This is a genomic window from Gymnodinialimonas phycosphaerae (assembly GCF_019195455.1).
GTDB classification, from domain to species: Bacteria; Pseudomonadota; Alphaproteobacteria; order Rhodobacterales; family Rhodobacteraceae; genus Gymnodinialimonas; species Gymnodinialimonas phycosphaerae.
This window is the reverse complement of record NZ_JAIMBW010000001.1, coordinates 1,244,633-1,698,921: the sequence shown is the minus strand read 5'-3', so window position 1 is coordinate 1,698,921 and position 454,289 is coordinate 1,244,633. Positions and strand designations below refer to the sequence as shown.

At 63.3% G+C, this 454,289-nt stretch carries 424 protein-coding genes, 11 tRNA genes and 3 pseudogenes (2 of these 438 running past the window's edge); 244 read left to right on the top strand and 194 right to left on the bottom strand.

Translation table 11 applies throughout. The annotated features are described in order from the left end of the window. Together KUL25_RS08300 and KUL25_RS08295 are read left to right on the top strand one after the other, a co-directional pair. Window positions 1-2,173, top strand: the 3' portion of a protein-coding gene (locus KUL25_RS08300; protein WP_257892517.1) for a GcvT family protein. Its footprint begins 263 nt before the window's first position; 2,173 of the gene's 2,436 nt are visible here — the last part of the coding sequence; its start codon lies beyond the left edge, outside the window; it ends in the stop codon at window positions 2,171-2,173. Window positions 2,174-2,294: 121 nt separating this feature from the next. Further along, window positions 2,295-2,368, top strand: a tRNA-Gly gene (locus tag KUL25_RS08295). Window positions 2,369-2,457: 89 nt separating this feature from the next. On the opposite strand, the gene KUL25_RS08290 is transcribed toward KUL25_RS08295, so the two are convergent. Both KUL25_RS08290 and KUL25_RS08285 read right to left on the bottom strand, forming a co-directional pair. Further along, window positions 2,458-4,599, bottom strand: a complete 2,142-nt coding sequence (locus tag KUL25_RS08290) for a M10 family metallopeptidase C-terminal domain-containing protein (RefSeq protein ID WP_257892516.1) — start codon at window positions 4,597-4,599, stop codon at window positions 2,458-2,460. 22 nt (window positions 4,600-4,621) lie between these two features. After that, entirely contained in the window at window positions 4,622-4,969 is a 348-nt protein-coding gene (locus tag KUL25_RS08285) for a hypothetical protein (protein ID WP_257892515.1), read from the bottom strand. Between the two features lie 251 nt (window positions 4,970-5,220). Between KUL25_RS08285 and KUL25_RS08280 the strand changes: the two genes are divergently transcribed. From KUL25_RS08280 to KUL25_RS08260, 5 genes are all read left to right on the top strand, one after another. Continuing rightward, window positions 5,221-7,065, top strand: coding sequence for an ABC transporter transmembrane domain-containing protein (locus KUL25_RS08280; RefSeq protein ID WP_257892514.1), 1,845 nt, complete (start codon window positions 5,221-5,223; stop codon window positions 7,063-7,065). A 168-nt stretch (window positions 7,066-7,233) separates the two neighbouring features. Continuing rightward, a complete protein-coding gene (locus tag KUL25_RS08275; protein WP_257892513.1) occupies window positions 7,234-9,129 on the top strand; it encodes an acyl-CoA synthetase in 1,896 nt (631 codons plus the stop codon). Between the two features lie 4 nt (window positions 9,130-9,133). Next, on the top strand, window positions 9,134-10,339 hold the full coding sequence (locus KUL25_RS08270; RefSeq protein WP_257892512.1) for a winged helix-turn-helix domain-containing protein: 1,206 nt from the start codon (window positions 9,134-9,136) through the stop codon (window positions 10,337-10,339). A gap of 59 nt (window positions 10,340-10,398) precedes the next feature. Then, window positions 10,399-11,544 (top strand): CapA family protein, encoded by a 1,146-nt coding sequence (locus KUL25_RS08265; RefSeq protein WP_257892511.1) that lies wholly within the window; start codon window positions 10,399-10,401, stop codon window positions 11,542-11,544. Window positions 11,545-11,606: 62 nt separating this feature from the next. Continuing rightward, window positions 11,607-12,269, top strand: a complete 663-nt coding sequence (locus tag KUL25_RS08260; protein WP_257892510.1) for a hypothetical protein — start codon at window positions 11,607-11,609, stop codon at window positions 12,267-12,269. A gap of 48 nt (window positions 12,270-12,317) precedes the next feature. On the opposite strand, the gene KUL25_RS08255 is transcribed toward KUL25_RS08260, so the two are convergent. The 12 genes from KUL25_RS08255 to KUL25_RS08200 form a co-directional block, all read right to left on the bottom strand. Then, a complete protein-coding gene (locus KUL25_RS08255; RefSeq protein ID WP_257892509.1) occupies window positions 12,318-12,866 on the bottom strand; it encodes a DinB family protein in 549 nt (182 codons plus the stop codon). Further along, entirely contained in the window at window positions 12,850-13,947 is a 1,098-nt protein-coding gene (locus tag KUL25_RS08250; protein WP_257892508.1) for a cupin domain-containing protein, read from the bottom strand. Before KUL25_RS08250 ends, KUL25_RS08255 begins: the two co-directional genes overlap by 17 nt. Then, window positions 13,944-14,636: a fumarylacetoacetate hydrolase family protein gene (locus KUL25_RS08245; protein WP_257892507.1), complete on the bottom strand. Its 693-nt coding sequence runs from the start codon at window positions 14,634-14,636 to the stop codon at window positions 13,944-13,946. The genes KUL25_RS08250 and KUL25_RS08245 overlap by 4 nt, the downstream gene beginning before the upstream one ends. Beyond that, window positions 14,637-15,827, bottom strand: coding sequence for a 3-hydroxybenzoate 6-monooxygenase (locus KUL25_RS08240; protein ID WP_257892506.1), 1,191 nt, complete (start codon window positions 15,825-15,827; stop codon window positions 14,637-14,639). Window positions 15,828-15,916: 89 nt separating this feature from the next. Continuing rightward, window positions 15,917-17,392, bottom strand: a complete 1,476-nt coding sequence (locus tag KUL25_RS08235; protein WP_427854481.1) for a mannitol dehydrogenase family protein — start codon at window positions 17,390-17,392, stop codon at window positions 15,917-15,919. 35 nt (window positions 17,393-17,427) lie between these two features. Then, window positions 17,428-18,195 carry an L-iditol 2-dehydrogenase gene (locus KUL25_RS08230; protein ID WP_257892504.1) on the bottom strand — a complete coding sequence of 256 codons (768 nt, stop codon included), beginning with the start codon at window positions 18,193-18,195 and terminating at the stop codon, window positions 17,428-17,430. Beyond that, on the bottom strand, window positions 18,192-19,196 hold the full coding sequence (locus KUL25_RS08225; RefSeq protein ID WP_257892503.1) for an ABC transporter ATP-binding protein: 1,005 nt from the start codon (window positions 19,194-19,196) through the stop codon (window positions 18,192-18,194). Before KUL25_RS08225 ends, KUL25_RS08230 begins: the two co-directional genes overlap by 4 nt. A gap of 46 nt (window positions 19,197-19,242) precedes the next feature. Next, complete coding sequence (locus KUL25_RS08220) at window positions 19,243-20,073, bottom strand: carbohydrate ABC transporter permease (RefSeq protein ID WP_068355413.1); 831 nt, start codon at window positions 20,071-20,073, stop codon at window positions 19,243-19,245. A gap of 10 nt (window positions 20,074-20,083) precedes the next feature. Continuing rightward, entirely contained in the window at window positions 20,084-20,950 is an 867-nt protein-coding gene (locus tag KUL25_RS08215) for a carbohydrate ABC transporter permease (protein ID WP_257892502.1), read from the bottom strand. A 126-nt stretch (window positions 20,951-21,076) separates the two neighbouring features. Then, window positions 21,077-22,396: an ABC transporter substrate-binding protein gene (locus KUL25_RS08210; protein ID WP_257892501.1), complete on the bottom strand. Its 1,320-nt coding sequence runs from the start codon at window positions 22,394-22,396 to the stop codon at window positions 21,077-21,079. A gap of 120 nt (window positions 22,397-22,516) precedes the next feature. Continuing rightward, complete coding sequence (locus KUL25_RS08205; RefSeq protein ID WP_257892500.1) at window positions 22,517-23,548, bottom strand: LacI family DNA-binding transcriptional regulator; 1,032 nt, start codon at window positions 23,546-23,548, stop codon at window positions 22,517-22,519. A 229-nt stretch (window positions 23,549-23,777) separates the two neighbouring features. Continuing rightward, a tRNA-Thr gene (locus KUL25_RS08200) sits at window positions 23,778-23,852 on the bottom strand. Window positions 23,853-24,032: 180 nt separating this feature from the next. On the opposite strand from KUL25_RS08200, the gene KUL25_RS08195 reads away from it, so the two are divergent. From KUL25_RS08195 to KUL25_RS08165, 7 genes are read left to right on the top strand one after another with little or no spacing between them, the layout of a single operon-like run. Continuing rightward, complete coding sequence (locus KUL25_RS08195) at window positions 24,033-24,302, top strand: hypothetical protein (RefSeq protein WP_257894923.1); 270 nt, start codon at window positions 24,033-24,035, stop codon at window positions 24,300-24,302. 18 nt (window positions 24,303-24,320) lie between these two features. Then, window positions 24,321-25,583 carry a UDP-N-acetylglucosamine 1-carboxyvinyltransferase gene (murA, locus tag KUL25_RS08190; protein ID WP_257892499.1) on the top strand — a complete coding sequence of 421 codons (1,263 nt, stop codon included), beginning with the start codon at window positions 24,321-24,323 and terminating at the stop codon, window positions 25,581-25,583. Continuing rightward, entirely contained in the window at window positions 25,576-26,046 is a 471-nt protein-coding gene (locus KUL25_RS08185) for a DUF2948 family protein (RefSeq protein WP_257892498.1), read from the top strand. Before murA ends, KUL25_RS08185 begins: the two co-directional genes overlap by 8 nt. Next, window positions 26,043-27,050: a GNAT family N-acetyltransferase gene (locus KUL25_RS08180; protein ID WP_257892497.1), complete on the top strand. Its 1,008-nt coding sequence runs from the start codon at window positions 26,043-26,045 to the stop codon at window positions 27,048-27,050. The genes KUL25_RS08185 and KUL25_RS08180 overlap by 4 nt, the downstream gene beginning before the upstream one ends. 47 nt (window positions 27,051-27,097) lie before the next feature. After that, window positions 27,098-28,408: a histidinol dehydrogenase gene (gene hisD / locus KUL25_RS08175; protein WP_257892496.1), complete on the top strand. Its 1,311-nt coding sequence runs from the start codon at window positions 27,098-27,100 to the stop codon at window positions 28,406-28,408. Further along, the gene (locus KUL25_RS08170) at window positions 28,408-28,881 is read left to right on the top strand and encodes a UPF0262 family protein (protein WP_068355399.1); all 474 of its coding nucleotides are present in this window, start codon (window positions 28,408-28,410) and stop codon (window positions 28,879-28,881) included. Before hisD ends, KUL25_RS08170 begins: the two co-directional genes overlap by 1 nt. 5 nt (window positions 28,882-28,886) lie before the next feature. Further along, window positions 28,887-29,390, top strand: a complete 504-nt coding sequence (locus tag KUL25_RS08165; protein ID WP_257892495.1) for an arsenate-mycothiol transferase ArsC — start codon at window positions 28,887-28,889, stop codon at window positions 29,388-29,390. 217 nt (window positions 29,391-29,607) lie between these two features. On the opposite strand, the gene KUL25_RS08160 is transcribed toward KUL25_RS08165, so the two are convergent. Beyond that, window positions 29,608-32,760, bottom strand: a complete 3,153-nt coding sequence (locus tag KUL25_RS08160; protein ID WP_257892494.1) for an efflux RND transporter permease subunit — start codon at window positions 32,758-32,760, stop codon at window positions 29,608-29,610. Then, window positions 32,760-34,037, bottom strand: a complete 1,278-nt coding sequence (locus KUL25_RS08155) for an efflux RND transporter periplasmic adaptor subunit (RefSeq protein WP_257892493.1) — start codon at window positions 34,035-34,037, stop codon at window positions 32,760-32,762. The genes KUL25_RS08160 and KUL25_RS08155 overlap by 1 nt, the downstream gene beginning before the upstream one ends. Before the next feature lie 753 nt (window positions 34,038-34,790). Here KUL25_RS08155 and KUL25_RS08150 point away from each other — a divergent pair. From KUL25_RS08150 to KUL25_RS08110, 9 genes are all read left to right on the top strand, one after another. Then, on the top strand, window positions 34,791-36,977 hold the full coding sequence (locus KUL25_RS08150) for an efflux RND transporter permease subunit (RefSeq protein WP_257892492.1): 2,187 nt from the start codon (window positions 34,791-34,793) through the stop codon (window positions 36,975-36,977). A gap of 83 nt (window positions 36,978-37,060) precedes the next feature. After that, entirely contained in the window at window positions 37,061-38,167 is a 1,107-nt protein-coding gene (locus KUL25_RS08145) for a fatty acid desaturase (RefSeq protein WP_257892491.1), read from the top strand. 98 nt (window positions 38,168-38,265) lie between these two features. Then, window positions 38,266-38,667, top strand: a complete 402-nt coding sequence (locus KUL25_RS08140) for a ketosteroid isomerase-related protein (RefSeq protein ID WP_257892490.1) — start codon at window positions 38,266-38,268, stop codon at window positions 38,665-38,667. A gap of 10 nt (window positions 38,668-38,677) precedes the next feature. Then, a complete protein-coding gene (locus tag KUL25_RS08135) occupies window positions 38,678-39,253 on the top strand; it encodes a GNAT family N-acetyltransferase (RefSeq protein ID WP_257892489.1) in 576 nt (191 codons plus the stop codon). Next, window positions 39,250-40,137, top strand: a complete 888-nt coding sequence (locus KUL25_RS08130; RefSeq protein WP_257892488.1) for a carbon-nitrogen hydrolase family protein — start codon at window positions 39,250-39,252, stop codon at window positions 40,135-40,137. The genes KUL25_RS08135 and KUL25_RS08130 overlap by 4 nt, the downstream gene beginning before the upstream one ends. A gap of 69 nt (window positions 40,138-40,206) precedes the next feature. Continuing rightward, entirely contained in the window at window positions 40,207-40,425 is a 219-nt protein-coding gene (gene infA / locus KUL25_RS08125) for a translation initiation factor IF-1 (protein ID WP_011455993.1), read from the top strand. 6 nt (window positions 40,426-40,431) lie between these two features. Next, complete coding sequence (locus KUL25_RS08120; protein ID WP_257892487.1) at window positions 40,432-40,995, top strand: hypothetical protein; 564 nt, start codon at window positions 40,432-40,434, stop codon at window positions 40,993-40,995. Further along, window positions 40,992-41,564: a Maf family protein gene (locus KUL25_RS08115; RefSeq protein WP_257892486.1), complete on the top strand. Its 573-nt coding sequence runs from the start codon at window positions 40,992-40,994 to the stop codon at window positions 41,562-41,564. The genes KUL25_RS08120 and KUL25_RS08115 overlap by 4 nt, the downstream gene beginning before the upstream one ends. Continuing rightward, window positions 41,561-42,595 (top strand): ribonuclease E/G, encoded by a 1,035-nt coding sequence (locus KUL25_RS08110; protein WP_257892485.1) that lies wholly within the window; start codon window positions 41,561-41,563, stop codon window positions 42,593-42,595. Before KUL25_RS08115 ends, KUL25_RS08110 begins: the two co-directional genes overlap by 4 nt. A gap of 79 nt (window positions 42,596-42,674) precedes the next feature. Here KUL25_RS08110 and KUL25_RS08105 read toward each other — a convergent pair whose 3' ends face one another. Next, window positions 42,675-43,946 carry a lytic murein transglycosylase gene (locus KUL25_RS08105; protein ID WP_257894828.1) on the bottom strand — a complete coding sequence of 424 codons (1,272 nt, stop codon included), beginning with the start codon at window positions 43,944-43,946 and terminating at the stop codon, window positions 42,675-42,677. A 140-nt stretch (window positions 43,947-44,086) separates the two neighbouring features. Here KUL25_RS08105 and KUL25_RS08100 point away from each other — a divergent pair, with 140 nt between their 5' ends. Together KUL25_RS08100 and KUL25_RS08095 are read left to right on the top strand one after the other, a co-directional pair. Then, window positions 44,087-44,269: a DNA gyrase inhibitor YacG gene (locus KUL25_RS08100; RefSeq protein WP_257892484.1), complete on the top strand. Its 183-nt coding sequence runs from the start codon at window positions 44,087-44,089 to the stop codon at window positions 44,267-44,269. A gap of 103 nt (window positions 44,270-44,372) precedes the next feature. Then, window positions 44,373-44,447, top strand: a tRNA-Phe gene (locus KUL25_RS08095). Window positions 44,448-44,678: 231 nt separating this feature from the next. Here the strand turns inward: KUL25_RS08095 and KUL25_RS08090 are convergent. Then, window positions 44,679-45,605: an aminotransferase class IV gene (locus tag KUL25_RS08090; protein WP_257892483.1), complete on the bottom strand. Its 927-nt coding sequence runs from the start codon at window positions 45,603-45,605 to the stop codon at window positions 44,679-44,681. A gap of 123 nt (window positions 45,606-45,728) precedes the next feature. Here KUL25_RS08090 and KUL25_RS08085 point away from each other — a divergent pair, with 123 nt between their 5' ends. After that, entirely contained in the window at window positions 45,729-45,989 is a 261-nt protein-coding gene (locus tag KUL25_RS08085) for a hypothetical protein (RefSeq protein ID WP_257892482.1), read from the top strand. On the opposite strand, the gene ltaE is transcribed toward KUL25_RS08085, so the two are convergent. After that, entirely contained in the window at window positions 45,975-47,006 is a 1,032-nt protein-coding gene (gene ltaE / locus KUL25_RS08080; RefSeq protein ID WP_257892481.1) for a low-specificity L-threonine aldolase, read from the bottom strand. The genes KUL25_RS08085 and ltaE overlap by 15 nt on opposite strands. Before the next feature lie 129 nt (window positions 47,007-47,135). Between ltaE and pdxR the strand changes: the two genes are divergently transcribed. After that, window positions 47,136-48,611: a MocR-like pyridoxine biosynthesis transcription factor PdxR gene (pdxR, locus tag KUL25_RS08075; RefSeq protein ID WP_257892480.1), complete on the top strand. Its 1,476-nt coding sequence runs from the start codon at window positions 47,136-47,138 to the stop codon at window positions 48,609-48,611. 107 nt (window positions 48,612-48,718) lie between these two features. Here the strand turns inward: pdxR and KUL25_RS08070 are convergent, their stop codons facing one another. From KUL25_RS08070 to KUL25_RS08045, 6 genes are all read right to left on the bottom strand, one after another. After that, window positions 48,719-51,157, bottom strand: a complete 2,439-nt coding sequence (locus tag KUL25_RS08070) for a GcvT family protein (RefSeq protein ID WP_257892479.1) — start codon at window positions 51,155-51,157, stop codon at window positions 48,719-48,721. Window positions 51,158-51,217: 60 nt separating this feature from the next. Next, window positions 51,218-52,549: an omega-aminotransferase AptA gene (gene aptA / locus KUL25_RS08065; protein ID WP_257892478.1), complete on the bottom strand. Its 1,332-nt coding sequence runs from the start codon at window positions 52,547-52,549 to the stop codon at window positions 51,218-51,220. A 222-nt stretch (window positions 52,550-52,771) separates the two neighbouring features. After that, window positions 52,772-53,764, bottom strand: coding sequence for a phosphate acetyltransferase (pta, locus tag KUL25_RS08060; protein ID WP_427854408.1), 993 nt, complete (start codon window positions 53,762-53,764; stop codon window positions 52,772-52,774). Window position 53,765: 1 nt separating this feature from the next. Further along, window positions 53,766-55,547, bottom strand: a complete 1,782-nt coding sequence (gene xsc, locus KUL25_RS08055; protein ID WP_257892477.1) for a sulfoacetaldehyde acetyltransferase — start codon at window positions 55,545-55,547, stop codon at window positions 53,766-53,768. Window positions 55,548-55,773: 226 nt separating this feature from the next. Continuing rightward, window positions 55,774-56,259, bottom strand: coding sequence for a chemotaxis protein CheD (locus KUL25_RS08050; protein ID WP_257892476.1), 486 nt, complete (start codon window positions 56,257-56,259; stop codon window positions 55,774-55,776). 32 nt (window positions 56,260-56,291) lie between these two features. Next, the gene (locus KUL25_RS08045) at window positions 56,292-57,233 is read right to left on the bottom strand and encodes a chemotaxis protein CheB (protein ID WP_257892475.1); all 942 of its coding nucleotides are present in this window, start codon (window positions 57,231-57,233) and stop codon (window positions 56,292-56,294) included. 313 nt (window positions 57,234-57,546) lie between these two features. On the opposite strand from KUL25_RS08045, the gene KUL25_RS08040 reads away from it, so the two are divergent. The 7 genes from KUL25_RS08040 to KUL25_RS08010 are packed head-to-tail and all read left to right on the top strand — an operon-like array spanning window position 57,547 to window position 62,541. Next, window positions 57,547-57,849: an STAS domain-containing protein gene (locus KUL25_RS08040; RefSeq protein WP_068355314.1), complete on the top strand. Its 303-nt coding sequence runs from the start codon at window positions 57,547-57,549 to the stop codon at window positions 57,847-57,849. Then, window positions 57,846-58,226 (top strand): response regulator, encoded by a 381-nt coding sequence (locus KUL25_RS08035; protein ID WP_068355312.1) that lies wholly within the window; start codon window positions 57,846-57,848, stop codon window positions 58,224-58,226. The genes KUL25_RS08040 and KUL25_RS08035 overlap by 4 nt, the downstream gene beginning before the upstream one ends. After that, entirely contained in the window at window positions 58,223-60,430 is a 2,208-nt protein-coding gene (locus KUL25_RS08030) for a chemotaxis protein CheA (RefSeq protein ID WP_257892474.1), read from the top strand. Before KUL25_RS08035 ends, KUL25_RS08030 begins: the two co-directional genes overlap by 4 nt. Next, window positions 60,417-60,884 (top strand): chemotaxis protein CheW, encoded by a 468-nt coding sequence (locus KUL25_RS08025; RefSeq protein WP_257892473.1) that lies wholly within the window; start codon window positions 60,417-60,419, stop codon window positions 60,882-60,884. The genes KUL25_RS08030 and KUL25_RS08025 overlap by 14 nt, the downstream gene beginning before the upstream one ends. Further along, window positions 60,881-61,762 carry a CheR family methyltransferase gene (locus KUL25_RS08020; RefSeq protein WP_257892472.1) on the top strand — a complete coding sequence of 294 codons (882 nt, stop codon included), beginning with the start codon at window positions 60,881-60,883 and terminating at the stop codon, window positions 61,760-61,762. The genes KUL25_RS08025 and KUL25_RS08020 overlap by 4 nt, the downstream gene beginning before the upstream one ends. After that, window positions 61,759-62,145 (top strand): response regulator, encoded by a 387-nt coding sequence (locus KUL25_RS08015; protein WP_257892471.1) that lies wholly within the window; start codon window positions 61,759-61,761, stop codon window positions 62,143-62,145. The genes KUL25_RS08020 and KUL25_RS08015 overlap by 4 nt, the downstream gene beginning before the upstream one ends. After that, window positions 62,146-62,541 (top strand): hypothetical protein, encoded by a 396-nt coding sequence (locus KUL25_RS08010; RefSeq protein ID WP_257892470.1) that lies wholly within the window; start codon window positions 62,146-62,148, stop codon window positions 62,539-62,541. It begins immediately after the preceding gene. A gap of 61 nt (window positions 62,542-62,602) precedes the next feature. Here the strand turns inward: KUL25_RS08010 and KUL25_RS08005 are convergent, their stop codons facing one another. Further along, entirely contained in the window at window positions 62,603-63,130 is a 528-nt protein-coding gene (locus KUL25_RS08005; protein WP_257892469.1) for a tetratricopeptide repeat protein, read from the bottom strand. Window positions 63,131-63,457: 327 nt separating this feature from the next. Between KUL25_RS08005 and KUL25_RS08000 the strand changes: the two genes are divergently transcribed. Next, window positions 63,458-65,194 (top strand): hypothetical protein, encoded by a 1,737-nt coding sequence (locus KUL25_RS08000; protein ID WP_257892468.1) that lies wholly within the window; start codon window positions 63,458-63,460, stop codon window positions 65,192-65,194. Window positions 65,195-65,197: 3 nt separating this feature from the next. After that, window positions 65,198-66,220 carry a hypothetical protein gene (locus tag KUL25_RS07995; RefSeq protein WP_068355300.1) on the top strand — a complete coding sequence of 341 codons (1,023 nt, stop codon included), beginning with the start codon at window positions 65,198-65,200 and terminating at the stop codon, window positions 66,218-66,220. Window positions 66,221-66,283: 63 nt separating this feature from the next. Here the strand turns inward: KUL25_RS07995 and KUL25_RS07990 are convergent, their stop codons facing one another. The 5 genes from KUL25_RS07990 to KUL25_RS07970 all read right to left on the bottom strand — a co-directional run bounded on the left by KUL25_RS07990 (window position 66,284) and on the right by KUL25_RS07970 (window position 71,989). Beyond that, the gene (locus KUL25_RS07990) at window positions 66,284-67,807 is read right to left on the bottom strand and encodes a hypothetical protein (RefSeq protein WP_257892467.1); all 1,524 of its coding nucleotides are present in this window, start codon (window positions 67,805-67,807) and stop codon (window positions 66,284-66,286) included. Between the two features lie 162 nt (window positions 67,808-67,969). Next, the gene (locus KUL25_RS07985; RefSeq protein WP_257892466.1) at window positions 67,970-68,704 is read right to left on the bottom strand and encodes an SDR family oxidoreductase; all 735 of its coding nucleotides are present in this window, start codon (window positions 68,702-68,704) and stop codon (window positions 67,970-67,972) included. After that, window positions 68,701-70,002, bottom strand: coding sequence for an FAD-binding oxidoreductase (locus KUL25_RS07980; RefSeq protein ID WP_257892465.1), 1,302 nt, complete (start codon window positions 70,000-70,002; stop codon window positions 68,701-68,703). Before KUL25_RS07980 ends, KUL25_RS07985 begins: the two co-directional genes overlap by 4 nt. Next, window positions 69,999-70,409 (bottom strand): GtrA family protein, encoded by a 411-nt coding sequence (locus KUL25_RS07975; RefSeq protein WP_257892464.1) that lies wholly within the window; start codon window positions 70,407-70,409, stop codon window positions 69,999-70,001. Before KUL25_RS07975 ends, KUL25_RS07980 begins: the two co-directional genes overlap by 4 nt. Continuing rightward, the gene (locus tag KUL25_RS07970) at window positions 70,406-71,989 is read right to left on the bottom strand and encodes a UbiA family prenyltransferase (protein ID WP_257892463.1); all 1,584 of its coding nucleotides are present in this window, start codon (window positions 71,987-71,989) and stop codon (window positions 70,406-70,408) included. The genes KUL25_RS07975 and KUL25_RS07970 overlap by 4 nt, the downstream gene beginning before the upstream one ends. An 80-nt stretch (window positions 71,990-72,069) precedes the next feature. Between KUL25_RS07970 and KUL25_RS07965 the strand changes: the two genes are divergently transcribed. Continuing rightward, complete coding sequence (locus KUL25_RS07965) at window positions 72,070-73,683, top strand: tetratricopeptide repeat protein (protein WP_257892462.1); 1,614 nt, start codon at window positions 72,070-72,072, stop codon at window positions 73,681-73,683. A 10-nt stretch (window positions 73,684-73,693) separates the two neighbouring features. Here the strand turns inward: KUL25_RS07965 and KUL25_RS07960 are convergent, their stop codons facing one another. Genes KUL25_RS07960 through KUL25_RS07945 form a run of 4 tightly spaced genes read right to left on the bottom strand, consistent with a single transcriptional unit; the run spans window position 73,694 to window position 77,978 of the window. Further along, entirely contained in the window at window positions 73,694-74,269 is a 576-nt protein-coding gene (locus tag KUL25_RS07960; RefSeq protein ID WP_257892461.1) for a peroxidase-related enzyme, read from the bottom strand. 57 nt (window positions 74,270-74,326) lie between these two features. Further along, window positions 74,327-76,030, bottom strand: a complete 1,704-nt coding sequence (locus KUL25_RS07955) for a dipeptide ABC transporter ATP-binding protein (protein WP_257892460.1) — start codon at window positions 76,028-76,030, stop codon at window positions 74,327-74,329. Next, window positions 76,030-76,965, bottom strand: coding sequence for an ABC transporter permease (locus KUL25_RS07950; RefSeq protein WP_257892459.1), 936 nt, complete (start codon window positions 76,963-76,965; stop codon window positions 76,030-76,032). The genes KUL25_RS07955 and KUL25_RS07950 overlap by 1 nt, the downstream gene beginning before the upstream one ends. Beyond that, window positions 76,962-77,978: an ABC transporter permease gene (locus KUL25_RS07945; protein WP_068355566.1), complete on the bottom strand. Its 1,017-nt coding sequence runs from the start codon at window positions 77,976-77,978 to the stop codon at window positions 76,962-76,964. Before KUL25_RS07945 ends, KUL25_RS07950 begins: the two co-directional genes overlap by 4 nt. Window positions 77,979-78,161: 183 nt before the next feature. Between KUL25_RS07945 and KUL25_RS07940 the strand changes: the two genes are divergently transcribed. Continuing rightward, on the top strand, window positions 78,162-78,950 hold the full coding sequence (locus tag KUL25_RS07940; protein WP_257892458.1) for a MipA/OmpV family protein: 789 nt from the start codon (window positions 78,162-78,164) through the stop codon (window positions 78,948-78,950). 103 nt (window positions 78,951-79,053) lie between these two features. On the opposite strand, the gene KUL25_RS07935 is transcribed toward KUL25_RS07940, so the two are convergent. Further along, a complete protein-coding gene (locus tag KUL25_RS07935) occupies window positions 79,054-80,607 on the bottom strand; it encodes an ABC transporter substrate-binding protein (protein ID WP_257892457.1) in 1,554 nt (517 codons plus the stop codon). A 174-nt stretch (window positions 80,608-80,781) separates the two neighbouring features. Between KUL25_RS07935 and KUL25_RS07930 the strand changes: the two genes are divergently transcribed. After that, a complete protein-coding gene (locus KUL25_RS07930; protein WP_257892456.1) occupies window positions 80,782-81,186 on the top strand; it encodes a GFA family protein in 405 nt (134 codons plus the stop codon). 69 nt (window positions 81,187-81,255) lie between these two features. Here the strand turns inward: KUL25_RS07930 and KUL25_RS07925 are convergent, their stop codons facing one another. The 3 genes from KUL25_RS07925 to xth all read right to left on the bottom strand — a co-directional run bounded on the left by KUL25_RS07925 (window position 81,256) and on the right by xth (window position 84,493). After that, window positions 81,256-81,690 (bottom strand): universal stress protein, encoded by a 435-nt coding sequence (locus KUL25_RS07925; RefSeq protein WP_068355279.1) that lies wholly within the window; start codon window positions 81,688-81,690, stop codon window positions 81,256-81,258. A gap of 220 nt (window positions 81,691-81,910) precedes the next feature. Further along, window positions 81,911-83,500 (bottom strand): ABC transporter substrate-binding protein, encoded by a 1,590-nt coding sequence (locus tag KUL25_RS07920; RefSeq protein ID WP_257892455.1) that lies wholly within the window; start codon window positions 83,498-83,500, stop codon window positions 81,911-81,913. Window positions 83,501-83,710: 210 nt separating this feature from the next. After that, complete coding sequence (gene xth, locus KUL25_RS07915) at window positions 83,711-84,493, bottom strand: exodeoxyribonuclease III (RefSeq protein ID WP_257892454.1); 783 nt, start codon at window positions 84,491-84,493, stop codon at window positions 83,711-83,713. 157 nt (window positions 84,494-84,650) lie between these two features. On the opposite strand from xth, the gene KUL25_RS07910 reads away from it, so the two are divergent. After that, complete coding sequence (locus KUL25_RS07910; RefSeq protein ID WP_257892453.1) at window positions 84,651-84,965, top strand: hypothetical protein; 315 nt, start codon at window positions 84,651-84,653, stop codon at window positions 84,963-84,965. Here KUL25_RS07910 and KUL25_RS07905 read toward each other — a convergent pair. Together KUL25_RS07905 and KUL25_RS07900 are read right to left on the bottom strand one after the other, a co-directional pair. After that, on the bottom strand, window positions 84,962-85,348 hold the full coding sequence (locus tag KUL25_RS07905; RefSeq protein WP_257892452.1) for a SpoIIAA family protein: 387 nt from the start codon (window positions 85,346-85,348) through the stop codon (window positions 84,962-84,964). The genes KUL25_RS07910 and KUL25_RS07905 overlap by 4 nt on opposite strands. A gap of 78 nt (window positions 85,349-85,426) precedes the next feature. Continuing rightward, on the bottom strand, window positions 85,427-86,641 hold the full coding sequence (locus KUL25_RS07900) for an acyl-CoA dehydrogenase (RefSeq protein ID WP_257892451.1): 1,215 nt from the start codon (window positions 86,639-86,641) through the stop codon (window positions 85,427-85,429). Window positions 86,642-86,771: 130 nt separating this feature from the next. Between KUL25_RS07900 and KUL25_RS07895 the strand changes: the two genes are divergently transcribed. The 3 genes from KUL25_RS07895 to KUL25_RS07885 are packed head-to-tail and all read left to right on the top strand — an operon-like array spanning window position 86,772 to window position 90,006. Continuing rightward, window positions 86,772-87,749 (top strand): NAD(P)H-dependent flavin oxidoreductase, encoded by a 978-nt coding sequence (locus KUL25_RS07895; protein WP_257892450.1) that lies wholly within the window; start codon window positions 86,772-86,774, stop codon window positions 87,747-87,749. Next, window positions 87,749-88,984, top strand: a complete 1,236-nt coding sequence (locus KUL25_RS07890) for an acyl-CoA dehydrogenase family protein (RefSeq protein WP_257892449.1) — start codon at window positions 87,749-87,751, stop codon at window positions 88,982-88,984. The genes KUL25_RS07895 and KUL25_RS07890 overlap by 1 nt, the downstream gene beginning before the upstream one ends. Beyond that, window positions 88,981-90,006, top strand: coding sequence for a phosphotransferase family protein (locus tag KUL25_RS07885; protein WP_257892448.1), 1,026 nt, complete (start codon window positions 88,981-88,983; stop codon window positions 90,004-90,006). The genes KUL25_RS07890 and KUL25_RS07885 overlap by 4 nt, the downstream gene beginning before the upstream one ends. Window positions 90,007-90,080: 74 nt before the next feature. Here KUL25_RS07885 and KUL25_RS07880 read toward each other — a convergent pair whose 3' ends face one another. After that, a complete protein-coding gene (locus tag KUL25_RS07880; protein WP_257892447.1) occupies window positions 90,081-91,286 on the bottom strand; it encodes an FAD-binding domain-containing protein in 1,206 nt (401 codons plus the stop codon). 125 nt (window positions 91,287-91,411) lie between these two features. Here KUL25_RS07880 and KUL25_RS07875 point away from each other — a divergent pair, with 125 nt between their 5' ends. Both KUL25_RS07875 and clpX read left to right on the top strand, forming a co-directional pair. Beyond that, window positions 91,412-92,038 (top strand): ATP-dependent Clp protease proteolytic subunit, encoded by a 627-nt coding sequence (locus KUL25_RS07875; RefSeq protein ID WP_257892446.1) that lies wholly within the window; start codon window positions 91,412-91,414, stop codon window positions 92,036-92,038. A gap of 203 nt (window positions 92,039-92,241) precedes the next feature. Beyond that, window positions 92,242-93,507 (top strand): ATP-dependent Clp protease ATP-binding subunit ClpX, encoded by a 1,266-nt coding sequence (clpX, locus tag KUL25_RS07870; protein ID WP_068355563.1) that lies wholly within the window; start codon window positions 92,242-92,244, stop codon window positions 93,505-93,507. 95 nt (window positions 93,508-93,602) lie between these two features. Here clpX and KUL25_RS07865 read toward each other — a convergent pair whose 3' ends face one another. The 6 genes from KUL25_RS07865 to KUL25_RS07840 all read right to left on the bottom strand — a co-directional run bounded on the left by KUL25_RS07865 (window position 93,603) and on the right by KUL25_RS07840 (window position 100,938). Beyond that, complete coding sequence (locus KUL25_RS07865) at window positions 93,603-94,598, bottom strand: hypothetical protein (RefSeq protein ID WP_257892445.1); 996 nt, start codon at window positions 94,596-94,598, stop codon at window positions 93,603-93,605. A gap of 90 nt (window positions 94,599-94,688) precedes the next feature. Next, a complete protein-coding gene (locus tag KUL25_RS07860) occupies window positions 94,689-97,103 on the bottom strand; it encodes a GcvT family protein (protein ID WP_257892444.1) in 2,415 nt (804 codons plus the stop codon). Window positions 97,104-97,199: 96 nt separating this feature from the next. Next, window positions 97,200-98,192: a 5-oxoprolinase subunit C family protein gene (locus tag KUL25_RS07855; RefSeq protein ID WP_257892443.1), complete on the bottom strand. Its 993-nt coding sequence runs from the start codon at window positions 98,190-98,192 to the stop codon at window positions 97,200-97,202. Continuing rightward, the gene (locus KUL25_RS07850; protein WP_257892442.1) at window positions 98,189-98,863 is read right to left on the bottom strand and encodes a 5-oxoprolinase subunit B family protein; all 675 of its coding nucleotides are present in this window, start codon (window positions 98,861-98,863) and stop codon (window positions 98,189-98,191) included. The genes KUL25_RS07855 and KUL25_RS07850 overlap by 4 nt, the downstream gene beginning before the upstream one ends. Beyond that, the gene (locus KUL25_RS07845) at window positions 98,860-99,627 is read right to left on the bottom strand and encodes a LamB/YcsF family protein (protein ID WP_257892441.1); all 768 of its coding nucleotides are present in this window, start codon (window positions 99,625-99,627) and stop codon (window positions 98,860-98,862) included. The genes KUL25_RS07850 and KUL25_RS07845 overlap by 4 nt, the downstream gene beginning before the upstream one ends. 63 nt (window positions 99,628-99,690) lie before the next feature. After that, window positions 99,691-100,938 (bottom strand): urate hydroxylase PuuD, encoded by a 1,248-nt coding sequence (locus KUL25_RS07840; RefSeq protein ID WP_257892440.1) that lies wholly within the window; start codon window positions 100,936-100,938, stop codon window positions 99,691-99,693. 101 nt (window positions 100,939-101,039) lie between these two features. On the opposite strand from KUL25_RS07840, the gene KUL25_RS07835 reads away from it, so the two are divergent. After that, window positions 101,040-101,942 (top strand): LysR family transcriptional regulator, encoded by a 903-nt coding sequence (locus KUL25_RS07835; RefSeq protein ID WP_257892439.1) that lies wholly within the window; start codon window positions 101,040-101,042, stop codon window positions 101,940-101,942. A 5-nt stretch (window positions 101,943-101,947) separates the two neighbouring features. Here the strand turns inward: KUL25_RS07835 and uraH are convergent, their stop codons facing one another. Further along, complete coding sequence (uraH, locus tag KUL25_RS07830; protein WP_257892438.1) at window positions 101,948-102,304, bottom strand: hydroxyisourate hydrolase; 357 nt, start codon at window positions 102,302-102,304, stop codon at window positions 101,948-101,950. Window positions 102,305-102,448: 144 nt separating this feature from the next. Between uraH and puuE the strand changes: the two genes are divergently transcribed. The 5 genes from puuE (at window position 102,449) to KUL25_RS07805 (ending at window position 107,442) form a co-directional block, all read left to right on the top strand. After that, window positions 102,449-103,861 carry an allantoinase PuuE gene (gene puuE, locus KUL25_RS07825; protein WP_257892437.1) on the top strand — a complete coding sequence of 471 codons (1,413 nt, stop codon included), beginning with the start codon at window positions 102,449-102,451 and terminating at the stop codon, window positions 103,859-103,861. Next, the gene (locus KUL25_RS07820) at window positions 103,858-104,682 is read left to right on the top strand and encodes a bifunctional allantoicase/(S)-ureidoglycine aminohydrolase (protein ID WP_257892436.1); all 825 of its coding nucleotides are present in this window, start codon (window positions 103,858-103,860) and stop codon (window positions 104,680-104,682) included. Before puuE ends, KUL25_RS07820 begins: the two co-directional genes overlap by 4 nt. Continuing rightward, window positions 104,679-105,152 carry an ureidoglycolate lyase gene (locus tag KUL25_RS07815; protein ID WP_257892435.1) on the top strand — a complete coding sequence of 158 codons (474 nt, stop codon included), beginning with the start codon at window positions 104,679-104,681 and terminating at the stop codon, window positions 105,150-105,152. Before KUL25_RS07820 ends, KUL25_RS07815 begins: the two co-directional genes overlap by 4 nt. A gap of 31 nt (window positions 105,153-105,183) precedes the next feature. After that, window positions 105,184-106,617, top strand: a complete 1,434-nt coding sequence (locus KUL25_RS07810) for a uracil-xanthine permease family protein (RefSeq protein WP_257892434.1) — start codon at window positions 105,184-105,186, stop codon at window positions 106,615-106,617. A 69-nt stretch (window positions 106,618-106,686) separates the two neighbouring features. Next, window positions 106,687-107,442: a sulfite exporter TauE/SafE family protein gene (locus tag KUL25_RS07805; protein WP_068355234.1), complete on the top strand. Its 756-nt coding sequence runs from the start codon at window positions 106,687-106,689 to the stop codon at window positions 107,440-107,442. Window positions 107,443-107,697: 255 nt separating this feature from the next. Here the strand turns inward: KUL25_RS07805 and KUL25_RS07800 are convergent, their stop codons facing one another. Together KUL25_RS07800 and KUL25_RS21905 are read right to left on the bottom strand one after the other, a co-directional pair. Beyond that, window positions 107,698-107,820: a transposase gene (locus tag KUL25_RS07800; protein WP_257892433.1), complete on the bottom strand. Its 123-nt coding sequence runs from the start codon at window positions 107,818-107,820 to the stop codon at window positions 107,698-107,700. Between the two features lie 10 nt (window positions 107,821-107,830). Further along, window positions 107,831-107,941, bottom strand: a pseudogene (locus KUL25_RS21905) (IS3 family transposase); the annotation flags it as partial. A gap of 215 nt (window positions 107,942-108,156) precedes the next feature. On the opposite strand from KUL25_RS21905, the gene KUL25_RS07795 reads away from it, so the two are divergent. The 4 genes from KUL25_RS07795 (at window position 108,157) to KUL25_RS07780 (ending at window position 112,402) form a co-directional block, all read left to right on the top strand. Then, window positions 108,157-109,005: a CPBP family intramembrane glutamic endopeptidase gene (locus KUL25_RS07795; RefSeq protein WP_257892432.1), complete on the top strand. Its 849-nt coding sequence runs from the start codon at window positions 108,157-108,159 to the stop codon at window positions 109,003-109,005. Further along, window positions 109,002-110,177 carry a serine hydrolase domain-containing protein gene (locus tag KUL25_RS07790; RefSeq protein WP_257892431.1) on the top strand — a complete coding sequence of 392 codons (1,176 nt, stop codon included), beginning with the start codon at window positions 109,002-109,004 and terminating at the stop codon, window positions 110,175-110,177. The genes KUL25_RS07795 and KUL25_RS07790 overlap by 4 nt, the downstream gene beginning before the upstream one ends. A 96-nt stretch (window positions 110,178-110,273) precedes the next feature. After that, complete coding sequence (locus KUL25_RS07785; RefSeq protein WP_257892430.1) at window positions 110,274-111,674, top strand: amidohydrolase family protein; 1,401 nt, start codon at window positions 110,274-110,276, stop codon at window positions 111,672-111,674. A gap of 215 nt (window positions 111,675-111,889) precedes the next feature. Beyond that, window positions 111,890-112,402: an alpha/beta fold hydrolase gene (locus tag KUL25_RS07780; protein ID WP_257892429.1), complete on the top strand. Its 513-nt coding sequence runs from the start codon at window positions 111,890-111,892 to the stop codon at window positions 112,400-112,402. A gap of 670 nt (window positions 112,403-113,072) precedes the next feature. Here the strand turns inward: KUL25_RS07780 and KUL25_RS07775 are convergent. Beyond that, window positions 113,073-113,156, bottom strand: a tRNA-Tyr gene (locus KUL25_RS07775). Between the two features lie 130 nt (window positions 113,157-113,286). Here KUL25_RS07775 and rlmB point away from each other — a divergent pair. From rlmB to KUL25_RS07760, 3 genes are all read left to right on the top strand, one after another. Beyond that, the gene (gene rlmB / locus KUL25_RS07770) at window positions 113,287-114,069 is read left to right on the top strand and encodes a 23S rRNA (guanosine(2251)-2'-O)-methyltransferase RlmB (protein WP_068362883.1); all 783 of its coding nucleotides are present in this window, start codon (window positions 113,287-113,289) and stop codon (window positions 114,067-114,069) included. Between the two features lie 54 nt (window positions 114,070-114,123). Next, window positions 114,124-114,387 (top strand): eL34 family ribosomal protein, encoded by a 264-nt coding sequence (locus tag KUL25_RS07765; RefSeq protein WP_345790958.1) that lies wholly within the window; start codon window positions 114,124-114,126, stop codon window positions 114,385-114,387. Window positions 114,388-114,623: 236 nt separating this feature from the next. Then, window positions 114,624-115,094: a CoA-binding protein gene (locus KUL25_RS07760; protein WP_257892427.1), complete on the top strand. Its 471-nt coding sequence runs from the start codon at window positions 114,624-114,626 to the stop codon at window positions 115,092-115,094. Window positions 115,095-115,180: 86 nt separating this feature from the next. Here the strand turns inward: KUL25_RS07760 and KUL25_RS07755 are convergent, their stop codons facing one another. The 4 genes from KUL25_RS07755 to hisA form a co-directional block, all read right to left on the bottom strand. Continuing rightward, window positions 115,181-115,495 (bottom strand): phosphoribosyl-ATP diphosphatase, encoded by a 315-nt coding sequence (locus KUL25_RS07755; protein ID WP_257892426.1) that lies wholly within the window; start codon window positions 115,493-115,495, stop codon window positions 115,181-115,183. Continuing rightward, window positions 115,492-116,277 carry an imidazole glycerol phosphate synthase subunit HisF gene (hisF, locus tag KUL25_RS07750; RefSeq protein WP_257892425.1) on the bottom strand — a complete coding sequence of 262 codons (786 nt, stop codon included), beginning with the start codon at window positions 116,275-116,277 and terminating at the stop codon, window positions 115,492-115,494. Before hisF ends, KUL25_RS07755 begins: the two co-directional genes overlap by 4 nt. A 46-nt stretch (window positions 116,278-116,323) precedes the next feature. Beyond that, entirely contained in the window at window positions 116,324-116,554 is a 231-nt protein-coding gene (locus KUL25_RS07745) for a hypothetical protein (protein ID WP_257892424.1), read from the bottom strand. A 400-nt stretch (window positions 116,555-116,954) separates the two neighbouring features. Then, window positions 116,955-117,671, bottom strand: a complete 717-nt coding sequence (gene hisA / locus KUL25_RS07740) for a 1-(5-phosphoribosyl)-5-[(5-phosphoribosylamino)methylideneamino]imidazole-4-carboxamide isomerase (protein WP_257892423.1) — start codon at window positions 117,669-117,671, stop codon at window positions 116,955-116,957. A gap of 148 nt (window positions 117,672-117,819) precedes the next feature. On the opposite strand from hisA, the gene KUL25_RS07735 reads away from it, so the two are divergent. Further along, window positions 117,820-118,209, top strand: coding sequence for a DUF2147 domain-containing protein (locus KUL25_RS07735; RefSeq protein WP_257892422.1), 390 nt, complete (start codon window positions 117,820-117,822; stop codon window positions 118,207-118,209). A 69-nt stretch (window positions 118,210-118,278) separates the two neighbouring features. On the opposite strand, the gene KUL25_RS07730 is transcribed toward KUL25_RS07735, so the two are convergent. The 5 genes and pseudogenes from KUL25_RS07730 to KUL25_RS07710 all read right to left on the bottom strand — a co-directional run bounded on the left by KUL25_RS07730 (window position 118,279) and on the right by KUL25_RS07710 (window position 121,534). Beyond that, window positions 118,279-118,719: a hypothetical protein gene (locus KUL25_RS07730; RefSeq protein ID WP_257892421.1), complete on the bottom strand. Its 441-nt coding sequence runs from the start codon at window positions 118,717-118,719 to the stop codon at window positions 118,279-118,281. Between the two features lie 146 nt (window positions 118,720-118,865). After that, window positions 118,866-119,504: an imidazole glycerol phosphate synthase subunit HisH gene (gene hisH, locus KUL25_RS07725; RefSeq protein WP_257892420.1), complete on the bottom strand. Its 639-nt coding sequence runs from the start codon at window positions 119,502-119,504 to the stop codon at window positions 118,866-118,868. Window positions 119,505-119,546: 42 nt separating this feature from the next. After that, entirely contained in the window at window positions 119,547-120,134 is a 588-nt protein-coding gene (hisB, locus tag KUL25_RS07720; protein ID WP_257892419.1) for an imidazoleglycerol-phosphate dehydratase HisB, read from the bottom strand. A gap of 93 nt (window positions 120,135-120,227) precedes the next feature. Then, the gene (locus tag KUL25_RS07715) at window positions 120,228-120,464 is read right to left on the bottom strand and encodes a thioredoxin family protein (protein ID WP_257892418.1); all 237 of its coding nucleotides are present in this window, start codon (window positions 120,462-120,464) and stop codon (window positions 120,228-120,230) included. Window positions 120,465-120,475: 11 nt separating this feature from the next. Further along, a pseudogene (locus KUL25_RS07710) lies at window positions 120,476-121,534 on the bottom strand (permease). Window positions 121,535-121,996: 462 nt separating this feature from the next. Here KUL25_RS07710 and KUL25_RS07705 point away from each other — a divergent pair. Next, window positions 121,997-122,944, top strand: a complete 948-nt coding sequence (locus tag KUL25_RS07705) for a hypothetical protein (protein ID WP_257892417.1) — start codon at window positions 121,997-121,999, stop codon at window positions 122,942-122,944. Window positions 122,945-123,012: 68 nt separating this feature from the next. On the opposite strand, the gene KUL25_RS07700 is transcribed toward KUL25_RS07705, so the two are convergent. The 6 genes from KUL25_RS07700 to KUL25_RS07675 all read right to left on the bottom strand — a co-directional run bounded on the left by KUL25_RS07700 (window position 123,013) and on the right by KUL25_RS07675 (window position 128,586). After that, window positions 123,013-123,087 (bottom strand) — tRNA-Gly (locus KUL25_RS07700). A 101-nt stretch (window positions 123,088-123,188) separates the two neighbouring features. Continuing rightward, window positions 123,189-124,022 (bottom strand): metallophosphoesterase, encoded by an 834-nt coding sequence (locus KUL25_RS07695; RefSeq protein WP_257892416.1) that lies wholly within the window; start codon window positions 124,020-124,022, stop codon window positions 123,189-123,191. Window positions 124,023-124,065: 43 nt separating this feature from the next. Further along, on the bottom strand, window positions 124,066-124,611 hold the full coding sequence (locus tag KUL25_RS07690; RefSeq protein ID WP_257892415.1) for a DUF2314 domain-containing protein: 546 nt from the start codon (window positions 124,609-124,611) through the stop codon (window positions 124,066-124,068). 3 nt (window positions 124,612-124,614) lie between these two features. After that, window positions 124,615-124,830 carry a hypothetical protein gene (locus tag KUL25_RS07685; protein WP_257892414.1) on the bottom strand — a complete coding sequence of 72 codons (216 nt, stop codon included), beginning with the start codon at window positions 124,828-124,830 and terminating at the stop codon, window positions 124,615-124,617. A gap of 3 nt (window positions 124,831-124,833) precedes the next feature. Next, window positions 124,834-125,103 carry a hypothetical protein gene (locus KUL25_RS07680; protein WP_257892413.1) on the bottom strand — a complete coding sequence of 90 codons (270 nt, stop codon included), beginning with the start codon at window positions 125,101-125,103 and terminating at the stop codon, window positions 124,834-124,836. A 42-nt stretch (window positions 125,104-125,145) separates the two neighbouring features. Then, complete coding sequence (locus KUL25_RS07675; RefSeq protein ID WP_257892412.1) at window positions 125,146-128,586, bottom strand: pyruvate carboxylase; 3,441 nt, start codon at window positions 128,584-128,586, stop codon at window positions 125,146-125,148. A 179-nt stretch (window positions 128,587-128,765) separates the two neighbouring features. Here KUL25_RS07675 and KUL25_RS07670 point away from each other — a divergent pair, with 179 nt between their 5' ends. Then, window positions 128,766-129,206 carry a BLUF domain-containing protein gene (locus KUL25_RS07670; RefSeq protein ID WP_257892411.1) on the top strand — a complete coding sequence of 147 codons (441 nt, stop codon included), beginning with the start codon at window positions 128,766-128,768 and terminating at the stop codon, window positions 129,204-129,206. Here KUL25_RS07670 and KUL25_RS07665 read toward each other — a convergent pair. After that, window positions 129,203-129,583 carry a hypothetical protein gene (locus KUL25_RS07665; RefSeq protein ID WP_257892410.1) on the bottom strand — a complete coding sequence of 127 codons (381 nt, stop codon included), beginning with the start codon at window positions 129,581-129,583 and terminating at the stop codon, window positions 129,203-129,205. The two genes, KUL25_RS07670 and KUL25_RS07665, sit on opposite strands and share 4 nt — an antisense overlap. Before the next feature lie 55 nt (window positions 129,584-129,638). Then, window positions 129,639-130,781, bottom strand: coding sequence for an alpha-hydroxy acid oxidase (locus KUL25_RS07660; RefSeq protein WP_257892409.1), 1,143 nt, complete (start codon window positions 130,779-130,781; stop codon window positions 129,639-129,641). Window positions 130,782-130,971: 190 nt separating this feature from the next. On the opposite strand from KUL25_RS07660, the gene KUL25_RS07655 reads away from it, so the two are divergent. Beyond that, the gene (locus KUL25_RS07655) at window positions 130,972-133,413 is read left to right on the top strand and encodes an ATP-dependent helicase (protein ID WP_257892408.1); all 2,442 of its coding nucleotides are present in this window, start codon (window positions 130,972-130,974) and stop codon (window positions 133,411-133,413) included. 72 nt (window positions 133,414-133,485) lie between these two features. After that, window positions 133,486-134,040 carry a hypothetical protein gene (locus KUL25_RS07650; protein WP_257892407.1) on the top strand — a complete coding sequence of 185 codons (555 nt, stop codon included), beginning with the start codon at window positions 133,486-133,488 and terminating at the stop codon, window positions 134,038-134,040. 10 nt (window positions 134,041-134,050) lie between these two features. Here KUL25_RS07650 and KUL25_RS07645 read toward each other — a convergent pair whose 3' ends face one another. Beyond that, a complete protein-coding gene (locus KUL25_RS07645) occupies window positions 134,051-134,653 on the bottom strand; it encodes a LysE family translocator (RefSeq protein ID WP_257892406.1) in 603 nt (200 codons plus the stop codon). Between the two features lie 72 nt (window positions 134,654-134,725). Between KUL25_RS07645 and KUL25_RS07640 the strand changes: the two genes are divergently transcribed. Continuing rightward, entirely contained in the window at window positions 134,726-135,178 is a 453-nt protein-coding gene (locus KUL25_RS07640; protein WP_257892405.1) for an Lrp/AsnC family transcriptional regulator, read from the top strand. A 395-nt stretch (window positions 135,179-135,573) separates the two neighbouring features. Here the strand turns inward: KUL25_RS07640 and KUL25_RS07635 are convergent, their stop codons facing one another. Next, on the bottom strand, window positions 135,574-135,795 hold the full coding sequence (locus tag KUL25_RS07635) for a DUF1127 domain-containing protein (protein ID WP_257892404.1): 222 nt from the start codon (window positions 135,793-135,795) through the stop codon (window positions 135,574-135,576). A 189-nt stretch (window positions 135,796-135,984) separates the two neighbouring features. Here KUL25_RS07635 and KUL25_RS07630 point away from each other — a divergent pair, with 189 nt between their 5' ends. From KUL25_RS07630 to KUL25_RS07485, 31 genes and pseudogenes are all read left to right on the top strand, one after another. Next, entirely contained in the window at window positions 135,985-137,172 is a 1,188-nt protein-coding gene (locus KUL25_RS07630) for an MFS transporter (protein WP_257892403.1), read from the top strand. Window positions 137,173-137,220: 48 nt separating this feature from the next. Continuing rightward, a complete protein-coding gene (locus KUL25_RS07625) occupies window positions 137,221-138,300 on the top strand; it encodes an Mrp/NBP35 family ATP-binding protein (protein ID WP_257892402.1) in 1,080 nt (359 codons plus the stop codon). A gap of 627 nt (window positions 138,301-138,927) precedes the next feature. After that, window positions 138,928-139,023, top strand: a pseudogene (locus KUL25_RS21900) (division/cell wall cluster transcriptional repressor MraZ); the annotation flags it as partial. Window positions 139,024-139,080: 57 nt separating this feature from the next. Then, entirely contained in the window at window positions 139,081-139,458 is a 378-nt protein-coding gene (locus KUL25_RS07620; protein WP_257892401.1) for a hypothetical protein, read from the top strand. Further along, on the top strand, window positions 139,455-140,435 hold the full coding sequence (rsmH, locus tag KUL25_RS07615) for a 16S rRNA (cytosine(1402)-N(4))-methyltransferase RsmH (RefSeq protein WP_257892400.1): 981 nt from the start codon (window positions 139,455-139,457) through the stop codon (window positions 140,433-140,435). The genes KUL25_RS07620 and rsmH overlap by 4 nt, the downstream gene beginning before the upstream one ends. A 2-nt stretch (window positions 140,436-140,437) precedes the next feature. Then, complete coding sequence (ftsL, locus tag KUL25_RS07610; protein ID WP_257892399.1) at window positions 140,438-140,797, top strand: cell division protein FtsL; 360 nt, start codon at window positions 140,438-140,440, stop codon at window positions 140,795-140,797. Next, complete coding sequence (locus KUL25_RS07605) at window positions 140,794-142,575, top strand: peptidoglycan D,D-transpeptidase FtsI family protein (protein WP_257892398.1); 1,782 nt, start codon at window positions 140,794-140,796, stop codon at window positions 142,573-142,575. The genes ftsL and KUL25_RS07605 overlap by 4 nt, the downstream gene beginning before the upstream one ends. A 12-nt stretch (window positions 142,576-142,587) precedes the next feature. Further along, window positions 142,588-144,063: a UDP-N-acetylmuramoyl-L-alanyl-D-glutamate--2,6-diaminopimelate ligase gene (locus KUL25_RS07600; RefSeq protein WP_257892397.1), complete on the top strand. Its 1,476-nt coding sequence runs from the start codon at window positions 142,588-142,590 to the stop codon at window positions 144,061-144,063. Next, entirely contained in the window at window positions 144,060-145,469 is a 1,410-nt protein-coding gene (locus KUL25_RS07595; RefSeq protein ID WP_257892396.1) for a UDP-N-acetylmuramoyl-tripeptide--D-alanyl-D-alanine ligase, read from the top strand. The genes KUL25_RS07600 and KUL25_RS07595 overlap by 4 nt, the downstream gene beginning before the upstream one ends. A gap of 12 nt (window positions 145,470-145,481) precedes the next feature. Further along, a complete protein-coding gene (gene mraY / locus KUL25_RS07590) occupies window positions 145,482-146,567 on the top strand; it encodes a phospho-N-acetylmuramoyl-pentapeptide-transferase (RefSeq protein ID WP_257892395.1) in 1,086 nt (361 codons plus the stop codon). After that, window positions 146,564-146,857 carry a hypothetical protein gene (locus tag KUL25_RS07585; protein WP_257892394.1) on the top strand — a complete coding sequence of 98 codons (294 nt, stop codon included), beginning with the start codon at window positions 146,564-146,566 and terminating at the stop codon, window positions 146,855-146,857. The genes mraY and KUL25_RS07585 overlap by 4 nt, the downstream gene beginning before the upstream one ends. Beyond that, entirely contained in the window at window positions 146,854-148,248 is a 1,395-nt protein-coding gene (murD, locus tag KUL25_RS07580; RefSeq protein ID WP_257892393.1) for a UDP-N-acetylmuramoyl-L-alanine--D-glutamate ligase, read from the top strand. The genes KUL25_RS07585 and murD overlap by 4 nt, the downstream gene beginning before the upstream one ends. A 145-nt stretch (window positions 148,249-148,393) precedes the next feature. After that, window positions 148,394-148,723, top strand: a complete 330-nt coding sequence (locus KUL25_RS07575) for a hypothetical protein (RefSeq protein ID WP_257892392.1) — start codon at window positions 148,394-148,396, stop codon at window positions 148,721-148,723. A 211-nt stretch (window positions 148,724-148,934) separates the two neighbouring features. Beyond that, on the top strand, window positions 148,935-149,471 hold the full coding sequence (locus tag KUL25_RS07570; protein ID WP_257892391.1) for a hypothetical protein: 537 nt from the start codon (window positions 148,935-148,937) through the stop codon (window positions 149,469-149,471). 192 nt (window positions 149,472-149,663) lie between these two features. Continuing rightward, the gene (gene ftsW, locus KUL25_RS07565) at window positions 149,664-150,830 is read left to right on the top strand and encodes a putative lipid II flippase FtsW (protein ID WP_257892390.1); all 1,167 of its coding nucleotides are present in this window, start codon (window positions 149,664-149,666) and stop codon (window positions 150,828-150,830) included. 4 nt (window positions 150,831-150,834) lie between these two features. Next, window positions 150,835-151,938: an undecaprenyldiphospho-muramoylpentapeptide beta-N-acetylglucosaminyltransferase gene (gene murG / locus KUL25_RS07560; RefSeq protein WP_257892389.1), complete on the top strand. Its 1,104-nt coding sequence runs from the start codon at window positions 150,835-150,837 to the stop codon at window positions 151,936-151,938. Between the two features lie 3 nt (window positions 151,939-151,941). After that, window positions 151,942-153,366 carry a UDP-N-acetylmuramate--L-alanine ligase gene (gene murC, locus KUL25_RS07555; RefSeq protein ID WP_257892388.1) on the top strand — a complete coding sequence of 475 codons (1,425 nt, stop codon included), beginning with the start codon at window positions 151,942-151,944 and terminating at the stop codon, window positions 153,364-153,366. 46 nt (window positions 153,367-153,412) lie between these two features. Beyond that, a complete protein-coding gene (locus tag KUL25_RS07550) occupies window positions 153,413-153,751 on the top strand; it encodes a hypothetical protein (RefSeq protein ID WP_257892387.1) in 339 nt (112 codons plus the stop codon). Beyond that, window positions 153,748-153,990 carry a DUF2484 family protein gene (locus tag KUL25_RS07545; protein ID WP_257892386.1) on the top strand — a complete coding sequence of 81 codons (243 nt, stop codon included), beginning with the start codon at window positions 153,748-153,750 and terminating at the stop codon, window positions 153,988-153,990. The genes KUL25_RS07550 and KUL25_RS07545 overlap by 4 nt, the downstream gene beginning before the upstream one ends. Next, window positions 153,990-154,259, top strand: a complete 270-nt coding sequence (locus KUL25_RS07540; protein WP_257892385.1) for a DUF2484 family protein — start codon at window positions 153,990-153,992, stop codon at window positions 154,257-154,259. Before KUL25_RS07545 ends, KUL25_RS07540 begins: the two co-directional genes overlap by 1 nt. Further along, window positions 154,256-154,534, top strand: a complete 279-nt coding sequence (locus KUL25_RS07535) for a hypothetical protein (protein WP_257892384.1) — start codon at window positions 154,256-154,258, stop codon at window positions 154,532-154,534. Before KUL25_RS07540 ends, KUL25_RS07535 begins: the two co-directional genes overlap by 4 nt. Continuing rightward, the gene (gene murB, locus KUL25_RS07530) at window positions 154,531-155,466 is read left to right on the top strand and encodes a UDP-N-acetylmuramate dehydrogenase (RefSeq protein WP_257892383.1); all 936 of its coding nucleotides are present in this window, start codon (window positions 154,531-154,533) and stop codon (window positions 155,464-155,466) included. The genes KUL25_RS07535 and murB overlap by 4 nt, the downstream gene beginning before the upstream one ends. A 117-nt stretch (window positions 155,467-155,583) precedes the next feature. Further along, window positions 155,584-156,492, top strand: a complete 909-nt coding sequence (locus KUL25_RS07525) for a D-alanine--D-alanine ligase (protein ID WP_427854480.1) — start codon at window positions 155,584-155,586, stop codon at window positions 156,490-156,492. Continuing rightward, window positions 156,480-157,445: a cell division protein FtsQ/DivIB gene (locus tag KUL25_RS07520; protein ID WP_257892381.1), complete on the top strand. Its 966-nt coding sequence runs from the start codon at window positions 156,480-156,482 to the stop codon at window positions 157,443-157,445. Before KUL25_RS07525 ends, KUL25_RS07520 begins: the two co-directional genes overlap by 13 nt. Further along, window positions 157,442-158,770 carry a cell division protein FtsA gene (gene ftsA, locus KUL25_RS07515; RefSeq protein ID WP_068362729.1) on the top strand — a complete coding sequence of 443 codons (1,329 nt, stop codon included), beginning with the start codon at window positions 157,442-157,444 and terminating at the stop codon, window positions 158,768-158,770. The genes KUL25_RS07520 and ftsA overlap by 4 nt, the downstream gene beginning before the upstream one ends. A gap of 194 nt (window positions 158,771-158,964) precedes the next feature. Next, on the top strand, window positions 158,965-160,599 hold the full coding sequence (ftsZ, locus tag KUL25_RS07510; RefSeq protein WP_257892380.1) for a cell division protein FtsZ: 1,635 nt from the start codon (window positions 158,965-158,967) through the stop codon (window positions 160,597-160,599). Window positions 160,600-160,891: 292 nt separating this feature from the next. Next, window positions 160,892-161,809: a UDP-3-O-acyl-N-acetylglucosamine deacetylase gene (lpxC, locus tag KUL25_RS07505; protein ID WP_257892379.1), complete on the top strand. Its 918-nt coding sequence runs from the start codon at window positions 160,892-160,894 to the stop codon at window positions 161,807-161,809. Between the two features lie 137 nt (window positions 161,810-161,946). Next, the gene (locus KUL25_RS07500) at window positions 161,947-162,846 is read left to right on the top strand and encodes an outer membrane protein assembly factor BamD (RefSeq protein ID WP_257892378.1); all 900 of its coding nucleotides are present in this window, start codon (window positions 161,947-161,949) and stop codon (window positions 162,844-162,846) included. Window positions 162,847-162,886: 40 nt separating this feature from the next. Further along, on the top strand, window positions 162,887-164,536 hold the full coding sequence (recN, locus tag KUL25_RS07495) for a DNA repair protein RecN (RefSeq protein WP_257892377.1): 1,650 nt from the start codon (window positions 162,887-162,889) through the stop codon (window positions 164,534-164,536). A gap of 250 nt (window positions 164,537-164,786) precedes the next feature. Further along, complete coding sequence (locus KUL25_RS07490) at window positions 164,787-166,418, top strand: chloride channel protein (RefSeq protein WP_201178836.1); 1,632 nt, start codon at window positions 164,787-164,789, stop codon at window positions 166,416-166,418. Window positions 166,419-166,482: 64 nt separating this feature from the next. Beyond that, window positions 166,483-167,550, top strand: coding sequence for a hypothetical protein (locus tag KUL25_RS07485; RefSeq protein ID WP_257892376.1), 1,068 nt, complete (start codon window positions 166,483-166,485; stop codon window positions 167,548-167,550). A 13-nt stretch (window positions 167,551-167,563) separates the two neighbouring features. On the opposite strand, the gene KUL25_RS07480 is transcribed toward KUL25_RS07485, so the two are convergent. From KUL25_RS07480 to KUL25_RS07430, 11 genes are all read right to left on the bottom strand, one after another. After that, entirely contained in the window at window positions 167,564-167,905 is a 342-nt protein-coding gene (locus KUL25_RS07480) for a DUF427 domain-containing protein (protein WP_257892375.1), read from the bottom strand. Between the two features lie 115 nt (window positions 167,906-168,020). Then, window positions 168,021-169,832 (bottom strand): aminopeptidase P family protein, encoded by a 1,812-nt coding sequence (locus tag KUL25_RS07475; protein ID WP_257892374.1) that lies wholly within the window; start codon window positions 169,830-169,832, stop codon window positions 168,021-168,023. Window positions 169,833-169,938: 106 nt separating this feature from the next. After that, window positions 169,939-171,819 (bottom strand): cobaltochelatase subunit CobT, encoded by a 1,881-nt coding sequence (gene cobT, locus KUL25_RS07470; protein ID WP_257892373.1) that lies wholly within the window; start codon window positions 171,817-171,819, stop codon window positions 169,939-169,941. A 60-nt stretch (window positions 171,820-171,879) separates the two neighbouring features. After that, window positions 171,880-172,533: a hypothetical protein gene (locus KUL25_RS07465; RefSeq protein ID WP_257892372.1), complete on the bottom strand. Its 654-nt coding sequence runs from the start codon at window positions 172,531-172,533 to the stop codon at window positions 171,880-171,882. Window positions 172,534-172,590: 57 nt separating this feature from the next. After that, window positions 172,591-172,995 carry a hypothetical protein gene (locus KUL25_RS07460; RefSeq protein ID WP_257892371.1) on the bottom strand — a complete coding sequence of 135 codons (405 nt, stop codon included), beginning with the start codon at window positions 172,993-172,995 and terminating at the stop codon, window positions 172,591-172,593. Between the two features lie 110 nt (window positions 172,996-173,105). Beyond that, on the bottom strand, window positions 173,106-173,552 hold the full coding sequence (locus tag KUL25_RS07455; RefSeq protein WP_257892370.1) for a hypothetical protein: 447 nt from the start codon (window positions 173,550-173,552) through the stop codon (window positions 173,106-173,108). Then, window positions 173,549-174,487, bottom strand: coding sequence for a threonine/serine dehydratase (locus tag KUL25_RS07450; RefSeq protein WP_257892369.1), 939 nt, complete (start codon window positions 174,485-174,487; stop codon window positions 173,549-173,551). Before KUL25_RS07450 ends, KUL25_RS07455 begins: the two co-directional genes overlap by 4 nt. A 148-nt stretch (window positions 174,488-174,635) precedes the next feature. Next, a complete protein-coding gene (locus KUL25_RS07445) occupies window positions 174,636-175,112 on the bottom strand; it encodes a hypothetical protein (RefSeq protein WP_257892368.1) in 477 nt (158 codons plus the stop codon). A 79-nt stretch (window positions 175,113-175,191) separates the two neighbouring features. Then, complete coding sequence (locus KUL25_RS07440; RefSeq protein WP_257892367.1) at window positions 175,192-175,488, bottom strand: hypothetical protein; 297 nt, start codon at window positions 175,486-175,488, stop codon at window positions 175,192-175,194. Next, window positions 175,481-176,470 carry a cobaltochelatase subunit CobS gene (cobS, locus tag KUL25_RS07435; RefSeq protein ID WP_257892366.1) on the bottom strand — a complete coding sequence of 330 codons (990 nt, stop codon included), beginning with the start codon at window positions 176,468-176,470 and terminating at the stop codon, window positions 175,481-175,483. Before cobS ends, KUL25_RS07440 begins: the two co-directional genes overlap by 8 nt. 187 nt (window positions 176,471-176,657) lie before the next feature. Further along, a complete protein-coding gene (locus tag KUL25_RS07430) occupies window positions 176,658-178,385 on the bottom strand; it encodes a serine protease (RefSeq protein ID WP_257892365.1) in 1,728 nt (575 codons plus the stop codon). A 324-nt stretch (window positions 178,386-178,709) separates the two neighbouring features. On the opposite strand from KUL25_RS07430, the gene KUL25_RS07425 reads away from it, so the two are divergent. The 6 genes from KUL25_RS07425 (at window position 178,710) to KUL25_RS07400 (ending at window position 186,873) form a co-directional block, all read left to right on the top strand. After that, on the top strand, window positions 178,710-179,639 hold the full coding sequence (locus KUL25_RS07425) for a glycine--tRNA ligase subunit alpha (protein ID WP_257892364.1): 930 nt from the start codon (window positions 178,710-178,712) through the stop codon (window positions 179,637-179,639). After that, the gene (locus KUL25_RS07420) at window positions 179,636-180,100 is read left to right on the top strand and encodes a DUF6446 family protein (RefSeq protein WP_257892363.1); all 465 of its coding nucleotides are present in this window, start codon (window positions 179,636-179,638) and stop codon (window positions 180,098-180,100) included. Before KUL25_RS07425 ends, KUL25_RS07420 begins: the two co-directional genes overlap by 4 nt. Window positions 180,101-180,105: 5 nt before the next feature. Continuing rightward, a complete protein-coding gene (gene glyS, locus KUL25_RS07415) occupies window positions 180,106-182,334 on the top strand; it encodes a glycine--tRNA ligase subunit beta (protein WP_257892362.1) in 2,229 nt (742 codons plus the stop codon). A gap of 129 nt (window positions 182,335-182,463) precedes the next feature. Then, complete coding sequence (locus KUL25_RS07410; protein WP_257892361.1) at window positions 182,464-185,016, top strand: pyruvate, phosphate dikinase; 2,553 nt, start codon at window positions 182,464-182,466, stop codon at window positions 185,014-185,016. 162 nt (window positions 185,017-185,178) lie between these two features. Beyond that, the gene (locus KUL25_RS07405) at window positions 185,179-185,865 is read left to right on the top strand and encodes a cell wall hydrolase (protein WP_257892360.1); all 687 of its coding nucleotides are present in this window, start codon (window positions 185,179-185,181) and stop codon (window positions 185,863-185,865) included. Window positions 185,866-185,961: 96 nt separating this feature from the next. Then, complete coding sequence (locus KUL25_RS07400; protein WP_257892359.1) at window positions 185,962-186,873, top strand: dihydroneopterin aldolase; 912 nt, start codon at window positions 185,962-185,964, stop codon at window positions 186,871-186,873. Here KUL25_RS07400 and KUL25_RS07395 read toward each other — a convergent pair. Continuing rightward, window positions 186,866-187,312 carry a GNAT family N-acetyltransferase gene (locus tag KUL25_RS07395; RefSeq protein WP_257892358.1) on the bottom strand — a complete coding sequence of 149 codons (447 nt, stop codon included), beginning with the start codon at window positions 187,310-187,312 and terminating at the stop codon, window positions 186,866-186,868. The genes KUL25_RS07400 and KUL25_RS07395 overlap by 8 nt on opposite strands. Before the next feature lie 107 nt (window positions 187,313-187,419). On the opposite strand from KUL25_RS07395, the gene folP reads away from it, so the two are divergent. Together folP and glmM are read left to right on the top strand one after the other, a co-directional pair. Continuing rightward, window positions 187,420-188,430 (top strand): dihydropteroate synthase, encoded by a 1,011-nt coding sequence (folP, locus tag KUL25_RS07390; RefSeq protein ID WP_257892357.1) that lies wholly within the window; start codon window positions 187,420-187,422, stop codon window positions 188,428-188,430. A gap of 30 nt (window positions 188,431-188,460) precedes the next feature. Continuing rightward, complete coding sequence (glmM, locus tag KUL25_RS07385) at window positions 188,461-189,804, top strand: phosphoglucosamine mutase (protein WP_257892356.1); 1,344 nt, start codon at window positions 188,461-188,463, stop codon at window positions 189,802-189,804. On the opposite strand, the gene guaD is transcribed toward glmM, so the two are convergent. Beyond that, the gene (guaD, locus tag KUL25_RS07380; RefSeq protein WP_257892355.1) at window positions 189,801-191,087 is read right to left on the bottom strand and encodes a guanine deaminase; all 1,287 of its coding nucleotides are present in this window, start codon (window positions 191,085-191,087) and stop codon (window positions 189,801-189,803) included. The two genes, glmM and guaD, sit on opposite strands and share 4 nt — an antisense overlap. Before the next feature lie 88 nt (window positions 191,088-191,175). Between guaD and mgtE the strand changes: the two genes are divergently transcribed. Beyond that, window positions 191,176-192,564 (top strand): magnesium transporter, encoded by a 1,389-nt coding sequence (gene mgtE / locus KUL25_RS07375; RefSeq protein WP_257892354.1) that lies wholly within the window; start codon window positions 191,176-191,178, stop codon window positions 192,562-192,564. 171 nt (window positions 192,565-192,735) lie between these two features. On the opposite strand, the gene KUL25_RS07370 is transcribed toward mgtE, so the two are convergent. Together KUL25_RS07370 and KUL25_RS07365 are read right to left on the bottom strand one after the other, a co-directional pair. Further along, a complete protein-coding gene (locus KUL25_RS07370; RefSeq protein WP_257892353.1) occupies window positions 192,736-196,044 on the bottom strand; it encodes a hypothetical protein in 3,309 nt (1,102 codons plus the stop codon). A 246-nt stretch (window positions 196,045-196,290) separates the two neighbouring features. After that, the gene (locus tag KUL25_RS07365; RefSeq protein WP_257892352.1) at window positions 196,291-197,583 is read right to left on the bottom strand and encodes an O-acetylhomoserine aminocarboxypropyltransferase/cysteine synthase family protein; all 1,293 of its coding nucleotides are present in this window, start codon (window positions 197,581-197,583) and stop codon (window positions 196,291-196,293) included. A 277-nt stretch (window positions 197,584-197,860) separates the two neighbouring features. Here KUL25_RS07365 and KUL25_RS07360 point away from each other — a divergent pair, with 277 nt between their 5' ends. The 3 genes from KUL25_RS07360 to KUL25_RS07350 all read left to right on the top strand — a co-directional run bounded on the left by KUL25_RS07360 (window position 197,861) and on the right by KUL25_RS07350 (window position 199,316). Then, window positions 197,861-198,238, top strand: a complete 378-nt coding sequence (locus KUL25_RS07360) for an NADH:ubiquinone oxidoreductase subunit NDUFA12 (protein WP_257892351.1) — start codon at window positions 197,861-197,863, stop codon at window positions 198,236-198,238. A gap of 74 nt (window positions 198,239-198,312) precedes the next feature. Then, on the top strand, window positions 198,313-198,768 hold the full coding sequence (mlaD, locus tag KUL25_RS07355) for an outer membrane lipid asymmetry maintenance protein MlaD (protein ID WP_257894826.1): 456 nt from the start codon (window positions 198,313-198,315) through the stop codon (window positions 198,766-198,768). Next, window positions 198,765-199,316, top strand: coding sequence for a DUF2155 domain-containing protein (locus KUL25_RS07350; RefSeq protein WP_257892350.1), 552 nt, complete (start codon window positions 198,765-198,767; stop codon window positions 199,314-199,316). The genes mlaD and KUL25_RS07350 overlap by 4 nt, the downstream gene beginning before the upstream one ends. Before the next feature lie 120 nt (window positions 199,317-199,436). Here the strand turns inward: KUL25_RS07350 and aat are convergent, their stop codons facing one another. The 3 genes from aat to accB all read right to left on the bottom strand — a co-directional run bounded on the left by aat (window position 199,437) and on the right by accB (window position 202,314). Then, window positions 199,437-200,075, bottom strand: coding sequence for a leucyl/phenylalanyl-tRNA--protein transferase (aat, locus tag KUL25_RS07345; protein WP_257892349.1), 639 nt, complete (start codon window positions 200,073-200,075; stop codon window positions 199,437-199,439). A 392-nt stretch (window positions 200,076-200,467) separates the two neighbouring features. After that, window positions 200,468-201,814 carry an acetyl-CoA carboxylase biotin carboxylase subunit gene (gene accC / locus KUL25_RS07340; RefSeq protein WP_257892348.1) on the bottom strand — a complete coding sequence of 449 codons (1,347 nt, stop codon included), beginning with the start codon at window positions 201,812-201,814 and terminating at the stop codon, window positions 200,468-200,470. A 17-nt stretch (window positions 201,815-201,831) separates the two neighbouring features. Continuing rightward, on the bottom strand, window positions 201,832-202,314 hold the full coding sequence (gene accB, locus KUL25_RS07335) for an acetyl-CoA carboxylase biotin carboxyl carrier protein (RefSeq protein WP_257892347.1): 483 nt from the start codon (window positions 202,312-202,314) through the stop codon (window positions 201,832-201,834). A 244-nt stretch (window positions 202,315-202,558) separates the two neighbouring features. On the opposite strand from accB, the gene KUL25_RS07330 reads away from it, so the two are divergent. Genes KUL25_RS07330 through KUL25_RS07315 form a run of 4 tightly spaced genes read left to right on the top strand, consistent with a single transcriptional unit; the run spans window position 202,559 to window position 206,002 of the window. Beyond that, the gene (locus tag KUL25_RS07330; RefSeq protein ID WP_257892346.1) at window positions 202,559-203,899 is read left to right on the top strand and encodes an NAD(P)-dependent oxidoreductase; all 1,341 of its coding nucleotides are present in this window, start codon (window positions 202,559-202,561) and stop codon (window positions 203,897-203,899) included. Further along, on the top strand, window positions 203,896-204,294 hold the full coding sequence (locus KUL25_RS07325) for a hypothetical protein (protein ID WP_257892345.1): 399 nt from the start codon (window positions 203,896-203,898) through the stop codon (window positions 204,292-204,294). Before KUL25_RS07330 ends, KUL25_RS07325 begins: the two co-directional genes overlap by 4 nt. After that, a complete protein-coding gene (gene preA, locus KUL25_RS07320) occupies window positions 204,282-205,586 on the top strand; it encodes an NAD-dependent dihydropyrimidine dehydrogenase subunit PreA (RefSeq protein ID WP_257892344.1) in 1,305 nt (434 codons plus the stop codon). The genes KUL25_RS07325 and preA overlap by 13 nt, the downstream gene beginning before the upstream one ends. Further along, the gene (locus tag KUL25_RS07315) at window positions 205,583-206,002 is read left to right on the top strand and encodes a VOC family protein (RefSeq protein ID WP_257892343.1); all 420 of its coding nucleotides are present in this window, start codon (window positions 205,583-205,585) and stop codon (window positions 206,000-206,002) included. Before preA ends, KUL25_RS07315 begins: the two co-directional genes overlap by 4 nt. On the opposite strand, the gene KUL25_RS07310 is transcribed toward KUL25_RS07315, so the two are convergent. Continuing rightward, the gene (locus KUL25_RS07310) at window positions 205,992-206,603 is read right to left on the bottom strand and encodes a TetR family transcriptional regulator C-terminal domain-containing protein (RefSeq protein ID WP_257892342.1); all 612 of its coding nucleotides are present in this window, start codon (window positions 206,601-206,603) and stop codon (window positions 205,992-205,994) included. The genes KUL25_RS07315 and KUL25_RS07310 overlap by 11 nt on opposite strands. A gap of 240 nt (window positions 206,604-206,843) precedes the next feature. Between KUL25_RS07310 and aptA (KUL25_RS07305) the strand changes: the two genes are divergently transcribed. The 10 genes from aptA (KUL25_RS07305) to KUL25_RS07260 are packed head-to-tail and all read left to right on the top strand — an operon-like array spanning window position 206,844 to window position 215,518. Beyond that, a complete protein-coding gene (gene aptA / locus KUL25_RS07305) occupies window positions 206,844-208,175 on the top strand; it encodes an omega-aminotransferase AptA (protein ID WP_257892341.1) in 1,332 nt (443 codons plus the stop codon). Then, complete coding sequence (locus tag KUL25_RS07300) at window positions 208,176-208,457, top strand: cupin domain-containing protein (protein WP_257892340.1); 282 nt, start codon at window positions 208,176-208,178, stop codon at window positions 208,455-208,457. 9 nt (window positions 208,458-208,466) lie between these two features. Continuing rightward, window positions 208,467-209,717, top strand: coding sequence for a Zn-dependent hydrolase (locus tag KUL25_RS07295; RefSeq protein ID WP_257892339.1), 1,251 nt, complete (start codon window positions 208,467-208,469; stop codon window positions 209,715-209,717). Further along, complete coding sequence (locus tag KUL25_RS07290) at window positions 209,714-209,968, top strand: hypothetical protein (RefSeq protein WP_068353854.1); 255 nt, start codon at window positions 209,714-209,716, stop codon at window positions 209,966-209,968. The genes KUL25_RS07295 and KUL25_RS07290 overlap by 4 nt, the downstream gene beginning before the upstream one ends. 39 nt (window positions 209,969-210,007) lie before the next feature. Further along, entirely contained in the window at window positions 210,008-211,471 is a 1,464-nt protein-coding gene (gene hydA / locus KUL25_RS07285; protein ID WP_257892338.1) for a dihydropyrimidinase, read from the top strand. Window positions 211,472-211,473: 2 nt separating this feature from the next. After that, a complete protein-coding gene (locus tag KUL25_RS07280) occupies window positions 211,474-211,872 on the top strand; it encodes a hypothetical protein (RefSeq protein ID WP_257892337.1) in 399 nt (132 codons plus the stop codon). Next, window positions 211,869-212,642, top strand: a complete 774-nt coding sequence (locus tag KUL25_RS07275) for an ABC transporter ATP-binding protein (RefSeq protein WP_257892336.1) — start codon at window positions 211,869-211,871, stop codon at window positions 212,640-212,642. The genes KUL25_RS07280 and KUL25_RS07275 overlap by 4 nt, the downstream gene beginning before the upstream one ends. A 37-nt stretch (window positions 212,643-212,679) precedes the next feature. Next, window positions 212,680-213,582 carry an ABC transporter permease gene (locus KUL25_RS07270; RefSeq protein ID WP_257894825.1) on the top strand — a complete coding sequence of 301 codons (903 nt, stop codon included), beginning with the start codon at window positions 212,680-212,682 and terminating at the stop codon, window positions 213,580-213,582. Continuing rightward, complete coding sequence (locus KUL25_RS07265) at window positions 213,579-214,496, top strand: ABC transporter permease (protein WP_257892335.1); 918 nt, start codon at window positions 213,579-213,581, stop codon at window positions 214,494-214,496. Before KUL25_RS07270 ends, KUL25_RS07265 begins: the two co-directional genes overlap by 4 nt. Before the next feature lie 35 nt (window positions 214,497-214,531). Further along, window positions 214,532-215,518 (top strand): ABC transporter substrate-binding protein, encoded by a 987-nt coding sequence (locus KUL25_RS07260; protein WP_257892334.1) that lies wholly within the window; start codon window positions 214,532-214,534, stop codon window positions 215,516-215,518. 108 nt (window positions 215,519-215,626) lie between these two features. On the opposite strand, the gene KUL25_RS07255 is transcribed toward KUL25_RS07260, so the two are convergent. Beyond that, window positions 215,627-216,037: a hypothetical protein gene (locus KUL25_RS07255; protein WP_257892333.1), complete on the bottom strand. Its 411-nt coding sequence runs from the start codon at window positions 216,035-216,037 to the stop codon at window positions 215,627-215,629. 251 nt (window positions 216,038-216,288) lie between these two features. On the opposite strand from KUL25_RS07255, the gene KUL25_RS07250 reads away from it, so the two are divergent. The 9 genes from KUL25_RS07250 to KUL25_RS07210 all read left to right on the top strand — a co-directional run bounded on the left by KUL25_RS07250 (window position 216,289) and on the right by KUL25_RS07210 (window position 226,253). Beyond that, window positions 216,289-217,593 carry a helix-turn-helix transcriptional regulator gene (locus KUL25_RS07250; RefSeq protein WP_257892332.1) on the top strand — a complete coding sequence of 435 codons (1,305 nt, stop codon included), beginning with the start codon at window positions 216,289-216,291 and terminating at the stop codon, window positions 217,591-217,593. Window positions 217,594-217,916: 323 nt separating this feature from the next. Beyond that, entirely contained in the window at window positions 217,917-218,447 is a 531-nt protein-coding gene (locus KUL25_RS07245; RefSeq protein WP_345790957.1) for a response regulator transcription factor, read from the top strand. Window positions 218,448-218,449: 2 nt separating this feature from the next. Beyond that, window positions 218,450-218,770, top strand: a complete 321-nt coding sequence (locus tag KUL25_RS07240) for a hypothetical protein (protein ID WP_257892331.1) — start codon at window positions 218,450-218,452, stop codon at window positions 218,768-218,770. A gap of 1 nt (window position 218,771) precedes the next feature. Then, window positions 218,772-221,453, top strand: a complete 2,682-nt coding sequence (locus KUL25_RS07235) for an ATP-binding protein (protein ID WP_257892330.1) — start codon at window positions 218,772-218,774, stop codon at window positions 221,451-221,453. Between the two features lie 66 nt (window positions 221,454-221,519). After that, window positions 221,520-222,752: a flagellar motor switch protein FliM gene (locus KUL25_RS07230; RefSeq protein WP_257892329.1), complete on the top strand. Its 1,233-nt coding sequence runs from the start codon at window positions 221,520-221,522 to the stop codon at window positions 222,750-222,752. 104 nt (window positions 222,753-222,856) lie between these two features. Next, a complete protein-coding gene (locus KUL25_RS07225; protein ID WP_257892328.1) occupies window positions 222,857-223,621 on the top strand; it encodes an HpcH/HpaI aldolase family protein in 765 nt (254 codons plus the stop codon). Window positions 223,622-223,854: 233 nt separating this feature from the next. Beyond that, the gene (locus KUL25_RS07220) at window positions 223,855-224,481 is read left to right on the top strand and encodes a DUF6778 family protein (RefSeq protein ID WP_257892327.1); all 627 of its coding nucleotides are present in this window, start codon (window positions 223,855-223,857) and stop codon (window positions 224,479-224,481) included. A gap of 39 nt (window positions 224,482-224,520) precedes the next feature. Next, window positions 224,521-225,717 carry an RSP_2647 family RNA methyltransferase gene (locus KUL25_RS07215; protein WP_257892326.1) on the top strand — a complete coding sequence of 399 codons (1,197 nt, stop codon included), beginning with the start codon at window positions 224,521-224,523 and terminating at the stop codon, window positions 225,715-225,717. Beyond that, window positions 225,714-226,253 carry an RSP_2648 family PIN domain-containing protein gene (locus KUL25_RS07210; protein WP_257892325.1) on the top strand — a complete coding sequence of 180 codons (540 nt, stop codon included), beginning with the start codon at window positions 225,714-225,716 and terminating at the stop codon, window positions 226,251-226,253. The genes KUL25_RS07215 and KUL25_RS07210 overlap by 4 nt, the downstream gene beginning before the upstream one ends. Before the next feature lie 46 nt (window positions 226,254-226,299). Here the strand turns inward: KUL25_RS07210 and KUL25_RS07205 are convergent, their stop codons facing one another. Together KUL25_RS07205 and KUL25_RS07200 are read right to left on the bottom strand one after the other, a co-directional pair. After that, window positions 226,300-226,998, bottom strand: coding sequence for a M48 family metallopeptidase (locus KUL25_RS07205; protein WP_257892324.1), 699 nt, complete (start codon window positions 226,996-226,998; stop codon window positions 226,300-226,302). Between the two features lie 50 nt (window positions 226,999-227,048). Then, window positions 227,049-228,209 carry a M24 family metallopeptidase gene (locus tag KUL25_RS07200; protein ID WP_257892323.1) on the bottom strand — a complete coding sequence of 387 codons (1,161 nt, stop codon included), beginning with the start codon at window positions 228,207-228,209 and terminating at the stop codon, window positions 227,049-227,051. 410 nt (window positions 228,210-228,619) lie between these two features. Between KUL25_RS07200 and KUL25_RS07195 the strand changes: the two genes are divergently transcribed. Continuing rightward, window positions 228,620-229,306 (top strand): VPLPA-CTERM sorting domain-containing protein, encoded by a 687-nt coding sequence (locus tag KUL25_RS07195; RefSeq protein ID WP_257892322.1) that lies wholly within the window; start codon window positions 228,620-228,622, stop codon window positions 229,304-229,306. 92 nt (window positions 229,307-229,398) lie between these two features. Here KUL25_RS07195 and KUL25_RS07190 read toward each other — a convergent pair whose 3' ends face one another. From KUL25_RS07190 to KUL25_RS07160, 7 genes are all read right to left on the bottom strand, one after another. After that, window positions 229,399-229,992 carry a DedA family protein gene (locus KUL25_RS07190; protein WP_257892321.1) on the bottom strand — a complete coding sequence of 198 codons (594 nt, stop codon included), beginning with the start codon at window positions 229,990-229,992 and terminating at the stop codon, window positions 229,399-229,401. Next, window positions 229,989-230,339, bottom strand: coding sequence for a hypothetical protein (locus KUL25_RS07185; RefSeq protein ID WP_257892320.1), 351 nt, complete (start codon window positions 230,337-230,339; stop codon window positions 229,989-229,991). The genes KUL25_RS07190 and KUL25_RS07185 overlap by 4 nt, the downstream gene beginning before the upstream one ends. Then, entirely contained in the window at window positions 230,336-231,520 is a 1,185-nt protein-coding gene (locus KUL25_RS07180; protein WP_257892319.1) for a vWA domain-containing protein, read from the bottom strand. The genes KUL25_RS07185 and KUL25_RS07180 overlap by 4 nt, the downstream gene beginning before the upstream one ends. A 133-nt stretch (window positions 231,521-231,653) precedes the next feature. Next, on the bottom strand, window positions 231,654-231,818 hold the full coding sequence (locus KUL25_RS07175) for a hypothetical protein (protein WP_201178835.1): 165 nt from the start codon (window positions 231,816-231,818) through the stop codon (window positions 231,654-231,656). Between the two features lie 12 nt (window positions 231,819-231,830). Next, window positions 231,831-233,198 carry a DUF2927 domain-containing protein gene (locus KUL25_RS07170; protein ID WP_257892318.1) on the bottom strand — a complete coding sequence of 456 codons (1,368 nt, stop codon included), beginning with the start codon at window positions 233,196-233,198 and terminating at the stop codon, window positions 231,831-231,833. Window positions 233,199-233,209: 11 nt separating this feature from the next. After that, window positions 233,210-233,659 carry a GNAT family N-acetyltransferase gene (locus tag KUL25_RS07165; RefSeq protein WP_257892317.1) on the bottom strand — a complete coding sequence of 150 codons (450 nt, stop codon included), beginning with the start codon at window positions 233,657-233,659 and terminating at the stop codon, window positions 233,210-233,212. 113 nt (window positions 233,660-233,772) lie between these two features. Next, a complete protein-coding gene (locus tag KUL25_RS07160) occupies window positions 233,773-234,642 on the bottom strand; it encodes an AAA family ATPase (protein WP_257892316.1) in 870 nt (289 codons plus the stop codon). 130 nt (window positions 234,643-234,772) lie between these two features. Here KUL25_RS07160 and dksA point away from each other — a divergent pair, with 130 nt between their 5' ends. Together dksA and KUL25_RS07150 are read left to right on the top strand one after the other, a co-directional pair. Further along, window positions 234,773-235,195 (top strand): RNA polymerase-binding protein DksA, encoded by a 423-nt coding sequence (gene dksA, locus KUL25_RS07155; RefSeq protein WP_068353968.1) that lies wholly within the window; start codon window positions 234,773-234,775, stop codon window positions 235,193-235,195. 143 nt (window positions 235,196-235,338) lie between these two features. After that, window positions 235,339-236,493 (top strand): FAD-dependent monooxygenase, encoded by a 1,155-nt coding sequence (locus KUL25_RS07150; protein ID WP_257892315.1) that lies wholly within the window; start codon window positions 235,339-235,341, stop codon window positions 236,491-236,493. A 37-nt stretch (window positions 236,494-236,530) separates the two neighbouring features. Here the strand turns inward: KUL25_RS07150 and KUL25_RS07145 are convergent, their stop codons facing one another. The 7 genes from KUL25_RS07145 to KUL25_RS07115 all read right to left on the bottom strand — a co-directional run bounded on the left by KUL25_RS07145 (window position 236,531) and on the right by KUL25_RS07115 (window position 243,312). After that, window positions 236,531-237,271 (bottom strand): proteasome-type protease, encoded by a 741-nt coding sequence (locus tag KUL25_RS07145; RefSeq protein ID WP_257892314.1) that lies wholly within the window; start codon window positions 237,269-237,271, stop codon window positions 236,531-236,533. Between the two features lie 53 nt (window positions 237,272-237,324). After that, window positions 237,325-238,146 carry a transglutaminase family protein gene (locus KUL25_RS07140; protein ID WP_257892313.1) on the bottom strand — a complete coding sequence of 274 codons (822 nt, stop codon included), beginning with the start codon at window positions 238,144-238,146 and terminating at the stop codon, window positions 237,325-237,327. Window positions 238,147-238,152: 6 nt separating this feature from the next. After that, complete coding sequence (locus tag KUL25_RS07135; protein ID WP_257892312.1) at window positions 238,153-239,094, bottom strand: alpha-E domain-containing protein; 942 nt, start codon at window positions 239,092-239,094, stop codon at window positions 238,153-238,155. Window positions 239,095-239,098: 4 nt separating this feature from the next. Beyond that, a complete protein-coding gene (locus KUL25_RS07130; RefSeq protein WP_257892311.1) occupies window positions 239,099-240,526 on the bottom strand; it encodes a circularly permuted type 2 ATP-grasp protein in 1,428 nt (475 codons plus the stop codon). Between the two features lie 107 nt (window positions 240,527-240,633). Beyond that, window positions 240,634-241,077: a D-aminoacyl-tRNA deacylase gene (dtd, locus tag KUL25_RS07125; RefSeq protein WP_257892310.1), complete on the bottom strand. Its 444-nt coding sequence runs from the start codon at window positions 241,075-241,077 to the stop codon at window positions 240,634-240,636. Further along, window positions 241,074-242,003, bottom strand: coding sequence for a carbohydrate kinase family protein (locus tag KUL25_RS07120; RefSeq protein WP_257892309.1), 930 nt, complete (start codon window positions 242,001-242,003; stop codon window positions 241,074-241,076). Before KUL25_RS07120 ends, dtd begins: the two co-directional genes overlap by 4 nt. 181 nt (window positions 242,004-242,184) lie before the next feature. Continuing rightward, window positions 242,185-243,312, bottom strand: a complete 1,128-nt coding sequence (locus tag KUL25_RS07115) for a TFIIB-type zinc finger domain-containing protein (protein WP_257892308.1) — start codon at window positions 243,310-243,312, stop codon at window positions 242,185-242,187. 397 nt (window positions 243,313-243,709) lie between these two features. On the opposite strand from KUL25_RS07115, the gene KUL25_RS07110 reads away from it, so the two are divergent. Together KUL25_RS07110 and KUL25_RS07105 are read left to right on the top strand one after the other, a co-directional pair. Next, window positions 243,710-244,489 (top strand): gamma-glutamyl-gamma-aminobutyrate hydrolase family protein, encoded by a 780-nt coding sequence (locus KUL25_RS07110; RefSeq protein WP_257892307.1) that lies wholly within the window; start codon window positions 243,710-243,712, stop codon window positions 244,487-244,489. Between the two features lie 257 nt (window positions 244,490-244,746). Next, entirely contained in the window at window positions 244,747-245,355 is a 609-nt protein-coding gene (locus KUL25_RS07105; RefSeq protein ID WP_257892306.1) for an LCCL domain-containing protein, read from the top strand. Between the two features lie 18 nt (window positions 245,356-245,373). On the opposite strand, the gene KUL25_RS07100 is transcribed toward KUL25_RS07105, so the two are convergent. The 7 genes from KUL25_RS07100 to purB all read right to left on the bottom strand — a co-directional run bounded on the left by KUL25_RS07100 (window position 245,374) and on the right by purB (window position 252,066). Beyond that, entirely contained in the window at window positions 245,374-245,556 is a 183-nt protein-coding gene (locus tag KUL25_RS07100) for a hypothetical protein (protein WP_257892305.1), read from the bottom strand. A gap of 98 nt (window positions 245,557-245,654) precedes the next feature. Beyond that, on the bottom strand, window positions 245,655-247,253 hold the full coding sequence (locus KUL25_RS07095; protein WP_257892304.1) for an ATP-dependent DNA ligase: 1,599 nt from the start codon (window positions 247,251-247,253) through the stop codon (window positions 245,655-245,657). Further along, window positions 247,250-248,128: an alpha/beta hydrolase gene (locus KUL25_RS07090; RefSeq protein ID WP_257892303.1), complete on the bottom strand. Its 879-nt coding sequence runs from the start codon at window positions 248,126-248,128 to the stop codon at window positions 247,250-247,252. The genes KUL25_RS07095 and KUL25_RS07090 overlap by 4 nt, the downstream gene beginning before the upstream one ends. Next, window positions 248,125-249,132, bottom strand: a complete 1,008-nt coding sequence (locus KUL25_RS07085) for a ligase-associated DNA damage response exonuclease (protein WP_257892302.1) — start codon at window positions 249,130-249,132, stop codon at window positions 248,125-248,127. Before KUL25_RS07085 ends, KUL25_RS07090 begins: the two co-directional genes overlap by 4 nt. A gap of 48 nt (window positions 249,133-249,180) precedes the next feature. Continuing rightward, on the bottom strand, window positions 249,181-250,266 hold the full coding sequence (locus KUL25_RS07080; RefSeq protein WP_257892301.1) for a FliG C-terminal domain-containing protein: 1,086 nt from the start codon (window positions 250,264-250,266) through the stop codon (window positions 249,181-249,183). Window positions 250,267-250,453: 187 nt separating this feature from the next. Next, window positions 250,454-250,621: a hypothetical protein gene (locus tag KUL25_RS07075; RefSeq protein WP_161489752.1), complete on the bottom strand. Its 168-nt coding sequence runs from the start codon at window positions 250,619-250,621 to the stop codon at window positions 250,454-250,456. Between the two features lie 140 nt (window positions 250,622-250,761). Beyond that, window positions 250,762-252,066: an adenylosuccinate lyase gene (gene purB / locus KUL25_RS07070; RefSeq protein WP_257892300.1), complete on the bottom strand. Its 1,305-nt coding sequence runs from the start codon at window positions 252,064-252,066 to the stop codon at window positions 250,762-250,764. On the opposite strand from purB, the gene KUL25_RS07065 reads away from it, so the two are divergent. Both KUL25_RS07065 and KUL25_RS07060 read left to right on the top strand, forming a co-directional pair. Next, window positions 252,065-252,535, top strand: a complete 471-nt coding sequence (locus KUL25_RS07065) for a DUF6314 family protein (RefSeq protein WP_257892299.1) — start codon at window positions 252,065-252,067, stop codon at window positions 252,533-252,535. The genes purB and KUL25_RS07065 overlap by 2 nt on opposite strands. Before the next feature lie 130 nt (window positions 252,536-252,665). After that, the gene (locus KUL25_RS07060) at window positions 252,666-254,006 is read left to right on the top strand and encodes a hypothetical protein (RefSeq protein ID WP_257892298.1); all 1,341 of its coding nucleotides are present in this window, start codon (window positions 252,666-252,668) and stop codon (window positions 254,004-254,006) included. 44 nt (window positions 254,007-254,050) lie between these two features. Here the strand turns inward: KUL25_RS07060 and KUL25_RS07055 are convergent, their stop codons facing one another. From KUL25_RS07055 to KUL25_RS07040, 4 genes are all read right to left on the bottom strand, one after another. Beyond that, window positions 254,051-254,470: a hypothetical protein gene (locus KUL25_RS07055; RefSeq protein WP_257892297.1), complete on the bottom strand. Its 420-nt coding sequence runs from the start codon at window positions 254,468-254,470 to the stop codon at window positions 254,051-254,053. Between the two features lie 70 nt (window positions 254,471-254,540). Continuing rightward, window positions 254,541-255,164 (bottom strand): class I SAM-dependent methyltransferase, encoded by a 624-nt coding sequence (locus tag KUL25_RS07050; RefSeq protein WP_257892296.1) that lies wholly within the window; start codon window positions 255,162-255,164, stop codon window positions 254,541-254,543. 78 nt (window positions 255,165-255,242) lie between these two features. After that, a complete protein-coding gene (locus tag KUL25_RS07045; RefSeq protein WP_257892295.1) occupies window positions 255,243-256,001 on the bottom strand; it encodes a carbohydrate ABC transporter permease in 759 nt (252 codons plus the stop codon). Window positions 256,002-256,257: 256 nt separating this feature from the next. Beyond that, entirely contained in the window at window positions 256,258-256,887 is a 630-nt protein-coding gene (locus KUL25_RS07040) for a LysE family translocator (protein ID WP_257892294.1), read from the bottom strand. A 422-nt stretch (window positions 256,888-257,309) separates the two neighbouring features. On the opposite strand from KUL25_RS07040, the gene KUL25_RS07035 reads away from it, so the two are divergent. Next, the gene (locus KUL25_RS07035) at window positions 257,310-258,008 is read left to right on the top strand and encodes an endonuclease/exonuclease/phosphatase family protein (protein WP_257892293.1); all 699 of its coding nucleotides are present in this window, start codon (window positions 257,310-257,312) and stop codon (window positions 258,006-258,008) included. Here the strand turns inward: KUL25_RS07035 and cls are convergent. Together cls and KUL25_RS07025 are read right to left on the bottom strand one after the other, a co-directional pair. Next, window positions 258,005-259,453, bottom strand: a complete 1,449-nt coding sequence (gene cls, locus KUL25_RS07030) for a cardiolipin synthase (RefSeq protein ID WP_257892292.1) — start codon at window positions 259,451-259,453, stop codon at window positions 258,005-258,007. The genes KUL25_RS07035 and cls overlap by 4 nt on opposite strands. Window positions 259,454-259,894: 441 nt before the next feature. Then, on the bottom strand, window positions 259,895-260,368 hold the full coding sequence (locus KUL25_RS07025) for a Crp/Fnr family transcriptional regulator (RefSeq protein ID WP_257892291.1): 474 nt from the start codon (window positions 260,366-260,368) through the stop codon (window positions 259,895-259,897). 167 nt (window positions 260,369-260,535) lie between these two features. Between KUL25_RS07025 and KUL25_RS07020 the strand changes: the two genes are divergently transcribed. The 3 genes from KUL25_RS07020 to KUL25_RS07010 all read left to right on the top strand — a co-directional run bounded on the left by KUL25_RS07020 (window position 260,536) and on the right by KUL25_RS07010 (window position 263,757). Beyond that, window positions 260,536-261,084: a hypothetical protein gene (locus KUL25_RS07020; RefSeq protein WP_257892290.1), complete on the top strand. Its 549-nt coding sequence runs from the start codon at window positions 260,536-260,538 to the stop codon at window positions 261,082-261,084. Window positions 261,085-261,670: 586 nt separating this feature from the next. Continuing rightward, window positions 261,671-263,071, top strand: a complete 1,401-nt coding sequence (locus KUL25_RS07015) for a selenium-binding family protein (RefSeq protein WP_257892289.1) — start codon at window positions 261,671-261,673, stop codon at window positions 263,069-263,071. A 14-nt stretch (window positions 263,072-263,085) separates the two neighbouring features. Continuing rightward, window positions 263,086-263,757: a hypothetical protein gene (locus KUL25_RS07010; RefSeq protein ID WP_257892288.1), complete on the top strand. Its 672-nt coding sequence runs from the start codon at window positions 263,086-263,088 to the stop codon at window positions 263,755-263,757. Between the two features lie 224 nt (window positions 263,758-263,981). Here the strand turns inward: KUL25_RS07010 and KUL25_RS07005 are convergent, their stop codons facing one another. Beyond that, window positions 263,982-265,184 carry a pyridoxal phosphate-dependent aminotransferase gene (locus KUL25_RS07005; protein WP_257892287.1) on the bottom strand — a complete coding sequence of 401 codons (1,203 nt, stop codon included), beginning with the start codon at window positions 265,182-265,184 and terminating at the stop codon, window positions 263,982-263,984. A gap of 107 nt (window positions 265,185-265,291) precedes the next feature. On the opposite strand from KUL25_RS07005, the gene KUL25_RS07000 reads away from it, so the two are divergent. The 3 genes from KUL25_RS07000 to KUL25_RS06990 all read left to right on the top strand — a co-directional run bounded on the left by KUL25_RS07000 (window position 265,292) and on the right by KUL25_RS06990 (window position 266,567). Then, window positions 265,292-265,693 carry a helix-turn-helix domain-containing protein gene (locus KUL25_RS07000; RefSeq protein WP_068358791.1) on the top strand — a complete coding sequence of 134 codons (402 nt, stop codon included), beginning with the start codon at window positions 265,292-265,294 and terminating at the stop codon, window positions 265,691-265,693. Next, complete coding sequence (locus tag KUL25_RS06995) at window positions 265,690-265,965, top strand: succinate dehydrogenase assembly factor 2 (RefSeq protein ID WP_257892286.1); 276 nt, start codon at window positions 265,690-265,692, stop codon at window positions 265,963-265,965. The genes KUL25_RS07000 and KUL25_RS06995 overlap by 4 nt, the downstream gene beginning before the upstream one ends. A 104-nt stretch (window positions 265,966-266,069) precedes the next feature. Continuing rightward, on the top strand, window positions 266,070-266,567 hold the full coding sequence (locus tag KUL25_RS06990; protein ID WP_068358825.1) for a MarR family winged helix-turn-helix transcriptional regulator: 498 nt from the start codon (window positions 266,070-266,072) through the stop codon (window positions 266,565-266,567). Between the two features lie 221 nt (window positions 266,568-266,788). On the opposite strand, the gene KUL25_RS06985 is transcribed toward KUL25_RS06990, so the two are convergent. Genes KUL25_RS06985 through ccmA form a run of 5 tightly spaced genes read right to left on the bottom strand, consistent with a single transcriptional unit; the run spans window position 266,789 to window position 269,615 of the window. Continuing rightward, entirely contained in the window at window positions 266,789-267,382 is a 594-nt protein-coding gene (locus KUL25_RS06985; protein ID WP_257892285.1) for a DsbE family thiol:disulfide interchange protein, read from the bottom strand. Further along, window positions 267,379-267,540 carry a heme exporter protein CcmD gene (gene ccmD / locus KUL25_RS06980; protein ID WP_282563252.1) on the bottom strand — a complete coding sequence of 54 codons (162 nt, stop codon included), beginning with the start codon at window positions 267,538-267,540 and terminating at the stop codon, window positions 267,379-267,381. The genes KUL25_RS06985 and ccmD overlap by 4 nt, the downstream gene beginning before the upstream one ends. Then, window positions 267,540-268,271 (bottom strand): heme ABC transporter permease CcmC, encoded by a 732-nt coding sequence (ccmC, locus tag KUL25_RS06975; protein WP_257892283.1) that lies wholly within the window; start codon window positions 268,269-268,271, stop codon window positions 267,540-267,542. Before ccmC ends, ccmD begins: the two co-directional genes overlap by 1 nt. Before the next feature lie 55 nt (window positions 268,272-268,326). Beyond that, on the bottom strand, window positions 268,327-268,983 hold the full coding sequence (gene ccmB / locus KUL25_RS06970; protein ID WP_068358778.1) for a heme exporter protein CcmB: 657 nt from the start codon (window positions 268,981-268,983) through the stop codon (window positions 268,327-268,329). Beyond that, window positions 268,980-269,615 carry a heme ABC exporter ATP-binding protein CcmA gene (ccmA, locus tag KUL25_RS06965; RefSeq protein ID WP_257892282.1) on the bottom strand — a complete coding sequence of 212 codons (636 nt, stop codon included), beginning with the start codon at window positions 269,613-269,615 and terminating at the stop codon, window positions 268,980-268,982. Before ccmA ends, ccmB begins: the two co-directional genes overlap by 4 nt. A 260-nt stretch (window positions 269,616-269,875) precedes the next feature. On the opposite strand from ccmA, the gene acnA reads away from it, so the two are divergent. After that, entirely contained in the window at window positions 269,876-272,662 is a 2,787-nt protein-coding gene (gene acnA / locus KUL25_RS06960) for an aconitate hydratase AcnA (protein WP_257892281.1), read from the top strand. Between the two features lie 79 nt (window positions 272,663-272,741). On the opposite strand, the gene KUL25_RS06955 is transcribed toward acnA, so the two are convergent. Together KUL25_RS06955 and KUL25_RS06950 are read right to left on the bottom strand one after the other, a co-directional pair. Further along, window positions 272,742-273,134, bottom strand: a complete 393-nt coding sequence (locus KUL25_RS06955; RefSeq protein ID WP_257892280.1) for a hypothetical protein — start codon at window positions 273,132-273,134, stop codon at window positions 272,742-272,744. Between the two features lie 347 nt (window positions 273,135-273,481). After that, on the bottom strand, window positions 273,482-274,075 hold the full coding sequence (locus KUL25_RS06950) for a tyrosine-protein phosphatase (protein WP_257892279.1): 594 nt from the start codon (window positions 274,073-274,075) through the stop codon (window positions 273,482-273,484). A 78-nt stretch (window positions 274,076-274,153) separates the two neighbouring features. Here KUL25_RS06950 and KUL25_RS06945 point away from each other — a divergent pair, with 78 nt between their 5' ends. Further along, window positions 274,154-274,603, top strand: a complete 450-nt coding sequence (locus KUL25_RS06945) for a methyltransferase family protein (protein WP_257892278.1) — start codon at window positions 274,154-274,156, stop codon at window positions 274,601-274,603. A gap of 106 nt (window positions 274,604-274,709) precedes the next feature. Further along, window positions 274,710-275,411 carry a DUF1223 domain-containing protein gene (locus KUL25_RS06940; RefSeq protein ID WP_257892277.1) on the top strand — a complete coding sequence of 234 codons (702 nt, stop codon included), beginning with the start codon at window positions 274,710-274,712 and terminating at the stop codon, window positions 275,409-275,411. 18 nt (window positions 275,412-275,429) lie between these two features. Here KUL25_RS06940 and KUL25_RS06935 read toward each other — a convergent pair whose 3' ends face one another. From KUL25_RS06935 to KUL25_RS06925, 3 genes are read right to left on the bottom strand one after another with little or no spacing between them, the layout of a single operon-like run. Continuing rightward, on the bottom strand, window positions 275,430-276,341 hold the full coding sequence (locus KUL25_RS06935; RefSeq protein WP_257892276.1) for a lysophospholipid acyltransferase family protein: 912 nt from the start codon (window positions 276,339-276,341) through the stop codon (window positions 275,430-275,432). Between the two features lie 6 nt (window positions 276,342-276,347). After that, window positions 276,348-277,229 (bottom strand): DMT family transporter, encoded by an 882-nt coding sequence (locus KUL25_RS06930; protein ID WP_257892275.1) that lies wholly within the window; start codon window positions 277,227-277,229, stop codon window positions 276,348-276,350. After that, complete coding sequence (locus KUL25_RS06925) at window positions 277,226-277,663, bottom strand: protein tyrosine phosphatase family protein (protein ID WP_257892274.1); 438 nt, start codon at window positions 277,661-277,663, stop codon at window positions 277,226-277,228. The genes KUL25_RS06930 and KUL25_RS06925 overlap by 4 nt, the downstream gene beginning before the upstream one ends. A 164-nt stretch (window positions 277,664-277,827) precedes the next feature. On the opposite strand from KUL25_RS06925, the gene KUL25_RS06920 reads away from it, so the two are divergent. Continuing rightward, complete coding sequence (locus KUL25_RS06920; RefSeq protein ID WP_257892273.1) at window positions 277,828-278,157, top strand: TraR/DksA family transcriptional regulator; 330 nt, start codon at window positions 277,828-277,830, stop codon at window positions 278,155-278,157. A gap of 8 nt (window positions 278,158-278,165) precedes the next feature. On the opposite strand, the gene KUL25_RS06915 is transcribed toward KUL25_RS06920, so the two are convergent. Beyond that, window positions 278,166-279,191 carry an ester cyclase gene (locus KUL25_RS06915; RefSeq protein WP_257892272.1) on the bottom strand — a complete coding sequence of 342 codons (1,026 nt, stop codon included), beginning with the start codon at window positions 279,189-279,191 and terminating at the stop codon, window positions 278,166-278,168. Between the two features lie 101 nt (window positions 279,192-279,292). Here KUL25_RS06915 and KUL25_RS06910 point away from each other — a divergent pair, with 101 nt between their 5' ends. Next, a complete protein-coding gene (locus tag KUL25_RS06910; protein WP_257892271.1) occupies window positions 279,293-280,342 on the top strand; it encodes an ABC transporter ATP-binding protein in 1,050 nt (349 codons plus the stop codon). 1 nt (window position 280,343) lies between these two features. After that, on the top strand, window positions 280,344-280,868 hold the full coding sequence (locus KUL25_RS06905) for an ester cyclase (protein WP_257892270.1): 525 nt from the start codon (window positions 280,344-280,346) through the stop codon (window positions 280,866-280,868). A 207-nt stretch (window positions 280,869-281,075) separates the two neighbouring features. Here the strand turns inward: KUL25_RS06905 and ggt are convergent, their stop codons facing one another. Both ggt and KUL25_RS06895 read right to left on the bottom strand, forming a co-directional pair. Next, entirely contained in the window at window positions 281,076-282,863 is a 1,788-nt protein-coding gene (ggt, locus tag KUL25_RS06900) for a gamma-glutamyltransferase (protein WP_257892269.1), read from the bottom strand. An 87-nt stretch (window positions 282,864-282,950) separates the two neighbouring features. Beyond that, entirely contained in the window at window positions 282,951-283,166 is a 216-nt protein-coding gene (locus tag KUL25_RS06895) for a hypothetical protein (RefSeq protein ID WP_068358741.1), read from the bottom strand. Between the two features lie 217 nt (window positions 283,167-283,383). On the opposite strand from KUL25_RS06895, the gene KUL25_RS06890 reads away from it, so the two are divergent. Further along, window positions 283,384-283,656 carry a DUF2312 domain-containing protein gene (locus tag KUL25_RS06890; RefSeq protein WP_068358737.1) on the top strand — a complete coding sequence of 91 codons (273 nt, stop codon included), beginning with the start codon at window positions 283,384-283,386 and terminating at the stop codon, window positions 283,654-283,656. A gap of 119 nt (window positions 283,657-283,775) precedes the next feature. Here the strand turns inward: KUL25_RS06890 and KUL25_RS06885 are convergent, their stop codons facing one another. Further along, window positions 283,776-284,597 carry a hypothetical protein gene (locus KUL25_RS06885; protein WP_161489808.1) on the bottom strand — a complete coding sequence of 274 codons (822 nt, stop codon included), beginning with the start codon at window positions 284,595-284,597 and terminating at the stop codon, window positions 283,776-283,778. Window positions 284,598-284,813: 216 nt separating this feature from the next. Between KUL25_RS06885 and KUL25_RS06880 the strand changes: the two genes are divergently transcribed. Beyond that, window positions 284,814-284,889 (top strand) — tRNA-Thr (locus tag KUL25_RS06880). A 234-nt stretch (window positions 284,890-285,123) separates the two neighbouring features. Here KUL25_RS06880 and grxB read toward each other — a convergent pair. Both grxB and KUL25_RS06870 read right to left on the bottom strand, forming a co-directional pair. After that, a complete protein-coding gene (gene grxB / locus KUL25_RS06875; RefSeq protein WP_257892268.1) occupies window positions 285,124-285,762 on the bottom strand; it encodes a glutaredoxin 2 in 639 nt (212 codons plus the stop codon). Window positions 285,763-285,825: 63 nt separating this feature from the next. Beyond that, a complete protein-coding gene (locus KUL25_RS06870) occupies window positions 285,826-286,158 on the bottom strand; it encodes an ArsR/SmtB family transcription factor (protein WP_257892267.1) in 333 nt (110 codons plus the stop codon). A 95-nt stretch (window positions 286,159-286,253) separates the two neighbouring features. On the opposite strand from KUL25_RS06870, the gene KUL25_RS06865 reads away from it, so the two are divergent. The 4 genes from KUL25_RS06865 to KUL25_RS06850 are packed head-to-tail and all read left to right on the top strand — an operon-like array spanning window position 286,254 to window position 289,532. Further along, window positions 286,254-287,255, top strand: a complete 1,002-nt coding sequence (locus KUL25_RS06865) for a succinylglutamate desuccinylase/aspartoacylase family protein (RefSeq protein WP_257892266.1) — start codon at window positions 286,254-286,256, stop codon at window positions 287,253-287,255. Then, window positions 287,221-288,240 carry a threonine ammonia-lyase gene (locus tag KUL25_RS06860; protein WP_257892265.1) on the top strand — a complete coding sequence of 340 codons (1,020 nt, stop codon included), beginning with the start codon at window positions 287,221-287,223 and terminating at the stop codon, window positions 288,238-288,240. Before KUL25_RS06865 ends, KUL25_RS06860 begins: the two co-directional genes overlap by 35 nt. A 16-nt stretch (window positions 288,241-288,256) precedes the next feature. Continuing rightward, the gene (gene arsB, locus KUL25_RS06855) at window positions 288,257-289,321 is read left to right on the top strand and encodes an ACR3 family arsenite efflux transporter (RefSeq protein ID WP_257892264.1); all 1,065 of its coding nucleotides are present in this window, start codon (window positions 288,257-288,259) and stop codon (window positions 289,319-289,321) included. Window positions 289,322-289,346: 25 nt separating this feature from the next. Continuing rightward, window positions 289,347-289,532, top strand: a complete 186-nt coding sequence (locus KUL25_RS06850; RefSeq protein WP_257892263.1) for a hypothetical protein — start codon at window positions 289,347-289,349, stop codon at window positions 289,530-289,532. 181 nt (window positions 289,533-289,713) lie between these two features. Here the strand turns inward: KUL25_RS06850 and urtE are convergent, their stop codons facing one another. The 5 genes from urtE to urtA form a co-directional block, all read right to left on the bottom strand. Further along, entirely contained in the window at window positions 289,714-290,409 is a 696-nt protein-coding gene (urtE, locus tag KUL25_RS06845; RefSeq protein WP_257892262.1) for an urea ABC transporter ATP-binding subunit UrtE, read from the bottom strand. Between the two features lies 1 nt (window position 290,410). After that, window positions 290,411-291,151 carry an urea ABC transporter ATP-binding protein UrtD gene (gene urtD / locus KUL25_RS06840; RefSeq protein WP_257892261.1) on the bottom strand — a complete coding sequence of 247 codons (741 nt, stop codon included), beginning with the start codon at window positions 291,149-291,151 and terminating at the stop codon, window positions 290,411-290,413. Beyond that, window positions 291,148-292,323: an urea ABC transporter permease subunit UrtC gene (gene urtC / locus KUL25_RS06835; RefSeq protein ID WP_257892260.1), complete on the bottom strand. Its 1,176-nt coding sequence runs from the start codon at window positions 292,321-292,323 to the stop codon at window positions 291,148-291,150. The genes urtD and urtC overlap by 4 nt, the downstream gene beginning before the upstream one ends. 3 nt (window positions 292,324-292,326) lie before the next feature. Further along, the gene (gene urtB / locus KUL25_RS06830; protein WP_257892259.1) at window positions 292,327-294,282 is read right to left on the bottom strand and encodes an urea ABC transporter permease subunit UrtB; all 1,956 of its coding nucleotides are present in this window, start codon (window positions 294,280-294,282) and stop codon (window positions 292,327-292,329) included. 69 nt (window positions 294,283-294,351) lie between these two features. Continuing rightward, window positions 294,352-295,605 (bottom strand): urea ABC transporter substrate-binding protein, encoded by a 1,254-nt coding sequence (gene urtA, locus KUL25_RS06825; protein ID WP_427854479.1) that lies wholly within the window; start codon window positions 295,603-295,605, stop codon window positions 294,352-294,354. A gap of 139 nt (window positions 295,606-295,744) precedes the next feature. On the opposite strand from urtA, the gene KUL25_RS06820 reads away from it, so the two are divergent. Next, the gene (locus tag KUL25_RS06820; RefSeq protein ID WP_257892257.1) at window positions 295,745-296,596 is read left to right on the top strand and encodes a LysR family transcriptional regulator; all 852 of its coding nucleotides are present in this window, start codon (window positions 295,745-295,747) and stop codon (window positions 296,594-296,596) included. On the opposite strand, the gene KUL25_RS06815 is transcribed toward KUL25_RS06820, so the two are convergent. Then, on the bottom strand, window positions 296,593-298,881 hold the full coding sequence (locus KUL25_RS06815; RefSeq protein WP_257892256.1) for a PIG-L family deacetylase: 2,289 nt from the start codon (window positions 298,879-298,881) through the stop codon (window positions 296,593-296,595). The two genes, KUL25_RS06820 and KUL25_RS06815, sit on opposite strands and share 4 nt — an antisense overlap. 38 nt (window positions 298,882-298,919) lie before the next feature. After that, window positions 298,920-300,089 carry an ROK family transcriptional regulator gene (locus KUL25_RS06810; protein WP_257892255.1) on the bottom strand — a complete coding sequence of 390 codons (1,170 nt, stop codon included), beginning with the start codon at window positions 300,087-300,089 and terminating at the stop codon, window positions 298,920-298,922. Window positions 300,090-300,206: 117 nt separating this feature from the next. On the opposite strand from KUL25_RS06810, the gene KUL25_RS06805 reads away from it, so the two are divergent. The 6 genes from KUL25_RS06805 to KUL25_RS06780 all read left to right on the top strand — a co-directional run bounded on the left by KUL25_RS06805 (window position 300,207) and on the right by KUL25_RS06780 (window position 306,751). Beyond that, on the top strand, window positions 300,207-301,457 hold the full coding sequence (locus KUL25_RS06805) for an extracellular solute-binding protein (RefSeq protein WP_257892254.1): 1,251 nt from the start codon (window positions 300,207-300,209) through the stop codon (window positions 301,455-301,457). Between the two features lie 80 nt (window positions 301,458-301,537). Next, window positions 301,538-302,461 (top strand): carbohydrate ABC transporter permease, encoded by a 924-nt coding sequence (locus tag KUL25_RS06800; protein ID WP_257892253.1) that lies wholly within the window; start codon window positions 301,538-301,540, stop codon window positions 302,459-302,461. Window position 302,462: 1 nt separating this feature from the next. Beyond that, complete coding sequence (locus KUL25_RS06795; RefSeq protein ID WP_257892252.1) at window positions 302,463-303,347, top strand: carbohydrate ABC transporter permease; 885 nt, start codon at window positions 302,463-302,465, stop codon at window positions 303,345-303,347. Further along, window positions 303,344-304,834, top strand: coding sequence for an argininosuccinate lyase (gene argH, locus KUL25_RS06790; protein WP_257892251.1), 1,491 nt, complete (start codon window positions 303,344-303,346; stop codon window positions 304,832-304,834). The genes KUL25_RS06795 and argH overlap by 4 nt, the downstream gene beginning before the upstream one ends. Beyond that, complete coding sequence (locus KUL25_RS06785; protein ID WP_257892250.1) at window positions 304,831-305,892, top strand: ABC transporter ATP-binding protein; 1,062 nt, start codon at window positions 304,831-304,833, stop codon at window positions 305,890-305,892. Before argH ends, KUL25_RS06785 begins: the two co-directional genes overlap by 4 nt. A gap of 28 nt (window positions 305,893-305,920) precedes the next feature. Further along, complete coding sequence (locus KUL25_RS06780) at window positions 305,921-306,751, top strand: aldo/keto reductase (RefSeq protein ID WP_257892249.1); 831 nt, start codon at window positions 305,921-305,923, stop codon at window positions 306,749-306,751. Window positions 306,752-306,764: 13 nt separating this feature from the next. Here KUL25_RS06780 and KUL25_RS06775 read toward each other — a convergent pair whose 3' ends face one another. Beyond that, window positions 306,765-307,430 (bottom strand): GntR family transcriptional regulator, encoded by a 666-nt coding sequence (locus tag KUL25_RS06775; protein ID WP_257892248.1) that lies wholly within the window; start codon window positions 307,428-307,430, stop codon window positions 306,765-306,767. Between the two features lie 190 nt (window positions 307,431-307,620). On the opposite strand from KUL25_RS06775, the gene KUL25_RS06770 reads away from it, so the two are divergent. The 5 genes from KUL25_RS06770 (at window position 307,621) to KUL25_RS06750 (ending at window position 312,501) form a co-directional block, all read left to right on the top strand. Beyond that, on the top strand, window positions 307,621-308,676 hold the full coding sequence (locus KUL25_RS06770) for a Gfo/Idh/MocA family protein (RefSeq protein WP_257892247.1): 1,056 nt from the start codon (window positions 307,621-307,623) through the stop codon (window positions 308,674-308,676). Between the two features lie 104 nt (window positions 308,677-308,780). Then, window positions 308,781-309,788: a TRAP transporter substrate-binding protein DctP gene (gene dctP, locus KUL25_RS06765; RefSeq protein WP_257892246.1), complete on the top strand. Its 1,008-nt coding sequence runs from the start codon at window positions 308,781-308,783 to the stop codon at window positions 309,786-309,788. Window positions 309,789-309,835: 47 nt separating this feature from the next. Next, window positions 309,836-310,426: a TRAP transporter small permease gene (locus KUL25_RS06760; protein ID WP_257892245.1), complete on the top strand. Its 591-nt coding sequence runs from the start codon at window positions 309,836-309,838 to the stop codon at window positions 310,424-310,426. Then, window positions 310,423-311,718, top strand: a complete 1,296-nt coding sequence (locus KUL25_RS06755) for a TRAP transporter large permease (RefSeq protein ID WP_257892244.1) — start codon at window positions 310,423-310,425, stop codon at window positions 311,716-311,718. The genes KUL25_RS06760 and KUL25_RS06755 overlap by 4 nt, the downstream gene beginning before the upstream one ends. A 21-nt stretch (window positions 311,719-311,739) precedes the next feature. Continuing rightward, entirely contained in the window at window positions 311,740-312,501 is a 762-nt protein-coding gene (locus KUL25_RS06750; protein WP_257892243.1) for an HpcH/HpaI aldolase family protein, read from the top strand. A gap of 36 nt (window positions 312,502-312,537) precedes the next feature. On the opposite strand, the gene KUL25_RS06745 is transcribed toward KUL25_RS06750, so the two are convergent. Next, window positions 312,538-313,524 carry a GlxA family transcriptional regulator gene (locus KUL25_RS06745; protein ID WP_257892242.1) on the bottom strand — a complete coding sequence of 329 codons (987 nt, stop codon included), beginning with the start codon at window positions 313,522-313,524 and terminating at the stop codon, window positions 312,538-312,540. A 48-nt stretch (window positions 313,525-313,572) separates the two neighbouring features. On the opposite strand from KUL25_RS06745, the gene KUL25_RS06740 reads away from it, so the two are divergent. From KUL25_RS06740 to KUL25_RS06680, 13 genes are all read left to right on the top strand, one after another. Continuing rightward, entirely contained in the window at window positions 313,573-313,851 is a 279-nt protein-coding gene (locus KUL25_RS06740; RefSeq protein ID WP_257892241.1) for a DUF1272 domain-containing protein, read from the top strand. After that, window positions 313,848-314,456, top strand: coding sequence for a DJ-1/PfpI family protein (locus KUL25_RS06735; RefSeq protein WP_257892240.1), 609 nt, complete (start codon window positions 313,848-313,850; stop codon window positions 314,454-314,456). Before KUL25_RS06740 ends, KUL25_RS06735 begins: the two co-directional genes overlap by 4 nt. Before the next feature lie 127 nt (window positions 314,457-314,583). Beyond that, window positions 314,584-315,960, top strand: coding sequence for an ethanolamine ammonia-lyase subunit EutB (locus tag KUL25_RS06730; protein WP_257892239.1), 1,377 nt, complete (start codon window positions 314,584-314,586; stop codon window positions 315,958-315,960). After that, the gene (gene eutC, locus KUL25_RS06725) at window positions 315,957-316,703 is read left to right on the top strand and encodes an ethanolamine ammonia-lyase subunit EutC (protein WP_257892238.1); all 747 of its coding nucleotides are present in this window, start codon (window positions 315,957-315,959) and stop codon (window positions 316,701-316,703) included. Before KUL25_RS06730 ends, eutC begins: the two co-directional genes overlap by 4 nt. 137 nt (window positions 316,704-316,840) lie before the next feature. Next, window positions 316,841-317,740 carry a sugar kinase gene (locus tag KUL25_RS06720; RefSeq protein WP_257892237.1) on the top strand — a complete coding sequence of 300 codons (900 nt, stop codon included), beginning with the start codon at window positions 316,841-316,843 and terminating at the stop codon, window positions 317,738-317,740. A gap of 15 nt (window positions 317,741-317,755) precedes the next feature. Continuing rightward, complete coding sequence (locus KUL25_RS06715; RefSeq protein WP_257892236.1) at window positions 317,756-318,847, top strand: metallophosphoesterase family protein; 1,092 nt, start codon at window positions 317,756-317,758, stop codon at window positions 318,845-318,847. Window position 318,848: 1 nt separating this feature from the next. Continuing rightward, window positions 318,849-321,461 (top strand): AAA family ATPase, encoded by a 2,613-nt coding sequence (locus KUL25_RS06710; RefSeq protein WP_257892235.1) that lies wholly within the window; start codon window positions 318,849-318,851, stop codon window positions 321,459-321,461. Continuing rightward, window positions 321,451-322,329: a LysR family transcriptional regulator gene (locus tag KUL25_RS06705; protein WP_257892234.1), complete on the top strand. Its 879-nt coding sequence runs from the start codon at window positions 321,451-321,453 to the stop codon at window positions 322,327-322,329. Before KUL25_RS06710 ends, KUL25_RS06705 begins: the two co-directional genes overlap by 11 nt. Window positions 322,330-322,424: 95 nt before the next feature. Continuing rightward, window positions 322,425-323,225, top strand: a complete 801-nt coding sequence (locus KUL25_RS06700; RefSeq protein WP_257892233.1) for a putative hydro-lyase — start codon at window positions 322,425-322,427, stop codon at window positions 323,223-323,225. A gap of 22 nt (window positions 323,226-323,247) precedes the next feature. Then, window positions 323,248-324,270, top strand: coding sequence for a TRAP transporter substrate-binding protein (locus KUL25_RS06695; RefSeq protein ID WP_257892232.1), 1,023 nt, complete (start codon window positions 323,248-323,250; stop codon window positions 324,268-324,270). Between the two features lie 67 nt (window positions 324,271-324,337). Continuing rightward, entirely contained in the window at window positions 324,338-324,883 is a 546-nt protein-coding gene (locus KUL25_RS06690; protein ID WP_257892231.1) for a TRAP transporter small permease subunit, read from the top strand. Next, a complete protein-coding gene (locus KUL25_RS06685) occupies window positions 324,883-326,166 on the top strand; it encodes a TRAP transporter large permease (RefSeq protein ID WP_257892230.1) in 1,284 nt (427 codons plus the stop codon). The genes KUL25_RS06690 and KUL25_RS06685 overlap by 1 nt, the downstream gene beginning before the upstream one ends. A 66-nt stretch (window positions 326,167-326,232) precedes the next feature. Beyond that, complete coding sequence (locus KUL25_RS06680) at window positions 326,233-329,784, top strand: hydantoinase B/oxoprolinase family protein (protein ID WP_257892229.1); 3,552 nt, start codon at window positions 326,233-326,235, stop codon at window positions 329,782-329,784. A gap of 59 nt (window positions 329,785-329,843) precedes the next feature. On the opposite strand, the gene KUL25_RS06675 is transcribed toward KUL25_RS06680, so the two are convergent. Further along, on the bottom strand, window positions 329,844-330,311 hold the full coding sequence (locus KUL25_RS06675; protein ID WP_257892228.1) for a hypothetical protein: 468 nt from the start codon (window positions 330,309-330,311) through the stop codon (window positions 329,844-329,846). After that, a complete protein-coding gene (locus tag KUL25_RS06670) occupies window positions 330,311-332,383 on the bottom strand; it encodes an efflux RND transporter permease subunit (protein WP_257892227.1) in 2,073 nt (690 codons plus the stop codon). Before KUL25_RS06670 ends, KUL25_RS06675 begins: the two co-directional genes overlap by 1 nt. A 126-nt stretch (window positions 332,384-332,509) precedes the next feature. Here KUL25_RS06670 and KUL25_RS06665 point away from each other — a divergent pair, with 126 nt between their 5' ends. From KUL25_RS06665 to KUL25_RS06625, 9 genes are all read left to right on the top strand, one after another. Next, a complete protein-coding gene (locus KUL25_RS06665) occupies window positions 332,510-333,709 on the top strand; it encodes an aminotransferase class I/II-fold pyridoxal phosphate-dependent enzyme (RefSeq protein WP_257892226.1) in 1,200 nt (399 codons plus the stop codon). Then, window positions 333,710-334,816 (top strand): WS/DGAT/MGAT family O-acyltransferase, encoded by a 1,107-nt coding sequence (locus KUL25_RS06660; protein WP_257892225.1) that lies wholly within the window; start codon window positions 333,710-333,712, stop codon window positions 334,814-334,816. A 45-nt stretch (window positions 334,817-334,861) separates the two neighbouring features. Beyond that, a complete protein-coding gene (locus KUL25_RS06655) occupies window positions 334,862-335,755 on the top strand; it encodes a LysR family transcriptional regulator (protein ID WP_257892224.1) in 894 nt (297 codons plus the stop codon). Between the two features lie 149 nt (window positions 335,756-335,904). Next, window positions 335,905-336,372, top strand: a complete 468-nt coding sequence (locus tag KUL25_RS06650) for a formate dehydrogenase subunit gamma (protein WP_257892223.1) — start codon at window positions 335,905-335,907, stop codon at window positions 336,370-336,372. Further along, a complete protein-coding gene (locus KUL25_RS06645; RefSeq protein ID WP_257892222.1) occupies window positions 336,369-337,865 on the top strand; it encodes an NADH-ubiquinone oxidoreductase-F iron-sulfur binding region domain-containing protein in 1,497 nt (498 codons plus the stop codon). Before KUL25_RS06650 ends, KUL25_RS06645 begins: the two co-directional genes overlap by 4 nt. After that, window positions 337,862-340,753, top strand: a complete 2,892-nt coding sequence (gene fdhF, locus KUL25_RS06640; protein ID WP_257892221.1) for a formate dehydrogenase subunit alpha — start codon at window positions 337,862-337,864, stop codon at window positions 340,751-340,753. Before KUL25_RS06645 ends, fdhF begins: the two co-directional genes overlap by 4 nt. Beyond that, a complete protein-coding gene (gene fdhD, locus KUL25_RS06635) occupies window positions 340,750-341,571 on the top strand; it encodes a formate dehydrogenase accessory sulfurtransferase FdhD (RefSeq protein WP_257892220.1) in 822 nt (273 codons plus the stop codon). The genes fdhF and fdhD overlap by 4 nt, the downstream gene beginning before the upstream one ends. Then, on the top strand, window positions 341,561-341,764 hold the full coding sequence (locus tag KUL25_RS06630) for a formate dehydrogenase subunit delta (protein ID WP_257892219.1): 204 nt from the start codon (window positions 341,561-341,563) through the stop codon (window positions 341,762-341,764). Before fdhD ends, KUL25_RS06630 begins: the two co-directional genes overlap by 11 nt. A 288-nt stretch (window positions 341,765-342,052) precedes the next feature. Next, window positions 342,053-343,822 carry an IlvD/Edd family dehydratase gene (locus tag KUL25_RS06625; protein WP_257892218.1) on the top strand — a complete coding sequence of 590 codons (1,770 nt, stop codon included), beginning with the start codon at window positions 342,053-342,055 and terminating at the stop codon, window positions 343,820-343,822. A gap of 142 nt (window positions 343,823-343,964) precedes the next feature. Here KUL25_RS06625 and KUL25_RS06620 read toward each other — a convergent pair whose 3' ends face one another. Both KUL25_RS06620 and KUL25_RS06615 read right to left on the bottom strand, forming a co-directional pair. After that, window positions 343,965-344,759, bottom strand: a complete 795-nt coding sequence (locus tag KUL25_RS06620) for a VPLPA-CTERM sorting domain-containing protein (RefSeq protein ID WP_257892217.1) — start codon at window positions 344,757-344,759, stop codon at window positions 343,965-343,967. Between the two features lie 134 nt (window positions 344,760-344,893). Then, window positions 344,894-345,520, bottom strand: coding sequence for a DUF1638 domain-containing protein (locus tag KUL25_RS06615; RefSeq protein ID WP_257892216.1), 627 nt, complete (start codon window positions 345,518-345,520; stop codon window positions 344,894-344,896). A gap of 133 nt (window positions 345,521-345,653) precedes the next feature. Between KUL25_RS06615 and KUL25_RS06610 the strand changes: the two genes are divergently transcribed. Next, the gene (locus tag KUL25_RS06610; protein WP_257892215.1) at window positions 345,654-346,163 is read left to right on the top strand and encodes a hypothetical protein; all 510 of its coding nucleotides are present in this window, start codon (window positions 345,654-345,656) and stop codon (window positions 346,161-346,163) included. 19 nt (window positions 346,164-346,182) lie between these two features. Here KUL25_RS06610 and KUL25_RS06605 read toward each other — a convergent pair whose 3' ends face one another. The 4 genes from KUL25_RS06605 to KUL25_RS06590 form a co-directional block, all read right to left on the bottom strand. Continuing rightward, complete coding sequence (locus tag KUL25_RS06605; RefSeq protein WP_257892214.1) at window positions 346,183-346,374, bottom strand: hypothetical protein; 192 nt, start codon at window positions 346,372-346,374, stop codon at window positions 346,183-346,185. Window positions 346,375-346,443: 69 nt separating this feature from the next. Further along, window positions 346,444-347,325, bottom strand: coding sequence for an EamA family transporter (locus KUL25_RS06600; protein ID WP_257892213.1), 882 nt, complete (start codon window positions 347,323-347,325; stop codon window positions 346,444-346,446). 38 nt (window positions 347,326-347,363) lie between these two features. After that, window positions 347,364-347,783, bottom strand: a complete 420-nt coding sequence (locus tag KUL25_RS06595; protein WP_257892212.1) for a GNAT family N-acetyltransferase — start codon at window positions 347,781-347,783, stop codon at window positions 347,364-347,366. A 73-nt stretch (window positions 347,784-347,856) separates the two neighbouring features. After that, on the bottom strand, window positions 347,857-348,564 hold the full coding sequence (locus tag KUL25_RS06590) for a corrinoid protein (RefSeq protein WP_068358020.1): 708 nt from the start codon (window positions 348,562-348,564) through the stop codon (window positions 347,857-347,859). Between the two features lie 146 nt (window positions 348,565-348,710). Between KUL25_RS06590 and KUL25_RS06585 the strand changes: the two genes are divergently transcribed. Next, window positions 348,711-349,781, top strand: a complete 1,071-nt coding sequence (locus tag KUL25_RS06585; protein ID WP_257892211.1) for a PA0069 family radical SAM protein — start codon at window positions 348,711-348,713, stop codon at window positions 349,779-349,781. A gap of 121 nt (window positions 349,782-349,902) precedes the next feature. Here the strand turns inward: KUL25_RS06585 and KUL25_RS06580 are convergent, their stop codons facing one another. The 4 genes from KUL25_RS06580 to KUL25_RS06565 form a co-directional block, all read right to left on the bottom strand. After that, entirely contained in the window at window positions 349,903-350,151 is a 249-nt protein-coding gene (locus KUL25_RS06580; protein WP_257892210.1) for an N-(5'-phosphoribosyl)anthranilate isomerase, read from the bottom strand. Between the two features lie 44 nt (window positions 350,152-350,195). After that, a complete protein-coding gene (gene bmt, locus KUL25_RS06575; protein WP_257892209.1) occupies window positions 350,196-351,218 on the bottom strand; it encodes a betaine--homocysteine S-methyltransferase in 1,023 nt (340 codons plus the stop codon). Between the two features lie 274 nt (window positions 351,219-351,492). Beyond that, window positions 351,493-351,807 carry a DUF1476 domain-containing protein gene (locus tag KUL25_RS06570; RefSeq protein ID WP_257892208.1) on the bottom strand — a complete coding sequence of 105 codons (315 nt, stop codon included), beginning with the start codon at window positions 351,805-351,807 and terminating at the stop codon, window positions 351,493-351,495. Window positions 351,808-351,887: 80 nt separating this feature from the next. Then, window positions 351,888-352,361 (bottom strand): hypothetical protein, encoded by a 474-nt coding sequence (locus KUL25_RS06565; protein ID WP_257892207.1) that lies wholly within the window; start codon window positions 352,359-352,361, stop codon window positions 351,888-351,890. A gap of 366 nt (window positions 352,362-352,727) precedes the next feature. On the opposite strand from KUL25_RS06565, the gene purC reads away from it, so the two are divergent. From purC to KUL25_RS06525, 8 genes are all read left to right on the top strand, one after another. Beyond that, window positions 352,728-353,489: a phosphoribosylaminoimidazolesuccinocarboxamide synthase gene (gene purC, locus KUL25_RS06560; RefSeq protein ID WP_068358039.1), complete on the top strand. Its 762-nt coding sequence runs from the start codon at window positions 352,728-352,730 to the stop codon at window positions 353,487-353,489. 195 nt (window positions 353,490-353,684) lie between these two features. Continuing rightward, the gene (locus KUL25_RS06555; protein WP_257892206.1) at window positions 353,685-354,254 is read left to right on the top strand and encodes a VPLPA-CTERM sorting domain-containing protein; all 570 of its coding nucleotides are present in this window, start codon (window positions 353,685-353,687) and stop codon (window positions 354,252-354,254) included. 112 nt (window positions 354,255-354,366) lie between these two features. After that, window positions 354,367-354,615 (top strand): phosphoribosylformylglycinamidine synthase subunit PurS, encoded by a 249-nt coding sequence (gene purS, locus KUL25_RS06550; protein WP_068358119.1) that lies wholly within the window; start codon window positions 354,367-354,369, stop codon window positions 354,613-354,615. After that, the gene (purQ, locus tag KUL25_RS06545; RefSeq protein ID WP_257892205.1) at window positions 354,612-355,280 is read left to right on the top strand and encodes a phosphoribosylformylglycinamidine synthase subunit PurQ; all 669 of its coding nucleotides are present in this window, start codon (window positions 354,612-354,614) and stop codon (window positions 355,278-355,280) included. Before purS ends, purQ begins: the two co-directional genes overlap by 4 nt. Before the next feature lie 115 nt (window positions 355,281-355,395). Beyond that, window positions 355,396-357,165, top strand: a complete 1,770-nt coding sequence (locus tag KUL25_RS06540) for a sensor histidine kinase (protein WP_257892204.1) — start codon at window positions 355,396-355,398, stop codon at window positions 357,163-357,165. A gap of 118 nt (window positions 357,166-357,283) precedes the next feature. Further along, entirely contained in the window at window positions 357,284-358,600 is a 1,317-nt protein-coding gene (locus tag KUL25_RS06535; RefSeq protein ID WP_257892203.1) for a sigma-54-dependent transcriptional regulator, read from the top strand. Between the two features lie 148 nt (window positions 358,601-358,748). Continuing rightward, window positions 358,749-359,501 carry a hypothetical protein gene (locus tag KUL25_RS06530; RefSeq protein WP_257892202.1) on the top strand — a complete coding sequence of 251 codons (753 nt, stop codon included), beginning with the start codon at window positions 358,749-358,751 and terminating at the stop codon, window positions 359,499-359,501. 447 nt (window positions 359,502-359,948) lie between these two features. Continuing rightward, entirely contained in the window at window positions 359,949-362,621 is a 2,673-nt protein-coding gene (locus KUL25_RS06525; protein ID WP_257892201.1) for an Rne/Rng family ribonuclease, read from the top strand. A gap of 54 nt (window positions 362,622-362,675) precedes the next feature. Here KUL25_RS06525 and KUL25_RS06520 read toward each other — a convergent pair whose 3' ends face one another. Beyond that, window positions 362,676-363,428: a DsbA family protein gene (locus KUL25_RS06520; RefSeq protein ID WP_257892200.1), complete on the bottom strand. Its 753-nt coding sequence runs from the start codon at window positions 363,426-363,428 to the stop codon at window positions 362,676-362,678. 115 nt (window positions 363,429-363,543) lie between these two features. Between KUL25_RS06520 and KUL25_RS06515 the strand changes: the two genes are divergently transcribed. Then, the gene (locus KUL25_RS06515) at window positions 363,544-364,689 is read left to right on the top strand and encodes an aminotransferase class I/II-fold pyridoxal phosphate-dependent enzyme (protein ID WP_257892199.1); all 1,146 of its coding nucleotides are present in this window, start codon (window positions 363,544-363,546) and stop codon (window positions 364,687-364,689) included. Between the two features lie 53 nt (window positions 364,690-364,742). Continuing rightward, a complete protein-coding gene (locus tag KUL25_RS06510; RefSeq protein WP_257892198.1) occupies window positions 364,743-365,948 on the top strand; it encodes an N-acetylmuramoyl-L-alanine amidase in 1,206 nt (401 codons plus the stop codon). Here the strand turns inward: KUL25_RS06510 and KUL25_RS06505 are convergent. Beyond that, window positions 365,942-366,559 (bottom strand): class I SAM-dependent methyltransferase, encoded by a 618-nt coding sequence (locus KUL25_RS06505; RefSeq protein ID WP_257892197.1) that lies wholly within the window; start codon window positions 366,557-366,559, stop codon window positions 365,942-365,944. The genes KUL25_RS06510 and KUL25_RS06505 overlap by 7 nt on opposite strands. A gap of 107 nt (window positions 366,560-366,666) precedes the next feature. Between KUL25_RS06505 and KUL25_RS06500 the strand changes: the two genes are divergently transcribed. The 4 genes from KUL25_RS06500 to KUL25_RS06485 all read left to right on the top strand — a co-directional run bounded on the left by KUL25_RS06500 (window position 366,667) and on the right by KUL25_RS06485 (window position 372,827). Continuing rightward, entirely contained in the window at window positions 366,667-369,243 is a 2,577-nt protein-coding gene (locus KUL25_RS06500) for a penicillin-binding protein 1A (protein WP_257892196.1), read from the top strand. 147 nt (window positions 369,244-369,390) lie between these two features. Continuing rightward, entirely contained in the window at window positions 369,391-370,518 is a 1,128-nt protein-coding gene (gene prfB / locus KUL25_RS06495) for a peptide chain release factor 2 (protein ID WP_257892195.1), read from the top strand. An 80-nt stretch (window positions 370,519-370,598) separates the two neighbouring features. Then, window positions 370,599-371,969 carry an amidase gene (locus tag KUL25_RS06490; protein WP_257892194.1) on the top strand — a complete coding sequence of 457 codons (1,371 nt, stop codon included), beginning with the start codon at window positions 370,599-370,601 and terminating at the stop codon, window positions 371,967-371,969. A 60-nt stretch (window positions 371,970-372,029) separates the two neighbouring features. Beyond that, on the top strand, window positions 372,030-372,827 hold the full coding sequence (locus KUL25_RS06485; RefSeq protein ID WP_257892193.1) for a DUF2189 domain-containing protein: 798 nt from the start codon (window positions 372,030-372,032) through the stop codon (window positions 372,825-372,827). 67 nt (window positions 372,828-372,894) lie between these two features. On the opposite strand, the gene KUL25_RS06480 is transcribed toward KUL25_RS06485, so the two are convergent. The 4 genes from KUL25_RS06480 to KUL25_RS06465 all read right to left on the bottom strand — a co-directional run bounded on the left by KUL25_RS06480 (window position 372,895) and on the right by KUL25_RS06465 (window position 376,478). Then, complete coding sequence (locus KUL25_RS06480) at window positions 372,895-373,509, bottom strand: bactofilin family protein (protein ID WP_257892192.1); 615 nt, start codon at window positions 373,507-373,509, stop codon at window positions 372,895-372,897. After that, window positions 373,499-374,836, bottom strand: coding sequence for a DUF5930 domain-containing protein (locus KUL25_RS06475; RefSeq protein ID WP_257892191.1), 1,338 nt, complete (start codon window positions 374,834-374,836; stop codon window positions 373,499-373,501). Before KUL25_RS06475 ends, KUL25_RS06480 begins: the two co-directional genes overlap by 11 nt. A gap of 201 nt (window positions 374,837-375,037) precedes the next feature. Beyond that, window positions 375,038-375,853: a ferritin-like domain-containing protein gene (locus tag KUL25_RS06470; RefSeq protein WP_257892190.1), complete on the bottom strand. Its 816-nt coding sequence runs from the start codon at window positions 375,851-375,853 to the stop codon at window positions 375,038-375,040. A gap of 163 nt (window positions 375,854-376,016) precedes the next feature. Continuing rightward, the gene (locus KUL25_RS06465; protein WP_257892189.1) at window positions 376,017-376,478 is read right to left on the bottom strand and encodes a peroxiredoxin; all 462 of its coding nucleotides are present in this window, start codon (window positions 376,476-376,478) and stop codon (window positions 376,017-376,019) included. A gap of 99 nt (window positions 376,479-376,577) precedes the next feature. Here KUL25_RS06465 and KUL25_RS06460 point away from each other — a divergent pair, with 99 nt between their 5' ends. The 6 genes from KUL25_RS06460 to lpdA all read left to right on the top strand — a co-directional run bounded on the left by KUL25_RS06460 (window position 376,578) and on the right by lpdA (window position 384,792). Further along, on the top strand, window positions 376,578-379,862 hold the full coding sequence (locus tag KUL25_RS06460; RefSeq protein ID WP_257892188.1) for an AsmA-like C-terminal region-containing protein: 3,285 nt from the start codon (window positions 376,578-376,580) through the stop codon (window positions 379,860-379,862). A 22-nt stretch (window positions 379,863-379,884) separates the two neighbouring features. Beyond that, on the top strand, window positions 379,885-380,937 hold the full coding sequence (gene queA, locus KUL25_RS06455; protein ID WP_257892187.1) for a tRNA preQ1(34) S-adenosylmethionine ribosyltransferase-isomerase QueA: 1,053 nt from the start codon (window positions 379,885-379,887) through the stop codon (window positions 380,935-380,937). 75 nt (window positions 380,938-381,012) lie between these two features. Continuing rightward, window positions 381,013-382,302: an MFS transporter gene (locus tag KUL25_RS06450; protein ID WP_257892186.1), complete on the top strand. Its 1,290-nt coding sequence runs from the start codon at window positions 381,013-381,015 to the stop codon at window positions 382,300-382,302. Continuing rightward, window positions 382,299-382,865, top strand: coding sequence for a DUF924 family protein (locus KUL25_RS06445; protein WP_257892185.1), 567 nt, complete (start codon window positions 382,299-382,301; stop codon window positions 382,863-382,865). The genes KUL25_RS06450 and KUL25_RS06445 overlap by 4 nt, the downstream gene beginning before the upstream one ends. Window positions 382,866-382,920: 55 nt before the next feature. Beyond that, window positions 382,921-383,271 (top strand): hypothetical protein, encoded by a 351-nt coding sequence (locus tag KUL25_RS06440; RefSeq protein ID WP_257892184.1) that lies wholly within the window; start codon window positions 382,921-382,923, stop codon window positions 383,269-383,271. A gap of 126 nt (window positions 383,272-383,397) precedes the next feature. Next, window positions 383,398-384,792 carry a dihydrolipoyl dehydrogenase gene (gene lpdA, locus KUL25_RS06435; RefSeq protein WP_257892183.1) on the top strand — a complete coding sequence of 465 codons (1,395 nt, stop codon included), beginning with the start codon at window positions 383,398-383,400 and terminating at the stop codon, window positions 384,790-384,792. 143 nt (window positions 384,793-384,935) lie between these two features. On the opposite strand, the gene KUL25_RS06430 is transcribed toward lpdA, so the two are convergent. Next, window positions 384,936-388,466 carry a vWA domain-containing protein gene (locus tag KUL25_RS06430; RefSeq protein WP_257892182.1) on the bottom strand — a complete coding sequence of 1,177 codons (3,531 nt, stop codon included), beginning with the start codon at window positions 388,464-388,466 and terminating at the stop codon, window positions 384,936-384,938. Window positions 388,467-388,647: 181 nt separating this feature from the next. Between KUL25_RS06430 and KUL25_RS06425 the strand changes: the two genes are divergently transcribed. Further along, the gene (locus KUL25_RS06425) at window positions 388,648-389,754 is read left to right on the top strand and encodes an MFS transporter (RefSeq protein ID WP_257892181.1); all 1,107 of its coding nucleotides are present in this window, start codon (window positions 388,648-388,650) and stop codon (window positions 389,752-389,754) included. Window positions 389,755-389,829: 75 nt separating this feature from the next. Then, window positions 389,830-392,703, top strand: coding sequence for an excinuclease ABC subunit UvrA (gene uvrA, locus KUL25_RS06420; RefSeq protein ID WP_257892180.1), 2,874 nt, complete (start codon window positions 389,830-389,832; stop codon window positions 392,701-392,703). Window positions 392,704-392,760: 57 nt separating this feature from the next. Here the strand turns inward: uvrA and KUL25_RS06415 are convergent, their stop codons facing one another. The 6 genes from KUL25_RS06415 to KUL25_RS06390 all read right to left on the bottom strand — a co-directional run bounded on the left by KUL25_RS06415 (window position 392,761) and on the right by KUL25_RS06390 (window position 402,048). Then, entirely contained in the window at window positions 392,761-393,465 is a 705-nt protein-coding gene (locus KUL25_RS06415; RefSeq protein WP_257892179.1) for a site-2 protease family protein, read from the bottom strand. Then, on the bottom strand, window positions 393,465-394,631 hold the full coding sequence (locus KUL25_RS06410; RefSeq protein WP_257892178.1) for a cytochrome P450: 1,167 nt from the start codon (window positions 394,629-394,631) through the stop codon (window positions 393,465-393,467). The genes KUL25_RS06415 and KUL25_RS06410 overlap by 1 nt, the downstream gene beginning before the upstream one ends. A gap of 105 nt (window positions 394,632-394,736) precedes the next feature. Then, window positions 394,737-397,286 carry a TRAP transporter permease gene (locus KUL25_RS06405; RefSeq protein ID WP_257892177.1) on the bottom strand — a complete coding sequence of 850 codons (2,550 nt, stop codon included), beginning with the start codon at window positions 397,284-397,286 and terminating at the stop codon, window positions 394,737-394,739. A gap of 286 nt (window positions 397,287-397,572) precedes the next feature. After that, window positions 397,573-398,568 carry a TAXI family TRAP transporter solute-binding subunit gene (locus KUL25_RS06400; protein ID WP_427854478.1) on the bottom strand — a complete coding sequence of 332 codons (996 nt, stop codon included), beginning with the start codon at window positions 398,566-398,568 and terminating at the stop codon, window positions 397,573-397,575. Window positions 398,569-398,851: 283 nt separating this feature from the next. Beyond that, window positions 398,852-400,204 carry a sigma-54-dependent transcriptional regulator gene (locus tag KUL25_RS06395; RefSeq protein WP_068353608.1) on the bottom strand — a complete coding sequence of 451 codons (1,353 nt, stop codon included), beginning with the start codon at window positions 400,202-400,204 and terminating at the stop codon, window positions 398,852-398,854. Then, window positions 400,201-402,048, bottom strand: a complete 1,848-nt coding sequence (locus tag KUL25_RS06390) for a sensor histidine kinase (protein ID WP_257892175.1) — start codon at window positions 402,046-402,048, stop codon at window positions 400,201-400,203. Before KUL25_RS06390 ends, KUL25_RS06395 begins: the two co-directional genes overlap by 4 nt. 191 nt (window positions 402,049-402,239) lie before the next feature. Here KUL25_RS06390 and KUL25_RS06385 point away from each other — a divergent pair, with 191 nt between their 5' ends. Beyond that, window positions 402,240-403,526 (top strand): PPC domain-containing protein, encoded by a 1,287-nt coding sequence (locus KUL25_RS06385; protein WP_257892174.1) that lies wholly within the window; start codon window positions 402,240-402,242, stop codon window positions 403,524-403,526. 66 nt (window positions 403,527-403,592) lie between these two features. Here KUL25_RS06385 and tpiA read toward each other — a convergent pair whose 3' ends face one another. After that, on the bottom strand, window positions 403,593-404,339 hold the full coding sequence (gene tpiA / locus KUL25_RS06380) for a triose-phosphate isomerase (protein WP_257892173.1): 747 nt from the start codon (window positions 404,337-404,339) through the stop codon (window positions 403,593-403,595). 74 nt (window positions 404,340-404,413) lie between these two features. On the opposite strand from tpiA, the gene KUL25_RS06375 reads away from it, so the two are divergent. Further along, window positions 404,414-405,319 carry an isopenicillin N synthase family dioxygenase gene (locus KUL25_RS06375; protein WP_257892172.1) on the top strand — a complete coding sequence of 302 codons (906 nt, stop codon included), beginning with the start codon at window positions 404,414-404,416 and terminating at the stop codon, window positions 405,317-405,319. Between the two features lie 117 nt (window positions 405,320-405,436). Here KUL25_RS06375 and KUL25_RS06370 read toward each other — a convergent pair whose 3' ends face one another. The 4 genes from KUL25_RS06370 to KUL25_RS06355 form a co-directional block, all read right to left on the bottom strand. Further along, complete coding sequence (locus KUL25_RS06370) at window positions 405,437-405,766, bottom strand: TfoX/Sxy family protein (RefSeq protein WP_257892171.1); 330 nt, start codon at window positions 405,764-405,766, stop codon at window positions 405,437-405,439. Beyond that, window positions 405,763-406,143: a HesB/IscA family protein gene (locus tag KUL25_RS06365; protein WP_068353590.1), complete on the bottom strand. Its 381-nt coding sequence runs from the start codon at window positions 406,141-406,143 to the stop codon at window positions 405,763-405,765. Before KUL25_RS06365 ends, KUL25_RS06370 begins: the two co-directional genes overlap by 4 nt. Before the next feature lie 132 nt (window positions 406,144-406,275). After that, entirely contained in the window at window positions 406,276-406,953 is a 678-nt protein-coding gene (locus KUL25_RS06360) for a DUF3307 domain-containing protein (RefSeq protein WP_257892170.1), read from the bottom strand. Window positions 406,954-407,150: 197 nt separating this feature from the next. Then, on the bottom strand, window positions 407,151-407,513 hold the full coding sequence (locus tag KUL25_RS06355; protein ID WP_257892169.1) for an SUF system Fe-S cluster assembly protein: 363 nt from the start codon (window positions 407,511-407,513) through the stop codon (window positions 407,151-407,153). A 154-nt stretch (window positions 407,514-407,667) separates the two neighbouring features. Between KUL25_RS06355 and KUL25_RS06350 the strand changes: the two genes are divergently transcribed. After that, entirely contained in the window at window positions 407,668-408,480 is an 813-nt protein-coding gene (locus KUL25_RS06350) for a class I SAM-dependent methyltransferase (protein ID WP_257892168.1), read from the top strand. Here the strand turns inward: KUL25_RS06350 and KUL25_RS06345 are convergent. From KUL25_RS06345 to KUL25_RS06335, 3 genes are all read right to left on the bottom strand, one after another. Further along, window positions 408,477-409,289, bottom strand: a complete 813-nt coding sequence (locus KUL25_RS06345) for a LysR family transcriptional regulator (protein WP_257892167.1) — start codon at window positions 409,287-409,289, stop codon at window positions 408,477-408,479. The two genes, KUL25_RS06350 and KUL25_RS06345, sit on opposite strands and share 4 nt — an antisense overlap. A 276-nt stretch (window positions 409,290-409,565) precedes the next feature. Further along, window positions 409,566-409,958 (bottom strand): hypothetical protein, encoded by a 393-nt coding sequence (locus tag KUL25_RS06340; protein ID WP_257892166.1) that lies wholly within the window; start codon window positions 409,956-409,958, stop codon window positions 409,566-409,568. A gap of 21 nt (window positions 409,959-409,979) precedes the next feature. Next, window positions 409,980-410,183 (bottom strand): hypothetical protein, encoded by a 204-nt coding sequence (locus tag KUL25_RS06335; RefSeq protein WP_257892165.1) that lies wholly within the window; start codon window positions 410,181-410,183, stop codon window positions 409,980-409,982. A gap of 140 nt (window positions 410,184-410,323) precedes the next feature. Between KUL25_RS06335 and tgt the strand changes: the two genes are divergently transcribed. The 3 genes from tgt (at window position 410,324) to lon (ending at window position 415,310) form a co-directional block, all read left to right on the top strand. After that, the gene (gene tgt, locus KUL25_RS06330) at window positions 410,324-411,457 is read left to right on the top strand and encodes a tRNA guanosine(34) transglycosylase Tgt (RefSeq protein ID WP_257892164.1); all 1,134 of its coding nucleotides are present in this window, start codon (window positions 410,324-410,326) and stop codon (window positions 411,455-411,457) included. A 706-nt stretch (window positions 411,458-412,163) separates the two neighbouring features. Next, a complete protein-coding gene (locus KUL25_RS06325) occupies window positions 412,164-412,697 on the top strand; it encodes a hypothetical protein (protein WP_257892163.1) in 534 nt (177 codons plus the stop codon). A 213-nt stretch (window positions 412,698-412,910) separates the two neighbouring features. Further along, window positions 412,911-415,310 carry an endopeptidase La gene (lon, locus tag KUL25_RS06320; protein WP_257892162.1) on the top strand — a complete coding sequence of 800 codons (2,400 nt, stop codon included), beginning with the start codon at window positions 412,911-412,913 and terminating at the stop codon, window positions 415,308-415,310. 135 nt (window positions 415,311-415,445) lie between these two features. Here lon and KUL25_RS06315 read toward each other — a convergent pair whose 3' ends face one another. Continuing rightward, window positions 415,446-415,625 carry a hypothetical protein gene (locus KUL25_RS06315; protein WP_257892161.1) on the bottom strand — a complete coding sequence of 60 codons (180 nt, stop codon included), beginning with the start codon at window positions 415,623-415,625 and terminating at the stop codon, window positions 415,446-415,448. A gap of 318 nt (window positions 415,626-415,943) precedes the next feature. On the opposite strand from KUL25_RS06315, the gene KUL25_RS06310 reads away from it, so the two are divergent. From KUL25_RS06310 to KUL25_RS06250, 13 genes are all read left to right on the top strand, one after another. Further along, window positions 415,944-416,720, top strand: coding sequence for a polysaccharide deacetylase family protein (locus tag KUL25_RS06310; RefSeq protein WP_257892160.1), 777 nt, complete (start codon window positions 415,944-415,946; stop codon window positions 416,718-416,720). 125 nt (window positions 416,721-416,845) lie between these two features. Further along, window positions 416,846-417,310, top strand: a complete 465-nt coding sequence (locus KUL25_RS06305) for an HU family DNA-binding protein (RefSeq protein WP_257892159.1) — start codon at window positions 416,846-416,848, stop codon at window positions 417,308-417,310. Window positions 417,311-417,324: 14 nt separating this feature from the next. After that, window positions 417,325-417,399: transfer RNA gene (locus KUL25_RS06300), tRNA-Val, on the top strand. A gap of 61 nt (window positions 417,400-417,460) precedes the next feature. Beyond that, window positions 417,461-418,045, top strand: coding sequence for a histidine phosphatase family protein (locus tag KUL25_RS06295; protein ID WP_257892158.1), 585 nt, complete (start codon window positions 417,461-417,463; stop codon window positions 418,043-418,045). Between the two features lie 63 nt (window positions 418,046-418,108). Beyond that, window positions 418,109-418,184 (top strand) — tRNA-Val (locus KUL25_RS06290). Between the two features lie 136 nt (window positions 418,185-418,320). Further along, window positions 418,321-418,701 (top strand): DUF4870 family protein, encoded by a 381-nt coding sequence (locus KUL25_RS06285; RefSeq protein ID WP_257892157.1) that lies wholly within the window; start codon window positions 418,321-418,323, stop codon window positions 418,699-418,701. Window positions 418,702-418,794: 93 nt separating this feature from the next. Continuing rightward, window positions 418,795-419,730: a pirin family protein gene (locus KUL25_RS06280; protein WP_257892156.1), complete on the top strand. Its 936-nt coding sequence runs from the start codon at window positions 418,795-418,797 to the stop codon at window positions 419,728-419,730. 91 nt (window positions 419,731-419,821) lie between these two features. Further along, window positions 419,822-420,103 (top strand): hypothetical protein, encoded by a 282-nt coding sequence (locus KUL25_RS06275; RefSeq protein WP_257892155.1) that lies wholly within the window; start codon window positions 419,822-419,824, stop codon window positions 420,101-420,103. 65 nt (window positions 420,104-420,168) lie between these two features. After that, the gene (locus KUL25_RS06270) at window positions 420,169-420,684 is read left to right on the top strand and encodes a GNAT family N-acetyltransferase (protein ID WP_257892154.1); all 516 of its coding nucleotides are present in this window, start codon (window positions 420,169-420,171) and stop codon (window positions 420,682-420,684) included. Beyond that, entirely contained in the window at window positions 420,681-421,679 is a 999-nt protein-coding gene (locus KUL25_RS06265; RefSeq protein ID WP_257892153.1) for a DMT family transporter, read from the top strand. Before KUL25_RS06270 ends, KUL25_RS06265 begins: the two co-directional genes overlap by 4 nt. 84 nt (window positions 421,680-421,763) lie before the next feature. Then, a tRNA-Asp gene (locus KUL25_RS06260) sits at window positions 421,764-421,840 on the top strand. A gap of 275 nt (window positions 421,841-422,115) precedes the next feature. Next, window positions 422,116-422,192 (top strand) — tRNA-Asp (locus tag KUL25_RS06255). Between the two features lie 290 nt (window positions 422,193-422,482). After that, a complete protein-coding gene (locus tag KUL25_RS06250; protein ID WP_257892152.1) occupies window positions 422,483-423,163 on the top strand; it encodes a hypothetical protein in 681 nt (226 codons plus the stop codon). A gap of 3 nt (window positions 423,164-423,166) precedes the next feature. On the opposite strand, the gene mnmA is transcribed toward KUL25_RS06250, so the two are convergent. After that, window positions 423,167-424,309 (bottom strand): tRNA 2-thiouridine(34) synthase MnmA, encoded by a 1,143-nt coding sequence (gene mnmA / locus KUL25_RS06245; protein ID WP_257892151.1) that lies wholly within the window; start codon window positions 424,307-424,309, stop codon window positions 423,167-423,169. 128 nt (window positions 424,310-424,437) lie between these two features. Between mnmA and sciP the strand changes: the two genes are divergently transcribed. The 5 genes from sciP (at window position 424,438) to KUL25_RS06220 (ending at window position 430,438) form a co-directional block, all read left to right on the top strand. Continuing rightward, window positions 424,438-424,719, top strand: a complete 282-nt coding sequence (gene sciP, locus KUL25_RS06240; protein WP_257892150.1) for a CtrA inhibitor SciP — start codon at window positions 424,438-424,440, stop codon at window positions 424,717-424,719. Between the two features lie 107 nt (window positions 424,720-424,826). Beyond that, window positions 424,827-425,546 carry a response regulator transcription factor CtrA gene (gene ctrA, locus KUL25_RS06235; RefSeq protein ID WP_257892149.1) on the top strand — a complete coding sequence of 240 codons (720 nt, stop codon included), beginning with the start codon at window positions 424,827-424,829 and terminating at the stop codon, window positions 425,544-425,546. 260 nt (window positions 425,547-425,806) lie between these two features. Further along, window positions 425,807-428,065, top strand: coding sequence for an NAD-dependent DNA ligase LigA (gene ligA, locus KUL25_RS06230; RefSeq protein ID WP_257892148.1), 2,259 nt, complete (start codon window positions 425,807-425,809; stop codon window positions 428,063-428,065). Continuing rightward, a complete protein-coding gene (gene recG / locus KUL25_RS06225) occupies window positions 428,058-430,160 on the top strand; it encodes an ATP-dependent DNA helicase RecG (RefSeq protein WP_257892147.1) in 2,103 nt (700 codons plus the stop codon). The genes ligA and recG overlap by 8 nt, the downstream gene beginning before the upstream one ends. A gap of 155 nt (window positions 430,161-430,315) precedes the next feature. Further along, window positions 430,316-430,438, top strand: coding sequence for a hypothetical protein (locus KUL25_RS06220; RefSeq protein ID WP_257892146.1), 123 nt, complete (start codon window positions 430,316-430,318; stop codon window positions 430,436-430,438). Window positions 430,439-430,675: 237 nt separating this feature from the next. Here KUL25_RS06220 and KUL25_RS06215 read toward each other — a convergent pair whose 3' ends face one another. Beyond that, complete coding sequence (locus KUL25_RS06215; RefSeq protein WP_257892145.1) at window positions 430,676-431,128, bottom strand: iron-sulfur cluster assembly scaffold protein; 453 nt, start codon at window positions 431,126-431,128, stop codon at window positions 430,676-430,678. Window positions 431,129-431,197: 69 nt separating this feature from the next. On the opposite strand from KUL25_RS06215, the gene hisI reads away from it, so the two are divergent. Next, window positions 431,198-431,557: a phosphoribosyl-AMP cyclohydrolase gene (gene hisI, locus KUL25_RS06210; protein ID WP_257892144.1), complete on the top strand. Its 360-nt coding sequence runs from the start codon at window positions 431,198-431,200 to the stop codon at window positions 431,555-431,557. Window positions 431,558-431,705: 148 nt separating this feature from the next. On the opposite strand, the gene gluQRS is transcribed toward hisI, so the two are convergent. The 6 genes from gluQRS to gyrA form a co-directional block, all read right to left on the bottom strand. Beyond that, entirely contained in the window at window positions 431,706-432,602 is an 897-nt protein-coding gene (gluQRS, locus tag KUL25_RS06205; protein WP_257892143.1) for a tRNA glutamyl-Q(34) synthetase GluQRS, read from the bottom strand. Window positions 432,603-432,606: 4 nt separating this feature from the next. Next, window positions 432,607-433,203 carry a class I SAM-dependent DNA methyltransferase gene (locus KUL25_RS06200; RefSeq protein WP_257892142.1) on the bottom strand — a complete coding sequence of 199 codons (597 nt, stop codon included), beginning with the start codon at window positions 433,201-433,203 and terminating at the stop codon, window positions 432,607-432,609. A gap of 50 nt (window positions 433,204-433,253) precedes the next feature. Then, a complete protein-coding gene (gene trmFO, locus KUL25_RS06195) occupies window positions 433,254-434,615 on the bottom strand; it encodes a methylenetetrahydrofolate--tRNA-(uracil(54)-C(5))-methyltransferase (FADH(2)-oxidizing) TrmFO (RefSeq protein WP_257892141.1) in 1,362 nt (453 codons plus the stop codon). Window positions 434,616-434,625: 10 nt separating this feature from the next. Next, the gene (locus tag KUL25_RS06190) at window positions 434,626-435,003 is read right to left on the bottom strand and encodes a DoxX family protein (protein WP_257892140.1); all 378 of its coding nucleotides are present in this window, start codon (window positions 435,001-435,003) and stop codon (window positions 434,626-434,628) included. Window positions 435,004-435,066: 63 nt separating this feature from the next. Continuing rightward, entirely contained in the window at window positions 435,067-435,294 is a 228-nt protein-coding gene (locus KUL25_RS06185; protein WP_257892139.1) for a hypothetical protein, read from the bottom strand. After that, window positions 435,287-438,058 carry a DNA gyrase subunit A gene (gyrA, locus tag KUL25_RS06180; RefSeq protein WP_257892138.1) on the bottom strand — a complete coding sequence of 924 codons (2,772 nt, stop codon included), beginning with the start codon at window positions 438,056-438,058 and terminating at the stop codon, window positions 435,287-435,289. The genes KUL25_RS06185 and gyrA overlap by 8 nt, the downstream gene beginning before the upstream one ends. Before the next feature lie 195 nt (window positions 438,059-438,253). Between gyrA and KUL25_RS06175 the strand changes: the two genes are divergently transcribed. Next, window positions 438,254-438,517 (top strand): usg protein, encoded by a 264-nt coding sequence (locus KUL25_RS06175; RefSeq protein WP_068360582.1) that lies wholly within the window; start codon window positions 438,254-438,256, stop codon window positions 438,515-438,517. 106 nt (window positions 438,518-438,623) lie between these two features. Here KUL25_RS06175 and KUL25_RS06170 read toward each other — a convergent pair whose 3' ends face one another. Together KUL25_RS06170 and KUL25_RS06165 are read right to left on the bottom strand one after the other, a co-directional pair. Further along, the gene (locus KUL25_RS06170) at window positions 438,624-439,106 is read right to left on the bottom strand and encodes a disulfide bond formation protein B (protein WP_257892137.1); all 483 of its coding nucleotides are present in this window, start codon (window positions 439,104-439,106) and stop codon (window positions 438,624-438,626) included. Next, the gene (locus tag KUL25_RS06165) at window positions 439,106-439,720 is read right to left on the bottom strand and encodes an exopolysaccharide biosynthesis protein (RefSeq protein WP_257892136.1); all 615 of its coding nucleotides are present in this window, start codon (window positions 439,718-439,720) and stop codon (window positions 439,106-439,108) included. The genes KUL25_RS06170 and KUL25_RS06165 overlap by 1 nt, the downstream gene beginning before the upstream one ends. A 220-nt stretch (window positions 439,721-439,940) precedes the next feature. Here KUL25_RS06165 and KUL25_RS06160 point away from each other — a divergent pair. Continuing rightward, window positions 439,941-440,025: transfer RNA gene (locus KUL25_RS06160), tRNA-Leu, on the top strand. Between the two features lie 869 nt (window positions 440,026-440,894). Further along, entirely contained in the window at window positions 440,895-448,145 is a 7,251-nt protein-coding gene (locus tag KUL25_RS06155) for a Hint domain-containing protein (protein WP_257892135.1), read from the top strand. Window positions 448,146-448,341: 196 nt separating this feature from the next. Here the strand turns inward: KUL25_RS06155 and KUL25_RS06150 are convergent, their stop codons facing one another. The 4 genes from KUL25_RS06150 to KUL25_RS06135 form a co-directional block, all read right to left on the bottom strand. Then, a complete protein-coding gene (locus KUL25_RS06150) occupies window positions 448,342-448,920 on the bottom strand; it encodes a nucleotidyltransferase family protein (RefSeq protein WP_257892134.1) in 579 nt (192 codons plus the stop codon). Next, the gene (locus KUL25_RS06145; RefSeq protein WP_257892133.1) at window positions 448,917-451,337 is read right to left on the bottom strand and encodes a GcvT family protein; all 2,421 of its coding nucleotides are present in this window, start codon (window positions 451,335-451,337) and stop codon (window positions 448,917-448,919) included. Before KUL25_RS06145 ends, KUL25_RS06150 begins: the two co-directional genes overlap by 4 nt. A gap of 145 nt (window positions 451,338-451,482) precedes the next feature. Then, a complete protein-coding gene (gene aroB, locus KUL25_RS06140; RefSeq protein ID WP_257892132.1) occupies window positions 451,483-452,607 on the bottom strand; it encodes a 3-dehydroquinate synthase in 1,125 nt (374 codons plus the stop codon). Next, on the bottom strand, window positions 452,604-453,176 hold the full coding sequence (locus tag KUL25_RS06135; RefSeq protein ID WP_257894823.1) for a shikimate kinase: 573 nt from the start codon (window positions 453,174-453,176) through the stop codon (window positions 452,604-452,606). Before KUL25_RS06135 ends, aroB begins: the two co-directional genes overlap by 4 nt. A gap of 136 nt (window positions 453,177-453,312) precedes the next feature. On the opposite strand from KUL25_RS06135, the gene KUL25_RS06130 reads away from it, so the two are divergent. Continuing rightward, window positions 453,313-453,447 carry a hypothetical protein gene (locus tag KUL25_RS06130; protein WP_255359624.1) on the top strand — a complete coding sequence of 45 codons (135 nt, stop codon included), beginning with the start codon at window positions 453,313-453,315 and terminating at the stop codon, window positions 453,445-453,447. Further along, window positions 453,437-454,289, top strand: partial view of a hypothetical protein gene (locus KUL25_RS06125; RefSeq protein WP_257892131.1) — the 5' portion only. The gene runs 671 nt beyond the window's last position; the window shows 853 of its 1,524 coding nt (coding positions 1-853); the start codon lies at window positions 453,437-453,439; its stop codon lies off the right edge, out of view. Before KUL25_RS06130 ends, KUL25_RS06125 begins: the two co-directional genes overlap by 11 nt.

The window sequence follows — 454,289 nt, the reverse complement described above, 5'->3', positions numbered from 1 at the left end:
CGGCGGCATCCGTCTGGCCAATACGCAAGCGCATATGCAGGGCTATCGTCACTTCGCGTCCATGGCGCGGGGGATGGGCGTGGAATACGAGGTGATCGATGCCGAGGAATGCGCGCGCCGCCACCCGCTGATCTCGACCGATAACCTTTTGGGTGGCCTTTGGGATGGGGAGGACGGCGATATCGACCCCGCGCAGCTGTGCCAGGCGCTGGCGTTCCATGCCCGCAAAGCGGGGGCAGAGGTCTATCGCCAGACCAATGTCACCGGCCTGACCCAGCATAAGGACGACACCTGGACCGTGGAAACGGACAAGGGCAGCATCGACGCCGATATCGTCGTGAACGCTTGCGGCTACCGCGTCAACGAAGTGGGCAGGATGATGGGCGTGCACCACCCCGTCGCCTCGATGGAGCACCAATATTTCGTGACCGAGGATATCCCGGCCATCGCCGAGGCCAGTCACCGGATGCCGCTTCTGCGCTGTCCGATCAGCGATTACTACTCGCGGCAGGAAAAGAACGGCCTGCTGGTCGGCTTCTACGAGCAGGACTGCAAGACTTGGGGTCTGGACGGCATCAGCCCCAGCTTCACCAATGACCTGTGCCCCGACGATCTGGATCGGGTGATGGACGTGCTGGAAGGCGCGTTCGAGCGTATGCCCGTTCTGGCCGAAGTCGGTATCAAGCGGATCGTAAACGGCCCGATCACCTACACCATCGACGGCGCGCCGCTGGTCGGCCCGATCCCGAACAAGCGCAACGCGTTTTGCATCATTGGCCTGCGCGCGGGCCTGGGCGAGGGCGGCGGCCACGGCTGGCTTCTGGCGCAGCAGATCGTCCATGGCGAGGCGCAGTATGACACCTGGTGCATCGACCCGCGTCGTTTCACCGGCCACGCCAACGTGGAATTGACGGCGCTGAAGGCCATTGAAGATTACCAGAACGAATTCCGCTTCCACTTCCCCTACGAACATCGCCCCGCAGGCCGCAACGCCAAGACCACGCCGTTGACGCCCGTTCTGGCGGCGGAAGGCGCGGAATTCACCGTCGTGAATGGATGGGAACGGGTCGATTACATCAAGCCCGCGCCGGACTTTCACCCGACGCTCGGCTTCAACTTCGACGAGGCCTTCGACGTCGTCGCCGAAGAGGTGCGCAATGTGCAGGAGAACGTGGGCCTGTGCGAGGTGAACGGCTTCAACCGGTTCGAGATTACTGGCGCGGACCGTCACAGCTTTCTTGACCGTATGTTCTGCGGCACCGTCACCAAGCGCGATGGACGCGTCGGCCTGGGCTATATGCTCAACCATCAGGGCCGGGTGAAGGCCGAGGCCACGATCGCAAACCTTCCTGCCTCGGACCGGGGCCCTGCGCGGGTCTGGTACGGTTCTGCCGCCGCCGCCGAGACCCACGACATGGACTGGTTGCAAGCGCATCTGCGCGCCGACGAGGACGTGCAGATCAAGAGCCTGACCAACGACCAGACGATCCTGGTGCTGGCAGGCCCCAAATCCCGCGACGTGCTGCAAGCGGTCAGCCGCGAGGATTGGTCAAAAGAGGCCTTCCCATGGCTTTCGGCCCGCGAATGCTTCATCGGCTACGCGCCCGCGACCGTTCTAGGTGTCAGCTTTTCGGGCGAATTGGCCTATGAGATCCACGTGCCCAACGCGTCGCTCTATGCGGCCTACACGGCCCTGCGCGCGGCGGGCAAAGCCCATGGCCTGAAGCTATTCGGGGCTCGCGCGGTGGAGTCGATGCGGATGGAGAAGGGGTTTGCCCACTGGAAGGCCGAACTGCTGACCGAGTTCGACCCCTTCGAGACCGGGCTTGACCGTTTCGTGAAGCTGGAGAAAGGCAATTTCATCGGCAAGGCGGCGCTGGAGGCCCACGTGGCGGCCGGCCCCACGAAGAAACTGGTGACACTGCAGATCGACAGCACCCAGGCCCCGGCCCATGGCGGCGCCTCGCTGATGCGGGGCGGCAAGGTGGTGGGTACCGTGAGTTCTGGCGATTGGGGACACCGGGTGGGCATGAACCTGGCCTATGCGTTCATCGACCCGGATCTGAGTGAGATTGGCACGGTGGTTGACCTGGACCTTTGCGGTGACCTGATCCGCGCCGAGGTGATCGCGCCGTCGCCCTACGATCCGTCCTACGCCCGGATGCGCGCCTAGGACCTTCAGGGCGCGCGTCCTTTATCGTCCCCCGCTCAAAGCGGCAGGGCGGTTTCTGGCCAAACGCGGCCAAGTGAACTTGACCCGGATTTCCCGTTGAAATATGCGGAGGGCACACAGCGCGGGCGTTGTGTAATGGTAAGACCTCAGCCTTCCAAGCTGATGATACGGGTTCGATTCCCGTCGCCCGCTCCAATCTCTTCCTTCAAGACCAGTAGCTCTGCCGCGCCCGCCGCGTGCAGGCGTGATGGCACGAGAGCGCGCTGCCGTGCCGTCGCAGATGATCAGAAGACGAAGTCGAAGGCGTCGAGATCGGTGTAGAGTACGTCCCTGAGAAGGATCGAATTGCCGTTGCCCGTGTCGATCAACACGTCGTTGCCGACCTGCGATGCCGCCGCCGTGCCGTTGCCGGTGCCAAGCACATCCGCCAGCGTGTTCAACGATGTCAGGCCCGAGAAGTCGATCATCTCGAAGTCGTTAGTCGCCTCGAAATCGGTGATTTCATCCACGCCGTGGTTGTCGTTGAAGATGAAGGTGTCCGCGTTGAACGACCCGGTCAGGGTGTCGTTGCCCACGTCGCCGATCAACGTGTCAAAGCCCGAACCGCCGACGATCGAGTCGTTGCCTGTGCCACCATCAAGGTAGTCACTCTGGGTTCCACCGCGCAGCAGATCGTTGCCGTTACCGCCAAAGAGGCTGTCGTCGCCTTCACCGCCCCACAATTTGTCATTGCGGTTGCCGCCGTTGATCGTGTCGTCGCCCCGGCCCCCTCTCAGGCGGTCGGCACCCATTTCGCCCAGGATCAGGTCATCGCCATTGCCGCCGCTCAACAGGTCGCTGTCTTTTCCCCCGATCAGCGTGTCGTTGCCCATGTTGCCTTCCAGGGTGTCGCGGCCATCGCCGCCTTCCAGTTGGTCAAACTGGTCGCCACCGGTGATGAAGTCATCCCCTTGACCGCCAAGGATGGTATCTTCCCCTGCGCCGCCTTCGATGGAATCCGCGCCACCGCCACCCTCGATCATGTTGGCGACATCGTTGCCGAAGATCGTGTCGTTGCCGCTGCCGCCGATCGCGTTCTCGATCACTGCCCCATAGGCGATGGAGAAGTTGCCGACGTAGCCGCCGATGTCCGAAAACACGCCTGCCTCCAGCGTCAGAACCTGGGCCATCGTGTAGCCCGACAGGTCAATCGTATCTGTACCCTGACCGTCGTAGACCGTCATCAGCGGCGTGGTGTTGAGGGTGAAGTCGTAGACCGAATTCGCCTCTGTGGCGTTGAACCCGTAGATCGTGTTGCCCGCGTTATAGTCGAGGTCGGCGCCATAAAGCTGGTGGATCGCCATGAAGTCATACAGCATGAATGTATCGGGATAGTCGAGGCCCCCGCTGACGCCGGTGGCGGTCTCGCTGAAGTAGCTCATCACCGTGTATTGGTGCGAATCCTGAATGAACTGCGCGCTGTTGGCGTAGGTGATGGAGACGCCAACGCCGGCGTTGTAATCGCCCGGGTGTGCGAGGCCGATGGCGTGGCCGATCTCGTGCAGCATCGTGTAATAGGCATAGGTGCCGATGCTAAAAGACTGACCGTTGTGGAACGAATTGTTGTTCAACCAGACGTCGCCCGCGTTGGCATTGAAACTGGTATTGCCGCCCCCCGAGCCGGGGTAATAGGCATAAGCGCCGGCGCCATCGTTGGCTTGATAGGCCCCGAAAAGCAGCGTCGCGTTGTTCGACACCCCGCCCTCGTTCACCTGAGTGAAGTTGAGCCCCGAGATTTCGTCCACGTATTGCAGCGCGTTTTGTGTCAGCGCCACCTGGTTGGCGCTTAACTGGATCAGCGGCGTGCCATTGCTAGGGTCAACGCCCGAAGCGCGGACCGCCCATGTCAGGTTGACCCCGGTTTCCGGTGTGGTCACCCACGCCTGGTTGGGACGCATGAGGTTGCCTGCGCCCATCTCCAGATTGAAGCTCGCCACCTCGCCCTCGGTCACCGAGACGCCATAGGTCCCGTCATCCGTCGACGAGTAGCTTCCGACTTCGATGTAGTACGTAGTGGTTTCGGTCACGGTGACGGTCAGGTCAGCATTCAGGCCCGGCCCGCCATCATCATCATAAGAGATTGCGTTTCCGTTTTCGTCGCGCAGGGTCATGGTGACGTCGTTTGCCGCCGACCCAAGCGCCCCCACGCCCACGGCCGCGATCGTGTACGTGCCGACCTCCAGCGTGACCTCGATCCAATCGGTATCGGTGCCCGTTGACAATTCACCCATGAATAAGTCGCCGCTGTCGATGTTGGCGTTTGTGGCCGTCGTGTTGGCCGCGTCGCCGGTCTCATCGACCGTGATGCCGACCGGGACCGCGGGAATGAGGTCGGTATACTCGCATTCCATAACTTGCGGATTGAAGGTCGAACAAACAAGGCACATGGGCGCTATCCTATAGGACTGGTCAGTTGGCTACGACATCGGGGCGGGTTGCCGATGCTGTGAAAGTCGAAGGAATGCCCGCCAAAAGAGGCAAGACTTTGCCTTGGGTGGGCAAGTTCTGTAGCAAAATAGTGGCAGGCGTGGGCAGGGCTGGATCTTGTACCGCCCCGTCGCGCTGAACGTCACCGCAAAGACGCTCTGCATCCGCAAGGGCCGTGCGCAGGACTTCCGCTTGCTCCTCTGGTGACAGCAGTGGAGATCCCTCGCGCGCCTCATCCAGACGCGCTTGGGCCTCGGCACAGGTTTGTGCCGCAAGGGGACGGTTTGGATCGGCGGGCACCGCAAGGGCAGGCCCTGCGAGCGCACTCAAGAGTGCGGCCCCGAAAACGAACCGTTCCGTAATTGTAGAGCCTGTGCGCAATTCGATCTGCCTCAATCGTTAAGCTCTTCGATACAATACAGAAGTAAATAGAAGGTAAAAACTCTCGCCTGCGGGGAAACGCTGCGTCGGCATGTCACCGCGCGTCCAGCGGGACTTGCAGGCTAGACCGAAGGGCAATATCGACTGTTATTCAACGATCTGCCCTTCCCGTGGGCAACCCGATGAGGCGACCGCAAACCATGTCCAGCGACCAAATTTCTGCCCCGGCGCCTTCTGCGCCCCCCGCGGCTGGCGCGCCCGCCCCCCACGGTGCCTCGGAAGAGCGGGAGCGGTCAAAAAAGATCAGCAGCCTCCGCGGGCTTGTGCCGTTCCTGGCGCCTCACAAGCTGATGCTGGCAGGCTCCATCGCCGCACTTGTGCTGACGGCGGTGGTGTCTCTGACCTTGCCTCTAGCCGTGCGTCGCGTCGTTGATGGGTTCGAGACGGAATCGACGGAGGTTCTCGATCAGTACTTTCTGGCCGCCCTCGCTATTGCCGGTCTTCTCGCCATTGGCACGGGGCTGCGCTATTACCTCGTCACGCGCCTCGGCGAACGGGTGATCGCGGATATCCGCAAGGCCGTTTTCGATCGCATGATCGGCATGAGCCCCGCGTTTTATGAACGCATCATGACCGGAGAAGTCCTGAGCCGGATCACCACCGACACCACGCTGTTGCTCAGCGTGATCTCGTCAAGCATGTCGATCGCCCTGCGCAATCTGCTGATCCTGATCGGTGGCATCGGCTTGATGCTGTGGACCTCGCCGAAACTGGCGGGGGCGGTTCTGCTGATCGTGCCGCTGGTCATTGTGCCGATCGTGGTGCTGGGCCGTCGTCTGCGTGTCTTGAGCAGGCAGAACCAGGATTGGATCGCCGAGTCCTCGGGCAACGCCTCCGAGGCGCTCTTGTCCGCCCAGACCGTGCAGGCCTTTACCCACGAAATCCCCACGGCCAAGCGGTTCACCGATGTGACCGAACTGTCGTTCGACAGCGCCAAGAAGCGCATTGCCACCCGCGCCGTGATGACGGTGATCGTCATCGCCCTGGTTTTCACGGGCATCGTCGGCGTGCTGTGGATCGGGGCCCGCGACGTGCGGGCCGAGGTGATGTCCATCGGCGCCCTGATCCAGTTTCTGATCTATGCGATCATGGTTGCGGGCTCTGTCGGGGCCCTGTCCGAGATCTGGGGCGAGTTGCAGCGGGCCTCGGGTGCGACCGAGCGTTTGGTAGAGCTTCTGGGAACCGGCGACACGGTTGCCGACCCCGTGAATGGCGTGGCGCTGCCCATGGGCGGGCGCGGGGCCATCGCCTTCGATAACGTCAAGTTCCACTACCCCACGCGGCCCGAAACGGCGGCTTTGGACGGGGTCAGCTTCACCATCCAACCGGGCGAAACGGTGGCCCTCGTCGGTCCTTCGGGCGCCGGGAAATCGACCGTTTTCCAATTGCTTCTGCGGTTCTATGACCCTGAAAGCGGACAGATCACCATGGACGGCACGCCGCTGCCCGACATGGCGCGTCAGACCTTCCGGTCCGCCATGGCGCTGGTCCCGCAGGACCCGGTGATCTTTGCTGCCTCGGCCCGTGACAACATTCGCTTCGGGCGGCCCGGCGCTACCGACGCCGATGTCGAGGCCGCCGCCAAGGCCGCCGCCGCCCACGATTTCATCACCGCGCTGCCGCAGGGCTATGACACCTACGTCGGCGAACGGGGCATGATGCTGTCGGGCGGCCAGAAACAGCGCATCGCCATCGCGCGCGCCATCCTGCGCGACGCTCCGATCCTGCTGCTGGATGAGGCCACCAGCGCGCTCGACGCGGAATCCGAGCGCGCGGTGCAGGATGCCGTGACCCGGATGTCCAAGACCCGCACCACTTTGATCGTTGCCCACCGCCTTGCGACTGTGAAACAGGCCGACCGGATTCTTGTCTTCGAAGACGGCAAGATCGTCGCGGAAGGCACTCACGATGCCCTCGTGGCCGATGGCGGCCTTTATGCGCGACTCGCGCGGTTGCAATTCACTGAAGGTCTTGCGGCGGAATAACCGCGTCTGTCGGGGCCCAAAAGCACAAAAAGTCTTGGGTGCCGTTGCGTTTGCAACGACAAACACTTGTCACCTCCCAGTGATCTGAGTGAGGATCACGGCAACAAAAAATGCGCGGCACATGGGGGGAGGAGTTCCATGAGGCGCGCGAGGGGAGGACAAGAACCGATGACTTATGCAACCGCATTGGACCGAGACGCCATTGTGCAGGAAATGGCTTGGGAAGATCGTGACCTTCCGGTCACGACCTACGGCATGTTGACCCGCACCGCTGCCGAACACGGAAATCGTCCAGCGCTCAGCTATCAGCTGACCTCCGGTCCGACGGATCCCAACGAGACGCTCACGTGGAACGCCTTGCGCGATCAAGTCACGCAAGCGGCGAACCTTTTCCGGTCGTTGGGCGTCGGCGAAAACGACGTGGTGGCCTACCTGTTGCCCAACGCCACGGAAACGGTCGTGACCTATCTGGGCGGCCAGACTGCGGGCATCGTCAACCCGATCAACCCGCTGCTCGATGCTGAGCAGATCGCCTCGATCCTACGGGAAACCGGCGCGAAGGTGCTGGTCACGCTGCGTGCTTTCCCGAAAACCGATGTGGCACAAAAGGCGGCCGAAGCGGTTGCCATGGCGCCAAATGTAGAACACGTCCTGGAAATTGACCTGCTCCGCTACCTGACCGGCCTCAAGCGGCTGATCGTGCCGCTGATCCGGCCCAAGAACCCTGTCAGCCACAGCGCTCGCGTTCAGAACTTCAATCAGGCCGTCGCCGCGCAGCCAAAGACCCTGACCTTTGAGGAGGGGACCGAGGATCGCGTCGCCGCCTATTTCCACACCGGTGGCACCACCGGAATGCCCAAGGTGGCGCAACACCTGTTCTCGGGCATCATCTACAACGGTTGGGTGGTGAACCAAGTGCTGTTCAAGCACGACTCCGTGGCGATGTGCCCGCTGCCGATGTTCCACGTCTTCGGTGCCACGATCGTCATCGGCGGTGCGGTGTCATCGGGCGCTCATGTGGTCCTACCCACGCCGCAGGGCTATCGGGGCGACGGCGTTTTCGACAATTTCTGGAAACTGTGCGAGCGCTACAAAGTCACCTTCCTGATTGGCGTACCCACCGCGTTTGCAGCCCTTATGCAACGCCCGGTCGATGCTGATATCTCGTCCATGAAAATGGCGTTCAGTGGCTCGGCCCCGTTGCCGATCGAGCTGTACAAACGGTTCGAGAAAGCGTCTGGCATGAAGATCTGCGAGGCCTACGGCTTGACAGAGGCGACCTGCGCCGTGTCCGCCAACCCTCCCGATGGCATGAAGAAAATTGGCTCCGTCGGGCTGCCGTTGCCCTATGTCGACGTCAAGATCATCTCCATCGAGACCCATGAAGAGGTACCCTTGGGCGAAGCGGGCGAGATCTGCATCTCTTCACCAGGCGTCTATATGGGGCAGACCTATACGGAAGAGGCCAAGAACAACGATCTGTATTATCCCGGCCCGAAATCCAACGCTCAGTTCCTGCGCACGGGCGATCTGGGCCGAATGGACGAAGATGGCTACCTCTGGATTTCTGGGCGCGCCAAGGACCTGATCATTCGGGGTGGCCACAATATCGATCCCGCCGAGATCGAGGAGGCTCTGGCCGGCCACGAGGCCGTGGCCATTGCCGGCGCCATTGGTCAGCCGGATTCCTTTGCGGGTGAATTGCCTTGCGTCTATGTGGAGCTGGTGGCGGGTTCCAAGACCACCGTGGACGAGTTGATGGCCTTCGCTTCCGAGCATGTTCATGAGCGCGCAGCCATCCCCAAGTATGTGGAAGTCCTGGACGAACTGCCCAAGACCGCCGTCGGCAAAGTGTTCAAGCCGGACCTGCGCAAGATGGCGATCACGCGCGTCTACAACGAGGCGTTGGAAAAGGCGGGCCATGCGGCACGGGTGATCGAGGTGCGCGAAGACAAGAAACGCGGTTTGGTGGCCTACCTCGATCAAAACGGGGCTGACGCCGAGGCCGTGGGCCATGTCTTGGGTGAGTTCACCCGTCCCTGGGAATGGCGCGGCGCCGCGTGATCTTGTGACGGTCCCGACCCTCGGCAACGACCAGGCGCGCCGGGTGTTCCTGGCGCGTCACGGCCTGATGGATCCGCCCTCGGGCGGGGCCAGGGGTGCGGCTTTGGCGCAGGTGATCCACGGGTTGGGCTTTGTTCAGGTCGACAGTGTCAACACCTTTGCCCGCGCCCATGACCTGATCCTGTGGTCGCGGCGTCAAAGCTATCGGCCCGACGGGCTGCGCTGGATCAATGACCGCGCCCGCGCCACATTTGAACATTGGACCCATGACGCCTCGATCATTCCGATGGAATTCTACCCCATGTGGCGGATGCGGTTTGACCGGGACCGGCGGCGCTTGCACTCGAAATGGAAGGATTGGCACGGGCAGGGGTTTCATCCTGAAATCGACAAAGTCCTCGCCCGTGTGCGGGATGAAGGGATGTGCTGCTCCTCCGATATGGAGGATGAAACTGTCGAAAAATCAACCGGTTGGTGGGATTGGAAGCCCTCCAAGGTCGCGCTGGAATACCTGTGGCGATCGGGCGAGTTGGCGGTCGCCAAGCGGGTTGGTTTTCGCAAGTTCTATGACCTGAGTGAGCGTGTGATCCCGCCGGAGTATCTCAACGCGCGCCTCTCGGACGAAGAGATCGTGGATTGGGCCTGCACCGCGGCGCTGGACCGTCTGGGGTTTGCCACCAGCGGCGAATTGGCCGCCTTCTTCGACCTGATCCGCCCCGCTGACGCGAAGGCTTGGGCGGTTGAAGCGCTGGCCTCGGGCCGTGTGCTGGAGGTCGACGTGAGCGGCGCCGACGGACGGCTGCGCCGATCGCTCATTTGGCCCAAAGAGTTGGAATCAATTGATAATCCTCAGACCGCGCCCTCCCGTATTCGCGTGTTGTCACCGTTCGATCCTGCGTTGCGCGACCGCAAACGGGCCGAACGGTTGTTCGGTTTCCACTACCGGATCGAAATCTTCGTACCCGCCCCGAAACGGCGCTATGGCTACTACGTCTTCCCGGTCATGGAGGGCACGCGCCTGATCGGTCGCATCGACATGGCACGCGAGGAAGGCGTTTTGCGCGTCCGCGCGTTCTGGCCCGAGAACGGCGTTCGCATGGGGACGGGGCGAGAGGCGCGCCTGCGCGCCGAATTGGACCGCGCGGCCCGCTTTGCAACGGATGGAGAGATCGCGTTCGCCTCCGATTGGCTGCGTGCCCCGACCAGCTAATCATTGACAGAAACGGTTCTGTGCCGTTGCCTGTGGCAAGGTTATCCACAGGGATGCTTATGTTGAATTCGTTCAAAAACAACCGCTTTGGGCGCAAACTTCATGTCAGGCTGAAGGCGGCAGCGGTTTTGCTTGCCATCACCAGTTGCGCGCCAACTTCGCAAAGTGGCACCTGTGGGCGGCCCGACCTGGCCTTTGGGGGCGATGTCTTGCTGCATAGCCTGATCCAATCCGATGCCGCCGCCCGGACCGAGGGTTTTGCCCCCGCTTTCGCTCCCCTCGGGGGGGCGCTGTCCCGCGCTTTGGTGACGAGTGTGAACCTCGAAGGCCCCGCCGCCCGCAATATCGCACCCTCCGGGCGGGAGGTCCCCGATCCGGGCACGCTTTTTGACGGCCATATCTATTCCGGCTATCCCCGGTTCAACTATCATCCCTCCATCGCGGGTGTGCTTGCGTCGGTTGGTGTGGATGTGGTGCAGACCGCCAACAATCATGCCATGGATCGCGGGGCGATTGGGGCGGATCGGACCCTTTCGGCCTTGGCCGCTGCGGGCCTTGCCACCACTGGAACGCACCCAAGGGGCGCGACCGCGACATGGCACACAACGCGCCAGGTTGCCGGGTACAATATTGCCTTCCTCGCTTGCACATTCTCGACAAATGGACTGGCTGACCCGGGTGGTCAGGCGCTGCGATGTTATGGAAACCAACCCTCTATCCCCACACTTATTCACACACTGAATACGCAGCCGGGCATCGACGGTGTCGTGCTTCTGCCCCATTGGGGCACCGAATATTCTGCTCGCCCGACCGCCCGCCAACGCACGCTTGCCCGCGCGGCCGCCGAGGCCGGGGCCATCGCTATCGTCGGCGCTCACCCCCATGTCCTGCAACCGCTTGAGACCATCGTCACAAGCGACGGTCGGCGCGTGCCTGTGGCGTTTTCCCTGGGCAACCTGATCTCCAGTCAATGGCAGTTGGCGCAACGCACCGGCGCGATCCTGTACCTTGACCTGTCGGCCACCGCCCAAGGGCTTGAGGCGACCGGGGCGCGATACCTGCCCACGCGCGTAGAGCGCACGACCGAGCAGGGGGTCGCCGTTTTCCCGGCCGCAAGCCTTGCCACCGGGGCGGCCAGCCTGGCCCATGCACAACGCATCCTCGGGCCGGGGATGGTGACGCCCGACGGTTGCCTGGCACCGTAGCGCGGCCTTGACCCAAAGCCCGCGATCCCTATCGTAGCGAGACCTCTGGCGGGCGGTCCCACATGCCACATCCAAAATCCAAGTATCTGACGTCCCTTCCTGTTTTCGCGGAGAAGCCCTCGGCCCCCGGCCCGCGGACCATCGTGTGCTTCGGCACCGCCCGCGGGGGCACGTCGATGGTCGCGGGCGCAATTCTTGGCCTCGGCGTACCGATGGGCGAGGGGATCGGGCGCAATCTGGAGGACCCGGCATTCAACATGGATTGGCACAAGGGGACGGCCGCCGAGTTCACGGCCCACGCGCGCCAGATCATCGAAACGCGAAACGCCGCACATCCGGTCTGGGGGTGGAAGTTTCCCAACGCCGCCCGCTATCTGGAGAGCCTCGTGGCGGACCTCCGCGCGCCGCATCTGGTCTGCGTCTATCGCGATCCGGTCCCCATGGCCCTGCGAGCACGTCCGTCCATGAAAGAAGCCGCCAGCGTGGTGGCGAAGCGCCTGAGGGCACAGGTGCGTAATACGGCGATGATCGAGGCGTTGGGCGTGCCCTGTCTGATGGTGTCCTACGAAAAGGCTGCCGCTCATCCAATTGTATTTATTGAGGAATTGGCAAGTTTCCTGAACCTGCCTGTCCCGGCCCATGTCGACGAAATCGTCGATTTCATGACCCCCGGAACCTACAAGGACCCCGATCAGTTGCTGTCGCGCCTTGGCCCGCAGGGGTAGGCCCGCGCATCCGGGCTGCGCCTGTGACCAGCCTGTCTAAAGGACCGCTTACAGGGTTGAGGGGGCGCGCGCGTCCGGCGGCACGTCCGCAAGACGCCCCCCGGCGTCCAGCTCCAGCGCGGCGCGCCAGATCAGCCTTGCGCGGATCATCGGCGTGTCCCGCGCGGTGATCTCCGTGTCGTCCAACAGGCACAGCGGCACGTCCCAGGCAGGGCCGGGAAGGTCCCGCCACTCCACGTCCAGATGGATCGCCGCATGGTCAAACAGCCCCCGCAGGGCGCGGGCGGGCAGACTGGCGCCAAAGGTGACTTCGGCGTCCCGGGCGGCGGCGCTCTCGTGTTCCCGCTGCTCAACCCCGGTCCGCGCCCGTGTCATCAGGCGGGTCAGACCTCGGGCGTGATAGCCAACCCGCGCCACCACGACAGCGCGGCGGTTATCCACAAGAGCGTCGTCTGGCAACTCATTGAGGAGACGCGCAAAATAGGCCGTGCCGCGGCGCGCCAATAGAAGGTCCTGCAACGGCGCCTCGGGCGCATCGTAGCGCGCGCCAAGGCCTTGGCGCGCAATCAGCGCGGCGCGCTCAGGTGCCGTCGACATGAGTGCGGGCGAAGTGCAGACGCTCCATGATTGGCGCGTCCGAGAACCGGAACAAATCGAACTGCGACTCTGCTTGCAACGCCCAAGGCACCCACGACGGCACGGTGAACAAATCGCCCTTCTCAAGCCGATACGTGACGCCATCCATGACCACTGCGCCGCGCCCGTCGAACACCTGAAACACGGTCGAACCGACCTCGCGCCGGGTGGGCGTCTCGCAGCCTTCGCGCAGGCGGTGAAACTCGCAGCGGATCGTCGGCATCACATCGCCGCCCGTGGTGGGGTTCACGTAGCGCACCGCCGCATGGCCCTGTTCCACCGTGGCGGGCTGTCCTTCATCTTCCAGCAAGAGCTGCTCGGTCAGAGCGCGGTCCGTGTGCTCCCAGCGGAACGCGGCGAGGGGGCTGGAGACGGTATCCTTCAACCCCGACAAAGGCCGTAAACCGGGGTTCGCCCACAGCCGTTCGCCGCGCGAATAATTGGGCGTGGCATAGTCCGTCACCCGCTCGGATCCGAACTCGAAAAACCCTACATCCATCTGTTGGGTAAAGGGAATATCCAGCCCGTCGATCCAGGCCATCGGCGCGTCGCGGTCATTGTGGTGGCCGTGGAAGCGCCAGCCCGGCGTCAGCAGCAGGTCGCCGCGCGACATACGCACCGGATCACCGTCCACCACCGTCCAGACGCCTTCTCCTTCCACCACGAAGCGGAAGGCATTCTGGGAATGGCGATGCTCGGGCGCGGTTTCTCGTGGGCCGAGGTATTGGATCGCGCACCACAGCGTGGGCGAGATATAGGCGTTGGGTGCCAGGCCCGGATTGGCCAGGCCAATCGCCCGCCGCTCGCCGCCGCGCCCCACGGGGACCAGCGTGCCAGCGGCCTCGGCCAAGGGCAGCAGGTCCCCCCAGCGCCAGACGTGAGGCACCGCCTTGGGGGCAGGGGTCATCGGCATCAGGTCGCCCAACTGCGTCCATAGCGGGATCAGCGATTGATCCGCAAACCCTTGATATAGCGCACGAAGTTCGGGGGTGTCCTCAGGTTGCATGCCGTGGCTGACGCTCTCATGGGTGTCCTCGCTCATGCGGGGGCTCCGATGGTTACAGACAGATCCGGTAGCCCGGCGATGGAAACGGTGCACGTGTCGCCGACCGTCAGCGCGCCAACGCCAGCCGGGGTGCCCGTCATGATCAGGTCTCCCGGCGCGAGTGTGACCAGCCCCGAGAGGTAGGCGATGATCTCGGGCGTTGACCAGATCATCTCGGACAGATCGCCGGTCTGTTTCACCTCGCCGTTGACCGTTAACCCGATGGCGCCTTGGTCCAGGTGGCCGACATCTGCGACCCGGTGGATCGGCCCGATCACGGCAGAGCGGTCAAAGCCCTTGCCCATGTCCCACGGGCGGCCCGCCTTCTTGGCCACGCCCTGGACGTCGCGACGGGTCAGATCGTTGCCGCAAGCGTAGCCAAAGACAAGAGATAGCGCGTCGGCCTCGGCGATGTCGCGCCCGCCCTTGTCGAGCGCCACAACCAGCTCTGCCTCATAGTGCAAGTTCGACGTGGCGGGAGGGTAGGCGATGGTCTCGCCGTCGCCTACCAGCGCATCGGACGGCTTGGAGAAGAAGAACGGGGGCTCGCGGTCATCATGGCCCATTTCGCGGGCATGCTCGGCGTAGTTGCGGCCGACGCAGAAAATGCGCCGCACCGGGAAATGGGCGGTCATGCCCGCCACGGGGACCGTGGGCGTGGGCATGGGGTCAAACACGTAAGCCATTCAAATTCCTCCCATTTCAAGCGGCAAGCCGTTTGATTTGTAGATCCATGTCAGTTGAGTGTACCAGTCCTGCGGGCTCATGCCTTGCATGATTTCGTTGCGCACGGCGGCGCGGGCGTCGTCTGGATGGTAGATGTAATCGCCAATCAGACGCGAGTTCATCTGCACCCGCGCCGTGCGCGTCGCGCGCATGTCCTGATAGTGGGTCAGCGCGACCTCCACATCCTCTGCGCCGTCCAGCGCAACCGCCAGCGCCACACCGTCCTCCATCGCCATGCAGGCGCCTTGGGCGAAGTATTGCAGCATCGGGTGGGCGGCATCGCCAAGCAGCGCGACACGGCCGTCGGTCCAGCGCGACACCGGATCACGGTCGCACAGCACCCATTGCTTCCAGTCGCGCCCATGCTCGATCACCGCGCGGGCGCGGGGGTGAACATGTTCGAACCCTTCGGCGACTTCGGCGTTGGTCACAGGCTTGCCCGACACCGCCTCTAACGCGTCGCGGTGGTAGGTCACGACAAGGTTGAAGACCGTGCCGCCCTTCAGGGGGTAGTGCACGATATGGCACTTCGGCCCGGCCCAGAGGGTCGCGGCGTTCATCCGCAGATCCTCGGGCATCGCGTCGCGCGGAATGACCGAGCGATAGGTGGTATGGCCCGACACGCGCGGCGCGCCATCCCCCAGCATTTGCGCGCGAACGGGGGACCGCAGCCCCTCCGCCCCGATCAGCGCGCGGCCCCTTACGGCACCGTCGGCCAGGTGCAGCGTCACGGAGGTGCCGTCTTGCGAATACCCCGTCGCCGTGGCCTGCGTGCGCAGGTCCACCAGGCCGCTGTCGATACAGCGTTGCAACAGCAACTGATGCAGTTGGGCGCGATGAACCACGGCATAGGGATTGCCGAAATGCGCCCGGAAGGGCGCGTCGAGCGGGATGCGGGTGATTTCCTCAGCCGTTTGGGCGTTCAGCAGGCGCAGCGCGTCGATGAACACCGCCGTCTCGCGCATCTGCGCGCCGATGCCCAGGGCATCGAAGCAATGGAACCCGTTGGGGCCGATCTGGATGCCCGCGCCGATCTCGGCCATTGTGGGGGCCTGCTCCAACACGATCGAGGCGATGCCTTTGCCCGCCAGCGCCGCCGCTGCTGCAAGGCCGCCTATGCCGCCCCCGGCGATCAGAATCGGCAAAGTCATGGCGTCCTCCCGTATATCGTAAGTATACATACTATCGGAGCGGAAGAACGGTCAAGCCCCGGGAGGAGGGGACTTGACCGGGCGTCTTGTTATGTAGCGAAGGCGCGCAGGGTGGCGCGGCTGCCGTCTTTCCAGATCGCAGAAAGCCAACCGGTGAACGCCTCGGAAAATACCGTGTTTTCAGCCAGATCACCGTAGAGATGCGCCTGTTCCAGCCATGCGGCAGGGCGGGTCTTGGCCGCCAGCGCACAGGCGTGCAACTCGTCCCAGAACGGGTCATTGGCCTCGATCACGCCGCCATCCTCGCGGGTGCCTGCGCACATCCGTGCCCAAAGCGCCTCAACCAGGGCCAATGCCTCGGTCGAACCGCCTGCCGCCACGGCCTCGCGCACGATGGGCAGGATGAACCCGGTGTGCCGTGACGATCCGTCGAAGGCAACGCGGCGCGTGGTGTCCTTGATCGCGGGGTTGGCAAAGCGCCGCTCGATCAGGTCGAGGTAATCCACCGGAGCCATCCCCGGCACGGCGTCGACGTAGGGCACGATTCCGTCGCGTTCGACCTTGCGGAAGAAGGCGGCAATATCGGCGTCGGCCATGCAATCGGCGATGGTGGTGCAGCCCAGAAGCTCTCCGACATTGGCGATGACCTGATGGCCGCCGTTGAGGATCCGGATCTTCATCGCCTCGTAGGAATGAACATCATCGGTCAGCGTGGCGCCGACCTTTTCCCACGCCGGGCGCCCGGCGCAGAAGTCATCTTCAATGACCCACTGGCGGAAATTCTCGTGGCTGACGGGGGCGGCATCATCGATGCCGAAGTCCCGCGCCAGGGCGATTTCCGTGGGGCCGGTGGCGGGGACGATGCAATCGACCATAGAATTGGGGAAGCTGGAATTCGCCTCGATCCAGTCGGCCAACTCCGGGTCGCTCAACCGGGCGAGGCCCACGACAGTCTGGCGCACGATGGCCCCATTGCCTTGCAGGTTGTCACAGCTTTGTACGGTGAAGGCGGGCAGGCCTGCGTCGCGGCGTGCGCGCAGGGCGGCGATGATCGCGCCGAAGGCGGTGCGGGGCGCGGCGGGATGGGCGGCATCATGCTTGATATCGGCATGATCCGCGTCAAATCCATGGCTCACCGGGTCGATGTAATACCCCCCCTCGGTCACGGTCAGGGATACGATGCGGATCTCCGGCGCGCCCATGGCCGCAATCAACGCACCATTGCCCTCTTCGATCGGCAGGTAGTCGATCATCCCCCCCGTCACCTCGGCCGAGGTGCTGGCGGGCGTCAATTCGATCAGGGTCGTCAGGTAATCCTGCGCGGCCAGACGGTCGCGCATGGCGGCGTCATAGGCGCGCACGCCCGCGCCGATGATGGCCCAATCGTGCGCCTCTCCGGCCTGCATAAGGCGGTGCAGATACCACGCTTGGTGGGCGCGGTGGAAATTGCCCAACCCGATGTGCACGATGCCCGGCGTCAGGTCGTCGCGCGTGTAGGTCGGCACCGTAATGCTGTCGGGCAGTTGCGCAAGCGTCTCGCGGCGCAGGGGCAAAGGCGTGTCCATATCTCTCATCGTCTTTCCCATCAGCCTTTCCCCGCTCAACTCAACCACTGCCCGCCGTCGACATTGTAGGTCTGGCCCACGATGTATGCGGCTTCGTCACTGGCCAGAAACACGGCCATGCCGGTCAGATCCTCGGCGACGCCCATGCGCCCGTAAGGCACGGCCTCGCCCACTTCGCGCTTTTTCTGGCCCGGCGCCTTGCCTTCGTACTTGGCGAAGAAGGCGTCGACACCGTCCCAATGTTCGCCATCCACCACCCCGGGCGAGATGGCGTTCACGTTGATGCCATGCCCGATCAGGTTCAGACCCGCGCTTTGCGTCAGGCTGATGACCGCGGCCTTGGAGGCGCAATAGACGGCCACCAGCGGCTCGCCACGACGTCCCGCCTGGCTGGCCATATTGATAATCCGGCCCTTGATCCCGGCCTCGATCATGTGGCGCGCAACGGCCTGCATGGTGAACAGCGTCCCGCCCACGTTGATGTCGAAGACGTCCGCGTATTCCTTGTAGGTGATCTCGACCAGCGGGGCGGCCGTGAACACCGCCGCGTTGTTGATCAGGATATCGATCTGCCCCAGGCCCTCGACCGCGGCGGTCACACCCGCGGCGATGCTGTCTTCGCAGGCCACGTCCATTTCCACCGCTATCGCGCCGATCTCCGAGGCGGTCTCTTGGGCCCGCGCCAGATTGATATCGGCAATCGCCACGCGCGCGCCTTCGGCGATGTAGCGCTCCGCAAAGGCGCGCCCGATGCCGCGTGCTGCCCCGGTAATCAACGCGCATTTTCCGGCAAGGCGTGTCATGCGATGCGCAGACCGCTTGCGTCGAAGCGGTGCAGCTTGTCGGCCTGCGGTGTCAGGTAGACGTCGTCGCCTGAGTGCAACTCGAACTCGCCGTTCACACGTACTGTGATATCCTCGGCGACGCCGGTGTCGTGGACGTAGAAGAACGTGTCGGACCCCAGGTGTTCGGACACACCGACGCGGCCCTTCCACATGCCTTCCGTCTTCGAGACATCGATATGCTCGGGGCGGATGCCGATGGTGGTGGCGTTGTGCTTGGCGGCTTCGGCCCCGTCGATCTGGTTCATCTTGGGCGAGCCGATGAAGCCCGCGACAAACAGGTTCTTGGGCGCGCGGTACAGCTCCAGCGGGCTGCCAACCTGCTCGATGTGACCGGCACGCAGGACCACGATCTTGTCGGCCATTGTCATGGCTTCGACTTGGTCGTGGGTCACGTAGATCATCGTGGTCTTCAGACGCTCATGCAGTTCCGTGATCTCAAGGCGCATTCCCACCCGCAGGGCGGCGTCAAGGTTCGACAGCGGCTCGTCAAAGAGGAACGCGGCGGGTTCGCGCACAATCGCGCGGCCGATGGCCACACGCTGACGCTGACCGCCCGAAAGCTGGCCGGGGCGGCGGTCGATATAGTCGCTCAGGTTCAGGATGCTGGCCGCCTTGTCGATGCGACGCTCTTGCTCGGCCTGGTCCATGCCCGCCATCCGCAGCGGGAAGGCGATGTTCTTGCGCACCGACATATGCGGGTAAAGCGCGTAGGACTGGAACACCATCGCGAGGCCGCGCTTGGCAGGCGGCGTCATGGTGGCATCCTCGCCGTCGATCCGGATCTGCCCGCCCGATACATCCTCCAGGCCTGCGATCAGTCGCAGAAGCGTCGACTTGCCGCAGCCCGACGGGCCGACGAAGACGACGAACTCGCCCTCATTGATTTCCAGATCCAGCGGCGGGATGACTTCGACTTCGCCGAAAGACTTTTGCACTTTGTCAAGTGTAATGCGTCCCATAATCGTTTCCTTTCAATCCCTTAGAGGGTTGCTCAAGCTTGAGCATTTATTTGACGGCACCAAAGGTCAGACCTCGGACAAGTTGCTTCTGGCTGAACCAGCCCAGGATGAGGATCGGCGCAATGGCCATGGTCGAGGCCGCCGAGAGTTTCGCGAAGAACAGCCCTTCGGGTGACGAATAGCTTGCGATGAAGGCCGTCAAAGGCGCCGCGTCGACCGAGGTCAGGTTCAGCGTCCAGAAGGCTTCGTTCCACGCCAGGATGAAGTTCAGCAACATGGTGGAGGCAATGCCCGGCACGGCCATGGGCGTCAGGACATAGAGGATCTCTTCCTTCAGACCCGCGCCGTCCATCCGGGCGGCTTCAAGGATCTCACCGGGGATTTCCTTGAAGTAGGTGTAGAGCATCCAGACTATGATCGGCAGGTTGATCAGCATCAGAATGACGACCAGCGCGAACCGATTGTCCAGAACCCCCAGCTGAATGCACAGCAGGTAGATGGGGTAGAGGACGCCCACGGCTGGCAGCATCTTGGTGCTCAACATCCACAGCAGGATGTCCTTGGTCCGGTTCGAGGGCACGAAGGCCATCGACCAGGCGGCAGGTACCGCGATGATCAAACCAAGGATCGTGGAGCCCCCGGCAATCAGGATCGAGTTCGACAGGAAGCGGGCGTAGTTGGACCGCTCCATGACCTCGCGGTAGTTTTCCAGCGTCCAGTCGAAGAAGAACAGGACCGGAGGGTTGGCGATGGCATCCGCTTCCGTCTTGAACGATGTCAGGATCGTCCAGAGGATCGGGAAGAAGATCATCAGTCCCACGAGCCACGCGAGTGCGGTGTTCAGGGCCTTGCGGTTGTTTGTGACAGCTCTAGCCATGTCCAGTCCCTCACTTGTCCAGGTTTTTGCCGACGATGCGCATCAGGAAGATGGCAACGATGTTGGCAAGAATGATAGCGTAGACGCCGCCTGCGGATCCAAGGCCCACGTTCTGGCTTTCCAGCACGCGCTGGTAGATCAGGTAGGTCAGGGTCCGGGTTCCGAATGCACCGCCCGTGGTCACGAAGATCTCGGCGAAGACGGCCAGCAGGAAGATCGTCTGGATCAGGATCACGATGGTGATCGCGCGGCTCAGGTGCGGGAGCGTGATGAAGGCAAAGCGCGCGATTGGGCTTGCGCCATCCATCTCGGCGGCTTCCAACTGCTCGCTGTCCAGCGATTGGATCGCCGTCAGCAGGATCAGCGTCGCAAACGGCAGCCACTGCCAGGACACGATCATCACGATGGAGAACACCGGCATTTCCGATAGCCAGACCACCGGGTCGGCGCCGAAGAACCGCCAAATGTAACTGAAGACGCCGTTGACCGGATCCATGAACATGTTCTTCCACACCAGCGCGGATACCGTGGGCATCACGAAGAAGGGGGCGATCACGAGGATGCGGACAACGCCCTGGCCCCACATCGGCTGATCCAGAAGGATCGCCAGCAGAACGCCAAGGCAGATGGAGATCAGAAGGACACCGCCGACGATGATGAGCGTCGTCATGATCGAGGGCCAGAATGAGTTGGACGAGACGAAGCGGACGAAGTTGTCCAAGCCTACAAATCCATTGTCGCCGCCGCGCAGCGGCCGGTAGTCGCGGACCGAGAACCACAGGGTCATGCACAGGGGCACAAGCATCCACACAAGGAGCAGAAAAACCGCCGGGGCCATCATGATCCGCGCTGCGGATCTGGAGTGCTGGGTTGCCATGGCAGATATCCTCCTCGTTCGGGCGTTATGCGCCCGGGGAACCGGAATTAGATGATATTGGGAAGGGTAGCAGGTTAAGTGGAAGGCGGCGAGCGCCGCCGTCTTCCGATCTTGTAGAAGGATCGCTTACTGGTAACCAGCAGCTTCCATGGCTTCGTTGGTGATCGCCTGGGCGTTCGCCAGCGCTTCTTCAACGGTCTGCTGACCGGCGTAGAAAGCCGAGAATTCCTGGCTCACTTCGGTCGCGATACCGGCAAACTCGGGGATCGCCGCGAACTGGATACCCACATAGGGGCTCTCTTCGACGGTGGAGTTGTTCGGATCAGCCGACAGGATCGAGTCCAGCGTCATCTGTGCGAACGGCACCTCGATGTAGTTCGGGTTCTCGTAGAGCGACGTACGTGCGCCGGGGGGGACGTTCGCCCAACCTTCGTTTTCGGCAACCAGCTCGATGTAGCCCGTACCGGTGGCCCACTCGATGAACTGGATCGCTTCTGCCTGCTGCTGCGTGCCGGCAGGTACTGCCAGTGCCCAGGCCCACAGCCAGTTGGAGCGAACGCCCAAACCGTTGTCGGGTGCCAGTGCGAAACCGACCGAGTCGGCAACGGTGCTGTCATCGGGGTTGGTCACGAAGGATGCCGCAACCGTGGCGTCGATCCACATGCCGCAGAGGCCCTGGTTGAACAGGTTCAGGTTCTCGGTGAAGCCGTTGGTGGCAAAGCCCGAGGGACCGGATTCCTGCATCATGTCGTTGTAGAAGGTCAGCGTGTCGAGCCAGGGCTGGGTGTCGAACTGAGCCTGCCAGTCCATGTCGAACCAACGTGCGCCGAAGGAGTTGGACATCGCGGTGATGAATGCACCACCTTCGCCCCAACCGGGCTTACCACGCAGGCAGATGCCGTTGATGTCGTTCTCACGGTCGGTCATCGCAGCCGCGGCTTCGCGGATGAATTCCCAAGTCGGTGCATCGGGCATTTCGAGGCCAGCGGCCTCCATCAGGTCCGTGCGGTACATGACCATGGACGATTCGCCGTAGAAGGGCGCTGCATAAAGCGTGCCGTCGTGGGACAGACCGCCGCGCATGGCGGGCAGGATGTCGTCGGCGTTGTATTCTTCAGACAGGCCGTCCAGCGGGACGAGCCAGCCGTTGGATCCCCAGATCGGCGCTTCGTACATGCCGATGGTCATGATGTCGAACTGGCCACCGTTGGTGGTGATGTCCGTGGTCACGCGCTGACGCAGCACGTTCTCTTCCAGCGTAACCCACTCGACGGCGATGCCGGTCTCTGCGGTGAACTGGTCAGTGTAACCCTGCATCCGCACCATGTCGCCGTTGTTGACGGTCGCGATGGTGATGGTTGCCGAGTGTGCATCTGCAAATGCGGCGGTGCCGGCTGCGCAGATTGCAAGCGCTGTCGTCGCGCCAAGTGCTCTCTTGAGAGACATCCGAGTTCCTCCCTGAAGTTGGATGTTGTGGCGGTAAGATGCGGGCAATCCTACTGTCGGTCAACGAAAAACTTTACGCGCGTAAATTTTATTCGAAAGGGTTCTTTTTCCGCTTAAAGATCAAGCAGATGCACGAATGATAAGTTTCGCGGGAAAAAGGGTTTCGTGCCGATTGGAGAAGCGGCTACCGTTTTCGATCAACTCGAAAAGCGTGTCGACGCTGCTTTTGGAAACCGAATCGTAGTCGTGTGCGGCGGTGGTCAGGGCCGGGCAGGTGAAGCGCGAGAACGGGTGATCATCGTGGGAGGCGACGCGCAGGGCGCAGTCCTCTCCGGCGCCGACCCGCAGCCCCCGCTCATAACACGCCGCCAGGAAGCCGATGGCCAGTCGGTCGTTGCTGCACAAGACAGTATCGCTGGGCAGCTGCCCGGTCGACAGCACATGATGTGCGCCCTGACGGCCGATTTCCTCGAACGCCCACCCGTCGCCGTCGATGCTGACAACTCGCGGTTCCAGCCCGCGCTTCTCCATGGCCGCGATATAGGCGTTACGGCGCTTGTTGGCGTTGGGGTTGGCGGGGTTGCGCATCTCGAAAAAGCACGGGGGCATACCCTGGTGGGTGATGTAAGCCACTGTTTGTTCGACAAAACTTACGTTGTCCGAGCCGATGAATGCCTCTCCCATGCCGTCGATGTTGCTGTCGAACAGGATCGTGGGGACGTCGCGACAAAACTTTTCCACCACGCTTTTGTCCGAGGCGCGTCCCAGCGGTGCCAGCAACACGCCGGCGGGCTTGATGGCGCGCAAACTGTCAAGGTTCTCGGCTTCCAGATCGCGGCTGCCGTGAGAACTGAGCAGGATCGGGCGGAAGCCCGCCTCGATCACCATCATCTCGATGTTTCGGGCGATTTCGGCAAAGAACGGGTCGGCAAGGTAGGGGACCATGATCCCGATGTTCTTGGTCAGCCGCCGGTTCTGGTTTACCGCATAGATGTTGGGGCGGTAATCATAGCGCTCAAGCGCCTGCTCGATGCGCGCGCGCGTCGTGGCGCGTACGCTTTGCGGATCGTTGAAATACTTCGAGACCGTCGGGCGGGAGATCCCACTGACGGCGGCGAAGTCCTCCATGTTTCTGATCTCTTGTTCGGCCATTTGACCACCGTGCCTCCCACGTCTTGACGAAAGGCTAATGGTTTGAGGGGGGATTGAGAAGAAAAATCTTGGCGCGCGTAAAGAATGGAGTGCCCTATGGGTCCTGGAAAGCCTGATCCGCGGTGTGCCAAGACGCGCCAATCCCCGGCCTCAAACAGCGCGAAGCGCGGTGGGCCAATCCCCGACCTCAAGTGGCGCGAAGCGCGGTAGGCCAAATAAAGAAGAAGGATGGTGCTGTGAGGGAGGATTGAACTCCCGACCTCACCCTTACCAAGGGTGTGCTCTACCACTGAGCTACCACAGCATTTCGTCTCGGTTCTTAGCCGTGCCGCTTGGGCCGTGGCAAGTGGGTCCGAGCGGTACCCATTCACAAACTGCCACCAAGTCGATGCTCAGCAACATTGCGCCGCGTCCTAGACGCATCGCGGCGACCTTGCAAGCGCAATCTGGACGCCCCCTACCGGGCGCGCTAAAGGCTAGGGCCATGGTGCACAAGACAACCACGGGCAAAGGCCCCAGATCCACCAAGCCGGGCCGCGAGGATCGGTTGAAGGCGGCGTTGAAGGCCAACATGGCGCGCCGCAAGGCCCAGGCCCGCGCCCGGACGGGCGCAGATGAACGAGTTGCCCGGACGGGCGCAGATGAGCAAGCTGCCCGGACGGGCGCAAATGAACAAGCTGCCCGGACTGGCAGAGATAAGATGGCCCAAGGGCATGACGCGCAGGATCAAGCCGGAAAACCGGCGGACACGTAATCGAGAGGCGACACGCAGATGGACAGGATCGTTGTGAAGGGCTCCGGCCCGCTGAGTGGGCAGATCCCGATTGCAGGGGCAAAGAACACCTGTCTCAAGCTGATGTGCGCCGCGTTGTTGAGTGATGAGCCGCTGACGCTGACCAATGTTCCGCGCCTGTCGGATGTGGCCACGCTGTCCGAGCTTCTGGAAAGCCTGGGCGTGCAGATCGGGCGGCTGGACGATGGCCAGACCCTGGCATTCTCCGCCAAAACCCTGTCGTCGCAACTTGCCCATTATGACATCGTGCGCAAACTGCGCGCTTCCTTCAACGTTCTGGGCCCGCTTCTGGGCCGCACCGGAGAGGCAATCGTGTCGCTTCCCGGCGGCTGCGCCATTGGGGCCCGCGCGGTGGATTTCCACCTCGAAGGCCTCAAGAAGATGGGGGCGACGGTGGACCTCAAGGACGGCTACGTCCATGCGGCGGGCGACCTGAAGGGGGCGGAGGTCGAATTTCCCTTCCCCTCCGTGGGGGCCACCGAAAACGTGATGTGCGCCGCCGTGCGGGCGCGCGGCACGACCGTCATCAAGAACGCCGCGCGCGAGCCCGACACCAAGGCGTTGGCCGATTGCCTGATCGCCATGGGCGCGGATATCGAAGGGGCGGGGACCTCTACCATCGTTGTGCGTGGCGTGGACCGCCTGCACGGCGCCACCCACCGCGTTATCGCCGACCGGATCGAGATGGGGACCTATATGTGCGCCCCCGGCATCGCGGGCGGCGAAGTGGAGTGTCTGGGCGGCACCCGCGATCTGGTTGCCTCGCTTTGCGACAAGATGGAGGACGCAGGGCTGGAGATCACCGAGACGGACACTGGCCTGAAAGTCCGCCACCCCGGTGGGCGGCTCAAGGCCGTTGATGTCGCCACCGCGCCGTTTCCGGGCTTTCCGACCGACCTGCAAGCGCAGTTCATGGCGATGATGTGCTTTGCCGATGGCACCTCGGTGCTGGAAGAAACGATCTTCGAGAACCGCTTCATGCATGCCCCCGAGCTTATCCGCATGGGCGCGCGGATCGAGGTGCACGGCAACACCGCCCGCGTCACCGGGGTCGACAGCCTGCGCGGCGCGCCCGTCATGGCGACGGACCTGCGCGCCTCGGTCTCTTTGATCCTGGCGGGGTTGGCGGCGGAAGGCGAAACGGTCGTGAACCGCGTCTACCACCTTGATCGCGGGTACGAACATCTGGTGCGCAAGCTTCGGGGCGTCGGCGCAAATGTGGAGCGTCTCTCTGATGGCTGATGCCCCCCAAGACGCCCGGTTCGAGGACGCTGGCGACGCCCCGGTGGCCCTTCGTGCGCTGGAGGCGGTGGATGTGCCGGTGATCTCGGCGCTGATTCAGGACGCCGTGTTCCCGGGTACGGAAATGCGGTGGGACAAGTCGCGTCGCCGCTTCGCGCTTTTGGTCAATCGCTTCCGGTGGGAAGTGCAGAGCGGCGCGCCCGAACGGGTTCAGGCGGTGCTGGCCGTGGAAGACGTGCTGAAGGTCGCCAGCCAGGGCATCGACCGAAGCGATCCGGACATGGTGTATTCGCTGCTCGCGCTGTCGTGGACGCCGGGGGAAGACGGGATGGGACGGTTGGAGCTGGTTCTTGCCGGTGACGGCGCCATCGCGCTGGAGGTCGAAGCACTGGAAATCACCCTCAAAGATGTCACCCAGCCCTACGGCGCGGTGTCGGGCAAAGCCCCGGATCACGCCCTGTGATCGTCCGGGCGCTGGAGGCGGGCGATCGGCTCGCGCTAAGCGCCCTGCGGCTGGAAGGCATCCGCCTGTTTCCCATCGCGTTTCTCCTGACCGAGAAAGAGGCGCTGACCTGCGCCGATGACGCTCTGTCCGGCTGGATCGACAGCGGCAACGCCTTCGGCGTGTTTGATCGCAAGCGGCTGATTGGCTTTGGTGGTCTGCAAGGCCAGAATTTCACCATGTCCCGGCACCGCATGCACATGGGCCCTTTCTACGTCACCCCGGATGAGCAGGGCACCGGCGCGGCGGACCTGTTGCTGGAGCACCTCTTCGAGGTCGCGATCGCCCGGGGAAGCACCCAGATGGAGCTTTGGGTGGCCGAGGCCAACACCCGCGCCCGTGCCTTCTATGCGCGCCACGGATTTGCCGCCAAGGGCCGCATCCCGGCGGCGGTGATCCAGGGCGACGTGCCCCGCGATGATCTGTTCATGGTCCGCGATCTGACCGCCGCGCTCCCCGTGCGTGGCCCCGACGGCCTGCGCCGCCTGCACGCGGGCGACTGGCGCATCTTTCGCGCTATTCGCCTGGAAATGCTGCGCGACGCGCCCCGTGGCTTCGGCATGACCGCCGCCGAGTTCGAGGCCAAGGCCGCCGATGAGATCATCACCTGGATCGAAAAGACCTACCTCTGGGCCGTGGTCGAAGGCGGCCGCGTCGTGGCCACGGCGGGCTGGTATCCGATGCCCGGCGCTGTGCAGGCCCACCGCGGCCATGTGGTCGCCGTCTACACAACGCCCGCCGCGCGGGGCAGGGGTCTTGCGGGGCAACTTCTGACGCAACTCGCAAGCGACGCGCGCGCGCAGGGCAAGATCCAGCTGGAACTGGACGTCGGCGCCGAGAACACCGCCGCCATCGCGCTTTACGAGGCGGCCGGCTATCGCACCGTCGGCACCATCCCCAATTGCCTGAACCACGCAGGCCACATCCATGACCAGCATTTGATGATCTGTCCCCTGACGGCTTGAGGCCCGGGCGCGCGCGCGCTATCTGCGCCTCAACGCACGGAGGGGACATGCCGCAGTTTCTCAATACCAACGACGCTGATTTCGACACGCGCTTTGCCGCGCTGCTGGAGATGAAGCGTGAAGACGCCCCCGATGTGGACGATACCGTCGCCGCGATCATCGCAGACGTCCGCGCCCGCGGCGATGCCGCCGTGATCGAGCTGACCGCGAAATTTGACCGCCTGTCCCTGACGCCCGAGACGCTGGCCTTCACCCCCGAAGAGATCGCGTCAGCCATCGGTCAGGTCCCAGCGGTTGAACGTGACGCGTTGGAACTGGCGGCCGAGCGCATCCGCGCCTACCACGTGCGCCAACGCCCCGAGGACGCCCGCTGGACCGACCCCGACGGGGCCGAGTTGGGTTGGCGCTGGGGGCCTGTCTCGGCTGCGGGCCTTTATGTGCCCGGCGGTCTGGCCTCCTATCCGTCGTCCGTCCTGATGAACGCCATTCCCGCCCAGGTCGCGGGCGTTGGGCGCCTTACAATCTGTGCGCCCACCCCCGACGGCATCTCCAATCCGCTGGTGCTGCTGGCCGCGCATCTGTCGGGCGTCGATACGATCTACCGCATCGGTGGCGCTCAGGCGATTGCCGCTATGGCCTACGGCACCGGCACCATCGCGCCCGTGGACAAGATCACCGGCCCCGGCAATGCCTTCGTCGCCGCCGCCAAGCGCCGGGTGTTCGGCAAGGTCGGCATCGACATGATCGCGGGCCCGTCGGAAATCCTCGTCATCGCGGATGCGGACAACGACCCCGACTGGATCGCCACCGATCTGCTGTCGCAGGCCGAACACGACGAAAGCGCCCAGTCGATCCTGATTACCGATGATGCGGATTTCGCCCAGGCCGTGGCACGGGCCGTGGAGGCGCAACTTCAAACCCTCCCCCGCGCCGCCATTGCCGGGCCCTCCTGGCGTGACTTCGGCGCGATCATCACCTGCTCGGACCTGTCTGAGGCGGCGACCCTCTCCGACAGGATCGCCCCCGAACATCTGGAGCTTTGCGTCGCGGACCCCGAGGCGCTTTTTGCCAAGATCACCCACGCGGGTGCCGTTTTCCTTGGCCAATGGACTCCCGAGGCGATCGGCGATTACATCGGTGGACCAAATCATGTTTTGCCCACGGCGCGCTCTGCCCGCTTCTCATCGGGCCTCAACGTGCTGGACTTCATGAAGCGCACCACCGTGGCGCGGATGACGCCCGCGGCGCTCAAGGCAATCGGTCCGGCGGCCGAGGTCCTTGCGGCGTCGGAAGGATTGGGGGCCCATGGTGCCTCCGTGGCCGCGCGGCTGGCGCGGCTCAACGCGGACGAGGGATAATGACGATGCACATCTGCCATATCGAGATCGACACCCAGGGTCTTCCCACGCCCACGCCCGAGATCGAACAGGAACGCAAGGTCGCCATCTTTGACCTGTTGGAGCACAACAGCTTCACCCTCCCGAAAGACGATGCCCCCGACGGCCCCTATCGCCTGTCGCTGGCGATCCGCGAAAAGCGGCTGGTCTTCGACATCGATACCGAAGACGGCGTGGATGCCGCCGAATTCCACCTTTCTCTTTCGCCCTTCCGCCAGACCGTCAAGGATTATTGGCAGATCTGCGAGGCCTACTTCGATGCGGTCAAGAAACTGCCGCCGTCGCAGATCGAGGCCATCGACATGGCCCGCCGTGGCATCCACAACGAAGGCGCGCGCCTGTTGCAGGAGCGCCTTGAAGGCAAGGCCGGCATCGACACCGACACCGCCCGCCGCCTCTTTACCCTGATCTGCGTCCTGCACTTCGGGGGCTGAAGAACGTGGTCGGTCCCCGCTCAACCCCAAACGGCGATTTTCCCCAATCGGTCCTGTTCTGCTGCGATCACAACTCCACCCGGTCGCCCATGGCCGAGGGGTTGATGAAGAAATTCTATGGCCACCGCGCCTATGTCCAATCCGCTGGCGTGAGAGGAGAGATGGAGATCGACGGCTTTGCCGTCACCGTCTGCGCGGAATTGGGGGTGGCACTGGAACGCCACCGCGCCCGTTCTTTCGATGAAATGGCGGAATGGGGCGATGACCTTTCGGGCTTCGATTTGGTCGTGGCACTCAGCCCCGCCAGCCAGCGCCGCGCCCTCGACATGACGCGTAGCTTCCACATCGACGTGGAATACTGGCCGATCATCGACCCCACGGGACTTGGCGAAACCCGCGAGGACAAGCTGGCAAGCTACCGCCAGGCCCGCGATCAGATCGTGGACCGCATGAAGGCCCGGTTCGGCGAGCCGACGGAAGAAGATCAGGGGGCCGCGCCGCCGCGCTGAAACGCGCGCATCAGGTCGTCGAACCCAACAAGACCAAAGAAGAACCGGGGCTCGAAGGGGTTTGACGCAACAGAGCGGTTCGGGCCGTGCCGTTTGACATCCTACGCATCAGGAAAGTGGCCATTGGTGTGGTCCCAGCGAAATGGTGTCATGTCCCGCACGATCGAAGCATCGCGCTACCGCTTGCAATAGCTACACCGCCATAGGATCTGAGGTCTTAGGAAGGCGTCATGGCTGGTGCGGAAGCTGGCCCGTCCGGTGCCGGCCCCGGCGCGGCGCGGTCGGCGCGTTTTTCCCCCAACATCAACATCGCGGGCGTGACGACCAGGGTCAGGATCGTGGCTACGACCAAGCCCCCGGCAATCGCGCTGGAAAGCTCGGTCCACCATTGGGTCGACGGCGCGCCGTAGACGATCTCGCGGGTGAAGAAGTTGATGTTCAGCCCAATCACCATCGGCATCAGCCCCAGGGCCGTTGTGACCGAGGTCAGCACCACGGGGCGCAGACGCTGCGCGCCGGTCCGCAGGGCGGCCTCCAGGGGGGATTGTCCGGCCCGCTTCAGATCATTGTAGGTGTCGATCAGCACGATGTTGTTGTTCACCACGATCCCCGCCAGCGCGATGACACCAATCCCGCCCATGACCACGCCAAACGGGCGCCCCGTCACGATCAGGCCCAACAGCACACCGGCGACCGAGAAGATGATCGCGCTCATCACCACGAGGCTTTGGTAGAAGTTGTTGAATTGGGTGACGAGGATCACGAACATCAGGAAGATGGCTGCGATGAAGGCCGTCACAAGGAACGCCATGGCGTCGGCCTGTTCCTCGGCCTCTCCGGCGAAGGCATATTCGACGCCCTGCGGCAAATCCGCGGCATCAAGTGCCGCGGTCAGGGCGATGACCTGATCATTGACCAGAATCCCCGGTGCCACGTTCGCCTCGATGGTCACGACGCGACGCTCATCGATCCGCCGAATGGTGCCCACGCGCTCGGTCGGGGCGAAAGTCACGAAGTTGGAGATTGGAACCAGTCCCGACGCTGTGGGCACCCGCAGGTTACCCAGTTCCGACAATGACCGTTCCTCGTAGGGGAACCGCACCCGGATATCGAGCGATCCCTCCGCATCGTCGGGGCGGTAATCGGCGACCGCGATCCCCCGGGTGAGAAGCTGCAAGGCCTGCCCCAGAAGGCTGACATCGGCGCCATAGCGGGCGGCTTCGGCCCGGTTCACGATGACCGCCACCTCGACACCGGGCAGGGGCCTTGTGTCGGTCACATCGGTGAACCCGCCGATTTCCCCCATGATCTCACGGACGATGCGCACGGCGGCTTCCTGCGCGTCGGCCGACCGGGCCTGGATGCGCAGGTTGATCGGCTTGCCCGCCGTGGGGCCGCCGCTTTCGGTCAATACCTGCACGTCGATCCCCGCGATGTCGGCGACAGCGTTGCGAATATCCTCGCCGATCACGGCGGCGGTGCGGCGTTCATCCCATTCGATCAATTCAAGCTGGATGGTGCCAATGGTTTCCTCATCCCCCTGTCCGGCGGACATGGTGGACCGGGCGTAGGCACTGGCGACCTCATCAAAGCCCAGAAGCCGGTTTTCCACGGTGCGCACCAAGGCATCGCGCTGGTAGATCGAGAAGTTGTCGCGGGCCCGAACCTGAACTTGCATGAACTCCGGCTCGACGGAGGGGAAGAAGTTGATCCCGTTGCCGAAGACGCCATATAGGCCGAAACTGCCCAACAGCATGGAAACCGTCAGCAACACCGTCGCGGCGGGCCGTAGGATGGCCCATTCCAGGATCCGCACATAGACACCGGTCGCGCCCCTCATGTCCCTGGGGTCGCCATGCTCTGCCGCGTGCATCGCGGCCTTCGCGGCGGCGTTCTGGGGCTGCTTCTTGCCGATGATCCCGCCCACGACCGGGATGAAGATCAGCGCCATGAAAAGCGATGCGAACAGTGTCAGGATCACCGTGATGGGCAGAAATTTCATGAACTCCCCCACCATGCCGGACCAGAACAGAAGCGGGAAGAACACGCTAAGCGTTGTAGCGGTCGAGGCGATGATCGGCCACGACATGCGCTTGGCCGCGAAGGTATAGGCATCGCGGGGCGACGCCCCCTCCTGCAATTGCCGATCCGCCAGTTCCGTGGTCACGATGGCGCCGTCCACAAGCATCCCGACCACAAGGATCAGCGAAAACAGTACCACGATGTTCATCGTGTAGCCCATGGCCCAAAGCGCCGTGACCCCCGCCAGGAACGCACCGGGGATCGCAAGGCCCACCAGAACGGCGGACCGAAACCCAAGGGCGTAGACGATGACGATCATCACCAGGGCGACGGCGGCAATGACGTTGGCCTCCAGATCGCTCAGCAAATCGTCCACGACTTCGGATTGATCGTTGAGATAGGTGACTTCCACGGTCTCGGGCCAGTCGACCCGCAGGTCCTCCACCAAGGCCCGAACCTCGGCCACGGTCTCGATGATGTTCGCGCCCGAGCGTTTCACGACTTCCAGCGCCAGGGCGGGCTGGCCGTCGATCCGGGCAAACCCCGTGGGGTCATCGAAACTGCGGCGAACGGTGGCGACATCCCCGAACGTCACGACGGTCCCGTCGCGCACCAGCACCGGCATGCCCATCACGTCGGGCAGGTCCTCGATCAGGCCGGGCACGGTCAGCACGATCCGGCCAGCGCCGGTCTCGATCGCCCCGGCGGCGATCAGGCGGTTGTTGCGGGTGATCTGCCCGATCAGTTCGTCGAACGACAAATCATAGGTCTGAAACACCGTGGGATCGATCAGGACCTCCAGGAACTCCGTGCGCTGCCCCCCGATATCGACCTCAAGAACCCCGGTGAGGCCCTCGATTTCCTCCTGCAACTCCTCGGCCAGGGCATTCAGCGTGCGTTCGGGCACGGGGCCCGACAGGATCGCCGTGATGATCGGAAACAGGGCCGTGTTGATCTCGGTCACGGTCAGGTCATAGGCGTCGTCGGGCAAATCGCCCTGGATGCGATCCACGGCTTCGCGGATGTCCATCAGCGCCTGTTCGTTGTCGCCGCCGGGCTGAAACTCCAGCTGGATACTGGCAGAGCCTTCCGAGGCGAAGGCCTCCATGGATTGCAGCCCCGTCAGCCCCGCGAACTCCTGCTCCATCGGTTCGATCAACAGCCGTTCCGCGTCGGTCGGGCTGATCCCGTCAAGGCCCGTGTGCACGTAGAACAGCGGCAGCGGCACTTCCGGGTTTGCCTCCTTGGGGATGGAGGTATAGGCGAATGCGCCCACCGCCAGAACCATGACAAGGGCCATGACGACGACGCGGGCGCGCGAGAAGGCGGCATCGATGAGGGTATGCATCAGCTTGCGTCCTCGACCTGCGGGCGCACGGTTTCGCCGTCGTTCACATAGCCCTGGCCGACGGTGATGACGGTGATGGTATCGGGAAGCCCCGTCACCCAGATGCCGTCGATTTCGGGCCGCACGACCTCGATGGGATAGAAACGCACGATGTTGTCGTCGTCGACGGTCTTGATGCCCAACTGCCCCTCCGGGCTGATGGAAACGATGGAGGGCGACAGAAAGTGGGCCGTGATCTCGTCGGTCGGAATGGTGATCTCGGCGGATATCCCGGCGGCGATGGCGCCATCTGCATTGGGCAGCGACACCTCCGCCAGGAAGGTGCGTGTGGCTTGCGCGGCAGAGGTGCCCACGAAGGTCACTGTCGCTTCGCGCGTCTCGCCGGTGATGAATGTCACGTTCGCGGGCTGGCCGCTTTCCAGACGGCTCAGCGCCTGTTGCGGCACCTGGAAAGAGACGGTCAGCGGCGCATTGTCGACCAGCCGCGCGATCTCGGCACCCGCCTGCACGAACTCACCCGCGTTCAGGTCCAAAGCCTCGATCCGGCCTGCGAAGGGGGCCGTGATCATCATATCTGCAAGCGATTCCTCGGCTGCCGTCAATTGCGCAGTGGCTTGCGTGAACGCAGAGCGGGCCTGCTCGACACGATCCAGCGTCGCGACGCCGCGTTCCAGTAGCGTCTCGGCGTTCTCCAGATCCCGCTGCGTGCGCGCGACGTCTTGCTGGGCACGGGCCAACTCGGCCTCGACCCGTTCGCTGCGAATGCGGGCGATCTCGGTGCCTTCCTCGACGAAATCGCCCATGGAAACGAACACGTCGGCGATTTCACCGGAGGCTTCAGCGCGGATCATCGTGTCCCGATCCGGCAGGGCCTGACCTTCGGCGCTGAAGAACAGGGTCACGGGCTGCGCGGTGGATTGCAGCACCGAAACGGCGACCGGCAGCGGGGCGGAGGGCCGCTCGGTCGTGTCCTCTTGCTGCGACGGCAGGATGAAACCACTTCCCATCCATCCGGCCACGACAAGCGTGATCAGGGCGGCGATCCATGTGGAGCGTGCGGCACCCTTGTCGGACGTGAATTGCAAGTCCGACGCCTGTTGCGGTTGCGGTTGCGACGCGGGAGGGGCCTTGTCAGGGCCCGCGTCGGTATCCACGTCGCGCGCCCCCGCGTCAGAGGCTGCGGTGGCCTTCGCGCGCTCGGCCGTGGCGGTGTCCGGCGTGCCCGTCGCGTTGCCTTCAATGGCGTCTTCAACGGCTTTTTTCTTCGGATCACTCATCGTGCCATTCCTTGTCTGCTGCGGCGCGATTAACGTTTCTAACACGTCCCAAGGCTGTGTCGAACCATTGATCTATTGCGTTGCGGGGGGCTGCAAAGGTGTTTTTCGGGGCCGTGTTCGGGCTCGCTCCCTCAGGCAGCATATTGGACGTCGCCGCACTCTCATCTCTGGCCTGATGCTTCCTTCGACGGGCATGTATTAGCGCATTTTCAGGGCAGGACGCGGCAAGCCGGAAGAACTCTCGCCGTTCTCCGGGCTTGGTCACGCGCTTCAGGAGGCGCGCAACGGGACGCACGCGGCCACGGCCGACCGGAACGCGATCCGCAAGCGCGCTGACCGCGAGGGTCTTCCCGTCAAAGAGGGATATACCGAACATGCGGCCCGCCGTCTTTGGCAGCCCGTCCCTGTGGGGGATAGTATCGGCTCTTTCGGCTAAATCGGACCGGATGTGATGGGATGTGCTCAATTCTCTAATGCCGTCTCTGAACGTGTCTTGGCGCTACGTGGCAGGTGGCGCGTGTGATTGCAAGTTTGTTTAGAAAATACTGAACAAACTTTACGTCTCGTCATCCGTTGCCCCAAACGCCTGATTTTCCGCCCATGGCGCAGGCCCGATCAAGACCGCCAAGGCATCTTCCGATGGATGCAGCTGTACGACTTCATTTCGGTCCTTGATTGATCTGGCTCAAGTTGGAAATCGGGCGGCACGTGTAGCCAAGGCATTCAGTGCGTCTTGCCGGGGCGATCGACGGAATGAGGGGGACGACCTTGAAGCGGCTACTGCTGCCCCTGCTTTGGGTGCTTTTCCTCGTGGTGGAGGTCGTCGCCCTGCGCGCGGCCTCCGGCATGCTGTTCTCGGACGATCTGGAAAGCCGCTTTCGCGGTGATTTCCCGGCCTACGTGCGCTACGAGGCGCTGTTGGAGGAATACGGGCGTTTCGACACCGACATCATTGCCTTGTTCGAGGCCGACAGCTTCGCCGACGGTGAAAGCCATGTCGTGATGGAGGATTTCCTGCTCGACGTGCAGTTCCTGCCCCATATCGAAGCCGTGCTTTCTCCGTTTTCGTTCACGGTGGCAGGCGCGGACGGCAGCCCGCAACAGCTATTCGCGCCGGACCTGTCGCCCGAAGACCTCACCGAGCGCTTGCACGCGGCACGCGCGGCGCAGGGCGGGTTGTCGCGCGTCCTGTCCGAGGATCTGGGCGCGGCGCAGGTGCTTGTTGTGATCCCCGATATGCCCACCGAAACCGGTGCGCGCGCGGACCTCTTGGCGCAAATGCGGGCACTGGCAGCCGAGGTGAGCGACGGCACCGGTGTAACCGTAACCCTCACCGGCTATCCGGTCATTCGGGCGTCGGTGACGCAGCGGTTGGATGCGGATACCGCGCTTCTCAACAGCCTTGGCGTCGTCGCCGGGCTGGCGGTTGCCCTGATCGCCCTGCGCAGCGTGGCTCTGGCGCTGGTCATCGCGTTCACGGCGCATACGGCGCGCTTGTGGTCGATCACGGCCCTTCTGCCCCTTGGGTATGACATCAACGCCGTGACCATCACCTTGCCGACGCTGATCCTCGTGATGTCGTTCTCGGAAGCCATTCACCTGGGCATTGCCACCCGGCGCGCCTACGCCGACGGGCAGCCGCGCCCGCTGCGCCGCGCCGTGGCCTCCGTCTGGCCTGCGGCCCTGTTGGCGTCTGTCGTGACGGCGGGCGCCTTTGCCGCCCTGTTGCTCAGCAGTTCCGCGCTGGTCTCGGGCCTGGCGGTCTTCGGCGTTTTGGCCATCGTGATTTCCACGCCCCTGATCTTCGCCGTCTTCGCGCTTCAGGTTGTCACGCTGGACCGCTTGGTTGGATTTCAGCGCTTCGTACGACAGCCTACCCCGACCCCGACCCCGAGCGGGGCGCGCGGCCCTGCGCTTCTGGCGGCGGTTGTGCAGCGCGGCAAGGGTGCTATCACACTTGTCGGTCTGGGCCTCGTGGCGCTGTCCACTGCCGGCTACCTGATGTTGCAGCCCAACTATGGCCTCTTCGAGGGGCTGCGTGACGGCGACCCCGAGATCGAAGCCCTGCACCGGATTGAGGTGCAATTCGGCCCCCTGACCAGCCTCGAATTTGAACACCCCGTCAGCGCAGACGTTGACCTGGCCGCCGTCGCGCGCACGCTTGGCGAGGTCAGCGGTTGGGGCGATGCCTTTGCCTTGCCCGCCCCCCGCGACGCCGCCCGCGCCCTTGGCGACGGCTTGCCGCAGGTGCTTCGCAATCGGCTTGTCTCGGACGACGGCACGCGTACGCTGATCTCTCTGCCCTATGCCTACGACGGCTCTGCCCTCGCGCGCCGTGACATCACCGCGCTTGAGGCCCGCATCGCGCAAGAACCGGCGCTGGCGGATCTTGGCCCTGCGACCGGCGTGGTGCATGTGTCTTCTTTCGCAAGCGAACGGATTCTGAATGCCTTCTCCCTCTGCTTTGCCCTGGCGGCGGCCGCGTCGGGCGTTCTGATCGCGATTTGGCTGCGCAGCCCGCTGCTTGGGCTCGTCTCCATGTTGCCCAACATTCTGCCGATCACCGCCGTGGGCGCGTGGATGTGGCTGGCCGGGCAGCCGTTCAGCTTCACCAGCGGCATCGCCCTGACCATCGCCTTCGGGATCGCCGTGGACGACACCGTTCACCTGCTCAACCGCGCCCGGCAAGAGGCGCGGGCCGATGGCGCATGGTCCGAGGCTTCGATCCTCCGCGCGCTTCGGGGGATCGCGCCGACACTGGTTCTGACCTCCGCCGTGCTGATCGGCGGGCTGATCGGCACGCTCTTCTCTAGCCTTCCCAGCCTTGTGGATTTCGGGATCCTGACGATCGCGGTCTTCGTGCTGGCGCTGCTGGCCGATCTGCTGCTTCTGCCGGCACTTTTGCTGGTCAGTTTACCTTACGTGAACCGCCACCCCTGATTGATCCAGCGCACTTCGGGCGTCGTGCACGCCAAATATAATGGTCCCGCACACGGGACGTGCACGAAAAAGATGGGGTAACAATGCGGTTTCTACCTGCCAAATTTCTATTGCTTCCGGCCACGCAATGCATCGCGATTGCCGGGATGATCCTGGGCGACGGCTATACCTTTCTGGGCTTTGGGGTCGTGGTCCTTCTGGCCTTGGTCCTTGATCGGTTCGACGATCGTTCCGACTACGATGACCGTCTGGATGTCGGGATCAGCGGCAAGGCCTTGGTCTACCTGATCGTGGCGCTTCAGGCCGTTCTGATCGTCACTTCCTTGATGGCAGCCACCTCGGCGCACAGCTGGATCGGCGTTGTCGGCGTTATCCTGACGCTGGGGCAGCTCCTGGGTCTGGGGGCCGTCGATGTGGGCCATGAGCTGGCCCATTCCCGCAACCGTCTGGATGTGGAACTTGGCCGGGCCGTCATCGCGCCTTGCCTGCATACCTCCAGCATCATCGATCATGTCTACCGACACCACGCCGCCGTGTGCACCGCAGATGACGCAGTCTCCGCCAAGCGTGGAGAGCCCTTCGTCGCGTACTTCCGCAGATCCGTGGTCAGCCAGAACCTCTGGGCGTGGAATTTCGCCGCCAAGCGGATGCGTCACTTGGACAAATCCGTGTGGAGCCTTTCGAACGCCGCGCTGCGGGGCCACATACTGGAGGTCGCCTATCTTCTGTTCGCAGTGCTGGTCTTTGGTTGGATCGGCCTTCTGGTCGCCGTTGTCGCGGCCCTGATCGCGATGCGTGCCATCGAAAGCATCTCCTACATCGCGCATTATGGTCTGATCCGCGTGCCCGGAACCCCTTGCTGCCCTCGCCATTCGTGGAATTCGCGGCGCACGATCAGTTCCGGCTATATGCTCAATATGACCAGCCATTCGCACCACCATACGACGCCAAGCCTTCCCTACTGGGACCTGCGGGTCAAAGACGATATGCCGATCCTGCCGTTGAGCCCGGGGATCATGTCGTTGATCGCCCCGATCTCGCCCCTATGGTTTCGCGCCATCGAGCCCGCGATCGCGGATTGGGACAGACGGTTCGCCACGGACGCGGAACGCGCGTTGCTGGCGGAACAGACATGGCGCCGTCCAAGCCGACAAGGGCGCAGCACCGGGGGGCTCCCGTCTGGGGCCTGAGCGGGGGAAAAGATCGCAGCGATCAACGCGGCGGGTGCCCACGCCGCGCCGCAAAAGCCGATCTTCCCTCTTCGGCCTTCCGCCCCTATCTTCCGCCCATGGACACCCACGCCCTCATCACCCGCTACTACGCCGCCTTCAACGCCTCCGATACGGAGGCGATGATCGCCTGCCTCTCCCCCGACGTGGCCCACCACGTGAACGAGGGGGGCGTGCGCATCGGCACCGATGCGTTTCGCGCGTTTTGCGCCCACATGACCCGCTGCTACCGTGAAACCCTCACCGATATCGTGGTCATGACGTCCAGGGATGGCACCCGTGCGGCGGCAGAGTTCACCGTCAACGGCACCTACCTTGTCACGGACGAGGGCCTGCCTGAAGCGAAGGGCCAGACCTACACGCTGCCCGCAGGCGGGTTCTTTTCCGTCGAAGACGGCAAGATCACCCGCGTCGTGACCTATTACAATCTGGCCGACTGGATGGCCCAGGTATCGGCATGAGCGCCCGCCCATGAGTTTGGCGGTTACGGCCCTCACCGGCGATGCCCTGACCCGGGCACTCCCCGATCTCGCGCGTTTGCGGGTCGAGGTTTTCGCCGCCTTTCCCTACCTTTATCAAGGGGATGCGGACTACGAATCCCATTACCTCCGATCCTACCGCGACACGCCCGGTGCCGTTCTTGTGGCCGCCCTGGAAGGGAATGACATCGTCGGCGCGGCGACCGGCATGCCCCTGGAACACCACGCCGACGCGGCCCAGATCTCGGCGGCGCTGCCGCCCGATACCTTCTACTGCGCCGAAAGCGTGCTGCTGCCCGCCTACCGCGGCCAGGGGATAGGCCACCGTTTCTTTGACCTGCGCGAGGCACATGCCCGCCACCTTGGCGCGTCCCATTCCGCCTTCTGCGCCGTGATCCGCCGCGCCGATCACCCCGCCAAACCCGCCAATTACCGCCCCCTCGACCGGTTCTGGCGCGCGCGGGGCTACACGCCGCAAACGGGCACCACGGCGCAATTCTCATGGAACGATATCGGTGACACCGCCGAGACCTTAAAAACCCTGCAAGTCTGGATCAAAGCCCTATGAAAATCGCCACCGCAGCCTATCCGCTGGACCTTCTGCCGGACTTTCCCGCCTATGCCGAGAAACAGATCGCCTGGGTGCGTGAGGCGGCGGGGCAGGGGGCGGATCTGCTGGTCTTCCCCGAATATGGCCGGATGGAGCTTGCGGGGCTCGTGGGCGCGGCGGCTGCGGGCGATCTGGAGGCCTCTCTGCATGCCGCCGCCAGTTATGCCGAGGATGCCGACGCCCTCACCGCGTCGCTGGCGGAAGGCTACGGCGTTCACATCCTCGCCCCCTCTGGTCCGGTCTTCCACGAAGGGGCCGAGCGGCCGACGAACCAGGCCTCTCTCTTCGGGCCCGAGGGCTACCTGGGCCAACAGGACAAGCAGATCATGACCCGGTTCGAGCGGGAGCATTGGAATGTCGTCCCCGGTGAGCCCCTGGCGGTCATCGACACGGCCCTTGGGCGCATCGGTATCCTCATCTGCTACGACGCGGAATTTCCGCTTCTGGGCCGCGCGTTGATCGATCAGGGGGCTGAAATCATCCTCTGCCCGTCGTGCACCGACAGCCTCGCGGGTTACTCCCGTGTGCGCATCGGCGCCATGGCCCGCGCGTTGGAGGGGCAGTGCATCACCGTGCAATCGCCCACCGTGGGCGCTGCGAAGTGGTCCCCGGCGGTGGATGAAAACGTAGGGATTGCGGGCGTTTACGGCCCGCCCGATCTTGGGTTTCCAGCCACGGGGATCGTCGCGGAAGGGGCGCTCAACACCCCCGGCTGGACCTACGCCGAGGTTGATATCGCCGCCGTCCACCGGGTCCGCGCCGAAGGCTCTGTCTTCAACCACGCCCATTGGCCCGAAAGCGCTGCCGCCGCCAAGATCGCCGAAAACGGCGATTTGCCTTGAAACCCTTTGGGTTTAGGCGCATTTACCCGCCACCAGCCCCACCTACGGGGCGCAACTGATGGAGTACACATGGCTAAGGAAGAGATGCTCGAATTTCCTGGCGTCGTGAAGGAACTCCTGCCCAACGCGACATTCCGGGTCGAGCTCGAAAACGGCCATGAGATCATCGCGCATACGGCAGGCAAGATGCGTAAGAACCGCATTCGGGTTCTGGCAGGCGACAAAGTCCAGGTAGAAATGACCCCCTATGATCTGACCAAGGGCCGGATCAACTATCGCTTCAAGTAACGGTCCGTGACTGCCCAAAGCAATACTGAACGCACCATCACCACGCCCGAAATGTCGGACGCGGTCACCGCCTATGCGGCGGGCCTTGGCGATGGCGTTGCCGAATTGGTCGACGTCGCCCCCGCCGTCGGTGCGATCGAGGATCAGCCGTTTTACAACGTCATCCTTGCGGGCGAAAAACCCGTCTTCGGCTGGCTGGTGTGGGAACTCACTGGCTTCTGGCTGGAGGCGCAGCGCCACGTAATGGTGGAACGCGACGGCAAACTGGTCGACATCACGCCCCCCATCGATGGCGAGGCGCAGGTCCTGTTCATCCGCGACAGCGATTGGGCCTTCGACTACCTCAACCCCAAGCCTGTCCGAAAAGCGCAGCGCCATCTGCTGACGGATGATGCTGACGTTGTGAAATGGGCGAAGCTGGCCGATGAGTTCGACCTGTTCAAGTTCCGCCACACGTCGTTCAAAGGCGAGAAGTCGGAATTCGTGATCCCCGAGGGCAAGGACCACCGCCGGATGGAACGGATGCAGCGCGACTACAACGCCGCCGCGCGCATCTGTTTGGCTAAATGAGGCTGATCCTCGGCTCCGGCAGCCCGCGCCGCGTTGAAATCCTGGCGGTCTTGGGCCTCACTCCCGATGATATCCGTCCGCCCGATATCGACGAAGATCCCCTGCCCAACGAATTGCCCAAACCCTACGTGGATCGCATTGTTCGCGCCAAGGCGGACGCCGTGCACCGCGACCCCGGCGATGTTGTCCTGTGTGCCGACACCACCGTGGCCTTGGGCCGCCGTATCCTGGGCAAGCCCGCCGACGCGGACCAGGCCCGCGCCTTCCTCACCCTTCTTGGCGGGCGCCGTCACCGCGTTTTGACCGGCATCGCGGTGAAAACCGACGACAAGCTGATGACCCGCATCGTGGAATCCCGCGTGAAGATGAAACGTCTCAGCAAGGTCGAGATGGATGGCTACATCGCCACCGGCGATTGGCAGGGCAAGGCGGGCGGCTACGCCATCCACGGCCCCGCAGGCGCGTTCTTCCCTTGGATATCCGGCAGCCATTCCGCCATCGTCGGCCTGCCGATGGTCGAAACCGCAAACCTGTTGCAGGCGGCAGGCATCGAGGTGTGGAAGACATGAAGGGAACTGTTGTTCTTCTGGACGAGGTCGCGGGCCGCCGCGCGGCTGCCCTCATGGTCGACGGCAAGCTGCACGACATCTTCATTGATCCGCCCGAAGGCGCGCCCCCGGGCATCGGCGCGATCTCCCGCGCGAAAGCCGACCGTCCGCTGAAAGGGCAGGGCGGCATCACCCTGCATCTGGGCGACGGCCACATGGGCTATATGCGCCGCGCGAAGGATATCGCGCCGGGTGACGCGTTCCTTGTGCAGGTCTCGGGCGTGGCAGAGCCGGGCAAAGCCAGCCCGGTCACGCCGGACCTGATTTTCAAGTCCCGCTACTGTATCGTGACGCCTTTTAAGCCGGGCCTCAACGTCAGCCGCGCGATCCGAGACGAGGATGAGCGCGACCGTTTGTTGGAGATCGCCCACGAAAGCCGCGCGGCGACGGAAGGCTACGGCCTGATCGTCCGATCGTCGGCGGACGGGGCACACGCGGAAGAGATCCATGATGACATCTATGCCATGTGCAAAACCGCTACGATGGTCGTGTCCGAAATGGAGGGGCCGCCGGAATGGCTTCTGGATGCCGACGACGCCCACACCCGCGCCTGGCGCGAGTGGGACGCGCCCGATGAGGTGATCGAGGGCGGGTTCGCGGACCATGGCGTGCTGGAGGCCGTCGACATGGCCCTCGCCGCGCGCCAAGCGTTGCCCGGCGGTGCCTATGCGTTCATCGAGGCGACCCGCGCCCTGGTGGCCATCGATGTGAATACCGGGGCCGACCATTCGCTGGCGGCGGGCCTCAAGGCCAACCTCGCGCTGGTCCGTGACCTGCCACGCCTGACCCGGATCAAGGGGCTTGGCGGGCAGATCACGCTGGACCTCGCCCCGATGCCCAAGCGGGATCGCAAGCAGGTGGAGGATGCCGTGAAAAAGGCCTTCCGGCAGGGTGGCGGCGATGTGGTCGTGGCCGGCTGGACGCCCCTGGGGATGTTGGAGCTGACGCGCAAGCGCGACCGCGCGCCCCTGTCGCAGGTCTGGCCGGGCTAAGCGGGCAGGCACGCGAATGTAGGGGCGTGTCGTTACAGAAAAACTACAGAAAAACTACAGCTTGAGGGCACCCATTTTCCTACCTCAATCGCCGCAACAAAGCGGCCGACGGCTCCCCGGTGACGGGCAATCCGTTGGCGGCCTGATAGGCGCTGATTGCGGCCTCGGTGCCGCTTCCAATGACCCCGTCCGGCGTGCCCGCGTCATACCCCGCGCGGTTCAACAGCTCCTGCAATTCGCGCCGTTGGGCCTGTGTCAAACCACTGTCATCGGCGCCGAAACTTTGCCGCAACGGCCCGCCTCCGTTGATCCGATCTGACAGGTATCCGACCCCGATACCGTAGTTGGTAGAGTTATTGTACCTCAGGATCACATTGAAATTGTGGAACAAAATCCAGGCAGGCGCCCCAGCGCCGCCGGGCGCGTGAAGGGCCGCTTGCCCGTGATCGGGCAGGGCACCGCCGCCCGCCCGTCGCACGCCTAGTTCGCTCCAACTGGCGACGCTGCGGCGCGTGTCGCGCCCCGTCGCGACAGAAAACCCCGAAGGCAGCGCGACTTCCATCCCCCACGGCTGCCCCGCCCGCCAGCCGGAGCGGGCTAAATAACTGGCGGTGGAGGCGAAGGAATCGGTCGGGTCGCTGGACCAGATATCGCGCCGCCCATCACCGCGAAAATCTACGGCGTGTTCTTCGTAAGTCGTTGGAATAAATTGTGTATGTCCCATCGCCCCCGCCCACGATCCCAGCATGCGCTCGGGTGTCGTGTCACCATTCTGGATGATCCTGAGCGCCGCAATCGTCTGCGCCTCAAAGAACCGCCCGCGCCGCCCTTCCCATGCCAAAGTGGACACCGCAGAGATCACCGGAATGTCCCCCAACCGAGTGCCATAGCGGCTTTCCACGCCCCAAACGGCGCAGCACACTTCCGCCGGCACACCGTAGCGCACCTCGACCTCGGCCAGCACGCTGCGATGCCCGGCAAACCGCGTTCGTCCCAGGCTGACGTCATCGTCGCCCGCAACAAGCGCCAGGTAATCCTCGGTGGAGCGCCGAAATTCAGTTTGATTCCGGTCTCGCTCAATGACGCCGGGCAAATATCCCGTCCCCCGCAATCCGCGTGTGATCGCATCCTCCGAGATCCCGGCCGCCCGCGCCCGACCCCGGAATCCCTCCAGCCAGGTGTCGTAAGAGGCATTGGGCTGCGGCATGAAGTCGGGGTCCGTCGAGGGCCCGCTGTCACCCGCAGCACCGATGCCGCGCTCTCCTCCACCGCCAAGGTCAAGGCCGCCGACACAGCCCGCCACCGTCAAGGATGCCGCACCCGCCCCGAATGTCCGCCGTGTGATCCGCAACGTGCCCATCCCTCGATTGTTTTCCCAGAGGTAACGACGCAAGCCCCTGTTTTGCAAGCACTCAGAGCGCGTTGAAGACTTGCGAGCGGCGATCTGCTCGCGCACAATGAAAGGCCCAATCACGACCAGGAGGTGCTGAGTTGTCCTGCCCCATTTGCGAAAAAGAGACCGATGCGACCTACCGCCCCTTCTGCTCGCGGCGCTGCGCCGACGTTGATCTGGGCCGATGGTTGAACGGGTCCTACGCGGTGCCATCCACAGACCCGGACGACACCGAGCAGGCGTTGGACGAGGCCGCTGAAGCGACGCTGAAAATCCATTGAGACCAAGCTGTTCGAAAAACCCGCAAGTCGCTATGGACAGCGTCTCAGGAACGCCCTAGAACGCGCCCACCCGAGGGGCTTTTCACAACGCTCCTGAACCCGTGCCCGGGTAGCTCAGGGGTAGAGCAGTGGATTGAAAATCCTCGTGTCGGTGGTTCGATTCCGCCCCCGGGCACCATTTAACTCAAAGGCTCAGAGAACGCAGCGGCTTCTTTCGGTCGCTACAGCCTTCATTCTACCATCCCTAAGACGGAAATCGCGGCGATGGGGCTGACCCACTGCGAATGCCGGGGCGATCTTCTTGGCAACGCGCCCAAAGAGCGCTCTTTTCAGGAAGATCGCGATAACGTTCGCAGATCTGCATCAGCCTATGCGAACGGACCGTGATTGCATGGTCGTGAGCGGCACGTCAGGCTTTCTGTGCCGCAATATGTCGGGCGATCAAAGCCTTATAGGCCGCCTGGATCCGTGCGGTGACGGGGCGGTCGCCGGTGCCAATCGCCTTTCCGTCGATCTCGGCGACCGGCGTTTGCGCGCCGAAGGTGCCCGTCAGAAAGGCCTCATCGGCGGAGACGGCTTCGTAGAGAGAGAAATTCTTCTCGAAGATCGGGATGCCCTCGGCCCGACACAAATCGATGACCTTTTGGCGCGTCACGCCGTTCATGCAGTAATCGCCCGTCGAGGTCCAAACCGCGCCCTTGCGCACGATGAAAAAGTTGCACGCGTTGGTGGTGTTCACAAAGCCATGGGGGTCCAGCATCAACCCCTCATCGGCGCCCGCCTGTTCGGCCTGAAGGCAGGCGATCACGCAGTTGAGCTTGGAGTGACTATTGTATTTGGCGTCCTGGCTCATCGGCAGACCCCGCACCTGTGGCACTGTCGCAAGCCGGATGCCCGTGCCGTGCAGGCGATCGACGGGCTTGGAATGCTCGCAGATGATGACCAGCGTCGGGCCGGAGCGTGACAGCGACGGGTGCTGGAACGGCTTCACCTTCACACCGCGCGTCAGCATCAGGCGGCAATGCACATCCGTGTGCATGTCATTGGCCTTTCGCGTCGCCTCCAGCGCGGCAAATATCCCCGCACGGTCCATGCCGACGTCAAGCGACACCGCTTTGCACGAGTCGAAGAAGCGATCCATGTGGTCGTCGAAGAAACTCCACACCCCGTCATACAGGCGCAACCCTTCCCACATGCCGTCGCCCAGAAGAAAGCCGCTGTCGTAGACCGAGACCTTTGCGTCATCGCGGTGGACCAGATCCCCGTTCACGTAGATCAGGATATCCGCATTGCGCGGATCTTCCAGCGCGTCATGTGTGGTGTGGGTTTGGGTCATCTGAAGCCTCTGGTTTGCTGTGCCCTTTGTGGCGAATGCTGCCGGGCTTGTCATCCTTGCCGATGACATCTGGAAATCAAGCGTCGGGTCGGGCACAGGGGGGGCGAGCAAGAAGGAGCACCCATGGACGTCGCATCATTGGCACAGAGCCTGACAGACTGGGTCGTGCGCGTCGGATCCACGGTGAACGACTTGCCGGGGACGGCGGCCTTTGGCCTGGGCCTGTTCACCTGGTTCGCCGTGGAACAGATCCTGCGCCGTGTGATGTCGGGGCTGCGCTGGGTCATTATCGTCGGGGCAATTGTCGCCTTGGGGTTGTCGGTGCCCTACCTCGCCAGCCTGATGTTCGAACGCGGCGGCGCGGCGCCCTTAAGTGACGGCTGAAAAGGCGGCCAGGATCTTGTCGAAATCCTTATCGTCAACGTCGCGATGCAGCACCAGCCGCATGGATGGCACCGGGGTAGAGGTTCGGATGCCATGGGCGGCAAGGGGGGCCAGATCAACGCCCGCGCGGGGTGTCAAGAAAACCATGTTGGTGGCATGGCTGACCTCCCCGAGGCCGAGCTTTTCCAGATGCGCGGCCAAGGCCTCTGCCCGGGCATGATCTTCGGTCAGGCGCTCCACGTTGTGCTCCAGCGCATAAAGCCCCGCCGCCGCCAGAATACCCGCCTGCCGCATGCCGCCGCCAAGCATCTTCCGCATGCGTCGCGCGCGCGCCAGCAGGTCCGCAGGGCCAAGCAGCACCGATCCAATCGGTGCGCCAAGGCCTTTGGACAGGCATACCGAGACCGTATCGAACGGGTCGGCAAGGGCGGCCTCGGTGCAATTCAACGCCGTGATCGCGTTGAAGAACCGGGCGCCGTCCAGATGCAGGCTCAACCCGCCTTTGCGACCTGCGGCGACGGCGGCCTCGATGCGGGGCAGGGGCACCGCCTTGCCGTAGTTGGTATTCTCCAACGATAACAAGCGGCTGATCGGGTGGTGGCTGTCGTCCTCCTTGATCGCCGCCGTCACATCGGCGGCTTCTACCGCCGCGTCGTCTGCGACGGGCAGCGCCTGAAGGGCCACGCCGCCCAGGACCGAGGCCCCGGCGGCCTCGTATCGGATCACATGGTAGCTTTCGCCCGAAATCACCTCTTCCCCGCGACCACAATGCGCCAGCATGGCCAGAAGGTTCGATTGCGTTCCCGACGGCACGAAAAGGCCCGCCTCCTTGCCCAACCGCGCGGCCAGAGAGGCCTCCAACCGGTTCACGCAAGGGTCGTCACCATAGACATCATCGCCCACCTCAGCCGCCGCCATTGCGGCGCGCATCTGGGCGCAAGGCTGGGTCACGGTGTCCGAGCGGAGGTCGGCAACAATCGGACCTGTGGGCGCGGCGGTGGCGGTGTATTGAGACATCGAAGGGCTCCTCATATGGCCCGTGCAAAGCACCACGGGCGCGGGGGCCGCGCAACCCAAACCGCACGCTTGGACTTGTTGTTTCCGGCGGATCACGCCAATTTGGCCTTATTAATCGTGTGAGTCCTTATGGCCATCATTTCCGAGCATCATATCTTCCTGCCGGAAGACGCGAATGTGGGGCTGCAAACCCGCCTGAAGGACGCCATCACGCGCGCCATCTGGGACGGCCGTTTTGCGCCGGGGGATCGCTTGCCTGCCACGCGCGCGCTCGCCCGGCATCTGGGGATCAGCCGCATCACGGTCAGTCTTGCCTATGATAGCCTGCTGTCGACGGGCTACATCGTTTCCGTCGCGCGGTCGGGGTATTTCGTGGCCAATGACGCCCCGACGCAATTGCAGGCGGTCGCCCCCAACAAGATGCAAGTGAGCGAGCGTTTGGACTGGAGCGATCGCCTGGGTCCCGTGCCGCCTGCCTTGGGCGGGCAGGCCACACCTGCCGATTGGCGCAGCTTCCGCTATCCGTTCATCTTCGGAGAACTGGACCTGGCGCGCTTTCCCGTCGACGATTGGCGTGATTGCGTTCGGCGTGGCCTTGGCAAACGGCATTTCGAGCAGATCGCAGATGATGCCAGCGACCGCGATGATCCGTTTCTTGTTGAACAGATCGTGCGCCGCTCGATCTCGGGGCGCGGGGTGGCGGCCTCGGTGGATGAGGTTCTGGTCACGGCGGGGGCGCAGAATGCGCTGTGGCTGACCGTGCAGGTCCTGTTCGGTGGCAAGGGCGGTGAGGTCGCCATGGAGGATCCAGGCTATCCAGAGCTGCGCAACCTGTTGCACCAGCAGGGGCTGAAGATCCATCCGGTTCCCGTGGACCGCGACGGCATGAAGATTGACCGCATCCCCAAAGGCGTTCGGGCCGTGTTCGTCACCCCGTCCCATCAAGCGCCTACGGGGGCCACGATGTCCATGGCGCGCCGCCGCGCGTTGCTGGAGCGCGCCGAGGCCGAGGATTTCGTCGTCATTGAGGATGATTACGATTTCCAGATGAGCTATTCGACACCGGCATTGCCGGCGCTGAGGTCCATCGATCAGCGGGGGCGGGTGATTTATGTCGGCAGTTTCTCGAAATCCATCTTTCCGGGACTGCGGTTGGGGTATCTGACCGCCGATGCCCGCGTGGTGGCGCACGCCCGTGCCTTGCGCACCCTGTCGGAGCGGCACCCGCCCGGCCTGACCCAACGCACGGTCGCCTATTTCCTTTCAGAAGGGCATTACAACAGCCATGCGCGACGCATGCGGATGCGGATGGCGCGCCGCAACGAGGTTCTGCGCGAGGCCTTGGAAGACCATCGGCTGACCCCGGCATTGAAACGCGCGACCGGCGGGACGACCCTTTGGTTGCAGGGGCCAGACGGGCTCGATGCCGATGCGCTGGCCGTCGCATTGCGCGACAAGAGCGTGCTGATCGAGGCGGGGTCATCGTTTTATGCCCGCGAAGATGCGCCGAAAAACCGGATCCGCCTGGGCTTTGCCACGATCGAGACAGCCCGCATCGCTGAAGGCGTGGCCCTGATCGCGGAGGCGATCCGCGAGCAGGCTTGAGCCCGTCGTGGGGCGGTGTGTGCAGCTTGCACAAGGCATTCAATACGTTGAAATAAAACGTTTAAAGCCGATAATTGGTTTTGCGCGCGTGCGGCCTTTTCCGCCGCCTAGATGCGCACACGCTCGGATTTTGGGTCATACATCGGGCGGGTGCTGACCTCTGCCTTCACGCGGGTGCCTGCGACCTCGATTTCATAGCTTGAGGCCAGCATCTCGGCCGGGCTTTCGCCGGGGCAGGGGACGTAGCCCATGCCGATGGCACCGCCAAGGGTGTGGCCGTAGTTGCCCGAGGTCACGTAGCTGACCACCTCGCCGTCCCGAATGATCGGCTCGGCGTGGAACAGCATCGCCTCCGGATCGGTCAGCTTGAACTGAACCATCCGCAGTTGCGGGCCCTCGTCGCGCTTGCGCGCCACCGCATCCGCACCAATGAAGTCGGACTTCGTTTTCGACACCGCAAACCCCAGCCCCGCTTCCACCACATGATCCTCTCCGGTGATATCATGGCCGAAATGGCGGAAGGCCTTCTCGATCCGGGCGCTGTCCATCATGTGCATGCCGCACAGGCGCAAGCCGTGGTCAGCCCCCGCTTCGTGCAGCACCTCGAACACATGGGCGGCCTGGTCGGCGGAAACGTAGATCTCCCACCCCAATTCGCCCACATAGGTCACGCGGTGGGCCCGGGCGATGCCAAGGCCGATCTCGATTGGTTGTGCAGTGCCAAACGGAAACGCCTCGTTCGACCAATCGTGGGGGCTGACCGATTGCAGAAGCGCGCGCGAATTAGGGCCCATGACGGCGATGACCGCCTCTGCCGCCGTGACGTCAGCAATCACCACCACCTCGTCGCGGCGGTTCATCTTCAGCCAGGCCATATCGCGGATCAGCGTCGCGGCGGGGGTGACGATGAAATAGCTGTCGTGGGCAAGGCGGGTGATGGTGACATCCGCCTCGATCCCGCCGCGCGCGTTAAGGAACTGCGTGTAGACGATCTTGCCCACGGGCACCGACATGTCGCCGCCCGCAATGCGGTTCAGGAAGGCCTCTGCATCGGGGCCGTCAACGCGGATCTTGCCGAAAGACGACATGTCGTACAGGCCAACAGCCTCGCGCACCGCGCGGTGTTCCTGGGCCTGATTGTTGAACCAGTTCTGGCCCTTCCAGTCATAGCGATACGCCCGCTCCTGCCCCGCATCGGCGAACCAATTGGCGCGTTCCCAGCCCGCCAATTCCCCGAACACCGCGCCCGCGGCCTTCAAAGGTTCGTGCAAAGGCGACCGCCGCACGCCCCGCGCGGTGGCCTTCTGGCGATAGGGGTAGTGGTCCGCATAGAGTAGCCCGAGCGTCTCGGACGCGCGTTCGCGCAGATACCTCCGGTTGCGCTGGAACGGCTGCATCCGGCGGATGTCGACGTCGCCGATGTCAAACGGCGGGATGCCGTTCTGCATCCATTCCGCCAGCGCCCACCCCGCGCCGCCGCCCGATTGGATCCCGATGGAGTTGAAGCCCGCGCAGACCCAATAGCCGTCAACCTCGGGTGCGGGGCCAAGGTGGTAGGCGTCATCCGGCGTGAAGCTTTCCGGGCCGTTGAAGAAGGTGTGAATGCCCGCCTCCGCCAGCATCGGCATCCGCTCGATCGCGTTCTCCAAAATCGGCTCGAAATGGTCGAAATCCTCGGGCAGTTGGTCGAATTCGAAATCTTCCGGGATCGGGCCCCAGGGTTTGGACACCGGCTCGAACGCGCCCAGAAGCATCTTGCCCGCGTCTTCCTTGTAGTAGGCGCACTCGTCCGGCACCCGCAAAACCGGCAGCTGCTGCAAACCGTCAATCGCCTCCGTCACGATGTAGAAGTGCTCGCAGGCTTGCAACGGCACGTTCACGCCCGCCATCGCGCCGAAATCGCGCGCCCACATGCCGGCGCAGTTCACCACGATGTCGGTCTGGATCGTTCCAACTTTGCCGTCGGCCTCCCAACTGATGCCATTGACCTTGCCGCCTTCGGTATCGACGCCCGTGACCTTGACGTTTTCCAGCACCGTCGCGCCGCCCATTCGCGCGCCCTTGGCCATGGCCAGCGCGATGTTGGCGGGGTCGCCCTGCCCATCCAGCGGCAGGTGCACGGCGGCAGTCATGTTGTCGGTGTTGACGTGGGGGTAAAGCCTGTTGACCTCGGCCGCGTCGATCTCATGGACCTCCACGCCGAAGGCGCGGGCCATGGACGCCTGCCGCCGGATTTCCTCGGCGCGGTGCTCCGTCAATGCCATGGTGATCGACCCGCAGCGGCGAAAGCCCGTGGCCACGCCCGTTTCGGCCTCCAGATTTCCGTAGAGTTCCTGGGAATACTTCGCCAGCCGGGTCATGTTCTTGGTGGCGCGCAACTGCGCGATCAGGCCCGCCGCGTGCCACGTGGTGCCAGACGTCAGGCGCTTGCGCTCCAACAGCACGACATCCGTCCAGCCCAGTTTCGCCAGATGATAGGCGACGGAACAGCCTGCGACGCCGCCGCCGACGATGACAACGCGGGCGTGGGAGGGGACATTGGACATGTGGTAAAACCCTGATCGCGAATGAAAAAGGGCGGGCCGTTTCCAGCCCGCCCATATGGATTAGCCGTTGGCCAGCATGTGGTCCAACGTTTTGCGGAAGCGGCCCACGATCTCGTCGACATGGTCGCGCGTGGCGATGAACTGCGGCGCAATGATCGCGTTGTCGCCGGTAAACTTCACCGAAAGACCATCCCAGAACATGCGTTTCTGCAACTCGGTCCCGCGCATGCCGGGGCCGCCCTCGGCGTGCACTTCCACACCCGCCATCAGGCCCGCCACGCGGATGTCCTTGATCATCTCGTGCCCCTTGAGGCCGTCCATCAGCGCGTCCTCAAAGTAGGGGATCAGGTCGGCGGACCGCTGGATCAGATCCTCTTCCTCGATGATCTCCATCATCGCGTTGCCTGCGGCACAGGCGGCGGGATGGCCCGAGTAGGTGTAGCCGTGGAAGAACTCCGTCAGGCCCCGCTTGGAAGACCCAACCACCGTCTCGTAAATGTCATCGCGGCACGCGACAGCACCCATGGGGATGGACCCGTTGGTCAGCGCCTTGGCCATGGTGATGATATCGGGCTCCACGTCGTATTTCTGCGCGGCAAACGCCGTGCCCATGCGGCCGAAGCCGGTGATGACCTCATCGAAGACCAGCAAGATGCCGTACTGGTCACAGATCTTGCGAAGCTGTTGCAGGTAGCCCTTGGGCGGCGGCAGCGCGCCGGTGGACCCTGCAACCGGCTCCACAAACACAGCCGCGATGTTGTTGCCGCCATAGGTCTGGGCCATCCGCTCCAGATCATTGGCCAGCTCAACGCCGTTATGCTCGGAATGGCCGCCGGGGATGAACGTCTCGGACGGGTCATAGGTGTGGCGCAGCATCATGACGCCGGGAACCGTGGCGTGGAAAATGTCGCGGTTCTTGACCATGCCCGACAGGCTCACGCCGCCGATGTTCACGCCGTGATACGCCCGCTCGCGGCTGACAAACCGGGGCCGCGTCTCGCCGCGCGCGTTCCAGTAGGCCATGACGATCTTCATCGCCGTGTCCACGGACTCAGAGCCGGAGTTGGTGAAGAACACGTGGTTCATCTGTTCGGGCAGCATACGGCTGATCTTTTCGGCCAGCTTGAAGCTGCCCGGATGGCCCGCCTGGAAGGGCATGACGTAAGTGTATTCCGTCATCTGCTTGGCGACGGCCTCGGCAATCTTGGGGTGGCAGTGACCGGCGGGTGAGCAGAACAGACCTGACGAGCCGTCCAGAAGCTGACCCCCACGGTGGTCATAAAGGTGCACCCCCTCGGCGCGCACGACAAGGCGCGGGTCCTCCTTGAAGCCGCGATTGTCAGAGAACGGCATCCAGTGCGCTTCAAGCGAGTTCGTTGCGTCATAGGCCATGGTAGAAACCTCCCAGAAGGGCCCTTGGGGGGCCGGAATAAGATGTGCGAAAATCGCTCCGATCACGGGGCAGGAGTAGGGCCAGAGCGGACGATGACTAAGGCCACGCGATTGTGGGGCAGGGTAGGGCGGCGCACGGCATGGAATTTGCGCCCACAGCGGGGCGATAAATTGTTCTATAAGAATGTTTTGTGTAATTAAAACAGTAGCTTAAAGGTGTGCTCAAGCTTGAGCACCCTGCACAGCCGTCACGGCGATCATCTGGACGATGTCATCCACGCTACATCCGCGCGACAAATCATTCGCCGGTTTGGCCAGCCCTTGCAGGACCGGTCCGATCGCCGTGGCCCCCCCGATCCGCTGCGCGATCTTGTAGCCGATATTGCCCGCGTCGAGGTTGGGGAACACGAGCACATTGGCATGGCCCGCCACCGGCGATCCTGCTGCTTTGGATGCGCCGACAGCGGGCACGATGGCCGCGTCGAACTGCAACTCGCCATCAAGCGCCAGATCGGGGGCGGCCTCCTGCGCGAGGTGCGTGGCCTCAACCACCTTGTCGACTGCCGGATGCCGCGCGCTGCCCTTGGAAGAGAACGACAGCATCGCAACCTTCGGCGCAACGTCCAGAAGTGTCCGGGCTGAGGCTGCGGCCTGCTGCGCGATGGCGGCAAGTTCTTGCGCCGAGGGATCGATGACCAGCCCGCAGTCGGAAAAGATCATGCCGCGTGCACCAAGCGGGTGATCCTCGGGCAGGACCATCAGGAAGAACGACGACACAAGCCCCGCGCCCTTGGCCTTGCCGATCACTTGCAAGGCGGCACGCACGGTATCGGACGTCGTGTGTATCGCCCCGCCAACGGTGCCGTCAGCCAGGCCTTCGCGCACCATCATGGCCGCGAACACGAGGGGCTGGCGGACGAGTTGCGCGGCCTGCGCCTCGGTCACGCCCTTGTGGGCGCGGTGGGCTTGGAAAGCAGTAGTGAAGGCGGGAAGGAGGGGGGAAGCCTCGGGGTCTTCGATGGCAATGCCAGGGCCCACAACGCCCGCAAGGGACGCAGGCCCGACAAGTGTGACCCGGGCCAAGCCCCGGTCTGTGGCGACCCGCGCGGCCTGTTGTACGCGCGGATCACTGCCTTCGCTCAGCACGATGTGCTTCAGGTCTGCCGCCGCGCGGGCAGCGATGACGGCCAGCGGATCACGGGCCGCCATATCCATGTCAGGCGACCTTCTGCGGACGCATGTCATCCTTGGAGATTCCGGCGACCTGCACCGGCTTCTTCATCGCGTCGCGACGGAAGGGATCACCCAGTTCCTGGTTGATCATCGCCTCGATCAAGGTGGTGATGCCGTTTTCCATCTGATCCTTGATCGCTTGATCCAGCGCTGCCGTCAGCTCTTCCTGGGTGCGGGCGACCACACCCTTCAGGCCGCAGGCATTGGCGATGCCGGAGTAGCTGACCTCTTCGTCCAACTCGGTGCCGACGAAATTGTCGTCGAACCAAAGCGTAGAGTTCCGCTTTTCCGCGCCCCACTGGTAGTTGCGGAACACGATCTGGGTGATCGCGGGCCAATCGCCCCGGCCAATCGCCGTCAATTCATTGACCGCGATACCGAAAGCGCCGTCGCCGGCAAAGCCCACGACCGGCACGTCAGGCCGCCCGATCTTGGCGCCGACAATGGCGGGCAGGCCGTAGCCGCAGGGGCCAAAGAGGCCGGGGGCGAGGTACTTGCGGCCCTCGTTGAACGACGGATAGGCGTTGCCGATGGCGCAGTTGTTGCCGATGTCGCTGGAGATGATCGCCTCTACCGGCAGAGCGGCCTGGATGGCGCGCCACGCCATGCGGGGGGACATCCAATCGGGCTTGGCGGCGCGCGCGCGGACGTTCCAATCGGTGCCGGGGTCGTCCTGCTCTTCGGTCATGGAGGACAGTTCCTGCGCCCAGGCCGATTTGGTCTGCGCGATGTGGTTCTTGCGATCCTCGCGGCCCGCGTCGCCCGCATCATCGGCCAGCTGTCGCAGGATGCCGTTCGCCACCTTGGCCGCGTCGCCCACGATGCCCACGGTGACTTTTTTGGTCAGGCCGATGCGGTCGGGGTTGATGTCGACCTGGATGATCTTGGCATCGGCGGGCCAGTATTCGATGCCGTAGCCCGGCAGCGTGGAGAAGGGGTTGAGGCGGGTGCCAAGGCACAGGACGACGTCTGCGTCCTTGATCAACTCCATCCCGGCCTTGGAGCCGTTGTAGCCCAAGGGACCGGCGAAAAGCGGATGGTTGCCGGGGAAGGCGTCGTTGTGCTGGTAGCCCACGCAGACGGGTGCCGTCAGACGCTCGGCCAGGTTTTTGGAGGCCTCGATGCCGCCCGCGGACAGGACCACGCCGGCACCGTTGAGGATGACGGGGTTCTTGGCCTGGGAGAGCAGAGCGGCAGCTTGCGAAACGGAATTCTCACCACCGGGGGAGGCTTCGAATTCGATCGGATCGGGGATCTCGATATCGACGACCTGGGTCCAGAAATCGCGGGGGATGTTGATCTGAGCCGGACCGGACAGGCGCTTGGCCTGGGAGATCACGCGGGTGAGGACTTCGGCCACGCGGGTCGGGTCGCGGACCTCTTCCTGGTAGGCGACCATATCCTCGAACAGTTTCATCTGCTCGACCTCCTGGAAACCGCCCTGACCGATGGTCTTGTTGGCCGCCTGCGGCGTGACCAGCAGAAGTGGCGTGTGGTTCCAGTACGCGGTTTTCACGGCGGTCACGAAGTTGGTGATGCCGGGGCCGTTTTGCGCGATCATCATGGACATCTTGCCAGTGGCGCGCGTGTAGCCGTCTGACATCATGCCAGCCGAGCCTTCGTGGGCACAGTCCCAGAACTTGATGCCCGCGTCGGGGAAAATGTCAGAGATGGGCATCATGGCAGAGCCGATGATGCCGAAAGCGTTGTCGATGCCGTGGGCCTGAAGGGTTTTGACGAAGGCTTCTTCGGTGGTCATTTTCATGGCGAATCTCCCGAGAGCGGACTCCCCCGTGGGTCCGCGATTGCGCCGTTAATGAGGCCAGAGGTCTCAATAGTGGTAGGGCCAATTATCTCAACGGATAGGGCCAGCGGCGGCGCAAGGTGAATGATCCAACGATTCCAAGTGGTCTGGAGCCGTCGCTGCGAGACACCTTGTCCCGCGTGACTTCGACATAGGGCCTTGGCCGGGAGGGATCAAAGCAAAAACGTCAAAACAGCTCGATGTCGGGGCCGCTGGGTTTTCTGGCGATGGGTTTTTCGATCGGCGCCTTTTGCATGAGCGCGACCTGCGCCGTGCCCTTGAATGGGGTGAACCGGATGCGCCTGCCAAGCGTGCCCCCCAGATCACTGCCACGCAGGGTGAAACCCTCGGTCTTGACGAACTCCATCGCGAAGGCGCTGTTGGCCGCGCCGACGCCCGTTTGCGTGCCAAGAACATTGGCGCCACCAAAAAGCCAAACCTCAAGACGACGCCGATCCGCCCCCTTGCGCAGGAGTGCGTTGATCAAGTCTTCCATACTCTTCGCGCCATAGCGGACATTGCCACTGTCGCGTGGGTCCGAGCCGGGCAGAAGGAAATGGTTCATGCCGCCGATCCGCCGCTCAGGATCGCGAACGCAGGCCGCGACGCAGGACCCCAGAATGCTTGTCAGAACCTCATTGGGATCCTGGGACACCTGGGTTTGCCCTTGCATGACATGGGTTGTTCTGGCTGGCGTTGCATGCATCATTTGCTGATTTCCTCTCGCGCTGTGGCGGCGGCCAGAATCGCCTTGCCGATCTTTTGAAGGGGCAGAACCTCGCAGGCGGCGCCTTCTTCTGCCGCGACCCTTGGCATGCCGTAGACGACCGACGTCGCGGCGTCCTGGGCGATTGTCCATGCCCCGGCCTGCCGCATTGCGGCCAACCCCGTGGCACCATCCCGGCCCATCCCGGTCAAAAGCACACCAACAGCACGCCCCTTCAAAGCGGCAGCGCTTTGAAACAACACATCAACAGAGGGTCGATGGCCGGATACCGGCGGCTTCTCAACCAGGATGCACCGAAGGGCGCGTGGCTGAAGTTCCAGATGCATCGGCAGGCCGGGCGCGAAGGCGACCACGCCCGGGCGAAGGGCAAACTGGTCCGTCGCGGCAACGACTTTGGCCGGGCACGCGCGGTCCAGACGACCCACGACGCCGTTCAGATACTCTGGCTTGATATGTTGTACGACGACGGTCGGCGGGCAGGTGGCTGGGAAGCTTGACAGGACCTGTTTCAAGGCCTCGATCCCACCGGTCGAGGCGCCAATGGCGACAAGTCTTTGACCCGTGCCCAGACCCTCGGGCGTCCTGGGGGCCATTGGGGGCACTGCGCCGACGGACAGGCCGATCAAACTCGCAATCGTCGAGGCCGATGCGTCGCGCTCTACCCGCACGAGGGTGCAGCGAATGGCCGCCAGCATGGCCTCGAACATTGGAAATTCGAGTTGCCGGGTGATCGTCCTGTTGCAGATCACCAAGTCGGGCGGATGCGCCTCTGTCCGCGCGTAGGCCTCTGCCAACGACGCGAAGTCACCTACAATCTCAAAGCGCGGATCTTGGTTAATATCGGCCACAGCCGTGCGCCGCATCGTGCTGTCGGGCAGAATGATGACCGCCCGGAGGGCAGGTGGTGACCGATGGAGCACGTTCTTGACCTTCCTTGGCGCAGTTCAAATTCAGGGCGACGATGCAAGGCACGCGCCCCCGGTGTTCCGTCGGGAGTAGGGGCAAAGGATTAAGAATTCCTGTCGAAGGCGGGCCCGTGCGTCATGCGGAAAGCGGCATTTCGATAAATCACGAAATTGGGGTGACGTTAACGCGTTCTTCATTCGAGCGGCGCTATCCCTCATGGCGATCAGGCCCAGGGCCATTGCTGCGCTGAAGGGCGCTCGGTGAATGGCTCGCACCCAAATTCTGTGAGGGTTCGGCGGGCCGGGTACGCGTTTGAGGAGAAAGTTGATGACACCGACATACAGTCTAACCGGGCATCTCGACAGTGCCGCTGCCCCGCCGCTGGTGAAGGATCTTCTGCGATTTCGCGGCCAACCTCTTTGCATCGATGCAAGCGCCGTGACTTTCGCGGGCGCCCTATGTGTCCAGGTCTTGGTTGCCACGCAAAAACAGTGGCAAGAGGACGATCACGCGTTTCAGATCGCGCCACTCAGCAGCGGCCTTGCCAATGCGGCCCGCGGGTTGGGCGTGCCCCTGTCCACGATCGGGGCCCATGACGCGGATGTTCAGGAAATGGAGGTCGGCGCATGAGTCTTTCTGTTCTCGCAATCGACGATTCGCGGACCATGCGAAACCTGCTGAGCGCGGCCTTGGGACGCGTCGGATATGAAGTCGATCTTGCCGAAGACGGCAACGAAGGGTTGGAACGCTTCGCCAACAGTGACCCCGATGTCGTGATCACGGATATCAACATGCCGAACCTGGATGGCTTCGGTTTCATTGAAGCCGCCCGAAAGCTCACGCGCGACCGCCTCGTTCCCATCCTCGTTCTGACAACAGAATCCGCCCCGGAACTGCGCGCCCGTGCCCGCTCGGCCGGCGCGACCGGTTGGATCGTGAAACCATTCGATGACGAAAAGCTGGTCTGGGCCATTGAACGCGTGGCTAACACCGAGGGCAAGGCATGAGCGTCGGCGGTTCGGATCAGTTTCGCGCGTCCTTTTTCGAGGAATGTGAGGAACTGCTGGAAGCCATGCACGATGGCTTCGGTTTGATGATCGATGGCAACGATGATGACGAGACTATCCATGTGGTCTTTCGCGCGGTACACTCGATCAAGGGGGGCGCGGGAGCCTTTGGCCTTGATGGGCTGGTTGCTTTCGCACACCATTTTGAGACGGCCTTGGATCAAGTGCGCGCCGGAAAGATTTCGACGTCAGATGACGTGCTGTCGCTTTTTCAGCATTGCGGCGATCACCTGTCCGATCTGGTCGTATCAGCCCGAGACGACAAGGACGCCGACCCAGCACAAACAAAGGCGCTTGGGGCTCAATTGGATGACGTCATAGGTACGCCTACCGAAGCAGAGAGTGCCTTGTCTGATGCAGCCGTCTCCTTTGAGCCGCTGGCGCTGGATTTCATGGATTTGGCCCCCGCCGAGATGGTCCCGGACACGGTTGCTAAAAAGAGCGGGTTCCTCCTCGATTTCACGGCGGAGCCGGAGCTTTTTACCTGCGGAAACGAGCCTGCCTTGCTGTTCAAGGCGCTGGATCGTTTCGGACAAGGCCGCATATCCGTGAATGTTGATGAGGTCCCCGGCCTCGCCCGACTTGACCCGATGATGTCCTACTTGCAGTGGTCAATCGACTTGGAAACTGACGTGTCCGAAGACATCATTCGCGACGTATTCGACTTCGTATCTGATTGTGCGATCATCACGATCTCGACCCGTGATGCATCTGGCTTGTCACCTATCGGGGAGGATGGGCCGACTGTTGAAAATCCGGCCCCGGTCGAAGCTTCGGCAGTCTTGCCGCCGCTGGAAAATGAACCGACGGATGTTGCGCCGGAGGTGCTGCCAGAGCCTGCGGAAGCGACCCCCGAGGAAAAGACGACCGCCAAACCCGCAACTGCGCCCGTGTCCAAGGCCGCGCCCCCGCCGCAAACCATTCGCGTCGATTTCGAACGGGTCGACAAACTGATCAATCTCGTCGGCGAACTGGTGATCAAGGAAGCGATGCTGTCCCAGGCTGTCAGCAAGCACGACCTGACCAGCGGCGACGAGGTTTTGCAGGAGATCGAAGGCCTGAAGCAACTTGCCGGTGAAATCCAGGAAGGCGTCATGGCCATCCGGGCGCAGCCAGTGAAACCGCTGTTCCAGCGCATGGCACGGACGATCCGCGATGCCAGTGCGACGACCGGAAAACGCGTCCGGCTGATCATGAAAGGGGAGGCGGCCGAAGTTGACAAGACGGTGCTGGAACGCTTGGTCGACCCCCTGAACCATATGGTGCGCAACGCGGTCGATCACGGTCTGGAATCCAAGGAAGATCGCCTCGCCGCCGGCAAGCCTGCCGAGGGGACAGTGACGTTGTCCGCGGCCCATCGTTCGGGCCGGGTCGTGATCGAAATCTCCGACGATGGGGGCGGGATCAACCGCGAGAAGGTCCGTGAGATCGGGGAAGAGCGTGGCTTGGTCACTCCTGGCGCGGCGTTGACCGCGTCCGAGATCGACGCCCTTTTGTTCATGCCCGGGTTCTCCATGAAGGACGAGGTTTCCGAGCTGTCGGGGCGCGGTGTCGGTCTTGACGTCGTGCGCAGTGAAATCTCTGCCCTGGGCGGGCGTATGTCGATCTCGTCCGAGATGGGCAAGGGCACTGTTTTTTCGATCAGCTTGCCCCTGACCTTGGCGGTGCTCGAAGGGATGGTGGTCGACGTCGCGGGGCAAACCATGGTCATTCCGATCACGGCAATACAGGAAACCCTTCAACCCAGTTCGGCGCAAATCCATACGATTGGCAGCGGCAGCCGTGTCTTGTCCGTGCGTGACAGCCTTGTGCCGGTCGCAGATCTAGGCGCCATCTTCGGCTTCCGAGATACACCAGACGACCTCGATGACCACACGCTTCTGGTCATCGAGACCGAGACAGAGCGCCGCTGTGCCCTGATCGTGGACAGTCTTCAGGATCAACGCCAGGTGGTCATCAAGAGCCTCGAGACGAATTACAACCGCGTCGACGGAATCGCCGCAGCGACCATCCTTGGCGACGGGCGCATCGCCTTGATCGTAGATCCCGAGGGCATCGCGGGCGGAATCGCGCCGCCGCAATCAAGCCTTATGACTCCCCCCCGGTTAGACGCGCTAGAAGGAGCTTCCAATGTCGCAAAGTGAAACTGGTTTTCAGCCCGAGCAGAAGGAAGTCGTCGCGTTTCGCGTGGCCGGGCAGGACTTCTGCTTTGATATCATGTCAGTGCGGGAAATCCGTGGTTGGACGGAAACAACGACACTGCCCCACGCCCAAAGCTATGTGAAAGGTGTGATCAATTTGCGCGGCTCGGTCGTTCCCGTGGTCGACCTTTCGGACCGACTGGGACTTGGGGTCACGGAGGCCTGTGAGCGACATGTGATCATCATCACCGTTGTTGACGGCCAGACGATCGGCCTTCTGGCGGACGTCGTGTCTGATATTCTCGCGGTGACCGAGGACGCCATGCATGCGGTGCCGGACATGGTGTCCGATCAAGTAAAGGCGTTCATTTCGGGCGTTGTGCTGTTTGAGGGCAAAATGATCCGCCGATTGGATCTGACGAGTGTGGTGCCGTCCAAGGGACTGGAAGCCGCATGACCATGCCACAAACGGCGGTGCGGACGTCGTCGCCCTCACGGCAGACCATTGGGGACGCGGCGTTCGAAACGATTGCACGATGCCTTCAGGAAGAGACGGGTATCGTCCTTTCCGAGGCGAAGAAAGGCCTTGCGGTCTCCAGACTGTCACGTCGCCTACGGGTCTTGGGGCTAAGTGATTTCGATGCTTATTGTGATATTCTTTCCGGCCCCTCAGCTGTGCCTGAGATCCAGGAAATGATCTTGCTGCTCACAACGAACGTCACACGATTCTTCAGAGAGCCGCATCACTTTGAAAGCCTCCGGTCGCGGATTCTGCCGGGGCTCATTGCGAAGGCCAAGGTCGGCGGGCGCGTGCGGATATGGTCGGCTGGATGCTCTTCGGGTGAAGAAGCCTACTCCATCGCAATGACAATGCTTGAGGTCTTTCCCGAGGCGGCATCGTCGAACATCCGCATCCTCGCAACCGATATCGATCGCAATGTCATCCGCATCGGGCAGAAGGCGCGCTACAAGCTAAGTGAAGAGGACTTTTCCGAGCATGCGATCTTGTCGAAATACACGACAAAGGTCGAAGGGGCAGACCACCAGTTCGACGTCGTGGCGTCAGCGAAATCAATGGTTCAATTTGGTCAGCTTAACTTGATGGATCCCTGGCCCATGCAGGGCAAATTCGACATCGTGTTCTGCCGCAATGTCGTGATCTATTTTTCCACGGAAACGCAACAACGACTTTGGCCAAGGTTCGCAAATATCATCGTAGACGGCGGCCACCTGATGATCGGTCACTCCGAGCGTGTCACGGGGCCGGCAACGGAGATCCTGCGATCTACGGGCGTCACACACTATGAACTGAAATCCCGGGGGGCGATACAATGAGCACGAAAGATATGTTGAGGGTCTTGGTCGTCGACGACATGTCGACCAGCCGAGGGCTGATCATCCAGGCGTTGGAATGGATGGGCATCGCAGCGATCGACCATTGCGCGGATGGAAACGCAGCCCTTCAAAAAATAGCGGCGTCGCCGGTTCACATGGTGATCTCGGACTACAACATGCCCGGCATGGATGGGTTGCAGCTTTTGCATTCGCTCCGTAGCAACCAGCAAACGGCGCGGACGGGCTTCATCTTGATCACTGGAACTACGGACGGCGCGGTTATCGATAAAGGCAAGCAACTGGGCATGAACAATTTTCTCAAGAAGCCATTTTCGCCTACTGCATTGAAGGCGTGTATCGAACGGGTTGTGGGGCCACTCTAGATGGGGGCCGCGTTTGGACCAATGATCCCCGTCAGTGCCCTGCTGTCGAACATCTCGAATGAAGTTGAGCGATTGGCACAGGTCGCGGAAGGGCTTGATGAATTCGTGGGCGACCTCGCGGTGTCGAACGTCGACGACGCCGTGCCGCACGCCACGAGATTACAGGAGATGGACGCCCTGAGGCAGGCCCTTCATGCAATCGCGCGCGTGACAGCGACCGCTGCGCGCGACATCCCACAGGCCACAGATGCATGGCTGGACAAGGGCGCATTGGCAGAAGGCGTGACGCTCGAAAAGGTCCGTGACGCCTGCTTGCACATGGACCAGGTCATCAGCGCTGCGACCAACAAGGAGACAAACGGAGATGACGAGCCGACCTTTTTTGATGAGTTCTAGCCCGCCGGAATAACCTCCCACACCGGTGCCCAATCCGGGCATCGGTTGCGCGCCGCCGCGGTCAGCCGGATGTATCTTTCAACGTCGGAGATGTCGGCATCACGTCGTCTGAGGCGTCCGGCCCAAGGGATCCGTCATTGCCCAGGTGTTGCAAGACCGGACGCACATCCGTGGCGCGCCCTTCGGCCATCATGACTTCGGTCATGAGGGTTCTGAGTGCGGGCGTTTTCGGGTTGCGTTCGATCGCTTGCACGAGGATCGCGCGTGCAGCGGCCCCGTCCCCTGTCGCGATGGCAATTCTTGCCTTCGCCGCGGCCAATTGGGCCTGCGTCATCCGATCAGAGGGGCTAGCTTCCACGGCCTCGTGGGCAAAGAGAACCGCTTCGGCGTTTGCGACAAGGGTGCGCGCGTCTGCGATCCGATCCGCGTCGAGCGCGGCGCGCAAGGCGTTCTCAAACGGCGGTGCCTCGCCAACCTCTTTCGCTGTTGAACCAGGTTGATTTCGCCCGTCGACCCGATCACGCAGATCGGACTGGGTCCGAGGCATTTGAACCATCATTTCAGACAAGCCCTTATGTTTGCTGCCCATTGCATTCCCTCATTGCTACCTTGTTTCAAACCTTGGCCAATCCTGGCGCCAGCTACAGGATTCTATTGACCACCAACAAGGTAGCCCAATCCGGGGTTAATAACTTGTTAATTTCAAAACATAGATTGTTTGGACAGGGTCCCATTGATCCAAGGCCAAGCCCCTTTGTTGCAAGCTATTGAACGCGTAGACTGTCCGAGCGGGCCTGATGATGTGTGTGTTCACATCTCTGGGTCTTGCCGTTGCGTCAGCGTTCGCTTTGTTGCAAACCTTGAACCGTTATTCATAAGTTATCTGCGCGCTGCCTTCTGCGCGGCCCCCTTTCCAATGATGGAGCTCGTCTTGCTGCCCAAGTCTTCAGTTCTTTCCAATTTTTCCCTTTCTCTCATCGCCACCCTTACCCTTGCCGTTTCGCCGCAGGCGTTTGCGCAAGGCATTGAATTACCTGACCAATCCGTCATCGATGCGCAACTTTCCGAATTGGGAGGCAACGTGCCGGGCTCGGTCTTTGCCATGCAACCCTTCCGCAATGCGCAGACCCTCACGGCTGAGGACGGCACGACCTACACGCTGACCTCGCTCAACCCTCACGTGAACTCCTGGTTCGTGCTGGAGACGGCCCCCGTGGGGGGGCGCTCAAGATTTGTGCATTTTGAGAACGGCGCCCCCGAAATTTGGGACATTTCCCTGATCGATGAGGACGGTCCCGCACTGCTGATCGAAGGGGAGGGCGACAGTTTCGCCTGCGCCCCGTGGGAGGACGGCGAATTGGAAGAAGCGCAGGCCAGCTCCCTTCCATATGCGCCGGTGTGCGATTGGAGCCTTTTCGTTCGCAATCCTGTTACCGGCAATCGTACGACACGCGAAGCCGTGGCAGAATTCCTGCGTGACAATGTCATTTTTGGCGAATCCATTGTGAACCTTATCAAGGGCGCCTTCTTCGAGGATGCCTTCATGGTCTCGTCGGAGGGCGAGGAAGAGCTGGAAGAAATCGACGGTGTCGAATTGCTTGGCAACGCCCTTTTGGCGAATACGCCCAACATGCGGCCCTACATGGGGTTCGACCTGGCCGGCACCGATGCCGGCGCGATGACGGCGGGCGCTTGGTATGAAGTCGAGGAAAGCCCCGGGATCTATGCCTCGGTCATGCAGCCCGGCATGATCGCCAACGAGGTCATGCAAACCGGCGGTGCCAATGGTCTGGACGGGATCGAGCGGCGCGCGGATGTGTACCTTGTTGCCTTCGACATGGCGCGGTTCGACATCGGCTACGAGCTTGGCACCGATCACCCCGGGCTCGGCTGGTCGTCGCGCCCGCAGAACCGGCACAATCAAGGGCGTGGTCCCGATGGGTTCAACAGCCCCGATCCCTTGGTGCGCACGGGCATGTTGAACCCCGCCTTCGTCGAGCGTGTTGCGGCGACATTCACCGGAGGCTTCAAGCGCGACCACGGCGCGTGGCGCTTCGGCGATTACGCGACGTTCAACTATGGCCACCACTATGGGTTCATGCAGAACGGCGTTCTGATGTCGCGCCTCTGGCCGAACCTGGCAACGATGTATCTGGCGCAGGACGGTGAGTTGAACATGCGCACCTGGTCCGACGAGGACGACGCGCTGCTGCCAGAGTTGGTCTTCGCCCGCCAGAATGGCGTGCCGATCATTGAGGATGGCGTGCCGGGGCCCCGGGTCACGTCGTGGGGCGGCGGCAATTGGTCTGGCGACGCGAATGCCGTCCTGCGCACGCTGCGCGGCGGCGCCTGCATGCGGACTGTCGAAGGACGCCAGTTCCTGATTTACGCATATTTTTCAACGGCAACGCCGTCGGCCATGGCGCGCACGTTCCAAGCCTACGAATGCGACTACGCCATGCTTCTGGACATGAACAGCCAAGAGCACACCTACATGGCGCTGTATGTCCACGACGAAGACGGCGATGAGGACATGGAGGTCCAGCACCTCGTTTCGGGAATGGCAGAGGCCGATCCAGACAATGGACGCGTCGCACGCTTCATCTCGGCGCCCGACAATCGCGACTTCTTTTACCTGCTGCGGAGGCAATAAGTGATGCGACTGAGCACTTTCGTGAAGGCGGCGGTGGCCGCAAGTATTGTGGCTGTAACCGGCGCGAATGCGCAATCGCTGGCAGAGCGAAATGAGCTGTTGTTTCAACAGTTGCAAGAGATCCGGGGCCTTTCCAATGCCGAGATTAACCGCGTACGCTCCATTTTTGCCAATTCTCCAAACGGCTGGATGGGGCAGGGCAACCCCGCCGTCACGCAACACCCGTTGACGCCCGAGCAGGCCGCCGCGAACGTCGGCGGCACGGTCGCGCAGGTTCAGGCCAGCTATCGCAACCGCGAGTTCGAGCGGATTTGCGGCGGGCCTTACATGGTGCCGCTCTATGATCCGGAAACGCAAACGCCCCGTGATGCGACGGTTTGCGCAGACATGTTTGAATATCCAAACATCCCGATGGTTTACCCCGTCGTGTGGGTCCGTGCGAACGAGGCAGCGCAGCTTTGCGCCGCGGAAGGCGGCCGCATCGGCGACGCCCATGAGTGGGAAGGGGCGGCCGCAGGGCAACTTCTGCCGCCTGATTATCCGTTCGATCTGGTGCGTGGCATGGGGCTTTCAGCGGCCGTAAACACGATCCGCAACTACCACAACAACGCCTATGCCAGCACGCGGGGGACATACTCCATCGGGGCATGGCAATCGGGCGTCTGCGCGACCGGCTCGTTCAAGAGTGCCTCGTGCAACGGCGGTAGCTTTCAGGGCTGTGGCTCCAACACCTACCCGGCGGGCAGCTTTCCGGCCTGCCGCTCTCCGCTTGGGGTTTATGACATCGACGGCAACGCGGCAGAGCACATGAACCTGCCTTTGGCCGAAGATCAGATGGCCTCTGCCGGGTCCACGACCTTGGGCGTAACCGAGATGAAGGGATCGTGGTTCATCTGGGACACGATCCGCGCCCATGAGCATTGGGCGCGCTGGCGGGCGCCGTTCTGGCACGGCTCACGCGTGATGTCAGAGGGCAGTCACCGCAATTATCACTTGGGCTTTCGCTGCTTCCGCGACGTTCGCTGACAGCAGGCAAAACAGAAAAGGCGCGCCAGAACCGGCGCGCCTTTTTCATTTTGTAACAGAAGTCTACAGGGATGCGAGGCGCACCGTTGCGCCGGTCAGGGCCCCATCCGAGTTCAGGAACCCTGCATAACGCTCATCCGTAAGAAGTTCCCTGAGGTCAACGGCGCGTCCGTCAACGAAGGCCGTGCGGCTGACCAGCCGGATGCCGTGGGAATAGTCGGCATAGTACTCACCGTGGACCGTGGACAGCGGTTGGATCGCGCGCCCGTTGGTACGGTGCCAGCCGTAGATCGCGACCCGCCCCGGGTTGCGCGACAGGCGATTGGCAAGGACAAGGTCCTTCTTGTGACCCGCGACAAGCATGCCCTCGCGGACACCGGCGCGGGCGAATTGCCCTTCGATCGTTTCATTGTGGCGCACGAAATAGTTCGTTGATGACATGGAAGATCCCGGCGTCATCGGCGAGGGGGCCACCCGCACATCGGCTTGCTGATAGATCGCGTCGACCATCGTCGTCGTCGGCAGCATCATGTCGAAAGCGTCGGCCACGCGGAGCGCTGCGGGCAGGCCAAGGGGGACGCGGACATGGTCGTTGTCCGAGCCGATGGCCAGGTAATCGGGCGTCACGCAAATCGTCACCTCAACCGTTCGACCGCCGACGTTGCCGTTGAACGTGACCGGTTGCAGGTTGCGGATGTGGCTTGGGATGTTGCCGGATAGCGCCTCTTGCAACATGCGGTTGTCGCGGCCCGAGCCCGAGCCGTTGCCCGCGCTTGCCATGACGGCAGAACCGCTGGCAGCGGATCCGGGGCGGCGCGGAATTTCACGGGCCATGCGCGGGGAGCAATCGCCGCTGCCGCCGCTGAAAATGCTGGGACGCGGGCTTTCGCCGATCCCACCAAGGCTATCGGGTGCCTCGGAACGGGCGACCTCGATCTCGAACGTATCGGGGCGCGCGGCGACGCGGGTCACCAGATCAGCCGGGCGCAGACTGGGGCGCGGGCTGGAGGCGGCCAGAAGCACGGAGGTTTGCGGCCCGGTCTCGACGTCCGGCCAAGCGGGCGTCGTTGTATTAAGGGGGCGCGCGACGGGCCGCGGCAGGGCCATGGCCCGCTCTGCGTCCAGATTACGAGCAATCGTGACAACCCGCACCACGGAGGGCACGGTCACGACACCGGGGCGCGGCTCTGGCATGACGGGAGGGCGCCCCTCGACCACTGTATAGCGCCCAGGCGCGTCCTCTGGAGCCGGCGCAAGCCCTTGCACCGGGGCCAACTGCGGCGGCACCCGCACACTGGGCGCGCGGTCGATCACAACCGAAACGGTCGTGTCAAAGCTGGTGGTATCGGGGTAGCGCCGTTGCGGCGCCGGGTCGGCGGCAGGCGTGGCAGACGCGGCGACCTGTTCGACGGGGCGCTGTACGTTCAGCGCGTTCGAAACGACGACAAAGGCACAAACCGATGTGATGATGGTGGAGGCTAAGACAACGGCCAAGACGCCGTTTGGCTGCTCGAACGCTGCCAGACCCGCTGGGATCTTCACCTGTTTTGCCCGCGCAAACGCACGCGCGATTACTGTCCCGTTCATCGTAGAGCACTGCCCATATTGTTGACCGCGACCTGTCTGTCGCGTGTCGATGTCCCTAATTCTTTTTTAGCCCTATTCTGGAAGTGTTAAATTCGCAACAACGTCATGCCGGGTTCTATCCAGCGCTTGATTTTTGCGCGGAATCTCGCCAGCGCGCGTCCGTCAGATCGAGGTCTTTTTAAACAGCGGCTCTGGGATATTGCGGATCACCGCCATGACGATCCGCCAGATCGGGCGGGTGTAGATCACATTGGTTTTCCGGGTCACCGCCTTCAGGATTGCGGCCCCTACTTCCTCGGGTTCTGCGGTCAGGGGGGCGGGGGTGTCCATCCCTTCGGTCATTGCGGTTTTCACGAAGCCGGGCAGCACGGTCACGACGTGAACTCCCTTTTTTGCAAGGCGATTACGCAGGCCCGACAGAAATGCCGTGAAGCCCGCCTTGGCCGAGCCATAGACGTAGTTCGACGCGCGTCCGCGGTCGCCTGCGACCGATGAGATGCCCACCAAAGTGCCCGATCCGCGCGTCTCCATCGCGTTCGCCAGATGCGCAAGGACGGAGGCCGGGCCTTCGAAATTCGAGCGCATGACATGGCTCGCGGCCAGCGGGTCGGCTTCGCTACCCTTTTGGGTGCCCATCGCGCCGACGGCGCAGATCGCGACCTCGGGCAGGGCGGGCAGGGCGGCCACGAAGGCGGCATGCGAATCAAGCGCGAGGGCGTCGAATTCGTACAACGTCACCTCTGTGCCGTAGCGGGTGCGCAGGTCGGCCGCATCGTCTTCCAGGCGCGCCACGTTGCGCGCGGCCAGTTGGATTGGGTGGCCCGCTTGCGCGAAAGAGCGCGCGACAGCCCGCGCCATGCCGGAGGCCGCGCCGAGGATCAGGACCGGTCCGTTCATAGACCCAGCCTTTCCGATTGCACTGACGTGAAACGCTTTTTCAACCCGGCCTTGGCCCGCATGGCGGCAAAGGCTTCAGCCCGGGAGTCGGCTTTCGCCACGGCCTCGGGCATGCGGGCGTCCTTTGCCAGGTAAAAGCGGCCTTTGTGGGCCAATGTGATCGCGTCCAATTGTTCCATCAGGGCAAGGCTCCGTTCGTTTGCCGGGAAATCCATGGCCAAGGTGTAGCCTGCCATTGGGAAGGAAAAATGGCCTGATTGCGGCCCAAAGCGTTTCAGCACGGAAAGGACAGAGCCCTCACCGGACGCGGCGATGGTTCGCATGATTTCCTCCATCCCCTCGCTGGCGGTATCCTTGGGCAGGGCGCATTGGAACTGCACGAAGCCGCGTTTGCCATAGAGGCGGTTCCAGTTCAGCAGCCCGTCGAGAGGGTAGAAGTAGGTGTCCCAATCCACCAGCGCCTCGCCGGCGCGGAACTTGCCCAAGCGCCAATAGGCGCTGTTGAGCATGCGCAGCATGAAGCCCTTGAACACGAACGCCGGCACGCCGAAGGGGACGGGGATCTTGGGTTTGTGGCGCACTTTGAATTCAGGCTTGCGCATCGGCAGGTCCTGCGGAACCGCGTGGCGCCCCAGAAGCAGGATCGAATGGCCGTGGTGCGGGCCGTCGGCGCAATCGATCCAGGCCACGGAATAGGGCACGTCCATGGTGTCTTCGAACGCGGCGATGGTGTCGGCCAGCGACGTCAACGCGCGGCTTTCCTGCACGATCCACGAGGTCTCGACCCGGCGCAGGCGGATTTGGGCGCGCAGGATCACGCCGGTCAGCCCCATGCCGCCATTGGTCCAGTCGAACATGTCATCGCCCGTGGACACGCGGGTCACGACCTCGTCGGGGCCCATCAGGTCGATCCAATCCACACAGGACCGGAATGAGCCGTCGATGTGGTGGTTCTTGCCGTGCACATCCGCTGCAATCGCGCCGCCCAGGCTGACCAGCTTGGTCCCCGGCGTGACCATCGGGAACCAGCCGCGGGGCAGGAAGGTGTGGATGATATCGCTGAGAAGGACGCCCGCCTCGGCCACCAGAACGCCCTCGTCGAACGACAACATGCGGTCCATGCCCGTCATGTCGAGCGTTTGGCCCGCGTTCAGCGCCGCATCGCCATACGCCCGCCCGTTGCCGCGCGCGATCAGCGGCGCCTCCAGCACGGCGGCGCGCACGTCCGCCTCGTTCCGCGCCGTGACAACGCGGCAATCGACCCGTGGAAACCGACCCCATCCACTTAGTTCTGTCATCTGCTGACCTCCTGAAAGACAAAGCGTTTGTCGAGCTGGTACTTGGTGACGTAGCCCACGGTCAGGCCAATGATGGCCCCCAACTCGCGGGCGAAATCCGTGCCCCAAATCATCCAGAACGCTGTCTCTGTAACCCAGAAGATCACCGTCGTTATGACGCCCATCAATGAGTAAAGGCCAAATTGCTTGCCCTGCGCCGCCGTGCCCGTGGTCGTATCGTAAAAGATCCATCGCTTGTCGAGCGCGTATTTCACCACCAGACCCGCCAGCGTGCCGGCCCCCAGCGCCGCGATGAACCAAAGGGCCGTGTCACCGCCCAAAAGGACAATGCGCTGCACCAACAGGTTCACCGCCGTCGCCACCATGGCGAACGCCACATAGCGGGTGACCAAAGTCAAACGCGTCATAGGAACATCGCCGCCGCGACGATCAGCCCGCAAAACACGATCACCAGACGGGACGTCGAATTCGTGACCGCGAAGATCATCGGGTCGTCGTGCATTTCGCCACGATCCGCGACCAACACCATGCGGCTGATCCAGAAGAGCAACAGGGGGCACACGCCCCACAACAGCCATGGGGTGGCGAACTTGGACTGGGTCATTGGCTCATCCACATAGAGCGCCAGAACCAGCACCGCGAGGTAGCCCGAGGTGATCGCCATCTGGCTGATGATGCGGCGATCCTCGGCGACGTAGCCCCGGCGCGAGGCCTGACGGCCCGCAGTTTCGCGGTCGGTCAATTCCGCCAGCCGCTTTACCGCAGCAAGCGCGAAGAAGATGAACATCGAAAACGCAAGGATCCAGACCGATAGCCCGGAGGTGATCGCCACGCCGCCCGCGATGATCCGCAAGGTAAAGAGGAAGGCAAGCACGCAGATATCAAGCAACGTGTGTTGCTTGAGCTTCACCGAATACGCCACGGTTGCCCCGAAATAGACCGCCACGACCCCTGTCAGCGCAGGCGAGACGAGCAGCGAGATCAGCGCGGACAAGACCAGCAAGACAGGGATCGCCAAGGTTCCCAGCTGTGGCGACAGCGTGCCCGCCGCAAAGGGGCGTGTGCACTTGCGCGGGTGGCTGCGGTCGTCGTTCAGGTCCAGCAGGTCGTTGATCAGGTAACCGGCGGAGGCTGCGAAACTCAGCGCCACGAACGCGGCGATGATCGGCAGAAGGGCCTCGAACCCATGCCCCGGATCGGCAATCAGCGGAATGGCCACCAGCAGGTTCTTCAACCATTGCTGCGGGCGGATGGCGCGAACCAGCGCGCGATACGGGGGGGCTTTGGGCAGGTGCTCGGCTGGCGTTTGGCTTGCGTCCAGCGCCGCCACGACCTTGGGCGATGCGCCGACGCTGATCGCGGCGTCGGCCTGTTCCCACACCGGCAGATCGGCCGCGCTGTCGCCCATGTAGGTGAAGCCGCCGGGCAGATGATCGCGCAAAAAGGCGGCCTTATCGGCGCCTTTCAAATTGCGCGACCCGTCCGAGCCATAGACCTCATCGAAGAGGCCCAGGTGCTGCGCGACCTTGTCGGCCAAGGCCTGGTCGCTGGCGGTCGCAAGGATGCAGCGCCCGCCCCCTGCGCGCCACGTGCGGATCCGTGCCACCACGTCCGCGTCATAGGGAAGGGTGGCGACCTCGACCTCCGACAGGTCCACCAAGGCGCGCTTCACCGCCGCGCGCCCCTCGCGCAGCCGTGCCGCTGCCTTCAGTGTCGCCCATCCATCGCGCCCCATCGCCGACCACAGACACTCGTAAAGCATGTCCGAGCGCAGCAACGTTCCGTCCAGGTCCACGACCAGGACAGGGGCGGCGGGGGACGTCGGGCCCGAGGCGTCGGACGCCGGGGTGTAAGGGGATTGTGTCAGTGGCTTGATCCCGCGAGATTTCTTTCCCGGAAGGTGCCTCAGCGAACCGGGCTTGGCCAGTGCTTTCTGGGCAGCCTTTTTGCGTTTTGGGCGCGCCAAAGTATCGACAGGGGAAAACACGCTGGCTATCGTCTCAACGTCTGTTTTTGTTCAAGGATTTGCTTGATATGCCGTTGTCCCCTGCCGTTCGATCAATTTGCATGATCTCTGCCTTCGCCCTGGGCGCCGGGGGCGCGCTGGCGCAAGGCGACGACGAAGCGGCCGCCGCCGCCGAGCGCGCCGCGGCTGTGCAAGAGGCAACGGCCGCATTCGAGGCGCTGGCAGCCGACGGCCTCGCCGCCGAAGCGGAAGCCGCGAGAGCCGCCGCCGCACAGGCGGAGGCCGCCGCAGCAGAAGAACGGGCCGCGGCCGTTGATGAAGCGACGTCGGCTTTTGAGGCCTTGGCGGCTGAAGCTGCCGCACGCGACGCGGAAGCCGCCGCCGCTCAGATGGAGGACGCCGCCGCCGAAGAACGGGCCGCAGCCGTAGATGAAGCGACATCGGCTTTTGAGGCTTTGGCGGCTGAAACTGCCGCACGCGATGCGGAAGCCGCCGCCGCACAGGCGGAGGCCGCCGCTGCGGAAGAACGGGCCGCAGCCGTAGATGAAGCGACGTCGGCCTTTGAGGCTTTGGCCACCGAAACTGCTGCTCGCGCCGCCGCCGAAGCGGCCGCTGCCGCAGAGGCCGCCGCTGCCGAAGCGCGCGCAGAAGCGGTTGCAGAGGCAAGCACGGCATTCGAGGCCCTGGCAGAGGAAAGCGCCGCCCGCGCCGCCGAGGCCGCAGCCGCCCAAGCCGCGTTGGCGCAATGCATTGAAATCGCGGGGGAACCCTCAGCCGAGAACTACCCTTCCGAGGAAGCCCAGGTTGCCGCCCTGACGGCGTTGCGAGAGGCCTTGCCCGCCTGTCGCGCCGCCGCCGAGGCACTCCCGGAAGAGGGCGCGCCGCTTTACCACCTGGCGACGGTGGCCCAGGCGTCCGGGCGTCACCGCTCGGCCGTTCCTCTCTATGAACGCGCGGCGGAAGCTGGCGTTGCCCCGGCCATGACGCGCCTTGGCGATTACCACAATTTCGGACTGCGCCCGGTGCGCGAAGACGCAGCCCAAGCCGTTGAATACTATCGACAAGCTGCCGAGGCGGGCGATCCGGCTGGCATGGCGACGCTGGCCTTCATGTACCGTCTTGGGCGCGGTGTGGAGGTGAATACCGCCGAGATGGTGCGCCTGATGGGCATGGCCGCCGACGCCGGGTATCCGTTCGCTCAGTTCAACCTCGGGCAGACGTATCTGCGTGGTGAAGGTGTGCGGGGCGGTGTCGATGAGGCGCTTGGCATTCCCGATGCGCGCCGCGCGGTGCCGCTGCTGGTGGCGGCGGCAAACGCGGGAAATATGGACGCGGTCCAAGACCTTATCGAGCTGTACTCCGATGGCGCCGAGGGCGTGCCGCCCAGTGATTTCCTTCGTGGCGGCTGGGTGGAGCAATTGGCGGCCACGGGCAACCCCGCCGGGATCGCCGCGCGCGGATTCCTTTACGAGCAAGGCATCGGACGGGGCGCCGACCCGGAGCTGGCTGCCGCTGACTACGTTGCGGCACTGGAGACCGGTGAGGTCGACATGGGCAACCTGCGTGGCACGATCAACGGTCAAACGCCGCCCTGGGAGCGGGAGACAGCGATCGCATTCCAGACAATCCTGGCGGAGCGAGGCCTCTATACGATGCGGATAGACGGCGAAGTCGGCCCCGGCACACGGGCAGCAGCGCGCGGCCTAAGCGAATGACCTAAAATAGTTATTCGCGATCCATGGCGTGATATTCCGGGTTCGGCATCATATCGGACGCGATCGCGAAGCGGTTGGACATGTTGAAGAACGCGATGACGTCCGAGAGGTCGAAGATCTCATCTTGGCTCAGGCCAGCGGCTTCCAGCTTGGCCCGTTCCTCGCCTGCGACCTCCCACGGGGCCGTGGTTAATTTCCACGCGAAATCCAGCATCGCCTTCTGGCGCTTGGGCAATTCGGCGACGCGGTAATTCATCACCAGCATCTCGCCCAACTGCGGGTCGCCGGACAGTTTCCGCACCGCCTGCCCATGAGCTACAAGGCAATAAAAACAGCGGTTTGCGGAAGAGACGACCACGGCCACCATCTCGCGCTCCAGCTTGGACAGACGGCTCTCGCCCAACATCAACGTGTTGTAGTACTGCCCAAACGCGCGAAGCTTTTCCTGGTTAACCGAGAAGGTGCGCAGCACGTTCGGCACCATGCCGAGTTTTTCCTGGCAAACCTCGAAATAGCGCCTCGTGTCGTCGTCCAAAGCGTCGAAATCCGGAAGGTCATAGATGGAGATGTGGTCTGGTTGTGGCATGGAAACCTTTCGATGGGGTATATCAATGGTACATCAATTTGTCCGCGCGGTGCCCGTTCAAGCGACAGAAAGCCCCTCGTCCGACAGACCATCCAGACGCGGCATAAGCGACAGAAGCTGTTGGGTGTAGGGATGTTGGGGGGAGGCGAAAAGCGCCTCGGTCTCGGCCACTTCGACCAACGCGCCATTCTTCATCACGCCGACACGGTTGCACATCTGGCGCACGACAGGCAGGTCGTGGGAGATGAACAGCATGGTCAGGCCAAGGTGCTCTTGCAGATCCTTCAGGATGTTAAGGATTTGCGCCTGGATGGAGACGTCGAGGGCGCTTGTCGGTTCATCGCAGATCAGGAAGCGCGGCTGGGTGGCCAAAGCGCGAGCGATTGAAATGCGCTGACGCTGCCCGCCGGAGAATTCATGGGGGTACTTCAGACCCGCCGCCGCCCCGAGGCCCACGCGGTCCAGCAGTTCCGACACGCGGTCCTTCAACGCCTGGCCCGCCAGAAGGCCGTGATGACGGGCAGGCTCTGCAATGATTTCGTCGACGCGCATGCGCGGGTTGAGGGACGAATAGGGGTCCTGGAAAATCATCTGGATCTGCTTGCGATACCAGTCCGGCACGCCGCCCGGCTGGTTCGATACGGGCTTGCCATCAAAGCTGACTTCGCCGCCATCGACCTTGTAGAGCCCGGCGATCATCCGCGCGATGGTGGACTTGCCCGAGCCGGATTCGCCGACCAGACCAAAGACCTCCCCCTGCTTGATGTCGAATTTCGCGGCATCCACGGCGGTAAACATCTTCCGATTGCGCGGCAGGATCGCGCGGGTCTGGACGAAACGCTTGGTGATCGCGTCGGCCTGAACCAGTGTCTTGGAGCGATCTGTTTGTACCTCGGGCCAGTTGCGCTTGAGGTCCTCGATCGCGAATTCCATCACGCGTCCGCCGTAAGAGATCAACGGGAAACGGTCCAGCTTGACAGTGGGGCGCGGGACAGCGGCGATGAGGGATTTGGTGTAGGGATGGGAGGGCTGACCAAGGACCTGCGCCGTCGCCCCGGATTCGACGACCTCGCCCATGTACATGACGGTGACCTTGTCCGTTGTGTCGGCGATCACGCCCATGTCGTGGGTGATCAGGATCACGCCTACCTGCCGCTCGGTCGCCAATTCCTTGATCAGATCAAGGATTTGCGCCTGGATGGAGACGTCGAGCGCCGTGGTCGGTTCATCCGCAATGATGACATCAGGCTCGGAACAGAGGGCGAGTGCAATGACCACGCGCTGGCGCATCCCGCCGGAAAACTGGTGCGGATATTGGTCAAGGCGCGCTTCGGGATCGGGGATGCCCACGCGGTCGATCAGGTCGCGGGCGCGGGTGTTGGCTTCATCTGCTGTGACGTCGAGATGCTCGGATATGGTCTCAACAAGCTGCTGGCGGACCGTGAAGAGCGGGTTCAATGACGTCAGCGGATCCTGGAAGATCATGGAGATCTTCTTGCCGCGCAGGGCGCGCATGGCGTCGGTGTCGAGGCCGCTGATTTCCTCGCCCTTATAGCGGATGATCCCGCCTGCGATGCGCCCCGGGCGATCCAGCAGCCCCATGACGGCGGCGCCGATGGTGGACTTTCCGGCGCCGGATTCGCCCACGAGGCCGTGGATTTCACCGGGTTCGACGCTCAGATGCGCGTTCTTCACTGCCGTGAACAGGGCGCGGCGTGTGGGGAATTCAACGGTGAGGTCTTCGATTTCCAGCAGGGACATCAGCGCAGCCTCGGGTTGATGGCGTCGCGGAGCCAGTCGCCGAGGAGGTTCACGGCGAGGGCGAGGACAAGGAGGGTCGCGGCAGGGAAGACCAGGATCCACCATTTGCCGGAGAAGAGGAAGGTTTGCCCGATGCGGATCAGGGTGCCGAGGGACGGCTCTGTCGGCGGTGCGCCGACGCCGAGGAAGCTCAGCGTGGCCTCGGCGATGATCGCGAGGGCCAGGGAGATGGTGGCGATGACGAGGACCGGCGACAGGACGTTGGGCAGGATGTGGCGGGCCATGATGGTGAAGGACGAGCGGCCGATCAGGCGGGCGGCTTGCACGTATTCCTTGTTCTTCTCGACCAGTGTCGCGCCGCGGACGACGCGGGCGAATTGCACCCAGTCCGACAGCCCAATAGCAAGGATCAGGACGAACAGCGCCATCTCATCGCGGTACTCGATCGGGGTGACGCCCTTTGCGATGCCCGAGATCAGCAGCGCCACCAGGATCGAGGGAAATGTAAGCTGGATATCGGCGATGCGCATGATGATCGTCTCGGTCCAGCCGCCCACATATCCTGCCAGAAGGCCGAGGGTGACCCCGAGGATCAGCGCGAAGGAGACCGCGGCAAAGCCCACGAAAAGGGAGATGCGAAGCCCATACAGGATCGTTGAAAAGACGTCACGGCCCTGGTCGTCGGTGCCCAGAATGAAGCTGTCGCCGGTGAACGGCGACGGGGTGCCCGGCGGGGTGAGCCCGTTCATCAGGTTAAGCGTCGCCGGGTTGAAGGGATCATGGGGCGCGATCAGCGGCGCGAAGACGGCCGCGAAGATCATCAGAGCCGTGACGCCCGCCGAGATCATGGCCACCGGAGAGCGGGTGAAGGCGTAGCCGACATCGCTGTCGAGCGCGCGGGCGAGGCGTCCCTTGGGACGGGATGTATCGGTCATGTCGTTTTCCCATCCACGCGCAGGCGCGGGTCAATCGCCACATAAAGCAGGTCCACGATCAGGTTGATGCCCACGAACATGACCGAGATCAGCATCAGGTAGGCTGCCATGACGGGGATATCCACGAACTGGATCGCGTTGATAAAGAGAAGCCCCACGCCGGGCCATTGGAAGACGGTCTCGGTAATGATCGCAAAGGCGATGATGGCCCCCAGTTGCAGGCCCGTCACGGTGATCACCGGAACCATGGTATTTTTCAGGGCATGGCGGAAGTTGATCGCCCGGTCGCTGAGGCCCCGGGCCCGGGCGAAGCGGATGTAGTCGGCGCGCAGGACCTCCAGCATCTCGGCGCGCACAAGGCGCATGATCAGGGTCATCTGGTAAAGGCCAAGGGTAATGGCGGGCAGGATGATCGAGTGGACGCCGTCCCACGTCGCGAAACCGGTGGTCCACCATCCTAGGTCGACCGTGTCGCCGCGCCCGAAGGTGGGCATGCCGCCGGTGTTGAAGGTGGTTTCGGTGAAGGGAATGCGGATGTCGATGCCGACGCCGAAACCGTAGATCAGAAGCACGCCGATCAGGAAGGTGGGAAGGGACACGCCGATCAGGCTGACGGACATGATGAAATTCGCCCAGAACCCATCGCGGCGGATGGCGGTGAAGATACCCAGAACAATGCCCATACCAAGGGCGATGACGCCCGAGACGATGGCCAGCTCCAGCGTGGCGGGCAGGCGCTCGACGATGATCTCGGCGACGGGGCGGCCTTGGCGGTAAGAAATGCCGAAGTCGCCTTGGACGGCACGCACGAGGAAATCCCAATACTGGAGGAAGAACGGCTTGTTGAGGCCAAGGGTCTCGCGCAGACGCTCGATATCTTCCATCGTGCGTTCCTGGCCCAACATCGTGTCGACCGGGTCGCCCACGAAGCGAAACATGGCGAACGCCACAAGTCCCACGACCAGAAGGACGAGGATTGATTGCAGCACGCGTCGTAAGATGAAGTTCAACATCCAAGTGTTGTGAGGCTTGCCCGAATGAGGGTCAAGGGATGTGCGGTAACGGTTTCGCATTTGTCGGGCCGGCGCGCCCGAAATAGCGGCACGCGGCAGCGATGGGGCCGTGCTATTTCCGCATAATACCCTATATCAGAGCCATATATCGGACGGGACGACAGATTCCGTTGCACGAAAGGGATGAACGCGGTGAACAAGGTGGGAAGCGTGGCGGCCGGACTGGCCGCGGCGCTGTGTCTGGGGGCGGGCGCCGCCCCCACGGCGGTGCAGGCGCAGAGCTTCGGCATCTCGGGCGAAATCGGCTTTGGCGCGCGGGTGCGACAGCAGTATTTCGGGGCAGAAGGCTATGGCGTCAGCCCCCGCGGGCGGGGCTCGCTTGAGTCGTTGACCTTCGGCCCGATCAGCAGCGGAGAGCCCGGCGTGGCGCGCGACCCGGAGGGTTTCGGCGTTCGCGGCGCAGTGCGGCTGGTGCCGGGCCGCTCGGCCTCGGATTTCTCGGAGCTTGCGGGGCTGAAAGACGTGCCGTTCTCGCTGGAGTTGGGTATGGGCGTGGCCTACGAGATGGAAAACGCCCGCGTGTTTGTCGATGTGCGCAACGGTGTGATCGGCCATGGGGCATGGGTCAGCGAGATTGGTGGCGATGTGATCTATCGGCCCACGGACCGGATGACGATTTCCGCCGGGCCGCGCTTGTTCTTCGGCTCGGACGATTACGCAAACACCTATTTCGGGGTCACGGCGGCGGAGGCCGGGGCCAGTGCGTTCAGCGCTTTTGATGCGTCGGGCGGCCTGCTGTCCTCTGGGTTCGAGGTGCGCGTCGACCAGCGGCTGAACGACGATTGGTCGATCCGGGGCGAGTTGGAATACAGCCGGTTCCTCAATGACGCGGGCGCCAGCCCGATCATACAAGAAGCCGACCACGCGATCTTCAACCTGACATTGGCGCGCCGCTTCAGCTTCGGGTTCTAGCCCCGCGCCGCTGCCGACATGCAAAAGGCCGGGTGTAATACCCGGCCTTTTTTGTTGTCAGGGGCGAGTGGGCCCCCCGATATCGGTTTCGACTTGCGCAAGATCAGTTCTCGGCCCCGACCGTCACCCAACGCAGGATGAAGAAGTTATCGGGGCGCTGGGTCAGTTCGATCCCATCGGCCACCCCCCAAAGAAGCGGCTGGACGTACATTGTATTGTAGACCGCATCGTCCTGCACGATGGCCGCTGCCTCATCCAGCATCGCCTGGCGCGCGCCCTCGTCGATCTCGGATTGGATCAGGGGCAGCATTTCGTCGATGCGCGGATTGGAGTAGCCACCAAAGTTCCACGTCCCGAGGTTCTCGGTGTTGGTGTGGACAAGGAAGCGCAAGGGATGCTCGGCGTCGAACGTGCCGGGGGACCAGCCCAGAAGGTACATGTCGTAATTATCGGCACGCAGTTCCGGCCAGTAGTTGGAGACGGGCATCGTCTCCAACACGGGGTTGAGGCCAACTTGCGAAAGCATGCCGACGATGGCTTGGCACACGGCCTCGTCGTTCAGGTAGCGGTCATTGGGGCACGACAGGTTGAATGTCGCGCCTTCGGCCCCGGCGTCCGCGATCAGGCTGCGGGCCAGGTCCGGGTCGAAGGCCGGACGATCTGCGCGCGCTTCGGAGTAGCCGCGCATGGCAGGGGACACGAGCTGGCTGGCCTCTGCCGCGTTGCCGCCCATGATCGCTTGCAGGATCGCGGGTACGTTGACCGCATGGGCCACCGCCTGGCGCACGCGGACGTCGGCGAAGATGTTGTCTTCGCCGTTCACCAGCGTGTCATGGTCAATGCCGTAACCAAGCATGATCACCCGCGCCTCGATCCCCGAGAGGACATGGACACCATCGGCGGCGTCGACGCGGTCGGCATCCTGCACCGGGACCGGATCGATCAGGTCGATGTCACCGGACAGAAGGGCTGCGACGGCGGTGGCGGAGTTCTGGATCGGTGTGAAGATCGCCTCGGTCACGTTATGCTCGACCTCGCCCCACCAGCCGTCGAACGGCACAAGGACGGTTTCCAGATCGGGCTGACGGCTTTGCAGCATGAAAGCGGCGGTGCCGTTGACGTTTCGGGTGGCGAAGTTTTCGCTGTCGCGCGCCGGGCGTTCCGCGCCGTTGGCGGCGGCCCAATCGCTATCCATCATCATCCAGTTGGCAATGGAATCCGGAAAAATCGGTTGCGGCGTGGTGGTGAGGATGTCGACGGTGAATGGGTCCACGACCTCGACCCCCGAGACAACGGCGAACCAGCTGGCGACGTCGCTGGCCTCGGAGCTTGCGCGCTCATAGCTAAAAAGTACGTCATCGGCGTCGAAGGCGGCGCCGTTGTGGAAGGTCACGCCCTGGCGCAGGTTGAAACGCCAACCGGCACCGTCGGGCAGAGGCTCCCAGGATTCTGCCAGCGCGCCCTCGATCGACATGTCGCGACCGCGCCGCACGAGGCCTTCGTAAACGTTGTTTAGAAATCCAAGCACCGGGGCGGAAGAGACCGCGTGGGGATCCATGGTTTGCGGATCGGTTGTGGCGGCCCACCGGAAGGTCTCGGCCTGCGCTGGAAGGGCGGTGGCCAGCGCAAGGACGCTGGCGGTGACAAGGCGGTTCATATGGTTTCTCCCCGAGTGTGGTGCGCGCAGGCGCGTAAGCGTCACAGGGTGGCGCATTGTCACAGGTAGTACGAGGGGCCGGAGGTTCACGAAACTGTGAGGTGACGCACAGGGGCTGTGCTAGATTGCGGAGGAAGGGTAGCGCATGGCCTGCTTTTGCCAAGGCGACGACCCATGAGGATCGACGGCGGCTGCCCGTGCGGCCATGTCCGCTACGAGGCCGAGATCGACCCGGCCCGTGTCGCAATCTGCCACTGCACGGATTGTCAGACCAACGCCGCGACGGCTTTCGGGATGGTGGCAAGTGTGACCGACAATCAATTCGATCTTCGCGCGGGCACGATGACGGAATATGACAAGGTCGCCGCATCCGGCACTGTGCGCACGCTCAGCTTCTGCCCGCATTGCGGCACGCGCATCCATGCCCGCACCAAGGACGACCCGGCGGCCTTCTTCGACCTGCGGTGGTGGACCATTACGCAGCGCGATGCCTTGCCGTCCCGCATCCAGGTCTGGTGCGGGTCGGCGCAGCCTTGGGTGTTCGATCTGTCGCAGGTGCCCCGGCGGATGACGCAATAGCACGGCTTTCGGGGCACCAGCGGCGCAGATCCGGTTCGTGAACCGGCGCTGATCGGGCCGGCAGGGGGGCTAGTGCACCGTCAGTACAGAGCTGACTGCGCTGCGGCTGACTTTTTGGCTGACCGAGCCCAGGAACAGGCTTGCGACAGACCCAAGACCACGTCGGCCCATCACGATCAGATCGACGTCGTGCAACGTCGCCGATTGCAGGATGTCATCGGCCGGCTCGCCAGAGCCGATGGTCTCTTCCGTGGGCGTCACACCAAGTTTGGTTGCCATGGCGACGGCCTCTTCCATCACGGTCTTGCCTGCTTCGGCGATCTGGGCTGGGGTCACGGGGACATCGACCACGGAGTAGCCGACGGCCACGGCGGTGGTTTCGACCTGGGGAGAGTGCACAAGGTGCAATTCGGAATCGAACGCCTTCGCGAGATTGCAGGCTGTGGCAAGGGCGTGTTGAGAGGCTTCAGAGCCATCGATGGCCACAAGGATGGATTTGAACATTGGGCATTCCTTTCAGGTCTGTCCGCGCGGGATTTTACACCTTCAAGGATGCCACAGGTGGGGGGGAGGGCGCATTGAGATGGATCAAGACGCACGCGGGCGGCGGGCGGCCGTGCACCAGAAGCGGGCAGCCATCTTTAATGCGGCAAAAGAAAGGCCCGGGAGGCATACTCCCGGGCCGATCAAGGGTTAACGGCGTTAACGCCTGCTTTCAAACGGCTCAGTTCAGCTCGAAATACTTGAACTTCACCTGATCGTCCGCGTCCACCAGCGTCGACCAGGCGTCCGAGATGCCCCAGTTGAGGACCTGATGGTGGATCGGCAGATAGATCATCTCGGCCTCGGCCATTTCCCAGAGGTTCGCGATGGTCTGGTCGCGGGCTTCGAGGTCCGTCTCGGCGGACAGCGACACGATCATTTCGTCCATCTCGGCATTGGAGAACCCGGTGCCGTTCCACGAGCCACGACCCTCGTTGCGGGTGTGGTAGAGGAAGTTGAACACATACTCGCTGTCATAGGTCGGCACGCCCCAACCCAGCATGTATAAATCGGTTTCCCCGTTGGCGATCAGCGGGAAGTGCTGGGCGCGGGGTAGGGCCGAAAGGTTCACCGTGATGCCGATCTGTGCGAACATGCCCACGGCGGCCTGGCAGATCGATTCGTCATTGACGTAGCGATCGTTGGGGCAATCAAGCTGGATCGAGAAGCCGTCGCCGTAGCCTGCCTCGTCCATCAGAGCTTGGGCCGCGGCCACGTCATAGGCGGGGTATTCCTCCAGCTCGGGCGTCCAGCCATTGACGGGCGGCGGCAGCATCGCGCCGGTAGGGTCGGATTGCCCCCGCATGACGACCTGTTGGATCGCCTCGCGGTTGATGGCGATGTTCATCGCGGCACGGACCAGCGGATTGGCCAGCGGGTTTTCCCCTTCGACGTTGTCCCGCTCCAGATCATCGGCGCCGACATTGAGGCCGAAGAAGATGTTGCGGTTCTGGGGGCCGGTGCCAAGGCCGATGCCATCGGCGGCTTCCACCCGCTCCAGATCCTGGACCGGCACGTCCTGGACGAAATCGACTTCGCCGCCAAGGAAGGCGGCAAGGCGCGTGGCAGGGTTCTGGATTGGCGTGAAGATGATCTCGGTCACGTCCATCGGGAAGATGTCCATGCCCCAGTAGTCGGGGTTCTGGGTCAGCACGGTCTGGACGTCGGCCTCGCGGCTTTGCAGGACGAAGGCGCCGGTGCCATTGACATTGCGCGCGGCGAAGGTGTCTTCACCGGCGGCGAAGTCCTGCACGTTTTCGGCGCCGTTCTCGACCGTCCAGCCTTCATCCATCATCATGATGTTGGTCAGGTTGTTGGGCAGCAGCGGGTTGGGGCCTTCCGTCTCGATCTCGACGGTGAAGTCATCCGTTGCGCGGACCTCGACAACGCCGGACAGCAGTTCCTTGAAGTTGGAGGCTTCCTGCATCGCGCGGTTGAGACTGAACACGACGTCGGAGGCATCGAAGGCCTCGCCGCCATGGAAGGTCACGCCTTCGCGAATCTCGAAGACCCAGACGTTGGGGTTGTCAGCCGAGGGCGCCCAAGACGTGGCCAGGGCCGCTTCCATCTCGCCTGCCATGTTGCGCACGATCAGCGGGTCGTAGATCTGGTGCATAAGGGTCGTGGTCGGGCCCTCGTTCTGTGAATGGGGGTCCAGCGTCAGTGCCTCGGCCGCGCGGGTCCAGCGCAGCGTTTCGGCGGACAGCGAGGTGGCGGTGATCGCCGTGGTCGCAAGAAGGGCCGCGCTAAGCGCGATTAATCTGTTTTTCATTTTAAGTCTCCCGGTTGGTCCCCGTTACGGGGGCGGTCGTTGCCGTACCGCACGATATTCGCGGGCCGCCGGAAAAGTCCAGCGGGCGGCGGGCGTTGTGTGCGAAAGGGGCCAGGGAATTCGGGAGAAGGACGGAAAGACGCTGGTCTGCGGTTTTTTGCGATCACAAAAAACGCAAACCTCGCCCCTCCCGCCGTCCCGCAGGGGGCCTCAGGCTGCCAGATCAACCCAGACCGGGACGTGATCGGAAGGTTTCTCGCGACCGCGCACCTCTTTCTCGATCCAGCAGTCTTGCAGCAGGTCGGCGGCTTCGGGGCTGAGGAGGTGGTGGTCGATGCGGATGCCGTCGTTCCGGTTCCACGCTCCGGCTTGGTAATCCCAGAAAGAATACATGCCTGGCGCTTGATTGCGGGCGCGGAAGGCTTCGGTGAACCCCAGATTCAGCAAGCGGCGGAAGGCACTGCGGCTTTCGGGGCGGGCGAGCGCGTCTTCTTGCCAGACCTCGGGGCGGGCGGCGTCGGCGTCCTGGGGGATGATGTTGTAATCGCCCGCCATGACGACGGGCATTTCACTTTCCAATAGGCCTTGCGCGTGGGCGTGCAGTCGCGCCATCCAGGCGAGCTTGTAGTCGTATTTCGGCCCCGGAACCGGATTGCCATTGGGAAGGTAGAGCCCGCAAACACGCACGGGCTGCGTGTCGCCCATGACCGTCGCCTCGATCCAGCGGGCCTGTTCATCGCTGTCATCACCGGGCAGGCCCCGGCTGATGTCTTCAAGCGGCAGTTTTGACAGGATCGCGACCCCGTTGAACCCCTTCTGGCCATGGGTTTCGACCGTGTAGCCGCGGTCTTCGAACAGCTCGCGCGGGAAGGCCTCATCGACGGATTTGATCTCTTGCAAGAGGGCAACGTCGGGCTTGGCGTCGTCCAGCCAATCGCCAAGCGTGCCGATGCGGGCCTTGACCCCGTTGATGTTGAACGTCGCAATCCGCATGGCTGTCCTCCCGTTGCGCCCGTTCTGCCCCTTTGTCACGCGCTTGCCAAGCGTGCGTCACCCGGCGCGATCTGTCGCGGTGGGCGCTTTGTCCCATTTTGCTGCACTGCGGCATGTCTTAACATTAGCGAAAGCAACGCAGACTGCAGGTGAGAAAATGCTGAAACTCCTATTTGGCGGCAAGAAAGCCACGCCCGAGGTGGTGATCGAAAGCGACCGTGCACGGTTCTCGCGATTGGTTAACGAGCTTAACGAAGTGATCGATACGCTGGCCCATAAGCCACGGGTCACGATTGATCCGGCTACCGGGCATATCGAACCGGACGTGCCCGAGCAGTTCCCGGATGAGGCCTTGGCACTTCCCGCCCCCGCAACTGAATCGGAGCCCACGGCAGAAGCCACAAGCGACGTGGAAGAGAAAGCCGAAAAGCCACAGACGCCGGAATTGGACGCCGCCGCAAAGGCGCATTAGGTGACGCGGAGGCCTTCCGCCAACCACGCGGCGGCAGCGGTTTCGTCATCGAAGCTACGGATCTCAAAGCCCGGGATCAAGGCAGATTCGACCGTGGCCGCCGTGCGAAACAACTGATTTTGTGATACAAACGCGGCCCGGTCGATCTGCTGCACCATCGCCAGCAACTGCGGCCAGTGGCGCAATTCGACCCCAATGGCGCCAAGCGTCGGCCATTCGGCCCCCTTGTCGATCAACAACAAATCGCCGTGGGCCATGCCCTCCATCTCGAGGGTCATGGCCTGCAATGCGGCTTCCATCGACACCGCATCCAACGCGCCCGCGATTGTCACGCGCAGCGAATTGGGACCGGTTCGGTTCACGGTCAGATGCGTCTCGGTCATGTGCAAACTCCCTTTGCTTGGGATGCCGGAAGCTTGCCACGCAGCGGACTTGTTGGCCTTGATCCGCGTCAAGCGTGCCTAGAAAAACGCCTGCAACCCGGTTTGCGCCCGGCCCAGGATCAGGGCGTGGACGTCATGGGTGCCCTCGTAGGTGTTCACCGTTTCAAGGTTCTGGGCGTGTCGCATGACGTGGTAGTCTGCCATGATGCCATTGCCACCATGCATGTCGCGGGCATGGCGCGCAATGTCGAGTGCCTTGCCGCAATTGTTGCGCTTCATCAGAGAGATAAGCTCGGGCCCGCAGGTGCCGTCTTCCATCATTCGACCCGCGCGCAGCGCGCCTTGAAGGCCGAGGGCGATCTCGGTCTGCATGTCGGCAAGCTTCTTCTGGAACAGCTGTGTTTGCGCAAGGGGGCGGCCGAATTGCACCCGGTTCAACCCGTAATCTCGCGCCCGGTGCCAGCAATCTTCCGCAGCACCCATCACGCCCCAGGCGATCCCGAACCGTGCGCGGTTGAGGCAGCCGAACGGGCCTTTCAGTCCCTCGACGCCGGGCAGAAGCGCGTCTTCGCCGACCTCCACCTTGTCCATGACGATTTCACCGGTGACCGAGGCGCGCAGGCTGAGTTTGCCGCCGATCTTCGGTGCGGAAAGGCCCTTCATGCCCTTCTCCAACACGAAACCACGGATCTTGCCGCCGTGCGCTTCTGACTTGGCCCAGATCACGAACACATCGGCTATGGGGGCGTTGGAAATCCACATCTTGGCGCCGCTGATGACGTAGCCGCCATCGGTTTTTTGGGCGGTGGTCTTCATGCCGGCCGGGTCGCTGCCGGCCTCGGGCTCGGTCAGGCCAAAGCAGCCGATCAGCGTGCCGGCAGCAAGACCCGGAAGGTACTTTTCACGTTGCTCCTCGGAGCCATAGGCATGGATCGGATACATCACCAACGACGATTGAACCGACATCATCGAGCGATATCCGCTGTCCACCCTCTCCACCTCGCGGGCGACAAGGCCGTAGCTGACATAGCCTGCACCAAGGCCGCCGTAGACCTCGGGAATGGTGATGCCAAGCAGGCCCATCTCCCCCATCTCGGCGAAAATTTCCGGCGCGACATGCTCGTTGAGGTAGGCCTCGTTGACGCGGGGCAGCAGCTTGTCTTGCGCGTAGGCGCGGGCACTGTCGGCGATCATGCGTTCGTCATCGGCCAGTTGATCGGCCAGATGGAACGGATCGGCCCAATCGAAGGGCGCGAGCGAGGGGCCGGTGTGGCGTGTTTGACCGTCGGGCATGGAGATCTCCTTTAGGGCATATTTGACGGGGCACGTGCGCTTGGCAAGGCGAGAGCGCGCGCCTGTGACGGTGCGTCCATCTTGCCGCGCCCGTGTCGTCGCGTTAGCGTCAGGTTTAAGGGAGGCGCCAATGCCAAGCAATCAAGAATTACCAAGCGTTTTTAGGGACTTGCGTCTGCCGGTGGTGGGCAGTCCTCTGTTTATCGTTTCTAACCCCAAGCTGGTGATCGCCCAGTGCTGCGCGGGTATTGTCGGGTCTTTCCCGGCACTGAATGCACGTGAGAAAGATGGCGATCCGATCGCCCTTGAGGCGTGGCTGCGCGAGATCACCGAGGCGCTCGATGCCTGGAATCAGGCCAATCCAGATACGCCCGCCGCGCCCTACGCGGTAAACCAGATCGTGCACCGCTCCAACACGCGGCTGGAGCGGGACCTTGAGATCTGTGCGAAATGGAACGTCCCGATCTGGATCACGTCCCTCGGGGCGCGGGTGGAGGTTAACGAGGCCGCCCATTCCTGCGGCGGCATCGCGCTGCACGACATAATCAACAACACCTTCGCGAAGAAGGCGATTTCCAAGGGGGCGGACGGATTGATTGCCGTCGCCGCAGGGGCAGGGGGCCACGCGGGGCCGCAATCGCCCTTCGCCTTGGTGCAGGAAATTCGCGATTGGTTTGACGGGCCCCTGCTGTTGGCTGGGGCGATCGCGACGGGAGGTGGAGTGTTGGCGGCGCAGGCGATGGGGGCGGATTTGGCGTACATCGGCTCGCCGTTCATCGCAACGGACGAGGCCAACGCAGCCCCTGCATACAAGCAGATGATCGCGGAGTACGGTGCCGAAGACATCGTAACTTCCTCATTGTTTACAGGGGTTTCCGGGAACTACTTGAAGCCGTCCATCGCTGCGGCGGGAATGGATCCCGATGCGCTTGAAAGCGCGGACGTCAAGTCGATGAACTTCGGCGACGGCTCCTCCAAACCCAAGGCCTGGAGCCAGGTTTGGGGAGCGGGGCAAGGTATTGGCGCCGTAAAATCGGTGGGCCCGGCACGCGCCGTGGTGGACCGGTTGGCGCAGGAATATCTGGCCGCGCGCGAAAGGTTGTTGTGATGGAACTGGGCGTCTCGGACCGAGTAAAGCCACTGGTCGACGCGGTGCGTCGCATGGTGCGCGACGACATCGCCCCGCTGGATCTGGAATACCACGCGGAGGTGGGAAAGCATCCATCCGGCGACCGGTTTAGAATGACGGACCGGCAAGTGGAGATCCTCAAGTCCCTGAAAGATAAAGCGAAGGCGGCGGGGTTGTGGAACTTTTGGCTGACGGATTCGGCGAAAGGCTATGGCTTGTCGACCGTGGAATACGCGTATCTGGCGGAGGAAATGGGCGCTGTTTCCATCGCGCCCGAGATCTTCAACTGCAACGCACCGGACACCGGCAACATGGAAGTGTTGGAGCGCTACGGGACTGACGCGCAACGCGCGCTCTGGTTGCCGGATCTGATGGAAGGCACGGCCCGGTCCGCGTACCTGATGACAGAGCCGCAAGTCGCCTCGTCTGACGCGACACAGATTTCATTAAAATGCGAACGACTGGGTGAAGATTACGTTCTAAACGGCGAAAAATATTGGGCAACTGGTGCGGGTGACCCGCGCTGTGGGCTCTATATAGTCATGGTGTGCACGGATCCCGAGGCGGCAAAACACGCGCGACATTCGATGCTGTTGGTGCCCTCGGACTTGGACGGGATCGAAAAGATCCGCCCGATGGAGGTCTTCGGCCACGATGATGCGCCCCATGGGCACATGCATATCCGCTTTACGGATGTGCGCGTGGGGGCTGACGCGATCGTCTTGGGCGAGGGGCGTGGGTTCGAAGTGGCGCAAGGACGGCTTGGCCCCGGGCGTATCCACCATTGCATGCGGGCCATTGGCCGCGCCGAGTATGCCCTTGAATTAATGGTAAAAAGAGGGATGACGCGGGAAGCGTTCGGCAAGCCTCTGGTCGATCTGGGTGCAAACTACGACATCATCGCCAATGCCCGCATCGCCATCGAAATGACGCGGTTGCTGTGCCTTAAAGCGGCTTGGATGATGGACCACGAGGGCGTCCGCGCGGCGCAGCCGTGGATCTCGAAGATAAAGGTACAGGCGCCGCTGATGGCGCTGCAAGTCGTTGATGAGGCGATGCAAATGTACGGTGCGACCGGGTTGAGCCAGGACACGCCGCTGGCGAGGATCTGGACGGATCTTCGGACGCTACGGTTTGCCGATGGGCCCGATGCCGTGCACCGCCGTCAGGTCGCGCGGGCAGAGCTGCGCAAGTACTCCAACGCCGCCCCATGACGCCGAAGCAGTGGCGCGACGCAGAGGCCTGGCTGAGGATGAACATCGCCTGGCAAGGACCTGTGAAAGCGGAGAAAATACAAGGCGGCCAGTCCAATCCGACGTACCTTGTGACCGGCGCGGAGCGGTCGGTTGTGTTGCGCCGAAAACCTCCGGGGCGGTTGCTGAAGTCTGCCCATGCCGTGGATCGGGAATACCGGGTGCAAAAGGCGCTTTACGAAACAAACGTTCCGGTGGCGCGGCCCTTGTCGCTCTGTGAGGACGACACCGTCCTTGGATCGACCTTTTATGTGATGGAGTTCGTCGCAGGTCGGTGCTTTGACGACCCTAGGTTGCCAGAGGTCGCGAAACCGGAAAGGTCGGCTTACTTCAATGAGATGGGCCGCGTTCTTGCAGCGATCCACCAGATCGATCTTGAGCGCACCGGCCTTGCGGACTACGGGCCGCGCGGAAACTACTTCAGGCGCCAGATTGACCGATGGTCCAAGCAATACCGCGCGAGCGAGACCGGAGAGATCGCCGCCATGGACCGTTTGATGGGAATCCTGGATCGGGTCTGCCCGCAAGATGACGGGCGGGTCACGCTTGTGCATGGGGACTACCGGATCGACAATCTGATGTTCGCGCCAGACAGCGCGGAAATCGTCGCGGTTCTGGATTGGGAGTTGTCGACCCTCGGGCATCCTTTTGCAGACATCGCGGCAGTCATCATGCAATGGCAAATGCCGCCGGGAAACCAGGGGCGCGGATTGTACGGCGTCGATCGCGCGGTCGAGGGGTTGCCCAGTGACGATGCATTCCTTGCCGCTTATTGCGAACGCATGGGCCTGAGCGGGATCGAAGACTTCGGCTTTTACGTATCTTTCTGCTTCTTTCGCATGGCGGCGATCCTGCAAGGGGTCAAGAAACGGGCCTTGGATGGGAATGCCTCTGACCCGGCGCGCGGCATTTCCTTGGGGGCGCTTGTTCCGCGCTATGCAGAGGCCGGTTTGGCGGCGTTGGAGCGAAAATCAACGATGTGACAGGTCGGTATGCTATCCAATAAGCCACCTCTGCTCACAGATATTCCCATCTTATCCACAGGGAAATTGCCTTTTTACGACGTGCTTTTCGGCATTTTGACGAAGTCCTCGACCAGCTGCGGAATCTGCTTCTTGAACTTGAAAAAACCGTGTGTGGTGTGAGCCCAAGCGGCGCTGTCCCAGGGGCGCAGGACCTCGACCAATTCGATGTCTTGGGCGTCGAGCGCACGACGCAAGCGTCGGAGCATACTTGCTGTGGGGCCGACGGGGGCATAGGGCGTGACGACCTGCTCCAATCCTGCGGCTTCGGCCCAGGCGCAGATATTGTCCACAGAGTTGCTCACAGGGCCTGCGTCCCCGAAGCGGTCGCCCCAGCGGGTCATCGTGTCCGATAGCGCGCCCTCTGCAAAGGACATGACATTGGGGCTGACAAGGCCTGGGGATCTGAGTCCAGCGGACAAGAGGCCTGCGTGGGCGACCACGGGGGTATCGAGGTGGTCCAGCAGAAATGAAAGGGATAGATCGTCTTCATGCAGTAACACGCCGGTGCGCACACCGGGCTGGGGCGCGCCTGTGACGGGCACGGGGCGCGGAGACGGATGCGGCGGGCCGTTCAGAGGGGCCGGATGCGCGGCTAGGCGACCCGCCGGATCATGACGCCCGTCGGTATATTTCGCGATGTTGGCCGCGCGCGCGACGTAGTGTTTGCCGTGTGTTTGGAGGCCCGCCACCCATCTCCAGCTAAGCGTATTGGAGGCCGGGTCGCCGTCCAGTAGATGTCGCATGAAGAAATCCGCCCCCGCCTGCCAAGGCAGCCTAAGGGTGAAAATCCAGATCGAGGCGACCCACATGCGAGCGTGGTTGTGCAGGTATCCTGTTTCGGTCAGCTCTTGCACCCAATCGTTGAAGGCGGCGATGTCGGTTTGCCCCGACTCGGCCTCGGCCACCCCGGTCAAATCCACTTGGTCCAATTCGCGACGGTAGTCAGCCCAGGCGCTGGGGCGCCGCTCCAGCCAGCCTTTCCAGTACGTCCGCCAGCAGACCTCGGCCACGAACTTTTCGGCGGTAGCAAGGGAGTAGCGGCCAAGAACGGATTGCAACACCTCCTCTTCCGTCACCAGGCGGTGGCGCAGATAGGGAGAAAGGCGCGATACATGGGGATGGCCTTGCCCTGGCAAATCAAAGTTGCGCCGGGCGGCATAGTCGCGGCCTGCGGTGGGCACGAAACGTGCCAGCCGATCGAGGGCTTCTGTGCGGGTGGGGGAGGGCGCTGCATTCATGCATTGTCAGCTATTGTGACCAAAGGATTGGTCAAGCCATGCGAATTCAAGCCATGGTGCCCTTGCAGCCCCCATGGCCCAGACATAGACTCCGTTGGAACAGAACATCTGATGAGGCAGGCGCGATGCACGATCCCGTGGAATACTTCCAAAATAACCTGGTCCCGATGGTGGTTGAACAAACCAGCCGCGGTGAGCGGGCCTATGACATTTTTTCGCGCCTCCTGAAGGAGCGGATCATCTTCGTGAACGGCCCGATCCATAGTGGCATGAGCCACTTGGTCGTGGCGCAGTTGCTGCACCTTGAGGCGGAGAACCCCTCGAAGGAAATCTCCATGTACATCAATTCGCCCGGTGGCGAGGTCTCGGCGGGGCTGTCGATCTACGACACGATGCAGTACATCAAGCCGAAAGTGTCGACGCTGATTTGCGGCATGGCGGCCTCGATGGGGTCGGCGATCGCGATTGGTGGCGAAAAGGGGATGCGGTTTGCGCTGCCCAACGCGGAAATCATGGTCCATCAGCCCTCGGGCGGTGCACGCGGCATGGCAACCGATATCCTGATCTCGGCCCGCCACATCGAGCGGACGCGGGAGCGGCTCTATCAACTCTATGTTAACCATTCTGGGCAAGACTATGACACGGTGCAGCGGGCATTGGACCGCGATACGTGGATGACGCCGGAAGAGGCGAAGGAATGGGGCCATCTCGATGAGATCGTCTCGAACCGCGCCGGTGGTGAAGCGGAATAAGCAAAGCGGCCTGCGACGAAAGGCCGAATGATGGGGGCAGGGCCGAGCGATCGGCCCTGTTGCACGATGGGGTCAGCGAGAGGTCGCGTCGGAATTTGCGATTGTGACCGGGGCGGGCCTGTTCTAGGCTGGCGGAAATCCGGTAGAATGACTGGTGTTTTGCGGCAAATCAGCCGCGTGAGGGCCCGCGTAAGGTGGACGATATGGCAAGTAATTCCGGCAACGATTCCAAGAACACGCTCTACTGCTCGTTTTGCGGCAAGAGCCAGCATGAGGTGCGCAAACTGATTGCGGGCCCGACGGTGTTCATCTGCGATGAGTGTGTCGAACTGTGCATGGACATCATTCGGGAAGAGACGAAAAGCGCAGGATTGAAAAGCGACGATGGTGTACCGTCGCCGAAAGAGATTTGCGCAGTGCTGGATGACTATGTGATCGGCCAGGCCCACGCCAAGCGCGTGCTGTCGGTGGCGGTTCACAACCATTACAAACGCCTGAACCATTCGGATAAATCCGACATTGAACTGGCGAAATCCAACATCATGCTGATTGGCCCCACGGGCTGTGGCAAGACGCTGCTGGCGCAAACGCTGGCGCGGATCCTGGATGTGCCCTTCACCATGGCCGACGCCACGACGCTGACCGAAGCGGGTTACGTGGGCGAGGATGTGGAAAACATCATCCTGAAGCTTCTGCAGGCCTCGGAATACAATGTGGAGCGCGCGCAGCGTGGCATCGTCTACATTGACGAGGTTGATAAGATCACGCGGAAGTCTGACAATCCGTCAATTACCCGCGACGTGTCGGGCGAGGGCGTGCAGCAGGCTTTGCTGAAGATCATGGAAGGGACCGTCGCCTCTGTGCCACCGCAGGGCGGGCGCAAGCATCCGCAGCAGGAATTCCTGCAGGTCGACACCACCAACATCCTGTTCATCTGCGGCGGCGCCTTTGCGGGCCTGGACAAGATCATCGCACAGCGCGGCAAGGGCTCGGCCATGGGCTTCGGCGCGGATGTGCGCGACCCGGAAGCCAAGACCGTGGGTGAATACTTCAAGGATCTGGAACCTGAGGATCTGCTGAAGTTTGGCCTGATCCCGGAATTCGTGGGCCGTCTGCCCGTCATTGCCACGCTGGAGGACCTGGACGAGGATGCTCTGGTGACGATCCTGACCGGCCCGAAAAACGCGCTGGTTAAGCAGTACCAACGCTTGTTCGAGTTGGAAGATGTGAAGCTTACGTTCACGGAAGACGCGATGAGCGCAATTGCCAAGCGGGCGATTGCCCGCAAGACCGGTGCGCGGGGCCTGCGGTCGATCATGGAAGATATCCTGCTGGAAACCATGTTCGACATGCCCGGATCGGAAGGCATTGAAGAAGTCGTGGTCAATGAAGAGGCCGTGACCTCGGAAACCCAGCCCCTGATGATCTACGCGGATCGCAAGAAGGAAGAACCTGCCTCGGCCGGCTGAGGTCTTTCAAGAATTGACCGGGCCTCAAAGGGGCCTGGACGATATTGTGGTGCCTGCGAAAACGTGAGCCCGATGCCTTGGCGTAGGCGCGTGCGTTAGCGGAGCCAAAGCTTCTCGCGTTTCAACGTATTGCGGATTTGTTGCTCTTTGCGGGGCAGCTTGGCGCGATCGAACAGCGCGCGGGCCTTGGCCCCTTTGCCCTGAAATATCATCCGGCGCATCGGCTCGTAGGTTTTCAGGACCTTCTTGATCTTGTTGGGTGCGCTGACCTCTTCCAAAGTGTCGACAACGTGTTGATTCTCGCGCGCATACAGCAGCGGTAAGACCCTGTAATGACAAGAGGTTTTGCCATCGAGCCAGCCCGGTTCCAAAGCATCACGACCGCCCCCGAAGGAATGGATGACGAGGGGGAGAGCCACCTGATCCAGCCATGGGTCCAGGGTTTGGCAGATGAGTTCCGGCGGGCCGTTGTGGCGGATGCGCGTGGCGTACTGGGTGAAGCGTTCGCCAAAGACGTGGGGGCACGTGTAATAGAAAAATCCTGCGTTGAAATAGAGGTATCGGCGCCAGAATTCGTCAGGTTGGGACATGTCTAGCGATGACGGGAAGTCGAGGCCGAACATGTCATAAAGCGATTTCCAGGTTGCGGTGTAGCCGGGTCCATATAGCTCGATTTGGGGCCAAGTGCCCTCCACCTGGTGAGAGGCGCTGGGTCTTGAGAAATCGAAGGGGACCTGGGTTAGGTCCCCGGTGATCAGCGTATCGGTGTCGAAGAAGACGAAAGGCTCTCCCTTTGGCAGGGCCTTGAGGGCCTCGACCTTGTTGCCGTAGGGGTAGGATTCCCCGAAGTAATTGTTTTCGAAAGGAGTAATCTCGGCACCAAGCTCAGTCAAAAGGGTGCGAACGGCGTTGTCGCCCATACGCGGGTCCTTTGACCAGCGAGGGCCGGGTTGGGGTTCAGCCACGAAAAGCTTGCCGGGAAAGTTCGGGTTTGCGGCGCGAAAGGAGGCCGCGAAAAGCACGGCCTCGTATTGCAGGCGGCCGTTTTGGCCGACGATCATCACATTGAAGAGGGTCGCTTTGCGCGCCATGGAAAAGTTCCGCTGCTCGGCTGGTTGTTTTCGCGGATTATAGCGGGACTTTGGGGGGCGCGTCACGGGGTTACTGAGATTTGCGTTAACCTATTGAGGACCGCGCAGGCGCTGGCCATTTGGGTCAAAGGGGGGCTCTGCCAGGACGCGGGCCGTGTGGGGACGACCGAGGATCGCGACGTGAACTTCATCCCCCGGTTTCGCGCTGCCTGATTTGAGATAAGCGAGTGCCAAAGACTGGTTAACGCTGTATCCGTAGGCACCAGATGACACCTGCCCAATCGGCGTGCCGTCTGGCAAGAACACGGGTTCAGCGCCCGAGGCATCAGCGGTTGTAGCGTCGATGGAAAGCAGCACCATATCTTCACGTGGTGCATGAGCTTCAATTTTTAACCAACTGTCTTTGTTCAAGAAATCTTTGTCTCTCTTTATCAGCCCTGCAAGGCCGGATTCATGCGGCCAGTACTCTGGTGAGTAGTCGCGGCCCCAGGACCCATAGCCCTTCTCAAGGCGCAGAGACATTAACGCGCGGCTGCCGACGGGCCCCGCGTCAAACTCACGGCCGGCGTCCAGAAGGGCGGTGTAGAGGGAGATCTGATCAGCCTCGGCGCAGTGCAACTCCCACCCCAGATCACCGGTGAACGAGACGCGGATCGCGACGCAGTCGACACCCGCAACGGTGATCTGTGCCGAACGGAAGAACGGAAACGCCTCATTTGATAGGTCTGCATTTGTTAACCTGGCCAGCAGGTTACGCGACTGTGGACCCGCAACGTTGAAGCCACAGGTGGCTTCGGTGAGGCTTTCGAAGGTCGTGCCGTCGGGCAGCGGCACTTGGCGGAAAAAACGCAGGTGATAGCGCTCTGCGGCCCCCCCGCCGAGGATCCAAAAGTCGTCTTCCGCCAGTTTGGTGACGGTAAAGTCGCCCGCGACCCCGCCACGTTTTCCGATGAGCGGTGTCAGGCAAGAGCGGCCAACAGCGCGTGGCATGTGATTGGCAAAAAGCGCGTTCAACCAAGCCTCTGCTCCGGGGCCTGCGACACGGTATTTGGCGAAGTTCGATATATCGATGATCCCCGCATTCTCGCGCAACATGCGGGCTTCACGGCCCACGACATCCCACCACGGTTGCCGTGCATAACCCGCGCTGTCTTCCACATTTTTATCAAAGAAAGCAGGGTGTTCCCAGCCGTAGTTCAAGCCGAATTTGGCCCCCATTCCGGCCTGCATGTCATAGACCGGGCGATTGCGGACAGGGCGCCCGGCGTCGCGCTCTTCACCGGGGAAGTGGATCTTGAAGCGATGCGCATATTGGTCATGCACGCGCGCCTTGGTGAAGTCTTTGCCCGCCCAGTGCCCATAGCGCGCAAGGTCCCAGCCGAACAGGTCCAGCGAAGGTTCCCCCTCCACCATCCATTCCGCTGCAAGGCGACCCAATCCCCCGTTCTGAGAGAAGCCCGGAATGATACCACAACAGCAGAAATACCCGGTCAGCTCCGGCACGGGGCCGAACAACGCGCTGCTATCGGGTGACCAGATCATCGGACCGTTGATGACCCGCTTGATGCCGGCCCGACCCACGACCGGAACACGGTCGATCGCGCGCATCATGTTTGGCTCGATCCGCTCCAGGTCATCGGCAAAAAGCTCGTGTCCGAAACCCTGGGGCGTGCCGTCCTCGGCCCAGAAGCGCATGTCTTTCTCATAGGCGCCGACCAGAAGGCCTTGGCCTTCCTGGCGCAGGTAATACTCACCATCACGGTCCGCGACGGAGGGCAGGCGGCGGTCCATTGCGGCGATTTCCGTAATGGTTTCAGTGACAAAGTACTGGTGCTCGGTCGGGATGAGCGGCAGCTCAATCCCCGCCATTGCCGCCACCTCGCGGGCCCAAAGACCCGCTGCGTTGATCACCCATGGCGTGCGGATATCGCCCTTCGCGGTGCGTACAATCCAGGTTCCGTCGGGCTGGGGGTCCGTGCCGGTCACGGGGCAAAACCGGATGATCTCGGCGCCCCGTTGCCGCGCGCCAAGGGCGTAGGCGTTTGTCACGCCCGAGGGATCGACGTTGCCACCGTCGGGCTCGTACATGATGCACCGGATGCCGTCATAGTCCACCAAAGGGTGCAAACGCTCGGCCTCATCGCGGCTGACCTCGTGGAAATTCATCCCGTAGCGGCGCGCTTTTGCCTCTTGCAGGCGCAGCTGATGTTCGCGGTCTTCCGTCTGCGCAAGATAGAGGGAGCCGGGCTGAAATACGCCACAGGATTGGCCGGTTTCTTCCTCTAACTCTTTGTAAAGGTTCATTGTATAATGCTGGAGGCGAGAGATATTGGTGCTGTCGTGAAGCCCGTGAATATTGGCCGCCGCATGCCAGGTGGAGCCGCTGGTCAGTTCATCACGCTCTAGCAGGACCACATCGCTCCAACCCGCCTTCGCAAGGTGGTACAGGATAGAGCATCCGACGACGCCGCCACCGATCACGACGGCCTGTGCATGAGTTTTCATCGGTTTCTCCCCTTCTGTTGGTGTCTTCAACTTGGGCGGAGGGTCGATGCGATTCTGGCCCAGAGGCGACAGGCGGGGGCCTGTTTTCACCGGAGGTCAGTCGCTGGTCACACCGCTGATCAAATTGGACTGCGACAGTAGGTGTTCCAGCGTCGCGCGCGGCGCTGAAAGTGCGGCGAGGGCTGCCGCGCGCCCATCGTGGTCACGGCGCGTGAGGGCTACGGCCTCGGCTGCGGTGACGGCGCGAAACCGGAACGTGTCACCCGCGCGCAATTGCGCGAGGCGGTCGGTATCGGAGGAAAGTAAGGTCGCGATCTTTGGATAGCCGCCAGTGGTCTGGTGGTCCGCCAGCAGCACGACCGGCACCCCGTCGCCTGCGACCTGGATCGATCCGCGCAGGATCGGTTCGGAGGGGATCGAAAGGGCGTCGCCAAGGGACAGGGCGGGGCCGTCAAGCCGCACGCCCATGCGGTCGAAAGCGTCGGTCATGCGATAGGGCGAGGCGGTCAGCGTGTGTACTGCATCTGGTGCGAAGTGGTGGTCCTGCGGCCCGAGGATGACACAGATGTCGCTCACCGGGCGCGCGATGTCGGGGCAAGCGTAGGGGCCCTCACGGCCGGGTCTTACAGCGGCATCGTGGATTTCAATCGTGTCGCCAGCGCGCAAGGTGCCGCCCCCGAGGCCTGAAAGCGTATGGGTCGCGGAGGAGCCAAGCCATTGTTCAGTGGCGATACTTCCCGCAAACGCCAGATAACACCAACTGCCCCAGGTTCCCGCCCGCAGCGTCAGGCGATCGCCTTTCGCGACGGTCAAGGCCTGCCAACCGGGGGCCTGGGCGTTCAGGCTGAACGCGCCGCCTGCAACGGCGCAGGTGACAGCACCGTCCACACATTCCAACACCAAACCGCCGAGAGAGACCTCGATCGCCGTAGCGGCCGCTTGCCCCAGCATGGCGTGGGCCGCAGCAAATCCGAAGCGATCCATGGGGCCCGAGGCGGGCACGCCGAAGCGCATCTGGTTCGTGCGCCCCGCGTCCTGCAGCGACACCAAAGGCCCTGCGAAACTGACCTTGAAGCGCGCGGTACTCATGTCTGCAACCACTCTGGCAGATCGGCGCGGGGGATGCGGGTGAAGGTGACGGTGTCGCCGACGTCGAAAAGGAAACGGCTTCCAGAGATGACCTCGGCGGGGGAACGGCCGATGATGTTCCATCCCGTAGGCATGGTTAACGGCGTTAAGATCGATTGTGCGCCCGCGATCAGGATCGAGCCTTTGGGCACATCGCGCAACGCCGTTTTCTTGCGTGGCACGTGGATCTCGGGCGGCAAGCCTGACAGGTAGGCATAGCCCGGCGCGAAGCCATACATCGAGACGCGCAGGCGGGCGCTTGCATGGGCCGCGATCACCTGCTCGGGCGGCAGCCCTGTTGCCTCGGCGGTGGCCAGAAGGTCAGGGCACAGTTCCGCATCGTAACACACTGGGATGATATGAGTCGTGGTATCCGAGGCCGTGATGTCGGGCAGCGGAAAGAGCGCGCGCACGGCGGCCTCGACGCTCGCGTGATCGGTGATTAGCGGATCGAAGTGAACCAGCAGGTTCACCAGTGCGGGAATGCATTCCTTAACACCGTTGACCTCGGCTGCGGCAAGGGCGTGGTCGAGCGCGATCACATGGGTATTTGCCGCCTCATCCGCGACGTCCGACAGCGTCACAAGAAGACCGGTGTCGCCCACGGGTTTGAAGGAGGGCACATCCGTCATAGGGCGAGGAACCGTTTTATTTCAAAACCTTTCCCTTCCAGTCGGGCCCGAATCTTTGCGGCCATCGCGACCGCGCCGGGGCTGTCGCCGTGGACGCAGATGGAGTCGGCCTGCAAGGCAATCGGCGCGCCGTCGATGACCGGCATATGGCCCGTCTCCAGCAGTTCCAACAACCGATCCGCCGCAAATTCCGCGTCGTGGATCATTGCGCCGTCCTGCCCGCGCGGGACAAGCTGGCCAGAAGACAAATAGCCACGATCTGCGAAGACCTCGGAAAAGACGGGCTGCCGTGCGGCGCGGGCGGCCTGCTCGGTCTGGGTGCCGGAAATGGCGAGGATCGGCAGCGCGGGGTCGATCAATCGGACCGCGCCGATTAGCGCATCGGCGACACTGCGATCGCGCGCCGAGAGGTTCGCCAAAGCGCCATGGGCCTTCACATATCCCACCTTCGTGCCCGCCAGTGCCGCCACCCCTTGCAACGCGCCGATTTGGGCCGCGACCAGGCGCATGATCTCCGCAGGCGCCATCGGGATCACCCGGCGACCAAAGCCCTCGCGATCATTGTAGCCGGGATGCGCGCCGACCACGACGCCATTTTCGCGCGCCGCCAAAAGGGTTTCGAACATCGTTTCCGGATCGCTCGCATGGCCGCCACAGGCGATGTTGGCGCTGGTCACGATCTGCAACATCGCTGCGTCGTCACCCATAGACCAAGGGCCGAAGCCCTCGCCGAGATCGGAATTCAGGTCGATTGAACGGGCCATGGGGGTGTCCTTCGCGCTTGCCTGTCCCCTGTCTAGTCGACCCGCGTACAAGGTGCGAGGGGGTTAGTCGAGCGCTGCCACATCGCGGTCCAGCGACTGGTACCAGCGCACGATCTGCGCGCGCTCTTCAACCGTCATGCCGGTGATGTTACCCGGCGGCATCGCGTGGCTGCGGCCCGCATGCAGGTAAATCATCCGCGCGTTCAGCGCGATCTGCGCGTCGTCATCCAGACGCAGCCCGCGCGGGGCCCACCGGACGCCTTCCCACACAGGATCGACGCCGTGGCACATGGAACAGCGGCCCATGACGATGTTGCGCACATCATCATAATGCTCGTTTGCCACCACGTACTGGACCGGTTCGGGCACGATGACCTCGGCCTCGAAATCATAATCCTGGTTCATCGGGATCGAGGACAGCCACATGATGATTACGAAGATCACGGCGGAGGCACCCCAGGTCCAATGGGGCTCACCTTTGCCCGCATGCATGGAGTTGAAGTAGTGCCGGATCAAAACCCCAAGAAGGAAGACCAGCGACGCGATGATCCAGGCGTACTCCGTCGCGAAGGCCAGCGGATAGTGATTGGACAGCATCAGGAAAATGACGGGCAATGTCAGGTAGTTGTTGTGGGTGGAGCGCAGCTTGGCGATCTTGCCGTATTTGGCATCGGGGGTGCGCCCCTCTTGCAGATCCTTCACGACGATGCGCTGGTTGGGCATGATGATGAGGAAGACATTCGCGGTCATGATCGTGGCGGTGAAGGCCCCCAGATGCAGCAGCGCGGCCCGGCCCGTGAAGACCTGATCATATCCCCAGGCCATGACGATGAGGATCACGAACAGCAGGCCCATCAGCGCCGTGGGGTGGTTGCCGAGGGGGCTTTTGCATAGGAAATCGTAGAGGACCCAGCCGATGGCCAGCGACCCAGCCGAGATCAGGATCGCCTGGAGGGTAGACAATTCGATCTTGTCATAGTCGATCAGGAACATCTCGGCGCCGCCCCAATAGACGATCGCCAGCAACGCGACGCCCGACAGCCACGTCCAGTAGCTTTGCCATTTGTGCCAGGTCAGATGCTCGGGCAGGCGGGCGGGGGCTACGTTGTATTTGACGGTATTGTAGAAGCCGCCACCGTGGACCTCCCATTCCTCGCCAGTGGCGCCCTCGGGCATGTCGGGGGAGGGGCGCAGCATCAAGTCGAGCGCGATGAAATAAAACGACGCGCCGATCCATGCCATGGCGGTGATGACATGCAGCCAGCGGACGGCGAAGGCGGCCCAATCAGTGAAAACGGCAAGATCATACATGGCTTTGGTCCCCTTTGGGGTGAAGGTATACGCAGGTGGGGTTCTCTGATAATTCCTGATTATCCCGAGCAGCTTCAAATTTTTTCTGATAATGGGGCGAGATGACCAACATCAACAACATCCGAATGTTCACGCGCGTCTTCGAGTTGGAGAACATGTCCGCGGCCGCGCGCGACTTGCAGGTGAGTGCCGCCGTGGCGTCCTCGCGGATTGGAGAGTTGGAGAAATCTCTTGGTATTCGCCTTTTCACCCGCACCACACGGTCCATCCAGCCGACCGAGCAGGGGCGCATTTTCTACCCCAAGGCCTTGAAGGTGTTGGAGGCTTTGGATGAGGCCGAGGCCGCCGTCCATGAGATTACGCTGAACCCGCGCGGATCGATCTTCGTCTCGGCCCCCCTGGGGATCGGGCGGCGCTACATCGCGCCTTTCGTGGCGCTGTTCCGCGAGAAATACCCCGAGGTCCATACCCGCCTGCGCCTGTCGGATCGCGCGCTGGACCTGACCGGCGAGGGGTTGGATGTGGCGTTCGTCATCGGCAATCCGCCCGATTCCGGCCTGATGATGAAGCCCGTCGCGACCTTGCCGCGGGTACTCTGCGCCGCGCCGGAGTACATCGCGCGGCGTGGCGCGCCGGTCGATGCCGCCGATCTGATCAACAAGAAACATGATTGCCTGTTGCTGCGGTTCCCCGGCTCGACAGAGTTTCGATGGTCTCTCTACACATCCGACGGCTTCCAGCGCTTCGATGTGACGGGGCCCTTTGCTTGCGACGATGGTGATGTGCTGACGAACTGGGCGCTGGATGGGCGCGGGATCGTCAACAAACCTCGGTTCGAAGTGCAAGAGCATCTTGATAATGGGGCGCTTGTACAGGTTTGCCCGCAGTCACCGCCACCGAACGCACAGTTGGCGTTGCTCTATCCGCACAAGAAAAACCAGGATCCGAAGTCCCGGTTCTTCATGGACTTCATGTCCGAGAAACTGCGCGCAGCACTTGGTTAACGCCGTTAACTGCCGCGGTAGGTCGAGTAGCTGAACGGGCTCAGCAGCAGGGGCACGTGATAGTGGGCCTCCGCATCGGACATGCCGAAACGGATCGGGATTTCATCCAGAAACAGCGGATCGTCCCCCGCCTGACCCGAGGCGCGCAGGTAGTCGCCCGCACAAAACACCAACTCAAAGGTGCCGGTCTTGAAGGTGTCGGTAGGCAGGATTGGCGTATCGGTGCGGCCGTCGTCGTTGGTCACGGCCTCTGCAATCTTGCGGTGCGAATTGCCTGAAACGGCGTAGAGCATGATCTTCAGGCCCGCTGCCGGGCAACCGCGTGCCGTGTCGAGGACGTGGGTGGTTAAATAGCCAGACATGGGTGCCTCCGTTCTGGGTCACATCTTGTCTGCGGCAAGTGCCTTTCCATTGGAACGGCCGCCTCCGCTGAAACACTTTCAAGAATTTCTTGAAAGACCAAATCTTAATCCCGGTTTATGCGAAGATAGCGACAGGAGGCTGCCTTGGACAGATATTGCCGTGATATGATTGGATACGGCGCGACGCCGCCTCAGGTCAATTGGCCTGATGGTGCGAAGATCGCGGTCCAATTTGTCGTGAATTATGAAGAGGGTGGCGAGAACAATATCCTTCACGGCGATGCCGCGTCCGAGGCGTTCTTGTCCGAGATCGTGGGGGCCGCCGCCTGGCCGGGCCAGCGCCATTGGAACATGGAATCGATCTACGAATACGGCGCGCGCGCCGGATTTTGGCGGCTTCACCGCATGTTCACCGCCGTAGATATGCCCGTCACGGTCTATGGTGTAGCGACCGCCTTGGCGCGTGCGCCCGAGCAAGTCGCCGCCATGCAGGACGCGGGGTGGGAGATCGCCAGCCACGGGCTGAAGTGGATCGAATACAAGGACGCCACGCCAGATGTCGAGCGCGCGGACATCCAGGCCGCGAAAGCGCTGCACTTCGAAGTAACGGGCGAAGCGCCGCGCGGGTGGTACACGGGCCGGTGTTCCGAAAATACCATGCGCCTGATCGCGGAAGACGAAAGTTTCGACTACATATCAGATGATTACGCCGACGATTTGCCCTACTGGACGCATGCCGGCAAGCAGTTGGTAATCCCCTACACGCTTGACGCGAACGATATGCGCTTTGCCACGCCCCAGGGGTTCAACACCGGGCAGCACTTCTTCGAATACCTCAAGGATGCCTTCGACACGCTTTATGCCGAGGGGCAGGCGGGTGCGCCGAAGATGATGAGTGTGGGGCTGCATTGTCGCCTGATCGGGCGGCCAGGCCGGGCGGCGGCGTTACAGCGGTTCATCGATTATGTCGCCTCCCACGACGAAGTGTGGGTGCCCCGTCGCATTGATATTGCACGGCATTGGGCGGCCCATCATCCCTATGTGGCGCCAGCGTTGAGCCCGTCGCAAATGACCCGCGCGGATTTCGTGCAGGCCTTTGGGGGCGTCTTCGAGCATTCGCCCTGGATCGCAGAACGTGCCCACGGGCTGGAGCTTGGCCCCGCCCACGATAGCGCCGTCGGCGTCCACTCCGCTTTGGCGCGGATCTTCCGCAGGGCCAGTGAGGCCGAGCGCCTTGGCGTCTTGACGGCGCACCCGGATCTGGCGGGAAAGCTGGCGCAGGCCAAGCGGCTGACGGCGGAATCGACGTCGGAACAGGCGGGCGCGGGGCTGGATCAGTTGACCGATGCCGAACGCGCCGCCTTCACCGACCTCAACGAACGCTACGTGGCGCGGTTCGGGTTTCCCTTCATCATTGCCGTGCGCGACCACGATAAGGCGTCAATTCTTAACGCCTTTAACGAACGTCTCGACAACAGCCGTGACGCGGAATTTGCGCAGGCCTGCACCCAGGTCGAACGCATCGCACTGCACCGCCTGAAGGACATGTTCCAATGAGTGACCGCAGCTACTTTTCGCCCCAGGGCGGCCACCCGCCCCAATCCCAAGTGATGACAGATCGCGCGGTGTTCACGGATGCCTACGCCGTGATCCCACGGGGCACGATGATGGATATCGTTACCTCGTCCTTCCCGTTCTGGGACGCCACGCGCGCCTGGATTCTCGCCCGTCCGATGACAGGCTTTGCTGAGACATTCTCACAATACATCATGGAGGTCGGCCCCGGGGGCGGCAGTGACACGCCAGAGCCTGATGACCGTGTGCAAGGGGTGATCTTCGTCACCGAAGGCACGATCGAGATCACCTTGGGCGGAAAGTCCCACACGCTGATTGAGGGGGGCTACGCCTACCTTCCCGCCGGATTGCGCTGGTCATTGCGCAACCATGCAGACGGGCCCGCGCGCTTCCACTGGATCCGCAAACGCTATAACGCGGTAGAGGGGCTGGACTGGCCCAAGCCGCTGTTCCTCAATGAGGCCGACATCGCGCCCACGGTCATGCCGGACACGAATGGCGCCTGGGCCACGACGCGCTTTGTCGATCCCACCGATCTGCGCCACGACATGCATGTCACCATCGTCACGTTCGAGCCCGGCGGCTGCATTCCCTTCGCGGAAACCCATGTGATGGAGCACGGGCTTTATGTGCTGGAGGGCAAGGCCGTCTACCGCCTCAACACCGATTGGGTCGAGGTCGAAGAGGGCGATTTCATGTGGCTGCGCGCGTTCTGCCCGCAGGCTTGCTACGCGGGCGGGCCGGGGCGGTTCCGCTACCTGCTCTACAAGGACGTGAACCGCCATCCGGGGATGGACCTGTGATCGCCGTCCCGATCACGCCCGAGGCCTTTGCGCCATTCGGGCAGGTGATCGCTTTAAAGGGCAAATTCGTCACCATCAACGACGGCATGTGCCAGCGCTTCGGCGATCTGGCGGACATCGACATTGTCGACGGCAAACCGGGTCTGAGCCTGTTCCAGTCCAAGCTGCGTGCGCTACCCTACACCTGCCACCTGCTGGAGCGGCACCCGCTTGGCTCTCAGTGCTTCATCCCCATGTCCGACGCGGCCCTGTTGGTCATTGTGGCCCCTGATGAGGGGGGGCACCCCGGCCAGCCGGAAGTTTTCGTGGCGCGCAACGATGTGGCCGTGAACATCGCGCGCAACACCTGGCACGGGGTGCTGGCGCCCATCGAAGGCTCAGGGCTGTTCGCGGTGATCGATCGGATCGGGGCGGGCAACAATCTTGAAGAACACCGGCTGGAACAGCCGCTAACGATAACAAAAAACTGAAAAAAACAGTCAACCAGAGAGGGACAAAACCATGGCTGACACCGCAATAGGGACACCGGAGCAACTTCGCGATCCGGACTACACACCGGCGCTTCACCGCGCCATTCCATTGGGCATCCAGCACGTGCTGGCGATGTTCGTCTCCAACGTCACCCCGGCGATCATCATCGCGGGAGCGGCGGGCTTCGGCTTCGGCTCGGATGCTGGCGCCAATGGCTTTCCCGACATGACCTATCTGATCCAGATGTCGATGCTGTTCGCAGGCATCGCTACGCTGTTCCAGACCATCGGTCTGGGCCCCGTGGGCGCGCGTCTGCCCATCGTTCAGGGCACAAGCTTTGCTTTCATCCCGATCATGATCCCACTCGTCGCGGGGCAGGGGGTCGAGGCGCTGCCCGCGCTTTTCGGCGGTGTCCTGATCGGCGGTCTGTTCCATGCACTGCTGGGAACATTCATCGGCAAGGTCCGCTTTGCCCTGCCGCCGCTGGTCACGGGCCTTGTGGTCACGATGATCGGTCTGGCGCTGGTCAAGGTAGGTATTCAGTACGCGGCAGGCGGTGTTCCGGCGATCAACTCGCCTGAATATGGCAGCCTGCTCAACTGGTCCGCCGCGCTGGTCGTTGTCTTCGTGACACTTGGCCTGAAGTTCTTCGCACGCGGCATGTTGTCGGTGTCGGCGGTCGTGATCGGCATCCTCGTGGGCTACGTCTACGCGCTGGCGATGGGCATGGTCACGATCGAAGGGATCGGGACAAGCTGGTCGCGCGCGGCGCCCTTCGCGCTGCCCGAATTCTTCCGCTACGGGTTTGAATTCTCGATTGCGGCGGTCGTGGGCTTCTGCCTGATGGCCTTCGTCTCGGCGGTTGAGACCGTGGGCGACGTGTCCGGCATCACCAAGGGCGGTGCCGGTCGTGAAGCGACTGACAAGGAGATCACCGGGGCCACCTACGCCGACGGTGTCGGCACCGCAATTGCGGGCATGTTCGGCGGCTTTCCCAACACCAGCTTCTCGCAGAACGTGGGCCTGATCGCCATGACCGGCGTGATGAGCCGCCACGTCGTGACCATCGGCGCGATCTTCCTGATCGTCTGCGGCCTTGTGCCCAAGGTCGGTGCGGTGATCCGCACCATCCCGATCGAGGTTTTGGGCGGTGGTGTCATCGTGATGTTCGGCATGGTCGTGGCCGCCGGTATTTCGATGCTGTCGGACGTGAATTGGAACCGCCGCAACATGGTGATCTTCGCGATTTCCCTGTCGGTGGGCCTGGGCCTGCAACTGGACCCGCAGGCGGTGCAGTACTTGCCCGACACAATCCGCATCCTCGCCACCTCGGGCCTTCTGCCTGCGGCGCTGATCGCCATCGTGCTGAACCTCGTGCTGCCGGAAGACTTGGCCGCAGAGGCGACCGAGGAAGTCTCGGGCGGGATGTCTGGTCACGGCGGGGGCAGCTTGCCGAAAGGCTGAAGCCCGGTCTTTTGTCAACAAGCAGCTCCGCCCTTTCGGCGGGGCTGTTTTGCGTTTAACCGAGGCGTCATGTTTGATTTTCTGATCCTTTGCGCCGCAGCCTTCGGGGCCGGCGTGCTGAACACCATCGCGGGCGGCGGCACCTTTTTGACCTTCCCGGCGCTCGTCGCCGTGGGTGTGCCACCCGTGGCTGCCAATGCGACCAGCGCCGTGGCCGTCTTCCCGGGCTATCTGGCGGGTGCCGTGGGCTTCCGGGCCGAACTGGCGGCTTTCGACCGCGCGCGTATCGCACGGTTGAGCGTCATCGCGCTGGCGGGCGCGGCCGTGGGGTCCGGCCTGCTTCTGGTGTCGTCAAACAAGGCGTTCTCGGCCGTCGTCCCGTTCCTGCTGTTGGCTTCCACTCTGGCCTTCCTTTACGGCGACAAGATCCGCGCCATCGCCGCCGCCCGCGCCCGCGCCGTGACGCCCGAGGGCGCGATGGGCCTTTTTGCGGTTTCGGTCTACGGCGGCTATTTCAACGGTGGCCTTGGCATCGTGCTGCTGGCGCTGTTCGCGCTTTGGGGGATGAGCGATATCCACCAGATGAATGGCCTGAAAAACGGGCTGAGCTTCGTGATCTCGTTGATCTCGGTCGGCATCTTCGCGGCGGCAGGCCTTGTGATCTGGCCCTACGCGGCGGCGATGATGGTGGCGGCCACCTTGGGCGGTTACGCGGGTGCGCCGCTTGCGCGACGCCTGCCCAAACCAGCTGTTCGCGCGCTGGTGGGCTTGATCGGCTTCGGGATGAGTGGTGTTTTTTTCTGGCGTCTGGTCTCTGGCAGTTGAGCCTGCTTAGGCTGCGGAAGAAAATGGTGAGTGGCTTGAGCCGCGACGTTCCTCCACCCTTTGGGGGAATGCGACAGTTGATTTTTGGCCTCATACGGCCTTGGTTTCCAATCTTGGTTTCAACGCAAGTTGCTGCGGCGCTAGATTGCCGAGGCATGAGTGGGGTCTTCCCCGGGTTTAGTTCTTCTTCCAAGAGCTGATCGTTCTGCGGGCTTCGTTCAGCGAGGAGAACAGGGTTTCGTTCAAAAGCGTCTCTCACAAGCGGCCGATGAAGGCCTCGATGACGGCGAACTGCATCGGCTTGCGCGGCGCGATATCGTGCCAATCGATCCGGCTTTCCTGGCGCTCTCTGAGGACAGCATTACCGATCACTTTCATCGAGCCGTTCAGGCACCAGCATTGGTCTGCGTATCCCCAAGGCTCGCTTGCGGCCGCCGCGCTTGCGTCCTTGCAGCCACTCCTCGCGGTAGAGGCGCAACAGTTTTTTGTTCACTTGCCAGCGGTCACACCTGACGTGGGCCCACTCTCGCTGACAGGTCAGTTTATATTCGGAAGCGTCATGGATTTGGGATTTTTGCTCAATTGCGTTGCACAAAGCCTGTCGAATGTGCCCGCCCGCGCACGTCCGAGTCTGCATTGATCAAAGTCAAATGTCTCAGGGGATGGAGAGCGTATCGAGGCACAATCAGTCACTGCATTCTGGAGGCTAAGACCATGACCGAAGTCGCAACTCCTACTGCCGGACATCCGAGGCGAGTCCCACCGCTGGCCATCGCCGCCTACTTCTTGATTACATTCGGCATCACGTGGACCCTTATCGGCGTCTACATCGTTTCCCCGGAATGGGCGTCGCAGGCATTTGGTGAGATCAGCGGGTCCCATCCGTTCTTTTTCGCGGCAACTTGGGCACCGGCCATATCCGCCTTCATCCTCGTTCTCTACTTCGGCGGGGTCGCGGGATTGAAAGCTTTCCTGTCGCGGTTGCTGATGTGGCGCTGTTCCACTGGGTGGGCGGCGTTCATATTTTTGGTCATCCCAATTGTCTACATGGCCGGTTCCTTACTGAAGAGCGGCCCATTGCTCGCACCAATCCCGCCGGAAAGCGTCGCGGCAATGGTCGCTGTCTTGTTCATGATGTTGTTTCTTGGGCCCATCGAAGAATTCGGTTGGCGGGGCGTTGCCCAACCGATCCTGCAACGTCATATGGCCCCGATCTGGGCGGGGGTCATCATCGGAACAATCTGGGGTATCTGGCACCTTCCGGCGTTCTTTCTGTCTGGAACCGTATTTGCAGAATGGAACTTCTTGCCATTCTTCGTGGGCAACATCACGCTTGCCGTCTTGGTGACACCGATCTTCAATCGTTCGGGCGGTGGTCTCCTCTGGCCGATGTTATTCCACTGGCAACTGATCAACCCATTCTGGCCTGATGCGCAACCCTATGACACATGGATTCTCGTTGTCGTGGCCGCTGTCGTCGTATGGTGTAACCGGAACACGATGTTCACTCGGGAGGATGCCGCAACCGAGGTCATTCCCGGCGAAACCGGACACGAGCGATGAGCCGGGTCAAGCTGACTTTCGCAAGCATCCTGGCCTTCACGGTGGCGTTGCCAACCTTGGTGACCGCCAACGCGGATGACCTTTCCGAGCAGGTGCGAAACCTGCTGTCTGCCTTCCACGAAACCTATGCGATCCCCGGAGCCACTGTCTCCTACGCCTTGCCTGATGGGAGTGTTGGGGATGCCGCGGTCGGGCTGGCGGATGCCGAGGCTGGTATAGCAGCGACACCAAATACCAGGATGCTCGCGGCAAGCGTCGGGAAAACGATTGTTGGCGCTTTGGTCCTCGCTCTGGAGAGCGACGGTGTGTTGAGCCGTTCGGACCTTGTTGCTGACTATTTGGGTGGCGAGGACTGGTTCGATGCGTTGCCCAATGCATCGACGGTCACGGTGGGGCATCTACTGACCCATAGCGCCGGTCTGCCCGACCATGTTCACCTGGAAGGGGTGGCTCAGCGTATGTTGGACGCTGGTGCCAATGGCGTTTTTGAGCCTGAGGATGCCATCACGTTCATTCTGGGGCGCGATCCCTTGTTTGAAGCCGGCCGGGGATGGTCCTACACCGATACAGGCCACCTGCTTCTGGGGCTCGTGATCGAGGCGGCATCCGAGGCGGATTTCTTTGACTTGGTGTCGGCGCGTTTCCTGGTTCCAATCGGTCTTGATGCGACGACCTCCTCGGTCACTCCGGCGCTTGCTGATCTGGCTGTCGGCTACACGATCGAAGACAACGTGTTCGGCTTGCCGATACGGACAAATGATGAGGGGGGGGCCTTACTCTGGAATCCGGCCATCGAATGGACTGGAGGAGGCTTCATCTCTACTTCACATGACCTGTCATACTGGGGTGATGCGCTGTTCACCGGCGAGGCGATTAACACTCCGCATCTGGAAAGGCTGCTTGATGCGGTGCCTGTTCACCCTGACGCCCCTGACATCCTCTATGGAAGCGGCGTTGCCATCTACGCCAATACGCCCCTCGGCCCGGTTTACGGCCACGGCGGTTGGGTGCCGGGTTACGTGACAAGCCTTCGGCACTGTGCCGACCATGGCATCACCATCGCGTTCCAGATCAACACCGATGCAGGGATTGTTGATGACAGCACCGATCTGGTCCCCGCGCTGGAAGCGGCGCTTGCGGACCTGCTGATTAGGGCGGTCACACAGGAATAATCACAACAGTGTCTTGGCCCGTGCGAACACGTTGTTGAGGGAAACCTCTCGAAGGGGAATATGATGAAAATTCAGTGTGTTTGCATTCTTGCATTGATGGCGACCTTGCCCTTCGGAAGTCAGGCAACTGCCCAGTCTATGGTCTTGCTGGAAGACGTTGCCATTGTCGATGTAGAGGCCGGAACAGTCACACCGGGTCAATCGGTCCTGATTGAAGACGGCATGATTTTGCAGGTCGGTGCGGATCTCACCATCCCGACGGGGCCGCTTGAAACGTTCGACAGCGACGCTGGCTATCTGATACCCGGCCTTTGGGACAGCCATGTTCATATCTTTTCGTCCCCAGCCGAGCCTGCGACCGCGCTGCCACTTTATCTGATCAATGGGGTGACCGGTATTCGAGACATGGGGGCGCTATGGCCCTTCGAAGACCAGCAAGCGCTTCAAACGCAGATCGAAGCGCGGGAAGTCTTGGGCCCAAGGATTGTTTTGTCTGGAGCCTGGGTGGATGGATCGCCGGGGTCTTGGCCCGGCATGTTCCTGGCAGACACACCGGGCCAGGCCGCAGAAGTCGTTGGTCAGATCGCGAGCGAAGGATGGGACGCTGTGAAAGCCTATTCCATGCTCAGCGAGCCAACATATCGGTCGCTTGCCGAGGCTGCCGCAGAGGCGGGCCTGCCTTTGGTTGGCCATATCCCCGAGCAAGTGACGCTTGCCACCGCGATCGAGGTTGGTCAGGCGGGGATGGAGCACTTCGGTCGTATTCCAATGGCCTGCTCCACGCGGGAAGCTGAGATGGTGGAGGCCCTAAGCGAGGCCATGGCACGCAACGCAGATTTGGATGAAGTCTTTGGTCTGATGGCGGATCGCAATGGCATCATTCTGTCGTCATGGGATGAGGCGCTGTGCGAATCTGTTCTCGCCGATATGGTAGATGCGGCCCTCCATGTCAGTCCGACGCTGGTGGTTGCAGATTTCTACATCGGAAACTGGCCTGCTCCGGATGCGCCTCGTATGCGGATGATCCCCGCCGAGGTGCGAGAGGCGTGGGGACGCCCCGACTTCCGGCTGGAGGCGGTTGCGGACGAAGTGCTCGAACTTGCCGAAGCAACAATTGCTTTGGATAGACAGACATTTGCGATGGCCCACGCCGCAGGGGTGCCGATCCTGGCTGCCAGCGACGCGTCTTTCGCCAACCCTTACCTGTTCCACGGGTTCTCGCTGCTGGATGAGTTGGACATCTACGTCGATGCCGGACTAACGCCGCAGGAGGCGCTCTATACCGCCACTGTCGCACCACCTCGCTTTTTCGGTTTGCCCGATCAGGACGGAACGATCACGCAGGGTCAGCGGGCCGACATGGTTCTATTGGAGGCCAACCCGCTTGCAGACCTGGCCACTCTTCGCCGTCCCATGGCAGTGGTCGCTAACGGACGGCTACTTGATCGCGTGACACTCGATGCAATGGAGGCAGACCTGATTGCACGGGGCGAATAGGGGCGGATGAAATGGCAGTGCGGACAAGAGGCAGAAAGCGTGTGATAGTCTTTGGTTTTCTGATCATCGTCGCGGCAATTCTGTTCGTCAGCTTTGCGGTCTTGGTAGTCCTCAGCCCGGGATAACCGCGACCTCTCACGGACCGCGAGGGCAATGGCATTCCCGGAAGCCTATCAGAAAGCACCACGGTCGAGATCGGTGGTGTTCGGCAGACCATGATCATTGAAAGCCATGACCCTTCGAACCCTGTCGTCCTCTGTCTCCATGGCGGACCGGGGATGCCTCAATTCTTCATGAATGACACTTATCCAACGGGTCTTGAGCGGGACTTCACGATGTTTTGGTGGGAGCAGCGTGGGGCTGGCATGTCCTATTCCCGGAACATCCCCGACGATAGCATGACACTCTCGCAAATGATTGCCGACACTATCGAGGTTGCCGACTACCTGAGGGAACGATTTGGGCAGGACCGTATCATTCTACTCGGCCATTCCTGGGGTAGCTTTCTCGGTATTCAGGTTGCAGAGGCCGCCCCCGACCGCTTCATCGCCTACGTCGGGATGGCACAGGTCTCCCATCAACTCAGGTCGGAGGTCTTAGCCCACGACCTCATGATGTCCGCCTATGAAGCCCTCGGAAATACGCGCATGGTCTCAGGGCTGGCAGCGGCGCCGGTGACCATGCAGGACGGTCTCTCGCCCGAATACATGCCGTGGCTACCCAGTTGACCATGATGCCTTTGGTCGTCTCCGGTGGAGTAATGGCATCTTGAAAGCCCTTGGGTCCGGGCGCTCCTTCCAGCGCAGTACCTATCTTTAGGCAGGCCTCGACGACTTTGCCCAAGTAGGCACCGTAGACGGCAAGTGCGAGTGCGAGGGTATAGAACAGGTAAGCAATTGTGATGCTCATGGCTTGCCTCCAACATAATGTGATTGGGGCTGTGAGTGGCACGTGTGACCCTTGTCGGAAATAGTGCTAACGCCTTGACCGCTAGTATTCTTTCTCACGTGTGTATTGCCATTCCCGACTGGCAGTTGACCTTCAAGATGAGAACCTTCCACCTCCCAATGCCGTAGCCTGACCCAATGCCGCGAGGCTTTCGAGGAGCGGCTGGACGCTGGTCGTGCGGGCGCGTTTGAAGTGCCGGGCGATCTGTTCCGGGGACGCCTCACCAGACGCTTGCAGGGCCTCTCTAACGGCTGCGATCTGATCGGGGAGGGTCGTGGGCCACGTGGCCTTCTTCGTTGCTGTGGGTGCAAATAATTTGGGATCGGCCAACGGAAGTAGAAAACCCCGTGTCGTGAGGTGCTTAGGTAGGCTGCATGGCGCATCGTCTGTGTCTCACCTGTGCGTCGCACCGGGAAATTGCACCATCTAAGCTATTGATTTTAAATAAAATGGTGGGCGACCCTGGAATCGAACCAGGCGTGAGTCGCCTCGAGGGAGTTACAGTCCCCTGCCACACCTTGCGGCCTGTCGCCCACCGGGGCCGGATCACTCCGGCGTGGGGGCGGAATATCGACGCGGGGCGGGGGGGTCAAGCGGGAATGCGCCTTGCGCTCGTCCCAAGGGCTGCGCAGTAAGAAGAACGCAGACGGAGGCTGAGGGCATCATGGCCAAAAAACCAACTTGGGTGATCGATAAAGAGCGCGGAAAGCGCGCGGCGGCGGCAGAAACCATCTGGTTGTTCGGCCTCCATGCGGTGCGCGACGCGCTGTCAAATCCTGGCCGTGAGGTGCTGCGGCTGGTTGTCTCGAAGAATGCGGGCGACAAGCTGGCCGATACAATCGCCGCGCGCGGGCTGGAGGCCGAGATTGCCGATCCGCGCAAGTTCCCGGTGCCGCTGGATGCGGGCTCGGTCCACCAAGGGGCAGCGGTGGAGGTGAAGCCGCTCGATTGGGGCGATTGGCGTGCTTTGGCACGGGGTGACGGCAGCGAACGCTCTGTGGTGGTGCTGCTTGATCGGGTGAGCGATCCGCACAATGTGGGCGCGATCCTGCGCTCGGCCGAGGTCTTCGGGGCCCGTGCTGTGATTGCCCCCGCGCGCCATTCGGCGCCGGAAACCGGGGCCTTGGCCAAGACGGCGTCGGGTGCATTGGAGCGGATGCCCTATGCGCGCGTCGGCAACCTGGGTGACGCGATGGAGGCCTTGAAGGCAGACGGCTTCTGGATGGTCGGCTTGGCGGAAGAGGGCGCAGAGGACATCGGTGCGGTTGCCGCACGCCACGCGGAAAGCCACATCGCGTTGGTTCTGGGCGCGGAAGGCCCCGGTTTGCGCGAACGGACCCGGGGGCTCTGCGACGAATTGGCCAAAATCCCCTTTGCGCGCGATTTCGGGTCGCTCAACGTCTCAAATGCCGCCGCCGTGGCCCTATATGCCCTTACGAAAGGGTAGCCCATGCATGCCACGAAGATTGCCACCTGCTCCTACTGCGGGCGCAGACAGACGTTGAAATTGACCGCGCGCCATGGCCATGAGTTGGCCTGTGGCGCGTGCGGCGCGCCCCTGCACGAGATGAAGTGGCTCAAGCCGCCAGAGAGGCACCGCGAGAGCGTGAAGCGCTCGCCCGAGCGGCCCGCGCCCCATGGCTTTGCAGGAGGGGCGTCGCGACCCGAGCGCCCGGTGAAGGCGAAAAAGAAGAAGCGCCGCAAGTCGCTGTGGAAAAAGGCGCTGGAAGAGGCCTTTGACGTGCTCGAGGATATCTTCGACTGAGGCGCGGCCGTCACGGTGCAGGAGCATTGCTGTGCGGCGGATCGACTTACGCTTGATGATGGGGCGCTGATCACGTTTTTGTGCCGCCCCTACAACAAAGACCGATGCGGCCCCATCTATATTTCAGGCATCGCGGGCCGGAACCCTGCGAGCCCATTACTGTCCCTCGTTCCGAACTTGCGCCCGCCGGTCAAAAAGCCGCTGCGGGCGCCTTTTTTGTCTGATATGGCAGGGGCATGACAGTGACACCTTCCGATGATCTGCTACGCCGCGTGTTACGCTCCTCCAAGAGTTTCGCTTGCGTGGGCGTCTCTCCGAACCCCGTGCGTCCCAGCCATTACGTGGCGCGCTACCTGCAACTGAAAGGGTTTCGCATCGTGTCGGTGAACCCCATGCATGCGGGCACGCGACTGTTTGGCGGGACGGTTGTGGCGGACCTGACGGAGGCGGGGCAAGTGGATGTCATCGACATTTTCCGCCGGCCCGAGCATGTGCCTGACATCGTCGATGCGGCCCTTGCGATGCCGGTGCGCCCCTCTGTGATCTGGATGCAAATCGGGGTGACCCATGCGGAGGCCGCCGCAAAGGCCGAGGCCGAGGGGCTGACGGTTATTCAGGATCGGTGTCCCAAGATCGAGTATCAGCGGTTGTTCGGAGAGCTGCGGATGGGTGGGTTCAACACCGGGATCATTAGCTCGAAACTGTAAGGCTGGGGTGCAAGACCCTGTAGGTTTTCTGTTGTTGCAGCTGCGCGCACATAATTGCCTTCGGGCGCACTTTTCCGTGCGCCAATCTAGGTGTCGCGTGCGGCCTTCTCGGCCAGGCCGGATGTGCCGTGGCGGCGGGCCAATTCGGCCTCGATATCCGCAAGGCTCACGTCACGCGCAGCGCACATGACGAGAAGGTGGTAGAGGGCATCGGCGGCCTCGGAGGTCAGCTTATCGCGGTCGCCTTTGACGGCCTCGATGATCGCTTCAACGGCTTCTTCCCCGAATTTCTCGGCACATTTCTCGGGGCCTTTGGACAGCAACTTGGCGGTCCACGAGGTGTCGGGGTCCGCGCTCTTGCGGTCTAGGATCGTTTCGGCAAGCTGCTGGAGAGGGGTCATGTCAACCTCACGGGAATGCCGGCGGCGGCCATGTGGGCCTTGGCCTCGCCGATGGTGAAGGTGCCGAAGTGGAAGATGGAGGCGGCCAGCACGGCGGACGCGCCGCCTTCGGTCACGCCTTCGACAAGGTGATCCAGCGTGCCCACACCGCCCGAGGCGATGACGGGCACGGGAACGGCGTCAGAGACGGCGCGGGTCAGGACCAGGTTGAAGCCCGACTTGGTGCCGTCGCGGTCCATGGAGGTCAGCAGGATCTCTCCGGCGCCTTTTGCGACGACGGTCTTGGCGAATTCCACCGCGTCGATGCCGGTGGATTTGCGACCGCCGTGGGTGAAGATCTCCCACTTGCCGGGGATTCCCTTTTTGCTGTCCTCTGGAACGACGGTTTTGGCGTCGATGGCCACGACAATGCACTGGGAGCCAAACTTGTCCGCCGCGCGGGCCACGCAGTCCGGGTCCGCCACGGCGGCGGAGTTGAACGAGACCTTGTCGGCCCCTGCCAGCAACAGATTTCGGACGTCGTCCACGGTGCGCACGCCGCCACCAATGGTGAGCGGCATGAAGCACTGCTCAGCCGTGCGGGTGGCAAGATCATACATCGTGCCGCGGTTCTCGTGGGTGGCCTTGATGTCCAGGAAACAAAGCTCATCCGCGCCCGCGAGGTCGTAGGCGCGGGCCTGTTCGACCGGGTCGCCCGCGTCGATGAGATCCACAAAGTTAACGCCCTTAACGGTTCGACCTTCGGCGACGTCGAGGCAGGGAATGATACGGGTTTTCAACATGGGATGCGTTTAGGCGGAAACGGGCGGACAGGGAAGAGCCGACGCGTCAGGCGCGTTTGCGCCTGAACAGCGAGATGAGGGCACCGACCAACGCGATGACGACGAGGATGATGCCGAGGAAGCTGAACCAGATGGTGAAGATGACCGTGAAGGGCGCATTGAAGCGCCGCGCGAGGGAATGGCTGACATCGACCCCATCGACGATGCAGGGCTGGGCGCCCGCAGCATTGACGATGCAGCCATGACGTTCTGCCGTCCACCGCGCGTTGAGCCCCACGAACCAGGGCCAAAGGCCAGCGACGATCAGGCCGAGGCCAAGGAGGAAGAGGGCGAGAAGGATCCATCTGGTCTTTGGGGCAAACTTCCTGAAAGGGCGGGGCGACGTGACACTGCAATATCATGGCGCGGGGAAGAGGCCAGTCGGGAAAACCAGTGGTTTGATCACGTGGCGCCGCATTGAATGGGTCGGTTTGGGACGGCGGTGACGCTGGCCTTCGGCATGCGCCCCACCCGCCGTCCCGTTGGGCGATCAAGGGAAATGGCACGCTCAGCCACAGGGCCGCGGCTGTCGCGGGCAAAAGGCGGAATATGCGAAGGGGATGCCGTAAGTGGGGAAGGCCAACATTCCGACGAGATACAGGCCGCCGACGTTATACAGGCCGCCAACGTGCCGCTTGTCATGCCAGCGCTTTGAGCGCTTCGGCCAGATCCAAAGCGCCATCATAGAGCGCGCGCCCCGAGATCGCCCCGGCGATCACGCCCGTGTCCTTCAGCGCCGTCAGATCCGCCAGCGACGACACCCCGCCGCTTGCGATCACCGGGATCGAGGTGGCGCGCGCGAGGCCTGCGGTTGCCGCCACGTTCGGCCCGCCCATGGCGCCGTCTCGGTCGATGTCGGTGTAAATGATGGCAGCCACGCCTGCATCTTCAAACGCCTGTGCGAGGTCGGTGACCATCACGTCGGTCTCTTCCGCCCACCCCTTGGTGGCCACGCGGCCCTTGCGGGCATCGATGCCGACGGCGACCTGGCCCGGGAATTCGCGGGCTGCGGCGCGCACGAGGTCGGGGTTTTCGACGGCCACGGTGCCCAGGATTACGCGGGCGATGCCGCGGGTGATCCACCCCTCGATCGTCGCCATGTCGCGGATGCCGCCGCCTAATTGAGTAGGCACGCTGGTCGCGGCCAGGATCGCCTCCACGGCGGCGCCGTTGACCGGCTCCCCGGCGAAAGCGCCATTGAGGTCAACCAGATGCAGCCATTCGCAACCCGCGTCCTGGAACGCGCGGGCCTGCGCCGCCGGGTCTGTGTTGAAGACGGTCGCTTCGGACATCTCTCCGCGCAAAAGCCGCACGGCGTTGCCGTCCTTTAGGTCAATGGCGGGGTAGAGGATCATGGGCGTGCGTCCTTGAAATGGGCAAGTTTCACTGGCTTTTCCCCCATGTCCCCCGTCAGCGCAAGACCCAGCCGCCGCCACGTCATGCTTGCCTTTGAAACAGCCGCGCGCAACGGTTTCGAGCACTAGGATTTGGGAGGATCATCATATGAAAAAGACCCTACTGGCTGCTTGTATCGCGACGTTGGGCATGGCAGGCGCGGCCCTCGCGGACGCGTCCCACGGCATTTGGCAAACCGAGGTCGACGATGGGGCCTATGCCTACGTAACGCTGGGGGCCTGTGGCGGTGCGGTCTGCGGCACGATCAGCAGGACCTTCAATTCTTCGGGCGAGTACCAGTCCGAGAACATCGGGCGGCAGATCGTGATCGACATGGTCCCGAACGGCGACGGCACCTACGAAGGCTCGGTCTGGCGGCCTGCCAACAATCGCGTCTACATCGGCCGCATGAGCCTGAGCGGCAACGCGTTGACCCTGCGCGGCTGCGTTGCGGGCGGCCTGATCTGCGCCCGTCAGAACTGGGTACGAATACAGTAACCTCTTGGCCCGCTTGCAAAAAGGGCGGACCGATCGAGCCGCCCTTTATCGTTTCCATGGTGCGGTGGGTCAGCTGCCGTAGGGCTGCCAGCGCGACAAGCGAATGGCCGAGGCGCGCGAGCCGGGGGCAGCGCTCATGGCGCGGCGGACTTGGGCCGCCGAGGCGCAGGACAGCACATGGCCGCCCGCTGAGGTGCGGGCGCTGACGCACAAGCCGTCGCGGCCATTGTCGACCTCGCCAGTGTAGATCGGGTAGCCTTGGCCGAAGGGTGTGGGGTTGGGTCCGGGAACCAAACGGCAGACCGTGCGCAGACCTGCGCTGTCAATGGAGTGTTGGGTCAACGCGATGACTTGTCCGTAGGCGGGCGGAATATTCAATTCGAGATCAAAGGCATAGGTGCCGTTGAAGCAGTTCGCGGCAGTGTAGTTCTCGGGGTAGATCGTGGTGGTGGTGGGGGTACAGGCCGAAAGGCCCACAAGCGCGAGAACGACAACGAAAAAACGGATCAAGGGTGGCGCCTGAAGTTGGGTAATCACGGATGCGTGAAAAGTATCGCGCGCAGAGACGAAGTTGCACGGGAAAAGCGCGATCTATCGTGAATGACGCCCTGTGGTGTCGCCCTTCGGACCTGTTCGAAAAGGCAGGTAGGGGCCGTTTACGGCGCCCATTGCAGGAAGTTGGCGATCATGCGCAGGCCCGCGAATTGGCTTTTTTCGGGGTGGAACTGCATGCCGACCATATTGTCCCGGCCAACAATGGCCGTGACCTTCCCGCCATAGTCCACATGGGCCAGGAGGTGCCCTTTATCTGTGGGGTGCATGGCGTAGCTGTGCACGAAATAGGCGTGATCGCCAGAGGTGACACCGTTCAGGACCGGATGCGGGTGGTCGATCACCAGATCGTTCCAGCCCATGTGCGGCACCTTCAGGTCCGGATCCGAGGGCGCGATGTGAGTGACCTCACCGGGGATCCAGTCAAAGCCCGCGACGTCCTCATACTCGCGGCCCCACGTGGTCATCATCTGCATGCCGACGCAAATACCGAGGAAGGGTTTCCCTTCCTTCTCAACGGCTTGAATAAGCGCCTCTTCCAACCCATCGATGGCTTGAAGGCCGCGACGGCAGGCGGGAAACGCGCCGTCGCCGGGCAGCACGATACGATCGGCGCGCGTCACCACATCGGGATCGGACGAAACGATCAGCGCCCCCGCACCGGCATCGATGGACATGCGTTGGAACGCCTTCTCGGCCGAGTGCAGATTGCCTGCGTCATAGTCGATCAGAACCGTCGTCATGGGGGGATTTTTCCCGAAATCGAGTGTGTCACCAGCGGCCTTTCAGAGGCTGCCCTTTGTCGAGGGGATCGCGTCGGCCTTGCGGGGGTCGACCTCCAGCGCATCGCGCAAGGAACGGGCCACCGCCTTGAAGGCGGCCTCGGCGATATGGTGGCTGTTGAAGCCCGCGCCTTGGATCAGGTGAAGGGTGATCCCGCCGTGGGTGGCGAAGGCCTGGAAGAATTCGCGCACCAGTTCGGTGTCGAAAGTGCCGATCTTGGCGGTCGGCATCTCGACCTCCCACACCAGATAGGGCCGCCCGGAAAGGTCCAACGCGCAGGCGACGCGGGCGTCGTCCATCGGAAGGGTGCATTCGCCGTAGCGGCGGATGCCACGCTTGTCGCCCATAGCCTGTGTCAACGCCTGACCCAGCGCGATGCCCACGTCTTCCACGGTGTGGTGATCGTCGATGTGCAAATCACCCGCGCAGCGCACCGTCATGTCTATAAGAGCGTGGCGCGCCAACTGGTCCAGCATATGGTCGAAGAACCCCACACCGGTTTGATTGTCGTAGCTGCCGGTGCCGTCGAGATTGATCTCGACAGAGATATCCGTCTCGGCGGTCTTGCGGGTGATCTGTGCTGTGCGCATCGGGCCTCTCCTGTCCTTGGCGGCGCTTATAGGGTGCGGGCGGCAGGCAGGGAAGGGCGGATTGGATGCGCCGCGCGCTACAATGCCCCCGTTTCAGGTGGTAAGCCATTGATCCAGCTTGGCGGCGTCGGGAAGGCCGCCTGCGTGGACGAGCTTGCCATCGACCGCGACGCCCGGTGTCGACATGACGCCAGCCATGGCGATGGATTTCGCGTCCGAGATCTTTTCGACCTCGACGTCGATGCCCAGTCTCGAAGCGGCCTCGCGCACCAGTGCCTCGGTGGCATCGCAGCGCTTGCAGCCGGGGTCATAGAGCTTGACGGTTTTCATCCTGTGTCCTTTCAGAGGAGTGCGTTGAACAGATAGCCGGTAGCGAGGATCCCCGCCGCGACCACCGCGATGAAGATCGCGATCAGCCGCAGTGTCAGCAGCTGCTTGAGAATGATCATTTCGGGCAGCGACAGGGCAATTACGGACATCATGAAGGCAAGCGTCGTGCCAAGGGCCGCGCCCTTGTCCAGAAGTGCCTCGACAATGGGAATGACGCCTGCCGCGTTGGTGTACATTGGCACGCCCACAACAACCGCTGCCGGGACCTACCACCACGCCTCACCGCCCATAATTTGCAGCATCATTGCTTCGGGCACATAGCCGTGGATCAGGGCGCCGATGGCGATTCCGACCAGAACCCAGATCCAGACCTTGCCCACGATTTCGCGCACTTGCTCGGCACCGGTCTTCAACCGGTCGACGAAGGTCAAATGTTCCTCGGGCAACTCGCCCACGGGGCCTGCGTTCAACTCACGCACCCAGTCCTGCAAGTAGCGTTCAAGCCCCATCTTGCCCATCACGTATCCCGCGACGGTGGCGATCGAGAAGCCGAAAACAAGGTAGATCGTGGCGATCTGCCGCCCCACCAGACCGTATAGCAGCCCCAGCCCGACAGGGCCCACCATCGGGCCCGCGATCAGGAAGGAAAACGTCACGCCAAGCGGCACACCTGCCGAGACAAAGCCAATGAAGAGCGGCACCGAAGAACAAGAGCAGAAGGGCGTCAGCACCCCCAGCAACGCGGCCAGGGGGTAGCCCAGGATCTGGCGTTTGCCCGCAAGGATGGCTCGGGTCTTCTCGGGGCTGAACCAGCTGCGCAGCACGCCGGTCACGAAGACGATGCCGGTCAGAAGCAGAAGGACCTTCGGCACGTCATACACAAAGAACGCGATCGCCTCGCCGGTGTGGCTGTCGCGTGCCACGGGGAAGAGGGCGGTGATCCATTCCGAAAGCGGGATCAGTTGCCCGTAGGCGACCCATCCCAGGATAGCGACGACGGGGACCGCCGCATACCAAACCCAATCAGGGGACTGAGGGCGCGGGGCGATGTCATGGGTTAGGTTGGTCATGGCAATTCCAGTTCAAAGGCCTTGTTGCATCGAGCATTGGTGCCAGCGCCGTCCCGACTCCCCGATACGATATCCAAGCGAAGGCGATGCCGAGGCCATTGCGTATCTCGCCGGTCTTTCAGGAGGCCCGTCCCACGCACTACGTTCACATGGCGCGACGGGGCGCTTTGACGGGCGTCAATTCGCGGTCGGTCGCGGGGCCTATGATTTCGAGAGAAATCGACGAACACCTCTGTTTCGGAGGATATTCATTTGGATCTGGGCGCGGCGCACCGCAGGCTCCCTTGTCAGGTGCATGGATTTTTTGCGGGCTTGCGGGGGGCAGGGAAAGGACGCGCCGGGCGACGGTGCGCGCATGCCGTGCCAGCTTCAAAACGGGGGCGGGAAATCCGGTCTTTGTGGTCTGATGATTCTACTGCAAAGTACGCAAATCAAACTTGAATCAATTCATTAGGAGATGTCATGCGTGTATTGAAACCCTTCATTACCGGGGCAGTTTTCGCCCTTGCAAGCGCAACGTTTGTCACAGCGCAAGAGGTGGAGAGCGTGCCGATTACGTTGTCGAGCATCGCGATCGAGCGCTACGCGGAACTGACCGAATCCGATGCCGACGGCGGCGTGGCCTGTTGCGCCCCCGTGGTTTTGCATCAACCCGGACACCATTTCGTTTATGTGCGCGCCATTTATGACGTGGCCTGGACGGAGGAGATCGACCGGGTCAACGTGTCGTTCTCGGACATCGGGCTGCAATTGCCCGGCGACGCAGAGCCGCGCCAGATGGTCGGCCGGATGGCCGCCGTTGGTGAATTCCAACTGTCAGGCACGTCCCTGACCGCGCGCCGCCCGCGTGATTGGCCAGATGAGACCGAGCAGGCCTACCTTAACGCGGTGTTCCTTGTGCCGGAAACGATCACCAGCGGCACATTGGTCTTTCAGGACACCGACTACAGCCAGGAAATCTCGCTTGAGGCGGAAGTGACCGAGCTGATCGACCCGGCGAGCCTGCTGGAAGTCAACGTTCTGGCCCTGACAGAGGTGGACGAGGTGGCTATCCGCGAAACCTCTGGCCGCCAAGACATCACGGGGCGCCTGGCCGCGACGCTGGGGTCCATTTTGCAACTTGATGTGTCGGTGCAGCCGATGGTGGCCAACGACATTGACGGGGACAACTCGTTCTTCTTCAACATCACCGATTTCACGCTGGTGGGGCCGGACAATGCGCCATTGCACCTGATCGGCACGGTGCCCAACAACAGCTTGCAGGACAGCTATTCGTACTCCTCATCGTGGGATCCGGGCAGTCTGCCACGGTCGCAATCGATCCGGTTCTATTTCGCGGGCAACGCCGCGCCGGGCGTCTACAAGGTGTTTTATCTTGGCACGCCGATGGCGGACCTGATGTTCGAGTAACCGACAAAGTCTTGATCTGAATAAAGAAAAACGGCCCGGACAACGAACTGTCCGGGCCGTTTTTTAAATGGAGCGGGTGAGGCGATTCGAACGCCCGACCCTAACCTTGGCAAGGTTATGCTCTACCCCTGAGCTACACCCGCTCACTTCAGTGTGTGCGCTATCTATAAAGACTGACGCGAGCGCGCAAGAGGGAAATGGGCCTTTTTTGGTCCTGTTTTTGTGCTGCGCCAATGCCGCGCGGTCAATAGGTTTGCACGGCGCCATCCGAGAGCGCGAAATCCTCGGTATGGACCACGACCGTGTCCTTCATGGCCAGGAGGATGCCATAGGCGCCGGGTTCATCGACGCTATCGGCAAAGGTGCCTTGGCCCAAAATCATCGGGATCTGGTGGCAGGGGCTCTTGAGAATGCTGACAGGCAGTGCGCCGCCCTTCGGGTTGGCGGCGCTGGCGTGAATCGTGCGGTGGATATGGCCGCAGATCAGGTGACGGACGTGGGGTGCCCCGTGCAAGCGCGTCAGCAGCGCCCCCGAGTTGGCCAGCCCGATCGCATCCATCGCCCAAAAGCCCACGGGGCAGGGCGGATGGTGAGCGAAGACAACCACATCGCGGCCGTCCCCCGCCGCCCGAGCCAGCTCCGTATCGAGCCATGCCAAACGGGTGTCACACAGCCAGCCGTCGTGGGCCAGCGGCGCCTGGTCGTCGTAATCATGGGTGTCGAGGATCAGCAACCGGAGCGGCCCAAGGTCCAGCGCCGTCTGGGCGAAGCCATCGGCGTTCAGCGCGCCGGGAAAGGCGGCGCCAAGCGGTGCGCGCAGGTCATGGTTGCCCATCGTCACGGTCACGGGGATCGGGCAATCGACCAACACCGGGGCGAGGCGCGCATATGCCTCGGGCGCGCCGGAGTGGGTCAGATCGCCCAGAAGGATGACATGTTGGGCGTCCGGGTGGCGTAACAGGGCATGGGCCAAGCCCTCCTGGAACCGGGCAAGGGGGTCAAGGCCGATGATCGTCTCACCTTCCGGCATGATATGCAGATCGGTGAAGATCAGTGCTTTGTCGAAATTCTCTTCCATTGGGGGAGGGTGCCGCAAGCCAGGTGACGGGACAAGTCCCATCCTATTCCCATTCAGGCGGCAGAACGCGGGTGGCGAGGCTGTTGAAGATGTGCCCGTTGCCCGGCTGTGCGGCAATCACGCGGTTGGTGTAATTCCCGAAAAGGCCATTGGGGGCGGGCAAGCTGCAGTCCTGAATGGCCGACGCGGGAAAGCTGACGATATCGCCCCGCTGCCAATCGCCCAGGTGGAATGGTTGGTTGTTGAGCCGCCCTGTGAAGCTGCCATCGGGCAGGCGACGAAAGTCTGTGACCCAGATGATTTCGTCGCCTTGGTCGGTGGGGAACGTCTGGAACGACACCTTGATCGAGCCCCCACGGGCGACGCCGATTGGATCCAGCACGTGGGACAGGAACAGCGGCAGGGTGCGCTGCGCCTCGGCAATGGCAGCGTTCATGGTGACGTCACCGGCAGGGAAGAATTCCAGCCCGGGAACATCGTCGGGGACGAGGTCTTCGGCGGGGATGGGCACCGTGTCGATGATCGGTTCGACCTTCTGGGCGACGGCGGGCGAGGAAAGCAGGAGCAGGATGGCAAGCGTACGAAGCATGGTCTAGTTCCAGTCGGCGGAAAGGCGGGACGGCATCAGCCGGATCATGATCGACCCACCATCGACCGAGCGATGCGTGGATGTCCAGCGCAAGCGATACGCGCCGAAGAGGCGACCGCCGTCTTCCAACGCGGGCAGCGTCCAATCCCAGACCTGATCAGCGGTGAACGTGGACGTCTCTCCGAACAAGTGGCCGTGGAAGGACATGGAATTGGGCACCACTCAGCCCTCGTATCGGCCATCGCCGAGGGCACGGATGCCGCGCATTGGCTCTATCGTACCGCCGGGGCAGTCTTGGGCCAGCCCGGGCGGAAGCACGACCAAGACGCCAAGGCGGTCTGGACCTGTGCCATCTTCCGCAAAGGTATGGCGCGCAAGCGTGGCGAAGCTTTCTTGCGCCGATGCGGGGTCATACCCGAGGACGCACAGGGGAGAGGTCTGGCAGCCAAGCGCGCGGTCGGTGACCTGGGCAATGGCCCCGGTCGGGGCCACTGCGAGGAGCGCAGCGAGGAGGCGCCGCCGCGCGAAGCGCATTCACGCCAACTCGACCAGTAAATCCTTTGCGTCGATCTGCCCGCCCGGCGTCACATGCACCGCCTTGACCACCGCGTCGCGGTCGGCGTGGATGCCGGTTTCCATTTTCATCGCCTCGATGGTCAGCAAAAGCGTGCCTGCCTTGATCTCCTGACCCGCCTGGACGCCCACGCTGGCCACGACACCGGGCATTGGCGCGCCGATGTGGTTGGGGTTGCCAAGTTCGGCCTTGGGGCGTTTCGCGGTCGCCGCCGACGCAAGGCGGTTGGGCACCCGGACGGTGCGGGGCTGGCCGTTGAGTTCGAAGAACACACGGACTTCGCCCTCTTCATTGGTCTCGCCCATGGCGACCAGCCGGATTTCCAACGTCACGCCGGGGTCGATCTCGGCCTCGATCTCTTCTCCTTGGTCCATGCCGTAGAAGAACGTCTTCGTGGGTAGGGCACGCACGGGGCCATAGTCTGCATGGCGGGTGGCGTAGTCGGCGAAGACCTTGGGATACATCAGGTAGCCGTTGAGGTCTTCGTCGTCGATTTCCACATCCAGTTGCTTGGCCAGATCGGCGCGGGTAGCCTCGATATCGACGGGCTCCAGATGCTTGCCGGGACGCTCCAGATTGGGTTTTTCGCCCTTGAGTGCCTTCTTGACGATGGCCTTGGGGAAGCCATTGGGCGGCTGGCCCAGATCACCCTTGAGCATCCCGATCACGCTGTCGGGGAAGGACACGTCTGTGGCGGGGTCTTCGACCTGTTCGCGGGTCAGCCCTTGGGATACCATCATCAGCGCCATGTCGCCCACGACCTTGGACGACGGTGTGACCTTCACGATATCGCCGAACATCTGGTTCACGTCGGCGTACATCTGCGCCACTTCGTGCCAGCGCTCTTCCAGCCCCATCGACCGCGCCTGGGCCTTGAGGTTGGTGAACTGGCCGCCGGGCATCTCGTGCAGGTAGACCTCAGAGGCGGGGGCCTGCATGCCGCTCTCGAAGGCGGCATAATGGGCGCGCACGGCCTCCCAATAATCACTGATCTGGCGGATCGCACCGATATCAAGGCCGGTATCACGCTCGGTGAAGCGCAGGCCTTCCACGATCGTGCCGAGGGTGGCTTGGGACGTGTTGCCCGACAGTGCATCCATGGCGCAATCAACGGCATCCACGCCGTGCTCGGAGGCCGTCAGGATGGTGCCCGCCGCCACGCCCGCCGTGTCGTGGGTGTGGAAGTGGATGGGTAGGTCCACGGCGTCTTTCAGGGCCGGGATCAGCACCTCTGCGGCTGCCGGTCGCAAGAGCCCCGCCATGTCCTTGAGGCCCAGAACGTGGGCGCCGGCCTTCTCCAATTCTTTGGCCATATCAACGTAGTATTTCACGTCATACTTGGCGCGGGCAGGGTCGAGGATGTTGCCGGTGTAGCAGATCGTGCCCTCCACGATCTTGCCGGTCTCGCCCACGGCATCCATGGCAACGCGCATGTTCTCGACCCAGTTTAGGCTGTCGAACACGCGGAAGACGTCGACGCCGGACTCGGCCGCCTGTTTGACGAAGCCTTGCACCACGTTGTCGGGGTAGTTGGTGTAGCCCACGCCGTTTGAGGCGCGCAGAAGCATCTGCGTCATGATGTTGGGCATCGCCTTGCGGATGTCGCGCAGGCGCTGCCAAGGGCATTCCTGCAAGAAGCGATAGGCGACGTCAAAGGTGGCCCCGCCCCAGCATTCGACGCTGAACAGACCGGAGAGGTTGTGGGCGTAGGCGGGCGCGACCTTGATCATGTCGAGGGACCGCATCCGCGTGGCCAGCAAAGACTGGTGGCCGTCGCGCATGGTGGTGTCGGTGATCAGAAGGTGTTTCTGGTCCTTCATCCACTTGGCGACGGCCTCTGGCCCCTTGTCATCGAGCAGGTTGCGGGTGCCGGGGGGAGGGGCTTCCACGGGGACACGTGGCGCGCGCGCGGGTTTGAGGTCGGCGGCAGGCTTCGGGCGGCCTTGGGTTTCCGGGTGGCCGTTCACGGTGATGTCCGCCACGTAGGTCAGGATCTTCGTCGCGCGGTCGCGGCGGGGGCGGAAGTCGAACAGCTCCGGCGTCTCGTCAATGAACTTGGTGTGGTACTGGTAGTTCAGGAAAGTCGGGTGCTTCAGCAGGTTTTCCACGAAGGCGATGTTGGTCGACACGCCCCGGATGCGGAATTCGCGCAGCGCGCGGTCCATCCGTGCGATGGCGGCGTCTGGCGTAGGGGCCCAGGCGGTCACTTTCTCCAGCAGGCTGTCGTAATAACGCGTGATCACCGCGCCGGAATAGGCAGTGCCACCATCGAGGCGAATGCCCATGCCCGTGGCCCCGCGATAAGCGGTGATGCGGCCATAGTCGGGGATGAAATTGTTGGCGGGATCTTCGGTCGTGATCCGGCACTGGATCGCGTGACCGTCGAGCTTCACGTCATACTGGGACGCGACCCCGGTGGCGGCTGCCAGCATCTTGCCCTCTGCGATCAGAATCTGCGCGCGGACGATGTCGATGCCGGTCACTTCTTCGGTGACGGTATGTTCCACCTGCACGCGGGGGTTCACTTCGATGAAGTAGAATTCGCCGCTGTCCATATCCATCAGGAACTCGACGGTTCCGGCGCATTCATAGTTCACATGTTCGCAGATCTTCTTGCCCAGAAGGCAGATCTCGTTGCGTTGCATGTCCGTTAGGTAGGGGGCGGGGGCGCGTTCCACGACCTTTTGGTTGCGGCGCTGGACGGAGCAGTCGCGCTCATAGAGGTGATAGATATTGCCGTGGCTGTCACCGAGGATCTGCACCTCCACGTGGCGGGCGCGGATGATCATCTTCTCGAGATAGCCTTCGCCGTTCCCAAACGCCGCTTCGGCTTCGCGACGGCCTTCCAGCACCTTTTCCTCCAACTCATCCTCGGAGGCGATCGGCCGCATGCCGCGCCCGCCACCGCCCCAAGAGGCCTTCAGCATCAGGGGATAGCCGACCTCGGCCGCTTCTTTCTTGATCGCGGCCATGTCATCGCCAAGCACTTCTGTTGCGGGGATGACCGGCACGCCCGCCTCGATCGCCACGCGCCGCGCGGAGGCCTTGTCGCCCAACTGGCGCATGGTCTTGGCCTTGGGGCCGATGAACGTGATGCCAGCCTCGGTGCAGGCATCGACGAAATCGGGGTTCTCCGACAGCAGGCCATAACCCGGATGGATCGCATCGGCGCCGCATTGCTTGGCGACCCGGATGATCTCCTCGATGCTCAGGTAGGCGGCCACGGGACCCAGACCTTCGCCGATCTTGTAGGCTTCATCCGCTTTGAAACGGTGCAGCGACAGCTTGTCCTCTTCGGCATAGACGGCAACCGTGCGCTTGCCCAACTCGTTGGCGGCGCGCATCACGCGGATGGCGATCTCGCCCCGGTTGGCGATGAGGATTTTTTGGAATTCGGCCATGGTCGGGTGTCCTCAAGTAGCGACGCGGTAAGACCCGTAAACGGTCCCTTCGCAGATGCAGCATTCTTGGACGGTCGCGGAGCGAAGGGCAACCGGAACGTTGTACGTGCGAAGTTGGTTACGATCCGTAAAGGCTTTTGCGCTAGCCTTCGTCAGCCGCACAAATCGCGAGGGTCACATTGTACCGTGTCATCTATACCAGTCAGGCAAGCCAGTTGTTTGGTCGTGCAGCGTTGTCGGCGGTGACGGCTGTCTCACGGCGCAACAATGCCAGGTTGGATGTCTCGGGTCTGCTTGTGTGCCACGATCGCCGGTTCTTTCAGGTATTGGAGGGGACAGAGATGGTTTTGACAGCGCTGATGACGCGAATCGCCGCCGATCCGCGACACCAGAACCTGGCGATGGTTGCCCATGGCCCAACGCAGCAGCGGGCTTTCACAACCTGGCGGGTCTACTGCGCGTCCAAGGATCCGTTGGCTACGCTGGATCCGCAGATATCGGCTTTGGAACGGCTTATTCCGACCAACAGTGAGCTGCGTGGAAACGATCCCAACGTGCGACAGCACGTACGGGCCTTTCTGGCGGGATTGCGCAATTTGCCTGCCGCCCATGCGGCCTAACTTGCCGGCGCCAGACGCGCCCGGAACGGCGCCGTCATCTGCCAGCGCCGCAGGAATTGCTCGCCCCAGACCGCATAATCGACGCCATGGGCGCGGGCCGTGGCCTCGACCTGGTATTCGTATTGCGACTCGATGTTGTCGGTGTCGATCATGATCACCATCGGTTCGCGATTGGTCAGCAGGGCGTTGAACGTTGCCTGATGCAGGCTGTCGTAGGCGCCGCGCGTATGGTCCATGCCGATCTCGATCGCATGGGTGTCGGTGATGCAATCGACGCGTACATAGGTAGTGACGGCGTCCAGCCCGTAGCTGACGCGATGCTCGGGTTCGCCCCCCAACATGGCACAGAGTATCGCAATGGCCTGAGCTTCGGTCATGGGAACGATATATGAACATTCAGGGCTGGGCTTAAGCCCTTGTTAAGAATTTTAGCTATTCGGAGATCAGCCGCCCCGAGAGGTCCTCAAGCCGCTGCGCCCCGATCTGCGCCATGTTGCTGGACATGTCCTTCGTCAGGATATCATGCCAATGGGCCGGGCCGTCCGCGCCCAAGGCCCCTAGAGCATAGTGCCATGCCCGTCCCATCATCACGAAATCCGCCCCCAGGGCCAGGGCGCGCAACACGTCGAGCCCGCCTTCCACGCCGCTGTCGAACACAATGGGAAGGTCCGTGGCCGCGCGCACCCCGGGCAGAAGGGCTGCTGCCCCCGGCGCGCCGTCGAACTGGCGGCCCGCGTGGGTCGACACCCAGATCGCGTCGACCCCGTAGGCCTCCGCATGGCGCGCCACGTCCGGCTCGCACACGCCTTTCAGGATGAAAGGTCCGTCCCAGGCGTCGCGCAGGGCGGCGACATATTCCCAATCGGGTGCCGCGCGCAGCAGGTAGCCCACATGGGCGGTGGAGGGCAGGGGCCCTTTCGCCAAGTCCTCGGCATAGCTGTCCATCAACCGCATGCGCGGCATGCCGGTGGCCGCAATGCCGCGTGCCCACGCGGGGCACTGAGCCACCTGCGCCAGAAGCCGTGGCGTCAGGCGGGGCGGTTGCACCAACCCGCCCCGGGTTTGGCGTTCCCTACGGGACGCGGCTGGAACATCCACCGTCAGCACCAGCGTATGGAAGCCCGCCTCCCGCGCCCGGCGCAACATGTCATCGCGCACCTCCGGCGATTTCGGCGGATACATCTGGAACCACCCCTGATCCGCGATCCGCCCCTTCAATACCTCAGGCACCACAGTCGCCACGGTCGAAAGCCCGTAAGGAATGCCCGCCAGCGCCCCGTGCGCTGCCAGCAACGCCTCTGCCCCCGGCCAGATCAGCCCCGACATCCCCAAGGGTGCGATCCCGAACGGCACCGGGTACTCGCGCCCCAAGAATGTGCACGCCAGTGAGGGGGCCACCTCACCCAAAAGCGCCGCCGGGCGAAACAAGATCGCATCAAGTGCCGCCCGGTTGCGCGCGGCCCCTGCTTCCAACCCTGTCGCCGAGTCGAGATATTCCCACACGAAATGCGGAATGCGCCGCCGCGCCCGCGCTTTCAAGTCCGCCAATGCGGGGTATCGAGAATGCAAATCCATGTGCTCACAAAATCCCTGAACCCCTGACAACTCAATCAAATTCGTCACAAATTGCGTCGGCCCCTTTCATCTTGCCAAGAAAACCTCCGGGGTCCGGGGCTGGCCCCGGTCCGACATCTGCAAACACGACCAGTAGAACAATCTGCGAACAAACCTTCCCCTCGCGCGCAACCCGCACTATCCTTACCTCATGACCCAATTCGACGATTCCGATGCCTTCGAGGCCGCCGCCACATCCTCGCTTGCCGCCCGCGCCATGGCCGCGCGGCCGCAGCCCTATATGGACGGCCTGAACCCGGCGCAGATCGCGGCTGTTAACCAGTTGGACGGCCCCGTCCTGATGCTGGCGGGGGCCGGTACCGGCAAGACCCGCGCTCTGACGGCACGCATCGCGCATCTGATGGCCACCGGCACCGCGCGCCCGAATGAGATCCTGGCCGTCACCTTCACCAACAAGGCAGCGCGTGAGATGAAGACGCGTGTCGGCGCGCTTCTGGGGCAACCTGCTGAAGGGATGCCGTGGCTGGGCACGTTCCATGCAATTTGTGTAAAATTGCTCAGACGCCATGCGGAACTGGCAGGTCTGAAGTCCAATTTCACCATCCTCGACACCGACGACCAGACCCGGCTGATGAAGCAGTTGATCGTGGCCGAGGGCATCGACGACAAGCGCTGGCCTGCCCGCGCGTTGGGCGCCATCATCGACGGCTGGAAGAACCGCGCTCTGACGCCCGACAAGGTGCCAAGTGCCGACCACGGGGCATTCAACCATCAAGGCGTGAAGCTCTACGCCCAATATCAAAGACGGCTACTAGAACTGAACGCCTGTGATTTCGGCGATCTGCTGCTGCATGTGATTCAGATTTTCCAGAACAACGAGGATCTGCTGGGCCAGTACCAACGCTGGTTCCGCTACATCCTTGTGGACGAATATCAAGACACCAACGTCGCCCAGTACCTCTGGCTGCGCCTTCTGGCGGCGGGGCACAGGAATATCTGCTGCGTGGGCGATGACGACCAGTCGATCTACGGCTGGCGCGGGGCGGAAGTGGGTAACATCCTGCGGTTCGAGAAGGATTTCGAAGGCGCCCATGTGGTTCGGCTGGAGCAGAACTACCGCTCGACCGGGCATATCCTGGCGGCGGCCTCGGGTGTCATCGCGGGCAACAAGGGCCGCCTTGGAAAGACGCTTTGGACGGACGGCGAGGACGGCGAAAAAGTGCGCCTGATCGGTCATTGGGACGGTGATGAGGAAGCGCGCTGGATCGGTGAAGAGATCGAGGCGATGGGCCGCGGCACCCGCGGCATGGCCCCCATCAATCCCAATTCCATCGCTATTCTGGTCCGCGCCTCGCACCAGATGCGTGCCTTTGAAGACCGGTTCCTGACCATCGGTCTGCCCTACCGCGTCATCGGTGGCCCCCGCTTCTACGAGCGGATGGAGATCCGCGATGCCATGGCCTATTTCCGCGTCGTCGTCTCACCTGACGATGATCTGGCGTTCGAGCGTATCGTGAACACGCCCAAACGCGGGCTTGGCGACAAGGCACAGCAGACGATCCAGAAGATGGCACGTTCCAATGGCGTGAGCCTGCTGGAGGGCGCGCGGCTGTGCGTGGAGACGCAAGCGATCGGCGGCAAGGGCGGGCGCGAATTGCGCACGCTTGTCGAAGGCTTGGCGCGCTGGCGGGCGCAGCTTGGGGCGCCCCGCGCCGTGAGGCCGGTAGATGATCTGATAGAAGAAGAGGGCGCGCCCAAGGGTGTCAGCCACGTGGAACTGGCTGAAATCATTCTTGATGAGTCCGGCTACACGGCGCATTGGCAAAACGACAAGACGCCAGAGGGACCGGGCCGGTTGGAGAACCTCAAGGAACTGGTCAAGGCTTTGGAAAACTTCGAGAACCTGCAAGGCTTTCTCGAACACGTCAGCCTGATCATGGACAATGAACAGGACGATCAAGAACCCAAAGTCACGCTGATGACGCTTCACGCCGCCAAGGGGCTGGAATTTCCGGCGGTCTTCCTGCCCGGTTGGGAAGACGGGTTGTTCCCGTCCCAACGCTCCATGGACGAGAGCGGCCAGACGGGGTTGGAGGAAGAACGCCGCCTCGCCTATGTCGGCATCACCCGGGCCGAGGAAGTCTGCACGATCTCGTTCGCCGGAAACCGCCGCGTCTACGGTCAGTGGCAATCCCAGATGCCATCCCGCTTCATCGACGAATTGCCCGAGGATCGCGTCGAAGTGCTGACCCCGCCCGGACTTTACGGCCACCAAAGCTCCATGAGCGCCACCGCCAGCCCGGTCGAGCGGGAGATGGCAGGTTCCAACCTCCATGAAAAAGCGGCCAGCGCGGATGTCTACAACTCGCCGGGCTGGAGACGCCTGCAATCACGGCAAGGCCAATACGGCACGCGCCAGCCGTCGGAAGCGAAGGCCATGACCATCGACGCAGAGGCGATCAGCGTTTTCAGCGTTGGCGACCGGGTCTTCCACCAAAAGTTCGGCTATGGCGTCGTGAATTCGGTGGAGGGCGACAAGCTGGGGATCGCGTTCGACAAGGCCGGGTCCAAGCATGTCGTGGGCCGGTTTCTGGTGGCAGCGGGGCAAGAGGGGGACGATGTCCCGTTTTAGGATCACCCACCCTCGACCCAGCCCGCATCGCGCCCTAGGTTGGTCTCAACTCGTTCAGACGCGGAGACCTTCATGTTGCGCCCCTTGATCGCTTTGGCCCTGCTGCCGTTTCTCACGTCGCAAGCCACGGCGCAGACCTTTCTGACCCGCGCCGAAGTGATCGCGCATATGGATGAAGCGGTGTTCTGTTATTATCCGGACGCGCGGCTGTCATGTGCCTGGGCCGAGCTTTACACCGAGCAGAACGACGATCACGCCGTGCTGATCACCGCGTCGGCCACGTGGGATTTCCCGATGGAAGTTGCCGAATACCGGATCGATTGGCGCGGCGATGCCCTGTGTATTCCCTATGAGGATCAAGGCTTGCGCGCGATGTGGCAGGCCGAAGGGTATCGCTTCCCCTTTGATCTGGAAGGCTTCACCGCGCTGCCCGCCGAGGATATTCCGGCCCGGGTCGAGGAATTGCGCGAGGGCTCGCCGAGGGAGTTCTGTTTTCAGTACACCAACGATCCAGAAACGCCGGGCCAGCTTCTGCAACATGTGTTCCGCGACGGGGTTTGGGACGCAGAGCCCGATCCGATTGCCTTGATTCCCCGCTTCGCCAGCGGCGTCGCGGTGCGGCCCTAGGCGAAGGCCCTCACTCTGAGGGAAGGATCATCGGGTAAAGCGACAGGACCAGCAGCGCTGCCATGGTCCAATTGAACGCCCTGAGTCGCCCCGGCCCGTCCAACCAGCGCCGCACCTGCGTGCCGCCCCAGACCCATGTGGCGACTGACGGAAGGTTCACAAGCGCGAATATCACGGCAATCGCGACCGCGCCGGGCCACCCCGCGCCCTCCGTGGTGAAGTTGGTCTGGGCATAGATCGACATGTAGATCGCCTTGGGGTTTACCCATTGGAAGCCTGCCGCTTGCAGGAACGTCAGCGGTTTCGTCCCTTCGCGGGCATCGGCAGGCGGTGCGGCGTTGGCCACTTTCCAGGCCAACCACAAGAGGTAAGCAACCGAGACGACCGTCAATGCCGTGCGCAGCCATGGGATAACGTCGAAGACCTGGACCAGCCCCAGCCCAAGAATCAGCGTCATCGCTCCGTGCCCTAACGACACGCCCAACATATGTGGCAGGGTGCGCTTGAGGCCAAAGTTCACCCCCGAGGCCATCAGCATGATGTTGTTGGGCCCCGGCGTGATCGAGGAGGCGAAGGCAAACAGCACAAGGCCGCTGAGAAGCTCATAAGTCATTACGCAACATTAGGGGGGCTTGGGCCGAATGTAATTGCGAAATGCGCAGAAATTGCCGAAGATGGACAACATATGGCGAAGATTGACGAAAAAGACCGGCAGATATTGCGTGAACTTGCGCGCGATGGGCGGATCTCGAACCTCGATTTGGCGGAACGGGTGGCGCTGTCGCCCTCGGCGACGCTGCGCCGCGTTCAGGCGCTTGAGGCGGGCGGTGTGATTGCAGGCTACCGCGCGGTGCTGGACCCCTTGGCCATGGGCGTGGGGTTTATCGCCTACATTACAGTGGGTTTGGGGCTGCACACCAAGGCATCACAACTGGCGTTCGAAGCGGCTGTCGCCAAAGCCGCGGAAGTCGTCGAATGCCACAACATCACGGGAACGGTCGAATACCTGCTGCGCGTGGAGGTGCCGGATCTTGTCGCCTACAAGCGCTTTCACACGGATGTTTTGGGGGCATTGCCACAGGTAGCGACGATCACGACCTTTGTCGTGATGGGCTCACCCAAAGATATGCGCGCCTGAAACGCGCGGGCCGAAGAAGCGTGGTTCTGAAAAGAAAAAGGCGGTGATGGGTTTCTGGGAGGAAAGAACCATCACCGCCGATAACTGACCCACCCGATGGGAGGAAAGGGCTGGGTCGTCGTATGGCCCGGGTCCGATGGGAGGAACGGACCTATGCCGTAATGTTCAGACCGAACCGATGGGAGGAAAGGCGCGGTCTGTCGTGTGGAGCCACTCCAAAGGGAGGAGGAGGAGCAGCCCCGCTGATCACGGCCTCGATGGGAGGAAAGAGACCGGATATCTGACCCGACGTGAGGGCCGTTGTAGAGAGGCGGGCGCACCCAAGGGAGGGTTGGGTGCGGCCCGCTGTCCCGGATACCCCGTGGGAGGACGGGGACCGGTATCTTTCGCAGCGCTTAGGCGTTTTTGCCGTAAGCCGCTTCCAGCGCGATGCGCTTGATCATGGAGGGGTTGATCCCCAGGTCGGTCATCTCGCGCAGCGAGAGGTCCTGCAGCTCGGACAGCGTGGTGCGGTATATGCGCCAGTTGCTGTAGGCTTGCAGTGCGGTTGTGCGCAGATCGGCCAAGCGTTGGCCGATGGGAGCGGTGTGGGTGCGGTTGCCTGTGATATAGGCCATGGTCGTCCTCAATTTCATTTCATGGGCAATGCGGAGGCTCTTGTCCTTCCTGTGCCCGGGTGGTTGTGTTTTTCCGTCTGTCCCGATTGAAGATAGTGAAATGCTGCAGCTGCACAATGGACGAAACCGAATTGCCGCCATGCAGCATGTGCATAGCACATTTCTGTTACATTCCCTTAGGTTAACAACATGTTGATCGCTGGAGGCGCCTTTGCGGATCGGCAGTTCAAGCTGTTTTTCGGCGGCGTCTTCTTCGCTGTGCAAGCGCTTTGGATCCAGCGCGTCACCTTGGCTTGGTTGGCGTGGGAACGGACGGGGCAGGCCTCGACCGTGGGGATCGTCGCTGCGCTGAGCCTTCTGCCGACGCTTGTCTTGGGGCCGTTCTTTGGCGTGCTGACGGACCGGGTGAACATCCGCAGCGCGGCGTTCGTAACGAACGGGTTGATGGCGTTCATCATCGCGGTGCTGGCCTTGCTGGCCAGTGACGTCAGCGCGGTGGGCCTTTCGTTGGCGGCGTTGAGCATCGGCATGATCTCGGCCGCGCACCATCCGATCCGGATGTCGCTGGGGCCGAGGTTGGTGCCCGCGGACATGGTGCAGCATGTGGTGGCGGTCACGGCGCTCAACTTCAACATCGGCCGTCTGGTGGCCCCGGTCTTCGCGGGTTGGGTGATTGCCACGGCGGGGGGCACCACCGCCCTTTGGCTGGCAGCGCTGTGCTACTTGCCGATGTTGCTGGTGCTGCCGGCGCTGCACCCGCGTGGGCTGCCACCCCGGCCTTCGGCACCCTTCCTCAGCGACCTGGTAGAAGGGGTTCGCTATGCCGCCGCAACACCGCTGATCCGCCAGGCCCTACTGATCACGCTGGTCTTCGCCTCTTCCGCCCGAGGGGCTTTGGAAGTCTTGCCAGTTGTCGCCGACGGCGGCTTCGGACGCGGCGCGGCGGGACTGGGGTATCTGACGGCGGCGGCGGGCGCGGGGGCGCTGATCTCGGCGGTATTGAAGGCGGCGGGCGTGGCCGCGGTGGGCGCGCGCATCCCGCGTGCGGTCTGGGTCGCAAGCTTTGCGGGGCAGGGGGCGGTGATCGCGATGGGACTCGCCCCGTCTTGGCCGATCGTCCTGCTGGCGGCGGGGTTAACGGGGTTAACCTCCACGTGGTGTGGGGTCAGTTTGCAATCGGCGATCCAATCGGGACTGCCCGACAGCTACCGGGGCCGGGTGATGAGCTTCTGGGTTGTCGTGGGCTTCGGCACCGTGTCTCTGGGTGCCATGAGCATCGGGGCCGCAGCCGACATCATCGGCATCGGCCGGGCGTTGGCGGTCGCGGGCGCCCTTGGGGTCATGGGCCTTGCAGTTGTGGGGGTGCGCGCCCGGTGAATTCACCCTATGTGAAGGAAAACATCGCATACGATAAGGAGGCACCCCATGGCCCAGACCCGTGAAACGATCTTAGACGCCCTCTCCAAGATCGGCCTGCCCGATGGTGGCGACCTCGTCAGCCGCGACATGATCCGCGCGTTGATGGTGCAAGACGGCAAGGTCAGCTTCATCATCGAGGCGCCATCGCCCGCAATCGCAAAGCAGATGGCGGGCCTGCGCGACGGGGTGCAGGAGTTCATCGGCAAGATGGAAGGCGTTACCTCCGTGTCCGTGGCGCTGACGGCCCATAGCGAAAAGCCTTCCGCCCCCAAGAGCCCGCCGCCCAACCTGTCGGTGGGTGGCCACATGAAACCGCAGGAAGGCCCCATGCGCCCCAAGGGCGTGGCCCGGATCATCGGGATCGGCTCGGGCAAGGGCGGCGTTGGCAAGTCGACGGTATCGACGAACCTGGCCGTTGCGCTGGCGCGGCAGGGCAGGCGGGTCGGCCTGCTGGATGCCGACATTTATGGGCCATCTGTGCCGCGGATGATGGGGGTCAACAAGCGGCCCGCGTCGCCTGACGGAAAGACGATCATCCCGTTGCACGGCCATGGCGTCACGTTGATGTCCATCGGCTTCATGTTGCCGGCCGAGAAAGCCGTGGTCTGGCGCGGGCCGATGCTGATGGGTGCGTTGCAGCAGATGTTGACCCAGGTGGAGTGGGGCGAGTTGGATGTGTTGCTGGTCGACCTGCCGCCGGGCACCGGTGACGTGGCGATGACGCTTTGCCAGAAGTCCGAAGTGTCGGGGGCAATTGTGGTTTCCACGCCGCAGGACGTGGCCCTGCTGGACGCGCGCAAGGCGCTGAACATGTTCGAGACGCTGAAGACTCCGGTTCTGGGCCTGATCGAGAATATGGCGACGTACCATTGCCCCAAATGCGGCCACGAGGCGCATATCTTTGGCGAGGGCGGCGTGCGCGCCGAGGCCGAGAAACTGGGCCTGCCTTTCCTGGGGGCGCTGCCGATTGACCTCGACACACGGATCGGCGGCGATGCCGGCACCCCGGTCGCCTTGGGAGATAGTCCCATGGCCGAAGCCTACGCAGATCTTGCAAAACGCTTCATCGACGGCGGGATGGCCTGAATTGGGCCTTCGGTGGGGGTGCCTCGCACCCTCACCACCGCGATTCACACACAATTCGAATCAGTAAAATAAGAACAAAACGGGATCACGAGGCCGTGATCACGTGGCTGTTGGGTGGTTTTGGGAAAAATCTGCCACCATCCCCCACTTTCCTCCCCCACATCACGCCACCCCTACATTGTGAGGTTAGTGGCGCTGGCCCTACTAGATAGGCCTATGCCGTGTGTCGTTCAGGCACCAGATACTGTGTCAGTATGGGGTTAAAATCAATAGATTGGGGTGTTGTCCCAAAAAAAGGTGTTGATTGGGAAGGTTTCCCATGGGACAAGAATTCATCGACAACGAGACAAGACAAAGGATCACACAGGTCCGAACCAAAAAACAAAAATAGGCAGGTTCATACAGGCATCTCATTCGTCGAAACAAAGAGATCCGGCGCGTAGGCGAGCAGACATCCCCCCAGGTAGTTTGCGCAGTCGGACACCCCAGAAATGGGACGAGGGCGGCGGATTGAGGAGTGGCAGCTTCCTCAATCCGCCGTTTCCATTTCCGGACCCCCGTGCCGAAAGGCGCACAGGAGCGGAATAGTGATTGCGGCCAGTTTGTGGCAAATTTGAGGCAGTACGCGTGGACACGAGGTTTCAGGGCACCAATGTGTGCAAGGTTGATGGGAAGGGCCGGGTTTCACTCCCGGCTAAGTTCCGTCGCACCTTGCAGGCCCAGGATGCGTCCTGCGCGACCGGTGATGCGCCCCGCCTCTACGTCGCCTACGGCAACCCCATGAATGACTTCGTCGAGTGCCTGTCGGGCAATGCCTATGACGCCCTCGATCGGCGCATCCAGTCCATGCCGGAAGGCGAGGAAGAGCGTGAAGTCCTTGAAATCCTGTTCTATTCGCTTTGCGATGAGGTTCAGGTCGATGACACCGGTCGCTTCGTTCTGCCTGCCATGGCGCGCGAGAAGCTGGCGCTGGATGGCGAGGCGGTCTTCCAGGGCAAGGGGACCAAATTCCACATCCTCAAGCCCGCCGATAGCGAGGCCTCCAAGGACAAGTTGGCCGCGATGCTGGCAAAACTGTCGGAGGGCAAGGAATTCTTCAACCCCGTGTCGCTTGCGAACACGCCCAAATCCACACCGGTCACAGACAATGCCGAATGACAGACGCCCGCGATCAGCCACACATCCCGGTTCTTCTGGGCGCCATTCTGCGCGAAGTGGCACCAGTTTCTGGCGTATGGCTGGACGGAACCTTCGGCGCTGGTGGATACGCCCGTGGCTTGCTTGAGGCAGGAGCGGATACGGTGATCGGGGTGGATCGCGATCCTATGGCCTTCGAGATGGCCGCAGATTGGGCCGGGTCCTATGCTGGTAAACTACGTCTGGAAGAGGGGACATTCTCTGATCTGGATGTCCTGGCAGGAGAGCCGCTGGATGGCGTGACGCTTGATCTGGGCGTTTCCTCCATGCAGCTTGATATCGCAGAACGGGGATTCTCGTTCATGCGTGACGGGCCGCTGGATATGCGGATGGGCCAAACCGGCGTGTCCGCTGAGGATCTGGTAAACGACGCGCCGGACAAGCTGTTGGCCGACATCCTGTTTCAATATGGGGAAGAGCGCGCGTCCCGCCGGATCGCCAAGGCAATCGTCGCGGAGAGGTTAAAGCATCGCATTAACTCTACGCTACAATTAGCTGGAATCATTGAAAAGTGCTTGCCGCGCAAGAAGCCGGGTCAAAGCCACCCTGCGACACGCTCTTTCCAGGCCATTCGCATCGCCGTGAATGATGAGTTCGGCCAATTGGCCCAAGGGCTGATGGCCGCCGAGCGTGCGTTGAAGCCTGGTGGCAAATTGGCGGTGGTTACGTTTCATTCCAGCGAAGATCGCATCGTGAAGAAATTCATGGCCGAGCGCGCCAGCACCGGGGGCGGTGGCTCTCGCTATGAACCCGAGGCCGAGGCCAAGACACCCGGCTTTACCCTGACGCCCCGCAAGGCGATTGCGCCAGATACCGATGAGGTCGCGCGAAACACCCGCGCACGCTCGGCCAAGTTGCGCATCGCCACGCGCACCGACGCGCCCGCACAAGCCGTCGATCCAAAGGTGTTGGGGTTGCCGCAGTTGGAGGGCCTTTAACCATGCGCTTCACAACGTTGATTGCCGCCATTCTGGTCGTTGTTCTGGGCTACTGGGCCTATCATCAGACGATACAGACTCAGATGGCCGACCGCGAGGTCAACCGCCTGCATCAGCAGATCGCCCATGAGCACGAGCGCCTTGGCGTGTTGCGTGCGGAGTGGGCCTATCTGAACCGCCCGGACCGCCTGCGTGAGCTGGCGGATTTCAACTTTGAGCGTCTTGGCCTGTTGCCGCTGACCCCTGACCAATTCGGCGACGTGGCGCAGATCCCGTTCCCGTCGCCCATCGATGACGCGGAAGCGTTCATCTTCGAAAACTCCTCCACGCCCGCGTGGGACGGAGAGGTGGAGCCCCTATGAGCCTGCGCATTCCGTTAAGACCATTAACCCGCATCCTTGACGCCCGCGCCCGGGGCGAAAACCCCGATAATGTCGAGAAAGAGAACCTGCGTCTGCGCCATGAAGGTGTGCGCGACAAGATGCGGATCCGTGCAGAGTCGCGTCTGCTTCTGGTCGCGCTCTGCTTCGTTCTGGCGTTTGGCGCCGTGGGCACCCGCATGGCGGCGCTGGCGACCTCCGCCCCGACCGAACCGCGCCTCGTCGCCCAAGAGCCGACGATCCTGAACACGCGCGCCGATATCACCGACCGGCATGGGCGCATCCTGGCGACGAATTTCGCCACCAACGCACTTTACGCCCACCCCCAAGACCTGGTCTATCCGCGCGCCGCCGCCGAAGGCCTCGCGGCGATCTTCCCCGAGATGGACGCCGATGACCTGCATCGCCGCTTCACCAGCGGGTCGCGGTTTCTGTGGCTGAGGCGCTACATTTCGCCCGAGCAGGAGCAAATGGTTCACGACCTTGGTGAACCGGGCCTCCTGTTCGGCCCGCGCGAGATGCGTCTTTATCCCAACGGCTCCATCGCCGCGCATATCCTGGGTGGCGCCAGCTTCGGCGAAGAGGCGGTGAATGCGGCGGAAGTCATCGGTATCGCGGGCGTCGAGGCGCGGTTCGACGAGGAATTGCGCGACCCCTCCCGCGTCGATCCGCTGATGTTGTCGCTGGACCTGACGGTGCAGGCCGCGGTGGAAGAAGTACTGGCGGGTTCCATGTCCTTGATGGGCGCGCGGGGCGCGGCCGCAGTCTTGATGGATGTGCACACGGGCGAGGTCATCTCGATGGCCAGCTTGCCCGATTTCGACCCCAACGCGCGGCCCCGTCCGCTGCTGGAAGGGGATCAGGCCGACAGCCCGCTGTTCAACAGGGCCGTGCAGGGCGTCTACGAATTGGGAAGTGTTTTCAAGACCTTCACCATTGCACAGGCATTAGAGCTGAACCTCTACAGCCCCTTCGACATGATCGACACAACAGGCCCCTTGCGTATGGCCGATTTCGCAATTCGCGACTTTTCCAACTATGGCCCCGAGCAGAGCGTGACGGACGTGCTGGTTCATTCGTCCAACATCGGCACGGCGCGCATGGCGCGGGTGATCGGGGGCGAACGGCAGCGCGACTTCCTGGATCAGCTGGGTCTGTTGGAGCCGACGCCGGTGGAACTGGTCGAGGCGGGCTCGGCGCGCCCCCTGCTGCCGCCGCGCTGGGGGGAGTTGGCGACGATGACGATTTCCTACGGCCACGGCGTGTCCACATCGCCCCTGCATCTGGCGGCGGCCTATTCGACCATCGTCAACGGTGGCACGACGATCGAGCCGACGCTGATCCGCCGAGAGACACCGCAAAACGGGCCCCGCGTGATATCGGAAGGGACGAGCCGGATCATCAACACGATGCTACGCTCGGTCGTGACCGACGGCACCGCCAGTTTCGGCGAGGTCGAAGGCTACCACGTCGGCGGCAAGACCGGCACCGCCGACCTGCCACGCCCGCAAGGCGGCTATTATGACGACCGCAACCTGAACACCTTCGCCAGCGCCTTTCCGATGACGGACCCGCAATACGTGCTGATCGTGACGCTACAAGAGGCGGCCGATCCGTCGGGCAACCAACCACGCCGCACGGCGGGTTGGACGGCGGTGCCCTTTGCGGCCGAAATCATCCGCCGCACCGCGCCGCTTCTGGGCCTGCGACCAGACGTTGAACATCCCCTCGGTTTGCAGCTATCCAACTCCTCGAACTGAGGGGGCGGGCGAATGGTTGAGAGACGACTTTCCGATCTGGGGCTGACGCCCATGACCGGGGGCGATGTGGGGGTGTCCGGCCTTGCGCTGGATAGCCGGAAGGTGGTGGCAGGGACGTTGTTCGCTGCATTGCCCGGGTCGCAGGTCCATGGCGGAGAGTTCATCCAATATGCCCTGCGCATGGGCGCAGGGGCGATCCTGACAGACCGCAAGGGCGCCGAGATTGCTGCGACGGAACTGGCCGCCTCGGACGCTTCTTTGGTTGTTGTAGAAGATGCGGCGGAAGCCTTGGCCCATGCGGCCGCACTTTTCTTCGGCGCACAGCCCGAAACGATGGTGGCCGTGACGGGGACCAACGGAAAGACCTCGGTCGCCAGTTTCACGCGGCAAATCTGGGAAGCCATGGGCCGCTCCGCAGTGAATATCGGCACCACCGGCGTGGAGGGCGCGTTTGCTGCGCCGGGCCTGCACACAACGCCGGAACCGGTGACATTGCATGGCGTGCTGGCCGAGATGGCCGCGTCCGGCGTGACCCATGCGGCGATGGAGGCCTCGTCCCACGGCCTGGATCAGAAGCGGATGGACGGTGTGCGCCTTGCGGCGGCGGCGTTTACCAATCTGACGCAGGACCACCTCGATTATCACGGCACGATGGAGGCCTATTTCGAGGCCAAGCTGCGGCTTTTCACCGGGCTCTTGCCCGAGGATGGCGTGGCGGTGGTGAACATGGATGACGCACACGGCCCGCGCGTGGCCGAAGCGTGCGCGGCGCGCGGGATCGAGGTGTTGGGCGTCGCGCAATACGCCAATGCGGCGCTGAAGATCACCGGGCGGCGGATTGATGAAACGGGACAAGACGTCCTGTTCCGCTGGCAGGGGGAGGGTCGTCAGGTGCGGCTCGATCTGATCGGTGCGTTTCAGGCAATGAACGTGCTGACCGCTGCCGGTTTGGTGATCGCGGGCGGTGAAAACCCCGAAGATGTCTTTGCGGTTCTGCCGAAAATGACCGGCGTGCGCGGCCGGATGGAGCTGGCCGCCCGGCGCAGCCACGGTGCGCCGATATATGTCGATTATTCGCATACGCCCGATAGCCTTGAAGTGGCGCTGAAGGCGCTGCGACCCCATGTGTTGGGCCGTTTGGTCGTTGTTTTCGGGGCGGGCGGCGACCGCGACACCGGCAAGCGTCCGCTGATGGGGGCTGCTGCAGCGGCCTATGCGGATGTCGCATTTGTGACAGATGACAACCCGCGCAGCGAGGATCCGGCAAGCATCCGCGCCGCCGTGTTGGCGGGGTGCCCCGAGGCCACTGAGGTTGCGGATCGCGCCGAGGCGATTTTGCGCGGCGTCGACATGCTGGAACCCGGTGACGCGTTGCTGATCGCGGGAAAAGGGCATGAGACGGGGCAGCAGGTGGGTGATGTGATTTACCCGTTCGACGATGTCGAGCAGGCCTCGGTCGCGGTCGCGGCTTTGGAGGGCGCAATATGACCTTGTGGACCGCTGAAAGTGCCGCCGAGGCCACGGGCGGCACGGCGCGCGGGACGTGGCAGGCCAGCGGCGTTTCCATCGACACCCGCACGATTGAGCCGGGCGATCTGTTCGTGGCGCTGGCTGCCGCGCGCGATGGCCACGAATTCGTGGCCCAAGCGCTGGAAGCAGGCGCCTGCGCCGCGTTGGTTAACCATATTCCCGACGGCGTGAATCCGGACAGATGCCTGGTCGTGGACGACGTACTGCCCGCATTGGAGCGCCTCGGTCAAGCAGCCCGCGCCCGCACGAATGCCCGTGTGATCGCGATCACCGGTTCCGTCGGGAAGACCACCGCCAAGGAAATGCTGAAACAAGCGCTGAGCGGGCAGGGAAAGATTCATGCCGCAGTCGCCTCGTACAACAACCACTGGGGGGTGCCCCTGACGCTGGCCCGCATGCCCGCCGACACCGACTACGCGGTGATCGAAATCGGCATGAGCAACCCCGGAGAGATCGCCCCGCTGACCCGAATGGCGCGGCCCCATGTGGCGTTGATCACCACAATCGCCCCCGCCCATCTGGAGGCTTTTGGTCGTATCGAGGGCATCGCCGAAGAGAAAGCGAGCCTTTTTGAGGGGTTGGAGCCCGACGGCGTTGCAATCGTGCCGCTGGACGTCGGCACGGCGCAGATCCTGATCGACAAGGCGAAGGCCCACGCCGCCGAAGTGATCACTTTTGGCGAGACTGAGGGCGCTGACCTGCGCCTGACTGACGTCATGCTGAGCGAAGACAGCACCGTGATGCGGATCGCCACGGAGGAAGGCGGGCGCCTGGCGAAGCTGTCGGTTTCGGGCCGTCACTACGCGGCTAACGCAGTCGGCGTTCTGTGCGCCGTGGCGGCCTCGGGCGCGGATACGACGCAAGCGGCCATGGCGTTGGCGCATTGGCAACCCGTTGCAGGCCGGGGGCAACGCGAACGCATTCAGTTGAGCCAAACCGACGACATCGCGATCGAACTGATCGATGATGCGTTCAATGCCAATCCCGCGTCGCTCACCTCGGGGTTGGAGGTGCTGGCCGCCACCACGCCCACGCGCGGCGGGCGCCGTATCGCGATTCTAGGCGACATGCTGGAGTTGGGCGAGGACGCTGCGCAGATGCACGCCGATGTCGCCGCGCTGGCGTCGATCGAGGCGGTGGACGTGATCCATACCTGCGGGCCCCTGATGGCGCATTTGCAAGCTGCCTTGCCCGGCGCAAAGCGGGGCCTCCACGAGGCCGCGGCGCAGGATCTGTGCCGCGCCGTTCCACGCACGCTCAGGCCCGGTGACGTGGTTCTGGTAAAGGGCTCTAAGGGCTCTCGCGTGTCCCTTGTGGTTGACGCCCTGCGGAAACTGGGGCAATCGCTTGAGGGTGAAGGGTGAGGTGACAGCTACATGTTGTTTTGGCTAAGTGAACTGTCCGACGGCGGCGACGTCTTCAACCTGTTCCGATATATCACTTTTCGCGCCGGGGGCGCCTTTTTCACGGCGCTGGTCTTCGGCTTCATCTTCGGTCGCCCCCTGATCAATGCCCTGCGCCGCAAGTACAAGGACGGCCAACCGATCCGCGAGGATGGCCCCGCGAGCCACCTGGAAACGAAGGCCGGCACGCCGACAATGGGGGGGCTTCTGATTCTGGCGGCCCTCAGCCTGTCGACGCTGATGTGGGCGCGCCTCGACAACCCTTATGTCTGGCTCGTTCTGGGCGTCACTGTGTGCTTCGGCCTTATCGGTTTTGCCGATGACTGGGCCAAGGTCAGCCGCAACACCAGTGCCGGTGTCTCGGGCAAGGTGCGGTTGGCGGTGGGGTTTGCGATCGCATTGGCGGCCGGGATTGTGGCGGCGCAATTGCACCCGGAAGAGCTGTCCAACCAACTGGCAATGCCGGTGTTCAAGGACGTCTTGCTGAACATGGGCTGGATGTATCTGCCCTTTGTGATGATCGTGATCGTGGGCTCGGCCAATGCGGTGAACCTGACCGATGGCCTCGATGGCCTTGCCATCATGCCGGTGATGATCGCGGCGGGCACCCTTGGGGTGATCGCCTATGCAGTGGGCCGTGTGGATTTCACCGAATATCTGGACGTGCATTATGTGCCCGGAACGGGCGAATTGCTGATTTTCACCGCCGGGCTAATCGGCGGTGGTCTTGGGTTTTTGTGGTATAATGCGCCGCCTGCTGCCGTTTTCATGGGTGACACGGGCTCACTGGCCCTCGGCGGGGCGCTTGGCGCGATTGCCGTGTGCACCAAGCATGAGATCGTCTTGGCCATTGTCGGCGGGCTTTTCGTGGCAGAGGCGGTCAGCGTGATCGTGCAGGTGCTTTACTTCAAGGCGACCGGCAAGCGCGTGTTCCTGATGGCCCCCATACACCACCATTTCGAGAAGCAGGGATGGGCGGAGCCGCAAATCGTGATCCGCTTCTGGATCATTTCGCTGATCCTTGCCTTGATCGGATTGGCGACGCTGAAGCTGCGATGAACCCGTTTGTGCGCCGGGTCTCGGCCGAGGTTGACGGGCGGCGGATTGAGGTCATCAACCATTGGTTCAAGGGGTGTGCGGTGCAGGTCGACGACGTCGAGGTCGCGCAAAGCGATCAAAAGCTGTCCTTGACGGAAGAACATCCATTGATCGAAGTCACGGTTGATGGGCCCTCGGGTCCGCTGAACATCGACGTGCGCATTCTGGCGATTCTTTTCGTGCAGATCGAGTTGCGCGTGAATGGGCGGTATGTAGCGGGCAGCCGGTTGGTCAAGGAGCAAGAGCAATGATACCTGTGGTTGGCTTTGAAGGGCGCAAGGTTGCGGTGCTGGGGCTTGGGCGCTCGGGGCTGGCCGCGGCACGGGCGCTGCGCGCGGGCGGTGCCGATGCGCTATGCTGGGACGACGGTGAGGCCGGGCGTGCGCGCGCCTCGGCCGAAGGGTTCGTGATCCACGATCCCGTGCGCGACGGGCTGGAGGGCGTGGCCTGCTTGGTCACCTCGCCGGGCATTCCGCACCTTTATCCTGCGCCACACCGCGCGATTGCGGCGGCTTATGCAGCAGGCGTGCCCGTGGACAACGACGTGGGCCTGTTCTTCAGGTCCTTGGGGCAGGGGGATTGGGCGTTTCACGACACGCCGCCGCGTGTCGTGGCGGTGACTGGATCGAACGGGAAATCGACGACCTCGGCCTTGATCGCCCATATCTTGCAAGAAGCGGGCACACCGGTGCAGCTGGCGGGCAACATCGGGCGCGGGGTCCTGGACATCGAGCCGCCCATCGACGGCGAGGTCGTGGTGCTGGAACTGTCGTCCTACCAGACGGAACTCGCCCGTGCGCTGACCCCTGATATTGCTGTTTTCACCAACCTTTCCCCCGACCATCTGGATCGCCACGGCGGGATGGGTGGATATTTCGCGGCTAAACGGCGCCTGTTTGCGGAAGGCGGACCGGAGCGGGCGGTGATCGGCGTCGATGAGGTGGAGGGCCAGTACCTGGCCGGGCAGATGGTCGAAGGGCTGGAGGATGGCCGCCTGATCCGCGTCTCCTCGGGCAAGTTGAGCGGCCCGGGGTGGGACATCAGCACCCGCAAGGGCTGGCTGAGCGAGTTTCGCAAGGGCCGGCAAGCGGCCTCCATCGACCTGCGTGCCGTGCCCGGTTTGCCGGGGGCCCATAACCATCAGAACGCCGCCTGCGCCTATGGTGTCTGCCGCGCGTTGGGCCTTGCGCCGCGCGTGATCGAGGCCGCGTTCGGCACCTTCGAAGGGCTCCCCCACCGCTCTCAGCGGGTGGCCGAAATCAACGGCGTCTTCTACGTCAACGACAGCAAGGCCACCAATGTGGATGCGGCGGTGAAGGCCCTTGGTGCGTTCAAACACATCCGCTGGATCTGCGGCGGGCTGGAAAAGGACGGCGGCCTGGAGGCGCTGTGGGAAGCGGCGGGCAACGTCGCCAAGGCCTACGTGATAGGCCGCGAAGCCGAAGCCTTCGCGCTCCATCTGGGCGATATCCCAGTGGAGGTCTGCGGCGATATGGCGACCGCCGTGGCCCGCGCAAGCGCCGACGCGCAGCCCGGCGATACGGTGCTGCTGGCCCCTGCGGCGGCCAGTTTCGACCAATACGACAGTTTCGAGGGACGCGGCGCGGACTTCATCGCACAGGTCGAAGCGCTCAAAGCCTGAAGACGCGGCAGGCGCTGCCCTGTCATATGGGGAGTCTCCCCCATGGGACCTCGCCCCTATTCGTGGTGTCCTGAGGTCATTCCGGGCGCCCCGTTCAAACTCATTTCAGCCCGGGTCCTTATTTCCCTCTCGAAAGGAGGCTTTGATGACCAAGACATTTTCCATTCTCACGCTGGCCCTCGCGCTGCCGCTTCTTGCCCCCACCGCCGCGCAGGCATGCTTTGCGGCGGACTGTCCGGGCTATGCCCTCACCGGGGTGATCGTGCCTGAGCATGTGCAAAACCTGCCCGCGCGGAGCGTGGGCCCCTGGTTGCCCGGTATTCTTGCAACGGTTGCGGTGCAAGCCGCTGGCGCGACTGACGATCCGGCCGCCCCCTTTCAAACCGGCATGGTCATCGCAGGTCCCGCCAACTTGGGCCTAGTCGCCCTGGGTCGCGATTGCTGCCGCCTCTTTCCGCTGGAGGTGGGGCGATGAAATCGTTTGTGCCGACTTTCGCCCTCGCGGCAATGGCCTTCAGCGGCCTTGCGGCCACGACGCCCTCGCCCGCCACAGCGCAATCGTCAGTCCTTTGGGCGATGCCTGGCAATACTGGCGCTCTGCCGGTGGTCGCACGCGAAGCGATGATCTTGCAGGTGTTGCCGGAAACGGGTGCCTGCATGATCCATCCCCTGTCCCCTCCCGCCCCTTGTCCCCGGGTGCGGCTGCCCATGGGTCGGTGCGCGATGTCCAGATCGACGGGTTCCATCGCGCAGGGCCACTGAGCATCGAGGTGGATCGCCTGACGTATGACTGGTCACAGCAGACGGCCTCGCATCCCTACACGCCCGCGTTCGAGTATACCGGAGAGGTCGCCTATGAGATCTGGATCCGAGAGGAATGGGGCCCGTGCGACAATGACGCCTGCACCATCCCCGAGCCTGCGCCCCTGCACCCGGCTTATGCGATCCCCCGTCCCGAGGAGGTCGCGCGTGATTACATCGAGGTCGAATTGATCAGCGATAAGGGCGTTTGTGCGTCCTTCGCGATGCCCGAGGGCCAGGTCTTCCCCTGCCACGAGGTGCGCTTGCCGGGGGGCGAGGTCATTGCGCTCGATATCGGCCCGCACGAACGGTTTCCAATCGGTTCCATGCTGTATTTTCAGCGCGTGACCCATGCGGCCCCGCATCCGCTGTTCGACCACGATCGCTACGACTTCTACGCGCACCGCAGACCCGGCGTGTAATCCGGCCCGACGCGGGACGGCGGAGCCAACGCGCGTTCGGGAATCCGTCCGGGGACGATTTTCGCGAAATTCTGTAGCCCTGACGCCCAATTCGCGTTACTCTGGACGGATAGACCCGGGATAACTCGGGCAGGGCAGTATCGCAGCGCTCACCAAGCACTTGGGCGTTGCACGAGGCAAGGCAGAAATTCCATGACGGAAATGGCGCATGGCACAGTCGTTGTGCACACGGGCGACGCGGTTATTCCGCGATGGTGGAGCACGATCGATCGCGTGACCTTGGGCTGCGTTTTCGCGCTGTTCGCGATCGGCATCCTTCTGGGGTTTGCGGCCTCTCCGCCCCTGGCGGTACGCAATGATCATGAGCCTTTCTACTACGTCATCCGGCAGGCCTTCTTCGGCGGCTTGGCCTTGAGCGTGATGGTGCTGGTGTCGATGATGACCCCGCTGGCCGTGCGGCGCTGGGGTGTGGTCGGGTTCTTTGCCGCCATAGCTGCGGTGGCCCTTCTGCCCATTTTCGGCACCGACTACGGCATGGGAGCCACGCGGTGGTATTCGCTTGGGTTCGCCTCGCTGCAACCTTCCGAGTTTCTGAAGCCCGTCTTCATCGTCTTCACCGCCTGGATGATGGCCGCCTCCCAAGAGGTCGCGGGCCCGCCGGGCAAGACGGTATCGCTGTTCGTGACCGTGATGATCGTGGGTTTCCTCGCGCTGCAACCGGACTTCGGGCAGGCGGCCCTGGTGATCTTCGCGTGGTCGGTGATCTACTTCGTGGCCGGTGCGCCGATGCTGATCCTTGCCCTGGTCATCGCGGCCGTGGGCCTTGTCGGCGTCTTCGCCTATTCTTCGTCCGAACACTTCCGCCGCCGCATCGATGGGTTCCTGTCCGATGAAGTCGGCGAGAACACGCAGCTTGGCTATGCCACTGATGCAATCCGCGAGGGCGGGCTGTTCGGCACGGGTCTTGGCGAAGGCTCGGTCAAATGGACGTTGCCCGATGCCCATACCGATTTCATCATCGCCGTCGCGGCCGAGGAATACGGCCTTGTCCTCGTCTTCGTGATCATCGCCCTCTACCTGACCATCGCGCTGCGCAGCTTCTCGCGCCTGATGAAAGAACGTGATCCCTTCGCCCGCCTCGCGGGTACGGGGCTTGTGTCGCTGCTGGCCCTGCAAGCCTTCATCAATATGGGCGTTGCAGGACGGCTTTTGCCCGCCAAGGGCATGACGTTGCCCTTCGTCAGCTACGGCGGGTCCAGTCTGATCGCGACGGGGATTGCAGTCGGCATGCTTCTGGTGTTCACCCGCACCCGCCCGCAGGGCGATATCGCCGATCACCTCTTGTCCCGTAACCGGTAGTCCCATGACGCAGCTACATCTCATCATCGCAGCAGGCGGCACGGGGGGGCACATGTTCCCGGCCCAGGCCCTGTCCGAGGCGATGTTGCGCAAGGGCTGGCGCGTGACGTTGTCGACGGACGCGCGCGGCGCGCGATATGTCGGCGGGTTCTCTCACGCGGTGGAGATCCGAGAGGTCTCCAGCGCAACCTTCACCCGTGGCGGCGTTCTGGCGAAACTGGCGGTGCCGCTGCGGATTTTCACCGGCGTGATGGCGGCGACCTTCGCGATGATGCGCGAAAGGCCCGACGTTGTCGTGGGCTTCGGCGGCTATCCGACGATCCCGGCCATGGCGGCGGCGCGCCTGACGGGGCGCCCCCGGATGCTGCATGAACAAAACGGCGTTCTGGGCCGGGTGAACCGGGTCTTTGCCAAGCACGTGGCCCATGTGGCCTGTGGGACCTGGCCCACCGATGTCCCCTTGGGGGCCGATGCCGTTCACACTGGCAACCCCGTGCGCGCGGCCATTGTCGAGCGGGCAGGTGCCCCCTACACGCCACCCGGCGATTGGCCGATGAGCTTGCTGGTCTTCGGCGGTAGCCAGGGCGCCCGCATTCTGTCCGATGTCGTACCCGCTGCCGTGGCACTGTTGCCCGAGGCCCTCCGCGACCAACTGCGCATCGCGCAGCAAGCCCGCGAAGAGGATGTGGAACGCGTGCGCGCAGCCTATGACGCCCTTGGCATGCGGGTGGAGGTCGCGACATTCCTGCACGACATGCCGCGCCGGTTGAGCGAGGCGCAGTTGGTCATCTGCCGCTCTGGCGCGTCCTCTGTCGCCGATATCAACGTCGTCGGCCGCCCCGCGATCTATGTGCCCTACGCCATGGCCGTGCGCGATGAGCAGACGGCGAACGCGCGCGGCCCGGTTGAGGCGGGCGCGGCCATCCTGATGCCCGAGACCCAGCTGACGCCCGAGGCGCTGGCCGACGCCGTCACCCGCATCCTGACCGAGCCCGAGACCGCGACGAAGATGTCCATCGCAGCCCTGTCGGTCGCGGTGCCGGACGCGACCGAGCGTCTTGTCGAACTGGTCGAGGACCTTGCCAATAATCCCGCGCCGAAAGGGTAGACCATGAATGCCGCTGTCACCAAACTGCCGACCCAACTTGGCTCCATCCATTTCGTGGGCATTGGCGGCATCGGTATGTCGGGCATCGCAGAGGTGCTGCTCAACCACGGGTATGATGTGCAGGGCAGTGATCTGAAATCCTCGCCCATTACCGAGCGTCTGAAGGAATTGGGCGCGCGGATATTCATTGGCCAGAAGGCGGAAAATCTTGAGGGCGCAGAGGTCATCGTGATTTCCTCCGCCATCAAGCCCGGCAATCCGGAGTTGGACGCCGCGCGCCTGCAAGGCCTTCCTGTCGTGCGTCGGGCGGAAATGCTGGCCGAGTTGATGCGGCTTCGGTCGAACATCGCCGTGGGTGGCACTCACGGCAAGACCACGACAACCACGATGGTCGCCACGCTTCTGGATCACGGTGGCGTGGATCCGACGGTGATCAACGGCGGCATCATCCACGCCTACGGCTCGAACGCGCGGGTGGGGCAGGGGGACTGGATGGTGGTGGAGGCCGACGAGAGCGACGGAACCTTTAACCGCCTTCCCGCCACGATCGCCATCGTCACCAACATCGACCCCGAGCATATGGAGCATTGGGGCAGCATCGAGAACCTGCGCCAGGGCTTCCTCGATTTCGTGTCCAACATTCCGTTCTACGGCCTCGCCGTGTGTTGCACCGATCATCCGGAAGTGCAGGCGCTGGTGGGCAAGATCACCGATCGCCGCGTGGTGACCTTCGGGTTCAACGCCCAGGCCGACGTGCGCGCGGTAAACCTGACCTACAAGGGCGGCGTGGCGTGTTTCGACATCGCGCTTCAGGCCGAGGATATCGTGATCGAGGGCTGCACTTTGCCGATGCCCGGTGATCACAACGTCTCCAATGCATTGGCTGCCGTCGCCGTGGCGCGGCACTTGGGGATGAAGGCCGATGAGATCCGCGACGCCTTGGCCGGGTTCAAGGGCGTCAACCGTCGGTTCACGCGTGTGGGCGAGGTCGGCGGGATTACTATCATCGACGATTACGGGCATCATCCGGTGGAGATTGCGGCCGTCCTGAAAGCCGCACGCCAGGCCAGTGAAGGCCGCGTCATCGCCGTGCATCAGCCGCACCGCTACTCGCGCCTGCATTCCCTGTTCGAAGATTTCTGTGCCTGTTTCAACAATGCCGATGTCGTCGCCATCGCCGAGGTCTATGCCGCCGGCGAGGACCCTATCGAGGGCGCATCCCGCGATGATCTGGTCGCCGGCATGATCCGCCACGGCCATCGCCACGCGCGAGCCATCCTCAACGAGGATGATCTGGAGCGTTTGGTCCGTGAACAGGCGCGACCCGGTGACATGGTGGTGTGTCTTGGAGCCGGTACGATCAGCGCCTGGGCCAATGGCTTGCCGAAACGTTTGGCAGATCTTGATAAGCAAAAGGCCACGGGATGAACCGCGCCCTCCATAAGGCTCACGCCCCCTATGAAGCATATGACCAATGAGCTGGTTGGTCACAGCAATCTGCGTGATCGTGCTTCCGGGGCTGGCTTCCCTCTTTCTGGTGCTGCGCTACGGTCCGTGGCCCGGGGTCGTCATCTTGTCGGCTTTGTTGGTTTGGGCGGCTGCCACCTACCTCGACGCAGAAGCATCTCGCAACATTCCGATCCAGCCCGAGATCTTTGGCGGCCAGACCATTGGGCACGCCCAGGTCGGCGGATTAGGCGGCTTCCTTTGGGCCGTCTTCGTGCTGGGGCCTGCAAGCTTGTGGGCCGCGCTGGCCTTGGCGGTCGGGTTTTTTGCGGGCCGAGGCAAGCTGCAAGGAAAGGCACAGCCATGAGTCTTGCCCTGACCCTTGCCTGCATCTGGGCCGTCGCCTCGGCCTTCGTCGCGATGATGCCGATGCGCTTCCAATGGCCGTTGGGCTTCCCGCTTTTGGTGGCGTCGATCCCCATGGTGGGTTTCGTCGGCTACACCCACGGCTGGATCTGGACGCTTGTCGTCCTGGCAGCCATTCTTTCGATGTTCCGCAACCCGTTGCGCTATTTCGCGCGGCGTATTCTTGGGAGGGCGACCTGATGCCAGTGTCCCTGATCCTTGCCTGCGTCTGGGCCTTGACGGCATGCCTTGCGGCCTTGGCCCCGCAGCGTTTCCATTGGCCCGCAGCTTGGGCCTTGATCGCCACCGGCATTCCCTTGCTGGGGGGGGTGACATACCAGATGGGTCCCTTCTGTGGGCTCGTTTTCCTGGCAGGAGGGGCGTCGGTTCTGCGGTGGCCGCTTTTGCGGGCCAGCCAGTACCTGCGCCGCGCCGTGGGTGGTCCCCAAGATGAAGACACGCGCCAATGACGCTGCTTCTGGGCTTTGCGGTCATCGGCGGCATCCTGGCGGGTTATGTCACGGCGCGCCTGGCCCCGCGATGGGCGCTTTGGGCATTGTGGGGCGGCTGCGCAATTATCGGCGGGGCGCTTGTCATCTGGTTTCTGGCCTTTGCCCCGAACGATGAAATCGGGCGCATAATCGTTCTTTACGGTGTCTTCGCGCCGTTTGCGGGCTGCTGTGTCGTTGCGGGCGTAATCGGGCTGGTCGTGCGCCGCACGATCGCCAAAGAGCCGCTTGCATGACCGCCTCGCTTCCCACCCCGCGCGGGCGGCTGACCCCGAACCGAGACCTCTCTGGCCTCACGTGGCTGCGCGTCGGCGGCCCGGCGGAGTGGCTGTTCCAGCCCGCCGATTCCGCTGACCTCTGCACGTTTCTGAAGGCACTTGATCCCGCCGTGCCTGTCTTTCCCATGGGCGTGGGATCGAACCTGATCGTGCGCGACGGCGGAATGCCGGGCGTCGTGATCAAACTGGGCCGTCCGTTCATGGATATCGCGGTCGACGGCCCCCTTGTGACCGCAGGCGCAGCCGCACTGGACGCCCGCGTCGCACGCGAAGCAGCGGATGCAGGTGTCGATCTGACGTTCCTGCGCACGATCCCCGGCTCACTCGGGGGGGCGTTGAAGATGAATGCGGGCTGCTATGGGTCATATGTCGCCGATCATTTTGTGTCCGCCACAGCCGTGTTGCGCGACGGCACGCCTGTCACGCTGACCAAAGACGACATCACCTTCGCCTACCGCCAGACCGATATCTCGGACGGCGCCGTCATCACCTCGGTCACGCTGACGGGGCCGCGCGGCGACAGCGCTATCTTGCACACGCGGATGGAAGAGCAGTTGGCCAAACGTGATGCAACCCAACCCACAAGGGCCCTGACGGCCGGATCGACCTTCCGCAACCCGGCAGGGTTTTCCTCTACCGGTGAGGCCTCCGACACCCACGAGTTGAAAGCCTGGAAGGTGATCGATGAGGCCGGGATGCGCGGCGCTACGCGGGGCGGGGCGGAAATGTCGACGATGCATTCCAACTTCCTCGTCAACAAGGGTGGCGCAACTGCCGCAGATCTGGAGGGATTGGGAGAGGAAGTGAGAAAAAGGGTTTTCCAAACCCAGGGCATAGATTTAGTGTGGGAAATCATGCGGGTCGGTGTGCCCGATGGGACTAACAAATAAAGCAAGGCCCGCCAACGTGCGGGACAATCGATCCGGCAGGCAACGTATCAGTCGGACAATGTGAGGACGTAGTCGGTGGCAGGGTTGAGCAGCCTTCCATCTCGTGTCGTCGTCTTGATGGGTGGCCCCTCTGCGGAACGCGAGGTGTCGCTGAGCACCGGCAAAGGGTGCGCCGAGGCGTTACGCGGTGAGGGATTTGACGTAATAGAAGTGGATCCGGGCGAAACACACGCCGGGGCGGAGCTTTGCGCGCGTCTGGCCGCGATTAATCCCGACGTCGTCTTCAATGCCCTCCATGGCCGCTGGGGCGAGGACGGCTGCGTTCAGGGCCTTCTGGAATGGATGCGCCTTCCGTACACACACTCTGGTGTTTTGGCCTCCAGCCTTGCGATGGACAAGGCGCGGGCCAAAGACACCTTCCGCGCCCATGGCCTGCCCGTCGTGGACAGCATCATCGCCCGTAAGCAAGACGTCTGCTCGGCCCACGTCATGGCGACACCCTACGTGGTGAAACCCAATAATGAGGGCTCTTCCGTCGGCGTCTACCTGGTCAACGAAGCCGCCAACGGACCGCCACAGCTTGGCCCTGAGATGCCCGATGAGGTGATGGTGGAAACCTTCGCGCCAGGGCGCGAGCTGACGACCTCTGTTCTGGGCGACAAGCCCGGTGATCCCGGCGCGCTGACGGTGACGGATATTCTGACGGATGGCTGGTACGACTATGATGCGAAGTACAAGCCCGGCGGATCGCGTCACGTGGTGCCCGCCGAACTCCCGCAAGAGATTTGGGATGCCTGCATGGACATGGCCCTGCGTGCGCACACGGCGCTGGGGTGCCGGGGGGTGAGCCGCACCGATTTTCGCTGGGACGAAAGCCGCGGCCTTGAGGGTTTGATCATTCTGGAAACTAACACCCAGCCCGGCATGACGCCCACCTCGCTGACGCCCGAACAGGCGCAAGCGGTGGGCATGTCCTTCGGCCAATTGTGCCGTTGGTTGGTGGAGGACGCTTCATGCAACAGATGACCCCCGACGCACCGCACCTACAGATCCAGCGCACCTCCGTGCGGTCCATCATTCCGCGCCGCGCGGCGCCCGCGCCTGCCACGCCCCATGATCCCGCGCCCTCCAAACTCAGCTACCGCGTCACGCGCCTGTGGCTGACGCCGATCTTCCGCAAGGCCCTGCGCATCGGCATCCCGCTGTTCGCCTTGTTTGCCGCTGTTGCGTGGTATCTCTCGGACGAGACCCGTATTGCGGGCCTGTTTGAGGCCGCCTACGAGATCCGCCGCGAGGTCGAGAACCGGCCCGAGTTCCGCGTCAACGTCCTGGGCATCGACGGGGCGTCCGAAGATGTGACCGAAGAGGTCCGCGCGGCCCTGGCCCTTGATCTGCCGATTTCCTCGTTTGATCTGGACCTGGATGCGTTGCGCGGCCGTCTTGAGGCATTGCCACCCGTGCGCGCCGCCGACCTGCGCATTCAGTCCGGCGGCTATCTGGCAGTTCGCATCGATGAACGTGTTCCTGCTGCCCTTTGGCTTACCCATGAAGGCCTCAGCATCGTGGACGAAGAGGGGCACTTCGTGGCCGGGTTCGGCACACGCGAACTTGACGCCCCGCTGCCTCTTCTGGGCGGGGAGGGGGCCAATCTTGTCGTCCCCGAGGCCCTGGACTTGATTGAGGCGGCTGAAATTCTCGGCGACCGCGTCCACGGCCTTGTGCGCATGGGCGAGCGGCGCTGGGACGTCGTTCTGACCAATGGCACCCGCATCCTGCTGCCCGAGGCTGGCGCCCCGGCCGCGCTGGACCGGGTGTTGGCGCTTCACGATGTGGGCGAGATCCTGTCGCGCGATGTGACAGCAGTTGATTTACGCAACCCCGGTCGGCTGACCGTGCGGTTGACGGATGAAGCAATAGACGAGCTGCAGCGCATGCGTGCACTGGCAGCGGAACGATCTGACGAGGACCAGCGCGGATGACTCTGCTCTACCAAACCCAACGGGCCATGCGGGCCAAACGAACGGAAGCCATGCGGCGCGGCGTGATTGCCGTATTGGACATCGGCACCTTCAAGGTCGCGTGCCTGGTGCTGAAATTCGACGGCACCGAGCCCGAGGATGACGGCATCGGCGCGATGGCGGGGCAATCGTCCTTCCGGGTCATCGGAGCGGCCACGACGCGGTCTCGCGGGGTGAAATTCGGTGAGATCGACGCCGTGCAGGAAACCGAGCGGGCCATCCGCACCGCTGTGCAGGCCGCACAAAAGATGGCCAATGCCCGCGTCGACCATGTGATCGTGTCACTTTCGGGCGCGCGTCCGCGCAGCTATGGATTGACCGGAGAGGTCGAATTGCAAACCGGCGCGGTGGAAGACCACGACATCGGCCGGGTTCTGTCGGTCTGCGATATGCCCGATATCGGTGCCTCGCGGGAAGTTCTGCACGCGCAACCCGTCAACTTCTCGCTCGATAATCGCACCGGTCTGTCGGACCCGCGCGGCCACGTCGGCAACCGCCTGTCGTGCGACATGCATCTGCTGACGGTGGATGGCCACGCGATTGAAACGCTGCTGCATTGCGTCAAGCGCTGTGATCTGGAATTGGCCGGCGTGGCAAGCGCGCCTTACGTCGCCGCCATGTCGTCACTGGTGGAAGACGAACAAGAGCTTGGCGCGGCCTGTATCGATCTGGGGGCAGGGGCCACGTCACTCTCTATCTTCATGAAGAAACACATGATCTTTGCCGATACCGTCCGTATGGGCGGCGCCCATATCACGCGCGATATCAGCCAGGGCCTGCACATCCCCGTCGACAAGGCCGAGCGGATCAAGACCAAGTTTGGCGGCCTCATGGCCACGGGGCTTGATGATCGTGAGATCATCGAGTTGGACAGCGATACGGGCGATTGGCACCACGACCGCCGTACCGTGTCGCGCGCCGAGTTGATTGGCGTTATGCGGCCGCGCGTCGAGGAGATCCTGGAGGACGTCCGCGCGCGTCTTGATGCGGCGGGGTTCGAGCATCTGCCCTCCCAGCGCATCGTTCTGACTGGTGGTGGTAGCCAGATCCCTGGCCTTGACGCGCTGGCCTCTCGCATCCTCGGCAATCAGGTGCGCCTCGGGCGGCCCATGCGCGTCGCGGGCCTGCCGCAGTCGGCCTATGGCTCGGCCTTCTCGGCTTGCGTTGGCCTCGCGCTGTTCGCGGCCAGCCCTCAGGACGAGTGGTGGGACTTCGATCTACCCGCCGACCGGCTGCCCGCAAGGTCAGTCCGGCGGGCGGTAAAATGGTTCCGTGACAACTGGTGACCCCCGCATATGGGGTGCTGGCGCTAAATCTCCGATAAATTCGCCACAAAACGGCCACATTTCGCGCATCGGGCGTATTTTCTGCGTGACGACGCGGGGGAAGCCCGATACGTTCGTGTCTAATAAATGAGGCCAATTCGGCAATTCCGACCAGAAGATCGGGGGCCAGGACTAGAAACAGGCGGACAGTATCCATGACTCTGAATCTTACCATGACCGACGCTCAACCCGAGCTGAAACCCCGTATCACCGTGTTCGGTGTCGGCGGCGCAGGCGGCAACGCCGTGAATAACATGATCGACCAGCAGCTTGATGGCTGTGAGTTCGTCGTGGCCAACACCGACGCCCAAGCGTTGCAGCAATCGACGGCCCACGCGCGCATCCAGATGGGGCAGCGCGTCACGGAAGGCCTTGGCGCAGGCGCCCGACCTCAGATCGGCGCGTCGGCTGCCGAGGAAAGCATCGAGGAGATCGTCGATCACCTCGCAGGCGCGCACATGGCGTTCATTACAGCTGGTATGGGCGGCGGCACCGGCACCGGTGCAGCCCCGATCATCGCGCAGGCGGCCCGCGAATTGGGTGTTCTGACGGTTGGCGTAGTGACCAAGCCGTTCCAGTTCGAGGGCTCCAAGCGGATGCGTCAGGCCGACGAGGGTATCGAAGCCCTGCAAAAGGTCGTCGACACGCTGATCATCATCCCCAACCAGAACCTGTTCCGGTTGGCGAATGAGAAAACTACCTTCACCGAAGCCTTCGCCATGGCTGACGACGTGCTTTATCAAGGCGTTAAGGGTGTGACCGACCTGATGGTCCGCCCGGGCCTGATCAACCTCGATTTTGCCGACGTGCGCGCCGTGATGAACGAGATGGGCAAAGCCATGATGGGCACTGGCGAGGCAGACGGCGACAACCGCGCGCTGCAGGCCGCGGAAAAGGCCATCGCCAACCCGCTTCTTGATGAGATCAGCCTGCGCGGTGCGCGCGGTGTCCTGATCAACATCACCGGTGGCTATGATCTTACCTTGTTCGAGTTGGACGAAGCGGCCAACCGTATCCGCGAAGAAGTGGATCCGGAGGCGAACATCATCGTCGGCTCGACCCTCGACACCGCGATGGAAGGCCAGATGCGCGTCAGCGTCGTGGCCACGGGCATCGATGTGGCAGAGCGTCAGGGCGATGTCCCGATGCCGTCGCGCCAGTTCTACGCGACCGGTTCGGCCCTTCCCGTAGCCGAGGCCGCGGTAGAACCGACGCCCGAGCCGGAGCAAGCGGAAAGTGAGCCCGAGGTAGCCGCCGCCCCCGAGCCGTCCTTGTTCTCAAGCTTCGACGCCGGTTCCGAAGAGCCCGCTCAAGAGGCGTTGGTAGAAGATGACGTGCCCGCACCGGCCTATCAGCCTGCCGCTGCGCCGGCACACGCCGCAGCAGCGCCGTACAAACCGTCGCCGGTTGCCATGGTCGCTGAAAGGCAGGACGCCTACGTCGCCCCAAAACCGGCCGCAGGCGGATCACCAACGCCCGAGGCGCTGGCCCGTTTGCGTGCGGCCATCCAACGCGATGTGCCCCGCGCTCCGCAAGCAGCCTCCGCTGCCCCCAAGCCGCAAGGTGGCCTGATGGCCGAGCAGCCGCAAAAGCGGGGCTTCGGCATCAACTCGCTGATTAATCGGATGACAGGCTCTGCCGAGGATGGTGCAGCACCGGTGGAGCGCCGTCAGCCCACCATGGCCGCCCCGACACCCGCGCCCCAGAACCATGGGGCCGATGATGGTATGGTGGACCCCGATCAGGAGCGGATCGAAATCCCCGCGTTTCTGCGGCGCCAAGCGAACTGAACGCGGTCACATTGTGACAGGAAAGACCGGCCTCGCGCCGGTCTTTTTTGTATTAAAAATAGGTATTTAGCGGGTTATCCACAGTGTGTCGGCAAGAATTCGCCCAGACCACCATCCTTTGTTGCAGGGCGTCATAAAGCTTGAGTTGCCCCTGGCCCCCCGCCCCGATACCCCCATATGCAGCGGAGACCGCGTTTCACTCCTCGTGGAACACAAGGGGCCGCATCCCGGCAGAGCACCCTCACGCAATGGGTGTCGCGGGAAATGGCGGGACAGGAAAGCAGGCGATCTGATGCAGGCAACACTTCGAAAGACAGCGACATTTACGGGCGTTGGCCTTCACACGGGGCGACTGACCCGCGTCAGCATCCTTCCGCAAGCCGCCAACGTGGGCATCTGGTTCCGCCGTACTGACCTTGACGATGCGTCGATGATCCCGGCCCGCTACGATCTGGTTCCCCAAAGCCGTCTGTGCACCAAGCTGGTCGCCGAAGACGGGACCGAGGTTTCCACCGTTGAACACATTATGGCCGCGCTTGTCGGCTCTGGCATCCATAATGCTTTGATCGAGGTGGATGGGCCGGAACTCCCCATTCTTGATGGCTCTGCCGCGCCCTTTGTGCGCGCGATCCTCGATGCGGGCATCCAGCGCCAGGCCGCTCCGATCCACGCGTTGGAGGTCCTCAAGACGGTCCGTGCCGAGGATGGCGCCGCTTGGGCCGAGTTGAGCCCGTCGACCAGCCTCGAAATGGATTACACCATCGACTTCGATGACAAGGCCATCGGCTATCAGCGCCGGATCGCCAACCTTGCAAACGGCCGTTTCGTGCGCGAGCTGTGTGACAGCCGTACGTTCTGCCGCCGCGCCGATGTGGAAATGATGCATCAAGCAGGCCTTGCCCTTGGCGGCACCTATGACAATGCCGTCGTCGTCGACGGCGACGATGTCCTCAGCCCCGGTGGCTTCCGCCACGCTGATGAGGCCGTGCGCCATAAGATGTTGGACGCATTGGGCGATCTGGCCTTGGCAGGCGCGCCGATCCTGGGTTGCTACACCGGTTTCCGCGCAGGACACATGGTCACCAACCAATTGCTGCGTACCTTGTTCGCCACCCCCGGCGCCGTGCGCTTGGTGGAATGCACCGCAGACCAGGCCTCGGCCTTGCCCGGTGTCGGTGTCAAAACGGCAGATCTTGCGTATGTCGCCTAACGTGGCCACATGATCACGATCCTGTCTTGGTGTCGCTTCCGGTCGGTTGAGGGATTTTGCCCGCAAAAGGAATGTGCTAGAGCACGGGAAAGCTGGTTCGGTTTCGGGCCTGATGTTCTGATTCTGAGGCTATTTCCATGACCACCAACCGTTTTCGACTTTCCGGTGCGGCCCTTGGGCTGACACTCGTTCTGGCGGGATGTGGTGGCGGAGGCGGCAATGGTCTGCTGGGAACGGGTCTGTTCAGCGGCAATGGAGGCGGCTTCTTTGCGGCACGCAACGCCAGCGTTCCGTTGGAAGAACTGGACGCCGAGACGATCTACCAACAAGCTGAATTCCAACTGGAAAATGGCCGCCCCGATGACGCTGCCGAGCTATTCATCGAAGTCGAACGCTTGCACCCCTATTCCACTTGGGCCGAGCGCGCCCTGATTATGGCGGCCTTCGCCTACCATGCGGATGGCGACTACGAGGCCGCGCGCGTCGCGGCCCAACGCTACCTTGATTTCTACCCCGGCAATGAAGACGCGGCCTATGCACAGTATCTTCTGGCACTGTCCTATTATGACCAGATCGACCAGGTCGGCCGGGATCAGGGCGTCACCTATCAGGCGCTACAAGCGCTCCGCGTGGTGATCGAGCGCTATCCCGACAGCGAATACACCCAGGATGCGATCCTGCGCTTCGACCTCGCCTTCGACCATCTGGCGGGCAAGGAAATGGAAGTGGGACGCTTCTACCTGCGCCGCGAGCACTATACCTCGGCGATCAACCGCTTCCGCGTTGTGGTCGAACAGTTCCAGACCACGTCCCACACCCCCGAGGCGCTTTTGCGCCTTGTGGAGGCTTATCTAGCCCTTGGCCTGACCGATGAGGCACAGACCGCTGGTGCGATTCTCGGCTACAACTTCCAGTCCTCGCCGTTCTACGACGACGCCTATCGTCAGCTGACGGGGCAGGGGCTTTCGCTTGAAGCCGCCGGAGAGAACTGGCTGCGCGAAGTGTGGCAGCAGACGGTGCGTGGCGACTGGCTGTAAGGCTCTTGACCGTGCGGCACGCTTAGGCAACACACGATCTATGCTGCGTCACCTGGATATCCGCGACATGTTGATTATTGACCGGCTGGAGCTCGCCTTCCAGCCTGGTCTCAACGTGTTGACTGGCGAAACGGGGGCGGGAAAATCCATTTTGCTGGATAGTCTGGGCTTCGTGCTGGGATGGCGCGGGCGCGCTGATCTGGTTCGCACCGGCGCGGTGCAGGGCGAAGTCGTGGCCGAGTTCGATCTGCCCGATGGCCACCCTGCCTTGGCGGTATTGCAGGAGGCCGGGCTTCCGGCCACGGACGAGTTGATCCTGCGGCGCATCAATACGCCCGAAGGTCGCAAGACGGCGTGGGTCAACGACCGCCGCGTCAGCGGCGAGGTCCTGCGCGCTCTGTCCGATGTGTTGGTAGAGCTACACGGTCAACAGGATGATAAAGGTCTGTTGGATCCCAAAAACCACCGCGAAATGCTGGATGAGTTCGGCGGTTTGCATCGGCTGCGCGCCGACGTTGCGACCGCGTGGACGACAAAGAGGACGGCTGCCAAGGCGCTTTCGGTGGCGGAGCAGCGGTTGGCCGCGATGCGGGAAGAGGAAGACTTTCTTCGCCACGCGGTGGCGGAGTTGACCAAGCTTGCCCCCGAGCCCGGCGAAGAGGCAGAGCTGGACGCAAAGCGCCGGCTGATGCAGGCAGCTGAAAAGATGCGTGAAGATTTGGCGCAGGCGATTGCCGCATTGGGCGTGAACGGCGCCGAAGGCGCCATGAGCGACGCGAGCCGCTGGCTCGACGGGGTTGTGGAACACGCGGAGGGGCGGCTGGAGCTGCCCATGGCCGCGCTGGAACGCGCCCTCGTGGAACTGGGCGAGGCGCAAGCCGGGATCGCCAGTTTTGCGGAACGGCTGGAGTTCGACCCCTCGGAATTGGAAATGGCCGAAGAGCGGCTTTTTGCCCTTCGGGGCCTTGCGCGCAAGCATAACGTGCTGGCCGATGATCTGGCCGGGCTTGCCGAGACGCTTGGGGATCGGCTGGCCGCCCTCGATGGGGGAGAGGCGGAAATCGCGGGTCTGATGCGCGCGCGCGATGCCGCGAATGCTACCTATGCGGAGGCCGCCGAGAAACTGACGGCGGCGCGTGCGACAGCCGCGCTGAAGCTCGACAAGGCCATGGGGGCGGAACTGGCGCCGTTGAAGATGGACCGCGCCGTTTTCGAGACCCGCCGGGACGAGGCACCTGCCGGACCAGACGGCACCGACACGATCACCTTCACGGTGGCCACGAACCCCGGCGCGCCCTCTGGGCCGCTCAACCGCATCGCGTCGGGCGGCGAGCTGTCGCGCTTCTTGCTGGCGCTGAAAGTGTGCCTGACCTCTGGTCAGACCGGTCTGACGATGATTTTCGACGAGATCGACCGGGGCGTGGGCGGCGCCACCGCAGACGCGGTGGGGCGGCGTCTGGCAGCGCTGGCAGAGGGCGGTCAGGTGCTGGTCGTCACCCACTCCCCCCAGGTCGCGGCCTTGGGCGCGCACCATTGGCGGGTGGCGAAATCGGTGGAAAAGGGCGTGACCTTCAGCCGGGTTGATCCCCTGTCGGACGCTGAGCGGGTCGACGAGGTCGCGCGAATGGTGGCGGGCGATACGATCACCGAGGCGGCGCGCGACGCGGCAAGGGAATTGCTGAAGCGCTAAGGGCGAGGTCGCCAGACCGGGTCCGCTTGATCCATTCACACGGAAACACTGAATTGCAAGGTGTCAGGCTTTTCAAAGCCTTGGGCTTTGTCTACCGTTTCGGCCAATTCCTGAATGCAAGGGAGACGGCCGCGCGGTGCTGCCCCTTGCAGGCCGACGGCCACCCTTCCGCGCCAGAAAGCGAGCCCCTCCCGTGGCAGATGATGCGCGTGGTTTGATCCAGAAGCAGGCCCGTCGGGCCGTGATAGGGCTGCGCGGGATCTGGTCGCTCTTGCTGGAAAAAGGGCCGAGCCAATTCCAATTCTGGCTGATCGCGCTTTTCATCGGGATTGCGGCGGGCTTCACGGCGTTGGGGTTTCGCAAAGGTGTCAGTTGGTTGCAGGAAACGCTTTACGGCGTCGACGACGTGCGGATGCTGCATTCATTCGCCGAAAGTCTGCCGTGGTGGATGATCCTGATCATCCCCGTGGGGGGCGGCCTGATCGTGGGTGCGATCTTGCATAAGTTTACCCCCGACGGGCGCGTGCGGTCTGTGGCCGATGTGATTGAGGGGGCGGCGATCAACGAGGGCCGGGTGGAGGGCCGCGCGGGCCTTGCCTCTGCCGTGGCGTCTTTGATCACGCTGGGATCGGGGGGCTCGACAGGCCGAGAGGGGCCGGTGGTTCACCTCGCGGCAGTGATCTCGTCCAAGATATCGCGCTGGATCAACGCCGATGGCATCACGGGCCGCGACCTGTTGGGCTGCGCGGTCGCGGCTGCCGTCTCGGCCAGCTTCAACGCGCCGATCGCGGGTGCCATCTTTGCGCTGGAAGTCGTGTTGCGGCACTTTGCCGTCCACGCTTTTGCCCCCATCGTCATCGCCAGTGCGGCGGGCACCGTGATCAACCGGCTGGAGTTCGGCGACGTCACCGAATTCGCGCTATCCGGCGACGGCATGCTGCGTTTCTACGTCGAGCTTCCGGCCTTCCTGATCCTCGGGATTCTCTGCGGTTTTGTCGCTGTCCTCTTCATGCGCGGCACCTTTTGGGCCGAGGACCTGGGCACCGCCGTGCAACAGCGCATCAAGCTGCCGCGCTACCTGCGCCCGGCGGTGGCGGGGCTGATCCTGGGGGGCATGGCGATCTGGTTCCCGCATATCATTGGGGTTGGCTACGAGACCACCTCGGCTGCGCTGACCGGAGAATTGCTGTTATGGGAGGCGATCGTCTTTGCCATCCTCAAGGCCATTGCCGCCGCGGTGACCATTGCCGGGCGTATGGGGGGCGGTGTGTTTTCCCCGTCGTTGATGATCGGGGCGATCACGGGCCTTGCGTTCGGATTGGTGGCGACGGGGATTTTCCCCGACGTCTCGGGCTCCGAGACGCTTTATGCGCTGGCAGGCATGGGGGCGGTGGCGGCGGCGGTGCTTGGTGCACCGATCTCCACGACCCTGATCGTGTTCGAGTTGACGGGGGATTGGCAGACGGGTCTTGCCGTGATGGTGGCGATTTCGATGTCGACCGCGATCTCGTCGAAACTGGTCCATCGCAGCTTCTTCCTGACCCAGCTGGAGCGCCGCAATATCCACCTTGCCGCCGGGCCACAGGCCTACCTTTTGGCGATGTTCCGCGTGGGCCGGGTGATGCGGCCTATGACCCACGAGAACTCGGCCCCGCAGGAACGCCTGTTGACGCTGATCGAACAGGGGATCTTCACCGATACCAATGCCACGCTGGAGCGCGCTTTGCCGATTTTTGAGCGTACGGGTCTTGATTTCGTGCCGGTCGTGCAATTGTCGCCCACGGGCGGGGCACCGGCCCTTGAGGGCGCGCTATTCCACGTGGACGCGTTGAAGGCCTACAACAAGGCTTTGGCGGCGACGGCGGCGGAAGAACATAGTTAGGCACCTCTTGGGAAACTGAGTTTTTTCTTTGTCGAATGTCACGCGACGCGGCATGATTGCGTCTATGATACAACGGATTCTCCTCGCCCTAAGCGTGCTGGCGCTTAGCACCCAGATCACCCAGGCTCAAGGGGCGGCGGGACGGCTGCAAAGCGTCCTTTCCGGCGTCCCGCAATTGGTGTTCGAGGGGGGCGAGGGCCCGATCATCGCGGGCTATGGCAATGGCGACGCGGTGCGCTGGATCGCCGTGCGCGGGGCACAGGCCGGGCGCAATCCGAATACACCCAACCGCTTTGCGGCCCTGCGCTCGGCCGCGTCGCTTCAACGTGCGGTGATCGAAGGCACATCAGATGCCGAGATCCGCGCGGCTGTGGGTCTGACCGCGCTGGATTGGGTCGAGACCTGGGAGGTCGCCCAAGGGGCGATCCGCGTGGGGGCGATGGACATCTTTCCCGATAGCGAAATGCGTCTGCGCGGGGCCCTGTTTTCCAACGGGATGACGGAAGATCAGCGCGGTGGCGCGCCGGTGATGTGGGGGGGCGAGGCGGACTATGCGGCCGACCCCGCCCGCGTGGACCCGGCCAATCCGTTCGGCGGGGATACGGGCCTGCCGTTGCGGATGGCGTTCCTTGGGGATCGGGCAATTTGGGCCACGGGATGGGCGGCGCTTGACGCCGTGCGTGCCCCGTCGGGGGCCAATCTGGCGTCTCGCCCGGATGCGCAGACGCTTCTTGGTGGCTTGCGCCGGGTCGGCAACCTAGGCGGTGTCGTCTCGGTCCGCTGTTGGCTGCGCAATGGCGGCGCGTTGCCGATCTCTGGCGCCGAAACCACCCCGGTGGAGGCCCTGGCCCTTGCCGATTTCGCCAACCGAGAGACGGAAGGCGCGGCCCTCGTCCTTGCCCTTGCTGAGGGCGTGGACGCCGACGCGGTTGCCGTCCGCCTGCGCGATGCCTGGCCCATCCTAAGCGAGCTGCCATCGCCCGCCACGCCTGAAATCACCTCGGGCGGTGGCTCCATCACGGTGACGATGCAAAGCGATTGGGGTGAGGACGCCGCGGCCACGAATGCCGCCTATGACCTATTCCTGAACGTGCTGGAGGGCGGTAGGCTTGGCTTCTTGCTGAACCGCTAAGTCTTTCGCCTGCCTACAGTTTCTCGACAGCGACCCGGTCGCTGTAGAAAGCGATGTACCCGGCGATGGCGTTGAGGCTCTCGGTCGGTTCTTCATAGCTCCACGCCGCATCCACCGCGTCCCCGTCTGGGCCGGAGACAGTGAAATAGGTGGCCGTTCCCTTGTACGGACAGCGCGTGGTCGAGGGGGTTAGCTCCAGAAAGCTCATGCCGATATCGCTGCGGGGGAAGTAGATCACTGGGGCCGAGGTGCCTTCGGTCAGTTCCAAAGCGTCCGAGCTTTCGCCCAGAACAGCGCCGCTGGCGCGGACCACCCACGTGCCGGATGCTTTGCGGATCGAGATATGATCAGCCATGAGTAACCCCCTGTTATTTGTGTATAGAAGCTATGTATCCCGCGCCGGGGTCCCGGCACAAGGTGTGTCAGATTTACATGACAATGGTCTGACAATGGTTTGACAGCGGGCGCGGTCAGAGCGGTGCGCAGGCCTGTGCCAACCACGTTGCCGTGGCCTCAAGACCTTGGGCGTTCAGCAGCGGCGCGATCTTGTCCAGTACCTGTGCATGGTAGCGGTTGAGCCAGTCCCGCTCTGCCGGGCTCAACATCGCGGCATCGATCAGGCGGCGGTCGATCGGGGCGAAGGTCAGGGTCTCGAACGCCAGCATCTGGCGGTGTGGATCTGCACCCTCGGGGGCCTCGACGACATGAACCAGGTTCTCGATCCGGATGCCAAACGCGCCTTCTCGGTAGTAGCCGGGTTCGTTGGACAGGATCATGCCCGGCTCCAGCGGGATCTTGCTCCGTCGCGACAGGCCTTGGGGACCCTCGTGCACGCTCAGGTAGACGCCAACGCCATGGCCGGTCCCATGGTCATAGTCACGCCCCGTGGCCCAAAGCGGCGCGCGCGCTAGCGCATCGAGATGCATCCCGGCGACGCCCTTGGGGAAAGGTGCGCGGTGGACGGCGATCATGCCTTGCAGGACCAGCGTGAAGCAGGTGCGGGCTTCAAGACCGGGATCGCCCACAGGCAGGGTGCGGGTGATATCTGTGGTGCCATCCTCGTACTGGCCGCCGCTGTCGATCAGGAACAGCTGGCCGGGCAGGACGGGTGCGTTGGTCTCTTCGGTGACGCGGTAGTGCACGATTGCACCGTTTGCGCCTGCACCCGCGATGGTATCGAAGGAGATATCCTTCAGAGCGCCGGTTTCGGCCCGAAAGGCTTCAAGCTGCCTGGCGACATCGATCTCGGTCAGGGTGCCGCCGGGGGCTGTTTCGTCGAACCAATGCAGGAACCGCGCCATGGCCACACCATCGCGCAGGTGGGCCCGCGTCGTGGCGACGATCTCAGAACCGGTCTTGCGCGCCTTGGGCAGGACCGTGGGGTCGCGCTCCGGTGCGATGTCGACGCCTGCGTTCCGCAGAATATCGGCGATCGCTTGCGGCGCGGTGGCCTGATCGAGGCGCACCGTGCCCATCAGGCCCGCGAGGGCGGCGGTGAAGCTCGCGGGGTCAGCGGTGCGCACATCCGGGCCAAGATGGGTCATCAGCTCTGGGTCGAGGCGGCTGTCATCAAGGAACAGAAGTACATGGCCGTCGTCGTAAAGGATCGCATTGGCCTGCACGACGGGGATGCGCGGAATGTCGGATCCACGGATGTTCAACAGCCAGCAAATCCCGTCAGGTTGGGTCAGCACCGCCGCCCCGTGCCCGGCGGACCGTAGCGCCTCGGCGCATTCGCTGCGTTTTTGGGCTGCGCTTTGGCCTGCGATGGCTTCGGAGAAGATCTCCACCGGGGCGGCAGGCGGTCCCGGTCGGTCGGTCCAGATCGCGTCGACGAGGTTTCGGCTGGCCACAAGCGTTACACCTGATCCCTTCAGCGCGCCTTCAAGGGCCGTGACCTCATCCACAGTATGCAGCCAAGGGTCGAACCCCACGCTGCCGCCTTCGGGAAGCTTCTCGATCAACCAGTCTTCAAGGCGGGTCTCGGGCCAATCCACCGGTGTGAATACTTCCGCCACCTGGGCCTTCACCTGCACTCGGTAACGCCCGTCCACGAACACGCCCGCCACGTCGGGCAATACGGCGGCAAACCCGGCAGAGCCGGTGAAGCCCGTCAGCCACGCCAGCCTCGCGTCGCAGTCGGCGACGTATTCTCCCTGGTGCGCGTCAGCGCGGGGCACCAGGAACCCATCCAGACCTTCGCCCGCCAGGTGCGCGCGTAGGTCAGCCAAACGTCCGACGCCGTCCTGAGGTCGCGTGCTTGCCGTAAAGCTCTGAAACATCGCCGTTTTCTCCCCGCCGCGCAGCGGCAACCATGTGAGCCCGCCGCGAAGCGGCAACCACGCCAGTGTGCGAAGCGCAATAGCGTCCCCACAGCCCGACGGGCCGCTACCCCGCGCGCTTGATGCCCATCACCCGGGCGCGCGCCCGGGGATCCGTGTCAAAGAGCGAGGCCAATTGTTCGGTGATCGCACCGGCCAATTGCTCGGCATCGGTGATCGTCACCGCGCGCTCGTAGTAGCGCGTCACGTCATGGCCGATGCCGATCGCCAGCAGTTCCACCGCGCGCCGCTTCTCGACCATGGCGATCACATCGCGCAGGTGTTTTTCAAGGTAATTGGCCGGGTTCACCGACAGCGTGCTGTCATCCACCGGCGCCCCGTCCGAAATCACCATCAGGATCTTGCGTGCCTCGGGCCGGTTCACCATTCGCCGGTGCGCCCATTCCAGCGCCTCGCCGTCGATGTTCTCCTTCAACAGGCCTTCTTTCATCATCAGGCCAAGGTTGTCGCGCACCCGTCGCCACGGCGCATCCGCTGACTTGTAGATGATATGGCGCAGGTCATTCAGGCGCCCGGGCTGTTGCGGGCGGCCTTGGCCCAACCATTCTTCCCGCGCACGCCCGCCCTTCCAGGCCCGCGTGGTGAAGCCCAGAATCTCCACCTTCACGCCGCACCGCTCCAGCGTCCGCGCCAGAACATCGGCACAAATCGCCGCGATCGAGATCGGTCGACCGCGCATGGAGCCGGAGTTATCCAGCAAAAGCGTCACTACCGTGTCGCGGAATTCCGTGTCGTGTTCGACCTTGAACGACAGCGGCGTCGTCGGGTTGGCGACCACACGCGCCAGGCGGCCCGCGTCCAAGATGCCCTCTTCGCGGTCAAATTCCCAACTGCGGTTCTGTTGCGCCTGCAAGCGGCGCTGCAATTTGTTGGCCAAGCGCGATACGGCCCCTTTCAAGGGGTCCAACTGCTGATCCAGATAGGCGCGCAGCCGTTCCAGCTCTTGCGGCTCGGCCAGTTCCTCGGCTGCGATTTCCTCGTCGTTCTCGGTCGAGAACACGATGTAATCGGGGTCCGCGTCCGAGTGCGGCATCGGCGGCAGAGGTTCCTGTGGCGCTTCACCGTCGGGCAGTTCCTGCTCCTCGGCTTCCTCCATGTCGCCGTTTTCATCCATCTCGACCTGAGCCTGAGAGGCGTCTTGCTGCTCTTCCTGCGACTGCTCTGGAGAGGCCTCTGCCTCTTCATCGTCGTTGTCGTCTTCGCCGGTGCTGTCGGGCGCGTCGTCTTCGCTGTCTTCGCCCGCGTCGTCCTCGGCCTCGTCGTCCATGTCGTCGGGATCGTCGCCCAATTGATCGCCGTAGCCCAGATCATCGATCAACTGCCGCGCAAACTTCGCGAAAGCGGTCTGGTTGGAAAGAACATCGCCAAGATTTTCCAGCGTGGTGTCGCAGCGGTCCTCGATGAACCCGCGCCAAAGCTCCATCACGTTGGCGGCCTCGGGCGGCAGATCGCGGCCGGTAGCAAGGTGGCGGATCAGGTAGCCCGCCGCCGTCGACAGCGGCGCGTCCGAGGCATCGCGGATCTCGCCATAGCCCTTGCGACGCGCCTCATTGCCGATTTTCGCATCGATGTTGCCGGCCGTGCCCGGCATGTCGCGGGCGCCCATCGCCTCACACCGCGCGCCTTCCATGGCGTCCATCAGGTCGCGCGCCATGGCCCCATGCGGCGCATACCGGGCGGCGGTGCCCTGGTCGTGGTATTTGTGGCGCAGCGCCAGCGAATCCGCCGTGCCACGGGCCAACAGGACCTCTTCGCGGGTCATCCGACGGCTGACCTGCGGCAAACGCACCGAGTCGCCCGCCAGCCCCGGCGGGTCCACGGTGTAGGTCACGGCCAGATCAGGATCATCCGCCATCACCCGCGTCGCATCGGCCAAAGCCTTCTTGAACGGGTCGGCGGGGTTATCGGAAGGATTGAACTTGCTCATCCCCGATAAATGGACCGAGAGGGGGGAGAGGGCAAGAGCCAGCCTGCGATCATACCGCGATTACGGCGCCACCGCCCACCAGGCATCCAGCGCGTCCGCGCAGGGAACGGGCAGGGGGCTGGTCCAGGTCCAGTCGCTCAGCGCTATGGGCGCGGGGGGGATCGTGCCGCTGTCCGACACGTCATAGACGGTCTCTCCGCTTCCCGGATCCGGGCGATCAGCCGAAATGGCCCACGCGCCCGTCATGAAGTCAACATCGCAATTGAATCCGCCCCCTGTCGCGCGATCATAGGTGCTGTGGCCCCGTTCGGAGACAATGAACATACCGTCAATGAAATCGATCGTGAGCGATTGCGTCCAGGGCGACCGACCGATGGCGATCTGTTCTTCCAGAACCTGCACCGATCCATCGTCTGCAAGCGACAGTGAGGGCGCTTGACCGAACCACGGACCGTTGAAGGCGATGTTACGAGCGATGCCGAGGATCTCTTGCGGCGCTTGGGCGCGTCTGTCGGAGAAGATGATCAGATCTGCTGTATCGGGCTCGGACTCCGAGGTGAGAAGCACGAAGGTTTCACACCCGTTACGTGCTTCAATCATGTCGACGCAGAGCATATCGATCACGCGGGGCAGAACGGCGGCCTCTGCCTCCGTTTGCGCGATGGCGCGAGACGCGCAGAGCAGGCAGAGCAGTGGCACGATGACAAGACGCATTGAAATATCCTTGAACCAAAGGCTCAAGGATCACCGATTGTCCGCCCTGCGTCCAGCCTAGAGGCCGAATTGCGCCACGCACGTCTGGACGGCCACCATCAATTCGCGCCCATCGTCGGCAAGATAGGGCGTGCCGTCGCCCATCAGCGTCGGGTAAAAGCTGGTCCGGGCCACGCTTTCGGCGTGTCCGTGGTAGGCCTCGGCCTGCACAGCGATATCGGCAAGGCGCGCATTGCCGCCTGCCAATTGAACAAGCGGCGCAGGCAGCGCACTCATCGGCAGCGAGGGCTGGCCCGAGAGGTCGGCGGCGACCTCGTAGGCATGTCCATAGGCTTGCAGGACGGCGGCGCAATGGAAGGCCAATGCCTCGCCTTCCTCGGGCCAGTTCAGCGGCGAGGCCCAGGCCGGCGACAGGGATAGTGTTGCGGCCAACGCCACAGCAGACGTCAGATCAAGACGCATATCGTTCCCCTTTACGTGTTACGGGGGCCGATCATGCAGGCGTCGGCCCCTCGCAGGTAGCCTAGCATCGGGGGGACGGCGGTCCAAATCACGAATGGAGATCGACGGCGTTACCCTGCGTCGCGTTGAAGCGCTTCGACTAAAGCGGTGCAGAAGTCGAATTGAGCCAGGATCGGACCGTCAAACGGCGCGTCGGTGACGGCTACCGTCGCGTCCATATGATCAACGTAGAGGTCGGTCGCGGTATTGATCATCGGCAGCAAGAGCGTGAACACCTCATCCGGCGACTGCCCTGCCCCCCGGGGGCTATCGGCCCAAAGCACGCCAGAGACGGAAGCCATCACCCCCTCACGAGCGCAAAACGTCTCGAAGTAGTCGCTTTCAGGGCCGAAAACGAGGGACATCGACCGGAAGAGGGCGGTGCAGGAGAGGGCGTCGGAAAGGCTTTCTACCTCTTCAACGGGGGCGAAGGTGGTCTCAAGGGACAGAGAAAGCGCGGTTTGCGCCACTGCGGGGCCTGAACCGCAAAGCAGCGCGGCACATGCGAGGCGCTTCACTGAAGGAACCAGTCAGGTGTCGCATTGCCGCCGCACAGGATCACGCAGACGCGTTCGTCCTTTTCGGGCATGTAAGCGGCCGAGGTCAGGGCCGCCAGCGCCACCGCAGCCCCCGGCTCTCCAATCAGGCGGGTGGCGTCCCAGAGGCGGGCGGCGGCGTTGAACACCTCCGTGTCCGGAATAACAAGCGCTTCGTCCACGAAGGCCTTGATCAACGTATAGCTGTCCACCCCAAGCCGTGGCCCGCCGAGGGAACCCGCCGCGATGCCGCTGGCAGGAACGTCGATGTCCGGGCCTTCGCGCAGGGACTTTTCCAGCGTGTTCGTCCCTTCCGTCTCGACCGAGACGATCTTCACCCGGTCCCGCAACCAGGCCGAGACGCCGCCGATCAAACCGCCGCCGCCTGTGGCAACGATCACGGTATCGAGGTCACCCATCTGCGCCTCGATCTCGCGTGCGAGGGTGCCTTGGCCGGTCAGGGTCGGGATGGTGTCATAGGGATGGACGGAGAGCGCGCCGGACGTCTGGGCGTAGGCGGCATATTCTTCCATGCAAGCGCCGACAGAGCCCTCCGTGAGGATGACCTCGGCGCCGAAGGCCCGCATCCGCGCGAGCTTCTCTACTTTGGCGATAGCGGCGGGCACGAAGATGCGGCTCTTGTGCCCCAGGGCCGTGGCCGCGTAAGCCACCGCAGCGCCGTGGTTTCCGCCCGAGGCCGCAACGACGCCCGCGCTCGGTACCTCGCGGGTGAGCATGTTGAAGAAGGCACCGCGTAGTTTGAACGAGCCGGTGATCTGGGTGTGTTCCAGCTTGAAAGTGATGGGGCCCGGTAGCCCGAGCGCCTTGGCTTCGACCGCCAGGATGGGCGTGTGCCGAATGAACGGGGCGATGAGCGGGGCGGCCGCCGCGATGGCGTCGGGAGCTGGATCAATCATGGCGCGACGATGGACGGGCGCGCGCGTGACGTCAACGGGCCGCGCGCCCCAGGCTTTTGCAAAAGCCTGACCAGAGCCTTGCAAGGCTCTGAAAAACGCCCTTGCAAGGGCGTTGGCAGGAATTTGCAAATTCCTGTTTGCGCGGGGATCAGAGGTTGGCGCAGGGATCTGCCGTGGCGGCGTTGGGGCGGCCCTCGATCCGGGCGGCGATGCGCTGGCTGCGACGGATGATGCCCAGGGTGTTACCGGGCAGGCCGATCGCCCCCAGCACCGCCCCTTCGGCGGCGCCGCGCACCCGGTTCTGAGCGTATTGCCCCGCACGGCATTCAGCCTCGGCCTGGGTCAGCGGGATAACGGGGATGTTGGGCACGCCGGGCACATCGCTCAACTGGATGCCGGGGGCGATTTCCGGGTTGAGTTGCTCGTTGATGTTTGGCGTTTGAATGTCCGCCACGATGACGCCGCGGGTCGGGCAATCGAGCCGTGTGCCTTGGGACACGCGGCCAAGCACGGTACAGATCTCCCCATCGGCCAGTGTCACGGACTGGCCGGGTGAATAGGTGGGCGCGCACGCGACCAAGGCGGCCACCGCGGGCAGGAGGGGCAGAAGAACAAGGCGTTTCACGGCAGGATTAGGCCACGGGACGCTGGCGTCGTCGAGGGGAAATAGCTTCGCCTTGGTCCCGCAGGACCATGCCGTCGTCTCAATAGGTCGCCAGATTGCCGAAGCTGGCAAAGAAAAACACGACGACCGACACAAGAAAAAAAGCTGGTCCCGCCCGGCGGCGGTAGAGGAGGCCCAAACAGCCAACCGCCATGGGCACCGCCACATAACCGAGGGAGTAGCCTGTGAAGCCCGCCCAATCGAAGCCTGCCAAGCGGTCCTGCTCGACCGCGATATAGAGGACAGGCCCGGTTTGCAGGGTCATCAGGCAGACGAAGGTGACCAAGACCCACCACGCCACGGGGCGGCGGGGTTTGGTCCTGCTTGCATCAGCCAAGCGACATCGATGCCGCGCTTTCGGGCAGCTCTTCATCGAAGCAGCGCTGGTAGAACTCGGCCACCGTCTGACGCTCCAACTCATCGCATTTGTTGAGGAAAGACACGCGGAAAGCGTAGCCCACGTCGCGGAAGATCTCGGCGTTCTGAGCCCAGTTGATGACCGTCCGGGGCGACATCACGGTGCTGAGTTCGCCGTTCATGAAGGCGGTGCGCGTCAGATCGGCCACGGTAACCATCTGGTTCATCGTCTTGCGGCCTGCCTCGGTGTTGTAATGGGGCTGCTTGGCCAAAACGATGTTCACCTCTGCATCGTGAGACAGATAGTTCAACGTCGCCACAAGGCTCCAGCGGTCCATCTGCGCCTGGTTGATCTGCTGGGTGCCGTGGTAGAGGCCGGTCGTGTCGCCCAGACCCACGGTATTAGCCGTTGCAAACAAACGGAAAAAAGGGTTCGGCGTGATAATCTCGTTCTGGTCCATCAGCGTCAGTTTGCCGTCCGTCTCTAACACGCGCTGGATCACGAACATCACGTCGGCGCGGCCCGCGTCATATTCGTCGAACACGATCGCAACCGGGTTGCGCAGGGCCCATGGCAGGATTCCTTCATGGAATTCCGTCACTTGCTTGCCGTCGCGCAGCTTGATCGCATCCTTGCCGATCAGGTCGATCCGGGAGATGTGACTGTCGAGGTTCACCCGCACCGTCGGCCAGTTCAGGCGCGCGCCGACCTGTTCGATGTGCGTGGATTTACCCGTTCCGTGGTAACCCTGCACCATCACGCGGCGGTTCCAGCCGAAGCCTGCCAGGATCGCCAAGGTCGTGTCGGGGTCGAATTTATAGGTCGAATCGATCTCGGGGACGCGGTCTGTCGGCTCGGCAAAACCCTTTACTTTCATATCGGAATCGATGCCGAAGACCTCACGGACCGAGTATTCCTCGGTGGGTTTTGCATCGATGCTCAAGCTGGTGCCGTCGGCCATGGTGCCCTCAATCTCTATGATTTTTCGTCGCGTCGGGATGCAACATATATCGGGGGGCTGCAAGGGGAAGGGCGCGATCGGGCACGTGCAAATAAAACGGCCGGAGCCCCGACATGGGGTCCGGCCGATTGTTTCAATCCTTGCCGAAACGCGTTCCGGGCCGCCCGAGGGGGCTTGGGGCGTCCGCTTAGTTCCAGCAGCTGACGCGCACCGTCATGTCCTGCGCTTCGCGGCTGACGTTCTCGCGGTTGAGCACACCGGTGGGCTGCGCCAGCGTCACGCTGACACCCGCCGCCTGCAACTCGCCGATCAGTTGATCGGCCCGCAACGCGAGGGTTACGTCAGAGGGCAAGGTGCGGTCGCCGACAACGCCTGGCAGAACCATGCCGATGACATTGCCCGAGAGATCGAGGACCGGGCCACCGGCCTCTGTATCGGCAGTATTCACAGACAGGCGTTGGACCGTGTCCTCTCCGTTTACGCCGCTCAGCTCGGCCAGCGAGCCGAACGACGTCGAGGCGGAAGACAACGCGCCGCCGAAGGGGTAGCCGGCCACGGCGATATCGGCCCGTAGACGCGCGGGATCCGCCGCCAATTGCGCAAATCCCAAGGGGGCAAGCGCTTGACTTGGCGTCAAAACGGCAATGCCAAGGGCGTCGTCGCGGTAGCTGACAGTTGCCTCATAGGCATTGTCGATCAGGATCTGACCGCATTGGCCGGCGACTTCCGTGGTCGTCAGGACCGTGCCCTGGCTGTCGAGAAAGAAGCCCGTACGCACGATATCGGGGCGGCGCACCGTCAGGCCCGAAACCATGTCGATGCTCTCGTCCAGGCCCTCGGGCACGGCGGCGGGATCCAACGTGCCGTCGACGGCGGCGAAGCTGGATTGCATCATCGGCAGGACACGCTCCATTTGGGCGTCGGCAGAGGGTTCCCAGATCAGGGTGAAGCCCTTGACGGCACCGCCTACAAGGCGGGCCTCGGTATGGCTGCGCAGGGTGGCGGATTGGCCGGTCAGCGTGAACCTGTCACTGCCGCGTTCGCGCGCGCCTTCCAGCGGCACGATGTCGAGGGTCTGCATGATCTCATAGAGGCCGAAAAGCGTGGCGCGATCGCCGGGCTGGCTGATCAACATGACGCGGACGCCGCTGTCGTTCACCTCTTCATATTGGGCGAAGGGGAAGTTGTAGCTGTCAAAGCGAACCATCGCCATGGGCAGGTCCATCTGAATGCCTGCGCGCTGGTCCAGCACGTTGCGCATGCCAAGCGCGCTTAACTCGCCTTGGTATTCGTCCAGCAATTGGGCGCGCTGGCGCGTTGTCAGGATGCCAGTAGGCTCCATCCCGCGGTCGGTCTGATAGGCCTGCATGGAGCCGCGGGTGCCGGGGCCAAAGGCGCCGTCGATGCCGCCGGTGTAGAAGCCGAACCATTGCAGGGCGATTTGCAACTGGTCGCGTTCCTCACGGGTCAATTGGGCCTCGGACTGGCGCGCCTCTTGCGGGGTCTCGTCCAGCACGACGGGGGCTGCAACTTCCTCGACCGGCGTCTCGGTCGCTGTTTCTGCCGGGGTTTCAGGGGCCTCTTCCAACGCGCTTGCCGCTACGGGGAAGAACTGTGTCGCGTAAAGATCACCGTCCTCAAGGAAACTGTCGCGCGGGATCAGGCCCTGGCCCAGAAGCTGTTGCAACACCAGCCGACCCGTATCGGGGTCGTAGGGGCCCAAAGCCACCGCATAAAGGCCCGTGGTCGCGCGAAATCCATTCACGTTTTCCACCAGTTGCGAGTAGGCGCGCACACGCTGCTCTGCCGTGGTGAGGTTGGGATGCGCCTCGATCTGGACCCAAACCTGGTTCTGCGCCTGGGCGCTGCTGCTGAGCCCGCCGATCACCCCGAAAACCACAAAAACAAGGGCCAAGAAACCCTGCAAAAACCGCATCGCCATGTCTAACCCGAAACCCTGTCTTTAATTCTAATGTGCGCATGAGCCGCGCTATATGCGGCCCAAGCGGCAACTTATCCACGCTTTGCGTCGATTGCACCCTGTTTTGCAATAGTTTTCCACATGTCCCGCGCCGGGGCGTGGCACAGATGCGGCAGGTGGTTGACGCTGCCATCCATTTGGCGCGGCCGGGGCAGGGGCATTGCCGACCGCCGCGCGCCATTCCTTCCCCTTTGATTGACCACGGCCCCCACCCCGTCTAGTCATCGCGCCAAATCATCCCACCCGGAGCCCTTCAAGATGACAGAGCCCACCCGCCCCCGGTCCTTCCAGGAGATCATTCTGCGCTTGCAAGCCTACTGGGCGGGCAAGGGCAGCGCGATCATGCAGCCTTATGACATGGAGGTCGGTGCGGGTACGTTCCACCCCGCCACAACCCTGCGCTCGTTGGGGTCCAAACCGTGGACGGCGGCCTACGTGCAGCCCTCGCGCCGCCCGACGGACGGGCGCTATGGCGAAAATCCGAACCGGTTACAGCACTATTACCAGTACCAGGTGATCATCAAACCGTCGCCGCCTGACTTGCAAGACCTCTACCTTGGCTCTTTGCGTGCCATCGGCATCGACACCGATCTGCACGACATCCGTTTTGTAGAGGACGATTGGGAAAGCCCGACGCTTGGCGCATGGGGCCTGGGGTGGGAGGTCTGGTGCGACGGCATGGAAGTGTCGCAGTTCACCTATTTCCAGCAGGTGGGCGGCCATGATTGCCACCCTGTCTCGGGCGAGTTGACCTATGGGTTGGAGCGTCTGGCGATCTACATCCTTGGCATCGATCACGTCATGGACATGCCCTACAACGATCCCGACGCGCCCATTCCGCTGAGTTATGGCGATGTGTTCCGCCAGACCGAGGAAGAATACTCGCGCCACAATTTCGATGCCGCCACCACGGAGGCGCTTTTGCGCCATTTCGAGGACGCCGAGGCCGAGTGCCAGCAATTGCTGGACCATGAGGCCGTCGATCCCAAGACCGGCAAGCACATCATCATGGTGCACCCGGCCTATGATCAGGCGATCAAGGCCAGCCATCTGTTCAACCTTCTGGACGCGCGCGGCGTGATTTCCGTCACCGAACGCCAAGCCTACATCGGTCGTGTGCGCACGCTGACGAAGATGTGCGCCGATGCCTTCGTGCAGACAGCGGCGGGCGGGGCGGAGGTCCAATGACCGCAGGCCGCCTCATCGTTATTGTGATCCTGGGAGTGACAGTGCTTTTCGGCGCGGCGCTCTGGTGGTTCGTTGTGCGCGCCTACTATGAGCGTGTGGATTTGAATGTGCTGCCGATCACGCTGGCAAGCGGGGCAGAGATCGACCTGGCCCTGGATGCCGCGCAAGCCATCGACGCCGATACCTCTCCGCTACGGTTCCGGGCGTGCTTTGGGCTGTCTGGCGAAATTCTTGAGCGCTTTCAGTCTGATGCGATGGCCTATGATACGCCCACGCCGCTGACGGCGCCGCGATGGTTCAACTGCTTCGATGCAGAAGCCATCGGCTCAGCGCTGGAGGCCGGAGAGGCACAAGCCTATCTTGCCACCCGCGAAATTGCGCGCGGCGTTGACCGCGTGGTGGCCATCTTTCCCGACGGGCGCGGCTACGCCTGGACGCAACTCAACGGCACTTTGGAGTAAGTCCCATGCCTGATCTTCTGTTGGAACTCTTCTCCGAGGAAATCCCCGCCCGCATGCAGGCGCGCGCCGCTGCGGACCTCAAGCGGCTGGTGACCGACGGCCTGGTCGAGGCCGGGTTGACCTACGCGTCCGCCGGCACCTTCGTGACGCCCCGCCGCCTTGTCCTGGCGCTGGAAGGTTTGAATGACGCCTCGCCCACAACGGTGGAAGAACGCCGGGGCCCCAAGGTGGGCGCACCGGAAAAGGCGTTGGAAGGCTTTCTGCGGGGCGCAGGGGTCGCACGCGGCGATCTGGAAGAGCGCGAAGAGAAGAAGGGCAGCTTCTATTACGCGAAGGTCACGACCCAAGGCCGCCCGGCGGCTGACATCATCGCGGACGTGATCCCACAGGTGATCCGCAATTTCCCTTGGCCCAAGTCGATGCGCTGGGGCACGGGCAGCCTGCGTTGGGTGCGGCCGTTGCAGTCTATCCTGTGCCTTTTGACCCGCGAAGACGGCGCCGAAGTCGTGCCGTTCGACGTGGACGGCATCGCGGCGGGCAACACCACGGAAGGCCATCGCTTCATGGCGCCGGGGCGTTTTACGGTCTCCTCCTTTGAGGATTACTCGGCGAAGTTGCGTGCGGCGAAGGTGGTACTGTCCGCGCAGGACCGATCCGACGCGATCTGGCACGATGCCACCAATATGGCCTTCGCGGCAGGGTTGGAGGTTGTGGAAGATGCGGGCCTTCTGGCTGAGGTCGCGGGCCTCGTGGAATGGCCCGTCGTGCTGATGGGCGAGATTGCCGAGGATTTCCTCGGGCTTCCGGCGGAGGTGCTTCAAACCTCCATGCGTGAGCACCAGAAGTTTTTCTCGGTCCGCAATCCGGCAACGGGCCGGATTGAGCGGTTCATTACTGTCGCCAACCGCGAGACGGCGGACCACGGCGAGACGATCATCGCCGGCAACGCCAAGGTCCTGTTCGCCCGTCTGGCGGACGGAAAGTTCTTCTGGGACAACGACTTGCGCGTCGCTCGAGATGGCATGGACGCATGGCGCAAAGCGTTGGAAAACGTGACGTTCGAGCGGCGTTTGGGGAGCCAGGCCGAGCGGGTGGAGCGCATCGCGGCCTTGGCGCGAGAGATCGCGTCAATGGTCGGCGCGGACCCCACGGCAGCGGAAACGGCGGCGCGGATTGCAAAGGCCGATCTGTCCTCGGAAATGGTCTTCGAGTTCCCTGAACTGCAAGGCACGATGGGCAAATACTACGCGCTGGAGGCCGGGCTGGACCCGGCCATCGCGGCGGTGGCTGAAGAGCACTACGCGCCTTTGGGCCCGACGGATGACGTGCCGACAGCGCCGCTTTCGGTGGCCGTCGCGCTGGCCGACAAGCTGGACCTGCTGACGGGGTTCTGGGCGATTGACGAGAAGCCCACGGGGTCAAAAGATCCGTTCGCGCTGCGGCGCGCGGCGTTGGGGGTTATTCGGATTGTTTTGTCGTCGGGTCACCGCGTCGAATTGTTCAAACTCATTAAGAGTGAAGTGAGTTTTCGATTTGGACTCGCGAAGTTTGGAAGCGAAAAGCAACCGTTTGAGAAGTTTGCTCGAGCAGCCCACGCGGAAGGTTACGACTTCATTTCTGATGAGATCGACGAGTATTTCGAGAGAATATCCCCAGAGATTGAGGAAGACATTGTCAGGGACGCCAAGAAGTTTGTGCCAGAGATTTCTCAAGACCTCCTCGCCTTCTTCCACGATCGCCTCAAGGTCCACCTCAAGGCCGAAAACATCCGCCATGACGTTATCGACGCGGCGCTTTCCATGCCGCCGACCGACGACCTTACCCTCGTCGTCGCCCGCGCCCGCGCCTTGCAAGCCTTCCTCGACACCCCGGACGGCGAGAACCTGATCCAGGGCTACAAGCGCTCGGCCAATATCCTGGCCCAGGCCGAACAGAAGGACGGCGTCGAATATCGCTATGGCGCGGATGTCAAATACGCGGAAACCGACGAGGAGCGCGCACTGTTCGCCGCCCTTGAGGGGGCTCGGAAAGCCATTGCGCCAGCATTGGCCGAGGAACGGTTTGAAGACGCGATGACTGAAATGGCCAAGCTGCGTGCGCCCATCGATGCCTTCTTCGAGGCCGTCCAGGTCAATGCCGACAATGATATCATCCGCCGCAACCGTCTGAATTTGCTTCACGATATAGCAGAGATTTGTGGATCAGTCGCGGATCTGGGGAAAATCGAGGGGTAGGGCGCAGGGTCCGCTCGCCGCGATGCAGCAACACCTCTGCGGTAAACTGTCTTAAAGCGGCCCGCTTAACTGGACACACACCCTTCGGGTTGTATCTTCCGGGGATATCAATACTTGAGCCCCGGTCCCATGCTTACCACGCCCGATTTCACCGAGATCACGCCGACCGCCGATATTCGCACGCATCGGCACGGCAACCGTGCGAAATGCCTGCAGCGCCTCGCGCGGCTGGAGATGCCGGTGCCCCATACGGTCGCGCTAAGCTTCGACACCGTGCGCGCCATCGCCGACGGCAAGATGCCAGATCTGGCGGCCCTTGTCGGCATTTTCGGTCCCGGGGCGCTGCTGTCGGTGCGCTCGTCGTCGGAGACGTCGGATTGGGGCGGGCCGGGCACGATCCTGAACGTCGGCATGTGTGACGCGACGGCCGATGCATTGGCCAAGACCCATGGCCCAGATGTCGCGGGCGCGGTCTACACCGGCTTCATCCGCTCCTACGCCGTGGATGTGCACCGGTTGGACGCCGAGGAGTTCGAAAACCCGATCACGCCACGCCTTGCCAAACAGGCCTATGAGGCCGAGATGGAGGAGGCGTTTCCCCAGGACACCACGGTGCAACTGGCCGAGGTTCTGCGCTCCATGGCGCGGGCGTGGGAGGGCACGACGGCTCGCCTGTTGCGTCAGGCCCAGGGTGCGCCTGCTGATGCGGGGCTGGGGCTGGTGGTTCAACAGATGGCACTAGGGCCGGCGCCCGGAACCTTTGGCGGCGGAATCTCCGGCGCGGGGGTGGTGCAGTTCGTCTCAAGCGATACCGGAGAGCCGCAAATCACCGGCCGTTATCTTCCGCGCGGGCAGGGGCGTCAGGCCCTGACCGAGGGCGCGGCACAATTCATTGAAAGCGATCCGCGCGGACCCGCTCTGGAGGATGTGGCCCCCGACCAGGTGCAGGCCCTGCGCGATGCTCACGGGCTGATGCGGATGCGGCTGCGCGAGGAAATGCAGATCGAATTCACGCTGATGGACGGCGCCTTGTCGATCCTCGACGCGGTGCGGACGCCCCGCTCGGCGCGCGCCGAGGTCGAGATTGCCGTGGCCTTGGCCAACGACGGCGTGATCCCGCGCGAAGAAGCGCTGCTTCGGATTCCGCCGTTCACGCTCAACGGGTTGTTGCACCGGCAGGTGAAAGCGGGTGCCGTGCGCGATGTGTTGACCACGGGCATCCCGGCCGCGCCGGGGGCGGCGACTGGCAAGATCGTGTTCTCGGCTGCGGCGGCGCAAGCCGCCAGCGCCCGGGGCGAGCCCTGTATTCTGGTGCGCCGAGAGACCTCGCCCGAGGATATTCGCGGCATGCACGCGGCCCAGGCGATCCTGACGGAACGCGGCGGCGTGACCTCCCACGCGGCGGTGATTGCACGCGGTTTGGGTCTGCCCTGTGTGGCCGGTGCCACGCAACTACAGCTCGATCATCGCAAGAAAACCGTCACCGTTCCGGGGCGTAAGGTGTTCCATGAGGGGGATATCATCACGCTCGACGGCTCTGCCGGGGAAGTCCTCGTGGGCGCGGCCGAGATGGTGGAACCGGCACTAGGCGGGGCCTTTGCCACACTGATGGAATGGGCCGACGAATTCCGTGATATCGGTATTCGCGCCAATGCCGACACGCCTGAGGATGCCGCCATGGCGCAGCGCTTCGGGGTCGATGGCATTGGCTTGTGCCGGACCGAGCACATGTTCTTCGACAGCAATCGCATGACGGTGATGCGCGAGATGATCTTTGCCGAAAACGCAGGCGATCGTGCCGCCTCGCTGGACCGTCTGTTACCGATGCAGCGCGACGACTTCATCCAGCTGTTCGAGTTGATGAAGGGGCAGCCCGTCACGATCCGCCTCTTCGACCCGCCCCTGCACGAATTTCTGCCCCGTGATCGCGACGGCATCCGTGCGCTTGCCGAGGCGTTGGATCTGCCCGTGAGCCGGGTGGCGCAGCGGATCGAGGCGCTTCAGGAATTCAACCCGATGCTGGGGATGCGCGGGGTCCGGTTGGGCATTACCGTTCCCGAGATCTATGAAATGCAGGCCCGTGCGATTTTTGAGGCGACGGTGACGTCGTCCAGAAAGGGGGCGCCGGTGGTGCCGGAGATCATGATCCCGCTGGTCTCTGCCCGTCGCGAGGTGGAATTGGTGAAAGCCTCCGTCGATGCCATCGCGTCCGAGGTCCGGTCCAAGACAGGCAGTGATTTCACCTACCGTCTTGGCGTCATGGTGGAAACACCGCGCGCGGCCCTGCGCGCCGGGGAAATTGCCGAACATGCAGCATTTTTGTCATTTGGAACCAACGATTTGACCCAGATGACCTATGGCCTGTCGCGTGATGACGCGGGGCGGTTCATGTCGGCTTATGTGCAACAGGGGGTCTATCCAGAAGACCCGTTCCGGCAGCTCGACATAGACGGCGTGGGCGAATTGATGCATCTGGGGGCAGAGCGGGGCCGCACGGCACGCCCGGATCTGACGCTTGCGCTGTGCGGCGAACACGGCGGTCATCCGGACTCGGTCGACTTTTCGCGCAAGGCGGGGTTTGACTATGTTTCCTGCTCTCCGTTCCGGGTTCCCGTCGCAAAGCTTGCCGCCGCTCAATTTGCTATTAAAGACAATGGATTGAGTGGCGACATTAAAGCTTAACTTTAACGGGAATGACTAAATCTTGCGGTCGCTTCCGGCGTTTGCGCAGGATTCAGGGCGCGTTTTGTCATTTTCTTAAAATCGGTTAACCACCCCGCAAAGAAGATCGGCGAGGCTTCGCATCAGAATGGAGCCCGAAATTTCCGTTGGAAGGGTGCAGTGATGAAGGTACGGTCTCTGTCTGCGATTGCCGCAGGCATCATGGCGATGTGTGCAGCGACAGGTGCTGTTGCGCAGAATGTGTCGGCGATGGATGTGACGCTTGGCACATCGGCCTCGGCCAATGGCCTCTCGGGCGTTCTGGATCAATTGATGGGGATGGAGGCGGCGTCTCTGTCCGGTCTGTCGGCCAGCCGGTTGCGCCGGATCGGGTCGGCGTTTGATGCGGAACGGGCGCAAAATGACCGCCGCATCATGGATGTGGCCGAGTTGGACGCCCTGCGCGCGCCCCGCGGCGGCGCCCAATGGCAGTGCCTGACCGAAGCGCTCTATTTCGAAGCGCGCGGGGAGCCGATCGAAGGCCAATATGCCGTTGCCGAAGTGATCCTGAACCGCGTTGATGCCGCGAATTATCCGGACACGATCTGCGGCGTGATCACCCAAGGAACCGGCCGCCAATTCGCCTGCCAATTCACCTATACCTGCGATGGTCGCTCGGAAGAGATGAGCGATGCGGCCGCCATGCATCGTCTAGGGCACATCGCACGCATCATGATCGACGGCGCGCCGCGGGACCTGACGGCGGGTGCCACGCATTATCACGCCGATTGGGTCAACCCCCGGTGGGCCAGCGTCTACCCGCGCACCACCGAGATCGGGATTCACCGCTTCTATCGCCAACAATACTGACGGGCGTCGGCTTTTGACCCATGGACGCCGGAAGCTGGCCCTTTCCGAGGCCGGTGCCTGTGATAGACGGCCCCAAACCGTACTTGGGGACCTGCTATGACCGACGAGATCACACAAGCCTTCAGCCACCCGTCCGAGCGGGCGAAGGCCACCGCCGCTGACACGCCGCGCGACCGGATTTCGATGACGGACCATATCCGCGAGGTCGAGATCGGGGCGTTTCAGGCCGAGCGGGGCGTGACCCAGAAGATCCAATTCGACGTCGTCGTCGAGGTGGAGACGCGGGCCGAAAGCGCCACCGATGACGTGGACCGGATCCTGAGCTACGACACGATTTCCGAAGTGATCGACGCGGCCCTGGCGGCGGAGAGGGTCAACCTGCTGGAGACGCTTGCCGCGCGCATTGCCGACGGCATTCTGGAGCATCCGCTGGCGGCGCGAGTCTTCGTGCGCATCGGCAAATTGGACCGCGGCCCCTACACGTTAGGGGTCGAGATCTTGCGGGAGGCGCCCCAAGAGCGGCGCCGCGTGCGCCTTTTGGCCGACGCCGCGCCCCATCCGATTGTGGTCTACCTCTCGGATGCGGCAATACATCGTCCTGATTTATCACACCTTCTGGATGCGTTGGCGCGGACGGACGCGCCGCTGATCTTGTGCGTGGATAAGCCGAACCTGCCGTCGCCCCTGGCCGATCACGCCATGCCACAACGGCGCATCGCGCTTCTGGCGATCGAGCAATCGGCGTGGGTTCTGGCCGCACGCGACCCGCGTTGCGTGGTTGTTGAAAGCCGGACCGAACTTGATTGGGCGATGCGGCAAGGCAAGATCAGCGTCTGGGCGCCGTCGAAACTGGTGCTCGACGCGGTGGAGGGGCCGGGAACGGACGTGACGGACCCGGTGGCGTTGTCCCGTTGGCTGGCAGAGGCATTTGAAGCGCAGCGCGTCATCTCCATCGGCGGGCCGGGCGCGGAGGCTTTGGCCGCCGATGCGATGCCCGATCTTACGTAAGCCGCATCAAGAGGCGCGCGGTGCCTTCATCCGGGATCGGCTGAAATCCGGCCTTCTCCATCACCCGCCGGGACGCGGTGTCGTCATGGGCGACCGTGCCGAAGAACCGTTCTTCGCGCAGGACGGTGCGGGCGTGATCAAGGGCGGCCGCGAGGAACTCGCTCGCCAAGCCTTGGCCCCAAACCTCTGGAATAAAATGGAAAAGAACCTCCAACCCTTCCTCGGCAAAGCCGATGCGGAACCCCCCAACCCCGACGTCGTGGCCCGCATGGGTCAGCGTCCACGGGGCAATCGCATGGCGCGCCCAGTCCTGTTGGTCGCGGTTCAGGTCGTCATGTCCGCTGTCGGGGAAAAGACGGCCATAAAGCGGCAGAGCCTGCGGGGCAGGTGGGCGCCCGGTCAAGCGCAGGGTCCGGAAAGGCGGTGTGTCGTGGTCCATAACCAATCGTGGCAGAGAAACCGCCGGGGTGCGACCCCCGGTTTCACTGAAAATGAAATGACTTTTCCGCCGCTTGTGCCATCGCAGCGCGCGCGGTACGGCGTGGCATGACTTGTTACTGGCGCCCCATCCCCAGCCTCGACCCCGCCCGCCCCAAGGCGGGCTTGTCGATTGCCGGCGGCGCGGCGTGGTTCGACCGCGTTGAATGTCTGAGCCGCACCGCCCCGCCGCGCATCGTGCCTGTGACCGACGTGCCAGAGAAAACCTTGCACAATATCAGTGCTCTGCGGGCGGATCTGGCCGGTCTGAGCTTAGATAAGCCGCGCTTGATGGGGATATTGAACACGACGCCCGATAGTTTTTCGGACGGGGGGCGGTTCGGGGGCCTGAAAACGGCGCTGGCCCATGCCCATCAAATGGTCGCCGAGGGCGCTGATCTGATTGATATCGGGGGGGAATCCACACGTCCCGGAGCGGACGACGTGGCGGTCCAAGAAGAGATCGCCCGCACGGCTCCGGTGATCGAGGCCCTGCGCGGGACGGGCATCGTGATCAGCCTCGACACCCGCAAGGCGGCGGTGGCCGAGGCGGGTATGGCGGCGGGCGCGGCGATCCTGAACGACGTCTCGGGCCTGCGGTTTGACCCACGGCTGGCCGATGTTGCGGCTGATACAGGTGCGCCGCTGATCCTGATGCACTCCATCGCGACGCCCCAGACGATGCAGGCTGCGGCGGAAACCGCCTATGGCGACGTGCTTCTGGATGTTTATGACGGCTTGAATGCGGCGATTGCGCAGGCCGAGGCGGCAGGCGTACGTCGTGACAAGATCGTGGTCGATCCTGGCATTGGATTTGGCAAGACCCAGGCCCAGAACCTGGCGCTGATCCAGCGGATCTCATTGTTCCACAGTCTTGGCTGCGCGATCTTGCTTGGCGTTTCACGCAAGGGCTTCATCGGCACCTTGGGCGCCGAGCCGCAGGCGGACCGGCGCGGACCCGGATCGGCGGGGCTTGGCCTATGGGCGTTGAGCCAGGGCGTACAAGTGCTGCGCGTCCATGATATAGACCTGCACAGACAGGCGGTGGCGCTTTGGCGTGCAGCACATAACAAACTGTAAAAAAACATTTTTGATAAGGTGAGGCGAATCATGTCGCGGAAACTATTCGGCACGGACGGTGTCAGGGGCCAAGCCAATACTTACCCTATGACCGCCGAGATGGCGTTGAAGATGGGGGCTGCGGCGGGGCGGTTCTTCCGCCGCGACGGGTCCGCCGCGCACCGTGTGGTGATCGGCAAGGACACGCGTCTGTCGGGCTACATGATCGAAAACGCGCTGACGGCGGGCTTCACCTCGACGGGGATGAATGTGCTGCTGCTGGGGCCGGTACCGACACCCGCTGTGGGAATGCTGACGCACTCCATGCGTGCCGACGTCGGTGTGATGATCTCGGCCAGCCACAACCCGGCGGTGGACAATGGCATCAAGTTTTTTGGACCTGACGGGTTCAAGTTGAACGATGACGCCGAACTGGCGATAGAGGCGATGACGCTTGACGGGGTGGAGCCCGTGCAGGCCACCAGCATCGGACGCGCCAAGCGTATTGACGACGGTTTGTTCCGTTATCTGGAGAGGGTGAAATCAACCTTCCCGACGGATCTGTGGCTTGACGGACTGAAGGTCGTGATCGATTGCGCCAATGGTGCCGCCTACAAAGCAGCGCCTGCCGTGCTTTGGGAATTGGGTGCCGAAGTCGTGAGCATTGGCGTGGAGCCCAACGGTTTGAACATCAACCTCGGCTGCGGCTCGACCAGGCCCGAGGCGGCGGTGGAGAAAATCCGCGAGGTGGGCGCCGATGTGGGGATCTGCCTCGACGGGGATGCGGATCGGGTGATCTTGATCGACGAGACCGGGGCCATTGCCGACGGCGACCAGATCATGGCCTTGTTTGCCAAACGTTGGGCCAATGAGGGGCGATTGCAGGGGCGCACCTTGGCAGCAACGGTGATGTCCAACCTCGGGCTGGAGCGGTTCTTGGCGGAAAGTGACATCGCACTGCACCGCACGGCGGTAGGCGACCGCCACGTTGTCGAGGCGATGCGTTTGGGTGGCTTCAATCTGGGCGGTGAGCAATCGGGCCACATCGTGATGACCGACTACGCTACCACCGGCGATGGGTTGATCGCGGGCCTGCAATTCCTGGCCGAGATGGTCCGCACGAACCAGCCCGCCAGCGCCCTTGCCCATAATTTCGAGACCGTGCCACAGGTGTTGAAGAACGTCCGCTTCGAGCGCGGTGCGACCCCGCTGGACGCGCCCGCCGTGCAGGCCGCCATTGCGGCAGGCGAGGCGCGGTTGAAAGGCGCGGGACGGCTGTTGATCCGTAAATCGGGGACGGAACCTTTGATTCGTGTCATGGCCGAGGCCGAGGATGAAGCCCTGATGACGGCGGTCGTTGACGATATCGTCGGTGCGGTGCAAGACGCGGTTTAGACGGCTTTCACCGGCTCTCCTGCAATGTAAGTCTGCGCGATGGCGCGGTCGTCGCCCATCATGATGGTGGGAAAGACGGCCTCCCATATCGTTTTGGCGCGTGCTTGGCGTTGGGCTATCGCAGGCGTTGAGGCAAGGTCGAGGACGCAGAGGTCCGCCTCGATCCCCGGCGCGAGGCGACCGATTTTGTCCTGCAGGTGCAGAGCTGCCGCAGAGCCTCCGGTGGCACGCCAAAGAAGTTCCGCCGGGTGCAATGCTTCGCCGCGCAGTTGCCCGACCTCGTAGGCGGCCGCCATGGTGCGCAGCATCGAGAAGCTGGATCCGCCGCCGGTATCCGTCGCCAGGCCCACGGGCATCGTGTCGGCAAGCCCCATGTCGAACAGACCCGATCCGATGAAGGTGTTTGAGGTCGGGCAATGGACCAGGGCGGCGCCAACCTCTTGCAGGCGGGCGATTTCACGGGGCTCCAGATGTATCGCGTGGCCGTAAACGCCCTTTTCGCCCAGAAGCCCGTGGGCTTCATAGGTGTCGAGGTAGTCGCGGGCGTCCGGGTAGAGGCTGCGAACCCATGCGATCTCATCGACTTGCTCTGACAGGTGGGTTTGCATCAGGCAGTCGGGATGGTCTGCCCAAAGCGCGCCAAGTGCACTGAGTTGCTCGGGCGAGGATGTCGGAGAGAACCTGGGCGTGATGATGTAACCGAGCCGTCCACGACCATGCCAATTCTTCAGCAGTGCGCTGCTGTCATCAAAGGCCGATTGCGCCGTGTCGCGTAGGTTGCCTGGCGCGTTGCGATCCATGCAGGTCTTGCCTGCCAGGAACCGCATGCCGCGTGCCTGCGCGGCGGTGAAGATCGCATCCACGGACGCCGGGTGAATGGTGCAGTAACTGGCAACGGTCGTTGTGCCATTCGCTGTCACAAGATCCAGATACCTGTCAGCAATATCAGTGGCATAGGTGGTGTCGCCGAACCGCGCCTCCTCGGGAAAGGTATAGGTATTGAGCCAGTCGATCAGGCGCTTTCCCCACGACGCGATGATCGCGGTTTGGGGATAATGGGCGTGGGCATCGATGAAGCCAGGCAGGATCAGCGCGTCGCCGTGATCGGTGATACGCGCCTCGGGATGGGCCGCGCGCAGGGCTGCACCGTCGCCCACGGCCCGGATCAGCCCATCGCGGACCAATACGCCGCCGCGTGCCTCATGACGCGCGGCCGCCAGCCCCAGCGCCCGAGGATCGCCCTCGAACGCCAGGACTTGCCCCAAAATCAGTCGCTCTGCCAAGGTTGCCTCCGGTTTTTCTGGGTCGGGTGATAGCCCTTGCTCTGCCCCCATGTTAGTCCGTTTATACGCGCGTAACAGGGGGTATCACATGGCTTTGGACGTCGAAGAAATCGCTGAGGACGCGCGCGACGCCTACGCCTTGGACAAATCCCTGCGCGCGCACCTGCGCGAGGCGATCGAGACCCATGATGTGGCCGCCATCGATGCGTTGATGGAGCCGCTGCACCCCGCCGACATCGCGGACTTGTTGGAGCAGGTCTCTTCGGCGGAACGCGAGGCGTGGCTGACCCATTGGTCGAGCGGCATTGACGGCGAGGTCTTGTCCGAGCTGGAAGAGGGGCTGCGCGAGAAGGTCCTGGACCTCTTGCCCGACGCGCAGATCGCCGTGGCGGTGCGGGAGCTGGACTCCGACGATGTGGTCGACCTGCTGGAAGACGCGGACGAGGCCCAGGCCGAGGTGATTCTGGACGCGCTGGAGCCGGCGGACCGCGCTGCGGTCGAGGCCGCGATGAGCTATCCAGAGGATACCGCCGGCCGCCTGATGCAGCGAGAGATCGTGGCCGTGCCCGAGCATTGGACAGTGGGGGAGGCGATTGACTACATCCGGGGCCAGGCGGGTAAGTTGCCGGAAGAGTTCTACCACGTGATCCTGACGGATCCGCGCATGAAGCCAACGGGGTACGTCATGCTGGGGCGGTTGTTGGCGACCGTGCGCGGGGTGAAGCTGACCGACATCACCGAGGACAGCTTCCGCCCCATTCCGGCCACTCAGCCCGAGGAAGAGGTGGCCTACGCCTTCAACCAGTATCACCTGATTTCCGCCCCTGTGGTGGATGACGATGGGCGCCTCGTTGGTGTCATCACCATCGATGATGCGATGATCGTGCTGGACATGGAGGCCGAGGAAGACATTTTGCGCCTCGCCGGTGTGGGCGAGGAATCGAGCCTCTCGGACGGCATCATCGAGACCACGAAGCAGCGGTTCCCCTGGCTTTTCGTGAACCTTGTGACGTCAATCATCGCATCGCTGGTGATCGCGCAATTCGAAGTCGCCTTGGCGACCATCGTGGCTTTGGCAGTCTTGATGCCTATCGTGGCGTCGATGGGGGGCAACGCGGGCACGCAATCCCTGACCGTGGCGGTGCGCGCGATTGCGACGAAGGACCTGACAGCCTCGAACCTGATGCGCGTGGTCACGCGTGAGGCGGGCGTTGGCCTGATCAACGGCGCGATCTTTGCGGTGGTGATGGGGATCGTGGGCGTGGTGTGGTTCGGCACGCCGATGTTGGGCGTCGTGATTGGGGCGGCAATGATCATCAACCTACTGGTCGCTGGCCTTGCGGGTATCCTTGTGCCGGTGGTTCTGGACCGTTTGCGCATCGACCCGGCGCTGGCCTCGGGGGCCTTCGTGACGACTGTCACGGATATCGTGGGGTTCTTTTCATTCCTTGGTCTGGCGGCGCTATTATTGCTGTGAGGTGTCGCCCCGCAGGGGCGCTTTCGCCCGGAGGGCCATGGAGTGGGTCCCCCGCAGGGGCGCTTTCGCCCGGAGGGCCATGGAGTGGGTCCCCCGCAAGGGCGCTTTCGCCCGGAGGGTCATGCTTAGTTGAACGCAGGGCAATGAACTGCGGGCTCGTAGAAGCCCTCGTCAGCCCGGAATTTCCAGCGTCACCGTGCGGCCACTGCGCACGTATTGCAGCGTGGTCTCGCCGATCGCGGCGACGCGGCCGCCGTCAAGTCGGTCGCCCACGGTCACACGCACGAAACGTCCCGAGGCAAGACGCACCAGCGCGCGGCGGTCAGAGGCAGAGCCGCTAACCCCGATCAGGTTGACATTGCGCAGCCGGATCGCGTTCCGCTCGGTCGCGGCACGGCTCACATCGGCATTGGACGGGATCGAGGGCCCGGCGGCGACCGCTGCGGCCGCAACGGCGGTAGGCGCCTCGGTCGGCGTGCGATCGGCGCTGGCTACGATCTGAGCGATATTGCCGGGCCGGGTGCGGGGCATCAGGGAACGTGCCACGGCCAGGTCCGTGCCCTCCAGGGCCTGCGCGACAGCGGCGTCCACGGCATCAGGATCCGCTGCGCCATCGCCGCCAGGGAAGAGCGACGCCTGCGCTGCTGCTTCTTGCGGTGAGGCGGGGCGCGCGGCGGGGCGACGCTCGCTCAATTCGACCTGGGTCAAGCCGCCAAGCACCTGCCGCTCGCGGGTTTCGGCCAGATCACCGGGACGCTCGGCGGGTCGGAAGGTGCCCAGAACCGCATCCTCGACGTCAATGGCAGGGGTGGTCGGCGCGACCTCACGCGGGCGCGGCGTCGCGACGAAACCGGGCGGGGTCCCTAAAACGACAAAAGCGCCCTCGGGCGTCAGAACGCCCTGCGGCGTGGGGGCCACAAGGCCGTCGGCAGTCAAGTCGTACTCGGTTCCGAAGGGCGGCGGCGGCGGGAACCGGCGAAGCGTTTCGCCCGGGTTCACGCCGGGGTCCGGGAGGGCCACGGCATCAAAGGCGCTGACATCGGGATCAATCGAGGCCGTGTAGACCCGGTCCAGCAAATCAAAGGGCGCAAGGTCCGGCCGCTCGGGCGAGCGTGCCCAGATCCCGTCCTCCGCGTATAGCGCTTCGGCCTCTTCCACCGAGGGGTTCTGCCCCTGATCGATGACCGGCAAGGGTGGCAAATCCAGATCCGCATCGATATCGGGCAGGGCGGCATCGGGATCGGCTGCCGCGACCTCTTCCGGGTCCGTTTCAATCACCGGGGTTTCGACCACGACGGTGGGATCGTCCTCGGCCAGCTCCACGCCATCCGCGGCGGCCTCATCGGCGAGGGAGGGCTGCTGCACGGCCTCGACCGGGGCCACGTCCTCTGCGGTGCCGATCACCGGAGTAGAGGTGATGACCTCGGGCGCAGGCAGGCCGTTTGTGGTCGCGACCTCTTCAGTGCTGACGCCGAACAGGCGCGCAACCGCGCTGTTGGGCAGGAAAATCGCCGACCAGATCGCTACCAGCGCCAACAAGAGCAAGAGGATCGCCGTCAGAACCAACCCGGTTTTGAAAGAGCCGCCGGTGGGCCGCACCGATTTTCGCACCAGAAGGCCGGACATGAATGTCTCATGCCCGGTCGTCGCGGCGGTGGTCTCAGAGGTTTGCGCGTTGTCATCGGCCGTCCTGCGCCGTCGCAACAACCCGCCGATGGACGCGCTGGGTGCCGATGCAGGCGCCCTTGCCGATGTTGCTGCGGGCTCGGACGCAGGTGAGGTTGCGTCGGCCCGGGGGGCGGAGGCCTGAGAATCGGGCGCCTTGGACGCTGTGGGCTTCGGGGCGCTGTCCTTGCTGCGGTTCAACAGCCCGCCAAGGCGACCACTGGTCTTGCCTGAGGCGGCTGGCGGGTCGTCAAACGGCGACGGGCGCCGGGACGCGGTCGCGCCGGTGCCAGAAAGCTCGGGTTGTGGCGTGATCTCGACCCGAGGTCTGGGTGGCTGCGATTGCTGCCCGCTCGCCACGCCCGGTGGGCGAGATTTGCTGGCATTACGGACCCGCTGCAACTGTTCTGCCAAACGCGGCATCGGCGTGCCACCAACGGGCGGCGCGGCAGGCGTGGGGGCCGATGGTGCGGCCTCAGGGGAAGGCGTGCGACCGGGCCCATCTGGATGGGCCAGGCCAAGCCGCGAGCTGCGCTGCCCAACCAAAGAGCCTCGTTCAGGCGTTGGCATGCTGCGTCCGGGCGCGGCTGCCCCGGAGGCGCTTGGCGGCGTGATTGGGCGATCCACACCGTCGGGCGCTGTCGCTGGCCCGCGCGTGGCCGAGACCGGGCTAGCAGGCGCTGCGGTGTCCGAAGACGGCGTGTCGGCCGACGTTGGGGCCTCCCCGCGCAGGGCGCGCGCCCGTTGCCGGGCGGTCAGCGCGGCAGGGGATATGGCAGGGGGCAGCAAATCATCATCGCCGCCAGCATCGCCCACAACCTCTTGCGACGTGGTTGGTTCTTGCGACGTGACTGGTGGAACGGGCGTGTCCGGCACCACGGAGTCCGGGCCCGTGTCCAATGCATCATCCGTCGCGCCCTCCGAAGCGATGGAGGCAATCGGCCCGGAAACGCTGGGATCCTCAATCGCTTGCACCGCTGAAGCTTCATCCAGGGCGGCGTCACGTTCTGCCGATGCCGCGGCAGCAGCCTGCAAGGCTTCGGCAAGCGCAGAGTTTTGATCCTCGGGTGAGGGCTCCGGCAGAGGTGAAGGCTCATCTTCTGCCGTCGCGTCTGCTGCCGGTACAGCGGGGGCCTCCAGGGCTGTCGGCTCTGGCGCTGCCGAAACCTCCGGGGCAGGCGTTACCTCAGGCGTCGGTTCGTCAGCTGCCTCTGGTCCCGCACTGGCGGCAGGCTCTTCTGATTCCGGCTCAGGCGTCGGCTCTGGTTCGGGCAGGCCAAAGGAATCAGGTCCGAAGGCAATGCCATCCTCCGTAAACCCCATCGCCGCGACCTCATCCCCGAGGTCGAAGGTCGGCACGCCGGGGAACCGTTCCATCGGAGGCATCGCAGCGAAGCCCTTGCACGTGAACCCATATTGCGAGGCAAAACCACGCGCCTCGTCGAGGGTCTCGCGCGCAACAACCGCAATCTTGACGCGGTCCTCTTCAAAGGCGCGCCAGTCGTATTCCAACTCGGTCACGGCGTAGGGTGTCAGGCCTTCCAGACCGTCCTCGATCCGGTAGGCGGTCAGGTCCGGGTCTGATGTCGGCGCGGTCAACGAGGTATAGAGGATCTGGTCATCGGGGAGCACCAGCAGCGTGTCGAACCCGTCACCTTCCCGTTCAACTGCGAGACCGCGCAAGTCGGCCAGCGCGGCGCCCAGATCCGGCACATCCAGGGCCGTCTCTCCGATCATCGCCCAATGGCCAGCCGTCTGGCGATGGGCCAGCGCGATTCCGTCGGATGACAGGATGAGTGCGATATTCACAGTCAAGTCAGACCTCGATATTCTGTCTTTGCCGTGGCCTACGTGCCACAATCGCCCCCTCTTACAGGGGATTCCCGGCGGGGCAAACCTTTCCCGGCACCGCACCCCACCCATCGGCAAGTTTTAGACTAAACCTTTTGCGGGCTTGGCAAAAGGGGGCGGTTTGCCAAAGAAAACCGGGCTCCATCAAGAAGGGCGGCGTGGATCTATGCCACACCGCCCTCAACTTAGGCTAAATTGGTTAACGAAGCCCTAGCTTGTTGCTTTCGTGAGCGCTTGGTCGAGGTCTGCGATCAGGTCTTTCACGTCCTCGGTCCCGATGGAAACGCGGACCACATTGGGGGCGGCGCCTGCGGCTTCCTGTTGTTCGGGTGTCAATTGACGGTGGGTGGTGGAGGCGGAATGGATGATCAGCGAACGCGTATCGCCCAGGTTGGCGACATGGCTGAAGATCTCCAGCGAATCAACCAGCTTGATGCAGGCGTCATAGCCACCCTTCACCGCGAAGGTGAACAACGCGCCCGCGCCCTTGGGGCAGACGTCCTTGACGCGATGAAAATACGGAGAGCTTTCCAGCCCTGCATAGGTCACGAAATCCACACGCGGGTCGGCTTCCAGCCACTTGGCGACGGCGACGGCGTTTTCGACATGACGCTCCATCCGCAGGCTGAGGGTCTCGATCCCCATCAGCGTATAATGCGCGGCTTGCGGGTTCAGGGTCATACCCAGATCGCGCAGGCCGATAGCGATGCCGTGGAAGGTGAAGGCGAGGGGGCCAAAGGTCTCGGCGAACTTCAAGCCGTGATAAGCGGGCTCGGGCTGGCTGAGCGAGGGGAACTTGTCCGACGCCGCCCAATCAAAGGTACCCGAATCGACGACGCAGCCGCCCGTCACGGTGCCATTGCCGGTCAGGTACTTGGTGGTGGAATGTACGACCAGCGTGGCCCCATGCTCGATCGGGCGGTGCAGGTAGGGCGTGGCCGTGGTGTTGTCGATGATCAGCGGGATCCCGGCTTCATCAGCGATATTGGCGACGGCGCGCACATCCATGATGTAGCCGCCGGGGTTGGCAATCGCCTCGCCGAAAACTGCGCGGGTGTCGTCATCAATCGCGGCCTTGACCGCGTCCAGATCGTCGAAATCGACAAACTTGGCGGACCAGCCGAAGCGCTTGATCGTCTGGCTGAACTGCGTGACCGTGCCGCCGTAAAGGCGCGTGGAGACGACCACGTTGCGCCCGGGCTGCATCAGCGGGAACAGTGCCATGATCTGCGCGGCATGGCCTGAGGAACAGCAGACTGCGCCCGCGCCGCCCTCCAGCGTCGCGATCCGCTCTTGCAGCACGGCGACGGTGGGGTTGGTCAGGCGAGAGTAGATGTAGCCCACCTCTTGCAGGTTGAACAAAGCTGCGGCGTGGTCGGCATCGCGGAAGACATAGGCCGTGGTCTGGTAGATCGGCGTTTGCCGTGCGCCCGTGGCCGGGTCGGGCCGTGCGCCTGCGTGGATCTGAAGGGTGTCGAAGCCGTAGCTGGGGGCGTTTGTCATGGTGTCTCTCCCAAAGTGGTGTGCATCCGGGGCCTTCCGGCGTCCGGAATTTGCCCGCTTGTAGGCCATGCAGCCCACGGCCCGCAATCTCCGCCTGTAATCCAAGACCGCCCGTTCTGCGACACGGGCCGCGCGTGGGACGGGCGTCCGCTCCTTCATCTTGCCAAATACAACTCAAACCCGGCCCCGGTCCCAAGCGCGACGCTCTGCACACTGGACGTCCCCCTCACAACAAGGCAAAAGCCACCAAACAATCCAAACTGCGCGGAACAAGCCCATGGCCAGCATCATCAATCGCCTGTTCACCTGGTGGAACGGTCAAACCATTGGCACGCAGCTGTTCACGGCGCGCAAAGGCCAGAAGATCGGTGAAGACGCGCAGGGCAACCTCTTTTATCGCAATGCCGATGACAGCAAACGGTGGGTGATCTTCAACGGCGATATCGAAGCCTCTCGCATCGATCCTGAATGGCACGGCTGGCTGCACCGCACCTGGGACGAACCGCCCACCGACAAACCGGTGGTCCACAAGGCGTGGGAAAAGCCGCACTTGCCAAACCTGACCGGCTCCGCGCAGGCCTATGCGCCTGCGGGCTCCATCCGCCGGGCAGAGCCCGCCCCGCGCAGCGATTACGAGGCGTGGACCCCGGAATAACCTCTGCCCGCGCATTTATGCCCATCGCCCTTTCGCCCCTTGGCGTGGGCGCGCTTTCTGGCTACCACCGTTCCATGGCCGAGACTGACTATACCCTCGCTGAGATCGCCACCGGTGGCGCCGTTCTTGCGGCGGCTATCGGCTTTTTCTTTTATGCTTCCGGCCCCGGCGGTCCCTCTGCCGCAGACAGCTACGAATTGCTGGCTGCCTTCCGCTCGGCCGAAGGGATCAGCGTCGGCACCGAGGTGCGCCTGGGCGGCGTGCAGATCGGCAGTGTCACGGCGATGGAGCTGAACCCGCAGACTTTCCTCGCCGAAACGACATTCTCGGTCGCCAGTGACATCATCCTGCCCGACGACAGCGCGATTTCGATCGCCTCCGAAAGTCTTTTGGGCGGGTCCTATGTCGAGGTTATCCCCGGTGGCTCTCCGTTCAACCTCGAACCGGGCGGAGAGGTTTTGGACACGCAATCCTCGGTCAGCCTGATCACACTGCTGTTGCGGTTTGTCGGCGCGGCGGCGGACGAATGATGCCCGCGTCCCGCGCCATGGTCCTGGCCCTTGTGCTTTGCGCCGCACCTGCCACGGCGCAGCAGTTCGACGTGATTGACGGCGATGGCGCCTTCGACGGTTTTCAACTGGATACCGGTGAGGGGGATGGGACCGGCCTGACCCTGTCGGAAGGCGACACCGGGGACATCGAGTTGAACCTCGGCACCGGGGTGGCGGGTCAACTTGAAACCTTTCCCGGCGTCACCGGCCCGGTGACCTCGATCAGTCAGCCGGCGACGGGGCAGGGCACGGTGGTGTCGCTGCGAGCGCTCGACAAGATGTTGGGCCAACCCACGGATATCGAGTTGTCGATGGGCCAAACGGTCGTATTCGGCCGCATCGCGATCCGCGTTATCGAGTGCCGTTATCCCACGGCCGATCCGGAGGGTGATGCCTTTGCCCATCTGGAAGTGCTTGATCTGGAAGGCGACAGTCTGTTCGATGGCTGGATGATCGCCTCCAGCCCGGCGCTGAACGGGCTGGAACACGCGCGCTATGATGTCTGGGTTCTGGGCTGTTCTGCCTGAGGCAACGTCCGGGAAGAACGATCCGGTTTCCGGCATGAATAGCGCGTCATCCGTCCAGTGTGGACCTTGGAAAGATTGCAGGCCTCACGGGCGTTTCTGGGAACCGTTGCGCCGCCTGCCTCAGACCGCCATTGGCGCGTCTTCCGGCAGGGCCATGAAATCGGCAGGCAACATCAGAGCGTGGCTCAACTCGGCCCGGTAGTCCGAGCGCGGCAGTTCCACTGCGCCAAGGCTCATCAGATGGTCGGTGACGAATTGCGTATCGAACAGCGTGAAGCCGCCCGCACGGAGGCGATGGATCAAATGCGCCAGTGCCAGTTTCGACCCGCCGGTGCGCCGCGAGAACATGCTTTCGCCAAAGAACGCCGCGCCCAGGGTGATGCCGAAAACGGCCCCCTTCAGCCCCTCATCATCCCAGATCTCGACGGAATGGGCGAGGCCTTGAGCATGGAGCGCAAGGTAGCAGGCGGACAGATCCGCGTTGATCCATGTCGGCTCCCGGTCTGCGCAGCCATCCAGCACACCGGTGAAATCCCGATTGATATGAACACGGTAGCCGCCACGGTTGATCTGGCGCCGCAATGAGCGCGAGATGTGGAAACCATCGAGGGGGAACACGCCGCGCCGCTGCGGGTCCACCCAGAAGACTTCGGGGTTGTCGGCCCCCTCGGACATGGGAAAGATCCCCGCCGCATAAGCGCGAAGCATGAGGTCCGGTGTAAGCAGGGGACGTCTTTGTGGGTACATGTCATGGGCCATAGCGATGAAATAGGCGATATCCGATCCAAACCCAACAAAAATGGGCAGTGCGTCGGCGACGTGGCGTTAACCCAAAATTAACATAAACGCACTAAAGCTGAACTTGTCGACCTGTATACATCAACTCATCCGGTGCAACATGTCGCGCGCATGTCCTGTATCGACCCTCCCGTGTCGGTATTTGGGTCAGGGTCCGTAGACACGAGGGCACTTTCGGTGATGCGACGCCGTTGCCCTTGGCAGATCCTATGGAAGAAAGGTCGATATGTCAGGCGGGTCTCACCCCAGCCGGCAGTGACGGACCGCGTCCGATGCGTCAAACGCGTTCAGCCGGTATCCTGCCCATGGCAGACCGGCTGGACGCATCCGAAATTCATGCCATGCCTTCGCGTTCACGACAGATTTTCGTCCAGCCACTTTTCCAGCCAGTGGATCGTGTAGTCGCCCGTCTGCACGGCCTCGGCCTGCAATAGGTTGTGAAACAAGGGCACCGTGGTGTCGATGCCATCGACGATCAACTCTCCCAATGCGCGGTTGAGGCGCGCAAGGGCCTCGGGGCGGTCGCGGCCATGGACGATCAACTTGGCAATCAGAGAGTCGTAATACGGCGGGATGCGATACCCGTCGTAGAGCGCGCTATCCATGCGTACGCCAAGACCGCCCGGCGCGTGATATTGGCTGATCGTGCCGGGGCAGGGCGAGAAGTTCGGTAACTTCTCGGCATTGATGCGCACCTCGATGGCGTGGCCCTGTACCTGCAGGTCCTCTTGGTGGAAGCTCAACTCTTCGCCCGCCGCGACGCGGATCTGTTCGCGGACAAGGTCCACGCCCATGATCGCTTCGGTCACCGGGTGTTCCACTTGCAGGCGGGTGTTCATCTCGATGAAAAAGAATTCTCCGTTCTCGTACAAGAATTCGATCGTGCCCGCGCCCTCATACTTCATTTCGGCCACGGCATTGGCGCAGATCATGCCGATATGGTCGCGCAGCTCGGGCGTGATGGACGGGCCGGGGGCTTCTTCGAATACCTTCTGGTGGCGGCGCTGAAGTGAGCAATCGCGCTCGCCCAGATGGACGGCGCGGCCCTTGCCGTCGCCAAAAACCTGCACCTCGATGTGGCGCGGGGTGCCGAGGTATTTCTCGATATAGACCTCTTCATTGCCGAAGGCGGCCTTGGCCTCGGTACGGGCGGACTTGAACGCCACCTCGATCTCATCGGCGGATTTGGCCAACTTCATGCCACGCCCGCCACCACCTGCGGTGGCCTTGACGATGACCGGATAGCCGAATTCCTCGCCAATGGCGCGGGCGGCGTCGACATCGGCAACCCCACCGGCAGAGCCCGGTACGCAGGGAATGCCCAGACGTAGGGCCGTTTCTTTGGCGGTGATCTTGTCGCCCATCATACGGATATGTTCGGCGGACGGGCCGATGAACTTGATCCCGTGGTCCTCCACGGCCTGCACGAAGGCGGCGTTCTCAGACAAGAACCCGTAGCCGGGGTGGATGGCCTCGGCCCCCGTGATCTCGCAGGCGGAAAGGATTGCAGACATGGACAGATAGCTGTCGGTGCCCGGCGGCGGGCCGATGCAGATGGCTTCGTCGGCCATGCGCACATGCATCGCGTCCGCGTCGGCGGTGGAATGGACGGCCACCGACTCTATGCCCATCTCGCGGCAGGCACGGATTACACGAAGCGCGATCTCGCCCCGGTTGGCGATCAGGATCTTGCGGAACATGGGCAGAACCTTTTCGATTATTCGATGATCATCAACGGCGCGCCGAATTCGACGGGACTGCCGTCGCCCACGACGATGCGCTTCACGGTGCCCGCACGCGGCGCGGGGATCTGGTTCATCGTCTTCATCGCTTCGATGATCAGGAGCGTTTGACCCTCGGACACCTTGTCGCCAACGCTGACGAAGGGCGGTGTGCCGGGCTCGGCTTGCAGATAAACGGTGCCGACCATCGGCGAGGTCACGGCGCCGGGCGCCTGGCTGGGATCCTCGGCGGCGGCAGGGGCCGCGCCGGGTGCTGCCGGGGCAGGGGCAGCAGCGGCGGCGGGTGCTTGCATCATCACCGGGGCGCTTGCGACGGGCTGTTTGGCGACACGGACGTTCAGCCAGTCATTCTCGCCATACTCGCGTTTCACATGCAGTTCGGTCAGGTCGTTTTCCCGCAGTACGTCTGCCAGCGCCTTGATGAAGGCCACGTCGTTGTCGTGCGTCTTTTCTGCCATGATGCTCTCACCCCGTGTGTCGTTGGTCATTGCGCTATAGCGCAGGGCACACGTGGGGAAAACCCGCCGCGTGGGGTCTTATGTGGTGAGGTCGGCACGGGATTGCAGGGGCGATTGCTCAATTATGCGGCAAAACGCCGAAATCGGCAGGGGATGCGGTCCAATGATAAATTTTACCATTTGATAAATTTTTGAACCCGTGCCAGCCTGATTCCCGACAAAGCCATGTTGCAAGCGAGGCCCGATGCGTAACTCTCCCTTCACCCCCGGTATCGCCCCGGCGCGCCTAGAGGCGGCCGAATTGGCGCAGAATTTCGTCGATCTGCACCCGCCTCTGGATGCGCACGAGGCGCTGGTGGCCGCCGATCGCTGCTACTTCTGCCATGACGCGCCCTGCATCACGGCGTGCCCCACGACAATCGACATTCCGCTGTTCATCCGCCAGATCGCCACCGGCACGCCGGAGGCTGCGGCGAAGACGATCTTCGAGCAGAACATCCTGGGCGGCATGTGTGCCCGGGTGTGCCCGACGGAAACGCTCTGCGAAGAGGCCTGCGTGCGCGAGGCCGCCGAAGGCAAGCCGGTACTGATCGGCCAGTTGCAGCGCTATGCCACTGACGTGGTGATGGACGCGGGCGTGCATCCCTTCGTGCGCGCCGAGGCGACGGGAAAGCGCGTCGCCGTTGTGGGCGCAGGGCCCGCGGGGCTGGCCTGTGCCCACCGCCTGGCGATGAAAGGCCATGAAGTGGTGATCTATGACGCGCGCCCCAAGGCGGGCGGCCTGAACGAGTATGGGATCGCTTCTTATAAAAGTACCAATGATTTTGCGGCGGCAGAGGTCGACTGGCTGATGCAGATCGGCGGGATCAGGTTGGAGACAGGCAAGGCGCTTGGCCAGGAGATCTCGCTCACCGGGCTGCAAAAGACCTTTGATGCCGTGTTCCTGGGCATGGGGTTGAGTGGCGTGAACGCGCTGCGCTCCGAGGGTGAGGACCGCGCGGGTGTCATGGATGCCGTGGAATTCATTGAAGACTTGCGGCAGGCCGATGATCTGGCCGCGCTGCCCGTGGGCCGCAACGTGGTGGTTATCGGCGGCGGCATGACCGCGATTGACGCGGCCGTGCAATCCAAGCTTCTGGGGGCGGAAAACGTGACGGTCGTTTATCGCCGCGACCGCGACGCAATGCCTGCAAGCCGGTATGAGCAGGATCTCGCGGCCTCTAAGGGCGTGCGGTTCATCTTCAACGCGATGCCGATTTCGGTGCAGGGCAATGGGGCCGCGACGGCCCTGCGCTGCGAGTATACCCGCGCCGAGGGCCGCAGCCTTACGGGCACCGGAGAGACCTTCGATATCCCCGCCGACCAGGTTCTGAAAGCCATCGGACAAACCTTGTCCGATGCGCCGGACGTCGCCTTGGAGGGCGCCAAGATCGCCGTGACCGGTGCCGGGCGCACGTCTATTGACGGCGTATGGGCCGGCGGTGACTGCGCGGCTGGCGGTGAAGACCTGACGGTAACCGCCGTTGCCGAAGGGCGCGACGCGGCGGAAGATATCCATGTGACCCTCTCAGGATCGTCGAAGTGAAACGCGCTCTCGCCTGTGCCATACCCCTCGCCGCTTTGGGTGCCCCAGCCGCAGCCGATACTGTGCGCGGGGAATGGCGCGGAGAACAGGGGCCAATCTTCTACATTGATGAATTCGGGGCCGGGTGGGGCGATCATTCGACCTGCGAAGCGGCGCCGATCGCCCTGGAAGAAGGCGATGCCTACGTGACCGATCTGACATGCTACACCACGCATTTCACTGGAGACACTCCGACCGACGGCGTGACCCAATTGAATTCCGAAGTGACCAAGATCGTCGCCCTTCTGCTGCCTGACGGGCGGCTTGCGCTTTATCTTGATGACGATCTGGGAACCGAATCCTTTCTCGATGCAACTAATCACCCCATGAAGGAGATTTCTCCATGGCTGACCTGACCTCCAACTTCCTCGGCATCCATTCGCCCAACCCCTTCTGGCTTGCCTCCGCGCCGCCTACGGACAAGGAATACAACGTCCGACGCGCGTTCGAGGCCGGATGGGGCGGCGTCGTCTGGAAGACGCTCGGCTCGGAAGGGCCGCCCGTGGTGAACGTCAATGGCCCCCGCTACGGAGCTATCTACGGCGCGGACCGGCGGCTTCTGGGCCTCAACAACATCGAGCTGATCACCGACCGCGACCTTTACACCAACCTTGAAGAGATCAAGCGCGTGAAGGCCGACTACCCCGACCGCGCGATGATCGTCTCCATCATGGTGCCCTGTGAGGAGGAAGCGTGGAAAGCCATCCTGCCGCTGGTGGAAGACACCGGCGCGGACGGGATCGAGCTGAACTTCGGCTGCCCCCATGGCATGTCCGAGCGCGGCATGGGCGCCGCCGTGGGCCAGGTGCCCGAATACATCGAGATGGTGACGCGCTGGTGCAAGCAGTACTACTCCAAGCCGGTCATCGTGAAACTGACACCGAACATCACCGATATCACCAAACCCGCCGCTGCCGCCAAGCGGGGCGGGGCGGATGCGGTGTCCTTGATCAACACGATCAACTCCATCACCTCGGTCAACCTCGACACCATGTCGCCCGAGCCGTCGATCGGCGGCAAGGGTTCGCACGGCGGCTATTGCGGCCCGGCGGTCAAGCCGATCGCGATGTCCATGGTGTCCGAGATCGCGCGGCACGATGAGACGCACGGCCTGCCGATTTCCGGCATCGGCGGCGTCACCACGTGGCGCGACGCAGCAGAGTTCATGGCGCTTGGCGCGGGCAACGTGCAGGTCTGCACGGCCGCGATGACCTATGGCTTCAAGATCGTGCAAGAGATGATCAGTGGCCTCTCGCAATACCTTGATGAGAAAGAGATATCCCTCGACGATCTGGTGGGCCGTGCGGTGCCGAATGTCACGGATTGGCAGTACCTGAACCTCAATTACGTGGCCAAGGCGAAGATCAATCAGGACGCCTGCATCAAATGCGGGCGCTGCTACGCGGCCTGTGAAGACACCTCGCATCAGGCGATTTCCATGTCTGCCGACCGAGTGTTCGAAGTGATCGACGCCGAATGCGTCGCCTGCAATCTTTGCGTGAATGTCTGCCCGGTGGAGGATTGCATCACCATGGTGGAGCTGGCCGACGGAGAGGTTGATGCCCGCACGGGTCTGACCGTCAGCGACGACTACGCCAATTGGACGACACATCCCAACAACCCGGGTCGCGTGGAGGCTGCGGAATGATTGAACGTCTCGATCACGTGAACCTGCAAACCACGCAGCTTGCGGAAATGATCGCGTGGTACGAGAATTTCTTGCACTTGAAACAAGGGTATCGCCCGAATTTCCCTTTCGACGGCGCGTGGATGTATGCGGGCGCGGTGCCCGTTGTGCATTTGGTCGAGGTCAAGACGACGCCGCCCAAAGCCACCGATCTGGCGTTGGAACACGCCGCCTTCGCCGCCAAGGGCCTGACAGAGTTCCTTGAACGACTGACCGCCGCCGATGTAGCCTTTCGCCTGGTCCGCGTGCCCGATATTCCGCTGGTTCAGGTCAACGTCTGGGATCCCGATGGCAACCACTTGCACGTGGATTTCCATGCCTCCGAGGCGGAAGGGATCGATATGGAAGACTTCAAGACCTCTCGGATCAAGGCGTAAGGAGGCGCGAAAAAAGCGTCTCCAGGAAGATCTCGGCCTCGGCTAGCGGGTCTCGGTCCTCGCCCAGAACGGCGCGGACTTGCACGTCGAAATCGGCATAGTGCTGCGTCAGCGACCAGATCGAGAAGATCAGGTGATGGGGGTCGGAGGGGGCAATCTGCCCCGATGCCATCCAGATGCGGATCACGGCGGCTTTTTCATCCACCAGCGCCTTCAGATCCGTCGATAATCCTTGGATCATCCGCGGCGCGCCTTGCACGATCTCTTGCGCGAAAAGTCTGGATTCGCGGGGGAAATCACGGCTTAGCTGCAACTTGCGGCGAACGTAGGCCAAGATCTCCGATTGCGGATCACCATCGGCGCGCATCTCGCGCAGGGGGGCAAGCCAGGTGTCCACCAACCCCTCCAGAAGCGTCACGTGGATATCTTCCTTTGACGCGAAATAATACAGCAGATTGGGCTTCGACAGCCCGGCCTCGGACGCAATCGCATCCAGGGTCGCGCCGCGAAACCCATGGAGCGAGAAGACCTCCAGCGCGGCCTCCAGCACCCGAGCACGGTTCTTTTCCTGGATGCGGGTGCGGGGCTTGGGTGCGGTCATCGATACGCCTGTTCCAACACTGCCCAAAGGTGCAGCAGCTTGTTTCATCCGGTGCCTAACGTGTTCCATCTGGAACGATAAGCCCCGGTGGTGTCATAGTATCTTGGCGAGCAGGGATCGTTAAGATTGACTGACGCGATTCATTTGCTAGCGTAGCCTTGACCAATTGGTCAAAAGATTTCGCGCGATTTGCGCCACCTGCATATTTTGCCGCCCAAGGGGCGGCGGGGGGAAACAGCCATGGCACTCGACCGCTCCAACCCGGTCCCCAATGACCTGAGCGCATTCTGGATGCCGTTCACCGCGAACCGGCAGTTCAAGAAGCAGCCCCGCATGTTCGTGGGCGCCGACAAGATGCATTACACCACCGCCGATGGGCGGCAGGTGCTGGACGGGACCGCCGGCTTGTGGTGCTGCAACGCGGGCCACAACCAGCCGCGCATCGTGGAGGCGATCCAGAAGCAGGCGGCCGAGATGGACTATGCGCCTGCCTTCCAGATGGGCCACCCCAAGGCGTTTGAGCTGGCCAACCGCCTGCGCGACATGGCGCCGAAACCGTTCGAGCATGTGTTCTACACCAACTCTGGCTCCGAAAGCGTTGAGACGGCCCTAAAAATTGCCATCGCGTACCAGCGTGCGATTGGCCAAGGCAGCCGCACGCGCCTGATCGGGCGTGAGCGCGGGTATCACGGGGTAAACTTTGGCGGGATCTCCGTCGGCGGAATCGTGAACAATCGCAAGGTTTTCGGGTCATTGTTGACGGGTGTGGATCATTTGCCTCACACCCATCTGCCCGATCAGAACCGCTTCGTGAAGGGCCAGCCCGAGCATGGCGCCCATCTGGCCGAGGAGTTGGAGCGCATCGTTGCCCTGCACGGGGCCGAGACGATTGCCGCCTGCATCATCGAGCCGATGGCCGGGTCCACCGGCGTGCTGATGCCGCCCAAGGGGTATCTTGAGAAGCTGCGCGAGATCTGTACACGGCACGGAATACTCCTGATATTTGATGAGGTAATCACTGGGTTCGGGCGGCTTGGATCGTCCTTCGCGGCAGAACACTACAACGTCATGCCTGATCTGATCACGACCGCCAAAGGCCTTACAAACGGCGTGATCCCGATGGGCGCCGTACTGGCCACGAAGGAGATCCACGATGCCTTCATGCAAGGCCCCGAGCATCTGATCGAGCTGTTCCACGGCTACACCTATTCGGGCAATCCGATCGCTTCCGCCGCGGGCCTCGCCACGCTGGAGACCTACAAACAGGACGGTCTGTTCGAGCGCGCGGCCGAACTTGCGCCCTACTGGGCCGACGGCGTGCATTCCTTGCGCGATTGCCCCCATGTGATCGACATCCGCAGCGAAGGCCTGATTGGCGCGGTGGAGTTGGAACCCATCGCGGGCGAGCCCACCAGACGCGCCTTCCAGGCCTTCCTCGATTGCTACGACAAGGGTGTGTTGATCCGCACCACGGGCGATATCATCGCCATGTCCCCGCCGCTAATCATCTCGAACGGTGAGATAGATCAACTGTTTGGCACGTTGCGTGACGTGTTGCAGGGCTTGAAGTGAATGGCTGAGGCGCGGGCGGAAACCCTGATCGACGACGCCCGCGTGCGAGTCACGCGGTTTGACTTCGCGCCGGGCGACCAGACCGGCTGGCACACTCACGGAATGGATTACGTCATCACAACGATGACCGATTGCCGGATGCGCTTGGAAGAGCCGGACGGTGAGACACGCGAAGTCTTCATCGCCGCCGGCACCGTATATCGCCGCGACAAGGGCGTGGAACACAATGTCATCAACGGCGGCGACGCCCAGATGACGTTCATCGAGACCGAACTTAAGTAAGGAAGCCCCATGCCAGCCCCCGCAGAAAACATGAAGATCGACGGCGCCCGCCTGTGGGACAGCTTGATGGAGATGGCCAAGATCGGCCCCGGCATCGCGGGCGGCAACAACCGCCAGACGCTGACCGATGAGGACAGCGAGGGGCGGCACCTGTTCGCGGATTGGTGCAAGGCGGCGGGCTGCACCATGGGCGTCGATACCATGGGCAACATGTTCGCCCGGCGCGAGGGCACGGACCCCGACGCGCTGCCGGTTTACGTGGGCAGCCACCTCGATACGCAGCCCACGGGGGGCAAGTATGATGGGGTGCTTGGTGTGCTTGGGGGCCTGGAGATTATCCGCACGCTGAATGACTTGGGGCTCAAGACAAAGCATCCGATCGTGGTGACCAATTGGACGAATGAGGAAGGGACGCGCTACGCGCCCGCCATGCTCGCATCTGGGGTCTTTGCGGGCAAACACACGCAAGACTGGGCTTACGCGCGCGTCGATGCCGACGGCAAGACGTTCGGCGATGAGTTGAAGCGCATCGGTTGGGTGGGGGATGAGAAGGTCGGCGACCGCAAGATGCATGCCTTCTTCGAGTTGCACATCGAACAGGGCCCGATCCTCGAGGCGGAAGGCAAAGACGTGGGCGTCGTGACCCACGGGCAGGGCCTGCGCTGGATCGAGTGCACGGTGAACGGCAAGGAGAGCCATACCGGCTCGACGCCCATGCACATGCGCAAGAACGCGGGCCGGGGTCTCGCGCTGATCACCGAACTTGTCCACGAGATCGCGATGAAGAACCAGCCCAATGCCGTGGGCGCGATCGGACACATTGACGTGTACCCCAACTCTCGTAACATCATTCTGGGCAAGGTCGTCTTCACCGTCGATATGCGCACGCATATTCTCGACAAGCTGGAGGCCATGGTGGCCGAGCTGATGGAGCGTGCGCCAAAGCTTTGCGAGGACATTGGCGTCAGCTTCGAGGCCGAGATCGTCGGTCAGTTCAACCCGCCCGCCTTCGATGCCAAATGTGTCACGGCGATCCGGCAAGCTGCGGAAAGACTTGGGCTTTCTCACATGGATATCGTATCCGGGGCAGGGCACGATGCGTGCTGGATCAATGATGTGGCCCCGACGGCGATGGTGATGTGTCCCTGTGTGGACGGTTTGAGCCATAACGAGGCCGAGGAAATCAGCCCGGAATGGGCGGCGGCCGGGGCGAATGTGTTGTTCCATGCGGTCGTGGAAACGGCGGAGATTGTAACATGAATTCAAAGTATTGGCTGGCGGCCGGCGCGATTTTGGCGCTGTCGGGATGTGTCACGCCCACGCCTGAGGGCGAGACGGAAGTGCTGCCCGAAGAGGTTCTGGGCCTTGTCGCACCGGGGCAAGACACCTCGACCGTGCGCCTGCAGGACGACGGCTGCTACTGGTACTTGCACAACAACGTGGTCGAAAGCGTCTACATACCGCTACTCACCCGCGACCAGCGGATGATCTGCGTGGTGGCCCAAAGCTAGGGGCATCAAACTTCACCTTAATCCACCTTGGGGGGTTCCATGAGCAAAGTGATCAAAGGCGGCACGATCGTGACCGCGGACCGTCAATGGCAGGCGGATGTTCTGATCGAGGGCGAGAAAATCGCCGAGATTGGAGAGAACTTGCGCGGCGATGAGGTCATCGACGCCGAGGGCGCCTATGTGATCCCCGGCGGGATCGACCCCCACACGCACCTGGAAATGCCCTTCATGGGAACCACGGCGGCCGAGACGTTCGAGACCGGCACCTTTGCGGCGGCGGCGGGTGGCACCACGATGCTGGTGGATTTCTGCCTGCCCGGAGAGGATGGCTCCCTTCTGAATGCGATTGATGCCTGGGACAAGAAATCCAAGGATCAGATCTGCGTTGATATCTCTTATCACATGGCAATAACCGGTTGGAATGAAGATATCTTTAACGAGATGGACGCCGTCGTGAACCAGCGCGGCATCAACACCTTCAAGCACTTCATGGCCTATAAGGGCGCGCTGATGATTGAGGACGACGAGATGTTTGCGTCGTTCAAGCGCTGCGCGGAACTGGGGGCATTGCCGCTGGTCCATGCCGAAAACGGCGATATCGTCCAGGAATTGCAGCAGAAATACATGGCGATGGGCGTGACGGGGCCGGAAGGCCACGCCTATTCCCGCCCGCCCGAAGTGGAGGGCGAAGCCGCCAACCGTGCCATAATGATCGCCGATGCTGCCGGCACGCCGTTGTATATCGTGCACGTCTCCTGCGAGCAGGCCCACGAGGCCATCCGCCGCGCCCGCCAAAAAGGGATGCGGGTCTTTGGTGAGCCGTTGATCCAACACCTGACGCTGGATGAGAGCGAGTATTTCAACAAGGATTGGCAATACGCCGCGCGTCGCGTGATGTCGCCGCCGTTCCGGTCCAAGGACCATCAGGACGGCCTTTGGGCAGGCCTCGCCGCCGGCTCGCTTCAGGTCGTGGCCACGGACCATGCCGCCTTCACCGATGAGCAAAAGCGCATGGGCGTGGACAACTTCGGCATGATCCCCAACGGCACCGGCGGGCTGGAGGAGCGGATGGCGATGCTTTGGACGCAAGGCGTGGAAACGGGCCGTCTGACGCCCGAAGAGTTCGTTGCGGTGACGTCCTCGAACATCGCCAAGATCCTGAATATCTATCCGATGAAGGGTGGGATTAACGTGGGCGGCGACGCCGATGTGGTGGTATGGGACCCGAAACTGGGCCGCACGATCACGACCGCCACGGCGAAATCCATCCTTGATTACAACGTGTTCGAGGGGATGGAGGTGAGCGCCTCGCCCCGCTACACGCTGTCGCGTGGAGAGGTGGTTTGGGCGGCGGGTCAGAACTCGCAACCGATGCCGGGCCGTGGGCGCTTCGTGAAGCGTCCCCCGGCGGCGAGTGCTTCCAAGGCGCTGAGCAAGTGGAAGGCTCTGAACACGCCGCGCAAGATCGAGCGCGATCCGATGAACATTCCGGCGGGGATTTGAGATTGCGCGATGTTCTAGAACCGACGGCGTACGACAAAGCTAAGATTTGGTCCGACTATTTAGGCTTTCATCTAAGGGCCCTAATATTTCTTACACTAGCAATTGGTTGCGGAAGAGTCGGGCTCGGAGCAATCAGCCTCGAGATCGAGGGGAGCGGGGCAAAATACTTTATTATTGGTACAGCGCTTGCTGCCTGCGTCGCCTTTTTTTCGTTCGCAGCGGTGATGTTGGTTCACATCTCATCTGTTAATATCGAATATCTGTTCGAACGGTTTTTTGATCACGCGACGAACCGACGATCCGGGTTTCTTTTCGTTGCGATGATTATTCTCGAGTTCGGGATGCTTGCCTCAATTGCCGTTTCACTTCTTTCGATTGCGTCATACGAGGGTGGGTTATGATAGTCATCCAAGCCCAATCCCTCGACCTCACGTTCCAAACGAACGACGGCCCCGTTCAGGCGCTGTCGGACGTCTCGCTCGATATAAACAAGGGGGATTTCGTCTCCTTCATCGGCCCGTCTGGCTGCGGAAAGACCACCTTCCTGCGCGTCATCGCCGCCCTCGAACAGCCCACCGGCGGCGAAGTCACCGTAAACGGCATGACACCCGACGAGGCCCGCAAAGCGCGGGCTTATGGGTATGTGTTTCAGGCCGCGGGCCTCTACCCGTGGCGGACGATTGAGAAGAACATCAAGCTGCCGTTGGAGATCATGGGGTTCTCGCGCGAGGAGCAGGAAGATCGCGCGAACAACGTCCTGCAACTCGTTGATCTGGAAGGCTTTGGCAAGAAATTCCCGTGGCAGCTCTCAGGCGGCATGCAGCAGCGCGCCTCCATCGCCCGCGCCCTTGCGTTTGACGCCGATATCCTGCTGATGGATGAGCCGTTCGGAGCGCTGGACGAAATCGTGCGCGACCGTCTGAACGAGGAACTCCTGAAGCTTTGGGCCGCGACCAACAAGACCATCGGCTTCGTTACCCACTCCATCCCCGAGGCTGTCTACCTCTCCACCAAGATCGTCGTCATGTCGCCGCGACCGGGGCGGATCACCGATGTGATCGAAAGCGATCTGCCGCGCGAGCGCCCCTTGGATATCCGCGACACGCCGGAGTTTCTGGCGCTGGCCCACCGGGTGCGCGAAGGCCTGCGCGAGGGGCATGCCTATGACTGACGCCGTGGCCGTGGCACCTTGCGGGTTCTGCTTGGCGATGCGGCGGATCACCGGCGCGATCCTGCCGGTGCTGGTCGTGGTCGGCGTGATCGTGGCGATCTGGTACGCGGCCGCCTACAATATGAACCGCGCTTGGACTCTGGATCAGGCCGAACGGCGGGCGCTGGAGATCACAGCGTCCGATGTGTTCACCGACACCATGTGGCAGGAGCGTCCGCGCCTGCCTGCCCCCCACCAGGTGGCGATCGAATTGTGGAACACCACCGCCGGAGAGCCGATGTTGCGTGAGAGGCGCGGAGAGTTGCGGCCCAATCCCCGTAGCCTGTGGTTCCACGCCTTCCAGACCCTCGCGCCGACGCTTCTGGGCTTCGTGATCGGCACACTTGCGGGGATGCTTCTGGCGGTGTCCATCGTCCACAACCGCGCCATGGACATGAGCGTGATGCCTTGGGCGATTGCCTCGCAGACCATTCCGATCCTGGCGATCGCGCCGATTGTCATCGTGGTGCTGAACGCCGTCGGGCTGGTGGGGCTGGTGCCCAAATCCTTGATTTCGGCCTACCTGTCGTTCTTTCCTGTGGTGGTGGGCATGGTGAAGGGGCTGCGCAGTCCCGGCGCGATGGACCTTGATCTGTTACGCACCTATTCGGCCTCGCGGGCCGAGACGTTCTGGAAACTGCGGCTGCCCGCGTCCGTGCCGTTCCTATTCGCCTCGCTGAAGGTGGGTATCGCGGCAGCGCTTGTCGGCACCATCGTGGCGGAACTCCCCACCGGCGCACGCTTCGGCCTTGGCGCACGGCTGCTGACGGGCAGCTACTATGGACAGACTATCCAGATCTGGAGCGCGCTGTTCATGGCGGCGATCTGCGCGGCGGTTCTTGTGATGATCCTGGGCGCGATAGAGCGCGCGACGTTGAAACGGATGGGGTTGGACCGATGAGCGCTTTGACCCTCCGTCCGAACTGGGCCTGGCCCGGTGTTCTGATCTGTGTGGTCGCAGTGGTCTGGGCGCTGGATTGGCGGTTGGCGATCATCGCGGCCGTTTGGCTGATCGCCTGGGGGATTAACGCGATCCTGGCGCGCAACGGCACCCCCGGCGCGCGCATTCTGGTGCCGCTGATCTTCGGGTTAACGCTGTTAACCCTTTGGGAGATGGCCGTGCGCCTCTACGAGGTGAGCCCGGTGATCCTGCCCGCACCGACAGCCATCGCGGTGGCGTTCGCGACCAATACGGCGACGCTGTGGGCGGATTTCGTCCAGACCATCCTGCGCGGGGCCCTGCCGGGCTATGCATTGGGATGCGGGGCGGCGGTGCTGACGGCGCTGGCCATCGACCGGTCGCGGTTCCTGCAAAAGGGCCTGCTGCCCGTGGGCAACTTCATCGCGGCGCTGCCGATTGTGGGCACAGCGCCGATCCTGGTGATGTGGTACGGATTCGGGCCGTCGTCGAAGATCGCGGTGGTCGTGGCGATGGTTTTCTTCCCGATGCTGGTGAATGCCGTTCAGGGCCTGAAGGAAAGCAGCGCGATGCAGCGCGACCTGATGCACACCTATGCGGCCAACTACTGGCAGACGCTGTTCAAACTGCGCCTGCCCACGGCGCTGCCGTTTTTGTTCAACGGTTTGAAAATCTGCTCAACCCTTGCGCTTATCGGGGCGATTGTGGCTGAATTTTTTGGCTCACCCACCGTGGGTATGGGCTTTCGGATCAAGATCGAGGTCGGACGGCTGGCCATGGATATGGTCTGGGCCGAGATTACGGTCGCGGCGCTGGCGGGCTCGGGCCTGTATGGCTTGATGGCCTTGGCCGAGCGGTGGCTGACATTCTGGCACCCGTCACAAAGACGGGGCTAAGCGATAATACTAAGACCAACCTGGAGGGAAAAACGATGAAACATCTGACACTTGGCGCAGCCGCGCTCTTGGCCACCGGCGGCATGGCCGTGGCGCAGGACGAGGTGAACCTGCAATTGCAGTGGGTCACCCAAAGCCAGTTCGCGGGCTATTACGCGGCGCTGGAGAACGGCTATTACGACGAGGAAAACCTTGCCGTGAACATCATCCCCGGCGGTCCCGACATCGCGCCGCCGCAGGTGCTGGCCGGTGGCGGCGCGGATGTGATGCTGAACTGGATGCCAAGCGCGCTGGCCGCGCGGGAGAACGGGTTGCCCGTGGTCAACATCGCGCAGCCCTTTGTCCGCTCGGGCTTGATGCTGACCTGTTGGGCCGACAGCGGCATCACCGAGCCGGCCGATCTGGCCGGCCACACGGTGGCGCATTGGTTCTTCGGCAACGAATACCCGTTCCTGTCGTGGATGTCCCAGTTGGGCATTGGCGTGGAAGGGGGGGACGATGGCGTGACCCTGTTGCAGGCGGGCTTCAACGTCGATCCGCTGTTGCAGCGTCAGGCCGATTGCATGTCCACGATGACCTATAACGAATACTGGCAGGTCATCGATGCAGGCGTCACGCCCGAAGAACTGGTGACGTTCCGCTACGAGGATTTCGGCGTGTCGACGCTGGAAGACGGCATCTGGGCGCTTGAAGAGAACCTGGACGACCCAGAGTTCGTGGACCGCATGGCCCGTTTTGTGCGAGCGTCGATGCGCGGATGGGCCTGGGCGGCCGAGAACCCCGATGAGGCGGCGATGATCGTGCTCGATTATGATGAGACCGGCGCCCAGACCGAAGAGCATCAGCTGCGCATGATGGGTGAGGTCGCGCTGCTTGTTGCGGGTGGTGATGGCCGCCTGGACGAAGCGGCCTATCAGCGGACCGTCGACACCTTGTTGGCAGGCGGCTCGGACCCGGTGATCTCGGCCGCGCCGGAAGGGGCGTTCACCCACGTCATCACGGACGCCGCCCTGGCCGAGTAGGTCTGGCCAACACCACAAGCGATTGGCCCCGTGCGCATTGGCGTGCGGGGCTTTTTTCATGTCAGTGCCTGCGTCCGCGTCCAGGCCGCATGAGCGTGGGTGTGGGCGTCAGCGCCGGATATCGACCGTGGGATTGCTTGGCCCGGCCTCGATGTCGCGCAGGTTGGTGGCCAGGGTATCTCTCTGGCCCTCTACAGTTGCCGCTCTAGGGGAGGCGTCCTGGGTCACTTGTGGTCGGGCAGCGCCCGTGTCTGCGTCCGTGTCTGTGTCCGCGCCTGTGTCTGTGGGCGCTTCAAACTCTGCCGCGCTCGCGATCATGGCAAGAACCGTGGATTCGCGCGGCGGCTCTGGCGGGACGGGCACGTGGTCATTGTCCCCGACCTCGAACGTATCGAGCGGCTGAAAGCCATCTTGCCCTGACATGCGGGCCGTGTCGGCCCGGGCGGCAGCGAGAACCGGGCGCGCGGTCTCGGCCCGCGTACTGAGGGCACCGGGTGCCGGGTTTTGTTGTGCAGCCATGGCGGCTGGTGCTGGTTCCGCCCTTGGCGGAAGACTTGAGAATTCCATGTTGCTCCTCCTAAACAAAAACGTTCAGAGACCCCCAAGCGTGATTTTGATCCAAGCAGGTTCACGAAAGGTTAATTGAAAAAGCGCAGTGCAAGGAATTTGAAGCAAATCTGCGCCGCGCCACGCCCGCCGCTCCGGCGCGGTTGTCAGACATGTGATGCTCATGTAAATCTTGTGAAAAACCTGTAAAGATCGGACCAGATTTGGCCAAGGCCCCGCCAGAGCATTTGACCGGAAGCCGGATCAGGGAGCGCCGTCTTGCCCTTGGCCTGAAGCAGGGCGCCCTGGCGGAGGCGGTGGGCGTCTCGCCGTCGTACCTCAACCTGATCGAGCACAATCACCGAAGGATCGGGGGCAAGCTGCTGCTGGAGCTGGCCCGGGTGCTGAAGGTCGATGCCTCGGCGCTGACGGATGGCGTGGATGCGGGGATCAGTGAATTGCTCGACGCGGCGGCGCGCGCCCTGGGCGATGTTCCGGCAGAGACGGCGCGGATCGACGAGTTGGTGGCGCGCTTCCCTGGCTGGACGGCCCTGATCGCGGCACAAGAGGCACGGGCACGGGCGTTGGAGGGGCAGATCGATGCCCTTCGCGACCGGTTGGCCCATGACCCGGCGCTGGCGGAGGCGATGCACGAGGTGCTGTCATCCGTCGCGGCGATCCGCACCACGGCGGATATCCTGGTGCGAGAGAAGGATCTGGACCCGGCATGGCGGGGGCGGTTCCATCGCAACCTGCACGAGGATGCGGAGCGGCTGTCAGGGCGCGCTACGGGCCTGTTGGCGCAGTTCGAGGCGCCTGGGGCGGGGGCAGATGTCTCGGCCCCGGAAGAGACGGTGGAGGCCATGTTCGAGGCCGCGGGCCATTACTTCTCCGAGATCGAAACGGCAGGAGACGCGGTAGACGCGGCGATAGAGGCGGTGCTGGCCCGCAGCGCGGGGATGGAGGACGCGCCCGCGCGGGCACGCGCAGAAACCCAGTTACGCGCCTATGCCGAGGACGCACGGCGCCTGCCGATGGTGGATTTCGCGCCACTGGCGCGGGCGGCGGGCCATGACCCGGCGCGGGTGCTGGCGGCGGCAGGGGGCGCGGCAGGGGGCGACGTGGCGCTGGTCCTGCGGCGCATGGCGAGCCTGCCCGCGGAGGATGGCGTGCCGCCCCGCGGCCTTGCGATCTGCGATGCTTCGGGCGCGTTGCTGCATCGCCGACGCTTGCAGGGCTTCGCGATGCCTCGGGTGGCGGCGGGGTGTCCGCTATGGCCGCTATACCGGGTGTTGGGCCGGATCGGACAGGCGGACATGGCGGTGATCGAGACCCCGCAAGGCGCGCGGTTCAAGGCCTGGGCCGTGGCGCAACCAGTGGGCGAGCCACAGGCCTTCGGTCAGGTGCCAAGGGTGGTGGCCACCATGCTGGTAATGCCGGCGGGACCTGAGACGGACGCCTCGGAAGTGATCGCCAGTGGCCCCGGTTGCGGCATCTGCCCACGGGAGGGATGCCTCGCCCGCAGGTAGGGCCTGCCGGGACCAAACTTCGCCCAAGGGGCAAAGAGAGCTTTTGGCGGGGGGCGATGCGGCCGCTGGCCCGGGCCCCTTGAGAGGGGCCAGGCCCCGGTGCCCGCATCGGCGGGGGCGCCTGAGTGACACTGGCGTGCTCGCCGGGAAGACCGGAAATACCGGCGGCACGACGGGCTGGCAAGCGCCGGGACTGGGGCAAGCAGTGCAAGATCTCAAGGAGGCCATTGCGCGCAAGGGCCCGTCCATGCACACTTATCTCGACCGGACCCGGACTGTCTTGGGACGGAATGGGTCGGGCTGCCTTGGGAGGAGGGCAGGGAATGACGGTACAAAAGCAAAGTCGCGAGAGCCAAGTGGCTCAGACAGGCGGGGTACAGGGCGCGGGCCCGGCCCAAGGCACAGACCCGGACGGGGCGCGGACACCGGCGTCGACGTCGGGACCTATCGGGCGAATTCTGATCGTCGAGGACGAGAGCAACATCCTGGAGGCGTTGAGTTTCATCCTTGGGCGCGCGGGATGGGACGTGCGCGGCCACGGCAAGGGAGAGGACGCCCTGCAAGAGATCGCCCGCCTGTCGCCCGATATACTGGTGCTGGACGTGATGTTGCCCGGACGCTCGGGCTTCGACATCCTTGCAGACCTGCGCGCGCGGCCTGAAACCCAGGCGCTTCCGGTTCTGATGCTGACCGCCAAGGGCCAGGCCAAGGATCGCGAGCAGGCGATGGCGCTGGGGGCCAATGGGTTCCTGACCAAGCCGTTCTCCAACACCGAACTGCTGGAGGTCATCGCCGCGATGGGCGGGCAGTCTTCGGCCGCATCCCCGGACAACGGTCCCGACGGGGCGGGCTGACCATGGCCCGCCGCCTGTTTCTGGAACGCCGCACCTATCGGCAAAACCGCCTGCAAGACGCGGCGCGGCTGCTGCCGTTCCTGGCCGCGATCCTGATCTTCGGCCCGATCTTCATCCTCGATGACAGCGCGGGCGCGCCGACCCTGGCCACGACGCTGGTCTATTTCTTCGCGGTCTGGTTCGCGATGATCGTGCTGACCGCCCTGGTCAACCGGGCGCTGATCCGCTCGACGCCTGCCGAAACAGCGGACGGGGGCGCGAGACCCCCGTCGGCAACCACAACCGCAAAGCCAACGCCTGCGACGGATCCGGAGGCCCCTTGAGATGTTGAGCCTCGACGGTCTTATCGCGGTCTGTGTGCTTTATGTGCTGGGGCTTTTCGCGATTGCCTTCTGGGCGGAGAAAAGCGCGCAACAGGGGCGGGCGACCTGGCTGAACTCTCCGATCACCTACACCCTGAGCCTGTCGATCTACGCGACCGCCTGGACGTTCTACGGCGCGGTGGGATCGGCGGCGCGCTCGGGCCTGGAGTTCCTGACGATCTACCTTGGGCCGACGCTGGTCTTCGTGGGCTGGTTCTGGGTCCTGCGCAAGGTCGTGCGGATCGGGCGCGCCCAACGGGTGACGTCGATTGCGGACATGATTTCATCGCGCTACGGCAAATCGGGGGGGCTGGCGGCGCTGGTCACGGTCCTCGCGGTGGTCGGCACCACGCCCTATATCGCGCTGCAATTGCAATCGGTGACGCTGTCGTTCTCGGTCTTCGCGCAGCCCGGCGCATTCGGGTCGGCGGGCAGCGGTGCGACGGCGGCCTGGCTGGCGGCGGGGCTGGCGCTGTTCACCATCATCTTCGGCACGCGGTCCCTGGACCTGAACGAGCGCCACCCCGGCCTTGTCAGCGCGATCGCGTTCGAGGCCATCGTCAAGCTGGCCGCGATCCTTGCCGTGGGCAGCTTCGTGGTCTGGGGTGTGGCCGATGGCCCCGCCGACATGCTGGCGCGCATCGAGGCCAGCGCCATCGCGCGAGAGCCGATTAACGGGGCCCGCTGGCTGGGTCTGACAGTGCTGGCGGGCGCGGCGATCCTGTGCTTGCCGCGGATGTTCCAGGTGCTTGTGGTCGAGAATTCGGACGAGCGGCACCTGGCTGTCGCCGGTTGGGCGTTTCCGCTTTACCTGATGCTGATCTCGCTTTTTGTGGTGCCGATCGCCGTGGCGGGGATGAGCCTGCCGGGCACGGGCGATAACCCGGACCTTTATGTTCTGACCGTTCCGCTATCCCTCAATCAGGACGCGCTGGCGCTGCTGGTGTTTCTGGGGGGCTTCTCGGCGGCGACCTCGATGGTGATCGTGGCGGCCCTGGCGCTATCGACAATGGTGTCGAACCACATCGTCGTGCCCCTGTGGTTGCAGTTGAACCAAAGCGGCAAGGTCATGGGCGGCGATATGCGCCGCGTGGCGCTGATGGCCCGGCGCGTCTCGATCGCGGGGGTCCTGCTTCTGGGCCTGCTCTACTACCGCCAATCGGGGGGCACGGCGGCGCTGGCCTCTATCGGGTTGATCTCGTTTCTTGGCGTGGCGCAGGTCTTGCCGGCTCTGATGGGGGGCATCCTGTGGCGCGGGGCGACGCGCGTCGGGGCCGCCCTTGGGATCGGCGCGGGCTTCGCGATCTGGGGCTGGTTGTTGCTTCTCCCCAACGTGGCCGAGACCGGCGGGCTGATCGCGCCGATGCTGTTGGAAGGGCCCTTCGGTATCGCGTGGCTGTCGCCTGCCACGCCACTGGGATTGCAGGCGACGGACTCTTTGCTGACCGCGATGGTGCTGTCGTTGGGGGTGAACACGGCGCTGTTCATCCTTGGGTCCCTGTTCAGCTTCCCCTCGCCGTTGGAGCGCTTGCAGGGGGCGCAATTCGTCAACGTCTTCGATCACTCGCGCGCCTTGAGGGGCTGGCGCGGCGCAGTCGGCACCGCCGATGACCTGTTGATCATGGCTCAAAGGATCATGGGCTCTGCCCGCGCCGGGCGCCTGTTCGCGGACGTGGCCGAGGGGCAGGGCCGCGACGGGGACCTGCCGGAGCCGACGCCGGAATTCCTGGAACGCCTTGAGCGCGAGTTGGCGGGATCCGTGGGCGCGGCGACAGCTCACGCGATGGTGGCACAGATCACCGGGGCAGCGGCTGTGTCGGTGCGCGACCTTCTGGCGGTGGCCGATGAGACGGCGCAGATCATGGAGTATTCCAGCCAGTTGGAGGCCAAATCCGAAGAACTCGCCCAAACCGCCCGCCGCCTGCGCGAGGCCAACGCGAAACTGACCGAACTGTCGGTGCAAAAAGACGCGTTTCTGTCGCAGATCAGCCACGAATTACGCACGCCGATGACCTCCATTCGCGCGTTCTCGGAAATCCTGATGCAGGCCGAGCTTGTAGATGACGCCGCCCAGGCACGGTTCAGCCGGATCATCCACGACGAAAGCCTGCGCCTGACGCGGCTGCTTGACGACCTGCTGGACCTGAGCGTGCTGGAGAACGGGCGTGTGACGCTGAACATGGACACGGCCGTGCTTGCCGACGTGATGGACCGTGCGATCTCGGCTGCCGGGGCGGAGGGCGACACGCGCCTGATTATCAAACGCGACCGCGCCGCCGAAAAGGTGGATCTGTGGACCGATGCCGACCGCCTGAGCCAGGTGTTCATCAACCTGATCTCCAACGCCCAGAAATACTGTGACGCAGAGGCGCCGGAACTGACCATTTCCGTGGTGCGTTCGGGCCAGGGCCTTGCGGTGGAGTTTGTTGACAACGGGTCGGGCATTCCGGCCCGGCAAGAGGCGCTGATCTTCGAGAAATTCGCCCGCCTCGACACGGCGCGGGGGGCGCCGGGGGCGGGTCTGGGCCTTGCGATCAGCCGTGAGGTCATGACGCGCCTCGATGGGAAGTTGAGCTTCCTGCCGGGCCCCGGCGGCGCGCGGTTCCGGGTGACCTTGCCGATGGCTGCGCTTCAAGCGGCGTAAGGGGTTTGTTAACGGGTTTTGTGCGAGGACTAAGGCCATGTGACTTGCCAAAAGGCCCCGCCCTCGATGTCTGACCCCGACACGCGTCCTGTTCTTGCCCGCATTGTTGCGGCCCATCTTGGTGTCGGCACCGATGGGGCGAAGCTTGAGCCGGGCTTACAGACCGGGTTCACCCGCGCGATCCGGCGCGCGGCGATGCCGTTCGCGACCTTGTCGCCGCAAGTGGCCGAGGTCACCGTCATGGGCGAGGCGCGCCTGAAAGACGCGCTGGACGCACTGCCCGAGCATGGGTTGACCGCCGCGATGGAGGATGAGGATGGGCGGCGCGGGTTGATCGCCCTCGACCACCCGCTTGTCGACGCCCTGATCGAGGTGCAGGCCACGGGCCACGTTGAAGACAGCGACCAGCCACCGCGAAAAGTCACCCGCATCGATGAAGCCCTTTGCCGGGATTTCATCGATCTGATTCTGGGGTCCTTCGCGCAGGAAACCGCGGACCTGGAGGGGCGTGATTGGCCGGACCGGATGCGCTACGGCAGCAATATCGCCGATCGCGTGCAGCTGAACCTTCTGATGCCGGACCGGGGCTACCGTTTGCTGCGGACGTCCGTGACCTTGGGCGGGCGCAAGACCGGTGCGGTTGTCCTGCTGCTGCCTTGCGATCCCGCGTTGGGCCGCCGCTGGGCCCTTGCGGCCCCGCGCGCCGAAGCGCCGGTGGATTGGAGTGCGCAAATGCTTTCGGCGCTGGGGGCTGCGCCAATGACGCTCGACGCGGTTCTGATGCGCGTAACGCTGCCGTTGGGCGAGGTGGAGGCTTTGGGCGAGGGGGATATGTTGCCCTTCGATCACAGCGATCTTAGCACGGTCACGCTAGAGGATGAAACGGCCCACGTCTTCGCGCGGGGCGCGTTGGGGCAACTGTCGGGCAAAAGGGCGGTGCGTCTTGGTGGGGACGAGGCGGCCCCGGTTGCGGTCCCGGATGCGGCGTCGGCCCCGACGGCAACTGCGATGACCCCGGTGTCGCAATTGGCCCCGATGGAGATGGGCGGGCAAGGGATCGCCGCGCCGCCCCCCATTGTGCCGGGCCCCAATGTACCGGGCCTTGATATGGCTGGCCCTGATATGGCTGGTTTAGGCGGACTGCCCCCAGGGCCCGCCATGGGCGGCAATGCACCTGCCCCGATGGACGGGTTCGATCCCAACGCGCCCATGGGCGGCTTCGACCCGAATGCAGCGATGGGGGACGCGGCCCCCGCAGCCGCCAAGGGGGATTTTGATCCCAACGCCGCCATCGGCTGACCGCTGCGACGCCGCCGTTTCGCGTCAGCGATATTGCATTCCGGCCCTCTGCCCGCCAAAACGCTGGACAACCGGCGCGCGCGCCGCCCCATCGGAGCCGAGCCATGTCCATCGCCAATTTCCGCACCACCGTCGCCACGAACCGTCCCCTTGCGGGCACGTTCATGAAAACCCCCTCAGTCGATATTCTTGAGGTTCTGATCCTCTCGGGCCTCGATTTCGTCTGTATCGATTGCGAACATGCCCCCTTCGATCGTCAGACCCTGAACGCCTGCCTCGCGCTTGCCCGCGCGGCGGATTTCCCGGTGCTGATCCGCGTGCCCTCGGGCACGCCTGAAAACATCGGCGCAGCGCTTGATCTTGGGGCCGTTGGCATCGTCGTGCCCCATGTGACGGACGCCGAGACCGCCGCCAAGGTGGCCAAGGCGGCGCGCTACGGCCACGGCGGGCGCGGCTACGCGGGCTCGACCCGTTGGGCACGCTATGCCACCCGCACCATGCCCGACCTCCTGGCCCAAAGCCGCGACGAGACCATCGTCATCGCCCAGATCGAGGACCCCGAAGCGGTGGAGGCCGCCGAGGTCATCGCCGCGACCCCCGGCATCGACGCTCTGTTTCTGGGCCCCGCCGACCTGACAGTCGCCTATGGACAGACCGACCAGGATTGCCCCGAAATGCACGTCGCCATGGCCCGCGTGGGAGAGGCTGCGGCCAGCCATGGCAAGGCCTACATGACCTTCGTGGCCAATGCCGACCGGGCGAAAGTCCTGCGTAAATATGGGTTCGGGGCTGTTTTCATCGCCTCCGAACACGCCTGGATCCTTGCCGGCGCGCGGGCCCAGATCGCAGGCATCCGCGAGATCGACTGACGTCCCGGAACAGCCCTCCCGCCTGATTTCCGTCGCAATTGCCTCAAATCCGCCCCATCTCGGGCGGGTTTTTTCCCGTGTATCACCTTGGAATAGGCACACCTGCTGCCAGATGTCGCCGCGCTTGTGGGCGATAAATCCCGTGTCGCGCCACAAAACGAGCGCGATGCGTAATGAGAACAGACAGTTTGGCAAGCCGGGACATGCAGCGTCCCACATGCAGGAGAAGTCCCATGATGACGTCCCGTTTCATCCCCGCCCTTATCCTTGGCGCCGCCCTTGCGGTGTCGGGCTGCGTCGGCACGACGGACGTGTCGCGCGACATCGGTGCAGATGTCCTTCCCGTCGCCGCCCCCACCGAATTCCTCGACTGGGATGTTGTGGGCGTCGAAGTCGACGTGCCGCGCACGCTGACCTCGTCGGAAGCCAACACCATCAAGCCGCGCGCAGACATCGTCTGGCGCGAAGATCCCTTGGGCGACCGCCACGCGCAAGTCGACGAACTGATGACCGCCGCCCTGGCGCCCGCGTTCGAGGCCGTCAACGGCACGATCCCCGTGATGATCTACATCGAGGTCACGCGCTTCCACGCCCAGACCCAGCGCGTGCGCTACTCCAACATCCCCAGTGAGCAGGAGATCGAGTTCAATCTGACCGCAACCCATGCCGAGACGGGCGAACTGTTGTCCGGCCCCACCCACGTGGACCTGACGTTCATGGCCCTGGGCGGCGATGACGCCATCGCGGCCGATTCCGCCGGCATTACCCAACGGGCGCGCATCACCGAACGCCTCGTGCGCTGGGTCAATCAGGAATTCGTCGGCCCCGCCGCGGATACCTTGCTGGTCGCCTCGAACTGAGGCTTTCCGACCCAAGGATAACCCGATAGAGGGGGCGCTATGACAGCGCCCTCTTTTCCCGTTCTCCGCCTGAAACCCAAGGCCGACGCCCGCCGCATCCGCCATGGCCACCCCTGGGCATGGTCCGATGACCTGGTCCTCGACCGCCGCTCGAAAGCCGTGACTGCCGGGGCTTTGGCCCTGCTGGAGGATGCCGAGCGGCAGCCCATCGGCATCGGCATCGCCACCGTCAACGCCCGCATCGGCCTGCGGGTACTGGACCGCGCGCCCGACGCAGTCATCGACAGGGATTGGCTGCGCGCCAAGATCTCGGCGGCTCACGCCCTGCGTGCAGCCCTTTACGACAAGCCCTTCTATCGCCTGATCCATGCGGAAGGTGACGGACTGCCGGGCCTGATCGTGGACCGCTTCGGTGACACGCTGGTGATGCAACCCAACGCGATCTGGTTGGAAGAGCGGCTGGACGACCTGTCCGCGCTACTGCTGGAGATCACCGGCGCCACGACCCTGATCAAGAACGGCACTTCGCGCGCCCGTGCGTTGGAGGAACTGCCCGAGGAGATGCTGACCCTTGCGGGTACAGCGCCCGACGGCCCGCTCGAAGTGCCGATGACCGGCGCGATTTACATGGCGGATGTCCTGGGCGGCCAGAAAACCGGCCTCTTCTACGACCAACGGCCCAATCACGCGCTGATCGCAAGCCTTTCTGGCGGGGCACGGGTGTTGGATGTCTTTACCCACGTGGGCGGCTTTGCGCTGGCGGCGCTGGCGGCGGGTGCGACAAGCGCACTGGCCGTCGATGCCTCGGAACCCGCGCTGGCGCTGGCGGGGCAGGGCGCACAGGCCATGGGCTGCGCGGACCGCTTCACGACGCGTCAGGGCGATGCCTTCGCGGTGATGGAGGCGCTGGCCGCCGAGGGCGCGACCTTCGACGTCGTGATCGCCGATCCCCCGGCCTTCGCACCGTCCAAACAGGCCCTCGACAAGGGCCTTCGCGCCTATGAGCGGGTGGCGCGGCTGGCCGCGTCGCTGGTGGCCGAGGGCGGCACGCTGATGCTGTGCTCGTGCTCTCACGCCGCCGATCTGACGAAGTTCCGCGCGTCCTGCCTGCGCGGCATCGGGCGCGCAGGGCGCGAACCGCGGCTGATCTACACCGGGTTTGCGGGCCCCGATCACCCGGTCCATCCCAGCCTCAGCGATACGGGCTATCTCAAGGCCCTCGCGTTCCGGCTATGATTGCAGTTCTGGACGCCTGCGTCCTCTACCCCACGGTGCTGCGCCAGATTCTGTTGGGCTGTGCCGAGCGGGGTCTGTTCACCCCCGTTTGGTCCGAGCGGCTGCTGGAGGAATGGACCCGCGCCGCCGCGCGCAACGGGGGCGTGCAAGATCAACAGATCGCGCGGGCAGAAGTGGTCTTTGCAACGCTCCGCTTTCCGGACGCGCTGGTGCCGCCGGGCAATGAGGCGCCCCTGTGGCTGCCAGATCCCGCCGATGTCCACGTGCTGGCCACCGCCATCGAAAGCGGCGCGGGCACGATCATCACCCAAAACCTAAAGGATTTCCCAGCGCGTGAGCTGTCTGGTCATGGCGTCAAGGCCATCGCGCCCGATCCACTTCTGATGGACCTTTGGCTGCAAGCGCCCGATCCCGTGACGCAGGCCGTCACCAATACCCATGCCGAGGCCGAGCGTCTATCGGGTCAAACCCTCCCCCTGCGCGCCCTTCTCAAGCGCGCCCGCCTGCCGCGACTGGGAAAAGCCCTCTCCGCCTGAGCCCCCCTTCATCTTGCCAAATACAACTCAATCCGGACCGTGCCGCCTACTCCGACGGCAGTTCGGCGCGCCACCGCGCTTCCATCGCCTCGATCGCGGCGATCCGGTCGGCGGTCTTCGGGTGGCTCATCAACCACGCGGGCGCGCCGCCGCCCTTGAGGCCCGCCAGATGCTCCAACTTGGTGAACATCGACTTCTGTGGCCCCGCCCCAAGACCGGCCGACACCATGAGAGAGGTCGCATAGGCATCGGCCTCATATTCATCCTGACGGCTGAGCCGCGCTGCCAGAAGCGAGGCGACCGCGTTGCCAATCATTGGACCGATGCCGGGAATGAAGCGGCCCAAGACGCCCGCCAGAACCGCGCGCACGGCGTTCTGGCCCGAGAAATCCACCATCCGCCGACGCGTGTGCCCCAGCGCCACATGGCCCAATTCATGGGCAATCACGCTGGCCAGCTCTTCGGCCGTCACTTCGCCCGCAAGGTAGCGGTTGTAGAACCCCCGCGTCAGGAAAATCCGTCCGTCCGGCGAGGCGAGGCCGTTCACCGCGTCGATTTCGTAGACATTCACGCGGATCTTCTCGACATCAAGGATCTTGGCGAATTTCTCGGTAATCTCACGCAGCCGCGCATCCGCCAACTCGGTGGAGCGCGCATCAAGATCGCGGTTCGTGCGCCACGCTGAAAACAGGTAGGTCACAAGGCCGTAGCCAATGGCCAACAGGATGGGGGTAAGCTTCAACATGCCATGGATATGGGGCGAGGGGGCAGGTGAGGCAATGGCAAACCGATGCGTTAAACCTGCAACAGCCCGGTGTCGTGGCACGACAGCCGCTCGACCCCGTCCGCGCCCACCAGCACCGTATGCCCCAGCGTCATCGCAAGGCCCGCGTCGCTGTCCATCACGATCATATGCAGGAAAAACGCCTGCCCCTCGTGCATGAGCGTCGGGTTGCCGGCATAGAACATCGGGAATTCCACCCAGATCGGATTGTAGGCGATCCCCATGCCATAGCCGCAGGCTTGCAGGCGCGCATGGGACAGCCCGCGCGCGTCGAAGACGGCGGCATGGGCGTCGTAGACTTCCGCCATCGGGCGGCCCGGGCGGATCGCGGCTTCGCAAGCCTCCAGCGCTTCTTGGCAGGCGGCGTGCATGGCGCGCTGTTGGTCGGACACCGCGCCCACGACGATCGTGCGCATGGCCGCCGCGTGGTAGCGCGCGGCGCTGCCGGACCATTCCAATGTCAACTGATCGGTCGTCTCCAGATGCCTGCGCCCGGCGAAGGATCGACACAGCAGCGCGTTGGACCCGGATCCGATGACCGTCTCGTTGCCCGCAGGCTCTCCGCCCATCGACAGGATCGCCGATTGCATGGCGGCGTGGATATCGCCCTCGAAGACGCCGGGGCCTGCGGTGGCGAGCGCGGCATCAAGGGCCGCATCGGTCATCTGTGCCGCGCGGCGGATCTGCACGACTTCTGCGGGAGATTTCAGCCAGCGCAGGCCTGCAATCAGGTCCGAGGCCTCGATCAGACCGGGCAGGGCACGGTCCACCCGTTGCCCGTTCCAATGGCTAAGCCCCGCCGTACGCGTCTCGACCCCGATGCGTTTGCCCGCAAGACCCATTTCCTCGATCAGCCTAGCCAAATCCGCCGCCGGATCCGCACCCGCATACTCGGGCCAGACGTGGATGCAATCATGGGGAATGACCGACGTGTTCTGGGCCTGACGCAGGTCCGGCAGGCGGGTCAGCAAGTCCACCCGGCCATCGGCGTCCAGCACCATCGCCTGGAACATCGCGAAACCGAAAGTGTCGTATCCGGTCAGCCAATAGTGGCTTTCAGGCGCGAACAGCACGATCGCGTCAAGGTCCGCGGCGGCCATGGCGTTGGTGGCCCGCTGGGTGCGGGCGGTATACTCCGCGAGGTCAAACATCGGGGGGGAGGCGGCGAACATGGGCAAGGCTCCTGAGGAGTGGTCCCCATCATCTTGCGCGGCAATTCTGCCGCCTGCCAGCCCAATCGATGCGCGATACGGCCCCGCCGCTGGTGGCAATTCTCAGAGTGTCTTGGCCGCCCCGGGGACGTGATGGGACGAATGCGTGATTTTCCAAGGGTTTGGCCGATTCGGATCAAATCGTGCCGACATCAGGTTCGAATTGCGGCCCCTTTGCTTCGAAAACCAACTGTTGCGCCCTAAGAAACCTTCAAAGAAATAAGCGTTAACAGAAGTTTAGCAGCCCGACGCGACCCCGGCAGATCAAGATTGTGATATTTGTTTGGCGTTCGAAGGGCAGCATCTGTTAACTTATCGTTAATGGTGTCTGCAAACACCGTAAAATTGATTTGTTTCTGGGGTATCTTTTGATGCGTAATGTAAAATTATTTGCCGCGGCTGCTGTCGCTGCGGCGACTATCGGCACAGCTGCCAGTGCCACGTCTGTCACGCTGGAATATGGAACGCCTCTTTTCGCGGCGACACCGGCAGAAGTGGTCACGATCACCGCGCCCTCCGCTGCCACGGGTAGCTATTATGCCGGTGGTTTCAATCTGTCCGCTGACGGTGGGACGACAACCTTCGTGTCCTGGTGCATCGATATTTTCGACAACCTGACAAATGGCGATTCCTATTCGGTAGAAGCCACCGCGCCGCAGGTTTCCAGCACGGAACAGAACTGGCTGTCGGAGCTGTTCGACGACGTTGCCAATCCCGTTGCAAACGCGATCCAATCCGCCGCTTTCCAGCTCGCGATCTGGGAAATCGTCTTTGAGGGCGCAACTGCGGAAGGGGATCTGGACGTCACGAACGGCGCATTCGCGGCGACGGCCAACGCTTCGGTGCTGACCACGGCGAATGCATTCCTTGCCGACCTTAGCGGCAAGGGTGGTCTGACGAACTTCACCTTCTTGCTGAGCGAAAACGGCGGTCAGGATCAGCTGACGACACGCGGCAATCCAAGCTTGCCGCCAGTGCCGCTGCCGGCCGGTGGTTTGCTTCTGCTCGGGGGGCTCGGTGCTCTGGCCATCGCGCGTCGCAAGCGCAAGTCCGCGTAACGCAAGCCTCTAGAACTCCGAAAACAAGAAGCCGCGGTCGTATGTGACCGCGGCTTTTTCGTGGTCGCACCGCAGCCGCAGGCGCGGCGTTTCTATTTCGCAGGTTTGATCCGACCGATCAGCGCAAACCCGAGTGCAACCGTGATCAGCCCCGCCACAAGGAACCCCGAGGCATTGCCCAACAGCATGGACAGATCGTCGATGTGGTCGCCGAACGCATAGCCGAGGCCCAGGTAGAAGCTGACCCAGATCGCCTCTCCGGCCATGTCGAAGACCGCATAACGCGCCCATGGCATGCGGATACTGCCGGCGACGAAATTCACGTAAGGCCCCAATGGCGCGAAAAGCCAGGTAGAGAAAAACACGCCAAGGCCATCGTAGCCCGCCAGCGAGGCCTCGGCACGAGCGATCACCTTGGCGCGGGACGGCGCGCGGGCCAGCCGCGCGATCACCCGGGCGCCGCCGGTGCGGCCGATCAGAAAGCCGGTGTTGTCGCCCAGAACCGCGGCCCCCCAGGCCGCCATCCAGATTGCCGCAAACGTCAGGTCGCCCGCCGCAACAAAGGCCCCCGCCGACAGCATCACGAGGGAGGTGGGGATGGGTACCAGCAGGCATGACAGAAAAGCGCAGATCGCGACGATCAACGCTCCATAGGCCGATACCAGCGACAGAACCGTTTCGGTCATGGCTGCGCGTTTCGGTAAGATTGGATCGCAGCCTCGATCTGTTCGATCAAGGTGGCCAATGGCACGCCGCGCGCGGACGCGATTTCTTCAAGGCGATGCGGGCGTCCGGGGCTGGGGTCTTGGCCGATCGCCGCGATCATCACTTCCCGCGGGACATCCCACGACATGGCGATATAGCCCGGCGACATCCAGCCCGCGATATCCTGGTCGATATGGCGCGGGTCGGCCCAGTAGATCGCGCTCATGGTCATCCGGGTGCCGAAATAGAGCGTCAGGGCCAAAGCCAAAGCAAAGGCGGACATCAGCCAAGGGGCCTTGCGCCACGCGGCGCGCAGGCGCGCGATCACCGCCCCAACTCGCGCATCCCGCGATCGATGCCTTCCAGCGTCATCGGCACCATGCGGCCCTCGAAGATCTCGTCGATCATCTGGGTGGACTGGGTGTAGCGCCAGTGTTTCTCGGGCGTCGGGTTGATCCACATGTGATCGGGCCATTGGGTGCGGGCGCGTTGCAACCAGGTGCTGCCCGGCTCTTCATTCCAATGCTCGTTCGCACCACCGGCAAAGGCGATCTCGTAGGGGGACATGGCCGCGTCGCCAACGAAGATGCATTTGTAGTCCGACCCGTAGGTATTCATGACCTCGAAGGTGGGGATGGTTTCCGTCCACCGACGGCGGTTGTCGCGCCAGACGGCCTCGTAAAGGCAGTTGTGGAAATAGTAATATTCGAGGTGCTTGAACTCGGCCTTGGCGGCGCTGAACAGCTCTTCCACCACTTTCACGTGGTCGTCCATCGACCCGCCCACATCCAGAAACAGGATCACCTTGACCGCGTTGCGCCGCTCGGGCCGCGTTTTCACATCCAGCCAGCCCTGTTCCGCGGTGGCGCGGATGGTGCCGTCAAGGTCCAGCTCTTCCGCTGCGCCGTGCCGCGCCCATTGGCGCAGGCGCTTGAGGGCCACCTTGATGTTGCGCGTGCCCAGTTCGACATCGCCGTCGAGGTTGCGGAAATCACGCTTGTCCCAGACCTTCACCGCGCGGCGGTGGCGCGAGGTGTCCTGGCCGATGCGCACGCCTTCAGGATTGTAGCCATAGGCCCCGAACGGAGATGTCCCCGCCGTCCCGATCCATTTGGAGCCGCCCTGATGCCGCCCCTCCTGTTCCTTGAGCCGTTCGCGCAGGGTCTCCATCAGCTTGTCGAAGCCGCCGAGCGCCTCGATCTCGGCGCGTTCCTCCGCGCTCAGATGCTTTTCAACGAGCTTTTCCAGCCATTCGCGGGGGATCTCGGTGGCTTCCAGCACGTCCTCGGCTGAAATCGCCTCCAGGCCGCCGAAGGCATGGGCGAAGGCCTGGTCGAAACGGTCCAGGTGGCGTTCGTCCTTCACCATCGCGGCGCGCGCTAGGTAGTAGAAGCCGTCGATGTCATAGGTCACAAGACCCTTCGAGACACCCTCCAGAAAGGCCAGGTATTCCCTTAGGGATACCGGGATGCGGGCAGCGCGCAGGGTTTGGAAGAAGGGCAGGAACATGGTCCCTGTCTAGCGCAAAGAGCCGGGCGCGGAAAAGCGAATATCAGGCCAGGTGCTCAAGCTTGAGCACACCCATTAAGACACTGAAATAACAAGATAATCGAAATTTCGTCAACCAAATATTAACGAAATGTCAGCCCGGCGGCGGAAGGATAAACATCGCGAGCGTGCCCATGAGAAACCCGATAATCGCGAAAACGGCGCCGTATTGCAGCAGGTCCAGCCGATTGCCGCCGCGCCGCCACGCGTAAGCCAAGCCGACCAGAACGCCCAGACCCCCGCCAATGAAGTTCAGCATATTGCCCCCAAATTACCGGCCGGGCGACAGCGCCGCGACTTCCGTCAACCGCGCACCGACGGCCGCGTTCGAGCCGAAGCCATAGCGACCCCAGGCCAGGCTATCAAGCCGGACGCTGCGTGCCTCGGATGCGCGGCCCACATCGTCCAGCGCTTCGGCGCGGATCATCAGAAGCGTCGACATGAGCGATGCATTCTGCGCGCGGGTGGCGGCGGGCAGGGCGCGTTCGGTCAGGCGCAGCGCCTCGGTCGTGCGGCCCGCTGACAGGGCGAAGGCGGCCAGTTGCATATCCACATGGGCCGATTGGATGCCGCCGGGTGCGGTCCGCTCGAAGATGGTGGAGGCCGATTGGAACGCCTCGATCGAGGTTTCGACGTCGCGCGACAGCGTCAGGCGCCCCAGCGCGAAATAACTGAAGGCCAGCCGCGTGTCGGTCCATTGTTGCTGCCGCGCGATGCGCAGGGCGCGCTCGGCCGCGGTGATGCGGGCCTCATCGCCCGCGCCCGGCCCAAGGGCGGCCTCGATTGCGGTGATCCAGGTGCGCGGGGTCTCGGACCCGCGCCCGCCGTTGGCCACGCCGCCGCGCGGGTTGATCCGGGACAGGATGCCGGGCAGGGCGCTGGCGACCTGCGCGCGGGTCATGCCCGATTGCAGGCCATCGTCGTAATAGGCGCGCAGCACGAGCATGTCGAAACCGGTCAGCACGGCGTTGAAATTGTCGTCGTTGAACACCGAATCCGACAGGCGATAGAGGTCATTGAGGGGGCCGAGGGCCTGGGCGATTTCCTCGTGCAGGCAATCGCGCACCTCTTGCGGTGACACGTCGGAGGGGATGAAGACGGCGACCTGCTCGCGGGTCTCCAAGGTTGTCCAATCCAGCGCCCGGCCCGCGCGCGCGCGGCGGAACTCGGCCCAGGAACTGACGCGGGGCACCACGAAACAAGCCGCCTGCGGGACCACGCGCTGCATCCGCGCGCGGGGCATCGTCTCGATCGTGATCGACGCGCCGCCCGATCCCGTGCGCGTGATGTCGATGTCCGCCTCATTGCGCAACCGGGCCAGCAACTGGTCGAGGTCCGCGTTCAGCGAGGCGGGCGCGCCTGAGGCCACGGCCACGGTGATCGGCCCTTCGAAGCGGCTGATACGATCAATCGCGCGGCCCGATTCCATCTGAAAGCTGAGGTCCAGAAAATCAGCCGCGATAGAGGTGTTGGAGCGCGCAGGCGCCGCCACGCGGGCCGCGCCGAAGGTGTTCATCGCAGGCAGCGTGCCGGTCAGTTGCGCCGAGGCGCGCGCGGGCACATCGGTGCCCACAGACGGCGTGCAGGCGGCAAGGACAAGGGCGACAGCAGGCGCCAGGAGGGTCAGGGTGCGGGACAAAAACTGGGCTTTCAGGTTCGAGAATATTTCATGAAATCAGTGGGATGCGCGATACGATCGTAAAGCGTGCGCGCGGTGGCGTTGCTGCGCTGGGTCATCCAGTAGACGGTGCCGCGCCCATGGGCATCGGCATCGTGGTAAACGGTTTCGATCAGCGCGCGCCCCAGCCCGCAGCCGCGCATCTGGGGCGCGGCATAGAGGTCTTGCAGATAGGTCACCCGCTCGCTCCGCCAGGTGTGGCCATGCACGACGATGTGGACGAATCCCACCAAAGCGCCGTCGTGTTCGGCGACCCAGCCTTGCAGGTCTTCCACGCCCTCGTCGATCAGCCGCGCAAACAGCAGATCATCATGATCCTGCGCGATGTCCGCGCCATAAAAATCAAGGTATCCACGCCAAAGGACGCCCCATTGGGACCGGTCCAGCGCGCCCGGGGGGCGAATGGAGAACGACGTCGTCAAGGCGGCTTTTCCTTGCGCTGGAAGTGAAGCTTCAGGGGTAATCTGCCTAGAGATTATGGCAGGATTCAGGCACTTCGAAAGGCCCCCTTGCGCCAGCGGCGGCGAATGACCGCCTACCGTTGCCCGCGCGCCATAAAGGCGAGGCGCTCGAACAGGGCCACGTCCTGCTCATTCTTCAACAGCGCCCCATGCAGCTTGGGCAGCGCGCTGGCCCCGTCGCGCCGCAGATCCTCGGGCTGCAAATCCTCTGCCAACAAGAGCTTCAACCAATCCAGCACTTCCGACGTGGAGGGCTTCTTCTTCAACCCTTGCTGATCGCGAACCTCGTAGAATTGCGTCAGCGCGGTGCTTAGAAGCGCGGGTTTGATGCCGGGGTGATGGACCTCGACGATCTTTTTCATCACCTCGATGTCGGGGAAGCGGATGTAGTGGAAAAAACAGCGGCGCAGGAAGGCGTCGGGAAGCTCTTTTTCGTTGTTCGACGTGATGATGACGATGGGGCGGACCTGGGCTTTCACCGTCTCACCGGTTTCGTAGACGAAGAATTCCATCCGATCGAGCTCTTGCAGCAGGTCGTTGGGGAACTCGATATCGGCCTTGTCGATCTCATCGATCAGGAGCACGCATTTATCGTCGCGCGCGAAGGCCTGCCAGAGTTTGCCCTTGCGGATGTAGTTGTTAACGTCGTTAACCTTTTCGTCCCCCAACTGGCTGTCGCGCAGGCGTGAGACCGCGTCATATTCATAAAGGCCCTGCTGCGCCCGCGTCGTGGACTTGATGTGCCATTCGATGATCGGCAGACCCAGCGCCCCGGCGACCTGGCGTGCCAGTTCGGTCTTGCCGGTGCCGGGCTCACCCTTGACCAGCAGGGGCCGCTCCAGCGTCACGGCGGCGTTGACCGCCACTGTCAGGTCCTGGGTCGCAACATAATCGGCGGTGCCGTCAAATCTTAGCAAGGGATGCATCCTAATAAGTATGGTCATCAAATTGGCTACATCACGCAGTATCTAGGTGACAAGGCATCTTGGGAGGTGTAATCGACCGCCACGGGGTCACATGGACTGGCAAAGGTTGGACACCATGAACGATACAAGCCCCACCGAGGGGAGCACGATGAAAACAGAAGTTTTCCTGCCGGATGACTATCGTCCCGTCGAGGACGAACCATTCATGAATGAGCGTCAGGTGGAGTACTTCCGCCGCAAGCTGTTGAACTGGCGCGAAGAGTTGCTGGACGAAAGCCGCTCGACCGTTACCACGCTGCAAGATGGAACGCGCAACATCCCGGACGTCGCGGATCGCGCGTCCGAGGAAACGGACCGCGCGCTGGAGTTGCGCACGCGGGACCGTCAGCGCAAGCTGATCGCCAAGATCGACCAGGCGCTGCGGCGCGTGGAAGAGGGCGAATTCGGCTACTGCGACGTGACCGGAGAGCCGATTTCGCTGAAGCGTCTGGATGCCCGCCCGATCGCGACGATGACGCTGGAGGCGCAGGAACGCCACGAGCGCCGCGAAAAGGTTCACCGCGACGACTGACGCGCGCGGCGAGGCCTGCGAAACAGGTCGTCGACCGACGCCTGCGGGGATCGACGGGCCTGTTCAGCGACAACTGGCCGCTTGGTCTTTTGGATACGGAAAGGGCACCCATCGCGGGTGCCCTTTTGCTTGAGAGAGGTAAGATGCTGATAGGCAAGGACGTGACCGTGATCGGCGGTGGCATTGGCGGCTTGGCGGCCGCCTTGGCCTGTGCGCGCCACGGCGCTGTCGTGACGGTTTTGGAGCGGGCAGAGGCGATCCGCGAGGTCGGCGCGGGGCTTCAGATCTCGCCCAACGGGTGGGTGGTCTTGCAGGCGCTGGGGCTGGACGCGGAGGTTGCGGCAAATGCCACCCGTGGCCAGGCGGTGCGCCTGCGTGATTTCCGGCGCGGGACCGAGGTGTTTTCCATGCCGCTGCGCGATCCGTTCCACTTCGTCCACCGCGCGGACCTGATCGACACGCTTCACGATGCCGCCCTGGGCGCGGGCGTGAAGATCCGCCTGGGCGTGCAGGTCACGGAGGTCGAGGCGCGCGCGCACGAGGTGCAACTGACCTTGGCTGATGGCACGCAAGAGGTCCACGGCCTGACCATCGCCGCCGATGGCTTGCATTCCGCCGGGCGCGCGCACCTCAATCCCCGCTCCAAGCCGTTTTTCACCGGGCAAGTCGCCTGGCGCGCGTTGGTGCCCACAAGCGCGGCCCTCGCGCCCGAGGCCCACGTCTTCATGGGGCCGGGCCGCCACCTTGTCCGCTACCCCCTGCGGGGCGGCGCGCTGACCAATATCGTTGCCGTGGAAGAGCGTGACGCCTGGGCGCCCGAGGATTGGATGCTGACCGATGATCCGCGCAATCTGCGCGCCGCATTCATCGACTTCTGCCCCGAAATCAAGACGTTACTGGACGACGTTGAACGCCCCAACCTTTGGGGCCTGTGCCGCCATCCGGTGGCCGCGCAATGGGTCAACGGCCCGCTTGCCCTTCTGGGTGACGCCGCGCATCCGACGCTGCCGTTTCTGGCGCAAGGGGCCAATCTGGCCCTAGAGGATGCGTGGGTGCTGGCCGAATGCCTGGCCGGGATCCCCGATACGGGCGAGGCGTTGCACACCTATCAATCGGCCCGCAAATCCCGCAGCGCCCGGATCGTGGAGGCGGCCAACGAGAACGCCACCAACTACCACCTGCGCCCCGGACCCTACCGTTTTGCCGCCCATACCGCCCTGCGTGCGGCGGCCCGTGTGGCCCCCCATGCGGTCACGAACCGCTTCAATTGGATCTACCAACACGACGTCACAGGCTAGTTTGTTCTGTAAGATGCGGGGGCGGAGACGGTGCGCGTCAGTCCAGCGAGTAATCGGGCAGGTTGTCAAAAGCCTCGCGCAGTTTCTCACCCCAACCGCTTGAGACTTTGGCGAAAAACGGATCATCGGGCTCGATCCGGCGGCGCAGGCCGTGGCGTAGCGTGTCAGCCTCGTAAAGGTGCAGATCCAGCGGCATGCCGACGCTGAGGTTCGCCTTCAGGGTTGAATCGAAACTGACCATCAACAGCTTCACGGCCTCTTCGAACCGCAGCGCCGGATCATATGCACGCACGATGATGGGCTTGCCGTATTTCGCCTCGCCGATCTGGAAGAAGGGGGTGTCGGTGCTGGCCTCCACGAAGTTGCCTTCGGGATAAATGTGGAACATCCGCGTCTCGCCGCCACGGACCTGGCCGCCAAGGATCATCGAGGCGCCGAATGCGCGTTCTGCCGTTTGGCCGCTTTGGCCTGTCTGATCTGCGATCACCTCGCGCAGCGTCTCTCCGACCAGTTTGGCGACCTGGAACATCGAGGGGGCCTCGACAATCGACAGCGTGCCGCGATCCTCTGCCGCGATGGAGCGCTCGTTGAGCAGGCTGACGACGGCTTGCGTCGTGGCCAGGTTGCCCGCCGTCATCAGCGTGATGGAGCGCTCGCCCGGCACTTCCCACTGAAACATCTTCTTGAACACCGAAATGTTGTCGACGCCCGCATTGGTGCGGGTGTCGGACATGAAAACCAGACCGCGATCCAGCTTCATCCCCACGCAATATGTCATCGCTTGTCGTCCCTTTGTTGCCCCAGATATGGGGCAAAGCCGTTAACGATGTCCTACTGCTGCGCGACCTGGATGTCGACAGACATCGCTTCGCCCGACGCACCGTAATGCAGCCCCGAAATCGGGGCCGCTTCGGAATAATCCAGCCCCGAGGCCACACGCACATAGCGCGGGTCGGGCGAATAGCCGTTGGAGACGTCGAACCCGACCCATCCGATGCCCGGCACATGGGCTTCGGCCCAGGCGTGGGAGGCGTCTTGATGGATGCGGTCGCTCATCATCAGGTAGCCCGAGATATAGCGTGCCGGGTAGCCCATCGCGCGGGCGGCCGTGATGAAGATATGGGCGTGATCCTGGCACACGCCGCCCCCGGCGGCCACGGCGCCTTCGGCATTCGTTTCGGCGCCGGTGGCACCGATGGTGTAGGGCACAGCGTCCAGAATGCGCGCCGAAAGCGCGTGCAGGCGGGGCAGATCGTCGGGCATTTCCTCGGCCAGGCCGTCAAGCAACGCCAGAACCAGCGGGCCCGCCGTGGTCAGCGCCGTGGTGCGCTGGAAGTACCATAGCGGCGCGAAGTGGCCGTTCTTGCCCACGATATGCGGCCCGACGACACCGGCGGTGTCCTCGACCGTGACCTGCCCCTCGCACAGCACGCGGATCTCGTGGGCGCCGTCGTCGAAAGAGACCAGCGCCACGTGGTTCTGGTGTTGGTCGCGAAACGTCGTCTCGACCCTGCCGCCCGTCACCTTCATGTTCCAATTCTGGACGGTTTGCAGGCCCGGATACGACGGCGGCGTCAGGCGGAGTTGTTGCAGGCCGTAGTGGGCGGGCTCGTCGAATTGGTAGGTGGTCGTATGAGAAATCGTTAACTGCATTAACTTCTACCCCAGGAACCTGTAATCACGCTCGATCTGAGCGCCAAGCGTTCCGATATCCGACAGGAAATCCGTCAGGAATTCGTGCAACCCATCTTGGAAGACGTCATCGATGGTGCCGTGTTTGAGCCGCGCCAACAGCACGTCCATCTGGTCATGGCAGGGATGACGCGCGCCGTAGTTCTCGGACAGATACTCAAGGTTGGACGCCATCTTCTTGACTGTGAAACGCAGGCTGCGCGGCATGCGCGTGTCGAAAATCAGGAAATCCGCGATGCCCTTGGGCGTGACATCGCCGCCCATCAACCACCTGTAGGAGCGGTGCGAGGCCACGGCGCGCAGGATCGTTTCCCACTGCACATTGTCGAGGTCCGAGCCCACTTGCGTCATCGAGGGCAGCAAAACGTAGTACTTCACGTCGAGGATCCGCGCCGTGTTGTCGGCACGCTCGATGAAGGTGCCCAGGCGGCAGAAATCAAAGATGTCCGTGCGCAGCATCGTGCCGTGCATGGCACCGCGCACCAGCGCCGAGTGTTGGCGGATCGTGGCGAGCGCGGCGGGCAGTTGCTTGGTCGATACAGGGTTTGCCAGCAGCTCCTTGATGTTCATGTAGGCGTCGTTGATCGCCTCCCAGACCTCTCGGGTCAGGGCGGTCCGGGTCAGGCGCGCGTTCTGGCGCGCCTCCGAGATCGAGGACAGGATCGACGACGGATTGGCGCGGTCGCGCAGAAGGAAATCGATGGCCTTGGTTTCTTCAACCTCGCCATAGAGCCCTTCGTAAAGCCCGCGCACTGCGGCGGTTTGCAGCACCGAGCGCCATTCATCGTCGGACCCATCGGGCCGCGTCAATGCGATCCGGAAGCCGGTTTCAATCAGGCGCGCCGTGTTCTCGGAACGCTCCAGATAACGGAAAAGCCAGTAAAGGCCGCCTGCGGTTTTGCCTAGCATGCCCCTAATCCTCCAAGACCCAAGTGTCTTTGGTGCCGCCGCCCTGGGAGGAGTTCACCACAAGGCTGCCCTCTTGCAGCGCGACCCGCGTCAGCCCGCCCGGCGTGATGGTGATCCGGTCCGGCGCCATCAACACGAAGGGCCGCAGGTCCACATGGCGCGGCGCAAGCCCCGCCTTGGTCAGGATCGGGCAGGTGGACAGCGCAAGCGTGGGCTGCGCGATGTAGTTGCCGGGATTGGCCACCAGCTTGGCGCGGAAGGCTTCGAGTTCCTTTTTCGACGCGGCAGGCCCCACCAGCATGCCATAGCCGCCCGAGCCGTGGACTTCTTTCACCACCAGCTCCGCCAGATGATCGAGCACGTATTTCAACGCCTCAGGCTCTGAGCAGCGGTGCGTCGGCACGTTCTGCAACAGAGCCTTCTCACCGGTATAGAACTCGATGATATCAGGCATGTAGCTATAAAGCGCCTTATCATCCGAGATCCCGGTGCCGGGCGCATTGGCGATCGTGATGCCGCCCGCGCGATAGACATCCATGATGCCAGGCACGCCCAACATGCTGTCGGGATTGAAATTCAACGGATCGAGGAAATCATCATCGACGCGGCGATAGAGCACGTCGATCGCCTTGTAGCCTTGGGTCGTGCGCATCGCAATGCGTCCGTCTTTCACCCGCAGGTCATGGCCTTCCACAAGCTCGACGCCCATCTGATCGGCGAGGAAAGCGTGCTCGAAATAGGCGGAGTTGTGAATGCCCGGCGTCAGCACCGCCACCGTGCAATCGCCGTCACAAGCGTTGGGCGCACAGGCCGCGAGCGATCGGCGCAGGTTGGCGGGATAATTCTGGACCGGGCGCACCTTGATGCGGCTGAAGAGGTCCGGGAACATCTGCAACATCGTCTCGCGGTTCTCCAGCATGTAGCTGACGCCTGACGGCGTGCGGGCGTTGTCCTCCAGCACGAAGAACTCATCCTCACCGGTGCGCACCAGATCAGTGCCGACGATGTGGGTGTAGATGCCGCCGGGCGGTGCCACGCCGATCATCTGCGGCAGGAAGGCGACATTGGCGTCGATCAATTCGCGCGGGACGCGGCCTGCGCGCAGGATCTCTTGGCGATGATAGATATCGTAGAGGAAGGCATTGATGGCGCGCACGCGCTGCTCGATCCCGCGGGTCAGGCGGGTCCATTCGCGTCCCGAGATAATGCGGGGCACGACATCGAAGGGGATCAGGCGTTCGTCGGCTTCGGTCTGCCCGTAGACGTTGAAGGTGATGCCGGTGCGGCGGAAAAACCCCTCCGCCTCGGCGGATTTGTTGCGCAAGTCGTCCAGGTCTTCGCCCTGGAACCACGCGTCATAGGGCGCGTAGGGTTCGCGTGCCTGGCTTGCGCCCCCGGTCATTTCATCGAAAAATTGGATCTGGTTGCTCATGGTTCCTCCGGGCGTATGACCCTAACAGATTGAGGAACGGACGAAAGGGCCAGCCTTTTGTGCAATATTCACAGGGCTTTGAGGGGGCGTTGCCCAATATTTGAGCGTTAGGCGTCGGTGTCCATCCAGATCGTGACCGGACCGTCATTGACCAGATGCACGTCCATATCGGCGCCAAACCGGCCGGTTTGCGTGGCGATGCCCGCGTCTTGCAGCCGTGCTGCGACGTGCAGGTAAAGCGCCTCGCCCTCGCGCGGCGCGGCGGCGGCGGAGAAACCGGGCCGGTTCCCACGAGAGGTATCGGCAGCCAGCGTGAACTGGCTGACGACCAGCGCGCCGCCCCCGGTGTCGCGCAGGGAAAGGTTCATCTTGCCCGCGTCGTCCTTGAAGATCCGCAACTTGGTGATCTTGGCGACCAGGCGGTCGGCCTGGGCCTCCGTGTCGCCTTGCATGGCGCACAGCAGGATCAGCAGGCCGGGACCGCATTGGCCGACGATAGCGCCGTCCACCTCGACGCGGGCCGCATGCACACGCTGAAGAAGTGCCCTCAACCCAGTTCATCCCGGCGCGGCGGGTTGGCGCCCGCCCGCGTCACCGTGATCGCCGAGGCTTGGACGCCAAGGGTCATGGCCGCGCGCAGCACGTCTTCTGGCAAGCCTTTGGCAATCATGGATTTATCCAGGGCGGCCGCGTCTTCCAGCCCGGCCAGAACACCCGCGTTGAACGTGTCGCCCGCACCAACGGTATCGACAACGCTGACGGCCTGGGCGGGCACGTGAATGTCTCCGCCCGCGTGGAACCCCGTCACGCCTGCCGCCCCTTGGGTGACAAGCACGATTTTCGGCCCCTTGGCGCGCAATTGCTCGGCCAGGATGGGCAAAGGTTCATCCCCCAGCAGCCAGCGCAGGTCTTCGTCCGAGGCCTTGATGATGTCGGTATGGGCCAGCATCAGGTCGAGCCGCGCGCGGAAGCGGGTTTCATCGGCGATGAAGCCGGGGCGGATGTTGGGATCGATCATCACCACGCGGCCCAGGTCATCGGCACGCGTGATCAGCGCGGCGTAGGCGTCGGCGCAGGGCTCGACCGCCAGGGAGATGCCGCCGAAGAAACACGCCTTGGCGGTTTCAGGAATGGCAGGCAGGTCGGCTTCTGTCAGCATCCGGCCTGCAGTGTTCTCGTCATAGAAGGCATAGCTGGCGTGGCCATCGGTAAGGGTCACGAAGGCCAGCGTCGTGGGCCGCGCGCTGCGGTGGGCAAGGGCGCTGCCGACACCATTGGCCATCAGGACACCCTCCAGACGTTCCCCGAAGAGGTCGGTGGAAAGGCCCGAAAAGAACTCGGTCCGGGTGCCAAGGCGCGACAAGGCCACCGCCGTGTTGAAGACCGAGCCGCCGGGATAGGGGGCGAAGGCCGCTTCATGGGCCTCGGTCTGGCGGGGCAGCATGTCGATCAGGGCTTCACCGGCGCACAGGATCATGGGGTCACTCCATCAGGGTTGCGGGAGTGTGTTAGCGCTCACGCGGGCTCAACGGAAGGGCTTTGATGCAAGTCCAGGCTCAAGGGGCCGCCGCACACGCAGCGCCGCGATCGGGGCAATGGGCCGGGCGGACCTGCTTTTGTACCCGGATTGAGGTCCCGGCGCGGACGCCGGTCAACGTCTATTGGTCCATGACCTCAAGGCCGTAGAACACCGCGCCTGCGATGATGATGGCGCCAAGAACGGCCAGCGCGATCTTGCCCCAGCTGTAGGGTCGTTCTCCCTGGACCTTGCCGGTCTGGGCGTTGACCACGAAGCGGAAGCTTTTGTCGCGGTACTTGTACGCGGCGATCCAGACGGGCAGCAGGATGTGCTTGAAAGTCACGTCGGACACATGGGTATCCATGTGATCGATCTTCTGGGCGTCGCCCCCGATGTCACGGCGGATGTCGCGTTTGATCTGCGCATCCATGATCTGGCGGGCCTCGTTCATGCCTTCATCAAGTTCGATCGTATAACCCTCTGCGCGGAAGCCGGACAGGAACTCGGGCTTGTATTCGGCCAGCGCGCTTAAATCCCAGGGGGCCAGCGCGTCCGTGTAGCGTTTGGGCAGAGACTTGGAGGCCAGCACCAGTATATCGTCGAAGAATCGTGCCACGCGGCCCGACTTGCGCGACCAGCGCATCCGGCGTTCTTGCTTGGGCTTGCCGTCGGGGCCCGTCACCGTGACGTAATAGGCCGTGCCCCGCTGGCCGCGATATGACGTCTTGGTATCCGCGTCATAGGTCCAATAGGGCACATAGATCCCATCGAGCGAGCTTTCCTTGCGGGCGTAATCTTTCAGCCCGTTGGGGGCAAACCACAGCTTGCCAAGCCAGTCGTTCATCGCTTTCTTGGCCTCACGCTCGGTCAGTTGGAACGGGATCAGGCCCTTGGGTTTGATGTGGCGGTGGGTGCCGGTGTCGGTCACCACGGGGGTGGCGCAGAAGGGGCATTCCTGGGAATGGGCCGCGCCATCGAATTGCACCTGTGCGCCGCACGAGGGGCAGGCCGAAACGCGGGTCTCTTCCATCTCGGCGGCCGCGAATTCGCCGCGCATTGCGGCGTCGAAATCGTTCTCCACCAGTTCTGTGCCACCGCCCCAGGGGCCGTTTTCCACTTCGATCGTTTCCTCGTTGCCGCAATGATCACAGATCATTTTGCCCTCGGACGGGGCATAACGCATGTCTGATCCGCAATTGGAGCAGGGGAAGCGATGCTCGTCTTCCGGGCGGGCGGTCTCGGGGGTGCTGTCGAAGGTATCGGACATGGAGGGGGCCTTCCGAAGAGCGAGTGTTGGCCGAAAAGTGAGTGTGGGCCGAAAAGTGAGTGTGGGCCAAAAGATGAGTGTTGACGCAGTTTCCTGCGAGATGCGGCTGGGATCAAGCAGGGAAATCCGTAAGTTGGCAGACGCGCGGGCGCGGTGCAGGCCCCTTGGTGCAAGTAAGCGCTTGGCGAGGGGCTGGCCGATCAACTGGATCGCGGTACCCCGTGGATGCCGCCCGCCCGGGTCATTCAGGAGGGCAGGTGCCGCGCGCCCGATGATCATCACAGGCGCACATTTTTTAATCATGTGCGCAGATGCGCGTCCCCGTGCGCGGCAAAGCGCCTTTTCCTTGGACAAAAGCGCCGCTAAGTTCGTTCCATTACAAAAGTCTGGACCCAACATGACTCGCCCTGTCATTGGCATTATCGGCAATCACCATCTGATCAACGATCAATACGCTACCCACGCGGGCGGCGTGATGAATTCGGAAGCGGTGGCCGAGGTCTCAAACGGGTTGCCGCTGATCGTGCCGTCCGATCCCGCCGTCGTGGATATTGAGGCGTTGCTGGCGACCTGTGCGGGCTTCGTCTTCACCGGAGGGCGCCCGAACGTGCACCCCGAGGAATACGGCGAAGATTACACCGAGGCCCATGGCACCATGGACCGCAACCGCGATGCGCTGACCCTGCCGCTGATCCGCGCCTGCGTCGAACGGGGCCAGCCGTTCCTTGGCCTGTGCCGGGGATTTCAGGAGGTCAACGTGGCGATGGGCGGATCGCTCTACCCGGAAATCCGCGACCTGCCGGGCCGGATGAACCACCGCATGCCCCCCGACGGTACGATCGAGGAAAAGTTTGAGCTGCGCCACGCCGTCACCTTTACCGAGGGCGGGCCGTTCCACCGGCTGATGGGCGCGCAAGAGGTGATGACCAACACGCTGCACGGCCAAGGCATCAAGCGGGCGGGCGCGCGCGTGATCATCGACGGCCACGCGCCCGACGGCACGCCCGAGGCGATCTATATCGCCGATGCGCCGGGCTTCACGCTGTCCGTTCAGTGGCACCCCGAATACCGTGCCGCCGAAGATCCGGTGTCGCGGCCGCTTTTCGCGGCATTCGGAGAGGCCGCGAGCGCCTGGGCGTCCGGCAAGCGCCCGGTGTCGGTCAGCGACGTGGCCTGAGGCCCCCAAACCGTCAATAATGCAAATTTTTGTTGTTTGCGCGCGCGGATCTCGGGCATGGTCTGTGCCATGGCGCGGGCCGCAATAGGCAATAGCTATTGACCTATAGGGAGCGCCCTGTTTGGCAATTATTGACCAACCGTTGGTTTTCACGCATAAAATTTGAAAGGCACCCCATGTTTTCAAGAACGCTCAAGACGACTACGGCCGCTTTTGTTCTGCTGTCTGGCCCGGCATTTGCAGACTGGAGCGCGAATTTGATTGCACGCGGTCTCGATACGCCGGGGGCTACGGGGCAGATTGAATGTCCGGCGAACGGATCTCTTTCGACGGTTTGGGGGACGGGGACCTATACCTCAGACAGCTCCATCTGTACCGCCGCGCTGCATTATGGCTGGATCACGCGTGAGGCCGGGGGCCTTGTCGGATTTCGGCAGGTCGCGGGCCTTGATAGCTACGAAGGAAGCAGTCAGAACGGTGTGACGACGCTGGATTACGGGTCGTGGAGCTCCAGCTTTCAGATCACATCCGCCGAGCCCCTCGGGTCGAATGCGGGGCAGGCGATCCAGATCACCTGGAGCGATGATGCGGACGCCATCGGCTACGGCGACCGCGTGGGTGAAAGCGTGACCGTGATCTGCCCGGCTGATCGTTTTGGGGCGGGCCAAGTCTGGGGAACGGATGTGTATTCCTCGGATAGCCCGATTTGCAACGCCGCCGTCCACCGGGGGCTGATGGTCGCCGCCGAAGGGGGAACCGTGACGATCCAGATCCAAGGCGAACAACAGGCGTTCACCGGATCGACGCGGAACGGGGTGAGCACATTTGACTATGGCGCCTGGCCGCGCAGCTACGTGTTCCCATAGGTCGCGGTGGCGCGCGCCTCAGGTCTGGCGTGCGCCGCGCAACTCCTTGATGTGCAAGCGAATGCTCTGCCACCGCTCCGCTTCCTTGCGGGCGCCATTGTCATTGGCGACTTTCGCCTTGCGCGCGGCCTCGTGCTCGGCGCGGTTGCCATGGGCGGCATAAAGCGCGTGTGCGTATTCAGTGATGCTTTGAGTCTGCATGGGCTGATCCTCCGACTGTTTCCGATCGTGATCTTGCCCCACTATCCTACCACACTTTGGTGGTTTTGCCGAGGACTTGCGACGCCCCCCAACAGCGATCAGCCATATTGTGCCAACATCGCGTTCAGATCGTCCAATGTGTTGGCCTCTTCCAGGGGCTTGTCCCGGCGCCACCGCAACATGCGTGGGAACCGCAGGGCGACGCCTGATTTGTGTCGTGGCGAGGCCTGGATGCCCTCGAACGCGATCTCGAACACGTGGTGCGGCGTCACTTGCCGCACAGGGCCGAAGCGGTCCGTGGTGTTCTTGCGCACCCAGGCCGTGATCTCGCGGAATTCCTTGTCCGTCAGGCCGGAATAGGCCTTGGTGAAAGGGACCAGATCGGGGCCGTTCCAGACCGCGAAGGTGAAATCGGTGTAGAGCGTCGCCCGCCGCCCCGAGCCCGCCTGGGCATAGATCATCACCGCATCAATGGTCAGTGGATCGACCTTCCACTTCCACCAATCGCCCTTCTTGCGCCCCGCGAGGTAGGGCGCAGAGAGCCGCTTGAGCATCAGCCCCTCTGCCCCGATCTCGCGGCTGATCGCGCGGGCATCGCGCAGATCGTCCCAGCTTTCGGCGGATACCTTGGGCGATAGCCGCAAGGGCGCATCGGGGGGCAGGGTGGCGATGGCGGATTCCAGGATCGCGCGGCGTGACGCCAGCGGTTCCTGCCGCAGGTCCTTGCCCTGCCATTCCAGCAGATCATAGGCCATCAGGATGCACGGCGCTTCCTTCAGCAGCTTCTTTGGCACCGTCTTGCGCCCGATGCGGGGCTGCAACTTGTTGAACGACAACGGCATCTCACGGGTCTGGTCGTAGGCCAGAACCTCCCCATCGATCACGGTGCCCTGTGGCAGGAAATCAACCAACTGCGCGAATTCCGGGAAGCGATCGGTCATCAACTCTTCCCCGCGCGACCACAGGTAGCGCTCGGCCTCGCGCAGGATCAACTGACCCCTTATGCCGTCCCACTTACGCTCGGCCAGCCAGTCCCCGACGGCCCCTTGATCCTCGGGGTCGCCCTCCAGTTGATAGGCGAGGTAGAACGGATAGGGGCGGCTGAGGTCTGCGGTCGGATCCGGCGCCTCGATCAGGCTTTCCCACGTGACGGTGTCGGGCGTCCAATCGCCCATCAGGCGGTGCGTCAGCTCGGCCTCTTCAATGCCCGTGGCCAGCGCCAGGGCCCGTGTCATCAGCTTTTGGCTGACCCCCATGCGCCAGCCGCCGGTAATCAACTTGTTGAAAACAAAGCGCTCTATCGGGGTAAGACCGTCCCATGCCTGTAGAATGGCGGCCTTGCGCGCGTCTTCTTCGGCCCTGTCGAGCCCGCGCAGGGTGGCAATCCAGCCGCTGAGGGTTTTCTCGACGCGGGTTTCGGGCGCGGGCAGGACCAGCGCAATGGTTTCAGAGAGGTCGCCGACGACGGGGTAGCAGGCCTCGAACAGCCACAGCGGGATGCCTGCGCGCTCTGCCGCCCATTCGCGCAGCTTGGTGGTGGTGATCGTCCGGCGCGGACGGCGGCCTGACAGAAGCGCGATGGTCCAGATGCGGTCGTCTTCCGGGGCCGTGCGGAAATAGTCGGCCAGCGCCGCCGTTTTCACGCTGGTCTTCGTGGTCTGGTCCAGCGTGGTGAAGAGCGTCGCAAAAGCCTTCATGCGTGCGCCTTGATGAAGGCCCCAAGCTCGGCGCAGGCCTGCGTTGCAGCGGGCGCGACACCGGCCTTGAGGTGCCAGACGTGGGGCAGACCGGGCCATATATCGAGCGTCGCGTCGTCCATGCGCGCGGCCAGCGCCTTGGCATCCTGGCTGAGCGCTTCCCCTTCGGCGGTGTGGATCAGGGTCGGTGGCAGCCCGCGAAGGTCACCCAACAGCGGACTGACGGCGGGCGAGGCCGGGTCGGTGTCGCGCAGATACGCCCGCTCGATCCGTTTCGCCCAGACGGCGGGGATCAGGTATTCGGACGCCGCCTGCGCAAACCGCGCTTCGAGATCGTCGGACAAATCCGCCACCGGCGCCATCAGCACCATGGCCTTGGGCAACGGCAGACCCGCGTCGCGGGCGCGCTGCATGGTCAGAAGCGCCAGGTTGCCGCCGGCGCTGTCGCCACCGATCGCCACGGGGACGGTGCCCGCCTCTACCAGAGCGCTGTAGGCCCCGAACACGGCATCGGGGGCGGCGGGAAAGGGATGCTCTGGCGCCAGCGGATAGCGCACGCAATAGGCCCGCAACCCGGCCGCGTGGACGATATGCGCGGCGACGGCGCGGTTTGTCGTGGGGCTGCCCAGAGTGAATCCGCCGCCGTGGATGTAGAAGAAAAGGCCTGCAGTTTCAGCGCCTTGTGGGGTGATGTGCAGCGTGCCGTCCGGGTCTTTTTGCAAGCGGCAGCCGCGGGGCAGCCGGTGCCACATGGGCGCGGTCGCCGCAAAAAGGAACCGCATCAGCTTCTGTGAAGAGACCGCCCAAAGCGTCGGCTTCTCAAGGATCCTGGCATAAAGGGTGAACACCCGGTCGAGGTTGGTCAGGACACTCATGCGGCGGTCTCCTCGGTCTCATCCAGGCTTTCGCCGCCGAACTCCGTCTCGACGATGCCCGCGTCATAGCCCTGCTCGGACAGCCATTTGGAGAATTGCGCCGTGTAGCCGTGGGTGACGAAGACGCGCTGCGCGCCGGTCTCGGCGATGGCGGCGTTCAGACCCTTCCAATCGGCATGGTCACTGACCACAAAGCCCCGATCCGCCGCGCGCCTGCGGCGGACTCCGCGCAGGCGCATCCAGCCCGAGGCGAACCCCGTCGAGACCGCGCCAAAGCGTTTCATCCAGGCCGACCCAAGGGCCGACGGGGGGGCAAGCACGATCGCGGTCGGGTGGCTTTTTGCGTCCATGCCGTCGACCACGGGGACGGTTTCGGGCAGGATCAGGCCTTGGCCGCGCAGGACCTTATTGGTGGCCTCCACGGCGCCGTGGGTCAGGATCGGGCCAATGGCAGGGTCCAGAAGCCGCATGATGCGTTGTGCTTTTCCCAACGCATAAACACCCAGGACGGCGCGCTTTCCGTCCGCGACGCAGGCGGCCCACCACGCGTTGAGATCATGGGCGAGGGCCTCTTGCGAGGGCCAGTCATAGATCGGCAGTCCAAAGGTGGATTCGGTGATGAAGGTGTCGCAACGGACCGGCTCGAACGGTTCGGACAGGCCGTCATCGATGGTCTTGTAATCGCCCGAGGCAACCCAGACCTCGCCCCCCACCTCGACGCGGATCTGGGCCGAGCCCGGCACGTGGCCCGCCGGGTGGAAGCTGATGCGCGCATCGCCGATCTGGTGCACGGTGCCATAGGCTGTCGTTTCCATCCGAATGTCGCCCAGACGGTGCCGGATCACGGGGGCCGAGCCTTCGGTCGCAAGATAGGCCCCATGGCCGGGGCGGGCGTGATCCGAGTGGCCGTGGGTGATCAGCGCCCGTGGCACAGGGCGCCATGGATCGATATAGGCATCGGCGGCGGGGCAGTAGATGCCCTTTTCGGTGAATTCCAGAACCATGCCCAGACCATAGCCCGCCGCAGGCCATCGGGCGAGGGGCGGGCACGCTTATTCCGGCGGCGGAAGCAGCTTCAGGTCCCCAGAGGCCTCCAGATCCCGGATCGTGCTGATCAATTCCGCCATGGCGGCTTCGCCTTCCTCGGCCTTCGGCGTGCACAGACCTTCGGCCTCGTTTCGCATCTGTTCGGCCAGGCGCTTCGACATGTTTTCCAACATGAATTCGACCGTCAGGGGGGCTGCGGTAAGCCCTGCGGCAAAGGCCACAATGATCGACTGCGCATCGGCCCGGCGGACGATGATCGGCACGTCGGGCGGGTCTACCCGCATCGGGATGTGGTTGAAGGAGAAGATGGATTTGCGCACTTCCTTCGCAAACGGCGCGTCGCGGGTATCCAACCCTTCGAGCAGCTTTTCGCGGGCCGCTTGCGGGGTCGAGTTCAGGATCGCACCGACCCGCTCGGCGGCCGTCTTGGCGAAGGCCGGCGGTGGGATCGCCTCCAGAACCTGGGCGATGTGCTCGCCAATCCGCTCGACCAGTTCGGGCGTGATTGATTCTGTCAGGGCCACCGTATGGGCCAGAATCTCTGCCCGATCCTCGGGAAGCTCCGACAACAGGGCCGACGCCTTCGCAACGGTCAGCTTGGACAGCAGAACCGCACCAACCTCGGCGCTTTCGCTGGCGAAAAGCGGGGCCAAACGCTCCACCGGTTGTTTCGCCACCCGCGCCCAGGGATCATTTCCTGCGCCCCGCTCAACGCCCGTCTTGAGAACGTTCAAGGCGTGTTCGCTCAGGTGCGGTTCCAGCAGTTCAAGGGTTTCGGTGAGGCCATCGGGGAAACTGAGGGCCAGATTATCGATCAGATCGGTGAACTCATGCACCACCGACGCAAGCGTCTTGCGGTCGATCGTTCCAAGCCCGGAGATGATGTGGGCAAGTCTGGTCTGATGATGCGGCGCAAGTCGCTGCACCCCCGGAGACACGCCTTGGCCCAACAGCAACCGCACGATCACGGCCGCCTTTTGTTGCGACCCCATTTGGCGGGGGGTCACATCTTTCATCGCGAAAGGGCTATCGTCGTCCGCATCCAGCGTTGCCGATGCAGAACCCAGATCAAAATCACGCAGCAAGCCCATGTCGACCCTTTCTTCGTCACCCAAAGGCAGGTGTAGGGCCAAAGCCTTAAGGAACGGTTAGGACACGGGGACTAACGCGTCGGTCATCAGATGGCCTGTGGACGTCGTGGGGGGCTGCGATCTGATTGAGCACACTGGCCCCCTAAATGGTCCCGCCAGCACCGTGGCACAGGCGGAACCGGATGCGTCAGCTGGAGGCCGTGGCCACGCAGGCCATCGCCTCTGCATCCCAAGTCATACCGCCGGCGCAGCTGATTTGCGCTTCGGTCGAGGACGCGCCCCAACTGCATTGGGCCTGTGCAATCGCGGGAACCACAAGCAGGACGCTGGCGGCAAGAAGGGTCTTGATCGTCATGAAAAGTCTCCTGTTCCGTTGAGCGGCTAGTTTACGCAGCGTTAACGTAACACGACCGCGGCATCCGGCAAGAGGTCCATCAGATCACATCCCGTGCCGTCCGACATGACGCCCTTTCTTTGGGCAAACCCCGGCAGGTGTCAGTCGCCGAAGACCCGCGCAAAGATCGTGTCGACGTGTTTGGTGTGATAGCCAAGGTCGAATTTCTCTTCGATCCCGTCCACCCCCAAGGCGGCCACGACAGCCTCATCGGCCAGCAATTCCTCGCGGAAATCCGTGCGCTCTTCCCAGACCTTGAGCGCGTTGCGCTGGACCATGGCATAGGCATCTTCGCGGCTGACACCGGCTTGGGTCAGGGCCAGAAGCACCCGCTGGGACATCACCAGACCGGGGAATTTGTTCATGTTGTCCATCATATTGTCGGGGAAGATCAGCATCTTGTCGACAACGCCGGTCAGGCGGTTCAGGGCGAAATCCAGCGTCACCGTGGAATCCGGCCCGATCGCGCGTTCGACCGAGGAATGCGAGATATCACGCTCGTGCCAGAGCGCGACGTTTTCCATCGCGGGCACCACGGACATGCGCACGAGCCGCGCCAGCCCGGTCAGGTTTTCGGTCAGAACCGGGTTCTTCTTGTGCGGCATCGCGGAGGATCCCTTTTGCCCGACCGAGAAGAACTCCGCCCCTTCCAGCACTTCCGTGCGCTGCATGTGGCGGATTTCCGTGGCGACGTTCTCGATACTGCTGGCGATGACGCCGAGGGTGGCAAAGAACATCGCGTGGCGGTCGCGCGGGATGACCTGCGTGGAAATCGGCTCGGGCGTCAGGCCCAGTTGCGCGCAGACATGCTCTTCCACGCGCGGATCGATGTTGGCGAAGGTGCCGACGGCGCCCGAGATTGCGCCTGTTGCCACCTCTTCACGCGCCAGCTTCATGCGGGCAAGGTTGCGGTCCATCTCGGCGTAGAAGCGGGCAAACGTCAGGCCCATCGTGGTGGGCTCGGCGTGGATCCCGTGGGACCGGCCGACGCGCACGGTCATCTTGTGTTCCATCGCGCGACGTTTCAGGGCGGCCAGAAGGTTCTCCAGATCCGCGATGAGGATATCTGCCGCACGCACCAGTTGCACGTTCAGGCAGGTGTCGAGCACATCCGACGACGTCATGCCCTGATGCACGAAACGCGCCTCATCGCTGCCCACATGTTCGGCCAGATGGGTGAGGAAGGCGATGACGTCATGCTTGGTCACGGCCTCGATCTCATCAATGCGGGCGACGTCGAATTCCACGTCCTTTGCCTTCCAAACGGCGTCCGCATTCTCGCGCGGGATCACGCCCAGATCGGCCATCGCGTCGCAGGCATGCGCCTCGATCTCGTACCAGATGCGAAACTTGGTAGCGGGCTCCCAGATGGCGACCATTTCGGGGCGGGAATAACGGGGGATCATGGGCTTGCCTTTCGCGGAGGTTTTCGGCTGTCTGATACGAAGCTACGGCAAAGGGGGCAACCCGGTGCGGCAATTGGCAGATCTTGAAGGCCGCTGGCGCGTTCTACGCGACATCGACGACCGCCGTGCAGGCCTGACGGGCCGGTTCGAGGGCGAGGCCCTGTGGTCCCCCGATGCCGATGGTCTGACCCAGACCGAGACGGGCGTTCTGCGCTATGCCACCGCCGCCCCCATGCAAGCCACGCGCCGCTACCTGTGGCGCGAAGACGGGAACGGGCTGCATGTATTTTTCGACGATGCTCGCCCGTTCCATACCGTCCCCGCACAGGGGCAGGAGGCGCTGCACGATTGCCCGCCCGACACCTACCGCGTGCGCTATACCTTCGCGGAAGATGCCTTCACCACCGTCTGGCACGTCACGGGGCCGCGCAAGGACGCGGTGCTGACCACGTATTTCACGCGGGCGTGACGCGCCAAAGAAAGCATGGCTTGCAACGAATCTGGCTGCGTAGGACCCTGAGGGCCTTATTTCATTTATTCCGGAGCCTCCCGCCATGCGATTGCCTGCTCTTGTTTGTCTCCTTTCCGCCAGCCTGTGCTTGCCCCTTGCCGCCCAGGATGGAGAGGCGTTCATCTGGCATTACAGCGCCGTATTCCCGATTGATCCCGCCGCGGCTGAACTGAACCTCGTGGCGACCCAGCCCGGCGATCTCTCGGACGGTGCCTTGCCGGGTGGCCTGATCTGGGCGCGTTGCGCGCCGGGGAACGCGGCAGGCAATGTGGTATTGAGGATGGAGGCCTATCCGTCCTCGGGCATCGCCTTTGACGCCTATGATGTGCGGATGTCGGACGTGCCGGTTGGGAACGAGTTGATTGTGGCCAGCACCATCGTGAACCGCGCGCCTGGACAGCCCACCGGCGGACGCGAAATGATCGTGGATGCCGACGGCCCAGAGATGGCTTTGCTGGCGAATTCTGCGTTGTTTTATTACGGAATCACGGGGTTCGAGGATTTCTACTACCCCTTCGACTTGACCGGGAACCAGGATTACGTGGGCCGCTTCATCAGCGATTGCGCCACTGTCTCTGGCGGCGCGCTTGTGATCCCGACCTTGCCCCTGCCGGGTCAGGCAGCGGGCGCTTTGGTGCCCGACCTTGGCCCCGAGATTTCAGGCCACGTCTGGTCACGCTTTTCTCAGGTCAGCGACAACGTGTTCGAGACGCAGCTTCGCGTGATCTACGGCGTGCCGGAAACGGACGACGTGGCAATCATGGGCCAGTGTTTCATCGGCGCACAGGGGCCGCTGGTCGCGTTGCAGATCGCCGCTGATATCACGGGGTTGGCCGAGAATGACCTGGCGACGTTGCGTATCCGAAACGGCGCCGGGCAACAGATCGACGTGGACGGCAGTGTGATCGGCACGGCTATCGAATTCGGCGTCTCGGGGATCGAGCTGGTGCTGGAAATGTCTGATCCCGCGTGGCTGGTGATCGCAGGCGATCCCACCGTGCACTTCGAACGTGTCGGCGGGGCCGGAGGTTTCACGCTGACGGGAAACGGGCCAAGCACGCTGGGGCCGTTCCTGACCGATTGCGACCAGATCGACAGGCTGACACCGGAAAGCGGGCTCAGCCCTTCCGCACCGATTGGCGCGCAAGAGGGGTATCTGGCCTGCGACAGTTTCGGGCGCGTTGGATCGCGAGAGACCGGGCAGCCTACGGTGGTTACGTTTCGCAACGAGACAGGCCTTTTCAGGGCGCTCTTGTGGATCGACCCCAATGGGGTTCCGGTGGATCAGGGCGGCCTGAACCCCGGTGAGGCGCTAAGCTTCACCACCGACCCCGGCCATATCTGGATGGCCACCGATGGGCCCGGCAATTGCCAGGAGATGATCCAGCCGGTTGTGGGTCAGACGATCTATAGCCTTACTGTGCAATAGATGTTTTATGACAGGATCTTGTGGGGCGAAGTTAAAGTGATGCTTTAACTCCCCTCGGCCCCCTTCGAGGCGGCCATGATCCGGTCCGCTTTCTTGCGGACCAAGACGCTGCGCAGGTCGTGCATCGCCAGCAGCAGGCGGTCTGTGACGTCTTCAAGGTCCTCATCGCTGGCGCGGCTTTGGGCCCAATGGGTTGTCAGGTTCAGGTAATCGACCGCCCGGTGAATATCGTCGATATCGCGATCCGCAAGGACCGCAAGGCGTTCCTCCATCCATTCGGCGATGACCGCGTTTTCCTCATCGCTCAACACATGGTCGCCGTGGGGTTTGACGTTGCCGTTGCGCGTATTGACGACCGCGATCTCGTCCATCTCGATCCGACGCTGCCGGTTCTCGGTGGAGACCCGAAACACCGCTGCACCGTTTTCGCGAATGCGGAAGTAGTATTCGGGCAGATCGGTCATGGGCCTCGGTCCGGTCAGGTCAATTGCGGGTGACTGTCTGGACTACGGGGCCCGTCGTCAAGCCGCAGCGCTAAACGCGGCGTGCGACCATGTAAAGGCGGGGTGGGGTGCCGGGTTGTGTCGTTTCTTCCAGCGTTTCAAAACCAGCCGCCGCAATCGCCGTCCGAAGCGCTGCGACGCGCTGGTGCGTCACGTAGGGCGCTTTGCCGAACAGGGCCATGACGCTGACCAGCGGCTTGAAGAACCACCGCTCTCCCAGGCACGCGGTCTTGGAGATGAACACGCCGCCGGGCTTGAGCATGTCGTGGATCTGCGCCAATGCCTCGGTCTGGTTGGGCAGCAAATGCAACAGGTTAAGCGCAAGGATCGCATCGAAGGGCGCGCCTTCCGCCACCTCTGGATCCCCTGCAACGCCGGTGTGCAGCGTGATGTTGTCAACGCCCGCCTCGGCCACTTTCCCCCGCCCGATCTCGACCATGGCCCCAGAGATATCAGTGGCGGTGATATGGGCGACATGCCCCGCCAACTCCAACGCCGTGGAGGCGGTGCCGCAGCCCAATTCCAACACGCGGTCCGTGGGTGAGAGGTGCGCGATGGTACGCTCCAGCGTGGCGCGATAGCCCTCCATATCCGAGATCGCGGAGGTCGCGTATTTGGGCGCGGCTTTGTCCCAGAACGAGGCGGATGAGGTCACGGGCGTCTCCTTTTGCGTCACGTTGCGGCGCGAAGCGCCCGCGCGATACGGGGAAACCGAGGCGGGATGGCCCCGCCGTCACGCCCGGATCGGGGCCAACCCCTTGGCAATCCAACGCTGCGCGATGGCGAAGACGACGAGGGGCGGCACCATCGCCACCATAGCAAGTGTCAGCGACGCGGGCGAGCCGATGCGCAAAAGCGAGATGCCGCTGACCACGGTCGCCCGCTCGGGGGCGGAGGGGGTGGCGACCAGCGGCCAGAGGTACTGGTTCCACCCCAGCACGAAAAAGAACGCCAAAAGCGCCGCAAGGATCGGGATCGAGAGCGGGATGATGATATCGATGAAGACCCGCCACGGCCCCGCCCCATCAAGCCGCGCGGCCTCGATCACCTCGGGCGGCAGTTGCTTGAGTTGTTGGCGCAGGATCAACGTGCCGAGGCCCGTGGCCACGACGGGAAGGATCAACCCGGTGTAGGTGTTGAGAAGGCCCAGGGCGTCCGTGACGAGGATCGTCGGCATGATGCGGGATTCAATCGGCAGGAACAGGGGCAGGATCAGCAGCGGAAAGATCACGCCCGCCCCGGGCACGCGGAAGAAGACGAGGGCGAAGGCGGCCAGAAGCGAGGTGGCGGTTTTCAGCACCGCCACGCCCGCCGCGATGATGAGTGATGTGGCCAGCATCTGCCACAGGTCCGGCCGTGGGGTCGTCGGTTGCGCCAGGGTGGACAGCGCGGCGAGCGAGAAGCCGTTGACCAGCAAAAGGGCAGGCGGCCCCAGCATGACCACGCAGCCGAGGATCAGGATCACGTGGTCAAGGGCGCGGGGGCGAGGCATGGGAGTGGCGTAGCGGGCGGCGGGGGAAGGAGCAAGGGAAAGCGGCGCGTGCAGGGATGCTCAAGCTTGAGCAGGGTGGTTAAGTTGTTGAAAAGGTTGGGGAAGGGGATTTTTGTTAAGGTTTTGTTAGGGCGTGTGGGGTGGCCTGGTGTTTGTCACCTTGGGCGGGATGCGGACGTCCGCTGCGCTGCGCATGGAGGTCTGCTTTGCGGACGTTGCTGCCATTAGTCTCTGGCAATAAATGGCTGCTTTTAGTTTAAGCGCGCCTATCGAAGGCCAGCTTTGCGGCTAGACCGACGAACACGAACCCCGTCAGGTACTGAAGCACACGGGCGGCTGACTTGTTCCGGGCGAGAAAGCCACCGATCCCGCCCGCAAACGCACCGATGAATGCGTTTATGACGGTGCCACCGATGTTCAAAACCGTCCCCAAAATGAGAAACTGGACGAGGACCGACCCACGATCCGGATCAACAAACTGCGGAACCAAGGCCAACATGAAAATCGCGACCTTTGGGTTCAGAAGGCACACCAGAACACCATCCTTCCAGGCTTGCCAGCTCTTCGAACGATCCACGTTCTTCGGCCTCAACGCACTGATTGGATGGGTAAACGCCTTGAACGTGAGGTATAGAAGATAGCCCACTCCGGCCCATCGGATCACCTCGAATGCAATCGGATTGGCAGCAATCAAAGCAGCGAGACCGAGACCACCGGCGAGGGCATGAATGAATGAGCCAGTCGCGATCCCAAACGACGCTGCGATTCCTGCTCTCGGTCCCGAATTAGCGCCTTGGCCCAAACAGAAAAGCATGTCTGCTCCCGGCGTGAGATTCAGCGCCAGTGCGATGGGAACGAACAAAAGGAGTGTGTTGAGGTCGACCATGCTGCTCACGGTACAAAAAACCAAATAGCTGCGAAACACTAAACAGGTTCAAAGCAGGCTTTCGCCGCGTCGTAAGGCCTTGGTAGGTCTGGGCTCGAACCTGCCTTTCTCCACCCTGCGGCATCGGGCGCATTCGTGCTCTTGGAGGCGCTCATCAAGCCCCTCAGCGGACCTACATCACGATCGTCGATGCCGCTATGCGGCTTCCCTCAAGCGGACGTTGATCGTCAACGCAGCAATCTGAAGTTCTGGCGCTGGGAACGCGCCATCACGCTGGTTTGTCACGGTGTCAGGACACACCCATTCGCGCGCCCTCCGGGAAATCCCGTGATGGACAGAAGCCAATAGTTGCCGAACCGGCTTTCACCAAGATCGCGACAAGGTAGGGTTATTTTTCGCCCCTTGAACCCTATCTTTTGCTCATGAGCGCACCTGGAAAAATCGCTATCGCCAGCTACAATATCCGCAAGGCAATTGGCCGTGACGGTCGCCGCAATCCGCGACGCATTCTGGATGTGATCGCGAACCTGAGCGCCGATGTTGTCGTGCTACAAGAAGCCGATTTTCGGTTTGGCGGACGCCGCCCGATTTTTGACGCGGATGAGTTGCAATCAATTACTGGTCTTCGCGCCGTCGACGTGGCCCCGGATGTTGAGGGCCTTGGATGGCACGGCAACGTTCTTTTGTTGAGACCGGATGCGGCCATCCAGAGCGTAAAAGCCGTTCCGCTTCAGGGATCGGACCCGCGTGGCGCGGTTGTCTCGGATCTGGATTTGCATGGTCGTTCTCTACAGTTGATCCACGGCCATTTGGGTTTGCTCCCTCATCAGCGGGCGCGACAGGCAACACTGTTGGCTGCTGAAATCAGCCACACGCCCACCGTCATACTCGGGGACTTCAACGCCGCTGGTCCCCGCCCCCCCAGCCTGCGTGGCTTGAGTTCGGTATTGAACGAGGTTGTGCATGGGGCGACCTTTCCGACACGGTGGCCCTGCCTTCGGTTTGATCGCATGTTCCATTGCGACGGCCTGGCCGTGTCGGATCCAATGGTGGTCGATACGCCGTTGACGCGCGTCGCTTCAGATCACCTTCCGATCAAGGCGACCTTTCACTGGACCTAAAGCAGGGGAGACGCCAATCGTGCCATACTGTCTTTGAACCGCAACAATCGCGGTCTGGCGGCGTAGGCATCCACATCAAAAGGCATGCAACCGTTCAAGTCTTCCAAGAACGCAGAGACCAGCTTTGCCGATACCGCTTCGTCATAAATCACCGCTGTCAGCTCGTAATTGATGCTGAATGATCTGATGTCCCAATTGGCTGATCCGATCGAGCATATCTTGCCGTCAACACAGATTGTTTTGGCGTGTAGATACCCCGCCTCATACATCTGCACATCCACACCGGCTTGGGCAATTTCGGCGGCGAAGGTGTTCGCGGCCCAATAGGGCAAGAATTGCCCGGGTCCAGACGACGAGATCATCACCTGCACATCCACACCTGACAGCGCCTTCATTTTCAGCGCCTCACTAATCGTCTCATCAAGGATCAAAAACGGCGACTGGATCAGAACCTGATGTTCTGCGGTTGTGATCATCTCAAAATAAAGCTGACGGATCGCTTCATATTCGCTGTCTGGACCCGACAAGCAGATTTGCACCGGCATGAATGCGTCATTGGTTTTATCCGAATGATCGGAAAAATATGGCGTCGGGTCTAACTCTTCGTCTGTGGCATTCATCCAATCTACCAGGAAAATGCTCTGCAAGGCCCAGACAGCGCTGCCCTCGACTTGGATGTGCGTATCTCGCCAGCGATCAAATCCGGCGGGCGGGGCTATATGTTCATCACCGATGTTCAGCCCCCCGGTGAACCCTACGGCGCCATCGATAACAGCAATTTTACGGTGGTTGCGGTAAGAAATAGTGTGGATACGCCAGAGCGACGAAAAGGGCATGATTTGGATACCTGCGGCACGGGCTTGCCGCAGATACCGACGGCTCAACAAGGTAAAGCTGCCAATAGGATCGTAAAGAATACGAACCTCAACTCCCTGGGCTACCTTTTTCGTCAATAGGTTCAACACTCGGTCGCCGAAGCTGTCAGCGTTCCAGCTGTAATAATGCAGATGAATGGAGTGATTGGCCTGTTCCATCGCGGCAACCATCGCGGGATAGGCGAGGTCGGCATTCTGCAACACGGCCAGCTTGTTGCTCGTGGTGACCATCGAATTGCTATTGGAATGGAGCAGTTTTGCAATCCGCAAGGCCGTTGGGTTGGTCTTTTTGAAGCTTGCCAAAGAGTCGTTGTGTTCGGTCTGGATACGCGCAAACAAAACCGCCATCTCGTTGGGCACACCTTGTTCCGTTATCTTGAACTTGCGCACAAACGCTTTGTGACCGCGTCCGAGAAACAGGTAGATGCCCAAGCCGACCAAAGGCAGCAAGGCGAAGACAAGCATCCAAGCGAAGGTCGATTTAGGGGTGCGGTTCTCGGAAATAATGAATGCTACCACGCTCAACAAATAAGATCCGATGAGGAGTTGAAGTATCAAAGGAGCGGACATCGTTGGTCCCAATCTTGCCTGGAATTGATTGCAAACCAAGTTACGCAGCCGTCACCTGGATGAAAACAGTCCACGTAGCTTGAGTTGGCTTTGAATGGTCGAGAGCGCCACTATGGACCGTACCGCCATCACCAAGCGCCCATGTGCAACGCACATCGAAGTTGCGGCCCAACTTGGCCAATGAGGGCTATTGGGTCAGACATCGCCCAAGAAATACTGTCTGTTTAACGATGCAGACTTCCCATTTAACGACCAAATCTGAAGTTCAGGGCAAGTCTGCCTTGGGGGCGAAGAAGCCGTTCTTCGCTCTGCTGCACCCCCGGTTCAGCCGATTTATTCACAGCCGCCGACGGCCCATTGCCAGACCTTCGCCACGGCTACAGCGAACAGCAGCAAAGAGGGATGCTGCAAACTGCATAAATGTCCGCTTCTCTTTGCTCTCTACCTGCTGCGTAGACGGCTCATCGTGACGGGCGTGATCCCCAAAAAGGATGCGATCAACGCATGAGTGAAGATGTCTTCATAGCCGGGGAAGGCTTGGCGGAACCAGGTCAGCCGCTCTGCTCCGCCAAGTGCGGCGAGACACCATTCGCGCTCTGCCTTTTCACTCAACGTGTCTTGTAGAATGCCATTTGCCCAGTTTCGGATGGGTCCAGATTCAATCATCAGATTTGTAAGCCGATGCGTATCGATCCAACAAAGCGAGGCCTCTTTGGTGGCCTGGATCGACACAAGGGACACGCCATCCCGCGTTCGCGCGATATTCGGCGTCACAACGCAGGGACCGACATGGAGCCCAACGCACACTTCCTTGCCGTCCTGGTCACAAATGCTGCTGGCCAGGCACCCCTCCAGAAGAATGACCTCATCTGAGGCGGGGTGTTCCTGGTTGGCAAGACGCGCGCCCTTGTTCAAACGCTGACCTCTCCAATGGGAGGCAAAACCGTCTGCAAGACCTGTTTCAGACAGGTCAGGTGACTGTGCGAGAAATTTCCGTAGATCCATCTTGGCATGCCTTATCAAATGATAATGCGCGTGGCTTCACCCAAGGGCAACTTGGAACAGATCAAGGAGGTCCCAAAATGATTCACACAGGTCTTTCAAGGTACATCGGATTTGCCGCCCTGGGCTGCGGGGTGATAGCGACAGTCATCTACGTGCTGATGATCAGCGTCACGCTTGTCCACATCGAAGCTGTCTCGGGACAGGTGCCATTCGATATGCGTCCGCTTGGCTATGATCCCACAGACGCCGCGACGCTTCTTGAAGCCTTGGGGGCGGAAGGGCGCGCTTATTACCTCCGTTACCAGATCACTCTGGATACGCTTTACCCGGCCATGCTCGCGCTGACTTTGATCGCCACGTTCATCTGGCTTGGGCGACGTATGCCCGGCAGCAAGCTTGTTCGCCCGGGCATAATTCTTTCGGTTGGCTGTGCCGTGTTCGATTATGTCGAAAACATTGGAATCGCGGCGATGATCTGGAGTTGGCCAGAGGTCTCAATTCCACTGGTATATGCCGCCAGCACAGCCACACTTGTTAAATCGGTCCTCACAACTTTGGCTGTCCTACTTGCGCTTCTGATCGGCTTTCTCTGGGTGCGTCTTCCCAAAGCGGACCTTTGTCCTTAGGCGGGCAATGGCCGTTTCGTCCGTCTTAGCTGACATCCGCGGGTCGCCATTGCTCCGTTTGCGGCGTATGGCCGCTTTGCGGAAGCTGCAATGCGGTATCGAGGCGGTCGATCAATGGCAGGTGTGGGCCGTTAACGCATTCGAAGTGTTTCCAAGACTGCCTATGGGCGCGGCACTGCAGCCAAATCCCGCTTCGTCCCCAATCTGCGCGCGTCTGATCTACACACAACCCGAACCGCTCCACGGCGCGACATCACTCCGACGGGTTTGAATAGGCGTATCAAGACTGGTCGTGATCCTATGAACCTGCCGTCCAAGCGATGCGAAAAGCAAAAGCATACTCAAATGTCAGACAATTGATTGCCAGACTCTTTTTTTTGCGCATAGTGATCTGAGGGACGCTGGTTTTCTGGCGTTTGTCTTTAAGCTGAAGGAGCAGGCTTCATCTGCGGCGGCCAGAAAAGTGGCGCTACGTGACGGTTAGGCAAGTATGAAGACCGGGGGGAGGAGACCCCGCTATTTCGGCCCTTTGGCCCAAAAAACCTACCCCGCCAAAGCGGGTCTTTTCGCAAATGGGAGGACCACTATGAACCTACGACCTGATCCAACATTTCACGCATCCCCAAAGCTTGCCATGCAAGCCCCGGTGGAGAACTACGCCTTCACAGTGATGCTGAGCCCCGATGGCTCACAATCCGATGGCATCGCCGTGATCGACCTGAACCCGAAATCCGAAACCTACGGGGAAATCGTTCATCAGGTGATTGTGCCCAACAAGGGCGACGAATTTCATCACTTTGGCTGGAACGCCTGTTCCTCGTCCTTGTCGCCGCTGACGGGACATGCGTTTCTTGAGCGCCGCTACCTGATCGTGCCGGGCATCCGATCCTCACGCATCTATATCATTGACGTGAAAGACCCCCTGAAGGCGCATATCCACAAGACGATTGAGCCGGAAGAGCTGTTTGCCAAGACCGGCTATTCGCGCCCCCACACGATCCACTGCGGGCCCGAAGGCATCTACGTGAGCACCCTCGGCGGCGGTGGCAAGGACGGGACCGATGGCCCCCCTGGCATCTTCATCATGGATTGCGAGACGTTCGAAATCATCGGCCGCTATGAGATGGACCGTGGCGCGCAGGACAAGCACTACGATTTCTGGTGGAATCTGCCGCAGGACTACATGGTGTCGTCCGAATGGGGCCTGCCGCCTCAGTTTGAGAACGGCGTGGTGCCAGAGGATCTTCTATCCAACAAATACGGCCACTCGATCCATTTCTGGGACCTGCGGGCGCGCAAGAACATTCAGACCATCGATCTGGGCGAGAACTACCAGATGGCGCTGGAAATCCGGCCCGCTCATGATCCCACCAAGTCCTATGGCTTCTGTGGTGTCGTGGTCGATACCACCAACCTGCAAGGCGCGATCTTCACGTGGTGGCGCGATGACGACGGCGTGTGGCAGGCCAAGAAGGTTATCACCATTGATCCGCGGCCAGAGGACGCCGACAATCTGCCGCCGCTTCTGAAGGGTTTCGGCGCGGTGCCACCGCTGGTCACAGACATCGACCTCAGCCTTGATGACAAATACCTCTACGTCGCGTGTTGGGGCTTGGGGGAGATGCATCAATATGACGTCTCCGACCCGTTCAACCCAAAGCTCGTCGGTAAGGTCGAAGTCGGCGGCATCGCCAAGGGGGCGGCACACCCCAACGGCAAGCCCTTCGCCTACGGCCCGCAGATGGTAGAGATCAGCCGCGATGGCAAACGCGTCTATTGGACCAACTCGCTCTATTCCACATGGGACGATCAGTTCTACCCCGATGATGAGGGTGGGCAGATGGTCATGGCGGATGTCGGCGAGAACGGGGGCCTTACGTTGAACAAGGGCTTCTACATCGACTTCCCCAAGGGCTTGCGATCGCACCAGATCCGGTTGGAGGGCGGTGATTGTTCAACCGATAGCTTCTGCTACCCGTCCGTTTGAAGGCTGGCGTCTGAATGTTCGGTGATCTGAACACTATGGCGGCCCTTTGGGGGGCCGTCATTTTTTCGGGCCTGTACCATGGATTGAACCCCGGAATGGGCTGGCCCCTTGCGGTGTCGGCGGCCCTGATGGAGCGTAAGCCGAGCGCCATGCCAAAGGCGCTGGCGATGCTGGCGTTCGGCCATTTCCTCGCGATGATCGGCATCCTGCTGCCGTTCTCGCTCATGATCGTCTTGGTGGCGTGGGAGGCGCAAATTCGCATCGGCGCGGGCGTCGTGGTGATCGCCATGGGCGTCTACTTGCTGATCAACCGCCGTCACCCAAAAATCCTAGCGCGCGTTCACCCGGCCCGTCTGGCGCTCTGGTCGTTCCTTGCCGCCACAGCCCACGGAGCGGGCTTGATGCTTGTCCCTATCTACCTCGGCATTTGCGGCATAGGGGCGGAAGAGACTGGGCATTTGGCGGCACAGGCGTTGATGTCCAGCAATGTCCTCACGGCCTTCGCCGTCGCTGCCGTCCATACGTTTTCAATGACGGTGGCAGGCGGCGCTATCGCCGTGATCATCTACCGCTGGTTGGGTCTGAAATTCCTGTCGCGCACGTGGTTTAACCTCGACATCGTCTGGGCGCTGAGCCTGATCGCAGTCGGAGCATTCGGAATAGCATCGGCCTATCTGGGCCACTGAGACGGACCGGATACTCGAATGCCGCAATTCTAGAAATAATTGCAACCATGAGGCGAAACACCGGCCTTGTCCGCAGTGCCGCCCCAAATTGGGTCCGAATGCTGCGCAACGGACGAATGTCCGTTTTGGGGAAGCTGCGCTGCGGCGAAAGAGCATGCAACGAATAGCAGCTAAGGGCCGAAACCCGCGCCCCACCCCACATCAGCGGGGCGGGGCGCTGGCCCTTACGTCAACGCCGCGCAGAAGTCCTGGATGCGGGTGCAGGCTTCCTTCAGGTTCTCGTCGGACGTCGCGTAGGACACGCGGAAGGCGGGGGAGAGGCCGAAGGCACCGCCGAAGACGACGGCGACGCCGGATTCCTCTAGCAGCGCCTTGGCGAAGGTCTCGTCGGTGTCGATCTTCGTGCCTGCGGCCGACGTCTTGCCGATGCAGCCATGGATCGAGGGGTAGACGTAGAAGGCGCCTTCGGGGGTGGGGCAGTCGATTCCCTCGGCCTCATTAAGCATCGAGACGACCAGATCGCGGCGGCGCTTGAAGGTCTCATTATTAGGGGCGAGGAAATCCTGCGGGCCGTTCAAGGCCTCCACCGCCGCCCATTGGGAGATGGAGCAGGGGTTGGACGTGGATTGCGACTGGACCTTGCGCATGGCCTTGATCAGATCTTCCGGCCCGGCGGCGTAGCCGATGCGCCAGCCGGTCATCGCATAGGCCTTGGAGACGCCGTTGCAGGTGAGCGTGCGGTCCATCAATTGCGGCTCCACCTGGGCGGGGGTGGCGAATTCGAAATCGTCATAGACGAGGTGTTCGTACATGTCGTCGGTCATCACCCAGACGTGGGGGTGCTTGAGGAGGACATCGGTGAGGGCCTTCAGCTCCGCCGCCGTGTAGCCCGCGCCGGTGGGGTTGGAGGGGGAGTTGAAGATGAGCCACTTGGTTTTTGGCGTGATTGCGGCGTCCAACTGGTCTGCGGTGATCTTGTAGCCGGTCTGGGAGGGGCCTTCGACAAACACGGGCTCACCACCCGCCAGCAGCACCATATCGGGGTAGGAGACCCAGTAGGGCGCGGGGATGATGACCTCATCCCCCGGGTTCAGGGTGGCCATCAGCGCGTTATAGAGGATCTGCTTGCCGCCGGTGCCGACGGTGACCTGCGCGGTCGTGTAGTCCAGATCATTGTCCCGCTTGAGTTTGGCAACAATGGCTTGTTTCAATTCGGCAATGCCATCCACGGCCGTGTATTTCGTCTTGCCCGCGTTGATCGCCGCGACGGCGGCGTCCTTGATGTTCTGGGGCGTGTCGAAATCGGGCTCACCGGCGCCCAGGCCGATCACGTCCTTGCCCTGCGCCTTCAACTCGGCGGCGAGGTTGGAGACGGCGATGGTGGGGGAGGGTTTCACCCGGGCGAGCGTGTCGGAAAGGAAGGGCATCGTGTCGCGTCCTTTGGGGATGGAGCCCGCAGGATCCGGGCTATATTGCGTGTATGGGTTGCATAGAGCGGCCACCTTGCGCGATCAACCTCTAGAAGGAGATTCCCATGGACGACACGTCACTTGAAGGGGCCACCTGGTTCGATGCGGAGACGACGACCTTCGGGGATCGGGTCACCGGCGCGCGGGAAGCGGCCGGGCTGACCCAGCCCGAGTTGGCCAAACGTCTGGGCGTGAAGGTCAAGACGATCCGAGGGTGGGAGAATGACCAATCCGAGCCGCGTGCCAACAAGCTGGGGACGTTGGCGGGCATTCTGGGCGTATCGATGATGTGGTTGCTGGCGGGGCAGGGCGAAGGCCTCGATAGCCCCGAGTTGACCGATCCTGTTGATGCGGATGTGGAGAAGATCCTGATCGACCTGCGCCAGATGCGCCAGGAGCAGGTGTCCCTGGCCGAGCGGATGGGCCGCATCGAGAAGCGCCTGCGCGCGGCGTTGGGCAACCCATGAGCGAGACGCGCGAGATCCGGCTGAAGCGGCTGCGGCTGCGGGCGTGGCACCGGGGGATCAAGGAAATGGACCTGATCCTTGGCGGATGGGCGGACCGGAACCTGGGGGATGCCGATGATGCGACGCTGGACGCGTTCGAGGGCGTGATGGCGGAGTCCGATCACGACCTTTATCAATGGGTTTCGGGCCAGGCGGAGGCGCCTTCAGAGCTGGCCGAGATGATCGAACGGATCGGCGCAGACATGCGCCCGACCCTGGGGCGGGGTGCCTGAGGGCGGCTAAGCCTCTCATTTCCAAAGACCTTTTGTGGCTTAACGGAATGTTCGTGTTTTTCCCCGAATCTACGGCGAAAGCATTGATTGCGGAGCCTGAAATCATGAGTATGCATGCGCCCCTTGCCTCACCGACCCAGTCCGGGTTCCTGGTGGGCTATCTGGAATCCCTTGCCATGGTGGAGCGCCTGCATCGGCTGCTTCTAGATGTGATCAAGGATGAATTCGAACGGCTGGGGGTGCTGGACATCAACGCCGTCCAGGCGCTGTTGTTGTTCAACATCGGCGACAATGAGGTGACGGCCGGGGAATTGAAGTCTCGCGGCTATTACCAAGGCTCCAACGTCAGCTACAATCTTAAGAAGCTGGTCGATATGGGCTACATGCACCACCAGAAATGCGAGATCGACCGCCGCTCGGTCCGGGTGCGCTTGACCGAGAAGGGCCGCCATGTGCGTGACACTGTCGATGGGCTGTTCGAGCGCCACTCCGAAGGGCTGGAGAAGCAGGGCGTGCTGAGCGCCGACGGCGTGGACCGCCTGAACCATTCGCTCAAACGGATCGAGCGGTTCTGGTCGGATCAAATTCGCTACATCTACTAAGGCGGACGTCGGGCCCGGACATTTGGGCCGGACGTCGGGGCTGGATGATGGGGCCGGGGCTAGGCGTCGGCCTGGTAGCCGCGCCGACACCGTTACTCTGGCACCGTCAGGCTTTGGGCGCGCATCGTTGTGAGAGCAAGGGCGTTGGAGCGCGCGCAGGGGCAGGACCGCACAGCCGGCCCCGGCCTGCGGCGGACATGTTTGCCAGGCGGCGCGGCGCGCTAGTTCGTTTCGGCGACACCCAGGGGGCGAAGATCAGGCAAGGTGTATCCGGCCTCGGCCAGGATCGGGCGGATCTGGTTATCCAGGGATCGCCGCACGATTGGCCCACGGAAATGCAGAACGATCACCCCATCGCCGTCAATGAAGAACGTCTCAGGCATGGCGACGACACCCCAGTCGCGGCCATTGCGGGCCTCGGCATCGGTGCCGATCAGATCATAGGGGTTCCCGAGTTCGTCCAGAAACGACAGGGCCTGAACCTCGCGATCGCGATAATTCACCCCGTAAAGCGGAACGCCCGCCTCGGCCAAGGCCGTCAGCGTCGGATGTTCGGCCCGGCACGGCGGACACCAGGAGGCGAAGAAGTTGAGGATCACCAGACCCTCGCCCTCCAACGCGTCACGGGTAAGAAGCGGCGTGCCCGGCAGCACCTCCAGGTTGAGCGGCGGGGCCGGGTGACCCTGCTGCGCCGAGGGCAGGGATTGCGTGTCGACGCCCGTGTTCTGGGCATCGCGGTTGTTGGCCAATTGCAACCCCATCATGGCAAACAGACCGGCGGTGATGACCAGCGGTATGACCATCAGCCACTTCATGATGTCGCTCCGGATTTTCTGCGCGCCTCGACGTCGGCCAAGCGCTTCGCGATTCGCCGCGCACGAACCACCGACGCAATGACCAGCGCCACAAGGCACACAATTGTTCCGGCATAGGCCGACAGAATCGGCACCGCATATTGTCCAAGATCCACCATCACGCCATCTGTTCCTGCGCGATCAACGCCTTGAGGCGGCGAGCCTTGATCTCGGTCCGGGTGCGGTAGAGCACAAGGGCCAGAAACAGAAGGAAAAATCCGCCGATGCAGGTCCATAACGGATAGGCGAAGACGTCGGCGACGTTTTCTTCGGCGTCCATGCTTAGCGATGCGCCCTGGTGCAGGCCCTGGTTCCAGAACAGGATCGCATAGCGCGAAATCACGGCGAAGACCGTGCCGACAAGGCACAGGACCGAGGTCAGGTCTGCCGCCGCGTCTGGGTTTTCCACCGCTTCCCACAAGGCCATGTAGCCCAGGTAGAAGAGGAACAGGATCAGGAAGGAGGTCAGGCGCGGATCCCATTCCCACCAGGTGCCCCACATCGGTTGACCCCAGACCGCCCCGGTGAACAGGCCGATCAACGTGAACACCATGCCGATCGGCGCGGCGGCCTTGGCGGCCAACGCGCTGACGTGGTGGCGTCGGATCACCCAGATCAGCGACGTCACCAGCATCATGAACCAGGCCGAAGTCGCCATGATCGCGGCGGGCACATGGATGTAGATGATCTTGACGGTAGACCCCTGGCGGAAGTCATTGGGCGTGAAGAAGAACCCCCAAACGAGGCCGCCAACAAGGACAAGCGCTGCCAGCCCGGACACCCAGGGGAGCAGCGCACCCGACGTTGCCATGAACCGACGCGGGTTCGCGTATTCCCAGACAGAAGACATGGGCGCGAACATAGGCGTGCGATCTGCCCGTCACAATGCGACGATGTGGTTCAATTCAGCGCAGATTGACGCGGAGCGCGCTGGCGGCTGCAAAGGGCAAAATGGCGCAGGCCCCCAGGGTGATCCCGGCCGTCAGGATCAGGGGTGTCGCGGCATCGAGGCCCTGGGCACCTCGGGTCGCGGTGAGGGCGCCGAAGATCAGGGTCGGGACGTAAAGCGGCAGCACCAGCAGCGACAAAAGCAGCCCGCCGCGCTTGATCCCGACCGTCAGCGCGGCCCCGAAGGTGCCGATGGCCGACAGGGCGGGCGTGCCCAGGGCAAGCGACGCGATCAGCCAGGGGAACCCCGCCGCTGGCAAGTTCAACAGCAACCCCAGGATCGGCGCGGCGGCGACCAGCGGCAGCCCGGTTGTCAGCCAGTGGGCCAGCGCCTTCAGGGCGCTTGCGGCTTCCAACGGCAGCGGCGATGTGGCGATCAGATCCAGCGTGCCGTCTTCCCAATCGAGCTGAAAGATCCGGTCCAGCGACAGGAGGCACGCCAGCAGCGCGCCAAGCCACAAGAGCCCCGCCGCGATTTCGGCCAGGCGGCCCGACTCTGGCCCGATGCCGAAGGGGACAAGAGCGGTGAAGATCAGGAAGAACGCGAGGCTGAGGCCAAAGCCCCCGCCCGCGCGCAGGGCCAACGCAAGGTCCCGTTTCAGCAGCCCGATCATAGGGATGCCCCCAGGAACGGGTCGTCCGCGAAGGGATCACCGGCAGGCAGGCCCTTGGCGATGAAGGGCGATATGTCGAGGGTACGTGCCGTGGGCAGGCCCAGGTCGATATGCGTGGCGATGATGGCGGCCCCGCCGCCGCGCAGATGGGCCTCCACCGCCGCCGCGAAGCGGGCGGTGTTCTCGGTATCAAGCGACACCGTCGGCTCATCCAGCGCCCAGACCGGGCGACCTGTCACCAACAGCCGGGCCAGGGACAGGCGGCGCTTCTGGCCGGCCGAAAGCTCGCCCGCCGGGCGGTCGGCAAGGGGGGCAAGGGCGAAGGCGTCGATGGCGGGGGCGATGGTGTCGGTCCCGAAGATGCTGGCCCAGAACGCCAGATTCTCGGCCACGCTCAGTTGCGCCTTCAACCCGTCGGCGTGGGCGGCGTAGGCGATGGCGCCCTCGGCGTGATCGATCGTGCCCGCGATCGGCGGGGTCAGCCCGGCCAAGGTGCGCAGCAGGGTGGTCTTGCCCGCGCCATTGCGGCCACGCAGGATCAGCGCCTCGCCCCGCGTCAGGGAAAAGGACACGCCCGCAAGGACTTGCGCGGGCCCACGGGCACAGGCGAGATCGGTGACGGTCAAAACCATAGGCATTCGGTAGCGGGTTTGGCTGGGGTGGGGAAGGGGCCGCCGCACACCCATGCGCCGTCGCACGGCGGAAAAGCGACACGGGCGCGGTTTGCGGCTGCGCGATTTGAGGTGATTGACGCCCCGCCCGGGGCAATGTATGCGATTGCATACCAAATCACCCAGGGACGTTTTGCCCGATTGTTTGCCACGCGCAACACGGGCACATGCGTCACGAGAGACAGACCTCGCAGCACCAAACCGGACAGGAGCAGCCACCCATGCCCATCACCGTTGGCCACGACACATCCAAGACCCGCAAGACCCTTACCGTTGGGGACCAGTCGGTCGCCTATTATTCCATCGACGCCGCCGAGGCCGCGGGCCTTGGCGATTTCTCCAAGCTGCCTGCCGCGCTCAAGGTGGTGCTGGAAAACATGCTGCGGTTCGAGGACGGCAAGACCGTCACCGTGGACGACATCAAGGCGTTCAGCGAATGGGCGACCCAAGGCGGCAAGAACCCTCGCGAAATCGCCTACCGCCCCGCCCGTGTTCTGATGCAGGACTTCACCGGCGTTCCGGCGGTCGTGGACCTTGCGGCCATGCGCGACGGGATCAAGGCGCTGGGCGGTGATCCGCAAAAGATCAACCCGCTCAACCCTGTGGATCTGGTCATCGACCATTCGGTCATGATCGACGAATTCGGCAACCCGCGCGCGTTCCAGATGAACGTCGACCGCGAGTATGAGCGTAATATGGAGCGTTACACGTTCCTCAAGTGGGGTCAGACCGCGTTCAATAACTTCCGCGTCGTGCCCCCCGGCACCGGCATCTGCCACCAGGTGAACCTGGAATACCTGTCGCAAACCGTCTGGACCGACACGGACCAAAGCGGCGAACAAGTCGCCTACCCCGATACGCTGGTGGGCACCGACAGCCACACCACCATGGTCAACGGCGCCGCCGTTCTGGGCTGGGGCGTGGGCGGTATCGAGGCCGAGGCCGCGATGTTGGGTCAGCCGATTTCCATGCTGATCCCCGAAGTCGTGGGCTTCGAGCTGACGGGCGCAATGATGGAAGGTACCACGGGCACGGACCTGGTTCTGAAGGTTGTTGAGATGCTGCGCGCCCACGGTGTTGTTGGCAAATTCGTGGAATTCTACGGTGCGGGCCTTGATACCCTGCCGCTGGCGGATCGTGCGACCATCGCCAACATGGCGCCTGAATACGGCGCGACCTGCGGCTTCTTCCCGATCGACAACGAGACGCTGCGCTACCTGCGCACCACGGGCCGGGAAGAGGACCGCATTGCGCTGGTCGAAGCCTATGCCAAGGAGAACGGTTTCTGGCGCGGCGATGATTACGCGCCGGTCTACACCTCTACGTTGCACCTTGATATGGGCACGATCGTGCCCGCGATCTCGGGCCCCAAGCGGCCGCAGGATTACGTGGCGCTTACGGAAGCCGCGACGGTTTTCGGTGAGTATATCTCGGGTCAGCGCCCTGAGTGGGACGCGAATCAAGAGGACAAGGCCGAATGGGCCGACGAGGGCGGCCAACTCGCCCCGCGCACCATCCCCGGCGATATCGGCAAGCACAAGCGCGCCAAGGTGGAAGGGGAGGATTACACGATCCACGACGGGACCATCGTCATTGCCTCCATCACGTCGTGCACCAACACGTCCAACCCCTATGTGATGATCGGCGCGGGCCTTGTGGCGCGCAAGGCGCGGGCGCTGGGCCTGACGCGCAAGCCCTGGGTGAAGACCTCGCTGGCGCCGGGAAGCCAGGTGGTTTCGGCCTATCTGGAAGCGGCGGAGTTGCAGGAGGACCTGGACGCCATCGGCTTCAACCTTGTGGGCTACGGCTGCACCACCTGCATCGGCAACTCTGGCCCGATCCAGAAGGAACTGTCGGACGCGGTGAACAAGGGCGACATCATCGCCACCTCCGTCCTGTCGGGCAACCGCAACTTCGAGGGGCGCATCAGCCCCGATGTGCGGGCCAACTATCTGGCCTCACCGCCGCTGGTGGTGGCCTATGCGTTGGCCGGTGACATGAATGTGGACCTGACCAAGGACTCGCTTGGCAAGGACAAGGACGGCAACGACGTCTACCTCAAGGACATCTGGCCCACGACGCAGGAAGTCGCGGAACTGGTGGAGAAGACCGTGACGCGCCAAGCCTTCCAGGAGAAGTACGCCAGTGTCTTTGAGGGCGATGAAAAGTGGCAGGGCGTCGAGGTGCCGCAACAGGAAACCTACGATTGGCCCGCGACCTCGACCTACATCCAGAACCCGCCCTACTTCCAGGGCATGACCATGGACACCAAGGAGATCGAGAACATCGAAGGCGCGAAAGTGCTGGCGCTGTTGGGTGACATGATCACCACGGACCACATCTCGCCGGCCGGGTCCTTCGCGGAAACCTCGCCCGCCGGTCAGTATCTGGTGGAGCGTCAGGTGCCGGTGCGGGAATTCAACTCTTACGGGTCGCGCCGTGGCAACCACGAGGTGATGATGCGCGGCACGTTTGCCAACATCCGCATCAAGAACGAGATGCTGGATGGCGTGGAGGGCGGCTATACCCTTGGGCCGGACGGCAAGCAGACGTCGATCTTCGACGCGGCCATGGCGTATCAGGAACAGGGCACGCCGCTGGTGATCTTTGGCGGTGAGCAATATGGCGCAGGTTCCAGCCGTGACTGGGCCGCGAAGGGGACGAACCTTCTGGGCGTGAAGGCGGTGATCGCTGAATCGTTCGAGCGGATCCACCGGTCCAACCTTGTCGGCATGGGCGTTATCCCGTTCGAGTTCACCGGCGGTGACACCCGCAAGAGCCTTGGCTTGAAGGGGGATGAGACGGTTTCTATCCACGGTTTGGATAGCGTCACCCCGCTGGCCGAGGTCCCCGCGACGATCACCATGGGCGACGGCAGCGCGAAGGAGATCACGCTGAAGTGCCGGATCGATACCGGCGTGGAGATCGAATACATCGAGAACGGTGGCGTGCTGCATTACGTGCTGCGCAACCTGGCGCGGGACGATCAGCCCATCGCGGCGGAGTAAGCTGCTTTAAATGCGTAAAAAAGCCGGGGCCTGCGCTTGCGGGTCCCGGCTTTTTCATGGGCTGAGCAGGGTCGTTGGCTCAGGCGGCGCGGCGTCGGGCCACGCCTGTGCCGCCAAGCAGCAACAGAGCCGACGCAGGCAGTGGAATGGCGGCGGAGACGGGCGTACCGACAAGGGTTCCTGTGAGGGGGAATCGCTGGCCTGCGCCTGAGGTGCCGGTGCAGCTGCTGTTGAGGCACGCGAAGACGCCGAAATAGAATTCGTTCGTCATGGTTCCACCTGTATTGTTGAGAGCGGGGGCAAGGCTTGCAGAAGAGAAGCCCCCGGCGAAGACACCGGTCAGATCCGCAACGGTCGAACTGACGAAATCCAATCGGCCAACCGCCGCATTGACCTGTCGCGCCGACGTCAGAGAGACGACACCCTGAACCGTGTCCGAGTAGGAGATGTTCGCGTCGGAATAGATGCCCAAATCAGCGTCTTAAACAAACGACCCATTGGCCCTGACGTTGAAGTTGATGTTCGAGTAATCCAACATCCATTGGACGGGCACCGCCCGCACCGCCCCGGAAAATAGAGTGGCCGTTGGTGTCAAAGCGGCGAGACAACGCGTGACCATATCAGAAATCCTCTGTGAAGACCTGAACCGATATAGTTTTTCTGCGGTTTGCCAGGCGTTCTCTTCAGGCAATCGGCCAGCGTTCGGCACAGCGCAGCGGGGGCAGACGGCACCGCTTGCCGCGCAAACGCCCCGCGAAGACCCGCCCTTCGCAGCGGGGGCGTCCCGGATCATGATGACCAGGCTGGGCCCGGTCACGCTCAGGACATCAGACCGACCTGATCATAGTGATCGCGCACCCACTCCTCGAACCCGATGCCGGTTGTGGCATGGGCAGTGGCGTAGGCATCAAGCAGATTGTTCACGATCCCGGCGCGGCCAAACGGGTTGTGGATGAAACGCAGGCCCAGTTGCTTGCGCGCCTCTTCCAGGGGCACGCCCTTGAAGACATGCAGATAGATCGTCGCGGCAAGGCCGGTGCGGTCCGAGCCGGACTTGCAGTGGATGACCATGGGTTTGGGCATCTCTCGGATCGCGTCCAAGAGGCCCAGAAGCGACTCCTTGCGTGGCAGGATCACCGCGCGCATTTCCAATGCGCGAAACTCCAGGCCCAGATCGGCGCAGGCGCGGGCCTCTAGCTGGCTTGGGGCAGAGGTGGCGCCGCGCAGGGTCAGGATCGAGGCGGCACCCATCGCCTTGAGCTGCGCCAGGCGCGCGGGGCTGGGGTGGTTTTGCCGCCAGACCTCATCGTCGAGCTTGTGGAAATTCGTCCATAGCGCGCGCAGGGCCCCGTGGTCTTTCAACCAGTAAAGGAACCAGAGCCTGAGGGCAGAAGGGGGCGGCGGCTGCGTCATCCGTGCCGCGGTATCATGCGATTGCTTATGAGGTCCAGCGGCCTTGCGCCTGACCTGCCGCCCCGCCAAGGTGCCCCCATGAAAGGCTTCCCCGATCTTCCACCCCTGTGGCTGCTGGCTTTCATGGCTGCCGCCTGGGCCTTGGCGCGCTATGCGCCCGATCCGCAGATGCCCTTGGGCCTGATCAAGGGCGGGGGCATTGCGTCGGCTGCCGTCGGCCTGGCCCTCATCTTCTGGTCGGCGTTCTGGTTCTGGCGCAAACGCACCACGATCGAGCCGCACCACACGCCCGGAGCGTTGATCGTCGAAGGGCCCTACCGGCTGTCGCGCAATCCGATCTACCTTGGCATGGTGATGATCTTGTGGGGCTATATCTGCTGGTTGGCCTTCTTGCCGTCGCTGCTGTTGGCGCCATTGTACATCCTTATCCTTTCCCGGCGGTTTGCGATTCCGGAAGAACGGGCGTTGGTGGAGGCTTTCGGCGAGGAAGGGCGCGCCTATCTGGCCGCCACACGGCGCTGGATATGAGGGCCGCGCGCGCTGTCACATTGTCTCGCGAACGCTTGATTGGCCTTCGCCGCCCCGATGACCTACCTATCGGTGACCTGGGACAAAACGCACGGATGACCACCTGATGACGCACCGCTTTGGGATCTTTTGCGCTGCAACGATTGCGGCATTTGCCACGCCTGCCTTGGCTGACGACCCCGTTGTGGTGGAGCTTTTCACCTCGCAAGGATGCTCGTCATGTCCGCCTGCCGATGCGCTGTTGGGCGAGTTGGCCGAGCGTGAAGACGTCATCGCCCTGGCGCTTCATGTCGATTACTGGGACTACATCGGTTGGGCCGATACCTTTGCCACCGACGCCTTCACCCAGCGCCAACACGCCTATGGCCGAGCGGCGGGTTCTACCGTCGTCTACACGCCGCAGATGGTGATTGGCGGGGTGGATCATGTCATCGGTAACCGTGCCATGGACGTGGCAGACACCATTGCCGCCCATCGCAGCACGCCCAACCCGGTTTCCGTGGAAACCGCGTCCAGCCAGAGCGGCTGGCAGGTGCGCGCGATCTGGGTCGGTGAGGGGCAGGCCCCGCAGATGGTCGTGCAGGTCGTGACCTATTCGCCCGAAGAACACGTGGACATCACCCGCGGTGAAAACGCGGGCCTGTCAACGGCCTATCATAATGTCGTACGGTCGTGGCAGGTTGTGTCTGACTGGTCCGGCGCACAGGCGTTTGAGGCCGAGGTGCGGCCCACGGGTGAATTGCCCCATGTGGTAATCGTCCAGACCGACGGGTTCGGCGCGATCCTTGGGGCGGCGCGGTTGGACTGAGCCCCCCGGATCAAGCTTTTACGCCTTGCCCTGTGCTCTTCGCAGGGCCTTTTCAGCGCGCTCGGGCTTCCAGCGATTGTGCACCCAGAACCATTGTTCGGGCGCGGCGTGGACCCGTGCGGTCAGGCTGTCGTTCAGCGCTTGAGTCATCGTCTCGGCATCCGTGTGCGGCACCGGGGCCTCCAGCTCGATCCTGAAGTCGAGGCCGTTTTCCAACCGGGTCGAATAGATCGGCACCAAAAGCGCGTCGTATTTCAGCGCCATCTCGGTGGCGGCGGTCGACGTGGGGGCAGGGTGGCCCATGAAGTCGAAAATCGGGCCGTCAAAGAGGTATTGATCGATCAGGATCGCCCCCTGCGCGCCAGAGCGCAGGTGTTTGACGAACCCCGCCAGCCCGCGCCTGTCGCGCGTGAAGGCCCCGCCGCCGACGTCTTCGATGGTCGCGATATAGTGGGCATTGAGATAGTCGTTGTTCAACGGCCGGTAGAGGCCCCCCATCCGGTAGCCCCGCGCATTGAGCGCCGCGCGCCCGGCCTGATAGTTCCCGTAGTGACCCGAGATGAACAGGATCGGGCGCCCCTGTGCCCGGGCTTGTTCGGCGGCGGCCCAACCGGGGCCCGTAGGCTCCCATGTCAGGGCGCGGGTCATCTGGTGCGGCGTGGCGTAGTTCTCCATCACCACCCGGCCCACGTTATCGAGGACGGCACGGGTGATCTGCGCGCGCTGCGCCGCTGGCATGTCGGGATAGACCATCGCTAGATTCTTGTCGGCCTGTCGCTTGCGGCCCGTCAATGGCCCGACCACGGTGCGAAACAGCCATCCCATCACCGCCACGCGGACCCGGTGCGGCAGGCGCAGGGCGACCCAGATCACCCCGCGCCAAAGGCGGTCGACAATCCAATCAGACGGGGTACGCCCGGGGGTGGACATTTGGGGTCAAGCTCCGGGGGCAGAGGCGGCAGAGACACGGGTTTCGCGATGCCAGACATAGACACCAGCCCCCACGATCACAAGCGCCCCAAGGATTGTCGCCGCATCGGGCACCTCGCGAAACAGGACCAGGCCCCAGATCGTGGAATATACCACGCCCGCGTAACCGAAGGGCGCGACGGCCCCGGCCTCGGCGGTGGTCAACGCGCGGATCAGCAGGAATTGCCCCGCCGCGCCTACGATACCGAGACCCAGGAAAATGCCCCAATCGCTTGCTGCGGGCGGCTGCCAGACCGGTACCACAAGGACCGAAGCGGCCATGGTACCGATCAGCGCGGTATAGAGGAACGAGGTCAGGATCGGCTCGTTCCGGCCCAGAAAGCGCGTGGTCAACGCGTAAGAGGCATAGCAGAATCCCGCCGCCAAGGGCAGCAGCGAGGACCACATCATCACGTCGCCGCCGGGTCGGATGATGATCAACGCACCGGTCAGCGCCAGCGCGATCCCGAGGATCCGGCGCGGCCCCAAGGGTTCGCGCAGAACAAGCGCCGCGCCAAGGGTCAGCAGCACCGGGTGAATGTTCATCACGGCGGTGGCCGAGGCGATTTCCATGAACGAGAGCGACGTGAAAAAGCACCAGGTCGCTGCGAACAGGAAGGCCGAGCGCACCAGTTGCAGGGCCAGATTCCGCGTCCGGATCAACTGCGGCAGGCGCGGCGCCAGCAAAAGGGCCACCACAAGCATCTGCCCCGCATAGCGCGCCCAGACCACTTGGGCCACGTCGAAGCGCGTCATCAACAATTTGGCCACGGCGTCCATGGCCGAAAACAGCAAGATCGCCGACAGCATCAGGATGATGCCCTGCGCTGTGGGGGAGAGTTTGCTCACCCTTGGGTGTTGCGCGCGGCAGCGGCCTCCAGCGCGGGGCGGAGTTGCTCGAACGGGTAGCCGTGGGAGGTGCCGATCGCGATGATCTCGTCGACCGGAACATGGCCTGCCACGCCGAAGGCCCAAACCACCGTGCAGCGATTACCCGAAGCGCAATAGCCCACAACCGGCCCCTCTGCGTCGGCCAGTGCATCGGCCTGTTCGTCCACGTGATCCTGGCTCATCGTGTGGCCCTGGAAGGGGTTGTAGATGAAGTCGATGCCATGGGCCTCGGCCTCGGCCTGCATGACGGCGGCTTGCAGCGCGGGCGGGTTTTCCATGTCCGGGCGGTTGCAGATCAGCGTCTTGACGCCCATCGCCGCAAGCGTCGCGATGTCAGATGGCTCGATCTGGGGGGTGACGGAATAGGTCGGGGTGATTTGGCGAAGATCCATGGGGCAAGTCCGGGCTAAGAGATATGGGCGCAACCTGCCCCAATCGCGCAGCGAGGGAAAGACTGTCGCGCGACTTGATGCATATCAAGGTGGCGCACGCGGTGAATTGGCAAGTTTGGAAGAAGAGGGCCCTGATCAGGGTCAGTCAAGAAGAGGGCGCAGCCATGAGAGAAGACTTAACACAACGGCGCAAGGCGTTGATGGCGCGGTTGAAGGATCTGACCCAGCGGATGTCGACGATCGATGCTCAACTCGATACGCCGAAGACCCGCGACTGGGAAGATCGCGCGATAGAATCGGAAGGCGATGAGGTGCTGGAAGGGCTTGGCCACGCCAGCGAGGCGGAGGTGGCGTTGATCCGCGCGGCCTTGGCGCGGATGGACCGGGGCGAATACGGTTTGTGCACCTCCTGCGGCGAAGCGATCTCGAGTGACCGCCTCGATGTTCTGCCGTTCACGCCGCTCTGCCGGATCTGCGCGACGGAGCGTGGCTGATGGGCACGTCATCCTGCACCGATTGCGCCGGGAATTGCGCGCGCGCCAAGCAGTTCAACACCCATTTTATGGGCCATGAGGGGGATGTCGAAAGGCAGCCAGTTCTCGGTAATGAGTCCCGCCCCGTCGGAACGGGCGTCGGAACGGGCGTCGAAATGGTAGAAATCCATGACATCCATCCAGACCTGACGTCCGGTGGCGGGCATTCCTAGGTAGGGCCCGGTCTGGGTGGCATAAAGCCGCCCCCCGGTCAGGGCAAATTGGCCATCTGCGATGCGCACGAAGTGGCCCTTGGAGTGGCGGTCCGGCACGGCCTTTCGGAACGGGATCTGGTGGTGGCGGCGAAAGCCGTCCACGCCACGACATATGCCGATGCCTGCGGCCGCGTAATACATGAAATTCGGGTCCCAATGGGCCATGGTCAAGCCGCTGACGTCCGCGCCCACGTGGGTATTGAGCGCGTTGTGCATGTCCAGCACCGCCGCCATGGCGGCATTGCCGCCTGCCTCATCAACCGCACCCATCCGCACACCGCCGCCACCCTTGGGACCGGGCCACATGCCGCGGGCCCCGCGCATCGGGGGCAGGGGAAACTGGCCCGCCTGGTCCATCAGGTCCAGGAAATCCGGCAAGATCCACGCCCGCGCGATCTGGCCCGCGTCGTTGAGGTGATGCACCTCGCAGATCCGCAGATGCACGACCCCGCCCGTGGGGGCGATCCCCTGCAACGGCTCTGTGAACGTGCCCTGCCAATGGCCGAAAGAGCCCACGAGGGGCGAAAAGCGCGGTGCGTCGGTGCGCGTGTCGGGGTGGTTGTGTCCGGCGATGAAGATCTCGGGCCGCCACTCGGCATCGGGTAGGGCGCGGTGCAGATCGGCGTAGAAGCGCGCAAGCGCCGGCCCGGTCGATGTGCCATAGGGATGCGCGATCTCGGCAACGGCGTCTGGGGCGAAGTGGGTCGCGACCTTCCCCCCGCCTGCAAGCGCTGACAAATGCCCCCACATCCGTGCCTTGTCCTGAACCAAATCCCGCATCGCGCGTCTCGCCTGTTTTTGCAATCCTATGCAAAAACCTTGCGTCAGTTGTCAGCGGCTGTCTAGATGCAGATGAATCGACCGCGCGAAGGGCACATCACATGGCACAGATCCGGCTTGACCACGTCTCCAAACGCTGGGGCAACTTCGTGGGTGTGGATGATTTTCACCTCGATATCGAGGATCAGGAGTTCCTTGTGCTGCTGGGGCCTTCGGGCTGTGGCAAGACCACGACGATGCGGATGATCGCCGGGCTGGAGGACCCCAGCGGCGGTGAGATCTGGATTGGGGACCGCGAGGTCACGAGCCTTGATCCAAAGGACCGCGACGTGGCGATGGTGTTCCAGAGCTACGGCCTCTACCCCAATATGACGGTGTGGGAGAACATCCGCTTTCCCCTGAAGGTCCGCAAAGTCCCCGAGGCCGAACACGAAGAGCGTGTCGCCCGCGCCGCCGCCATGGTGGAACTGGAAGACTTCATGCACCGCAAGCCCGCCGCTCTGTCCGGCGGTCAGCGCCAGCGCGTGGCGCTCGCCCGCGCCATCGTGCGCGAGCCGCAGGTCTTCCTGATGGACGAGCCGCTTTCCAACCTCGACGCCAAGCTGCGCGTCAGCACGCGGGCGCAGATCAAGAACCTGAGCCACGAATTGAAGGTGACGACGATCTATGTGACCCACGACCAGATCGAGGCGATGACGCTGGCTGACCGTGTCGTGGTGATGAAAGCGGGCGTGGTCCAGCAGGTGGGCACGCCGACGGATATCTACGACAACCCCGCCAATACCTTTGTGGCGGGCTTCATCGGCAGCCCGGCGATGAACCTGATGGAGGGCGAGATCACCGAGGGAACCTTCAAGGGCGACCGCGTGTCTGTCCCCGGCCTGTCGGGGGCGAACGGAAAGGTGACGCTGGGGTTCCGGGCCGAGGACGCCAGTGTGACAGAGGCGGGGCAAGGCGCGATCAACGCGTCCGTCTACTCGATGGAGCTGCTGGGGGATGCCACCATGGTCACGGTCCGTGCCGGGGGCACGATGGTGGCGGTGAAGGCCGCCAAGGACTACCGCGCCAGGATCGGGGAGCCCGTGGGCATCGCCTTGTCCGAGGGGATCACGCACCTTTTCGACGCGACAACCGGCACGCGGATCGCCTGACATGAAAGGTAGCCGTCCCGAGCAAGCGGTCCTGAGCCGCGACACCGACATGTCGAAGACCGAGGCCACCCGCGCGGTGATCGAGGGCATGGTCGACGGGCTTAATGACCACCGGATTACCGACATCGGCGAGTTCTTCGCCGAGGGTTTTCGCTGGATGGGCAACCGGGGCTGCGGCACCAAGGAGGGGCTGCGGGAATTTCAGGACAATTGGCAGAAACCGTTTCAGGCAGCGTTTTCGGACAAGGTCTGCGTGGACGAGGCGCGCCTGTACATGGGCGAATGGGCGGCGGCCTTCGGGCGGCAGGAGGCGACGCATTCGGGGCGCTTCATGGGCATTGAGCCCACGGGCAAGCGGGTGACGATCCGCTACATGGATTTCTGGAAGGTCGTAGACGGCAAGATCGTCGACAACTACGTGATGGTCGACTTCCCCGACGTGCTGGCGCAACTGGGCATAGACGTCTTCGGCGGCGAAGGGTGGGAGGCGTTTGACGAAGGACGCGCAAAGCCGCCAGCGCCCTGATCTGACCAGATAGAGCGGCTGCGCCGCATTATTCTTATAAGAGGAAGGGGGCCAGCCCCCTTCGCGCCCTTTCGAGGAAAGAGCGCCTACCCCCGGAGTTTTCCGGCAAGATGAAGGGCGGGCGATGTCCGCGAGGGCGTGTCCATCTTCATCTTGCTAGAAAAACTCCCGCCGGAGGCTGCACCAACGTGCCTTTCAGCGCGGCGTTTATTGTCCAAGCGCGATGCCTTCGCGGCGTGGGTCTGCCCCGCCCTGGAGGCCGCCTTCGGTTATGGCGATGGCGTGCAAGCCCGAGTTGAGGCCACGGATACTGACCTCGTATCCCAGCGCCTCCAACCCCTCGGCCAGGGCCTCCGCCTCGGTGCCCTCTTCGACATCGAAGGTGCCGAAGCGATTGACGGCGTGGGGCAGGGCGATGGCGTCCTGGATGTCGAGGCCCCAATCGTAGTGCGCGATGATCGCGGTGGCCACGTAGCCGATGATGCGCGAGCCGCCGGGCGAGCCGATGGCGAGGATCGGTTCACCGTCACGCATCACGATGGTGGGCGACATGGAGGAGCGGGGGCGTTTGCCGGGTTCGAGCCGGTTGGCGATGGGCACACCGTCGGCGTGGGTGCGGAAGCTGAAATCGGTGAGTTCATTGTTGAGCAGGAAGCCCCCCGGGGTCATCAGGCGCGAGCCAAAGCCGTTCTCGATCGTGGTGGTCATCGACAGGACGTTGCCGTAGCTATCGACGATCGAGATGTGGGATGTGCTTGGAAATTCAAGGCTTTGGTCGTCAGCCCAAAGTTGCGCGTGGTCCCATGTCGGCGTGCCGGGCGCGATGTCTTCCAAGGCCATGTCGGTGTCCAGAAGGGCGGCACGCTCGGCCAGGTAGGCCGGGTCCACAAGGCCTTCGGTCGGCATCGGCACATAGTCGCTGTCGGCCATGTAGCGGCCCCGGTCAGCGAAGGCGAGGCGCGAGGCATCGCCGATGATGCGCCAGGCGTTGAGGTCGTCGGGGCCGCCAAGGTCATAGGCGGAGGCCATGCCGAGGATTTGCCCCACGGTCAGCGCACCCGACGAAGGTGGGCCCATGCCGCAGACGTCCATGTCGCTGTATTCTGCGCAGACGGCGGGGCGCTCGATCACCTCGTAGACCGCAAGATCGCGCATCGATAGCACGCCGGGATTACCCTCGGCGTGGCGCACGGTGTCGATGATCCCCTCGGCGATTTCACCCTCGTAGATGGCATCGGCGCCGTCGGCCTGCATGGCGCGCAGGGTGGCGGCGTAGGCGGGGTTCATCAGGGTTGATCCCTCGGCCAGCGGCACGCCGCCGGGCAGGAAATAGGCGGCGGTAGCGGGGAAGGTGGACAGCCGCTCCGCGTCGCCAGCGATGGAGGCCGCCATGCGGGGCGAGACCTGAAAGCCGCCCTCTGCCAAAGTGATAGCGGGGTCCAGAAGCGCGCCCCAATTGGCGCGGCCCCAGCGGCGGTGGGCGTCTTCCATCAACGCGGGCGTGCCCGGCGTGCCCACGGAGAGGCCGCCGACAACGGCGTCCCAAAAGCCCATTGGCTCGCCATCTTCGGTCTGAAACAGGCGCGGTGTGGCGGCGAGCGGTGCGGTTTCGCGGCCGTCCAACGTGGTCAGCGCGCCGTTTTGCGCGTCATACCACACCAGGAAGGCGCCCCCGCCGAGGCCAGAGCTTTGCGGCTCCACCAATCCAAGCACGGCTTGCACCGCGACCATGGCGTCTGCGGCCGTGCCCCCGGCGGCCAGAACATCGGCCCCGGCCTCTACCGCCAGCGGATTGGCGGCCACGACCATCCAATCCTGGGCCACCACCGGATCGCCGGCATCGCGGGCGGCCATGGCGGCGCTGGCACGATCGGACAAGGCGTAAGGGACTGTTTGTGTTCCTGTTTCCGGCGCGACCGTATCGGCGGCCTGTTGCGTCAATGCGGGTGTTGCAAAGGCAATCGCGACGAGAATCAGGGGCAGGGTCGGGCGCATGGGGCAATCTCCGGGCAATGAGCACAGACCCCATTGGGTGACGCAACGGCAGCCAAAGTAAAGCCCCCGCCGCGCTATTGGCGAGGATCAGCCGAGGAAGACGCCCAGAACCACGCACATCAGGCCCAGGACCGACAGGAACAACGCGCCCATGTTGATCGCCACAACCTTCTGCAGGCGTGCGCGCATGGCTTCATCCTCAAGGTTTGCGCGTTTGGCGGCGAAGGCTTCATAGATGCAATATCCCAGCAAGCCGAGACCCGCGACCGTCATCGCGCTGCCGCCTATGACCAACCAATCCATGCCTGTGCCCTCTCGTTGTTCGGCGGAACCCTACGCGACGATCGCGCTGGATTGAATCCCAAATCCTCTTTCGAGACCCAGGAATTCAACGCTTCACGCGTGGCGTGTCCCGGCCCGTGGGCAGGGAGCGCGCCGCGCTATCGCCAAGCCTTGCAGGGCGCGCGCGGCACGGCTACGGAGGGGGCAACGTGAACCCTCCAACCAGACGAGGCCCCCGATGGATGACAATCAAAACGCTGACGCCCGCCCCGACAGCTACCGCGTGACCGCCGACGAGCTGCGCCAGTTCATCGAGCGGATGGAGCGGTTGGACGCCGAGAAAAAGGACCTTGCCGAACAGCAGAAAGAGGTCATGGCCGAGGCGAAAGCGCGCGGCTACGACACCAAGGTGATCCGCAAGGTCATCGCCCTGCGCAAGCGCGAGCCCGACGACATCGCCGAGGAAGAGGCGGTGTTGGAGATGTACAAGGAAGCGCTTGGCATGAGCTGAGGCAGGGGTGCCATGGGGGGAGAACCGGGACATTCCTGCCAGGGCACCAAAGCGCTGCGGGCCGGGCGCCGGTAGACCGGGCCTTGGCCCGGGGTGCACCGATACGGCCTTGCGCGTGGTTATGGTGTCAGCAACGTCACGCCGGGGATACGGGCGATCACGTCCATATCCTCGTCATAGCTTTGGGACATCTCGTCCATCAGCTCTTCCGTCCAGCCCGGCAGGTTTAGCGTCTCTTCGATCTCGTCTTCCTTGGCGTAGCGCTCCAGGAAGGCGGCAAGCACGCGGCGGCGCTGGGTTTCGGTTTCAGGCGGGTTGTCATCGAGCCAGACGCGCATGCGCCGATAGCCCTCGTCCTCCATGATCGAGGCGGCAAGGTCATCGGCCCCGTCCAGATCCGCCGTGGGGCCAACGCCCGCCAATTCGCGCAGGATCTCGCCCCACAACAGGGGCGTATCCTCATTGCACCACACGGTGATGCGGCAGTCGGGGTGGGCCAGTTGCAGGCGGCGCAGCATCTCGGACCAGGCGACGGCGTGGGGCTGCATGTTCTCGGTGAACTCGCGGAAATCCGAGAAGCGAGAGGCCTTGAAGAGGGCCGGGATCAGCGTGGCGGGGTCGCGCATGCCGATGAAGAATTCCACCTGCGACTGCGGAAACAGCGCCCGCAGGCCGGTGGCGGCACGCTCGATCATCGGCCAGATCTGTGCGCCTTGGACGACAAGGCGATTGATGCACACGAAACGCGGGTCCGACAGGACAAGCCGGTCGACCTCGGCGTCATCGACAATGGCATCCAGAAGCGCGTCTTGCACATCCTCGCCCGCCGGACGCCCCTTGAGCGCGCGGGCCGTGTCGCGAATGACCGAGCGGTAGCGCCCCGGCGTTGGCACGAAAATACCTGCCTGCGCCAGACGCAGGCGGTTTTTCAGCAGCGACATGATCAGTTGATCTGCGTCGGTGCAGGGTGCGCCAAGATGATAGACAACCTGCATGGCCTGTTTTCTGCCCTGAGCGGTTTTTCTGTACCCTATACCGGAGGCGCAACCGGGTGCAATTGCCGTTGTCCCGCGCCTGAACGCGCCCGTCGTTTTCCCCGTTGCCCGCCGCCACCAAATCTTGCTATAGCGCGCACAAGGCGCGGTTCGCGCCGGTGTGCCCCTATAGCTCAGCTGGTAGAGCAACTGATTTGTAATCAGTAGGTCCGCGGTTCGAGTCCGTGTGGGGGCACCATTACGCTGCAATGCTTGCAGCGGTTTCTGGTGAGCACTGGTTCCATCGCGCGCGGATTGTTTCCGTCGCGCGCGGATTGTCCGGGGGCACCTGTTTGTGATCGCCTTGCAGATGGCCGTGTTGTCGTTGAGGTGCACGTTGTGGCTCAACGCGCGTCCGATGCCGCAAAGAAGATCTTGGTCGTGATTGGCGCATCTGGCTGACGGGTCTGGAGTGCCTGCGGGCGCGCGGCGTTCAAACCGTGGGGAGGGGCGGGATTTGGAGCTGCGCCATCATTGTTGCAAAATAGGCGTCTACCGGGCCCGGAAATTCCAGGCCTTCCACCACGGCCACGGACCGCAGCAGTGGCAAGATACGGATATCGTCCCGTGACAAGGTGCCGTTGATCGCCGTGGGACTTTGCACATTGGCCGCCAGATCATCGAGGATCGGCATCAGCCGAGACAGGTAGTCACGTGTCCTGGCGCGCAAGGCTTGCATGTCTGGATAAGCGTCGCGTTTGCGGACAAGGAAATGATCGCGCGCGGCACGTGTCCTAAACTCGGGCAGGGGCAAAAGCCCATAGCGCGGCATGGTCAGGTAGGGCGTGACCTCCAACAACTGCTCGGCAATTTTCGCGATCTCGGGCCGCTCGGGACCGGTCAGAACCGGGGTGCCGATGGCATCGATATAATTGACCATGTCCCAACTTTCGAGCATCGGTGTCCCGTCGTCGCGCACAAGGATCGGGATGACGCGGCGCCCGACCAGATCGACCATCACGGCGCTGTCGTCGTCTTCGACGACCTGTTCGACCAGCGGAATGTCTTTGAGCCGCGCCGCCATGCGGACGCGAAAACACAGCGAGCAATGTTCAAACATCAGCAGTTTCACACAAGATCTCCTGTGCGGGCGGGATTCCTGGACCCGGACGGGGTGGGGGCTTTTGACATCACCTCAGGCCTCCAGATCAAGAAGGCTCAGGATATCGCCGCAGTTGCGGACCTTGCCGCCACAACAATCCGCAAGCAGGAAACCGACGAGGGCGTTGATCGATTCCAGATTGGCGCAATAGCGAATCTCGCGCTGGTGCCGGGTGCTTGTCACCAGGCCCGCCCGCTTCAGGATCGCCAGATGGCCTGACAATGTCGAGGGTTTTGCGGCAAGGTGGTCCGCAAGGGTCAGCGATGGCACACCGTCTGGCGCATGGCGGACAAGCAAACGGAACGCAGCCAAACGTGTTGGGTGGGCCAGGGCGGCGAAGGCGTCGATGGCGGTATTCTGATCCATGCTACGGCAATACCCGAAATATCGAAGATTGACCAGAGGGCGCCATTGCCCTAGCCCGGATGTCACTTCTGGCAGTAGCCGAAACAGGGAATGGCATGACCGGGACACTGATCACCACAGAGGTCGACTTCGCTGCCGAGGGCAAACAGACGGGCTACCTGCGGGTGCCGCATTCGGTGCACCGTTCGGCCTATGGCTGGATTCCGGTGCCGGTGACGGTCATCCGGAACGGCGACGGTCCGACCTTGGTGATCAGCGCGGGGGTGCACGGCGATGAATACGAGGGACAAATCGCGGCCGCCACCCTTGCACGGACGCTGGAGGCCGCTGACCTACGGGGCCGCCTGATCCTTTTGCCGATGATGAATTTCCCGGCCGCCGAGGCAGGCACGCGTGTGTCGCCAGTCGACCAGGGCAACCTCAACCGGGTTTTCCCCGGCGACCCCAAGGGCACGCCGTCAGAGATGATGGCCCATTACCATGAAGAGGTGATCCTGCCCCTTGCCGACTATGCGGTGGACCTGCATTCCGGCGGCACGTCATTGATCTATCCCGCGACCGTGCTGCGAGGTCCGGGGCACACGCCGGAGGAAGAGGCGGGTCTGCGCCTTCTGACCGAGGCGTTCGATCTGCCCTATGGCTGGCAGTTCACCGGCGGTGGGGGCCGGGGCAGTACGGCACGCACTGCCATGGGGGCCGCCAACCGCAAGGGCGTGATCAATGTCATGGCCGAGTTGGGCGGGGCGGGCTGCGTCACCCCCGATATCCTGCGGCGCACCGAGCGTGGACTGCGTCGCATCCTGTCAGCTTTGAAGATGTTACCCGGCGAGGCGCTGGATCCGCCCCAAGGCACGCGGATGCTGACGGCGCGCGGTGTCGTTGCGGCCTACCATCCCGGCGTGTTCGAGCCTCTGGCAAACATTGGCGACGACGTCACCAAAGGCGAGCTGATCGCCCTGATCCACCACCCTGAGACGCCGGGCCAGGCCCCGGACGAGGTACATGCATCCCATGACGGGATGATCCTTGCCCTGCGCGCCATGGCACAGGTGCGGCGCGGCGATGCGCTGTTCCAGATCGCCTCTGATCCGGTCTGAGATGTTGGCCCCGGACGTCACCCTTGACCACATCCGCCGCGCGGCGCGTGCCCTGGACGGTATTGTGATCCGTACGCCGCTTCTGGAAAACCCCGACGTGAATGCGCTACTTGGCGGTCGCCTGCTGCTCAAGGCCGAGAACATGCAGCGCACGGGGGCGTTCAAGATCCGGGGGGCCTATCACCGCCTTTTGGGCCTTGCGAAGGACGCGCTGGCGCGCGGCACGGTCTCCTATTCGTCGGGAAACCACGCGCTGGGGCTGGCGCAGGCGGCGCAGATCATGGACACCACGGCAGTGATCGTCATGCCCTCGGACGCGCCTGCTGCCAAACAGGCGGCGGTGCGCGCCATGGGGGCAGAGATCGTGACTTATGACCGCGATACCCAGGACAGCGCCGATGTGGTGGCGCAGGTCATCGCACGGACCGGACGGATCGAGGTGCCCCCCAGCGCCCATCCCGAAATCCTTGCAGGGGCGGGTACGGTCGCGTTGGAATTGCTGGAAGACGCGGGCGGCGATCTGGACGCCGTGCTGGTGCCCTGCGGTGGAGGCGGGCTGACGGCGGCAACGGCGTTGGTCATGGAAGAGGGCGCGCCAGGCACCCAGGTGTTCGCGGCAGAACCGGCGCTCTTCGACGATACCCGCCGTTCGCTGATTGCACAGGAGCGTCTGCCCAACCCCAAGGGCCAGCGCACGATCTGCGATGCGATCATGACGCCGATCCCCGGAGACATGACCTTTTCGATCAACCGCAACCGCCTTGCGGGCGGCGTGACAGCCACCGACGACGAGGTGCGCCACGCGATGCGTTTCGCCTATCAACATTTCAAGATTGTCACCGAACCCGGCGCCGTTGTCGGGCTGGCGGCGGTCCTGAACGGACAGGTGCCCATCAAGGGCCGCACCGTCGCCACCGTGATCACCGGCGGCAACATCGACCCGGCCCGCTTTGCCGAACTTCTTTCCCCTCCCACACTGACCTGAACGGACGACGCCAGTTATGACCGACATCCCCAAAACCGACAGCACCAAGACCGGGGGCGCCATGGGCGCTTTTGAACGCTACCTGACCGTCTGGGTCGCCCTTGCCATGGTGGTGGGGATCGGGATCGGCACCATTGCGCCCGGCCTCGTCTCGGCCATCGCCGCGGCCGAGGTCGCCTCGATCAACCTTGTCGTGGCGGTGCTGATCTGGGCCATGGTTTACCCCATGATGGTCAGCGTCGATTTCGGCGCGGTGGCGGGCGTGGCGAAGCAGCCCAAGGGTCTCTTGGTGACGCTGGCGGTGAACTGGCTGATCAAGCCTTTCACCATGGCATTCCTGGCCGTGCTGTTCTTTGACTACGTCTTTGCGCCCTTCATCGCCCCCGAGGATGCCGCGCAATACATCGCGGGCCTGATCCTGCTGGGCGCTGCGCCCTGCACCGCGATGGTCTTCGTTTGGTCGCAACTGACGCGCGGGGATGCGACTTATACGTTGGTGCAGGTCTCTGTGAATGACCTGATCATGGTGGTGGCCTTCGCGCCCATCGTGGCCTTCCTGCTGGGCGTCACCGATATCGTGGTCCCGTGGGAGACGCTGGTGCTGGCCACCGTGCTCTACGTCGTGCTGCCGCTGTTGGCGGGGCTGGCGACACGGCGTCTGTTGGGCAGCAAGGACCGGATCGATGCTTTCACCGCCCGCATCAAGCCGTGGTCGGTGGTGGGCCTGATCGCGACGGTCATGATCCTCTTCGGCCTTCAGGGCGAGGTGATCTTGCAACGCCCGCTTCTGATCGCGCTGATCGCGGTGCCGATCCTGATCCAGTCCTATGGGATCTTCGCGCTGGCCTATGGTGCAGCCTATGTCCTGCGCGTGCCGCACCGGATCGCCGCCCCCTGCGCCATGATCGGCACGTCGAATTTCTTCGAGTTGGCCGTCGCTGTCGCCATCAGCCTTTTTGGCCTGAACTCCGGCGCGGCGCTGGCAACGGTGGTGGGGGTTCTGGTCGAGGTGCCGGTGATGCTGTCGCTGGTGGCCTTTGCCAACCGAACCCGGGCGCGTTTCCCGGAGATGTCGGGGTGAGCAACGCGCCTTCGAATTCGACGAGGTGATCGAGAGCCGCGCCGTGCCTGCCCTCAAGCACCGCCGGATCGTGTTGAGCGACGACGCGATGGAGCTGTTTCCCGCGGGCGTGGCGAACATGGATTTCCGCGTCGCCCCCTGCCTCACAATTGCGATGCAGACCCGTGCCGCCCACGGGTCTTCGGCCACGAGGCGGTGCCAGACGCGTTGACCGCTTTCCCAAGGAAAGGCGCCGTATGAGATCTGACCCGAGGCACCGTCTTCGGCGCGGAGGGTGCCGGTTTTGGGCATCTCAACATCGCGTGCCCACGGGCCAGGCTGGCGGGTGCCCTAGATGTCTGCGCCGCGCGATCCGAGAACGCCCGGCCGGGTAGCTGCGCATCGATGCGGCGCTACAGGCTGAACGCGCCTTGCACCTGGTCGCGGGTCGTGTCGGCCTTGGCGCTGGAAAACACCGTCTCACCGCGTTTGAGGACGTAGAACCTGTCGGCCAGATCGAAGGCGAAATCGAAGTATTGCTCGACCAGCACGATCGCCATTTCCCCCTCATCGCGCAACTGCGCAATGACGCGGCCGATCAGCTGGATGATATTGGGCTGGATGCCTTCGGTCGGCTCATCCATCAGCAATAGCTTCGGCTTCGTGACCAAGGCGCGCCCAATGGCCAGTTGCTGCTGCTGCCCGCCGGAAAGGTCGCCTCCGCGACGGCCCTCCATCTCTCGCAATACGGGAAACATCTCGTAGATGCGTTCGGGCACCTCCCGTGCGCCCTTGGGCAGGCAAGCAAGGCCCGTCTCAAGGTTCTCACGCACCGTCAAAAGCGGGAAGATCATCCGGCCCTGCGGCACGCAGGCGACACCCATCTGCGCCAGCCTGTGTGCGGGCAGTTTCGGTACCGCGACCCCGTCCAACAGAACTTCCCCGCCCGAGCGTGCGTGCGTCCCCGCAATTGCCTTCATCAGGGATGTCTTGCCGACACCATTGGTGCCCATCACGCAGGTCACTTCGCCCTTCGCGGCCTGGACCGAGATGCCGTTGAGGATCTTACTGCCACCGTAGTGAAGCGTTAAATCGCGTGTTTCCAACATATTAGCGCCCCAGATAGACTTCAACGACACGCGCGTCGGCCATCACGTGATCAAGCGAGCCTTCGGCCAGCACCGCCCCCTCGTGCAGCACCGTGACCCGGCACTCGAGGCGGCGCACGAACTCCATATCGTGCTCCACCACCACCACCGCGTGACTTTGCGCGAGGCGCTTGAGTAGCGCCGTCGTATGCTCGCGCTCTGCCGTGGTCATGCCTGCGGCAGGCTCATCGACCAACAGCAGCTTGGGATCCTGGGCCAGCAGCATCCCGATCTCCAGCCATTGCTTTTGCCCGTGGGACAGGATGCCCGCCGGGTCGCCCAGATGGTCCGCCAGTCCGATTTCCGCGGCGATCTCTTCGATCCGCGCGCGGTCGGCGTCACTGGTCTTGTCGAAGATTGCCGCCAGTGGTCCCCGCGGCTTTTTCAGCGCGACGCGCAGGTTGTCGTCAACCGATTGATCCTCGAACACCGTGGGGCGCTGGAACTTGCGCCCGATGCCCTCTTGGGCGATCTGCGCCTCGGACATCGACAGCAGCGAATGGCCCATGTCGCCCCAACGCACCGTGCCGCTGTCGGGCCGGGTCTTGCCGGTCACGATATCCATGAAGGTCGTCTTGCCTGCCCCGTTGGGGCCGATGACGGCGCGCATCTCTGGCAGGCCAATGGTAAAGCTGAGGTTATTGATCGCGCGGAAACCGTCGAAGGTGACGGAAACGCCCTGAACCTCTAGAAGCGTGCTCATGGGCGATCTCCTGCGGTTGGTTTACGCACGATGTAGTCGACCAATCCGCCAAGCCCCTTCGGTGCGAAGAGCGTGACCAGCACAAACCCGAGCCCCAGCAGGACCGGCCACCAATCAACCCATTCGATCCGCAGCGCCCCCAACGCCACATCCGGTGCGCGGCCTCCGGTGAAATACGTCGACAAAAGCGAGACTACGGCGGCCCCGATCACCGCGCCATACAGCCTGCCGCGTCCGCCAATGGCGACCCAAACGGCCAGATAGATAGAGGCAATGGGCGCGATTTCGTCCGGGTTGATGATGCCCGCCTGCGGGTAATAAAGCGCGCCCGCGATACCGCAGAGGATGCCCGACAGCGTGAAGACGAACAGTTTGAACACCTCCACCCGGTAGCCCAGAAACCGCACCCGCAATTCATCATCGCGGATCCCGCGGATGATGTTGCCGAATTTCCCCGAGATCAGCCACGCCGCCCCGATATACGACAGGCCCAGAGCCACCGCAGAGGCCCAGAAGAACCAGATCGAGATGCGATCCTGCCCGATATCCTCGGCGCCCGGTAGGTTCTGCAACCCCGACAACCCATTGTTGCCGCGCAGGCCGGTGTCATTCTGGAAAAGGTAAAGCGACAGCGCCAGCGTCATCGCCTGGGTCAGGATCGATAGGTAAACGCCAGTCACCCGGCTGCGAAACGCCAACCATCCAAACACCAATGCCAGCACGCCCGGCACCGCCACGATCAGGATCAGCGACAGGAACAGATTGTCCGAAGCCGCCCACATCCACGGCCAGTCATCGGCCCCTACGACGCTGAAAATCTGCAAGGCGGTGGCCTGATTGACCTCGGCCTCCGTGGGGGGAATGACCCCTTCGGCCAGGTTGGCACGCACCACGGCCTCGGTCCGCGCGGCCATCAACCACATGCCGATGACATAGCCGCCAAGCCCGAAGAAGGCGAAGTGCCCAAGCGACAGGATCCCGCAGTAGCCCCAAACCAGATCCATCGCCAAGGCGGCGAGGCAGAGGCACAGCGTCATCCCCAGCGTCTTGGTGAACGAAATCGACATCGCGCCCGTCCCGTAGGCCTCTGACAGAACTGTCACGCCAAGGGCGAACATGGCCAGCGCGCCGATGAAAATGGGGACGGATTTATTGCGGACAAAGATGCTCATGAATCAATCCCCCGCCGCGCGGCCCTTGAGGGCGATGATGCCCCTGGGCCGGAACTGTATGAACAGGATCACGAAGAGGATCATGTAGGTCTGCGCCGCCAAGGTGTTGGATGGGTTCAGCCATTCGACGGCCTTCTGGAAGCCGCCGATCATGCTGGCGCCCACAAGTGTGCCGAAGATGTTGCCGACGCCGCCCACGACCACGGTCATGAAGCTTTGTACGATGTAATTGGCGCCCATGTCGGGCGTCACCTGCGCGAAAAGGCCAATCGCCACGCCCGCGATCCCGGCGATGCCCGAGCCGAGGCCGAAGGTCAGCATGTTGATCCGGTCGGGGTTGATTCCCATAGACGCCGCCATGGCAGGGTTCTGCGTCACAGCGCGGACCTCAAGGCCCAGGCGGGTGCGGTTCAGGATCAGCCACAGGACCACGAAAAACACCAATCCCAGCAGAAAGATCGCGATGCGGATCGACGAGATCGAGATCACGTCATTGATCGCCACCGATCCCGCAAGCCAATCGGGCGGCGTGAAGGGGCGGGCCTGGGTGCCGAAGATCTGCCGGGTGATCTGTTGCAACGCGATGGAGATCCCGAAGGTCGCCAAAAGCGTCTCTAGCGGCCGATGATAGAGCCACCGAATGACCGAGCGTTCCATCGCGACCCCCATCGCGAAGGTCACGGCGAAGGCCAGCGGTAGGGCGATGGCAATCGACAGCGTGTAATCAGGGACCAGCGTCTGGACGAGGTAGCCGGTGTAGGCGCCCGCCATGATGAATTCGCCATGGGCCATGTTGATCACGCCCATGACGCCGAAGGTGATGGCCAGCCCGATGGCGGCAAGAAAGTAGATCGAGGCCAGTGAGAGCCCGTCTAGCGACAGATCCAGAAACCGGTAGGCTCCCACGCGCGTCTCGATCCCGTCGAGGGTGGCGCGGGCGGCATCGGTCACGGGGTGCGAGGCCTCTCGATACTGGTCGTAGAAAACGTGGCTGGCCAGCGCTGCCGTAACCTCGGCGTCACTTGGCACGGGCTCGGCCAGCCCCTCGGCCACCAGCGCGGCATAGGCGGTGTCACGGGCGGCTTCGGTGTTCAGCGTGGCGACGGGCACGCCGCCAACGCGGCCCTCGTCGATGTTGGCCGCCAGCACATCGCGTTGCGCCGCGCGGCTGATCCGGGGCGGTGCAAGCTCTGCCTCGACGAGCATGTCGTAGGCGTCAGCCTCGGGCAGGGCGGCGCTGCCAGGCGTCAGGACAGTGGCGATATTCAGGTCGTCGGGCAGGGCCAAGCCGACGTTGCGGGTGGTAGAGAGCAGTTGGTTCAACGTCGCCCGTGCCTCTAGGCTGACATTGCCTGCCAGCGCCTCGATCGCTGCGATCCTCTCGGCATCGTCTTGGGCAAAAGCGATGACGACGGCGGGGAAGACGACCTCCAGCCGGGCGCGCACGACCGGGTCGTCCTCTATCGCCAGCCGCGCTTGCAGCAGGGACAGGTGGCTTTCCTCGGGGTCGTCCGCGATGGTGTCGAGCGCCTCCAGACGCGCCGTGGGATCAGCCGCACCCAGTTGGAATTGCACTAGCGCGCTGCCGATCACACCGCGCACGCCGCCGTTGGGGCGCAACTGCGTGACATCGCGCGACCCGGCCTGACCAATCGCCGCGCCGCTGGAAATATCCAGCAGGGTCAGAGGGTCGGAGGCCGCGTCTTCGACATAGACGAAAAGCCCGTCGGCATCGCGGCGATAGACCTCGCGCGCTTGCCAGCGGGCGAGGAAGCCGGGCAACTCGGGGTGGCCGCTGGCGACCAGCGCGTCCAGCGTCTCACCCACGGTGCGGCGCGACGGATCGCTGATCTGCTCGGCATGGATTTGCAACAGATCCTGCAACGGCGCGTCTTGGGCAGACACGGGCCCGGGAATGCAAAGTGCCGCAAGCACGACAAGAAGGTGTATGAATTTCATAGGGTTGCCTGACAGCAAGGGTGGTATGGCGGGTCGCGTCGCGCGACCCGCCGCAAGGTCTTGAGGTGCTTAGTAGTTGGACTGGATCTGTACGCAGGTCTCGGTCTCGGTGTTGTACATACCGCATTCCAGACCCGGCCAATCAGAGACCAGAACCGCCGATTCAGGCAGGAAGTCGGTCCAGGCATCGCCCGCAACAGGCTCGGTCTGGCTGATGATGTCGAACTGCCCGTCGGGGCGGATCTCGCCGATCAGGACCGGCTTGGTCAGGTGGTGGTTGGGCAGCATCTCGGCAATGCCGCCGGTCAGGTTCGGGACCTGAATGCCGTACATTGCCTCGCGGACCGCATCGACATCCGTGGTGCCAGCGGCCTCCACAGCCTGAACCCACATGTTGAAGCCGATGTAGTGGGCCTCCATCGGGTCATTGGTCGGGCGTGCCTCATCGCCGATGAACTCATGCCAGTTGGCGATGAATTCCTCGTTCTCGGGCGTGTCGGCGGACTGGAAGTAGTTCCATGCCGCGAGGTGGCCGGCCAACGGCCCGGTGTCGAACCCGGCGAGTTCCTCTTCACCGACCGAGAAGGCCACGACGGGGATGTCATCGGCCTCGACGCCCTGGGCGACCAGTTCGTTATAGAAGCCCACGTTCGCATCGCCGTTGATCGTCGAGATGACGCCCACCTGGTCGCCCGTCTCACCCAAGGCTACCACGTCGGCGACGATGGAGGACCAATCGGAATGACCGAAGGGCGTGTAGTTGACGAAGATGTTCTCGGCCGGGATGCCCGCGTCAAGCAGGTACTGCTCCAGAATGCGGTTGGTGGTGCGGGGATAGACGTAATCGGTGCCAAGAAGCGCGAAGCTTTCCACGCCCAGTTCTTCGATGAAGTAATCCACCGCCGGGATCGCCTGCTGGTTCGGTGCGGCGCCGGTGTAGAAGACGTTGCGGCTGGATTCCTCACCCTCGTACTGGACCGGGTAGAACATCAGGCCGTTGAGCTCTTCCAGAACCGGCAGGGCGGATTTGCGCGACACGGAGGTCCAGGCACCAAAGATCACGTCCACCTCATGGACGGTCAGCAACTCGCGCGTGCGTTCGGCAAACAGGGGCCAATCGGACGCCGGATCGACCACGACGGGCACGATTTCTTCGCCCAGAAGACCACCGGCGGCGTTTTGTTGTTCGATCAGCATCAGCATGACGTCGCGCAGCGTGGTCTCGGAAATTGCCATCGTCCCAGTCAGCGAGTGCAGGATGCCGACTCGGATTTCTGCGGATGCAGTATGGGCGGTAACCAGTGACAATGCGCTGGCAAGCATTAGTTTTTTCATAGAGATCCCTCAGACGTAAGCAAAAGTATTTTGCATGTGCAGCATTATGGATAGCGATTGACGTGGTGTTGTCTGCTGCTAGTTTTGCGCCTTGGTGTTGCGTTTTTTGCACCGCGCTGGGAGACCCATGAAACATTTGAAGATTTACCGTGCGATCCGGCTGATCCATCGCACAGGATCCATCAGAAAGGCAGCGGGAGATCTGTCAATCTCGCCCTCCGCGTTGAACAGATCCATACAGGCGTTCGAGGATGAGCTGTCGTTCAACATCTTCGAGCGCCTTCCCGGCGGCGTGCGCCTGTCGGATGCCGGAGAGCTTCTGCTTGACGTCATCGACCGCCATCTGCTGGAGTTCACACAGCTGCAAGGCCAGCTTGGGACCCTGCGCGATGGAGAAAGCGGGGACCTGCGGATCTCTTTGGGGCATGACATCGCGGCGGGGCTTGTGATGGACTGCTGTCTGGAGATGCAAGACCGTTTCCCCAAGGTTGCCCTCGATATCATCTTTGACACGAGCATTGACAGCCTGCGTCAGCGCGGCGTCGATCTGGCGGTCCTCACCAACCCGGCCACCGACGACACGACCGAGGTCGTCCACGCCAGCGCATGCCGGATCGTCGCCTGCGCTTCGGGGGACGGGGTGGACCCGCAAGGCATCTGGGACCTCGCGGATCGGCGCGTGCTTATCCCCGGAGAGGCCACCGGTACCCGCACCGCGATCGATCACGTGCTTCGGCGCAAGCAGTTGACCCTTCCGCAGGCCACCGCGCTGTCGGCGGCCCATGTGGCGCATTATCACGGGGCCGCAAGCGCCGTGGCGATCTTCCCGAAGATCGTTTTCGGCGCGCAGGCCAAGCCCCTTCCGTTCGACTTCGGCACCGTCCAGATCTGCATTCTGCGCATGGCCAGAAGGCCCCTGATCCGCCCGGCGCAGACCTTCATCAGCATTCTTCAGCGCCGCCTCGACGAGGCGTCCTAGCCGCGCGGCGCCAGCAGGTTCGCCATCAAGCGATACGCGCCCGGCACCAGATGCGCCAATTGGTGGTGCAGGTTCAGGGCCACATGGGCGTGACAGCCTTTGCCGATCCGGCCCACAAGTAACCCGCCGTCCAAGGGCGCCTCGTCCGGGTCCGCCATGCGCACAAGCGGCGTGTAGGCGTCTGACCACGTCTTGGCGAAGTAGAGCCCACGTTCCTTCTGCCAGCCCTCCCAATCCTTGGGGGTGATCGTGTTGGGGCCATGAAACACGGGGTGATCTGGCTGCAAGACGGTCACCTTGGCGTTGGCATCGGTGATCCGCCAGCGCAGGGATGGCGCGCCGATTTCCATCGGCGCAGGCGGCGTGGCCTTGGGCGCCCAATTGTCCCTGGGCCGGTGGTAGAGCGTCACCAGCGTGCCGCCTTCCGCCACCCAGGTATTCAGCGTGCCGATTACGGGTCCCAGCGCCGGACGGAAGCGATAGGCGAAGACACCGACCAGCACGCTGTCATAACCGTCAAACGGCGCGGCAGTCGCCAGGTCCGCGTCCGAGAGGTCCGTCACATCCATCCCAACGGCGCGCATGGCATCCGCCACCTGGTCATTGCCAGCGCCAATATAGGCCACGCGGGCCTTGGGCAGCGCCACGTCGGCCAACCGCAGCGACAGCACGGCCGCGCGGTGGCTGAGGGTGGGCGAGATATGCTCATGGTCCAGTACCTTCGCTGTGCGTGCGGGCGCGCCGTCGATCAGCAAGGGCAGTTCATGCAGCCCCTCTTTCGCGCCGTCGGGAACCGTGATCGTCACCCCGTCCGCGCGCCAATCCTGCCCGAAACCCTCGGGCAGATCGAACCGCGCGTCTTGGGCGTCGACGCCCACCGTCACCTGCCGCACGCCGGTCCGCAGGTTCAGAATCGCGCGCTCTGTCTGGATTTCGGCCAGCGGTCTCGGCAGCACCAACAGGGGCCGCTCCAGCGGCACATCGACCGCCACATCGACACCGTGAACCGACGCCGCGATGCGGAGGGCAGACAATCGCGGCACAAGGGGATCGAATGCGTCGGGGTAGGGATCACTGGGCGCGGCATCCGGTCCAATCCGCAGTCCGTCGGGCGTGACCTTCATGTCCGCGTCTGGCAGGATCTCGGCCGTGGCATTGCCCGTGACCTCCACCGAGACCGCGACGGTGTCTCCGGGGTGCACCGCCACCGCGTCCGGCAAGGCCCGCGCCGAGACCCCGGCCACCAATTGCACCAGCCGCGCCATTTGCAGGCGCTTGCGCCCCAGCCGGTGCGCGTGGATGTCTTCTACGGAGGCACTTTGCAGCGCGGCAAGCGCCTCGGCGCCCAAACGCGCCATGGCGTTGAAATCCGGGAAGGCGGCAAGGGTTGCCTCCACAAGGCCCTGGGCCTTCGGCGCTCCAATGTCCGCCAGGGTCTGCGGCAGGTTATCTGTCACCGCGCCCGTATCCGCACCGACGCCCGAGTAGGCCAGATGCAGCGGCCAATCCCGCTCGGACCCCGCCGCTATCCAGTGGCCCATGCCTTGGGTTCGATGGAATTGCCGCGACCATTGGCCGATGCGCTCGTAACTCATCCCCAGCATCCGATCGCCGCCCTTTGCAGCGATCGTCAGCGTCGCGGGCGGTGGCGGCACCTCGTCATCATAAGAGCCGCCCGCGCCGGACCATGCAGGCAAATAGAGTTTCGAAACCTGCCAAGGGGCCAAATCGCAAGCGAAGTCGGGGTCCGCCGCCGCCGCGATTACCGCGTGGGCGGCCTCTGTCATTGCGCGGTGGTGGCCGTGCTGTCCGGGAATATCAAGAAATGTCGGGCAGATGATATCAGGACGCTCGGTTCGGATGATTTCGACAAAGCGGGTCATCAGGCGGTCTCGCCCCCAGATCGCCATCGTCTCCTTGCCCGATTTCGAGAACCGGAAGTCCGTGATCGTGTCGTCAGGCGACTGCCCGTGCCAGTACAGAACCATGTCCAGAACGTCCGAGGCGCGCTCCATCTCGGCGGTGCGCAACGCGCCCAGATCGGGGCCCGCCTCGGTTCCGATGTCATTCTGCCCGCCTTCGCCCCGGGTCGAGCAGGCGTAAGACAGGTTCACCCCGTCGCGCAGCCAAAGCGCGGCCAGCATCGCCGTCGTCTCATCATCGGGATGGGCGCCGGTGTTCATGAAGCCCACAACGGAGCGCAGCCCCGCCATGGCGCGCCAGACGCGGGCGATCAATGGGTCATGGGCTTCTGAAAGGATCCGGGATTGCGTGGCATTGGGCATGGAAAAAGGGTCCTATTGGGCGTCCAGCGGACGCGTATCTATCGGGCGTCTACCAGACGCGGGGAAAGGGCTGTATTCACGACAAGCGCCGCCGCCCCGAGGGTCGCGGCCATGCGCCCCGCGGTGCCCGCGATCAGGCGCGGGTGTGCGCGGTCTTGGCGGTTCGAGACCGACCGGTCCGGCAGCGACACCCGGCGCACCAACTCGTCCAGAAGGGCAGGGGGCAGGGCTCCGGTCATCACGATCGCCTCGGGGTCGAACAGGTTTTCCAACATCGCAACGGCGGGCCCAAGGGCATCCGCGGCCCCCTCCAACCAAGCGACCATCGCGGGGGGGCGGGCGGCGAACTTGCGTGCCATGTCGTCGACGGTGCGCACCGAGATACCATCGGCCTCCAACGCGCGCACCAGCGAAACGCGGCTGGCGCGTTGTTCCAGCGCGCAAGAGCCGCCGCTTGTGGCCACGGGGATGTGCCCGATCTCTCCGGCATTGCCGTATGCGCCTGCGAAAACCGTACCATCGATCACCAACCCCAACCCCAGACCGGTCCCGAAGTAGAGGCACGCGAAGGTACCAAGCCCTTGCGCTGCGCCCAGAATACGCTCGGCCATGGCGGCGGCGTTGGCATCATTTTCCAACGTGACCGGCACGCCCAGGGCATCGCGCAAGACCGCGTCAGGGGCCACGTCGCCCCAGCCGGGCAGCTGCGTCGCGATGTCCGACAGGCCGGTTTCACCGATCGGTCCGGGCATCACCACGCCCGCTCCGAACACCGTCGCATGACGCAACCCCGCCGCCGCGCCGCGCGCGGGCAGGTCGGCCACAAGCGGCAGCACATGCTCGGGCCGGGCGGAGGGCAGCGCCAGCCGTTCCGTGTGCAGCACCTGGCCCCCCAGATCGATCCACGCCGCCAGAACCGCGTCGGGCCTGATCTCTACCCCCAGCGCCAGATGCGAGCCGCGGCTGAGCGCATAGGTCACGGCGGGCAGGCCCCGCTGTCCTTCGCGCTTGCCTGCCTCCACCACCCAGCCTTCGTCCGACAGCTCTGCGATGATATTGCTGACCGCCTGAATGCTGAGGCGCGAGGCGCGGGCGATTTCGGCACGCCCGGCCTCTCCCTCCTGTCGCAAATGCCCCAGCACAAGACCCCGATTGTAAGTCCTGCTGCGAAGGGCGTTGGAGCCGGGAGGAGGGAGCACGCTGGCCATATCCCCGAATAACTCAACTTACTTGATAGCTCAACGCCGCTGCGCTAGCGTCCCCCCAATGGCACCGACCGTGAGAGTACGGGCCCCGCACCAAAACATCATCTCAGGGAGAGACCCATGCTTCACAGAACCCTTGCTGCCCTTGCCACGTCCACCGCCATTCTGACCGCCGGTGCCGCCGCCGCTCAGGAGCAGGTCACGATCGAATACTGGCAGTATTTCTTCGAGGCTCGCGTCAATGCGATGGAAGAGTTGATCGAGAATTTCGAAGCCGCCAACCCCAATATCAACGTCGAGATGACCCATTTTCCCTACGCCGACTACCGCACCCGCACCGCGATTGCCGTGCCGTCGGGCGAGGGGCCAGATATCGTGCAACTGTTCTACGGTTGGCTGAACGATTACATCGACGAGGGGCTGATCCAGCCCCTGCCCACCGAGACATTCTCGCCCGAAATGGTGGCGTCCGAATTCTTTCCGATGGTCCAGGCGATGGAGCGCGACGGCCAGTATTTCGCCCTGCCCACCGCCGTGCGCTCGCTCGCGCTGTTCTATAATGAGCGTATCCTGGAAGGGGCGGGCGTCGACGTGCCCACCACGCTGGATGAACTTGTCGCCGCCGCCGCCGCCACCACCGAGCGGGACGGCGCAGGCAACATCACGCAAGTCGGCCTGACGACAGGCATGACCGCCCAGGATCACCATTGGTTCCGCGAGGTCCTTGTGCGTCAGATGGGGGGCGAGCCCTATACCGACGGCTATCGCAACGTGAACTACGACACGGAGGCCGGGCGCGCCGCGCTTGATTTCTACCTGGGTCTGGAAGAGCAGGGCGTATCGCAGTCCGGCTTCATGGACGAGCCCCAAGCCGCCTTCCGCGCGGGCCGGGCGGCGTTCCACATCGACGGCTCTTTCCGCATCGGTGCCCTTGAAGGAGAGCGTGGCCTGCGCTGGGGCGTGACAGAGCTGCCCGCCAACAACGACGGCATGCGGTCGAACTATTCCTCTTACTGGGTTAACGCGATCACGTCCTCGGCGGAGGGGCCGGAATACGATGCCTCCGTGCTGTTCATGGAATACATCACCTCGCCCGAGGCGATGCAGATCTGGCTTGATACAGTGGGCGAACTTCCGGCCCGGGCCGAGGTCGGCATGACCGAGGAAAACGCCAACGATCCTGTCTTCGGGCCGTTCATCCGGGGCCTCGAATACGCCAACACCACGATCTTCGCCGACGAAAGCGCGCAGCGCCAGGTCCTTGTCGACATGGTGGAGCGTGTGCAGTTGCAAGACATGGACCCCGGCGAGAGCCTGACCATGGCGGCTGAAGCCGAGCAGGCAATCCTTGACGCCTACTACGGAGAGTAAGCGGCCTTAATTCCTAAGGGCCCCGGGCGCGTTTGCCGATCGGGGCCCTTCGTTCCCACCCCATTCGAGGGCCCGCACGCATGGCGAGCACTTCCCCCCAAGACGCCGCACCCGGACGTCAGGTTGGTCTGACCATCGCCCAGAAGCGCACGTTTTGGGCGTGGGGGTTTCTGGCTGTCCCGGTCCTTTTCTACGTCGTGATCCGGTTCTATCCGACCGGAAACGCGATGGTCCTGTCGTTCCAGGAATGGAACCTACTGGGCGACAGGACGTGGGCGGGGATCGACAATTATCGGGTGCTGTTTTCTGATCCGGTGTTCTGGCAGGTCTTTCGCAATACCTTTGTTTACCTGCTTCTTGGCACGCCCATCAGCCTCGTGATTGCGTTTGTCATCGCCTACCATCTGGACCAGGTTCGCTTCATGCATGGCACGATCAGGGCCTTGTATTTCGTGCCCTTCATGACCTCTGCCGTGGCCATGGCCTGGGTCTGGCGCTGGTTCTACCAGGACGTGCCGATTGGCCTGTTCAACAATGCCCTCGCGACCGTTGGCATTGCGCAGATCGACTTCCTCGATAGTACCACCAATGCGCTTCCCTCGATCCTTGCGCCGGCCATCTGGGCGGGCCTGGGCTTTCAGATCATCATCTTCATGGCAGGCCTGCGCGCCATCCCGCGCACCTTCTACGAGGCCGCCAAGATCGATGGGGTTTCCACCTGGACGGTCCTGTGGGAGATCACCTTGCCGCTGCTGCGCCCCACGATCGTCTTCGTCGTCGTCCTGTCGTCGATCGGCTTCCTGCGCATCTTCGACCATGTCTTCAACATGACGACCCAGAATCCGGGCGGGCCGTTGAACTCGACCAAGCCATTGGTCCTGATGATTTATCAGACGGCGTTCGACAGTTTCGACATGGGCTACGCTGCGGCGCAAACCGTTGTGCTTTTCGTGATCCTGCTGATCGTCAGCCTCATTCAACTGCGCCTACTGAGGGATCGCTAGAATGACCACGAGCGATGATCTCACCGTCAGGGCGTCGTCCGACGCGCTCTTGAAAGCCGCCGCCCCTCCGCGCAAGCGCAACCTTGCGCAATTCATCCGCTGGGCCCTGCTGTTTGCGGGCGGCATTCTGATGGTCATGCCGTTGGCCTACATGATTTCTACCTCGATGAAGTGGCCGTGGGAGGTCTATGAGATTGGCCTGATCCCTAACGAGCCCACGTTGGAGAACTACACCTACGTGCTGGAGGATGGGCGCTTCTTCAGCTGGTTCATCAACTCGCTGATCATCGCGGCGATCACCACGGTTTCGTCGCTCTTTTTCGACAGCCTCGTGGGCTATACCCTGTGCAAATTCCGGTTCCGGGGCCGCTACATCATCTTCATCGCTATCCTCTCGACGCTGATGATTCCCACGGAAATGTTGGTGATCCCCTGGTACATGATGAGCCAGTCTCTCGGCTGGCTCGACACCTATTGGGGCATCATGTTTCCGGGCCTGATGACGGCGTTCGGTGTGTTCCTGATGAAACAGTTCTTCGAGACGGTCCCCGATGACTTCCTTGAGGCTGCGCGGATCGACGGGCTCAATGAATTCCAGATCTGGTGGCAGGTCGCCATGCCGATGGTCAAGCCCGCGCTCGCGGCTTTGGCGATCTTCATCTTCCTCGGCAATTGGACCGCGTTCCTCTGGCCGTTGATCGTGACCACCTCGCCGGACCTCTATACTCTGCCCGTGGGCCTCTCGTCCTTTGGGGACGAAGCAGACGTGGCGTGGGAGTTGATCATGACCGGCGCCGCGATCTCAACCCTGCCGACCTTGATCTTCTTCCTGATTTTTCAGCGCTTCATCATCCGCGGCGTCGTCATGGCCGGGCTCAAGGGATGACAGACACCTCCATCTTTCCAGATCCAACCTATCGCGACGCGGTCCTCGCGCCGCTGTTCGAGGGCGTGAAGACCCATTTCGCCGGGCACATGGATGCGATCAACCGGGCCCATCTGGTGATGCTGGTCGAGACAGGGATATTGCAGGACCAGGATGGCGCAGCCATTGCCGAAGCGCTGCTGGATATCGAGCGCAATATCGACCGGCAAGCCCTTGAATACACCGGCGAGCATGAAGATTGGTTCTTCCTGGTCGAGGCCGAACTGCGTGCCCGTTTGGGTGATCTGGGCGGGGCCTTGCACACCGCGCGATCGCGCAACGACATGGATCACACCATGTTCAAGATGGCCCTGCGCGCCCGCGCCGAAGATGCCTTGGCGCGGATGCTGACCCTTGGCCAAGCGCTTCTGGACAAAGCAAGATCCGAGCGGGACACCCTGATTGTTGCCTATACCCACGGCCAGCCTGCCCAACCCTCGACCTTCGGCCACTACCTGAGCGCGGTGATCGAGGTGCTTTTGGCCGATGCCAAACGCCTGGAAGCGGCCATTCAGCACGTCGATCATTGCCCCATGGGTGCTGCGGCCATCACCACGTCGGGGTTTCCGATTGATCGAGAGCGGATGGCAGAGTTGCTGGGGTTTCAATCGGTCCGGTTGAATTCTTACGGATGCATCGCGGGCGTGGATTATGTCACGGGGCTTTATTCGGCCCTGAAACTGCCGATGATCCATCTGGGCCGCGTCGTGCAGGACATGGCGTTCTGGTCGGCGTTCGAGGTCGGGCAGTTGCACGTGCCGCGCAGCTTGGTGCAGATCAGTTCCATCATGCCGCAGAAGCGCAATCCGGTGCCGATCGAGCATCTTCGCCATCTGGCCTCGGTTGCTGCAAGTCGTTGTGACACAATGATAAACTGCATGCACAATACGCCTTTCACCGATATGAATGACAGCGAAGGCGAGGTGCAGCAAGCGGGCTACGGGGCGTTTGAGCATGCGGGTCGGGTCCTTGATCTGTTGACGGCGTTTCTACCTGCCTGCTCGATCAATGGGGACCGTGTCGCTCGGACGACAGACGCGGCGTGCATCACCATTACCGAACTGGCCGATACGCTGGTGCGCGATGAAGAATTGAGTTTTCGCCAAGCCCACGAGATTGCAGCACAAACCGCGCGCGCCGTGATCGCCGATGCGCAGCCCCTCGGCGGCGGCTTTGCCGCCTTCTCGCAGGCGTTTGAGGAGGCGACGGGACGCGCCGCGACGCTGGATGCAGCGGGTTTTGCCAGCGCCGTGGACGCCCGCACCTTTGTGGCGCGCCGAGATCGCATCGGCGGCCCCGCGCCCGCCGCACTCGACAGCGCCTTCAACACATACCAGCATGAAATCAGAATGTTGGCGGGCGATCTTAAAGCAAGACTTGAACGCCGCACCACCGCCGAAACCGACCTCAACGCCGCATTCGACGCCCTCCTGAAAGGCCCCCGATGACCGATTTGATCCTGAGCGACCTCGTGAAGCGGTACGGAGAGACAGAGGTGCTGCACGCGATCAATCTGACCGTGGCGCCGGGGGAATTCGTTGTGCTTGTCGGCCCCTCCGGATGCGGAAAATCCACAACGCTCAGGATGATCGCCGGACTTGAAGAGATCACGTCGGGTACCATCGAAATCGGCGGTCGCGTGGTGAATAACCTGGAACCGAAAGAGCGCAACATCGCCATGGTGTTCCAGAACTACGCCATTTATCCGCACATGTCGGTGCGCCGAAACATCGGCTTTGGGTTGAAAACCTCCAAGCTGTCGAAAGCGGACAAGAACGCGCGAATTGAAGAGGTTGCCAAGATCCTCGACATGACGGACCTGCTGGAACGCAAGCCCTCGCAGCTGTCGGGCGGGCAGCGTCAGCGCGTCGCAATCGGCCGCGCGATGGTGCGCGACCCTGACGTGTTCCTGTTTGACGAGCCGCTGTCGAACCTTGATGCGCAGTTGCGGACCCAGATGCGGCTGGAAATCAAGAAACTCCATGCCAGCATGGGCCGCATGATGGTTTTCGTGACCCACGATCAGGTCGAGGCGATGACCATGGCCGACCGTATCGTGATCATGAAGGACGGCCATATCCAGCAGATCGGCACCCCGGCGCAGGTCTATCACTCGCCGGCCAACACCTTCGTGGCGCAGTTCATCGGAGCGCCGGCGATGAACCTTTTGCCGGTGGAAAGCACCGGGTCAGGGGTACAGCTGAAGAATGGGCATGTCGTTGAAATACCCGGGATTTCTGTGCCGAAGGGGGGGGAGGTTCACCTAGGCGTCCGGCCCGAGGATCTGACGGCGGAGGCCGAGACGTTCCTGAGCGGAACCGTTTCGGTCGCCGAGCCCCTGGGCTCCGAAACGCTGGTCTATGTGGATGTCGACGGGATGGAATTGACCGCCACCGCCTCGGGGCGCACGCCGCCCAAGCCCGGGGAGACGATCAATCTTGGCTTCAGCGCCGAGACAGTCCATCCTTTTGATGCCGCGACGGGACAGCGGTTGACCCTGACCTGAGCCGCCGAAAACAAGGAGAATCAATGCCATGACCGACATCCCCCGCATTCCACTTCGTGATGGCACCCAGATCCCGCAGCTGGGGTTCGGCATCTGGCAGGTGCCCCAGGATATCGCCGGAGAGGCCGTGCGCTCGGCCCTTGAGATCGGGTATCGGATGATCGATGGCGCGTATCTTTATATGAACGAGGCTGGTCTGGGCGAGGGATTGTGCGCCTCGGGCGTGCCGCGCGATGAGGTTTTCATCACCACCAAGGTCTGGAACAACGAGCAGGGGCGCGCCAAGGCCCGCGCCTCGGTTGAGCGAAGCCTGAAGACCATCGGGGTCGAGCAGCTGGACCTGGTGCTGATCCATTGGCCGGTTCCAAGCCAGGACCTTTATCTGGAAACGTGGCAAGCCTTTATCGAGATGCGGGACGAGGGGTTGATGCGCTCTATCGGGACGTCCAACTTCAACGCGGACCATCTGGAACGGATCATCGCAGAGACCGGAGAGGCCCCGGTGCTCAACCAGATCGAGCTCAATCCCGAGCTGCAACAGCCAGAAATGCGCGCATTTCACGCGGCCCACGGGATCGTGACACAGGCCTGGACGCCCCTGGGCAACGGGCGTTCGTTCGAGGCAGAGCCGATCGCGAAGGCCGCCGCGCGCACCGGCAAAAGCCCGGCGCAGGTGATCCTTCGGTGGCACATCCAACTGGGCAATGCGGTGATCCCGCGGTCGGTCAAGCCGCACCGGCAGGCAAAAAACCTGGACGTTTTCGATTTCACCCTGACCGACGCGGAGATGGCCGACATCGCGGGGCTGGATGTGGGTCTGCGCACGGGCCCAGACCCCTCGGTCTTCAAGATGATGTAGGCGGTCGCGCCGCTCAGCGGGCCGGGGTAAGCGCCGACGCGGCGTGCACCAGACCGTTGCGGATGTGCACCTCCAGCAGTGCCGTCGCTGTGCCTGCATCGCGGGCGAGGGCGGCTTGCAGGATCTTGTCGTGCTCGGTTGCGGCTTCCTGGCCGCGGTGAGTTAGGACAAGCATCTGATATCGAAGGTATTTATCGTAGATACGCGAATGCAGAGACAGCAGGTTGCGGGAATTGCAGGCCTCGATAAGGGCGAGGTGAAACTCCCAATCATAGCGCTTCCACGTCTCTTCCTCGGAATGATCGCCACGCAGTAACCGCTGCTCCATCTGGGTCAATTTGTGTCGGGCGGCGACTAGGTTGCCCTCCCACTCCGTGTCGCCATTGGCGATGCTTTCGCGCAGGGCGTGGCATTCGAGCAGGACACGCAGGTTGGCGATCTCGGTCAGGTCGGCTTGCGACACGGGCGTCACGAAGAAGCCGCGTTGCTCTGGCGCGTCGACGAAGCCGTCGCTGGCCAAGCGGTTCAGCGCCTCGCGCAGGGTCGAAAGGCTGGCCGGATAACGCGCCTTCAGGGCGTCAAGCTTCAGCTTTGCACCGGGCTGCAGCGCGCCAAAGATGATGTCACGCTTGATCCGTTGATAGGTGTTTGCCCCAACGGTGGCGGCGCTTTGGTCCATTTGGATCCCCAGTTTGCCCGTCGTGTTGACGTGCGCCTACCAGCTTCGCAGGCGCGAGGCAACGGTCACAGAAATCAGATGAACGAAAAAATATCATGTATTATTGCGAATCCGGAAGCGTACTCGTACCGTTCAGTACACGCCCGGCGCACGTACGTAGCGCCTTCGATTTCAGCGTAGGAGCTTGCGCGTGACCCAAAGCATCCACCTTGCCATTTCGGGCCTTGGGCTTATCGGTCGTCGCCATGCTCAGGCCATTGCCAGGCAGCCGGGGGTCGAGTTGGTGGGCGTCGCCGATCCCGCAGAGGCGGGGCAGGTGGAGGCGCATCGTTTAGGGGTGCCGTGGTACGATTCACTTCCCGAAATGATCGAGGCAACGCGCCCCGAGGGCGTCATCATCGCGACCCCGACGCCGCAGCACGCGGCGCAGGCCTTGATCTGCATCGACCGCGCCCTGCCGGTCCTGATCGAGAAGCCGATTGCCACATCGGTGGCGGAGGGGCAGCGGGTCGTCGATGCAGCAGAGGCGCGCGGCGTGCCCGTGCTGGTGGGCCATCATCGCCGCTATAATCCCCTGATCGAGAAGGCGCATGAGGTGATCACCTCGGGTATCTTGGGAGAGGTGCGCGCGGTTCAGGCGACATGTTGGTTCTACAAGCCAGACGCCTATTTTGAAGCCTCGCCGTGGCGCAAACAAAAGGGGGCGGGGCCGATATCCGTCAACCTCGTCCACGATGTGGACCTGCTTCGACACCTCTGCGGAGAGGTTATTTCCGTGCGTGCCGTGGCCGCCCCCTCGCGTCGCGGGTCCGAGAATGAGGACGTGGCGGCGGCGCTACTGACGTTTGAGAGCGGGGCGCTTGGCACCCTCACCGTGTCGGACGCGATCGCTGCCCCCTGGAGTTGGGAAATGACCGCGCGCGAAAACGCCGTCTACCCCGCCACCGCCGAAAGCTGCTACCTGATCGGCGGCTCCCGTGCGGCGCTGTCGCTCCCGGATCTGCGGGTCTGGTCCCATAGCGGGAAAGCCCCCGATTGGTGGCAGCCCATCAGCGCCACGCACCTTGCACAGGAGGCCGCGGACCCTCTGGTTCGCCAGATCGCTCATTTCGGCGCGGTGATACGAGACGGGGTCGCCCCGCGCGTTTCCGCGCGCGAAGGCATGCGCACGCTGGCGGTGATCGAGGCTATACAGGGCTCGGCCGAAACCGGCGAGGCCGTCCAGATTTCAGCTGGGTCGGCCTGACGGCAGATTTCTTGAAGTATCGGATATTCCGTCAAACGCCTTGTAATAATCTGAGAACCCGGCATGCTGCTAAAAAAACGATCAACAATCCTTGGGAGGACACCATGATCAAGACCCTGACCCGCCGCACGACGCTGTCTGCGGCCCTTGCGGCAACCCTGGTGGGAGGCATGGCATTCGCCGACGGCCACGCGATCGAACTTCGCATGTCGATGGCCGGGTCGGAAACCGACCAGCGCGCTGTCGCCATGACCGAAGTCTTCGGACCCGCAGTTGCGGATTTCGCGACCTACACGCCAAGTTACAACGCCACGCTGTTCGCCCAGGGTACCGAGTTGGAGGCGATCAGCCGTGGCAACCTGGAGATGTCGATCACCTCGGCCCAGGAACTTGCGCAATTCTTCCCCGAATTCTCGATTTTCACCGCTGGCTACGTCCATCAGGACGCGGCCCATCAGGTCGCCGTGTTCAACGACCCGTTGTTCGAGCCGTTCCACCAGACCGTGATCGATGAACTTGGCGTGCGCCTTCTGTCGGTCATGTACCTTGGCCGCCGTCAGGTGAACCTGCGACAGACCCGCGAAGAGCTGGAGGTGATGACCCCCGATGATCTGGCCGGGGTGAACCTGCGCATGCCTGGCACCGATGCGTGGCAGTTCCTTGGTTCTGCCCTTGGGGCGGCGCCCACGCCCATGGCCTTCAATGAGGTCTACACGGCCCTTTCCACCGGTGCTGTGGATGGGCAGGACAACCCGCTGCCCACCGTGGTCGACGCGCGGTTCTACGAGGTCACGAACCAGATCGTCCTGACCTCGCACCTCGTGGACCTCAACTACATCGCCATCTCCGAGGCGGTGTTCCAATCCCTGACGCCCGAGCAGCAAGCCACGGTGCAAGAGGCCGCCGATGCCGCGGCCGAGGCCGGTCGCGTGCGCCAGTTGGAGTTGGAAGGCGAGCTGGTGGCCTTCCTGGAAGGCGAGGGCATGGAAGTCTACGAGCCCGACGTTGCCGCCTTCCGCGAGGCCGTGCAGGCCGCCTATCTGGGCAGTGAGTTCGCCGAGACATGGCCCGAAGGCGTGTTGGACCAGATCAACGCCCTTGGCGCAAACTAAGCGCTGGTTGACGCGACACGACACGATCCGTCCCGGAGGCTGCCCCCATGATTGAGAAGATCAGGACTTGGGTCACCACCGGGACGGATGCCATCGCGGGGGCCATGCTTGCTGCGATGTTCGCGACCTTTCTTCTACAGATCGGATCACGCTATTCCCCCCAGATCATCGCCTCCCTCGGGTGGGCCGAGACAGTCCCGTGGCTTGGCACCATCGCGCCCTTGGGCTGGACGCTGGAGCTGTGCTTGATCCTTTGGATCTGGATCGTCTTTTTCGGCTGCGCCTTTTGCGTGCGCGACAAGGACCATGTGACCTTCGATATTCTCTACCTTGCAGCGCCGCGCGGGCCGCGCCGGGTCATGGCGCTTGTGGGCGCCGCCGCGATCGTGGGTGGCATGGTCTGGTCGTTCCTGCCCATGTGGGACTACGTGGACTTCATGCGGATCCGCCGCACGTCCTCGGTCGAGAACCCGTTCACCGGCGACAAGATCCGCCTGAAATGGATTTTCATCATCTACATGGTATTCATGGCGGCGCTGATTGCGCGCTATGCGTGGCGCTTTGTGGACGTGATCCGTAACGGCCCGCCCGACAGCGCCCATGCGCCCGTCGCGGTGTCGCCCAAGGACGATGCATGAGTTTCGAGCTTCTCATGTGCATTGCCACGCTGTTCCTGCTGGCAGGCATCGGCACGCCAATCGGCTATGCGATCATTCTGGCGTCGCTGGTTTATCTGGGTCTCGCGGGGCTGGATCTCGCCTTGGCGGGCGAGAAGATCATCCAGGGGCTGTTGAACAGCTTCGTGCTGTTGGCCGTGCCGCTATTCATCGTCGCCGCCAACATCATGAATGCGGGCACCATATCGGACAGGCTTCTGGGCTTCTGCGTCAGCGTCGTGGGGCGGTTCCGGGGCGGGTTGGGTCACGTCAATGTCGTGGCTTCACTGATCTTTTCAGGCATGTCGGGGTCCGCCGTGGCGGATGCGGCGGGCATCGGCAAGATCATCATCGGGATGATGACCAAGGGCGACAGGTTCCCGCGCGGCTATGCGGCGGCGATCACCGCGGCCTCGGCCACCATCGGGCCGATCATCCCGCCGTCTATCCCGATGGTGCTATACGCGCTGGTCTCGCAATCCTCTATCGGGGCGCTGTTTCTGGCGGGCATCGTGCCGGGGCTGTTGATGGGCGCGGTATTGATGGGCATGAACAGCTTTATCGCCCACAAACGCGGCTTCGCGATGGAAGCGCTGGTGCCCCTGCGTGCCCTGCCGCGCAAGACGGCCCACGCCTTTCCCGCGCTGCTGATGCCGGTGATCTTGCTCTATGGGATCTATGGCGGCGTCACCACGCCGACCGAGGCCGCCGCCGTCGCCGCCCTCTATGCGCTGCTGCTTGCGGGGCTGTTCTACCGGGCCCTTTCCCTGCGCGCGCTCTATGGCATCTTCGTGGAAAGCGCGCGGTCGTCGGCGGCGGTGGGCATCGTCATCGGTGGGGCGCTGATCCTCAACTATATCGTCGTGTCCGAGAATATCCCCGCCATGGTCGCCGATGCCCTTGTTGGTATCGACATGCACCCCATCGTGTTCCTGCTGTTGGTCAACCTGCTGATCCTCGCCCTGGGCTGCGTGCTGGATGCCACTACGATCATCCTCGTGATCGTGCCCCTGTTCATCCCTGCCTGTCGCGAGTTAGAGATCGATCTGGTCCACTTCGGGGTGCTGGTCGTCGTGAATTCGATGATCGGACTGATCACGCCGCCCTACGGCATTCTCTTGTTCGTGATCAACGCGGTCACGGGCATCCCGCTCAAGGAAATCATAACCGAGATCTGGGGCTTTCTTTTGGTACTGGTGGCGGCGCTGCTTGTGTTGCTGCTGTTCCCCGGTATCGTCCTTTGGCTGCCCCGTACATTCGGTTATGGCGGCTGACCTGTCACAAAGAGGCACTCGATGAAAAATCCCACCAATACGTTCAAAGCGGCCCTGAAGGCGGGACAGCACCAATTGGGGATCTGGAACACGATCGGCGGCAATACCGTGCCTGAAATGCTGGCCGGTGCGGGGTTTGATTGGGTGCTTGTGGATTGCGAGCATTCTGCCGTGGAGACCATTGACGTGCAGCCCGCGTTGCAGGCCATCGCGGGCTATCCCGGGACCGCCGCCGTGGTGCGGCCCGCCGCCAACGACCCGGTCCTGTTCAAGCGCCTTCTGGACATGGGCGCGCAGTCGCTGCTGGTGCCCTATATCGAGACGGCCGAAAAAGCGGCAGAGGCCGTGGCCGCCATGCGCTATGGCCCGCGCGGCATTCGTGGCATGGCGGGTGTCACCCGCGCCACGCGGTATGGGCGGGTCGAGAATTACTTCACGACAGTGGAGGAAGAGCTGTGCCTGATCCTTCAGATCGAGACCGCGCGCGGCATGGACAACCTCGACGCCATTGCCTCCACCGACGGCGTCGATGCGATCTTCATTGGTCCCGCTGACCTGAGCGCCTCCATGGGGTTTCCGGGCCAGACGAGCCACCCCGACGTGGTCGCCAAGATCGATGAGGCCATCGCGCGATTGGCCGCCCTTGGGGTGCCTTCCGGCATCCTGACGTTGGATCCGGGCCAAGGGCAGCGGTATATCGACAAGGGCACCGGGTTTACCGCCGTAGGCGTTGATCTGGCACTGCTGGCGGGCAGCGTGTCGCGCCTGCGGGACGCGTTCTAGGCTCTAAGCGACGATGAAGTTGAACAGCGGCATGACTTAGCGCAGTTGGAACTGCTTGCGGAACTCCGAGGGAGAGGTGTTTATCTGGCGCAGGAAAGCGCGGCGCATCCGCTCGTCATCGCCGAAACCGCATAGCGCAGCGATGGCTTGTATGCTGTGGTCGGTCCCCGATAGCAGATCGCGGGCACGATCCACACGGATCGCCTCGACCGCCTTGGCAGGCGGCGTTCCCATGGTCTGCGTGTAGCGGCGTGAGAAACTGCGCGGGCTCATGGCGCAGACCTGCGCCATATCCTCCACCGTGATCTTCTTGTCCAGGTGATCCCTGATCCAAGCGTGCAGCGGCACAAAGCGGCCCTGCGTGTCGTGGGCCTGACGATCCAACTCGGCGCTGAACTGCGATTGCCCGCCCGAGCGGAGCATGGGCGTCACCAAAGACCGGGCCATGGCAAGCGCTGCGGCAGGTCCCAGATCCTCTTCGATAATTGCAAGCGACATGTCGATGCCAGCGGTGATCCCGGCAGAGGTCCAAAGGCAGCCGTCCTTGATGTAGATCGGATCGACCTCGACCTGCACGGCGGGATAGCCCTCGGCCAGACGGGTGCAATCCTCCCAATGCGTGACGGCGCGACGCCCGTCCAGAAGGCCTGCGGCGGCCAGGATGATCGCTCCGGAACAAACCGAGCAGACCCTTTGGGCGTTGCGCGCCACGTTCTTGATCTGGTCGATGAATGCCGCGTCCTGTGCGGCGGCATAGACGCCGTCCCCGCCAACGATGACAAGCGTGTGGAGCGCCCGTGTCTGCCACGCCCCAACGGGGCTGCTGTCGATTTCAACGATGGTGTTGGTGGCGATCACGCCGCCGGCTTTGGAGGTCACGTGGGTGACATAGGGCGCCGGGCCCAAGGGCGTCTCTCGCGCATGGGTGAAGACCTGTAGCGGCCCCACGAGGTCCAGAAGCACGCAATCGGGGTAAACGACGAAAACGACGTCCTTGGGGGATTTGGCAGAAAAAGAGGTCATGTTGTCCTTTATGCCAAGGTCGTCACTTGTAATCCAGGGGCATCCTGAATGAGTGGAGCCTCCCTGATGCTGATCCTGAAACCCAACTGCGAATGCTGTGACGTCGATTTGCCGCCCGAAAGCCCAAGGGCGCGGTCTTGTTCTTTCGAGTGTACCTTCTGCGCGGAGTGCGCGAGCGCGCGGTTCAACGACACCTGTCCAAATTGCGGTGGAGAGTTGCTGCGCCGCCCGATCCGTCCGGCGGCGTTGCTGGTGAAGTTCCCGGCCTCGACCAAGCGGTTCAACAAGGCGCACGCGGCATGCGCTGACGTTCAAGGTGCCTTATGAAGAGCCTTGCCGCGTTTGTGTTCCCCGGGTTCGAGACCCTCGATTATTTCGGCCCGATGGAAATGTTGGGTGGCTTGGGGCAAGAGACGAAGATCATTACCGTCGCCCAAACCCTTGATCCGGTGGCCAGTGTCCACGGCCAACGGATCGTCCCGGACGCACAGATTTCGGACGGGGCGACATATGATCTGCTGTTGATCCCCGGAGGCGACACGGCGTTGCAGGCGGCCAAGGACGCGGCGCTTCTTGCTTGGCTGCGTGACACTTCAAGCAAGGCTGAAAGGGTAATGACGGTCTGCACCGGCTCGATCCTGTTGGGTGCAAGCGGCGTGTTGGACGGCAAGCGCGCCACTACGAACAAGCGCGATTTCGTGGCGACGGTGCCGCTGGCGCCCAAGGTTGATTGGGTGAAGGAAGCGCGCTGGGTGCGCGACGGGAAATTCTACACCTCCTCCGGCGTGTCGGCGGGAATGGACATGGCGCTGGCGGTCATGGCGGATCTGTTCGGGATGGCGCTGGCCGACCGGATTGCGCTGGGGTGTGAGTATGAGTGGCACAAGGATTCCACCCGCGATCCCTTCGCGCATCTGGCGGGCCTGGTCTGAGGGGACGGCGGTGACCTTGCCGCAAACGCCTGTTGCAAGAGCCGGCGCGGGCTTCACGATGGAGGGGCGCTGGGAAGCGTCATTTGTCTGTTCTTTGCCCGCCGCTTGAAGGTAGGCTGTCGTCGACATGACCTATCGAACAGACATAAGCGGCACCCGGTATGCCTTCGCCTCCCTCAAGGTGCTGTTGGCCAAAGCGTCGCCCGAGCGCAGCGGCGATCATCTGGCGGGTCTGGCGGCGGATAGCCCATTGGAGCGGTTGGCTGCCCAGATGTGCCTGGCCGACGTGCCCCTGAGCGACTTTCTGGGCGATGTGCTGGAGGTGGACGGAGACGCGGTCACGCAGTTGATCGCGGATCAGCATGACCCAAGCGATTTCGGCCGTGTCGCGGCCCTGACGGTCGGGGGGCTGCGCGATTGGCTTCTGGATCCGGCAGTCACAGCGACGGAACTGGCGCAGATCGCCTGGGGGCTGACCCCCGAGATGGCCGCCGGTGTCAGCAAGATCATGCGGGCACAGGACTTGATTGCCGTGGCTGCAAAGGCAGAAGTGGTGACGCGCTTGCGCTCTACAATCGGGCTGCGGGGGCGTCTTTCCACCAGAAACCAGCCCAATCATCCGACGGACGATAGCCGGGGGATCGCGTTGTCAGCGCTCGACGGGTTGTTGCATGGCGCGGGGGATGCGGTGATCGGGGTAAATCCTGCCAAGGACACGGTCGAGGATTACACCCGCGTGTGTGAGGTCCTGGAGGCCATCCGCGTGCAGTTGGATATCCCGACGCAGCATTGCTGCCTCGGCCATGTCACAACGGCACTGGGCGCGATGGCGCGCGACGCGCCCGTCGATCTTGTGTTCCAGTCAGTGGCGGGCAGTCAGGCGGCCAACGATGGCTTCGGCGTGACGCTTGCGATGTTGGACGAAGCCCACGACGCGGTGCGTGGCTTGGGGCGCGCGCCGGAGGGGGCCAACCTGATGTATTTCGAGACCGGGCAGGGCGCGGCCCTGTCGGCAGAGGCGCATCACGGCATGGATCAGCAAACCATGGAGGCACGCGCCTATGCCGTGGCCCGCCGCTACAAGCCGCTGCTGGTCAACACGGTCGTGGGCTTCATCGGGCCGGAGTATCTGGCCGACGGCAAGCAGATCATCCGCGCGGGGCTGGAGGATCATTTCTGCGGCAAGCTTCTGGGCCTGCCGATGGGGGTGGATGTCTGCTACACCAACCACTCCTACGCCGACCAGGAAGATATGGATATTCTGCTGGTCGCGTTGGCGGCGGCGGGGGTCAACTTCGTGATCACCGTGCCGGGGGCCGATGACATCATGTTGAATTACCAATCCCTGTCGTTCCACGACGCCCATTTCATCCGTGAAACCTTGGGCCGGCCCCCGGCGCCGGAATTCGCCGCGTGGATGGCGGCCCATGGCATCGGGACACCTGATGTGAGCCTGCCATCGGTGGAAGCCGCCCTGGCGCAACTGCGGCTGCCTGCCCCATGACGAAAGACCTGCTCGGACCCATCGCGTCGATCACCCAGGCGCGGCTGACCCTCGGGCCGCGGCGGCCCGCGCAGGATACGGCGACGGCGTTGGCCTTTGCCCTCGACCACGCCCGGGCGCGGGAGGCCGTGTTGTCGGAACTGGACGTGCCCGGCCTTGCGGCCACCCTTGACGGGGCGGGCCTTGCCCATGCAACGCTGACCAGCGCAGCCCGGACGCGCGACACCTACATTCGCCGCCCGGACCTCGGACGTCGCCTCGCGCCCGAGGACCGCGAGCGCCTCGCCACGATCCCGCCTGCGGACGTGGCGCTGGTTCTGGGCGATGGCCTTTCGGCGATTGCCGTGGCCCTGAACGGCGCGGCTTTCATGGGCGCACTGGCCGCACGCCTGACCGCGCGGGGCCTCAGCATCAGCCCGGTGATCCTGGCGCGGCAAGCCCGCGTGGCCTTGGGCGATGATATCGCGCGCGCCATGGGGGCGCAGACAGTCGTGATGGCGCTGGGGGAAAGGCCCGGCTTGTCCGCCGCCGACAGCCTTGGCGTCTACATCACCCACCAACCGACGCCGGCCACGCCGGATTCGGGCCGCAACTGCCTGTCGAATATCCGCGAGGCCGGGTTGTCGGTCCCTGACGCGGCCCAGACTGCGGAACGTTTGATACTTGCCATGCGCGACTTTGGCAGCAGCGGCGTGGCGCTTAACACGGCCCGGCAGGGGGCGGCGCTTCCGGGTGACGGGTAACCCCGAAGTCCGTCGCCGATCCGCACTGGTCTTTCCTGTAAGATTTGCGCAAGTTGACGTCGATCCCACTGCCTCAGCCAAGCGGAGAAATTGATGCGCCACCCCTTCCTTGCTCCCTCAGCCCTCAGGTCCCTGCCATGACGCGAGTGGTTTCAATCGGCGAATGCATGGTGGAGATGGCGCCTGCGGGCGCGGCGGCGACCTATGGGATGTCCTTCGCGGGCGATACGTTCAATACCGCGTGGTACCTGGCGCGCCTGGCGCCGGGCTGGCAAGTGGATTTTCTGACCGCCGTCGGCACCGACAGCATTTCTGACAGCTTCATGTCCTTTGCGGCGGAAGCGGGCATCGGCACGCGGCATATGATGCGTCGCGCCGATCGCGGCCTCGGCCTTTACCTGATCGAGTTGACCGACGGCGAACGCGCCTTCCACTATTGGCGTGACACCTCGGCCGCGCGCACCTTGGCCGACGAAGAAGAGTTGCTGACCCAGTCCCTTCAAGGCGCCGACATCGTGTTTTTCAGCGGCATAACCCTTGCCATCCTGTCCGAAGAGGGGCGTGAGGTTTTGTTCGACGCGATTTCCGAGGCGCAGGCAGGCGGCGCGGTCGTTGCGTTCGACCCCAATATTCGGCCAAGACTCTGGTCCGACGAGGACGAGATGCGTGGCGCGATCATGGAAGCGGCCCTCAGCTCGGACATCGTGCTTCCTTCTTATGATGAAGAAGCGCACCACTTCGGGGACGCAGATCCGAAGGACACCGTGGCGCGCTATCTGTCAGCGGGGGCGACCAGCGTCGTGGTCAAGAACGGCGGCGGCGATGTGCATTTTTCCTGCGGCGGAGAGGCGGGCGTCTTTACGCCGTCCCCCGTTGAAAAGCTGGTAGATACAACGGCCGCGGGTGACAGCTTCAACGCGGGCTTCCTCGCGCACCTGATCGCCGGGAATTCGGCTGATGAGGCGGTCGCAGCGGCCTGTGCTGTTTCGGGCCAGGTGATCCAGGCCCGGGGTGCGTTGGTGGACAGCATCGCCTGAGCCTTGGGGGGCTACGTGTTTCGGTTCATCCATTCCTCTGACTTGCACCTCGGGAAATCTTTCGGGAACTTCCCCGAGGACGTGCGCGTGCGTCTGCAACAGGCACGGTTGGAGGCGATCGGCACCTTGGCGGCGACGGCCCGGCAATCGGGGACACGCGATGTGCTTCTGGCGGGGGATACCTTCGACAAGTTGAATGCCGCGCCGAAGGTCATTCGCGGTGCGATCAACGCCATGAAAGCGGCTGATGACGTCCGCTGGTGGGTGATGCCCGGCAACCATGATCACGCCAATGCGTCTGAGCTGTGGCGGACCTTCACCCGTGACGCGCCGGAAAACGTTCACGCACTCCTGCGGCCCGAGCCTGTGGCGTTGGCAGAGGGTGTCGTCTTGCTGCCTGCGCCTCCCACGGAACGCCACCCGGGCCGCGACCTGACCCAATGGTTCAACGATGCCGCCACCGGCGATGCGCTTCGCATCGGTTTGGCCCATGGCTCCATCCGGGGGTTTTCCGCCGAAGAGGGCGGCGCCTCGATCCTGTCGCCCGACCGGGCGCGGGACGCGGGCCTTTCGTACCTGGCGTTGGGGGATTGGCATGGGCAGCTGCAAGTCAATGAAAACACGTGGTATTCTGGCACGCCCGAGGCCGATAGCTTCAAGCACGCCGCGTTGCCTTCGGCCTTGGTGGTTGAGTTGGACGGTGCCCATTTACGCGTTACGCCGCAGCCCACGGCACGCCTGACGTGGCGCACCGTGGCGGTCGACTTGTTGGGAGACGAGGCTGAAGTGCCTCTGCCTTCGGAGGATCGGACAAATACGTTAATGGCGTTAACGCTTACGGGCCGTGCGCGTCCCGCTCTGCGGCAACGGATCGAAGCGGACTTCGATCAGGCGGCACCGGATTTCCTCTGGGCTGACCTTGATCTCGACGCGCTGTCGTTGATCCACGACACGACGGATCTGGACCGGATCGACCGCCAAGGGGCCTTGCGCGCGGCGGCCGAGACCTTGGCCGCCGAGGCCGATGACCCGTCACTGGCCCCTGATACACGCGCGACGGCCCAAGCGGCATTGTCGCTGCTTTTCTCCTATACCGAGGAGGCCTGAGATGCGCTTGCGCGCCCTCCACCTCGGCAACGTGCGCAAATTCGCGGGCCAGCGGGCGTCGATCACCGGGATCGGGGATGGCATCACCGTGGTCTCGGAAGCCAATGAGTTTGGTAAATCCACCTTCTTCGATGCGCTGCACGCGTTATTTTTCGAGAAGTACAGTTCTGCCGGGAAGCCGGTCAAAAGCTTGCAACCCTATGCCAAGGGCGGTGTCGAGGTCGCCGCCGAGATCGAGACCGACGCAGGCCTCTTCCGGGTGGAAAAGACTTTCCTGAAAGCTTCGGGAAGTGCCCGGATTTTGCGCCTGCCCGGCGAGGCCGTCATCGCACAAGATGACGAAGCCGAGCGCTGGCTTCAGGATGTTTTGGGCTCTGACAAGAACGGGCCTGCGGGCCTATTGTGGGTGCGCCAAGGCGTGACAGGGCTGGAGGGTGACGGCAAGGCAGAGACCGTCAAGCAATTGGAAACACGTAAAGATCTGCTGTCGTCAGTAAGTGGTGAGATTGACGCCATGACCGGTGGGCGGCGCATGGACCGGGTGATGAAGCGTGTCGCGGACGAGTTGAAAGGGCTGGTGACGGCGACGGGAAAGCCCACGGCAGCGTGGCGCACGTTGCTTCAGGGTATCGCGGCGATGGAGCAGGATCTTGCGACCTATGAGGCGCAGATTTCCAAACTGTCGACGGCCCTGAACGGGCGCCGCGAGGCCGAGGCGCAGTTGATTGCGCTGGAACTTCCCGAGGCAAAAACCGCCCGCGCGGACGCCTTGGCGTCGGCGCAAGACGCATTCTCAAGGGCCAAGGCCCATGAAGGCCGGTTGGAGCGGGCCGAGCAGGATCACAAGCTGGCCCAGATCGAAGCGCAGGCCACGCGGGCCCGGTTGGATGGATTTCTCTCGGCCGTTGATACGTTAACGGCGGCGCAGGACGCGGCCGAGAAGGCCGAGGGCATCGCGGCCGAGGCGGGGGCTGAAAGCGCGCAATGCGACGCGATCTTGGCAGAGGCACGCGCCGCGAGGGCTCTGACACAGGCCGCCGTTTCTAAGGCCCAATCGGATCAAGAGGCCACGCGCCGACAGGTAGCGGCGCGGGCAGCGAGGACCCGATCTGATGACTTGAAGAAGCGCTTGGAAGATATTGAAGACGCTCAGAAAAGCCGCGACAAATCAGCGGCGCTGGCTGCGGCCTCGAAAGCCACACCGGAGTGGTCGAAGCGGGTCGAACAGGCGGAGAACGCCGTCGCCATGCAGACCGCCGCCGTCACCCAGCGCTCGGCTTCTGTGCGCATGAGCTATTCGGGAGATGTCGTCGTTACCCGAGACGGCGGGCCCCTTCCCGGAGGCCAAGAGGTGGTGCTAAGCGGCCCGACGGAGTTAACCATACCGGGCGTCGGCACGATGGTCTTGCAGGTTCCCGATGCGGGCGATGCAGACCTTGAAAGTTGCGTGCGTGCCCGTGATGCCGCGCTTGCAGTCGCCGGGGCGAGATCGCTTGAAGAGGCGCGCGAAATGGCCGCGCGCCGCCAGCAAGCGGTAACTGAACGCGACACCGCCGATGCGATCTTGAAGACCCTCGCGCCCGATGGAACGGATGGATTACGCGCCGAGAAGGCCTTGGCTGATCTGGCCGCCGAGGGGGCCAACGACGACCCGTTACCCTCGGCCGAAATCCTGGATGCGGCGCTGTCCGAGGCGCAGGCCCACGACAGGGCGGCCGAAATCGCGAAGGAGGATGCCGAGGTGTCCGCCAATCAAGCGCGGGAGGCCGCGATCCGCGCTCAAGCCGCCGTGCAGGGGGCAGAGCAGATGCTACAGAAGGCGCGCTCGGACGCCGGGCCCGAGGAGGGGCGCGATGCGCTGCGGACCGAATTGATCCGCGCCGATGCGCAGGCCGCTGAAGCACTGGCAGGCCGTTTGCATGCCCTTGAAGATCTGCGCGCCAAGGCCCCTGACATGGTGACGGCGGCAGCCGAATTGACCCGGGCGCAAGCGGCACAAAGCACCGCTGAGGGGCAGATCCAGACCCTGCGCGAACGGGTCGCGGCGCTGTCTGCAGAGATCCACGCCCTGTCGGAGGCCGGGGTGGAGGAAACCCGCGATACCCTTGCAGGAGAACTGGAAACGGCCCGCGCCCAAGAGACGCGATTTGCCGCCAAAGCTGCGGCACTGTCCCGCCTGCAATCGGCTTTGGAGAATGAGCGTACCGCCGCGCGCGACACCTATTTTGGTCCGGTGCAAAAGGAACTGAAGCCGCTTTTGGCAATCCTTTACGATGATGCAGGCCTGCAGTTCGATACCGATAGCCTGCTGCCCACAGGCCTGTCGCGGGCGCAGGCTGACGAACGGCTCGACAACCTGTCCGGCGGCACCCAAGAGCAGATCGCGATCCTGACCCGGTTGGCTTTCGCGCGGCTGTTCAAAGGGCAGGGGCGGCATATGCCGATCGTTCTGGACGACGCGCTGGTGTATTCGGACGACGGGCGGATCGTGAAAATGTTTACGGCGTTAACCCGCGTAGCCGAGGATCAGCAGATCCTTGTTTTCACCTGTCGCACCATGGCGTTTGTGTCCCTTGGCGGCACGCGGCCCGAGGTCACGATCCGTGACCTTTGAGCAGATCCGCACCTTCCTTTGGGTCGCGCGGTTGGGCGGGTTTCGCAGGGCATCTGACCGGCTGAACCTGTCGCAACCCGCCGTCTCGACCCGGATTTCGAACCTTGAGGATGAATTGCAGGTATCGCTTTTTGAACGCGGCCCCGGCGCCTTGGTCTTGACGAAACACGGCCAGCAACTTCTGGCCTATGCCGAGCAGATGTTGTTCGTCGAGGAAGAGATCAAGAACCGTGTCGGTAACGCCGCCGAGACCGAGGGCTTGTTTCGCATCGGCGCCTCGGAAACCATCGCGCAGGCTTGGTTGCCTGAATTTCTTCAAGCGTTTTCCAAGGCCTACCCAAGGGTGAACGTGGATTTGACCGTCGATATTTCGGGTGCCCTGCGCGACGCGCTGGTGGAGAGGCGGCTCGACCTGGTGTTTCTGATGGGGCCGATTTCCGAGTTCTCGGTCAAGAACACGGCCTTGCCGCAGTTCGATTTGCATTGGTATCGCGCCACACATCTTACCGACGTTAACCTGGGCGAGATCCCGGTGATTTCCTACTCCTCCAAGACCCGGCCCCACCGAGAGCTGACCAGCGAACTGGCCCGGCGGGTCGGGCCAAAGATGCGGGTGTTCTCATCGGCCTCGCTTTCGGCAAGCTTGCGGATGATCGCGGCCGGCATTGCCGTGGGACCATACCCGCGCGTGCTTGCTACCCCGTTTCTGGAAGCGGGGCAGGTGGTGGAATTCGACCCCGATCTACCCCTCTCGCCGCTGGAATTCACCGCGTCATATCTGGCGGAGCCGCGCAGTTTTCTTGTGGAGAACAGCGCCGAGATGGCGTGCGAGGTGGCCGAGCGGTGGCATCGTCAGCACCCAGGCTAGCCATTCAATTAATCTATCACTCGATATACAAAATGATAATTTGATCCAAGGGCAAGGCCCGTGTGAAGCTACATCAGACCATGTAGGGGGCCTTGATGACATTGCAGCGCACGGCTGACGCGGCCATGATCCGCGCGGATATCCGAACTGGCGCGTTCACCGGCCATACCTCGGGCATGGCGCCCGGCAAGTTGCAGTGCAACCTTGCGATCCTGCCCGCCGTGCACGCTTTGGATTTCCTTCGGTTCTGTCAACGCAACCCCAAGCCGTGCCCCGTGGTCGGCGTAAGTGAGACTGGCGATCCGATGCTGCCGACGCTGGGTCGGGACATCGATATCCGTACCGACGTGCCGCGCTACCGCGTCTTCCGCGACGGTATTCTGAGCGGAGAGGTTAACGACATTAAGGATCTATGGCGCGACGATCTGGTGACGGTTGCGCTTGGGTGCTCTTTCACCTTCGAGAACGCGCTGATCCGTGCGGGCATCCCGGTGCGTCATATCGAAGACGGGGTGAACGTGCCGATGTTCCGCACCAATATCCCGCTGGTTCCTGCCGGTCCCTTCAAGGGCAATATGGTCGTGACAATGCGCCCGATCCCTGAAGCGATGGTCGAGCAAGCCCATGAAATCAGCGCGAATTTTCCCCAAGCCCACGGCGCGCCGATTGCCAAAGGCGACCCGCGCGCCCTCGGCATTCAGGACCTCTCAATGCCGGACTACGGCGATGCGGTCGCTGTGAAACCCGGCGAGGTGCCCGTCTACTGGGCCTGTGGTGTCACCCCGCAGAACGTGCTTCTTGATGCGCGGCTGCCGCTGTGCATCACCCACTCCCCCGGTCATATGCTGATCTCGGACGTGGCCGAAGACGCCGAAACCCCGATCTACCACCCATAAAAAACACAACATGGAGAAGACTATGAAACATCTTACAGCCATCCTTGCCGCCACGACCGCGCTTGCGGGCGCAGCGCATGCGCAAGATCTGTCCGTCGTAGGCAGCTGGTCGGGCCTGCCGCTTCACGGCCAATATGAGGCGCCGTTCTGGTCCGAGACCATGCCCGCCGCAGGCTTCAACGTGGAGCTGACCACGCACAACCAGATGGGTCTGGGCCTGTCCGAAATTTATCCGCTTCTGGGTCAAGGCGTCTATGACGTGGCCATGACCGTGGCCGACTACGCGGTGGGTGACGCGCCCGAGTTGGAGGGCCTCGACGTGCCGCTTCTGGCTTTGACGGCGGACGAGGCCCGCGCGATGGTGGACGCCGCGCGCCCCATGGTCAGCGACATCTTCCGCGACCGGTTCAACGCCGAAGTCCTCGCCATCGCGCCCTATCCGCCGCAGGTTGTCTTCTGTAACGCCGAGATCAGCGGCCTAGACGATCTAGAGGGCTTGCAGGTCCGCGCCTCTGGCCGGATGACCGCGCTGTTGCTGGAGGCTTTGGGCGCCGAGGGCGTGAATGTCAGTTTCTCCGAAGTGCCGGGCGCGTTGCAGAACGGTGTTGTGGATTGCGCGGTCACGGGCGCGGGTTCGGGGTATTCCGCGGGCTGGTGGGAGGTGTCGACACACCTGCTGCCGATCCCGCTCGGGGGCTGGGACAGCGTGGTGACGGCGATGAACCTCGACACCTGGAACGGGCTGAGCGAAGAGCAGCAGGCCACCCTTCGATCCGAGATCGTCAGCGGGTTCGAAGACCCGGCATGGGCCTCGGCCCAAGATGCTTTGGTCAACGACATCGCCTGCCTGACGGGCAATGGAGAGTGTCCCGCGGGCGAGGCGCGCGACATGATCCTGGTGGAAGTTTCCGAGGCTGATTTCACCCGCGCCCGCGATGTGCTGACCGGCACCGTTTTGCCCGATTGGGCCGAGCGGGCGGGCGGCGATTGGGCCGAGCGGTGGAACGCCTCCGTCGGTCAGGTCGTGGGTGTCACGATCGAGTAAATCCATGGGCTTGCGCGGGTGCTCAAGCTTGAGCACCTGCGTAACCTATTGAAAAGAAAGAATACCCATGGAACTGGTTCTCATCGACCGGCTGCGACGCCTCAACAGGTTAATCGCGTTGACCGTTGGCATCGGCCTTCTGGGCGTAGCGACATTCGTCGTGCTCGACATCGTGATGCGCCAGTTCGGCGAGGGGTTCGGCGGCACCGATGAGATTGCGGGCTACACCATGGCGCTCGCCACGGCATGGGGCATGGCCTACGCGCTGCTGGAACTGGGCCATGTGCGCATCGACCTGCTGCGAAGCCGGACCGGCACCACCGCCAAGGCGCTGTTCGATCTGTTCGCGATGATCTGCATGTCGGGCGTCGTCGTCGCCATCGCCGTGAAGGCCTGGCCCGTGGTGGAGCGCGCGATCACCAACCAAAGCCGCGCCAACACGCCGCTGGAGACCCCCCTGATCTGGGTGCAGGCGCCCTGGTTTGCGGGCTGGGTCTGGTTCGCCGTGATGTCCTGCCTCGTGACACTTTGCGCGCTGAGCCTTGTCGTGAAAGGACGCTTCGCGGAAACCGAGCCCTTCGTGGGCGCCTTCGCAGAACAGGACAACCTCTGATGGTCACCTATATTTCAGTCTGTCTTCTGGGGCTGCTCGCGCTGTCCATTCCTGTTGGTATCGTGTTGTTTTTGCTGGGGTTCGGGGTGGATCAATTCTTCTCGAATTTCCCGCTGTCGCGGGCGTTGGGGAACATGGTCTGGACGTCTTCGAACTCTGCCACCCTGATCGCGATCCCCTTCTTCGTACTGCTGGGGGAGGTGCTGGTCCGATCTGGCGTGGCGACCCGCACCTATGCCGCGTTGGACCGTTGGGTCAGCTGGCTGCCGGGCGGATTGGTCCACGCCAATGTGGCCACCGCAACGATGTTTTCGGCCACCTCCGGGTCGTCCGTGGCAACCGCCGCAACGGTTGCGACCGTGGCGATGCCGCAAGCCGAAAAGCTGGGATATGACCCCAAGTTGTTCTCGGGCGCGATTGCGGCGGGGGGCACCCTTGGCATCATGATCCCACCGTCGATCAACTTGATCGTCTATGGCTTCCTGACCCAATCCAGCATCCCGCAGCTGTTCCTCGCGGGGCTGATCCCCGGGATCGCCCTGGCCTTCGCCTTCATGGTGGTAGTCGCGATTATCTGCCTGATCCGGCCCGAATTGGGGGGCGTGCGCCGCACCTTCCCGTTCCCGCAAATGCTAAGGGCGTTGATAGATCTGATCCCGATCCTGATCCTCTTCGGTTTGATCGTCGGCTCTATCTACCGCGGATGGGCCACCCCGACGGAGGCCGCAGCGGTGGGCGTCGCGGGCGCGTTCGTCATCGCAGGCGCGTTTGGCGGCATCAATTTCACCATGATCCGAGAGGCGCTTCTGGGCACCATCAAGATCACTTGCATGATCATGCTGATCGTCATCGGTGCGTCGTTTCTGAACTTCACGCTGGCCTCTGCCGGATTGGGCCGGGAATTGACGGAGTTCATGGAGGGGCTTGGCCTGGGCCCGCTCGGCTTCATCATGGTGGTCGTGGTCCTCTACATCTTGCTTGGTTTTTTCATCGAGACGCTTTCACTGATGGTGGTCACCATTCCGATCATCGTGCCGATGGTGCTGGCGCAGGGCTATGACGCGATCTGGTTCGGTATCCTGATGATCGTCCTGATCGAGATGGCGCTGATCACGCCGCCCGTGGGCCTGAACCTCTACGTGGTGCAGGGTGCGCGAAAATCCGGATCCCTCAATGAGGTCATGTTGGGGGCCATTCCCTTTGCGCTGGTCATGCTGGCCATGGCGTTCGCGCTGATCGCCTTCCCGCAAATCGCGCTTTGGCTGCCGAACGCGCTGCAATAGCCGGTTAACACCGTTAAGACATTGACTGCGGACACATCGGTGGACCGCAAACAGAGGAGAAGCGACATGTGGCAATTCTGGGTCGACCGTGGGGGCACCTTCACCGATATCGTCGCCAAGACGCCCGAAGGCACCTTGCGCACCCACAAATTGCTGTCGGAAAATCCCGAGGTCTACGCCGATGCCGCCGTCCATGGCATTCGTGAGTTGCTAGGGCTGACGGCTGATGACGCCTTTCCGGAAGGGCAGGTTAACGCCGTTAAGATGGGCACAACGGTCGCCACCAACGCGCTTCTGGAGCGCAAGGGGGAACGCACGCTGCTGCTGATCACCCAAGGCCAGCGCGACCTGCTGCGCATCGGCTACCAGAACCGGCCCCGGCTGTTCGACCTCAACATTCAACTGCCCGAACTGCTCTATGAAGACGTGGTCGAGGTCACGGAGCGCCTTGCCGCGGATGGAGAGGTCATTACCCCCCTCGATGAAGGTGCCGCCGCGCGGGATCTGCAAGATGCGTTTGACAGCGGCTATCGCTCGGTCGCGATCGCGCTGATGCATTCCTACCGGTTCGCGGACCATGAACGCCGCCTTGGGGCCATCGCTCGCGACATCGGGTTTACGCAAATCTCGCTCAGCCACCAGGCGAGCCCCCTGATCAAGCTGGTCGGACGCGGCGATACGGCTGTGGTCGATGCCTACCTCTCGCCGATCCTGCGCCGCTATGTGGACCAGGTGGCTGGCGCGCTCAGCCAGGACGCGCGGTTGATGTTCATGCAATCCAACGGCGGCCTGACGGATGCTTCCATGTTTCACGGTCGTGACGCGATCCTGTCGGGTCCGGCGGGCGGTGTCGTCGGCATGGTGCGCACCGCGGCCGAACTTGGCTACGACAAGCTGATCGGCTTCGACATGGGCGGCACGTCGACGGACGTGTGCCATTATGCGGGCGAATATGAACGCTCGTTCGAAACCGAGGTTGCGGGCGTGCGGATGCGTGCGCCGATGATGTCGATCCACACGGTCGCGGCGGGGGGCGGGTCCATCCTGTCCTACCGCGATGGCCGGATGCAGGTGGGCCCGGAGTCGGCCGGCGCCAATCCGGGGCCGGCAGCCTACAGGCGGGGCGGGCCGTTGACGGTGACAGATTGCAACGTGCTGCTTGGCAAATTGCAACCGGATCACTTCCCAGCGGTCTTCGGGCCAAACGCGGACCAGCCGCTGGACGCAGATGTGGTGCGGCGGAAATTCGAGGCGCTGCGCAGCGAGATCGGCAGCGAGAAGAGCGTCGAAGACCTGGCCGAGGGGTTCCTGCGCATCGCGGTGGAGAACATGGCGAATGCAATCAAGAAAATCAGCGTCCAGCGTGGCTATGACGTGACGAAATACACGATGAACTGCTTTGGCGGGGCGGGCGGGCAACACGCCTGTCTGGTCGCCGATGCCCTTGGAATGGAACGGATTTTCATCCATCCCTTCGCGGGCGTTCTGTCGGCCTTCGGCATGGGATTGGCGGATATTCGGTCAATGAAGGAACAGCAATGGGGCGCGTCGATCCGCGACGATGCCAGTGCCGCAATGGCAGCGTTGTCCGGCACCGCCCAGGATGAGGTGGCCGCGCAAGGCGTGGCATCGGCAGATATCCATGTGATCCAGACCGCCCATATTCGCCCCCGGGGTGCGCAGCAAAGCCTCTCGGTCCCGTTCGGTGCCAGCGCGCAGATGACCGAGGCCTTCGCGACGGCCCACAAACAACGCTTCGGCTTCGCGCCGGACACGTCCGATCTTCTTCTGGATGTCCTTGTGGCCGAGGCCGTGGGCGAGACCGGGGAAGGGGTCTCCTTGCCCGATCCGGGCGCGCAGGCGCGGCAGGAGACGCCCGTGCGCTGCGTCTCGGGTGGTACGTGGCAGGACATTGCGCTGGTGGACCGCACGACGCTGGCGGTGGGCCAATCAGTGGACGGGCCCGCGATCCTGACGGAGCCCACCGGCACCAACATGATCGAGGCCGATTGGCGCGCAACGGTGGCGCAAGGCGGCAACCTGATCCTGGAACGGACGACGCCGCTCAAGCGTGCAGAGGCCATCGGCACGCATGTCGATCCGGTCATGTTGGAGGTCTTCAACAACCTTTTCATGTCGATTGCCGAGCAGATGGGGGCGACGCTGGCCAACACGGCTTATTCGGTCAACATAAAGGAAAGGCTCGATTTTTCGTGCGCCATCTTTGACGAACACGGCGATCTGGTGGCCAATGCGCCCCATGTGCCCGTGCATCTCGGGTCGATGTCGGAAAGCGTGCGTACGGTGTTGAAGACCAACGCGGGCAAGATCCGCCCCGGCGATGTCTTCATGATGAACAACCCGTTCAACGGCGGCACCCATCTGCCCGATGTCACCGTCATCACGCCCGTGTTCGAGGGCGAGCGCATCGTCTATACCGTCGCTTCGCGCGGGCACCATGCGGATATCGGCGGCAAGACGCCGGGCTCCGCCCCGCCCGACAGCCGCGTGATCGAGGAAGAGGGCGTCGTGATCGACAATTTCCTTCTTGTAAAAGAAGGCACCCTGCGCGATGCGGAAACCCGTGCGCTTCTGGCCTCGGGTCAATATCCCTGCCGGAATATCGAAGAAAACATGGCCGATCTGGCGGCACAGATCGCCGCCAATGAAACCGGCGCGGAAGAACTGCGCAAGATCACCGCGCAATTCGGGCTGGAGACGATCCACGCCTACATGGGCCACGTCCAGGACAACGCAGAAGAAAGCGTTCGGCGCGTGCTGGACGTGCTGAAGGACAGCAATTTTACCTATCCGCTGGACGATGGCGCGCAGATCAAGGTGCAGATCAGCGTGGACAAGGCCGCCCGCGCTGCGACGCTGGATTTCACTGGCACCAGCGCGCAGTCGGAATTCAACTACAACGCCCCGCTGGCGATCTGCCGGGCTGTGGTGCTGTACGTGTTCCGCACGCTGGTGGGCAGTGACATTCCGATGAATGAGGGGTGTTTGAAGCCGCTGAACCTGATCGTGCCCGAAGGCTCGATGATCAATCCCTTGCCGCCTGCGGCCGTGATCTCGGGTAATACCGAGGTCAGCCAAGCCATTGCCGACACGCTTTACGGTGCGCTTGGGGTGATCGCGGGCAGTCAGGGGACAATGAACAATTTCGTCTACGGCAATGATAAATATCAGAATTATGAGACGATTTGCGGCGGCACCGGCGCGGGGGACGGGTTCAACGGCACCTCTGCCGTGCATTCCCACATGACCAACACCCGCATGACCGACCCGGAGGTGCTGGAGACGCGGTTTCCCGTGCGGGTCGAGGAATTCTCGATCCGGGACGGCTCGGGCGGGGCAGGGCGCTGGCAGGGCGGGGAAGGGATCACGCGCCGGTTGCGCTTTCTTGAGGCGATGACGGTCACGGTCCTGACGTCGCACCGCAAGGTGCCGCCCCATGGCATGAACGGCGGCGGGCCGGGGGGCGTGGGCGAAAACCTTGTGACCCGCGCCGACGGCACGGTAGAGCCTTTGCAGGGCAATGATCAGGCCGAGCTTGCGCCGGGCGATGTCTTCACGATGCGCACGCCCGGTGGCGGCGGCTTTGGCGCGCCGTAGCTGTCAGGAGGAACGGGGGACGCAGCGGCCAGCCCCCGCGGGGCGTGCCGCCTGGGGCCTCAACGCGTCTCGAACGTCAGGGTGCCGGTCAGACGCTGGGGGCCCATGGCGCGCATCTCGACAATCAAGGCACCGTCGGGGCCGGGGGCGAAGGCCACGCCTTGCCCGTCGGACGACGACAGATCCATGCGGCTGTCCGATGACGTCCCCGAGACCGCGACCTGCGCGTTCTCAGTCCCCGAGAACACGACGTTTCCGTTGACGCTGGCGCCGTTGACCGCCACTTGCCATTGCCCCTCGAACCGCCCTTGGACGGTGGCGCACCCCAGCGTGCCGCCCCAATTGCTGGCGCTGGACGCATCGGCATCGAGGGTGCAGCGGATGCGCAGGCGTGCGCCGTCAGGGGCTGTCAGGCGCGCATTGGTGCGCCATTCGCCGGACATCCACGCGGGCACATCGGCGTTTGCGGGCGCGGCAAAGGGCAGGGGGGCTGCAAGGGCGATCATCAAGGCAAGAGAGAGACGCATCATATTTCCTTTTGTCTGACCAGGCGGATCAGGGCTGGCAGGAACCATAGTGCCGCGATCAGCGCCATCCATAGGGCAGAAATCACAAAGACGCCAAACTGCGGCATCGAGGCGGTCGCGCTTAGCAAGGTTGCGCCGAACCCAAGGGTCATGATCAGGGTCGAGGCCACCATGGGCGGGCCTGCATGGCCCAGGGCCTCGCCCAGGCGCGTGCCCCGTGGCCCTTTCGAGTGCTTCCAGCGGTTGAGGTAGTGGATCGTGTTGTCCACGGCGATGCCGAAGGCCACGGTCAGGGCAATGGCCGCCGTCATCGTCATGCCGCGCCCGGACAGGAAGAGAACACCTTCGATCGCCATCATCGGAAGCGCGCTGATCGCCGTGGCCAGAAACGCCAGCGCGATGGAACGTTGCGACAGCGCCACGACGAACGAGATCGCCGCCAGGGCGATATAAAAGGACGAGCGCATGGCATCGACGGTTTCTGGCACCACCTCATGGGCCAGCAGGGACTGCCCGGCCAGACGCGCGACATCTTCCAACCCGGCGTCTTCAAGGCCCGATTGCAGGCGTTCCAACTCGGCCCCGAACCGCTCGGGGCCATTGCCCAGGGGGACCAGAACCGGCAGTGCGACGGCCAGCCCGTCATCCGCGCGGAACCTCTCGGGGACCATCGGGGCCTCATCTGTCTCGATGCTGTTGCGTCCGCTTAGCGTGAGGCCTGCGACCGTGGCGATGCGGTCGCCGTCGGTTGCCGACAGGCCCGGTTCACCATCGGTATCGTCGACCACGACGAACAGGCTGGCGCTTCCCAGCCCCTCGTCTTCCATGAAGCTCAGATCATGGCCGAGGGGGCTGTCGTCGCGGATATGTTCGGACAGCGAGAAATCGGGATCGGTGCTGTTGACGCCGGGGATCAGGCCAATCACCACGACCACCGCCACCACGGCCATGGTGCGCGGGTGCAGTAGCCCGCTTTGGGCGGGGCGCATCACGTAGGAAAACCCGGCGGGGTGATTGACCTCGCCGCGGATCAGAAGGCGGCTGAGTAGCGGGAACAGCAGGAAGACCGACGCGAAGCCGCTGAACACCGCCGCGGGGCCCCAGACGGCAAGCCCCCACAGCGCGTCACTTCCGGCGAAGCCGAAGCTCGCCAGCGCCAGCGCCGAGGTCAGGGAAGTCATGAAGGCGGCGGGCATCACGTTGTGCACGGCCTTGTCCAATCCGCCCTCCTCTCGGCTGGCATAGAACAGGTGCAGCGTATCCGCGAAGGCCAGCACCATGACCAACATCGGCAGGGTGGAAAGCCAGGGGTCCAGCGCCTCTCCGGCCCATCCCAACAGGCCCATGAACCACAGCACACCGCAGATCGCGGGGGCGGCGCAGACCAGAACCGCCCGGATCGACCGCAGGATCCACGCGCCCACGAAGATGCAGATCAGTACCGCCACGGGCGTGACCAACGTCTGGTCCCGGATCAGGTTCTCCGAAATCTGCCGCTCCACCTCGGCCTGACCCACGGCGGCGACTGACAAGGGCGCTGCGGTGGCGATCAGATCAGGCAGGGCGCTTGCGATCTCCCCGCGCTCGGCACCGGGCACGGCAATGACGTGCAGAAGCGCCGCGTTCCGCTCGGCGGTGACCAGCGCGCCTGCGGCCGGGCCGGCCTGTGCGAAGGTGTCGAACCGCTGTTCCAGCGGGGCGGTATCATCGGCGAGGATCAGCGGCGTTGTCGTGCCCTCGGCGGGCAAGGAGAACAGGCTGACGACCTCGGCCACGCCATCGGTGAATTGCAGGTCGAGGATCAGGTTTTCCAGCGCCTCGAAGGCCTCGGGGTCCGCCAGATCATCGGCGCGCACCAACAGCGCCTCATCGGCGGCGCCAAGCTGGAAACGGTCCTGGAACGCGGCATAGGCAAGGTATCCCTCGCTGTTGCCCGACAGCGCACTGACGACATCGGCCTCCACATGCAGGTCCCGTGCGCCCCATAACGCCAGCACCGTGATCACCAGCGCCAGCAGACCCTTGACCCAGCGTGCCGTGCTGATCCCTCGTGCCACTGTGATGTCTGTCATTTGGGATCGCCTGTTGTTTCATCTTGGCACCATGGGTGGCGCTCGTTTATCTGCCCATGCATTAACCGTTGACCCAACATAGGGTGCAATGGACAACTGACGCGGTTATCAGACCAATGGACTAATATGACGGATTTGACAAATCGCCTCGCACCTCTTCGCGTCGGGCGCAGCATGGGACTGCTGCAACAGGTTGCAGAGGATGACGCGCTGTCGGGGCGTACCGTGACCGTTTCGGGACGGGAGATGCTGAACTTCGCGTCGTGCAGTTACCTTGGGTTGGAGATGGACGCAGCGCTGATCGACGCCGCCATCGCCGCCACCCGTGCTTTCGGCACACAGTTTTCTGCCTCGCGCGCGTTCATCTCGGCGCCACCCTATGCCGAGGCCGAGGCGCTATTGGCGCAAATGACGGGCCGCCCGACGCTGCTGGTGCCCTCGACCTCGCTGGGACATCAGGCGGCCTTGCCACTGCTGGTGGACACCGATGATCTGGTGCTGATCGATGTTCAGGCCCATGCCAGCCTGCATGTGGCCGCGTCGCTGCTGAAGGCACGGGGCGTGCGGGTCCAGACCGTTGCCCATTCCGCGCCCGACCATGTGGCGCGCAAGGTGCGCGCCTCCGATGCCCCCAGGGTCTGGTTGCTGATCGACGGGATCTATTCGATGATCGGCGATGTCGCACCGTTCGAGGCGCTGGATGCGCTGTTGCACGCCGAGCCGCGCCTGAGCCTCTACGTCGATGACGCCCACGCGACAGGCTGGTGCGGCGCGCGCGGGCAGGGGATGGCGCTGGAGCAATGGCCAGAGCATCCGCGCGTGATTGTGGCGCTGTCGCTCAACAAGAGTTTTGCCTGCGCGGGCGGGGCCTTGGCGCTGGCGAGCGCAGACCAGGCCGAGGCGGTGCGCGCCTTTGGCCCCGCGATGACCTTCTCGGGGCCTGTGCAGCCGCCGATGTTGGGTGCGATCATCGCCTCTGCCAAGGTGCACCTTGGAGCGGACCTGGCCGCGCGCCAGACAGAACTGCGCGCGCGCATCGCGCGGTTCAACGCGGGCGCCAAGCGGCTTGGCCTGCCGCTGGCCTGCGACGCGATCACCCCCATGCGTTATATCCGGATCGGGGACCTGGCCGGCACCGGCGAGGCGGCCATGGCCTTGCAATCAAACGGGTTCTTCGTGGCAAGCGTCGCGCCGCCCGCCGTTTCTACCCGCGATGTCGGACTGCGCATGACCCTGACGTCGCACCATACCGAGACCGATGTCGACGCGCTGCTGGATGCCGTCGCGATGGCCTTGCAGGCGTCCGAGCGCGCGGCAGCCGAGTAGGTGGGCGCGGCCCTGACGCCTGCCGAGGCGATCCTGCATCGCACCGGCCCCAACAACATCACCGTCCTTATCGAGGCCGAGGGCCCGTTTGATCCGGCCCGCGCCTTTCGCGGGGTCCAGATGCTGGCCGAGCGGGCCGAGCGGTTTCGCGCGCCGCTGACACGCGGCGCTTTCGCGGCGTCGTGCCCGGTGGACTGGCCACAGCACGTTTGCCTGATCGAGGATGCCTGCGCCACGGCGGTGCAGGTCATGGACATCGCCCGTCGCTTGGCCCTGCCGCCCAAGCGCCCCTTGTGGCGCGCGGCCCTGGTGAACCCGGACGGACCGGGGTGGTCCGGTGTGGTCCTGCATTTTGATCACGCCATCGCCGACGGCACCCGGATTGCGCGCCACATCGTCACCCATGTCCGGCCGGCGGTGGATCAGACCGCCTCCGTCAGGTCATTGCCGACGCTGTCGATGTCAGAGCTTGCGGCACTGGGCGATGCCCGCCTTTCGCCCGCCCCTATCGGCCTGTGTCGCCTGCCGTTCGCCGCCCTGCGCAAAGCTGTGCCCGGTGCGATCAGCCATGGCGATGCGCTGCTGCGCGTGGCGCGGCGGGCGCTGGACACGCAGCCTGAATTCGCAGCCGTGCCGACCCGTCGCAAGGACCGGGTCAGCGTCGCGAAGATCGCGGCGCTGCAAAGCGGCGGTCGCCTTGGAAATCACGCGTTGATGGAAGAGATCGACCTCTCCAAACCTTCCGTCAAAGGTGAGGTTGCGCTGTTTCGTCCCCGCCACACGCCATTGGTCGAGACCCTGCGCATGGGCGCTGCGCGTCTTGCCCCGTCACCGCTTCTGCGTCGGATCGTGCAGGCCGAGTTCTCTCGCCCCGGGATCGTGCAGACCATCGTGCCCGTGTCACGCAGGCCCCTGCTGATCTTCGGGCTGTCAGCGGGGGCGATCCACCCTGCCGCGCCTGCTTTGGGGCGGCCCCTGATCGCGCTGACGGCCACGCGCTACGGCGATGGGTTCGACGTCAGCGTCACCGCCCATGCCCCCGATGGGGCGGCCGTCGCGGATCTGTCTGAACGTGTGGTGGCGGCAATGCTGCGCGCAGTTCAATAGAAGATCTCGATTGATCTATTTAGGATTGATTGCCAAACTGGCCCCATGATCCATAAGCTAGAGATGTTCATCGCCGTCGCCCGGGAAGGCCACTTTGGCCGGGCCGCCGAAAGCCTTGGTCTGACGCAACCGACCTTATCCACTGGAATCAAGCAGTTGGAAGAGATGCTGGGGGTGCAATTGATCTTCCGGGGCTCGCGCTACGGTGGTCTCACGCCCGAGGGGCAACGGGCGCTGGTTTGGGCGCGGCAACTGGTCAGCGATGCGCGCACCTTCCGGCAAGAGATGCGCACGGCGCGCCATGGTCTTTCCGGTATCGTGCGCCTTGCGGTGATCCCGACGGCGCTGACGTGGGCCGCAGCCCTCAGCGCGCGTTTTACTTCGGCCCACCCGAACGTGCGCCTTACGATCCTCAGCAAGACATCGGTCGAAATCCTCTCCATGCTTGAAAACCTGGAGGCCGACGCGGGCCTGTCGTACCTGGATAACGAGCCCCTCGGCCGCGTCACCACCGAGCCGCTTTACCGTGAACACCTGACCGTCGTGTGCCACCGCGAAAGTGATATCGCCATGCAAGACAAGGTGGAATGGGCCGATCTGGCAGGAGAGCGGCTGTGCCTGCTGACCCCCAACATGCAGAACCGGCGCATCATTAATGAAAATTTCATGGCCGCCGGGGTGGCGCCTGAGGCGCAGGTGGAAAGCAACTCTACCGTCGTTCTGGCAGCTCACGTCGATGCGGGCGATTGGATCACGATCCTGCCCACGGACATGGCGCGCTTTCTGTGTGCTGGAAAGCCGCAACTGGTCATCCGCCCGATCGAGGGCGCGGGGATGGACCACGCTGTCGGCCTGGTGGCGCCGTTCCGAGAGCCCCATACCCCGGTTCTGAGCGCCCTGATCGCCGAGACGAAATCCCTGTCGAAGGCCTATGCCTGAGGTTTGAGTAAAAGAGTCAGGTTTTTCAAGGGCAGGGCGCAGGTATCGCACGACTTCATTATAGGGAAATTCAATCGACCAACGGGATTACGATATTGATTTCCGAATGAAGGCCGTGCACGTAGGGGGCGACCAGCCTGGAGCCCGCCATGTCCCCCACAGCCGCCCCGCTCGACCCCGCCGAGGTCAGCGCGATCATTCAGCAAAACGTGCACCGTGAAGGGCCGCTGCTGCCGATCCTCCATGACATTCAAACTGCCTTCGGGTGCGTCCCCGACGCGGCCCGTGCACCGATTGCCGATGCCCTCAATATTACCGAGGCCGAGCTGCACGGGGTGATTTCCTTCTACCACGATTTCCGCAGCAAGCCCGCGGGCGCGCGCGTCTTGAAAATCTGCCGGGCCGAGGCCTGTCAGGCCATGGGCGCCAACGCGATGTCCGAGAAAGTGCTGACGGCTTTGGGGCTTGGGTGGCATGAGACCACGCCAGATGGCGCAATCACGGTCGAGCCGATCTATTGCCTCGGGCTTTGCGCCTGCGCGCCTGCCGCGATGATCGACGGTCGCGTCAAGGGCCGCGTGACGGCAGAGGCGTTGTTGGCGGAGGTGGCGCCATGAAGGTCTGGGTTCCCCGTGATGCGGCGGCCAAGGCCTTGGGCGCGGATGAAGTTGCAGCCGCCTTCGAGGCGGCGGGCGCGGAGGTCGTGCGCAACGGCTCTCGGGGGATGATCTGGCTGGAGCCGCTGGTCGAGGTAGAGCAGGACGGCGCGCGTGTGGGTTACGGTGCCGCGACGGTGGCGGATGTGGCAGGCATCCTGGAGGGCACTGCCGAAAGCCTTGGTCCCGTTGAACAGATCCCCTTCTTCGCCAAGCAAAACCGGTTAACCTTTCAGCGCTGTGGCGCGATCGATCCGCTGTCTTTGGCGCAGTACGAGGCCCACGGTGGCCTTGTGGGTCTGCGCCGCGCCCTCGCGATGAAGGGCGAAGAGATCATCGATGTGATGAAGTCTAGCGGGTTGCGCGGCCGCGGCGGCGCGGGCTTCCCCACGGGCATCAAATGGGACACGGTGCGTCTGGCGGTGGCAGATCAGAAGTACATCATCTGCAATGCCGACGAGGGCGACAGCGGCACCTTCGCTGATCGGATGATCATGGAGGGCGACCCGTTTTGTCTGATCGAAGGCATGGTGATTGCGGGCCTCGGCGTGGGGGCCACGAAGGGCTACATCTACCTGCGCTCCGAGTACCCGGATGCGATCGAAGTGATGCAGTCGGCGATTGAAATCGCGCGTCAGAACAATGTCTTGGGCGACGTTCTTCATTCATCACATGAATTCGACATCGAAGTCCGCGTCGGCGCGGGGGCTTATGTCTGTGGCGAGGAAACATCGCTACTCAACAGCCTCGAAGGCAAGCGCGGCGTCGTCCGCGCCAAGCCGCCGCTGCCGGCGCTGGAGGGTTTCCTAGGGCGGCCCACGGTGGTCAACAACGTGATCTCGCTGGCGACCGTTCCGGTGATCTTCGAAAAAGGGGCCGAGCATTACGCCAGCTTCGGGCTTGGCCGCTCGAAGGGCACCATGCCGATCCAGATCGCGGGCAACGTGAAGCACGGCGGATTGTTTGAGACGGCCTTCGGGATGCCTCTGGGCGATTTGGTTAATGACATCGCCGGTGGCAGCGCCTCTGGCCGTCCGGTGAAGGCCGTTCAGGTCGGCGGGCCGCTGGGTGCCTACTTCGCGCCGGAGAAATTCGATACGCCCTTCGCTTATGAGCCCTTCGACGGGGCAGGCGGCCTGATCGGCCACGCGGGCGTTGTGGTGTTCGACGACACCGCCGACATGCTTGGCATGGCGCGCTTTGCGATGGAGTTCTGCGCGATCGAGAGTTGCGGGAAATGCACCCCCTGCCGCATCGGCGCGGTGCGCGGGGTTGAGACGCTCGACCGTATCCGCGAGGGCGACGCCACGGCGATCCCGCTGCTGGTCGACCTGTGCGACACGATGAAAGACGGCTCGCTTTGCGCGCTGGGGGGCTTCACGCCCTACCCGGTGATGAGCGCGCTTGAACAATTCCCAGAAGAATTCGCCGTTGCCCGGGAGGCCGCAGAATGAAAGATTTCATCATCCCAAACGACCGCGACTTCGGCACGCCCGCCAAGGTTGGCAAGCCGGTGACGCTGACCGTGGACGGTTTCGAGGTGACGGTGCCGGAAGGCACCTCTGTCATGCGCGCGGCGGCCGAGATTGGCCTGTCGATCCCCAAGCTGTGTGCCACCGATAGCGTGGAGGCTTTCGGGTCCTGCCGCCTGTGTGTGGTCGAGATCGAGGGGCGGCGCGGCACGCCCGCGTCTTGCACCACGCCGGTGGCCGAGGGGATGGCGGTGCGCACCCAATCGTCCAAGGTCAAGAAGATCCGCAAGGGCGTAATGGAGCTTTATATCAGCGACCACCCGCTCGATTGCCTGACTTGTGCCGCCAATGGCGATTGCGAGTTGCAGGATATGGCGGGTGCCGTGGGCCTGCGGGATGTCCGCTACGAGGCGCCGGAAAACGGTAGCCTTATCAACCATTTCGAGGCGCGCGTGGGCGGTGAAGCGAACCCGGAGTGGATCGCCAAGGACGACAGCAATCCGTACTTCACCTATGACCCCTCCAAATGCATCGTCTGCTCGCGCTGTGTGCGGGCCTGCGAAGAAGTGCAGGGCACCTTCGCCCTGACCATTCAGGGCCGCGGTTTCGACAGCCGTGTGTCGGCTGGCGGGCCGCTGGACGATTTCATGGCGTCCGACTGCGTGTCCTGCGGGGCCTGTGTGCAGGCCTGCCCGACGGCGACGTTGCAGGAGAAAAGCGTCATTGAACTGGGCACGCCAGAGCGGTCCGTCATTACCACCTGCGCCTATTGCGGTGTCGGCTGCTCGTTCAAGGCCGAGTTGAACGGCGACGAGTTGGTGCGCATGACACCATATAAGAACGGAGAGGCCAACCGCGGCCATTCCTGTGTCAAGGGACGCTTTGCCTACGGCTACGCCAACCACTCCGACCGCATTCTGAGCCCGATGATCCGCGACAGCATCGATGAGCCGTGGAAAGAGGTCAGCTGGGAGGAGGCGATCGGCTTCGCCGCGGATCGCATGCGGGGCTTGCAAGAGAAGTATGGGCGCAAGTCGATTGGAGTAATCACCTCCTCGCGCTGCACGAACGAGGAAACCTACCTTGTGCAGAAGCTGGCGCGCGGCGTGTTCATGAACAACAACACCGACACCTGCGCGCGGGTCTGTCACTCGCCCACAGGTTACGGCTTGGGCCAGACGTTTGGCACGTCGGCGGGCACGCAGAACTTTGACAGCGTGGAACATGTGGACGTCGCCGTCATCATCGGCGCGAACCCCACGGACGCGCACCCGGTCTTCGGCTCGCGTTTGAAGAAGCGGGTTCGCCAAGGTGCCAAGCTGATCGTCATCGACCCGCGCAAGACGGATGTTGTGCGCTCTGCCCATATCGAGGCGGCCCATCACCTGCCGCTGCGCCCGGGCACAAACGTGGCCGTGGTCACGGCGATGGCCCATGTGATCGTGGACGAGGGGCTGTATGACGAGGCCTTCATCCGCGAGCGCTGCGACTGGAACGAGTTCCAGGAATACGCCGAGTTCGTCCGCGATGTCCGTCACTCGCCCGAGATGACCGAAATGCTGACCGGCGTCCCGGCGGAAGAGCTGCGCAAAGCGGCCCGCCTTTATGCCACCGGCGGCAATGGCGCGATCTATTATGGGCTTGGGGTGACCGAGCACTCCCAGGGGTCCACCACCGTGATGGGCATCGCCAACCTTGCGATGCTGACGGGCAACCTGGGCCGCGAAGGCGTGGGCGTGAACCCGCTGCGGGGCCAGAACAACGTGCAGGGCGCTTGCGATATGGGCAGCTTCCCGCACGAATTGCCCGGCTATCGCCACGTGAAGGGCGACGAGGTCCGCGCCCTGTTCGAGAGCAAATGGGGCGTGGAGATTGACCCAGAGCCCGGCTTGCGCATCCCCAACATGCTGGATGCGGCGGTCCATGGCAGCTTCAAGGGGCTGTACTGTCAGGGCGAGGATATCCTGCAATCGGACCCCGATACCAAGCACGTCAGCGCGGGTCTGGCGGCGATGGAATGCGTGATCGTCCACGACCTGTTCCTGAACGAGACGGCGAACTACGCCCATGTTTTCCTGCCCGGATCGACCTTCCTGGAAAAGGAGGGCACCTTCACCAACGCCGAGCGTCGCATTAACCGCGTGCGCGAGGTGATGAAACCCAAGAACGGCTATGCCGATTGGGAGGTCACGCAGCTTTTGGCCAAAGCCATGGGGGCCGATTGGCACTATACTCACCCGTCTCAGATCATGGATGAGATCGCCGAGACGACGCCCGGTTTCGCCAACGTCAACTACGCCATGCTGGAAGAGCGTGGATCGGTGCAATGGCCCTGCAATGACGCAGCGCCTGATGGCTCGCCCATCATGCACGTCGACGGGTTCGTGCGCGGCAAGGGGCGGTTCATCGTGACGGAATATATCCCGACCGATGAACGCACCGGGCCCCGCTTCCCGCTGCTGCTGACCACGGGGCGTATCCTGTCCCAGTATAACGTTGGCGCGCAGACACGGCGCACGGAAAACACCGTGTGGCACGGGGAGGATGTGTTGGAAATCCACCCCCACGACGCCGAAGTGCGGGGCGTGAAAGAGGGGGATTGGGTCAAGCTGGCGTCCCGCGCCGGGGAAACCTCTCTGCGGGCGACGCTGACGGATAAGGTGGTGCCGGGCGTTGTCTACACCACCTTCCACCACCCCGACACACAGGCCAATGTCATCACCACCGATCATTCCGATTGGGCCACGAACTGTCCGGAATACAAGGTGACGGCGGTGCAAGTCGGCCTGTCCAACGGCCCGTCCGAATGGCAGCGCGACTACAACGCCCTGGCCCAGAAGTCGCGCCGTATCGCGACGGCGGCAGAGTGAAGGCCAGCCGCTCCATATCGGCACTGGCCTTGGGACCGGAGGGCGCGCGCGACGTCGCACGCTCTCTGCCCGATGAAGTGCCGGTGGCCGTGACGGTCAACGGATCGACCCAGGCCGTGATGATGTGCACGCCCGCGGACCTGGAAGACTTCGCCGTGGGCTTCGCCTTCACGGAAGGCTTCGCGCGGCCGGACGAGATCGAACAGCTGGACATCGTCGAGATGGAAGCCGGGATCGAGGCGCGATTGTGGGTGCCTGACGCCATCGCCGAGGCCCTTGGCGCCCGGCGCCGCGCGATGATGGGGCCGGTGGGATGCGGGCTTTGCGGGATCGACTCGCTTGAACAAGCCCTGCGCGATTTGCCTGTTCTGCCGGACGGCGGCGTCCTTGGATATGCCGAGGCCGCGCATGCGCCCGACGCGCTGCGACAGCACCAACCGCTGCATGATCTGACCCATGCGGTTCACGCGGCTGGCTTCTTGCAGCCGGGCAAAGGGATCATCGCCGCCCGCGAGGATGTCGGGCGTCACAACGCCCTCGATAAGCTGATCGGCGCGCTTCTGTGTGACGGGGTTGATCCGCAGGGGGGCGCGGTTGTGCTGACATCCCGGGTGTCGCTGGAGATGGTTCAGAAGACTGTGCTTCTTGGCTGCCCGATCCTTGTCGCCGTCTCGGCCCCGACCGCCCACGCGGTGCGGGTGGCCGAAGCGGCCAACCTGACCATTGCCGCGTTTGCCAGGACCCTTGGGGACGGCGGGCGGCTGGAAACCTTCACCCATCCGCAACGGATCGACCGGAGCCAGATAGATGCCGCATGACAAACTGATCCGCATGGCCAACCAGATCGCCAGCTTCTTCGCCACCCAACCCGGCGCCGATCAGGCCGAGCGTGTGGCGGCGCATTTGAACGATTTCTGGGGTCCCGAGATGCGGGCTGAACTGAAGGCCCACGCTTCAGAGGATGACACGGATCTTGCGCCTTTGGTGCGCGATGCCCTCGCCTATATCTGAGGGGCGCCCCCGGCTGGGACTCGGTGCGCTCCCGTGTTCAAGGAGCGCCTGACGGCGCCCCTTCTCACTTTGGGCGTGGCGCCGCGCGGCCTGCGTCCGCGCGGCGCGGGCGGTTGCGCCCGGTTTGCAGCGTTTGGGCGGGGTGGCAGGCGCGGCTTGAGTTTTTTTGGCAAGATGAAAGGGAGCCCCGCTTCTGGGGCTGCGCGTATGGGGTTGAGCGTGGATCACAAGGCGCGGTAGTCTTGTTTCAACATTTGGTCTTCAGTTTCAAATAGTAGAACCCAACGCATGTCCGACACCAAGGCGAACCGCCGTTACCGTTCCCAGGAATGGTTCGACAACCCCAACAATCCGGGCATGACGGCGCTGTACCTGGAACGGTATCAGAACCAGGCCTTCACGCGGGGGGAACTTCAGGCCGACAAGCCCATCATCGGCATCGCGCAGACCGGCAGCGATCTGGTGCCCTGCAACAAAATCCACGTCTTCCTGATGGACCGGATCAAGGCGGGCATACGGGACGGAGGGGGCATTCCGCTAGAGTTCCCGGTCCATCCGATCCAGGAGACCGGCAAGCGCCCCACGGCAGCCCTAGACCGCAACCTGCAATATCTGTCACTGGTTGAGGTGCTGCACGGCTATCCGATCGACGGCGTCGTTCTGACGACGGGCTGTGACAAGACCACGCCCGCGATGCTGATGGGGGCCGCTACGGTGGATCTTCCGGCGATTGCGCTCAACGGCGGGCCGATGCTCGATGGTTGGCACAAGGGCAAGCGCGCAGGTTCTGGCACCGCGATCTGGGAGGGGCGGCGGCTGCTGGCGACCGGAGAGATCGACTATGAGGAGTTCATGCAGATGGCCTGCGCGTCCTCACCGTCGCTGGGGCACTGCAACACGATGGGCACGGCCTCGACGATGAACGCGCTGGCCGAGGCGTTGGGCATGACCTTGCCGGGCGCCGCCGCGATCCCCGCGCCGTTCCGTGAGCGGATGGAGATGGCCTATCTGACCGGTCGTCGCGCGGTGGAGATGGTGGAGGAGGATTTGAAACCCTCCGACATCCTGACGCGCGCGGCCTTCGAGAACGCGATCAAGGTGAACACGGCCATCGGCGGGTCGACCAACGCGCCGCCGCATTTGCAGGCGCTCGCGCGCCATGCGGGCGTGGCCCTGCATGTGACGGATTGGGAGACGGTGGGCCACGCGCTGCCGCTGTTGGTCAACATGCAGCCTGCGGGCGAATATCTGGGCGAGAGCTTCTTCCGGGCGGGCGGCGTGCCCGCGGTGATGGGAGAGCTGTTTGCCGCAGGCCTGCTGGATGGCAGCGTGATGACCGCCTCGGGCAAGCCGCTGAGCGATGCGCTGGAGGGCGCGCGCAGCCGGGACGAGGACGTGATCCGCCCGGTCGCCCGTCCGATGCGCGAGAACGCCGGTTTCGCGGTGCTGTCGGGCAACCTGTTCGACAGCGCGCTGATGAAGACCTCGGTGATTTCCGAGGACTTCCGCAGAAGGTTCCTGAAGGACAACCAATACGAGGGCAGGGCGGTCGTCTTCGAAGGGCCCGAGGATTACCACGAGCGCGTCAACGATCCAGATCTTGCGGTGGGCGAGGACAGTATCCTGTTCATCCGTGGTGTGGGCTGCGTGGGCTACCCCGGCTCGGCGGAAGTGGTGAACATGCAGCCGCCCGACGCGCTGATCCGGGACGGGATCAAGCACTTGCCGACGGTGGGCGATGGGCGGCAATCGGGCACCTCGGAAAGCCCGTCGATCCTGAATGCCTCGCCCGAGGCCGTTGTGGGCGGCGGGCTGGCGTACCTGAAAACCGGGGACCGGGTGAAGCTGGACCTCAATGAAGGCACGCTGAACGCGCTGGTGCCCGAGGCGGAATGGGAGGCCCGCAAAGCCGCCTGGATCGCGCCGGAATTGCACCACCAGACGCCGTGGCAAGAGATGTACCGCCGCCACGTGGGTCAGCTGGCCGATGGGGGCTGTCTTGAGCTGGCGACGGCCTACCAGCGCATTGCCAAGGACCTGCCACGGGACAATCACTGAACGGGGCTTGCTTCGGTGGGGTTGCCCGTGAAAGGGGCGCGCGAAACAACGAAAAACCCTCCTGCTCAAGCTTGAGCAGGAGGGTCAAGATATTGAAAGTAAACGATTATAGGATTTTCGTTTACCTTTTATTCACCTCTGATCACGCGCGGCGACGCAGGCGCATCGCGCCAAGGCCGCCAAGCGCGCCAAGCAGAAGCACGGCACCAGCGGGCAGGGGCACCGGGCTAATCGAGCCACCGCCCGGAATGACCGCAGAGACACCTGGCACGGTGCTGTAGCCCGCCTGGCCGATCACGATGGAGCCATGGGACACCTGAAGGAAGCCGAAGAACACCTGGCTGTCGCCAATGAAGCCCGTCGGCAGAAACCCATCGATTTGCTGATATTGGCTTTCGCCGATCTCGATCCGGAACCCGAAGTTGGCTGTATCGCCGACTTCTGGAAGCAGGTTGGGGAAGCTGGCGGAGGTAGAGCCGAACAGGGCGTCGAAACGATTGGTGGAGAAATCCGCCTCGGCGATGGTGTCGCCTGCGCCATAGAGACGATCGGAAATCAGCACTTCCTGGTAAGGGGCGACGAACTGAAAGGGGGCATCGTCAAGATCGCGGGGGGTGTCGTTCGGCGTCGGTTCGACCGGTACGGGCGTAACGGGGGGGCCATCGACGAAGCGGAACTCATCCGAGAGGGCCTGAACAAAGGCGCGGCCAAAGGAGAAGCGCCCGTCGCTGATGCCAAGCAGGATGTCGCTGTAGCCGTCCTGATTGAGGTCCAGGCTGACGTAATTGTCACGGCCCGGCTGCGAGATCGTGTCATCGCCCTGGGCGAGTGGATCGAAGGTGACGGTGTTGGCCGACGCAACCGACGCGACCGATGCGACCGACGCGCTGAGCGCGACGGCGCCAGCGGCCAAAAGAAATTTGAAGTTTAGTGCCATTGTGTCCCAAAACCCTGTTTTTATTTGAAATTAATCAAGCATATGCGCATTTGGACAGGGGCGTCAAAGGGATGCGATGCGGAAACGGGTTGTTCGTGGAATAGACATAATCGACGCCTGAACACCGCGCGCGATCACAGCCGCGCCAAGGCACTTTCCAGATCACCGTAGCCGGTGAAACGCCGCTCGAACGCCAGGCCCAAACGGTCCGCATACCCCTTTGCCAGTTCGGTCAACGCAGGATCATCGACCTGGGCCTGGTAGACCAGCGTCGTGTAATTGCCGAAATACGTGTCACGCAGTTCGGGAAAGCGGTCGAGGCCGAGGGGTTTCGTGACGAAGGCGTCGAATTGCTTCACGAGGAAGTCCGTCAGGTAGAAGCACGTCATCTCGCCGCGCGCCTCGAAGGCCTGATTCCCTTCAAAAAACGAATAGCAGTGGGGGCCTTCCAGCATCTGGACGCCCAGATCGGCACAGCGCGCCTGTAACAATCCGCCGGTTCCGCAATCGGCGTAGAGCACGAAAACGTCGTCATAATCGGCGCGCCGCGCGCGCACAGCGGCCTCTACCGCGTCGGGTATCGCGTCTGGCGTGTTGTGCAATATCGCAGGCAGGCAATGAAGATCCAAATGATCCCAAGTGTTTAGCCGCTTGAGCGCCAAAACCTCATGGGCCAGCGCCCCGCAGGCCAGCAGCAGAATACGACCGGAATTTTGTGCATCCATGCCAAGCTTAACCAGATCATTGTCATCTATGTGCATTGAAACACCTTTCACACCGCCGTGCGCTCACGCAGCCGTGGCTTGAGCGGAGGTCTTAGCCCGTTGAGGGTCGCCCCACAGAACAACACCACACAACCTTATAACCGACACCATAGACAAGGGACCCGACCCGATGACCGCTACAACCACAAACGCAAACCCCGCCACCGCCTTGCCGGAAATCACCCTCAACACCGTTGCACTGATCGTGTTATCGGGCGCGGTGGGCACATTGGCCTTCGATCTTTGGGGCAAGGCGATTGCGCCGCTTCTGGGCCTGGGAGGCCTTGCACCCGTAGGCCTTGCCCGCGGTTTCCTGGGCGCATTGGGGCTGCCGAATTCCGCCGCCTGGGGCAACTTCATGCACCTGTTTCTGGTCGGCGTGATCGCCTATCCGGTGGGCTGGCTGTTCATCGCCCGGCCGATCATGGCGCGTGTCGTGCCCGGCCTGCATTGGAGCGTCGCCGCCGCCCTTTACGGCGTGGCGCTTTGGGTCTTTGCCATTGGTTTCATTGCCTGGATCGCCGGCAATCCTGCGTTCCTTGGCTTTGCCCGGATCACCTGGGTCGCGCTTGCGGGCCACGTTATCTATGCCGTCGCCGCCGCCGGAACGGTGCACTACCTGACGCGGCCCCGCGTCTGACAGAAGGGTGGGTCGCCCCTCAGGACGGCCCGCCCTTGCCCTTGAACACGACCGAATAGACAACCAGCGCCAAGGCGCCTGCCAGTGCCAGCGGCACGACCATGGCGAAGGCGCCATTGCCCCACGCCAGGATCAGCCAGATCGTAAGCGCCGAGGCGACAATGGCGAAAGCCACGGCGCCAAGGATGATTTTCGCCTGGATGGAGATCATGTTTCAGCCCTTTTTTGGTGTTTTCCCAACGGCATATGGGGCGGCCGTGGCGCGCGCCCATGGGCCAATTCAGCGCACCCGAAAGAGCCGGGGCCCCAACACCGCCAAGGCGATGCCGCCCAGGATGATGGCGCCGGAGAACGCCTCCCACGGGCCGACGGTCTCGCCCAGGACGGCCCAGGCGGTCAGCAGGCCGACGATGGGAATGCCAAGCGCGAAGGGGGTGACCAGCGCCGCCGGGTGGCGCGACAACAGCCCGCCCCAGATCGAATAGCCGATGATGGTCGAAAGGATCGCCACGTAAAAGACGCCCGCCCAGCCGCTGGGACCCATGGCGGCGATGGTGGCGAAGGGGGCGGGGCCCTCTACCGCCAGGGACAGGCCCAACATCGGCAGGGGCGGGATCAGGCTGGCCCAGATGAAAAGCGCGGCCATATTGACGCCCGGCAGGCGGCGGAAGACGAGGTTGCCGCAGGCCCAACAGAGCGCGCCGCAAAGCACCAACCCCAGGCCGATCAGGGTGATGTTGCCGCCCCCTGCGACGCCGAAGCCCGCCACGCCAAGGCAGGCCAGCGCCACGCCCAGGATTTGTGGCCAGCTGACCCGTTCGCCAAAGAAGATGGCCGCCAGAAGGATCGTCAGCGGCGCCTGGCTTTGCAGGATCAGCGAGGCCAATCCCGCCGTCACATCCGCCCGCATGGCCGAGAAGAGGAACCCGAACTGGCCCATGTTGACCAGCAGCCCGATCGCCACGATTGCCCGCCACGAGGCGGGGCGCGGGAAGAAGACGATCAGGGGCACAAGGATTGCAAAGCGCAGCCCGACGAACAGGAAGGGCGGCAGCTCGTCCAGCACCAGCTTCATCGCGGTAAAGTTAGACCCCCACGCCACGATGACGAGAAGAACCAGCGCAAGGTCGCGAGGGGGCATCATGGAACGGGGGTCTGACATGGGGCTACTAGGCCCGCAGGTCCGGGCGGGCGCAACCGCTAAAGCGTGTCCGAAAACATCGCCAGACGGGTGCCGTCTTTGCGCCATTCGAGGCTGGCATAGAACCCCTCGGCCATGTCCGTGGGGTCGGCAATCACCCAGATCTCATGGCACGAGAGGGTGCGCGCGTGATCGCAAAGGGCGGTGATCAGGCGGGTGGCAATGCCGCGACGGCGCCAGGGTTCGGCCACGCTTAATTCGTTGATCCACATATCCGGGGCCTTGTCGGGGTGGTGATGATGCATCCCGGAACACATGCCGCAGATGAGGCCGTCGTCCAGGGCGATGAAGATGTGCTGCTTCTGGTCGGCGAGAAAACTGTCCAACATCGCCGGGATGATCGGGCCGTCGAAAACGTCTTCATGGACGTTGCCGAAGAGGGAGACGTGTCGCGGTGTTGCAAGGATGACGTCGATCATGGGCGTGTCCGGACATGAAAAGGCCTGCGCTGGGGATGTCCCGGCGCAGGCCTGTCATAGCACACGTTTCGGATCAGGCGGAGGCGCTCATCTGGTTGTGCTTGCGCGCCACCCATTCCTTGGCCGTTTCCACCGCTACAGCGGCGTCGCGGCAGTAGGCGTCCGCGCCAATGGCCTTGCCGAATTCATCATTCAGGGGCGCGCCGCCGACCAGCACGATGTAGTCGTCCCGGATGCCCTGTTCGACCATCGTGTCGATCACGACCTTCATGTAGGGCATTGTCGTCGTCAGCAGGGCGGACATGCCAAGGATATCGGGCTTCTCGGTCTCCAGCGCCTCCAGATAGCCCTCCACGGCGTTGTTGATGCCAAGGTCCACCACCTCGAAGCCTGCCCCTTCCATCATCATCCCCACAAGGTTCTTGCCGATGTCGTGGATGTCGCCCTTGACGGTGCCGATCACCATCTTGCCGACGCGCGGCGCGCCCGTTTCGATCAACAGGGGCTTCAGGATCGCCATGCCGCCCTTCATGGCGTTGGCCGCCATCAGAACCTCGGGCACGAAAAGGATCCCATCGCGGAAGTCGTTGCCGACGATGGTCATGCCGCCCACGAGCGCCTCGGTCAGGACGCGGTAGGGTTCCCACTTGCGTTCCAGCAAGATGTTCACGCCTTCCTCGATTTCTTCTTTGAGGCCGTCATACAGATCGTCGAACATCTGAGCGACGAGGTCTTCGTCGTTCAGCTCGGACAGGATGATGTCGTCTTCTTGGTCAGACATGGTGGGCTTCCCTGCTAACCGGCGGACGTGCCGGTTTTTTTCACTATCTAAGGTTTTCAGTCTTGGCTTGACGGCTGTTTGCGACATGGAGCGAGGGCTGCGCGACGTCGGTTGCCGATGTTCTGCGTATGTTCTATTTTTTCCCGATGAGAGTGAAGGGCAATCCAGCCCGCGGGCGCGGCGTGCAGAGCAACGCTGTCGGGCGGTTCGAGCGCCATGGCCGGGAGGCCGTGGACGACGGGTGGGACATTGAAGAAGACCTGCCGCCCCTGCGCACGGAGGTGACTGAAGAGGTCGCGCGCAGTATCATCACCCGCAACACCTCGCCTGATATTTCGTTTGACCGCTCGCTCAACCCTTACCGGGGGTGCGAGCACGGCTGCGTCTATTGCTTCGCGCGGCCGTCGCATGCGTACCTGGGCCTGTCGCCGGGGCTGGATTTCGAGACCAGGCTGATTGCGCGGCCCAACGCGGCGGAGGTTCTGGAGGCCGAGCTGCGCCGCCCCTCCTATCGCTGCGACACGATCGCCATCGGTACCAATACCGATGCCTATCAGCCCATCGAACGTGATCGTTGCATCATGCGCGGCGTGCTGGAGGTCTTGCAGACGTTCCGGCGCCCGGTGGGCATCGCCACCAAGGGCACCTTGATCGAGCGTGACGTGGATATCCTGGCCGAGATGGGGCAGGCGGGCTTGGCCCGCGTTGGTATCTCGGTCACGACGTTGCAGGCGGATCTGGCGCGCAAGATGGAACCCCGTGTGCCATCGCCCGTGCGCCGTCTGCGTGCTATCGAGGTGCTGGCCAAGGCCGGTGTGCCGGTGCGGGTGATGCTTTCGCCGCTGGTGCCGGGCCTGACCGACCATGAGTTGGAGGGGATTGTGGCGGCGGCCCGAGATGCGGGCGCTGTCGCGGCGAGCATGATCCCGATCCGCTTGCCGCGCGAGGTGGCGGACTTGTGGCAGGAATGGCTGGCAGAACACTACCCCGAGCGGCGGGGCCGCGTGATGTCCAAGCTGCGCGACATGCACGGCGGCAAGCCCTACGAGGCCGAGTTTGGCAAGCGGATGCGGGGCGAGGGGATCTGGGCGGAGTTGTTGCAGCAGCGGTTCAAACGCGCGGTGCGGGCGGCGGGGCTGGCCGAACGGCTGCCGCCGTTGCGGCGCGATCTGTTCGCGGTGCCGTTGGCGCGGGGCGATCAACTGGCCTTGTTTTGAGCGTGATGGTCGTGGGCGCCGTGAAAGAGTTTTGCAAAACTCTTTCCAAGCCCTTGCAAGGGCTTGTTGCAAAGCCTTGCAAGGCTTTGTCCAGACTTTTGCAAAAGTCTGGGGCGCGCCGTCAGATCGGGTGAATAGGTTCGGCGTTGCAGAAAACGATGACCTGGGAGCCGTTGCGCACGGCGCGGTACCCGCGGCGGCGCAGCTCGTGGCGGAAGCGAGGCCAGCCCACGATGCGTTCGACGTCGCGCGCCTTGCGGCGCACGACGGTGCCGCGGATCGCGGATTTGGCCGAGAAAAGATGGGCAAGCCATCGGTCGGCTTCCAGTGTCGGGGGCAGGGCGGGGGCATGTGCAAAGAGATCATCCATCCGGTGACGATCGCCGGATTCTGGTTAATCTTACGTAAACGGGTTCAGGTCCGGGCGCGGCGTCGGCCGCGGCGCTCCCGCGCGGGTCCGCCTCCGCCTTCTTCCGTGCCATCGACGCCGGACGAAAACCCGCCAAGCTCTTCTGCGATCTGCTCAAGGCTCGGGCTGTCACCTCGGGGCGTGTTCTCAAGGGCGGCGCGCATATGCTTCAGGTGTTCGGGCGTGGTGCCACAGCACCCGCCGATGATGGTCGCGCCGCAGTCCCGGGCAAGCACGGCATAGCGCGCCATCAATTCGGGCGTGCCGTCATAGTGGATGTGGCCATCGACGTATTTGGGGATGCCCGCGTTGCCCTTGGCCACGATCGGCCGCGTAGTGCCCGACGCGCGAAATCCCAGGGTCGTGCGCAGAAGATCCGACGCGCCGACGCCGCAGTTGGCGCCATATGCCAAAGGTTTGTGGTCCAGCTTTTCGACCATCGCCGCCATGGCGGCCGAGGTCAGGCCCATCATCGTGCGGCCTGCGGTGTCAAAGCTCATCGTGCCGCACCAGGGCATGTCGGCCAGCTTCGCGGCCTCGGCGGCGGCTTTGTATTCTTCGGGGGCCGAGATCGTCTCGACCCACAACACATCTGCGCCGCCCGCTTTCAGGCCCTCGGCCTGTTCATGGAACATCTCGACGGCAAGCGCGTGGGTGAGTTTGCCCATCGGAGCCATGATTTCGCCAGTCGGCCCCATGGAGCCCGCAACGACAACGTCGCGGCCCGCGGTGTCGGCAACCTCGCGGCCGATTTCTGCGGCTGCCTTGTTCAACTCGTGCACGCGGGACTGGGCATCGTGCAGCTTCAGGCGCGCGGCGGTGCCGCCGAAAGAATTGGTCAGAAACAGGTCGCTGCCCGCATCGACCGCGCCCTTGTAGAGTTGCGTGATCCGGTCGGGGTGGTCGACGTTCCACAACTCGGGCGCATCGCCCGACTGCAACCCCATGTTGAACAGCGTCGTGCCCGTCGCCCCATCGGCCAGTAGCCAGTCACGGGCGGCAAGCAGGCGGGAGAGGGCATCGGGCATGGGAGAGGACCTTGATCAGGAAATGGCGCGCCCGAGCCATGGCTTGGACGCGGCATATGAGCAAGGCGCAAAATACGCATGATTTATATTACCCGCGCTCATGTAGCGAAGCGGTAGCGCATAGAGGTACACCCGCGCTCATGTAGCGAAGCGGTAGCGCATAGAGGTACACCCGCGCTCATGTAGCGAAGCGGTAGCGCATTAAAACAAACCCGCGCTCATGTCGCGAAGTTGGCCGCCGACGCTACCGGAGCACGGCGGGAACTACCTTGTCCTAGATCTCGTTCATAAGCTGCTGTTGGGCCACGACCAGAAGCGCATCGTACTTCGTGCGGACCTCGGCCTCGGGGATCTTGCCGTCCAGATCGCCCAGTACCTTGCGCATCACGTCCTCGTGGCCCGCCTCTTCGAAATCGGCTTTCACGACCTCGGCGGCATAGGCATTGGCATCGTCGCCGGACTTGCCAAGCGCCTCGGCCACCCACAGGCCCATAAGCTTGTTGCGGCGGGCTTCGGCCTTGAACTGCATCTCGGCGTCATGGGCGAACTTGTTTTCGAAGGCGTTTTCGCGGTCGTCGAAGGTGGACATAAAGAGGTTCCTACTCGGTCGATGGGTCAGGCGAAATATGGCCTTTGGGCGGTCTGGCCGCAAGTGGTAACCGGGGGCAGCTATCCTTGGGTGCCGGTGAAGTTGTAAATGGTGTTGTCCACGCATTCCGCCATCAGCAGCAGGACGATGATTCCGGCGAAGATCGTCCAGATATTGATCGGTATCCGCCCGAATAGCTTGCGAGAGGCGGGCTTGGGCGCGGCCTGCGGCGGCGCGGACGGGGTGGTCTGCTGTGCAGAGGGGCTGTCGAGAAGGGCGAGTTGCTGCTCGGCTTCCGCCAATTCCGCGCGGCCATATGCGTCGGCCCCGAAAGAGGGGCCCTGTCCCTCGAACCCATAGCTGCCGCAATCGAGCACGAGGATCCCGGCGAGGATGCAATAGGGGGCAAGATATTCCGGCGAAATACGAGGGCCATAGCCGTAGGACCAATCGTGCGCGCCGGCCTCAACGCGATGATCTGACCCGACATCTTGCAAAAATTCGTTGATCTCTGCGGCCAAATCATCGGTGTAGACCGAGTGGTAACAGTCCATCTCTTGTATCTGGCTCTTGTATCTGGCTCTTGTATCTGGCCGCGAAATACCGCGTGAAAGCTGAGGAAACCATCGGCCTCGGCCATCGGATCATCGGGGGACTGCCCGTCCTGGGGCAGCACCGCCAGCGGATAGCCACGTTTGGCGATCAACGCATTCATTTCATTGAAACTTGGCCAGCGCCCGGACGGCACGGCGACTTGGAAGGTCAGGCCCATGACGGGTCACTTTCCGACGGTTTTGCACCGGCCATGGGGCGTCTGTGCGGTTAATATGTCAAGCCCGCTTGCCCGCGCGGGGGGCTTGGCGTATCAGGCGCTGAATGGGTGAAGAGCGGCTTCGCCTCAACGTCGGGGGACATCAGGCATGGCACGCCGCAAGCTGGTCTACGAAGGCAAGGCGAAAACCCTATACGAGGGACCGGAGCCCGGCACCCTTGTGCAATACTTCAAGGATGACGCGACCGCCGGGAACGGCGAGAAGAAGGACGTCATCGACGGCAAGGGCGTGCTCAACAATCGCCTGTCCGAGTTCTTCATGACCGGCCTTGGCAATATCGGCGTCCCGACGCATTTCATCAAGCGCCTCAACATGCGCGAGCAACTGATCCGCGCGGTGGAGATCATTCCGCTGGAAGTGGTCGTGCGCAATGTGGCGGCGGGCTCGATCTGCAAGCGCCTGGGGATCGAGGAGGGCACACCGATGCCGCGCCCGATCGTGGAGTTCTACTTCAAGAACGACGATCTGGGCGATCCGATCGTCAGCGAAGAGCATATCATCGCCTTTGGATGGGCCGCGCAGCAGGACCTGGACGATATGGTCAGCCTTGCGCTGCGGGTGAATGATTTCCTGTCCGGCCTGATGTTGGGGGTCGGCATCAAGCTGGTCGACTTCAAGATCGAGATCGGGCGCATCTGGGACGGCGATTTCATGCGCCTGATCGTGGCCGATGAGATCAGCCCCGACAGCTGCCGCCTGTGGGACATCGAGACGGGCCGCAAGCTGGACAAGGACGTGTTCCGGCGCGATCTGGGCGATCTGGCCGATGCCTACACGGAAGTGGCGCGGCGGTTGGGCGTGATGCCCCAGGGGCCTGCCGGAGTGGCGAAGCCGACCTTGATTAACTGATTGCACCTTGAGAATCCGTTAACCTTGAGAATCCATTAAGAGAATCACGGCTTTTGGTGTAGCGTCTCGCAGCCAGCAGACGATTTGATTCAAATTTTCAACGTTTTCCTGGTTCGCTTCAATTTGTAATCAGGGATTGTTCATATGATCAAAAAGACTTTGTCCGCTGCTTTGGCAGCAGTGTGTTTCACGGGAATGGCATCTGCCACGGTGCTGGATATGCTTGGGACGGCCGAATTCACAGACGGTCAGACCAGTATCCTTTCCGAATTCACCAACAACGCAAACGGGGACGCGGATCCGTTCAACCGGTTCTTCGGCACAGACCTCAATTCACAGCCCACCTCGTTCGGCGATATCAGCTTTACCCATTCATTCGCGGCGGGCGACTACACCAACGCGTTCCTTGAACTCAGCATTTTCGATCACGACAGCTTCGATCCGGGCCAGGATACGATCGACATCTTCTTCGACGGCATCGCCCAGGATACTTCAATCTGGGAAGGGATCTCGACACGGCAGGCGTCGATTCACATTCGCAGCATGGCCGTAGATGCGGCGCTGTTGACCGATGGCTTCCTGGAGGTGCGCATCTTTGCCAATGTCTCTGGCTTCGGGACGTCCACCTTGCCCGGGAACGGGATTGGCGTCGACTATTCGTCGTTGAGCGCGGATCCGGCGACGGCCCCCATCCCGCTGCCCGCGGGTGGCTGGCTTTTGCTGGCCGGACTTGGTGTGATGGCCGCGCGCCGTCGCAAGGGCTGAATCGGCACGGATTCGTCCACAAGATCGCGCACAAGGCACTGGCTGGGGTTGAGCCGGTCGGCGCTTTGTTCTAGCCCCCTGCCAACGGTAATCGCTGGCGGGGGATGAAATGATCAAGGCACGTGTGACCGTGATGTTGAAACAGGGCGTGTTGGACCCGCAGGGCGCAGCGGTGCAATCGGCACTGGGATCGCTTGGGTTTGAGGGCGTCGAGGGCGTGCGTCAGGGCAAGGTGATCGAGCTGGATCTGGCGGACGGCACCACCGAGGCGCAGGTTGGTGAGATGTGCGAAAAGCTGCTCGCCAATACGGTGATCGAGAGCTACCGGGTAGAGATGGGCCCGGCTGGAAAATCGGCATGAAGGCGGCGGTTCTCCAGTTCCCGGGGTCCAACTGTGACCGTGATCTGGCCGTGGGGTTCCGCCGCGCCGGATTTGACGCGCAATTGGTCTGGCACAAGGAAACGGCGCTGCCTGCGGGCATCGACGTCGTGGGCATTCCGGGTGGCTTTTCCTACGGCGATTACCTGCGGTGTGGCGCGATTGCGGCGCAGTCGCCGATCATGCGCGCTGTGGCGGAATTTGCGGGGCGGGGCGGGCACGTTCTGGGGATCTGCAACGGCTTCCAGGTGTTGTGTGAGACGCGGCTTTTGCCCGGTGTCTTGATGCGCAACAGCGGCATCAAGTTCGTCTGCCGGCCCGAGCGGCTGGTGGTGGCGACCGTCGCCAGCCCGTTTACCGAAGGCTACACCCTCGGCGATCAGATCACCATCCCGGTGGCCCATCACGACGGCAATTACCAGATCGACGACGCGGGGCTTGAGGTCTTGCGCGCCGAGGATCGCATTGCCTTCACCTATGCCGACAATCCCAATGGCGCGCGGGCTGATATCGCGGGCGTGCTTAGCGCCAATCGGCGGGTCCTGGGGATGATGCCCCACCCCGAGCGCGCGGTGGATGCGGCCCATGGGGGTACCGAGGGCAGTGCGCTGTTCGCGTCGCTGGCGGCAAGTCTGGTGGCGGCCTGAAGACCGCCCCCTCCGCGCCCTGCCAGTCCCCGGCGGCTACTCGACGGCCCCCGGCAGTTCCCCCGGGGCAGACACGCCTCTTGAGGCGTGACGTGCCGCGGCATAGTCTCTGGCCATGAGCCTTGCTGATCGTCCCGCAACCCCGCCTGTGCGCGACATCCGTCGCCGCTGGGTGCTGCGCGCGCTGATGGTGGTGTTTCTGGGCGGCGCGGCGGCGGTGATCTGGATCTCCAATATCTGGCTGACGGAACGCTTCACCGAGACCACGCGCAACCGCGCGGAGGTGCGGCTGGCGATCTACTCGGGCTCGGTCCTGTCGGAAATCCAGCGCCATCAGGTCGTGCCTCTGCTGCTGTCGCGCGACCCGGTTCTGGTCCGGGCGTTGGAGGCCAATGACTACACGCAGACCTCGCAATACCTGATCTCCTACGTGGAGGATATCGGGGCGGCCTCGATCCTGCTGCTGGACCGCGAGGGGCGCGTCGTGGCCGCCACGGACCGCGCGCGTCTGGCCGAGCGGCGCAGCACCGATCCCTTCTTTGTCGAGGCCACGCGGTCCTCCAACACCGTTTTCACCTCGAACGAGCCGGAAACGGGCCGCTTCGATTTCACGTTCTCGCGGCAGATTGAGAACGGCAATGGCCTGCTTGGCGTGATCCTTGTGGAGATCGACCTGGCCCGTCTGGTGGAGCGGTGGCGCGGCGCCTCAGAGGCGGTGTTTCTGACCAATTCCCAGGGCGATATCATCTTGTCGACGGAACCCCGCTGGCGTGGCCGCACGGAGGCCGAGGCCATGGCCCTGCGCACGCCGCCAAGTGCCATTCAACGCGCCCTGGAGGGGGCGGGAGACTGGGCCTTTGGCGATCCCAGCCCCAACTTCTTCGGCTCGGCCACGATCCGGCTGGAAAGCCGGATCTCGTTCCGGGGGTGGCGCATCGTCAGCTACACCGCCTACACCTCGGTGCGGGAGCGGGTGAACGGGGTCCTGGCACTCGAAATCATGGGATTCGCGCTGCTGCTGGCAGGCGCGTTCTACCTGCTGAGCCGTCGCGCCCGGTTGCAGACCGCCGTACTGGCGCGGGAGTCGGCGGAGTTGCGCCGCCTGAATGCCCGCCTACAGCGGGAAATTGCCGAACGTCAAAGGGTCGAGCGGACGCTGGAAGAGGCGGAATTGAGCCTCCAGCAAAGCCAGAAACTGGCAGCTTTGGGCGAGATGTCCGCCGCCGTGTCTCACGAGTTGAACCAACCGCTGGCGGCGATGAAAACCTACCTTGCGGGCGCACGCCTGTTGCTGCAACGCAAACGGACCGAGGAGGCAGCCTCCAGTTTCCAGCGCATCGATGATCTGATCGAGCGGATGGGGGCGATCACGCGGCAGCTGAAATCCTATGCCCGTAAGGGCACAGACGCGTTGGAACCGGTGGATCTGCGCGACGCCCTGAAAGGCGCGATCACCATGATGGAGCCGCAATTGCGCAGTGACACGGTGCACATTACCCAGTCCCTGCCGCGCAAGCCCGCGATGGTCATGGCGGATCGACTGAGGCTGGAGCAGGTGATCATCAACCTGTTGCGCAATGCGCTCGATGCGATGGGCGGGTCGGAGGAGAAAGAGATCGACCTGATCATCGTGGAAGGTGACGAAGTTGTGTTGACCGTGCGCGACGGCGGTCCGGGGATTGACGATCTGGATGCTTTGTTCGAGCCATTCTACACGACGAAGAAACCCGGAGAGGGGGTTGGCCTTGGGCTGGCGATCTCTTCTGGTATCGTGAAGGACCTTGGCGGGCGTCTGACGGCGCGCAATGGGGAAAAGGCGGGCGCGGTATTTGAAGTGCGCTTGCCGGCATTGGGCGGTGCGGAAGCGAATGAGGCGGCGGAATAGCACGCATCGTGCGTGTCAGAGTTTGGGAATAGTGCACTTGCCGTCCGCAGAGGCGGGGCAGACGAACGGCCTTTTAAAGCCCGAAGGGCGTAGGCCAGGACAAAAAGGAATCTTCGCCATGAAGATCGCGATTGTAGATGATGAGCAGGACATGCGGCAGTCGATCAGCCAGTGGCTGGCGCTGTCGGGCTTCGACACCGAGACCTACGCCAGCGCGGAAGAGGCGCTGAAAGCGATCGGCTCGGATTTTCCGGGCGTGGTGGTGACGGACGTGAAGATGCCCGGCATGGACGGCATGGCCTTTCTGAAGCGGCTGATGGGGGTCGACAGCGGTATTCCCGTGATCCTGATCACCGGCCACGGCGATGTGCCGATGGCGGTCGAAGCGATGCGCATCGGGGCCTATGATTTCCTGGAGAAGCCGTTCAACCCGGATCGGATGACCGATCTGGCCAAGCGGGCAGGGCAGCAACGTCGCCTGACCCTCGACAACCGGGCCCTGCGGCGGGAACTTTCCGACGGCACCGTGCTGATGCGCAAACTGATCGGGTCTTCCCCGGTGATGGAGCGGTTGCGCGAGGACATTCTGGACCTCGGCCAGGCCGACGGCCATGTGCTGATCACCGGCGAAACCGGCACCGGCAAGACGCTGGTCGCCCATGCGCTGCATGCGGTTGGCCCCCGCGCGGGCAAGCAGTTTGTTGTCCTGTCGTGCGCCGCCCATGAGGAGGAGGAGCTTTCGGCCAAACTGTTCGGCCCGGTCGGCGAAGACCAGGACAAGCCGCTGGTCGAACAGGCCCGCGGCGGCACGCTGGTGCTGGAAGACGTCGAGGCGCTGTCCCAAGCCCTGCAAGCCCGCCTTCTGACCTTCATCAACGATCAGGGCACGCCCGCCGAGACGCGCATCGTCGCCATCTGCAACGCGCCCGAACCGGATCAATGCGAAGGGGCGCTGCGGCCGGATCTGTTCTATCGCCTTGCCGCCATGCGCATCGACCTGCCGCCGCTGCGCCAGCGCGGAGAGGATATCCTGACGCTGTTCACCCGGTTCGGAGAGCAATTCAGTGAGGAATACGGCACCGAAGCGCCACAGGTCACGGCGCAGGAGGCCGCGCAATTGCTGCAAGCGCCCTGGCCCGGCAACGTGCGCCAGCTGATCAACATATCCGAGCGCGCGATCCTGCAACAACGGCGCGGGTCGGGGTCCATCGCCTCGCTTCTGATGTCCGACAACACCCAGATTGCGCCGCAAGCGATGGGCGAGGGCAAGCCGCTGAAGGAATACGTGGAGGCGTTCGAGCGGATGCTGATCGACAACACCATGCGCCGGCACCGGGGCTCCATCGCGTCGGTCATGGATGAGCTATGCCTGCCGCGCCGGACGTTGAACGAGAAGATGGCCAAGTACGGGCTGAGCCGGTCGGATTATCTGTGACCAGTCGGTGGTATTGACCGACGAAGCCGCAACGATCATCCTCATCCTGATTGTCGGGGCGGGGATCGTTGTCCTTTTGGTCATCGGCTTTGGTGCCTTCCTTGCGTCGCGGGGGTAACGTGTTCTGGGGCTGGGGATCATCACGCTGGTGATTGCCGGCATTGCGGGGCCGGGGGTGCTGGACCGGTTGCGCAATGCCTCGCTTTTGCAAGAGCTTGAAGCGCGCAACCAGATCCCCGACAGGCTGGACCTGACAGGGCAGCGCGTGCTGTTCATTGAGGGGAGCAGTATCATATGCGGTGAGATCTGCCGCGATGTGGTCAGCATCGGCACCGATATCGATGCCTATTGGGTCGGCATGGGCGGGTACATTCCAGACACGTTTACCGACAATCCGCTGCGCGACGTCCTGGATGGGCCCCAGTACGTGCGCCCGGTGCGTTTGGGGGCATCCGGCGACGGGGATCCCACCACGCAACGCTTCACCGAGCCCTATGGCACCGGTCAGGAGGGTGCCGGGCATGCGCCCCCCTATGATACTGTCATCATCCATGACGACAGCGGGCGTCTCAATTTCATCGCGCCGGATCTTCTTGGCGGGCAATTGCCCGATGCCGTGAATGCCCAATTCGCGGTGCTGATCTTTACCGATTGGCCCGATCCCTTTACGGGACCTCCGCTGCAACCAACCTATCGATCAGTGGTGGGGCACATGGCGCAGCGTCCCCTCTTGCCGATCCCGTTTGTCGGGGCGGGCAGCATCACCCACCCGTCGCTTGCAGACACCTACGCCGCCTGGATGCGCGCGATCTTCCCCTATGCGGTCCCGCCCGAGACCCGCGATCCTTTTACATGCAGCTACCGTTGCGCGCCGGATCAATTGAAGACGCCTTTCGACTAGACCAATTCGGTTTCATTTCCAAACCGCGCCGTTTCCCCATTGTCTTTTTGTTCCGCCCCCCCTTAATGTAAAAGGACTGACCGTTGGGTCAGACAACAGGTTCTCTGCCTCTTTGACGTTTGTGCAGCGCGATGACGCCGCACCACCATCGGGTGCAGGTCACTTGGCCCTTGCGCGCCATCGCGCGCTTTGGGTCGCCCTTAACCGCCCGCCCCATTACAAAAGGGCAGGCACGAATTGGCGGACGGACCACATTGCGGTCCGATCCCCGGAGACAGCAGCGATGTATGGCCTCGGCGCACTTTTGGAACGGATCGGGCGGCTTCTGGCCGCCTGCGTTCTGCGCGCCTTGCCCATCGCTCTAATAGCACAACGTGAGACTTTTCTACTGACCGTGTCGGGCCAAGCCCCGCCATGGTTGTTGGAGGTGTCACGAGCAAGGAAAACATGGCTAAGACAATGCTCATCGATGCCACCCACGCGGAAGAAACCCGCGTTGTGGTGGCAGATGGAACCAGGGTTGATGAATTCGACTTTGAGTCGCTGAACAAGCGGCAACTCGCAGGCAACATTTATCTGGCAAAGGTGACGCGGGTCGAACCCTCGTTGCAGGCGGCCTTTATCGACTACGGCGGGAACCGGCACGGCTTCCTCGCGTTTTCGGAAATCCACCCCGATTACTACCAGATCCCGGTCGCGGACCGCGAAGCTCTGCTGGCCGAAGAACGCGCCTATGCCGAGCAGGAGGCCCGCGAGGAGGAAGAGGAATCTTCCAAACCAAAGCGCCGCCGTCGGCGTCGCCGCACAGACACCAAGGCCGAAGATGCGGGCAATGATGCCGTTGCTACGGGCACGCCGTCGGGCATGGATGTCGTGGACCTTGAAGACGGCGAAAACGCCGGGGATGAGGCGTCCGGTACGGACGACGCGGACTCTTTCGAGGGGCTGTCCCCGATGGAACTGGTGAAGGAAACCCCTGTTGAGGAGCCGGATACCGATGAGTCCTCGGACGCCGATGACTCGGACGCGGGTGACTCGGACGCGGATGACTCGGACGACGCAGAGGCCGATACCGACGCGGACGACAACACCGAGACCGTGGCCGACGACGACGACGTTGAAGAAATCCGCCCCGTCCGCAAGCCCCGCCCCAAGAAGTACAAGATCCAGGAGGTCATCAAAGTCCGCCAGATCATGCTGGTGCAGGTCGTCAAGGAAGAACGCGGCAATAAAGGCGCTGCGCTGACCACGTACCTGTCGCTGGCGGGCCGCTACTGTGTGCTGATGCCCAACACGGCGCGCGGGGGCGGGATCTCTCGCAAGATCACCAATGCCGCCGACCGCAAGAAGCTGAAGGATATCGCCACGGCGCTGGACGTGCCCCAGGGCGCGGGCCTGATCGTGCGCACGGCAGGCAGCCAGCGCACCAAGGTCGAGATCAAGCGCGATTACGAATACCTGCAACGCCAGTGGGAACAGATCCGGGAATTGACGCTGAAATCCATCGCGCCGGCCCCGATCTACCAGGAAGGCGACCTGATCCACCGCACCATTCGCGACCTTTACAACCGCGATATCGGTGAGGTGATCGTGGAAGGCGAGGCGGGCTACAAGCACGCCAAGAACTTCATGAAGATGATCATGCCGTCCCACGCCAAGAACGTGAAACAGCATACCGGCGGCGTGCCTCTGTTCGCCAAATACAAGGTGGAATCGTATCTGTCGGATATGTTCAACCCGACGGTGCAGCTGAAGTCCGGCGGCTATATCGTGATCAACATCACCGAGGCGCTGGTCGCCATTGACGTGAACTCTGGCCGCTCCACCAAAGAGGGCAGCATCGAGGACACGGCGACGAAAACCAACCTTGAGGCCGCCGAAGAGGTGGCGCGCCAGGTGCGTCTGCGCGACCTTGCCGGTCTGATCGTGATCGACTTCATCGACATGGACGAGCGGCGCAACAACAACGCTGTCGAGAAGCGCATCAAGGACAAGCTGAAGACCGACCGCGCCCGCATTCAGGTGGGCCGGATCAGCACGTTTGGCCTGATGGAAATGTCGCGCCAGCGCCTGCGCCCCGGCATGTTGGAGGCCACGACGCAGGCCTGTCACCATTGCCATGGCACCGGTCTGGTCCGCTCGGACGATAGCCTCGCGCTGTCGATCCTGCGCATGCTGGAAGAGGAAAGCACGCGCGGCCGCTCGAAAGAGGTGCTGCTGACAGCGCCCGTGGGGATCGTGAACTACCTGATCAACTTCAAGCGCGAGTATCTGGACGCGATTGAGGCGCGCACCGGCATGGCGATCCGCATCGAGGCCGACGCGAGCCTGATTGTGCCGGATTACAAGATCGAGAAGTTCAAGACCGCCACCCGCAAGATCACCGCCGTTGCGCCGATCGTGTCGATGGACTCCAGCCTGATGGACGACATCGATGAGGATGTCCCGGACGAGATCGAAGAGGTGGTTGAAGAGGCGGAAGTCGCCGAAGACGATCAACCCAAGAAAAAGCGCCGCCGCCGTCGCGGGGGCCGGGGCCGTCGCCGGAATGGCGACGACGCTGGTGAGAACGGCGGTGAGAATGGTGGCGAGAACACTGACTCCGCCGAGGTGGCCTCAGCCGAGGAGGGGGCCACCGAGGCAACCGCCGATGCCGATGCCGACGCCGTAGGCGAAGGTGATGGCGAGGCCGCTGCGCAAGACGGCGACGACCAGCCCAAGAAGCGCCGCCGCTCGCGGCGCGGCGGACGTGGTCGCAAGTCCGAGGGCTCTGCCGAGGCAACAGAGGCCGAAGTGGCCCCGGTCGACGCGCCAGCCGAGCCCGCACCTGAGCCCGCAACGGAAACTTCCGAGGGGCCTGCCGAAGAGCCAGCCACGGAACCCGCTGTGGCCGAGGCCGCCGAGGCCGAGCCCACGCCGGAGCCGGAAGCAGAACCTGCGCCAGAGCCGGAGGTCACAGAAGCAGCGCCCGAGACGGTCGCAGCAGAACCGGAGCCTGAGCTTGTGTCGGAGCCCGAACCGGAGCCCGAGCTTGTCGCGGCAGAGCCCGCGCCCGCGCCCGCCGCCTCCCCCGAGGAACCGGCCAAGCCGAAACGGCGCGGCTGGTGGTCGCGGGGCTGATACAAAAAGGGCGCCCAGTGGGGTGCCCTTTTCACATCTCAAGGCAATGACGACTTAGCCGGCGGTGTCGCGGATGATCGCCACGATATCCTGCATGTTCGACAGCGGCACATAGCCCTGCACCAACTGGTCGCCGAACACGAAGGACGGGGTTCCGGTGATCCCCATCCGCTGTCCCAACGCGTAATTGGCATCGATCGTGGTTTGCACCAGCGGGTCGTCCATCGCCGCGAAAATCGCCTCGCTGTCCAGCGACAGGTCATCGGCCAACCGCGCCAAGGCCAGTTCCGTGACGTCCGAGCGCATGGCCATCAGGCCGTCGCGCACCAGTTCATAGGCCTCACCGCCCAGCGCGATGCTGGTGGCAATCGCGAAGCGGGACGCCAGCACGGATTGCTCGCCCAGGATCGGGAATTCCTTGGTGATGATGCGGATGTTTCCATCGGTCTCGATCAACTCCGCCACTTCCGGGTGCGCGCGTCGGCAGAAGCTGCACCGGTAGTCGACGAACTCCACGATCACCACGTCGCCGTCCAGGTTGCCGCCGACATGGTCGAAGGAGGAGTTGAACAGCGCGGGCGCGTTCTCTGCGACGGCGACCTCCTGGGCGGCGGCTTCCTCTTCCGCCTGGCGTTGTTCCAGCACCCCGATCGCCTCCATCAGGACCTCGGGGTTATCCAGCAGATACTGGCGCACTTCCGCGCGAAACGCCTGACGCTCTGCGTCCGTCATGTCGCCAATCTCGGTCGCGCCAAGGGGCAGGGCCAACATGGCGACTGCCGCCACGCTCATCAACATTCGTTTCATCAATCTCTCCGCTCAATGGCTGTTTGCCCATGTTTAACACATCACGCCTGCGCTGCCATTGACGAAAGCGCGCATGGGTGGTCTCACACCTGCGTGACATCAACGGAGCCGTCCCATGCGCCAATCCACCAGATCCCACGTCGACCCGTTCATCGTGATGGACGTGATGGAGCAGGCCCGCGCGCTTGAGGACGCCGGACGCCACATCATCCATATGGAGGTCGGCCAGCCCGGCACCGGCGCGCCGAAGGCCGCGCGCGACCGTCTGGCCGCCGAGATGGCCGCAGGCCCCCTTGGCTACACCGTGGCCCTGGGGCGCCCGGATCTGCGGGTGGGCATCGCGGCGCTTTACGCAGAGTGGTACGGCATCGACCTGGACCCCGCCCGCGTCGTCCTGACGGCGGGCGCGTCGGGGGCTTTCATCCTTGCCTTCACCGCGCTGTTCGACGCGGGTGCGCGCGTGGCACTGGGCGAGCCGTGCTATCCGTCCTATCGCCAGATCCTCAGCGCCCTGTCGCTGGAACCCGTGGGCCTGCAAACCCATGTCGAAACACGGTTCCAACCCACGCCCGATCACCTCACGGATGACCTTGATGGCCTGATCGTTGCCAGCCCCGCCAACCCGACCGGCACCATGCTGTTCAAGCCAGAGCTAACGGCGTTAACCAATGCCTGCGCGTCCCGGGGCATCTCCTTGATTTCAGATGAGATCTACCACGGCCTCCAGTACCAGGGCCGCGCCGTGTCCGCGCTGGAAGTCACCGACGATGTCTATGTCATCAACTCTTTCTCCAAGTATTTCTCCATGACCGGCTGGCGGCTCGGGTGGATGGTGGTCCCGCCCGACCACGTCCGCACGATCGAGCGCCTGGCCCAGAACATGTTCATCTGCCCCTCGCACGCCGCGCAGGTCGCTGCCCTTGGTGCGCTGTCGCCCGAGGGGCGAGCCGAGCTGGACCAGCACCGAATGACCTACGCCGCGAACCGTGAAATCCTGCAAACCGGCCTGCACGAGGCGGGCCTGACCAATACCGCCCCCGCCGATGGGGCGTTTTACGTCTATGCTGATGTCAGCCACCTGACGGACGACGCCCGCGCCTTTGCGGCCCGGATCCTGGAAGAGGCCGGCGTTGCGGTCACCCCCGGCCTCGACTTCGACAAGGCGCGCGGGGCGGGGACCCTGCGGTTCAGCTACGCCCGCGCCACGCAGGACATCAAAGAGGGCGTCGAACGGCTTGCGCGGTTCCTGATAAGCCTCTAGGCCCGCCCCCTGTGATCGGCTAAACTGGGCGCAATCAACAAAGGGGAAAACCCGTGTTTCGAGCAGTCCTTCTTATCGCCCTCCTGTGCCTTGGGGCGCCTGCCATGGCGCAAACCCTTGGCGCCTCTGCCCGCGCCTTGCCGGAGGGGTCCGCGCTGGAGGGGAGTCGTCGCGGGACCGAGTTGACGCTTGCACTGAGCCAGGCCGTGCCGTTCCGGGTCTTCACCCTTGTCGATCCCATGCGCGTCGTGCTCGATTTCCGCACCGTGGATTTCAGCGCGCTGCCCGAGGATTTCGACGAGGCGCGTCATGTGGAAAGCGTCGCCATGGGCGGCGCGTCTACGCCCGGCTGGTCACGCATGGTGCTGACATTGAACGCGCCGCTATCGCTGGATGTCGCCGCGATGGAAACCGACGACAGCACCGGTGAAGCCATTGTTTCGCTTGCGCTTTCGCCCACCGATGCCGAAAGCTTCGCGGCAGCCGCAGGCGCGCCGCCGGGCCTGCAAGCCGTGCTTTTGCCGGTTGTCAGTCAAGCGCCGCCGCCCGGCGACGACACGCTGATCGTGATGCTGGATCCCGGCCACGGCGGCGTTGATCCCGGTGCCCTGCGGGACGGCTTCACCGAGGCCGATTTGATCCTGACCTTCGCGCGCGAGCTGCGCGAGGTCATGCGGCGCACCGGCCAGATCGAGGTTGTCATGACCCGCGACGCCGATGTCTTCGTGCCGTTACCCACGCGCGTCACGCTGGCCCGTGCGGCGGGGGCGGACTTGTTCATTTCGCTCCACGCCGATGCGATCGCCGAGGGCCGCGCCCAAGGGGCCTCGGTCTACACTCTGTCGGATGACGCGACCGATGTCGCCACGGCGGCGCTTGCCGAACAGCACGACCGGGCGGATCTGCTACAGGGCGTGGACCTGTCCGGCAGCGACGATGAGGTGGTCAGCGTGCTGATGGATCTGGCCCGGATCGAGACCGCGCCGCGTTCGCGCGCCTTCGCGGATATCCTTGTGCAAGCCATTGAAGCAACAGGGCTGGACATGCATGCGCAACCCCGTGGTGAGGGGTCGTTCTCGGTTCTGAAGGCCGCCGATTTTCCCGCCGTTCTGTTGGAAATCGGCTTCCTCAGCGAGGGCGGTGATCTGGACAACATTCGCAACCCCGAATGGCGTGCGCGGATGCAGGCGGCGGTCACGGGGGCAGTGATTGCATGGAACCAGGCCGACACGGCGGCGGACGCCCTGCGCCGTCAGTGACCCGAAGGCGCGCCCGCAAACTGCGCCAGCCAGACCGAATGTCCCCGCAACTCTGCATCTTCGGGGCGGAACCAGACGACCTTGAACCCCGCCGCGGACAGCAGCGCGCGGTATTCCGACGGCGCAAGGCTGGCGTGGTACACCGGGCTGTCGCCGACGCGGCCCACGGCCTCGCCCGCGCCGGGTCCCGAGGTAAACAGAAGCCGCGCGCCGGGGGCAGCGTGGGCGGCGAAGATGGGGAACATCGCCCGCTGATCTGCCGGGCAGAGGTGGAAAAAACTGTTGAATGCCAAGATGATATCGAAGCGCTGTTCCAGCGACAGCCCCCGCATGTCGGCGAGGATACGCGTGACGTCTGGCACCCGTTCGGCGCATTCTGCCAACATCTCGGGCGCGCCATCGACACCGGTCACCGCGTCGCCGCGGGCCACGAACCACTGGGCAATCGGCTGCCCCGATCCGCACCCCAGATCCAGAACCCGCAACCCCGCCGCGCGGCCCGCCACGCAGGCCTCAAGCGCCGGACGTTCCCACAGCGATTGCCCCCTTTCGCGCGCCCACCGCGCAGCCTCGACCCGGTAGGTGGGCAAGATGTCGTCCGGTTTGTCCATCACATCATCGTAACCCTGCGTTTGCGCGGCGAAAACCCGCCCAGTTGCTTTTGACCCAAGGCGCTGCGCTCTGTATACAGGCGCCATATTTGGGGAAGCAGGCACACATGCGATTCATTATCGGATTTTTCGGCGCGATTTTCTCGGCCGTGACCCTGGGGCTTGTCTTCGCCGCGCTTGGCGTGGGCGGGTTGATCTACTTGTATTCGCAAGGCCTGCCGGATCATGAAACCCTGTCGCAATACTCGCCCCCCACCATCAGCCGCATCTACTCGCGCCAAGGCATGATCGTGGACGAATTCGCCACCGAACGCCGCCTGTTCACCCCCGCCGAAGAGATCCCGGACCTAGTGTCTTTCGCCTTCGTGTCCGCCGAAGATCGCAACTTCTACAACCACCAGGGCTATGACCCGCGCGCCATCGTGGCGGCGTTTGTCGATGCCGTGCGCTCGCGCGGGCAGGACGTGCGGGGGGCCTCGACCATCACCCAGCAGGTGATGAAGAACTTCCTGCTTGATGGGTCGCGGACGGTAGAGCGGAAGGTGCGCGAGATCATCCTTGCCGCGCGCATCGAACGCACATTGTCCAAAGACCGCATTCTGGAATTGTACCTGAACGAGATTTTCCTTGGGCAGAACTCTTACGGCGTGACGGCTGCGGCGCAGACGTATTTCAACGCCACGCTCGAAGATCTGACGCTGGAGCAGGTGGCCTACCTCGCGGCGCTGCCCCAGGCCCCATCGCGCTTCCATCCGGTCGATGATTATGAACGCGCGATCAACCGCCGCGACTACGTGCTGCGCGAGATGTACGAGAACGGCTACGTGACCCTCGAAGAGATGGAGGCGGCGCAAGCCTCGCCGCTGGAAACCGTGCAGGGCGGCCATATCGAGGCCTACCGCCTGTCGCGCCCGCCGCGGAACTACTTCACCGATGAAATCCGCCGCCAACTCAGCGCCCAATTCGGCGCGGAAGAATTTTTCTCGGGCGGCTATGCGGTGCGCTCCACGATGGACGAAAGCCTGCAAGAGGTGGCCGAGGCTTCGCTGCGGCAAGCGTTGGAGCGGTATGACCGCAACCTTGGCACCTGGCGCGGGGCGACCGATACGATCGACCCGGCGCTGCTGACCGACGAGGTCACATGGCGCGCGGCTTTGGCAGATGCGGATATTCCGCGCGACGTCGACGGCTGGTTCGCTGCCGTCGTGCTGGAGGTTGGCGACAGCTCGGCCCGGATCGGGATCGAGGGCGTCGAAGACGATGAGGACGGCCATTTCATCCCCGCCAATGACGTGACATGGGCCCGCCCCCTGCGCGAGGACGGATCGCGCGGGAACACGGCGCGGGTGGCGGGCGATTTGTTGAGCGTGGGCGACGTGGTGCACGTGCGCCGCATGACCAGCGACAGTGACGGCAGTTTCATCCGCTGGACCCTGCGCCAGATCCCCGAAGTGCAGGGCGGTTTCATGGCGATGGATGTGCATACCGGCCGGGTGCTGGCGATGCAGGGCGGGTTCTCGTACCAATATTCCAGCTTCAACCGCGCCACGCAGGCGACGCGTCAGCCCGGGTCCAGCTTCAAGCCCTTCGTCTACGCGGCGGCGCTCGACTCGGGCTACAGCCCCAATACCATCGTCATCGACGCGCCCATCGAGGTCGCGACCGGCGAGGGCATCTGGCGGCCCCAGAACGCCTCGAACCAGTTCTATGGCCCGTCGCCCCTGCGCACTGGGATCGAGCGGTCGCGGAACCTGATGACGGTGCGCCTTGCGCAGGATGTGGGTATGGAAACCGTCGCGCGCTACGCGGAGCGGTTCGGGGTCTACGATGAGATGCAGCCGTTCCTTGCCAATTCCCTGGGCTCGCAGGAAACGACGCTGTTCCGCATGGTCGCGGCCTACGCGATGTTCGCCAACGGCGGGGAACGGGTGGAGCCGACGCTGGTGGACCGGATCCAGAACCGCTATGGCGAAACGGTCTATCGCCATGACCAACGGCTTTGCCCGGACTGCGAGTTGGCCTCTCTGGAGCCGGGCCTCGCGCCCCGGATCGTGTCGACCCGTGAGCGTGTGATCGACCCGATCACAGCCTACCAGTTGACCTCGATGATGCGCGGTGTGGTGGATCGGGGCACGGCGTCCGGGACAGTGAACCTGCCGGTGCCCACGGCGGGCAAGACCGGCACGACGAACGACGCCCGCGACGTGTGGTTCGTGGGCTTCACGTCGAACATCGTGGCAGGGTGCTACATTGGCTACGACCAGCCCGAAAGCCTGGGGCGGGGTGCCTCGGGGGGCGGTATGTGCGGCCCGGTGTTCCAGCGCTTCATGCTGGAGGCGATCGAAGAATACGGCTCGGGCGATTTCCCGGTGCCGGAAGGCGGACAGTTCTACCCGATCGACCGTTTTTCGGGGGCCCGTTTGCCCGACGGCGCAGGGGGCGACAACGTGGTCTACGAGCTCTTCCGGGCCGGAGAAGAGCCCTACCAGGGGCTTTTGTCGGCCATTGACGGGGGGTGGGCGATGTCGTCGGACATTCCGATGTTCACCCAGGGCGATGATGGCGGCGATGACGGCGGCGGCGGCGGCGGGCAGGGGACGCTGGTGGAAACCTCTGACGGTGACACCGTGCGGGTGCCGACCGATACCGGTTTCGGCACGCTCAGCTCCGGGGGCCTTTACTGACCTCGACGTCCCGCGCGCGCCAGACTTTTGCAAAAGTCTGTACAAAGCCTTGCAAGGCTTTGAGCGCGCCTTGGGACAGCGGTCTCGGCTTGAGGGTTCCGGTGCGCTGGTCTATCTCTGCCTCGACCCATTCCTGAGAGGCCTGTCATGCGCGCCGAGACACAAGCCAATATCGAAAAGATCCGTAACTCCCTGATCCTTCTGGGGCAGCGTATGGATATCGATACCGCGCCCCATCGGTTGGAGGAATTCAACGCCCGTGTCGAGGACCCCGACCTGTGGAATGATCCGGAGAAGGCGCAGAAGTTGATGCGCGATCGCCAGGTGCTTGTCGACAAGCTCAAGCAATATGAGACGATCAAGCAGGGTGTCGATGACAACGAAGAGCTGATCGAACTGGGCGAGATGGAAGGCGACACCGAGGTGGTCGAAGAGGCCGAAGCCGCTCTTGCGGCGCTGGTCGAGGATGCTGCTGCCAAGGAGTTGGAGGCGCTGTTGGATGGTGAGGCTGACAGCAACGACACCTTCCTTGAAATCAACTCGGGCGCGGGCGGCACCGAGAGCTGTGACTGGGCTTCCATGTTGGCGCGTATGTACACGCGGTGGGCTGAAAAGCAGGGCTATGACGTGGAGCTGCAAAGTTTCAGTGCCGGGGAAGAGGCGGGGATCAAGTCCGCCGTCTACAAGATCTCGGGCCACAATGCCTATGGCTGGTTGAAGTCTGAATCGGGCGTGCACCGGTTGGTGCGGATCTCGCCGTTCGATAGCGCCGCAAAGAGGCATACGTCGTTCACCTCCGTGAAGGTCTACCCGGTTGTCGATGACAACATCGAGATCGAGGTTAACCCCTCGGACATCCGCATCGACACCTACCGCTCGTCGGGGGCAGGCGGTCAGCACGTGAACACGACCGACTCGGCCGTGCGGATTACGCACCATCCCACCGGCATCGTGGTGACGAGTTCGGAGAAGTCGCAGCACCAGAACCGTGACATCGCCATGAAGGCCCTGAAGTCACGGCTTTATCAGATGGAGTTGGACAAGCGCTCGGCCAAGGTGAACGAGGTCCATGAGAACGCGGGCGACGCGGGCTGGGGTAACCAGATCCGATCCTACGTGTTGCAACCCTACCAGATGGTGAAAGACCTGCGGACGTCCTACGAGACTTCGGACACCCAAGGCGTGCTGGACGGGAATATCGACGGGTTGATGGCCTCGGTTCTGGCGATGGACGTGTCCGGCAAGAGCCGGGCGGAGGCCAATGCCGAGGATTGAGGTGAATTGATCCCGGGCGCCTGTGTCTGTGGCGCGGGTGGGATTGAGTTGTATTTGGCAAGATGAAGGGGAGCGGTGGGATGCAAGATCTCTGGCGCCTGGGCGCGTGTGATCTGTCGCGTGAGATTGCGGCGCGCAAAGTGTCTTGCGTCGAGGTGATGCGGTCGACATTGGCGCGGATCGATGCGGTCAATGGGGCTGTGAACGCCATCGTCTCCCTGCGCGACCGTGAGGCGTTGATGGGCGAGGCGCGGGTCGCCGACGCCATGGGCGCGCGCGGGTGGCTCCATGGGGTGCCGGTGGCGATCAAGGATCTGGTGGCCGTGAAAGGCCTGCGGTCGACCTGGGGCTCGCGTCTGTTGGCGGATTACGTACCGGATCACGATGATGGTCTGTCGCGCGCCCTGCGCGACGCGGGGGCGATCGTGATCGGCAAGACCAATGTGCCGGAATACGGGCTGGGGTCGCATGCGTCGAACGGCGTGTTCGGGGTCACGCGCAATCCGTTCGACCTGTCGCGCACGGCCGGAGGGTCCTCGGGTGGGGCGGGGGCCGCGCTGGCCACGGGGATGGTGAGCGTTGCGGACGGATCAGACATGATGGGCAGCCTGCGCAATCCAGCCGCCTGGAATGATGTTTATGGCTTTCGGCCTACCGTTGGCCTGGTGCCGGGAGAGCCCCGTGACAACGTGGTGTTGCACCGTCTGTCGACCCTCGGGCCAATGGGGCGGAGCGTCGAGGATGTCGCGGCCCTTTTGCAGACCATGGCAGGGCGGACCGTGGACGTGCCGCAACCGCCCCGCGCGCCGCGCGTGGCCTGGCTTGGCGATTGGGGTGGGGCCTACCGGATGGACGCGGGGCTATTGGCGGCGGGACAGGCCGCGGCGGCACAGGCCGAGGCGTTGGGGTGGCGGGTCGACGCCGTGCGGCCCTTGATGGCGGCCGGGAACCTTTGGCACAGTTGGACGGTATTGAGGTCCTTCGTCGTGGCACAGGAATTGGCCCGCCACTGGCGCGACCCGGCGCGGCGCGACTTGTTGAACACCCAGGCGATTTGGGAGACCGAGCAAGGCCTCGCCCTGACTGGGGACGAGGTGGAGAAAGCCGCAGCCCTGCGGCGTGATTGGCTGGCGGTGCTTGCGGCCACGTTTGCGGATTACGACGCGCTTTTGATGCCGGCGACGCAGATGTGGCCCTTCCCGGCGGAATGGGACTGGCCACGCGAGATCGATGGCCAGCCGATGGATACCTATCACCGATGGATGGAATGCGTGGTGCCTGCCAGCCTTGCCGGCCTGCCCGCGCTGGCGCTGCCCGGGGGTTTCAATGACAGCGGGTTGCCCCATGGCCTGCAACTAATCGGCCCCCATGGGGCGGACGGCAGGCTACTGGCCATGGGCACGGCCTGGGAGGCGATGGTCGGACCCAGGACGGTTCGGACCCCGAGCTGAAAGCACACGCTTTACGCGATCCCCCGCCTGCCGCTACACTTGCGACGGGAGGATTACATCATGTCCGAAAGTACCGTGCATCCTGTTGGTGAGGGCGCCCCCGATATCCGCGACCTGACCTTGGCCGATATCGCGACGGCCCTGCGGCTGGGGCTGAAGGACTTTCTGCGCAAACCCATGATGGGGCTCTTCTTTGCGACCGTTTATGTGGTTGGCGGGTGGTTGCTGTACCTTTTTTTGTTCGTGACGGATCAGATCTGGCTGGCGCTTCCGATCACGGTCGGCTTCCCGCTTCTGGGACCGTTTCTGGCCGTGGGCCTCTACGAGATTTCGCGTCGCCTCGAGGCAGGTCAGACGTCGTGGGCGCGCAATGAAATCCTTGGCGTGATCTGGCACCAGCGCCTGCGGCAATTGCCGTCGATGGCCTGGGTCATCATCGTCTACTTCCTGTTCTGGTCGTTCTTCGCCCACATGCTGTTTGCGCTGTTCCTTGGCCCCTCGGCGCTGACCAATGTCACCACCTCTTACGCCTACCTGCTGCAACCCGAAGGCGTGTTGATGCTGCTGGTGGGCACGGCGTTCGGGGCTGTGTTCGCCTTCGTGCTGTTCACGCTGAGCGTCGTGTCGCTGCCGCTTCTGCTGGACCGAGAGATTGATTTCGTCACGGCTATGATCACGTCGGTTTCGGTGGTGAAACAGAACACCGGCGTGATGTTGGTGTGGGGCGTGGTGATCGCGGGTCTGACGTTCGTGGGGATGATCCCGGGGCTTCTGGGCCTCTTTGTCGTGCTGCCACTTCTGGGACATGCGACCTGGCACATCTACCGCCTGGTCACGGTGACGGGCCCCGGCGCATAAAAAAGCCGGGCAGGGGCCCGGCTTCCTCAAACTCAAATCATGTCGCGGGGGCCTGGCCCTTGCGCGTTTATTCCTTGGACGAGGGCACCGGACCGGCGGCTGCCGGACGCGGGATCGACGAGGACGGCGCTTCGGGCGCGGACGGCGACGAGGGTGCCCCGGTGGACACGGGCGTGCGGGCTGCCGGGATCGGATTGTTGGCACCGGTGGACAGCGGATCTTCTGCGCGCTGAACAGAACCCTCGAAGTGGGCGCCGGACTCGATCGCGATGGTCTTGTGGATGATATCACCTTCCACGCGGGCGGTAGAGGTCAGGCGAACCTTCAGGCCGCGGACACGACCCACGACACGTCCCGTGACGACGATGTCGTCTGCCACGATCTCACCTTCGATGTTGGCGCTTTCGCCAACCGTCAGAAGATGGGCGCGGATGTCGCCCTGCACGGTGCCTTCGACCTGAATGTCGCCGGTTGTGCGCAGATTGCCCACAATCGTCAGGTCCGTGGACAGCATCGAAGGTTGTGGCTTGGTCTTGCTGCCGGTGGCCGCAGAGGTGTTTGGTTTGTTCATGGTATCTCCAGAAGGTGTGCCCGACGCGGCGGCCGAACCAGCACTGGCGGACCCCGACGACGCATCGCCAGCCTTGGATCCGGGTTCATTGATCTTGGATTTAGAAAACATTGCGTCCTGCCCTTATGAACGTCATCGGATTAACGGGCGTACCGTTGCGATGCACCTCGTAGTGCAAATGCGTGCCCGTGCACCGACCCGTGCAGCCCATATCACCGATAAGCTCACCGCGCGAGACCCTTTCCCCTTCGCTCACACGAATGCGCGACAAATGGGCGTAGCGGGTCATGAAGCCGTTGGCATGGGTGATTTCCACTATATTGCCATAACCGCTCATCCGTCCAGCGCGGGTCACTGTCCCCTCGCCACCGGCGACAATCTGCGTACCGCGGGCCCCGGCGAAGTCGATGCCGTTGTGCATCCGACGCGACCCGTTGAAGGGGTCGCCGCGCGGACCGAAGCCCGATGTATTGCGGAAGGTTCCGTTGACGGGCATCGCGAGCGGCAGTCGCTCGGCCGCGATGCGGTACATGTTGATCCGGTCGAGGCTTTCAAGAACCTCGTTGGCGCGCATCGACAGGCCGTCCGCAGGCTCCCCCGAGGTGGACAGGATCGGCGTCAGCGGGCCACCCTGGCCCGAATAGCCGCGGCGCACCGCATCGATCAGGTCTTCGGTATTCATGCCAGCCGCGCGGAACATCTCGTCCAGGGGTTCCATGGAAACGGCCACGGCCTCTTCCAACTGGCGGAAGACCCGGCTGGAACGTTCGTCCGTCAGGGCCGCCTGGAAGTTGAGGCGATTGATCTCTTCCTCGGCCTGGGCCACCATCGTGTAGCCGGTGTCGCGCTCTACAGCGGTCAGCTCGAGGGCCTGGTTGAGGAAGGCGAGGGTTTGCTCCAGCTCTTGCTCGCGCTCGGCGGCGGTCAACTGGGTGCCGGTGTCAGCCTGAAGCTCCGATTGCAACGCGGCCTGGGCCAGACGCGCTTCGTCGCGTTCGTCGATGGCCCGGCGCAGGGTGGCCTGGATCACATCCACCGCGATTTCCAACTCGCGCGAGCGTTGCTCACCGTCGAGCAGCTGGGTCTGCATCGCCGAGACCTGATCCATCGCCAAGGCGAAGCGATCCTGAGCCGCACTTGCGTCTGCCGCGCGGGCGTCGCGTTCAAGGGCCAGAGCGTTCAGGCGCTCTTGATACATGGCCTGTTCCCGCTCTGCCAATTCGCGGGCGTTTCCTGCCGAAATCGTGTCGATCAGAAAGAACGATGTTACGATAACCGTCCAGCCCACCATGACGGCGGACCCTAAAATGATGCTGGCCTGCGTGATCGGGCGGAGGCGGATAAACCGCGTTCCTTCTTCTGATTTCAGAAAAAGACGTTGTTCCGGCAAGTGCCGTTCAAACGCCGCATTCACGCGGCTAAAGAGCCGAGATGTCACTGTCCTTGCGCCTCGCTTCCCCTTGTTTGATGCCACATCGCCAGCTTGTCCCAGGCGGCAGCTGCAGCAAGCTTGGGGATAAGCCACGCTGCGCATTGTGCCAACACCCTAATGGATAACTCATTAAAACGCACCGAAAAAACGCGCAAATACGGCGGAAAATTGCCGACTGCTGGCGTGTTCTTGTAGCATAAGGCGGATTCAATCGGCCAAGGGCCAATAAAAATCAGGGGGAATGCCTGCCTCGGCGCGTTTTTCTTCGTTGAACGGCGGTTTCAGCGGTCCGTGGAAATAGCGCCGCACGAGGGTATGGAACGCCTGCGTCGGGTCCAGATCATGGCGGCCGCACAGGAAGTGAAACCATTTGGAGCCGTAGGCCACGTGGTGGACCTCTTCGGCGTAAATCACCTCCATCGCCGCAACGGCCTGTTTGGCGGCAGGGTCTTCACCCGCGTTCTGGAAGATCCGGATCATTCCCGGCGTCACGTCCAGCCCGCGCGCCTCCAGCACCATGGGCACCACGGCGAGGCGTCCCATCAGATCATCTGCCGTATCTTCGGCCGCCCGCCACATGCCCGCATGGGCCGCAAGCGCCCCGTAATGAGAGCCCATGGCCTCCAGGCAATCGGCGATCAGGTTGAAATGCTTGGATTCTTCATCCGCCGCCCGGACCCAATCGTCGAAGAAGCCAATGGGAAAGGGCGTGGCAGAGAACCGCGCGATCAGGTCCCAATGGAGGTCGACGGCATTCAACTCGATATGGGCCACCGCATGCAGGATCGCGATGCGCCCCTGTGGCGAGCCGGGCTTGCGCCGCGGCACGTCGCGCGGGTCCAGCAGGGCGGGCGCCGCTGGCCGTGCGGGGCTGTCGGGCGGGGAGGCGGTGCCGATCTCGGGCAGGGCACCGGTGTCGCGGGCCGCTTGCCATTGGGCCGCGAAGTCACGCGAGAGCGCGGTTTTCGCGCGGGCATCTGCGGTGCGCAGGACCTGGTCGGCCATGTGGGCAAGGGGGATCATGGGGTGCGTGTGGCCTGTGGCGGGAGATGAGTCAAACGGTGCGGCTTGCGCCGCATTCTTTTTATCAAGAGGGAGGGGGCCAGCCCCCTCTGCGCATCGCGGGCGATGCGCTCTCCCCCGGGATATTTTTGGAACGGGGAAGCAGGGGGGCTGGTCTTTGGGTTCAGAGGGCGCGTACGGCCTCCAGCACCTCTTCGGCGTGGCCGGGCACTTTCACCTTGCGCCAGACCTGGGCAATGTTGCCTGTGCCGTCGATCAGGAAGGTTGCCCGCTCGATCCCCATGTAGGTCTTGCCGTACATGTTCTTCTCTACCCAGGTGCCATATTGCTCGCAGACGTCGCTGTCGGCGTCGGAAACCAGCGGGATCGACAAGTCATGTTTGGTGATGAACTTGTCATGCTTGGCGGCGGTGTCCTTGGAGATGCCGATGATCACGGCGCCGGCCTCGGCGAAGGCGGATTCCAGGCCCGTGAAGGCAATGGCTTCTTTGGTGCAGCCGGGGGTGTCGTCCTTGGGGTAGAAAAACAGCACGACGGCCTTGGGGCGTTGGGCCGACAGCGTCAGCGTGTCGCCGCCATCGCGGGGCAGGGTGAAGTCGGGGGCGGGGTGGCCGATCTCTGGCATGGGAACTCCTTTGGGGCGTATGCGCATTCGCGTTGCAAGCTAGGGGTTTTGCGCGAAGAATAAAGGCCAAGAGTAGAGCAGGGTATAAGTAAGGCTGGCATGGCTGAGGGCGAGACACAGCAGGGACGCGGACGCAGGCGGGTTGTGATTGCCGTGCTGGCCATCGTGGTCTTCGTTTTCGTGGTGCCGGTCGGGGCTTTGTGGGCAAGGCTGTCGATCACGCCGATGAGCATGCCCGATGCGGTGCAGGCCAGAATCGAGGCGCGCATCAATGGTGCCATGGACGCGGGCGGCATGGGCGGCGACGTGGCGGTGGGCGACATGGTGCTGGCGCTGCCCCAGGGCGGCCGCGCACCGGCGCTGGAATTCCACGATGTGGTGGTGACGACGCGCGAGGGGGAGGTGCGCGCCGCGTTTCCCGTCCTGCGCCTGCGCATGGCGCCGGGGCCGCTGTTGCGCGGGCAAATGCGGGTCAAACGGATCATCGTGGCCGGCGCAGGCGTGAACATGACACGCAGCGCCGATGGCCGGGTTGACCTTGATTTCGCGGGCGCTGCCCCGGGCGACCGCGCAGAGCGCACGGTGGTCGAGACCTTGGCGCTGCTTGATCAGATGTTCGCCCGCGAGGCGTTCTCGTATCTGGAAGAGGTCCTGGGCGTCGACATGCAGGTCATCTTGGCCGATGCGGTCGCCGACCGCGACATCCGCCTGCACGGCGCCGAGGTGCGGCTGACGCGGGACGACGGGCGTATCACCCTAATGATCGGCGGCGAATTGGAGGGCAGCCGCAACGCCGAGGTGAACCTGTCCCTGCGCCGCGACGCGGCGCGCGGCGTCACGGATATGGGCATGGTCTTCGACACGCTGGCCGCACGCGATCTGGCGACGGCATCTCCGGCGCTGGCGTGGCTGGACCTGATGCGCGCGCCCATCGACGGACAGTTGAGCGCCGCCATGGCCGATGACGGCACCCTTGGTGCGCTGAGCGGCGCCTTGGACATCGGCGCGGGCGAGCTGCGCTTGCCGGGGCAGGAGGCCGCGGTGCCATTCACGGCCATGCAAGCGCGCCTGAGTTATGCGCCCGACACCCGCCGCGCCCGGTTCGAGGCCTTGCGCCTTGAGGGCGATCAACTGGCGTTCCAGGCCGAGGGCCATGCCGACGTCAGCCATGATGGCACTGTTTTCACGGGACAATTCGCGCTGCGTGACATCATGGCGAACCCCGAGAGTCTGTTCGACACGCCGCTGGAGATTGATGGCGCCGCGCTTGACCTGCGGCTGACCCTTGGCGAAACCGTGCGGGTCGATGTGGGCCAGGCCACGCTTTACGACGATGCGCTGCGCGTCAGCACATCGGGCCACCTGATCGCCGCGCCCGAGGGGGTCACACTGGCCATTGACGCGCAATTGCCGGAAATCGACGCGCCCACCCTCCTGTCCTACTGGCCCGCCACGGCGATCCCCAACACCCGCTGGTGGGTGGCGGAGCGGCTGCAAGCGGCCACCGCGCGCGGCACCAACTTCGCCCTGCGCCTTACGCCCGAGGCCGACCCGCTTTACGAGCTGTCCTTCGACTTCACCGACGCCGATATCCGCGCGTTGCCCGCCGCGCCGCCGATCCGCGGGGCGTCCGGTTTCCTCAGCCTGCAAAACGACCGCCTTTCGGTGGCCCTTGACGGCGGCGGGGTCGCGGCCGAGGGGCAGGGGGCGGTGTTGCTGGCAGGCTCGCGCATGCTGATCGCCGATGTCTCGCAACAAGGGCCGTTGGCCGAGTTCGACCTTGATCTGGCGAGCACAGTCCCGGACCTGATGCATGTTCTGGCAGGCCCGCCGTTCCGCGTGTTGGACGCCAGCGGCTTCGCCCCGGACGAAATCGGTGCTGGCCGGATCGTGGCCGAAGCGTCGCTGTCGACGCGGCTTCTGGACCGGACTGAGCAGACCGGGGTTGAGGGCATCGACGTTGTCGCCTCGGGCGTGGTGACGGGCTATCGGGGCGATGCGCTGATCGCGGGGCGTGTGCTGACCTCGGACCGGATCACCGTGACGCTGACGCCCGACCAGCTTGCCGTAGGCGGGCGCGGTGCGCTTGATGGCGTGCCTGTCACCGGGCAATGGAGCGTTCTGCTGGACCCCGACGCGCCCCCCGGCAGCCTGGTGGAGGCGCGCGCCAGGATCGACCGTGCGGCACTAGCTACGTTCGGGGTGGCGCTGCCCGAGTGGCTGATTTCGGGCCGGGGGGCGGCGGATCTGACCGTTTTCCTGCAAGCCGACAGCCCGGCGCGGTTGCAAATCCGCTCGGATCTCGATGGCATCGCGCTTGCGATCCCGCCCCTGGCCTGGTCGATGCCGGCGGGCCGCACCGGCGATTTCGCCGCCGAGATCACCCTCGGGCCCCGTCCAGAGGTGCGCTCCCTTACCCTGGAGGGCGGGGGCCTGTCGCTGGACGGCGCGGTGACCTTTACGCCCGATGGCTTCCTCAACCGCTTTTCCGCCGGGCGCTTCCGGTTGGGGCAATGGCTGGATGTGCAGGGCGGACTTGTGGGGCGGGGTACTGCCGCGCCGGGCATCGAGGTGACCGGCGGCGTGCTCGACTTTCGTACCATGCCGTCGCTTTCAGGCACCGGGGGCAGCGGCTCGGGCGATATCGGGCCGCTCGATATTCGGCTCAACACGATGCAGATCACCGAAGGGATTTCGCTCACCGATCTGCGCGCGTCGCTTGATGGGGCGTCCATGTCGGGGGAATTCCGAGGATTGGTGAACGGCGGCGCACAAGTGAACGGCCAGTTGGTCCCCAGCGCCAATGGCCCCTCCGTGCGCCTGCAATCGCGCGATGGCGGCGCGGTGCTGCGATCGGCCGATATCTTCGAGAACCTGCACGGCGGCACCCTTGACCTGATCCTTGCCGCGCGTCTCGAGGCGGGCCAATATGACGGTCGCCTGACCATCGAAGGGCCGCGTCTGCGCGATGCCTCGGTCATGGCGGAACTGTTGAACCTGATCTCCGTTGTGGGTTTGCTGGACCAGCTATCGGGCGACGGCATCAACCTCGGTGACGTCAACGGCAGTTTCCGCATCACGCCGCAGACGATCACGGTGCAAGAGGGGACCGCAGTGGGACCTTCCATGGGGTTCTCGATGGATGGTGTCTATGACGTGGCCAGCCAGCGCTACGAGATGCAGGGCGTGGTGTCGCCGTTCTACATCGTCAACGGGCTGTTCGGCGCGTTGTTCGCCCCCCGGCGCGAGGGACTTTTCGGGTTCAATTACCGCCTGATCGGCGATAGCGAGGACGTCCGGGTTTCCGTCAATCCCCTGTCGATTCTGACCCCCGGCGTCTTCCGCGAGATCTTCCGCGCCCCGCCGCCGGATTTCAGCCAATAGACACTAGCCAATAGGACCTGTCTTGAAACTTGATGATTTCGACTTCGATCTGCCTGACGGCCTGATCGCCACCCGCCCCGCGCGGCCCCGGTCCTCGGCAAAGCTGTTGGTGGCCGAGGGCGCGCAGACCCGTGATCTGACCGTGGCGGATCTGCCCTCGACCTTGCGTCCGGGCGATCGTCTGGTCCTCAACGACACCCGCGTGATCCCCGCGCGCCTGAGTGGCACCCGCACCCGCATGAGCGCGCAGGGAGAGGTCACAGCCAAGATCGAAGTGACCCTGATGGAGCCTCAGGCCGATGGTACGTGGTCTGCGTTGGGCAAGCCGATGCGCAAGCTGAAGGTTGGGGAGAAAGTGATATTCTCCAATGAACTGCAAGCCGAAGTTAAAGCGATAGATGAAGGGTTGCGGCTGGCGTTCAATGTGACCGGAGATGACTTTGACGCCGCGCTGAATGCGGCCGGTGCCATGCCCCTGCCGCCCTACATTGCCGGCAAGCGTGCCCCCGATGCCCGCGACCGCGAGGACTACCAGACGATCTGGGCCAGGCGCGCCGGTGCTGTCGCGGCCCCCACCGCGTCGCTGCATTTCGACGAAAACCTGATGGCAGCCCTTTCAGCGCGCGGCGTCGATGTGACCTTCGTGACGCTTCATGTGGGCGCGGGCACGTTCCTGCCCGTCACCGTGGATGACGTCACCTCCCACAAGATGCACGCCGAATGGGGCGAAGTCAGCGAGGCGGCCGCCGCCGAGATCAACGCCACCAAGGCCGCGGGCGGGCGTATCATTCCCGTCGGCACCACGGCCCTGCGCCTGATCGAATCCGCCGCGCGCGAGGGTGAAATCCACCCCTTCGAAGGCACCACCGAGATCTTCATCTACCCCGGTTACACGTGGCAAATCACCGATGCCCTGATGACCAACTTCCACCTGCCGAAATCGACGCTTCTGATGCTGGTGTCCGCGCTCATGGGCAAGGACCGCATGGATGCCGTTTATGCCCATGCCATCGCGCAGGGCTATCGCTTCTTTTCCTACGGTGACGCTTCCCTCCTTATTCCGTCGCAAACCTGACAGAACCGAGGCCCGAACGGGCGCAGAGGTCCCCTCTTTGCCGCCGCCAACACCCGAGCAACATACGAGGCCCTCATGTTTACCGTCATTCGCAACGCCTGGCCGCTTCTTCTGGGCATGTTCCTGCTGCAGATCGGTAACGGCCTTCAGGGCTCACTCATGGGTGTGCGGGGCGCGATCGAGGGGTTCTCGACCTTCCAGCTGTCGTTGATCGGGTCGGCCTACTTCATTGGCTTTCTCGGCGGCTCCAGCCTTGCGCCTAAGTTCATCGCGCGCGTGGGCCACGTCCGTGTCTTCGCGGCGCTTGGGTCGTTCATCTCGGCGATCGTGATCTCTTATCCCATCGTGACCGATCCCTATGCCTGGATCCTGTTGCGCATCGGCATCGGGTTCTCGCTGTCCGGGGTCTATGTGACGGCTGAGTCGTGGCTCAACAACTCCGCCACCAACGAGACACGTGGCCAATCGCTTTCGGCCTACATGTTGATGCAGATGTTCGGCCTTGTGGCGGCGCAGGGCATCCTTGCGACGGGCGACCCCTCTGGGTGGATGTTGTTTGTGATCCCCTCCATCCTCGTCTCACTCAGCTTTGCGCCGATCCTTTTGTCGGCCACGCCCACCCCGGCGATCGAAGAGACGCGGTCGATGTCCCTGCGCCAACTTTTCGACGCCTCGCCCTTCGCGTCGGTGTCCATGCTGCTGATGGGAAGCGTCTTCGCGGCGCAGTTCGCCATGGCCGCGGTCTATGCGACCGAGGCGGGGCTGAACCTGCAACAGCTGTCGGCCTTCGTCTCGGCGATCTTCATCGGCGCGATCATCCTGCAATATCCCATTGGCTGGTTCTCGGACCGGATGGACCGCCGTCTGTTGATCATCGGCGTGGCGGGGGCGGGGGCGCTTGTCGCCGTGGCGGGCATGTTCTTTGGTGACAACTACTATGCGCTGCTGCTGATCGCGGCGCTTTCAGGGGGCCTTGGGCAGCCGCTTTACGCGCTGATCATCGCCTACCTCAACGACTACCTGGAACCCCAAGACATGCCCGCCGCCTCAGGCGCGATGATCTTCATCAACGGCGTGGGGGCGATTACCGGCCCGCCGATCCTGGGCCTTTTGATGGGCTGGATCGGGCCTGCGGGCTTCTGGCTGTTCCTCGCGGTCATGTTGGCGGCGGTCACGGCCTACGGGATCTACCGGATCACCCAGCGCATCTCGGCCTACACCGAGGAAGACGACTACGACGCGGTTCCCTATGCCGCGATTATGCCTGGCACCGCATCGCCGGTGGCGGTTGAGGCCGCGCAGGAGTACTATGTCGAGGCCGCCGAAGAGATGGCCCAGGACGCTGAAGAAGAGGATTCCAAATGACCCGCGCATCTGATGTTGTGACGTTCTGGCTTAATGCCGGGCCAGAAAAATGGTATGCCAAGGACGACGCGTTCGACGCGGCGATCCGCGATCAGTTCGGACAGGACTGGCACGCGGCGCACGCCGGGTCGCTGCCCGATTGGGCAACCAATTCGCCTGGGGCCTTGGCGCTGGTGATCCTTCTGGATCAATTCCCCCGCAACATGCTCCGCGACGACCCCCGCGCCTTTGCCACCGATGCCAAGGCGCTTGAGATCTCTTCGCAATGCGTTGCCAAGGGCTGGGACCACGAGATCGCCGAGCCAGAGCGTCAGTTCATCTACATGCCCTACATGCATTCCGAGGACATGGATCACCAGAACACCTGCGTTGACCTTTTCGAGACGCGGATGGCGGGGGGCAACAACGCGCTGCACGCCCGTGTCCACCGCGAGATCATCGCCCGCTTCGGGCGCTTCCCCTATCGAAACGCCGCCCTTGGGCGCGACATGACCCCAGAAGAGCAGGCGTTCATCGACGGCGGCGGCTATGGCGCGATCCTTCGCGAGATGGAAGGGAACTAGACCGGCCACCTGCGCGTTTCCCTTTCGATAGCACCTGTGCCGAAAGGAGATACCAATGGGAACCTCAACCACGAACCACGGCCTTACGCCCAACCACGCGTTACGGTCCGTGGGCACCCGCAAGAACGCGTCCCTGACCGCCCCGGCAGAGACGAAGCCCGAATATGACCGCCACGATCCCCGCATCCATGCGTCGCCCGACACGCCTGCCAAGCCGTTCACGCGCACGGCGCAGTTCTGGCTGGCGCTTTGCGTTGCGGCCGTGGGCTGTGTGATCGCCACCGCCGCGCAACCCGCCTGGGGCACCGCGCCCCTTGCCGATTGGCTGATGCCCGTGGGCTATTTCACCGCCGGTATCGGCGTCACGGCGCTGTTCGTGTTCTGGGTCATCTACCGCGCCCGTTGAACCGCGCGCTCAGCCATGCGTGCAATGCATTGCGGCCTGCGACCTAGCGTCAATTGTGGGGTCTGGGGAAATGGTTTAACGTTGAACAAACGCAAAATTTGACGACCCAGACCTGGAGAAACCCACATGGCCGCACAGAACTTTGACCTCATCGTTATTGGGGCAGGCCCGGGCGGCTACGTCGCCGCCATTCGCGGCAGCCAGCTTGGCCTGAAGGTCGCCATTGTCGAGCGCGAGCACATGGGCGGGATCTGCCTCAACTGGGGCTGCATCCCGACAAAGGCGATGCTGCGGTCGTCCGAAGTGTTCCACCTGATGCACCGCGCCAAGGAATTCGGCCTGAAGGCCGACGGCATCGGGTATGACCTTGACGCGGTCGTGTCGCGCTCGCGCAAAGTGGCCAAACAGCTATCGGGCGGCGTGGCGCATCTGATGAAGAAGAACAAGGTGACCACCTTCATGGGCGAGGCCACGATCCCCGCCAAGGGAAAGGTGTCGGTGAAGACCGATAAGGGCACCGAAGAGCTGACCGCGAAGAACATCATCCTCGCCACCGGCGCGCGGGCGCGCGAACTTCCGGGCCTGGATGCTGACGGCAAGCGCGTCTGGACTTACAAGGCCGCGTTGACCCCACCCCATATGCCGAAGAAATTGCTGGTCATCGGATCGGGCGCCATCGGTATCGAATTCGCCAGCTTCTACAATACGCTTGGCGCCGACACGACCGTGGTCGAGGTCATGGACCGCGTGCTGCCCGTGGAAGACGCCGAGATCAGCGCCTTCGCCAAGAAGGCGTTCGAGAAGCAGGGCATGAAGATCATGCAAAAGGCGATGGTCAAGCAGCTTGACCGCGCCGACGACAAAGTCACCGCCCATATCGAGGTGAACGGAAAGGTCGAGAAGCAAGAGTTCGACACCGTGATCTCTGCTGTGGGCATCGTCGGCAACGTCGAAAACCTCGGGCTGGAAGCGCTTGGCGTGAAGATCGACCGCACCCATGTGGTGACGGATGAATACTGCCGCACTGGTGTGGATGGCCTCTACGCCATCGGCGACATCGCGGGCGCGCCGTGGTTGGCGCATAAGGCATCGCACGAAGGCGTCATGGTCGCCGAACTGGTCGCGGGCATGAAAGCCCACCCGATCAAGCCCGAGTCCATCGCCGGCTGCACCTACTGTCACCCGCAAGTCGCCTCCGTCGGTCTGACCGAGGCCAAGGCGAAAGAGAAGGGCTACAAGGTCAAGGTCGGCCGCTTCCCCTTCATCGGCAACGGCAAGGCCATCGCCCTGGGTGAGCCCGAGGGCATGATCAAGACGGTTTTCGACGAGAAGACCGGAGAGCTTCTGGGCGCCCACATGATCGGCGCGGAAGTGACCGAGCTGATCCAGGGCTATGTGGTGGGCCAGAAGTTGGAGACGACTGAACAAGATCTGATGGAGACTGTGTTCCCGCACCCGACATTGTCGGAGATGATGCACGAAAGCGTCCTCGACGCCTACGACCGGGTGATCCATATTTGACGGCTCCGCCGTCGGGGTCGCATCTGACGCAATTGATCTACCATTGATATACCCCAACGCGAACGGGCGGCCCCTTGGACCGCCCGTTTTTAAGTGTCGCGCTTCTGTTCCAGATGGCGTGCGCAAGCCATCCCGTGGCCGACTTACTGCACCGTAATCGGCAGTTCCGCGATGGCGCGGCGGTCCTGATCCAGGAAGTACCGCAACACGTAGGACCCGGGCGTGTCAGGCACGCGGAGGGTCAGGGGAGAGCCATCGCTGGTCCGCTCATAGGTCTCCCATTGTGCGCCGCCGGTGCCGCCCACGCGGCCCAAGCCGATGAAATCACGCGGATAATCGGGGCCCGTCCACTGAACCTCCACGGTTCCACCTGCGGTCGCCGTTTGCGGCGCGGTCAGCGTGGCGACCACGTCTGTCAGGGTGATTGGCACCTCGGCAATCACGGCGCGGTCCTGATCGATGAAGTAGCGGATCACATATGCGCCCGGCTGCACCGGCATCAGCAATTGCAAGGGCGAGCCGTCTTCAGTTCGGGTATAGTTCTCCCACTGATCGCCTCCGGTCGCGCCGACGCGGCCTATCCCGATGAAATCGCGGTGATAATCCGGTCCGGTCCAGCCGATCTCGACGAGGGAGCCGACCGCTGCCGTGGCCGGTGCCGTGATCGAGGCCTCGGGCGCGGTCAGCGTGATTTCCGCTTCCGCCTGCACGACCCGGTCCTGATCGACGAAGTATCGGATCACATAAGCGCCGGGTTCCGTCGGGGTCAGCAACTGCAACGGCGAGCCGTCTTCGGTGCGGGTGTAATTCTCCCACTGGTTGCCGCCTGTTGCGCCCAAGCGGCCTATCCCGATGAAATCGCGCGGGAAATCAGGGCCAGTCCAAGTGACATCGATCGTGGAGCCTGCCACGGCCGTACTCGGGGCAGACACAGAAGAGGCAGCCGCCGTCAGCTCAATCTGCGCCTCAGCCAACACCGTGCGGTCCTGATCCACGAAATAGCGGATCATGTAGGTGCCGGGCACCGGAGGGGTTTGCAGACGCAGAATGGGACCATCCTCGGTGCGTGTATAGTTCTCCCACTGGTTGCCGCCGGTGGCGCCCACGCGGCCTATGCCTATGAAATCACGGGGATAATTGGGGCCACTCCAGGCGACCTCGATGGTGGATCCGGCCACGGCCGTCTCGGGCGCCGTGATCGAGGCCGCGGCTTCGGTCAACGTGATCTGCGCCTCGGCGAGGACGTAGCGATCCTGATCCATGAAGTAGCGGACCACGTAAGTGCCGGGCAGGGGCGGCGTTTGCAGACGCAAAATGGTGCCTTCCTCGGTGCGGGTGAAGTTCTCCCACCGGTCGCCGCCGGTTGCACCAGCTCGACCTATACCAATGTAATCACGGTGATAATCAGGCCCGGTCCATGCCACTTCGATGGTCGATCCAGCCACGGCTGTGGCGGGAAGGGTGAGGGTGGCCGAAGCGGGTGTCACGGTGATTGGCGCCTCGGCGATCACCACACGGTCCTGATCGATGAAGTAGCGGATCACATACGCACCCGGCGCTGGCGGGACTTGCAAGCGAAGCACTTGGCCTTCGTCTGTGCGCGTGAAGTTGTCCCACCGGTCGCCGCCCGTGGCACTGGCAAGGCCGATCCCGATGTAGTCACGGGGATTATCTGGGCCGGTCCAGGCGACTTCGATGGTCGAGCCCGCCACGGCGGTCGCAGGCGCTGTGATGGAGCCCAAAACATCTACAACTTCAATGGCTTGACGGGCGATGACCCGTTCTCCCTCGCGCAGAATATAGTGCAGCTCGTAGAGGCCGGGCTGCGGCGGGGCGGTCAGTTCCAACGGGTTGCCGAACGAGACCGCTCGCCCGTTGGACCGGGTTGCCGTCTCGCCTACCGGAACCAGTGCGATGCGATCCTGCGGGTATCCGGGGCCTTCCCAGGGGACAGTGAAGCGGGTCGCGATCTCGACGGTTTCCGGCCCGTTCAGCACTGCCGAGACGTCTGTCACCACGATGGGCGTTGAGCCGATGATCGGTCCGTTGCCCCCCTCTTGGCGATAGGTGATGTCGTAGGTTCCGGGCGTGGCGGGCAGGCGAAGGATGGCGGGATTATCGCGCGCGGAGACCACGTTGAGCAGCACATCAGTTTGGGGGTCGCGGATCAGAATCATGTCTCTGGCCTCGCCGGGACCCTCCCACGCGACCTCGATGTCGGCGGCGACAGGGGCCGTTGCGGGCGCCGTCAACGTGGCCGTTGCGGCGGGTTCAGGGAAGACGACGATGATCTCTCGGGCCTGATCGACCACAACAAAATCAACGCTCTCCTCGATTTCCTGTGCTGTCCAATAGGCGGTGACGCGGTAGGCGCCACGGCTCATCTGGAATGTCGCGGGGTTTGTGGTGACCGGGTTGGTGCTGAGCGGCTCCACGTCCCAGACCACGGGATCGGTGATCGTCACGCCGCCGACATCGCCGATGCGCGCGACGAAACTGACCTCGACCAGTAGGGCGGGCAAGGGGATGATGACCTCCTGCGGGGTGTTGGGCTCGACCGTGAAGCGGGCCTCGTGGCGCGTGCCGGCATTGGCACGCTCGACGGACAGGCGATACTCACCGGGCAACAGGCCGACATTGCCGCCGGGCGCAACGACGGGGCCAAGCAGCACGGTGTCGGCACTGTCAAACAGCGTCCATGCCAATTGCGAGGCGGGCACGGACATGTCGGGTTCCACCCGCGCGGTGAAGGTCACCTGGCTGGTCTCGATGATCGGAGGCATGGCGACGACGATCAGGTCTGTCTGGCCTTCGACAACGGTGAAAGACGTCTGATAGGTTTGCGGGCCATCGGGCTCTGTCCGCGTGGCCTGGGCCACGTAAGTGCCTGGGAGCAGGGTGGCATCTATCGCGGGGCCGGGGGTGCCGGTGCTGATAACGTCGCCATCCGCACCCAGAATCGTCCAGGTGACGGGGCGCGTGGGCAAGGTGCCCTGGGGCAGGACTTGCGCCTCGATCCGCATGGGCGTGGGCATGACGGCCACGACCTGGGTCAACGCCTGGCTGAGTTCCGTGGCGTTGTCGGCGGTCAGGAACTGCCCCCCGGTATTGTCGGCGATGCACTGCATCTGCGCGCGCGCTTCGGGTTCGGAGGCGACGTCGAAGCCGATCACATGGGCAGTGAAATCGACGCCCGTGGCCTCCAACGCAGCGGCGATGGCGCAGGGGTCGGGGTTACAGTTCTCGATCCCGTCCGAGACGAGGATCACGGTGGCGGCTTCCTCGGTGTGGCGCAGGCTTTGCGCGGCGGCGATGACCGCGTCGGTCATTGGCGTGCGGCCGCGCGGGTTGATGGCGTTGACGGCCTCCAGGATGCGCGCTTGAGTGCCCGGCGCGGGGGCGACGATCGTCTCGATATCCGTGCAGCTGCCACGCTCACGGTGGCCATAAACCGTGAGGCCAAGGGACACATCATCGGCCATTTCGGCCAGCATCTCGGCAATGACCTCGCGGGCGATAACGATCTTGTTCACGCCGTCGATCTGCCCCCACATCGATCCCGATCCATCCAGAACCAGAATCGTATTGGGCCGATCCGCCGATTGGGCGAGGGCCGTGAGGGGCAACATCATGAGGGTTATCAGGGCGAGGAATAACGCGCGCATCGGGGACATCCGTTCTAGATAATATGGGACAGCGGGCCGGGAATAGACCGACCATTGCCCTTACGGTAACCTGTTCTGCGTGATCCGCAAAGGGTAGGTTTTCCGCTGGTTTCCCCCAGGTTCCTTCCTTCGTTTCCTTCCGTCACGCCGCCCGCTTGACGGGGCCAGTGAAACAGGGGAAGCAGGCGCCATGCATACCCCCCGCACCCCCTGGCCGCTGATCGCGGCGCTCTACCTCACGGGGCTGATCGCGGGAATGCAGTTCAGCAAGATATCCTTGACCTTGACGGGCTTGGCGACGGTCTATCCGGGGTGGCCCGTGGCCTTCGCCGTCTCGGGCGTGGCGGTCATGGGGATCGCGTTCGGGGTCATGGCGGGGGGGATCACGGCCAGCATCGGGCCGCGCCGCGCCATCCTTTGGGCTTTGGGGGCCTCGGCCCTTGTCGGCGCGGCAGAGGCGTTTTTGCCGCCTTTTCAGGTGTTTATGGCCCTGCGCGTGGTGGAAGGGGCAGGGCATTTGGTTCTAGTCGTGGCGGTGCCCACGTTGATGGCCCGCCTTGCCGGCCCCAAGGATCGCGCCATGGTCATGGGCCTTTGGGCGACCTTCTTTGGCGTTGGTTTTGCCGTGGCGGCCTTGGTGATGGGCGACAACCTGCGCGCCGCCTACGGCGGGCACGCCGTGTTCGCGGCAGGCATGCTGGCGGTCCTTTGGGTGATGCTGCCCCAAGGCGTCGTGGTGGTGCGCCGCCCCCTCCCACGTCTGTCCGATCACGTGATGATTTACACGACCCCGCGCCTGTTCGCGCCGGGCCTGGGCCACGGCCTCTATGCGATGTTGTTCCTGGCCCTGATCACCTTCCTGCCTGCGGCGTTGGACGCGCTGTGGTTGGCGCCGATCCTGCCGCTGGCGGGCATCGCGGGATCGTTCCTGGCGGGCGTCCTTGCGCGTTGGATCGCACCGGGCACGCTGGTGTGGGTGACCTTCGCCGCCATGGCCGCACTTTTTGCGGTGACCATGGTTGCCGGGCCAGCCGCGCCCTACGTCCTGATCCTGACCATGGGCCTCAGCGGCATCGCGGCGGGGGCGGGTTTTGCTGCCGTGCCATGGCTGAACGAGGCCGACGACGACCGCGCACTGTCCAATGGTGCGCTGGCGCAATTGGGCAACATCGGCACCTTCACCGGCACGCCGGTGCTCGCGGCCATGGGGGCAGGCGCTTACCTTCCCACGGCTATTGTCATCTGCATCATGGCAGCAGGCGTCACCGGACTGGCGTATCGCGCTGCGCGTTCCTGAAACGTTCCTCTTTTTCAGTTGGAGACTCAGACGCTACCGCCTATGTGTGTCGGAACGGTTAACTTGGGGGCAGGCATGCCAGAGATGAAAAGCATCGAGGTGCGCGGCGCGCGCGAGCACAACCTCAAGAATATCGACGTCGATATTCCGCGCGACAAGCTGGTGGTGATCACCGGGCTGTCGGGCTCGGGCAAGTCCAGCCTTGCCTTTGACACGATCTATGCCGAAGGCCAGCGGCGCTACGTTGAAAGCCTTTCCGCTTACGCCCGGCAATTCCTTGATATGATGGAGAAACCGGACGTCGATCACATCAGCGGCCTCAGCCCCGCGATCTCGATCGAGCAGAAGACGACCTCCAAGAACCCCCGCTCGACCGTCGGCACCGTCACGGAAATCTACGACTACCTGCGCCTTCTGTTCGCCCGCGCGGGCACGCCCTACAGCCCCGCGACGGGCCAGCCGATCGAGGCGCAGCAGGTCCAGGATATGGTCGACCGTGTCATGGCGATGGAGGAGGGGACGCGCGCCTACCTTCTCGCCCCGATCATTCGGGATCGCAAAGGCGAATATCGCAAGGAATTCCTGGAACTGCGCAAGCAGGGCTTCCAGCGCGTGAAGGTGGACGGCGAATTCTACGAGTTGGACGAGCCGCCCACGCTGGACAAGAAATTCCGCCATGACATCGACGTTGTCGTCGACCGTATCGTCGTGCGCGAAGGCGCCGAGACGCGGCTGGCCGACAGTTTCCGCACCGCGCTGGATCTGGCCGACGGCATCGCGATCCTTGAGACGGCGGTAAAAGAAGAGGAGGAGCCGGAGCGATTCACCTTCTCCGAGAAATTCGCCTGTCCCGTCAGCGGCTTCACCATCCCCGAGATCGAGCCGCGCCTGTTCTCTTTCAACGCGCCCTTCGGGGCCTGCCCGTCGTGCGACGGGTTGGGGATGGAGCTGTTCTTCGACGAGGGGCTGATGGTCCCCGACAAGGCGCTGAGCCTTGAGGATGGTGCTATTGCCCCGTGGCGTAAGGGAAAATCGCCGTATTTCGTCCAGACGATCGAGGCGATTGCAAAGCATTACGGTTTCAACGCGAAGACCAAGTGGAAGGACCTGTCAGCGGAGATTCAACAGGTGTTCCTGCGCGGCTCTGGCGAAGAAGAGATCAAGTTTCGCTACGACGAAGGCGGGCGTGTGTATCAGGTGGAGCGTACGTTCGAGGGTGTCATCCCCAACATGGAACGCCGCTACCGCGAGACGGATAGCGCGTGGATCCGCGAGGAATTCGAGCGATTCCAGAACAACCGTCCCTGCGGCGATTGCGGCGGCTATCGCCTGCGGCCGGAGGCGTTGGCCGTCAAGATCGGCCCCTCCGATGACCTCAAGCATGTGGGCCAGGTCGTGCAGATGTCCATCGCCGAGGCGTTGGCTTGGATCGACACTGTCCCCGACGCCCTTAGCAAACAGAAGAACGAGGTCGCCCGCGCGATCCTCAAGGAAATCCGCGAACGTCTTGGGTTCCTGAATAACGTGGGTCTTCAGTATCTTACGCTTAGCCGCAACGCGGGCACGCTTTCGGGCGGTGAGGCGCAGCGCATTCGGCTGGCCAGCCAGATCGGCAGCGGTCTGACGGGCGTGCTTTACGTGTTGGACGAACCCTCCATCGGCCTGCATCAGCGAGACAACGACCGCCTTCTGACAACGCTCAAGAACCTGCGTGACCAGGGCAACACGGTGATTGTGGTCGAACACGACGAGGAAGCCATCCGCGAGGCCGATTACGTCTTCGACATCGGCCCCGGCGCCGGTGTGCACGGGGGCGAAGTGGTGGGCGAAGGTACACCCGCCGACCTGATCGCCAACCCCAAGTCCATCACCGGGGATTACCTTGCCGGCCGCCGCGAAATCGCTGTGCCCGCCAAGCGGCGCAAGGGCAACAAGAAGAAGCTGACAGTGGTCAAGGCCACGGGCAACAACCTGCAAAACGTCACGGTGGACTATCCGCTGGGGCAGTTCGTCTGCGTCACCGGCGTGTCGGGCGGCGGCAAGTCGACGCTGACGATCGAGACGTTGTTCAAGACCGCCTCCAGGAAGCTCAACGGGGCGCGGCAAACGCCTGCACCGTGTGAGACGATCAAGGGGCTGGAGCATCTGGACAAGGTCATCGACATCGACCAGCGGGCCATTGGGCGCACGCCGCGCTCCAACCCGGCGACGTACACCGGCGCCTTCACCCCGATCCGCGATTGGTTCGCGGGTCTGCCCGAGTCCAAGGCGCGCGGCTACAAGCCGGGGCGCTTCAGCTTCAACGTGAAGGGCGGCCGGTGCGAGGCCTGCCAGGGCGACGGCCTGATCAAGATCGAGATGCACTTCCTGCCCGACGTCTACGTCGAATGCGAGACCTGCCGGGGGCAGCGCTACAACCGCGAAACGCTGGAGATCCGCTTCAAGGGCCAAAGCATCGCCGATGTGCTGAACATGACCGTTGAGGACGCGCAGGAGTTCTTCAAGGCGGTCCCCTCGATCCGCACCAAGATGGATGCGCTGATGCGTGTGGGGCTGGGGTACATCAAGGTCGGCCAGCAGGCGACAACGCTTTCGGGCGGCGAGGCGCAGCGGGTGAAGCTGTCCAAGGAACTGGCCAAGCAATCCACGGGCCGGACGCTGTATATCCTGGATGAACCCACCACGGGTCTGCATTTCGAGGACGTGCGCAAGCTCTTGGAAGTGCTGCATGAATTGGTTGAGCAGGGCAATTCCGTGATCGTCATCGAACACAATCTCGACGTGATCAAGACCGCTGACCACATCATCGACATTGGCCCCGAGGGCGGTGACGGCGGCGGGCAGATCGTCGCCACGGGCACGCCTGAGCAAGTGGCAGACGTCGCGGAAAGCCACACCGGCCGCTACCTCGGCCCAATGCTGGACGCGCGCAAACACGCCGCCGAATAGGTAATTGGCCTGACGCATGACACCGGGGCGCGCGTGCCCCGGGCGTCGTGTGTGTCGCTAGCCCTGACCGCTACGCAACATGCGCCAATGCAGCATGATGTTGGGGAAGTACAACAGCACGACGCCGAAGGTGAAGAAGGCGGCGAACATCAGCGGGACCCACGCGACGGCAAGGACGACCCCCACGCCGCCTGCGATTTTCGTCGCCGTGATGCCGCGAAAGAACCGATGCAGCCATGAGTGCAGCAGGCGCCCGCCGTCAAGCGGCAGGACCGGGACGAGGTTGAACAGGGTAAGAAACAGGTTGAGGCGCGCGAAAAGGGTCAGTTGGCGGGTGATCTCGCTTTGCCCCTGCGGCGGCGTGAGCCATGTTCCATTGATCAAGACCGGCTCGGACGGTGTGATGGTGAGGGGCAGGATCAACGAGGCAACGGCCCAAAGCGCAAGGTTCACCAGCGGGCCTGCGATGGCAATGAACTCGGTCTGATAGGGGGTGACCCGCGCATCATGTTCGCAAAACCCGCCGCCGCCAAACAGAACCACGCGGCGCACCGGCACATTCTGGGCGACACAGGCCGCCGCATGGCCCAACTCATGCATCAGGATCGCGAGGACGATCATCGCGAAGGCGATGGCTGCGGTCCCGATGCCCCGATCAATGTAGAGCATCGCGAAGAGGACGGCGAGGACCAGCAGGCTGGCATCGAACTGGATCGGAACGCGCCAGGGCCCGCGCAGGGTGAAGACGATGGAATTGCCCATCAGGTGGCGACCCTCAGGGCGTCCAGTCCGTGGAAATGGTAGATGTCCCCATAGCGGGGCGATGCAGTCAGCGCCAGGTTCGGGCAGCGCTCAAACAGGATCGGCAGGGCGATCTGCAACTCCAGCCGTGCCAGGGGCGCGCCGACGCAGAAGTGCAATCCCGCGCCGAAGGCCAGTTGCGCCGGGCCGCCGCGCGTTGGATCGAAGGTCTCGGGGGCGGCGTAGGTTTCGGGGTCGCGGTTGGCGGCGCCGAGCAGAAGCGCCACCTGATCGCCGCGATGGAACGTGTGGCCGTGGACCTCGACCGTTTCATAGGCGGTCCGGGTGAACATGTGCAGCGGCGGGTCGATGCGCAGGAGCTCCTCGATGAATTTTGCCGGGTCGCCTTCGGGGCGGTGGCCCTGTTCCATGCACAGCTTTGCGCCATTGCCAATGGAATGCACCGTCGCCTCATGACCTGCATTCAGAAGCAGGATGCAGGTGGTGATCAACTCATCGGTGGAAAGCTTCTCACCGTCTTCCTCAGCCGCGATCAGCGCGGTGATCAGGTCGTCCTTGGGGAGGCTGCGCTTGCGCTCCACATAGTCGCGCATGAAGGCCACAAACTCTTCCGTCGCGCGGACAGCGACGTCTTCGTCGGCCCGGGTGCGGCCCGCCTGGTACATCATCACCATGGCATTGGACCAACGCAGGAGGCTTGGGGCCATATCCTCGGGCACGCCAAGAAGGCGGGCGATGATGGTGACGGGCAGGGGGCGCGCGAAAGTGTCCAGCAGGTCGTGATCTGCCGGGAACCGGTCGATCAGGTCATGGGTGAGCTGCGTGATTTCGGGCGCCAGCGCCTTGATCCGCCGGTTGGTGAAGGCCCGCAGAACGAGGCCGCGCAACCGGGTGTGGCGGGGCGGCTCCAACTCCAGCATGGAGTGGGCTTCAACGTCGTAGAAGGGCTTCAGGTGGTCCGGGATCGGCAGCGCATCCACCGGTTCACGGCCGAAACGACGGTCGCGCAGAATGGCGTTCGTGGCCTCATGCGTGGAGGTGCAGACCATGGCGTAGTCGGCCCAGTGGAACAAGGGTCCGGCTGAACGGGCGCGGTCGTAGAACGGGTAGGGGTTTTGGACGAAACCGGGATCTGTCGGAGGTTGGTGGAGGAGAGGTAGGGCCAAGGATAGGTGCCTCCGGCGGGCATTTTCAGGGAACAAAGAGGCGCGGCCGTCCCGTTTGGGGGACGACCGCGCGCGTGGCAAACCTGTTCCGCTTGGGCGCGGGTGTCAATCCGCGCCGCGCACCGGGATCGACGCGTTGGCGGCAGGGTGGAAAAGCCGCTGCACAAGGTAGATCGCCACCGCAAGGCCCACTCCGGCAAGGTCCGTCATGACGCCGCCCGCGATCAGCAAGAGGGCCGCGGCGATCAGGCCCGCGCGCAGGAACCATGCCGAGGGTCCGCCCATGAACCAGCCCTGAATACCCGACGAAAGCAGGAAGATGCCCACGATGGCGGTGACGCTCGCGCGCACGATGTTGTACCAGGCGGGGGCCTGGTGGACTATCTCGCCCGCGACCTCGATGACCTCATTGCCCTGCATCAGAAGGTTGCCGTTGTAGAAGAACATGAACGGCACGATGAAGGCGGCAAGGCCGATCTTGAAGCTGGCCACCGAGGTTTCCATCGGGTTGGCGCCCGAGATGCCCGCCGCAGCATAAGAGGCCAGCGCCACGGGCGGCGTGATGGCCGAGACCACAGCGAAGTAGAAGACGAAGAAATGTGCGGTCAGTTGCGGGATGCCAAGGGATACAAGACCCGGTGCCACGACGGAAGCAGCCACCGCGTAGGCGGCCGTGGTCGGCATGCCCATCCCCAGAAGGATCGCGATGCACATGGCGAAGAACAGCGCCAGAAGTTGGGAAACGCCCGCCAGATCCAGCAGAACGGCGGAGAAGCGCGCGCCAACACCGGTGAGCGAGATGACGCCCACGATGATGCCCGCACAGGCGCAGACGGCGATGATCTGGATCGACATGACGCCCGCGATTTCAAGGCCGCGCAGAAGCCCCTTGAGGCCGAGGCCGATGGTGCTGTCCGGCTTCATCAGCTCGGAGATCGAGATATAGACGAAGGCCGCCACGATGATCAGGCCGGTGATTGTGGCCAGCGAGGTCATCAGCGCGCTCTGGTCCGCGCCCGGTTCGGGTGTGGGCGAGGCGATCCAGACGACGGTCAACGCAATGGTCATCGCGGTGATGGCCAGCACGAAAAGGCGCTGGATCGACCAGCTACCGCGCGGAATGAAGTGCTCGGGCGCGGCCCAGGACACGACGACGGCAGCCACGGTGGCCAGCGTGCCGGCACGGATCACGGAATAGCCCATGAATAGCGCGAAGATCAGGATGACGATGGGCAGGAACAGGAAGACCTTCTTGGCCATTTCTCGGAACTTGGGCAGCTCATCCTCGCGCATGCCGCGCATCCCGAGTTTCGCGGCCTCGAAATCCACCATGAAGTAGATCGACGCAAAGTAGAGGACGGCGGGAATGATCGCGGCAATGGCGATGTCCTGGTAGGGAATGCCGGTGATCTCGGCCATGATGAAGGCGCCAGCCCCCATGATCGGGGGCATGATCTGGCCGCCCGTGGAGGCCGCGGCCTCGACCGCACCGGCGGTTTTCTTGTGGTAGCCGACCTTCTTCATCAGCGGGATCGTCAGCGAGCCCGTGGCCACGACGTTGCCCGCCGACGTGCCGTTGATCATGCCCATCAGGCCGGAGGCGAAGATGGCCACCTTGGCAGGCCCCCCGCGCGAGCGTCCTGCGGCCGCGAAGGCGAAGTTGACGAAGTAATCGCCGACCTTGGAGGCCTGAAGGAAGGCCGCGAAGATGATGAACAGGATGATGTAGGTGGAGGACACCGCCGTCGTGGGCCCGAGGATCCCCGCATCGGTGTAGACAAAGCCGAAGAAGCGTTGCCAGTCGTAGGGGTTCTGCACCGCCAGAAGGCCCGGTAGAAGGTGTGCGGTGAAGGTATAGGCGAGGAAGATACCGGTGATGATCACCAGCGCCAGGCCCGCGACACGGCGGGTCAGCTCAAGGATCATCGCCGCACCTGCTGTGGCGGCGAAAGCCACGCCGATCGGCACAAAGGATGTCCCGACCGAGTTGCGTGCGGCAGTGGAGTAGATCGGGATCAAGTAAAGCGCCACGACAAGGGCGCAGATCGCCAACACGATGTCGGAGGCGGCGAAAGACCCACGGCCCTGACGCTCGAACCAGCCAAGCACGATGGCGCCACCGGTGGCGACTAAAAGCGGGATGCCGAAGCGCCAGACTTCGGCGTTATAAATGTCGGTGCCGGGGAAGGAGGCCCATGTCGTGAGGCCCCCCATCTGCGGCAGCTCTCCGCCATTCACCTGGCCGATGAAGCCCATCACCGTGATGCCCGCGTAAAGTGCGGGCAGGGCAAAGAGCGCGGCGATCAGCGATACAGCCTTGGTGGAGCGATCGGTGCTGGCGTCCGAGCCAAAGGTGTGGGCCGAGAACAACATGAACCCCAACGCCAGCGCGCCCGCAATGTGGACGATGCGGAAGTTCCATGTCTCCAGTGGGAATTGCGGCAAGAAGGGCAGTTCGATCCCGGTCATTGCCGAGATCGACAAGCCGTTCAGCGCCGCCATGTGGAAGCCCGCGTAAAGGACCGACAGGACGGCCACGATTAGGAAGGACCGGCCTTCGAACAGGCGGCGGTTGCTTTCGACCGGCTCCTCATCCACGCCTTCGGCGATGATCGGGCCGTCTACTTGGTCGGCTGCGGCTGTCTGCTCGGTCATGGGATGTCCCTTGGGGTCTGTGTCTGGGCGGTGTTGCGGGGCGGCGGGTTCGGATCGGAACGGATCGACGCCACAGCGCGGCAGAGGGATTCGGTATAGAGTGTCGCTTGCGGATGCCGTGCTGACCCGTGGCAGCTGTGGGCAGAGACGGGGCTTCAGTTCCCTCCGTAGGGCTCACGGCAGGACGGGGCCAACATCTCGTCCAACACAAGCGAAAGGCCGCACTGCATGTGTTCACGGCAAGGACGGACGGGCCCCAAGATGGAACCCGTCCGAACAGAAGCGCTTAGCCGCCGTGGATCATGTCGGCGGGGATGTCCGCACCGGCGTTTTCCATGAACCAGCGCGCAGCACCGGGGTGCCACATCAGGACGTTGTTCTTGTCCCAGTTCTCGGGCAGCGTAGAGCGGGCCGCCCCGTGGATCGCCACCATCCGCTCGTTGTCGGACATGATGATGTCGACCACTTCGTAGACGAAGCTTTCAGGCAACTCGCAGTTGGCGATGGCGAAGTTCCACATCGACACGGAGTCGGCGTCTTCCGTCAGCGTCTCGTAGGTGCCAGCCGGAATGACGAACGGCGAGACGGGGAAGGTTTCCATGATCGTCGCCTGCTCTTCCTCGGTGAAGGCGATGAAGTTGATGTCGGTCTGGACTTCCAACTGGCTGACGGCTGGGGTCGGAACACCGGCTGCGAAGGCGATGACGTCCAGAAGGCCGTCCTGCACCTGACCACCAAGGTCGGTCCAGTTGCCGTTGCGGCGATCAAACTCGACGCCCAGCGTTTCCATCATGCGCGGGAAATACGTGTCCGAAGTGGAGCCTGCGGGGCCAAAGCCGATGCGCGCGCCGTCCGGAATGTCCGAGATGGAGGTGATGCCCGAGGACGCCAGCACGGTGATCGCGAAGGGCGTCTGGTACATCGGGAACATCGCGCAAGCGCCGGTCATTTGCAGGCCGGGGGCGATGGGGTTGGTGCCTTGCAGCGACTCCGCCGCCGGACCCATGGTGGTCATGCCGAATTGTGCCTCACCGGTGTGCACCAGCGCCATGTTCTGCATCGGACCGCCGGTGATTTCGCCCGCGCCGGAAATGCCAAGCTCGTCCGCCACCAGGTTGGCCCAACCGGAGCCATAGGCGAAGTAGGTGCCGCCCTGGCCCGCAGTGCCGAGCGTGAAGTTCTCGGGCCAGCCGGTGCGGTCGACGTGGCCGTCGGCGAAAGCAGAGGTCGCCACGAGGGTCGTGGTGAGCGTCAAGGCGCCCAGTTTGGTGCCAAGCTTCATGAATGTCATGGTAGTCTCCCTAAGTTGTGTGCGGTCAGGTTCCCGTGATGGGCTCCCATCCCGACCGCTTGGGGATGTGGTGTGAGCCTTTTGCGGGTACGTCCAGCGCCCATTCGTCATGTTTGCGCTAACGGTCAGTGGGTGCTGTGGGGGATGTGTCGATTACTACCCATTGTGCGGTGGCAGGTGGGTGGCAATCGACACATCAGTCACACATCAGCCACGGGCAAAATGTCTTGCAAGGCATTTATCAGAGCCTTGCAAGGCTCTGGGCAAAACCCTTTCAAGGGTTTTGGGCGCCCGGGGGCGGGCGAAAGTCGCTGCGGTCCAGCCCGTGTTTCTGCATCTTCTCGTAAAGCGCCTTACGACTGATCCCCAGCGCCTCATAGGTGGCCTTGATCGATCCGCCTTGGGCGCTGAGTGTGGCCGCGATCAGGCTGCGTTCGTGGGCGGCCATCTGGTCGGCAAGACGACCCTTATTCGGCGGATCCCCATCGAGGCCAAGGCCCAGAATGGCGCGTTCTGCCTCGTTGCGCAGTTCACGGATGTTGCCGGGCCAGCTGCGGGTGGCCAAATCGGCCAGCGCATCGGGGGAAATGGCGGGCACGGGGCGGTTGTGGCGCGCCGAGGCGCCCGCCAGCAGGATCTGGAACAGGCCGGGGATGTCTTCGCGCCGTTCCGCCAGTGGCGGCATGCGGAGCGTCACGACGTTCAGACGGTAAAGCAGGTCATCGCGAAAGGTGCCCTCGGATGCGGCCTGCGCCAGATCGCGTTTGGACGCGGCAATGACGCGCAAGTCCAGTGGCACCGCTTCGTTCGAGCCAAGCGGCGTGATCGCACGGTCCTGCAAGGCCGTCAGCAGCTTGCCTTGTAGAGGTAGGGGGATGCTGTCGATCTGGTCCAGAAACAGCGTTCCCCCCTGGGCATGGCGAAATTTGCCGTACCGCTCACGGGCCGCGCCTGCGAAAGCGCCGGGGGCGTGGCCGAACAACTCGCTTTCGATCAGGGTGTCGGGAAGGGCCGCGCAATTCACCGCCACGAAAGGCTTTGCCGCCCGGGCCGAGGCTCCGTGCAGCGCGCGCGCCGCGACCTCTTTTCCGGTGCCGGTGGCGCCTTCGATCAGCACATCCGTCTCGGTCTCGGCCACGGCGGTCAGTTGCGCGCGCAACTGCGCCATGACCTGCGAGCGCCCGATCAACTGCGCGGCAATCGGATCTGCGCGTTTTGCGGAGGCCTGCGCCTTCAGGGCGCGGACCTCCATTGTCAGGTGGCGCTTGTCCAGCGCGCGGCGGATGATCTCGACCAGCCGTGCGGGGTCGTAGGGTTTCTCGATGAAGTCATAGGCGCCCTTGCGGATGCTTTCCACTGCCAGCTCCACGTCGCCGTGGCCCGTCACAAGGATCACGGGCAGATCGGGGTCGCGCCGCAGGGCCTCGGCCATCAGCGCTTTGCCGTCCATCCCCGGCATGCGAATATCGGTCACCAGGATGCCAGGAAAAGCGGGCGAGATGTGATCCAGAGCCTCCGCCGCGGTGGCGCAGGCAATCACCGGCACATCCGCAAGCGTCAGCGTCTGCGCACCCGCGATGCGCAGATCGGCCTCATCGTCGACGAAAAGAACGGCGGCGTCGGTCATTCTGCGGCCAACTCCGGGGTGCCGGATGCCGCGGCCTCCAACGTGACGCAGAACAGCGCGCCGCCTTCGGGATGGTTCTCTGCCGACAAGCGCCCGCCGAAATCACCGACGATGTTGTAAGAAATCGACAAGCCAAGACCCAGGCCTTGCCCGGGCTCCTTGGTGGTGAAGAAGGGATCGAACGCTTGCGCCAAGGCCTCTTCTGAAAGGCCGGGCCCGATGTCGCGCACCGCGATCTGGGGCGTCTCTCCACCGCTCAAAGTGATCTCTATCCGAGGGTGTTCCAACCGTTCCATGGCGTCGAGCGCATTGCCCAGAAGGTTCACCACCACCTGTTGCAGCCGCACACGCCCGCCGCGCGCCCAGACCTCGGCCTCGGGGGGGGGGTAGACCACATCCACCCCGCGCAGGCGCGCGGCCATCAGCTCCAGGGCGTCGTCAATCACCGGCTTCAACGGCACCGGGCCGGTCTTGTCGCCGGGGCGCCGGGCGAAATTACGCAGGTGCTTGGAGATCGAGGCCATCCGGTCCGCCAGGCCGCTGATCCGCTCGATATTGCTGCGCGCCTCGTCCGAGCGCCCCCGATCAAGGAACGTGCGTGCATTCTCGGCGTAGGATTTCACGGCGGCCAGGGGCTGGTTGAACTCATGGCTCAGCGCGGCCGACATCTGCCCCAGCGCCGCCAGTTTGCCAGCCTGCACCAGTTCGGCTTGGGTCTTGCGCAGGCGTGCTTCCGTGGCTCGGCGTTCTTCGACCTCTGCCTTTAGCTCGCCTGTACGCTCGGCAACGCGGGCTTCCAACAGGCTTGCCAGCGATTGCTCGGCAGCCAGACGTTCGATCAGGCGCGCCCGGCGTCCCAGCATGGTGGCGGCTACCAGACCGACCATGACAACCATCAGGGCCAACAAAAGGCCCGCCGTCCAGGCCCGCTGTATCGCGGGCCCGGTTGGCGTCAGGATCGTCACCCGCCAACCGGGGGCGGCGATCAGCGCGGTTTGGCTTACGAAGCTTTCATCGCCCACGTGGGCCAACTCCAACCCGAAGCCAAGATCCGGATCAAGCCGTTCGACCTCAAGCCCCAGAGGTGACAGCATAGATACCGGGTATTGCCGGGTCGCAGTGATGTTCGCCAGAACCCTTGGGCCCATGGGCGCTGTCGTGCGGAAATGCCAATCGGTCCTGTCCGAAAGAAAAATCACATTGTTGATGTCGGTCACCATGATGGTGGCGTCCGAGGCGGCCCAGGTCTCTTCGAAGGCATCCAGCCGCAGCTTGACCACCACGACCCCCACGATCCGCGTGTCGTCGATCACGGGCGAGGCGAAGAAATAGCCACGCTGGCCCGAGGTGGTGCCAAGGGCGTGGAACCGCCCCAGACCGGCCCCCATGGCGTCGGTGAAATAGGGCCGGTAGGCGAAGCTTTCGCCGACGAAGGAATGCTCGGTCCGGTAATTCGACGCGGCAATCGTGCGCCCCTCCGTGTCGAGCACGTAGATGTCCGAGACATCGAGCGAGAGCGCCGATTGACGCAGCAATTCGTTGGTGAAAGGTACAATGCCGTCGTTGTCCGGTTCGGCCAGCAATTGCTGCAGGATCGCGCGGTCGGCGATCAGGGCGGGCAGAGCCTGGGTCCGTTCCAACGCGCCGCGCAGGACCTGCGTGGCCAGCCGCAAGGTCGCGGCGTCTTCCGCGCCCGCCTGGCGCAGGTACAACCGCTCGATCCGGGGCAGCGACGCAAGAATCAACGCCAACGCCAGTACCGCCAGGATCACCACGACCCAAATCGCGCGGCGCGGGCGCGTCGCGCGGGGGCGGGAAAGGGGCAGGGCGGGGCGGTCACTCATGTCTATATCTATGGCAGGCCGCTGACAAACTGGCCAGAGGGGCGCGATCGCACTAACCGCGTCCGCAATCGCGAAATTTTCCCCGCGCTGATTTCCACCCGTTCCATTGGAAATCACCGGCGGTCTGTGCATATTCTTATCACGGAGCCGCAGCGTGACAGGACGCGCCGGCACGATTGGAGGATATCTTGATGAAATTCACGCTTTCTGCCCTCGCGACGACCGCGATTGTCGGTTTGACGGCTGGCATGGGACAGGCGCAGACCAGTCTGTTGCAACCCACCCCGGATATGATCTGTGGCGGTGTTGGCGAGGCGGGCCAGTGGATGGGCGGCACGCCCGAGGCGTCTGATATCGCCACCGCGACCGATCCCCTGACCCTCACCGGCCTACCGATTGCGCTGGAAGGAAATACGGTTGGTATCTTCAGCCTTTCAAGCGCCATGGACGTGCGCGTCGAGGCGCAACCTGCGGGCGGCGGTGACAGCGTGATCGAGCTGTACGACGACGGCGGCACTCTTGTGCTGACCGACGATGACAGCGGGGGCGGTTGGGCTTCGCGCGCCGAGACGCAGTTGCAGCCGGGCAATTATTGCCTTCTGGCGCGCGGCTATGCGGGTGGCGATCTTGTCACCGACATGCGTGTGGGCCGGCTGGAGCATGAGACGATCACCGCAGGCCTCGCCGGGGGCTTTTTCGGCGACGACGACTCGTATTTCGTGGGCATCGATGCCTGCACCCCCGAGACCGAAGCCACGCCCCTTGGCAATGGTCCACTTGATGCGCAACTGGCAGAGGGCGGCGGTGTCAGCGTTGCCAACACGATCAGCGGTGTGCCCTACTACCGCTTCACGCTGGCCAGCCCGCAAGCGATATCAATCACGGCAGAGAATCCACAAGCCGACCCCTACATCTACTTCTTCGATGGCACAGGCGCGCTGATGGCCGAGAACGACGACTACCAGTCGCTCAACAGTCGGATCAATTTTACCGCGCCCCTGCCGGCGGGGGACTACTGCATCGGCATGCGGGCCCTCGGCAATCCGAACCTTCCGGTGACCGTGTCCGTAACGGGCTATGACGCTGCCGCCGCGCTGGCGGAGCTTTATGATCGCGGCGATGCGGCCCCGCCGATGGACGGCTCCTACCCGATCATCGACCTGGGTCTTCTGCCGGGTCGCTCTGTGCGGGATGCGCAGATCTCGGGCCAGCGGGCGACTTGGTATGTCTTCGAGGTCGATCAGCACGGCGCCATCGTCATTGACGCCGTGGAAGTCACCGACAGTGATCCACTGATCATCCTGTTCAACGATCTGGGCCAAGAGATTGCCTTCAACGACGATAGCGGCGGCACGCTCAACAGCCAGATCACCGCGCGGGTGCAGGCGGGGCGGTATCTTTTGGCGGTGCGTCAGTATTCTGACAACTACCAGGGTATCATCCGCATCGCGACGGAACGCTTCGTTCCTGCCCCTTGAGGGCCATGAGGTGAAGTCATGAAAGGGCCGCCCTCCAACACGCGGGGGCGGCCAGGGCTTCGCAGATCAGGCGGCGGACAATGCCGCGATGATGCCACCGAAGTCCGAGGCCTTCAGGGACGCGCCGCCGACCAGCGCCCCATCGACATTGGACACCGCAAAGATCTCGACCGCGTTGCCTGGCTTGACGGAGCCGCCGTAGAGCAGCGGAATGTCATTGGCCGCGCCGCCGCGCCGGGCCGCCAGTTCAGACCGGATATGATCATGGACCTCTGCAATCTGTTCCAGCGTGGGCGTTCGGCCCGTGCCGATGGCCCAGACCGGTTCGTAGGCCACGACGATATGCGCGGGCAGGGCGCCCGTGGGGATGGACCCCGCCAATTGGCTGGCGACGACGTTCAGCGTCACCTCGGCGTCACGCTCGGCCTCAGTTTCTCCGACGCAGATGATCGCGATCAGGCCCGCGTCGATGGCGGCGGTGACTTGGGCGGCGACATCCTCGTTGGTCTCACCATGGTCCGCGCGCCGCTCGGAATGGCCGACGATCACATGGGTCGCGCCCGCATCCGCCAGCATGCCCGCCGAGATATCGCCCGTATGGGCACCCGAGGCCGCCGCGTGGCAGCTCTGCCCGCCGACATAAAGGTCCATCAGCCCCGCGCGTGCCGCCATCGGCGCGATCAACGTGGCGGGCGGGCACAGCAATACATCGCAGGACGCGGCCGCCACGGCCTCTGCCAAGGCGTCGACCTGAACCAGATCGGCTTCCACCCCGTTCATCTTCCAATTGCCTGCCGCTATTTTCCGTGCCATCGCCGCCTCCAAGTGTTGTTTGGACCTGTCGTGGCAGGCCCGGCGCAGACGGTCAACCCGACAGGAGGTCACCGATGATCCCGCATATTGATGCCCAAGCCCTTGCGGCCCGTACGCCCGAGGCGCTTGCCGCCACGAAATACGGCGCGGAAGAGGTGGGGTTCCTGACCCTCCACAACACCGCGCTGACGGCTTCAGCCGTGTCCGAGACCATCGCCGCCTACCGCGCCTTCTTCAAAGGGGACGTCGCCAACAAGGAAGCGGTGAACATGAATGTCACCGGGTCCAACCGGGGCTGGGGTGGGGCAGGGTCCGAGCAGGTCGATCCGGCAGCCAACCCCGACTACAAGGAGGTCTTCGATTGCGGCGTCGAGCTGCCCAAGGACGACCCCTTCGCGCGCTTGCCCGTTTATGCGCCCAACCAATGGCCCGCCGCGCCCGAGGGCTTTCAGCACTGCATCGAGGGTTATTTCACCCAAGCCCGCGCGGTCTCACTAAAGCTGCTGCAAGGCATTTCGGCTGCCATCGGTGCCGATCCGACGTTTTTCGCCGACAAATTCGCCAAACCCATGGCGCTTCTGCGCGGCAATTTCTACCCGGAGCGCCCGTCCTGGGCCGGTGCCAAGGATTTCGGCATCGCCGCCCACACCGATTACGGCTGTCTGACGCTTCTGGCGACCGACGGTCAGCCGGGCCTGGAGGTGCAGTTGCGCGACGGCACATGGGTGCCGGTGCAGGCCGATCCCGGCACCTTCATCATCAACTTCGGCGAGATGCTGGAAATGTGGACAGCGGGCCAGGTGCGCGCCACGCCGCACCGGGTGATTGGCGGCACGGTCGAGCGGATCTCGATCCCGTTGTTCTTCAATCCGGCCTATGACACGAATGTCGCGCCTGCAGGCGCGCCGCCCCTCAGCGCTGGTGAGCACCTCTCAAAACGCTACGCCGAGACCTACACGCATCTGCAAGGCGCGAGCTAATCAGCCCCGATCCCAGGCAACCACGTGCAATTATCTTTTTTCTCTAAATATGCCGGGAGTTTGGGGGCTGGCCCCCAACGACGGACGCAATCAAGGACTGGCCCCACATTCAACCCGTCACAAATGTTCCAACGCGCGCCGGGCCCAAGCCACGGCCTCGTCCGGGTCGTCCATGGCCGCCTCGGGCATCGTCCAGTAGGGCATCGCGGTGGGCTTGCGCTTCGCTCCCTCCCGCTCGTAGGTCCAGCGGGTGCAGCCTTCCGCGTCGAGCACGTCACAGAACGCACCCCGGCCTTTCAGGAACAATTGTCCGTCCGACATCAAGAGCGCGAAAATCGTGCCATCGTGATAGATGCAAAGGCCGCCCATCATCTTGCGGGTCGTCAGGCCGCCAAGACCGTCAAAAAGCTCCAGCGCGTGGGCGATCTCCTCGTCGGAAACGCTCACTCCGCGTTCTGCTCGGCGGTCAGTTCATCGGCGTCCTTGAACTTGATCGACTCGCCGCAGCCGCAGGCGTCGGTGACGTTGGGATTGCGGAACTGGAACGAGGATTCCAGCAGCGACACCTCATAGTCGATTTCGGTGCCGAACAGGAACATCTGTGCCATCGGCGCGATCATCACGCGCGCGCCGTCCTGCTCCACCACTTCGTCATGCGGGTCGATCTCGGACACATATTCCATGGTGTATTCCATGCCCGCGCAGCCGCCTTTCTTGATGCCGATGCGCAGACCTTGTGTGCCGCCCTGTGCCATCAGTTTGGCGATCTGTTTGGCGGCTTTGTCCGTCATGGTGACGGCTTGTTTTCCGGGGATCCCGAACATGGCGCTTCGCTTTCCTGTGACTGCTTGAAAGTAATGTAAGCCGAGTGGGCCTTTTTCTCAAGATACCGGCGTTCAAGATACTGTAGCTCAAGATACTGGCCCCCAAACCACGGCACTCAAATCACCGGGGCGTCAATGCATCATTGGCATGACCAGCGCCAGAGGCACGGCCACCGCCAGGCCCCAGGCAAGGCTGATGCCCGAGCCCAAGAACAACCGTCTGCGCGCACCCTCGTCGCGGCCCACGAAGCTTAGCCCCATGTAGATTCCCTTCAGCGCAATCACTGCCGCCACCCAGATGGGCCAGCCGCCGATCAACACCACACAAAGTGCCGCGCGCTCCGCCCATCCCAGAACCACCCCGTGGCTCGAGCCGGGGCCGCGCGCGCCCATCAACATCGCCACCGCATATTGCCCGCCGCGCGCGGCAAAAAGCACGCCGCCGACGATCATGTAGTAAAGCGGCAGGGCCTCGACCTCGGCCAGCGGGCTCATCGGCCAGATCTGTGGCGCCAGAAGCGCAATGCCGGTGATCGAGGCGATATGAAGCACCTGATCGGCCACATAAGCGCTGAGGCCTTCGGGCATGGCGTAGGTCTTGATGATATCGATCCACAGATGCAGCAACGCCAAGGCCAGGAACCACGGGTTCAGGGTCAGCGTCGTGGCGCACATCGTCCCAAGCACCAATCCGATATGGGCGGCCATGGCGATTGGGCGCTTCTTGTTCACGACCATCCAGGTGGTCTGCAACACGTAATCCGCGATCACATGGGCCAGAAACAATGCGGCAAAGGTATAGGCTGCCATCGGTTGTGTTGGTCCTGCTTCCAAGGGGGCCTGCGCGCGGCGCAGCCCCGTTGACGGCGCAAGGCACGCCGTCCCCTTCCTAAATTCCCCTTGGAAAAACGATGGCAGGCGGATCGGCTTTGGACAAGCGCGGCGCTGATCAAATCGACCTAAGGATTGCCTGCCTTTACTGGGCGGGCATTTGCGGCAAGCGGCGCTTACATGAAGCCCAGTTCAAGCCGCGCCTCGTCGGACATCATGTCCATGCCCCAGGGCGGCTCCCAAGTCAGTTGCACATCCACCTGCTTCACGCCGTCCAGCGGCTCGACCGCGTCGGCGACCCAGCCGGGCATCTCACCGGCCACGGGACAGCCCGGCGCGGTCAGCGTCATGATGATCGAAACCTCATTTTCGGCCCCGATGTCGATCGTGTAGATCAGGCCAAGATCGTAGATGTTCACCGGGATTTCCGGGTCGAACACCGAACGGCAGGCCTCCACCACATTGTCGTAAAGCGGGTGCTCGGTGCTTGAGGGCGCGATCAACGGCGCGCCTTCCATCTGGGGTGTCTGCTCGGTCATGGGTCGTGTCCTGCCTTGGGCCTGCCGTGGTACCTGACAGAAGATATAAGGATTGCCGGGCGGGGCGTAAAGGTGGGCTGCGCGTCTGTGATGTCGCGCACTTGTGGAACGGGAGCGAACCTGTCAGCCTTCACGCCATAGCAAGAGTGGTATCATGAAGAACTGGGACGAAATGGCCGCGCCATGGCTGCGCGCCGAGACCCGGATGGAGGCCGCCCATGGTCCTGTCCTGGACGCTTTGCTGGAGCGCGCGGCGCTGGCACCGGGGGCGCGGGTGCTCGACATCGGCATCGGAAGTGGACTCAGCACTCTGCGCGCGGCCGAGGCCGTGGGGCAGGGCGGTGCGGTTCTGGGCGTCGATATCTCGCCGCCTTTCGTGGCCCGCGCGGCCGAGCGGTTGCCGCAAAACGCCCAAGCCATGATCGTGGATGCCGAGGCAGCCGATTGGGACGAGACGGACTTCGGTCAGGCGATATCGCTATTCGGCACGATGTTCTTCACTGATACCGCCGCGGCCTTCGCCAACATCCGCCAGGCCATGGCGCCGGGCGGGCAGTTCACCTTCGTCGCCTGGGCACCACCTGCCTCCAACCCGTGGCTCAGCATCAGCGGCCAAGCGGTGACCGAGGTGCTGGGTCCCGCAGACCCACGCGCTGATCCCAACGCACCGGGGCCATTCCGCTTTGCGCTGCCCGAAGTCGCCCTGACGGCCCTTGATGCGGCGGGCTGGCAGGCAGAGGTCGAAACCTTGCCCCTGACCCTCACCCCCAACGGCACAGCGGAAGAGATCGCGGCCACCCAGATGGAGCTTGGCGTCGCGGCCAGCCGCATCGCGGGCGAAGGCCCTGATGCCGAGGAACTGGAGGCCATCGCAGACGCCATCGCCTCGCGCTTCCGGCAAATGCAGACCAAGGCGGGCGCCGTGAAAGTGCCTGCGCGGGTGCATTTCTTCACCGCTGTGGCTTAACGCGCCGAAAGGAACTGCGCCAAGGCTGTCAGCGCATGGCGCACCGGCGGATCATGGCGCCCCTCGTGGTGGCAGACCAGCCATTGTTCATGGGTCAACTCATGGATCGGGTCGTCCAATTGCATCAGCGGCGCGATCATCGGCGCCATGAAGGTCGGCAGGATCACGCGTCCGATGCCCGCCTTGGCCATGGCCACGGCAAGGACGGCGTCATTGGCGCGGGTGGCGATCTGGTCGGCGTGATTGGCCTCCAGCCAGCGCGCGGTGGGCGTGCCCGAACGGTCACCACTGGCCCCGATCCAACCTGTGACGCTGGCATCCAGCCCGTAGACGGCGAATTCTACCGTGCCGGTGCGCCGCCCCGCCAGCCAGGGCTGATCCGGGCGGCGATTGCGGATGCCGATGTCGATCTGCCGCCGCGCGATGTCCTGGAACAACTCCCCTGACAGGAACTCGGGCACCCAATCAAAGGTTGGCTGCCAAATGTCTTGAAACCCACGCGCCAACAGCTTTGACGTCCATGTCCCGGCCGAAATGCGAACCGCCCGCTTCCCCGGGCGCTGGCTGCGCCAGACCTCTATGTCGGCGGCGGCGGCCTCCATCCGTTCCGTTCGGCTCAACAACTCGCGGCCTGCGGGTGTCAGCGCATACCCGTCGCGCCCATGCAGGAACAGCGGGCGATCCATCGCGGCCTCCAACGCCTTCATTCGGCGTGACAGCGTCGCCGCACTGCTTCCCGTCTGCGCTGCCGCTGCCGTCAGGCTGCCCTGGCGCGCCACGGCCGAGAACAGTGCCAGATCATCCCACATGTGCGTTGCCCTTTGCAAAAATGAAAACCAACCCGCGATCCTGTCTGTCGCGATACGGTGCCGAGCTGTGGCAGCTTCCCCTTGTTCACATAAGGATATATGCCATGCACGAAGTTATTCGCAAGATCCACATCCCCGAGGCTCCCCGAACGGGCATCGTCGAAGAGCGCGAGGAATTTGCAAAAATGTTTGATGCGGACAGGCAGACAGCCCGCAAAAAGCGCCGCGTGCGGCTGCTGGCCCTGTTCGGCTGGCGGCGGGTTGATCAGCCCGCTGTCACGACCCGACGCACCAGAACTGCACCGCCCACCCCTGGCGCGGATACCGTGGCGAGCATTCGAGGGAGGTCACGGTGATTTCAGCCCAATCGGGAATGACGGAATTGCCAAGCCCCTGGATGCCGCCGCGATCCTCATAGGTCCAGCCGGGATATCGCCCGGCACGGGCCCCCGGCGCGTCGTCGGCCCACGCGTTAATGTTCTCGATGGAAGCGCCGACGGTCGCTTCCGCCCAACCGGGCGCGAAGCGCTGCGGCCCGAAGGCCTGCACCACGGCATCAAGCAGGCCGATGCGCCGGCTCACCAATTCGGGGCGCTCAAAAAACAAGGTGGAATGCCACGTTATCAGAACGATCTCTCCCGCAACCTCAAGGGCCGCGATGTAGGACACAAGGGATGTGTCGTCTTGATTTTAGACGTGGATTTGCGCGCCGTCGAAGCGACTGGCCGCAGCGGTGAGGACCTCTTGAGCGATCGCGGGGTCGAGGCCACGCAGGTCTTGGCTGACCGCACGGCGCCAGACGTCGTCGATGGTAAAGCTGCTAGGGCGATACGGCTCCCCCCGCTGGTCGTGGATCGCGGTAAGCTCAGCAACCGTCAGCTCGCTTGCGGGCACTGCGAGGAGGGCAAATAGCCCGAGGAGGAGCGAGAGAAGCGGTTTCAAACGGTGTATCCATGGCAAAGGGGATCGGGACGCCCATCTTGGGCGCAGGGGCCCCCTTGGCAAATGCGATCCATCGGTGCATGCCTCGGATCATGACACAGCGTTTTTCCTTCACCCTCAACGCCACCTCGGGCCGCGCCCGCACCGGCGTGATCCAAACCCCGCGCGGCGACATCCGCACGCCTGCCTTCATGCCCGTGGGCACGGCGGCGACGGTAAAGGCGATGATGCCCGAAAGCGTCGCGGCCACCGGCGCGGATATCCTGCTTGGCAACACCTATCACCTGATGCTGCGCCCCACGGCAGAGCGGATCGCGCGCCTAGGTGGGCTGCACACCTTCATGAACTGGGACAAGCCGATCCTGACGGATTCGGGCGGGTTTCAGGTGATGAGCCTCGCCGATTTGCGCAAACTGACCGAAGAGGGGGTCACCTTCCGCAGCCATATCGATGGGTCCAAACATCTTCTCAGCCCCGAACGCTCGATGGAAATTCAGAAGCTATTGGGCAGTGATATCGTGATGTGTTTCGACGAATGCCCCGCACTGCCCGCTGACCGAAAGGCGCTTGAAGACAGCATGCGGTTGAGTATGCGGTGGGCTGCGCGGTCCAAGGAAGCGTTCGGTGATCGTCCCGGCTATGCGCTGTTTGGCATCCAGCAGGGCGGGTTGGAACAGGACCTGCGTGAGGAATCGGCCCGCGCCCTGCGCGAGATCGAGTTCGATGGCTATGCCGTCGGCGGCTTGGCCGTGGGCGAGGGGCAGGAGGCGATGTTTGCCTGCCTCGATTTCGCGCCGGATCAACTGCCCGTCGACAAGCCCCGTTACCTGATGGGCGTGGGCAAGCCCGACGATATCGTCGGTGCCGTGAAGCGGGGCATCGACATGATGGACTGCGTGCTGCCGTCCCGCTCGGGTCGGACCGGGCAGGCCTGGACGCGGCGCGGACAGGTCAACATCAAGAACGCGCGCCACGCTGATGATCCGCGCCCCTTGGATGAACATTGCAGCTGCCCGGCGTGCACGAACTATTCGCGCGCGTATCTGCACCACGTCTTCCGCGCGCAAGAGATGATTTCCGGGATGCTGCTGACCTGGCACAACCTGCATTATTATCAGGAGTTGATGCAGGGGATGCGCGACGCGATCGCGGCCGATGACTTCGCCGGGTTCGAGGCGCGGTTCCATGCCGACCGTGCACAGGGCGATATCGAGCCGAAAGGATGAAGTAAGATGGGACGAGCGCCCGATACTCCGGAACGGGTCGAGCGCCAGCTGCGGACAGCAACAGCCTACGATATTGGGTTGGCTGACCTTTTGTCCTGAGGTGACACGCTTGGCGGCGGCGATCAAAGCGTCTTTTTCATGCTTTCATGGTTGGAATCGATGACGCGAAAAGATTCCGCGGCCGATCAACCGCTACTCACGCTAAGGCCCTATGTAGAGGTTGAGCAGCGCACCCAGTATGCCTTGCGCCAACTTGTCCACGACCTAGAACAGGGGCTCTCGATTATTCAGGAAATCTGTACAGAGTTGTAATCGTTGTCGGAAAACGATCCAAGTTTCGAGGCACTTGTATTCGCCGTCAAGGCACGACCGCTAAATGAGATCATGCGGACGGGCGTATCTCGTTCTGACTTCAATGCAAAAGGTGCAAGATGCATTGAAATTCTGGCGTCCCTTGAATTAGCGCTTCGCAGCCGCTCATCGGTTGATGCAGCGCATGTGCCAGTGGGTGAGGTGACCCGGGATTGGCCCTTGTTTATGTGGGGGCATTCTCGGCCATCATACCTGAAGAGGGTTGCAGGCGAACCCCAGCGTGCCGAATAGCGCCTGTTGGTGTAGGCTTTGGATCGACATATTGAGGTTTCTACCATGACATTCCATCCCAAGCCCCAGACCAAGGACATGAATAACGAACTAGGGCCATGTCGTGGCTGAGCGCACGATCATACAAGCCCACGGAGCGGCCTTGGCCAGCGTGATTGCCGCAATGGTTTTTGGCGGTCTCGCGACCTTCGGATTGCGCATCGTGGTCGTGGCATTTCAGGTGGACGCTGCCGGGCTTTGGGTCTGGGGCCTTCTTTGCGTTTCACTGCTGCTTCTATGGGCGGTGATCCATGTGCTTTGGAACGCTTTCGGGATATCGCTGATCGTCTCGGCTGGTGGCATTCGCAAACCCGGACCGTTCCGGGGCTTGCGCCTGCCCGCCGTGGGCTTGCAGATTGGCCGCCATGACACGACGCGGACGAACTTGAGCAACTCCGGCGCGTCCACTGCCCTGCGCAGCTTCAAGACGACCGAGTTCTGGGCGTTGGCACCGGGCAAACGGGCGGCCCTGATCTGGGACGGTCCCCGCGATGCGCCGCAGATCGCCCGCATCGAAATGGCGATCGCACAGACGCTGCGCATCCCAGTGCAATCTATGTCGAAAGGTGGCACATCCGGCTTTCCCGCGGGCCAGTAATCCACAGCATTTTGGGGCTGATTGCCTCTGACCCTCCAAGTCTGGGTTGTGCAGGACGCCGTGGACGGGCACATTGTCCGCAACGAAATGGTGTGCCTTTCGCTTGAAACACCCCCGCATCAGCCCCACGTTAAGGCATCCTGAAGATGGAGGGGGCTAGGTTGCCGCAAGGCGGGGCCCGGACCCTCGGCCAAAGACAAAGGAAGACAGCATATGTCTGACCAAACGATCTACCCCGTCCTGCCTCTGCGCGACATCGTCGTGTTCCCGCACATGGTCGTGCCGCTTTTCGTGGGCCGCGAAAAATCCGTGCGCGCGTTGGAAGAAGTGATGCAGGACGACAAGCAAATCCTGCTGTCGTCGCAGCGCGATCCGGCTGAAGATGATCCCGGCACCGACGGGATCTACCAAAACGGCGTGCTGGCCAATGTGCTGCAGCTGCTGAAATTGCCAGACGGCACCGTGAAGGTGCTTGTCGAAGGCCGCCGGCGTGTGCGGATTGAGGAATTCACTTCCACCGACCCGTTCTTCGAAGCCATCGCCACCGAGTTGGCCGAAGCTGCGGGCGATCTGGAAGCGATCACCGCGCTCACAAGGTCCGTCGCGGAAGAGTTCGAAAAATACGCCAAGGTGAAGAAAAACGTCCCCGAAGAGGCGCTGACCTCCGTGTCGGAGGCCCATGATCCGGCGAAGCTCGCCGATCTGGTATCGGGCCACCTGGGGATTGAGGTGGAGCAGAAGCAGGAGCTTCTGGAAACGCTCGAAGTCGCCGCGCGGCTGGAGAAGGTCTATGGCCTGATGCAGGGCGAAATGTCCGTTCTACAGGTCGAAAAGAAGATCAAGACCCGCGTTAAATCCCAGATGGAGCGGACCCAGCGCGAGTATTACCTGAACGAGCAAATGAAAGCGATCCAGCGCGAGTTGGGCGATGGCGAAGAGGGCGAAGGCGAAGTGGCCGAGCTGTCCGAGCGGATCGCCAACACCAAGCTGTCGAAAGAGGCGCGTGAAAAGGCGGACGCAGAGCTGAAGAAGCTCAAGAACATGTCCCCGATGAGCGCCGAGGCGACGGTTGTGCGCAACTACCTCGACTGGATGCTGTCGATCCCGTGGGGCGTGAAGTCGCGCGTGAAGAAGGACTTGGGCCGGGCCGAGAAGGTGCTGGATGACGATCACTATGGCCTGGAAAAGGTCAAGGAACGGATCGTCGAATACCTGGCGGTGCAGCAGCGGTCGAAAAAGCTGAAGGGGCCGATCATGTGCCTCGTCGGCCCTCCCGGCGTGGGTAAGACCTCACTTGGCAAGTCTGTGGCGAAGGCAACGGGGCGCGAGTTCATCCGGATCTCCCTTGGGGGTGTCCGCGATGAGTCCGAGATCCGCGGTCACCGCCGGACATACATCGGCTCCATGCCCGGCAAGATCATCCAGGCGCTGAAGAAGGCGAAAACGACGAATCCGCTGATCTTGCTCGATGAAATCGACAAGATGGGGCAGGACTTCCGGGGCGACCCGGCGTCGGCAATGCTTGAGGTGCTGGACCCGGAACAAAACTCCACCTTCGTGGATCACTATCTTGAGGTCGAATATGACCTGTCGAACGTGATGTTCCTGACCACGGCGAACTCCTACAACATGCCGGGCCCGCTTCTGGACCGGATGGAGATCATTCCGCTGGCGGGCTACACCGAGGATGAGAAGGCCGAGATTGCCAACCGTCACCTAATCGCCAAGCAGGTCAAGAACCATGGCTTGAAGGCGAACGAATTCAAGCTGGAGCCCGAGGCCCTGCAAGAGATGATCCGCACCTACACCCGTGAGGCGGGTGTGCGGAACCTTGAGCGTGAGATCGGAAAACTCTGCCGCAAGGCCGTGACCAAGATTGTGCGCAAAGAGGTTGAAGAAGTCGTCATAACCCCCGAAAATCTTGGGGAATTCCTGGGCGTGAAGAAGTACCGCTACGGCTTGGCCGAGGATGCGGATGCCATCGGTGTTGTCACCGGTCTCGCCTACACGTCCGTGGGCGGCGACCTTCTGCATATCGAGGCGTTGAACCTGCCCGGCAAAGGGCGGATGAAGACGACCGGTAAGCTTGGTGATGTGATGAAGGAATCCATCGACGCGGCGGCCAGCTACGTCCGCTCCATCGCGCCCGAGATCGGGGTGAAGCCGCCCAAGTTCGACCGCATGGACATCCACGTCCACGTGCCGGACGGCGCGACGCCCAAGGATGGGCCAAGCGCGGGTCTGGCGATGGTGACCTCCATCGTGTCGGTGCTGACGGGCATTCCGGTGAAGCGTGACATCGCCATGACGGGTGAAGTGTCGCTGCGTGGCAATGCCATGCCCATCGGCGGCCTGAAGGAAAAGCTGCTGGCGGCGCTGCGGGGCGGGATCACCACAGTTCTCATTCCGAAAGAGAATGAGAAGGACTTGGTCGAGATTCCCGACAACGTTAAGGAGGGGCTGACCATCATCCCCGTCACCCACGTGTCCGAAGTCTTGTCCCATGCGCTGACCCGCGCCCCCGAACCGATCGAGTGGGATGAAGCGGCGGAAGAGGCAGCCGCCGCCGCTGCTGCCATCGCGCGGGGGGGCGAGGGTGCGACCACCCATTGAAGTGACGCATGAAGCTCGCGTCGTAAGGCCTTGAAATGGAAAGACCCGCCGCCCTCACCGGGCTGCGGGTCCTTCTGTTTTCCGGGTCAGGCCCCCGCTCGCCGATACCGGCGACGCTGGGAGTCCAAAGCCGTTTTAGCCGTGGTGCAGCATGAGCAGGATGAGCAACGCGAAGGCCGGAACGAAGATGCCTTGGTTGGACGCGGCGGTGTCGACGATGACGACTTCCTGCGGCACTTGTGGTACAACGCCACCGGCGTTGGCTGCGGTTGCGAGGACGGCTACCGCTGCCGCAGCGATCAAGATTTGTTTCATGGTATTCCCCCAGGAATAGAGTTGAGAATTGGGACGCGACCTTGCAGAGCCGCGCTCAACGCTAATATTGGCAAGAACCGGCTTACTCGATCAATGCGCGTCGCGTGCAGGGGGATGTTTGCCGCTGTAGAAAACCGTAAAAGTGGCGCTAAAGCCACGATTTTAGGGGCAAAAGGCCGGATTGCCCGGTTTGATTGTGTCTTCTGAACAACGCCAAGGTCCCGATTTGCCCCTGTAAAGCGCTGATTCGTTGCGTTGTGTTCATGGCCCCGCCCATGCTTGCGCCATCACGTTCATCGCCGAAGGGCCCTCGACCACATGTCAGACCTCCATCGCAGAACCGTGATTTTCGGAGCGGTCGCTGGCCTCGCCACGCCCTTCGTCGCGCAGTCTGCCCTGGCGCAGGGTATGCCGCGAAGTTTTGCCGGGCGCGGGCCGATTACCCGCGGCGAGGCGGCTACGATCACCCGCATTCCGACAGCGCAGCCCCTTGTTGCGATGACCTTCGACGATGGACCGCACCCTAATCTGACGCCGCAACTGCTTGACATGCTGCGCGCGCGTGGGATCAGGGCGACGTTCTACGTCATTGGTCGCAATGCTGCCCGCTTTCCGCAGATCCTCCAGCGCATGGTGGCCGAGGGGCATGAAATCGGCAATCACACATGGTCACACCCCAGCCTTCACGGCCATTCCGATGCCTCGGTCCTCAGCCAGGTCGACCGCACCAACCGTGCTGTGTATGACGCCGTCGGTCGCCCGCCGGTGACCATGCGCCCGCCCTATGGAAACCTCTATGACCGTCAACGGCTTATGCTGTTCGAGACCCGTGGCATGCCGACAGTCCTGTGGTCCGTGGATCCGCTGGATTGGCAACGCCCAGGGTCGGCGGTCGTGTCGCAGCGCATTATCGGCAGCAGCCATTCCGGTGCCGTGATCCTGGCCCACGACATCCATCGTGCGACCGTACGGGCCATGCCCTCGGCGCTGGACGGCGTCACGGGGCGTGGCTTCCGCTTCGCCACCATGTCGGAACTGATCGGCTGGCCCCGTTGGGACCGCCGCCGCCTGCGCTTGGTCGAAGCAACATCTTGACGCCGTTTAGCGGGGCAGGGTGGCCCGATCGCTCTATTTGCGCTAAGCTGTTTCAAGAATAGAAACAATTTGCGCCTTGCCCGCCCCGGGCAAGAGCGCAGAGATCAGAGCAAGAGGCACCTTCCATGGCGACATCGACCAAACCCCGCAAACGCAAATCCACCTCTGCCGGGCCGCGTCGCACCGGCACGTTGGGCGTCACAACCTCTGCGCCAGCCGCAGAAGCGCCCGCCGACGTCACGCCGGCGGAAGACGTGACCGCACCCACAACGGATACCCCGAACGCAGAGGCCGCACCGGCCCCCGAAGATGACCGCCTCAAACGCCCGGACCTGATCGAAGCGGTCGCCAAGCGCGTATCGTTGAAGCGCTCCGAGGCGAAGATGGTCTTCGATGTCGTCCTCGATGAGATTGGCAAGGCGCTTGACGGCTCCGATGAAATCGTGGTGCCGCCGCTCGGCAAATTGATGGTCAAGAAGCGGCTTGAAAAGCCCGGTGGCGACATGCTGACCCTGAAGCTGAAGCGCGCCCAGGCGGACCCCGCAGCCGGTGATGTGGCCCCCCTTGCAGAGGCGGAAGAGGACAGCTAAAAGCCCCCTAGGTTGGGTGATTAGCTCAGTGGTAGAGCGCTTCGTTCACATCGAAGATGTCAGGAGTTCAAATCTCTTATCACCCACCAACCTTCCCGTTTGATTGATCCTTGGGCGCTTGGTGTGACTTCCAGCTACCCCCCGATTTTCGTGCTCCGCCATGGTGAGACGGTCTGGAACCGCGAGGGCCGGTTTCAGGGCCATCTTGATGCGCCACTGACCGCACGGGGGAGGGCGCAGGCTATGCGCCAAGGGCTGATACTGCGCGATACCGTCTTTGCAAGCTATCCCGATTGCGCCGTACTGCTCAGCCCTCTGGGGCGGACCCGCAAGACATGGGATATAGCGGCGGAGGCGGCGGGGCGCGCAGGCCACCCCTTCCGGATCGAGCCGCGTCTGGCAGAGGTCCAGATGGGCGACTGGCAGGGCCGCTTGCGCGATGAGGTCCTGACAGAGGATCCCACCACCGGCGCGCAGCCCAACCTTTTCGAAATTTCCCTGAACACCCCCGGTGGCGAAAGCTACGCCGCCCTCAAGACGCGGCTTGAGGCGTGCCTAGGCGACATCGCCGGTCCTACCATTTGCGTCACCCACGGGATCACGTCGCTGATCCTGCGCGGGCTGGTGCGGGGCCTGTCGCGTGAAGACATGGCCGGGCAGGGCCATGATCAGGGCATCGTCTACGAATTGGCAGATGGGCAAGAGTACCGTCTGGAAGGCGCAGCCAGCGATTGATCGCGCCCGAGGCAGATTGCCCCTTGTCCGCGCCCATATCCTCGGGCTATCACCCGGCGCGTAGGGTCGTTAGCTCAGTTGGTAGAGCGCTTCGTTTACACCGAAGATGTCGGGAGTTCGAGCCTCTCACGACCCACCACCCCTCTCCTTTGCACGACATGGCACATGCCGCCACCGCGCCGTGCCCGGCCTTTGGGGGTGCCTGCCATTCCACAGTTGACCATCAGACGGCTTCCCGACCAAACTGTGGCTATCCCTTGCCTCCGGAGCCCGCCATGCAAGACCCGAACGCCCCGCCCAAGCCCATCAACGCGCCCGGTCATGGCCAGCCGCTGCAACCGGCCATCATTGTCTATGCCCTCTACGGGGCGGGTATCTTCATTCCCTTCGCGGCACTCGCCGGGTTGATCTATGCCTATGTGGAGAGGGGGCGCGATCCCGTGCTCGACAGTCATTTGAACTTCCAGATCGCCACCTTCTGGTGGGGCCTTCTTATGATGGTCGTAGGCTTCGTGCTGGCCTTTATCATTGTCGGGTTTCTCGTCTGGGCGTTCTGGATCGTCTGGCTTGTGGTGCGGCTTGTCACCGGGTTTCAATTGGCGCAGGCCAATCGACCGGTTTCCGCAGTGGAGACGTTTGGGCTCAAGGCGGTTTAGGTGCAAATTCGCACAATAAGCGCGCAAGAAGCTGGAATTGGCGCAAATCAGCACAGGATATAGGTATAGCGCATCCATTCAAGGAGATGCGACATGAGTTGGAACCCGATCCTCGACACGCACTACCCCATCGGCAATGACGTGGACGCGATCGAGACCGTCATCGTGCCCCGCGCGCGCGACCTCGGCGATTTCGAGGTGCGCCGCGCGCTGCCTGCCCCCAAGCGGCAGATGGTGGGTCCCTTCATCTTTTTCGATGAAATGGGCCCGGCCGAGTTCCTCACGGGGCAGGGCGTCGATATTCGACCGCACCCCCACATCGGCCTGTCCACCGTCACGTACCTTTTTCAAGGCAAGTTTCACCACCGCGACAGCCTTGGCACCGATCAATGGATCGAGCCCGGTGCGGTGAACCTGATGACCGCGGGCCACGGAATAACGCATTCCGAACGGGTCGATGGCGGCATGCTGACCGCGCCCTACACGCTGGCGGGCCTCCAGACCTGGATCGCGCTGCCAAAGGACGCCGAAGACGGCGAACCCACTTTCGTTCATGCGCCCAAGACAGATCTGCCGTTGCTGGAGGGAGAGGGCAAGCAGCTGCGCCTCATCCTCGGGAATGCCTATGGCGAGGCTGCGCCCGTTGTCACGCCCTCCAACATGTTCTACGCCGATGCCCTGCTGGAGGCGGGCGCGAGCCTGCCGATGCCTGAGGACCACGAGGATCGAGGCGCCTACGTGCTGGACGGTGCGGTCAGCGTTGCGGGGCAAGTGTTCGAGAAAGGCCAGATGATGGTCTTCCGCCCCGGCGACAAGATCGCCATGACCGCAGGCGACCAGGGTGCCCGCGTGATGGTCCTGGGCGGTGACACCATGGACGGCCCGCGCCACATCTGGTGGAATTTCGTGGCGTCCTCCAAGGACAGGATCGAGGCGGCAAAAGAGGCCTGGCGCGAAGGCGACTGGATGCACGGGCGCTTCCAGCTGCCGCCAACGGACAACGCAGAGCATATTCCGCTGCCGGGATGATAGGCGCGCATTATCTGGACCGTTTTGATATCTGGCCTAAGGTTTTTCGCATCATGCCATACGGCCGCCTCTTGCAGCGATCTTGGCGTCAATGACCGGCCCACTGGAAGACCCGTCGCCGGGAATGCTCCAGACCGTGGTGTCCCCCGATCCGGCCATTGACGACAGGGGCGTCGTTCGGGGCATCGAAAGCGATGGACAGGTGCGCGGCCTGTTCGGCTTGCAGAGCAAGGACGGAAAAGAACGCTCTACCTTTTTGCGGCGCAACGATGCGGTGGCTCTGATCTGTGGCGAGCGATGGTTATGGGTGCGTGAGAAGTTCTTGCCCGATTTCCACGAAACCCTGACCGACAGAGCACCGCGTTTGACCTAGGCCCAGGGGGCGCGGGCCTCCTTTGCGACTTGCGTCGCGCGCGCGCGCCATGCACCGTCTGCCCCATGGATCTCCGCCCCGCGCAGCCTTCTGATTTGCCTGACATCGCGCGCCTGCACGAGGCGAACTGGCGGCGTGACTACGTGGACTTTCTGCCCGCCGTGGCCCTTGGTGCGGCGTTGCATGCGGATATGGCCGGGGTCTGGGGCGTAGACGCGCTGAACGTACGGCGCGTGTTCGTGGCGCGCCAAGGGGATGCACTTTTGGGGTTCGCCGCCACGCTTGGGGAAGATCCGCAAGGGGGCACCTTCCTCGATAGCATGCACGTCGCGCCCTCGGCGCGGGCCCAGGGGATCGGGCGGGCGCTGATGTCTGCGGTCGCCGTGCTTGCCGTACCTGGCCCCCTGAGCCTGGAGGTGCTTTGCGCCAACACCGACGCCCGCCGGATCTATCGTCGCTGGGGCGGGCAGGAGGGTGCGGAATTCGACGATGAGATCCTTGGCTATATCGTGCCCGCCGTTACCGTCCGATGGGACGACACCGTGCGCCTCGTCGACCGGCTTAGCGGTTGCGCCCCATGAGCGCGCCCGTCGTCTCTGTTGATGCCACCCCGGTCCGCGCCATCGCGCTGATCCTGATCGGCATGGCCTGCATCTCGGTCAACGACATGCTGATCAAGCTGCTCTCGGGGGGCTACCCGCTGCATCAGATGGTGTTCATCCGCTCGGTCATCGGGATCATGGCCGCCAGCGTTTTCGTCTGGCTGGAGGGCGGCTGGCGCATCCTCAAAACCGAACGCCCCGGCCTGCACCTGATCCGCGCCCTTCTGATCGTGTCGGCCAACATGATTTATTTCGCGGGCCTCTCGGTGCTGCCCTTGGGCCTTGCCACCGCGCTGTTCTTCGTGGCGCCGCTGTTCATCACGCTTCTGGCCATTCCGGTGCTGGGGGAAGCTGTGGGTCGCCACCGGATCACCGCTCTGTTCATCGGGTTCACGGGTGTCGCGGTGATGATGCTGCCCGCCACCGATTGGTCCGACATCCCCCGTGCCGCGCTTCTGCTGCCGGTGATCGCCGCCGCCTGCTACGCGGGAATGCAGGTGATGACCCGCAAACTGGGCGCGAAATCCGCCGCCTCTGCCATGGCGATCTACATCCAACTGGCCTTTATCGTGGTGTCGTGCGTGTCCTATTTCGCGGTGGGGCATGGCCGCTATGCCGAGGGTCTCGACAGCGAAAGCCTGATTTTCCTGCTCCGCGCCTGGGTCTGGCCCGCGCCCGAGGATATCTGGAAATTCGCAGTGCTTGGCGCGATGTCTGCCATCATCGGCTATTGCCTTTCCGCCGCCTACCGCCTTGGCAATGCCGCCACCGTGGCCTCTTACGAATACGCGGCCCTGCCGATGGCCATCATGCTTGGCTGGATCGTGTTCGCCGAGCGTCCGGGCTGGATCATGCTGCTTGGCACAGCCCTCATCGCGGGCGCGGGCCTTTACGTCTTTGCCCGCGAGCGCCACCGCGCCGCCCCCGGAGAAGTCCCAGGCCCCGCCGCCGAGCGTCCCCTGCGCCGAGGCTGATCCGCCCGCCCGAAAGAAACCCCGAATTCGCCCCAACCCCGCGCTTGACCCCACCGCGCACCATCGCTATCTCCACGCCCACGCGCGGTTGTAGCTCAGTTGGTTAGAGTACCGGCCTGTCACGCCGGGGGTCGCGGGTTCGAGTCCCGTCAACCGCGCCATTATTCTCCTCTTGTTTGCCCTACCGCGCTTCGCGCTACTTGAGGGCGGGGGAATCGCGCTGGCACCTTTCGGAAGTGTTAACGACGAGATTTGTGTGTCCTTCGGGATCCGCAGCAAGGGCGGGCAGGGGGCTGAGATCATCGCCGGCCGGGCCCTGGCTCGGTATGCAAACCCGCTCATATTGGCACCCACCGCTCAAGCGCAGAGTTCTTCGGCCATACGTCAGTTTCCCGCTTGACCGCATCGCGCGTCGCCGTTATCCCGCACCTCACGCGCGGTTGTAGCTCAGTTGGTTAGAGTACCGGCCTGTCACGCCGGGGGTCGCGGGTTCGAGTCCCGTCAACCGCGCCATTTTATCCCCCTCTTGTTTGACCTATGGCCCTTCGCGCTACTTGAGGGTGTTTTTTCTGGTCCTACCGCCCTGGGGGCTACTTGAGGACGACATTTTTTTGCTCTAACGCGCTTCGCGCTACTTGAGGACGCCCTTTATTGCCCCACCGCGCTTCGCGCTACTTGAGGGCGTGGCTATTTTTAACCTTCCGCCAATGCGCTACTTGGGGGCGGGCAGCCTGACCTGACGCGCGCCACGCGACGGGGCGGGTATTTGTTCTTTGGCCGTCCCGCGCTAGAATGCCTACTGCATGGCCCGATTTCTGTTCATCGTGATCCTTACCCTATCCGTCCTGCCTGCCACCGCGCAGGAGGCACCATTGCGGTTTCCGCTAGGGGGGGTGCTCGGGCTGGCAAATCAGGCCTACCTCGATCGCAACAGCTTCGAGCGCGCCTTGACCACGCTTTTCCCCCTCGCCATCTCGCCCGAGCGGCCCCCTTACACCGCTCCGATTGATCCGTTTCTATGGAGCCTCAGCGGGTCATTCGGCGGCACCGGTGCGCATCCGAGGCCGGGTGCAATATTCGAATGCACCCGCTATGGCCTCGCCACGCGAGAAGTCTTCGCAGCCGAGGGCATGTCTTCGGCGCGCACTTTCGCCCTGATGCGATACGCGCGGCCCCAGTTTGACGACGCGACGAACTGGCCCGAGGGCGCCGTGGCGCGGCTCCATTGTGTCTTTGTGTGGGATGACGTGCGGGTGGTGGAGATCCTGCCGGAACACGCCTCTCGTGCCTTGCTTGCGACCCTGTTCCAGACTCTCACCGATCAACCCAACCCGTCGCAGGTCTACGGCGAGGCAGGATACAGGATCGACGCCACAGGGGGCCCGGATGACAGCGTGGTGCAGGTCGAAAGTGCGCGTATGACACTGACCCTCGGCCATCAATCGCTGTCGTTTCGCAGCTTCCTGATGGCCGGCGGGTCCTGACCGTCAGCCCCGGTGGATCCAGCCACCCCCGAAGATCCGTCCACCTTCCGGCGCATAGAAGACGCAGGCCTGGCCGGGGCTGACGCCTTCTTCGGCCACGATAAGCTCGACCTCCGCCTCCGTCGCTGAAATCGGGCGGATGGTGGCCGCACGGGGGGGACGTGTCGAGCGGATCTTGACGTCCAATTCCCAGGCGTCCCGGCTGTCGAAAGGGGCGTCGCCCAACCAGTTGATCTCGCGCACGGGAACCGTGCGGGTCGAAAGCATGTCCTTTGGGCCGACGATCACCTGGCGGCGGTCGGGGTCCAGTTTCACCACGTAAAGCGGGTCGGCCAGCCCACCAATACCAAGGCCCCGGCGCTGACCGATGGTATAATGGATCACGCCGCGATGCTGCGCCAGCACATTGCCATCGACATCCACGATGTCACCCGGATCGGCGGCACCGGGGCGCAGTTTCTCGATCACGGCGGCGTAATTGCCATTGGGCACGAAGCAGATGTCCTGACTGTCGGGCTTGTCAGCCACACTCAGCCCGTATTTTGCCGCCAGGGCCCGCGTCTCAGCCTTGCTTTCCAGATGACCCAAAGGGAAACGCAGAAAGTCCAACTGCTCCTGCTTGGTGGAAAACAGGAAATAGGATTGATCGCGCGCGGCATCGGCGGCGGAATGCAGCTCGGCCTTCCGGGGGCCCATCTTGCGCTGAATATAGTGGCCGGTGGCCATGCAGTCGGCGTCCAGATCCCTGGCCGTCTCCAGCAAGTCCTTGAATTTCACCCGCTCATTGCAGCGGATGCAGGGGACCGGCGTGGCCCCGGCCAGATAGCTGTCGGCGAATTCATCGATGACGGCGTCCTTGAAAACGTTCTCGTAATCCAGCACGTAATGGGGAAAGCCCATCGTCTCGGCGACGCGTGCGGCGTCCTGAATATCGCGGCCCGCACAGCACGCACCCTTCTTGGCCAGCGCCGCGCCGTGATCGTAAAGCTGCAAGGTCACGCCCACGACGTCATAGCCCTCATCCGACAACTGAGCGGCAACGGCAGACGAATCCACGCCCCCCGACATGGCCACAACGACGCGCGTGTCGGCAGGGGCCTTAGCAAAGCCTAACGAATTGAGGCCATTTGGCCGGTCGAGTGCCATGGGGTCTTCCTGATCAAGGGGGTCTGAGGGAAAATATAGGGAAAAGGCTTCCTATCGCAAGGCGCGCTTACCCGATCTTAAACCTCATGGCCCATCACTCTTGCAGATGAAGAAAAAATGAGGCCGAGATGTATATCAGGAAAATTCAGGGGCCACACACCGTGTCACTGCCCGATGGCAGCACAATGACACGGTCTGACTTGCCCTCTCCGACGACAACGCGCTGGGTGGCCAGCCGAAAAGCCGCCGTTGTGCGTGCGGTGTCTTGCGGGCTATTGAGCGCGAGCGATGCGATTCGCACCTACTCCCTCTCGGAAGAGGAGTTGGAGTCGTGGCGCGTCGCCGTGGAGCGTCACGGCGAAAAAGCCCTGAAAACAACGGCAATTCAGCAATTCCGCGAAAAAGAATAAAAAAGAACTTGAGGTTTTTGCGAAATCTAGAGGTGTAGGTAACTTGGTGTTAACCATTTGGACCAAAACTAGGCCAAACGGATGAGAGCCACCTGGAGATAAAGCGGATGCGCGTACTGTTAGTCGAAGACGATCCAACCACCTCGCGAAGCATCGAAATGATGCTCAAGCACGCGAACCTCAATGTCTACTCCACTGACCTTGGAGAAGAAGGGATGGATCTCGCGAAGCTTTATGACTACGACATCATCTTGCTTGACCTCAATCTACCTGATGTTTCTGGCCACGATGTTCTGCGCCACCTGCGCACGGCCAGGGTGGAAACCCCGATCCTGATCCTGTCGGGCCTCGACGATCCGGAAAACAAGCTCAAGGGGTTTGGCTTTGGTGCCGACGACTACCTCACCAAGCCGTTCCACAGGGAAGAACTCGTGGCCCGCATCCACGCGATCATTCGCCGCTCCAAGGGACATGCGCAGTCGGTCATCAACACCGGCCTGATCTCCGTCAATCTCGATGCGAAGACCGTTGAGGTGGATGGCGCGCCAGTGCATCTGACTGGCAAGGAATACCAGATGCTGGAATTGCTGTCGCTGCGCAAGGGAACGACCCTGACCAAGGAAATGTTCCTGAACCATCTCTACGGTGGCATGGACGAGCCAGAATTGAAGATCATCGACGTCTTCATCTGCAAGCTGCGCAAGAAACTCGCCGAGGCCACCGGTGGCGACACCTACATCGAAACGGTTTGGGGCCGCGGTTACGTGCTGCGCGATCCGGTCCCGTCGTCGGGCGACATGGACCTCGGCATGGTCGCCACGGGCTAATTGCCAAACCACAGTGTCCCGGCACGCCTTTGAAGTGGGGGCTTTCAATTGGACTTGCGTGAGATGACGCTGGAAGCGGCGCGGAGAGATCCGGGCCGCTTTTTTTTGAAGCACGTGAAAACCGTTCAATCGCCGAGTGACGGCCCCAAGGACCGCCCAAATCGGCCATGATCCCCGGCCATGTGCGGCTCATCTCTGGACCAATCCGCCTCTGCCTCCTATCACCATGGCAATAGCTTTGCAGCTTCGGGGGCGCGCGCATGTCACATCCAGATCAAGAAACCGCATTGCTTGCGGCCAAACTGTCCCCGACCGAGGCCGCCGCGCGACTTGCGGAGTTGGCCCGCCTCCTGGCCGAGGCCAACTCCGCCTACCATGGCGCCGATGCGCCAGAGATGACCGACGCCGACTACGACGCCCTGAAGCGTGAAAACGCGGCGATCGAAGCTGCATTCCCCGACCTCAAACGCGCCGATAGCCCCTCGGATCAAGTGGGCGCCGCCCCGTCGGAGGGTTTCGCAAAGCTCACCCATAGCCAGCGCATGTTGTCTCTTGCCAATGCGTTTGAGGCCGCCGATGTGGTCGATTTCGTCAGCGGCATCCGCCGCTACCTGAACCTTGCCGCTGACGCGCCGCTGGCCTTCACCGCCGAGCCCAAGATCGATGGCCTGTCTTTGTCCCTGCGGTATGAGGACGGCGAACTCGTCTCCGCCGCCACACGCGGCGACGGCGCAGTCGGTGAAAACGTCACCGCAAATGCCCGCACCATCGACGACATCCCGCAGACCCTGCGCAATGCCCCCGCCGTTCTGGAAGTTCGCGGTGAGGTTTACATGAGCCACGCGGATTTCGCCTTCCTCAATGATCGCCAACTGACGGCAGGTGCAAAACCCTTCGCCAATCCCCGCAACGCCGCCGCGGGCTCGCTGCGCCAACTGGATTCGTCGATCACCAAATCTCGCCCGCTTCGCTTCTTTGCCTACGCTTGGGGAGAGGTCAGCGCGCCCCTGGCGGATACGCAATCCGCCGCCCTCACGCACCTGAAAACCCTCGGGTTTCAGATCAACGACCGGACAAGGACCTGCCACAGCTGCGAGGAGATGCTGGCGCATTACGCCAGTATCGAGGAGGGGCGTGCCGAGCTTGGCTATGACATCGACGGCGTCGTCTACAAGGTCGATGACCTCGACTACCAGCGCCGCCTCGGCATGCGCTCCACCACGCCGCGATGGGCGATTGCGCACAAGTTTCCAGCGGAACTGGCGTGGACCACGCTAGAGGCCATCGACATTCAAGTGGGCCGCACCGGCGCGCTCAGCCCCGTCGCGCGGCTGACGCCCGTGACGGTCGGCGGCGTCGTCGTCTCCAATGCGACCCTTCACAACGAGGATTACATCGCGGGCCGTGACGCCAACGGCGGGCCGATCCGTGACGGGAAGGACATCCGCGTGGGCGACCGCGTGCAGGTCTACCGGGCGGGCGATGTGATCCCCAAGGTCGCCGATGTGGACCTGTCCAAACGACCCGCCGACGCCAAGCCCTACACCTTCCCAACCCAGTGCCCGGAATGCCAATCCGACGCGATCCGTGAAGAGGGCGACGCCATCCGCCGGTGCACCGGTGGCCTGATCTGTCCCGCGCAAGCCGTCGAAAAGCTGAAACATTTCGTCAGTCGCGCGGCCTTTGACATCGAGGGCCTCGGTGCAAAACAGGTGGAGGCCTTCTACACCGACGGCTGGATCGCAGAGCCTGCGGACATCTTCAAGCTGAAGGAAAACTACGGCCAGGGCCTGCAACAGCTCAAGAACCGCGAGGGCTGGGGCGAGAAGTCCGCCAGCAGTCTGTTCAAGGCCATCGACGACAAGCGCACCATCGCGCTGCACCGCCTGATCTTTGCCCTCGGCATCCGCCATGTGGGCGAGGTCGCCGCCAGCGATCTGGCCCGGCATTTCACGACATGGGCGGCTTTGGCCGCGACAGTTGACGCGGCCGCCCCCGCGGCAGAGGCGCATCTGCGCGCCGAGGACGCCATCCTGGCCGAGCGTAAGGCCGCCGCCGATGAAGGTCGCCGCGCGTCTCTTCAGCCCCAGCGCGACAAGGCCTGGGCCGATACGCCCGCTTCCACGAAAGCGGCGTGGGACGACTTGACCGGCATCGACGGCATCGGCGCGACCGTGGCCGTTTCGCTGGTCACGACCTTCCAGCAAGCGCGTGAACGGGCCTCCATCGACCGGCTGATCGACCAACTTGTTGAAATCCAGGCACCCCAGGCGCGCGCCACCCAAAGTGCCGTCTCGGGCCTCACGATTGTCTTCACCGGCGCGTTGGAACGGATGACGCGGGCCGAGGCCAAGGCGCGGGCCGAGGCCCTTGGCGCCAAGGTTTCCGGCTCGGTCTCGGCCAAGACCGACATCGTCGTCGCAGGGCCGGGGGCGGGCTCGAAAGAGAAAAAGGCCCGAGACCTGGGGATCGAACTGCTGACCGAGGATCAATGGTTGGACCGCATTGGCGATGGCTGATCATATCCCCAAAGGCCGCCCCGAGATTCTGTTTCCGCTTTTTGCCGGGCTGGAGACGTTGGACGGTGTCGGCCCGAAGACCGCCAAGCACTATGCTGGAATACACGTCGAAACGCCGCGTGACCTGATCTTCACCCTGCCCGCAGGCGGCCTTGACCGAACCCGCCGCGCCTCCATCCGCGAGGTGCCGCTGCCCGGTCCCGCCACCGTGGAAGTCACCATCGGCACCCACATCAAACCCAAAGGGCGCGGCCCCTACCGGATCGAGGTCGAGGACGCGCAGACTACGTTCCACCTGATCTTCTTTCACGCGCGCGGCGATTACCTGGAGCGCGCGCATCCCCCCGGCGCGCGGCGCGTCGTGTCCGGCAAGGTAGAGCTTTACGACGGCATCGCCCAGATGGCCCATCCCGATCACATGCTCCTCCCCGAAGAGGCTTTGGGTATCCCGGAGTATGAGCCGGTCTACCCCCTTGCCCAAGGCCTGACGCAGCGCGGCGTCCACAAGGCGGTGCAATCTGCATTGACCAAGATCGATATTCTTGGGGAATGGGCCGACCTGAATACCGTCAAGGACCGGAAGTGGCCCGCGTGGCATGACGCCATCACGGCTGTGCACGCGCCCCGGAACGCCAGCGACCTCAGCCGCGCCGCGCCGCCACGCGAACGGCTCGCCTATGATGAACTGTTTGCGCACCAACTGACCCTTGCGCTGGCCCGGGCCACGCGTCGCCGCAAGGCGGGAATTCAAAGCAAAGGCGACGGCACATTACGTGCCAAGGTATTGAAAGCGCTTCCCTATACCCCGACGGGTGCCCAGACGCGGACAGTCAAGGAGATCGCCGCGGACATGGCCGCGCCGCACCGGATGAACCGCTTGCTGCAGGGCGACGTGGGCTCGGGCAAGACGCTGGTGGCGCTGATGGCGCTGCTGATCGCGGTGGAGGCGGGCGGGCAGGCAGTGATGATGGCGCCGACCTCGATCCTTGCCGGACAGCATTACCTGAACCTCAAGCCGCTGGCTGATGCGGCGGGGGTGGTGTGTGAGATTTTCACAGGCGCCGACAAGGGGGCAGAGCGGCGCGCGAAGCTGGAAGCGCTGAAGCGCGGTGACATCCATATCCTCGTGGGGACCCACGCGGTGTTCCAGGACGATGTCGAATTCAACAGCCTGCGCCTTGCGGTTGTCGATGAACAGCATCGCTTTGGTGTGCGCGAGCGGGTGCGCCTCAGCCAGAAGGGCGAGGCGGCGGACATCCTCGTGATGACCGCCACGCCGATCCCGCGCACGCTGAGTCTTGCGCAATACGGCGACATGGACCTGAGCGTGCTGGATGAAAAACCGCCCGGACGCACGCCGGTGAAGACGGCCCTGATCTCAACCGCCCGGATGGATGAGGTCGTGGCCCATTTGCACCGCGCGCTCGATGAGGGGCGGCAGGCCTACTGGGTCTGTCCGCTGGTCGAGGAATCCGAGGTCTATGATGCCACGGCGGCGGAAGAACGCTTCAAGATGCTGCGTGCGGCGTTTGGAGAGGGCAAGGTGGCGCTGGTCCACGGCCAGATGAAACCGAAAGAGAAAGACGCCATCATGGCTGCCTTCAAGGCCGGTGAAACGCGGGTTCTTGTGGCAACGACAGTGATCGAGGTCGGTGTGGATGTGCCCAATGCCTCGATCATGGTGATCGAGCAGGCCGAGAACTTCGGCCTTGCGCAATTGCACCAATTGCGGGGCAGGGTGGGGCGTGGATCTGCGGAATCGACCTGCCTATTGATGTACCGCGCACCTTTGGGCGAGACGGCGACCCGCCGCCTGCAAGTGATGCGAGAGACCGAGGACGGTTTCCGCATCTCGGAAGAAGATCTTGCGATCAGGGGGGCGGGCGACGTCATCGGCACCGCGCAATCGGGCCTGCCGCGCTTCCGCGTGGCCGATCTGGAAACCCATGGCGCGCTGATGGCCCTGGCCCAAAGCGACGCGCGGGCGTTGTTGACCTTGGACCCCGAGTTGACCGGCGCAAGGGGGCAATCGGCGCGGGTCTTGCTGTGGTTGATGGAGCAGGACAAGGCGATCCGTCTGCTGGACGTCGGCTAGGGATGCGGACGGGTTTCAGAAGTCCAAAAGCAGAACAAAACTCACTTTGTTCTCAAATGTTCTCAAAAAGTTCTTTACAAATTTAATCGAATGTGGGAACAAAGGAACAACAAAGACGTTAGCAAGATATGTTAACCACGACAGGAGACGCCGCCATGATTGCTCAAGCCACACAGATCCTCGCACAGTCCCGCGACACGCTGATGTATGACTTGGGGGGCGTGGTGGCCTTGGCGGCGCTGACCATGGGGATGCTGTATCTGCCCGGTCTGATCTGACGTCTTTACCCAGTTCTACCTGCGATCCACAGGGTTTCGTTTGCGCCATTTGTCCCGGCCCGAACATGATTTGCCTCAACCCAATGTCCCTTGCCTCGGGACGCCTCGGATCTGCATACTTCCGCCGCCATCCTTGTCCGGGGTGCGCGGCGGTTTTTTTGTCCGCGGTCATGTTGAAGGGGCCCGACAAGATCCTTGCAAGGATCTTGACAGTCTTTTGCAAAAGACTGGATGCGCTCAGGCGCAGGCGGCGCGCTCGGCTTCGGCCATGGCCTCTGCGGTGGCGTCGAGTGACAGCATGATGGAGGCGTGGCGGTTGCTGTAATCCCGCGCCGGTTCCAACATCTCGTAGCCCTCCCACGGGGCACCCGGCGCTGTTCCGTCTTCTTTCAGCATCGCTCGCAGCGCATCCCGTGCGGTCTCGATCTCGTTGCGGGTGCGGCCGATGATGTGCTGTCCCAGCAGGGCCGCAGCGGCTTGGCCGAGGGCACAGGCTTTCACATCCTGGGCGAAGTCCGAGATCCGGCCGTCGCTCAGCGACAGGTCCACCGTCACTGTCGACCCGCAAAGCGGCGCGCGTTTCCTGACACTCGCCTGGGGTGCATCAAGCCTGCCGCGATGGGGAATATCGGCGGCCAACGCAAGAATGCGTTGGGAGTAGAGCTTGATCAGGTCGTTATCGCTCGTCATCACTTTGCCTTTCCGGTCCGACTTGCCTTAAGTAGCGGCGCTTGAACAAATTGCAAAGAGGCACGTCCCATGACGGAATTCGATCCGGCCACACTTCGCTATGATGCCAATGGCTTGATCCCCTGCATCGCGCAGCAGGAGGGCACGGGCGAGGTCTTGATGCTTGCGTGGATGAACGCTGACGCGGTTTCAAGGACCCTGGCGACCAAGCGGGTGACCTATTGGAGCCGCTCGCGGCAGGCGTTCTGGGTGAAGGGGGAGACCTCTGGCCATACGCAGGAGCTGGTGGATTTGCGGATCGATTGCGACCGGGATTGCCTGTTGGCGGTTGTCCGGCAGGAGGGGCCCGCGTGCCATACGAACCGGCGGGTGTGTTTTTATACCTCGGTTGTCGGCGGTGAAGAGGTGGAATTGATGGCGCCTGAGTAGGGGTGCTCAAGCTTGAGCACATGGGTTAAACCATTGATCCTAAATATATAAGTGATTTTTGTTTAGGTTCTGTTAACCCCGTGCACGCCGCCCCAGGACCGCAATCTACAATCCGCAAACCGCAATTCGAAATCCGCAATCGGCAGGCTCAGAGGCCGACCATGGCGCGGATATCCTCGGGCGAGGCCCCCTCGGCGCGGTAGGTGGCGATGGCGCGGGCGTCGTCGCGTTTGGCCAGCCGGCTGCCCGCTTCGTCACGGATCAGGCGGTGGTGGTGGTAGATCGGCACGGGCAAACCGAGGAGGCGTTGCAAGATGACGTGGATCTTGGTGGCCTCATACAGATCTTCGCCCCGGATCACGTGGGTGATGCCTTGGTCCGCGTCATCGAGCACCACCGACAGGTGGTAGGAGCCGAGGAAATCCTTGCGGGACAAGACGATGTCGCCCACATCACGCGCCATCTGAGTGGCGGTGAATTCAACGTAGCCGAGGGGCGCATGGCCTGTTTCGGTGAAACCTGCGAAAGCCTCTGGGCCCTTTTCGGTGATCCGGTCCTCCATCGTGCGCTCAATCGCCTCTTCCATGGAAAGGCGCAGGGTGACGCCTTCGGGAAGCGGCGGGTTTTCATAGAGCTGGTCCCGCGTCGGGAACCCCGCGCGGCAGGTGCCGGGGTAGATCACGCCGTCGGGGCCCATGGACGGCTCGCCCTCATGGGGGGCGGCGGCGGCGGCGAGGATATCGCGGCGGTTGCAGGTGCAGGGGTAGATCAGATGCTTACGCCACAAGGTTTCCAGCGCGGCGCGGTAGGCGGGCAGGCGGTCGGACTGGCGCAGCGGCGCGGCGTCCCATGTGATCCCCAGCCATGTCAGATCATCGATGATCTGCGCCTCCCATTCGGGCTTGGCGCGCTGACGGTCGATATCCTCGATCCGCAGGAGAAACGTGCCGTTCTCGGCGCGGGCCATGTCGTGGGCGAGAAGCGCGGAATAGGCGTGTCCCAGATGCAGCGGCCCGGTGGGCGAGGGGGCGAAGCGGGTGATCAATGGGTCACGCGCGCCGCAGGATGATGACGTCGGAGCCTGTGACCTTCTCATTCAGGTGGGGGCCGTGTTGGCGATGCTCTCGCGTGGCAAGGGTGTCCAACGCCTGATCCAGCGCCGCGATGTAGGTGGAATCCGCAAGGGTCGGATCGTTGTAGCTGAACGCCAGACGCCCGCCCGGGCGCAGCGCCTTCAGCAGCACATGCAGCATCGACGGCGGCGCGGCCCCAAGGCTGATCACGCCAGTGGCCACGATGGCCGCATAATCGCCGGGCGCGCCTGGAACCGCGCCGGGGGTGCCGGGAATCACTGTGTCATAAAGGCCCTTGGCGCGGGCGACCTGCAACATCTCGGGCGAGATATCGGTGCCGTCGATCCGGGTGAAGCCCGCCGCCCGCAGCGCCGCGCCCGACAGGCCCGTGCCGCAGCCGAAATCCAGCACGGCGGCATCCTTGGGAAGGTCCGTGGCGGCCAGCGCCCGCGCGATGCGGTCGGGCGTGGCGTAGGACATGCGCGCCATGTCGGCGTCATAGGCCCGCGCCCAATCGGCATAGAGGGCTTGGGTGTCTTCGACCGAGCGCGGGGTCCAGAGTTTGGCGTCCATGGGGCTTTTCATGGGGCCAGCCTAGCGCGGGGGGCGGGCGCGCGTCCAGATCACTCCGCTGCTTGTGAAGTGGGCGTGAGCCAGCCTGTCCAAGCGGCCTTGGCGCGATCGGTATAGGCCTTGTAGCGGTCCTTGCGGCCTCGGCGACCAGACTTGAGGCCTTCGACCGGGGGGAAAAGCCCGAAGTTCACGTTCATCGGCTGGAAGGTCTTGGCCTCCGCGCCGCCGGTGATGTGGGTGACAAGCGCGCCCATGGCGGTGGTGTCGGGGACATCGGGCAGTGTCTCGCCCATGATCTCTGCGGCGGCCATGCGGCCCGCGAGAAGCCCCATGGAGGCGGATTCGACGTAGCCTTCCACGCCGGTGATCTGGCCCGCAAAGCGGATGTGGGGCTTTGTGCGCAGGCGCATCTGCGCGTCCAGAAGCGTGGGGGAGTTGATGAAGGTGTTGCGGTGGATGCCACCGAGCCGCGCGAAGGAGGCGTCCTGGAGGCCGGGGATCATCGCGAAGACGCGTTTTTGCGCGCCGTAGGTCATCTTGGTCTGGAAGCCCACGATATTATAGAGCGTTCCCAAGGCGTTATCACGGCGGAGTTGCACGACGGCGTGGGCTTTGGTTTGCGGATCATGGGGGTTGGTCAGGCCCACGGGCTTCATCGGGCCATAGCGCAGGGTTTCGCGGCCCCGTTCGGCCATGACCTCGATCGGCAGGCAGCCGTCGAAATAACCGGCGGTCTCGCCTTCCTTGAACTGGGTCTTTTCGGCGGCCAGCAGCGCGTCGATGAACGCCTCGTATTGTTCATGGGTGAGGGGGCAATTGATGTAGGCCTCTTGTTCTTCCAACGTGTCGCCCTTGTCATAGCGCGACTGGCGCCAGGCTAGTCCCATGTCGATGCTGTCGGCGTAGACGATGGGGGCGATGGCATCGAAGAACGCCAAGGCGTCTTGCCCCGCTTCCTTGGCGATGGCGTCGGCGAGGGCAGAGCCGGTGAGGGGGCCTGTGGCGATGATGGTGGGGCCGGTTTCAGGCAGGTCGGTGACTTCGCCATAGGTGATGTCGATGTTGGGATGGGCGGCCAGTTTGGCGGTGACAGTCTCGGCGAAGGGGTCACGGTCCACGGCCAGCGCGCCGCCTGCGGGCAGTTTGTGTTCGTCGGCGGTGTGCATGATGATGCTATCTGCGGCCCGCATTTCCCAATGCAGCAAGCCCACGGCGTTTTGTTCGCTGTCATCGCTGCGGAAGGAGTTGGAGCAGACCATTTCCGCCATGTTTCCGGTGCGGTGGGCGAAGGTTTCGACCTGTGGGCGCATCTCGATGATCCGCACGGAGATGCCCATGTTGGCGGCCTGCCAGGCGGCCTCGGACCCGGCCATTCCGCCGCCGATGATTGTAAGCTGTGGAGTTTGTGTCATGGGGGGGGATTTAGGACGTAGCGCGGCCCATGGAAAGGGCCAACCTGCCAGGTCCATGGGCAGCCAGCACCAAATAGCCGCCCGCGATGGTCCAGTTCTTGAAGGCGATGGTCATTTGCCAGGGGTCGTCCATAAGGATGTGGAAGGTGCTGGTGACGATGCAATAGCCTGCGGCGGCGATGGCCAGGGGGCGGGTGTAGATGCCAAGCGCGAGGCCCACGCCCGCGATGGTGGTGAAGATGCCCGCAGGCCACAGCAGCCACAGCGGCAGGTTTGCGAGGGTGAGGAGGGCGCCCGCGCCGGAGGGGTCGGTGATCTTCTGTACGGTCCCCGCCAGCATGAGCGACGCGAGCAGCAGGCGGCCGATAAGGGCCAGGCCGTCATCCACAACGGCGTTCCAGCGTGGTGGCAATCATCGCAGAGAACGCGATGGTCAGGAACATGTCCTGGCTCATGGGTGGGCGTCCTTTTTCGCAAGGCCCTCCAGCGCATTGGCAAGCCTGCGCGCTTCGGTCAAATGGTCCGCCAGCAGGGTGACCTGCGCCTCCATCAACTCATTCTGGCGGCGCATGAGCGCGGCATAAGACCCCTCTTTCCCGGACCCCATGGTGCGCGCCATGTAGATGCTGAACCCGACAAACACGGCGATCAGCAGAAAGAAGGGCCACATATCAAGCATTGTCACCCTCGGGAGGCCCGCCCTCATCCACGATCTCCGCATCCTCATCACCTTGGTCGGCGATATAGGCCACGGACACGATGTCCTCGTTCTTGGCGGTGTTGAACACTTTCACGCCGCCCGCAGACCGCGACCGGAAGGAGATGCCGTCAATCGGCACGCGGATGGACTGGCCGGTGGAGGTCGCCAGCATGATCTGGTCGTCCATTTCCACCGGGAAGCTGGCCACCAGCGTGCCACCGCGCATCGCCTTGTCGATGGCGCCGACCCCTTGGCCCCCGCGCCCGCGCACGGGGTAGTCGTGGCTGCTGGACAGCTTGCCAAGACCGCCCGACGTGATCGTCAGGATCAGGTCTTCGGCGGCGGACATCTCGGCGTAGCGCTCGGGCGATAGCTGGCCTTCGGCGACGACTTCCTCGTCCGTATCCACTTCTTCCTCAGGGGCGCCAGCCATCAGGCGGCGTTGCTTGAGGTACGCGGCGCGCTCGGACGCCTCTGCCTCGAAGTGCCGGATGATCGACATCGACACGACCTCATCATCCTTACCCAGGCGGATACCGCGCACACCGGTCGACGCGCGGGAGTTGAACACCCGCACGTCTGTCGCCGGGAAGCGGATCGCGCGGCCCTGTTTTGTGACCAGCATCACATCGTCGTCGTTCGACGCGATGCGCGCGTTAATCAGACGCCAGCCTTCGCTTTCGCCTTCAAACTTCATCGCGATCTTGCCGTTGCGCATGACATTGGCGAAATCCGAGAGCGCATTGCGGCGCACGGTGCCGCGGTCGGTACAGAAGACGACCTGCAATTCATCCCAGTGATCTTCGTCCCGGTCCACGGGCATGATTGCGGCAATCCCGGTACCGATTTCAATGGGCAGGATGTTCACGATCGCCTTGCCACGAGAAGACCGCGAGCCGGAGGGCAAGCGCCAGGTCTTCAGCTTGTAGACCATGCCGCCGGTGGTGAAGAACAACAGCGGCGTGTGGGTGTTGGCGACGAACATCGAGGTAACGACGTCGTCGTCCTTCATCGAGCCGCCAGCGACCCCCTTGCCGCCGCGCTTCTGGGCGCGGAAATCGGCCAGCGGCGTCCGTTTGATATAGCCGCCCGCCGTAATCGTGACGACCATATCCTCGCGCTCGATCAGGTCCTCGTCGTCCATGTCGCCAGACCAATCGACGATTTGCGTGCGGCGATCCACGGCGAACTTCTCGCGGACTTCGGCCAGTTCGTTTGAGATGATTTCTAGGATACGCTCCCGCGAGGCGAGGATCGCTAGGTAGTCCTTGATCTTGCCTGCCAGCTCTTGCAACTCGTCGGTGACTTCCTTGACGCCCAGTTGCGTCAGGCGTTGCAGGCGCAGTTCCAGAATGGCGCGGGCTTGCGTCTCGGACAGATTATAAGTGCCGTCCTCGTTGGCCGTATGGGTCGGATCATCGATCAGCTTGATGAACGGCAGGATTTCCTCGGCAGGCCAGGCGCGCGTCATCAGCGCGGCGCGCGCGGCGGGCGCATCGGCACTGGCGCGGATGGTGGCCACGACCTCATCGACGTTGGAGACGGCGACAGCCAGACCACAGAGCACATGGGCCCGGTCGCGGGCCTTGCGGAGTTCAAACGCGGTGCGGCGCGCCACGACGTCTTCGCGGAAGTCGAGGAAGGCGGTCAGAAACCCGCGCAGGGTCAACTGCTCGGGCTTGCCGCCGTTCAGCGCCAGCATGTTGCAGCCAAAAGACGTCTGCATCTGGGTGAACCGGAAGAGCTGGTTCAGCACGACCTCGGGCGTCGCGTCGCGCTTCAATTCGACCACGACGCGCACGCCGATGCGGTCGCTTTCGTCCGCCACGCCGCTGATGCCGTCGATCTTCTTGTCGCGCACCAGTTCGGCGATCCGCTCGATCATGCTGGCCTTGTTCACCTGGTAGGGGATCTCGTCGATGACGATGGCATAGCGGTCCTTGCGGATTTCCTCGATGCGGGTCTTGGCGCGAATGATGACAGAGCCGCGCCCTTCGATATACGCCTTGTGGGCGCCGGATCGGCCAAGGATGATCCCGCCGGTCGGGAAATCCGGGGCGGGGACATAGGCGATCAACTCTTCCGAGGATAGATCCGGCATTTCGATCAACGCCTGACAGGCGTCGATCACTTCGCCCAGGTTGTGGGGCGGAATGTTCGTGGCCATGCCGACGGCAATGCCGCCCGCGCCGTTGACCAGCATATTGGGGAAGCGGGCGGGCAGAACGCTTGGTTCCTGCTGCTTGCCGTCATAGTTGTCCTGGAAATCGACAGTATCCTTGTCGATATCTTCCAGCAGATAGGCGGCGGGCGCGTCCATGCGCACCTCTGTGTAACGCATGGCGGCGGGGTTATCGCCGTCCATGGAGCCGAAGTTGCCCTGCCCATCCAGAAGCGGCAGGGACATGGAGAAATCCTGCGCCATGCGAACCAAAGCATCGTAAATCGCGCTATCGCCGTGAGGGTGGTACTGGCCCATCACGTCGCCCACGGGGCGGGCGGATTTGCGGTAGGATTTCTCGTGCGTGTTGCCCGTCTCGTGCATCGCGAAGAGGATTCGGCGGTGAACAGGCTTGAGGCCGTCGCGCAGATCCGGGATCGCGCGGGAAATGATCACCGACATCGCATAGTCGAGGAACGAGGTCTTCATCTCCGCCGAGATATCGATCGAGGGCCCGGTATATTCGGGCCGCTCGGGCAGCGTTTCGCCGCCATTCTCAGGGGGTTCAGGAGTGTCGGTCATGGGTCCGCCCGTTGGTCGTGTTATGCGCTATATTTTGTTGAGCCTGACTATATCGCTACGGGATATGGGGTGCAATGGGGGCGGGGTCATTTGGCAGCCCACGCAACTGCCTGCTAATACTTTGTTTTCTTGGAATATTAGGATTTTCCCGGCAAGCTGATCCCAGGAGGGAGACCCCGAGCAAAGGAGACAGGCATGAAAGAGACCGAATTGATGCTGAACGGCTATGGGCTGACCACGGCCGAGATGTTCTACAGGATGCCCGATTACCGAAATGTGCTGAACACATTCGTCTGGCAGGAATACGATCTGGCGCCCGACTACCCGAAGCTGTTCGGGTTCATCGAGTTCTGGCAGGACAAGATCGAAGGGCCCCTGCATTCCGTGCGTTTCACCCACCGCAAGATGATCGCCCCCGGAGAGTGGCGCAACGTGGTGGGAGAGTTCACGCTGCACTGAGAGGGGCGCGCAGCCTTTCGTCGGGCACCCGGGCCAGGGCCCGGTCTGCGGCAGGTGCCTTGTAGGCGTCTTGTAGGCGTCTTGTAGGCGTGGCGTAGATCGGGCTTCAGCCCGGGGAACGGAGTGCGGCCATCCCCCAGATGCCCGCCAGTCCCAGACAGATGATCCCGTTCCAGCTGGCCATCGACAGGCCCGCGAACATCCACGCGGCCTCGTTGCACATCACGATTGCCGGGCCGGTGGTCGTGTCGAACAGCTCTTCCGTCGACAGGCCGCCAAGGTCTTGTGCGGCAGAGTCGCCGCAGACCTGCGGCCCCTCCCACCACGCGCGCTCAACGCCCGTGTGCAGCAGCGCCAGCCCCGCGCCGACCAGCGCAGTGGCCGCCCCCAGTCCCACGATGACGGCCCGGGGGAAGACCACGCCCACAACCGCCAGCGCGATCGCGATGCGGTGGGGCCAGCGTTGCCACATGCACATGACGCAGGGCAGCAGCCCCACGACATACTGGAAGTAGAGCGCGCCCAGGAACAACCCCAGGGACCCAAGGCCCGCCAGAGCGATCAGATTGCGGCGTGTCGCAAGCGCCATCATAAGCCAACCCACCCCATGATCAGGCTGATAAGCGAGGCACCGGTCAGCACCAGCGCCGCGATCCAGGCTGTGCCCAGAAGCGCGCCAAGGATGACCAGAATGCCATCGCGTTGCAACAGGCCCATCGCGACGACGACGACGGCGAAGCCGGGCACCGTGTTGGTCAGCGGCAGCGGCACCAGGATCGACGCGCTGAACGCCACCAGGGCCAGCCCTACGAAGCGGTCAAGCGGCGGACGCGTCAGCGCCGTGAGCCTTGGGCGGCTGACGGCCTCGATCCGGCGCAGCCATGGCCCCGCGCGCAACGAGAGGCCTTGCAACCCCTCGGCCGAGACCGTGCGACCCGCCAGACGCTCGGGCAGCCAGGGCGACTTGCGGCCAAACACGATCTGGACAGAGATCAGCATCAGCGGCATGGCCACGACCTGCGGCAAGCCGTAAACGAAGGGGATGCAGCACGGCAGGGCCAGCACCAGAAGAAACAGGCCGAACGCGCGTTCCTGCATCTGCTCCAGAACCCACCCCAGTGTGACGGTCTCCTGGGGCGCATCATCGGTCAGTTGAGCAAGGCGCTGCGATGTCGGGATCGCGTCGCTGGGTAGGGCCGTCATGGGCGTGTCTCCGGTGGGGCAGGGGCCGAACCTGCGCAATTCCGGGACCGCTTAACAAATCTATTCGATGCGGACCAGCGGGCGCGTGTCGCCACGTCCTGCACCCACGTCCTGCACCCAACCTCCTGCACCCAACCTCCTGCCCCTCTGCGTCTTGCGCGTTGCGACTTGAATTTGGGCTGGACGAGGTTCCCGAGCTTCGCTACTCACACGCCCAAGGGCCCGAGTGGCGGAATTGGTAGACGCAGGGGATTCAAAATCCCCCGCCGCAAGGCTTGTCGGTTCGAGTCCGACCTCGGGTACCAGCCCTTCCCATAGCAAACGCCGTGACTGAGGCGCCTTCCGGCGGCGGCCCCTGGCGTCGAAAATTGGGCATTTTTGGGGCGCGCTCGGCGGCTTCGTGCCGCATTTTGCCCGGTGCAGCACAGGCCATTGCCTTGTGTTTGCCCGATTTCCGGCCCGCGCTGGCCAGGAAATCGACTGATTCGAGGGACGGCGCCCTGACGCTGGAACCACTATCCCAATGAACATGTCGAAAAGGTCAGGTTTTGGTGGGATGCGCCCAAGGAGCCAAAAAACAGACTGTTTCCGTTGCGTCAGTTAACGATTGTTGCCGAGTTTCGGACAATCAAAAGGTGTGCGGTGCCTCTTTGTGCGACCCCATGGAAGGGCGATGTTGAAAACAAGGGGGAAGGACGGAAAAACGGGCCTGTTGAATTGTGGCGATTTTATGATTGCGAAACAATTGCGGTAGTCTTTGCCGCGATTGGGTACCCGAAACGCCCGGTTGTTAACCTATTGCTGACACATTTCCGAAAATTTTAACTTCTCTTGGCCTCTTCCTTTGCGCTATTCCAATGTCAGCCCAACTGGGGGGCGATGTCTGCAAATAGGCCACGGGGGCGGCCGCACACGAATGTCGCGTGGAAGCGCGGGAGGGGTGTTGCCGTTACGATGCCGGTCGAGGTCGACCGCTTCGCTAGTCGGTGCGTCTGGCGTCCGTTAAGGGCGCTGGTGTCGCCTGTGGAACCTCGGTTCCCGTCCTCTCCTTCCATTTGGAAACGTCGCGTGCGTGCCGCCCCTGGACCGTTCACAGTATCGCGTACAGTTGACCAGAGATGTGACCCGCGTGTGTGGGATGGCCGGCTTTCGGCCGGCAATAGGAGAGTGCGAGATGACCAATTTCAATGAGCCGAGCAACGTGGCCGATCTGATCGGCCTGTGGGACTTCCTGTCCGGCAATGAAACCGCCGACACGGGGCTGGATGATGGCATCGCGCAAAACGGCAACGCGGTCGACGGCAACGGCGTCTCGCCCTCCTTCTCCAATGATCAGTTGCATGTCGGCGGGGGCAGCAACTCTCATCCTACGGTTTTCGATGTCAACGCCGACAGCAGCAGCTCGGCCGATGACGAGCAGTTCAACCTGGACCGCGGCACCCTTGAGGTGCAGTTCACGCAGTCGTCCCACTCTGGCTCGTCCGAGGACGTGATCCTGTCGCGCGGCGAAAAGCACATCGACGAAGACGATGAGGGCTTTTTCGAGATTCGTGTCACGAAGGACGGTAGCGTGCAGTCCTACCACAACACCGATGACGGCGATCACAAGGCGACGCTGTGCACCTCGAACGGGTTCTTCTCGCCCGGTGATGTCATCAACGTGAAATACTCGTTCGACAAAGACACGGGCGCGCGCCTGACTGTCGAGAACCTCACGACCGGTGCGATCGAGTCCCACGTGACCGACGAGACCGGCCTGACCTTCGACCTGACCGACAACGACGACGAGGAATTCACCTTCGGCGCGCGCGAAAAGGACGACGGCGAGTACGACAAGGAATTCCAGGGCTCCATCGATTACGTGGCCCTCTACACCACCACCAACGATCCCGTGACGAACCCGCTTCCCGAAGGCGAGGTTGTCGATGGTGAGAACTTCGGCGAGGTGATGACCCCGGGCTACGATGATGCCAACGCCCCCACCGATGGCGGCGGGCAGACCATCGACGGTGCCGATGGCGACGATGACATCATCATGGGCAATGGCGGCGATGACACCATCGACGCGGGCGCAGGCGATGATCTTATCTCTGGCGGGTCCGGCGACGACGAGATCGACGGCTCAACGGGCAACGATACCATCTATGGCGATCAAAGCAGCGCGGTCTCCGGCGACGGTGCAACGCGGGAAGTGTTCCAATGGGATCTTGCCCCCAACACCGGTGCGCCGAACTTCAGCCAGGATACCGGCAACGTCACGGTGACCTTCACCGAGGCCGACGGCGGCGCATCCGACGACATCTCGACCGACACGCAGAACGTGGCTGGCATCGACACCGGCACCCTTGGTGCGGTGGACGCGACCTCATCGCTTGACAGCGAAACCGGTTGTGAGGGGAAATCCGACACCTATAAGCTCGACTTCTCCGACCCGGTCGAGAACGTCTCGTTCCGCGTCAATGACATCGACGGCGACGGCATCGTTCGCATCAAGGCGTTCGATGCGAACGGCGATCCCATCGAGGTGATCCTTGACGGTGGCGATAACCTGACGCTGCTCGACACCGATGGTGTCACGGGCAATGACACGGCTGACAGCAATGGCGGCTACCTGCCCGACACGTCTGACGAGTACTCCGTTCTGGTCACGATCCCGGGCCCTGTGTCCTCGATCGAAATCTTCCACACGCAGGACGGTTCCAACAACTCCGGCATCAACGTCACCGACGTCTACTTCGACACGGGCGGCTTGGTTGTCGACACGGGCGCGCCCGGCAATGACGATCTCGACGGCGGTGAGGGCGACGACCTGATCTACGGCCAGGACGGCGATGACACGCTGACCGGCGGCACCGGCACGGACGCGCTGTTCGGCGACGATGGCGATGACACGTTCATCGTGAGCTCTGCCGAGGACGGCGACGGCGACACCATCGATGGCGGCAATGGCCCCGACGAGACCACCGACAACGACGTGCTCGACCTGCGGGGTGCGGGTGTGGTGACGATCAACGATGCGGCAGACGCCAATGACGACGGCGCCACCGCCGGTACCGTCACTTTCGAGGACGGCTCGGTCCTGACCTTTGAAGGCATCGAGACGATCCTGACGGATCCCACCAACGAAGATCCCGATGCGGTGGATGACGCCAACTCTGGCGACGAGGATACCGTCATCACCGGCAACGTGTTGGGCAACGACACCGATCCCAACGCCGGTGACACGCTTGAAGTGATCTCCAACACCGACCCCAGTAACGGCACGGTCACGGTCGATGCCAATGGCGACTACACCTATACGCCGAATGAGGACTTCAACGGCGTAGACAGCTTCACCTACACCATTTCCGACGGCAATGGCGGCACGGATACGGCCACGGTCACCCTCGCGGTGGATCCGGTCAACGATGCGCCCGATGCGGTAAACGACGCCGCCACCACGCCCGAGGATACCGCGATCACCATCGATGTGCTCGACAACGACACCGATGTGGACGGCGACACGCTTGAGATCACCGGCGCCTCCGTGCCAAGCGAACAGGGCACCGTGGCCATCGTGGCTGGGGAATTGCTGTTCACGCCCGCCGAGAACTTCAACGGCGAGGCGACGATCACCTACACCATCTCGGACGGGAATGGCGGCACGGACACTGCGGATATCGTTGTATCGGTCACCCCGGTCAACGATGACCCCGATGCGGTGGACGATGGCGATACGACCGAGTTCGAGACAGCGGTCGAGATCAACCTGCTTGCCAATGACAGCGACGTGGATAACCCGGCGTCCGACCTGACGGTCACTTCGGCGACGGTTCCCGCCTCGCAGGGGACGCTGACCCCGACTGGCACCGAGGGTGTCTACACCTTTACGCCCGCCGCGGGTTTCGAGGGCACGGCGACCGTGTCCTACACCATCTCGGATGGGGCAGGCGGCACGGACTCGGCGGTTCACACCATCGAGGTCGGCGCAGACCCGACACCGCAGGACGGCATCGTCGACGGCGAGGAGACGGGCGAGGAAATGGTCCTCGGCTATGACGACAGCAACCTGCCCACCGATCAGGGCGGCGACATCATCACCGATGGCGACGACACGATCGAGGGCAACGGCGGCGACGACACCATCAATGGTGCGGGCGGCGACGATGACATCGACGGCGGCACCGGCGCGGACGTGATTGCAGGCGGCGAAGGCGATGACACGCTGAGTGGCGGCGAAGGCGATGACGACATCGCGGTCGGCGGCAACGATGTGGCCGATGGCGGCACCGGTGACGACGTGTTCACCGTGGACGCAACCGACCCGACCGTACCCAACGATGTCACCATCGATGGCGGTTCCGACGGCACCGACGGCAACCCCGATGGTCCCGAGAATGGCGATGAGGGCGACGTGCTGGACCTTGGCGACCAGACCGACGACCTGACCGTTGAATTCGGCACCAACCCTGAAGAGGGCACCGTCAACGGCCTCGACGCCGATGACGATGATCCCGCTGACATCACCTTCGAGGAAATCGAGAAGGTCATCACCGGTTCCGGCGATGACGTGATCGACGGATCGGATGCGGATGAAGGCATCGACGTGGAAACCGGGGACGGCGACGATGACGTAACGGGTGGTGACGGCGACGACACCATCGACGCGGGCGACGGCGACGACGATGTGGAAGCGGGTGACGGTGACGACTCTGTCACGGCTGGCGACGGCGACGACGACGTGGAAGGTGGCGCGGGCGACGACACCATCGACGGCGGCGACGGCTCGGACACCCTGGCGGGTGGCGAAGGCGACGACGTGATCGACGGCGGCGACGGCGACGATGACATTGTGGTCGGCGCAGGCGATACCGCAGACGGCGGCATCGGCGACGACGTGTTCACTGTTGATCCGACCCTGTCGGGTGACAGCCCGATCACCGTGGACGGCGGCTCGGACGGCACCCAGCCCGGTGACGAAGCGGGCCCCGAGAATGGCGATGACGGTGACGTCCTTGACCTGCGTGGCCTGGACCTTGTGTCGCTGGTCTATGACGAGACCGATCCCTCCTACGATCCCGTGCTGGGCGTGGGCGAGAAAGGCACGGCCGTTTACAACAACGACAACGGCGATCCCGTGACGATCGAGTTCTCGGAGATCGAGATCGTTCTGAACGATCCGCTGCCCGATGGCGTCGTCGACGGCGAAGAGACCGGCGAATTGATGAATCCCGGCTATGACGACGGCAACCTACCGACGGACAATGGCGGCGACATCATCGACGGGCCCGATGGCCTGGATGATGTCATCGAGGGCAATGGCGGCGATGATACTATCAACGCAGGCTTGGGGTCGGACACCGTGTCCGGCGGCACCGGAGATGACGAAATCTTCGGCGGCGCAACCGACGATGGTGACGATCTGAGCGGTGACGAAGGCGACGACACGCTGCAAGGCGGCGGCGGCGACGACACCCTTGACGGTGGCGTGGGCGACGACGTGATCGAAGGCGGCACCGGGGATGACGACATCATCGGTGGCGACGGCGCGGACTCGGTTGACGGCGGTGACGGCAACGACACCATCGACACCTCCGGCGATAACGACCTGCTGGATGCGGGTTGGCCCGGTTACGGCCCGATCCCCGCAGTGGCGCCTGACGGCGACCCCGATGATGACAAGGACACGGTCAACGGCGGTGAGGGCGATGACTTCATCACCACCGGCGACGATGCCGACGTCATTGACGCGGGCACCGGCGATGACACCGTGGACGCGGGCATTGACGATGACAGCGTCCTTGGTGGCGGGGGCGACGACCTTCTCATCGGTTCCGAGGGCAATGACACGCTTTCGGGTGGTGGCGGAAATGACACCATCTTCGGCGGGCTGGAAACGCCTGCTCCCGATGGGGTCGACCTTGCCGACGACGGCTTCGGCGCACCGTTCGGGCCCGATCCTGATCCGCTCAACAATGCCGACAGCATTGAAGGCGGTGCTGGCGACGACCTGATCTATGGCCAGGATGACGCCGATACCATCACCGGTGGCACCGGCGACGACACCATCGACGGCGGTGTGGATGACGACAGCATCCTCGGCGGCCAGGGTGACGATGTCATCGAAGGCGGCCACGGCCAGGACTTCATCCAGGGCAACATCGGCGACGATGAGATCTCGGGTGGTCGGGGTTCCGATACGCTGGAAGGCAACGCAGGCGATGACACGATCATCGGCGGCGCGGGCGACAGCATCATCGGCGGTGGCGATGCGGACAGCATCTTCATCGATCAGGACGAAGTGGACGAGAACGGCGACAACGACACCGCCATCTTCGTGGAAGGCAACACCTTCGGCGATGACAACGATACGCTTGATCTGACGGACTTCGTGGCGCACCGGAACCTGGTGGAAACGCCCGATGGCGACGGCGACAGCACCTCGGGCTCTGTCGAAGTGCAAAACGATGAGGGCGAGTGGGTCGAAGTCACCTTCGGTGAGATCGAAAACCTGCTGCTTCCCCCGCAGGCCCCTGATGGTGTGGTCGATGGCGAAGAGTTCGACGAGGTCATGGACCCGCTCTATGACGACAGCAACGGCCCGACCGATGGCGGCGGCGACATCATCGATGGTCCCGACGGCGACGACGACAGCATCCGTGGCAACGGCGGCGACGACACCATCAACGCGGGTGAAGGCGACGACACCGTGGATGGCGGCGACGACAACGATAGCGTCCTTGGCGGTAACGGCGATGACATCGTCATGGGCGGTGACGGCGACGACACCGTGCGCGGTGAAGAGGGCGACGACACGGTTTCTGGCGGCGATGGCAACGATAGCGTCACCGGCGGGGCGGGCGACGACGTCCTTGACGGCGGCGAAGGTGACGACAGCCTGACCGGCGGGTCCGGCGATGACACGATCGACGGTGGCCTCGGCAATGACACCATCACCGGGTCCACCGGTGCGGACAGCATCACCGATCTGGACGGCGACAACGAGATCAACTCGGACAATCCGGGCTCGTTCAACCCTGACCTCGGCGTGCCGATCGGCACCACGGGAACGGGCTTCATCGTCACCCCCGGCGACGACCCGGATGACAACAAGGACACCATCACCACCGGTGACGGCGATGACACGATCAATGCGGGCGATGATGCCGACCTGATCGATGCGGGCGACGGTGACAATGTCATCGACGGCGGCACCGATGCGGACACCATCACCACCGGTGACGGCAACGACAGCATCGTCGGCGGCGAGGGCGATGACCTGATCAACTCCGGCGATGGCGATGACACCATCGACGGCGGCGTGGGTGATCCGCTGGCCAACCTTATCGATGATCCGAATGACGGCTTCTTTGCTGATCCGATCCTCAACAATGGCGATGACACGATCAACGCCGGCGCAGGGGACGACGTGGTCAACGGCGAGGACGACAACGACCTGATCGACGGCGGCACCGGCGACGATACGCTGGATGGCGGCATCGACGACGACACCGTTCTGGGTGGCGAAGGCGATGATGTGATCATCGGTGGCCAGGGGGGAGACAGCCTTGACGGTGGCACCGGCGACGACACCTTCAATGTCGGCACCTTTACCGATCCCAACGGGACCGGCGACTACCAGGAAGGCGTGGGCGACACGATTGTCGGCGGCGAAGACGCCGATGATCTGGACGAAGATGTCCTTGACCTGACGGGATCGGGCTCATTGAAGGTTGTCTTCGACGATGCCATCGACCCCACCGGCACGCCCGGCGAATCCGGCACGGTGATCTTCTACACGGACGACACCCAGACCGAAGAATCCGGTCGCCTGACGTTCAAGGAAATCGAAAACGTCATCCCCTGCTTCACGCCGGGGACGATGATCGCCACACCACGTGGTGAAGTCCCGGTGGAAACCCTGCGCGAAGGCGACAAGGTCATCACCCGCGACAATGGCATCCAGGAGATCCGTTGGACCGGAAACCGGACACTGAACCGCACGGAACTGGCCAAAGGGGATAACCTGAAGCCGATCCTGATCAAGGCTGGATCGCTGGGGCGCAACCTGCCCGAGCGTGACATGCTGGTCAGCCCGCAACACCGCGTGCTGATCACCGGCGAGACTCCGCAACTCTACTTCGAAGAGAGCGAAGTTCTGGTCGCAGCCAAGCACCTGATCGGCAAGCAGGGCGTGAGCGTCATGGATACGATGCGCACCACCTACATCCACTTCATGTTCGACCGCCACGAAGTGGTGCTGTCGGACGGCGCCTGGACGGAAAGCTTCCAGCCCGGCGACCAGTCCCTGGGATCGATGGGCGAGGCGACACGCGAAGAGATCTTCGCGCTGTTCCCCGAGCTTGCCACCCAGGGCGGCCTGACAGACTACGCGGCCGCGCGCCGCTCGCTTAAGGCCCACGAGGCGAAACTTCTTCGCCTCTGACGGCCTAGGGGACGCGTGTTGCTCGCACCACACGCGTCCCTCCGGACACTGTAGCTACGCGTCACGAGTGATCGCGTTGATCTTTAACGAGTAGACGATTTGTCGCGTGATGAGTTTTGCGGACGACCTCAGGGGGCTGAGGTCGTCCGTTTTACATTTCAGGGCTTTGGAAAGGGTTGGCACGCGTCGCATGACGCTAACTGTGTGCCCGCCATGTCGCCCAATCCTCGGGCGTATCAAGGTCCGTGGTGGCGCGATCACCCTTCAACGGGATCAGCGCAACATCACGGGCATGGGCCTTCAGGATCGACCGCGCCCCTTCGTCGCCTTGCAGCTTGCCAAGGTGCTTGAGGTATTTCGGCGCGAAAACAACGGGTTGTCCCGGAGTGCCGTCTTCGCCCGCCGCCTGGATGATCGGCGAGAGGCCCTGGTCGTGCAGGCTGAAAAGCAGATGCAAATCACTTGCCGTGATTTCGGGCATATCGGCCAAGGCGATCATGACGCTTTGGTTCTTCAATCCGCTGACGCCCGCCCGAAGGGAGGCGGCCATACCGTCGGTGCCCTCGGCTTCGACGATCTCAACGTCGATGCCGTCCAGCGCCGCGCGTCGGTTGGGTTGGTCCGGACCAAGGACGATCCGCGTCGGTCCAGCTTTCACGCAGCGCTTGGCCATGAGCCGGAGAAGCGGCTGATCGTCCACCGACTCCAGCAACTTGTCTGCGCCGCGCATACGGCTTGATGTGCCTGCGGCGAGCAGGACGATCAGGCCCCTCATCCGCGCATCCGCGCGTGCTCAAAGTCGAACAGCGGTTCCGTGACCAGGCGGGCCGGGCGCATGTGGCCCAGGATCTCGATCTCGACCTCCAGCCCGTCAACTGCGTGATCCCTGGGAACAAACCCGAGGGCCACGGATTTCTGGGCGGTGTGCGAATAGCCACCAGAGGTGCAGAAGCCCTGCACTTGGCCGTCGATCCAGATCGGCTCGTAGGCCACGACATCGGCGTCATCCGCGTCCACGATGAACGCGGCGAGGGTGCGTTTGGGCGCATTGGTTCGTTCTGCTTCCACGGCGGCGCACCCGATGAAGTCCACGTTCTTCTTCCAGGCGATGAAACGATCAAGCCCCGTCTCGGCGGGCGTATAGTCTGGCGAGAACTCTCGCATCCACGACCCGAAGAATTTATCCAGCCTGAGCGACATCATCGCCCGCATCCCGAAGGGCCGCATTCCCAGCGGCTCTCCGGCCTTCCACAGCACATCCCACAGCGCCCGTTGTTCCATCGCGTCGACATAGATCTCATAGCCCAGATCGCCGGTGTAGCTGACCCGCTGCACGAAGGCGGTGGCATATCCGATGCCAAGTTGGCGCGCGTCCATGAACTTCATGTCGCTCACGTCCTCGCGGACGACGGCCTGCAACACCTCCCGCGCGCGGGGGCCGGCGATCTGGAAGCCGGTGCGGCGATCCGAGACGTTATCGAGGGTCACGTCCCCACCCGCGTCGTCGGGCGGATTGGCCATGAACCAGCGCATATGGTAGTCCTGCGCGCCGTAGGATCCGGTCAGTTGGAAGTGCGTCTTTGACAGGCACGTGACCGTAAAGTCGCCGATGATCTTGCCTTTGGGCGACAGCATGGGTGTCAGCGACAGACGGCCCGGGTTGGGGATGCGGCCTGCCATGATCCGGTCCAACCACGCCCGCGCGCCGGGGCCTTGCACGTCGTATTTGCCGAAGTTCTGCACTTCGTTGATGCCCACCGCCTCGCGCACCGCGCGGACTTCGCGGGCGGTGGCGTCCCAAGCGTTCGAGCGGCGGAACGACGGTGTCTCGTAGCGGGGCTCGCCGGGTTCGGCGAAGTAATTCGGCACCTCCAGCCCGTATTGCTGGCCCCAGACCGCGCCCATCTGATCGAAGACGTCATACATCGGCGTCGTGCGGAAGGGGCGGGCGGCGGGAAGCTCTTCATTGGGGTAGACCACGGAAAACCGTGTCTGATAATTCTCCACCACCTTTGGCAACGTATAGGCTGGCGTGAGGATCCGCCCGAAGCGCGCCACGTCCATGGCCATCACGTCCCGCTCGGCTTCGCCCTCGATCATCCACTGGGCCAGCGACAGGCCGACGCCGCCGCCCTGGCTGAAGCCCGCCATCACGCCGCAGGCCGACCAGTAGTTGCGCAGGCCCGGCACGGGACCCACCAGGGGGTTGCCATCGGGCGCGAAGGTAAAGGGGCCGTGGATGACGGATTTGACGCCTGCGCGTTCCAGCACCGGGAAGCGGCGGAAAGCGAAAGCGATGGAGTCCTCGATCTTGTCGAAGTCATCGGGCAGCAATTCGTGGCCGAAGTCCCACGGGGTGCCGTCCACGGCCCAGGGGCGGCAGGTCTTCTCGTAGAAGCCGATGCACAGCCCGCGCCCTTCTTGCCGCAGATAGGATTCGCCCGCCGGGTCCATCACATGGGGGTGCTCTGTGTCGCGCTCGTAGATCTCGGGCGTGTCCTCGGTGACGAGGTACTGATGCTCCATCGGATGCAGGGGCAGGTAGCAGCCGGCCATCGCCGCCACTTCGCGTGCCCAGAGGCCCGCGGCGTTCACCAGATGCTCGGCGATGATCGTGCCCTTGTCGGTGACGATCTCCCACGATCCATCCACACGAGCGTTGGTCTGCAACACCTTGGTATGCAGGTGAATTTCCGTCCCGCCCATGCGCGCGGCCTTGGCATATGCATAGGTCGTTCCAGAAGGGTCAAGGTGGCCGTCGAGGGGGTCGTAGAGGCCCCCGAGGATGCCGTCGGTATTGGTGATTGGGGCCAGCTTGGCGATGTCATCAGGGCCGATAATCTCGGTCTCCAGCCCCATGAAACGGTGCTTGGCGCGCTCGGCTTTCAGCATATCGAGCCGCTCTGGCGTGTCCGCCAATGTCACGCCACCCACGTGGTGCAGGCCACAGGACATGCCGGTCAGCTCTTCCAATTCGCGGTAGAGGCGGATCGTGTAGCCTTGGAGGGCGGCCATATTGGTGTCGCCGTTGAGGGTGTGAAACCCGCCCGCCGCGTGCCAGGTGGACCCCGACGTCAACTCGGAGCGTTCCAGCAGCGTGACATCGGACCAGCCCAGTTTCGTCAGGTGATAGGCGACGGAACAGCCGACGACGCCGCCGCCGATGATACAGACACGGGTGTGGGATTTCATGGGCTGCCTCCTGTCGTGGTTTTTCCCATGTGAGGCCGGGGCGCGCCGGTGGGCAAGCCGGAAAGCGACATTCGGGCGTCGCGCCTGTGGCCGGTGTCGGAGCCTCCGGCGGGGATATTTGAAGAACGGGGAAGGGGCCGGGGCGTTAACGGGCGGCGAGAGCGTCTTGCAGCAGGGTCTCGACGGCCTTCGTGGGCACGTCGGCAGTGACGAAGGCGTCGCCGATCCCGCGGGCAAGGATGAAGCGAAGTTGGCCCGCGACGACCTTTTTGTCTTGCCCCATCAGGGACAGGAGCGCACGCGCGTCGGGGAGGTCTCCGGGGATATCGCTAAGGTCGCGCTTGGTTCCTATGGCGGCCAGATGGGCGCGCACACGGCTTGGGTCTTCCTGCGCGCAAAGGCCCAGGCGTGACGACAGCTCGAACGCCAGGGCGCAGCCGATGGCGACGCCTTCCCCGTGCAGCAAGCGGTCCGAGTAGCCGGTGGCGGCCTCCAACGCGTGGCAGAAGGTGTGGCCGAGGTTCAGGAGCGCGCGACAGCCTTGCTCGGTCTCGTCGCGCATGACGATGTCGGCTTTCATCTGGACCGATCGGCGCACGGCCTCTTGCCGGAGCGCGTCGTCGCCCGCCGCCATGGCGGGGCCGTTGACCTCCAGCCAGGCAAAGAAATCCGCATCGCCGAGCATCCCGTATTTGGCGACTTCGCCGTAACCCGCAAGGAAATCGCGCGGCTTGAGCGTGCCGAGGACATCGACATCGGCCAGCACGCGCGAGGGTTGGTGAAACGCACCGATCAGGTTCTTGCCCTGGGCCGCGTTGATGCCGGTCTTGCCGCCGACAGAACTGTCGACCTGGGCCAGAAGCGAGGTGGGGATCTGCACGAAACGAATGCCCCGGCGGTGGATCGCGGCGGCAAAGCCCACAAGATCACCGATCACGCCACCCCCAAATGCGACGACAATGTCAGCGCGTTCGACCCGTTCAGACAAGAGCCAATCGGCGACGCGTTGCAGGTGCGGCCAGGATTTCGTGGCCTCACCGGGCGGCAGGATCAAGACTTCGGACGCAATGTCGGCGGCGCCCAGACCCGCGCGCAAGGTCCCAAGGTGCAGGGTGGCGACGGTTTCCTCGGTCACGATCCAGACTTTGGGGCGGGCCAGAAGCGGGGCGATGCGCGCGCCCGCCATTGCCAGCAGGCCCGCGCCGATTTCGACATCATAAGCGCGGTCGCCAAGGTCGACATGGACGGTATCGATCGGGGAAGACGTCATCGGGCGGGGGCCTCTGATAGGGTACCATTCTGGCGCAAGACGTCCATCACCTGCGCGGCGGTGAGGTCGATCGACCATTCCGGTTTCACGGTGACTTTGGCGGGGGCGAGTGCGTAGGAAGGCGTGCGCTCCTCCAGCAGTTCGGCCAAGGTGGCGCGAGGGTCATCGGTGCGCAGAAGCGGGCGGTGGGTCTTGTGTTTCACCCGCGACCACAGCAGCGCCAGGTCGGCCTCCAGCCAGACCACGCTGGCGCGCGACAGAAGCATCTTGCGGTTTTCTTCTGACAACCACGCGCCGCCGCCGGTGGACAGGATGCAGGGCGGGCCGTCAAGAAGGCGCGCGATCACTTGCCCCTCTTTCTCGCGAAAGAACGGCTCGCCGTAGCGTTCGAAGATCTCGGCGATGGTAAGCCGCGCGGATTGCACGATTTCGGTGTCCGAGTCGCGCATCGGCACCCCAAGTGTGGTCGACAAAGCGCGGCCGATCGCCGTCTTTCCTGCGCCCATCATGCCAATCAGCACAACGCTTTTGGCCAGTCTGGACGACTCCTGTGGCGCGCTTTCGCCCATGGCTGAAAAAAATCCCCCGATCAGTGGCGAAATCTCGCCGTCCATGGCTTATATGAACTCTCAAGCGGCGGCAAACGCCGATGGTGTCGCGCGCGGGTGCGGGCGGACATTTTGCAAAGGAGCAGGGGGCGAGACGATGGGGCGGCTCATACTTTTGGTGCTGGTTTTGCTGCTCTTGGGCGCTGTGGCGCTGGTGGGCTATGCGTACTCCGGGTTTTTGCAGCCCGACGTGCAAACTGTGACGCAACCGGTTGATCTGGATGTGGACTAACGGCGTTACCCTTTGCGTGGTGGGCTGCCTGTTGGGCGGCGCGGCACTGGCGCAGGACATCGACACCAGCGGCTTGCCCCCCCTGGGCACACCCGATTGGCTGTCGGACACGGTCACGCGGCCCCATGCCAATATCGCCACCGATGCCTCTACGCCCGCGATCACGGTGTTGCCGCTGGACGCGATCCAGTTGGATGCGGTGGGGTTGCTGCCAGCCTCGATCACCGGGTTGCCGCCAGATCTTTGGGGCGCATCAGACACCCAAACCCTTGCCGCGCTGATGCGCGCGCAGCCGGTTCAGGGCCTGCCCGCGATGCAGAGTTTCACCCAGACCCTGGCGCTGGCCGAGTTGAATCCCCCCCAAGGCGCGCCGCCTGAAGGGTCTGACCTGTTCCTCGCGCGCCTGGACATGTTGCTGACGCGCGGCGCGCTTGATCCGGCGCAGGCGCTGATGGAGCGGGCAGGGCCCTCGGACCCCGCCATCTTCCGCCGGTGGTTCGATGTCTCGTTGCTGACCGACCGCGCCAACCGGGCCTGCGCCACGATGAACGCCAACCCCGATATCGCGCCAACGCTGCCCGCCCAGATCTTCTGCCTTGCGCGGGGCGGCGACTGGTCTGCCGCCGTGCTGCTTCTGGATACCGGAGAGGCCCTTGGCCAGATTACCGAGGGCGAAGGCGATCTGATCGCCCGCTTCCTGGACCCGGAATTGTTCGAGGGGGAACCGCCCCTGCCGCCCGACACGAACCTGACGGCGTTGGAATTTCAGATGCGCATGGCCATCGCGGAGCGGCCTGACGCCACCGGGCTGCCGCTGGCCTTCGTGCACGCGGACCTCAGCG

What these genes read in the sequence shown, in the direction of transcription:
- KUL25_RS07990 (WP_257892467.1), bottom strand. Translation starts at nt 67,807, where the DNA reads ATGAACGGGACAGTAATCGCGCGTGCGTTTGCGCGGGCAAAACAGGTG.
- glmM (WP_257892356.1), top strand. Translation starts at nt 188,461, where the DNA reads ATGTCGCGGAAACTATTCGGCACGGACGGTGTCAGGGGCCAAGCCAAT.
- KUL25_RS07880 (WP_257892447.1), bottom strand. Translation starts at nt 91,286, where the DNA reads ATGAATGCAGCGCCCTCCCCCACCCGCACAGAAGCCCTCGATCGGCTG.
- KUL25_RS07310 (WP_257892342.1), bottom strand. Translation starts at nt 206,603, where the DNA reads ATGACCGCACCCAAGCCCCGCACCCGCATCCAGGAAAAGAACCGTGCT.
- KUL25_RS07940 (WP_257892458.1), top strand. Translation starts at nt 78,162, where the DNA reads ATGAACGCGGTGAACAAGGTGGGAAGCGTGGCGGCCGGACTGGCCGCG.
- KUL25_RS06645 (WP_257892222.1), top strand. Translation starts at nt 336,369, where the DNA reads ATGAAGGTCTGGGTTCCCCGTGATGCGGCGGCCAAGGCCTTGGGCGCG.
- KUL25_RS07400 (WP_257892359.1), top strand. Translation starts at nt 185,962, where the DNA reads ATGACCGACGAGATCACACAAGCCTTCAGCCACCCGTCCGAGCGGGCG.
- KUL25_RS07550 (WP_257892387.1), top strand. Translation starts at nt 153,413, where the DNA reads ATGAGCTGGTTGGTCACAGCAATCTGCGTGATCGTGCTTCCGGGGCTG.
- KUL25_RS07135 (WP_257892312.1), bottom strand. Translation starts at nt 239,094, where the DNA reads ATGCTAGGCAAAACCGCAGGCGGCCTTTACTGGCTTTTCCGTTATCTG.
- recG (WP_257892147.1), top strand. Translation starts at nt 428,058, where the DNA reads ATGGCTGATCATATCCCCAAAGGCCGCCCCGAGATTCTGTTTCCGCTT.
- KUL25_RS06710 (WP_257892235.1), top strand. Translation starts at nt 318,849, where the DNA reads ATGCGCTTGCGCGCCCTCCACCTCGGCAACGTGCGCAAATTCGCGGGC.
- KUL25_RS07705 (WP_257892417.1), top strand. Translation starts at nt 121,997, where the DNA reads ATGCGTGTATTGAAACCCTTCATTACCGGGGCAGTTTTCGCCCTTGCA.
- KUL25_RS07595 (WP_257892396.1), top strand. Translation starts at nt 144,060, where the DNA reads ATGACCTTGTGGACCGCTGAAAGTGCCGCCGAGGCCACGGGCGGCACG.
- mgtE (WP_257892354.1), top strand. Translation starts at nt 191,176, where the DNA reads ATGGCTTTGGACGTCGAAGAAATCGCTGAGGACGCGCGCGACGCCTAC.
- KUL25_RS06890 (WP_068358737.1), top strand. Translation starts at nt 283,384, where the DNA reads ATGGATGACAATCAAAACGCTGACGCCCGCCCCGACAGCTACCGCGTG.
- KUL25_RS07535 (WP_257892384.1), top strand. Translation starts at nt 154,256, where the DNA reads ATGACGCTGCTTCTGGGCTTTGCGGTCATCGGCGGCATCCTGGCGGGT.
- KUL25_RS07330 (WP_257892346.1), top strand. Translation starts at nt 202,559, where the DNA reads ATGCGTAACTCTCCCTTCACCCCCGGTATCGCCCCGGCGCGCCTAGAG.
- KUL25_RS06570 (WP_257892208.1), bottom strand. Translation starts at nt 351,807, where the DNA reads ATGTCCACCTTCGACGACCGCGAAAACGCCTTCGAAAACAAGTTCGCC.
- tgt (WP_257892164.1), top strand. Translation starts at nt 410,324, where the DNA reads ATGACACAGCGTTTTTCCTTCACCCTCAACGCCACCTCGGGCCGCGCC.
- KUL25_RS06675 (WP_257892228.1), bottom strand. Translation starts at nt 330,311, where the DNA reads ATGCGTCTCTCTCTTGCCTTGATGATCGCCCTTGCAGCCCCCCTGCCC.
- KUL25_RS07090 (WP_257892303.1), bottom strand. Translation starts at nt 248,128, where the DNA reads ATGAGTGTCCTGACCAACCTCGACCGGGTGTTCACCCTTTATGCCAGG.
- KUL25_RS06525 (WP_257892201.1), top strand. Translation starts at nt 359,949, where the DNA reads ATGGCTAAGACAATGCTCATCGATGCCACCCACGCGGAAGAAACCCGC.
- KUL25_RS07110 (WP_257892307.1), top strand. Translation starts at nt 243,710, where the DNA reads ATGACTCGCCCTGTCATTGGCATTATCGGCAATCACCATCTGATCAAC.
- KUL25_RS07500 (WP_257892378.1), top strand. Translation starts at nt 161,947, where the DNA reads ATGACCACCAACCGTTTTCGACTTTCCGGTGCGGCCCTTGGGCTGACA.
- ligA (WP_257892148.1), top strand. Translation starts at nt 425,807, where the DNA reads ATGTCACATCCAGATCAAGAAACCGCATTGCTTGCGGCCAAACTGTCC.
- KUL25_RS07420 (WP_257892363.1), top strand. Translation starts at nt 179,636, where the DNA reads ATGACCGCAGGCCGCCTCATCGTTATTGTGATCCTGGGAGTGACAGTG.
- KUL25_RS06680 (WP_257892229.1), top strand. Translation starts at nt 326,233, where the DNA reads ATGTGGCAATTCTGGGTCGACCGTGGGGGCACCTTCACCGATATCGTC.
- murD (WP_257892393.1), top strand. Translation starts at nt 146,854, where the DNA reads ATGATACCTGTGGTTGGCTTTGAAGGGCGCAAGGTTGCGGTGCTGGGG.
- KUL25_RS07270 (WP_257894825.1), top strand. Translation starts at nt 212,680, where the DNA reads ATGCGGCGGATCACCGGCGCGATCCTGCCGGTGCTGGTCGTGGTCGGC.
- gyrA (WP_257892138.1), bottom strand. Translation starts at nt 438,058, where the DNA reads ATGACCGACACTCCTGAACCCCCTGAGAATGGCGGCGAAACGCTGCCC.
- KUL25_RS07625 (WP_257892402.1), top strand. Translation starts at nt 137,221, where the DNA reads ATGGCCCAGACCCGTGAAACGATCTTAGACGCCCTCTCCAAGATCGGC.
- KUL25_RS07950 (WP_257892459.1), bottom strand. Translation starts at nt 76,965, where the DNA reads ATGACCGATACATCCCGTCCCAAGGGACGCCTCGCCCGCGCGCTCGAC.
- KUL25_RS08150 (WP_257892492.1), top strand. Translation starts at nt 34,791, where the DNA reads ATGAGGGGGACGACCTTGAAGCGGCTACTGCTGCCCCTGCTTTGGGTG.
- KUL25_RS07585 (WP_257892394.1), top strand. Translation starts at nt 146,564, where the DNA reads ATGAACCCGTTTGTGCGCCGGGTCTCGGCCGAGGTTGACGGGCGGCGG.
- KUL25_RS07865 (WP_257892445.1), bottom strand. Translation starts at nt 94,598, where the DNA reads ATGGCGCGCAAAGCGACCCTCTTCAATGTGATGATCGTCGGCCAAAAC.
- KUL25_RS07545 (WP_257892386.1), top strand. Translation starts at nt 153,748, where the DNA reads ATGAGTCTTGCCCTGACCCTTGCCTGCATCTGGGCCGTCGCCTCGGCC.
- KUL25_RS06130 (WP_255359624.1), top strand. Translation starts at nt 453,313, where the DNA reads ATGGGGCGGCTCATACTTTTGGTGCTGGTTTTGCTGCTCTTGGGCGCT.
- KUL25_RS07225 (WP_257892328.1), top strand. Translation starts at nt 222,857, where the DNA reads ATGTCCATCGCCAATTTCCGCACCACCGTCGCCACGAACCGTCCCCTT.
- KUL25_RS07220 (WP_257892327.1), top strand. Translation starts at nt 223,855, where the DNA reads ATGATGACGTCCCGTTTCATCCCCGCCCTTATCCTTGGCGCCGCCCTT.
- KUL25_RS08155 (WP_257892493.1), bottom strand. Translation starts at nt 34,037, where the DNA reads ATGAGTGATCCGAAGAAAAAAGCCGTTGAAGACGCCATTGAAGGCAAC.
- KUL25_RS08210 (WP_257892501.1), bottom strand. Translation starts at nt 22,396, where the DNA reads ATGTCTCTCAAGAGAGCACTTGGCGCGACGACAGCGCTTGCAATCTGC.
- KUL25_RS07620 (WP_257892401.1), top strand. Translation starts at nt 139,081, where the DNA reads ATGAATGACTTCGTCGAGTGCCTGTCGGGCAATGCCTATGACGCCCTC.
- KUL25_RS07485 (WP_257892376.1), top strand. Translation starts at nt 166,483, where the DNA reads ATGATACAACGGATTCTCCTCGCCCTAAGCGTGCTGGCGCTTAGCACC.
- KUL25_RS06605 (WP_257892214.1), bottom strand. Translation starts at nt 346,374, where the DNA reads ATGATCTCCATCCAGGCGAAAATCATCCTTGGCGCCGTGGCTTTCGCC.
- uvrA (WP_257892180.1), top strand. Translation starts at nt 389,830, where the DNA reads ATGCCAGAGATGAAAAGCATCGAGGTGCGCGGCGCGCGCGAGCACAAC.
- KUL25_RS06785 (WP_257892250.1), top strand. Translation starts at nt 304,831, where the DNA reads ATGACCGATTTGATCCTGAGCGACCTCGTGAAGCGGTACGGAGAGACA.
- dksA (WP_068353968.1), top strand. Translation starts at nt 234,773, where the DNA reads ATGAAAACAGAAGTTTTCCTGCCGGATGACTATCGTCCCGTCGAGGAC.
- argH (WP_257892251.1), top strand. Translation starts at nt 303,344, where the DNA reads ATGACAGACACCTCCATCTTTCCAGATCCAACCTATCGCGACGCGGTC.
- KUL25_RS06615 (WP_257892216.1), bottom strand. Translation starts at nt 345,520, where the DNA reads ATGCACATAGATGACAATGATCTGGTTAAGCTTGGCATGGATGCACAA.
- KUL25_RS06690 (WP_257892231.1), top strand. Translation starts at nt 324,338, where the DNA reads ATGGAACTGGTTCTCATCGACCGGCTGCGACGCCTCAACAGGTTAATC.
- KUL25_RS06345 (WP_257892167.1), bottom strand. Translation starts at nt 409,289, where the DNA reads ATGTGGGATGATCTGGCACTGTTCTCGGCCGTGGCGCGCCAGGGCAGC.
- KUL25_RS08005 (WP_257892469.1), bottom strand. Translation starts at nt 63,130, where the DNA reads ATGGGCAGCAAACATAAGGGCTTGTCTGAAATGATGGTTCAAATGCCT.
- KUL25_RS07790 (WP_257892431.1), top strand. Translation starts at nt 109,002, where the DNA reads ATGAGCCGGGTCAAGCTGACTTTCGCAAGCATCCTGGCCTTCACGGTG.
- KUL25_RS06610 (WP_257892215.1), top strand. Translation starts at nt 345,654, where the DNA reads ATGACCGCTACAACCACAAACGCAAACCCCGCCACCGCCTTGCCGGAA.
- KUL25_RS07690 (WP_257892415.1), bottom strand. Translation starts at nt 124,611, where the DNA reads ATGCTTCGTACGCTTGCCATCCTGCTCCTGCTTTCCTCGCCCGCCGTC.
- KUL25_RS07450 (WP_257892369.1), bottom strand. Translation starts at nt 174,487, where the DNA reads ATGATTGATCCAGCTCCCGACGCCATCGCGGCGGCCGCCCCGCTCATC.
- KUL25_RS06745 (WP_257892242.1), bottom strand. Translation starts at nt 313,524, where the DNA reads ATGACCTCTTTTTCTGCCAAATCCCCCAAGGACGTCGTTTTCGTCGTT.
- KUL25_RS07845 (WP_257892441.1), bottom strand. Translation starts at nt 99,627, where the DNA reads ATGGCCCGTTCAATCGACCTGAATTCCGATCTCGGCGAGGGCTTCGGC.
- KUL25_RS06425 (WP_257892181.1), top strand. Translation starts at nt 388,648, where the DNA reads ATGCATACCCCCCGCACCCCCTGGCCGCTGATCGCGGCGCTCTACCTC.
- prfB (WP_257892195.1), top strand. Translation starts at nt 369,391, where the DNA reads ATGCGCGCCGAGACACAAGCCAATATCGAAAAGATCCGTAACTCCCTG.
- ccmC (WP_257892283.1), bottom strand. Translation starts at nt 268,271, where the DNA reads ATGTCTTCTGTCTGGGAATACGCGAACCCGCGTCGGTTCATGGCAACG.
- KUL25_RS07900 (WP_257892451.1), bottom strand. Translation starts at nt 86,641, where the DNA reads ATGCCCGACGGTCAAACACGCCACACCGGCCCCTCGCTCGCGCCCTTC.
- lpxC (WP_257892379.1), top strand. Translation starts at nt 160,892, where the DNA reads ATGCAGGCAACACTTCGAAAGACAGCGACATTTACGGGCGTTGGCCTT.
- KUL25_RS07055 (WP_257892297.1), bottom strand. Translation starts at nt 254,470, where the DNA reads ATGACCGATCTGCCCGAATACTACTTCCGCATTCGCGAAAACGGTGCA.
- KUL25_RS06390 (WP_257892175.1), bottom strand. Translation starts at nt 402,048, where the DNA reads ATGAGTGACCGCCCCGCCCTGCCCCTTTCCCGCCCCCGCGCGACGCGC.
- KUL25_RS07640 (WP_257892405.1), top strand. Translation starts at nt 134,726, where the DNA reads ATGGCGAAGATTGACGAAAAAGACCGGCAGATATTGCGTGAACTTGCG.
- KUL25_RS07960 (WP_257892461.1), bottom strand. Translation starts at nt 74,269, where the DNA reads ATGCCACAACCAGACCACATCTCCATCTATGACCTTCCGGATTTCGAC.
- KUL25_RS07410 (WP_257892361.1), top strand. Translation starts at nt 182,464, where the DNA reads ATGCTTACCACGCCCGATTTCACCGAGATCACGCCGACCGCCGATATT.
- KUL25_RS07235 (WP_257892330.1), top strand. Translation starts at nt 218,772, where the DNA reads ATGTTGAGCCTCGACGGTCTTATCGCGGTCTGTGTGCTTTATGTGCTG.
- KUL25_RS07210 (WP_257892325.1), top strand. Translation starts at nt 225,714, where the DNA reads ATGATTGCAGTTCTGGACGCCTGCGTCCTCTACCCCACGGTGCTGCGC.
- KUL25_RS06265 (WP_257892153.1), top strand. Translation starts at nt 420,681, where the DNA reads ATGAGCGCGCCCGTCGTCTCTGTTGATGCCACCCCGGTCCGCGCCATC.
- KUL25_RS08160 (WP_257892494.1), bottom strand. Translation starts at nt 32,760, where the DNA reads ATGCATACCCTCATCGATGCCGCCTTCTCGCGCGCCCGCGTCGTCGTC.
- KUL25_RS07360 (WP_257892351.1), top strand. Translation starts at nt 197,861, where the DNA reads ATGGCCAGCATCATCAATCGCCTGTTCACCTGGTGGAACGGTCAAACC.
- KUL25_RS07160 (WP_257892316.1), bottom strand. Translation starts at nt 234,642, where the DNA reads ATGACCATACTTATTAGGATGCATCCCTTGCTAAGATTTGACGGCACC.
- KUL25_RS06405 (WP_257892177.1), bottom strand. Translation starts at nt 397,286, where the DNA reads ATGACCGAGCAGACAGCCGCAGCCGACCAAGTAGACGGCCCGATCATC.
- urtD (WP_257892261.1), bottom strand. Translation starts at nt 291,151, where the DNA reads ATGAGCACGCTTCTAGAGGTTCAGGGCGTTTCCGTCACCTTCGACGGT.
- KUL25_RS06815 (WP_257892256.1), bottom strand. Translation starts at nt 298,881, where the DNA reads ATGCCCAATGCCACGCAATCCCGGATCCTTTCAGAAGCCCATGACCCA.
- KUL25_RS06670 (WP_257892227.1), bottom strand. Translation starts at nt 332,383, where the DNA reads ATGACAGACATCACAGTGGCACGAGGGATCAGCACGGCACGCTGGGTC.
- KUL25_RS06505 (WP_257892197.1), bottom strand. Translation starts at nt 366,559, where the DNA reads ATGGACAAACCGGACGACATCTTGCCCACCTACCGGGTCGAGGCTGCG.
- KUL25_RS08070 (WP_257892479.1), bottom strand. Translation starts at nt 51,157, where the DNA reads ATGTCCAATGTCCCCTCCCACGCCCGCGTTGTCATCGTCGGCGGCGGC.
- glyS (WP_257892362.1), top strand. Translation starts at nt 180,106, where the DNA reads ATGCCTGATCTTCTGTTGGAACTCTTCTCCGAGGAAATCCCCGCCCGC.
- KUL25_RS07020 (WP_257892290.1), top strand. Translation starts at nt 260,536, where the DNA reads ATGATTCACACAGGTCTTTCAAGGTACATCGGATTTGCCGCCCTGGGC.
- KUL25_RS06820 (WP_257892257.1), top strand. Translation starts at nt 295,745, where the DNA reads ATGAAACATTTGAAGATTTACCGTGCGATCCGGCTGATCCATCGCACA.
- KUL25_RS06585 (WP_257892211.1), top strand. Translation starts at nt 348,711, where the DNA reads ATGAGAGTGAAGGGCAATCCAGCCCGCGGGCGCGGCGTGCAGAGCAAC.
- KUL25_RS08260 (WP_257892510.1), top strand. Translation starts at nt 11,607, where the DNA reads ATGCCACATCCAAAATCCAAGTATCTGACGTCCCTTCCTGTTTTCGCG.
- KUL25_RS07995 (WP_068355300.1), top strand. Translation starts at nt 65,198, where the DNA reads ATGCGACTGAGCACTTTCGTGAAGGCGGCGGTGGCCGCAAGTATTGTG.
- infA (WP_011455993.1), top strand. Translation starts at nt 40,207, where the DNA reads ATGGCTAAGGAAGAGATGCTCGAATTTCCTGGCGTCGTGAAGGAACTC.
- KUL25_RS06860 (WP_257892265.1), top strand. Translation starts at nt 287,221, where the DNA reads ATGCGCTGTTCCAGATCGCCTCTGATCCGGTCTGAGATGTTGGCCCCG.
- KUL25_RS06870 (WP_257892267.1), bottom strand. Translation starts at nt 286,158, where the DNA reads ATGGATCAGAATACCGCCATCGACGCCTTCGCCGCCCTGGCCCACCCA.
- KUL25_RS07010 (WP_257892288.1), top strand. Translation starts at nt 263,086, where the DNA reads ATGTTCGGTGATCTGAACACTATGGCGGCCCTTTGGGGGGCCGTCATT.
- urtB (WP_257892259.1), bottom strand. Translation starts at nt 294,282, where the DNA reads ATGAAATTCATACACCTTCTTGTCGTGCTTGCGGCACTTTGCATTCCC.
- KUL25_RS06945 (WP_257892278.1), top strand. Translation starts at nt 274,154, where the DNA reads ATGAAAGGCTTCCCCGATCTTCCACCCCTGTGGCTGCTGGCTTTCATG.
- KUL25_RS08050 (WP_257892476.1), bottom strand. Translation starts at nt 56,259, where the DNA reads ATGCAAGGGCAAACCCAGGTGTCCCAGGATCCCAATGAGGTTCTGACA.
- KUL25_RS08040 (WP_068355314.1), top strand. Translation starts at nt 57,547, where the DNA reads ATGACACCGACATACAGTCTAACCGGGCATCTCGACAGTGCCGCTGCC.
- xth (WP_257892454.1), bottom strand. Translation starts at nt 84,493, where the DNA reads ATGCGGATTGCGACGTTCAACATCAACGGGGTCAAGGCCCGCATCGGC.
- KUL25_RS07095 (WP_257892304.1), bottom strand. Translation starts at nt 247,253, where the DNA reads ATGAAGGCTTTTGCGACGCTCTTCACCACGCTGGACCAGACCACGAAG.
- KUL25_RS06175 (WP_068360582.1), top strand. Translation starts at nt 438,254, where the DNA reads ATGAAAGAGACCGAATTGATGCTGAACGGCTATGGGCTGACCACGGCC.
- KUL25_RS08140 (WP_257892490.1), top strand. Translation starts at nt 38,266, where the DNA reads ATGGACACCCACGCCCTCATCACCCGCTACTACGCCGCCTTCAACGCC.
- KUL25_RS07635 (WP_257892404.1), bottom strand. Translation starts at nt 135,795, where the DNA reads ATGGCCTATATCACAGGCAACCGCACCCACACCGCTCCCATCGGCCAA.
- KUL25_RS07245 (WP_345790957.1), top strand. Translation starts at nt 217,917, where the DNA reads ATGACGGTACAAAAGCAAAGTCGCGAGAGCCAAGTGGCTCAGACAGGC.
- hisI (WP_257892144.1), top strand. Translation starts at nt 431,198, where the DNA reads ATGACGGAATTCGATCCGGCCACACTTCGCTATGATGCCAATGGCTTG.
- KUL25_RS07465 (WP_257892372.1), bottom strand. Translation starts at nt 172,533, where the DNA reads ATGCGTCTTGTCATCGTGCCACTGCTCTGCCTGCTCTGCGCGTCTCGC.
- KUL25_RS07695 (WP_257892416.1), bottom strand. Translation starts at nt 124,022, where the DNA reads ATGGAAGAGAATTTCGACAAAGCACTGATCTTCACCGATCTGCATATC.
- KUL25_RS07980 (WP_257892465.1), bottom strand. Translation starts at nt 70,002, where the DNA reads ATGACAGAACTAAGTGGATGGGGTCGGTTTCCACGGGTCGATTGCCGC.
- KUL25_RS06395 (WP_068353608.1), bottom strand. Translation starts at nt 400,204, where the DNA reads ATGACCGACGCCGCCGTTCTTTTCGTCGACGATGAGGCCGATCTGCGC.
- KUL25_RS07975 (WP_257892464.1), bottom strand. Translation starts at nt 70,409, where the DNA reads ATGACGCGTTTGACTTTGGTCACCCGCTATGTGGCGTTCGCCATGGTG.
- hydA (WP_257892338.1), top strand. Translation starts at nt 210,008, where the DNA reads ATGAGCAAAGTGATCAAAGGCGGCACGATCGTGACCGCGGACCGTCAA.
- KUL25_RS07190 (WP_257892321.1), bottom strand. Translation starts at nt 229,992, where the DNA reads ATGACCGAAACGGTTCTGTCGCTGGTATCGGCCTATGGAGCGTTGATC.
- KUL25_RS06655 (WP_257892224.1), top strand. Translation starts at nt 334,862, where the DNA reads ATGATCCATAAGCTAGAGATGTTCATCGCCGTCGCCCGGGAAGGCCAC.
- KUL25_RS07850 (WP_257892442.1), bottom strand. Translation starts at nt 98,863, where the DNA reads ATGACGGATGTGCCCTCCTTCAAACCCGTGGGCGACACCGGTCTTCTT.
- cobS (WP_257892366.1), bottom strand. Translation starts at nt 176,470, where the DNA reads ATGGCCGACGGCACCAGCTTGAGCATCGATGCAAAACCCACCGAGGAA.
- purC (WP_068358039.1), top strand. Translation starts at nt 352,728, where the DNA reads ATGGCACGCCGCAAGCTGGTCTACGAAGGCAAGGCGAAAACCCTATAC.
- KUL25_RS06430 (WP_257892182.1), bottom strand. Translation starts at nt 388,466, where the DNA reads ATGTCCCCGATGCGCGCGTTATTCCTCGCCCTGATAACCCTCATGATG.
- KUL25_RS06985 (WP_257892285.1), bottom strand. Translation starts at nt 267,382, where the DNA reads ATGAAGTGGCTGATGGTCATACCGCTGGTCATCACCGCCGGTCTGTTT.
- KUL25_RS08110 (WP_257892485.1), top strand. Translation starts at nt 41,561, where the DNA reads ATGAAGGGAACTGTTGTTCTTCTGGACGAGGTCGCGGGCCGCCGCGCG.
- mlaD (WP_257894826.1), top strand. Translation starts at nt 198,313, where the DNA reads ATGGCCGAGACTGACTATACCCTCGCTGAGATCGCCACCGGTGGCGCC.
- KUL25_RS07080 (WP_257892301.1), bottom strand. Translation starts at nt 250,266, where the DNA reads ATGGGCTTGCTGCGTGATTTTGATCTGGGTTCTGCATCGGCAACGCTG.
- KUL25_RS07065 (WP_257892299.1), top strand. Translation starts at nt 252,065, where the DNA reads ATGGGCTTGCCTTTCGCGGAGGTTTTCGGCTGTCTGATACGAAGCTAC.
- aptA (WP_257892341.1), top strand. Translation starts at nt 206,844, where the DNA reads ATGGCACTCGACCGCTCCAACCCGGTCCCCAATGACCTGAGCGCATTC.
- KUL25_RS07795 (WP_257892432.1), top strand. Translation starts at nt 108,157, where the DNA reads ATGACCGAAGTCGCAACTCCTACTGCCGGACATCCGAGGCGAGTCCCA.
- KUL25_RS06285 (WP_257892157.1), top strand. Translation starts at nt 418,321, where the DNA reads ATGCAAGACCCGAACGCCCCGCCCAAGCCCATCAACGCGCCCGGTCAT.
- ctrA (WP_257892149.1), top strand. Translation starts at nt 424,827, where the DNA reads ATGCGCGTACTGTTAGTCGAAGACGATCCAACCACCTCGCGAAGCATC.
- KUL25_RS07265 (WP_257892335.1), top strand. Translation starts at nt 213,579, where the DNA reads ATGAGCGCTTTGACCCTCCGTCCGAACTGGGCCTGGCCCGGTGTTCTG.
- KUL25_RS06730 (WP_257892239.1), top strand. Translation starts at nt 314,584, where the DNA reads ATGACCTATCGAACAGACATAAGCGGCACCCGGTATGCCTTCGCCTCC.
- KUL25_RS08245 (WP_257892507.1), bottom strand. Translation starts at nt 14,636, where the DNA reads ATGGCTTACGTGTTTGACCCCATGCCCACGCCCACGGTCCCCGTGGCG.
- KUL25_RS06165 (WP_257892136.1), bottom strand. Translation starts at nt 439,720, where the DNA reads ATGACGGCCCTACCCAGCGACGCGATCCCGACATCGCAGCGCCTTGCT.
- KUL25_RS08035 (WP_068355312.1), top strand. Translation starts at nt 57,846, where the DNA reads ATGAGTCTTTCTGTTCTCGCAATCGACGATTCGCGGACCATGCGAAAC.
- hisB (WP_257892419.1), bottom strand. Translation starts at nt 120,134, where the DNA reads ATGCGCACAGCACAGATCACCCGCAAGACCGCCGAGACGGATATCTCT.
- rlmB (WP_068362883.1), top strand. Translation starts at nt 113,287, where the DNA reads ATGGCCAAAAAACCAACTTGGGTGATCGATAAAGAGCGCGGAAAGCGC.
- KUL25_RS06515 (WP_257892199.1), top strand. Translation starts at nt 363,544, where the DNA reads ATGCGCCAATCCACCAGATCCCACGTCGACCCGTTCATCGTGATGGAC.
- KUL25_RS07205 (WP_257892324.1), bottom strand. Translation starts at nt 226,998, where the DNA reads ATGTTGAAGCTTACCCCCATCCTGTTGGCCATTGGCTACGGCCTTGTG.
- hisF (WP_257892425.1), bottom strand. Translation starts at nt 116,277, where the DNA reads ATGTTGAAAACCCGTATCATTCCCTGCCTCGACGTCGCCGAAGGTCGA.
- KUL25_RS08250 (WP_257892508.1), bottom strand. Translation starts at nt 13,947, where the DNA reads ATGAGCGAGGACACCCATGAGAGCGTCAGCCACGGCATGCAACCTGAG.
- KUL25_RS07600 (WP_257892397.1), top strand. Translation starts at nt 142,588, where the DNA reads ATGGTTGAGAGACGACTTTCCGATCTGGGGCTGACGCCCATGACCGGG.
- dctP (WP_257892246.1), top strand. Translation starts at nt 308,781, where the DNA reads ATGATCAAGACCCTGACCCGCCGCACGACGCTGTCTGCGGCCCTTGCG.
- cls (WP_257892292.1), bottom strand. Translation starts at nt 259,453, where the DNA reads ATGTCCGCTCCTTTGATACTTCAACTCCTCATCGGATCTTATTTGTTG.
- acnA (WP_257892281.1), top strand. Translation starts at nt 269,876, where the DNA reads ATGCCCATCACCGTTGGCCACGACACATCCAAGACCCGCAAGACCCTT.
- KUL25_RS06565 (WP_257892207.1), bottom strand. Translation starts at nt 352,361, where the DNA reads ATGGACTGTTACCACTCGGTCTACACCGATGATTTGGCCGCAGAGATC.
- xsc (WP_257892477.1), bottom strand. Translation starts at nt 55,547, where the DNA reads ATGAAAATGACCACCGAAGAAGCCTTCGTCAAAACCCTTCAGGCCCAC.
- KUL25_RS06440 (WP_257892184.1), top strand. Translation starts at nt 382,921, where the DNA reads ATGGGAACCTCAACCACGAACCACGGCCTTACGCCCAACCACGCGTTA.
- KUL25_RS07715 (WP_257892418.1), bottom strand. Translation starts at nt 120,464, where the DNA reads ATGAAAACCGTCAAGCTCTATGACCCCGGCTGCAAGCGCTGCGATGCC.
- KUL25_RS06600 (WP_257892213.1), bottom strand. Translation starts at nt 347,325, where the DNA reads ATGTCAGACCCCCGTTCCATGATGCCCCCTCGCGACCTTGCGCTGGTT.
- KUL25_RS06620 (WP_257892217.1), bottom strand. Translation starts at nt 344,759, where the DNA reads ATGGCACTAAACTTCAAATTTCTTTTGGCCGCTGGCGCCGTCGCGCTC.
- KUL25_RS06590 (WP_068358020.1), bottom strand. Translation starts at nt 348,564, where the DNA reads ATGTCTGACCAAGAAGACGACATCATCCTGTCCGAGCTGAACGACGAA.
- KUL25_RS06185 (WP_257892139.1), bottom strand. Translation starts at nt 435,294, where the DNA reads ATGCTTGATATGTGGCCCTTCTTTCTGCTGATCGCCGTGTTTGTCGGG.
- KUL25_RS07630 (WP_257892403.1), top strand. Translation starts at nt 135,985, where the DNA reads ATGTTGATCGCTGGAGGCGCCTTTGCGGATCGGCAGTTCAAGCTGTTT.
- murC (WP_257892388.1), top strand. Translation starts at nt 151,942, where the DNA reads ATGAATGCCGCTGTCACCAAACTGCCGACCCAACTTGGCTCCATCCAT.
- KUL25_RS06315 (WP_257892161.1), bottom strand. Translation starts at nt 415,625, where the DNA reads ATGAAACAAATCTTGATCGCTGCGGCAGCGGTAGCCGTCCTCGCAACC.
- KUL25_RS06535 (WP_257892203.1), top strand. Translation starts at nt 357,284, where the DNA reads ATGAAGATCGCGATTGTAGATGATGAGCAGGACATGCGGCAGTCGATC.
- KUL25_RS08275 (WP_257892513.1), top strand. Translation starts at nt 7,234, where the DNA reads ATGACTTATGCAACCGCATTGGACCGAGACGCCATTGTGCAGGAAATG.
- KUL25_RS06400 (WP_427854478.1), bottom strand. Translation starts at nt 398,568, where the DNA reads ATGAAGCTTGGCACCAAACTGGGCGCCTTGACGCTCACCACGACCCTC.
- KUL25_RS06595 (WP_257892212.1), bottom strand. Translation starts at nt 347,783, where the DNA reads ATGATCGACGTCATCCTTGCAACACCGCGACACGTCTCCCTCTTCGGC.
- KUL25_RS06915 (WP_257892272.1), bottom strand. Translation starts at nt 279,191, where the DNA reads ATGCGGGATTTGGTTCAGGACAAGGCACGGATGTGGGGGCATTTGTCA.
- lon (WP_257892162.1), top strand. Translation starts at nt 412,911, where the DNA reads ATGTCTGACCAAACGATCTACCCCGTCCTGCCTCTGCGCGACATCGTC.
- aptA (WP_257892478.1), bottom strand. Translation starts at nt 52,549, where the DNA reads ATGGCCTATGACGCAACGAACTCGCTTGAAGCGCACTGGATGCCGTTC.
- KUL25_RS06355 (WP_257892169.1), bottom strand. Translation starts at nt 407,513, where the DNA reads ATGACCGAGCAGACACCCCAGATGGAAGGCGCGCCGTTGATCGCGCCC.
- KUL25_RS06780 (WP_257892249.1), top strand. Translation starts at nt 305,921, where the DNA reads ATGACCGACATCCCCCGCATTCCACTTCGTGATGGCACCCAGATCCCG.
- KUL25_RS07045 (WP_257892295.1), bottom strand. Translation starts at nt 256,001, where the DNA reads ATGCCTCGCCCCCGCGCCCTTGACCACGTGATCCTGATCCTCGGCTGC.
- KUL25_RS07200 (WP_257892323.1), bottom strand. Translation starts at nt 228,209, where the DNA reads ATGTTCGCCGCCTCCCCCCCGATGTTTGACCTCGCGGAGTATACCGCC.
- KUL25_RS07800 (WP_257892433.1), bottom strand. Translation starts at nt 107,820, where the DNA reads ATGAAAGTGATCGGTAATGCTGTCCTCAGAGAGCGCCAGGAAAGCCGG.
- KUL25_RS06895 (WP_068358741.1), bottom strand. Translation starts at nt 283,166, where the DNA reads ATGGATTGGTTGGTCATAGGCGGCAGCGCGATGACGGTCGCGGGTCTC.
- KUL25_RS07895 (WP_257892450.1), top strand. Translation starts at nt 86,772, where the DNA reads ATGCCAAGCAATCAAGAATTACCAAGCGTTTTTAGGGACTTGCGTCTG.
- KUL25_RS07230 (WP_257892329.1), top strand. Translation starts at nt 221,520, where the DNA reads ATGTCTGACCCCGACACGCGTCCTGTTCTTGCCCGCATTGTTGCGGCC.
- eutC (WP_257892238.1), top strand. Translation starts at nt 315,957, where the DNA reads ATGACGAAAGACCTGCTCGGACCCATCGCGTCGATCACCCAGGCGCGG.
- KUL25_RS08115 (WP_257892486.1), top strand. Translation starts at nt 40,992, where the DNA reads ATGAGGCTGATCCTCGGCTCCGGCAGCCCGCGCCGCGTTGAAATCCTG.
- KUL25_RS07365 (WP_257892352.1), bottom strand. Translation starts at nt 197,583, where the DNA reads ATGACAAACGCCCCCAGCTACGGCTTCGACACCCTTCAGATCCACGCA.
- hisH (WP_257892420.1), bottom strand. Translation starts at nt 119,504, where the DNA reads ATGACGACGGTTCTGATCGACTATGACGCAGGCAATCTGCACTCGGCC.
- KUL25_RS06935 (WP_257892276.1), bottom strand. Translation starts at nt 276,341, where the DNA reads ATGTCCACCCCCGGGCGTACCCCGTCTGATTGGATTGTCGACCGCCTT.
- KUL25_RS07040 (WP_257892294.1), bottom strand. Translation starts at nt 256,887, where the DNA reads ATGGTCGACCTCAACACACTCCTTTTGTTCGTTCCCATCGCACTGGCG.
- KUL25_RS06775 (WP_257892248.1), bottom strand. Translation starts at nt 307,430, where the DNA reads ATGGACCAAAGCGCCGCCACCGTTGGGGCAAACACCTATCAACGGATC.
- KUL25_RS07395 (WP_257892358.1), bottom strand. Translation starts at nt 187,312, where the DNA reads ATGGACCACGACACACCGCCTTTCCGGACCCTGCGCTTGACCGGGCGC.
- KUL25_RS06695 (WP_257892232.1), top strand. Translation starts at nt 323,248, where the DNA reads ATGAAACATCTTACAGCCATCCTTGCCGCCACGACCGCGCTTGCGGGC.
- KUL25_RS07005 (WP_257892287.1), bottom strand. Translation starts at nt 265,184, where the DNA reads ATGCCCTTCCTTTCCGACACGCTCGCCCGGGTGAAACCCTCCCCCACC.
- lpdA (WP_257892183.1), top strand. Translation starts at nt 383,398, where the DNA reads ATGGCCGCACAGAACTTTGACCTCATCGTTATTGGGGCAGGCCCGGGC.
- KUL25_RS07480 (WP_257892375.1), bottom strand. Translation starts at nt 167,905, where the DNA reads ATGGCTGATCATATCTCGATCCGCAAAGCATCCGGCACGTGGGTGGTC.
- KUL25_RS08235 (WP_427854481.1), bottom strand. Translation starts at nt 17,392, where the DNA reads ATGGACACGCCTTTGCCCCTGCGCCGCGAGACGCTTGCGCAACTGCCC.
- KUL25_RS08015 (WP_257892471.1), top strand. Translation starts at nt 61,759, where the DNA reads ATGAGCACGAAAGATATGTTGAGGGTCTTGGTCGTCGACGACATGTCG.
- hisD (WP_257892496.1), top strand. Translation starts at nt 27,098, where the DNA reads ATGCCGCAGTTTCTCAATACCAACGACGCTGATTTCGACACGCGCTTT.
- KUL25_RS06630 (WP_257892219.1), top strand. Translation starts at nt 341,561, where the DNA reads ATGCCGCATGACAAACTGATCCGCATGGCCAACCAGATCGCCAGCTTC.
- KUL25_RS07735 (WP_257892422.1), top strand. Translation starts at nt 117,820, where the DNA reads ATGAAAAAGACCCTACTGGCTGCTTGTATCGCGACGTTGGGCATGGCA.
- KUL25_RS07255 (WP_257892333.1), bottom strand. Translation starts at nt 216,037, where the DNA reads ATGGCTGCACAACAAAACCCGGCACCCGGTGCCCTCAGTACGCGGGCC.
- KUL25_RS06275 (WP_257892155.1), top strand. Translation starts at nt 419,822, where the DNA reads ATGACCGGCCCACTGGAAGACCCGTCGCCGGGAATGCTCCAGACCGTG.
- KUL25_RS06700 (WP_257892233.1), top strand. Translation starts at nt 322,425, where the DNA reads ATGACATTGCAGCGCACGGCTGACGCGGCCATGATCCGCGCGGATATC.
- KUL25_RS07085 (WP_257892302.1), bottom strand. Translation starts at nt 249,132, where the DNA reads ATGGTTCTGGAATTCACCGAAAAGGGCATCTACTGCCCCGCCGCCGAT.
- KUL25_RS06865 (WP_257892266.1), top strand. Translation starts at nt 286,254, where the DNA reads ATGACCGGGACACTGATCACCACAGAGGTCGACTTCGCTGCCGAGGGC.
- arsB (WP_257892264.1), top strand. Translation starts at nt 288,257, where the DNA reads ATGACCGACATCCCCAAAACCGACAGCACCAAGACCGGGGGCGCCATG.
- KUL25_RS06580 (WP_257892210.1), bottom strand. Translation starts at nt 350,151, where the DNA reads ATGGATGATCTCTTTGCACATGCCCCCGCCCTGCCCCCGACACTGGAA.
- KUL25_RS08135 (WP_257892489.1), top strand. Translation starts at nt 38,678, where the DNA reads ATGAGTTTGGCGGTTACGGCCCTCACCGGCGATGCCCTGACCCGGGCA.
- KUL25_RS07780 (WP_257892429.1), top strand. Translation starts at nt 111,890, where the DNA reads ATGATCATTGAAAGCCATGACCCTTCGAACCCTGTCGTCCTCTGTCTC.
- KUL25_RS07855 (WP_257892443.1), bottom strand. Translation starts at nt 98,192, where the DNA reads ATGAGTACCGCGCGCTTCAAGGTCAGTTTCGCAGGGCCTTTGGTGTCG.
- hisA (WP_257892423.1), bottom strand. Translation starts at nt 117,671, where the DNA reads ATGATCCTCTACCCCGCCATTGACCTAAAGGACGGCAACGCCGTGCGG.
- KUL25_RS08020 (WP_257892472.1), top strand. Translation starts at nt 60,881, where the DNA reads ATGACCATGCCACAAACGGCGGTGCGGACGTCGTCGCCCTCACGGCAG.
- KUL25_RS08010 (WP_257892470.1), top strand. Translation starts at nt 62,146, where the DNA reads ATGGGGGCCGCGTTTGGACCAATGATCCCCGTCAGTGCCCTGCTGTCG.
- KUL25_RS08215 (WP_257892502.1), bottom strand. Translation starts at nt 20,950, where the DNA reads ATGGCAACCCAGCACTCCAGATCCGCAGCGCGGATCATGATGGCCCCG.
- KUL25_RS06350 (WP_257892168.1), top strand. Translation starts at nt 407,668, where the DNA reads ATGAAGAACTGGGACGAAATGGCCGCGCCATGGCTGCGCGCCGAGACC.
- KUL25_RS08185 (WP_257892498.1), top strand. Translation starts at nt 25,576, where the DNA reads ATGGCTGATGCCCCCCAAGACGCCCGGTTCGAGGACGCTGGCGACGCC.
- KUL25_RS06450 (WP_257892186.1), top strand. Translation starts at nt 381,013, where the DNA reads ATGTTTACCGTCATTCGCAACGCCTGGCCGCTTCTTCTGGGCATGTTC.
- KUL25_RS06685 (WP_257892230.1), top strand. Translation starts at nt 324,883, where the DNA reads ATGGTCACCTATATTTCAGTCTGTCTTCTGGGGCTGCTCGCGCTGTCC.
- KUL25_RS07240 (WP_257892331.1), top strand. Translation starts at nt 218,450, where the DNA reads ATGGCCCGCCGCCTGTTTCTGGAACGCCGCACCTATCGGCAAAACCGC.
- KUL25_RS07910 (WP_257892453.1), top strand. Translation starts at nt 84,651, where the DNA reads ATGCTGAAACTCCTATTTGGCGGCAAGAAAGCCACGCCCGAGGTGGTG.
- KUL25_RS07785 (WP_257892430.1), top strand. Translation starts at nt 110,274, where the DNA reads ATGGCGACCTTGCCCTTCGGAAGTCAGGCAACTGCCCAGTCTATGGTC.
- KUL25_RS07955 (WP_257892460.1), bottom strand. Translation starts at nt 76,030, where the DNA reads ATGTCCCTGCTGGAAATCGAAGACCTCACCGTTGAATTCCCCACACGC.
- ftsA (WP_068362729.1), top strand. Translation starts at nt 157,442, where the DNA reads ATGACTCTGCTCTACCAAACCCAACGGGCCATGCGGGCCAAACGAACG.
- KUL25_RS07015 (WP_257892289.1), top strand. Translation starts at nt 261,671, where the DNA reads ATGAACCTACGACCTGATCCAACATTTCACGCATCCCCAAAGCTTGCC.
- KUL25_RS06155 (WP_257892135.1), top strand. Translation starts at nt 440,895, where the DNA reads ATGACCAATTTCAATGAGCCGAGCAACGTGGCCGATCTGATCGGCCTG.
- KUL25_RS08195 (WP_257894923.1), top strand. Translation starts at nt 24,033, where the DNA reads ATGGTGCACAAGACAACCACGGGCAAAGGCCCCAGATCCACCAAGCCG.
- KUL25_RS07755 (WP_257892426.1), bottom strand. Translation starts at nt 115,495, where the DNA reads ATGACCCCTCTCCAGCAGCTTGCCGAAACGATCCTAGACCGCAAGAGC.
- ccmB (WP_068358778.1), bottom strand. Translation starts at nt 268,983, where the DNA reads ATGATCGGGCTGCTGAAACGGGACCTTGCGTTGGCCCTGCGCGCGGGC.
- KUL25_RS07935 (WP_257892457.1), bottom strand. Translation starts at nt 80,607, where the DNA reads ATGAACCGCCTTGTCACCGCCAGCGTCCTTGCGCTGGCCACCGCCCTT.
- pdxR (WP_257892480.1), top strand. Translation starts at nt 47,136, where the DNA reads ATGGCCATCATTTCCGAGCATCATATCTTCCTGCCGGAAGACGCGAAT.
- KUL25_RS07985 (WP_257892466.1), bottom strand. Translation starts at nt 68,704, where the DNA reads ATGAACGGACCGGTCCTGATCCTCGGCGCGGCCTCCGGCATGGCGCGG.
- KUL25_RS07150 (WP_257892315.1), top strand. Translation starts at nt 235,339, where the DNA reads ATGCTGATAGGCAAGGACGTGACCGTGATCGGCGGTGGCATTGGCGGC.
- KUL25_RS06885 (WP_161489808.1), bottom strand. Translation starts at nt 284,597, where the DNA reads ATGTCGCTGCTGAAAAACCGCCTGCGTCTGGCGCAGGCAGGTATTTTC.
- KUL25_RS06480 (WP_257892192.1), bottom strand. Translation starts at nt 373,509, where the DNA reads ATGTTTTCTAAATCCAAGATCAATGAACCCGGATCCAAGGCTGGCGAT.
- KUL25_RS07835 (WP_257892439.1), top strand. Translation starts at nt 101,040, where the DNA reads ATGACCAACATCAACAACATCCGAATGTTCACGCGCGTCTTCGAGTTG.
- KUL25_RS06750 (WP_257892243.1), top strand. Translation starts at nt 311,740, where the DNA reads ATGAAAAATCCCACCAATACGTTCAAAGCGGCCCTGAAGGCGGGACAG.
- KUL25_RS08280 (WP_257892514.1), top strand. Translation starts at nt 5,221, where the DNA reads ATGTCCAGCGACCAAATTTCTGCCCCGGCGCCTTCTGCGCCCCCCGCG.
- KUL25_RS06940 (WP_257892277.1), top strand. Translation starts at nt 274,710, where the DNA reads ATGACGCACCGCTTTGGGATCTTTTGCGCTGCAACGATTGCGGCATTT.
- ftsL (WP_257892399.1), top strand. Translation starts at nt 140,438, where the DNA reads ATGCGCTTCACAACGTTGATTGCCGCCATTCTGGTCGTTGTTCTGGGC.
- preA (WP_257892344.1), top strand. Translation starts at nt 204,282, where the DNA reads ATGGCTGACCTGACCTCCAACTTCCTCGGCATCCATTCGCCCAACCCC.
- ggt (WP_257892269.1), bottom strand. Translation starts at nt 282,863, where the DNA reads ATGCGCCCGACCCTGCCCCTGATTCTCGTCGCGATTGCCTTTGCAACA.
- KUL25_RS06360 (WP_257892170.1), bottom strand. Translation starts at nt 406,953, where the DNA reads ATGGCAGCCTATACCTTTGCCGCATTGTTTCTGGCCCATGTGATCGCG.
- KUL25_RS08225 (WP_257892503.1), bottom strand. Translation starts at nt 19,196, where the DNA reads ATGGGACGCATTACACTTGACAAAGTGCAAAAGTCTTTCGGCGAAGTC.
- KUL25_RS06805 (WP_257892254.1), top strand. Translation starts at nt 300,207, where the DNA reads ATGCTTCACAGAACCCTTGCTGCCCTTGCCACGTCCACCGCCATTCTG.
- KUL25_RS06995 (WP_257892286.1), top strand. Translation starts at nt 265,690, where the DNA reads ATGAGCGAGACGCGCGAGATCCGGCTGAAGCGGCTGCGGCTGCGGGCG.
- KUL25_RS07905 (WP_257892452.1), bottom strand. Translation starts at nt 85,348, where the DNA reads ATGACCGAGACGCATCTGACCGTGAACCGAACCGGTCCCAATTCGCTG.
- KUL25_RS06625 (WP_257892218.1), top strand. Translation starts at nt 342,053, where the DNA reads ATGTCCGACACCAAGGCGAACCGCCGTTACCGTTCCCAGGAATGGTTC.
- KUL25_RS06375 (WP_257892172.1), top strand. Translation starts at nt 404,414, where the DNA reads ATGATCCCGCATATTGATGCCCAAGCCCTTGCGGCCCGTACGCCCGAG.
- KUL25_RS06540 (WP_257892204.1), top strand. Translation starts at nt 355,396, where the DNA reads ATGAGCCTTGCTGATCGTCCCGCAACCCCGCCTGTGCGCGACATCCGT.
- KUL25_RS06270 (WP_257892154.1), top strand. Translation starts at nt 420,169, where the DNA reads ATGGATCTCCGCCCCGCGCAGCCTTCTGATTTGCCTGACATCGCGCGC.
- KUL25_RS07540 (WP_257892385.1), top strand. Translation starts at nt 153,990, where the DNA reads ATGCCAGTGTCCCTGATCCTTGCCTGCGTCTGGGCCTTGACGGCATGC.
- KUL25_RS07805 (WP_068355234.1), top strand. Translation starts at nt 106,687, where the DNA reads ATGTTTGATTTTCTGATCCTTTGCGCCGCAGCCTTCGGGGCCGGCGTG.
- KUL25_RS06735 (WP_257892240.1), top strand. Translation starts at nt 313,848, where the DNA reads ATGAAGAGCCTTGCCGCGTTTGTGTTCCCCGGGTTCGAGACCCTCGAT.
- KUL25_RS06500 (WP_257892196.1), top strand. Translation starts at nt 366,667, where the DNA reads ATGCGATTCATTATCGGATTTTTCGGCGCGATTTTCTCGGCCGTGACC.
- purQ (WP_257892205.1), top strand. Translation starts at nt 354,612, where the DNA reads ATGAAGGCGGCGGTTCTCCAGTTCCCGGGGTCCAACTGTGACCGTGAT.
- KUL25_RS06910 (WP_257892271.1), top strand. Translation starts at nt 279,293, where the DNA reads ATGGCACAGATCCGGCTTGACCACGTCTCCAAACGCTGGGGCAACTTC.
- KUL25_RS07575 (WP_257892392.1), top strand. Translation starts at nt 148,394, where the DNA reads ATGACCAAGACATTTTCCATTCTCACGCTGGCCCTCGCGCTGCCGCTT.
- KUL25_RS08085 (WP_257892482.1), top strand. Translation starts at nt 45,729, where the DNA reads ATGGACGTCGCATCATTGGCACAGAGCCTGACAGACTGGGTCGTGCGC.
- KUL25_RS06760 (WP_257892245.1), top strand. Translation starts at nt 309,836, where the DNA reads ATGATTGAGAAGATCAGGACTTGGGTCACCACCGGGACGGATGCCATC.
- KUL25_RS06305 (WP_257892159.1), top strand. Translation starts at nt 416,846, where the DNA reads ATGGCGACATCGACCAAACCCCGCAAACGCAAATCCACCTCTGCCGGG.
- ftsZ (WP_257892380.1), top strand. Translation starts at nt 158,965, where the DNA reads ATGACTCTGAATCTTACCATGACCGACGCTCAACCCGAGCTGAAACCC.
- KUL25_RS06665 (WP_257892226.1), top strand. Translation starts at nt 332,510, where the DNA reads ATGACGGATTTGACAAATCGCCTCGCACCTCTTCGCGTCGGGCGCAGC.
- KUL25_RS06810 (WP_257892255.1), bottom strand. Translation starts at nt 300,089, where the DNA reads ATGGCCAGCGTGCTCCCTCCTCCCGGCTCCAACGCCCTTCGCAGCAGG.
- KUL25_RS06920 (WP_257892273.1), top strand. Translation starts at nt 277,828, where the DNA reads ATGAGAGAAGACTTAACACAACGGCGCAAGGCGTTGATGGCGCGGTTG.
- mraY (WP_257892395.1), top strand. Translation starts at nt 145,482, where the DNA reads ATGTTGTTTTGGCTAAGTGAACTGTCCGACGGCGGCGACGTCTTCAAC.
- KUL25_RS08145 (WP_257892491.1), top strand. Translation starts at nt 37,061, where the DNA reads ATGCGGTTTCTACCTGCCAAATTTCTATTGCTTCCGGCCACGCAATGC.
- KUL25_RS07890 (WP_257892449.1), top strand. Translation starts at nt 87,749, where the DNA reads ATGGAACTGGGCGTCTCGGACCGAGTAAAGCCACTGGTCGACGCGGTG.
- KUL25_RS07035 (WP_257892293.1), top strand. Translation starts at nt 257,310, where the DNA reads ATGAGCGCACCTGGAAAAATCGCTATCGCCAGCTACAATATCCGCAAG.
- ltaE (WP_257892481.1), bottom strand. Translation starts at nt 47,006, where the DNA reads ATGTCTCAATACACCGCCACCGCCGCGCCCACAGGTCCGATTGTTGCC.
- KUL25_RS07655 (WP_257892408.1), top strand. Translation starts at nt 130,972, where the DNA reads ATGACCCAATTCGACGATTCCGATGCCTTCGAGGCCGCCGCCACATCC.
- KUL25_RS08220 (WP_068355413.1), bottom strand. Translation starts at nt 20,073, where the DNA reads ATGGCTAGAGCTGTCACAAACAACCGCAAGGCCCTGAACACCGCACTC.
- KUL25_RS07425 (WP_257892364.1), top strand. Translation starts at nt 178,710, where the DNA reads ATGACAGAGCCCACCCGCCCCCGGTCCTTCCAGGAGATCATTCTGCGC.
- KUL25_RS06795 (WP_257892252.1), top strand. Translation starts at nt 302,463, where the DNA reads ATGACCACGAGCGATGATCTCACCGTCAGGGCGTCGTCCGACGCGCTC.
- KUL25_RS06200 (WP_257892142.1), bottom strand. Translation starts at nt 433,203, where the DNA reads ATGGACGCCAAACTCTGGACCCCGCGCTCGGTCGAAGACACCCAAGCC.
- KUL25_RS07475 (WP_257892374.1), bottom strand. Translation starts at nt 169,832, where the DNA reads ATGTTTCAGAGCTTTACGGCAAGCACGCGACCTCAGGACGGCGTCGGA.
- murB (WP_257892383.1), top strand. Translation starts at nt 154,531, where the DNA reads ATGACCGCCTCGCTTCCCACCCCGCGCGGGCGGCTGACCCCGAACCGA.
- KUL25_RS07100 (WP_257892305.1), bottom strand. Translation starts at nt 245,556, where the DNA reads ATGCAGACTCAAAGCATCACTGAATACGCACACGCGCTTTATGCCGCC.
- ccmD (WP_282563252.1), bottom strand. Translation starts at nt 267,540, where the DNA reads ATGGTGGATCTTGGACAATATGCGGTGCCGATTCTGTCGGCCTATGCC.
- murA (WP_257892499.1), top strand. Translation starts at nt 24,321, where the DNA reads ATGGACAGGATCGTTGTGAAGGGCTCCGGCCCGCTGAGTGGGCAGATC.
- KUL25_RS06250 (WP_257892152.1), top strand. Translation starts at nt 422,483, where the DNA reads ATGGCCCGATTTCTGTTCATCGTGATCCTTACCCTATCCGTCCTGCCT.
- KUL25_RS07215 (WP_257892326.1), top strand. Translation starts at nt 224,521, where the DNA reads ATGACAGCGCCCTCTTTTCCCGTTCTCCGCCTGAAACCCAAGGCCGAC.
- KUL25_RS06490 (WP_257892194.1), top strand. Translation starts at nt 370,599, where the DNA reads ATGCAAGATCTCTGGCGCCTGGGCGCGTGTGATCTGTCGCGTGAGATT.
- KUL25_RS07520 (WP_257892381.1), top strand. Translation starts at nt 156,480, where the DNA reads ATGCAACAGATGACCCCCGACGCACCGCACCTACAGATCCAGCGCACC.
- KUL25_RS07885 (WP_257892448.1), top strand. Translation starts at nt 88,981, where the DNA reads ATGACGCCGAAGCAGTGGCGCGACGCAGAGGCCTGGCTGAGGATGAAC.
- KUL25_RS07195 (WP_257892322.1), top strand. Translation starts at nt 228,620, where the DNA reads ATGCGTAATGTAAAATTATTTGCCGCGGCTGCTGTCGCTGCGGCGACT.
- accC (WP_257892348.1), bottom strand. Translation starts at nt 201,814, where the DNA reads ATGTTCCGCAAGATCCTGATCGCCAACCGGGGCGAGATCGCGCTTCGT.
- KUL25_RS06385 (WP_257892174.1), top strand. Translation starts at nt 402,240, where the DNA reads ATGAAATTCACGCTTTCTGCCCTCGCGACGACCGCGATTGTCGGTTTG.
- rsmH (WP_257892400.1), top strand. Translation starts at nt 139,455, where the DNA reads ATGACAGACGCCCGCGATCAGCCACACATCCCGGTTCTTCTGGGCGCC.
- KUL25_RS08230 (WP_257892504.1), bottom strand. Translation starts at nt 18,195, where the DNA reads ATGACACGCCTTGCCGGAAAATGCGCGTTGATTACCGGGGCAGCACGC.
- KUL25_RS07875 (WP_257892446.1), top strand. Translation starts at nt 91,412, where the DNA reads ATGCACGATCCCGTGGAATACTTCCAAAATAACCTGGTCCCGATGGTG.
- KUL25_RS06470 (WP_257892190.1), bottom strand. Translation starts at nt 375,853, where the DNA reads ATGATCCCCCTTGCCCACATGGCCGACCAGGTCCTGCGCACCGCAGAT.
- KUL25_RS08290 (WP_257892516.1), bottom strand. Translation starts at nt 4,599, where the DNA reads ATGTGCCTTGTTTGTTCGACCTTCAATCCGCAAGTTATGGAATGCGAG.
- aat (WP_257892349.1), bottom strand. Translation starts at nt 200,075, where the DNA reads ATGGCCCATGACATGTACCCACAAAGACGTCCCCTGCTTACACCGGAC.
- KUL25_RS07130 (WP_257892311.1), bottom strand. Translation starts at nt 240,526, where the DNA reads ATGAGCAACCAGATCCAATTTTTCGATGAAATGACCGGGGGCGCAAGC.
- KUL25_RS07660 (WP_257892409.1), bottom strand. Translation starts at nt 130,781, where the DNA reads ATGGATTTGCATTCTCGATACCCCGCATTGGCGGACTTGAAAGCGCGG.
- KUL25_RS07115 (WP_257892308.1), bottom strand. Translation starts at nt 243,312, where the DNA reads ATGTCCGATACCTTCGACAGCACCCCCGAGACCGCCCGCCCGGAAGAC.
- KUL25_RS07295 (WP_257892339.1), top strand. Translation starts at nt 208,467, where the DNA reads ATGCCAGCCCCCGCAGAAAACATGAAGATCGACGGCGCCCGCCTGTGG.
- KUL25_RS06465 (WP_257892189.1), bottom strand. Translation starts at nt 376,478, where the DNA reads ATGCCAGAGATCGGCCACCCCGCCCCCGACTTCACCCTGCCCCGCGAT.
- tpiA (WP_257892173.1), bottom strand. Translation starts at nt 404,339, where the DNA reads ATGGCACGGAAAATAGCGGCAGGCAATTGGAAGATGAACGGGGTGGAA.
- KUL25_RS08000 (WP_257892468.1), top strand. Translation starts at nt 63,458, where the DNA reads ATGATGGAGCTCGTCTTGCTGCCCAAGTCTTCAGTTCTTTCCAATTTT.
- KUL25_RS07810 (WP_257892434.1), top strand. Translation starts at nt 105,184, where the DNA reads ATGGCTGACACCGCAATAGGGACACCGGAGCAACTTCGCGATCCGGAC.
- KUL25_RS08130 (WP_257892488.1), top strand. Translation starts at nt 39,250, where the DNA reads ATGAAAATCGCCACCGCAGCCTATCCGCTGGACCTTCTGCCGGACTTT.
- KUL25_RS06485 (WP_257892193.1), top strand. Translation starts at nt 372,030, where the DNA reads ATGTCCGAAAGTACCGTGCATCCTGTTGGTGAGGGCGCCCCCGATATC.
- urtC (WP_257892260.1), bottom strand. Translation starts at nt 292,323, where the DNA reads ATGAGCATCTTTGTCCGCAATAAATCCGTCCCCATTTTCATCGGCGCG.
- KUL25_RS06445 (WP_257892185.1), top strand. Translation starts at nt 382,299, where the DNA reads ATGACCCGCGCATCTGATGTTGTGACGTTCTGGCTTAATGCCGGGCCA.
- KUL25_RS06145 (WP_257892133.1), bottom strand. Translation starts at nt 451,337, where the DNA reads ATGAAATCCCACACCCGTGTCTGTATCATCGGCGGCGGCGTCGTCGGC.
- KUL25_RS07145 (WP_257892314.1), bottom strand. Translation starts at nt 237,271, where the DNA reads ATGACATATTGCGTGGGGATGAAGCTGGATCGCGGTCTGGTTTTCATG.
- KUL25_RS08205 (WP_257892500.1), bottom strand. Translation starts at nt 23,548, where the DNA reads ATGGCCGAACAAGAGATCAGAAACATGGAGGACTTCGCCGCCGTCAGT.
- ftsW (WP_257892390.1), top strand. Translation starts at nt 149,664, where the DNA reads ATGACGGAAATGGCGCATGGCACAGTCGTTGTGCACACGGGCGACGCG.
- KUL25_RS07820 (WP_257892436.1), top strand. Translation starts at nt 103,858, where the DNA reads ATGAGTGACCGCAGCTACTTTTCGCCCCAGGGCGGCCACCCGCCCCAA.
- KUL25_RS07315 (WP_257892343.1), top strand. Translation starts at nt 205,583, where the DNA reads ATGATTGAACGTCTCGATCACGTGAACCTGCAAACCACGCAGCTTGCG.
- KUL25_RS07920 (WP_257892455.1), bottom strand. Translation starts at nt 83,500, where the DNA reads ATGAAAAACAGATTAATCGCGCTTAGCGCGGCCCTTCTTGCGACCACG.
- KUL25_RS06755 (WP_257892244.1), top strand. Translation starts at nt 310,423, where the DNA reads ATGAGTTTCGAGCTTCTCATGTGCATTGCCACGCTGTTCCTGCTGGCA.
- KUL25_RS06135 (WP_257894823.1), bottom strand. Translation starts at nt 453,176, where the DNA reads ATGGGCGAAAGCGCGCCACAGGAGTCGTCCAGACTGGCCAAAAGCGTT.
- KUL25_RS07405 (WP_257892360.1), top strand. Translation starts at nt 185,179, where the DNA reads ATGAAGGTACGGTCTCTGTCTGCGATTGCCGCAGGCATCATGGCGATG.
- KUL25_RS06460 (WP_257892188.1), top strand. Translation starts at nt 376,578, where the DNA reads ATGGCTGAGGGCGAGACACAGCAGGGACGCGGACGCAGGCGGGTTGTG.
- folP (WP_257892357.1), top strand. Translation starts at nt 187,420, where the DNA reads ATGACTTGTTACTGGCGCCCCATCCCCAGCCTCGACCCCGCCCGCCCC.
- accB (WP_257892347.1), bottom strand. Translation starts at nt 202,314, where the DNA reads ATGGCAGAAAAGACGCACGACAACGACGTGGCCTTCATCAAGGCGCTG.
- KUL25_RS07965 (WP_257892462.1), top strand. Translation starts at nt 72,070, where the DNA reads ATGATCTCTGCCTTCGCCCTGGGCGCCGGGGGCGCGCTGGCGCAAGGC.
- KUL25_RS08025 (WP_257892473.1), top strand. Translation starts at nt 60,417, where the DNA reads ATGTCGCAAAGTGAAACTGGTTTTCAGCCCGAGCAGAAGGAAGTCGTC.
- KUL25_RS07945 (WP_068355566.1), bottom strand. Translation starts at nt 77,978, where the DNA reads ATGTTGAACTTCATCTTACGACGCGTGCTGCAATCAATCCTCGTCCTT.
- KUL25_RS07925 (WP_068355279.1), bottom strand. Translation starts at nt 81,690, where the DNA reads ATGTTCAAATCCATCCTTGTGGCCATCGATGGCTCTGAAGCCTCTCAA.
- KUL25_RS07665 (WP_257892410.1), bottom strand. Translation starts at nt 129,583, where the DNA reads ATGACCGAAGCTCAGGCCATTGCGATACTCTGTGCCATGTTGGGGGGC.
- KUL25_RS06170 (WP_257892137.1), bottom strand. Translation starts at nt 439,106, where the DNA reads ATGGCGCTTGCGACACGCCGCAATCTGATCGCTCTGGCGGGCCTTGGG.
- KUL25_RS07930 (WP_257892456.1), top strand. Translation starts at nt 80,782, where the DNA reads ATGAGGATCGACGGCGGCTGCCCGTGCGGCCATGTCCGCTACGAGGCC.
- cobT (WP_257892373.1), bottom strand. Translation starts at nt 171,819, where the DNA reads ATGAGCAAGTTCAATCCTTCCGATAACCCCGCCGACCCGTTCAAGAAG.
- KUL25_RS07175 (WP_201178835.1), bottom strand. Translation starts at nt 231,818, where the DNA reads ATGCTGAACTTCATTGGCGGGGGTCTGGGCGTTCTGGTCGGCTTGGCT.
- KUL25_RS08030 (WP_257892474.1), top strand. Translation starts at nt 58,223, where the DNA reads ATGAGCGTCGGCGGTTCGGATCAGTTTCGCGCGTCCTTTTTCGAGGAA.
- KUL25_RS07120 (WP_257892309.1), bottom strand. Translation starts at nt 242,003, where the DNA reads ATGATCCTGTGCGCCGGTGAAGCCCTGATCGACATGCTGCCCCGCCAG.
- KUL25_RS07275 (WP_257892336.1), top strand. Translation starts at nt 211,869, where the DNA reads ATGATAGTCATCCAAGCCCAATCCCTCGACCTCACGTTCCAAACGAAC.
- KUL25_RS07650 (WP_257892407.1), top strand. Translation starts at nt 133,486, where the DNA reads ATGTTGCGCCCCTTGATCGCTTTGGCCCTGCTGCCGTTTCTCACGTCG.
- KUL25_RS08255 (WP_257892509.1), bottom strand. Translation starts at nt 12,866, where the DNA reads ATGTCGACGGCACCTGAGCGCGCCGCGCTGATTGCGCGCCAAGGCCTT.
- KUL25_RS07675 (WP_257892412.1), bottom strand. Translation starts at nt 128,586, where the DNA reads ATGGCCGAATTCCAAAAAATCCTCATCGCCAACCGGGGCGAGATCGCC.
- KUL25_RS06905 (WP_257892270.1), top strand. Translation starts at nt 280,344, where the DNA reads ATGAAAGGTAGCCGTCCCGAGCAAGCGGTCCTGAGCCGCGACACCGAC.
- KUL25_RS07140 (WP_257892313.1), bottom strand. Translation starts at nt 238,146, where the DNA reads ATGCAGTTAACGATTTCTCATACGACCACCTACCAATTCGACGAGCCC.
- KUL25_RS07350 (WP_257892350.1), top strand. Translation starts at nt 198,765, where the DNA reads ATGATGCCCGCGTCCCGCGCCATGGTCCTGGCCCTTGTGCTTTGCGCC.
- purB (WP_257892300.1), bottom strand. Translation starts at nt 252,066, where the DNA reads ATGATCCCCCGTTATTCCCGCCCCGAAATGGTCGCCATCTGGGAGCCC.
- KUL25_RS06520 (WP_257892200.1), bottom strand. Translation starts at nt 363,428, where the DNA reads ATGAAACGAATGTTGATGAGCGTGGCGGCAGTCGCCATGTTGGCCCTG.
- murG (WP_257892389.1), top strand. Translation starts at nt 150,835, where the DNA reads ATGACGCAGCTACATCTCATCATCGCAGCAGGCGGCACGGGGGGGCAC.
- urtA (WP_427854479.1), bottom strand. Translation starts at nt 295,605, where the DNA reads ATGCTTGCCAGCGCATTGTCACTGGTTACCGCCCATACTGCATCCGCA.
- KUL25_RS06215 (WP_257892145.1), bottom strand. Translation starts at nt 431,128, where the DNA reads ATGACGAGCGATAACGACCTGATCAAGCTCTACTCCCAACGCATTCTT.
- KUL25_RS06220 (WP_257892146.1), top strand. Translation starts at nt 430,316, where the DNA reads ATGATTGCTCAAGCCACACAGATCCTCGCACAGTCCCGCGACACGCTG.
- KUL25_RS06555 (WP_257892206.1), top strand. Translation starts at nt 353,685, where the DNA reads ATGGCATCTGCCACGGTGCTGGATATGCTTGGGACGGCCGAATTCACA.
- KUL25_RS08170 (WP_068355399.1), top strand. Translation starts at nt 28,408, where the DNA reads ATGACGATGCACATCTGCCATATCGAGATCGACACCCAGGGTCTTCCC.
- KUL25_RS06150 (WP_257892134.1), bottom strand. Translation starts at nt 448,920, where the DNA reads ATGAGGGGCCTGATCGTCCTGCTCGCCGCAGGCACATCAAGCCGTATG.
- uraH (WP_257892438.1), bottom strand. Translation starts at nt 102,304, where the DNA reads ATGTCTGGCTATTTAACCACCCACGTCCTCGACACGGCACGCGGTTGC.
- KUL25_RS06415 (WP_257892179.1), bottom strand. Translation starts at nt 393,465, where the DNA reads ATGGGCAATTCCATCGTCTTCACCCTGCGCGGGCCCTGGCGCGTTCCG.
- ccmA (WP_257892282.1), bottom strand. Translation starts at nt 269,615, where the DNA reads ATGGTTTTGACCGTCACCGATCTCGCCTGTGCCCGTGGGCCCGCGCAA.
- KUL25_RS06280 (WP_257892156.1), top strand. Translation starts at nt 418,795, where the DNA reads ATGAGTTGGAACCCGATCCTCGACACGCACTACCCCATCGGCAATGAC.
- bmt (WP_257892209.1), bottom strand. Translation starts at nt 351,218, where the DNA reads ATGCCCGATGCCCTCTCCCGCCTGCTTGCCGCCCGTGACTGGCTACTG.
- KUL25_RS07645 (WP_257892406.1), bottom strand. Translation starts at nt 134,653, where the DNA reads ATGACTTATGAGCTTCTCAGCGGCCTTGTGCTGTTTGCCTTCGCCTCC.
- mnmA (WP_257892151.1), bottom strand. Translation starts at nt 424,309, where the DNA reads ATGGCACTCGACCGGCCAAATGGCCTCAATTCGTTAGGCTTTGCTAAG.
- KUL25_RS06950 (WP_257892279.1), bottom strand. Translation starts at nt 274,075, where the DNA reads ATGACGCAGCCGCCGCCCCCTTCTGCCCTCAGGCTCTGGTTCCTTTAC.
- KUL25_RS06365 (WP_068353590.1), bottom strand. Translation starts at nt 406,143, where the DNA reads ATGTTCGGGATCCCCGGAAAACAAGCCGTCACCATGACGGACAAAGCC.
- aroB (WP_257892132.1), bottom strand. Translation starts at nt 452,607, where the DNA reads ATGACGTCTTCCCCGATCGATACCGTCCATGTCGACCTTGGCGACCGC.
- KUL25_RS06310 (WP_257892160.1), top strand. Translation starts at nt 415,944, where the DNA reads ATGTCAGACCTCCATCGCAGAACCGTGATTTTCGGAGCGGTCGCTGGC.
- KUL25_RS07000 (WP_068358791.1), top strand. Translation starts at nt 265,292, where the DNA reads ATGGACGACACGTCACTTGAAGGGGCCACCTGGTTCGATGCGGAGACG.
- KUL25_RS08240 (WP_257892506.1), bottom strand. Translation starts at nt 15,827, where the DNA reads ATGACTTTGCCGATTCTGATCGCCGGGGGCGGCATAGGCGGCCTTGCA.
- recN (WP_257892377.1), top strand. Translation starts at nt 162,887, where the DNA reads ATGCTGCGTCACCTGGATATCCGCGACATGTTGATTATTGACCGGCTG.
- fdhF (WP_257892221.1), top strand. Translation starts at nt 337,862, where the DNA reads ATGAAAGATTTCATCATCCCAAACGACCGCGACTTCGGCACGCCCGCC.
- urtE (WP_257892262.1), bottom strand. Translation starts at nt 290,409, where the DNA reads ATGTTGGAAACACGCGATTTAACGCTTCACTACGGTGGCAGTAAGATC.
- pta (WP_427854408.1), bottom strand. Translation starts at nt 53,764, where the DNA reads ATGGATATGGCGGCCCGTGATCCGCTGGCCGTCATCGCTGCCCGCGCG.
- KUL25_RS06650 (WP_257892223.1), top strand. Translation starts at nt 335,905, where the DNA reads ATGTCCCCCACAGCCGCCCCGCTCGACCCCGCCGAGGTCAGCGCGATC.
- KUL25_RS07260 (WP_257892334.1), top strand. Translation starts at nt 214,532, where the DNA reads ATGAAACATCTGACACTTGGCGCAGCCGCGCTCTTGGCCACCGGCGGC.
- KUL25_RS07290 (WP_068353854.1), top strand. Translation starts at nt 209,714, where the DNA reads ATGAATTCAAAGTATTGGCTGGCGGCCGGCGCGATTTTGGCGCTGTCG.
- KUL25_RS07760 (WP_257892427.1), top strand. Translation starts at nt 114,624, where the DNA reads ATGACAGTGACACCTTCCGATGATCTGCTACGCCGCGTGTTACGCTCC.
- sciP (WP_257892150.1), top strand. Translation starts at nt 424,438, where the DNA reads ATGTATATCAGGAAAATTCAGGGGCCACACACCGTGTCACTGCCCGAT.
- clpX (WP_068355563.1), top strand. Translation starts at nt 92,242, where the DNA reads ATGGCAAGTAATTCCGGCAACGATTCCAAGAACACGCTCTACTGCTCG.
- KUL25_RS07180 (WP_257892319.1), bottom strand. Translation starts at nt 231,520, where the DNA reads ATGTTCCTGCCCTTCTTCCAAACCCTGCGCGCTGCCCGCATCCCGGTA.
- KUL25_RS08090 (WP_257892483.1), bottom strand. Translation starts at nt 45,605, where the DNA reads ATGACCCAAACCCACACCACACATGACGCGCTGGAAGATCCGCGCAAT.
- KUL25_RS06925 (WP_257892274.1), bottom strand. Translation starts at nt 277,663, where the DNA reads ATGGATCTTCGCCAAATCACCCCGACCTATTCCGTCACCCCCCAGATC.
- KUL25_RS07075 (WP_161489752.1), bottom strand. Translation starts at nt 250,621, where the DNA reads ATGACGATCAAGACCCTTCTTGCCGCCAGCGTCCTGCTTGTGGTTCCC.
- KUL25_RS07460 (WP_257892371.1), bottom strand. Translation starts at nt 172,995, where the DNA reads ATGCGTCTTGATCTGACGTCTGCTGTGGCGTTGGCCGCAACACTATCC.
- KUL25_RS07840 (WP_257892440.1), bottom strand. Translation starts at nt 100,938, where the DNA reads ATGTATGATCTTGCCGTTTTCACTGATTGGGCCGCCTTCGCCGTCCGC.
- KUL25_RS08265 (WP_257892511.1), top strand. Translation starts at nt 10,399, where the DNA reads ATGTTGAATTCGTTCAAAAACAACCGCTTTGGGCGCAAACTTCATGTC.
- KUL25_RS07300 (WP_257892340.1), top strand. Translation starts at nt 208,176, where the DNA reads ATGGCTGAGGCGCGGGCGGAAACCCTGATCGACGACGCCCGCGTGCGA.
- trmFO (WP_257892141.1), bottom strand. Translation starts at nt 434,615, where the DNA reads ATGACACAAACTCCACAGCTTACAATCATCGGCGGCGGAATGGCCGGG.
- KUL25_RS06740 (WP_257892241.1), top strand. Translation starts at nt 313,573, where the DNA reads ATGAGTGGAGCCTCCCTGATGCTGATCCTGAAACCCAACTGCGAATGC.
- KUL25_RS07860 (WP_257892444.1), bottom strand. Translation starts at nt 97,103, where the DNA reads ATGAAAACTCATGCACAGGCCGTCGTGATCGGTGGCGGCGTCGTCGGA.
- KUL25_RS06990 (WP_068358825.1), top strand. Translation starts at nt 266,070, where the DNA reads ATGAGTATGCATGCGCCCCTTGCCTCACCGACCCAGTCCGGGTTCCTG.
- KUL25_RS07525 (WP_427854480.1), top strand. Translation starts at nt 155,584, where the DNA reads ATGGGTGGCCCCTCTGCGGAACGCGAGGTGTCGCTGAGCACCGGCAAA.
- KUL25_RS06800 (WP_257892253.1), top strand. Translation starts at nt 301,538, where the DNA reads ATGGCGAGCACTTCCCCCCAAGACGCCGCACCCGGACGTCAGGTTGGT.
- KUL25_RS07605 (WP_257892398.1), top strand. Translation starts at nt 140,794, where the DNA reads ATGAGCCTGCGCATTCCGTTAAGACCATTAACCCGCATCCTTGACGCC.
- KUL25_RS06720 (WP_257892237.1), top strand. Translation starts at nt 316,841, where the DNA reads ATGACGCGAGTGGTTTCAATCGGCGAATGCATGGTGGAGATGGCGCCT.